We start from the raw sequence: 461373 nt of genomic DNA, 5'->3' as shown, positions 1-461373 counted from the left end.
ACCGGGGACGGTCAGAACAAGGGCCCGACGGGCACTGCTTCCCGCCGCGGCGCCGGGACCTCTTCCTCACAGTCGAAGATCACCGCAGGGGAAACTTCTTCCCGGGCGGACGGCAGGTCCGGTGTCCATAAAGGCCGGTTCGGGACAACGAAGGATGCGCGGTTAAAATCCAATGGAAAGTCCTTCGCGGCGAAAAAAGGAAACAGCAGGGCGAAGGCAGAGACGGATGCCAACGTAAAAGCAGCGGAAAAGTTTGCCGCGGAGGGGAATAGAAGCGGCAGAGCGAAGACGGGCTCGGACGCCGAACCCAAGGGCAATGAGTGGTACGATTCGGCGGGCAGGGGAAACAGTGGACAAAAGAAAACCGAAAAATCCGGCAGTGCGTGGGACGGGCGCGAAAGCTTTGGCAAATCCGGCAAAAGCAGAAGATAAAGCCGGTCAGCCATTTGAAAAACAGTTTTTGGGTGTTCCGGTACAGACGACCCCAAAAAATTCTTGCTGCGGTCCGAATTACTATAATAGCGGGAAATTTATGGGGGAAATCTGATGAAATATCGTGTTTATTTATGTGTGAAAATGCAAAGCGATAAATGGGTCACCATAGGCGGAAATCACAGCATTTTATGGGACCTTCGCAGTCTGATTGAGGCTTCAAGCGGCTGGACGGTTCTGAATCAGGAAGACATAGGGCCTGCGGATTCCTTTATTCCGCGGCTGGAAAAGGGAATTCTGGAACTGACACAGCACACGGAGGCCTATCGCAATTATGAGGTTTTCTATGGAATTGGTACCATTGATAACGCAGTGGCTTTTTACACAGGTCTGTTAAAAGACTGCAAAACGCATCCGTTTACGGAGCTTTACGGCTGTATTGTCGCTTAATCCGTATGGGCCTTGGTTCCTATCGTTCTGCCTCTAAGGCCCTGTTTGATAAAACAGCCCTCCCGGCATTCTGACTGCCGGGAGGGCTGTTTCATGTTTGGGCGGGGGTTTCTCTTTCCCCTCGGGCCTCGGCTTTCAGATTGGCGAAGGCTTTACGTAAATACGCACAATTCGCCTGTCGATTTCTTCCAGATAGATTTATCCGCATACCGGAAAGGTGCAGGGAAGAAAAGAATTTATTTCTTTAATTTTTAAGGGCATCCGGATAAGTCACGCTTTCTATCACTTTACCGGTTTCATCCACAAAATCGACTTTAACCGTTGAATGATTTGCATCTTTTCCATCGAATATCTGATAGAACATGCCTTGCAAGCCGGCATTCAGGGAGGCAAATGAATCCAAACTGGACTCATATTTAGCTTTATTTACCACGATTGAAATTTGACTGAAATCGTCATTATACTTTACATCGGTGATAGATTCATAATCGCCGCTGGTTTTTAATTGACTCAGTGAATCCGATGTGCTTTTCTTCATCCCGTCCATCAGTTTCTTATGGGTCGCCTTGCTCATTTTATACGTCAGGGATCCATCGGAATTTTTAGTGACCTGGACTCCTTCAGATTCGGCATTTTCTATTGCCTGGCTTGTATCGGTACCTTCAAACATTGACGCGGGGAAGGTGATCGTTACGTCAAGAAGATTTTTATCAACTTCAAGCTTTTGGGCAGAGCTCGTGGGTTCGGATGCAGCGGAAACGGCAGAAGCAACTGAAGCAGCAGCCGAAGCACTATTGGAAGCGATAGAAGCGCTGTTGCCAGATGAACAGGCTGATACGGCAAAGGCAAATGCCAGGCCTAACAGCAAACTGATACCTTTCTTCATTTTTATCCTCTCCTTTTTCACTTTTGATACCATTTGGTAATGATTTATATGGTCTATTGAGAAGTACCCGGTTTTTATTCCTTAGCCCGTTTGCGTTTCGCAGAGGCGGCGCCTGGTTTTGATCAGTGTTCTTCTTTTGGGAAATATCCGTTGTTTTGTTCGTGCCTTGCTTACAATGATACCTTCTTTCATTCTATCAGTCAACAACCTTTTGTTCAACATTCCGTCTGCTTAGACAGACTTCCTCTCGATTTTTTATGTTATAATATGGTGTAATCTGAAACTGTTGTTGATGATAAAAAGTGAATAAGAAAGGAAAGTGCGTTATTGTGGATTTAGAGTTAAAGGACAAAGTGGTTATGATTACCGGCTCAACCGGAGGAGTAGGAGAAGCTTTGACCAAAGCATTCGCTTCGGAGGGCTGTAAACTGGCCATTTCTTCGACTAAACAGGAAAAATTGGATAAGCTTGTTCCTTCGCTGAACCTTCCGGCAGATCATCTGCTCACGTTTGTGGTAGATGTTACAAAGGAAGAACAGGTTCAGGCAATGGTCGAGAAAACAATTAAGACCTTCGGCGGTTTGGATGTTCAGGTTAACAACGCTGGATTTGAAGGACGCAATGCCCCGATTACCGAGCAAACCTATGATGATTTCATGAAGGTTTATAACATTAATGTGTTCGGCCCAATGTATGGTATGAAATATGCGGTGCGGCAAATGATTAAGCAGAAAAGCGGCTCTATCGTAAATATTGCTTCTAACGGAAGCTTTGTAGGGGCTTCCGGTATGTCTCCTTATGTTTCATCCAAACATGCTGTAGCGGGACTTTCCAAATGTGTGGCACTGGAGACTGCCGCAAGCAATATTCGTGTGAACTGTATTTGTCCGGGAGCGATCGATACCCCGATGATGCGTTCCATTGAGAAGAAGTTTTTAGGAGAGAAGGTTTCTGTAGAAGAAGCGAAAAAGGCTTTCAGCGGAGCTTATCCGGACGGACGGTATGCTAACCCCGAAGAGGTTGCCGACCTTGCAGTGTACCTTGCTTCAGCACGTTCGGGACACATTACAGGCGCTTGTATCAGGCAGGATGGAGGACTGGAAGCAACATCGAGATAACACAAAATAGCCCTCCCGGCATTCAGACTGCTGGGAGGGCTATTATCATACCTGAATTTATTTTCTTGTATCAAATGCCGGATTGAAAGCATAAAAATTCTTTGAATCAAGCTGATCGGTAATGATACGCAGGCCTTCACCGAAGCGTTGGTAATGAACCACTTCCCGCTGACGCAGGAACTTAATCGGGTCACGGACGTCCGGGTCGTCGGCAAAGCGCAGGATATTGTCATATGTGGTGCGCGCTTTCTGCTCTGCTGCAATCCTATAAAAACAACTTTGCGCTAAAAGTTCCAATGAATTTCAATAGGAACATTCTTTGTACCGAGAATTCGTTTGCCGATTGATATGTAATCGATCAATGTATCAACGATCTCCCTGCTGAGGTGTTCGAGGCTGGTGTATTGCTCGATCAATTGCCGACGGTTATCGCCCGTTTCCATTTTTTGATCAATTTCCGATATCTGCCTTTGGCCGTCAGCCACAACATGCTCCAACCGCTCTTTCTCGGCGGTAAAGCTCTTTGAATATTCCACGAAATCGCTTTCTGTAATAATGCCCCTCACTCTGTCCATATACAGATCACGAATTCCTTTTGTATACTCTGCAATCTTTTTCTCATAGATTGCAATATCGGCAAGGATACGGGATTTTTGCTCCTGCAAATGATCACAAAACTTTATCTGCTGCGATAATTCGTCCTTGTCAAGATATTCTGCTGCCAAACGATTCAGCTCAGCAATGACAGTTTGCTCCAATTTGTCAACGGAAATAAAAGAGCCAGTACAAGCATCTTTTGCTACGTGGCGGTTTGAACACTGCAAGTAGTGTTTCCCACGATTTTTAGAGGAACGCATCATATAACCACAATTCGCGCACCGGGCTTTTCGTGCAAACAGTCCGATTGTACCTACATCAAATGGCTTCGCTCTTTGTGCAATCAGGGCTTGCGCTTTATCCCAAAGTTCCATTTCTATAATTGGCTCATGCGTTCCTTCAACCCTATACCAATCTCTCTTCGACCGCGGCTTGTTTTGCTTGGTTTTGTAGGACACGCTGCCATATTTCCCCTGTACCATATTACCGATATAGATTTCGTTTGTCAGCATATCTGAGATAGCAAAATATTTCCAAAGAGTACTGTTTTTCATTTTGGGCTGATGATAACGCAACCCATGTAAACGCTTGTATTCCGTCGGATTGGGTATGCCCCTGTCATTGAGCATACGAGCGATGGCTGTTTTACCGTACCCCTGCGAGAAAAGAACGAAAACTTCCCTGACCACGGCAGCAGCTTCCTCATCAATGATGAGGTGTCCCTTCTGCTCCGGGTCTTTTTGATACCCATAGAGAGCAAAAGCACCAATATGAAAACCATTTTTTCGTCTGTTAGTCAAAACACTGCGGATATTGTCAGACATATCCTCCAGATACCACTCATTTACAAGCCCGTTGATTTGCCGGGATTTCTTATTCCCTTTATTAGCGGTATCCGCATTATCGACTATGCTTACAAAACGAATACCCCAAACAGGGAATAACCCATGGATGTATTTTTCGACTAATTCCAATTCGCGGGTAAATCGTGATTGCGTTTTACAAAGGATAATATCAAATTTATGTTGCTGAGCGTCCTCTAATAAGTGATTAAACTCCGGACGTTTTCTATCCGCACCTGTGTAATCGTCATCGCTGTAAATGTGATAGATTTCCCACCCCTTTTCCATAGCGTATTGAATCAACATGGACTTCTGATTCTGGATGCTTTCGCTGTCGTCAGTTTCAGCATGCTTGTTTCTATCTTCTTCTGATAAGCGGCAATATATAGCTGTTTTCATACATTCATATCTCCATAGAGATAGAACAAGCCATTTCCTAATTTTATTATATCATATAGCAAATGGCTTGCATATTACCGTTTACCGATTGCTATCCTTTTATTTTTTTCAATTTGATTGATAATCTCAATCCACTTTTGTGTGAATTGTTCTTTTAATGTCGTGTTTTCGCCGCTTTTGAAAACATTTTTGCAAGTTACTTGCATTTCCTTTTTTTTCATTTTATCACCATGCCTTTCGATAAAACTTATGTCAATTTGCTTGTACGATATGCTACAGTATGGTTACTGGTTTCTAAGACATTTTTTACGAGTATTTTAATTGCTTTCATGGGTTATCATGTACCAATCTGCATATTCTTAACGCTCGCCTATGGTTTACCATGAGTTAGATAACGCCTTGGTGCGCATTTCGGACTTGTATTCCCATTTCATCAGGGCGTCGCCGGTATTGTAGGTCACAAAAGCATCCTGCTCAGTCAGCAGAATTCCAACCGCTCTTGCACCCCGGATTTTGGCAAACTCACCGCTTACCTTTTTCATTTCACGATAATTGTAATAGGCTGCATGTTCGACTGTAAGCGGCTGTGTACGGCTGCATCCCTCCGGATAAAAAACATCCGGCTTTCCATCCAGAAAAATGGACACCAGCATTCTTCATTGTTACCGTAGTTTCAGCAATGCGGTGAAGACGCAGCCTTCGAGTCACTTCGCTTTTAATTAGGTTGGTATCGGTGTTGCCGGTAAGATAGAACGAGAACCGGCTGTGATTATCCGCCAACAGCAATGACTTAGCCTTTGCGGTCAGCCTGTGTCCCCGCAGCTGATCCTTATAGCAGGTGCGAAGTAAACGCCTGTCACGCAGAGATGTCAGGAGCTTTTCGCCGTAGCTTGCACTCCCAATCAGCCTGTGGACTGACTGGCGGGCAGTTCTCCCGATACAGCGACGAGACTGAGGAGCAGGTACGTCTGCGTGTCCCTTTCCAGTGCGGTAATAGTCGTCACCTCCTTTAAAATCTACCGTATCGACTGAAATCCGGGGTAAAAAAGCCTCGGTAAAATCAGGCAAAAAACCTGATATACCGGGACTTTCAACCCGTCTTAAGCATATCGGAAAATTCTTGCCAGAAAGCTTCAAAAATCCGATATGGCTTGCACCTGATTTTGACGCTTAGCGAGCCATTCCGGAAAGCAGTCCTTTCGCATGATGAAAATGCATGTGCAGTCTGCTTCGCCCAGTTCAGTGGTGTTGTAGACATCACAGAGCCGCCCGGAATCATCCTCCAGAAGAAAGACGCCAATCACGTCCAAAGCCTGTTTCAGTTCCACATTGCCATAATCCCGGATGCGGCGGGATGGCAGGTCTCTGCAGTAAACGTTGACGAAGCAAACAACGCATTCCCTGAATTTCTCTGGAGTATGCCGGTCAGCATAGTCGCTTAGGGCAAAGTACAGGGGATCAATGAGAAGATCCGAGCTTTGCCACTGTTTGCGTTTGAGCATTAGGCTTGAAAAAGTGATTTTCACGATCCCATTGTTTTCCTCAATGCTGGTACCGTGTATCTGTGCAACAGATTGCATATACTCCGCTTTTTTAATGCTGGTGGCTGTGTATAAGAGATGCCGCAGACGGCAGATGATTCGTTCACTGTATATCAATCTGTACGTATTAATTATGTATAAAAAGAGTAATTCTTTCGATTATGCGTATTAACTGCGTGTTACATCCGCATTAGATTTCTTGCTGAGCTTTCTTGCGCTTAACCAGTTTCCGGCGGTCAGTAGTGACTAATTTCTTCTCCAAGTCGTGCCTTAAACTCTACAGTTTATTGTTATTGTTTGTCCGAAAACATAAAAGCAGCACTCGGCAAATTGCTGCTAAGTGCTGCTTCCGAGGCGGGAAAAAACCGCCGTGCGATAAAAACACCTCATTTAAAAGGTGCCTTTATTCCCGCATTCAGTTTTAGATAAATCTTTGAGCATGTTTAGTATAACATGTGGGGATTTACATGTAAATCGCAAAACTCTGCCACTTTCATTTCTTTTCACGCCATTTTACCGCCATCAGGGGAATCGGAGAAAATTTCTCCAAAACCTCCATACAGGCTTTCTAAAGTAGAGCCATAAAAATGCCGAGCTCGTAAACACCGATTCAAACTTTTGGGGTGCAGTTCACTGCCAGGGAGTAACTATTATAATATTTTTTGTTAATTTACCTTTAAATCCGGGTATTCCGCATTGATATACTATTCATTTTCGTTTATTATAAATCTTAATGAAATCTTTATATGTTTTTTCTTTTTTTGTAAACTGAGAATATCAGGTGATGAAGACGCTTAATTTGGGGGTGATATTTTGGCTAATCAGGCGGTAGAAACCATTCGTCAGGCCGAGCGTAAGTCTCAGGAACTTGAGCAGCAGACTGCTCTTAGGGTGGAGGAAGTCATCCGCTCTGCGAAAGAACGGGCTTCGGCTTTGACAGAAAAAGCCGTGTCCCGGGCACGGGAACAGGCGAAAGTGGAATTGGAGAATGCCCATCGGCAGGAAACGGACGTGTTCCGGCAGGCTCTTGAACAGGCCGAACAGGAGATCGCCGCTCTGCGCGAAACGGTCAGAGAGAGGGAGGCACAGACGGTACAGACTGTTTTGGCGGAGTTGATCTGATTTTATTTTCATAAAAGGAGGGATTGCATTATGGCTGTGGTGCCCATGCAGCGAATAGAATTGTGCGCTCTGAAAAAAGATCGTAAAAAAATACTGGAAATGCTGCAGCGGCGTGGAATCGTTGAAGTAAGCAACGGGCCGGACGAAGACGATGTCTTCCGGAAAACGGATACCGCTCCGGCCCGGGCGACACTGGAAAAGGGAATTTCGGCTTCTCGGGAGGCGTTAAGCATTCTGAACCGTTATTCGCCAGAGTCAAAACCTCTGCTTTCTGCTTTGGAAGGCAGGCAGGTAACGACGGTTGAACATTATGACTCTTTTGCGAAGCAGCGCGAATCCATGCTTCAGCTCGCGTACCGGCTGAATGTCCTTTCGGGGGAAGTCGAAGAAAATCAGGCGGAAATTCCGAAGCTGAAAATTCAGATGGAGGCGCTTGCTCCCTGGGAGAGTTTCGATCTGCCGCTGAATTTTTTCGGGACGGGCAAAACAACCGCTTTTGTCGGGGTTTTGCCGCCCGGGCTGGAGCAGGAGGTTTTGGAGGAACAGCTCAGTGATTCGGGGGCGGATACCGTTTCCGTGGAAATCGTAAGCAGCTCTCCGGAGCAGACGTGCGTGATGGCCCTCTGTCTGCGTGCCGACGCGCGTTCGGTAGAAGACCGGCTGCGGGATTTGGGGTATGCAAAGCCCGCCGTTGTCCCGGCCGTACCGCCCGCGGAACAGATCAAAAAGCTTCGGGGCAATATTGAAGAGCTGGCGCAAAAAATCAAGAAAGCACAGGACGAAATCAGGAGCCATGATGGCGCGCGGGAAGATCTGAAATTCATGCTGGACTACTATACCATGCGGCTTGAGAAATATGAAGTCATCAGCAGGTTGAACCAATCGCGGCGGACCTTTTGCCTGAAGGGCTATTTGCCAAAGCGGGAAACCGGCGCGCTGGAAGAGGAACTGGCCGCGAATTTTCCCGTTACAGTCGCTTTTACAGACCCCTCCGAAGGGGAGGATGTTCCGGTTCTGCTGAGCAACAACGGCTTTGCCGCGCCGGTCGAGTCGGTGGTGGAAAGCTACAGCCTGCCCGGCGCCGGTGAGGCCGACCCGACGGCGGTCATGTCTATCTTTTACTATTTGCTTTTCGGCATGATGCTTTCCGACGCCGCCTACGGAGCTCTTCTGACCGTTATCTGTGGAATTTGTCTTCTGCACTTCAAAAATATGGAGAGAAGCATGCGGAATACGCTGAAAATGTTCTTCTTCTGCGGGATCTCCACCGTCTTCTGGGGCGTGATGTTCGGCAGCTATTTCGGTGATGTGGTGGATGTGGTCTCCAAAACGTTTTTCGGAACCCATCTGACGATCCCGCCGCTGTGGTTCGCGCCGCTGAACCAGCCGATGCGGATGCTGATGTTCTGCTTTGTCGTTGGTCTGGTTCATTTGTTTACGGGCCTCGCTATGAATTTCTATCAGCTGGTGAGCGCCGGAAAATACAAAGATGCTCTTTATGACGTCGTATTTTGGTACTTACTTCTGATCAGTTTGATTATTCTTCTTCTGGGTCAGAAGATGTTTGCAGATATCGCGGGTGCTTCTGTCGCGATCCCGTCGCTGCTGAACAGCGTGGCCTCTTATACCGCGGTCGCGGCTGCAGTCGGTATTATCCTGACTGGCGGACGGGAGTCCCGGAACTGGTTCAAACGTATTCTCAAAGGTCTGTACAGCCTCTATAACATTACGGGTTATCTGAGCGATGTATTGTCCTACTCCCGTTTGCTTGCGCTCGGCCTTGCCACCGGAGTCATCGCCACCGTCATCAATCAGATGGGAAGCATGGTCGGAGGAAACGCGGTCGGTGCGGTGGTATTTGTAATCATCTTCCTTTTAGGTCACACAATGAATATCGGGATCAATCTGCTTGGCGCCTACGTCCATACCAACCGCCTGCAGTTTGTGGAGTTTTTCGGGAAATTTTATTCCGGCGGAGGCCGGAAGTTTCATCCGTTCGCTGTAAATACTCAATATTTCAAATTCAGGGAGGATCATAAAAATGGATAAAATGGGGATTGCTTTTGCACTGCTTGGTGCAGTTTTGGGTGCTTTGATGGCTGGCGTCGGTTCCGCACGCGGTGTCGGTCTGGCAGGAGAAGCCGCCGCCGGTGTTGTCACGGAGGACCCCGGCAAATTCGGCAAAGTCCTTGTCCTGCAGCTTCTTCCGGGTACACAGGGCATTTACGGCCTTCTGGTAGCGTTTATTACTCTTTCCCAAATCGGCGTTCTGGGCGGCAATGCAGACATATCGCTCACAAAGGGGCTTCTTTATTTCCTTGCCTGTATGCCTATCGCTGTTGTGGGTTACTGGTCCGCGCTGCGGCAGGCCCGCGCCGCGGTCGCCAGCATCGGCCTGGTTGCAAAACGCCCGGACCAGTTCGGTAAAGCCATGATTTTTCCGGCGATGGTAGAGACATATGCCATTCTTGCGCTGCTGGTCTCCATTCTTGCGGTTTTCGGGATCGGCGGAATTAATGTTTGATGGGAGAACTTGTCAATGACAGGATTAGAGAAAATCGTTCAGGAGATTCTGGACGAAGCGGAATCCGCCGCCGGGCAGGCCGTCTCCGCGGCGGAGCGGGAAGCGGCCGGCATTGAGGAAGAAGCTGGGAAATCGTCCGGTCGGCAGGCCGAAGAGATCATCCGGAGCTCCAAAGAGGCCGCCGTGGAAATTCTGAAACGGGCACAGTCTTCGGCGGAACTGAAAAAACGGCAGAAGGTGCTGCAGGCTAAACAGGAAATGATCCGTGACGTTATCGGAAGGGTTCGTCAGACCCTGTCCGAGCTGCCGGATGATTCCTATTTCGATGTGATTCTGAAGGTAGCCGCCAAAGCCGCCCTGCCGCAGGAGGGAGAAATGATCCTTTCTCCGGAGGATCACAGCAGGGTACCGGAGGGCTTTGCCCAACGCCTGGAAGAAACGGCAAGGGCTAGGAGTGGTTCCTTGAAAATTTCCGAAGAAACCCGCAGTTTAAGCGGAGGATTTATATTGGTTTACGGTGGTGTTGAGGAGAACTGTTCCTTCGACGCCTTATTTGAAGCGGAGCACGAGCGGCTGACCGACCGGGTCAATGAGCTGCTGTTCCGCTGAAAGCAAAGGAGGGAGATCTGATGTCCGACACGCAGTACGCTTATGCGGTGGCGCGTATTCGATCAAAGGAACTTTCTTTGCTGAACGCACAGGCAATGGAGCAGCTTCTTTCCGCCAAAGACGAGGAAGAGTGCCTTTCACTGCTCCACAGCAGGGGCTGGGGGGACGCGAAAAGCTACGACAGCCCGGAAAAGATGCTGGAGGCGGAGCGGGAAAAGACATGGGCCCTGTTAAAGGAGTTGCTGGATGACCTGTCCGATTTTTCGGTGTTTTTCTGTGCGAACGATTACCATAACCTGAAAGCCGCCATCAAGGCTGTGTATTCAGGTACGGATCCGCAGGGGATTTTTCAAAGCGGCGGAACGGTGGAAACACAAACGGTCCTGCAGGCTGTCAGGGAGCGCGACTATTCGCTTTTGCCGGAACCGATGCGCGTCCCGGCACAGGAAGCTTTTGATGCGCTTCTTCACATCGGCGACGGCCAGCTATGCGATTTTATTCTGGACAGGGCGGCTCTTCTGGCTGTGAAAAGCGCGGGAGAAGCTTCCGAAAACGAGCTTATCCGCGAATACGCGGAGCTGACGGTCGCCGCCGCGGATATTAAAGTCGCCGCGCGCGCCTGCGCTACCGGAAAACCGTTTCCGGTGATTCTTCGCGCTCTGGCGCCGTGTGATTCCGTGAATATCGAGGAGCTTGCACAGGCCGCCGCGCAGGGAGAAGAGAAGCTTTATCAATACCTGCGCTCCACCCCCTATGCGCAGGCGGAGGACGCGCTTCGGGAATCGGTATCCGCGTTTGAACGTTGGTGTGACAACCGGATCATGCGGGCGATCCGCCCACAGAAATACAACCCGCTCACCATAGGGCCGCTTGCGGCTTATTTCCTCGCACGGGAAAACGAAATCCGTGTGGTGCGCATTGTTTTGTCCGGCAAGCGGAATCAGTTGCCGGAGCAATCCGTGCGGGAAAGGCTGAGGGAAATGTATGTATAAGATTGCAGTAATGGGCGACCGCGACAGCGTTTACGGTTTCGCGGCCCTTGGACTTGACGTTTACCCGGAGGCGGAATCCGTACAGGCTGCGAAAACTCTGCGCAGGCTGGCGGAAAGCGGTTACGCGGTCATTTATATAACAGAAGCGCTGGCCGCCGCGCTGAAACCGGAAGTCGACCGGTACCGCGCGCAGCGTGTGCCCGCGATTATTTTGATTCCCGGCGTTTCGGGAAATACGGGAGCCGGAATGGCGCATGTCCGCAAATCGGTGGAACAGGCTGTTGGTTCCGATATTATCTTTAACGATGAAAACGAAAAGAGCAGGTGACAATATGAGTAAAGGGACAATCCGGAAAGTCGCCGGGCCACTGGTCATTGCGGAGGGAATGCGCGACGCCAACATGTTCGACGTTGTGCGTGTCAGCGATCAGCGGCTGATCGGCGAGATTATAGAAATCCATGGGGACCGTGCCTCCGTACAGGTTTACGAGGAGACCTCCGGTCTGGGGCCGGGAGAACCGGTCGAATCCACCGGGGCCCCGCTGAGCGTGGAGCTTGGGCCTGGACTGATCGGCAGCATTTTCGACGGGATCCAGCGCCCGCTGGACGATATTATGAAGGCTTCCGGCAACAACCTGCATCGCGGTGTGGAAATTCCAGCGCTCAAGCGCGATGTGGAGTGGCACTTTGTTCCCTGCGTTTCCGCGGGGGACGAAGTAGCAGCCGGGGATGTTCTGGGTACCGTGCAGGAAACGGAAATCGTGGTACACAGGATTATGGTTCCCAACGGTGTGAGCGGAACCGTTTCCGGTATTTCAGAAGGCGATTTTACCGTAACGGGTTCCATTGCGGTCATACGCTCCGCCGACGGAGAGGAACATAGGGTGCCGCTTATGCAGAAATGGCCGGTCCGCGTAGGCAGGCCGTATCTGGAAAAGCTGTCCCCCGAAATGCCGCTCGTTACCGGACAGCGCGTGATCGACACGCTGTTTCCCATTGCAAAAGGCGGTGTGGCGGCGGTTCCCGGCCCGTTCGGCAGCGGGAAAACCGTTGTGCAGCATCAGCTGGCCAAGTGGGCGGAAGCAGATATCGTTGTCTACATCGGCTGCGGGGAGCGCGGAAACGAAATGACGGACGTTTTAAATGAGTTTCCCGAGCTGAAGGACCCGAAAACGGGTTATTCGCTAATGAAGCGCACCGTCCTGATCGCAAACACCTCCGATATGCCGGTTGCCGCCCGTGAAGCTTCTATTTATACAGGTATTACGATCGCGGAGTATTTCAGGGACATGGGATATTCCGTGGCGCTGATGGCGGACTCCACCTCACGCTGGGCGGAAGCGCTCCGTGAAATGTCCGGACGTCTGGAAGAGATGCCCGGCGAAGAAGGCTACCCAGCTTATCTGGGCAGCCGTCTGGCGCAGTTCTACGAGCGGGCGGGCCGGGTACGCTCGCTTGGCCACACCCCGAGAGAGGGCGCGCTTTCGGTCATCGGAGCCGTTTCGCCTCCCGGAGGCGATATTTCTGAACCGGTTTCCCAGGCAACGCTCCGTATCGTCAAGGTGTTCTGGAGCCTTGATTCCGCTCTGGCATACCGCAGGCATTTCCCGGCGGTCAATTGGCTGACCAGCTATTCCCTTTATGTGGATACAATGGAAAAGTGGTTTAACTCCCATGTGCATCCCGATTGGATGGAGCAGCGAAGCCGGATCATGCGTCTGCTTCAGGAAGAGGCTGAGCTGCAGGAAATTGTAAAGCTGGTCGGTATGGACGCCCTTTCCGCGCCGGACCGCTTAAAGCTGGAGGCCGCCCGTTCCATCCGTGAGGATTTTCTGCATCAGGACGCCTTCCATGAGGTGGACACTTACACGCCGCTGGAAAAGCAGTACACCATGATGAAATTGGTGCTCGAATATTATCAGGAAGCCGTGGAGGCGCTGGCGCGGGGTGTTTCCGCCGACAAACTGGTCTCTATGGCGGTGCGCGAGCGGATCGGCCGCTTTAAATATATTCCCGCCGACCGCATGGAGCAGGAATACCAGGATATTCTGCAGGTTATGCACAAAGAAATCCAAAGCCTTGAACAGAAGGAGGAGTACTGATGCCGAAGGAATACAGAACCATACAGGAAGTGGCCGGCCCTCTGATGCTGGTACAGGGCGTGGAAAATGTAAACTACAACGAGCTGGGTGAAATCGAGCTTGCCAACGGGGAAAAGCGCCGCTGCAAGGTGCTGGAAATAGACGGCGGAAACGCGTTGGTACAGCTGTTTGAAAGCTCGACCGGCATCAACCTGAGCAACAGCCGCGTGCGCTTTCTGGGCCGCAGCATGGAACTGGGAGTATCGCAGGATATGCTCAGCCGTGTATTCGACGGCCTTGGCCGTCCTATCGACGGGGGACCGGAAATACTGCCGGATCGCCGTATGGATATTAACGGGCTTCCCATGAATCCCGCCGCGCGCAATTACCCGCAGGAATTTATTCAGACCGGGGTTTCCGCCATCGACGGGTTGAATACGCTCGTACGCGGGCAAAAGCTGCCGATCTTTTCGGCCAGCGGTTTGCCTCACGCAAATCTGGCCGCCCAGATCGCCCGTCAAGCGAAGGTGCGCGGTACTTCGGAACCCTTTGCCGTTGTGTTTGCGGCCATGGGTATCACCTTTGAAGAATCCAACTTCTTTATTGAGAGCTTCCGGGAAACGGGCGCGATCGACCGTGCGGTATTGTTTGTAAACCTTGCGAACGACCCCGCTGTCGAACGCATCGCGACCCCCAGAATGGCCCTTACCGCCGCGGAATACCTTGCTTTTGAAAAAGATATGCACGTCCTGGTCATTCTGACCGATATTACCAACTATGCGGACGCCCTACGCGAGGTCTCCGCCGCGCGGAAGGAAGTCCCCGGCAGACGAGGGTATCCCGGATATATGTACACCGATCTTGCCTCGCTTTATGAGCGGGCTGGCAGACAGAAGGGAAAACCCGGCAGCATTACGCTGATTCCGATTCTGACCATGCCGGAAGATGATAAGACGCACCCCATCCCGGACCTTACCGGGTACATTACGGAAGGGCAGATCATCCTCAGCCGCGAGCTGTACCGCAAGGGTGTTACACCGCCGATCGACGTTCTGCCGTCGCTTTCCCGACTGAAGGACAAAGGAATCGGCGAAGGAAAGACACGCGCCGACCACGCAAACACCATGAATCAGCTGTTCGCCGCCTATGCGCGCGGAAAAGAAGCAAAGGAGCTCATGGTTATTCTGGGCGAAGCCGCCCTGACTGACATTGACCGGCTTTACGCGAAGTTCTCCGACGAATTTGAGAAGGAATATGTGTCCCAGGGGTATCAGGCCAACCGGGATATTGAGGAGACGCTTGCCATCGGCTGGAGGCTGCTCTCCATCCTTCCCCGCAGCGAGTTGAAGAGAATTAAAGATGAATTTCTGGATCAATACTACGGGAAGTAACCGTCCGGAAAACACTTGCAAAGGAGGGCTCACTTTTGGCAACTGTTCATGTGAATCCAACGCGAATGGAACTGACCCGTTTGAAAAAGAAGCTGGTCACGGCGCTGCGCGGGCACAAGCTTTTGAAAGACAAACGAGATGAACTGATGCGCCGTTTTCTTGACCTTGTTCGGGAGAACAAAGCGCTTCGGGAAAAAGTGGAACAGGGGATTGCGGTGGCCAACCGGAATTTTGTGCTGGCGCGGTCCGTCATGTCTGATGAAATTCTGAACGTGGCGCTGATGACGCCCAAACAGGAGGTCACCCTGGAACTGGAAACCCAAAATGTGATGAGTGTGGAAATTCCGAAATATCACTACAAAACAAGGACATCCGACGCGAATGACATTTATTCCTACGGGTACGCCTTTACTTCTGGTGATCTTGATTCGGCGGTAAAATCCCTGTCCGATCTGCTGCCGGATATGCTCCGGCTGGCGGAATGTGAGAAAGCCTGCCAACTGCTCGCGGCGGAAATCGAGAAGACCAGGCGCCGAGTCAACGCCCTTGAGCATGTAATGATTCCGGAAATGCAGGACAACATCCGCTATATTACGATGAAGCTGGACGAAAACGAGCGCAGTACCCAAATACGCCTGATGAAGGTCAAGGACATGATGCTGGAACAGGCACATCACTACAAAGAAAAGCTTGGATAGGAAGCATATTAAGGTCTTTTACAAACAAAGTGATAAAATTGATGAGATTCATGCGCATTCAGACTTTCTCTGAATGCGCATGAATACTTCATTGCAACAATAAGCTTTTAACGCCCTTATAATTTAGGACTCAGAATTGCCTTTCAAAATTGCAATTAAGATCCACTTCATAACGCCCGGCCGCATGTGAGCAACCTATATGAAGAATAGATTTGACATAAAAACCCCTCCAGATTCGCAAGTTTGTATGGATCTGTATTGATTGATGTATAGAAATAAAATCGTATTGAGATTCCGGCTTTTCCCCCTCTTTTTACAGGCGCATCCACAATCTGCGATATTGTTCCGAATTATGAGAAAAAGCGATTTTCTACATCAGACAGGGCCTGAAGGATATTGATAATCAAAGTATTCCTGGAAGCCTTTGCAATGGTAAAATGCAGCTTTATATCCAGAAGGATGTTTGCTTCTATCACATGCTCCAGTTCCGCCACGCTTGCCGAGAGGTCGCCTGCCTGCCTCCCGTTCCGAGATATTGTCCATGGAAAGCAGCAGAGCCTGAAGCTCCAGAGAGCGACGAAGTTGACTGATCTGCTTATGATCGATCTGACCCAGCAGAAACATCATAAACATGGTTTCCACCAGATTGTACTCAAAATTACCGGTCAGATAATTTCCCGCCCCTTGCTGACTGGTGATGACACCCATGATATCCAGAGTCCTGATCGCCTCCCGCACCGAATTACGGCTGATGCCGCTTTCCAACGCTGGAATAAGAGCCTCGGTATCAATAAGTGAACCGCGTCCGGTATTGATAATCAACGCGCCGTGCTTCATCTGCCCGATATGCCGACGATTCAGAAGATGGTTTGTATCTGCATGCCAGTTCAACGTTAACTTCAGATATCGCTGCATCCGTGATCCTCGGCATAACGTCAAATCGAGGCGCCATCTCCCGGAACAAAACGGCCTCGTCCTGCCCGCATCCATAAATTGTAATTTCCGCTTTAGCCATGATTGAGATTTATCCTTTTATATTTCTTCTTTGCTTTTATCGTATACTATTTCAAATTAGTCCGCGCCCCCTTTCAGGAATAGAAAAGTCTGCCCGATTCGGCAATTCTATCTACCGAAATCAGGCAGGCAATATTGGAATTTGCTCTTATCAAACCCTTAATGTTTTCTTATGAAATTCTTATTCTTTTATTGTTCCTGAAATATAAAAATCCCGCCTGTCATATGGGGTATCTGTTTTCAAAAGGAGAGAACGCTTTTTAATTTAAATTTTTATACACTTCATATGCGTCGTCAATGTTGTATTGCTCGGTCTTGTGGTCCCCCTTGGCTCCGGCAGTTACAAGAATGTATTCCTTTCCATCAATTTGAGCGAGACTGGCGAGGCAAAGCCCGGCCTCATCGGTATACCCCGTTTTCCCACCGAGAATCTCTCCGCCCCGAAGCGTCTGATCCTTCAGGCTTTGAGACAGGGTGCTTGTAAACGTAATGCCGTCCGGGTGTTTATTGGTGGCTGTTGTTGAATGGCGGGAAGAAGTGAAGATTTCCCTGAATGTTTTATTTTGGAGTGCATAAACGAGAAGAAGCGATAGATCTTTCACAGTTGTGTAGTGGTTTTCGTTTTGCAGCCCGGTCGAGTTGGCAAAATGGGTGTTGTTCATGCCGAGCTGTTCTGCTTTCTGATTCATTTTTTTTACAAAGTTTTGTTCTGAACCGGAAATTTTATCCGCAAGTCCCACACAGCACTCCGCTCCGCTCGGCAGCATAGCGCCGTACAGAAGATCGATGGCCCGGACTTTTTCTCCGGGCTGAAACCCCGCCATAGAAGCATCGGCTTTATAAAACGGCTGGAAAATGGAGGAAGAGAGTTCGATCTTCTTTTGCAGATCCGGAATATTTTCGATGGCCGCAACAACTGTCATCATTTTAGTCAGCGAAGCGGGATAAATCCTTTTGTCACTCTGCTTCTGCATCAGCATGGCTTTGTCGCTCATCCGGACAAGAATCGCGCAAGGGCTGTGCAGGTTTCCCGTGTCGATAGAGACAGGTGTGTCGGATCTTTGCGGTATCAAAGTAAGGGGCGAACTGGAAGCAACGGAATGAACAGAAGAAACGCTCTTTTTTGTTATATTGTTCATAACGGACAGTCCAAATTTAAATGCCAGGACAAGAACAATTGCGATCAAAACAACGAACAGGCAACCGGATTTTTTCTTTCTGTAATGCAACGGTAAAACAGCTCCTTGGTTTTTCATTACCTCTATTCAACTATAAATTCGTCTGGAATGTTGGAATTCTGTCTTATGAATTTCTTAAGATTTTCTTACGGCTGGGAGCTTTACTGTGACATTTATGTTATTTACGACACTACTGCAACTTAATAGTGTAATAAAACTTATTATGGAGAAAATCACAATATCTTAAGGTTTTATTAAGACATTTCTTTTTTAAATAACCTATAATAAACAAGTTAATTATAACGGAGGTGAATTTAGTGATCATTAGGATTTTAATGTTTATTATAGTGTCGATTACATGGTTTATTAGTACTTTGCCATTCTTGATTCCATACCATATACTACTGACCTCTCAAATCAAAAAGATGGGCTATAAACTGTCAATTGAACATATTGTAGTCGTATATATTTTTGTGGACTACCTTACTGGTGTACTAAGTTTTACTGGTATTCCTTCCATAATGGATATTGTTCATAACAGCTTTGGAATAATAACCCCCAAGGGGTTGAATTTTCCATCGGATGAGATTAATCTGATTCCATTTTTTTGGATTACAGAGGGTATTCGCCCATACATAGAAAATATATTGCTTTTTATACCTCTTGGATTTATGCTTCCATGTATTTGGAAAAAGTATGAAGTGCTATGGAAAACAGCATTATCCGGTATTACATTCTCTCTTATAATAGAATTGAGTCAATTGTTCAATAGAAGAGTAACGGATATTGATGATTTACTGATGAATACGCTCGGAACGTTAATCGGATGGGTAATTTTTAGGCTGCTGAAAGAACATTTATCAAAATTACAGGAGAAGGTTTCTGTCCAAAGTACCAATATCGAAAAAATTCCCTTGCTCCTTCGTGAAGAGGAACGCTTTTATATGGCCAGCGCATTCGCCGGTATATTCTTTGTGTTTTACCCGTTTTTAAGATCTTTGTTGATCCCATTTTTAAGATCTATATTTGGGTATGTAATTATTTAGTACAATTTATTACAAAAGGACAAGCTATCTGACTTAAGTGGATAACTTGTCCTTTCTTTGTGTTATGTACTTTCCAAGCATAAGTGCAACCAGTGGCTTCCACTCTCGCTAAAGCTCGGCGCAAGCCGGGTTTTCTTTACTTTCGTGGAAGCATGACAGTAAAGACTGTCTTTTCTGTATTACTTTGCACGAAAATATTGCCTCCATGCGCGTTTATGATTTCTTTGGCAATAGCCAGTCCAAGCCCGGCACCGCCAGTATTGGTAGAACGGGATGTGTCCAGCCGAAAAAATTTCTCAAATATCGTTTCCTGTTTTTCTCGCGGGATAGGATTACCTTGATTCGTAAAAGTTATAATAACATTTTTATCCTGCTGCTGAGCGGAGATATCAATGACGCTGTTTTCATAGCTATAGGCTATCGCATTTTTCAGAATGTTGTTGAACACACGGGCCAGCTTGTCTGCATCACCCCACAGAGTGAGCCCGTCAGGCACATTGACTGACACCTGCTTTCCTTGTGGAGTCAGCGTTGGATAGAATTCATCTGCCATCTGCTGGAGCATGAACAGTAAATTCATTTTTTCTTTATTCAAAATAATTTTTTGAATATTAAATCTTGTGATCTCAAAAAACTCATTTATAAGCTGCTCTAATCGATAAGCTTTTTCCAAGGTAATACCGACATATTTTGCCTTTTGTTCAGGAGGCATATCAGGAGCTTCATCCAGAAGACTTAAGTATCCAATAACGGAGGTCAGAGGCGTCTTTATATCATGAGCCAAGTAAACTACCAAATCATTTTTGCGCTGCTCGGCATCAACCACGGCTTTCTTTTGTTTTTCCAAGTTATTTTTTATCTGATTAAGTTTATTTTCCATAAAATCCAATTCCGGCGATAATGTAATTTCTTCATCGGATTCCTCAGCAAGTTTATCCACTCCGGCACTGACTTCATCGAAATATTTTGTAAACCAAGAAACAGGAAATCGAAAAAGAATGACTAAGAATATTAGAATTACAACAAAAAGAATCATGTCCATATTGTTGCGGATCACCAACTGATAGATTGTCAGTGCATCCGAATTTTTAAAATGAAAAGCGTTGACTAAAAATCGAACGATACGATCTCCGATCTGTCCATTCAGGATATAACGCAATAGATAAACAGTCACAGCGGCGGCAACTGTGATCAGAAGCATTTGCAAAAATACTTTTCTTTTTAGGTTTGTGTAATTATACTTTTTGTTATTTTTCAATTTTATAGCCAACCCCCCATACAGTTTTGATATATTTGGAATGTTCTGCGCTGTCGTGCATTTTTTCCCTTAAATGTCTGATATGAACCATGACGGTGTTGTTGCTGTTGCTGTAGTATTTTTCGCCCCAGACTTCCCGGAACAATTCTTCTGAACTGACTACCCGTCCGCAATTGGAACAAAGGGCCCAAAGAATGGAAAATTCAGTTGGTGTGAGAGACAGCGGCTTTTCGTTGAGCGTACATTCATGCGTATCCTGATTTAAAACCAATCCAGAAAATGAAAGGATGGACTCTTCCTTTACCGACTCACTTGCATTGTATCGGGTAAACCTTCGAAGCTGCGCTTTTACTCGGGCGACAAGTTCCAGAGGCTGAAATGGTTTTGTCACATAATCGTCTGCTCCGAGCGTCAGGCCGGTGATTTTATCCACTTCTTCCTCTTTTGCAGTCAGCATAATAACGGGAAAATTGTGTTTCTCGCGAATCTTCCGGCAGAGGGCAAACCCGTCAATGTCCGGCAGCATTACGTCGAGAATCGCAAGGTCAATCTGTTCTGATTCCACGCTCCGGAGGGCGTCCTCACCGTTATAGAATTTATGCACGGTAAATCCTTCATTTTTTAAGTATACCTCTACCAAATCGGCTATGGCCTGCTCATCGTCTACGACCAAAATATCAGTGCCCATACGGTTCATCGCTCCTTTTTGCCAAACTTCCATGACTAATCATAAGGCAAAGGACAAAAGGGAGTCCTTTTATTTTCCTTATGAAAGTCTTAAGATTTTATGAAGATGTTTTACATCATTGGACTTTTCTATTCACAATATATACGGAAATTGTGGAAAAAGCAATTATGCCGGCAATTCAGAGTGGTCAACGGAGAGAAATCTATGAAAAAGAAAACGGACAGAAAATAGGCCTCGTGGGACCCACGAGGCCTATTTTCTGCTAAGTAATTATGTCCACAAGAGTCTTGGCACTGTCAAGGCCTTGGCACAAATTGAGTTTTCAAATTCTGTAAAAGTTCCTCAGTACGATCAGGTCGGTATTGGACTTGATCATCCAGGGCGAACTCCTGTCAAGAAATCACCTACATTTCTGTCATGGCGCTGGAGACATTTAGGGTCAGGAATGGTATAATAAACGGAGACGCCAAATTTTCATTTTTTCTTGACTTACTTAACATGTTATAATATTCGGAAGATCACGCAATATAGTGTTCATAAGCGCGCGGTACACTTATGGGACACCGAATCGATTTTATTCCTTTCGGATAACCGTCGGTACCTTTCCGGGGAATGCGGCGATTGTGTCCTTTCTGGACCTTGTTTGATAAATAAAAAACGATGGATTTTTCGGACAAAATTGTGCCACCTTATTCCGGGCATTTTTGGCGCTGGGCGGTACAATTTTAGCCGGAACAGACAAGTTCCTTGATTCTTCAAACGAGGTCTAATAACAGGGGGTGCTGAATTGGCAATCAACAGGGCAATGCGCGCGGCTTTGAAAGCAATGACCGCTTTAAATCCTGATGTGGAAAAAAGCTATAAGGCCGAACGTCGGGTCGAGCTTCTCATGGCAAGGCTGCGGGGAATGCCCACAGATTACGAGATGTGGGACCGGAAAATCACATGTGGGAATCATCATGTCCCCGTACGTATCTTTCAGCCCCGCGGCGTCGGGCCGTTCCCCTTGCTTTTGTTTTTTCATGGAGGCGGATGGGTGACCGGCGGAATCGAAAACTACACCGGCGTCTGCGCCGATCTTGCAAAAGCGACGGGGCATGTGGTGGCCTCCGTGGATTACCGGCTGGCGCCGGAATTCCGTTTTCCCTCCGCTCCGGAGGATTGCTATGCTGCCGCGAAAGAATTTTTTGCGGGGCGCATTCTTCCTGTCGATCCGGAGAAGATTACGCTGATCGGCGACAGTGCCGGAGGGAATCTTGCCGCCGTCGTTTCCCTGATGGCACGCGACAGAGGGGAATTCCTGCCCCGGCGTCAGATTTTGATGTATCCCGCCGTCTTCAACGATCACGGCGACGGTTCCCCGTTTCCTTCGGTCAGGGAAAACGGAACGGAATATCTGCTGACCTCCAAACGCATCCAGAGCTTTATGAAGCTGTACAGCAGTTCGAAAAAGGATTTTAGCAATCCGTATTTTGCCCCTCTCCTGGCAAATGATCTGTCAAATCAACCCCGTACGCTGATTATCACGGCTGAATTCTGCCCGTTGCGGGATGAGGGGGAATTCTACGGAAAAAAGCTTCGGGATGCCGGCAATGACGTCGAAATCTATCGGATGAAAGACGCGTTGCACGCATTTCTGATGTTGCCTCCCCGTTTTATTCATGTCAAGCGGGCGTATCAAGTAATCAATCGATTTTTGTCTGGAGGGACGTCTTGCCATGAGAGTGATCAGAAAATGGACCAGACTGGACAATGCCGCTAAGATTTTCCCGCCGACCAGCTCAAGCCGGGATCCTAAAGTCTTCCGTTTTGCCTGTGAGCTATATGAAACGGTGGACGCAAGAATTCTCCAACGTGCTCTTGACCAGACGACGGCGCAGTTTCCGTTCTATCGATCCATCCTGAAAAAAGGCCTGTTCTGGTATTATTTTGAGGAAAGCACTCTGCATCCGGCCGTAAAAGAGGAAGATCAGCATCCCTGCGCTCCGATCTACAGCGCGGACCGGCCGGACCTGCTGTTCCGGGTGTGTTATTATAAAAAGCGGATCAATCTGGAGGTTTTTCACGCATTGGCAGATGGCATGGGGGCCTTGCTTTTTCTGCGAACCCTGGTTTCATTTTATCTGGCCGGAAAGCATCCGGGTTCGGCGGGGGAAGGCGTTTCTCTCGACGACGATGCTTCTTCCCAGGAACAGATTCGGCAGGACGCATTCGAAAAGTATTACGATAAGGATCAAAATATCCGGAGTCGGAAGGCGGAACGGGCTTACCGCATTGGAGGCCCCCAACTGCCGGGAAACCGCCTCGGGATCATGGAAGGCGTTTTGTCGGTGAAATCCGTATTGGCGATTGCCCATGAATACCGTGCTTCTTTGACAGAGTTCCTGACGGCGCAGCTGATTTGTTCCGTTCACGACGGAATGACTGTCAGAGATTGTGTGCGCCCTGTGGTAATCACGGTTCCGGTCGATCTTAGAAACTATTTTAAAACGCAGACGGCGCGCAATTTTTTCGGGATCATCCATGTTGCCCATCATTTTAAGAAGGACGGGGATTCTTTTCTTGAGGTGCTGGAAAATGTCAAACGCGCTTTTAAAGAACAGCTGAGCTCTGAAACCATGAGAGGGATCATAAACCACTATTGCGCTCTTGAGAATAATGTTCTGATCAAGGCAATCCCTTTGGAAATTAAAATTCCTTGCCTGAAGCTGGCGGGACAGCATGCGGAGGGGGAGGACACGGCCGCAATTTCCAATCTCGGCAAAATCGCAATGCCCCCGGGGATGGATGCCCATATACGGCTTTTCAGCGTTATGGTCAGCACCCGGCGTCCGCAGATCTGCCTTTGTTCATTTGGGGACACGCTGACCGTCAGCTATTCCGCGCGGCTGGAAAGCACCGGCATCCCTCGGTGTTTTTTCCGGAGACTGGCGGATTTTGGGATCGGGATTGAAATCAACTCCAATTTAGAGCAATTGAGGGAAGAAAGCGATGATGTATTGTAAAAACTGCGGAATCCATTTGCCGGGGAAATATGGCTGCTGCCCCCTGTGCAAGGGTAAGCTGACGGGAACTCCGGAAGAAGCCGGGAATGTGTTCCCTATGATTCCACCGCGTAGAGAAACAGAACAGATTCTGCTGGTATGGCTTGCATTCGGTTCAGTCGCCGCGGCGGCAATCAGCACTGCGATCAATCTGATTCTGCCGTCCGGGGGCTGGTGGTTTCTGTTTGTCCTAGGGGGAATTGGAAGCATCTGGATTTCTCTTGCACTGGTTCTCAAAAAGAGAAAGAATATCCCCAAAACCATTTTATGGCAGGTAGGTCTTCTATCCGTGCTGGCCTTTGTCTGGGACCGGTTCACAGGATTTCACGGCTGGTCGTTGGACTATGTGCTTCCCATCCTTTGCACCGGGGCCATGAATGCAATGGCTGTGATTGCGAAAGTCAGGAAACTCGACATACAGAATTACATTCTGTATTTAATCATCGATTGTGTGTTTGGGCTTTTGTCTTTTACTTTGCTGGTAATGGGCAAAATTCATATTATCATTCCAACGCTTGTCTGTTTTGTTTCCACTATTATTTTTCTTGCCGCTTTATTGTTTTTTGAGGGAAAAGCGCTTTTAGCTGAAATTCAGCGCAGATTTCACTTATAAGCCGCCAGGGATAAGAGAGTATCGAAAACCGAAAAGAAAATTATGCTTACAATCAGTAGAACAGAATCCACTGCAGTTCCGACACTTTTTAAACCTGGTTATAACCAAATAAATTCGTCTGTCCAGCACCTCTTCAGAGGTGCTTTTCTTTTTGCAAAGAAAACATATCAGTACAATCGTAATTATCATTTTTGGCAGCCATTGCCTTTTTAGACTTCGGAAGCCGAGAATGGAAATCGGAACCGGCAGATGTGGGGCAAATGGGTAAATATCGTCTATGGTAGATCAAAATTTATTCTATTGTTAAAACAGAAGATCAGGCATATTATAATAAGCATATATATTTAGTATGTAACGTAAAAACCGGAAGCCTTGAGTATTGAACAAACAGCACAGGAGGTGTGGTTTTCCTATGAAGCTGGAGCAAATCCGAATTTTGTGGATGTGGCAGCGGAGCTGTCGCAGGAAAAACGTCGTTTCTCAATCAACTACGAGAATAAAGGAGAATCATAACATGAAAAAAAGAATCCCTGCGGCTGCAGTTGCTGTCGCTTTGGTTACAGCACTTTTCACGGGCTGTGCCGCGGGCCAGCCGTCTGCTGTCTCCAGCACGGCAATTTCGGAAGCCTCCTCGACCGCTCCGACCTCCTCCGATAAAACCGCGGCCGGCGCGCTCGAAAAACTTCCGACCCTAAAAATAGCTGCCAGCGATTGGGCGTATGTGGCTGACAAAAAGGGCTGGTTTAAAGAAACTTTTGAAAACAATGGTGTCAAGGTGGAAATTGTACAGGGCACGCTGGGAAATGAAGCGCAGCTGATCGCCCGCAATGATCTGCACTTTGCGAACCGGATGCTGTACCCCTACCTGCTTTACCGGTCGCAAGGCGCGGACCTGACGGCGGTTCAGGTCTCCCAACATCCGGAGCCGAAAATTGCCAGCATCATTGTCCCAAAGGATTCCCCGATCAAAACCTTTGACGATTTAAAGGGAAAGAAAATTGCCAGCTGGCGCGCCGGCTGCCCGTACATGGTGCTGTATGAGCTGGCGGAAAACAAGGGATGGGAAGAGGGGAAGGACTGGACCTATGTCAATATTCCCTCCAGCGAAAGTAAAACGGCCCTGCTGTCCAAGCAGGTGGACGCAATCTCTGCCCATCCGCTCACCGACATTGCTGCAATGCTGATCGACGGCTCCGCGCGTGAAATCGCCAATCCCTCACAGCAGTCAGTGTATATCAACGGCGGCGGCGTGACAGTGACCTTCACATCTTCTGAGTTTGCAGAAAAATATCCAAATATCACGAAGGCGTACATTGCCTTACAGGATAGTACAGAACAGTGGATGCTTCAAAACGCGGATGATGCTTCGTCCATTGTACAGGGTGTCAGCCGTGTGCCCGCAAACATTTCCAAATTCACATGGGACCGCATGGGCACCGCATGGAACTCCAACAGGAATCTGAAAGAGATCGAAGCGGAAACAAAGACCATGCAGGACTGGCTCGTAGAACATAAAGACATCGAGGCCGGCAAACAGGTTGAAGTAACAAAGCTGTTTGCCTCCCAATATTTCGACCAGTAAAGGAGAAATGATTTATGGCATACGCTGCAATTAAAGAAATTCATTATACGATCTGCCCCGTGGGGAATTCCAGCTACCTTGCGGCCAACCGCGACAAACTGGTGGAAGGACTGAAAAAGCTGGATGTGACGCCGGTGCTGCTGCAAAGCCTGCCCCAGCCATTTTGGAAGGCGCATTTTGATTATCAGGACCCCGTTCTGTTCCGGGAGGGAGGGAACATTCCGCCCATCTGGGCGAAATCCAACGATGCGGATGTCGTGCTGATCGGCCTTGCGTTGTTGCGGCAGAAACAGTACATCCTTGTGCGGGCGGATTCCCCGATCGATTCTGTGGAACAACTCCGCGATTTCAAGATCGGGATTCCAGTCCATCCTGCGGCTCTGATCGATTTTCACAGGGCGTCGGCGGAACATGGTTTCGCCCTTGCGCTGGCCGCACGCGGCGTTTCACTCAAGGAAGCGAACTTTGTCGCGGTGCATGCGGAGGGGGACTTCGTGTCCGTTCCCCCTTGGTCGAGGGACCGCTCAGTGCCTGAGGAGGAAGCGGCGCTCGACCGCGGCGAGGTGGACGCTATCTATGTCAAGAGCTCGCGGGCGCAGAAGCTGCTCGACACCGGAAAATACAGGGTGATTTTCGACATCGCCGCGAATCCGTCTCAGCTTTCCCCGATCAACAACGAATACCCCAACGCGCTGACCGTCAGCCGCTATTTGGCGGAGGAATTTCCAGAGGTGGTGACCGCTTACGTCAAGGAGCTGCTCCTCGCGGCGGAGTGGGCAAAAACGAACCGAGAAGAGGCGCTGGCACTGCTTGCAAAGGAGACGTTCGGCACGGTCGGTCAGACCGTTTCCTCCCACTCCAACGGCTTTTACCGGGAGCTCGTACCCAACCTTTCGCAGGAAAGCCTGCAGGCGCTCGAGGGGCAGAAACGGTTCCTGTACGACCACGGGTATCTGAAGAAGGATTTCGACCTTGCCAAATGGGCGGACGATCGCTTTCTGAAAGCGGCGTTGGCTGAAATTCATTCCGAACAAAAGAAGGAGGCGTAACGCCATGTCTATTCAGGAATTTCGTTATACGATCTGCCCGGTGGGAAACGCCAGTTTCCTTTCGGCCAACCGTGAAGAGTTTTTGCAGACGGCTTTTAAGAAACGCGGCGTAAAACCTACCCTGCTGCAAAGCCTGCCACGTGACCAGTGGCATGTTCATTTCGATTATCAGGACCCGGCCCTGTTCCGGGAAGGTGGAAATATTCCACCCATCTGGGCCAAATCCAACGACGCGGATGTTGTTTTGATCGGCTTAGCCTTTTTACCGCATCGTGAATTTATCCTGGTTCGGAACGATTCCGGGGTGGATTTTGTCGAGCAGCTCCGTGGCCTGCGCCTCGGCGTGCCGGTGAATGCGGATGCGATCATTGATTTTTACCGGGCGACCGTAGAGCATGGCTTTGAAACGGCTCTTTCGGCGCGTGGGGTCGCCGCTGCGGAGGGGGAGTTTGTGCATCTCTCTGCCAACGTGTCCTTTTCCTCCGGCAGTCCGGACCACAAGAACAGTCTGGGACAGGTGGAGGCCGACGCGCTGGAGGCCGGTACGGTGGACGCGATTTACGCGGGCGGTGTCTTTGCCCAACGGTTGCTGGCAACCGGAAAATTCAAGCCGATCTATGAGCTTAGCGCAGACCCGGCGCTGGTACTGCCAATCAACAATTCTTACCCGAATGCGTTGACGGTCAGCCGTCAGTTGGCTGAGGAGGCGCCGGAAATTGTGGTGGAGTATGTGAAGCAGGCCCTTCTTGCGGCAAAATGGGCGCAGAGCAACTACCCGGCGGTGCTGGAGCTCTTTACCCGCCAGCTGCACGGCACCCCCGGCGAGGTGACGACATCCCTGCCCTTCAACTTCCATAAGGATCTTGCACCGAACCTGTCCGAGCAGGCCCTTCTTGCTCTGGAAGGACAGAAGCGGTTCCTGTACGATCATGGGTATCTGACGAAGGACTTCGACCTTGCCAAATGGGCTGATGACAGGTTTTTGAAAGCTGCTCTCGCGGAAATAGAGCAGGATGCCTGACGACGAAAGTGTATCTGCAAAAGAGGAAGGTGGGACGCTTATGACGAACATTATTTCAACCATTTTCGGATTGAGCAGGCAGGCAGCAGATAAACCACACAAACGGGGAACCGTAGTCTCTCCGTTTGTCAGCCATATAAAAATTTATGCAAATCTGATGATCGTGCCGCTGCTGCTTCTGACCGTATGGCAGATTCTCTCCGGTACGGGCCTTCTGCTCGAAGTAGTCCTGCCTTCCCCATGGAAGGTGCTGATGGGGCTGAGAACCATTATTCTGGATGGGACGCTTGGAATCGATCTCCGCGACAGCGGCATCCGTGTACTGGTGGGGTACTTCTGGGGAGTGCTGATCGGTCTGTCGCTGGGGCTTGCCAGCGGACTGTCCAAGTTTGTAGAGCGTCTGGTCGGCCCCGTAGTGGATGTACTGCGGCAAATCCCGCTTTACGCATGGATCCCCCTGATCATTCTGTGGTTCGGTATCGGGGAAATGTCCAAATATGTGATCATCGCTAAGTCGGTCTTCATCCCTGTCTTTGTCAACACACTGCAGGGAATCCGAGGCGTTTCAAAGGATTATATTGAAGTATCTCAGGTGTTGGAACTGCGTTATTTCAAGCTTCTCTCAAAGGTAGTGATGCCGTCCGCGCTGCCTTCCATTTTTACCGGGCTGCGCCTTGGAGCAGGCTTCGCGTGGATGGCCGTTGTCGCAGCTGAAATGTTGGGCGGGCTGACGGGGATCGGCTACGGTCTGTTGCAGGCGAAGGATTTCCTGCAGTCCGACAAGCTGATCGCGCTGATGCTGGTGATCGGTCTGGTCGGCTTTTTGGTGGATCGTGTGCTGAAGGTGGCTGAATCGTCCGTGCTGCACTGGAGAAAGGGTTTTAGCGGTGAAAAATAATAGGAGTCCGGATGGGGGAAAAGCACGTCGACCGATGACAGTCGACAATTCTGCGGAGCTGACGGTCAGCAGGGCCTCAAAAACTTTTTCTTCCAAATCCGGCGATGTAAAAGCAATCAATAACGTATCCCTGAACATTTACAAAGGGGAATTCGTATCTCTGATCGGGCCAAGCGGCTGCGGAAAGACGACGCTGCTGCGTCTGATCTCCGGTCTGGAACAGGACTACGAAGGGGAAATTGTGCTGGAAGGCCGCAGAATTGAAAAGCCCGGTCTGGACCGTGGGATGATTTTTCAGGAGCATCGGCTTCTTCCTTGGCTCACAGTGGGCGCCAATGTCGCATTGGGACTGCCGGGATCGAAATCCCACAACAAAGAACGCGTGCAGTTTTATCTGGAAAGGGTGGGCCTGGCGGACTTTATCGACGCCTATCCCGCACAGCTCTCCGGAGGTATGTCACAGCGGGCAGCCATTGCACGGGCACTGATCTGCCAGCCCAAAGTCATGCTGCTGGACGAACCGTTCGGCGCGTTGGACGCTCTGACGCGGGTGCATATGCAAGAGGAGATTGAGAAAATCTGGCTGGCGGAAAAAACGACGATGATTCTGGTGACGCACGACATCGAGGAAGCAATCTTTCTCGGCGACCGCGTCGTAGTCATGAGCACAAGGCCAGCGGAGATCGATACGATCGTTCCGGTGAGTTTGCCGCGGACCAGAGATCGCAGCAGTCCGGAATTTGTCGAGCTTCGTAAGAACGTTGTGAACATTTTCCATGAGATGATCGGGACCTATTCGATCTGAGGGTGGCATCTGTGCCGCTGCTGCGGTCAGTAGGCACTGGAAAGGAAACACAGACAGAAATAATTGAAAACCTACGAACAACTCATAACTCGAAGGTCGTAGATTCGGATCCTGCCTTCAAAAAACACCTGAAATCCAAGGATTTCAGGTGTTTTTCTAGGATACCACGGCTTAAGCTACGGGGAAACCTGCGGGAGGTACGAACATGCATGAAAGTAACCCCGCTGCCCATTTGAGTTGACCCCAAAAGTCAGACAAAAGCTAACCTTTGTTTTTTGCCTTGACAAGCTAGCACTCACTAGCTATACTTAAAGCTAGTATTTACTAGCTTTATTTCAAGGAGGCAAAACATAATGAAGGCAGCCTTTCATCTTGAATCGTATTTGGCCGGCGGAGTTGAGAATATCGTATCGGGTATTCTGAAAGCAACTCTGTACAACCCAAAAGAGAGTTGTTTTATGGCGAAGTATGCCGCGCAGAGCAAGCGGTCTATCAAACTACGGCAGGCCGCGCAAAAAAACGGACAGCATATTCCGCCGTTTCTGATTGCAAGTATCACTACACAATGTAATTTGCATTGCAAAGGCTGCTATGCGAGAGCCAACCATAGCTGCTATGACCAAGATTCAACCGAAAATGCCCAACAGCTTCTGCGAGCGGAACAGTGGGGAAGCATTTTTCAGGAGGCAGCCGATTTAGGGATAGGGTTTATTCTTCTGGCCGGCGGTGAACCCTTTGTTCGACACGATGTGCTGGAAACAGCCGGAGAGTATTCAAGTATTTTGTTCCCGGTCTTTACAAACGGAACGATGTTTGATCAGAACTATCTGGAGCTGCTGGATCAGAAACGGAATTTAATCCCGATTGTAAGCATTGAGGGAAATCGCGAGACAACGGATGCCCGACGCGGGGCCGGGATTTATCAACAATTGCATTCCGCGCTGCAGGAACTACATAACAGGCAGCTGTTATTCGGAGCTTCCGTCACAGTGACAAAACAGAACCTGATGGAGGTTTTATCGGATTCTTTTATCGACGAATTGAGCGTCAGCGGCTGCAAAGCAATTATTTATGTGGAATATGTTCCTGTAGATCATCGGACCGCTGATTTGGCGCTGGATGAAGAAGCCAGAAAACGGATGGCCCAGAGACTTGATGCTGTCAGGGCCAGCCGTTCGGATATGTTAATGATTGCTTTTCCAGAAGATGAGAAAAGTTCAGGAGGCTGCCTGGCAGCAGGGCGGGGATTTTTTCATATCAATGCATTTGGAGGGGCGGAGCCCTGTCCGTTTTCTCCGTACTCGGATGTCAATGTTTCTGATACCTCTTTGCAGGAATCCTTGCAATCTCCCTTTTTTCAAAAGCTGCGGCAGGGCTACCTGATGCGGGAGCATACCGGCGGATGTGCCCTCTTTGAACAAGAGACACAGGTCAAGATGCTACTGAAGGAGTCAACATGACAACAAAGGAAAAAATTATCGAAGAGGCCCTGACGCTCTTTTCCACAAAAGGCTATAAGGGAACCAGTGTAAAGAATGTTGCGGATGCGGTAGGAATCAAGGACAGTTCATTGTATAAGCATTTCAAAAGCAAAAAAGAGATTTTTGACACGATAGTGAGAGAAATGCAAAATCGTATGTCCGGACTCTCTCCTGTGGCCGGGCTGGCCTCAGGGGACTGCAAGGCGGAAGCAAATGCGTATGGAAAATTGAACATTGACGGTCTCCGGACTCTTAGCAGACAAATTTTCTTATTTTATCTAAAAGATAATTTCGTTTCGCGATTTTGGAGAATGGCAATGATGGAGCAGTACCACTCTCCAGAGATCTACAAAATTTATCACAGAATATTTATGGAAGAAAGCATTACTTATCAGGCAAATCTATTTCGTGAAATGACACGACAGGGGTATTTTATTTCGATTGATCCTGAAATAATGGCAGTAAGCTTTTATTCTCCTATTTTCTTTCTGCTTACTAAATATATGGGAGAGCCGGAGGAAGAAGACACCGCACTGATATTGCTTGATAAGCAGGTTGAAGAATTTTGCAGAATATATTGGAATCCAAACAGGTAACGTGGCTTTGCATTCTATGAGACTGTAAGCTATACGCAAGACACGGACTGGCAGATGTTGATCCGTTTTTCTTAAATAAAAGCGCCTTTTGACTTCTCATGAAATCAAAAGGTGCTTATCATTGATACGGATTTCTTATAACTGTGTACGCACCGACGCGGACTGCGTGAGTTCCGGGAAGAAGTATGTCACCATCGCTGCGTACTGATCCTGAGCCGAAAGGCAGGTGTCCGTGAGATACCCCTTCTCAGATTTATACTCCTTTAAACCGCGGTAATAAAACAGCTTATGTTCTTCATCAATGATGAAGGGCATGATGTCGTTCCGCAGGCACTCTTTGAAGAGAATGATGCGTCCGACCCGGCCGTTTCCATCCTGGAAGGGATGGATGCATTCGAAATGGTAATGGAAGTCTATAATATCCTTCACGGCAATGGGTCCTTTCGCATGATAACCGTCAAGCAGGTTGCTCATTTCAATGCCGACCTTTGAGGGGGAGGTTGTCCTCATACCGCCGACAACATTTGCTCTGGTCTTGTAGTCCCCGACGCGGAACCATTCCTTGCGTTCGTCCGAGGTGTTGCGCTTCAAGAGCCGATGGAACTCCTTGATCATGTCTTCCGTCAGTTTTTCATCCGCGTGGACAAGCATGTGGTCGAAACAAGAAAAGTGATTGACGGTCTCGATGATATCATCCACGTCGGCGGATTCCTCCGGAGGAGTGTTGATGGTGTTGGTTTCGTAGATGTACCGCGTCTGGTCTTCCGAAAGGCGGCTTCCCTCGATACGGTTGGAGTTATATGCGAGTTTTATCTGCGTCTGATGATACAAACCACCCTTGAGCTTCATCTCTTTTTCTTCCTGTAACAACTCCAGCAAGCGCTTTTTCATAGGCGAGCCTCCTTTTCATGGCTTTTTATTTATTATACCACATTTTAACTTTGCAATCATCTCCTTTTTGTTGCCGGCTGCGCTTCCAGTGCGGGTAATTTAGTGGATCATGCAGTCGGTGAGACCGGCTGGTTAAAAAAGAGATTTCTTTCTTTTATGAGGAGAAAAATCACCAGCCCAGTCAGGAGAAGCGTTTGAATTACTTTACTGTGTGGATCCGTCATGAAGATTTCATTAAATAGGTTTGCAGTAATATGAAAAGCAATCGCCACCAAAATATTGCGTCCCGTTTTGTAATACAGCCAATTCATTAGGATCACAAAGGGGATAATGCTGACCGCATAGTTTACGGTAAACAGCCAACCCGACGCAACCAAATTGCTTTGATAATAATCTTTGATAAAGCTAAGCGGAAACACACGCTTGATCCGCTTCTCCTTTTCCAGTTCCTCCAGATATCGTCTTATGGTCTCCGGCGTTACCTGCAATTCCTCCGAAAGCAGAGTAACCTTTACTTTTCCCATGCTGTCCAACATGCTGAGAATATAGGCTTTGCGGTCTTCACCCTCCAATGACACTGCTCTTTCCTCCCGTTATGATCGTTTATGCATGTATGAAAGAATCTTATCATAGAAATACCGGATTTGTCCATGCTTTACGGCCCTCTATGTCCACGATTTCCGCGCGTACATATTGCTCGTTTCCCAAAAGTTTATGGGTGCAATGCGTCAGAAAGGATCCCTTTTCTGCACGGTATGTCCGGCCGAACCGATTGTCTGTCAGAAAGCGGATCTCTTTCACCTTCGAGCAGCAAATCCCCACGTTCCCTCCGTCAAAATAGAAATTTTCTATCGCAGGGCCGCAGGAAGAATAATAGTCGCCGCTCTCAAGTGCCCCGATGATGGCATCATATGTCAGAGAGGCAGCCCTGACCATAAGATACCCTCCACAGGCGTCACCCGGCTCGTGCGTATCGTCACAGGCCATACCGAATGCGCGGACACCGTGGTCCAGCACCGAATCCCAGTGGGTGGAGGATTCTTCCCAGGGACTGCTGGCATGGTTGTAGACTTCCATGGCGATATGGCCATGGAGGGAAAGCAGTGTTTGTGTATCCAGCTTCGACCATGTAGGATGGGCCACGACGGAAAGACAATCTTTTCCTGCAGCATAATCGATCATATTCTGGATTCCCGTCAGCCGGCAGCTTTCTGCCTCCCAAAACACACTGCTTTCCCGCCGGGAGACGGCAATCACGTGCGGGCTGCACAGCGCATCAATCTTTTGGCAAAGGGAAGGTCTTGCTTTTTTGAATTCAAATTCACCCTTCTGGTATGCCTCCATGGTTTCCATCAATTCACGATCGCTTCTGTCAAACCCCGGCGTAAGCTCGATGCCCGCAAGCATTAAAAACCGCTCGTCGGAGAACTGCGGATAGGCTTGAAACACATTATGATCGGTGATTGCAAGAAAATGATAGCCGGCTTTCCGATACAGCGCGGCGATCTGTTGTGCGGTGGCCTTTCCGTCCGAAAGGACCGTATGTGTGTGCAGGTTTCCTTTGTACCAATTGCCGCGTTTGGAGAACGCGGGGATCTCAATGTTCATCTTTTGATTAACCTTCCATGATGTAAATTTTTTTTTCGCCCGGGTTATCCCTTCACAGCCCCGGCGGTAAGGCCCTCGACGATTTTTTTGTTGCACAGCAGAAACAGAACGATGGGCGGGACAAGTGACGCTACGATCCCCGCTGCGCAAAGTCCATAGGACTGGGAGTCTGAAAAGTTCAACATGCTTATGCCAACCTGGATGGTCCGGTTTTCGGTGCTGTTCGTTACCAGAAGCGGCCACAGATACATATTCCATGATCCGACGAATTCTATCATCGCAAGAGAAGCAGCCGAGGACCGTGCCACCGGCAGCGCGATGTGCCAAAAAAAGCGCATAGAGCCGCAGCCGTCGATCACTGCAACCTCCCGAAGCTCTTTCGGGATGGAAATAAAACGCTGACGCATGACGAAAACGCCGATCGCCGAGGCCAGGTTGGGCAGCAGTATCGCGGCCATGGTATCCAGCAGCCCCATTTTTGTAATTGTGGAGAAATTCCCAACGATGATTGATTCCGCGGGCACCATATAGGCGAACAAAATCACAAAAAACAGCACCTTTTTTCCCTTAAACTCAAAAAAGGCAAAAGCATAGGCGGCAAGGCTGTCCAGAAGGACTTTGCTTGCGGTGGATATGGTCGCCAGAAACACGGAGTTCGCTAGAAAGCGGAACAGGGGAATCGTTTGAAGAAGCTCCCGGTAGTTGTCTGTATTCAAGCTACCTGGAAACAGCCTGGGCGGGTAACTGAATATCTCGCCCGGCGTCATCAGCGACAGCGAAACACAATAAACCAGCGGAATAACCATTAGAAACCCGAAAATCAGTTTCAACAGGAAGGGGATGGCCCCTGTCCTCTGTATAGACATACGCTTCATATCAAGAATCGTACACCACCCTTTTTTCCAGCCGGAATTGCAGTAGGGTCACCACCAGCAAGATCAGGAACAGGAAGATGGACTGGACGCAGGCGACGGCATATCGGTCATTCACAAAGGCGTTATTGTAGATGGAATAGACCAAAACATTGGTGGACTGCTCCGGTCCGCCGCGGGTAAGGATCATGATCTGCGTGAAGGTCTGTGCAAAGGACGCTATATTCATGATAAATGTCAGAAAGAGGGTAGGCGAGATCATCGGAAGCGTAATTCTGAAGAATTTCTGAAACGGTCCTGCGCCGTCCATGTCTGCGGCCTGAGAAATGCTTCCGGGAACATTTCTTAGGCCGGTCAGGAAAAATATATAATTGATTCCTACACTCAGCCACACGGTCAGCGCCGCAACGGCGAACAGCGCGAACTGCTTGTCCGTAAACCAGTTCTGCTTCTGGCCGAAAATGAAGTTGACAAAGCCGGTGGAGGGACTGAGCATCAGCTTCCAGATCATGGCGCCGGAGGCGGACGCGATTACCACCGGCATGGAAAAGAGCATCTCGAAAACGCTGCTGCCCCGTTTCTTTTTTTCCGTCAGCAGTGCCAGCGCAAGTCCGAGCGCAATGGATGGGATTGCCGTGAGCAGTACAAACTTGCCCGTCACGACACAGGAATTGAGAAACTCCTTGGAAAAGAGGACTGTCCGGTAATTCTCAATTCCCACGAACCGCACCGCATCCCCCATTGCGTTTGTTTTGGAAAGGCTGAGGAAAAGCGTATGGAACAGCGGCCAGTAAACAAAAAGTCCGACCAATATCAAACACGGAACCAGATAAAAATAGGGTTCTATTCTTTTAAAAACGGCCGAGGCGGTATCCGGGCGTTTCATGGTATCCTCTCCTTCCAAATCCCCTGCACCATGGGGTTATGCCCGTGGCTTGGTCCTTAATCGAGGGGATTGTTTTCATTATATTCCGCGATGGTTTTGTTTGCTTGGCCGGCCGCATTCTTGATTCCTTCCTCGGGTGTCCACTCCCCGGAGAGCACCTTGTTGATCACATCTTCATACTGTTGGGTAAGCTCGGGGAAAGTGCCGATCAGGACGCCTTGATTCTGGGGGCTCGATTTGTGAAGCTGGTCGATTGCGGCTTTGAACTGGGGCTTCTCCGAAAGGAGCTGTTTCATCTCCGGCAGATCATAGGATTTCGTGGTGACGGGGAAATAGCCCGTCTGACCGCACCAGTAGGCTTGTTGCTCCGGGGAAGTCATAAACTTTATGAATTCAAACGCGGCTTTCTGCCTGTCGGAATCCTTGGTGTCCATCATCCATAGCGCCGCTCCGCCAACGGATATGCCGCCCTTGTCGCCTGCGCTGATGGACGGCATGGGTCCTGTGCCGACCTCAAATGTGCTGCCGATCGTAGTGAGCACCGTGTAAAGACCTGCGGAAGAAGACAGCATCATCGCCGACTGACCGGAAGCAAAACGTCCGAAAATATCATTGATGGTCTTTGCCGAACTCGCTGTGCCGGATTTCTGTACCTCGAGCAGCTTCTGAAGTATTTTCAGACCGCCGCCATTCTGGTCGTAGGCCACGGCGGTCGACCTCTGACTTCTGCCATTGTCGTTGTTGGCAAAGGGCAGACCCTGCAGGCACATCCACTCCGAGAACAGCCATTCATTGATATCGCTATTGTTGATTTCGCAGCCGGAAACCTGCAGATTCCCCTTAGCGTCTTTTTTCGAAATCTTCTTTCCGGCGGCGATCAATTCATCCATGGTCTTGGGGGGATTCTCGGGGTCGAGGCCCGCGGCTCGGAAGAGGTCTTTATTGTAGTATAAAATGGGGGTGGAATTGTTGAAGGGCATAGAGTACAGCTTGCCGCCGAGGCTGTAAAAAGCCAGAATGTTCGGCTCAAGGGTGGAAAGATCGTATTTTTCCGCGTCAATGAGATTCTGAAGAGGTAAGACACTTTTGTTTTCCATCATGAACCGCGTGCTCTCGTCTCCCAACTGGACAACATCAGGGAGCTGGCCGCCTTTGATAGAGTTTTTGAGCTTGTTCATTGCATCCGTGTAGCTTCCTTCATACTTGGCGTCCACATGGATATCGGATTGAGAGCTGTTGAAATCGTCGATCATTTTCTGGAGTGCTTTTTCGCCCAGCCCGCCCATGGAATACCAGAAGGTGACATTGGTGACAGCCTGCTTGCCGGCCACCGCCGTCGCGCTGCTGGGGGAAGACGACGCCGGGCCGCCTGAAGAAGACGGCGTGCAGCCGGAGAATGTTCCGGACAGCATGGTGATGCACAGCAGCAGAATTCCCAACGAAAATATTTTTTCTTTCATGTTGGATTTCCTCCTTACAGTCCTCTGCACAAGCAGAGATTTTCCGTTAATCAATCGTATGCGACATGATATACAGTATAAGGCGTGTTTGTTTTATTTGTATTATAGCGAAGTAAAATATTTGTTTTAGTTTATTGTATTTGTTTTTGGTTTGTTTTATCTGGCTGCCAGTATTGATGTGCCCGTCAATACTGGACTCGTCCTCTGCATTCCGTACCTTTACAAACGCAATTTTAAATCTGCTTTGATCTTCATGAACCAGACGGCCCATGATAAACTTGACTCGGAATTATCTGCAACCAAACAAAAGACACTGTCCTTTTACTAAGACAGCGTCTTTCTTTTTTAGGGCATAGAAAATGGTGGTATCTTTTGATAAATAATTGATAAACCATAAGGTTTTAGCCTTGTGGTTTCCTTTCGAAGAGCATGGCGGGTCCGGACCGCTGACCTCTATATTGCCAATGTAGAGAACTCCCAGCTTAGATTGCTGCTATACGATCCCTATATTATAGTCAATATATTGACAAAATAAAACAGAATAGTTATACTGAATATAGTAAATATATTTACTATATCAGCTGGTAATAGGTACCTCACAATTTTACCCATGTTAAAGGAGAGTCATTCATGAAAATCAGCATAGAGCAAGAGAGCTTTGTCGACGAAAAAGTACATATCAAAGTTTCTGGATTAAATCCAAACAGCAAGCTTAAGGCGAGCGTGAAAATGGAATTACCTTGGTGCAGCGGCGAGGAATTTTCATCTTACGCAGTCTTTTCGGTAGGTGAAACGGGTGAAGTGAATTTTGACCAATCGGAGCCTGTGAAAGGCACCTATCAAGCTGCAGACAGTATGGGCCTAATCTATTCTTTGAAACAGTCGAGATCGGTCGGGAAAAATATTGCCGAGAACATCAACATTGAAAGGCCAATTCTCATGAATTTGGCATTAGAATCTTCTTCGGAAAAGAGAGAAATTCAGCTCATAAGAAATTTTAAAGCGAAAGACATCGTTGTAAAGCAGATCAGCGACGGATTTACCGGGCAGTTGTTCTATCAGGAAAATTCCAGAAACAAGACAATTTTGATGCTCGGGGGATCGGATGGGCAGCTGGAAGGCCTGACCTTGATGGCTGGCCCGCTTGCTTCCAGAGGATTCAACGTGTTGATTGTGCCCTATTTTGGCGCAAACGGATTGCCGGAAAAGTTAGAAGAAGTACCTTTGGAATACTTCGAAAAGATATTCCGCTGGCTGGAAAGCAATGAAATCACCAAAGCCAAAGAAATTTATCTTCACGGAACATCTAAAGGCGGTGAATTAGCGCTTTTACTCGCTTCCCGATACAGTCAGATTAAAAAAGTAGTAGCAGTAGAGCCACATACTTATTGCTTTCAGGCATTAGATGGGCTGATGAGCGGCAAAAATGTTTCCTCCTGGTCCTATCAGGGGAAATCCATTCCGTTCGTTGCAGTAGATAATAATATTTTCTTTGAGGATTGTAAAAAGGATATCGAAAAAGGGATTCCTTTTGGGTTTGCCAGCACCTATAAAAAGAGCCTTGAGAAAGCAAACAACAAAGAAGCGGCAAGGATAAAAGTCGAAAATTCCGAAGCCGACATTTTGTTGATCTGCGGGAAAAAGGACAACATCTGGAACAGTTACGATGCCTGTTCGGAAATATTGAGGAATATTAAGAATCACAATTATAGCCACCATGTGGAACTGCTGTCATATGAAAATATGGGTCACCCTATGCCGATCCCTTTCATTATTCCGCTTAGTTTTACCCTTGAAATGCCGATGAACGAGGGTATATTCACTTCCGGCGGAACAGTTGAGGGGAATGCACAAGGACAATATGAATCGTTCCAGAAAACAATTGAGTTTTTTAAAAATTAATTTCTAGTATCCAACTCAAATAGCTTGATCCTAATTAAAGAGTAGATGCAAAATGGATCATTCATTTTGCTCTGCTCTTTTTTAAATCGAAATATCTTATTCAAATCATGGGTTTCTTGATTGTTCTTTCGATTCGTTGTATACTAAATAGACAATTACTTTACTAAATATGAGTTCTTGTAAGGGCGGTTGCAACATTGGATTATGATAAGGAATTCTACCTATTACATTTAATGCAACAGGTTTATTCAAGCCTGATTTCCGTTTCTAATAAACTGCAGACAACAGGTGATAAATACAGCGCTCCTCTGACTTCCAGACAATATATGACAGTAATAGCTATGCTTCATTTACCCGAAGACGAAACCACTATTGTCAATATTGCCAATAAGCTCGGAGCCACCAAACAAAACGTTACTCAACTGGTAGGAAGCCTTGAAAAGAAAGGCCTTGTTACGATTGTTCCCAGCAAGAAGGACAAAAGGGCGGTTAATGTACATTTGACGAATTTAGGGCTTGAAACGATGGTCAGTGAAAGTAACATGACAGTTGATTTTATGGCAGATATCTTCAAAAGTTTTGATGAGAAAGAGCTAGAAATCTTATGGAAGCTTCTGGCCAAATTATATCGTTTTGATGGTACGGAAATGGATGGCTTCGAAGCTGACGTGCAGGTGCCGAATACTTTAAATGATGAAGAGATTCATCTTGCCATTGAACGATTTTCCCTAAAACGGAATGACAAATAATTGCTATAGACGTTGGCGGAAGGTAAGCAAACTACCAGCACAAGTCGGGAGCAACATTCAATTTGGTAACTTTACATTTCTCTGCCATTTGACGTAAGTATGAATATATTTGGTCTACAAACTTCGCATAATGTTTATGTTATTCTGAATCTCACAATGTGATTAATTATATTAGTAGAATAGGAGAAGAAACGTGGATTATCGGTTGAGTAAAGAAGTCATGCCAAATGATGCTATGAGAAATTCTTTCAACGTACTTGCAATTAAAATATTTGGCTTATCATTTGAGAACTGGTATCATGAGGGATACTGGACAAAATCGTATATACCATATACATTGTTTCATGGAGAGAAAGCCATAGCCAATATCTCTGTTAATAGAATGGAAATACTTTATCAGGGGCACAGACGCAACTATATTCAATTAGGCACAGTCATGACGGATATGGCTTATCGTAATCAAGGGCTTTCTCGTTACATTATGGAAAAAATTAAGAGCGATTGGGAAATTCAGTGTGATTCCATGTTCCTTTTTGCAAATAGAAGTGTTTTAGACTTCTATCCGAAATTTGGGTTTACAAAGGAAACGCAATATCAGTTCAATCTAGGAATAAATAGCACGTCCGAATCAAGTAAAAAACTTGATATAAATTCATTGCATGATCAAAAAATGCTAAAGAAATATTATGAAAAAACCAATCCTTTTTCAAAAGTACAGGTAGTTAACAATTTTGGTTTGTTAATGTTTTATTGTATTTCGGCAATGAAAGACTGTGTTTACTATTCGCCAAAATATGATGCAGTTGTAATTGCAGAACAAGATAGTGACATTCTGAACTGTTTTGATGTTTTTTGTGATAAAGGTAAGAATTTATTAGATATTCTTTCATCTGTAGCAGATGGGATACAGGCAATAACTTTGAAATTCACACCGATAGACAGCAACTGTTTTGATGTGAATCCAATTGATAGCAATGCAGAAACATTATTTGTATTAAACAGCGAAAAGAATATCTTCAAACAAGAAAAATTGCTTTTTCCATCAATCTCACATACTTAATGTACTACTCTAGTCTGTTAATGAGATTATGAGCACGTCTCCCCCTCTGTTTTGAACTTCACATAATGATTAAACTGAACGGCGGAAATAAGATCGATTATTAATTTATCTTTGCAATCGGGGCGTCAAGCGTATTGTAGGGTCGCCTAAATGAAGCGGATCGAATAAGGAAAGCATCGAACAAGAGGAGAAGTTTGTGAATAGACAAAAACGAATCTTTGGGCAGCAAAAAATTGTCTCAAAACCCGATTTGGAATTTGTGGTATCTGAGTCATGTGGGTTGTTGGATTTCTTATTGCTCAAGTTATCTAATAAGTCCAGAAATCATGTAAAGTCTTTACTGACACATAGAGAAGTTTTAGTGAATGGCATGGTGATAACTCAGTACGATGCTGTGCTGCACAAAGGACAAAAGATACAAATCAAACGATCAATCATTGAAGGAAAAAAGCAGAAAAGTGTATTGGATATTCTATATGAAGACAGTGATATCATTGTAATCAATAAACCGGCTGGGCTGCTATCAATCGCTTCTGATAAAGAGAAGGAACTTACAGCATATCACTTATTGACAGATTATGTGCGAATGAAAGATCCCAGAAATCGTATTTTTGCAGTACATCGACTTGACCGTGATACTTCCGGTGTATTGATGGTTGCAAAAAACGAGAAGATGAAACTGGCCCTACAGGATAACTGGGCGGATTTGGTGTCTGAACGAGGTTATGTGGCAGTTGTCGAAGGACAACTAAAAGAAAAATGCGGCAGAATTCAATCTTGGCTTAAAGAGACAAGAACATTTCTTGTGTATTCAAGCTCGCGTGCCGGTGATGGCTTGGAGGCCATAACTGATTATCAAGTCTTAAATGAAACTTCAGAATACTCTTTGCTGAATATTAACTTAGAAACGGGCCGCAAAAACCAGATTCGTGTGCATATGAAAGATATAGGACATAATGTCGTGGGGGATAAAAAGTATGGGGCAAAAACAGATCCATTGAAGCGTTTGGGTTTGCACGCATACAAATTAGAGTTTAAGCATCCTTTTTCTGATAAAGTCATGTGCTTTGAAACGCAGTTCCCCCAAAGTTTTACTTCTCTTTTTGTGAAGTCAGGTCCAAATAATATGCAGAATGGTTGACCTTTCTCGCTCTGTCGTAATCGCCCTGCGAACTTTGCATAATCGTTAATACTTATTCTTTATATAGCCTGCCATATCAGTCTATTGCTATTTATCAATCATCGATCAACACTATAAAATCATTATTGTTTCATTTGAACTTCTCACCGTGTTTTCTTAATTCCGATGTGTGTATAAGCGGAAATAAAGAGAAACCAACACAAATTTTAGATTGTTTATTTAACTGGAGGAATAGAAATTATGGGGTTTTCACCTTTTGGTGGGTTTGGTGACATAATGTTTACCATAGTGCCTGTGTTCGTAATTATTGGGTTTATATTTGTATTTGGCACAATTATTGCGCGTTTGATTAAGAGTGCAAAACAATGGAAAAGAAATAATGAATCCCCCATTCTTACAGTTGATGCGACTATGGTAACAAAACGGACAGACGTGCATCACTATCATCATAATACAGGCACAGACAATATGCAGCATGTATCATCATCGACTACATATTACGCTACATTTCAAGTAACCAGTGGTGACCGTTTGGAATTTGAAATTCATGACATTGAATATGGAATGCTTGTGGAAAATGATATGGGAAGGTTGACATTTCAAGGTACACGCTATTTGGGATTTGAGCGCAACAGAAGCTAAACAGTCGAAGCACGGCGTTGTATGAGCACAATGTGTCTTCTACTCTTTCGTTTGAACTTCGCATAATGTTTAAACATGTATCAGCAGGTAATTCCAATTATTTATAATTTTGCGAAGGATGAATTTATGGAGCATTACAAATCGTGTGCAGGGCTAAATAAGCAATTAAGCGAAAACTTGTGCGATACATTGAAGAACAGGGTTACGTATTTTCATACACGCTATCATGATGTACATAACGCCTATGGACGTGCGGCTATTCTACTGGACGGTAAAGAATTTGTCTATTTTTCATGGGTAGAAACATCTCATCAGGAGAATGATATTTCCGCCTTGCATAAGGAAGAACCGAAACTCTCTTATGAAGAAATAATCAGAAAAATGAAATCAAAATGGGATACTGACTGCACTTATTGTGAAATGGATTTCTTGAATGCGGTACTTCAATTTCGCAATATGCCGGTTCAAGTTGCCCTTGAATCCGAAAATTACATTGTCAAAATATTGGCGGTAATGGATAGGCGTGTCGGTAAAAGGACACTGTTACAAATCGCCACAAATGAAGAATACAAAAAGTTCCCGACTTGGGTACGACAGTTTTATGAATTGCGGCTCTCCTCAATATAGTGAAATTATGAGCACAACGGTAGTTGCCCCTTCATTTTGAACTTCTCATAATGTTTACTTAAACCACATATTGTAAACGCATGGGTTCTTTAATGCGCGCATATCTTAGGAGGTAAATTTTGAAACAAGATCGAAATAATAAAAACTTCTGGAATCATTACGCGAAGATATATGATATTGAGATTAACAGGTTTAACCGTTCGGCCTATTCAGAAATGTACAGACTTATATCTGGAACACTTACGAAAGAGATGAAAGTGCTTGAACTTGCGACAGGCACCGGACTTATTTCAATTAATATTGCCGATTCCGTTCGATCGATCGCGGCTACTGATTTCTCGCCCAAAATGATCGAGACCGCAAAGAAAAAGGAAGCACCTGACAACGTGCATTTCTCAGTTGAAGATGCTACGGCGCTCTCTTTTTCAGATCAGACTTTCGACGCTGTAATCATATCAAATGCTCTTCACATCATGCCGGACCCAGGATTGGTACTAAAGAACATCAGGAGAGTCCTAAAACCAAACGGTATACTGATAGCGCCTACCTTTTCACATGGTCACTTAAGAGATTCGACATGGAAGTTAAATGCCCTCTTATTAAAGATAATTGGGTTTGAAACCTATTCCAAATGGAAACCGGAAGAGTATATTGACTTTATCAATCAAAACGGTTTTTCTGTGCAAACATGGAGGGTACTAAAAGCAGCCTTCCCCCTTGTTTATTTGGAAGCAAAGTTACAAGACTAATCGTGGCAACTTGAATCGCCGTTTGAGTTATGCATAATGTTTACATAAAGAGTCTAGGACTAAGCTAGAAATGGAAAACTGGAAATATTATTATTATGACTAAAATAGGAAGCATATGAAAAGGATATGCAGGTATCATGTTTTCATGAATGGAGTACTAAAGTGGTTTCATAAATTCGGAGGTAAGATTAGATGAGTATAAGATTTGATCCAAATAACCCCGTTATTAAACTTTGTATGAGTGGAATGAGCATGGAGGATAGTGGGAACATGGAAGATGCAATCACTATATTTCATAAAGCATGGCACGAAGCAACAGACAACTATGAAAGATTTATTGCGGCTTATCATTTAGCTCGTCCACAAACAAGTACTACATATAAATTGAAATGGTTTGAAACATCCTTACAATGTGCGCTAAATATAAATGACGAAAATGTTAAGAGTGCATACCCAACGTTATATGTAAACATTGCGAAATGTTATGAGGCGATGGGTGATTCTGATCATGCATTACGAAATTTTGAATTGTCGAATTCCTATAAGAGTGCGCCTTCTGATGAAGGACCATTTTATCATGGCACAAAGGCGGATTTGCAGGTTGATGATTTACTGACAGCGGGTGGAACCTCAAATTATAAACCTGAGCTGAAAATGAACCATATTTATTTCACTGCTAATGTCAATGGGGCAGGCCTTGCAGCAGCATTGGCAAAAGGAGAAGGAAGAGAACGCGTTTATATGATAAAACCAACAGGCAAATTTGAAAACGACCCAAATGTTACTGACAAAAAATTCCCAGGTAATCTAACACGCTCTTATCGCTCACAGGCACCTTTAAAAATTATTGGCGAAGAAACAGAGTGGGCGAAACTCACAACTACGGAACGACGCGAATGGCGCGAAAATTTAGCCAGAGACAAGGGGAAAATTATTAACTAATCCTATTTCAAATGGGTAGATTATGAGCATAATCCGTCGGCTCCCTTCCTTTGAACTTCGCATAATGTTTATAACGTATTGAGGCACGATACATGACCGTGATATAATAAATAATATGAAGCCGGCCGTTTTGGCAGGAGCTATGATAGAAGGGAGAATATCTTATGTATTTATTCGAAGCACTTACAGTAAAAAGCATGACTCTGCGCAACCGGGTCGTTATGCCTCCCATGTGTATGTACAGTTCCGAAACAGATGGTATGCCAAATAATTTTCACTTTACCCACTATACTTCCCGTGCCGTTGGCGGAGTGGGGCTGATCATTATGGAGGCCACCGGCGTCCTTCCGTGGGGCCGCATTTCCGACCATTGCCTGGGCCTTTGGAATGATGAACAGACAAAAGCGCTTGCACCAATCGTCACTGCCTGTCAGAAGCAGGGGGCCAAAATGGCGATTCAGCTCAATCACGCGGGCCGTAAATGCACAGCACGGGAAAAAACGATTTTCGCACCCAGCGCCATTCCCTTCGAAGAGGGCTCTCCCATGCCTCATGAGATGACGGAAGAGGATATCCGTGATACCATCCTTGCATTTCGGAGCTCGGCTGCAAGGGCGGCTGCAATCGGATTCGACGCCATTGAACTTCATGGCGCCCATGGTTATCTGATCAGCGAGTTTCTCTCACCGCTCACCAATCACCGCACAGACGGTTATGGCGGCTCAACTGAAAACCGCTGCCGTATACTGATTGAAACGCTGCAGGCGATACATGAGGTTTGGCCTGACGATAAACCTGTTTTACTGCGTGTATCCGCCGAGGATTACGAACCAGAAGGCTTGCATCCAGTGGAAATGGCCAGAATTATTGAACTGGTGAAGCCATATATTGATGTGCTGGACGTAAGCACGGGTGGAGTTGTGCCAACACCACCGCCGACCCTTTATCCGGGCTATCAGGTAAAAGTTGCTGAAGAGCTAAAACAGGCGTCGGGCCTTCCTACAATTACAGTCGGTCTGATTACCGACCCGCATCAGGTGGAAGGAATCCTGGGCGAAGGGCGCGCGGATCTAGTTGCGCTGGGCCGGGAACTTCTGCGCGATCCCTATTGGGTGCTGCACACAGCCCGTAATTTGGACGTCAAATATCAGTGGCCGGAGCAATATCTGCGCGGATTTAATGTAAGAAAATAGCAGAATACGAAACAGCTGCATGTCAAGCCAAAGAGCATTTGCTTCAAACTCGTAGGCGCCGGTTTCTGAACTTCACATAATGTTTCATTTGTTGCGAACTCGATTTAATTATTTATATTTTATATACCTTCTGGCCGATACAGCAAATTTACTGCATTGACATAATGATAGTGTAATGATAAACTGAATCAAAGAAAGAGGGAGTGTATTGATGTCGGTAACTCTGTAAGGATTTAGGTTGAGCGCATGAGACGAGCAGTTGTTCTGCTCTTATTTGTGTTATAAAAAACTGCCTTACAGATTGAACGAACACACCCGTTTTTATAATGGTGTAATTTGTAGCGCAGTAGTATACTGCGCTTTTTTCTTTCTATAGGGCTAAAATTAGAAAGGAAGATTATCATGTATTCATTTACTGATCAGTTTATGTCCAATGATAAAAATGCAGAGTTCTTGAAAGCCACCATGATGGGGCCAAACGCTATGCGATTGGCAGAGGAATTGGCATCTCATCTGAACATCAAAGAGAATATGCGAATTCTTGACCTCGGTTGCGGGTGCGGTCTTTCCACATTTTTGCTAGCGAAAAAATACGGTGCGTCCATTTTTGCCGCCGACCTTTGGATTTCTCCCACTGAAAACTATGAGCGTTTTCAGTTTATCGGGATTGAAGATAAGACTATTCCAGTTTCCGTAGACGCAACCAAAGGCTTGCCTTTTGCAAACGAATACTTTGATTTGCTGTTTACAGTGGACGCTTACCATTATTTTGGCGATACGGAGGAAATGCTCCCGTCACTTGTGCCTTTCGTGAAAAAAGGCGGCTATATCGCCGTGGCAATCCCCGGACTAAAATATGAATTTGGAAGCAATGTTCCCGATGAAATGCAGCCGTTCTGGAATGATGAAGTAGCAAGGACGATACGCTCGATTGATTGGTGGAAAAATCTATGGCAGAAAACAGAGGGCATAGACATTATGGACATTCGTGAGATGACCTGCTGCAAGCAAGCATGGAGCGAATGGTTGACTGCCTACCATCCCGTTGTCGCTGGTGATATTAAAATGATGGAAGCCGAGGGCGGAAAGTATTTTAATCTCGTTCAGTTGATTGCTAAAGTCATTTAACTATACTTGCCGTTTCTGCCCGGTTGCCTTAATCCCCAAGTTCATACCTAATAAGCATAATAGGCACTTTCCCCTATCCTTTGGACTGCTCATTATGTTGAATCATGCATCAGCGGATAATTCCAATTATTTATATAATAGGTGGGTGGAATAAATGTCAAAACAAGATAAAGATTTCAGCATAGATAAAAATTCGGAGCAAAATTCTATAGATGATATGATTGAATATCAGAATAATCAGTTTAATCCTGGATATTATGTAGGCACAGGAAAAACACCCCCCGCCATTAAAGCTTCGGGTAATGCTATGCCTCTTGCTATTTGGATGTTTATTCAGGCAGCTGGTTTAATCATTTTCTATTGTTTTATTATAAAATTTCTATTTCTCAGCAATACTCCTTATTTTGTGGTTTCATTTGTTGACGGTTCTCCTTTATTTAACTTTATCGTTATTACCGTAGTTTTTTTGGTAGCTACTTCTGTTTGCATATGGTTTGGAATAGTTTACTTAAAGAAAGCTAAGTTATATCGGTTTAAAAAAAAGCAATTAGAAAAATTAGACTCATCAGATAATATAAAAGGGGGAAATCAAATTGCGCAAAGGACTTGCCCCGAATGTGGAAAAAAACATGATATAGATTATCCTAAGTGCCCATATTGTAAGCATTCATACACAGCTAAATGAACATACAGAGAAGTCACAGGGTGCAGATTGAACTTCGTGTAATGTTAATGATATTTTTTATGCTACAGTTTGATTATTTATATAATGGGAAGTATCGGACAAACCGAAAATTAGAGAGTTAGTAATGAAAAATGTTTTTTTAATTGGCGGAACAATGGGAGTAGGGAAAATGGCGTGATTATGAATTGAAGCAAAGGATCTGTCATTTCATACGATTCTTGAGACAATCGCTACGCAGGAAGAACGAACACAAATTAAAAAAATTTCGCAACATGATCTTGATTATCTGACAAGCTATGGAAATGACCAGAACCAGTTCACTTTCACAGTAAATAAAGGAACTTATCAGTTTGAGATATATGCTTTTTTAAAACTTTCATAATCTATCTTCTATTCAGGCAAAACAAAGAAAGTATTGATAAGCTGCAATTTCAATTTGGCCATAATCAGAGATGGTTTCGTCACACTGTAACTATGAACTTCCCATTGGTACTAATAAGCACAGACATTGGCCAGTAACTGGTGATGTTTGCGCTTGTTTTTTATAATAGGAGGGAGACATGACTTGGCGTACTTCGCATTGGGATCTCGTGTCCGTAACATAATCCCAGCCACCCCCTTATTATGAGCATTCGATTTGGCAGGTTGAAACCGTACGGCTTTCGTGTAACAAGCCAATCTGATTGGCAATAAGCGAGGATGGAGACTCCATGTAATTTAAAGGAGGAATTCTATGGTTAGTGTCGAGTTGACGCTTCCAAAGGAAAGAGCACGGTCTGTTTTATGCGTCCTTATGGTGAAGTGCTGATTTCTTCGTATAATGTTCAGCATTGCGAAAAAGATTTGCTGCTTGTAGGACAAATACATAGATTGAATGATGAAGTTCGAGTAGTTATGGAATCAACCGGAGCATACCATTATCCGATACTGATATTCCTTAAGCAGCATGGGGTTTTTGTCAGTGTTGTAAATGCTTATTTCACAAAAAAGTATTCAATGATCGGATCGCGATTCGCAAAGGCAAGGCAGATTCACTTGATTCATTGAACAATAAATCCGAAATTTTTGTCATTGGAAAGGGTTTCGGAATAGCATTTAAGATGCCTGGGCAGTTGATTTGCTGGGCATGATTTTTATATAGACTCAGAGGGAGATGATTCCATGAAAATCTATACTGATCCGGTGGGTTATGCCGATCTCGTGCAGTCGGAAGCGGAAATACCTAATTATATGCGGAAGTAGGCGGCGCGGATGAATATGCGCTGTACTGAAGGTCCGGATTTCACTTTGTTATTGGAATAAATTACTAAATAGTTTGGATTTATCCCCAGCATATTTTATGCTACAATATTAGTATTGAAATTCAAAATAAAGGGGATTTACAATGAAAAAAGGTCTTCGATTTCTCAGCTTCTCTTTAGTTATGTCTCTATTATTTTTATGCTTGCAGGGCTTCGCTCCTTCAACAGGATCGATTTCTTTTCATTGCGCTAAATTTTTAAATGAGTACCAAGAAGTTAACATGTGGCAAAGAACTCCCTATTTTTTTACTGTTGAAAATGGTGTTACCCTCACGGCGACCTCAAGCGACGATTCTGTTATTAGGGCAGAGATGGTTGAAGACCCTGAGACTAAAGGATACATAATGTACCTAACAGGGTTCAAAGGACGCGAGGTAGCATCTATAACGGTTACCGCGTCAGATGGATATAGCGTTACAAGTGAAGTCGTTGTTTTTGGCGAACAGCCATACACTATTTCAACGGATGTTACAGATGATTTTACAATCGCGAAAGGCAACGCCTACATTCTGAAGGTGCATTGTGTTTATGCTGACACTCAAACAGCTAATTCTCCAAGTGTTGTATCGGATAACGAAAACATTATCAAAGCCACCATAATGGATTATGAGCCCACTGCCGATCACGACTTTTTCTTTCGCATTGAACCTGTCGGAGATGTCGGCCAAAGTGCTACGTTATCTATAGGAGGCACGGTTATCCACCTTCATGAAAGACTTTGTACCGTAACCATTGGAGAAAACAAAGACTTACGACTTGATACCACGACCACCCACAACTGTGACACCGGCGATACATATCGTTTTATTGCATACACTTCATCAGATGTCGCACCAACAGTCTCGACAGATGACCGATACGCAACCACCAAATTGGAAGGCACTGTTCCGGGAGGATATCTTTACAGTGTAAAAGCTTTATATCCCGGAACCGCCGACGTTTTTGCCCGGCTGAACGGAGAGACTGCCTCGTTCATTATAGATATCAGAATTCCTTCCATTATTTCCGATACTCCCTCCATTATTCAATTGGAACCGGGCAAATCATATACTTATAAATTAAGCGTTAAAGGTATTTTAAAGCCCAAATTTATGGCGGATCTTCCTGAAGTGTTCTCGATACAAAAAGTAAACCAAATTGGAAACGACTATTATGTTACCGTATCGGCTAAGCCCAATACACAAGGCGGAAGTTACTTCATAGCGACTTTCCCAACCTCTTCAGACCGCTCCATCTTTCCCGTTTATGTGGGCTTTATTAGTACTCCCAAGACCAGCGGCGTCATTCCGAAATCGGATACAACAGATAATTTCTATCTAAAACAAGGTAAAAGTTATACTTTCAGGCTCACGAACGTAAATACTTTTGTTTCCGGAACACCTGGAGTTTTTACAACCCAATTAGCGAAAAAGTCAGGGAATGACTCCTTTTATAAAATTACCGCTATTGGTCAGCCTAATCAGTCCGCCGGGTTTTATATGGCCGCTTCCAACCAGCCTTCTCAAAAAGTCTGCGTTGTAACCATACAGGCTCCACCCTCAACAAAGGCTTGTACCAGTGACACTACAACGCCATTTTCTGTAAAGAGCGGAGCCACTTACCGTTTTAAAATTACTGCTCCTGACGGAACAGTTCCCGCTTTTTCAGTAGGGACGGGAGGAGTCTTTCTTACCAAATTGTTCAGCCACACGGGCAATGATTATTATTTCGAAATCAAAGCAATCGGTAAGCCAGGAAGCTCTGCCGGGATATATACCATTTTACCCGGCCAGCAACCGCAAAAGCAGTGTGTTGTTTCGGTTGCTAGTTAGGCAAACAATTAGAGAGGAAAGGCCCGCCGGTTAATCCGATGGGCCTCAGCCTTATTCACGGTGATCTCTGTGGGCTGCCTTATGCCAAGCGTGGTGCGGATTAATATAATCTGATTTGAATATGTCTTTTAAGGAGAATTGTTATAAGTATAGCTTACGTTTTTGCCGTTGGCAATCAAATCATTCTACGGAATACTTCCTGTCCCTTTCTCGCCGGCACGGGCGATGTGAAAGCAACGGGAGTTTAATACGACTCTTGCTCCGGACAAAAAAGTCCCTCCATAGAAGAGAGCGCAAATGATTCTTCATCTACGCACTAAGAAATTAATACTAACTAAATAAGTTAGGTTTCATCTTTTGTTAAAATATATTTTCTGCCTACCGTGTGAAGCATATGGTGTCCGCAATATTCACATATATCTGTTTGACTATCAATCAGAAATTCTCTGTTTTCCACATTCTTTTCTGCAGACTGCATAGACAATACAAATTTCAGTCGGAAATTCTACGGAATTTGGGGCTACGTCAGGGTAATCCTCCAACTTGAAATAATCACTAATTTTAATTACTTCATTTGAAGATGATTTCTGCGCACAATTATTGACTTTACAATACGAATCATCAACTAAAGTATATATTCTTTCCTCGGTACGAAACATTTGATGCCCACAATGCTTACATATCTGTGTCGCACCGCCTTTAATAAACTCGCTGCTACCGCAATCCCTTCTACATACTGCATATGCTACGTAAATTTTCTTAGGGAATTCTATTGTCTTAATATTTATTTCTTGATATTCTTCTATACTGATTGTCTTTTTCATATAGCACCTCATTCATTTGTGGAACTGGAATTATATTTCTTGCTGGTATTATGCGAGACCCTTCTGAAACAACTATATACACGGCTAATGCTACTCCTGTAAGACCAGTTGCGTTAGAAATTTGATCTGTAAATGAAAATGACTGATTTTGAAAGAGTGGAACACCGTTTCTATCCCAACGATTATTGCTGTTTTCATCATCCCAATGACCATCCTGCGGACCATTACCTCGGTCCACACCGGCCCCATGTGAATGTGTCCCATGTATATCTCCCTCCATGGGGCACCATCCCAGTATCCTTCGGAATTCCATTTTGGTTTTTTCCACCTAAATCAGGGGGAAGCTTAGGCCAACCAACATGTGGGGCCTTTCCAGGCTTGCGATTATTCAAGGACTGAACCACAGAATTGTTTTTGGTGCTACTATTTGCACCACCAGTAATGGGTCTTCCTGTGCCTGAATACATTCTATTATTAACGTAGTTGACCCATCTTCCAGACCCATCGTCTGACTCAGTAAATCTAGCGCCATTGTAATCACTTGCATTTATTGGATCATTATTACAGTAAGCGAACAGATTGTTGCCTGCAAGACCGGTGTCGGGGTTAAACTGGCCATCCGCATTCAAGAACCTACCTGTATTCGGATCGTAGTATCTGCTGTTGAGGTAATACATCCCGGTCTCGAAATCGTAGTAGTACCCGCGATAAAGGAAGGGATTCTTCTGGCCGATCGTATCCGCCATAGAACCGGTGGTGCTTAAAAGCTTGCCCCAGGCGTCATAGGAATATTCCACGACAGTGTTGCAGTTTGCGTCAACAATTCCGGTTACGTCGCCCTGCGCGTTCTTCGTGTACTAATACGCCATATCGTTGTAGGTGAAACCGACTCTGCCATCGCTTTCGTAAAGGAACCAGAGAATATCATACCCGGTCTGCTCCGTCAAGGAAAAATTCAGAAGTGCTCTGTGAAATGAATCACAGAGCACCATAGATAAGAGTTATTCTATCATTTATAAAGTTAATACAGGTCGTCGTATAGCTTTTTTCTTATGCTATCATTTTCTAGGTCCTGAATAGATATTCCAAAGTTATCTGTTATATCGCTTGACGCTCCAATAGAAAGTAAAAAATTCTCCATTTTGTTGTTTTGTCTTATTTTACAATAAAACAATGCCGTTCTTCCATCATTATCTTTAAAATCGACATTTGCTCCATAATGAATCAATTCAGTTGCGATTTCATAGTGGCCAAGTGCGCAAGCTATCATAAACGGAGTATAGTTTTTAGTTAAGTCAACGGTTGCCCCACAGTTTAATAATAACCTTATTTCACTCATATTATTGTCTCCGGCAGCCTGATACAAGGGGGTATGCCCATCAGAATTAACAACGTTTATGTTTGCACCATGATTAATTAACATCTGAATCATTGTTATATCTTGATGTTGCATGGCCCAGTGTAATGCAGTATAATCATCGGAATCTTTTCTATTGATATCCATTCCTTTATTTAATAAAAAGGAACAAATGTCAATAGAATCATTAAATGCTACAGAATAAACAAGCGATTGGTCCTCTTTCCGATGATACTCTAATTTACCGGTAGCATCTAAAGCCTTGACTATGTTTATATCCCCTGTCATCACCGCTCTTTCTAGAGGGTAGAATGCAGCTTTGCGGTTTCCGTTCACATTGGCTTCCTTTGAAATCAAAAATTGAACAATTTCAAGATTATTATCCGCCATAGCAGCAAGCAATAATGTATTTTTATTTTTTTGATCTATGGTTTCAATCGAATTTTTCTCTAGAAAATTATTAATCTCTTCGATAATGGACTCTTGTTTTCTTAAGTCAAATAAGTCATAGAAATCTCTAATTGTATTCATGCTATTCTCCTAATGAATTAAATTAATCCCATTTTACAGACGGTAAACCATTACTACTTCCTTCTTGTTGCCTCATACTAAAATCAAAGATAGAATTGTAGAAATGATGATGGGGGATGGTACATGCGGAGTCCATTGGGGTGTTTTTGGAACATTAGGATGAAAATGTGGCCCGTTTGGATCATTTGGATGATGTATTGGTGGCTTTCCATTCCCAGCTTTTCGTGCGGCTTGCTCAGCTTAATGTGTAAATATATGGAAGTGAATATAATCCTTTTTACAAACAAATAATTTTCCTTATCAAATATAAACGCAGACGAATCGTCTGCGTTTATATTTTGGTTTATATTGCATAATTCATTTTAGAAGTTGATCTTTTATTTGTATAGATTTTTGATTCAGGACGGATGCTTGAGAATTATTGCCCAAACGCTGATATATGGACGCTTGCTGGGAATATAAAGTTGCTTTAATTAATAAATTATCATTAGTTTCTAGCAGTTCATTACTAAAGTCAAGAGCCCATTTTAGATCAGAAGCTATAATGGTTTGATCATCAATAACAAGCTGTAATGGTATAACGACAGATGAATTATTTGTGAGATCAGTTGAGTATTTTTTATATGCTGCCTTAAAACCGGAGAAATCATCTGTATAAAAATAAGCTTCTATATATTGTTCAATATAATTTTGACGTTGGTTCTCATTTAAATTTTTGCTAGAGAATATCAATGGATAATATACTTTTTGTCTCGTGTAATCTTTCGATAATTTTAAACTTGTTGCTAATTTCAATAAAACGTCGTCATTTTTTGTTCTGTTATAGTTAGTTTCATACCAATACGTAGATTTAACCGGATTCTTTTTTACGTCTAAATACCAATCCCCAATTTTTTCTGAATTCAACAAGCATATAATTGTGACAGAAATAACTACGACCACAAGAGATAGCATCGTGAATATTATTTTTTTTATTATATTTTTTCTAATCTTCTGGGAAGATGTCACTAATTCCATAAGTAATACCTCCTGCTATATTAGTTGCTTTTTTTCCGTATGATAATATTATATCATTATACGTATTTCTATCCCAAATACACATTTGATGAACTAAATTAAACCTCTGGTCGACATTTAAATCAGCCCACGTTTTTCCTGATATTTCTACACCTCCGCCTAATTCATTTATTTTCATCATCTTGTATGACTGTTTGCAAATATTGATATAGTTCTCTATATTATCACTGCTTTTTGAAACTTTTAGTTTAATTATTTTAGGCTTTTTCTGCGTTCCTACCGCAACCACATTCATTGTATGTCTCGTCGTGTCATCAATAGCATCTGAACCCACTTTGTATAAGCTATATAAATCATTTGCTGTTTCGACCGAACTTAAAACTTCATTAGTATGTGTATCATGTTTGGAGTCAAACACAGAAGTCACAAGATCCAAAACAAATGAAAATGTTTCAGAAACCTTTTTAGCCATATCGGTGAACCAATTCGCTCCCACGGAGTCTTGCCGCCTGATAGGATTATTGTCACAATAAGCAAATATATTATGACCCAAAATACCTGTACCTGTTGATACAGCCCCATCTGCATTCAAGAACCTACCTGTATTCGAATCGTAGTATCTGCTATTGAGATAATACATCCCGGTCTCGAAATCGTAGTAGTACCCGCGATAAAGGAAGGGATTCTTCTGGCCGATCGAATCCGCCATAGAACCGGTGGTGCTTAAAAGCTTGCCCCAGGCGTCGTAGGAATATTCCACGACAGTATTGCAGTTTCCGTCAACAATTCCAGTTACGTCGCCCTGAGAGTTCTTCGTGTAGTAATACGCCGTATCATTGTAGGTGAAGCCGACTCTGTTTCCATCGCTTTCGTACTGGAACCAAAGAATGTCATTTCCGGTTTGCTGAGCAATCACGGTACTGCCGTCAAGGAAATATTTCGTAGTTAAACCGTCAACAGTTTTGCCGGTCCGGATTCCGTCATTGTTATAAGTATAGCTTACGTTTCTGCCGTTTGCAACGGCGGTTTTTAACTGGCGGCCTTCCCAGGCAAAATTCATGCCGTCACGGTAAGAGAGGGGATTGCCGATTTCATCGTAAGTAATATTCTGTCCGTCGTAGCTGGTCAGCAGGTCTTTCCAGTTTTCATTCCCGTAGGCATAAGAAACCGTTTTTGTAGGGTTTCCCAAAGCATCAGTTGTATAGGGATATGTACTGGCTGCTGTGATATTTCCTCCGACATCGTAACTGTAAACGGTGGATATGCCAGCTTTCTGGTCATCGGAGCGGACAAGCTGATTGAGCTGGTCATAGGTGTAAGTTGTGATTTTTCCATCTTCATCAGTTACCGTTTGAATGTTTCCATTCTCATCATAAGCGTACCGGTATTTTGAAAGTGTGGTGTCGGATGTGCCTACACGCTTATAATTGGAGTAGGTATCCACCATGGTGGTAGTCTGATTCCCGGAAACATTCACATAACTCCGCTGAGCGCGGAGCGTTGGATCCTGCATGGCCTTTGGGTTGATATCCGTCTTGACTTCCCGGTTCAGCGAATCATACTCGTATGTGATTCGGCCATCCGAGGGCAGGATGACGTCATGCTTTCGGTTATCATCGCCATAGACAAAATAATTGGATTCCATCTGCCCCGCAAAAGTGTATCCTATAAGGGTAGTGCGGTTCATACTATCGTATTGATAATTGATTGCATTCCCGTCTGAAGATGATTTTTTAACCAGCCTGTCTCCAACGTCATAGGACAAATCCGTTGATAGATATTTTCAATATACCGTTGCTCTGCTGTAGCAACGTATGGATAGCTTGTCGCTTGCGGCACCGCTTACATCCGTCATTTGCGGAGCGTTAATGGCATAAACTGGGTTTTTGAAGCCGCTGTCACTGCTTTCAAAGAGCTGAATGGTTTTGCTGTCAATTTGTTTTGCAACTAAACTTCCGATCTGGTAAGTCTCAGTGAAAGTCCTTTTTGCAGCTGCCGATTTTAAAATAATATTCTCTTTTACGGAAGTCGAGGATACGAGATACTGGATATCGGTATCTGGGAACGCATCCCGATAGACCACTTCATTGTTAATCTTTTTTAGCTTCAAAAATTTGTCGTTATGGGATTCGTTCTCACTGTTTTCCTGATCGGATATTATATTTGAATTCGCATCATCCGCACCGTCAATCCCCCAGCTGATAGTATAATTGCCGGTTTTTAGTGTTACGGCCTTATTGGTTTTCATTTTCGCTGAAAAGCTTATTTTTGTTTTACTCGCTTTATTTTCAAGCAACTGAGAATCCACAGAGGCGGTCGGGTTCTGAACGGGTAAGCGTGTTGTCAATATCCTGCCAGATGCTGTTGCTGTCTTTGTAATGGATGGGTTCATTATAAGCGGCCAGCATAAACGTTCCGTTACTCATTAAAAAAGTTTTGGTATTTTCTGTTCGCTTTTCAGGAAGCTCTGTTACGATCTGGGCCTGGAAATCTTTTGGCTCAGCAGAATCCTGAACATTGTCTGGCTTCGTTCCATCAGCAGAACTGCTGTATGGAGAGTCTGTAACAAATATGGAAGGTTGGGCGGCATATGCCATGCTCGATAATGTTTGGGTCGCTAATAGCATTGATAAAAGTAGAGCTGTAAATTTTACCGCAAATTTTTTCATTTATACCCTTCTTTCGCTTTAATAAATGAATTATATTAAACTTAAGTAAAAATTAAAATAGAAATTGACATATCCCATTAATACCCTAATATATCTGGATTTTTATGGATTTTAAGGGTGGATTATTATAAAGAAAATTTACAGACGATAAAAAAGTCTGCTGTCCAAATAGGAGCAAGCTGTAGTTGGTCTGGCGGATGAAAAAACGGAAATCACACGCAAGGATGTGGAGGTTATTTTGAAGGTTTCTTTCTTTGACGAGCTCTACCACTTTCTGCCTTACCCGATGGCTATTTCTCAGATTAAGGGCGTTATGAAAATTGCGGGCGTTTGTGATCGCTGGATGGGGCATCCTGTCAAGGAAGTCTCCAATTCCGATATGCATGTGATTGAGGACATGCTCAAACGCCACAATATTAATCTTTAATACTTGTGATATCGCCCGAAGGAATGCTGCTTTCTCTCAGATTCAGTAGGAATCATTCTATCTTGGACGGGTAAATGACGTATTATCAGAATCTTGAACATCCATCCCGGAAAAGATGAATCCTGCGCCGGCCGGCGTGAAAATAAAGAATCAAGGAATCTGTCATCAGAAAGACAGGTTCCTTGATTTTTTCTTACCCCCAGCGTGTCGCGGACAGAAAACGAAGGTGCGCCAGCAATCAGAGACCTCTGTAAATTGTTGATATAAGCTTCCTAATTACAAAGGAATTAAACGATTTGAATGAAGTCTTGGATGTGGCGATAACCGAGGATTCGGTGGTTTGGTGGCCAGTGCATATCATCTGGACATGGTATTTAAGGCTCCCACAGTAACGGTGGATGGAAAAGTTCTAATAAATGATGGGAAAGTTATTTGAACCGGGTTTGTTTCGGTATTGCCTTATAAAATGTACAATTAGTGTGACGAATGCCGCAATGAGAGGATAGAACCGTTTCTTTTACCTGCATTAAAATTGTTTAAACGTAAAGGAGATTTAGTCATGGTTGACACAAGTCTACAAGAAGGAATACTCTTTAGTGATGAATTACAAAAGAAAATCAAGGAAAAGTTTTGGCATGTAGACAGTGATCCATTAAGAAAGGGAAGAAGAATATTTTTTGATAATGCAGGAGGTGCATTCAGATTAAAGAGCGTATTAAAATCTTATGAAAACATAGACGCTCTTCCGGATTGCCCTGAAAGAGTACATGAGACTGCTCTTTATTTGCAAAAGGTTCAAGAAAATGGGGAAAACGATATCCGAACTATATTTAACGCAAAAGATGGCAGCCTGCTTACAACATTGACCGCTTCGCAAGCTATGTTTGAAATGGTTGGATCGGTTGCTGAAAATATACCGGGGACTAATATTGTCACCACCATGCTGGAACATCCATCGGCTTATGATGCCGCTTTTTACTATGCCAGGAAAACGGGAAAAGAATTCAGGCCGGTTAAGACGAATCCGGTGACAGGGGGAGTGGACGTCGACGAGATTGTTAGTAAAGTTGACTGTAATACCTGTCTTTTAAGCTTTATGTATGCGTCAAATATTTCAGGCGCCATTTTAGATGCCGAGGCGATTATTAAGGCGGCAAGAGAGAAAAATCCCGATCTTTTTATCATCATTGATGCGGTCCAGCACGCTCCCCACGGTGTTATAGATGTTGACAAGTTAGAGGTAGACGGTATGAACTTTGCGCCGTACAAGTTTTTTGGCAACAGGGGTTCCGGAATTGCCTACGTTTCGGATAGGCTTTCCAAACTTCGCCATCATACGCTCCTTGCAAAGCCTGAAGGAACTTGGGAACTTGGTTCTCCGGCGCCGTCCCAATTTGTTGCCATTACTGAAATTGTAAATTATGTTTGCTGGCTGGGCGGTCAGTTTATTGAAACCGGCACCAGAAGAGAACTTTTTGTCGAGGGGATGAACAGGATTAAGATGCACGAAAGAGCGCTTATGAACAGGATGCTTAACGGCAGCGAAAAAATCGAAGGGCTTAGAAAAATGAGAGGGGTAAGCGTATATCTTGACAACCCTGATATGACAGAGCGCGATTTCATTATCCCCATGGGAATTGATAAGCTGGGCTTTACACAAGCAGTAAGAGAGTATGAAAAGAGAGGTATTATCGTATACGAAAGAATCAACACAAGCTTATACTCTAAACGCATGCTTGATTCTTTTGGAATGAACGGTTGCATCAGAGTATCACCGCTCCACTGTAACAGCGCAGCGGATATGGATGATTTTTTGGAAACGACAAAAGAGTTAGCGCAATTGGAATAGTATATCTATTAATTGCAGGCAAAGATTCACGAAACACAATAGAAGCTTCTGACCGGTCATGAATCGTAATGTGTTGTCTGCAAAAACAGATTGACAATGAACCGGTAAGATTCTAAATCAGTCCGGAGATGGACATCTTTAATATATGGAGAAGTGAAAATGTATTCTAAAAATGTGATGATTTCAAATCCGACCGGGCTTCACGCAAGACCGGCGACGCTGCTTGTTAAACTTTCCGAGAGCTTCAAATCTGATCTGCAAATCATTAATGGCAGTAATGTAGCAGATCCGAAAAGCATCTTCAGCCTGCTTGCAGCGGGATTGCGCCCGGGTCTGACCATAACAGTGAAAGGCGTTGGAGCTGACGAACATGAGGCGGTGGAGAAAATTTGTAGTTTTATAGATGCACTGGAGGAGTAATAAAAATGATAATAAAGGGCATAGCCGCTTCTCCTGGCAAAGCTTTGGGAAAAGTAATGATCATGCAGGAAATTCCGAAGGCTGATCCCGAGCAAAAGCGCACAGTCAGCAAGGAGGAAGCGATTTCGTCCGTCGATTCCTCCATTTTGGAACTTTCTGAAACTATGAAGAAATTGATTGATCAGTACCATACACAAGGCGAGCATATCAAAGCTACACTCATGGAGACACACTATACCATGCTTAGGGATAGACTGTTCCATGATGGTATTTTTAAGTCAATTGGAGAGGGTTACAGTGCTCCGGCGGCTGTTGCAAGAAGTGTTGAGGAACAGTGTCGTCTGCTTGATTCACTGGGCGACAGTCTCATAAGAGAACGTATTGACGACTTTCGTGATATCGGCAATCAACTTATTTGCCAAATTATCGGACAAAATTATCCTGATCTTTCGAATTTGAAAGAGGAAGTTATCCTTGTTGCCCGAAACCTGCCCCCCTCTCTGCTGGCGAACAGCAATTCGAAAAAAATTGCCGGATTGCTTCTCGGGAATGGATCCAGAACATCCCATGTATCAATTCTTGCATCCAATATGGGGATTCCCACTGTGGTTGGCTGCGGAGATATATCCGCACTTGAAAACGGGAAAAGGATTTATTTGGACGCTGTGGCGGGACAAGTTACATATAACATAACAGCAGATGAAATTGCCTTTGCTAAAAAAGAGATAGAGAAGTACCATGACAGGATGCTTAAGCTGCAGATGTTCACACAAACCGCCGGCTGTACGGCAGACGGGGTAAGAGTCCACGTTCTGGGAAACATAATGGATACAAGTACCACAGATAAGCTGATACAGGATGGAGCCGACGGTGTCGGGCTTTTTCGCACGGAATTTCTCTATATGAATCGTGACAATCTTCCTTCGGAAGATGAACAGTTTGCCATCTACAAAAATATAGCGGAGAAGCTGGGCTCAAAACCTCTTACCGTGCGTACGATGGATATCGGCGGGGATAAAGAAGTAAAATCCCTTTCTCTTCCATCGGAAGCAAATCCTTTTTTAGGCTATCGGGCCATTAGAATTTGCCTTGACAAAACCGATATCTTGACAGATCAGTTGAGGGCGGCTTTGCGGGCAAGCATTTATGGAAACGTCAAAATCATGTTTCCGATGATCAGTAATATGGACGAACTTGACAGAGCTTTGGAGATTTTTGAACAAGTGAAGAAGGAATTATTACACGATAACCTTCCATTTGATAAAAATGTTCAGGTCGGTATCATGGTAGAGGTCCCTTCGGTGGCCGTAATGGCAAATCAATATATTCAAAAGATCGATTTTTTCAGCATAGGCAGCAACGATCTGACCCAATATACTTTGGCAGTGGACCGTCTGAATGAAAAAATCTCAAATCTGTATGATTATTTTAATCCGGGAGTGTTGACGCTGATCGCAAACATCATACATATTTGTAATCACGCGGGAAAGATCTGTTCACTTTGTGGGGAAATGGCAGCGGATAAACTGGCACTGCCCTTATTACTGGGATTCGGGCTCCGAAATTTAAGTGTTAATCCCTCCTCCATTTTAATGGTAAAAAACCTGCTGTCGATGTGCGATACGAACAAGCTTGGCGTTCTTGCCCAAAAGGCATTGGAAATGGAAAGTGCCGGTCAGGTAAGATCTATGGTACAGAATTATCTCAGTGATCAATATCAATCCTGGCTTTAGAAAAAGTCTTTTGACAAATTTATTGTTAACAGCCAGTGGGTCTATTTTTAAGGGTATTGTCGTTGGAAGGTGATTTTTGCGGCCATGGATTTTGAAAAATATCAGTTTGTCAGTCAATGTGCAGAGCAAATCTGCAGTGTTTATTTTTGAAAAGAGGAAATTATCATGATTATTGGAGTTCCTAAGGAAATCAAAAACAATGAGAACCGCGTTTCGATGACCCCTTCCGGTGTCCATCGACTCGTGAGTGTGGGCCACAAGGTAATCATTGAGGAGTCGGCCGGACTTGGAAGCGGAATAGCCGATGCGGAATATGAAGCGGCAGGTGCCGCCATAGAAAAGGATGTATCAGAAGTTTTCTCCCAGTCCGACATCATCGTAAAAGTCAAAGAGCCGCTGGAAAGTGAATACCATTATTTTAAAGAGGGGCAAATCCTCTATACATATCTGCACCTTGCCCCTAATCCGGCTCTTACCAATGCTTTGCTGGAGAAAAAAGTAACCGGGATCGCCTACGAAACCGTGGAGACGGAGGATGGGTCTTTGCCTCTGCTGTTGCCGATGAGTGAAATTGCAGGACGTATGTCCGTACAGGTAGCGGCAAATTATCTTCAGTCTTTTTACGGCGGAGAAGGCGTCCTTTTAAGCGGCGTGCCCGGCGTGGCGCCGGCGGAAGTTGTGATTGTCGGTGGAGGAAGTGTCGGTACGAACGCTGCTAAGATCGCCGTGGGCATGCGTGCGCATGTTACCGTCTTTGATGTGAGTAAAAAAAGATTAAGCTATCTGGACGATATTTTTGGAGGGAAGGTTACGACGGTCCTTTCAAGTGAATATGAAATAGCACAGGCCGTCAAAAAAGCGGATGTACTGATCGGTTGTGTCCTTGTTCCGGGTAAAAAGGCGCCGAAGGTCGTTACGGCCGAAATGGTTAAGACCATGAAGAAAGGCACGGTTATTGTCGATGTCGCGATCGATCAGGGTGGCAGCATTGAAACGATTGATAAAGCGACGACACATGATAACCCGATCTATGAAAAATACGGAGTGATTCACTATTCCGTTGCAAATATGCCGGGTTCCATGGCCAGAACTTCAACCTATGCATTGACCGGTTCCACGATCGGGTATTTATTTCAAATTGCCCAAAAAGGCGCAAAAGCAGCCTTACTGGACGATAAGGCATTATTGCGCGGCCTGAATACCTTTGATGGGCATCTTACCAATAAGGCGGTTGCAGAGAGTCTTAACATCGAATATACCGATGCAGAGAACGTATTAAAATAGGAAAGGCCTATTTTTTACTGAATTTGACTCATGAACTTTGTTGATCTGTTGAGGGTAACTGAATTGGCCCTAATTAGTCCCTATGGCGGCAAACGATGGGCAACTTACCCGCGTTTTGCCGTCTCTTTGTTCGACTGAGTTGGTTGTGCTGATTGGATGTCCATAGAACATTAAAAGCAGTTTAGGAGGGAATCTGACTTGAAAATCGTAATTCTGGATGGATATACGGAAAATCCCGGAGATTTAAGCTGGGAAGGCTTTCAAAACCTTGGGGAACTTAAAGTTTACGATCGTACATCCGCTAACGACATTGTTGTACGCATTGCGGATTCGGACGCTGTGATTGTTAACAAAACCCCGATTACAAAGGAAACCATTGCCGCCTGTCCGAACCTAAAGTATATTGGAGTTCTTGCGACCGGATATAATGTGGTGGATGTCAGAGCGGCGAAGGAGCGGGGAATCCCTGTCTGCAATATTCCTACGTATGGGACAACAGCGGTTTCGCAGTATGTATTTGCTTTATTGCTGGAAATTTGCCATCATGTCTGGGCGCACAGCGAAAGTGTCAAAGCCGGCATATGGACTGGCAGTGAAGACTGGTGCTATTGGTGCTATCCGCTGATTGAGCTGGCAGGCAAAACCATAGGCATCATAGGATTTGGCCGCATAGGGCAAAGCACCGGTAGAATTGCAAAGGCATTTGGTATGAAGGTGTTGGCTTATGACGAATATCAAAATAATACGGGCCGTCAGATTGCTGATTATGTCAGTCTGGATAAGCTGCTTCGGGAGTCCGATGTCATTTCTTTGCATTGTCCTTTATTACCCTCCACAAAAGGAATCATTAATAAGGACGGCATTCAAAAAATGAAGGATGGCGTTATTTTCATCAACACTTCGCGGGGCCCGCTGGTAGTAGAACAGGATTTGACCGATGCGTTGAATTCAGGAAAAATATACGGTGCAGCGGTCGATGTGGTTTCCACAGAGCCAATCCTGGCGGACAATCCTTTGCTCAAAGCGAAGAATGTCATCATAACACCGCACATTGCATGGGCTCCGAAAGAGAGTAGGGAACGTCTGATGAAAATTGCTGTCCAAAATTTGGAGGCTTTCCTTTCAGGGAAGCCGATTAACATTGTTAATCAGTAAAAGGGTAACGGCAATTTTGAAATTCATGTACAGGAAGAAAGAATGATAAAAGGATGTGAATCCCCCATGAAAAAGGCTGTGTTAATTCCGGATTCTTTTAAGGGAACAATGAGCTCCAGCGAAATCTGCGGTATCATGGAAACCCGGATCAAGGTCCATTACCCTCAAGCGGAAGTGGTTTCTATTCCCGTTGCAGACGGCGGAGAGGGAAGTGTGGACGCTTTTCTAAACGCCATGGGCGGGCATAAGGTTTTTACTTGGGTAAAAGGTCCTTATATGGAAGATATCAAGGCTTTCTACGGCATTGTGGATTCGGATATTGCCGTCATTGAAATGGCTGCCTGTGCGGGGTTACCTTTAGTTGGAGATAATAAGCATCCTGAACAAACTACAACATATGGTATTGGTCAGTTAATGGTGCATGCTGCGACTCATGGCTGCACGAAAATTATTGTGGGTCTGGGAGGAAGCTGCACCAATGACCTGGGGGTCGGGGCTGCTGCTGCAGCAGGGATGAAATTTTATGACAAAGACGGTAAGCTGTTTATTCCCGTAGGCAGAACGCTTTCCAAAATCAATAAAATAGATACGTCCGGATTTTGTCCTCAGTTAAGGTCTGCTGAAATTGTCTCAATGTGCGATATTGACAATCCACTTTACGGGAAGACAGGAGCCGCTTATGTGTTTGCCCCACAAAAGGGGGCGGATGAAAAAATGGTAAAGCTTTTGGATAGCCAACTGCAGAGCGGTTCCAGAGTGATCCTGAAAGAACTCCATACGGATGTCTCCCAAATCCCAGGTTCGGGTGCAGCTGGGGGAATGGGGGGCGGTATGGTGGCCTTTTTCGGTGCAAGTCTGCAAATGGGCATTGAAACGGTTCTTAGTATGGTGGATTTTGACCGCTTGGCTGAAAATTCTGATTTGATTTTTACCGGCGAGGGAAAACTTGATTCTCAAAGCCTGCGTGGGAAAGTAGTTATAGGTGTTGCACGTAGGGCCCGAAAGCTTGACATACCAGTGATTGCAGTCGTTGGTGACATTGGCGATGATATTCAAGGAGTGTATGATACCGGAGTCTCTGCAGTATTCAGCATTAACCGGGTTGCATTGGACTTTCAATGGGCAAAGGAACGCAGTAAAGACGATTTGTCTTTGACGATGGATAACCTAATGCGGTTTATTAAGCGTTTAGGTTATTAAAACAGAAATCTCTCAGGAAGATTCACCTTTACGTTTTTATATCAGAGTCATATAGACGTTTGAAACAGGATATTTCAATGCAAGCGGAATAACATTAAAAAATACATAGGGTTGTGTGTAGAAAGGTTGGATAAAAATGAATACAATGAAGCTTGGGAAAACCGGGAAGGATATCTCGAAAATCGGGCTTGGTACGTGGGCGATCGGCGGAGGCCCCGCATGGGGTGGAGATAAGGATCTCCAGACCTGTATCGATACCATCCGCGAATGCCCGAAGCTGGGGGTTAATTTGATTGATACTGCTCCGGGCTATAATTTCGGCAACAGTGAAAAGATTCTGGGCAAAGCGCTGAAAGGAATGAAGCGCGAAGATTTCGTTATTATCACAAAATGCGGTATCGTCTGGACAAGGGAAGGAAGCCTGTTCAATAAGGTCGGTGATACACAGCTGTATAAAAATCTGTCCAAGGAATCCATCCGAGAAGAAATCGAGTTAAGCTTGGAGCGCCTGGGTACGGATTATGTTGATGTTTATATGACTCATTGGCAGTCTGTAGAGCCGTATTTCACCCCTATTTCAGAAACGATGGAAGCTCTGAATGAGCTGAAAGCGGAAGGAAAAATCAAAGCGATTGGTGCGGCAAATGCCACTCCGGAGCATATCAGGGAGTATCTGAAATACGGGGAGCTGGATATTGTACAGGGCAAATACAGCGTTCTGGATCGTGGGATTGAAAAAGATTTACTGCCGATCTGCAGAGAAAACAAAATTACCCTTCAGGCTTATTCTCCTCTGGAGCAGGGACTGCTGAGCGGATGCCTGCCGAGAGATTACGTCCCTACGGGAGCACAGTGCAATAAGAAATGGTTCCAGCCGGAAAACATGCAAAAGGCAATGGACATGATGGATGCATGGAAACCGCTCTGTGAAAAATACAATTGTGCCATTGCAAATTTGGCTTTGGCATGGATACTGGCGCAAGGCGGTTTCATTAATCTGCTGAGCGGTTCCACTACGGTGGATCAGATCAAGCAAAATGTAAAATCTGCTGAGATTCAATTATCCAGAGAAGATGTACAGAGAATGCGTGAAATGGCGGAAGAAATCGATAATATTTAAAACTTCTCTATGTATTAATCTTCGATGCGAAGGCTGAAGTGTTAGGTGTCAAGCACATGGCTACTCGGAAAGCTAGGATGAGCCCCTCTACAATGGGCGTTGGCCTTATCTTGGGACCCGTACGGTCATGGCTAAGGCCAGATACTTTGACCTGATAGAGGCCAACAAAGTTTTCGCAGCCCAGAGTCTGGCTGTTATCTATGATCTGCAGATCGATACCAGTAAGCTGAATGTAAATAAATGTGTTATTGTCTCCCTGAGCCATCCTCTGGGCTGTTCCGGTGCCCGTATTCTGCTCACCTGCTGTATGCGATGAAGAAGTGCGGCGCCAAGAGGGACTGGCTACTCTATGTATCGGGGGCAAAGGGTGCGCAACGATTGCTGGATGGAATGATCTACATAATAGAGGATACTATAACGTTGCAAGCAAAATCAAAATAAGGGATTACTGATTTCACAGTGATCGGGATCGTACGCCTTGGTCGGATGTCCTCTACATTCAGGAAGATAATTGATATATTTTCCATGCAATTGCGATATTGTTGAATGGGAAACGAAAAGGTGATATAATACAACTAAAATACCCGGCATATGGGGGACAGGTAATGAACAAGGAAGAACAGGTCATGGCGGGATTATGGAACATATTCAAAAAGAGAATGTGGCTTGATAGTTTTAAGATGAAAGACAGACTGAGGGGCTATAACCCTTCTGAAGTACACTGTATTGCTTTTATCGGAGAAGAGGATGATTCCAATGTTACAAAGCTGGCGGAGTCCTTTGAGATGACCAGGGGAGCCATAAGCAAAATAACGAAGAAACTCGTAAAAAAAGAGCTCATAGAAAGTTATCAGAAGCCGAATAACAATAAAGAAGTTTATTTTAGACTCACAGAGCAAGGAAAAGCAATTTTTATGATTCATGAGGAATTGCACAGAGAATTTAAGGACAGAGATCACCCCTTTTTTAAACAGGTAACAGAGGAGCAGTTTAATGTAATACTTAATTTTGCGGAAAAGTATAATATGCATTTGGACGCGGAAATAAAAAAACTGGGTGTAGATATGAAATTGGATCATTTTTAGTTTCGAATTCGCAAAAATATATAAACCGATATAAAAGCAGCCCATCCCTCATAAGGATGGGCTGCTTTTATATCATTTTATTCATTGTATTGTTTCCAAGTCAATATTAATGTTGACTTGGAAACAATAAGGTGTTAGAATGGCTATGTTAACAGGGAAACAAAATTTCCGCTGTGAGAGGAGACTCCCACTATGAACATATAGTCCGCAAAGCAAACAGGAAGCAACACAATGTGCAAGGAGGAAATAGAATGAACATAATAGGAATTATCGCAAGTCAGCGAAAAGAAGGCAATACAGCCTTTATTGTAAACAACATACTTAAAGGTGCAAAGGAACAAGGTGCCGAAACAGCTGTTTTCAGTTTCAGTAATCTGGATATTAAACCCTGCCGTGGCTGTTGGGCGTGTCACAAGAGCGATCAGGGCTGTGTAATCAATGACGACATGCAGAAAATTTATGATGCGATTGAGCATGCCGATGCCATTGTCTTGGGCCTGCCGATTTACATGGGACAGATGAGTGCCCAGGGCAAGATATTTACAGACAGGCTGTTCGCGCGATTTTCTCCTCGGTTCTCTCCATTTTTTAAGGGAAATGCCGTAAAACAGAAGCTGATTCTTTCATTTAATCAGGGAAATCCGGATGCCGGCCTGTTCAAAACGTATATTGATTATACGAAACAGATGTTTGAGGTGCTCGAATTTGATGTTGATGAAGTGCCTGTCGTTACCGATTTGCGAGTAGGTCCGGCAAGTGAAAGGGAAGATCTTCACACGGGTCTAAAGGAATTCGGATCCGCGTTGGTTGTGCATGATTTAGTCTAGTCATTGCGAGAATAGCAGCATGCAATATTATACCAATACAAGAAAATAAAAACAGCCGGTTTTTCATTTATTTGTTTTAACAGTAAATTTGCGGAAATTTGGGGAATTCAATAAGAACACAGCCAGCTTTTTGATGGATTCCCTTGGAATACAGGATTATAATAATTATGTGAAAATGACATTGGTGAGCGAGGCCTAGTCGGTTTCAATTGGATTTTGATATCAACGAGACCGGTAACTCCAATATGGAGAAAGGGTGGGGCTGTTATGAAATCTACTGCACATTACGAATATCTGCTGCGCTGTGCGGATGGCACAATCTTGCGCCATGCAGGTGACGGTGCATCGGTCGGTCAGCCGTGTGCAGAGAGGTTTTTATATTGCCATTGATTTTAGAGAGCTTACGGTTGATCCCGATGAAAGGTCGTTCAGAATACTTCGCTGAAAGCGGGTTTCAAAGTGTGAAAAATTTAAAATCTGGTAAAAGACAGCAGGCACGATTTTTACCGTGCCCGCTGTCTTTTATGTCTATTCAGCCGTTACCAGGCGGAGTAGCCGCCGTCGACCAGCAGTTGTGTTCCCGTAACCCCGCTTGCGGCATCGGAAGCAAGGAAGAGAATTCCTTGTGCGATTTCTTCCGGATCCATCATACGGTGCATGGGAATGTTTTCTTTCCATACCGGCAGGTAATTCACCAGCTTGCTGAGCGCATCCGTGCCGGTATAACCCGGTGCCACCGCATTGATGCGTACATTGTACTGTGCCCATTCGGCGGCTAGAAGTCTGCACATATGGGTAATGGCGGCTTTGGAGGTGCCGTATGCCACATGAGTTTCCGGGCGAAGTGCCTTCATTGCGGCAATAGAGGAAATACAGACAATGCTGCCCTTACCCGTCTCTATCATTTGCTTCGCGAATTCTCTGGCACAGAAAAAGGTGCCGTTCAGATTAATCCCCATTACGCGCATCCAACCGTCGTCCGGATAATCAATCGCGGGGCAGGTCAGCCCGATTCCTGCGGCGGCTACCAGAACATCCACATTGCCGTGATGCTCTTTAATTTCCAGAGCGCTGTCCCGCACGGATTCGGGATTGGATACGTCCATCATCTGATAGGACACATCAATGCCCTTTTCTTTAAAAGACGAAATAATTTGTTCCTCGTCCGGTTTGATGTCGGCGATAATTACATGTGCGCCCTGCTGGAAAAACAGCTTGCAGATTTTTTCGCCGATTCCGCCGGAACCGCCTGTAATAACTACATTTTTTCCATCGAACCTTAAAAGCTTTTCCATAAAAATCTCCATCTTCTTTGCGTATGTATTTTTTATCAGGCTATGTGAAAGAGTTTTGTCCAAAGGATGTTGCCGCTTCAGACAATATCCTGACTGCTTACTTCACGCAGATTAACCTTGCCGAACTTATAGCGGTAAAATGCGTATGCACAGCCCAGAGCAAGCAGAGCGACGCTTACGGTGACAATAACGGTCGTCAGGTTTCCCGCCGCAGTCACGATCAGGAATATCTGAGCAAGGAAAGAAATTCCGGTTAATGTATAAAACACAGGATTGGGAACGTGATAGCGAGAGGCCTTCCACAGCTCCGGATATTTTGTGGGCATACGCAAAATTGCGACCAGCATGATAATCTTGATCAAATATTGAATCAGCAGAGTGTCATTGATCAGAGTATTGAGCGGCATGTCGAAAAGGATGGGAACCACGGCAAATCCGTAAAGAATGAAATAGATACGGTAGGGAACGTCAAACCGGTTCAGTTTTCCCAGCGATTTCGGGAACCATCCGTCCTGGCAGCCGAGCTGCATAGGCTTTGCCGCAGAAGCGTACAGCGAGTTCATAGTCGTGGCAATGGCGCCCACCGCTCCAAAGAGGATGAAAATAAAAAATAGGGGCTGAGGCATAATTTTATTTGCGACTAGAGTTAGTGGCTTTCCCGCCACCTGTGCGACAGGCAGAACGTTGCCGGCAACCAGCGCCATACCGGTGTAGATGACAAGAATAATGCCAGTAGTGATTATAATCGCCCAGGGCATATCCCGTCTTGCGTCTTTTGCGTTCGCGCCATAGTTCATAACCGTCTGATGCATGGTGGTTGAAAACACCAGTAAAATCATAGCGCTGCTAAAGCCACTCCATCCCTTAGGGAAATAGTCTGTGGAAGAAAAATCAAATGTCCCGGCGTTTAAATGAACGGTTCCTGTACCGATAAACAGCAGCAGACCCGCAATCAGTAAAACGGTAATGATGTTTTGGACCTTACTCATCGATTTAATGCCAAGCAGGTTGATAAGCAGGAAGATGGTCGGCGTCAGGACACCGATTAGCTTTGGGTTGAGGAAGGGCCACAGGGAATTAATATACATTCCCATCGCAATACCCGAAGTGGCAAAAGGAAGCTGCAAAAAAATCAGGTTGACAACCAAAACTCCTCCCGGAATATCTCCGAGCAGCAGTCGTACCAGACTGTAGTTACCTCCCCGTAAGCGAATGACACTGCTGAGAAAAATAAAGGGAAGGTTAAGCAGCAGCCCAAACAGGACCGCGGCGGCAAACGCCAGCCAAACCGATCGACCGGTGAGAGAAATTGCCGGACCTATTACAGTGAGAAGACCTGCGCTGATAACAGTACCTGTGGCCAGTGCCGTTAGCTCTTTAAGACCCAGAGTTTGGTCTTTTTGCTGTACTTGATTTTCGGACATAGTAAGCTTCCTTTCTTTTCGTCATCTTTTCAATCAGATCCCCGTAATCGTATGGGTACTATTATACTATACAGGCTGACTCCTCCGCACCCTAGATTGTGTGGGAATTCCCCCGGGATTTTTATACAGTTTGTCATGCGGGTCCGTCAATTCCTCAGAAAACAGCAGTGCCATGCCTTGAGGGCATGGCACTGCTGTGAACAGGCGGAAATCTCCGTCAATGCTTGTATTTGAGTATCCACATCATTTGAAAAGAAGCGTATAGGTAATTTCGGGTTTTAACATCGTTCAGGTCAATATCAAGCAATTCCTGCAGTTTTTCAATACGGTACAGTAAAGAGGCTCGGTGAATGGACAACGTCTCTGCCGTGGAGGACATATTTCCGTTATGCCTGAGGAAAACCTGAAGCGTTTTTGAAAAGTCGGTGCGGTGCGACCGGTCGTATTCCAGAAGCCGGGGGACGGCGGGGTGGCAATACTGGCTCAGGTCAGAATACTCGGAGAGCATTTGCCACAAATGGAATACCGCGTAATCACTGTAATAAAACCGCCGCTTTTTCTCCCCGAGCAGCAGCCCGAGTTCTACCGCCTTCAGCGCACGGTCGTAGCATTCTCTGAATTTGTCCGCTGTGGTTGCCTGCTCGCTGATGCCAATATAAAGGTCGTGCTCAGAAGCAAACCGGTCCAGACGGGCTTCCTCATCGTGGTAATCGTTATCTAATATCACGACTACATTCTCACCGTACTCCGCAATTGCGCGGCCGGGCATCAGCTTCATAGTCCAGGAGAGAAGCACGGCCAGAGATTCCCTGCGGGATTTGTGCTTTACGATCATGATCCGATAGCCCGCGTCCAGATGCAGGCAGGCTATTTCGGTGTAAAAGTCAAAGCGGCGGCTGTCTTTCCCGCCTTTTAGCAGATACTGTATTTTTTTGTTTCTTTCCAGTGTTTCTTCGTTTTCGTGAGAATAGTTGTTTTTAAAATAATAGGTCAGCAGATCGCAGATGGCGGCGACCATTCTTTTGTCTGATTTTGTAACGGGTTTCTCCGTATCCATCACTGAAAAATAGCCTACCTGAAAATTATCGATTTCAATTTTACCGGTGATGGTGGTGTAATCGCTGATCATTTTTCTTAGGATAACAGGTGAAGGCGAGTTGTAAAGCTTTTTCTGCATCGCCCGATATTGGTTTGATTCCACCGTGCTTTCGCTGAAAAAGCCGTATTTTCCGTGCTCGTCCCAAAGGATGCTTTTTACGTCGTTCAGATGGGAACGCGTGATCAGCTTAGTGTCTTTACCCGACACAATGACCGTATTGCCCAGAATTTCAGAGCACAGGTCGACAAACTGCTGGGGGCTTTGCCCGCCGATAATGGCTTCTTTCAGCCGAATGTAGTTCACCATAAAGCAAAGGTCCTCGTCCAGCAGGTCCTGTATTTTATTGAAGGCTTCGAGTTCGTTCCATGATTGCGGCAGCAGGATGATGTTGCAGTCTGGGAATTTCAGTGCCTCCGTCTCGTACGGAATGTCTGAAATACAGGCAAGGTTGATTTTTTCGAGCGTAGAGGTATTTAGCAGGGAGGACAGCCGAAGGATATGCAATTGCTGTGGGTCTGGCATTTCGAGGGGAATATCTGACAGCTGGAGCGAAAGAATGTCGGCGGAAAAATTTCCTGTTGAAAGATATTTTGCTTTCAGAGTCTTTGCAATACTGTGCATTTGCATGGGGGCTTCCTCCCTTCCTGTCATTTTTACAGTATAATACATCATTGATAAATCTTCAACAATGCAAAGGAATAAGAAATTTTATAAAATGTGTTGCAACGGACAGTAATCAATTCCTACAAACTTTCAGATGAAATCCCGCAGGCTAACTGTCATACTGGTATTGCAATTTATTAAAAACCAAAGAAGGGGAGCAGTATCATGGAAAATATCTATAAGAAGATGGCTCAGGAAGAATGGAAGGACGTCGTTGTCAACGACAGAAGAGTCGGTGTAAAAATCAAAAATTTTGTAGCCGAGAAAGCAAACCTCAGATTGCAGGAGATTGAATACACCGGAAGAGACTCCAAACCCCATAAGCACATTCATGAGCAGATTGTTATTACGATCCGCGGCACAATGGATATGACTATTGAAGATACGGTCTATCATCTTGAGGCGGGCGACTATATCGCAATTCCTCCGAATGCTGTTCATAGCACTAAGGTTACCGACCCGAACGGAGTAAACAATCTTCTGATTTTTATTCCAAAGCAGGACGAACTGTATTAATCAGTAAAACAGATATGGAGGTAACAGATCATGGCAGGTAAATTTGCTGACAGATCAAAGGTACAGTGGACCCAGATTAAGCCCGGCGGGGACCGTATTACGGTTCACGGGGAAAAATGCTCGGCTGTTTTGAACAGGATTGTGTTTGGTTTCCCCGATTATTACCATAAACATATGAATGAGCAGATCAGCTATATTGTGAGCGGAAGCTGTGATTTCACCGTGGGAGAAGAGACCTTTCACACACATCAGGGCGATCTTGTCGTGATTCCGTCCGATACGATTCACAACGCAACCGTTACCGATCCTGAAGGCTGCACTATGCTGGATATTTTCTCTCCGGTAAGGGAGGAATTTCCGGAAAGCAATCTGAACCCCGACGTAGACGGTGAGAAAAATGTCTGAGAGGCTGAAGGCAAAAATGAAGAGCGGACAGCCGGTAACCGGCTGCTTTGTGAATTTCAGCGCTCCCATTGTAGCCGAAATGCTGAAGGACGCGGGTTTTGACTTTATGCTTCTGGATCAGGAGCACGGCTGCTTCAGTCAGTCTGATATGGAAAATATGGTACGTGCGGCCGATACGGTCGGCTTGGACATTATCGTGAGAGTCGACTACGACCCGTCATCCATTCAAAAAGCGCTGGACATGGGCGCAGCCGGAGTCCAGATTCCTATGGTACGGACGAAAGAAGATGTTGAACAGGCCGTGTCCCGCGCAAAGTACCCGCCAAACGGGAGCCGGGGTGTGGACTTTTACAGCAGGGCATACCGTTTGCAGAATACGAAAAACGCAGCGGACTATCTGGAAAAGCAGAACGGCGACACCATTGTAATTGTACAGATTGAGACGGCGGAAGCGGCACAGAATTTCGATGAAATCCTGTCTGTTCCGGGCGTGGACGTTGCTTTCCTTGGCGCTTTGGACTTGTCCGTCAGCATGGGTTACCCAGAGGGGGCCAAAAACCCGCATATGCAGGCGGTGCTGGACGATCTTTACCTTAGAGCAGAAAAAATGAAGGTTCCTGCCGGAATGGTTTTCCTGAACCCACTAATGTTCAAAAATGCTTCCGGCAGGGGCGCAAAGTTCCTGGTCACCACAGTCATGCGCGCGCTCAGCACGGGATTTGAGCAGATTCTGGGAACCGCAGATTGTCGATAAAACAGAAAGGTTTGATACATATGGCAGATAGAGAGATTTTGCATGGTGTAGTGGATATGCATGTTCATTCGGGTCCTTCCGTTGTGACAAGATCACTTGATACCGTTGAGATGCTGCAGCAGGCTGAAGAAGCCGGATATAAGGGCTTTGTCGTTAAAGATCATTATATTCCTACGGTCATGTCAGCGGCAATGATCGAAAAATATCACGCAAAAAAGGGCACGAGAGTCATTGGTAGCCTGGTTCTGAACAATTCCATCGGTGTTTTCAATGTTTCCATGATTGACGCCGCGTACAAAATGGGCGCAAAGGTCGTCTGGATGCCGACGGTTTCTGCGAAGCAGCATATCGATGAGCATGCGAAAAAATCGTTCGTCGGTGCGAAGAAACTGGCGGTAACAGAGAACCCCGTGTATTATCTTAACGAGGACGGGAAACTGAAGGAGGAAGTCCTTCCTGTGCTGGATTACATGGCTTCCCATCCCGACATGATTCTGGCGACGGGTCACGGCAGCGTGGCGGAAATCAACAAGCTCGTTGACAAAGCAGCTGAAATGAAGCTTGAAAAAGTAGTGATTACTCATCCGTTTTCTACAGTCGGCGCCAGCGTGGAGGATGTGGGAAGATGGGCAAGTAAAGGCGCTTATGTGGATGTCTGTGCGGTGGAATTTGAGCAGATTCTGCCCACACTCAGCAGAGTTCCTTTTTCACTGATTACGGAGTACCTGAGCGTTGCACCGCAGGAGCGTCTGATCCTGAGCTCCGACGGCGGTGCCATGACAAGGAACGGCCCGGTTTCACCGGTCGACATTCTTCACAGATTCCTTACGCTCCTTCATGAAAACAAGATCCTGACAGAGAACCAGATCGACCTGATGGCCAAAAAGACTCCGGCGGAGCTGCTGGGAATTTAATCTTAACTTAATTGAGGAGTTGTGTAGAATGAAAGAGAAACAATACGATTTGATTGTTCAAGTCGCTGCGTTATCCATCGGTGTTCTGCTTTATACCACAAGTATCATTCAGGCTTCGCTGGGCGCAATCGCCGTGGCGTTTCCCAATGTTCCGATAGATAATATAAAGCTTCTTCAGACGATCACCCCTATCATCATGATGATTTCCTGCTTTGCATGCGGAGTAATCACCCGCTTTGTGAGGGCAAAGGTTGTCCTAGTTTTTTCCATTATTCTGATTCTTGTGGGCGGACTGCTGCCTGCATTTATCGGAGGGACCTTTGAATTTCTCCTGATCATGAAAGGCGTTTTCTCCGTCGGTTACGGCTTGGCGTTTCCGTTCGCAAGCTCCATTTTGGTGGACTTGTTCCCGGAGGGACCGGTCCGCAACCGTATGGTTGGTTTCAAAACAGCTGTTGGCGGACTTTCCAGCGTGGTCTTTGCCGCTGTGGGCGGGTATCTTGCCAATATCAATTACCGTTACGCCTATGCGGCGTTCATCATCGTGATCCCGGTGCTTTTGCTGATCATCTTTAAGCTGCCGGATACGGAAAAAGCACAGCCAAAGGAAACAGCAGCCTCCGGTCAGAAAGATAAGTTAACCTATAAAACAGTCGTTCTGGCGCTCTGGAACATTACTTTCAATGTGACGCTGAGTTCTTTCTTCGCCAGTGCCGCGCTGGTAGTGGTAAAAACCGGTGCCGGCGACTCTTCCCAAGCCGGCCTGACAATTTCCGCTTATTCCGCCGTCTCCTTTTTAGTGGGATTGTTTTTCCCGGGTATCCGTAAGGTCTTAAAGCAATATGCTCTTACGGCTGCAATTACCTGTGTGGCACTCTGCTTCTTTATCTTGACGAATGCGACCACTTTCCCAATGTACATAGTCGGCAGCATGCTGTTCGGTTTCGGATTCGGTCTTTACAATCCTGAGCTTCTTCTTTTGATTGCTCAGACGATTCAGAGACCTAAAGAGCCTGTCGCGACAAAATCCGTCGCTACGCTCGCTTTTTCTGTCGTTGTAATCTGCCAGTCCATCGGCCAGTCTTTTTCAACCAATGTCCTGAAGGTTTTTACCAACCTGTTCGGCTTTGAGGGACTGAAGGCCGGTTGGCAGGTTTGCTGGATCTATCTCTTGGTTGCAGCGGTCATTGTTGCTGTTGTCACCACCATGATTTCCAGAAAAAAGGCTGACACCCGAGCAGCCTTGGAATGTTAAAAAGTTTGTACTCCTATTGTCCTTTAGGACAATAGGAGTACAGCACGTTGTGATATAATGGAGCTTAAATAAGACACCGGAGGAAAAAGTATGAATCTGGAAATGCTGTGCGGGCACCTTCTGGATTACAGTCCCAGGCTGATTTGCCATGGTACGGACGAAGAAATAAGCTCGATCCGCCTGCTTTCAGCGGAAAACGACGGCGAATGCTCGGGAATTCTGTATCTGGGCATGCTTTCGGCTCTGTATGCCCTGTCAAACGTGAGCAAAGGTACGAGTTTTCTGTGCATTGAGGATGTTCCGTATGCGCATCATCCTCTGGGAGTTAATTTGATGCTCGTAGACGATACCGTATCCCTCAACACGCTGCTGAAAGAGGTGCAGAAAGTTTTTGCGGATTCCTCTAAAGCCGCAGTGTATTGGAACACGCTGCTGGACGTGGCGCTTCGGCAGGGTAGAGCGCAGGAGATCGTGGACATTGCCTACCGCCTGCTTGAAAATCCCGTCATCCTTTCGGACCGGAGCACCAAGCTGATTGCGCGCTCCGGCGGCTTTGTGGAAAACAGTAAGCTGTGGAAAGACCACAGCGAATTCGGATATTTCAGCTACGAAACCATGCAGTCCCAGAACTATAAACGAATTTCCCAGCAGCTGGATAAAAACGCGCAGCCCATCCTGCTTCAAAAGGAAATTAGCCAGTATGACACGATCAACGGCAAGATCTATATTGGAAATACCAAGATTGCTAGTATTTCCGTTCTGAACTCCAACCGACCGTTCCATGAACAGGATATCGGGATACTGCGCCGCCTGTGTAATGTGTTTTCCTATTATTTTAAAATGGACAGCTTCTACAAGTTTGTGCGAGACGCCCGCCGGGAGAGCTTTTTCAAGGATCTGATCGAGAATAAATTTTCCGATACCGCTCGGCTGGAGAGCAGGGCGATGTCGCTGAACTTGAAAACGGATGGGAACTACTGTGTTTTGATGGCGGCCAGTGACGCGTGGCATTATGAAAACAGTCTGCAAAACGTCAGGCTGGAGCTGGAAAAGTATCTTCCGAAAAGCTATACGCTGATTACTGAAAACGGGATTGTCGCCATTTTGGACAAAGAGCGGCTGTACGGCCAGAATTTTGACCTTGAGGGTTTAAAGAAGTTTTTGACCAAAAACAAAATTCAGATTGGCATCAGCCGAAGCAGGAACGGCCTGGACCGACTGCACGAGCAGTACCCGCAGGCTGTGCAGGCAAGGCGGGCCGGCGTGCAGATGCACGCGCGGGACGTGATTTTCGATTATGACGATTATGCTTTAAATTGCCTTTTTCTGGACGCTCCCCCCCACATCAATCTAAAGGGTTTCTGCAGCCAGGAGATGCTGAAGCTGATTGCCTACGACCGTGATAACAGCACCGAGTATGTAAAAACCCTGTATGCTTTTCTTACTCACAACGGGAACTACACCAGTACGGCTAAGGCGCTGTTTATTCATAGAACCTCTGTGATTTACCGCATAAAAAAACTGGAGGAAATTCTGGAAACACCACTGGACAGTGATAAAATCCGGAACCGCCTGCACATTTCTTTTTTGATTCTGTTTTCCCTCAAAGAGCTGGAGATCAGCCGGTTTACCGGCTAAAGGCTGATTCGTTTCTTTTATATTGCTAACCCCCGGCAGCGGTACCGCTGCCGGGGGTCGTTTTTTGGCTGGTGTGCGTAATCTGTTTTTTCATCCTTCGTAGCGGTTATCAATGTAACTTAATCTTCGCTGCTTGTTCCTTTATTTTCCGCGACACCTTCTATGCTAAAGTCTTTCAACTAGGTACCAGATTTCCGCCCAGACTTTACACCCATCAAAGCAAATTTATCAGGGTCGACACTATCAAGGGAGAGGAACAAAATCCACCGCGGGTGTCACCTTTTTGTTTGGCTGCGAGAGAATCGAATCCAAAAAAGTCTGAACATTAGAGAACATGCCAGCAATATGTTTTCAGCGAAGAGCTATGCTGCTAGTGATGAATCCCCCTTTCTCCACCGGCGGTTGCACCATGACATATTCGTTCACAGTCTTGCGGACGCATTTTGTTGTATGAAAAAGCTCAGCCGAAAGGCTGAGCTTTTTTAACTAAATTCGCTTCTGGCAAATGATGTGGGTTTTCATGTCTTCTCTATTGTCTCCTCTGTGGCCGCTTCTAGCTCCGATTTTTTAAGCATCGTCAAAAACAACGTAGGAATTACTGCAGCCACGGTGAAACCGATCGACCACCAGAACGAGACGTTGAAGGAATAGGCAACAGCAGGAAGATCAGATTGTACGTGGCCCGCCATCTGCTGTTGAGCGGCGGTTGCAAGAATGGCGGACCCGAAAGCTCCGCCGATGGTCTGGAAAATCCGTGTGGCAATGCTCGCGTGAGGAACCTGCTTTTCTGGAAGTCCAATATAGGCGGACATCATGATTGCAATAAATAAACCGCCGAGCCCCGCCCCTCTTATCAACAAGGCGATAGACAAAAGGATATAATTCGTATCCGTACCCGCAAAAGCAAACGGCAGCGTACCGATCGCAATAGCGGCGAGGCTCATCAGCACGATGTTGCGCGAGCCGTTACGGTCGGCCGTTTTCCCGGCCCAGCTTCTGGTCAGCAGCATGCCTATGCCCTGAGGAAGTAGCCAAAAGCCGGCTGATAGCGCGCTTGCGCCGCGTACTTCCTGATAATAGAGCGGCAGCATCAGCATGGCCCCGTTCGTAATGATGCCACTGAAAATCAGCAGAATATTGGAAGCGGAAAAATTGACAGATTTGAACAGTTGTACATTCAGAGCCGGTTCCCGCTTCGTATTCAGAGCATAGACGACATAGGATGCCATCAAAACGACGCCGATGATAAGCGGAATATAGACCGTGCTGCTGCCAAGTCCCCTGTGCGAAGCAATCTGGGCAATGCCATAGATCAGGAGGGCAAACGCGGGAGAAAGCAAAATCATGCCGATCACATCAAGGGATTCTTTCTTTTCCGACAGTTTGTCGGCCGGTATTCCCCACAAGGCTAACGGGATTGCCACGATGCAGATCGGGATATTTACCCAGAAAATAGCGTGCCAGCCCCAGGCATTAATGAGAATCCCTCCCAATACCGGACCAAGGATCGGCCCAAGCAGACCGGGTATGCTGACAATCGACATGATCCGCCCAAGGTTGCGTCCGCCGGAAACCTGTACAAGCTCCGTTTGCAGCGTCGGCATCATCAATCCGGCGCCGACCCCCTGAATGACCCGGAAAATAATCATGCTTTCGATGTTCCATGACAGCATAGAGCATATGGAGCCAATTAAAAAAATCGCCAGTGAAAAGACGTATAATCGCTTGCCTCCGAATCGTTTGGTGGCCCATCCTGAAACCGGAACGGCCAGCCCCATCGCCAGAACGTACCCCGTTGTGATCCACTGCACGATAGAAATATTTGCTTTCATATCAGCCGCAATGGCGTGGAACGCCACGTTGACCATCGTCGAATCGAACAGCGGTGCAAGCGCTCCAACGACCAGAACCATGGCAGTCTTGAACACGACCGGGTCAAGCTTTTCTTTTACCGGTTTTACATTCTTTGTACTCATGAGAAATCTCCCTTCGCTTGATTAAGGAAACGATTGCGTTTCTTATATGGATATGATATGATAAATACAGATTTCATTCAATTGACACACTCCACATAGAAATAAGAAACTTTTGCGTTTCCTATGTGAATTTTTACAACAGGGCTCGTGAAGTGTTGAGGCTTGGAGGGAAACTGAAAAATGGACGAGCAAAAGAAGGGCACGCGCCGCCGGGGAGAAAATCTGGAGGAAGCGATCCTGGACGCTACGATGGATGAACTCGTCGAAAATGGCTATTCGCATTTGACGATGGAAAGCGCCGCGGTGCGGGCGGGGACCAATAAGGCTGTCCTTTACCGCCGCTGGGCCAACAAGTCGGAGCTTGTGATAGCCGCTCTGCGTAAATGGATACCGACAATTAACATAAGCGACATACCGGATACCGGGAGTCTGCGCGACGATGTGGTTGCCTATTTGCGCGCACGTGTGGAACCGGTGAAAACAATCGGCGCGCAGACGATCCGGGGACTGATGATGGAACCGCAGGTTTGGCGTACTTTAGTTGCTTCCATGCCGCAAATCGTCCAGCGGAGATCGGAGAATAAAGAGGATAAAATAACGGCGGCTATGATGACAATCATGAAAAACGCGGAACTCCGCGGGGAAATTCGTTTGGAAAAACTGTCGCCCCGGATCATCTTGCTGCCTTTTAATCTGCTGCATTATGAGCTGATCACAAAGCAGGAAATTTCCGACACAACAATAGCGGAGATCGTGGACGATATTTTTATGCCGCTGATCCGATCTAATAACCGATCAGCGGATGAATAATTGCAATAAGGTATTGCTCGCGTCTTTATGTGGATCTTTTATGGCCTGACTTTCCAAAAGACATGGCTTTCCGGCAAGGAATGTCCATGTCTTTTTTTGTACAGGAAAATATGATATTATAAGCTTAAAAGTCTTTGTAAAGAACCTGAAATAAATGGAGATTTAGACTACGTGTTATTTATATTTTGCTCATGCAGGGAGGTTAACGGCTGATGAATATAATGAGGCTAAAGAATCCTATTTTCATCCTTATCACTTTGTTTTTTCCGTGGCGCTTTATAAATACCTATATCATTTTAGAAGATAATAAAGTCACCTTTAACCGTTATTATGCTATCAATGAAAGACAATTTAGAAATAAAAACGATGAAATCACTTTGGGAGACATACAAGAAATAGGTTTTTCCTCTGAAGTAAAGGTTAAGAGGCAAGAAAGCGTTCAAAATGGTGCGTACGGTATCTATTCTCCACAGGAAATAGATTTTAAGACGAAATTTGAAATCTTAGCACTAAATACGAAGCCGTATACAAGAAAACAGATAAGATATCTTATAGAATTCATTGACTCTAAAAATAAAAATGTTCTAATAGGGAAAAGACTTACGAAAGCTATAGGTCATAATTGCGCCTAATGATTATGATATGCTGTTCAGATCACTGTTTGAACTTCGTATAAGACCATAATAGAGAGTCGGAAAAACTAATAAAACAAGGGAAAGAGTAATTGCCTTTCCCTTGTTTTTCTTTGGGATACAGCCCCCCCTGCTATTGGATCGACCCATAGAACGGACATTCTGTGCCAGAGGTTTCTTTTCCTATCCATTTCTCCGGGTCTGTTCTTTTGCCGGAGGTTATGACTTGTTAGTAGGCCTTGATTTTACAAACAAGGACTAAGCGCCATGTCACTTTTCATTTTCATTAGGTTGACATTATAAAACATATATGTTATGATTCAAATAACAAAATATAGAATACATATCTGGATAGAATGTATTGAGAGGGGAGCACATAATGACGAAGCAATTAAAAATATGTTGTAGGTATACTTTTAATCGAATGCCATGCTGTATTTTTAAAAAGAATACTGTTCTGACTTGCCAAAGTTCGATTTACTGAGCCTATGACCATGCGTTAAGAAATGAACGCATATTTCATAATTGCTCCTTGCAGTCAAACTTTTGGGTTGGACTGCTTTTTTATTTTCTTTTGTATTTAATTCGAATCGGTCGTGAAGCATGGGAAGACGGCTGTAATAGCCCACGTCATTTTCCTAATAAATTTACGAGGTGTGTATCATGAGAAAAAATCAATTCAGTTTCATTTCTTTACTGCTCGTTGCAGTGTTAATTCTTTCCGCATGCGCTTCCGGCGGTGCCAAGCCTGGAACTGCTTCAAGCAAAGCGGAACAAGCCACGAAAGTTGCCGATACAAAGGATCAATATATAAAGGCGACCGATCCCGGCAAAAGCCCGGAAACCGCAAACAACCGTACCGATACCTTTGTCGCAAATATTTCAGAGCCCGGCGGCGTTTTTGTCCCTTACTTCTATGACAACGGCTGGGATGAAAATGCGATTCAGCCAATTTTTGCGCGCCTTGTCGCCATCGATGAAAAAGGAAACCCGGTTCCGGACTTAGCAGAAAAATGGGAAGTTTCACCGGATAATCTTACCTACACCTACCATCTTCGTAAAAACGTAAAATTCAGCGACGGCTCCCCGGTTACTGCGGACGACGTTGCATTTACGCTGACCCTGTTGGATGACCCACAATATACCAGCAGTGTAATTGATATTTCAACCGCGGAAATCAAGGGTGCAGATGACTACAAAAAAGGAAATGCAACCTCTATTTCGGGCATTAAAGTAATTGACGCAGGAACCATTCAGATTACAACTGAAAAAGCAAATCCGCTTAATCTGACCCTTTTAGGCGGCTACATTTTGTCTAAGGAATATTACGGAAAAGATTACAAAAAGGGACAGCTTGATTACCTGAAGGCACTGTATTCCAAGCCGATGGGTGCCGGACCCTACAAATTCGACCAATACGTAAACGGCCAGGAAATCCGCTATACCGCAAATGAAAACTATTACGGTGGAAAGCCGAAAATCGAGCACTTAATTTTCAAGATTACTGCAAAAACCACCGCGCTGCAGACCTTCCAGGCCGGTGAAACCGATTTGGACAGCTTTACCACTGACCAGGATACGCTGGATCAGCTTCAGGCCCTCGGTTTTGCAAATATCAAAATCCGCACGGTACCAGATTATGGATACATTTATGTGAACAACAAAAAGCCTTACTTAAAAGATACCACCGTTCGTCAGGCACTGACTTATGGACTTGACCGCCAGAAGATCATCGACGTAAAATACAAGGGCTACGGCGAAGTGGCCAACGTGTTCACTGCACCGACCCTTTGGTCCTACACGGAAGACGGCGTAACCAAGTACAACTTCGACCCGGATAAGGCAAAGCAGTTGCTGGATACCGAAGGCTGGAAAGTTGGTTCCGATGGAATTCGTACAAAAGACGGCCAGCGTTTGAAGCTTTCTTACCTAACCACAAAGCCGGATGACCAGATCATTCCGATTGCAAAAGAGAACTACAAGGACATCGGCATTGAATTTGTTCCGGAAGTTCTGGATGCGAACACCATGTTTAGCAGACTGACAAAAGGCGACTACGACCTGCTCAGCGTTCGCACTAACGGCCTGATTGACCCCAATGACTCCGTAGCTGAATTTGCTTCTGACAAACCGGACCTAAATGTATCCGGCTATTCGAACCCCAAAGTGGATGCGTTGATCAAAGAGGGCATCAGTACGGTGGACGAAGCCAAGCGGAAAGAAACCTACAAAAAGCTTTATCAGGAACTCAGCAACGACCCGCCGGTGATTCTGATTGATTACCGCAAAAGCATTGCTGCATGGAACGCGCGAATTGAAGGCGCTGAAAATTATGCCACCGGCAACTATGATTCCGCTATCGCACTTTCCAAATTATCTATAAAACAATAAATCCATAAACCCGTCAGAAATATCCGGCTTAATGCCGGATATTTCTATGCGTTTCATTCGGGATTCCGGCATGCCGGCCGAGAACAAAAGAGGTGTTCCTGTGAAAAAATATGTATTGAAACGATTTCTGCAAATGATCCCCATCCTTTTGGGAATTTCTCTGCTTATCTTTTTCCTGTTTGCCATGATGCCGGGAGACTATTTTTCATCCAACCGCAAGCTGACACCCGAGAGGCTGAACGAGCTGCGTGCGCTTTACGGGCTGAACAAACCGGTCATTGAGCGTTATTTTATCTGGCTAAAAAACGCGTTCCATGGCGATTTCGGCTTTTCGCTGCAGCATATGCTGCCGGTTACGACTCTGATTAACCGGTACATATGGAATTCGTTTATCATTTCTTTTGTCGCGCTCTTCTTTACATGGGCGCTGGCACTGGTAATCGGTGTTTATTCTGCGACGAAACAGTATTCCTTTTTCGATAAACTGGTGACACTGGGCGTGTTTGCATCGCTTTCCGTACCGTCCTTCTTTATTGGATTAATGATGATCAAATTCTTTGGAGTGGATCTACATATTCTTCCCATCGGCGGAATGCTTGACACTGGAAGCAATTCTGTAGGGTTTGCCTATATACTGGAAGTACTCCGCCATATGATTATGCCGGTTGCAATTCTGACCATACTGAGCGTCGGTTCGCTGACGCGGTATTTCCGCACCGGGATGCTCGATGTGCTCCGTATGGACTTCATCCGGACAGCCCGGGCTAAAGGCCTGAAAGAGCGCACGGTCATTTTCAGGCATGCGCTGCGCAACGCGCTACTGCCCGCGATCACCTTGCTGGCTTTTGAGCTGCCCGGCCTGTTTTCGGGTGCGATTATTACCGAACAGATTTTTGGCTGGCCGGGAATTGGAAAAATACAGCTGGACGCGCTGAATGCAAGGGATTACCCCGTGCTGATGACGTTGACTATGTTTTTATCGTTCCTGACGATCTTCGGTAATTTCCTTGCCGATGTCATGTATGCTGCTGCCGATCCCAGAATTCGGATTGCCAAGAAAGAATGAGGTCTGTAATGAGTACGATAAAACAAAAACCGGCGGCGGAGCGAAAAAAATCAAAATCCATTTGGACGGAATCCTTCCGCAGACTGTTAAATAACAAAACCGCCGTGTTCAGCGCCTGCTTTTTAATCCTGATGTTCCTGTTCAGTTTTGTCGGTCCTCTGCTTTCTCCTTACGGAGCGGACGCGATGGACGTTACGATGATGAAATATCCACCCAGCCTTCTTCACTGGCTTGGTACCGACGATTACGGCCGCGACGTACTGACGCGCCTGATGACTGCCGGGCAGATTTCTTTAACCGTCGGCCTTGCCTCCATGGTGCTTTCCCTGGTGCTTGGGGCGCTGCTCGGCGCCATTGCCGGCTACTACGGCGGAATTATTGACAGCATGATCATGCGGATTGCAGATATTCTGCTGTCCATTCCGAGCCTTCCCTTGCTTATCATTATTGCCGCATTGCTGTCGGAGTTCAAGGTCCCCACGGATTACCGGATTTATATTGTCATGATGATGATCAGTTTTGTCGGGTGGCCGCGGCTTGCCCGGCTGATTCGAGGGCAGATTCTTTCCCTGCGGGAACAGATGTATATTAAAGCCGCCGATGTATTGGGCCTTAGCAGCAGACGAAAAATTTTTCATCATCTTCTGCCCAACACCTATCCTCTGCTGATCGTCGTGGCCACACTGCAGACCGCAGCGGGGATTTTAAACGAATCAACGCTCAGCTTTCTTGGGCTTGGGGTGGTCGCGCCAACCGCAACGTGGGGGAATATGATCACCATTGCAAACAATCTGATCGATTTTCAGAAGCGGCCGTGGCTTTGGATTCCGCCTGGAATGGCAATTTTCTTGACCGTTGTTGCCATTAATGTTCTGGGCGACGCTATTCGCGATGTTCTGGACCCGAAAATGAAAGGAAGGTAAGCAAATGGAGGAACCGATTATCCGTGTGAATCATCTGCAAACCTACTTTTATGTGGATAGCAGAATCAGCAGAGCAGTCGACGACGTTTCCTTTTCCATACCGAAAGGCAAAATCGTCTGCATTGTTGGGGAATCCGGCTGCGGAAAAAGCGTAACGGCACTTTCTCTGCTTCGCCTGATCAGCGACCCCGGGAAAATCCTCGGCGGGGAAGTCCTGTTTCAGGGGCAGGATGTTCTGAAAATGAATACAAAAGACCTTCACAATTTGCGCGGCAACCAGATTTCCATGATATTTCAGGAACCAATGACTTCTTTGAACCCGGTATTTACTATCGGCCGGCAGATTGTAGAAACCATCGTTGAGCACACGCTGCTGGATGAAAAGCAAGCGTGGAAAAAAGCGGTCGGATTAATTGAACGGGTTGATCTGCCGCGTGCAGAGCAGATTATGACTTCTTATCCCCACGAACTGAGCGGCGGTATGCTGCAAAGAGTCATGATCGCAATTGCGCTCAGCTGCGATCCAAGTCTGTTGATTGCAGATGAGCCGACCACCGCATTGGATGTAACGATTCAGGCACAGGTTTTGGATTTGCTGAAAGGGATTCGAGACGAGTCCGATATGTCAATTCTTTTCATTACGCATGATTTGGGAGTTGTTGCCGAAATCGCGGATTATGTCATTGTAATGTACGCAGGGAAGAAAATTGAAGAAGCGCCCGTAATTGATCTTTTTCAAAATCCCCGGCATCCGTACACCAAAGGGCTTTTGAAGTCCCGACCCATTATCGGGCAGCACCAAGACCGCCTGTATTCTATTCGAGGCCAGGTCCCGGATTTATCGGAACTGGGCCAGAATTGCTATTTTTGTGACCGCTGTGAGGAATGTTTGGATATTTGCAAAGAAAAATATCCGCCTTATCTTTCAGACGGCAGTCAGCATAATACCGCTTGCTGGCTGTATGAGAAAGGAGAGCTCAATGAGTCAGCCTCTGGTACAAATTAATGATTTAAAAAAGTACTTTCCCATTAAGAGCAGTTTTTTCGGAAAGCCGACGGGCTATATAAAGGCTGTGGACGGAATCAGCCTTCAGATTGAAAAAGGGGAGGCGTTCGGTCTTGTGGGCGAATCGGGCAGCGGTAAATCAACGCTGGGACAGACCATTTTGCGCATGCATGAAAAGACTTCCGGACAAATCCTTTTTGATGGGAAAGATATCCATACGATCAGCAAAAAAGAGCTCGTTCACCTGCGTACCAGAATGCAATACATTTTTCAGGATCCATACAGCTCGTTGAACCCAAAAATTCGGATCGGGGACGCGATCGGCGAACCTTTGCTGGAGCATGGCCTGGCTACGAAGTCGGACGTTGATGATAAGGTTGGAAATATTCTCACTATGTGCGGAATGGCTTCCCGTTTTATGGACCGCTACCCGCATGAGTTTTCCGGGGGCCAGCGTCAGCGCATCGTCATTGCGCGAGCCATGGCGCTGAATCCGGATTTTATTGTGGCGGATGAGCCGGTCTCGTCGCTGGATGTTTCGATTCAAGCCCAAATTATCAATTTATTCAGTGATTTACGGGAACAGCGGGAACTTTCCTATCTCTTTATTTCTCACGACCTCAGTATTGTGGAACACCTCTGCTCCAGAATTGCCATTATGTACCTCGGTATTATTGTGGAACTGGCTACTCGGGATGAACTGTTTTCTAATCCGGTTCATCCTTATACCAAAGCGCTTTTATCTGCCGTACCGATCCCAGACCCCACGCTTGACCGCCATCGCATTGAGCTGAAAGGGGATATTCCCAGCCCGGAAAAACCGCCGACCGGGTGCCGATTCCATACCAGATGTCCTTTTGCGAAAGATATTTGCCGTGAACAAGTACCGGAACTTCGTCAGGCAAATGAAGACCATCAAGTTGCGTGCCATCTGTTTTGAAATTATAATGCTTCACCACGCTGCCTGAATTTCGAATTCAGGCAGCGTGGTGTCTTACATTTTAAAATAAGCTAACAAGAAACGTAATTTTTCAACATTGACATGTTCTGTAAGGACAGCCTCAGTTTATACTCCAATTTTGCATCAGACAGGACATATGAGAAATTTATGATGATAATGCGCAGTTGACATCCCGAAAATTCTATGCTACTATCATATCATGAATGAATATTGAAATATTCATTCATGATATGAATTTTTTATTGCATTGGAGGCCGGACATGAAAAAGATTATCGCATTGGTCGGAAGTCAGCGGAAGAAAGGAACTTACGACGCCGTCCTCAAATTTGGAGAGTACTTAAAATCGTATGGCGGGATTGAATTTGAAACCATTTTTTTACATGATTACAACCTTGAATTTTGCACGGGCTGCAAGCTGTGCTTTGACAAGGGAGAGGAATATTGCCCCCTGAAGGACGATCGGGATATCCTAATTGAAAAAATAAGCCGGTCGGGTGGAGTGGTCTTTGCCTCCCCCAATTATGCATTCCATGTTTCCGCACGGATGAAGAATCTGTTTGACAGGCTGGCCTTTATTTTTCACAGGCCGCGCTTTTGGGGCAAGGCTTGTACGGCGATTGTCACACAAGGCGTTTTCGGCGGTAACAAAATCGTGAAGTATTTGAGCAGCATGGGTGAAAATCTAGGATTCCACGCATCCCGCGGCTGTGTCCTGCAAACTCTGGAGCCCACCACGGAAGCCATGCGCGGGAAAAATGACAGGAAAATAAAAAAGGCAGCGGCGGCCTTTTATAAAGCGCTGATGAACGGCACTCCATCCCCTTCTCTTTTCAGGCTTATGATGTTCCGTATGACACGAACCATGATATGCAGGCTGCAAAGTGGAGAATATCGGGATTATTGTTATTTCAAGGAAATCGGTTGGTTTGAGTCTGATTACTATTACCCTGCATCATTGGGGCTTTTCAAAAAGGCAATGGGGCGCTTCTTTGATTTTATAGGAAGAAGAATGGCACTTTAAAATATGTATCACTGCATTACAGGAGGATAAAAATGGACAGGAAAGCGGAAATCTATCGCTGTGGGAAGCACTTGTTCAGCTTAAAAGGCTTTAAGGATACCAATGTCGCCGAAATCATGAAGACGGCGGGAATGGCGGCGGGCACGTTTTATAATTACTACTCCTCGAAGGAAGCCCTGTTTCTGGATATTTACAACGACGAAAACGTCGCCTTGAAAAAAAGCATCATGGAGGGTCTGGATATTGATGCCGATCCGATGCAAGTCGTCCGGCAGATGCTGCGGTTGAACTTAGAGGGCATGAACGAAAATCCAATTTTGCGCCAATGGTACGATCGGGAGTCTTTCAGCAAAATTGAAACGAAATTCCGCGAAGAAAACGGGCTGGGGCGGGTGGATTTTCTCTACAGCAGCTTTATCGAGATTGTGAGAAAATGGCAGGCCGAGGGACGGATGCGGCGGGATATCGACGCCGAAATGATTATGGCGATTTTCACCGCGTTGGTTGTCACGGAAACACATAAGGATGAAATCGGGCTTGATTATTTCCCGCGTCTGATCGAATACCTGGCCGAATTCACGATGAAGGGGCTTATGGACTGCTCCGCGGACACACCGCCAGACGCTGAGAATAAACAGTGAAAACAAGCCGAAGGCCGGTAAATTCATGTTTTAAAGGACAGAAAAATATGAATCATACGACTAATGATCATGTTCCAGGGGAAAAGCGACAGGTATTAAACAAGCTTCAAACGGTTTTGATTACGTTGGGGACGTATCTTCAATTCTCTATCTCGTCACCGATATAACCGCATCCGTTATGTGGCACGAGTATAGCCCCGTATCACAAACCGTCAGCGAACTGATTGCGATTGATGCCCCGATCAGATTGTACGTAATGGATTGTCATATTCTCCGTTCTGCTTTTAAGGCGGGACAAAGAGAAAGATAGGGAACGGGCAAACTGAAAAAGAACAGAATTTCTATTAATACAGAAATAAGACGGAATGAGGAGGACTACAATGAACATTGCGATTTTATCATACTCTTACACGGGCAATAATGAAGCTCTTGCGGAAAGAGTGGCGAGGAAACTGGTGGCAAAACATATCAAGGTAACCGTACGGAAGCCCGTAACAATGGGGTCTATCGTTCTGGATATGCTTTTTTCCCGGACGCCGCAGGTTCAGCCCGCCCCGGATTCTCTGCGGAAATATGACCTCATCCTTTTCTTCGGGCCCGTCTGGATGGGCAAGGTGGCCTCTCCGCTCCGGATGTACCTAAACGATCTGAAGCAAAATCCAAAACCGTACGGTTTTTTATCCATCAGCGGCGGGGCCGACGGCGAAAACCCGAAGCTGTCAAACGAGCTTCTGCAGAGAACGGGGAAGCAGCCCGTCATACTGGTAGATCAGCATATTGCGGACTTGCTTTCCCCGGACAATTCAACGACACGCAAGGAGACTTCCGCTTACAAAATCAATGAAGAGGATGTAAACCGGCTGATGAAGGTGGCGGTAGAAAGGATCAAACAATTCTCTGCGATAGACTCCATCTGATGATCTGTATCCTCAATTTCCATAGAGCTCGATACAGACGCCATTCTGTATACAAATCGCATCATCATGGGTGCTTGGGCGGAGACTGCTATGCGACCACTAATCTCATTTAAGACAGACCTCCTTTATGTCGCTTGTTTTGGAACAAATATGGGAGTAAAATGGACATAAGAAAAAACCGGTTACCGGAGGTAATCAGTTTTAAGTTAAATGAGAGTTATGGGTGATATTGAATGAGACTGGTCATAACAGACATTAAAGAGCTGCAATCGGCGCAAAATACCAGCCAAAGGGTAATCACGGATAACGGAAGCATACGTAACTGTATAGGCTGTTTTGGATGCTGGATAAAAACCCCGGGACAATGCGTCATCAGGGATGGGTATGAGAACATGGGCAAGCTGTTCAGTCAATGCGACGAATTGCTTATTATAAGCAAGTGTTTTTACGGCGGCTTCAGCCCCTTTGTGAAAAACGTTCTTGACAGAGCCATTTCATATATTTCACCCCATTTTGTGATAAGAAGCGGTGAAATGCACCACAAGCGAAGATACGTCAATGTGATAAATATGACTGTATACTTTTACGGCGGGAATATTACTGAGGACGAAATGAAGACGGCCCAAAGCCTGGTAACGGCGAATGCGCTGAACTATGACGGCAGGGTGAACAGGGTTTTGTTTTTTAATTCCGCCGATGAGGCAAGGGAGGCGCTGCCGTTATGAATATCGCGCTGATAAACGCAAGCCCTAAAAGATCGGAAAGCGCAAGCTGGGCTTTGCTCAGTGATTTTAAAGGTTTATTGCCGGGCGACCATACTGTTAAAAGCTTTACAATGAACAGGCCGTCCATTGCCGAGGAGGAAATCAAAGAGCTCTGCGGCTGTGAGGCGTGGATTTTTTTCTTTCCGCTCTACGTGGATGGCATACCCTCCCATTTGGTTTCCTGCCTTTGCCAAATGGAACGGCTCAGCATTGAGAATAAGAATATTTATGTATATGGTATTTCCAATTCAGGCTTTTATGAGGGTAAACAGAACCGCAATGCATTGGCGATACTGAAAAATTGGTGTGACAAAATGGGATTTGTTTGGGGAATGGGCATCGGCTTCGGAGGAGGCCCCGCATTAAGTTCCATGAAAGGCATACCGCTGGGCAAAGGCCCCAAAAGTACGCTTGGAAGCGCCTGCCGGACACTTGCGAATGCCGTATTATCACATTCCACGGGCGATAACCTTTATATTTCAATTGATTTTCCCAGGTTTCTATATAAAGTTATGGGTGAAATGGGCTGGAGGCAGGGATTTAAGGCGAACAGGGGCAAAAGGTAGCGGACTAAAGAAATTGTCAGAATGCAGAAACCATGGTGAAGGATTTTGAACAAACGGGAAATTGGGGCAATCTTTAATGGATAAATGAAAATTGTTCAACCCGCTCTCTCTTTGTAAAGAGATCCAGATGAGTTGTAAAAAAGAATAAAATATGACCAGAGGAATTGATTAGGTTTCTCATTATATAATGTGTTGAAGGCATGAGTTGTTTCTCAGGCCTTCTTTATTATGTTTTCAACAGCTAAACCAACGTCTCCTTATAAGAACCAGCTATTAGAATAATTATTACGAATGGCAGCCAAGTTTTATTAATTTTAAAAAAGTTCTTGCAAATGATTTTTAATGGATATATCCTTAATTTCAAGGATATCCTTTATTCACTTAAAGGAGATATTAATTTATGAATCAAGAAAAAATTAAAGAGCTTCAAAAGATAATAAACAGCGATTACAGCAATATTGCGGGCATTGTTGTACTGAAAAGCGGCAAAGTGTTATATGAAAACTACTGGAATGGGTACACCTACCATAATGCTATTCACGTGGCGTCGGTAACAAAGAGCGCGGTTTCTGTGTTGATTGGTATCGCCATTCATAAAGGATACATCAAAAGCGTCGACCAGAAAGTATTGGACTTTTTTCCGGATTACACTGTTGAAATCGGTGAAAAAACAATACAGGAAGTTACGGTTAAAAATTTACTTACCATGACGGCTCCATATAAATACAAGATGGAACCATATGAAAAGTTCTTTGCCAGCCGAAACCCAATTCAGGATGCACTGGATTTGTTAGGCGGCGATGGGCCCGTCGGGGAATTTAATTATTCTGCTATCGGAGGAACCCACATTTTGTCAGGCATTCTTGTGAAAGCCACAGGGCAGTCAATTCTTGATTTTGCTGGGGAAAATTTATTCTCTCCATTGGAAATCGATGTTGTGCACAATGTGGTATTGCATAGTAAAGAAGAGCAAATGGCTGTAATGAGTGATAAAAACACCACTGGTTGGGTTGTTGATCCCCAAGGGATAAACACGGCGAGCTGGGGCCTTTTTTTAACACCTGTGGATATGACAAAAATAGGCCAACTGTATTTAAACGGCGGTGTGTGGAACGGCAAACAGATTGTACCGACCGGGTGGATAACTGACAGCACGAGGGAACATAGCCGCTGCGTCCAATGGGGCAATCTATCCTATGGCTACCTTTGGTGGATCATTGACGGAGATAGCTATGCAGCTTTGGGTGATGGCGGAAATGTGATTTATGTCAATAGGAAGAAACAGATGGTTGTTTCTATCGCTTCTCTTTTTATGCCGGACGCCAAGGATAGAATAGAATTGATAAAAGAGTATATAGAGCCAATATTTGAAAATGGTATATAATGACTTTCGGCTTATTAGGGAGATTATGAGCCAGACTGCGTTGAAATCTATAGAATGATTTGGAGACACCTGTGAATTCACGGGTGTCTTTTTTTGCAAAATTTAATTTGAATTTCATATTGACGTTTTTCGATTTGATGCATATAATAGTCATATCGAAGTTTATAGATTTGAGGTGCCGGCATGGAAAACTATTCGGAATACACAAAAGTATTTAAGGCGCTGGGGGATCCCAAAAGAGCCATGATTGTAGATATGCTCTCCTGCGGGGAGCTTTGCGCCTGCATGATTTTAGAAAAATTTGAGATGTCCCAATCCACTCTGTCCCATCACATGAAGCTCCTGTGTGAGTGCGGGCTTGTCAAGGGTAGAGAAGAAGGCAAATGGACGTACTATTCGTTGGATGCGGATACCATCAGCAAAACAAAGCAATTTTTCTGCGCCATTACCTCCGATAAGGAAAACTGTATCTGTAAGGAAGCTGGGAGCTGCTGCAAAGGATGTGATGAGGATCAGTAATTGTTGTAGCAGCCACAATCCCTGGTTAATAACAAATAATTATATCCAAAGGAGCTGTCGGTCATGAAAAAAATGAAAATATTTGAACCGGCCATGTGCTGTTCCACCGGCCTTTGCGGAGTAGGCGTCGACCCCGAACTGCTGCGTATCTCCACTGTGCTGAATACGTTGAAAAATCATGGAATTCCCGTCGGACGCTACAATCTGAACAGTGCGCCGATGGAGTTTGTCAACAACAAAGCGATCAATACGTATATCAATGCCCATGGTCCGAAGGGTCTTCCGGTTATCATGGTGGACGATAAAATTATCATGGAAGGCAGATACCCGACCAACGAAGAATTTACGAAGCTGCTCGATCTTCCTGAAGAGCTGCTGGCAAAGCAGAGTAAGCCTGTGAAGGTGAAAATCACCAGGAAAAAATCAGGAGACTGTGGCTGCAAGGGGGGCTGCTGCTGATGGAGATTTTTCATCCCTTGGCGATTCCCCTGACGAAATACCTTTTTTTCACCGGGAAGGGCGGCGTCGGTAAAACCAGCATCGCCTGTGCCACGGCAGTATCGCTGGCCGACAATGGAAAACGGGTACTGCTGATTAGTACCGACCCGGCCTCAAACCTGCAGGACGTGTTTTCAATGGAACTGACAAACAAGGGGACGCCCATCCCCGGCGTACCGAATCTGGTTGTGGCAAACCTCGACCCCATACAGGCCGCCGCCGAGTATCGGGACAGCGTGATCGCGCCTTATCGCGGCAAGCTGCCCGCGTCGGTGATCGCCAATATGGAAGAACAGCTTTCCGGTTCCTGTACCGTCGAAATCGCGGCGTTCAATGAGTTTTCCGGATTTATTACAGACGGTAAGGTGCAGAAGAAATACGACCATATTATTTTCGACACGGCCCCTACGGGCCACACCCTGCGGATGCTCCAGCTTCCGTCCGCATGGAGCAATTTTATCAACGAAAGTACGCACGGTGCGTCCTGCCTGGGCCAGCTTTCCGGGTTGGAGAGCAGGAAAGCGGTTTACAAGCAGGCCATGGAAACGCTGGAGGACGAAAACCTCACTACGCTGATTCTCGTTACCCGTCCCGAAACTGCACCGTTCAAGGAGGCGGAACGGGCCTCCGGCGAGCTTTCCGCGTTAGGAGTATATCATCAAATACTGGTTGTCAACGGAGTGCTGACCGGACACAGCGACGCTTTGTCTTCCAGCCTGTATGAAAAGCAGCAGGCGGCCCTTGACAAGATGCCGCAAGGCTTACGGGCGCTTCCGCTTTATAGGGTGCCCCTGAGGGCCTATAATGTCACGGGGCTTGCCAATGTGCGCGCCTTGCTGAATACCGACCATGTGACTGCATACGCGGAAACGCTGAACGCCGCCCGTGTTCCCGTGCTGAACGACGTCATAGACGAACTGGCGGCAGGCGGCAAGCGCGTCATTTTCACAATGGGAAAAGGGGGCGTAGGCAAAACCACCGTCGCCGCCGCGGTCGCGTTGGGCCTTGCGAAGCGCGGAAAAAAAGTCCACCTGACCACCACCGACCCCGCCGCACATCTCAAACTTGTGCTGGACGAAACCAGCGGTGTTTCCATGAGTCATATCGACGAGGCCGAAGAACTGAAGAAGTATCAATCCGAGGTGCTTGCCAAGGCCCGCGCGTCGGGCATGAGCGATGAGGATATTGCCTATGTGGAGGAGGATTTACGTTCTCCCTGCACACAGGAAATCGCGGTGTTCCGCGCCTTTGCGGAGGTAGTGGAAAAGGCCGACGATCAGGTGGTGGTAATAGATACTGCGCCTACGGGTCACACTCTGCTTTTACTGGAATCCACACAGAGCTATAACCACGAAATCGAACGAACCAAGGGCGAAATCCCCGAGCCGGTAAAGCGGCTGCTGCCCCGGCTGAAATCCGACGAAACCGAGGTTGTCATTGTTACCCTGCCCGAAGCGACCCCCTTTTACGAGGCGCTGCGTCTGGAAGAGGATTTGAAGCGGGCAGGGATTGCCGCCAGATGGTGGGTAGTCAATCAATCCCTTTATGGTACGGACACCACCAGCCCCATGCTGGCGGCGAAAGCGGCGAGCGAGGTGGAATGGCTTAACCGTATTGACGAGCATGCGGACGGTAAATTTGCGCTGATTGTGTGGAGTGCCGAAGAAGTCAAGGGCGACCGTCTGTTGACGCTGTAAGGAGGAAAAGATGGTAAAAGTTGCATTTATCTGTGTCCACAATTCCTGCCGCAGCCAGATTGCCGAGGCGCTGGGCCGCCGCCTTGCCGGAGATGTTTTTGAAAGCTATTCGGCGGGAACGGAAACAAAGCCGCAGATCAACCAGGATGCCGTTCGCCTGATGAAGCAGCTTTATGGGATCGACATGGAAGAAATACAGCGTTCAAAGCTGCTTTCCGAAATTCCTCCGGTCGATATTGTCGTTACGATGGGATGTAATGTCGCCTGCCCATCCCTTCCCTGTAAACACAGGGAAAACTGGGGGCTGGACGACCCGACGGGGAAAAGCGATGAAGAGTTTGTTAAGGTTATCAGGCAGATTGAAAGGAATATTCTGTCTCTTAAAGAACGACGGAATGCTTTATTTTGTCAAGACACAGTATGAAAGCAAAATGGAAATAAAAGAACCAAACGCGTTAAAAAACGCGTTTGGTTAGATGGAGTTCATAAACTTTGGTAGCTGCCGTTAATTTATTGGTTCGCCATTGGGGAAGAACCGCCCGGAAGAAATAGCAGAATTATTCTCTCGTCAATACTCCCGCCAATTTTACCGCGACAGGCATAAGAATCAACAGACAAATATATCCCACCAGCATCCAATACGGATAAATGCTGATCCAGGCCATCATTAGGATCGGTTTCAATCCCAGTGAAACGATGGTGTTCAGAAAGCTGGTCAATGTGACCATGACAATACAAACGATAGCGGTGTCAACCAGAACAAACGCGAGGGAATTCTCTTTCAGCTTTACTGCTTTGGCAAAACGGATACCCAGCTCACCGACATCGGTGATATCGGAGATGAAATAGCTGATTGCAAAACTGCTGATGAAAGAAATCACCAACCCTGCAAAAGTGAGTTCCTGTGTATAGATTAATGCGACGATACTCAGCGCTACGGAAAGAAAAAAGCAGAGAAAAATATTGATGATCCTGCCGAAATGTTTCTTGTTAATTATATCATTCAAGACCTTTCCTGTTCAGTTTCGGTGTAAAGATTGAATTCAGATATTATTAGCAACCTCAAAAGCATCCCATATAGCATACATAATATTTGCTACGCTCTTTGCATCTCCCAGAAGGTAAACTTCAGGCACATCGAATTCGACCTGACGGTACAGCGAGTCCTCGGGTTTGTAGCCGATGGACAGGATCACGCTGTCACAATCCAGCTCTTCCGCTTTCCCGTTTACACTGACAGACAGCTTTCCGCCGTCGTACCCGGTGACCTTCGCGGAGGTAATCGTTTCGATGTTGTTATAAGGAATCAGCCGTTCGAGCATCTCGCTGTTCGCATGGCAAAGCGGTGCATTGACCGCCAGAAGCTTGTCGAGCGCTTCGACGATTCTGACCTTTTTGCCCCGCTGCGCCAGCCACAGCGCGGTTTCACATCCGACAAGACCGCCGCCGATGATCACTGTCGACTTCCCGGAATCCTTCTCCCCGTTGAGTACGTCGGCTGCCGTGTAGACATGGGCGTCGTCTCCGAGAGAAATGACTTTTGGGGTCGAACCGGTGGCAACGATCACAGCGTCGTAATCTTTGGATAGTACGAATTCCTTTGTGATTCTGGTGTTGAAAGTTACGGGAACATTCAGCAGCTTCAATTGATGCGTATACCATTGTGCTAATTTCCGGTCGTCTTCCTTGAAGTCCGGTGTACCTCCGGGAATCAGGTTCCCTCCCAGCCTAGCGGTCTGCTCGAACACTTCCGGCTGATGGCCCCGCAGGGCAAGAACACGGGCCGCCTCGCAGCCGGCTACGCCTCCGCCGACAATCAGCACCTTTTTGGATTTTGCAACCGGCGTATACGCGGTGAAACGCTCGCGGGCAGCCTGAGGATTTACCGCGCAGTTGAGCGCCGAATATTCCTGTATGCGGCCCATACAGCCTTCCTGGCAGGAAATACACGGGCGTATCTCGTCCGGTTTACCTGCTCTCAATTTATTGACATAGCAGGGATCAGCCAGAAGCGGCCTGCCGAGACTGATAATATCGCAGACGCCCTCTTTGATTGCTTTCAACGCCGTATCCGGGTCGTCCATTCTGCCGGCACAGGATACGGGAACGTCAACCGCGTCTTTTACCATTTTCGCATATGGAATGTAGAGACCCTTTTTCTGGTACATCGGCGGATGGTTCCACCACCACGCGTCATAGGTTCCGACATCCACATCCAGCGCATCATAGCCATACTTCACCAGAAGCTTCGCCGCTTCAAGGCCCTCTTCAATGTCACGGCCCTTTTCGACGAATTCTTCTCCTGGTAAAGCGCCTTCACGCCAGTCCTTGATCATGCTCTTCAGGCTGAAGCGCAGGGAGATAGGGAAATTTTCTCCGCAGCGGGACTTGATTTCTTCCACAATTTCCCTTGCAAAGCGAAGCCGGTTCTCGAGCGATCCGCCATATTCGTCCGTTCTCTGGTTAAACATTGATATGGCGAACTGATCCAGCAGATAACCTTCGTGCACGGCATGAATCTGAACGCCGTCAAACCCGGCGCGCTTTGCATTAAAGGCTCCGTCGCCGAACGATTTGACAATGCTTTTGATCTCTTCCACTTCCAACGGACGGCAGGTTTTGTTCAGCCACCGGTGCTGGATCGGAGACGGCGCCACCGGAGGAAAATCCCCCAGATTCGTAGGGATCGTCACACGGCCGAAACCGGCCGACATCTGAAGAAAGACCTTGCTTCCGTAAGCATGGATCCGCTCCGTCATTTCGCGGCTGGTTCTCACAAAATGGACGGGGTTATAGGTGGAATTCGGGCAGTTCGGCATGCTCTGCTTTTCCACTTTGCAGTCCGAAAAGGTAACGCCGGTAATAATCAGGCCCGTTCCGCCCTTTGCCCGTTCCGTGTAATAATCGATTCCACGCTGGTTAAAACCGCCTTCCGCGTCGGCAAGCCCAAGCGGACCCATCGGGGCAAGACAAAATCTGTTCTTCAGTTCCACTGTGCCGATCTTAATCGGCTCAAACAATAACTGGTACTCTTTGTTCATTCCAATCACCTCATTTGAATTTTAACCTTTGCTGATTGACCATTTTGCGATGTTGCGCTGTTAATTTAATAACGATACAAGTATAATGTCAATAGTCACTATTAAGTCAAGGGATATATTAAAATTTTTAGTAAAAAGCACTTCCCGGTTCCCGCGTATAAACGCAGGAGGGGAAGTGCTTTTCCATTTCCATTATAGTATTACCGGATGGGAAACCATAATTCCACAATGGGGTGCGTGACAAGACCGTCCACATCCACCAGCAGGATATTTCCAAAAGGCGCGGAAGAGGGAGTCAGATTACGCTTGCGGATGTTCTGTAAGGTTTCAACGAAAATTTTTCCGGGTGAGTAAGCAAAATCCGAATCGGCAATCACGATCGTATGATAGCAGGGAAGGGGAGGCAGAACAATTGTGTTTTCTTCGTCGTATGGTAAATTCAACTTTTCCGCTTCCCTGGGCCTTATTGAATAACCGAGGGCGGCTATTGATTGATAGGGCTGATTCTCCCATTCGGTGCAAAGAACGGAAAGACGTGTCGCAGGCATGGCGTCGACCCATCTGTGAATTTGTTCCTGTTGATGCTTCTGAGGAGAAATCCAGCCATACTGTCCAAAATTTACAAAAACCAACTCCGGGCTTTGGGAAAATTCGTAGTTTCCCAACAGCACCGGGATTTTATCGCATTCGCTCAGATAATCCTCAATCAGTTGACAGAGATGCTGGTGATAAGCGATTTTTTGTATACTTTTATCCCGGCTCTGCCGAACGCGTTCAATTACCTTATTGCGGTCTTTTTCTTTTCCGCTGAACTGTTTTCCGATATCCTTGAGCGGAATGCCCATGGAATGATATTTAAAGTAAGACAGCAAACGAAATATATCCTCTTCGTCATAATAACGGTACCCATTGTTTTCCTTTTTTGTTTTTATAATATCTTCGCTCTCAAAAAAGTGCAATGCCCCCGGTGTTATTCCTAGGATCCGAGCCACATCACTGATACGGTATTTCATTTCGATCACCTCAAAAGTCCATAGCGACTATCGGCTTCCCCTATGGCCGCCCGCCAATTAGGTACTCATATTCTCTTATTATATACGGTCAAGCTCATGATAGCAAATAGTTTCCCTGATGACACCAGCATGAAGAGTATCATCAAAAATACATTGACTGTGTTCGCAAAAAGATTCGCCGTGTTTTGCACTGCTCCGCATTTAAAGGGCTGCTGTGACAGCGTACATTTTCGTGCGTCACACAAAAGAACGGGGATCGGAAATTTATCCGTGACCCGCTCCAAAAAGAGATGGGAAGCCTTGAAACAGGAGAAAAACAAATCACAGCTCCTAAACATCTGTCTGATGCGGGGCTTTAAAATCGCCTGGCAGACGGATTTCGACATCGGTCCCCTCGCCGGGAATGCTTTTGTAGGTAAGGCCGTACTTAGGCCCGTAGAACAGCTGCAATCGGCGGTGGGTATTGTAAATCGCAACGTTGGTGCCTGTTTTGCTGTCTCCTTTTCCCGCAAGAATGGCGGGCAGCTTTTCGGGAGGAATTCCTACGCCATCATCAGAAATCAGGAGGACTACGGTGTTTTCCTCCAGCCATCCGGTCAGGACGATCGTGCCTGTTTTAGGGATTTTTCCCAGAATACCATGGAGGATGGCATTTTCCACCACTGGCTGCAGTGTCAGCTTGGGTATGGAATAGTCCATCAGATAGTCCGGAATATCAATTAAAAAATTGAAAATACCGTTGAACCGCATATTTTGCAGCCGGACATACGTTTCCACATGCTCAATTTCATCTTCAATTGTGCTGATTGGTTCCTTACGGCTTAAAGTCAGCTTGTAAAAGCGGGAAAGGTCCTGTACGGCTTTGGAGACCTCTTCCGCACGGCCCTGCTGTGCGAGCCAGTTGATCATGTCCATGGTGTTGTAAAGGAAATGAGGGTTGATCTGTGCCTGAAGCGAATTGAATTCTGCGATTCGAAGGTCTTCAGACGCCTTCGCCTGTTCCTCAATCAGCTGATTCATGGCTTTTGTCATGTAGTTATAGGTATCGATCAGATTACCGATCTCGTCGTGGCTGTCGGAAGCGGGCAAAGCCGCGGGCGGGCCGGTGCGTACCTTTGCCATTTGGTTGATTACCGAAGAAATCCGGTTCGTAATGGAATGCGAAAGCAGGGTAGCGATAAAAAAGGCGATCACGATACAGGCCAGATAAACAAGTAGAAAACCTACCATCATCCAGATGCTTTTGACAACAATCGGCTGGGAGGGCATGATGACCACCATGAACCATTCGGCTTTCCGGATATTGTAAAAGCCCGCATACACGTCTTTATCCAACACGGTCTTCAGGATAAAATTGTTGGAGGACATGAACGAATTTCGCACCGTGTTATATTCAAAATGGTAAATTCCCGTAAGAGCCTGATCGGAGGTGGCGATCAGGCTGTTTCTTTCATTGATGAGATAGGCCACACTGCTCTGAGAGGTCAGGTTATCCGTCAAAAGGCGGGTCAGGGAATCCTTGGAATAATAGACGGCGGTATAACAGGTGCGGTATTCTCCCTCAAAAAAGACAGAGGATTTCGTGATGTAGGCCAAATCGCCATAATTTTTTATTTCGTAAGGGCTGAGATAAAAGGAGGGACAGTACAGAACGTTATAGGCGGGGTCTCCCTTGAAAATGCCGTACCAGTAGGCCCCCTGGGCCTCATTCATCGGCAGGAAGATACCGGACGTATCGGGCGTTGAAAAAATTTTTTGTGTTTTTGGAAGGTCCATATAGATATGAATGTCGGTGATGAGCCTGCCATCGATCAGCTTCTTTGTCTGTTCGCGGAACGCTTTTGTTAGTGCCGACGCCATCGCCGCATCAAGGGAAGCGGAATCTTTATAATGATATAAAAAACTGCCATATATGATTCAGATCTGCTGGGCATTCAGGCTAATACAGCGTTGCCCGGTCCCATCATGACCGGCATCTATAAGAGCGGGAACTTTCTGCATGGCTTCATAAAATAATTGAGGGACGAAGAAAAAATCTACGTCCCTCAATTTGCGTTGGGTACAGTTTAAACAAGGTTGATTTTTGGTAAAATCGGTGGGAGTCAATATCTCTACTTTTTATACCAAAGGCAGCATTCCGGAAATCGCGGTAAAAACAATGCCCAGCAATATAACAACAATCATAAATTTCCAGCAGGTTTTCCACCACTGCGGGAAGCTGATCCTGGCCACTGCCAAGCCAGCAACCGTCATTCCGGCAGTTGGAGAAATGGTGTTGATCGTCTGGTTTGAGATGCACAGAGCAGTAACGGCCGCTTCCGGATTAACGCCCATCAGATCGGTAAGAGGCGCCATAACGGGGATTGTCAAAGCGGCAAGACCGGAGGAGGAGGGTACCAACAGGCTTAACAGTCCCTGAGCGAGATACATCAGGGTCGTAAACACTGCAACCGGAACGCCGGCCAGCAAATTTGCCAGAGAATTCAGAATGGTATCGACAATCATGCCACCGTCGGCTACCACAAGAATGCCTCGGGCGATGCCGATGATGACGGCCGCATATACAAATTCACCCATGCCCTTCACAAATTCTTCCGCCATCTCTTTTTCGGTCAGGCCGCCAACAATTCCGGAAAGCAAGCCAATTCCCAAAAATACCATGCTGATTTCATCCATATACCAGCCTTTGGTAATCAGTCCCCAGACAATAATGCCCATTCCGCAGGCAAACACCAGGAGGACCAGCTTCTGACGCAGAGTGAAAGGAATCTCGGCGGCGTCGCTTTCCATGACGGAAAAGTCCCTGCGCTTTAAAATATCGTCTTGGTAAGTAATGGAAGATGTGGGATCTTTCTTAACTTTTCTGGCATACCTCATGACCCAGATAATACCTACCACGGTGAAAATTACGTATTGAATAAAGCGGAACCACAGCTGGGGGTTGCCGGAGATATTCGCGATCCCTTGGGAAATCAATACGTTGAAGGGGTTTACGGTCGAGCCGATATAGCCCATTTGCGGACCGAGAAAGACCACCATAAAAGCTGTCATGGAGTCATATCCTAACCCCATGATAATTGGTATAAAAATCGCGTAAAACGGCAATGCTTCTTCCGACATGCCAAATGTAGTGCCGCCGATGCTGAATAAAAGCATTATGACGGGAATAATTAAAATATCTTTTCCCTTCATTTTTTTAATGACGCGGCTCATCCCGGCATTAATAGCGTTGGTCTTGGTTACAAGGGCAAAGGCGCCCCCGATCAGCAATACAAACGCCACTACGTCGCTGGCGGCCTGAATTCCGCGGGTCGGGGCCATCAATATGTCGGCCAGACTCTGACGCAGGTCATTGCCGTCGGCATCCACCTTATCAATCTGATGGTATGTGCCGGCTATGGCAACTTCTCGTTCACCGGCGGCCGTGGAGACCGTCTTATGATCAAACTGGCCGCTGGGAATCACCCATGTCATGATTGCGGCCAAAATAATCAGCAAAAACGCAATCGTGTAAACATGAGGCAATTCCAATTTTTTTCTCTTTGTCAACATGCAAATCCTCCTCTAATGATATCCATTGTTTTGGATATACAGTAATACGACATCTAAAGACGTATTATGATGTCATATAAATAGTAAAACGTGATTAAAGGAATGTCAACATTCAAATTATATTTTGTTTATCATTACAAAATTATCTCTGAAAATTCGTCAATTTGCAGATGGGTTAAATGGATTTCGTTCAAATTCCCTAGGTGTTTGCACATACTGTTCATTCAACTCTCGTTTTAATTGGTCAGCCACGGCTTCCTGCGCATACAGTTTGCCCATTGCGCCCTTCCATATCCAATCCGGTATGTCGTTGCCAAACCGCAGATAAACGCGGGCGGCCACCAGCAATATAAGCCTTGCAAACCCATACAAGCCAATGATCGTACCCAATATGCCGGAGAAAGACATAAAACCGTTCTGAATGGGCATCAGCCAACATATCAGCATGGCGGCGAAGAAAAACAAGTTGGTGCGTTCTTTTTTCAACACTGCGGCAACACATTTGGCGCAGATCGTGTAGCGGTGCTTTTCTCCTTTGATGTAAAGCTCGATTTCCCGAACAGCATTTTGATTACATAAAATACACGGCTGCATAAAAATCCATCCTTTCTTCGCTTTATCCGCGCTTGAAGATACGGTTCCTTAATAACCGACGCGGAAAGCTCCCTTTTTACGAAGCAACATAATATTTTATATAATTATATATCGATATATTACGTAATTATTATTTATATACAATAAGATTACTTTTTTAATCAATTAATTTATATATTATAATTGATTGCCTTGCAGAATTTTTAAAAATGCGGTAGAATAAATAAAACTATTATAATATGGAAAGCAGGTGTCGTTGGTATGAGCACGCAGTTGAATGACGGCTCCCTCACCCCTTTGTACCAACAGTTAATGGAAGAAATCAAAGTTGGAATATTAAGCAATAAATATGTCCCCGGCGAAAAAATTCTGTCGGAGATGGAACTTTCAGAATTGTATCACGTTAGTCGCATAACCGTACGCAGGGCGATTGAAGAGTTGTGTACGGAAGGATATCTGGTTAAGCAGCAGGGGAAGGGAACCTTTGTAAGTCCCCGGAAAATGAATCGCAAGATCAAGCAGATGGGCGATGTTATGGGATTTTCCGAAGCCTGCCGCGCTTGCGGTATGGTGCCCGGCGCCCAGGTGCTCACGGTTCAGCGCTGCCCAGCGCGAGCGGACGAAAAACGTTTTTTCGCGCTGGAATCGGATGAGAATGTACTCTATTTGCAGCGGGTGCGTACTGCGGACGGTGAGCCAATTATGATGGAAAACTCCTTTTTTCCCTATAATTCCTTTAGGACTCTAAACCCCAATGAATTGAATGACGCCTCTTTGTTTGATTATCTGAAAAATACATTTGACAGAACGCCGACGTCTACCAGCCAGACCACATTGGAAATTGTTCGGGCTTCCACGGAATTGGCAACCTATTTGGATGTGATTACGGGTGACCCCCTTTTTTATATGAACGCGTACTTTTTGGACCAGAGCAATCAGCCTCTTTTGATCGGGCGTCAGTATATTGTGGGCAGTCGGTTTGTATTTAGTTTCTAATTTTCGTACGTTCGGATTTTTAGCACTTTTTATCCGGAAGGCGCTGCTCCACAATGGAAAAATATATCAACCGGTCGTTTTTTCGAAAAAGGGGTACCGCAAAATGAAGGCCCATTCATTTTGTGGCGCCTTTTTTTACGCTGGATGTTTTTTCGATAATCGGATGATTCTAAATTATTCACAAAAAATTTCTAAATAATTTAGATAGTTTTATATTGTATTATAACGTTATAATATGTTATAATTTTAGCATCAAATACAGAAAGGTGATGCATCTTCGTGAAAGAGCGTGAAGATTGTCTGCTCCTTCTGTCGGACTGCGTATTTCCTTCTATCGGGCAACAACCAATCAGCGGTTTTGTTGCTATTGAAGGAAACCGCATTGCCGCGGTAGGACCAAAAAGTGAAAGCGGCCCCTGGAAAAAGAAAGCAAATCAATTGCTGGATTTGGGAGATCGGCTGGTCTGTCCAGGGTTTACGGACGTTCACACATTTTTTTCGGGTTGGGCGCTGTTAAGCCTGGGTGCCGATTTTTCCGGTGTGCGTTCTGACGTCGAAGGTGTGGCGGCCTTAAAAAAATATGAGCTTGAAGCGCCCGTTGGAAGTGCTTTGTTTGGCTACGGCTGGAAGGCGGACCATTTTAAAATCACCGATCCGAATCTGCTCGACCGAACTTGGCCGGATAAGCCGGTGGTCGTGTTTACGCCGGACAGAGGGAATTGCTGGATGAACGCCGCAGCCCGCCGGTGCTATGGCTTCGGCCCGGAAAAATGCTATGCCGAGATGACTTGGAAGATGATTCGGGAATATTTGCAGCTGCCTTGTATGAAAGATAAATACAAGGAATATATGGCTATGCTGAATGCCCGGGGAGTCACCACCATCAAGGAAATGACCTTTGATACTTACTATGGATTCGCAGATGTAATAGAGCAATTGGAAAAGGAAGACGCTCTGACGCTGAGAATTTCTATGATGAGTCAGCCAGTGGGCGAGGGTATCAATATTGAACATGCGAAAGCAATGAGAAGGCGCTTTCAGGGACCATTTGTCTCTTTTTCAGGCTTTAACCGAATGACGGACCGATCGGTACCATCCTCCATGGCTGAGCTGATCGAACCGTACAAATCACATCCCGGTTGTACCAACACGGTGCCGGTGGAATGGGAGCTGATTGAACGCGAGACCCATCTCGCCGATGAAAATGGGTTCCGCTACTCGTTACACTGTCAGGGCGACGGCGCGATCCGGAACACGGTAGACTTATTCAATTCCTGCCTGAAAGACGAGCAGGGCCGGCTGAAAAACCGTCACGCTATTACAGACCTGGAGTACTCCAACCCGGCGGACCTTGAAAAATTCGGGCGCATGGGCGGAATTGCGGAGGTATACGCTCAGATCCAATCGCTGGACAATAAGGACGATGTGCTGGAAATGATCGACAACCAGTTGGGCGGTGACCGGGGTATAAACTATTGGAACCGGCGCAAAATGTGGGACAGCGGCATGGTTGTCTCCTGCGGCACCGATCTGCCTTTGCTCCTGCCCAGCGTACCGGAGTCTATCTGGTGCGGCTGCGGCGGCCACTTCGCCGACGGCGGTACCTATAACCCGCAAAATATGCTGACCATAACGGAAATGCTCTCCGCGTGGACTCGCAACGGCCAGTATAACTGTTACAACGAAGACCGGCTGGGGACCTTGGAGCCTGGCAAGCTGGCGGATATTACCGTCCTGAGCGGCAATGTGTTTCGCCATTCTGAAGAAGAGATTCGGAATTTCAAGGTTGACCTTACCATCTCGGATGGACGCATCGTGTACGAGGCGCTGTGATTCACAGCATGGGGATACAACGACCCATATTATTTACTGTAAGAAGGAGGTTCCGATATGGCACGGATTACACGGGAACAGCTTGCGGCGATTGGAATTCACTATGTATACTATCCGCTGGATTACATGCTGGATTCCCATGCAAAAGCAGGGTACAAAACCATTGAGTTGCTGGGGATGGCGCCTCATTACCTGATGGATGAAACGGGGTACCAGGATCCTGCCGAAATCCGCCGAAAAGTGGAAGAGCGCGGGATGACGATCGGCTGTTTTACACCGGAATGTGCGGTGTATTACTACACCATGTGTGCGCCGGAAGGCGGATTTCACGACAGAAGCATGGAATATTTTAAGCGGGGAATGGAGGCGGCCTCCCGAATGGGTGCTACGAAGCTGCTTACGAACTGCATTGGTGCTTTATTCGACGAGGAGTATGGCTGTTCCTACGACCGGGCTGTCCGCAGCCTCTCTCTGCTCGCAAAAACCGCAGCCGATTATGGCGTTACGCTTGCCGTCGAAACCGTGCGGCCGGAAGAAAGCCATCTGTGCACGACTTTGCCGGAGCTGGTAAGGATTCTCAAAGATGTAAACAGCCCCCAAGTGAAAGCCGGGCTGGATACCGTTGCCATGGGGGTGGCGGGTGAAACGCCCCGCCAGTGGTTTCAGGCGCTTGGCAGAGAAATTGTCCACTGCCATTTTATCGATGGCCGGCCTTATGGGCATCTGGTCTGGGGAGACGGCCTGTACCCGCTGGAAAGTTATCTGAACGTACTGAATGAATTCGGATACGAAGGGCTATTGGGTCAGGAAATTACGGACGGCCGTTACTTTGACGCTCCCGCCGAAGCGGATATCCGCAATTTCAAAGCGTTTGAGCCGTATTTTTCAGACTAATAAGGAGGAAATGACCATGGCTACTCCAAAAATCCGTCGCGAACAGATTGCTGGAATGAATATCCATTATGTAAATTATTCGTTGGATTATTTCCTTGATTCGCAGCAGCGCTGCGGCTTTAAAAGCATTGAGCTCTGGTGTGCGGCACCGCATGTATGGCTGGATCATATGCGGTATTATGACGCGAAAGAAATTTCCGGCAAGATCAGCCGGAGAGGGCTTTCCGTCCATGTGCTGACCCCGGAAAACTGCACTTATCCTTATCAGTTTAGTGCAAAGGAGAAAGAGCATCGGGAACGATCGTTCCAGTATTTTGCAAACGGCATTCGGCTGGCCAACGAGCTGGGATGTGACTATATGGAAGTAAACTCCGGCTGGGGATACTGGAATGAAGAGAGAGATGAGGCGTGGCAGCGCAGCGCCGACATGCTCTACCGGTTGGCGGAGTTGGCAGCCGCGGAGGGAATCACGCTTGTAATGGAGGCTGTCCGGCCGGAAGAAAGCCAGCTGGTCATTGACTTGCCGAGCGCGAAAAAAATGCTGGACCAGGTCTGTCATCCCAATCTTAAGGCGATGGTGGACACATGCGCTATGGGAGTAGCGAACGAAACGCTGGATCAGTGGTTTGATGCGCTGGGAAACGACGTCCGTCACATGCATTTTATCGACGGAACTCCCTACGGGCACTTGATCTGGGGAGACGGCAATCACCATCTTGGTCGGTTCATTGAGTCCTTAAACCGGCACGGTTACCAAGGTTATCTTGGGCAGGAGATCACCGACAATCGGTATTATTTGGATCCCATGGCTGCAGATATGAGGAATATGCAAAACTTTGAACGTTATATCGAAGACTAAGCCTATTTTCCACTTTTATTTATTCTAAAAGGAGACAAATTGCATGAAAACAAATGAAGTAATCAGCAAGGTATTGGCTGAACATGGAGAAATTACCGAAATCTATTGGGTCGCGTGCGGAGGAAGCCTTATTGACCTATACCCTTCTCATTACATGATAAATGCTGAAAGTGGGAAGACATCCTCTGGCTGGTATACAGCCAAAGAATTTTCGGTTACGCCGCCCAAAAAGCTGAGTAAACACAGTTTGGTGATCGTATGCAGTCATTCCGGCAACACGCAGGAAGCCATGGACGCGGCTGTTCTCGCGTATGAAAGGGGCGCCGCCGTAATAACCCTTACGGACAAAACCGGCTCAAAGGTAGATGACCCCCGATTTATAACATGGGTATATCCATGGGGAGATCAGGTGCCGACTGCTGAGGTCCCCCTTGGTATTTGCCCCATGCTGGCCGCGGAACTGATCAAAGCGCAGGAAGGGTTTCCGAAATACGACGCTTTGATGGACGGTCTGAAAAAGATTGATGGTATTATCGAAAAATCTAAAAAAAAGGTCAACGCCGAGTTGAGCGAAAAGTTCGCGGACCGATGCCAGGAAAATAAATTCTTTTATATTCTGGGCTCCGGAGCCACCTTCAGCCAGACCTATGGCTTCGCCATCTGTAGCCTGATGGAAATGCAGCGCCAGAACTGCTGTTATTTACACTCCGCAGAATATTTTCACGGTCCTTTTGAGTGCACAGAAGAGGGTGTTTTCTACTTCTTACAGATGTCGTCCAGCGAGAGCCGTGTGATGGATGAACGCGCATTGTCCTTCCTGAAAACCCATACGGATCGATTGATGGTTTTGGATGCCATGGAATACGGTATGGCGGACGTGGACGCAGGCGTTCGCGCCTATCTGGAACCCGCCCTGTTTTACGCGATGAACGTGGAGCTTCGCGCCGCCCGTGGCAAGCGATTCAATCATTCACCTGAAATTCGCCGGTACATGGGCGTCGAAAACTATTAATTTTGAAAGGGGTCATCATTATGTCGAATTATCCTGTTCGGGTCCTTGGCTTTGGCGATAATGTGGTGGACAAATATGAGCATATGAGAATCATGTACCCGGGTGGAAATGCGGTGAACTTTGCCGTATTCGCTAAAAAGCTTGGCGTTGAGCGAAGCGCCTACATGGGAATCTTCGGGTCGGACGAAGCAGCTGAACATGTCATTACTTCCTTACAGCAAGAAGGGGTGGAACTTGCCCGATGCCGGCAGGTCGTAGGGGAGAACGGCGCGGCACGGGTTACGGTGAATCCGGATAACGGAGATCGGATATTCCTGGGGTCTAATGCGGGTGGAATTCGGGGAGATATGCGCTATGTGCTCGATCGGTTCGCCCTTGAGTATGTGAAGGGCTTCGATCTGATTCATTCCGGCAATTACTGCTTTACGGAGAGGGAGCTGCCCAAGACCAGGGCAAGCAGCGTTCCGATCAGTTTTGACTTTTCTGACGACTCCACCGACGAATACTTTGAGGAAATCGCCCCGCTGGTGGACTATGCCTTTATGTCCTGCGGAGATATCACGCTGCAAGAAACCTATAAAAAGCTGGAAAAAGTCAAGGCTCTGGGTCCGAAGTTCGTATGTGCGTCCCGAGGGGATGAAGGCTGTGTCGCCCTTGACGACAACCAGTTCTATACTCAGGGCATTAAACCGGTGACACATCTGGTAGACACCATGGCGGCTGGAGACAGCCTGATCACAGCCTTTTTGGTAACCTATCTTGCCAACCAAAAGGCCGGCAGGTTCGGGCCCGAAGTCATTCAAGATTGCCTGTCGTTTGCTGCGGGATTTGCCTCGGAAACCTGCGGATTGGCGGGAAGCTGGGGACACGGTAAGACTTACGATTGATTCGATCATTGGGAGATGAAATTTATGGATAAAACGGTTGCGGCGGTAGGGTTCTGTTGCGCGGACGTTTATGAAAAACTGAATACATTTTATCCCACGGGCAACGGAGTTGACTGGGGTGTGCATCTGGCCCGTATGGGAGTGCCGGTAAGTGTAGTAAGCGTCGTTGGAACCGACAGCTATGGGGAAAAGATGAAGCAGGCTCTGGCCGCCGAAAAAATAGATACCAGTCATCTTCGTGTGGAGCGGGGTGACACTTGCAAAATGATGATGGACCTGAAGAACGGTACGGACAGGGTACACCTGAAAGAAATTGAAGGAGTCATGGCTGACTATACGCTTACAGATAAAGAATTCGAGTTCGTGAGCCGGCACACCATGTTGCACACCGATCTTTTCGGTAAGGTGCTGGATCGTCTTCCGGCTTGGAAAGCTCAGGGAGTACAGGTTGTCATGGATTTCTCCGTTTTCAGCGAAGACCGGGAGTATCAGTGTGAAAAAATCTTCCCCTATGTGGATTATGTATTTCTTTCTTATGACGGAAAAAAAGATGAACATATCAAAAAGTGGGTAAAACAGATCTATTCCTATGGACCAAAGATTGTAACGGCAACCATGGGGGAACTGGGATCTATCAGCTATGATGGAACCAACTTATATGAGTACGGGATCGTACCCGCAAAGGTTGTGAATACCGTCGGTGCCGGGGACAGCTACATAGCCGGTTTTACTTATGGAATTCTCAATGGCTGGGAAATTCCGAAATGTATGAAAAAAGGGGCGGAAGTCTCTTCAGCAGTTGTTTCCAAGTTCGAACCGTATTAAATACCTGTTCGATTTATTAAAGAGATCTAAACACCGAAAGGAGGAAAGAACTTCAATGCTCATAGACATGCACATTCATCCTATTTTCTACGGACCAATCAGCAATGATGATACTGAAGTGGAGTTTCGTAAAAACGCATTTGGGGTCTGGAAGCAGGATCCCATGGGATTTGAAGAGCTTTTTGCTGAATGGAATATCTGCGGAATTACGCAAGTCGCCTTACTTCCACTTGACCTAACTACTACAGCGGGAGGCTGGATAGTGGACAACAACCAGGTCAAGGCGCTCTGCAATCTGTATCCAGACAAATTTATTGGCTTTGCCAGTGTGGACCCGCATCGTGCGGACGCTGTGGATGTCGTGCGAAAGGCGTTTTTGGAGCAGGACTTAAAAGGTCTGAAGCTGAATCCCGCTAAGCAAAAGTTTTATCCGAACGACCCCATCATGGAACCGATTTATAAGCTTTGTGAACAAGAAAATAAACCTGTTATTTTCCATTCCGGTCTCAGTTGGGAACCGAATACTCCCACAAAATACTGTCATCCTATGGTTTTTGAGGATGTATTGATCGCCCACCCGAAACTGCGGGTCTGTCTTGCTCATTTTGCGTGGCCATGGGTGCGCGAGATGGTCATGCTGATGATTAAATATCCGAATGTATATACGGACACATCTCTGCTGTATGTGGATTCGCCCGAGGGGCAAATGACAGAACTATTTACTAAAGATATGGGGCCCATGTGGTTTGAACGCTGCTTTCCCAACCAGGTAATGTTCGCCTCCAATGGGCCCCGGTTTCGGGCTTTTAAAATCAAACGCGCATTGGATCAGGTGCCCATGCGGGATTTTGCCCGTGAAAACCTATATTACAAAAACGCACTGCGTTTTTTATCCGGAAAGGGGGCGTGAAAAAGCAATGGTCGTGGTGAAAACCATCCAGCATATCAGCAAAAAGGTTTCGGAATTTTATAATATTACCAATCAGGTGCATCAAATTGTAGAAACAAGCAAAGTAAAGAATGGTCTTGTAGCTGTCATTACTGCACATACCACCACAGGCATTATGGTGAACGAGGCATTGCCGTGTGTGGAACAGGACCTGAGTGAACTGATGGAGAATTTAGTTCCTCTGGATGCACCTTATCTGCACGCCCATTTTTTACCAACCTATGGAGCAACCAGCAATAATTCCCAAGGCCATCTGAAAAGCGCTCTGACTGGGAACCATTGTTTATTCCCTGTCATTGATGGAAAAATTGTATGCGGTAGCGCGCAGGAAATCTATTTGGTAGAATATGATGGTCCTCAACTTCGCAAAGTATTTGTGGAAGTAATGGGAGAATAATCTGGCAGAAAGCCATCTCCTTTCATCCGGAAATGACGTTCTCTATAGTATTTCCAGTTGATTCTGCAACAAGGTTGCGTTCCTCCCCCGCCAAAGGCGGGGGAGGAACGTGTTTTGTCTCGTAAATTAAAATGGAATTGCTGTAGGATACCATGGCTTAAACTACGGAAAAACCTGCGGGAGGTACGAACATGCATGAAAGTAACCCCGCTGCCCATTTGAAATGATCCCAAAAAGTTAGACAAAAGCTGATCTTTGTTTTATGCCTTGACAAGCTAGCGCTCACTAGCTTTATTTCAAGGGGGCAAAAGATAATGAAGGCAGCCTTTCATCTTGAATCGTATTTGACCGACGGAGTTGAGAATATCGTATCGGGTATTCTAAAAGCAATTCTGTACAACCCAAAGGAGAGTTGTTTTATGGCGAAATATGCCGCGCAGAGCAAGCGGTCTATCAAACTACGGCAGGCAGCGCAAAAAAACGGACAGCATATTCCGCCGTTTCTCATTGCAAGTATCACTACACAATGTAATTTGCATTGCAAAGGCTGCTATGCGAGAGCCAACCATAGCTGCTATGACCAAGATTCAGCCGAAAATGCCCAACAGCTTTTGCGAGCGGAACAGTGGGAAAGCATTTTTCAGGAGGCAGCCGATTTAGGGATAGGGTTTATTCTTCTGGCCGGCGGTGAACCCTTTGTTCGACGCGATGTGCTGGAAACAGCCGGAGAGTATTCAAGTATTTTGTTCCCGGTCTTTACAAACGGAACGATGTTTGATCAGAACTATCTGGAGCTGCTGGATCAGAAACGGAATTTAATCCCGATTGTAAGCATTGAGGGAAATCGCGAGACAACGGATGCCCGACGCGGGGCCGGGATTTATCAACGACTGCACTCCGCGCTGCAGGAACTACATAACAGGCAGCTGTTATTCGGAGCTTCCGTCACGGTGACAAAACAGAACCTGATGGAGGTTTTATCGGATTCTTTTATCGACGAATTGAGCGTCAGCGGCTACAAAGCAATTATTTATGTGGAATATGTTCCTGTAGATCATCGGACCGCTAATTTGGCGCTGGATGACGAAGCCAGAAAACAGCTTGCCCAGAGACTTGGTCTTAAAGAACGGCTGAATGGTTTGTAAGACACAGCATAAAAGCAAAATAAAAAAAACAACCAAACGCTTTTTTTTAAACGCGTTTGGTTAGTTAGGCTCCGGCATGCTTTATATAATCGGATACCAATAAATGATGGCCCCGGTACATAAGCCGGAGGCCATCATTTATGTGGAGAACGCCCAGAGATTCCGGATCTGGGGCTTTAATGTCCCGTAGCTCCATGCCTGCTCACTGCGGCTTTTGCTGTTCGGATCGTTTACCAGAAAATTTCCGTTTTCATATCCGTATAAAACAATAAAATGCCCCACCGTTGTGAAGTCGCCCGGGCGTAGGCTGCAGATGATCGGGTGCCCCTTTGCAAGCTCCTGGGCCATAAGGCTTTCATCCAGTGGGATTTCCCGAGAGGAAAGGCCCAAATCCTTCGCTCCCTTGGACATCAGCGTCCAAAGTGTGCTGCCGGTTGCATCCAGATATCCGTTTTTCTCGCTGAATTCGGCGACCGCTTTAGGGTTTAAGGCGGAATCTCCCGTCAGTCCGACGGCAACCATGGAAAGACAGGTAGGGCCGCAGCCATCCAGCGCAATAATTCCGTCCCCATAGGAAGCGTATCCCCAATCCTCGTCCCATTGCATCAGAAGCGGAATCCGGCCCTGCCGGTCCTTTCCGGAAAGGTCGATGTTTTTGGCCGAAGTGCCTTTTTTCTCCGGATAATCCAGTGTGAAATCGAGAAGCTCCGGGTTTCGGGCCAGCGATTCAAGAAGCCTTTCGGGGTAACGCCCCGGATTTTGCAGGATCGGTCCAGCCTTTGGGTTCTGTGCCGCCATGGCCTGCAGCGTCTCTGCCGTCTCTTCGGGAATGGTTCCCGTTTCCAGCCCGGCAGAGGAGGACTTCTGTGATAATGATTTGTCTGAAAGAACATCCTGTTCCAGCGGGACCACTCTAAAATGTATCAGGAAGGCCGCCGCAGCCAGAAGAATCAGCAACAGCAGGAAAGGATACTTTTTTCGCGGCCTCTTATATTGATATTCTTTTCTGTTCCGGTTGTCCAAATTGTAACTTCCCTTCTTGAGCATATTTCTGTAAAGACACAATCAGCTGCATTCCCGGGGATGGTTCCGCGGGACTTGAGCGGGGATAAGTGACCGGCTAATCAATCTATTATATCAGATGAAAATAGTTTTTGTTTTAAGAGATTTTGACAAATTTCTTACGAAAATCTTATTTTTCAAAAATCCTTTATGATCTTGGCCTTATAGCTGCCACCGGGCAGTTGACTGCGCTTGTCTGCCGGCAACTCCACGATATAGCAATCAGTTTAAGAGGCTGATAGGAATGAGACAGGCTACCGGAGAGCGAGGGCTTTACCATTTCACAATCAAAAGGATCCAGCTCTCGCTGGACCTTTTTCGACCATCCGGGCCGTCCCAAAACCGATTTGGGACGCCCGTTGCATATCGAACAGTCAATCAATCAATTTTCAAGCTCAGCATAGACGCTGTAGACCTATGAAGCATCTTTGAAACAAGGAGGAAATCCTCACAGATTAAAATCTGTACGTCAAAAAAAAGAGGGTACAACTACAAGCACGGGGCAATTCTACGCTTACGATAACTCCGGCAATATCAATACCACGTATATGGGAACTATTTCTGCGGAAGGCAATCTTCTTACGGAAGAACCGTATATTGGGACGTCGCAGTATTTCGATTCCAAAGAGAACTACATTACTTCCAGTGTGGACCAGCGTGGAAAAACGACACGGTACACTGTCAATTCCACGACCGGAATAACCAGCTCCATAGAAGACCCAAATGGGTACTTTACATATTACGATTACGAAGATCCCAATAACAGTAACTTGCTGACATCTGTCCATGCTCAGAGCAGTGCCGGAGAAGTGGAGAACAAATATTACTATGATTCAGCCGACCGGCTGAATAAAATTATACATAACGGGTTCGATTATACCTTTGCACGTGACGGTTACGGCAATACAACCATTATCAATGCCGGTTCAAGAAATCTGATCAAAAATATCTTTTATTCCGGAAACGGGAATCTGTGGCACTCCGATTACGGAAACGGACTTGTCCTTCTCTATGATTCCGAGGCCGGGATGTATTATCTAAACAGCAGATACTACGATCCGAATACAGGTAGATTTTTAAATACGGATTCAACACTGAATCCCGGTACGGGGATAAACGGGAGTAATCTGTTTTCCTACTGCAATAACAATCCTATAAATATGATAGATTCATCTGGTCATTGGCCCCAATGGATTGAAAACATTGCAAGTTCTATTATCAACACCGTGAGACAAGCTGTTACGGCTGTTGTAAATACGGTTAAGTCCGTGGTTTCAAACGTTTTTTCAGCTGAAACATCAAATCGTCGACCTAACACAGGTGAGCCGGGAAGCACTTATAAAGCTCCCAATGGCGATACAAGAACATATGGCCCCGATCGAAGGCCCCAACACGATTATGATCATGGTGACCACGGACAACCGGATAAACATCCGCATGACGAAAACGGCGGACATCACCACGACTGGGATTGGTCAAAGGAACCACCGAGAGGTAAGCCATATGTCATTAGCTGGGAGCCTGCAGCAGGAGCAGCTTTAATTACTGTCTCTATGGTGGGCATGGTTGCTGTTGCTGCTGATGACGTCACCGGAATAGGGGTTGCCGATGACTTTTTATTAGGACCACTAAGCGGTGGTGTTGCACAAGGATTAATTTTGATATTTGGATAATGGAGGTAAATGATATGATTCGAGGAGTATCTTTCAACGTATTACCATGCGATAATACGTTATATCAAATATTTAAGTGTATTGATGTTGAAAAATACTGTTGGTACAATATTGATAGTCAAAATGAGGCATGGAATAATCCCCAAGGAACCCCTTTTTTTGAAACAGACTATTATGATGGAAAGAGTTTTTTAAGACACATTATTTCTGATCATTTTATCATTTTTTTGAAACTACAAGCATACTTCAAAAATGGAAGTTTCTTTGACATTCATAGTTATAAAGAATTTGATAAAAGTGATTGTCAGCTACTGCTTTTAATATATGACTCCCAATCTGTTGAAATTTATGCAAAAGATCAAATTCTTATTAAAGATATTTATGAAAATGCATTGGCTAACTATTACACAAAAATTCAATACATTACCGAAAGTAACGATGGCCGAACGACAATGGATGTATTATGAGAGACTGCACTGAAATGCAAATAGTTATTATTAATTATAGAGCGCAGATGAAATCATTTGCGCTCTCTTCTATGGAGGGACTATTTTGCCTGGAGCAAGAGTCGTATTAAACTCCCGTTGCTTTCACATCGCCCGTGCTAGCGAAGCAGACGGGTAGGTTTATTAATGCGGATGGCCAGTTTAATCTCGACACCGGTCTTGCAGGCAACAATCTGTTCGCTTACTGTAATAATGATCCAATAAATGCAAGTGATTACAATGGCGCTAGATTTACTGAGTCAGACGATGGGTCTGGAAGATGGGTCAACTACGTTAATAATAGAATGTATTCAGGCACAGGAAGACCCATTACTGGTGGTGCAAATAGTAGCACCAAAAACAATTCTGTGGTTCAGTCCTTGAATAATCGCAAGCCTGGAAAGGCCCCACATGTTGGTTGGCCTAAGCTTCCCCCTGATTTAGGTGGAAAAAACCAAAATGGAATTCCGAAGGATACTGGGATGGTGCCCCATGGAGGGAGATATACATGGGACACATTCACATGGGGCCGGTGTGGACCGAGGTAATGGTCCGCAGGATGGTCATTGGGATGATGAAAACAGCAATAATCGTTGGGATAGAAACGGTGTTCCACTCTTTCAAAATCAGTCATTTTCATTTACAGATCAAATTTCTAACGCAACTGGTCTTACAGGAGTAGCATTAGCCGTGTATATAGTTGTTTCAGAAGGGTCTCGCATAATACCAGCAAGAAATATAATTCCAGTTCCACAAATGAATGAGGTGCTATATGAAAAAGACAATCAGTATAGAAGAATATCAAGAAATAAATATTAAGACAATAGAATTCCCTAAGAAAATTTACGTAGCATATGCAGTATGTAGAAGGGATTGCGGTAGCAGCGAGTTTATTAAAGGCGGTGCGACACAGATATGTAAGCATTGTGGGCATCAAATGTTTCGTACCGAGGAAAGAATATATACTTTAGTTGATGATTCGTATTGTAAAGTCAATAATTGTGCGCAGAAATCATCTTCAAATGAAGTAATTAAAATTAGTGATTATTTCAAGTTGGAGGATTACCCTGACGTAGCCCCAAATTCCGTAGAATTTCCGACTGAAATTTGTATTGTCTATGCAGTCTGCAGAAAAGAATGTGGAAAACAGAGAATTTCTGATTGATAGTCAAACAGATATATGTGAATATTGCGGACACCATATGCTTCACACGGTAGGCAGAAAATATATTTTAACAAAAGATGAAACCTAACTTATTTAGTTAGTATTAATTTCTTAGTGCGTAGATGAAGAATCATTTGCGCTCTCTTCTATGGAGGGACTTTTTTGTCCGGAGCAAGAGTCGTATTAAACTCCCGTTGCTTTCACATCGCCCGTGCCGGCGAGAAAGGGGTAACCTTGCCGGAGCGATTACTATTGATACTTTTGGGGCTATGGCTGGTGTCGTAGCGGGGGTTGGGATTGCCTCTCTATTGGTACCTTCAGTTGCAGTTGTTGCAACAATTTTCATTGGGGCTGGAATAGCTATTGGGACCAACGTCGCAAAAGACACTTGGTTAAAAAAGAAGGAGCTTTCTTAATGAGTACCATTAATAATCTACCGCCATTTATATATATACCAATGCTTGTTATAGGAATAATCGTTTTGTTGGCCACACTTATTTCCCATCGTAAGAGCTATCCTACACCATATAAAATAAGTTTTTGCTTTTTTATAGTTGAGGGAGTTCTATTAATTATTTTGAAAATGCAACTGTTCAATCATATCAGATCGGAGCTAACCCTTCTTGCGATACTGTCTTTAATTATAGGTCTATCGATTTTATTCATTTCAGGATATAGATATAATAAAAAAAATGGCATAAAAATGGATCCGTTTCTTAAAAAAATAATGATGGCTGGACTTGTTGCTATTATTATTTGCATTATCCTTCTTGCGTTTATTCTATACATGAAGAATAGACAATCTGCTTAAATGACGAAGTTATAAAATAGTTCGATTTTAGAGCGCGGATGAGGAATCATTTGCGCTCTCTTTTATGGAGGGATTAATTTGTCCGGAGCAAGAATCGTATTAAACTCCCGATATTTTCACATCACCACTCCCAAGAGAAAGGGACAGAAAGTATTCCGTAGATTGATTTGATTGCAGACGACGAAACCTGAGCTATATTTACAACAATGACGGAATCCGGACCGGCAAAACTGTTGACGGTGTGACCACAAACTACTTCCTTGACGGCAGCACCATCATGGCACAGAAGTCCGGCAGCGATGTAATGTGGTTCGTATATGACAGCAACGGCACGAGGGTTGGCTTTACCTACAACGGGGCTACGTATCTTTACAAACGCGCAGGGCGATGTCACCGGCATCCGGTATAGTGGGAAATCTACGATTTGTTTTAATCCTAAATTGATATTTGGGCATACAAAACCTCATTCATTTAATTTATGGATTTGCATTGTAGAACCATATTTCTCTTTGTTATTGTGGCGGAAATGGCTTGTCCCATCATAATTTTTGTAAGTTGTTCTTTTGCAATCGTAGCATCTGCTGCCAGGTCCTCATGAATATCTGAAATAGGATCTCCCTTTACCTGCAAAGCAGCCGCGGTAAATGGGCTTCCGTTTGCGTCGGACGGATATACTCCGGTGGTATGGTTGACAAAGTAAGCGGCAAATCCGCCTTCTCTGATCTGCTCTTCCGTCAGATTCCTGGTAAGCTGGTGGACAATTGTTCCAACCATCTCCAGATGAGCGAGCTCTTCAGTTCCGATATCTGTCAAAATTGCTTTTAATTCCGGATACGGCATACTGTAACGCTGACTTAAATAGCGCAGGGAAGCTCCCAATTCGCCGTCCGGACCACCGTACTGGGCAATGATAATCTGTGCCAGCTTCGGATTGGTATTTTTAATATTGATCGGATACTGCAGGTTCTTCTGGTAATTCCACATTATTTGTTTCCCCCCTTGTTAACATCCCACGGCCATGGGGCGTTGATCCCATGCCAGCGGCTGGTGTCTGAACTGTTCTGATTCATCGGCCCGTAGGCCGCCTTGTACTGTATGATTAAATCATCCGCCATCCTGCGGTGTTTCTTTTGCTGCTTTGCTGCCTTACAATCGCCGGGATGGGTGAAAACAGGAAGCTCCCAGGTCGCAAAACGGCAGGCGTTCGTCCTGCGCATCAGCTGTTCCTGTTCGCTCATTTCCTCCTGCCTCCCAAAAACGGTTTGTCAAGCTCAGGGAAGATGGTTCCCATCTCCAACCCTTTTTCGGGAGTATAGGTGGAATTAAATTGTTGGAATGGAATATAGGCCATCGCTACAACCGGCATCGCCGGAAGGGGAGTCCGAGTCATTTCACAGCCCTGTCCGTCCATATCCATCATATTATCTGTCATTGTTTTTCTCCTCTCGTGAGCATTGGTATTATCTCACAATATATTATGTATTAGGATTTCAAATGGTGTAATTGCTTATTTCGTAACTTGACATTTCCCAAATGCGGGATTAATATTAGTTTACTAACGGTTAGCTTCCTAATTGACAGGAGGGATTTTTATGCCGGTTACGCTGCATATGGCGATCAATCGGGTATTTCACGCGCAAAAAAATGTGACGAGGCCCGGAATGGCGAAAATCGGCCTTTCACCCGGACAGCCGAAAATTCTGAACCACCTTTCACGGCAGAACCACTGCATGCAGAAGGACATTGCTTCGGCGCTGGACATCGAACCGGCCACCGTGTCGCAGATCCTGAACAATATGGTGCAGGCCGGCCTGATCCAGCGGTCGGCCCCCGCGGAAAGAAGAAGGGCGGAATCGGTGTCCATAACGGAAAAGGGCCGTGAATATCTGGAAAAATGGCAGCAGCTCTGTAAGGAAATCGAGGATGTGTCCCTGCAGGGGTTTACGCAGGAGGAGCAGGAGCAGTTCCTGGATTACCTCTATCGCATGTACTGGAATCTGACTGGGAAAGAGATTGAATAAAGCCTGTTCGGCACTTGGAGGGGAATGAGTGTTAAACCGTTTTTTTATTTATTTTGACAAGTATCGCAGGCATCTGGCCGGCGGGGTCGTCTGCGTCGCTCTGGAAGCGATGTTCGAGCTTGTCATTCCACTGATTATGGCCGATATCATCGACGTGGGCGTCGCCAACCGCGATACGAACTATATCCTGCGGAAAAGCCTTGCCATGGTTGCCTGCGCGCTGATCTCTCTGCTTCTGGGCGCGATTTACGCGCGTCTGGCGGCCAGAGCGGGTCAGGGCTTCGGCGCGGAACTGAGAAAAGCGGAATACCGCAAAATACAGGGCTTTTCCTTTTCCAATATGGATCATTTCAGCACCCCGTCGCTGATTACCCGCCTCACCAGCGATATCACCATTTTGCAGAACGCGATCTGCAACGGAATCCGGCCGATGGTCCGCGGTCCGGTCATGATGGTGATGGCGCTGGCGATGTCGATCAAAATGAGCGCGAAGCTGGCGGTGGTTTTCCTGACAGCGATTCCCGTGCTGGCCGTCTGCCTGGTTTTGATTCTCCGCAGGCTTCGCCCGATGTACGGAAAGATGCAGAAGGCGCTGGACCGGGTGAACTCTATTGTGCAGGAGAATCTGACGGCGATCCGTACGGTAAAATCCTATGTGAAGGGCGACAGCGAATGCCTGAAATTCAGCGCGGTCAACGAAACGTTCCGGTCATCCTCGGAAACGGCTTTCCGCTACGCGGCGCTGAATATGCCCTGCTTTCAGTTTGTCATGTATTCCACCATTCTGTGCATCCTCTGGTTCGGGGGGAACTTTATCCACACGGGCACCATGCGGGTGGGACAGCTGACCGGATTTTTAAGCTATGTTCTTCAGATCCTGAACTCGCTGATGATGATTTCCAACGTGTTCCTGATGCTCAGCCGCTCAATGACCTCCGCTTACCGTATTGCGGAGGTGCTGGACGAACCGGTGGGAATCACCGACGGTACGGGCAGCGGGACGGTGGAGCATGGAAGCATCGATTTTGAGCATGTCTGCTTCAAATATCAGGAAACGGCCAAAGAATATGTGCTGTCCGACATCAGCCTGCATATCGGCGCCGGTCAGACAGTGGGTATCATAGGCGGAACGGGCTCCGCGAAATCCTCGCTGGTACAGCTGATTCCCCGGCTTTACGACGTTACCTCCGGCAGCCTGAAAATAGACGGCCGCGACGTAAAGGAGTATCCGCTTGCGCATCTGCGCGACGCCGTGGGCATGGTGCTGCAGAAAAATACCCTTTTCAGCGGAACCATCCGCGAAAACCTGAAGTGGGGAAACGAAAACGCCACCGACGAGGAGCTGGACTGGGCGTGCCGGATCGCCTGTGCGGATGAATTCCTGTCCCGGATGCCGGAGGGCTACGACACCGACCTCGGGCAGGGCGGCGTGAATGTTTCCGGCGGGCAGAAGCAGCGGCTCTGCATTGCCCGCGCGCTGCTGAAACGTCCTAAGGTGCTGATCTTTGACGATTCCACCAGCGCGGTGGACACCGCCACCGAGGCGAAAATCCGCAGAAGGCTGGCGGAGGACTTAAAGGATACGACAAAGATCATGATTACCCAGCGCATCAGCTCGATTGAAAACGCGGATCTGATCGTGGTGCTGGAGGACGGGAAAATCAACGAGGCAGGCACGCATGAAAGCCTGCTGGCACACAATCCGATTTACCGCGATATTTATGAATTTCAGCAGAAGGGGGCTACGGCGTAATGGCGAGAACAACGCTGCATGAAAAGCCCAAGGATATCTGGAAAACGCTGAAATTCCTCTGGCGCTATCTGAAAAAGCACGGAACCGCTCTGCTGCTGATTACCGTCATGGTGGCCGTCAGCGCCGGGGCGAACGTCTTCGGCACCTATCTGCTGAAACCGGCCGTCAACGACTACATTATCCCCGGGGACATCCGGGGGCTCATGAAAATCCTGATCTTTATGGCCGCCGTCTATTTTGCCGGCGTAGCCGCGTCCTACGGATATTCCCAGCTGATGGTGAGAATCGCGCAGAAGATCGTGCAGGAAATCCGCGACGACCTTTTCCGTAAGGTGCAGACGCTGCCCCTGAGCTTTTTCGACGCAAAAACGCACGGCGAACTGATGAGCCGGTTTACAAACGATATCGACACCATCGCCGAGGCCCTGAACAACAGCTTCGCGGTGCTGATCCAGAGCTTCATTATCATCGTCGGCACGTTTACGGTCCTGATTATCCTGAATGCCGAGCTGTCGGCGATCGTGCTTTTGTCCTTCCTCGGCATGTTCCTGTTTCTGCGGTACAGCGGAAAGAAAAGCCATGCGTATTTTTCCTACCAGCAGAAGTTTATGGGCCGGCTGAACGGCTTTATGGAGGAGATGGTGGAGGGGCAGAAGGTCGTCAAGGTTTTCAATCACGAGGACAGGGACTTTGAAGAGTTCTCCGACCGCAACAACAAACTGCTGGATGCGGCCACGGGTGCGCTGACTTATTCGGGGCTTCTGATTCCGGTGGTGGTCAGCATTTCCTATTTCAACTATGCGCTTTCCGCCTGCATCGGCGCGTTCTTTGCCATTGCGGGCAGAATCGATCTGGGAAGCCTTGCCTCGTACCTTGTTTATGTCCGCCAGACGGCGATGCCCGTCAACCAGTTCTCTCAGCAGCTCAACTTTATTCTGGCCGCCCTGTCCGGTGCGGAGCGGATTTTTGAAGTCATGCAGGAAACGCCGGAAACGGACGACGGTACCGTGACCCTTGTGCATACCGCGGTGGGGGAAAACGGCGAGCTGAAGGAATGCGGGGAGCGTACGGGCAGGTGGGCCTGGCGCGTACCGGATGAGGACGGCACCGCCTGGCTGGTGCCTCTTTTGGGCGACGTCCGTTTTCACGACGTGGTGTTCTGCTACGTTCCCTGCCGCCCCGTTTTGAAGGGAATCAACCTTTACGCGAAGCCGGGCCAGAAAATTGCTTTCGTGGGCTCGACCGGCGCGGGCAAGACAACCATTGCCAACATGATCAACCGTTTTTACGACGTTACCTCCGGCAGCATTACCTACGACGGGATCGACGTCCGGAATATCAAAAAGGACGACCTGCGTCATTCGCTCGCCGTCGTTTTGCAGGACACCCATCTGTTTACGGGCACGATCGCCGACAATATCCGTTACGGGAATCCGGATGCGGACAGGGAGCAGGTGATTAAGGCCGCCAAGCTGGCGAATGCGGATTCCTTTATCCAAAGGCTTCCGGACGGCTATGACACCATGCTTTCCGGCGACGGCGGAAACCTGAGCCAGGGCCAGCGCCAGCTGCTTGCCATCGCGCGCGCAGCGGTCTCCGACCCGCCGGTGCTGATTCTGGATGAGGCGACCAGCTCCGTGGACGCCCATACGGAAAAGCTGATTGAAACCGGCATGGATCACCTCATGGAAAACCGGACGGTCTTTGTCATTGCCCACCGGCTTTCGACCGTGCGGAACGCCAAGGCCATCATCGTGCTGGAAAACGGCGAAATCCTTGAGCGCGGCAGCCACGAGGAGCTGATTGCCCAGAAGGGGCGGTATTATCAATTGTACACCGGTCAGTTTGAATTGTCCTGAGGTGTTCCAATTTCCGTCAGGCTTTCGGCTGTTTTCATAGACCGGCATATCCTCCAAATCGTTGCGTAAATGCGAAAGAGCCTTGCTTGCGTGAGTGTACGGAAGCAGGGCTCTTTTGGATGTTTCCGGGCTCTTGAAAAATTCTTGCGGAAAGAATAGAATTTAAGAAAAGAAACGGCTGAGGCCGCGGAAAGGAGACGTTATGGATTTTTTGATTGTTCAGGGAGATATTACAAAGCAAACGGCAGATGCTATTGTAAACGCGGCAAACACTTCCCTGCTGGGCGGCGGAGGAGTGGACGGGGCCATCCACCGCGCGGCGGGTCCGGAGCTTCTCAAGGAATGCCGGACCCTGCACGGCTGTGAGACCGGAAAGGCGAAAATCACAAAGGGGTACCGCCTTCCCGCAAAGTACGTCATCCATACGCCCGGACCGGTGTGGCGGGGCGGAGAAAGCGGCGAACCGGAGCTGCTGGAAAGCTGTTACCGCTCCTGCCTTGCGCTGGCGGAGGAATACCGATGCCGCACGGTTGCGTTTCCTTCCATCAGTACTGGCGTTTATCGTTTTCCGCCGGAGCTTGCGGCCAAAATCGCCGTGAGGACGATCCTGGAATTTCTGAGCCGGAGCACCGCTGTGGAAACGGTCACCATGGTTTGCTTTGACCCGGAGACAAAGGCGGCGTACGACCGCGCGCTGGCGGCCGCGATGTGAATTTGGAAAGGGGGATTTTTTATGTCGATCGCAGGTGCGTTTATTATGCCGCATCCTCCCATTATCCTGCCGGAGGTGGGAAAAGGGGAAGAGCGGAAAATTCAGAGGACCGCCGACGCGTGCCGGGAGGTCGCGGGCAGGATTGCGGCGCTGAAACCGGACACGGTGGTGGTGACTTCTCCGCATTCCGCCCTGTACGCGGATTACTTCCATATTTCTCCCGGCGAATGCGCCCACGGGGATTTTGCCCGTTTCGGCGCGCCGCAGGCCGCCGTCGACGTCCGGTATGACAGTGAATTTGTACAGGCGCTGACCGACGCGGCCGGGAAAGCGGGCCTGCCCGCCGGAACCTTTGGCGAGAAGGAAAAAGCCCTTGACCACGGCACCATGATTCCGCTCCGCTTTTTAAACGAATACTGTACTGACTATCGGCTGGTGCGCATCGGGCTGTCCGGGCTGTCCGGGCCGGACCATTACCGGCTGGGAAAATGCATCGCCCAAACGGCGGAGACTCTGGGGAGAAAGGTCGTTTTTATCGCGAGCGGGGATCTCTCCCACCGTCTCAAAGAGGACGGGCCTTACGGCTTTGCGAAGGAAGGTCCCGAATTTGACAGCCGGGTGACCGACGCGATGGCAAAGGGGGATTTCCTGCGCTTCCTGACTTTCAGCCCCGACTTCTGCGACGCGGCGGCGGAGTGCGGGCTGCGCTCGTTTATCATCATGGCGGGCGCGCTGGACGGAAAGGCCGTCGAGCCCGAGCTGCTTTCGTATGAGGGGCCGTTCGGGGTCGGGTACGGCGTCTGCGCTTTCCGGATCACCGGGGACGACGAAAGCCGCCGGTTTGACACAGTCTTTGAAGCCGAAGAGAAAAAAAGAATGGAACGGATCCAGTCGCAGGAGGATGAATATGTGAGGCTGGCCCGGCTGTCGCTGGAAACCTATGTCCGGACAGGGAAAAGGGCGGAGCTTCCCGCCGGGCTGCCGGAGGAAATGCTGGGTCACCGGGCGGGAGCTTTCGTGTCGCTGAAAAAGAACGGGGAGCTTCGGGGGTGCATCGGCACCATCGGGCCGGTGACGGCCTGCGTAGCGAAGGAAATCGTAAGGAACGCGGTCAGCGCCGGTACGGAGGACCCGCGCTTTGCGCCCGTTACGGAGCAGGAGCTGCCGACCCTTGTCTACAGTGTGGACGTGCTGGCGCATCCGGAACCGATCGATACCATGGAAGAACTGGATGCCGGGCGCTACGGCGTCATTGTCACCAGCGGGTACAAGCGCGGGCTGCTGCTGCCGAATCTGGAAGGGGTCGATACCCCGGAGCGGCAGATTTCCATCGCCATGCAAAAAGCAGGGATCCGCAAAGGGGAGCCCTGCTCTCTGGAACGGTTTGAGGTGGTGCGCCACAAATGAAAATCATCTGTGAAATCTGTCCCCATCACTGCGCGCTGGAGGAGGGGCAGACCGGTCTTTGCCGCGCGCGCAGAAACAGCGGCGGCAAAGTGATTTGTGACAACTACGGGAAAGTGACCGGCCTTGCGCTTGACCCCATCGAAAAGAAGCCGCTGCGCCGTTTCTGCCCCGGCGGGAAAATCCTGTCCGTCGGCAGCTACGGCTGCAACCTGCGCTGTCCGTTCTGCCAGAACAGCTCCATTTCCATGGTGGACGGGGAACACACGGAGACCGCTGCGGTTCCGCCCGAGGCGCTGGCCGAAAAGGCGGCGGAGCTTGTGCCGCGCGGGAATATCGGTGTCGCGTATACCTACAACGAGCCGCTTGTGGGCTATGAGTTTGTCCGGGACTGCGCCGCCCTCGTCCGGGAGCGCGGGCTGAAAAATGTCGCGGTGACCAACGGCTATATCTGCGAAGGGCCGCTGAAAGAAATGCTCCCGCTGATCGACGCGGTGAACATCGACCTGAAGGGCTTTACCGAACGCTTTTACCGGATGGTCGGCGGCGACCTGAAGACGGTGATGCGCGCGATTGAGCTGTCGGCGCAAAGATGCCACACGGAAGTGACCACTCTGGTGATTCCCGGGGAAAATGACAGCGACGGGGAAATGGACGCGCTCTCCGGATGGCTCGCTTCGGTGGACGCGGAAATCCCGCTGCACGTTACCCGGTTCTTCCCGTGCTTTCAGATGACCGACCGCGGCCCGACCCCGGTGGAAACCGTTTACCGGCTGGCGGAAATCGCCCGCGGGCATCTGAAGTACGTCTATGTGGGAAACTGCTGACGCGGCACCGTTAAGGAGTCTGCGCCTTCCACGCGGGCAGCTTTGCCAGGGTTCTGACCGCCAGCTCGCGGGCGGCTTTTTCGTCGATCCCCTGTGTGCGTATCAGAAACCGGACGGTACCCTCAAGCTTTTCCGGGTAGGACTGCATGGAACCGTCCGGTCGGGCACAGTAAATGCAGTAATCCTTGCTTTCGTCCTGCAGGGGATAATCGGACGGCTTTGTCATGGGCATTCCACAGGCAATGCATGTTTTCATATTTTTCACACCTTTCGATCGCTTTCATAGGCTTCCAGCGCGGGAATCAGGCAATGGGTGATTCCCTGTACGCTGGATACGGTCATTGTCATCAGAATCGTATCCCTGATTTCGTCCCGCGATGCGCCGGCCATTTTGGCCATGGGGACATGCGCGGCAACGGCTTTGTCGTCTCCCTGGGACGCCTTGATTCCGATATAAACCAACTGACGGGTTTTGGCGTCGAGCGCGCCGGAAGAGACCGCCCGGATAAGTCCGTCAAACGCTTCGGAAACCTGAGGCGCCTCCTCTTTCAGTAATGCAAACGGGTTTTGATTGATCATGCCGGTTACCTCCTTTTATAAATATCGACATTCAGCCTGCAGAGCTCCTGTTTTCCGAGCTCCGTCAGAGAAAAGACGGTCGCTTTGTCGGCGTCGCGTTCAAACCACCCCAGTTCCAGCAGCCGTGAAAAAAGTCGGTTGCCCAGTGTGCCGCCAAGGTGCCCGTAACAGGATTTTGCTTTCAGTATTTCCGGGGAATGTTCGTTCATTGTCTTCAGCTCCTTTTTGATTCCGCCATTTTCAGATAAGTGTCGATCAGCGTTTCGCCGTACCTGTCAATGACCTTTCCGCCGGGGGCGAACAGGTCCGCATTGGCAAGATAGTGGTGGATCAGCCCCAGCCATAAATTGAAAAGCAGGGAAACGGGCATCCGAAGGATTTTTCCGGTTTCCATTTCCCGCTCCGCTGCCCGGCTGAAATGCAGGGAGATCACGGACTGCAGCGAAATCCAGGCGTCCCGGGCCTGTGTGGGAAGCTGACGGTTTTCCGTGACAAGCGCGGTGTAAAACGGCTCGTATTCCCGGATGCCGTCCAGGTGGGCGCGGAGCACTTCCCGCAGGGTTTCGCCGGAATCCGCAAGCTCGTGTGTACGCTGTGCCGTTTTCCCGACATACACTTCGATCACTTCCGCCATGAGGGCGTCCAGCGACGGGAAATGAACGAATACCGTGCCGTGGGAAACTCCCGCCGCCCCGGCGATATCGGAAATTCTGGTACTGAGAAAGCCGCGTTCGGAGAATATTTCAAAGGCTGTTTTGATTAAAAGCTCCCTTGTCTGCTCTTTTTGCAGCTGGCGGGCTGTTTTTTTCATTTCAATGACTCCTAAATCAGTGAATTTACAGTCATTATATAACCGCAAATGGATTCTGTCAAGTAGGCAGAACACTTTTAAGCCCCTTTTCTTGACTAATCTGCAAAATTGCCGTAAAATTTATGGCAGTACGCCGCTGATCGGCAAAACCGGAGGATGATAACCTTGTGTTCGATACGAATTGACCCAGTCCTGTATACGTCAAAGCCCGCGGATGAGCGGCTTCCGAGAGAGACGGCGGTCTATGACCTGCTGGACAGGCTGGAAATCCCTTATACCCGCATTGACCACGACGCCGCCGGTCATGTGGACTTCTGCGACGAGGTAGGGGAAATCCTCGGGGTGAATATCTGCAAAAACCTGTTCCTGTGCAACCGGCAGAAAACGGACTTTTATCTTCTGATGATGCCGGGCAAGAAGGAGTTTCGTACGAAAGATCTTTCCGCGCAGATCGGCAGTTCCCGCCTGTCTTTTGCGGACGCCGAACGTATGGAGGAATATCTGAAGGTCACGCCGGGCTCCGTAAGCGTGATGGGCCTGATGAACGACGCTGGAAAGTGTGTCCGGCTGCTGATTGACCGGGAGGTGGCGCAGTCTGAATATTTCGGGTGCCATCCGTGCATCAATACCTCCAGCCTGAAAATCAGGACGGCCGACCTGCTTGAAAAATTCCTTCCCTTTATGGAGCATGAACCGGTTTTTGTCACACTGTAATTTGAAAATCCGCTTGCATATCGCATAAGTGAAAAAAATTCACATTATAGAATTTCATAAAATCCCAACGCACCCGGAACGGCTTGAAAGCCCGTCTGGGTGCGTTTTTTATGCGATGTTTTCCCTCCGAAAATTACGGCATGCCATTCTTTGCAAGCGATAAAAAACATTTCAAAAATTAGCCTGAACAGTGCCATTTTATCCTGAATATTACTGTGATATAGAGTGATTTGAATGGAGGGCAACAATGAAGGGTATCGATGTCAGTAAGCATAACGGCACCATTGACTGGGGCAGGGTGGCGGCTTCCGGAATCGAATTTGTAATGGTCCGCGCTGGATACGGAAATCTGATCAGCCAGAAGGACCCCAAATTTGAAGAAAATGTCCGGGGTGCGCTTTCCCACGATCTGCATGTCGGCGCATACTGGTTCAGCTACGCGGTGTCCGCGGCGGACGCCCAGACCGAGGCGGAGGTCTGTAAGAAGGTCCTTGAGCCCTATAAAGGGAAGCTGGACTTTCCGATCGCGTTTGATTACGAGTACGATTCGATCCGCTACGCAAACGAACAGGGCGTCAATCCGGACAATGCCCAGATCGACGGCATGGGCCGCGCGTTTCTGGAGCGGATGAAGGCGGACGGATGGTATGTCGCGCTTTATACGAACAATGATTTCATCCGGTCAGGCAGATTCAGCGCAGCTACTTTAAAGGCCTATGACGTGTGGCTCGCCGATTACAGCGGGGAGCCGGATTACCCCTGCGCCATCCGGCAGACCAGCTCCACGGGGACGGTTCCGGGCATCGGCGGAAAAGTGGACACGGATGAGTCCTTTCAGAATTATCCGGCCATCATCCCCGCCGGAGGCTATAACGGTTACCCGGTGCAGGTGAGTACCATTGTGGAGATCGATACCACAATGGATATTTCCTACGCGCATGGGACGTACTATGTTGTAAAAACCACGTCCCCCCAGCCGGTGACTCTTACCGCCGGGACGGGCGGGGTCGCGACCATCGTGCCGTTCCCCCGCACTGGGAACATTCAGCTGTTTGCGGTGGTGGCTGTGGGACAGTCCGGACAGGAGACGGGGATCTATACCTCCGTATCCGGCGAAAAGCCCCTGCGGCGCTTCAAGTTTAAAATTCAGTAGAGAGGGGATAAGAAATGGAAAAATGGAAAGCGGCCGTTATCACGATATTCGCTGCGCTGTCCGCGTGGCTGGGCGTGCTGGCCGTTCCGGTGCTGCTGCTCGCGGCGGTAAACGTCATTGACTACGCTACCGGCCTGGCCGCGGCGAAATTCCGCGACCAGAAGATCAGCAGCTACAAAAGCTTTCGCGGGATTGCGAAAAAGATAAGCATGTGGCTTCTGGTGGCGGTGGGTGCAATTCTGGACTGCCTGCTTGCGTATGCGGCGCAGCGGGCCGGAACGGAGCTGCATTTCGGCTTTGCTGTCGCGTCGCTTGCCGCGGTGTGGCTGATCTGCAACGAGGTCATCAGCATTCTGGAAAACATATCCGATATCGGTGTGGCGCTGCCGCCGTTTTTGATGAAAATAGCGAGCGCCTTAAAATCACAGGTGGAAAGCAAAATCGATTAAAAGCGTTTATAACAGATCAGGCGCAGGCCCCGGAGTCCGAAAGGACCGCCCGAAGCCTGCGCCTGTTTTTTTGTCCCGAAAGCCTTTATAGCGGCACAGTCCTTATTTATGACTGCTGAAAACAGTAGAGGGAGTAAGACGACTGTGTGCCGGACGCGGAGGACCCGGTGTCTCCGCCGTATTCGGACGGGTCAACGAGCACCGCGTTTTCCTTTACATAGGAGTCGATTTCGGAGTTGGAACCTCTCGCCGTTCCGCTCTGCTCCGACACAAGGAAGTAGGTGACTTTCCCTTCGCTGACCAGCTGTTTCAGCTTGTCGAGGGTCAGCGCCTCATCCGATCCCAGAAAGCCGCCGTAGGCGACCGCGGGCAGCCCCGTGTCCACGATAAAGGCCGCGACGTCGTTCGCTTTCTGGCCAACGACCAGATAGCTGCCTTCCTTGTAATGCGCCACCAGATAGTTTTCAAGGGCAAGGGTATTGCTGTCGCTTACGGTGAAGGTTTCCTGATTCGGCGTCATGCCCTGGGTCTCCTCCGTCGAGGCAAGCTCCGGCCCGGCATAGGGCATGGTCACGTTCTGGGGAACATAGAGCACCGTGGTCAGCGACCAGTAAAGCGGTCCCGCCAGCATGGCGGCAAGCATACATCCCGCCGCGGCAAAAAGCGTAAGCCGTTTCGGGCGGAAGAAATGAAGGAGCATCAGAATCAGCGCGGCGGAGCCGGCGACAACCATAACGGGAATCAGCCATGTCCTTAGATCGGAGTAGCTCCACACATACCACCCTTCTATGGCGAAGGTCGCAAGAAAAGAGACGGGGAGCAGCCATTGCCTCCAGCCGGACTTCGAGCGGTAAGCTTTCAGCATTTCAACAAAGCCGATTCCGACCGGCGCGGCGATTCCGGGCGCCAGCATGCACAGATAATACCGATGGTAGAAGCTCGCAAAGCTGAAAAAAGCCAGCATGGTAACAAGCCAGAGGACCCAGAAAAGCAGCGCGCCCTGCCGGATGTCCGGCTTTTTCAGGCTCCATTTCCGCAGGGAGGCCGCAATGCAGAACAGAGCCAGCACGATCAGCCAGGAAGCCTGGCCGTACATGCTGTCGGTCCACAGCCGCAGCATGCCCGCGGTGCCGATGTCATTGCCAACCGCGCCCCGTGTCTGGCCGCCCCGCGCCATCCCGCCGGTCCGGCCCGTGCCGTCCTGCCCGTTCATGGAAGGCGGCGCGCCGTTGCCCGTGCTGCCGTCCCGGGAGCGGTTCGGCGTCCCCTGCCCGTTTCCATCGGGCTGTCCGTTTCCGTCCTGGCCTCCGTTTCCGTCAAAACGGCCGCCGCCCTGGAAACCGCCGCCGGTCCCGGTTCCGCCAAAGTTTCCGCCCCCGCCGCCGTAAATCCGCTCAAGGCCGTTATGGCCGACGATCAGCTCCATGACCGTGTTGTCCGTAGAGCTGCCGATGTAAGGACGGCTTTCGGACGGATACAGGTCCACCGCGATCACCCAGGCAAACGATACGGCGGCGACGATGACAAGGCTGATGACGCTCGCCAGAATCCGCCGCCAGACCTTTTCTCTGGAGAACAGGAGATAAACGATACCCATTGCCGGAAGAATCATATAGGCCTGCAGCATTTTGATGTTGAAGCCCAGCCCTACAAACAGGGCGGCCGCAAACAGGCTGCGCCATTTTCCGGTCTCGATTCCTTTAAAAAGGTACCGGACCGCAATAAGCAGGACAAAGACGAGCTGCATATCCATGGTGTTGTTGCGCGAAGCCACGACGACGGCGGGGGTCAGCGCAAGGACCAGAGCGGAAATCAGACCCGCCGGACGGCCGGAATATCTCGAAACCAGAACGTACATCATCAGGCACGCCCCGGTTCCGGCCAGCGCCTGCGGTAAAAGCATCGCCCAGCCGTGGTAGCCGAATACCAGCACGAAAAGCGCCTGTATCCACAGGGAAAGCGGCGGCTTGTCGACCGACACCACCCCGGCAGGGTCAAATGAGACAAAGAAAAAATTATGAAAGCTCTGCGTCATGCTTTTGATTGCGGCCGCGTAGTAGGCGTTTCCGTATCCCAGCCGGGAGATTGCGTAAAAATTCAGTCCGAAGGACAGTGCGGCAATCGCCGCCAGCGCGTAAACGTACCGATATTTTTTCTGAAAGGGGCTTCTGATAAAGTCCCTGAAAACCCGTAGATTTTTCATGCTTTCACTTCACAATCCAATCCATGTTGATACTGTTTAGGATATCCTGCCGCTGTGACCGGAAGGTGAAGCCGGGTTGAATTTTCCGTGAGAGTGCTGATTCAGGGGAAACTCAGCCCTCGCTGTCGTAATCGTCCAGAAAGCTGTGCTGCTCGCCGCCCCTGCGGTAGCCGATGACCGTTTCCAGATTGACGTTGTGAATGCTGTGGAAGATATTCTGATCGATGTTCGGGCTGGTCTTCCGGAATTTTTTAATCAGCTCTTTCATCTCCTGCCGCTTGGAAGCGCCGCCGTTGTCGCCCAGCACGCAGTTTTCCGTAAACCGGCAGGCGCACTGGATGAACTGAAGGTCGTTGTAGCGCCGCCAGGCAAGAATGTCGGCCTCCTTGACCATATACAGCGGGCGGATCAGTTCCATACCGGCGAAATTGGTGCTGTGCAGCTTGGGCATCATGGTTTTGATTTCCGCGCCGTACAGCATGCTCATCAAAATCGTTTCGATGACGTCGTCAAAATGGTGCCCCAGCGCGATTTTGTTGCAGCCCAGCTCCTGCGCCTGCTTATACAGGTGGCCTCTGCGCATTTTGGCGCACAGGTAGCAGGGCGACTGCTCCGTTTTTGCCACAATATCGAAGATTTTTGTCTCAAAAATCCGAATCGGAATATGCAGCGCCTCGGCGTTGTCGACGATCCGCTGCCGGTTTACCTGATTGTAGCCCGGGTCCATCACCAGATATTCCGCCTCGAACGGAAAATCGCTGTACTTCTGTAAATGCTGGACGCATTTCGCCATCAGCATGGAGTCTTTTCCTCCGGATATGCACACCGCGATCCGGTCGCCCGGCTGAATCAGACGGTAGTCCTTAATGGCCGCGATAAACGGAATCCAGATTGCCCTGCGGTATTTTTTGATGATACTGGTTTCCACCTGTTGATATTTTTTCATATTGTCCCTCTATTTTACAAATTGCCGGTAACATTCGTCAAAGGCCTTCAAAAAAGCCCCGATTTCTTCCTGCGTGGTCAGGTGGCTCAGGCTGATGCGCAGGGTCGAGAGCGCCGCGCGCCGGTCCTTTGTCAACGCGTAGACCGGGCGGGAAGGGGTGTTTGCCGCGCAGCAGGCCGATTTGGTGGAAAGGCAGATACCCCGCCCGGCCAGCGCCGACTGAAACTGCTCCGCCTTCGCTCCCGCAATACTGATATTGAGGATGAACGGGACGGATTCCTTTGTGCTGTTGATGCGGACTTTGGGATACTTTTTGAAAGCGTCCCGCAGCTGCCGGTTCATCCCCGACACCATTTCGCAGCGTTCTTCCCTGTTTTCCACCGCCGTCTGGAGCGCCTGCGCCGTGGAGGCGATCAGGCCCAGCGCGGGAGTGCCGCTGCGGAACGGGATGGTGCTTGTCCCGCCGTGAATCTGCGGCTCCAGAAGCACGTTTTCCTTTTTCACCAGTACGCCGCAGCCGTTCAGCCCGTAAAATTTGTGCGGAGCAAAGGTCACCAGATCCACGTTTTCTATTTCCAGGGGAATTTTCCCCGCCGCCTGTGTGGCGTCCACATGGAACAGGCAGCGGGAATAGCCGGACAGGATTTCGGCGATTAGGCCGACCTGCTGGCGGATTCCGATTTCGCTGTCCACATAGCAGACGGAGACCAGAATGGTGTCGTCCCGCAGAAGCTCTTTCAAATGCTCCAGGTCCACAAGGCCGTTTTCATCGATGTCCACATATTCGATCTCAAAGCCGCGGTTCTGCAGGGCCGCCATCGCTCCGTTTACCGAAGAGTGTTCCAGCCATGTGGTAATCACGTGTTTGCCGTATGCCTGATACTGTCCGGCGGCGCCTTTAATGGCAAGGTTGTTGGATTCGCTTGCGCCGGAGGTATAGATGATTTCCTCCGCTTTTACGTGCAGGATGGCGGCGATCTCCTCCGTCGCCCTGTCCAGCCGTTCCTTTGCCGCCAGCCCGAGCGGGTGGGGCGAGTTCGGGTTCGCAATATACTCCCGCGTGACGTCGCAGAACGTCCGCAGGGCTTCTTCACAGGCCGGTGTGTTGGCCGCGTAGTCAAGATAAATCATAAAAGTCCTCTCTTCCGATTTCGCCGGACGGGAGTCCGGCAAAAGGTACGTTATTATAGTAACACGGATTTCATTTTTTTCAACCGGATATTTCCCCCGCTCCTTCGGCAGAAAGCGCTTCCTTTCGACGTCGTTTTTTCCGGGAGCATAAAAAACGGAAGAGAAATTCTTCGTTTTATGAGGACGCGCGGGCAGATGTATTTTCACAAATCTCTCTATTTTACATATTTTATACCAAAGGCGAACTATTTTTATGCGCACATGTCCCTTGAAAAAATGAACGCAAAGATGAGGTGATACCGTTGGACGTACTCCGAGTTCAAAATATAGAAGCGACTTATCAGGCGGAAAATGGAGAAATAACCGCTCTGGACAATATCAGCTTTGTTGTGGAAAAAGGAGAATTTGTCAGCATTGTCGGGCCAAGCGGCTGCGGAAAGTCCACCTTGCTTTCAATCATTGCCGGCCTGTTGAAACCGACTGCCGGCGAAGTGTTTGTAAACGGAGAAAAAATCGTGGGGACTTCTCCCCACATCGGGTATATGCTTCAGCGCGACAATCTGCTGGACTGGCGGACCATTTACAGAAACGTACTATTCGGTCTGGAAGTAAGGAAGATGCTCTCCCCCGAAAACAGGGAAAGGGCGGTCCAGCTTTTAAAAACCTACGGACTCTATGAGTTCCGGGATAAATATCCGGCGCAGCTGTCGGGAGGAATGCGGCAAAGAGTGGCGCTGATCCGCACTTTGGCGATCAATCCCGATATTTTATTGCTGGATGAAGCTTTTTCCGCGCTGGATTACCAGACGCGGCTGACTGTAACCGACGACGTCTACCGGATTTTAAAAAAGGAAAAGGTTACGACCGTCATGGTGACGCACGATATTCCCGAAAGCATCAGCATGGGCGATAAGATCATGGTCCTGAGCGCCCGGCCCGGCCGGGTAAGGGAAATCCTTGAAGTCGATTTTGAGGACGAAAACAGAACGCCTCTGAGCTGCAGAAACAATCCGAAATTCAGAGTGTATTTCGATCATATATGGAAAGAGCTGTCAGCCGATGAATAAACCCATCCTTTCTCAAGAGCGTACAAAATACCTGAAGAAAAAGAAACGCAGACAGCAGATGATCCGCTTCTGTCAGATCGCCGTTCTGGTCATTTTTATTGCCCAATGGGAAATCACCGCAAGGCTGGGTTGGATCGACAGCTTTATTCTGAGCCAGCCGTCCCGCATCTGGCAGACCTTTTTGAACATGGCGCAGAACGATCTGTTCATGCACATGGGCGTAACGGTTTATGAAACGCTGGTCGGGTTTCTGCTGGGGGCCGTTTTCGGCACCCTTTTGGCGATTGCCCTGTGGTGGAGCAGTTTCGCGTCCAAGGTGAGCGAACCGTATCTGGTGGTTTTGAACAGCCTGCCGAAAATCGCGCTCGGCCCGGTGATCATTGTGATTGTCGGCGCGGGGACGAGAGCCATTATTTTTATGGCTCTGGCCATTTCGCTGATTGTCACCGTGCTGGAAATGCTCAACGGATTCCGCCATACCGATAACGAATATATTCGGATGGCAGCGACCTTCGGTGCGAACAAAGGGCAGATTTTTACGAAGGTCGTATTTCCCTACAATATTTCCACTTTATTCAATTCCTTGAAAATCAATATCGGCCTTTCCCTGGTGGGTGTTATTGCCGGCGAATTCCTTGTGTCAAAGGCCGGGCTGGGCTATCTGATCGTCTACGGCGGCCAGGTTTTCAAGCTGGACCTTGTGATGGCCAGCGTGATCATCCTCTCCGTTGTTGCGGCCGTGATGTATGAGGCGGTGGCGCTTCTGGAAAAGCTGGTCCTGAACTGGTACGGCCATTAAAAGAATACCGTAATCTGGTATAAAGCAGATTATTCGATAGGAAAGGGGAATTTCCCCGAATACAGTTTACGAAAGGGGTAAAGAGTATGAAGAAGGTGCTGAAATGGTCCGCCGTTGCACTCTGCCTTGCAGTCATGCTGGCAGCGGTCGCGGGATGCGGGAAAGCCGCGACGGAAAATAAGGAGAAGGTAAAAGTAAGGGTATGCGAAGTGACTCACTCCGTTTTCTACGCGCCGCAGTACGCGGCAATCAACCTCGGCTTTTTCGCGGATGAAGGAATTGACCTTGAACTGGCCACTGCGGAGGGAACCGATAAGGTGATGTCGACGGTCCTGTCCAACAACGCCGACATCGGTCTGGCCGGGCCGGAGGCCGCCATCTATGTTTACAATGAAGGAAAGGCGGACAGCGCGGAAATTTTTGCGCTGGTAACGCAGCGCGACGGTTCTTTCCTGCTCGGACGCGAGCCGGACCCGAATTTTACCTGGGATAAAATTCGGGGCAAGGTAGTGCTTCCCGGCAGAAAGGGCGGCGTGCCATACATGACTCTGCAGTATGTCATCCGTAAAAACGGGCTGGACCCGCAGAAGGACACCAAGCTGGACGACAGCATCCAGTATGCGCTGATGGGGCCGGCGTTCACCAACGGCACAGGGGATTATGTGACGATGTTTGAACCGGCGGCTTCCCAGATCGTAGCGCAGGGAAAGGGATACATCGTCGCTTCCATCGGCAAGGAAAGCGGAGAGATCCCCTACACGGGCTACTGTGCCAAGAAGAGCTATATCGAAAAGAATTCGGACCTGATCGCCCGCTTTACAAGGGCGGTCTACAGGGGACAGAAATGGGTCTACTCGCACACCCCGGAGGAAATCGCAAAGGCAATCGCGCCCTCCTTCCCGGATTCGGACGTAAAGCTCCTGACCACGGTCGCAAAGAACTATAAGGATATCGAGGCGTGGAGCCCCAATCCGATTTTAAAGCAGGAAGAGTTCTCTCTTCTGCAGGAGGTTATGACCCAGGCCGGCGAGCTGAAACAAACGGTTCCGTACGACAAGCTGATCAATACCTCCTTTGCCGAGCAGGCAATCAAAGACGTAAAATAAACAAAATCTCCCGCGGGGCCGTTTCGGCGCAATGCTGAAACGACCCTGTTTTTTGCCGCGGCGAAATATTTTCGCGGAAAAATAGCGGGGGAAGTATTTAAATTTACCTGCATCTTTCCGTTCGCACTGCTATAATATTGGACATGGAATATTGCACAGAAGCATTTTGCAGCTTCGCCGGGAACGGAAGATTTCTGTGACCATTACGGACAGGCGGCCGAAAAGCCGTGCGCCCGTTTCGATGGAATATTAAATTGGAGGGAATGTTATGTCCTATCGTACCGTGTTGAATGAAACGTCTTACTTTGGCCCGGGGGCCATTGCGGAGCTGGCTCCGGAGGTAAAGAACCGCGGCTTAAAGAAGGTGATGCTTGTTACCGACAGGGATCTCATCAAATTCGGGGTCGCCACACGGGTGATGAAGGTGCTGGACGACGCCTCTGTTTCCTACGAGGTGTTCGATAACATCAAAGCGAACCCCACCATCCGGAACGTGCAGGACGGTGTGAAAACCTGTAAAAAGATGCAGGCGGACTGCCTGATCGCCGTGGGCGGCGGCAGCGCTATCGACACCAGCAAGGCGATTGCCGTGATTATGACCAATCCCGGGCACGCGGACGTCCGCAGCCTGGAAGGGGCTGTGCAGACAAAAAACAAGTGCCTTCCCATTCTGGCCGTTTCCACCACCTCCGGCACCGCCGCGGAGGTGACGATCAATTATGTGATCACCGACGAGGAAAAGCACCGTAAATTCGTATGCGTCGATCCCCATGACATCCCCGTGGTCGCCGTCATCGACTCCGAGATGTCCGCCTCCATGCCGAAGGGCCTCTGCGCCGCGACCGGGATGGACGCGCTGACCCACGCGATCGAGGGATACATCACCAAGGGCGCATGGGAGCTGACCGACATGATGCACCTGAAGGCGATCGAAATCATTTCCCGCGCGCTGCGCAGCTCCGTGGCCGGAGACCCGAAGGGCCGCGAAGAAATGGCCCTGGGCCAGTATGTAGCGGGCATGGGCTTCTCCAACGTGGGCCTTGGCATCGTGCATTCCATGGCGCATCCGCTCAGCGCGCTGTACGATACGCCCCACGGGGTGGCCTGCGCGACCATCCTGCCCACCGTGCTGGAGTACAACGCGGAGTGTACCGGAGAGAAATACCGTGAAATCGCGCGCGCGATGGGCGTGCAGGGCGTGGACGATATGACGCAGGAGGAATACCGCAGGGCGGCCGTTGACGTGGTCAGGCAGCTTTCCAGGGATGTCGAGATTCCGCAGAAGGTCTCCGAGGTGGGGGTCAGGGAAGAGGACATCCTGTTCCTTTCCCACTCCGCCATGGCGGACGCCTGTACGGGCGGCAACCCGAAGGATCCCACGGTGGAGGATATTATCGCTCTTTACGAGTCCATGATGTAGGCGTTTCCCGCGTTTCAGGCAGTACGCTCCGGTGAAAGCCGGATTCATCAGCGCGGCCGGAGTTTTCCGGCCGCGCTGATTTGCTGTTTTTTCAAAACGGCGGGGAAGCCTTCGGGGACAGAATCCGGCACCTTTTAAATTTACTGGGAATTGGTTTGTTTTGTGTTATGGATACATTTTGCTCCATGATAGTATATATTAATAGGATTTCCATTTTCGTTTGAAAAGAAGGATTTTTGTGAAACTGGTTGATTTGGAGCAATCCAACGGCAAGCTGATGCGGATCGTACAGGAAATTGTGCCGGGCAAGCAGATTACCATGGCGCATGTGATCGCGAGCCCCAATACGGTGATCTATCAAAAACTGGGACTGGACCCCAGAATCGACTACGCCAAGGCGGCAATCGGCATTCTGACCATGTCCCCCAGCGAAACCTCCATTATCGCCGCGGACATCGCCCTGAAAAAATCCGGCATCGATATCGGCTTTATAGACCGGTTCAGCGGCACGCTGATTATTACCGGAAAAATATCGGACGTGACCACCGCGCTGGAGGCCGTTCTGGATTACGCGGAAAACGTCATGGGCTTTACCGTGTGCAGCCTGACGAAAGCGTAGGCGCAAAGGTGAAAAAGATTATGCTGGTGGGCAGGACCGGCTGCGGAAAGACAACCCTGACGCAGGCGCTCAGGGGAGAAAAAATACGGTACCATAAAACGCAGTATGTCAACCGCTACGACGTCATCATCGACACGCCCGGCGAGTACGCGGAAAACAGGGAGCTGGCGCGGGCGCTGATCATCTATTCCTATGAGGCGGACGTAGTGGGCATGTTGCTGAACGCCAGGGAGAATTACTCGCTGTACAGCCCCAATATCGTGGCGGGGGCGACCAGAGAGGTGATCGGCATCGTCACGCAGATCGATACCGAGGGCGCGAGGCCCGATCTGGCGGAAAGCTGGCTGAGGCTCGCGGGGTGCAAAACGGTCTTTCACGTCAGCTCCGTAACGGGGGAAGGCATCCCTGACATTTTAAACCATCTGAGGGAACCCGGCGACATTCTGCCGTGGGAAGAAGGTCTTAATTTTGCAGGAAATCAGTCTTGATTTTACCTGTGGGTCGGAAGGAGAAAAATATGGACAAAATTCAGAAAAAAATACTGATTCTGGCGGGGGACTTTACAGAGGATTACGAGGTGATGGTTCCTTTTCAGACCCTTGGCGTGTTCGGGCTTCAAGCCGAGGTGGCGTGCCCGGGCAAAAAGGCCGGGGAATCCATTAAAACGGCCATCCATGACTTTGAGGGCGACCAGACCTACACGGAAAAGCCGGGGCACCGGTTCGTACTCAACGCCACCTTTGCCGGACTGCAGATCGAGCAATACGCGGGGCTCTATCTGACGGGAGGGCGCTCCCCGGAGTATCTGCGGCTGAACGACGAGGTGCTGGACATTGTACGGTATTTTATGAAGCTGAGCAGGCCGATAGCCGCCATCTGCCACGGGGTCCAGCTGCTGACCGCGGCGGACGTGGTGCGGGGCAGAAGGCTTACGGCGTACCCGGCGGTCCGGCCGGAAGTGGAAATGGCGGGGGGGATTTATATCGAAAAGCAGGCGGATGAGTCGGTTGCGGACGCCAACCTGGTGACCTCTCCCGCGTGGCCGGGAAATACGGCTATTTTGAAGGATTTTGTCGATCTGCTTGGAATTTCGGTTTCCTTTTCAATGTCGGATTTTTGAGAAAAGAAAATTTTTCTGTAAAAACAATAAAGGTTTCACAGACGATAAAGTTCCGAAATTTTTATGGATATTTCATAAAATGTACTTGTTTTAAAAAGCATTTTGGTTTCAATTTTACATTGTTTGAGTCTGGATAGTATTGTGCGGTCAAGCAGAGGCGGGTATATAATCAAACAAGAAATCGGACTTCGGTGTTTAAAAATTCGTCGATCAAATTTTTTTAAGGAGGTATTTAAAGTGATAGAAAAAGGATTTTCCAAACCAACGGCAAGGGTTGAAAAGCTAAAGAAAATGATTTTGGACGCAACCCCTTATGTTGAGTCGGAAAGAGCGGTTCTGGTTACGGAGTCTTATAAGGAAACGGAAGGACTTCCCCCGATTATGAGACGCGCCAAGGCGGACGAGAAGATTTTCAACAATCTTCCTGTTACCATCCGTGACGACGAGCTGATCGTCGGCGCCATCACCAAGCATCCCCGCTCAACGGAAATCTGCCCCGAATTTTCCTTTGACTGGGTTGAGAAGGAATTCGACACCATGGCCACAAGGCTGGCGGACCCGTTCGTGATTCCGAAGGAAACCGCCCAGGAGCTGCATGAGGCCTTCAAGTACTGGCCCGGGAAGACGACAAGCGAGCTTGCTTCTTCCTACATGTCCCAGGAAACAAAGGACTGCCAGGCAGCCGGCGTATTTACGGTAGGCAATTACTTCTACGGCGGCGTAGGCCATGTGTGCGTGGACTACGGCAAGATTTTGGAAAAAGGCTTCCGCGGGATCATTGCAGAAGTGGTTGACGCCATGATGAAGATGGACCTGTCGGACCCCAGCTACATAAAGAAACAGCAGTTCTACAATGCTTTGATTATTACTTATAATGCGGCCATCAATTTCGCCCACAGATATGCCGATGAAGCCAGAAGGCTGGCTGCTTCGGAAACAAATTCCACAAGAAAGGCCGAGCTTCTGCAGATCGCCGCCAACTGCGACAGAGTGCCGGAAAACGGCGCCCGCAATTTCTATGAGGCCTGCCAGTCCTTCTGGTTTATCCAGAGCATGATGCAGATCGAGTCCAGCGGACACTCCATTTCCCCGGGCCGCTTCGACATGTATATGTATCCGTATCTTGCCGCAGATAAGAACATCTCGAAGGAGTTCGCGCAGGAACTGGTCGACTGTATCTGGATCAAGCTCAACGACGTCAACAAGACCCGCGACGAAATTTCCGCTCAGGCGTTCGCAGGCTACGCGGTGTTCCAGAACATCGGCGCAGGCGGCCAGACGGAGGACGGGCTGGATTCCACCAATGACGTTTCCTACATGATGATGGAAGCGTGCGCACAAACAAAACTGCCGGCGCCTTCCTTCTCCATCCGCGTGTGGCAGGGAACCCCGGACGAATTCCTCTACAGGGCCTGCGAGCTTGCCCGTCTCGGGCTGGGCTTCCCCGCAATGTACAATGACGAAGTGATTATTCCGGCGCTTGAAAACAGGGGCGTATCCCTGGAAGACGCCCGCAACTACTGCATCATCGGCTGTGTGGAGCCGCAGTGCCCGCACAAGACCGAGGGCTGGCACGACGCCGCGTTCTTCAATGTCGCCAAGGTTCTGGATATCACCATCCACGGCGGCAAGGCCGGCGACAAACAGCTCGGCCCGGTCGTCCCGGATATGAGCCAGTGGAAATCCATCGACGAGTTCTACGATGCATTCAAGAAGGAAATGGCTTACTTCGTAAGGCATCTGGCGGAAGCCGACAACTGCGTCGACCTGGCCCATGCGGAAAGATGCCCGCTCCCGTTCCAGTCGGCTATGGTTGACGACTGCATCAAGCGCGGCAGATCCGTACAGGAAGGCGGAGCTATTTACAACTTCACCGGCCCGCAGGCGTTTGGCATCGCCGATTCCGGCGACTCCGTCTATGCGATGGATAAGCACGTGTTCCGCGACAGAGACATCACCGCCGCCCAGCTGAAAGAAGCTGTGGACGCGAACTTCGGCCGTCCGGTTGGCGAAAAAACCTTTGGAGCGGATCCCTGCAGCAGCACGGCGGATGCCCTTACGGAGCAGAAAATCTATGAGGCCGTCAGGAAGGTCCTCGGCAATTCCAGCAATATCGATATGGCCGACCTGCAGAAGATGTGCGGCGTAAAGGATACCTGCGCAGCCTCCTCCGGCAGCGGCGACTATGAGAATATTTTCCGGCTGATGGACAACACGGAATGCTTCGGAAACGATATTGACGAAGTCGATATGGTTTCCCGCAAGATCGCCAGAATCTACTGCGAAGAGGTTCAGAAGTACACCAATCCGCGCGGCGGCCAGTTCCAGGCGGGCGTATACCCGGTATCGGCCAACGTGCTGTTCGGTAAAGACGTCGGCGCGCTGCCGGACGGCAGACTCGCAAAGCAGCCTTTGGCGGACGGCGTATCGCCCAGACAGGGCAAGGACGTAAAGGGACCCACCGCGGCGCTGAATTCCGTCGCCAAGCTGGATCACTTTATCGCGTCTAACGGAACACTGCTGAACCAGAAATTCCTGCCCTCCGCACTCGCCGGGGACACGGGGCTGCAGAACTTCGCCTCCGTTGTCAGAAGCTACTTCGACCACAAAGGCATGCATGTGCAGTTCAACGTTGTCGACAGGGATACCCTGCTGGCCGCCCAGAAAAACCCCGACCAGTATAAGGACCTGGTAGTACGCGTTGCCGGATACAGCGCACAGTTTGTCGTGCTGGCAAAAGAAGTGCAGGACGATATCATCAGCCGCACGGAGCAGACCTTCTGATTGCGATGATATTGCTCCATGCGCTGATGAAATGTAACTAAGGGAGTTGTAGGTGGTGGATTCTATCAATTATAGCGCATCGGGACTTGTCTTCGACATACAGAGGTTTTCCGTACATGATGGTCCTGGTATTCGCACGATCGTATTTTTAAAAGGATGTCCTTTGTCATGCCAATGGTGCTGTAATCCTGAATCCCAAAAGCTGAAACCGGTGATTACTTATCAGAAAATGCGTTGTATTCATTGTGGAAAATGTATCAAAGCCTGCAGGCAGGGAGCGATCGATCCAAACAACAAGGGCCTGATCAACCGGGAGCTTTGTATTGGATGCGGAGAATGCGCCAATGTCTGCCCCACGGGCGCGCTGGTGCTGAAAGGCGCCGGGATGACCGTGCAGCAGGTGGTGCAGGAGCTGAGAAAGGACGCGACGACCTACCGGCGCTCCGGCGGCGGAATCACCGTTTCAGGCGGGGAACCCCTGGTGCAGTCCGATTTTACAATGGAACTGCTCAGGGCCTGCAAGGAGCAGGGATGGCATACGGCAATCGAAACGACTGCGTATGCGGACGGCGAAGCGGTTGAAAAGGTGCTTCCTTATGTGGATTTGGCCCTGATGGATATCAAATCAATGAATCCTGAGGTACATAAAAAATACACGGGGGTAAGCAACGAGCTGATTTTGAAAAACGCCGTCAGGGTGTCCGAAATCACGCAGACAGTGATCCGGGTCCCCACCATCCCCGGGGTAAACGCCACGGAAGAGGACATTCTTGCAATCAGCAGGTTTGCGAAAACATTACACAATATCAAGACAATCCATTTGCTTCCGTATCACACCTACGGGGAAAACAAATACGAGCTTTTGGGCAGGGACTATCTGATGAAGGACGTGAAGACACTGACTCCTGATAGGATACAGGCATTAAAAAGCGTGGTTGAAGAGCAGGGCTTCGAATGTATTATCGGTGGTTAAAAAAATTTAATGAAACGGAGGATAGGCAATGGACCAGCAATTAATCAATAAGGTAGTGCAGCAGGTTGCCGATGAACTGAAAATAAAACCTGAGGAAAAAGCAGCGGAAGCCGGCACACCTTGCAGTTCACTGGGAGTGACAGAATTTGTGGGTACCTCTGTAGGCGATACGATCGGATTGGTCATCGCCAGCGTGGACCCGATGCTTGTCGACGTGATGAAGCTAGGTAAATACCGTTCAATCGGGATTATCGGCGGCAGAACGGGGGCAGGCCCGCAGATCATGGCGGTGGATGACGCCGTCAAAGCAACCAACACGGAAGTGATCACGATCGAACTGCCCAGAGATACGAAGGGCGGGGCCGGTCACGGCGACTTGATCTATATCGGAGCGGAGGATGTTTCGGATGCGAGAAGAGCGGTGGAAATCGCCCTGGCCAGCCTTCCGAAATACTTTGGCGATGTTTACGGGAATGATGCCGGACATCTGGAATTCCAGTATTCGGCAAGAGCCAGCCAGTGCCTTGAAAAGGCGTTCGGCTCTCCTCTGGGCAAAGCGTTCGGCATGACCTGCGCGGGCCCTGCCGCGATCGGCACGGTTCTGGCGGATGTGGCCGTCAAGGCGGCGAGTGTGGACGTGGTCTGCTACAGCTCTCCCGGCAACGGCGGGACCAGCTACTCAAACGAAGTGATCCTTATCTTTACGGGAGATTCCGGCGCCGTACGGCAGGCGGTCAGAGCGGCCAGAGATGTCGGTCTGAAGCTGCTTGGCGCGTTGGGCTCCGAGCCAAAATCAACCACTCATCCATATATTTAACACTAACGCTACAATGAAGGAGGTTTACACATGAACTCTGATGCACTGGGTATGATCGAAACACATGGACTCGTACCGGCAATTGAAGCAGCCGATGCCATGGTCAAGGCGGCAAACGTCACCCTCGTCGGCTACGAAAAGATCGGTTCCGGACTGGTAACGGTAATGGTACGCGGAGACGTCGGGGCCGTCAAGGCCGCGACGGACGCCGGAGCGGCTTCCGCCAAAATGGTCGGCGAAGTGGTCTCCATCCACGTCATTCCCCGTCCTCATTCGGACACTGAGAAAATTATCCCTCATATGGACTAATTCATCACCACTCAATTCTTCTTCCACACGTGACGGTGTAGGGCGTTAATGGTACGGAAGGGTCGGGGAATACTCTTCCCTGATTCCTTCCTATCATGACCGCCTTTTCATTAGTCAGGATCAAAAGCTCTGGAAAGCAAAGGAGGGGTACCGTGGAAATCAATGAAAACAATCTGTATCAGATCATCCTGAAGGTGATACAGAAAATGCAGGCCGAAAATTTGTTGCCCAATTCCTCCGTACCCGAACAGAAACTGTATGTCATCCTTACCGAAGGATGGAGAGAGGAATACCGTTCCTTTTTTGAAAAACTGAGGGACCGGCGCGAATACCGGGTCGTTACGGTGATTCCCCCTTCCATGACAAATGACTATCACATGAAAAAGCTCAGGGAATGCGAAGGCTGCGGCACCATTCTCAGGCGGGAGGAAGCCGATCTGGCAAAGCTACCGGACGGTCCGACCGTTTTCCCGGCCGCTTCGAGAGAGCTTGTAGTCAAAACCGCGCTGTGCATCGGCGATACCTTCGAGACAAAATGGGTACAGAACTGTATGGCGAACGGGCAGAAAATCGTGCTGCTGAAATCGGGTCTGGAACCGCTTACGGGGAAGGAACCCGCGGCGTATGCCGCCAGAATACGGGAATATTACAAAATCATCGCTCAGTACGGCATTGAAATCAAAGAGGAACTTTTTGACGGAAAACCGGTTCCCGAAAATCCCGGAATCACACGAGTCCAGCCGCCGCGTGCGGACAACGGGCGGAAAGTGATTACGGAAGGCGATATCGACAGGTTTACGCAGGAAGGACGGATCGTGCTGCGCCCGGGTGATCTTCTGACCGCTCTGGCGAAGGAGAAAGCGTCCCGGCTGGGCATTGAAATCGTCGGACAGTAATTTGAAAAGCAGAAAATCAGGTAATCAAATTTGATTTTGTTTACATTTTATATATTTTCAGAAGAAAAAAAGAAGTAAGGTGACAAAATGAAAAACGCATTGGGGTTAATAGAAATAAGAGGACTGGCAACGGCCGTTCTGGTAGCGGACACCATGGTGAAAACAGCGGACGTGACGATTATCCAGATCGAAAAAGCAAGAGGGCACGGCTGGATTACCGTGAAGATCACGGGCGATGTGGCAGCCGTAAACGCCGCCGTCAGCGCGGGCAAACAAGTCGGCGAGACCTTCCAGCACTATATTTCTTCCAAAGTGATTCCCAGACCTGCGGACAGCGTTGAAAGAGTATTTTGTCAGACTGAGAAAAAAGAGGACGGAACAACACCGCCGGATCAGCCGGAACCTCCCGCGCCGAAGACGCCTGAACCCGAACCGGAGCCGGAAGTTTCTGCAGCGCAGGAAATTCCGGAAGAGAAGCCGGAAGAGCCTCTCGGGGAGCCCTCCGTACCGCAGACAGAAGAACCTGTCCCGCCGGAGCCCGCACAGGAAGCGGCTGCAGTTCCCGTACAGGAAGCTGTTCTGACGGAGCCGGAAACGGTTTTGTCCGTGGAAGAAGTCCTTCTGCCCGAACCGGAAGCGGTTGTCCCGGAACAGGAAAACCCCGCGCCGGTGTCGGAAACGATTCAGAGGCAGGCAAAAACGGAAGGGGAAGCCCCTGCTGAATTCCCGGCAAAGGAAGAAAAGCCGCAGGATCCGCCTGCTGTTTCCGCAGCGGACGAACCGGCCGTTTCCCAGCCGGAAGCCAAAGCCAAACCGTCCGGCAGAACGGGGAGGGGAAAATCCGCTGCAGCGGGAAGCACAGGCCCCAAAAACACGGTAGTGAAAGAAAAGGGGACCAAACAGACTCCCAGAAAGCCAAGGGCCAAAAAAGAGAAATAATCCTTAAGAACTAAGGTCAGGAAAGGATTGTGATTACCATTTATATGGCAAAAGTGGTGGGCAATGTTGTTGCGACGCGGAAGGAAGAATCCCTGGTCGGCTTCAAGCTGATGATTATTCAGAAAATCGATTCCCAGAAGCACAACATCGGCTCCGAAGAGGTTGCCGCCGATTATGTGGGGGCGGGCATCGGGGAGTATGTCCTGGTCTGCTCCGGGTCGGCCGTGCGTGTTCAAAAGCATAATGTCTCCGTTGACATGGCCATTGTAGGCATTATTGATACGATGGATATTTAGAAACAGGCAGTGTCATATCCTGAATTTATTTAACTGAAAGCCTGAGAAATCGGGCGAAGGAGAGGTTAAGATGAATACTGCACAAATTGGAGAACTGGTGAAGAAATACCTGACCTGCAGCGATATGGTGAGAAGCGGAGTCTTCCGTTCGGTAAATGACGCCGTCGCGGTAGCGCAGGGGGCCTACACCCAGTATTCCAGGCTTACGCTGAATGAACGTCAGGAAGTCATCGATGCGATCAAAGAAGAGCTTTTGCCGCTGGTGAATGTAATCGCTGAAATGACGGCGGAAGAAACCGGAATGGGCAATGTGGAGGATAAGGTCAAAAAGCTCCTTCTGGCCATCCGGAAAACACCCGGCGTAGAGGATCTGATCACCGAGGTGAAAACGGGAGACAGCGGGATGACCCTGTGTGAACTGTCCTCCTACGGCGTCGTCTGCGCCGTGCATCCCTGCACCAATCCGTGCGCCACACTCATTAACAACACCATCGGCCTGCTCGCCGCGGGAAATGCCGTCGTGCATGTCCCGCATCCCAGAGCCATCAAGGTTTCCCAGTTCGTCACGGAAATGATCAACGTCGCCATCCGGGACACCTGCGGCATCGACAATCTGGTCGTCACGCTGGGGGATACCTCCATGGCGGTGACCCGCGAGCTGATGACGCATCCCGATATCTCCATGGTGGTGACTACGGGCGGCAGCGGCGTTTTGAGAGAGGCGCTTGCCAGCGGCAAAAAAGTGATCGGCGCGGGGCCGGGGAATCCGACCGCCATCGTCGACGAAACGGCTGATCTGAAGCGGGCGGCAAGGGACATCGTCGAGGGCGCTTCCTTTGACAACAACGTTATGTGCATCTCGGAAAAGAGTATCGTCGTCGTCGCGGCTGCCGCGGATGAATTTGTGGAAGAGCTCAAGAAAAACAACGTTTACTATATCCATAACGAGGAAGAAATGCTGAAGCTGACCTCCGTGACCGTCACACAGGACATGGGCATCAACAAAGCCTTTGAAGGGAAAAGCGCCAATGAAATTTTAAAGGCGGCCAAAATCCCCTGCAGTGAAACCGTCCGGCTGATCGTGGTCGACACTATTCAGCACCATCCGTTTGTCACGCTGGAAATGCTGATGCCGGTCGTCCCCCTTGTCAGGGTGGGCGACTTCGATGAAGCGCTGGAAACCGCCTTTGAAATCGAACAGGGGTTCCGCCACACCGCGACCATCCACTCCCAGTCCATTGAACGGCTGAACCGGGCGGCAAAGAAAATGCAGACCTCCGTCTTCGTCAAAAACGGCTCTTCTCTGGCCGGGATCGGCTACAATGGGGAAGGCGACACCAGCTTTACCATTGCGACGATCACCGGGGAAGGAACCACGACCGCAAGGCATTTCGCAAGAAGGAGAAGATGCACGCTGATGGACGCCTTTACCATTCGTTAGAAAGCGGGGATGAAATTGGAACGTATCTATCTGAGAACCAAGATTTATTACGGGGAAAACTCGCTGGAACATCTCGCGGACATCACGGGAAAAAGAATCTGGATCATCTGCGACCGGTTCCTGATTGAAAACGGGAGCATCCGGAAAGTGCTGGAGGTAATCGACAACAGCAACGAGGTAAAACTGTTTAACGGGGTTCTGCCCGATACACCCCTGACCGCCATCGGGAAAGGGGTCGCAATTTTGAAACAGTTCCGGCCCGAGGTCATGATCGCGTTCGGCGGAGGCTCCGCCATTGACACCGCGAAGGGAATCCTCTATTTTGCGCGCGAGATGAAGCTTGCCGCCGACGTGCCGCTGATCGCGATTCCGACCACAAGCGGAACGGGTTCGGAGGTAACGGCAGCAACGGTCGTGGTGGACCACGAGACCAAGAAAAAACATATCTTTTTCGACGACAGCATCTATCCCGACGAAGCGATTCTCGACGCAAAGCTGACGCTGTCGCTTCCGCCGGAGATTACGGCGAACACCGGCATGGACGTTATGACCCACGCAATGGAGGCCTATGTGGCAAAGGGAGCCAGCGTTTATACGGACGCAATGGCCGAAAAAGCCGTGGAGCTGATTATGAGATCGCTCCTGCAGTGCTACCGCCACGGGGACGACGAGCAGGCAAGGGTGGAAATGCTTCTGGCTTCCAGCCTGGCGGGCATCGCGTTCAGCATCGCGGGACTTGGCATGAGCCACAGCATCGCGCATCAGGTGGGGGGAACCTTCCATATTACGCACGGGCTTGCAAACGCCCTTCTGCTCAATGAAGTGATTCTGTTCAACAGCCTGGACGACCGGGTCGCTGCCAAATATGCGCAGATGGCCTACCGGACGGGTATGGTGGAAAGAAGTACAGACCCCAAGCTTGCCGTAGCGGTTCTTCTCGCCTGCATCACTTCCCTGAAAAAGCTGATGAATATGCCGCTTACCCTCAGCGCGTGCGGTGTATCGCAAGAAACTTTCGACCAATATGTCCATTATGTGGCCCAAAATGCGGTGCAGGACGGATGTACTCCAATGAACCCAAGGGGAATAACAGTGCAGGATGTCGAAACATTATTGAAAAAAATACACTAAAAATCCCCCAAGTCAAAGAATATATTATATAATATGGGCAGTGTGGTATTAGAGTAGTATATTCTTGATTTAGGAGGTTGCTTTCATGGATGAGTTCTTAAATACCAAAATTAAAGATTTGGTGCAGGATGAAGACAGTGTGTTCAACAATTTCGATATCAACCATCTTTTTGGGAAAGAGAAGCTAGAAGATATCCAGGAAAAAATTTCCAAAGCGACGGGCCTGGCGTTTGTCACGGTGGATTTTAAGGGGGAACCGGTCACAGAAATGACCTCTTTCACCGAATTTTGCCGTGAAATCAGGAGGAATGAAGGAGAAAAACGCCTTTGCTGGTCCTCCGATGCGTTCGGCGCGATCCAGGCCGCGGTGACACAGAAAACTTCAGTGTATTTCTGTCCCTGCGGGCTGATGGAGGTTGCCATTCCGATTATCGTCCGGGGGCACTACCTCGGAGGCTTTATCGGGGGGCAGAAAAGGTGCAGCGACGCCCCCTCGAGTGTATGCAGGCTGGAAACCGTGATGCACCACGCGGAGGACTATAAAGTCAGCAAGAGCGACCTGTTCAATAAAATACAGGAAATGTCTTACCAGCAGTTTGTCAATATAGCGGACATGATTTCCCTGATTGTCAATCAGCTTGGCGAAAAGGAACTGTCAAGGCTGATGCTCAAGGAAACTTTAAACAAGGAAATGGAAAGCTTGAGTGAGAAGCGAAAAAGAATGGAGCTGGAGTACAGCCTGAAGAACGCCGAGCTGACCGCGCTGCAGTCACAGATGAACCCCTCCTTTTTATTCCGGTGTCTCAACTCCATTTCCAATCTGGCCGTGATTGAAAAGGCCCCGAAGACCAATGAAATGGTGACGTTGTTCGCAGAGTTCTTACGGTATAATCTTATCAATACCAAAAATTCCATCTCCGTAGCGGATGAAATGGAAAATATTGAACGGTATCTGAAAATACAGAAGGTCCGGCTGGGAGAGCGGTTGAACTATTCCATTGACATTGCGGAAAATATACATATGCAGCGGATTCCGAAAGTTATTGTTCTTCCCTTTGTGGAAAAAGCGGTTTTTTACGGGATTGACCAGAAGCGGGAAGGCGGCACCGTGCGCATCTCGGTTTCCTACATGGACAGCGACGTGGTCATTTCCATAGAGGACAGCGGTCTGGGACTGAACGAGGAAAAAATTTCGCAGAGGTTCAAATCGTATAAAGAAGGCGGTTACGAAGGAGATACCATAGAAACGGGGATCTCCAGTATCAGACAGAGGCTGGTCAGTTCCTTTGGCCCGCAGTACGACGTTGTTATGCAATACAGCGAGAAAAGCGGAACAAAGTGTCTGATTAAATATCCAAAAAACTTTGATGAAAAGGTACTGTAAATGTATCGGGTAATGATTGCTGATGATGAAGAACTGATGAGAGAAGCCATGCGGATCATGGTGTCCGACGTGAGTGGCTTTACTGTCGTGCGCACTGTTGCCAATGGAGAGGATGCCGTAGAGGTTTGCAAAACGGAAAAAATCGATATTGTATTTATGGATATTATGATGCCGGGAATCTCCGGGATCGAAGCGAGCAAACAGATTTATACGAACAACCACAACATCACAATTTATATTGTTTCCGCCTATAACAATTTTGAGTTTGCGCGCGAGGCTTTGAAAGCGGAGGTCCGGGAATATATCTCAAAGCCGGTCACCGGGACCCTCATTAAGAGCCTGCTGGACGGCTACTCGGAATCCCATAAAAAATACGGAAAGCAGACGGACTCCCTTTTCTCCATCCTCAAAGAAAAAGATTTCAAAAAAATGTACTACCAGATTCCGCAGATCGTGAATGAAATTTACTCCGATACGGGCAGTGACACCGAACAGCTGAAAGCCACGTTTATGAAGCTGGGACAGAGTCTGATGAGCATGCTGGACTGGTTGAATGAGGGGCAGACAAAATGCGAAGAGCTGTTCCCGATGACGGAGGTTCTGCTCTCCGAAAAAAAGAGCCTGGAATTCTGGCTGTTCAATGTCATGAATTACATTTTCCAGCAGGTCAGCATTAAAAAGTACAAGGTGCTGGAATCCGTGTTCCGCTACATCGATGAAAACATCAAGAAGGATATCGGCCTGAATCAAATTGTGGACCACTGCAATATCAGTCAGGGGTACCTGAGCCGCATCTTTATGCAGCAAATGGGGGTAAGCGTCATTGAATATCTGCATATGCGGAAACTGACCATCGCAAAAGGGTATTTTTCCTTTACCGACCTAAACATTATCGACGTTGCGTTCCGCCTTGGCTATAACGAGAGCAGCTATTTCAGCAAAGTCTTTAAAAAATATGAGCATGTGACCGTGTTCCAGTATAAGAAATCACTGGCGCTGGAACAGGATAACGCTTTGAAATCAAGGTAGGGAAGAGAGAATGGATGAGTATTTGGTAACATCGGAATCTGTTACGGAAGGGCATCCGGACAAAATATGCGATCAGATTTCAGATGGGATATTGGATGCGTATCTGGCGGAGGACCCGGAGTCCCGGGTAGCTTTGGAGACCATGATTTCACCCGGCACGGTTATGGTTGCGGGCGAGGTAACGTCCAAAGCAAAGGTGGACGTTACCGGCGTCGCAAGGGAAATCGTGAAAAAGATCGGCTACACGCGTCCCTGTACCGGCTTTGACTGCCAAAACGCCGTCATCCTGACAAACATCACTTCCCAGTCGCCGGATATCGCCCGGGGAGTGGACGCTTCACGGACGGCGGATTGCGGAAAGAAAGTTTTCGGCGCGGGGGATCAGGGGATGATGTTCGGCTACGCGTGTGACGAAACGGAGCACTACATGCCGATGACCATCGATCTGGCGCACCGGCTGGTCATGAAGCTTGCGCAGGTCCGAAAGGACGGAACCGTCCCCTGGCTGTACCCGGACGGAAAAAGCCAGGTGACCATGAAATACAGCGCAGAGGGGGAACCCCTCTGTCTTACCGGGATCGTCGTGTCCGCGCAGCACGAGGCGGACGTCGACCATGAAACCGTCTACAACACCATTTTACATAAAGTCATCCGGAGCGAGGTAGACCCCAAATGGATGAACAGCGAAACCAAAATCTACATTAATCAGACCGGCCGCTTTGTTATCGGCGGCCCGGCGGCGGACGTAGGGCTGACCGGCCGCAAAATCATGGTCGACACCTACGGCGGGGTCGGCAAACACGGCGGCGGCGCCTTTTCCGGAAAGGACCCGACAAAGGTGGACCGTTCGGCGGCCTATATGGCCCGCTACGCGGCGAAAAATATCGTCGCGGCAAAGCTGGCCAGAAGATGCGAAGTGGCGCTGGCCTACGCGATCGGCATGGCCGATCCCGTTGCTGTCACCATCAACACGTTCGGTACGGAGCGGATCAAAAAGAAATATATTGATTCCGCAGTCAGGGAGACCTTCTCTTTTTCCGTAGCCGATATTTTGGAGCAGCTGAAGCTTCGGAAACCCCAGTTTTTAAAGACCGCGGCGTACGGGCACTTTGGTCGTGAGGATCAGGATTTTCAATGGGAAAAGCTTGACAAAGTGCAGCTGCTGCAGGAAAAAGCAATTCAATCGGCCGTAAGACTGATTTGTAATTGAACCGAAGAGTCGATTTCTATTTTGTGAACAATCTTTCCAAAGGAGGCTTCCCCTATGACGAAATATGTTCCGCCCAACCGAATTAACCGAAGGTCGGCAGACCGGGGTTGAACAGAAACCGTCAGATCAAGCAGAAGGTGGCTGATACAGAGATGCAAACGGATGTCCTTGAAACAATTGCAAAACTGGTCGTTGAAAAGATTCAGAATCTGGAAAACTGCAAAATTCCGGTTGGCGTGTCAAACCGCCATGTGCATCTGAACCAAAACGATCTGGAAAAATTATTCGGCCCGGGTTACCAGCTGGCGCATATGAAAACGCTGAAGCAGCCCGGCCAGTTTGCGGCAAAGGAAACGGTCAATATCCGCGGACCGAAGGGTGAATTTCAGAATGTGCGTATTTTGGGACCGCTGAGAAACGCGAGCCAGGTCGAAATTTCCCTGGCCGACGGATTCCGTCTGGGGGTCAGGGCCCCAATCAGGGAATCTGGCAGGCTGGACCATACGCCGGGACTGGAGCTGATTGGGCCGAAAGGGAGCATTACGCTGCCCTGCGGCACCATTGTGGCGCTCAGGCACGTCCATATGACCCCCGGGCAGGCGGAGAAAATGGGCGTAAAGGATAAGGAGATCGTGGAGGTGGAGACCTGCGGGGAGCGCAGATGCGTTCTTGGGAATGTGCTTGTGCGGGTTTCCGAGAAATCCTCGCTGGAAATGCATGTGGATCTGGATGAGGCAAACGCGTGCGCGTTAAAGAACGACGACTTTGTCATTCTGCGGAAGATCAAAGCGCCGAACCCCCGTGCATAAGCGGATGGAGCAGGGCAGATGTCCTATATTGTGCTATTGATGAATAAGGGGTGGAAAATCGATGGATATAGATGCGAATTTAATTGAAAAAATGGTCAAACAGGTACTGAACGAAATTGACGCGGGCAAAGCGGAAAAAACCGCTGCTGCCGAAATCAAAAAGCAAGAAAAGGGCGGAGCTTACGGGATTTTCAATACCATGGAAGAGGCGATCGACGCCTGTGACATCGCCCAAAAGCAGTACTTGTTCTGTTCCATGGCCGAAAGGCAGAAATATGTCCAGACCCTGCGGGACGTGGTCCTGAAACAGGAGAATCTGGAACTGATTTCCCGGCTGGCCGTGGAAGAAACCGGAATGGGGAATTACCCCCACAAATTAATCAAAAACAGGCTTGCCGCGGAAAAATCACCCGGCATTGAGGATTTGGAAACAACGGCCCTGTCCGGAGACGACGGCCTTACCCTCGTGGAATATTGCCCGTTCGGTGTTATCGGCGCGATCACGCCCGCGACCAACCCGACGGAAACCATTATCTGCAACTCCATCGGGATGCTTGCGGCGGGAAATTCGATTGTGTTCAGCCCGCACCCGCGGGCAAAGGATGTTACCATCAGGCTGGTCACTATGATCAACAGGGCGCTGGAAGAAGCCGGCGCGCCGAAGAACCTGATCGTTACCGTCATGGAGCCGTCGATTGAAAATACCAACGTCATGATGAAGCATCCGAAAATCAGGATGCTGGTCGCCACAGGCGGCCCGGGAATCGTCAAGCTCGTCATGTCCACCGGGAAAAAGGCCATCGGGGCCGGCGCGGGAAATCCGCCCGTCGTGGTCGACGAAACCGCGGACATTAAAAAAGCGGCGATCGATATCGTCAACGGCTGCAGCTTTGACAACAACCTTCCCTGCATCGCGGAGAAAGAGGTCATTGCGGTCGACCGGATCACCGATGAGCTGATCCGCAGCATGAAGGAAAACGGCGCCTATCAGGTTACCGATCCCGTCGTGATTCAGAAGCTTGCCGATCTGGTCAGGAAGGAAGGCGGCGGGCCGAAAACGTCCTTTGTCGGCAAGAGCGCCGTTTATATCCTTGATAAAATCGGGATTCAGGCCGGGCCGGAGGTCAAGGTCATCATCATGGAAACGCCGAAGGACCATCCGTTCGTAATGGAGGAGCTGATGATGCCGATTCTGCCGATCGTCCGGACGAGAAACGTAGACGAGGCGATCGACCTTGCCCTGATCGCGGAAAGAGGCAACCGCCATACCGCCATGATGCACTCCAAAAATGTCGACAAGCTGACCAAGATGGCAAAGCTCTTGCAGACCACCATCTTTGTCAAGAACGCCCCGTCCTACGCGGGTATCGGCGTCGGCGGCGAGGGCCATACCACCTTTACCATCGCGGGGCCGACCGGCGAGGGCCTGACCAGCGCAAAATCCTTCTGCAGAAAGCGCAGATGCGTTTTGTCGGACGCGTTCCACATCAGAGATTTTTCCAAAGGATTATAAATCAGGCTGTCGATAAAGTCGCGCGGCCGCAAAACGGTAAAACAAGTTTACTTACTGCGCTGGCGGCACGATTTCTCGACGCCTGACAGTTTTTCGACACTCTCATCAATCACAACCCAACACGGAATTTAAAATATGCTGACGCGGGATTAGTCTCAGGCAAACAAATCACAGATAGAATCCGTTGGGGGCCGCGGCGTTCGGTTATGCTGCGGCCCCCAACCGCAAAGGAAACCTGTTCCGCTGCGTGATGTTGATTGTTTCAGGAGTCTGACCGGCAAGAGCGGTTTTAAATGAGAAGCATGAAAAAGCGGAAAGGCGGCCTGTATATGATGGATTTAGACAGAGTGGACAGCTATATGGCGCGGGTGGAGGAGTCCGAGACAAAAACCTTTCAGCCCGTAGGCGATAAACTGAAGGTCGGCGTCGACCTCGGCACCGCATACATCGTCCTCGTTGTCCTGGATGAGGACAACAATCCTGTCGCATGTGAAAAAAAGGCGGCGCGCGTCCTGAGGGACGGCGTGGTCGTGGATTATCTCGGAGCGCAGCGCATTGTCAAGGAGCTGAAAGCGAAGCTCGAGGAGCGCCTGGGCAGGGAACTGACCCACTGCGCGATCGCCATGCCCGCGGGGACCCAGTCCAGCACCAAAACCCACATTTATGTGGCGGAGGGCGCGGGGCTGGAGGTGGTCAACGTGCTGGATGAGCCGACGGCGGCAAATTCCGTTTTTCAGATCAGCGACGGCGTTGTCGTGGATATCGGCGGCGGGACGACCGGGCTTGCCATTTTTAAGGACGGCAAGGTGGCTGAAATCGAGGACGAACCGACGGGGGGAACCCATCTGACGCTGGTTCTGGCGGGAAATATGCATATTTCCTTTGAAGAGGCCGAGCAAATCAAGCTGGATTACGCCCGTCACCGTGAAATTTTCCCGGTGATCAAGGCTGTCCTTGAAAAAATGGCGGCGATTGTCAGGAAATACATTAAAAAAGACGATACACAGGCAATCTATCTCTGCGGAGGAACCTGCTGCATGACGGATATTGAAAAGGTGTTTGAGAAGGAAACGGGAATTCAGACGATCAAACCCCATTATCCGTTCCTGATCACTCCGGCGGGTATCGCGATGAATTGCGAAAGCAGGTAGAAGATAGGAGGAGCTATGGAGATGCAGGGGGGAAACCATACGAAGCCCGGCCTTCTGATTTTGACGCAGAAGCACGACCACAGTACCGGATGCCATGGGATGCTGGAGAGCGGGCGGCTGACGGTCCGCTACCGGACGGAGTGCGCCCTAAAGGGCGAATACGGCTGTTCCGTGGACGAATTTTCGGCGGTCGTCCTTTTCAACCTGACGAACGATATGCTGGTCCGGATCGCCGGCGGAACGGAGGACACTCCGTACTCGAAAGCGGTGGTTCAGGCCATTTTGAAGGGGAAGACCGTCTTCGCGGTTGAGGAAGAAGTCGAGCTGTTCGATTACAAGAGGACGGCCCCGGCGGTTTACTACAACATGATGCTGGAGAAGGTCAATTTTCTGAAGGAATCCGGCGTGATTTTCTGCCCGCTGAGTCAGTTGGAGGACAGCGTGCTGTGCGAAACGACGGACGCGGCGCCCGCCGAGCCACCTGCCGTGCAGCCTTGTCCGCGGCGGAAACGGCCGGGCGGAACGGGACGGGAAATTGTGACGGCAAGGGATCTGGCCCTGCTGAACAACGACAGCATTCTTGTCATGCGGGTGGCGGCCGACAGCATCATTTCTTCCGAGGCCTGGGACTATGCCCGCGTAAACGGGATGCAGATCATCCGGGAATAACGAAAAACATGTCTGGAATGTTTTATTTAGGACGGTGATACCATGAATCTGACAGAAACGATTAAGGACGCCGGTGTCGTCGGCGCGGGCGGCGCGGGCTTTCCCACCCATGTGAAGCTTTCGGCGAAAGCGGACTGTTTTATCATCAACGCCGCCGAGTGCGAGCCGCTGATCGAGACGGACAAATATATCTCCCGTACTTATCCCGACCGGATCGTCGAGGCCGCGCAGGCCGTTTCCGCCCATCTGGGCGCAAAACGGACGGTAATTGCCTTGAAAAGAAAATATACGGCGGAGATTGCCGCGCTCAGGGGCGCGATTGAAAAATCGGGAGCGCCGATCGAGCTGTTTGAAATGCCCGCTTTTTATCCCGCCGGAGACGAGCAGGTGATGGTGCAGCTGGTCTGCGGAAAGTCCGTCCCGGAACGGGGGATTCCCCTCGATGTGGGAGCGGTCGTGGACAACGTGGGCACGATGCTCAATATTTACGACGCGCTGCGGGGCAGGCCGGTAACGGATAAATATCTGTCCGTTGTGGGGAAGGTCAGGGAACCGGTTCTTCTCTATGTGCCGGTGGGGACTCCTGTAACCGAATGTATTGATAAAGCGCAGCCGACCGTTTCCGATTACGACATTATTTTGGGCGGACCTATGATGGGGAAGGTGTTTACGGACCCTGTCCGGATCAAAGAACTGAGCGTTACCAAGACGACGGGAAATATCATCGTCCTGCCGAAGGATCATTATCTGATCCGCCGGGCGACCATGCCGCTCCACCGCATCCGGCTACAGGCAAAAAGCGCGTGCGTCCAGTGCAGAATGTGCACGAGCCTTTGCCCCCGGAACCTGATCGGTCACAATATGAAGCCGCATCTTGTCATGCGAAGCCTCTTCCGGGAGCCCTTTATCACCGATAACGAGGAATATAAGAAAGCCTTCGGAACAGCGATGAACTGCTCGGAATGCGGCGTATGCGAGATGTTTTCCTGCCCCATGGGGCTGTCTCCCCGGAAGGTGAATATTTATCTGAAGGGCCAGCTCAGGGAACGCGGAATCAAGGTGGATCAGAACAGGAATCCCGTTCCCAGCGAGGCCGCCCGGTACGGGCAGGTGCCTACCGGCAGGCTGGCGGCCCGGCTGAATATCATGGACTATTACCGGCTTCATGCAAAGGAATGCTGTGAGCTTGCCCCGGAAAGGGTGTTCATTCCTTTCCAGCAGCATATCGGCAAACCGGCTGCTCCGGTCAAACAGGTCAATGACCGCGTCGCAAAGGGCGAGCTGCTGGCCGCGGCGGCGCAGGGCGGATTGTCCGCGAACATCCACGCGAGCATTGACGGTGTGATAGAAAAAATCGACGGGACCGGCGCGGTTATCCGTCGGGGCAGGGAGGAGTGAGCAGCATGAGCAAAGCAATCGGTATGATTGAATTTTCCAGTATTGCCAGAGGAATTGAAACAAGCGATTATATGATCAAGGCCGCGAACGTGGACCTGCTGAAAGCGTCCACCGTCTGCCCCGGTAAATATATTGTGCTGATCGGCGGGACGACCGGGGATGTCAAGGTTTCCATGTCCGTGGGGGAGAAGTACGCCGGAGAGTATCTGGTGGATACCCTGCTGATCCCGAACATCCACTCCCAGCTGATTCCCGCAATCTGCCTGACGAACCAGGTGGAAAATCCCGGGGCGGTCGGCGTGCTGGAATTCTATTCCATCGCTTCGGCGGTAACGGCCGGGGATGTGGCGGCAAAAGCGGCGAACGTTACGCTGGTCGAAATCAAGATCGGCTATTCCATCGGCGGAAAAGGCGTGGTCGTCCTGACCGGAGACGTGGGGGCCGTGCGCACCGCCGTGGAGGCTGCGACAAAGCAGTGTGAGCTTCTGGTGCAGACAACGGTGATCCCGAAACCGTCTCCCAAGCTTTACGAGACGCTGCTCTAGTTTCCATCTTCCGTTCCCTTTCCATTCGCAGTATAAACAGATACATCCTTTTTTTAATCTTTCAGGCTTGAATCCATATTTTTGCCCCACGAAGGAAGTCCATACTGGAAAGATCGACCACGCCGGAAGGCCTGGCCGATCTGCAGTATGGGCTTCTTTTTTTGTGAAAATTGCAGAAATTTCACATTAATATTCTTGCAATTTAACAACAGGAAAAGCATTTCATGGTATAGTATAGAAAATAATGGCAATTTGTCGATTCCATTTAAAAAGATAAATTTCGGAATCAATTGATCCGTTTACAAAATTCAAAAATAATGGAAAAAATGACTGTCTCGACGGTGATGGAAAAGCATCCGGGAAAGTGCTTTTTCATTGCTGTACATCCATGAAATGACTGAAAAGGGGATTTCAAAATGATAAAAAAACATTCGCTGCACCTGAAAGGGAAATTGGTCCTGTTTATTGGAGGCCTGCTGCTTAGTTTGATCGTTGTGCTGTCCGGCATTTCCTATCTCTGCATGGACCGGGCGTTCAATCTTTCCATTGCCGCCACCAAACAGGCGTATGATAAGGAAATCAAGGTTGCGGTTGAAAACATCGTCAGCGCTCTGGACGCGAATTATAAAAGCTATCAGGACGGGAAAATTACAGAGCAGCAGGCGCTTGACAATGCGAAGGCAATTGTCCGGGATACCCGCTATAACAGCGGGGAAGGGTATTTTTGGGCGGACGAGGCCGACGGACTGTGCGCGGTGCATATGAATAAGGAATATGAGGGTACCATGCGCTATGACGCCAAGGACCTGGCGGGCAATTATTACATACGCAACGTGATTGCCGCCGGCAATCAGGAGGGCGGCGGATATACTGAGTTTTATTTTACCAAGCCCGGGGAGCAGGGAACTTTTCAGAAACGGGCCTTTACCCAAAAATTTGAACCCTACGGCTGGTATATCAGCACGGGAAATTATTATGATGATATCAACAAGGCGGTGGCCAGCCAAAACCAGCAGAAAATGTGGTCCCTTTTCATTCTGCTTCTGGTCAGCGCGGCCCTTGCCGTTTCCGGTATGCTGCTGATGTACCGGTGGGCGGGGAAAATCACCGGACCGATTCAGAATGTTACCAAACGGCTGCACGGCCTTTCTTTAGGCGACGTTCAATCCCCGCCTTCGCCGGTTGTTATGACGGAGGATGAAACGGGCGTACTGACCCAGGCGACAGAACAGCTGATCGTCATGATGCGCAGTATTGTTCAGGACATTACCGACCATTTGCTCAGAATCGCCCAGGGGGACGTCACCTCCGCCGTTGAGCAGGAATATATCGGGGATTTCATACCGATCAAAGAGTCCCTGCAGACCATCTATACCTCTTTGAACCGGACGCTGTTAACGATCAACGAATCCTCTCAGCAGGTGAAGTCCGGAGCGGATCAGGTATCCTACGCTTCACAGGCGCTGGCTTCGGGCGCGTCGGAACAGGCCGCCGCCATTGAGGAGCTGTCCCAGTCCATTGTCAATGTGTCCGAACAGGTAAATCACAACGCAGCCAGCGTCGGTCAGGCGACGGATTACGTCGTACAGACGGTTTCCAGTATTGAGGAAAGCAACCGTCACATGGGGCAGATGCTCTCCTCAATGAACGAGATGAAGGTGTCCTCGGACCAGATCGGCCAGATCATCAAGGCAATCGAGGATATTTCTTCCCAGACGAACATTCTGGCGCTCAACGCGGCAATTGAGGCGGCGCGCGCGGGGGAAGCCGGGAAAGGCTTTGCCGTTGTCGCCGATGAGGTCCGCGTTCTGGCCGCAAAATCCGCCGAGGCGGCAAAGCGGACATCCTTGCTGATCAACGCTTCCATCGAGGCGGTGGCGGACGCTTCCCGGACCGCGGAAAATACGGCGGCGGAGCTGAGCCGGGTGACCGAAACCTCCGAACAGGTCAAAATTTCCATTGAAGAAATTGATAAGGCTTCTCAGGAGCAGGCGGCGGCAATCGCTCAGATCACCCAGGGCATCGAACAGATTTCCGCGGTAGTACAGACAAACGCCGCGACCGCACAGGAAAGCTCCGCTTCCAGCGAGGAGCTTTCCGCTCAGGCAGCGATCCTTCACGATGAGGTCGGCCGGTTTCAGCTGGCGGCTGAGATATCCGATTCGTAAATGATATCAGTGGGAGCCGGTTCCCATGGAACCGGCTCCCACTCTGTGTAAATAGAAAAGATGGGCTCGCTACTGCTTTATTCAATATAACATAAAGTATTATTGTATCTGAATATACGAATAGTTTATTATTTCAGTTGATATCATAATGGTTTCTTTATCAGAACAAAATATCTGGAAGTGTTTTGTTGGTTTTAAACAAAACAGCAGAGTGTATTGTTTCGCTATTGACGAAATTGATTCCGCATTATAGAATTCAATTGACTTTTCCTGAATCTTATTCTAAAATATAGCCATCTGAAAATTTACTTTTAACATACAATATTTACGCTTTTGACGTTTTACAGAAAGGGATTTTTGCAATGACAGGCGAAACGGGTGTTTTTGTACAGTCTGTTGTCCGTGCGCTGGATATTCTGGAGTGCTTTGAAGGACAATTGGTTGAGCTTGGAATTTCCGAAATTTCTGATCAGATGAAATTAAGCAAGAGTACCGTTTACGGGCTTGTGAATACATTGGTCAGCAAAGGGTATCTGGAACAGAATGTACAGACAAAACGGTATCGTTTGGGCATAAAGCTTTTCGAACTGGGCAGTCTGGTATATAAGCGCATGGATTTGCGCAACGAAGCAAAGCCGTTTTGCGAAGAGCTGGTCAGCAAGCACAACGCTACGGTTCATCTGGCCGCCCATTATGGGGACGAAATCGTTTATATTGATAAAGTGGACGCCCCCGGTTCCATGATCGTTTATTCTCAGACGGGTAAACGGGCTCCGATGCACTGCACGGGTGTGGGAAAAGCGATCCTTGCGTTTTTAGGCGACGAGGCGCTCAGGCATCTGTTTGTGAAAGGGAATCTTGAGCAGTATACCGAGCATACTCTTACCTGTCTGGAGGATTTGAGCCAGGAAATGAATCATGTGCGCGCCTGCGGTTACGCGATCGACAACGAGGAAATCGAAACGGGCCTGCGCTGTGTTGCTGCTCCTATTTTCAATCATTTAAATCAGCCGGTTGCGGCGATCAGTGTGTCTGCCCCTACGGCAAGGCTGCCGATGGAAAATATCGCCTCCATTGCAAAGGATGTGCAGGGCTGCGCACTGCAGATTTCACAAAGGCTGGGATATAAATAGCCCGGCATGAAATTTTTCTGAGAAATATAATGAACGGCGTTCGTTAACAGCGAATGCTATTCTTAAATTCATAATTATGAACACTGTTCGTTAATGACGAACATGGAGGAAAGTATGGAAGATATCCGGGATACGATATTCAAAGGAATTGCCGACAAAGAATTTCGCGCTCTGCTGATTCCCGAGCGTGACGGATGCCTGTCCGGCACGGAGGAGGCACAGCGGCTGACCGGGGAGATCGGCGCGAAGCTCAGACTGTTTCTGTACGAGGGGGACAGCGTAAAGGCGGGAGAGCCGATCGGCGAAGTGATCGCTGCCCCGAAAATAATGGCAATGGCGGAAGAAAGGGTGATTGGAACGCTCTCTAAGTTTTCCGGTATCGCTACGGCCTCTCAGAAAGCCGTCCGGCTTGCGCAGGGGAAAATACGGATTGTGTCCGGCTCGTGGAAGAAGATGCCTCCTGCCATTAAGAACGGTGTGCGTCAGGCGATTGTCGCGGGCGGAGCTTCCTTTCGCATCAGCAGTACGCCGATGGTCTATCTCGATAAAAACTATATCCGTATGCTCGGCTCCATCCCCGCCGCGCTGGAAAGCGTGCGCGGCTGCGGGGATCTGGCGAAGGTGATTCAGATAAAGGGTAAAGAAAATTCTATTGAAGAGGAAACAAAGCAGGCGGTGGAAAACGGCTGCAGCATCCTGATGGTAGACACGGGCAATCTGGAGGATGTGGTCCGCTGTACCAAAAAGATTGAGCAAATGGGAATGAGCGGAAAGCTTCAGATCGCTTTTGCGGGCGGCGTCAAGCTGGAGGATATTCCGAAATTCATTGATTACGGAATAGATATGCTCTGCATTGGGAAAGAAATTGTTGACGCTCCGCTTCTGGATATCAAGATGGATGTTGAGCTGCAAAAAAATTGAGACGGAAAGAGGATTCTGAAGATGGGTCTGAACCTGCTGGAAAAGACGGAGCTCTGGGTCAACCACATCAAGCTCGATCATGTGAATTTGACCTTGCTCGCCCAGACCGTGGCGGATGTGCTTGGGCTGGAAAGCAGCAAGGTGCTGGTGGTCGACGTGCGCCCTGACCATATTACGCTGGACATTATGGAAAACGATATTCCTACTGAGAATATTGTAGGAAAGGAGCGCGCGCTGCTGGAAGCGCTTGCGAAGCTGGACGGCGTGCATCTGACCGAGGATTCCTGCATCCATTCCAACGGAATTCTGGGCCTGATCTGTCTGGAAGGGGAGAATCCCACCAGAATGAGCCGAAAGGTCGACAGGATGGTGGATGAAATGAGGGAGCGTATTGCCAAACGGGCAATTATCTTCCCGACCGGCTTCGAACTGAAGCAGAACCTGATTGAAGATACCAACACCCCCTATCTGAAAGGACTTCTGGAGTCCGAGGGCTACCAGGTGACCGTCGGGGATGTGATTGAAGACGATCTGGACGACATGGAATATAAGCTGTCCGATGCGGTCTCGCGCGCGTTCGGGCTGATTATCACCACCGGAGGGGTCGGCGCCGAGGACAAGGATAAATCGGTCGAGAGCATGCTCAGAATCGACCCGCAGGCGGCAACGCCCTATATTGTGAAATTTCAGCAGGGAACCGGGCGCCACGTCAAGGACGGGGTGCGTATTGCCGTCGGAACGGTCGGGCCGTCCATGCTGGTGTCCTTCCCCGGGCCGAACGACGAGGTCCGGCTGGCGGCGGGCGTATTGCTGGAATGCCTGAAAAACCATGACGGAAAAGAGGAAACCGCTCAGAAAATCGCCGCGGTGCTAGCGGAAAAGCTGATGAAAAAGCCTTTCCACCATGAACACCACGGATTCGATCATCATTCATAAAAAGGAGTAAGATTTATGGACCGCAAGAAAATTGCTCAGGACTTATTGGAAGCAGAGAAAGAATGCCGCCAGATTACGATGCCCACAGCGTCCAATCCCGATATGACCGTCGAAGATGCCTATGCCGTTCAGCTCGAAAATGTAGCAAAAAAGGTTGGAGCGGGCGAAAAAATTATCGGTATGAAAATCGGTCTTACCAGCAAGGGCATGCAGAATCTTCTGCATGTGAACGAGCCGGATTACGGCCATCTGACCGACAAAATGCTGGTGTTGGAGGGCGAAGCCTGTTCCATTGACGAGCTGATCCAGCCTAAGGTCGAGGGCGAGCTTGCTTTCTGTCTGAAAAAGACTTTACGCGGACCCGGCGTGACCGTTGCCGACGTATACAATGCCACGGAGTATGTGGTTCCTGCGATTGAAATTGTAGACAGCCGAATCAAGGACTGGAAGATTACCCTTCCGGATACCATTGCGGACAATGGTTCCAGCGCAAGATTCATCATCGGCGGCCGCATGACTCCCATTGCCGATGTGGATATGCGCCTGACCGGAATGACGCTCGAAAAGAACGGCGAGCTTGTGAACAGCGGCACCTGTGCCGAGGTCCTGGGCAACCCCGCGGCCTCCGTCGCCTGGCTGGCGAATAAACTCTCTGCTTTCGACATTGAACTGGAAGAAGGAAATATTGTAATGGCGGGTGCATTGACCGCCGCACAACCGGCTGCAAAAGGCGACAGCTTTACTGTGAGCTTTTACGGCATGGGCAGTGTGACAGCCAAATTCAAATAACATTCTTGAAAGGAAATCAAAATGGAGAAAATTAAGGTAGGCATCATTGGCCCCGGCAACATCGGGTCCGACCTGATGTATAAGGTTATGAAGAGCAAACATCTGCAGATGCATATGATGGCCGGCATCGTGGAGTCCGAGGGTATTAAAAGAGCCGCGGGGCTGGGCTTTAAAACATCGCTGAACGGCGTTGACGCGGTCGCCGCGGACCCGGATATCAAAATCGTATTTGACGCAACAAGCGCAAAAGCGCATTTACATAACGCGCCGATCCTGAAGGCCGCCGGAAAGATCGTCATGGATATGACCCCGGCCGCGGTGGGACCCTATGTGGTTCCCTGTGTCAACCTGGACCATCTTGCCCATGTCGATAACTTCAACATGGTGACCTGCGGCGGTCAGGCGACGATTCCGATCGCCTATGCCATCGATAAGGTTGCGGACTCCTCCTACACCGAGATCGTCGCGTGCCTTTCTTCCAAGAGCGCGGGCCCCGGAACCCGCGCAAACATTGACGAGTTCACACAGACGACGAGAAAAGCGCTCGAAATCGTCGGCGGCGCGGACAAAGCCAAGGCGATTATCGTTCTGAACCCCGCGGATCCGGCCCTGATGATGACGAACACCATTTACTCCATCGTGAAGAATCCCGATGAAAAAAAGATCATTGAATCCGTGTACGAATATGTGGAAAAGGTTCAGGCCTATGTGCCGGGCTATCAGCTTCGGGTTCCTCCGGTGATCGACGGGAACAAGGTTACCGTGATTGTACAGGTTGAGGGTGCCGGCGACTTTTTGCCGAAATACTCCGGCAATCTCGACATTATCAATCAGGCGGCAACCGCCGTTGCAGAAAAAGTTGCAGAAAATCTGCTGAGCAGGGAGGACTAACCGCTATGGAAAAAAGGAAAATTAAGATTGTAGATACCACACTGCGTGACGGAAGCCATGCAGTCAGCCACAGCTTTACGGTAGAACAGGCCACCGCAATCGCCGGAGGACTGGATAAGGTAGGCGTCAGCCTGATCGAACTGAGCCACGGCGACGGCATCGCGGGCTCTTCCATCAATTACGGGATGTCCAAGGTGCCGGAGATGGAGCTTCTCAGCGCCGCAAGCAAAGTGGTAAAAAACGCAAAGCTGACTGTTTTGCTGCTTCCCGGCATTGGAACCATTGAGGACCTTCAGGAAGCAAAGGACAACGGGGCACAGGCCGTGCGTGTCGCCACCCATGTAACTGAGGCGGATATCGCCATTCAGCATATCAAATACGCGAAAAGCATCGGTATGACGGCGGTGGGCTTTTTAATGATGTCCCACATGGCTTCTCCGGAAAAAATCGTCGAGCAGGCAAAGATTTTTGAGGAATGCGGAGCGGACTACATCAACCTTGCGGATTCCGCCGGACATATGGTGCCGGACGACGTCCGCGCAAGAATCAGCGCGCTGAAAAATTCCATTGGAATTCCGGTCGGCTTCCATTCCCACAACAACCTTGGCCTTTCCATCGCAAACTCCGTTGCGGCTGTCGAGGAAGGCGCTTCCTATATCGATGTCACCTGCCGCGGGCTGGGTGCGGGCGCCGGAAATACGCAGAGCGAGGTCCTCTGTGCGGTGCTTGACCGCCTTGGATACGATACCGGCGTTGACCTGTACGGCATTATGGACGTCGCCGAGGAGATTGTCGAGCCGATTATGCAGCGCCCCCAGGTCGTCAACACGGCTTCCCTGATGCTCGGATATGCGGGTGTTTACTCCAGCTTCCTGCTCCATACTTACAGGGCGGCAGAAAAATTTCATCTCAATCCCCGCGATATTCTTGTTGAACTGGGCCGCCGCGGAATGGTCGGCGGACAGGAGGACATGATTATAGACGTAGCGTTTGAACTTTCCCAGCAGAAAACCCGGTAAAAGGAGATGAGGGAGAAAAGTACTCTACTTCCAGAAGGAGGCAATTGATTGGATGAATCCAGACAGAAGCGTATTGAAAAGGTCCGCAGTCAAGAAAACAGCAACAGGAGAGGAGAGGTTTAACGGATGAAAAGAGTGACTCTTTTGGCCGAAGTGCAGCAGGACGTATGTCGTGGCTGCAAGGTGTGTGAAAAGGTGTGTCCTGTTTATGCCATTTCGGTAACCGATAGAAAAGCGAAAGTAAAAGAGGACGAGTGCCGCGGCTGTACCAACTGTGAATCCCGATGCCCGTTCCACGCGATCAAAATGGTGAAGAGGGAGAAACCGTTTACCATCGGGGTGGACGTTTCCCAATACGATTCCGGAAAAATCCGCGAATTGTGTGAAAAGGCGCATCTGAACCCGGAGCAGGTCATCTGCTACTGCGTAGGCGTTCGCGCCGAGGAGGTCGCCGCGGCGATTATGGCCGGAGCAAAAACCCCGGACCAAATTTCTTCCGTAACGGGAATCCGCACCGGATGCACGATCGAGTGCATTCAGCCGCTGCTCCGTCTGATTCAGGCGGCGGGAATCGAGCTGAAGCGTGACGAAAACGGCTGGCAGTGGTACGGTGTAACGCCTACCGCATGGACGCTTCCCGAAGATGTTGTACAAAAGTACAACAAGAGAGGGTTCTACTTCGAAGAGGATAAACAACTGCTGGACCGCGTTGTGCACACAAATCCGGAAGGGGAGGAAAAGAAATGAATTACACGGAATTGATGCATGAACCCATTAAGCCGATTTTACCGAAGCCTTCCCAGTACGGAATTGACCCTTCGCTGGTGAAAGCGCGTGTTTCCGAGATGCCGGGAATGGTATCCCTCTACCTGCGCGAACTCTTCCCGGACCTTCCTCCCGTGCTGCTGCCGGGCGGACCGGACGCCATCAAGAACGTCCGCAAAGCGGCGGAAGACGCCCTGATGAAAGTCGACATGAGCATGATTAAGCCGGAGCATTCCGTGAATGTGCTGGCTTCCCACCACGGCTTTACCCTGTTCGGCGGCGAACCGTACGCCGAGCTTTTAAAGGCAATCAGGGATGTTGTGGAAAAGAGGACCGGATGTAAAGATATCCGCCTGCGTGCCGGTGTCGGCATGCGCTTCCGCGAGACGGAGGAATACATCAAACGGTACGGCCTTGATACCTATTATCACGGCAAGGCGATCGGCGTTGCCCCGATTGACGAAGGCATTCCGATCGAGACCGAGATCGGCACCCTTTACGGAATCAAGAAGGTCTACGATGCCGACTGGATCATCCACGCGCATCATACCGACGTGCGTGAGGTGCATTTCCACAGGCAGGTAGACAAAGCGGTAAAGCCGTTCGGCATGTCCTATGCCCGCTGTGAGACCCGCAGCACCTATCACCAGAACCTCGGTCCCCGCGCGGCAAACTTCACGGCCCGTGCGATCTTTGAATCCAAATTCGTTCAGAGCAAATTCGCCTTTGCGGCTTTCCTGAACTGCGGTCCTCACGGCGTCATCGGCGCGGATTGCGATAACGATCTTTATGCGCTGAACGACCGGGCAACCTTTGTCGGCTGCCAGCTGTACGGCAAGATCATGACGCTGTTCGGAGAAGTTGACAAGTGCATCGCGGTCCTCGACTTCCCCTGCCCGGTACCGTACGTCTTTTCCGCGGGCGTGATCTACGCCAACTTTACCGGCGCGAACACGGATCTTTACGATATGGAAAGCCCGCTTCCGCCTTACACCTGGTACACTGAAGCGTTCTACCGCAGGAACGGCCAGCCGCTACTGGAGGAAACGCCGCCGATGAACCCGGCCATCAAAATGTGCGTGCACAACTACGCCTGGACCGGTTACCCGTCGGAATTCTTCTCCAAAAATATCCCCACGGTGGTTGTTGGCGAGGAACAGGGGAAACTGTTCGACACCGACTCCATGAATATCGGCTATATGGACTATGCGGTCACCGCAAGATCCACCGAGCAGGCGATGCAGTTCGCTTACAACGTTACCGGAACGGATAAGGTCATCATCTTCGACGGCGCAATGGGAGGCATGAACGTCAGCGAATCCCTTGCAAAGCTCCTGATTGACAAAGCACCGGAAGTCAGCGAAAGAGTTGACAACGTGCTGTTACCGAAGTGGCTCAAGCAAAGAGGCGTCGATATTTCCATTTTAAACAAAAGTAAATAATAATTGGATGAGGAGAAATGATTTATGGCGTCTGCAAGTAAAGGACTGTCATTTTTTGAAAAGGGTCCCGGCTTTGGTTCAGGATTATCCGATCTGGGCAAAAATCTGAATTCCAAGACAATTACCGCTGGTGTTGTCGCAGCAATTTTCGGATGTACCGGCCCTGCGCTGGTCACCATCAAGGCCAGTACGACGGCTGGCTACACCACGGAGCAAACCGTTTCCTGGCTTTTCGGCATTTATGTTTTAGGCGGCTTAATCAGCCTGATTATGGGCCTTTATTACAAAATTCCGATCGTCGGCGCATATTCCATTCCGGGCGCCTCCATGCTGGGCGCCGCGCTGACAGGCTTCACCTTCAATGAAGCCGCCGCATCCTTCATTATGGCCGGTATTATCGTCCTTTTGCTCGGCGTTACCGGCCTGATGGGCAAGGTTATGAAATGGCTCCCGCTTCCCATTGTGATGGGGATGATCGCGGGCTGTATGCTGCGGTTCGGCACGGCCATCGTGACCTCCACAGGGGAATCCCCGATTGTCTGCGGAGCGGCCCTGATCGGTTTCTTCTTTGTCCCGAAGCTGATTAAGAAATTCCCGCCGGTGCTCGCGGCTCTGATTTTCGGAATTGTTGCCCTATTGGCCACGGGCGGCATGGCGGCCAACGCGGTTGACCTGAAGTACATACCGCCGCAAATTGTCATTCCCAAGTTCAACATCGCAACAGTTCTGTCCGTTTCCGTTCCGCTCGCCGCGCTGGTAGTCGGCGCGGAAAACGCCCAGGCGGTCGGTGTTCTGATGGCGCAGGGGTATAAAGTGCCTGTCAACGGCATGACCATTATCAGCGGGATCGGCGGCATCCTTTCCGGTATGTTCGGCGCCCATAACGCGAATATCGCGGGTCCGATGACCGCAATCTGTTCGTCGGAGGAAGCCGGAGAAAATAAGGAAGGACGCTATGCGGCAGGTGTTGTAAACGGTGTTCTGTTTGCCGTGTTCGGTCTTTTCGCCAGCTTTGCCATGGCATTCGTCAAGGCGATTCCGGCCTCCCTTATTAACGTCCTCGCGGGCGTTGCAATGATCAACGTTCTGATCAATGCGTTTCAGGACGGCTTTGGGAGCAGAAAATTCAGAATGGGTGCGTTTGCCGCACTGGTCATCGGCGTCAGCGGCGTCAGCATTTTCCACATCGGTTCCGCTTTCTGGGCTTTAGTGGGCGGCGTTGTCGTTTCTTTGATTTGTGAAAAAGCAGATTTTGATACTCAGGAAGCAAAATAATCAACGATCCTAAGTTAATAATAGTAATATTGAGCAAGGAGGGGGGCCGGTCACGCCCCCTCCCTGCATTTAATAGGGAGGAGAAACGGAATGGAAGGAATTGTTGCAGGTAGAATTACCGCGCTGCAGCAGGAGCTGCGGAAAGCTGGTCTGGACGCGGCGGTTATCATGGACAGGGAAAACCTGATTTACTTTGCCAATGTAGACGATATTGAAGGAGGTTCCCTGGTTATTCCGGCAGAAGGTGAACCGAAGATGCTGTGCCTCTGGCTGGAGGCACGCCATGTGCGCGACCGGTCGGGCCTGGAAGTTGTCCCTTATTTCTTTCCCAGGGACAATGTCAGCCAGAAAACGGCGGACATGATTCTGGAAATGGGTATCCCCAGCCCCAAAGTCGGGTTCACGCGTTATTTCATCAGCCTGAAGGATTACCAATGTCTGCGGGATACCGTCCCCGGCATCTATTTCGGCGATATCGCGACAATTTGCTATAAAATCCGCTCTGTTAAAGAGGAGCAGGAGATCGAGTATATTAAAAAGGCCGCACGGTTTGTCTCCATCGGTATGCGGGCGGGAATCGAGGCTGTGCGTCCCGGCGTAAAGGAGACGGAAATCCTTGCGGAGGCGGAGTACGCCATGCGCAAGGCGGGCTCGGAAGGCAGCACGTTCCGTATGCAGGTGCTGCGTCACGACCGCCAGCAGCTCGTACACCCTTATGCGGGCGACTATGTGATCGACAATAATCAGCCCGTGGTTATTCATCTGGGGGCTTCCTACAAGGGTTATGCCGCCAAGATGTGCCGTACGGTCTTTTTGGGCGACGTCGCGCCGGAATCGGTGGAAATCTATAAAATCCTGATGGAGGCGCAGAAGGCCGCCCTGGAAGCAATCAAACCGGGCGCGGTATCCGGCGAAATTTACGACAAGGTGTTCAAGGTTGTCCACGACCACGGCTACGCCAGAATGTTTATGGACCATATCGGTTACGGCGTGGGAATTCGCCAGTCGGAATTTTACCCGATTCTGGGCAGGGGACTTGATCATGTGCTGGAAGAAAACATGGTGGTAGACGTTCTTCTGCCGACGCTGTACGATCCGAAATTCGGCGGTCCGCGTATAACGGACACGGTGCTGGTGGAAAAGGCGGGCGCCGTACCTCTGACAGATTTGAACGAAGGCGCATCGCTCTGTTACGGAGATATCATATGCAAATAGTAGTGATTGACGGACAGGGCGGGGGAATGGGCAGGAGCATTGTGGAACGGCTGAAAGACGCACTGCCCGAGGCGGAAGTCGTTGCGGTGGGTACCAACGCTCTCGCAACCTCCAATATGATGAAGGGCGGAGCAAACGCAGGGGCAACCGGGGAAAACGCGGTGGTATACAACTGTGCCCGCGCAGATGTCATCGTCGGCCCGCTCGGAATCATCCTTCCGAACGCCATGTACGGGGAGGTTACCCCGAAAATGGCAATGACGGTTTCGGGCTGCGCGGCAGACAGGGTGTTTTTGATCCCTGCTGTGAAAAGACATGTCCATATTATCGGGATACAGGAGAAGACCATTTCTCAGTATATCGATGAAGCCGTTGCGGAGATAAAAAGGCATTGCGGCGGCGAGCCGCCCGTCCGGTAAAGGCCGAAAAGAGGGTGCCGAATCATAGATTCGGCACCCTCTTTTCATGCGTATTTGGCATTCCGTTTACTTTCCGAGATAAGGCGGGTATAATAAAAAGAAAAGCGTGCGCCGCTCTATAGCAGCGCACGTACGGCAGAATGGCTTTAAAATTTCAGATTGCTCAAGAAGGGGGACAGCAGATGCTGATAGGAACGGCACAGATTACGCTTTACGCGCCGTGGGTGCATTCGCTGAAGGAAAAGCGCATGGTGGTAAACAGCCTTCTGGCAAAGGTGCAGAATCAGTTCCATATGTCCGCCGCCGAAATCGATTGTCAGGACGTCCATCAGACGATCGTCATCGGCATCGCCTGTGTGGCGGGGACCGCCGCGCTGGCGGACAGCGTGATCGATCATGCTGTGAATTTTATTGAAAGCAGCACCGAGGCGGAAATCACCGATGTGCTCAAAGAAATCAGGTGAACAAAATGCGTCTTTTTATAGCAATCAACTTTCAGAACGAAGTGAAGGACAGCCTGTGCGGCTGCATCGAAAGGCTGAAAGAAGACTCGGTACGGGGCAATTTCACCCGGCGTGAAAATCTGCACCTGACTCTGGCTTTCCTCGGCGAGACCCCGCGGGCCGATTCGGCAAAGCGGGCGATGGATGCGGCTGCCGGGGTGCCTTTTGAACTGAGGATCGGGGGCTTTGGGCATTTTCGCCGCGGCGGGGACATTTACTGGGTCGGCGTTGAGCACAACGCCGCGCTTACGGCCCTTCAGGCAAGCCTGTGCGGGGAACTGCGCAGGGAAGGGTTCTCCCTTGAAACGCGCGAATTCAAACCGCACCTGACCCTTGGACGGGAGGTTTCGCTTGTGCCGGGCTTTGACCGGGAAGCGTTTGCGCGGACAATTCCTCCCATGCATATGCGGGTGGAAAAGATCAGCCTGATGAAGTCGGAACGGCTGAACGGACGGCTCACCTATACGGAGATTTACGCAAAGCAGTTGGAAAATAAGTGAAATCCCGCGGGCTTTACAGGAGCGTGTCTATCAGCAGATAGATATTCAGGCCGGTTACCGCGATTCCGACTGCCCACAGCATCGCGTTGTGGAGCGGCGTGTTTTTGTATTCGCCCATCACCTTCCGGGAGGAAGTCAGATACAGCTGCAGGAAAATGGTGATGGGAAGCTGAATGCTCAGCAGCATCTGGGAAATGAGAAGGCCGTTGAACGGGTCGTCGATGAACAGAATGGCTGCCATAGCGACGATCAGGGTACCCAGCACGCCGATGCGGGTGTGCCTGTCGCTGATGCTGTAGGGCTCGCCGAACATGCCCGCCAGAATGCTGCCGCCGGTCATTCCGGCCGTAATCGACGAGGAGAACCCGGCGAAAAGCAGGGCCACGGCGAAGATGACGGCGGAAGCGTTTCCGATCAGCGGCGTCAGCAGCGTGTGCGCCTGGGAAAGCTCGTCCACCGGGATGTGCTGCTGAAAAAAGGTGGCGGCCGCAAGCAGGATCATCGCGCTGTTAATGGCCCAGCCTATGACCATGGAGAAAAGGGTATCCGTAAATTCGTATTTCAGCTGTTTTTCCAAAACAGCCTTGTCTTCCAGATTAAATTGCCTGCTCTGAATGACTTCCGAGTGCAGAAACAGGTTGTGCGGCATTACCACCGCGCCCAGCACGCTCATAATGATAAACGCGGAGTTTTCCGGGAAAACAGGCGTCACCCATCCCGCGGCAGCCGCGCCCCAGTCTATTTTCACCATGGTCAGCTCGTACAGGAAGGACAGTCCGATGACGGAAACAAATCCGATGATGATTTTTTCAATCTTCTTATAGGAGTTGCTGAAAAGCATTGCCGTGACCGCAGCAAAAACAATCAGGGAACCGGCTTTCACCGGGATATGGAACAGCATATTCAGTGCGATTGCCCCGCCGAGCAGCTCCGCAAGGGCGGTGGAGGCGCAGGCCAGCAGCGCGGTAATCAGCACGGGAACGCTGATTTTTTTATGCAGATACCGGGTGGCCGCCTCCGCAAGACAGTCGCCGGTCACAATTCCCAGATGGGCGACGTTGTGCTGAAGAAGAATCAGCATAATTGTGGAAAGCGTGATTACCCAGAGCAGGCCGTAGCCGAAATCCGACCCGGCGGCGATGTTGGTCGCCCAGTTGCCCGGGTCGATAAAGCCCACCGTCACCAGAAGACCGGGCCCTATGTATTTAAAAAGGCTGAGCGAAATGTCCGGCCGTTTATGGTCCTTCGCAAAGAGCTTACTGATTTTTTGTTTAACTGCATTCATGAAAAGCGCACCCCAGATTCTGTCATTTTTACAATACAAATAACAGTATATCTGAAAATGGCGTTTTTATCAATCCCCGGAAAATGGGCTGGACTTCTTTTTAACTGCGGCGGTCAGTGTGACGCCGGATATTTTATCAATACTCTCTTCCGAGAGATCGCACAGGGAGAATATCGCGTCCCGGCGTGCGTTTTCCGGAGAGACCTGAAGGGTTTCGGAAAAAAAGGCATACAGCAGCAGATAGCGGGTATACAGTTCGTTCGCGATTCGGACTCCGCGCGCGGTGAAACGCACGGTTCCGTAATATTCTTTATCAATCAGTCCTTCCAAAGCAATGGCTTTCAGCATTTTGGAGGCGCTGGGACATTTAATTCCGAGGGACCGCGCGATGTCTTTGCAGTGGACTTCGCGGCCATCGAATCCCAGCTCGTAGATTGCAAACAGATATCGTTTTTTGCAGGAAGAAAACATTTTTACTCTCCTTTTTTACCTATTTACTTTTCATGGATCAACTCTGTTCAATAAATTTATAAAAAAAGCGCAGGCTTTAAACCTGCGCTTTTTCTATCAGGCCTTGTGGCTTTCGCTCGTGTCGGAGCAGTGATCGCAATGACCGCCGCACCCGGAGCAGCCGACACATTTTCCAGCCTTGTGCGCTTTATAAGTGTACCGCGCGGACGCGGCGAGAGCTGCGAAAAGAATAACCGAAATAATGAATGTTGCCATAAAAACGCCTCCTTTAGGCTGCGCGCGCTCCCTTCAGGGAATGAGCGCTTGTTGGTTTATAGCTGCGGAACAGAAGATAGAGAAGACCGAGAGAGAGGAGAGTGGCAACGGCTGTTCCGATACCAAAGCCGCCGCCCATGAACAGGGTGCCGAACTGGTAAACAATCAGGGAAAGGATATAGGCAAACACACACTGATACCCAACGGAGAACAGCGTCCATTTTGTGGAGCCCAGCTCGGTCTTGGCTGCGCCGATTGCTGCAAAGCACGGAGCGCAGAGAAGGTTGAACATCAGGAAGGTATAAGCGGAAAGCTGGGTGAAGGAGCTCTGCAGGTTGGCCCAAACCTCCGTGCCGTCTTCCGCCACTTCCGAGAAGCCGTACAGGATACCAAAAGTACCCACGACGTTTTCCTTCGCGATCAGGCCGGTAACGGTAGCAACGGCGGGTTTCCACTGTCCCCACCCGAGAGGTGCAAAGATCGGGGCAATCACGCGTCCGACAGAAGCGAGAATGGATTCTTCAATATCGACCATCTGAAGGTTCCAGCCAAAGGTGCTGAGGAACCACACGCCGACCGTTGCGAGCAGAATGACGGTTCCCGCTTTTTTGATGAATGCCTTGCCGCGGTCAAACATATGAATGAGAACTGTCTTGGCGCCCGGAATATGATACGCGGGCAGCTCCATGACAAAGGGTGCCGGATCACCGGCAAACAGCTTGGTCTTTTTCAGAATGATACCCGACATAATAATCGCCGCGATGCCGAGGAAATAAGCGGAGGGACCGACCCAGGGCGACTCGGGGAACAATGCGCCTGCAATCAGCGCAATTACGGGCAGCTTGGCGCTGCACGGAATAAAGGTGGTTGTAATAATGGTCATCCGGCGGTCATGCTCACTTTCAATGGTACGGGTCGCCATAATGCCCGGAACGCCGCATCCGGTACCGATCAGGATGGGGATAAAAGATTTACCGGATAAGCCGAACCGACGGAAGACCCGGTCCATAATAAAGGCGATACGCGCCATATAGCCGCAGTCCTCTACGATTGCGAGGCAGAGGAAAAGCACCAGCATCTGCGGTATGAATCCCAGCACGGCGCCCACACCGGCTACAATGCCGTCCAGAATCAGCGAACTGAGCCATTCGGCGGCGCCGACGGAAGCTAAGAACCCGCCGATTGCGTTCGGTACGATATCACCGAACAGAACGTCGTTGACCCAATCCGAACCCATGGTTCCGACAGTCGTAATGGAAATATAGTAAACCAGGAACATCACCACGGCAAAGATGGGAAGTGCCAGCCAGCGGTTCGTAACGATCCGGTCGATTCTGTCCGACGTCGTCATTCCGGAGTTCTTTTTGTGTACGCATTTGGCAATCAGCTTGCCAATGTAATTGTAGCGTTCATTTGTGATGATGCTTTCGGAATCGTCGTCCGCTTCCGTTTCACAGGCGGTGATGACCGCTTCAATTTTATCCTGTACGTCCTTTGAAAAATGGACTTCCTCCAGAACCTTGGAGTCCCTTTCAAACAGCTTGACTTCGTACCAGCGGGAGAAATCAGCGGGAATATAGCTTTTGCTCAGCTCCCCGACTTCTGAGATCGCCTTTTCAACCGATTCGCTGAAAGAGTGCTGGGGGACGGTTTTGGCTTTTGCCTTTGCCAACGCGTAGGCTCTTTCCGTGACTTCTTTGGAGCCGGTCCCCTTTACCGCAGAGGTTTCCACCACTTCGCAGCCGAGCGCTTCGCTCAGCTTTTTGGTGTCGATCTTATCGCCGTTTTTCTTTACCACGTCGATCATGTTCAGCGCGATAATCACGGGGATGCCGATCTCTACAAGCTGTGTGGTCAGGTACAGGTTGCGCTCTATATTGGAACCGTCAACCAGATTGATAATCACATCCGGGTGCTCGTTAATCAGAAAGTTTCTGGTAACAACCTCTTCCAGCGTATACGGGGAAAGAGAGTAGATACCGGGCAGGTCAACGATGGTAACATCCTTGTGGCCCTTCAGTTTTCCTTCTTTTTTTTCTACGGTTACGCCTGGCCAGTTGCCTACGTACTGCGAACTGCCTGTCAGGTCATTGAACATTGTCGTCTTGCCGCAGTTAGGGTTGCCGGCAAGCGCTATTTTAATAGACATTGTGCGTACCTCCTTCATAATAGTTAGCCAAAGCTAACTTACCATCATAAAAATTTGGCCTCGCCGTACGGCTACGCCACTTCGATGTTTTGAGCATCTGCTTTCCGGATGGACAACTCGTAATTTCTGACGGTAATTTCCACCGGATCGCCTAAAGGAGCTACTTTCCGCACATAAATCTGTACGCCCTTCGTGATTCCCATATCCATAATCCTGCGCTTGATTGCTCCGCCGCCGCTTAAAGCGGTAACCGTTACGGTAGTACCGCATTTCGCATCTTTCAGTGTCATTCTGTTTCCCTCCTGTCAATTTTGCATATGAAATGAAGACCGTCGGGCCTTCTATGCCACCATAATCCTGTTTGCCATGCTCTTGCTGATTGCAATGCGGGTATCCTTTACATTTACGATCATGTTGCCGCCGATTTCCGATACAACGGTAACATTGCCTCCGACAACAAAACCCAGACTTTCCAGAAAGCGCCTGGTTTCGTCTTTGCCGTGGATCTCGTGAATAATACTTTGCACACCGGACTGTGCCATTGTGAGCGGCATAATGAATCCTCCTTTTTTATCAAACAACAAGGGAATAATTTTTGGTAGTTAGCATACACTAACTATTTATAATTTACTCCGCAATCGGCGATTTGTCAATACTTAGAGCTAAGAAAGAGAATAAAAGCCTCAATTTTATGAAATTTGTTTAACAATACAAAAAATCAGGGTACGGAACTGTGCAAGATGGAAAAATACAGAATACATTGCCCCGATCACTCCGTTGTGTATATAATCAGAAAGCGGCATCGGCCTTCGGCTGTCGATGGCTTGAATGCTGAAAATTTTAGCCGAAGATAACATGAAGAAAAACAGTTGACAAAGCGAAAAGCGCATGCTATGATGTCATCAGTTAGCGGACGCTAACCAAAACAAAGAACGAGGTTCCGCCATGACAAACCGCCAACTGGATTCTATGCTTGCGTTCCACTGTTCGCCAACGCTGGCCGGAATAAAATCAGCAAGCCTGTTTACCGTAAAAAGAAAAGACAGTGACGGTCTGCTGGATTTGCTTTCGGAATACAATCGGCAGCTGGAACAGGCCGGCGTCAGGCTGGAAGTGCTGTGTGAATGTGAAACGCACTTTTTGGTGCTGGTTTACCGCAGCAGCCTCCTTTGGCCGGAGCTAAAGAATCGGCGGGTCCGCCGCTTTCTGGAAGCGTACGGATACACGGATTGGACGGATTTGGCCGCGGTTCTGAACCGACTGAAATCCCGCTGCCGGGAATGCTGTTTTCCCCATGAGATCGGCCTGTTTCTGAGCTACCCTCTGGACGATGTGATCGGTTTCATTGAGCACAGAGGAAAAAACTGCAAAATGTGCGGATACTGGAAAGTTTATTCGGACGAAGAGGCCGCGCGGAAGCGTTTCAGAAAGTATACGCTGTGCAGAGACGATTTTTACCGGCGTGTACAGAGCGGAGTATCCCTTTTGGCCTTGTTTCATGCCGCATAATTCTTCAGAAGCGGATCGGGTTCCCGCGCGAACCTGCCGTTTGTCCCTGATTTTGCCGCGCGGAGAAAGATCGGTTGACTTATGAGTAATGTTTACATTGTTTATTGGAGCGGTACCGGAAATACGGAGACCATGGCGAATCTGATCGCCGAGGGCGTACAGCAGGCGGGCGGCCAGGCAGAAGTCACGACGGTTTCGGACGCTGACCGTGCAAAAATCGAATCCAGCTCCGTGATTGCCTTCGGATGCCCCGCGATGGGGGACGAGGTTCTGGAAGAATCCGAATTCGAACCCTTTTTCACGGAAATCGAGAGCGGGCTCAAGGGCAAAAACGTTGCCCTGTTCGGCTCCTACGGATGGGGAGACGGCGCGTGGATGCGCGAATGGCAGGACCGCGTACAGGCGGCCGGGGCCAGGCTGGCAGACGACGGCCTGATCGTACAGTCCGCGCCGGAAGCGGACGGGGAGACACAGTGCAGAGAGCTTGGAAAAAGCCTCGCATCCCTTTAATTAACTCATTCCTTCATTTGAATCCATATAGAACATACAGCAAAACGGCGTACCTGCTTTTCAGCGGTGCGCTGTTTTGTTATCTATTGCACGGCGGGGCTTGTGCCGGGGCTCATCAAAGGGTATACTAGGAATCATGAAAAACGAATACCCGCAACAGCGGGCTTTCTGAAAAGCAGGTGAAGACATGGACGGAAAGATCAGGGCCAATATCAAAATCGGCGCGCTGGTGGACGTTGTGCTGAAGAAGGACCAGCCCACGGGGAAGCTGACCCGCGGTCACGTCAAACGGATTCTGACCAACAGCCCCACACATCCCCACGGCATCAAGGTGATGCTGGCTGAAGACGATCTGGTGGGACGAGTACAGAAAATCATAGAAGAACAGGAGTGAAAACCATGAGTTTATTTGTATGCTACCCGAAATGCACGACCTGCCAAAAGGCGAAAAGATGGCTGCAGCAAAACGGCATTGCGTATGAGGAGCGGAATATCAAGGAACAGAATCCTACTGTGGAGGAATTAAAGGAATGGCACCGGAAAAGCGGGTTGGAGCTGAAAAAGTTCTTTAACACCAGCGGCCTGCTTTATAAATCCCTGGGCCTTTCCAAAAAGCTGCCTTCCATGAGCGAGGAGGAGCAGTTCGCCCTGCTGGCCACGGACGGAATGCTGGTGAAGCGGCCGATTCTGGTAGACGGCGGCACCGTGCTGGTGGGCTTCAGGGAAACGCAGTGGGAGATATTAAAATAAAACAAAAGGTTCAAAAGGAAGCTCGTAATCCACTCCTTTTTGAACCTTTTTGCGTTTGTAGGCTTTTGGATGGTCCGGTTTTCTGGTAACAGGGTTTAACGGACCCCATGTTGTTCGTTTGGAAAGATCCAGCGCCCGCTTTGCTTTTTTGCTCAGCTTTTGCGGGCTGACAAATTTTTTCATAAAATCACTCCTCATATCCCAGTATAGCACAAATCACCGTGTGCTCCAATAGGAAAGGAATGTCAGGCCGGCCTCTCAGGGGGCAGAAAGCGAAACCGCCCGGAAAAGAATTTCCGGGCGGTTTCGCTCGCCGCGGGGCGATCTGTTAAGAGAAAGTCCCGGGCGGGTATATCTTAAGTTGAAAGCAGGGCATTGATTGCGCCGGTGTAGCATTCCACCGCTTTGTGCAATTGGTCGATTTCAATAGATTCGTTGATGGTATGGGCCAGCGATTCCAGCGAAGGCCCCAGACCGATGGTTTTGATTCCGGCTTCTCCGGCGTAGTGGCTGCCGTTGGTGCAGAACTGATACTGCGTAATTTCCGGCTGAAAGCCCATGCGTCGAAGCTCCGCGACAACGTTCTGAACAAAGGGCTCCTCCCGTGCGAACAGCCAGCCGGGGAAAAAGCGTTCCCCGCTGATTTCCGCGCCGGTATAGCATTCTTCCTGCCCTTGGGCGTAGGAGACCCGCGCCCTCAAGGCAGGATCCCTGTTCATTTCCTTTTCCAGCAGGGCTTGCAGGGGGGCCAGCACGCTTTCCCGGGTTTCTCCCACCAGAAGCCGTCTGTCGTAAGTTGCGCAGCAGTATTCCGGAACTACCGAGGCGCCGGGGTAGGGGGTGGACTTGATATCCGTCAGCTCCAGAATCCCTTTCCCCAGGACCTCCTGCTCGGGCGGGGGAAGATTGCGGATCCGGTCGATCAGGCCGCAGATTCGGTAAACCGCGTTTACACCCTTTTCCGGGTTTGCGGAGTGAGCGGGGACGCCGAAGGTTTCCAGCCTGATTTCCGCGCGGCCCCGCTGGCCGATTTTCACGTTTAAGTCGGAGGCTTCTCCGATGACCACATAGTCCGGCCTGACCAGGGAACTGACGGAACGCGCCGCCACCCCCTCAAAGCATTCCTCGTGCACGACTCCGGCAACGTACAGCTCGCCCGCGAAAGCTCTGCCGCTGCTCCGGGCGAAATTGCTCACCGCGCACGCCATGGCGGCGACCGCGCCCTTCATATCCGACGCGCCGCGTCCGTATATTTTACCGTCGCGGATTTCCGCGCCGAACGGGTCGCTGTCCCACGCGGAAGGGTCGGTGACCGCAACGGTGTCGATGTGCCCGTCGAACAGAATTTTTCTGCCGGGCCTGTTTCCTTTCATACAGCCGATGACATTGCCGTAAGAATCCGTCTGAACGCTGTCAAAGCCCTTCGCTTTCAAAAAAGCTTTCAGTACCTGCGCGGTGGAGGCTTCTTCGCCGGAGTAGCTTTTTTCACGGATCAGGCTTTGGCACAATGCTGTGACTTCCTGCTTCTGCTCCTGTGTCAGCATCGGTTTTCATATCCTTCCCTTATATCATTTTTTCCTGATGAAGGATCGAAAGCTACGCGCTGAGCACCTTGGCAAGGAAGTCCCTGCACCGGTCGTTCTTGGGCGCCGTAAAAATTTCTTTTGCGGTGCCCTGTTCCACAATGTAGCCGCCGTCCATAAAGATCACGCGGTCGGCCACGTCGCGGGCGAAGTTCATTTCATGGGTCACGATCACCATGGTCATGCCCTCCTGCGCGAGGTCCTTCATGACTTTGAGCACTTCATCGACCATTTCCGGGTCAAGCGCGGAGGTCGGCTCGTCAAACAGCATGATTTTCGGGTTCATCTGCAGCGCTCGGGCAATCGCCGCTCTCTGCTTCTGTCCGCCGGAAAGCGTCTGGGGATAGACGTCCTTTTTGTCCTCCAGCCCGACCTTTTTCAGAAGGGCGAGGGCTTTTTCCTCGGCTTCCTTCCGGTTCATTTTTTTCAGCTCCAGCGGGGCAAGCAGCATGTTTCCCAGCACGGTGTAATTGGGGAAAAGGTTGAACGACTGGAAAACCATGCCGATGTTCTCTCTCAGCCTGTTGATGTTTTTGGTGTGGGTGACGTCCTCGCCCAGCACGACTACGCTTCCGTCCTGAATATCCTCCAGCCGGTTCAGGCAGCGGAGCAGCGTGCTTTTTCCGGAACCGGACGGGCCGATGATGCAGAGCACCTCGCCTTCGTCCACAGTCAGGGAAATGTCGCGTAGAACCTGCAGCTTTCCAAAGCTTTTCTTGATTTTATTCGCCTCGATGATCATAACTCAGCTTCCTTTCCATCTGTTTTGAAATCATGGTCAGAATCGTAATAAAGACAAAATACATGAGGGCTACGATAGCGTACACCTCAAACGGGCGGTAGTTGTTCGCAATGATGATCTGTCCGCTCAGGGTGAGCTCTCTCACACTGACGACGGAAAGAATGGAAGTATCCTTGATGGTGGTAATAAATTGATTCATGATGGACGGAATCATGATCTTTACCGCCTGCGGCAGGATCACCCGCTTCATCGCCTTGAAATAGTTCAAACCGAGGCTCCTGGCCGCTTCCATCTGTCCGAAATCGATCGCCTGAATGCCCGCCCGGAAAATCTCCGCCATGTACGCGCCCGCGTTGATGGTCAGCGCAATAATGGCGGCGACCATGGGGTCAAAGCGAATCTGCAGCGCGGCGCCGACGCCGAAATACAGAAACAGGCCGAGAATCATCAGCGGAATCCCGCGAATGACGTAAATATATGTAGTGGAAATGGCTTTCAGCAAGCGAAATCTGCTGATGCTGAAAACGCACATGATCAGTCCGACGATTGACGCGAAAAACAGGGATAAAAGTGCCATGATAACGGTAATTCGCAGCCCGCTCAAAAGACTGGGCAGCGATTCCTGAAATATCTTCAAAAACAAATCCAAACTCCATACCTCCTATAATCTGCCCCTTGGAAAGCGCAGCGGCCCGCGCAAGCGCGGGCTGCCGCTTTATTTTGCTATTTTATAAGTACTGGTTGACAATTTTGTCGTATGTTCCGTTTTCCTTTACTTTTTTCAGGCCTTCGTTGAACATTTTCAGCAGGTCCTGATTCTTGCCTTTATCTACGGCAAAGGCGTCGTACGGGGCCTCGCCGATGGACTCGACCGCTACCTTCAGCTTGGAACCGGCGTTGATCTTGATGGAGTAGGAAATGACCGGGAAGTCTTCCACCAAAAAGTCCGCGTTTTTGTTTTCCACGGCCTGGAACATGGAGGGGGAGTCGTCGTAAACGTTGACCTTCAGGCCGTATTTGTCCTTGTTTTCTTCGGCAAACGAAGCGCCCGTGGTGCCCTTCTTAACGGCGGCGGTTTTACCCTTCAGATCATCCAGGGACTTGATGCTGTCGTCGTCCTTGTTCACAACGATGGAGGAACCCGCCTGAATATATCCGTCGGAGAAGTCAACGGATTCTTTTCTCTTTTCGGTGATGTTCATTCCGGCGATCGAACCGTCGATCTGACCGGCCTTGATCGCGGGGATGATGCCGCTGAAATCCATCGGCTTCAGTTCATACTGGAAACCCTCCACTTTCGCAATGGCGTCCAGCAGTTCCACGTCGATCCCTTTGTACTTGCCGTTTTCTTCAAAGGAAAAAGGAGCGTACTTTGCGTCGCACGCAATCAGATATACTTTTGAACTGGCGGCCGACGCAGCGGATGAGCCCGCGTCCGTTGATGCGGCGGGAGCGGCGGAACTGGCCGCGGTGCCGGAGCTGCAGCCCGCAAACACAGTGGCCGCCATCAGCACCCCCGTCAGCATCCCCGCGATGATTTTCTTCTTCATAGCCTTCAATCCTCTCAATCAAATACTTTTCAATCCGTGTCGTAAAACAAAAAAAGAGGTCCGCTGCCGAAGCAGTGAACCTCTTTGTTCGTATGCCCACCATTATAACTGACGAAACGCTCCGCGTCAATATGCAAGCTCACCTAAGTTTCAAAAATCAATCCGTGTTTTCTTGTCGGTTGCTATAATCTTTTTGGATAATAATTGGAGGTTTAAAAATAGAAACTTGCAAAAACATTCCTGATACAAATCGATTGTCCCGTAAAACAGGTTGACAATGCAGGAATCAGGATTTATAATTCATAATAATAGCGAGGGCGCTGTGGATTTTATCATCCGCGGCGTCCTTTTTTTACCAGGTTTGAGGGTGTGGAATATGTATCCGAAAGTGTCCGTAGACACAAAAAAACTGTTGGAAAATGTCAGGGTGGTCCGTGCGCTTTGCGGCCGGCACCATATCCGGATTACGGCGGTTACCAAAATGTTCGGCGGAGATCCGCGCCTGGCGCAGGTCTTTCTGGACGGGGGAATCCGCATGCTGGGGGACGCCCGTATCCAGAACCTGGAGCGGATGGAACAGCTGAAAGCGGAAAAATGGCTGATCCGCATCCCCATGCTGAGCGAAGCAGCAGATGTGGTGCGCTACGCCGATGTGTCGCTCAACTCGGAGCTGGAAACCGTGCGGGCCCTGCAGAAGGAAGCAAAAAAGCAGAACAGGGTACATAAAATCATATTGATGGCGGATATGGGGGATATCCGCGAAGGGTATGTGGATGATCATCAGCTGATGCGCACGGCGAAGGAAATCCTGCGAATGGATTCCCTCCTGCTTTATGGAGTGGGAACCAATCTGACCTGTTTTTCCTTTGTACAGCCGGATACCGAAAAGCTGGAGCATCTGGAGCTTTTGAGCAGGGAGATGGTGGCTGCGGGGGGAAGCGGCATTGTCAGCGGCGGAAATTCCGCGACCATCGACCTGATGCTGCACAACGGCATTCCGCGGGGAATCAACAACCTGCGTCTGGGCGAAGCGCTGCTTTTCGGCAAGGAGAGGGCGCATTACCAATATCTGGATCATACCTGCTCGGACGTATTCATCCTGCAGGCGGAGATCGTGGAAATCAAAGACAAGCCGTCTCAGCCCTGGGGAGAAATCGGCGTAAATTCCTATGGGAAGAGGCCCGTTTTCGTCGATCGGGGTGTGCGAACCAGGGCCATCTGTGCGATAGGACGTCAGGATGTGGATACCGGCACCATGGAACCGCTGGACCCCGGGGTGACCCTGCTCGGCGCCAGCTCGGACCATTTGATCCTCGATGTGAGCGACAGCCGCCGCTCCTATCGTATCGGTGACATCGTCGAGTTTAAACTGGGATATTTCGCGGCTATGCGCGCCTTTAATTCCCGGTATGTACAGAAGGAATATCATTAAATTCCAGCTACATTTCTTTCCTCCGTCCCAGCAAAATACAGCGTTTCCAGTTGATTCTGAAACAAGGCTGCGTTCCTCCCCCGCCGAAGGCGGGGGAGGAACGCGTTTTATCCCGCAAACTGAAAGGAAATTGCTATAGTAGTTTTCCGGAAGATGAATTTTATTCTTATATGGAAAATATATCAAAGCAATATTATGTAAAATAAGGATAAATTCAGGAACGGCAGTCATAATAGGAAGGATGAGCGCAGTGAAAAATTTATTTTTTTATGATACGGATATCGGGCGGATCGCTATTGCCGAAGACGGTACGGGGATTACCGACCTTTGCTTTGAGGGAGCCGCCGTCCCTCCCGGTGCTGCCGTGAGGGAAACGGAGCTGCTGAAGCAGGCGGCAAAAGAGGTGCGGGAATATCTGGCGGGGAGCAGAACGGAATTTACCGTAGCGCTGTCTCCGTCCGGGACGGAATTCCAGCGCAAGGTGTGGAACTGCCTGTGCGGCATCCCTTACGGAGAAACCCGCAGCTATAAGGAAATTGCCGAAAGTGCCGGCAGCCCGAAGGGATTCCGCGCGGTGGGCATGGCAAACAACAGAAATCCGATTCCGGTCATCATTCCCTGTCACCGTGTCATCGGCGCGGACGGGTCGCTTGTTGGGTACGGCGGGGGCATGGACATCAAGGTGCGGCTGCTAAATCTGGAAAAACAGGCGCGCTGAAGAAAGCTTCATGTCAGGCCGATTTGTGCGTACGGCAGGCGGCAAACGGATGACACAAAACGCCGGAAAAGTCGGGGAAGAAAATGAGTATCAAACAGAATTTATTTGAATCGATGGAACAGCATCTGCTTGCGGATGAAAAGCCTTCGCTGTATTTTGAGGAACTGGACAAAACCGCCGCTTTGCGGGAGGTCCCCTTTGCCATGCTGCACGATCTGAAAAACGCCGAGCAGTCGCCGCAGCATCATCCGGAGGGGAACGTCTGGAACCACACCATGCTGGTGGTGGACGAGGCCGCGAAGGTGAAGGAGAAAAGCAGCGACGCAAGGGCCTTTATGTGGGCGGCGCTGCTGCATGACATCGGCAAGCCGGGAACGACCAGAATCCGCAGGGGAAAGATCACTTCCTACGACCATGACAAGCTGGGAGCAAGAATGACTGCTGAGTTTTTAAAGCAGTTCAGCGGGGACGAAGCATTCCTTGAGAAGGTGACCGCCCTTGTGCGCTGGCACATGCAGCTTTTGTTTGTGGTAAACGGCCTTCCTTTCGCGGATGCGGAGCAAATGAAAAGGCAGACCTCCGTCCGGGATGTGGCGTTGCTGGGCCTTTGCGACCGGCTGGGCAGGCTGAACGCGGACAGGGAAAAGGAAGAGGAAAACGTCCGTATCTTTCTTGAGAAAACCAGATAATAAAGTTGCTGCAAAACATCTTTGAAAAGCGGGACAGTCATGCCGAACGGTGTGACCGTCCCGCTTTTTCGATTGTCTTACAGATTGCGGTATTTTCATATATGGAAACATATTTACAGGATATTATTACTGTGCTATGCTGGTATCAGTAATCAGAATTCAATATTTTAAGGAGGGGGTTTCATGGAAGATTTGAAAGCAGAATATCCCATCAAAAACAGAGTGCTAAACGTTGTGGCATATGTTTTTGCGTTTTTTGCGGCGATATCGGTTGGGTATTCTATTTACGTCCTAATAAACAAGCAATATTTTGAAATGTATTTCATCATTGAGCCTGTATTTATTTCTTTTTACATATTGAAACCATTTAATTTCCTGAGTCTTTCCTATCTTGTCATGTGGATACTATGGAAACGCTTGCCGGATATCAATCAATTGTTCATTGCTAAGAAAGCAACAAGAGCTTCGCTCCTGCTTTTGAGCCTCTTTGTGATTGCCTTTTATTTTTTTAACATTTTGGTGTTAAGTTCTGGGTTTATAACGATTCCGATTTTGTTTCACAATATAACGATTGTTCTCTCCAAGATCAGTTATATTTTTGCTCCTGTCGGTATCCTTCTGTTCTTTGGGCTCAAATCATAGATGAAAATTTTTATGCTTCTATCTTTTCAAAACAAAAAGGAAGGCCGCAGAATAAACATTCTACAGCCTTCCTTTTTTATGGAGATCAATTCTGCGGTTTTAGAACCGCAAGCACATTTTCCTGAAAGAATCTTTTGGCGGTGGTGCCGGTAACGCTTTGCACTTCTCCAGAGTCGATTTTCACACAGACCCCCTGATGAGTGCAGTGACCCATGCAAAAGGCCGCTTTGATTTTCACGCTGTCGTGCAGACTGTATTTTTCGATCATCTGCTGAAACGCGGCGATCACGTTATAGCTGCCCTCCAGGTGGCATGCTGTTCCAATACAGACACTGATAACCATTCAAATCACCGATTCCTCTCTTTATATTCGACATGGAGAAGCTCGTGGACTCTTCCCTTGAGTAAATCGGAGTAAAGCGACATCACCACCGGATTTTCTTCCGAGCGCTTGATGCTGCACATTTTGTCAGCCGCATAAAGGCCGCTGCCGCGCTTCGTTTTGCCCTGCGCGTCGGTAATCGGCTGTCCGGCTCCGCAGACACAGCCGCCCGGGCACGCCATGACCTCTACGAAATCATAGCTTGCCTCCCCGCTCTGAATGCTGCGGATCAGGTTCTCCGCGTTTTTCAGCCCGCTGACGATGGCGATTTTCAGTTCGCGGCCGCCGTAGGGGACAGTGGTTTCTTTCGTGCCTTCCATCCCTCTTACGCCGTTGAACGCGATTGCACGCAGCTCGGTGGTGGATTTATTTTCGGCAAGACGGCGGATAACCGCCTCGGTCACGCCGCCGGTCACGCCGAAGATGACGCCCGCGCCGCTCCGGTTGCTGAACGGCATGTCGATGGCTTCCGATTCCAGTTCGGAAAAATAGATGCCGGATTCCTTAATCATTTGAATCAGTTCCTGCGTGGTGATGACGTAGTCCACATAGGGAACGCCGTCCTTTTTGAATTCCTCCCTTGCCGCCTCAAACTTTTTGGCGGTGCAGGGCATGACGGCCACGCTGACGATACGGCGGCTGGAATGGCTGTATTCTTCCTTTAAAACGGAAGCGAACATTTCCATGGGGGAACGGCAGGTGGAAATATTGGGCAGGAGCTCCGGGTGCTTTTTCTCGGCGTACTGTATCCACGCCGGGCAGCAGGAGGTGAACAGCGGAAGCTTTCCACCGTTTTCCAGGCGCTCCAGCAGCTCGTTCGCCTCTTCCATCACGGTCAGGTCGGCGCCCGTCGCGGTGTCGAACACCTCGTCCGCACCCATGCGCTTGAGGGCAGCGACGATTTTGCCCATCAGGTCCTCGCCGGCCTTCTGGCCCATTTTGCCGCCGATACCGACGCGCACCGCGGGGGCGATCTGTACGACAACCTTGGTATCCGGGTCGCTCAAAGCGTCCCAGACGCTTTCGGTATCCTTTTTCACCACAATAGCCCCGGTGGGGCAGACGGCGGCGCACTGGCCGCAGCCGACGCAGTTGGAGTCCGCGATCGGCACATGGAACGCGGTGCTGACCGTCATTTTCGCCCCTCTGGACATGAAGTCGATTGCGCCCACGTTTTGGACCTCGTTGCACATTCTCACGCAGTCGCCGCAGAGAATGCATTTATTGGTATCGCGGATGATGCACAGGGAAGAGGTGTCCAGCTTCGGTTCCTCCGCGGTGTTCTTGAAACGGACCTGCCTGATTCCGAAGCGTTCCGCCAGCTCCTGCAGCCTGCATTCCCCGTTTTTCTCACAGGTGGTGCAGTCGCGGCAGTGGTCGGAAAGCAGCAGCTCCAGAATCATTTTGCGGTATCTTCTCAGTTTCGGCGTATTGGTGTAGATTTCCATCCCGGCGCGGGGCGGGGTGGAGCAGGCGGCTTCCATACCGCCGCGCTTGTTTTCCACCATGCACATGCGGCAGGCTCCGTAAACGGAAAGCTCAGAATGGTAGCAAAAGGTCGGCAGCTCGATTCCCGCCTTGCGGATGAGGCTGAGCAGGTTCTTTTCACCCTCTATTTCCACCGGGATGTTGTCAATCAGCATAAATTCTCCGGTCATTAACTTAGTCCTCCTTTACCGCGTGGAAGGCGCAGGCTTCCACACACGCACCGCATTTGATGCATTTCGCACCGTCGATCACGAACGGCGATTTGATCTGGCCGGTAATCGCGCCCACGGGACAGTTCCGCGCGCACTTGGAACAGCCCTTGCACAAAGCTGCGTCTATGTAAATCTTTTTCAGCTTCTGGCAGTTCTTGGTGGGGCAGCGCTTTTCAATAATATGGTTTTCGTATTCGTCGCGGAAATATTTGATCGTGCTCAGCACCGGGGACGCGGCGGTCTTGCCCAGCCCGCAGAGCGCGGTTGCGGAAATGGTTTCCGCCAGCTCTTCCAAAAGATCAATGTCGTCCAGCTCTCCGTTTCCGGCCACGATGCGTTCCAGAATTTCCAGCATCCGCTTGGTACCTTCGCGGCAAGGCACGCATTTTCCGCAGGATTCGTTCTGCGTGAAGCTCATGAAGAAACGCGCCACTTCGACCATGCAGGTGTGGTCGTCCATGACGACCAGTCCGCCGGAGCCGATCATCGCGCCGACTTTTTTCAGGTTGTCAAAGTCCAGCGGCAGGTCGAGGTGCTCTTTTGTCAGGCATCCGCCGGACGGGCCGCCGATCTGTACGGCCTTGAACTCCGCACCGTCGCGCATTCCGCCGCCGATATCGTAAATGACCTCGCGCAGGGTAGTGCCCATGGCGACTTCGATCAGTCCGGTATTCATGATATTGCCGGTCAGCGCAAACGCTTTGGTTCCCGGGCTGTTTTCCGGGCCGATGCTGCGGAACCACTGGCCACCGTTTGTGATAATCGCCGGTACGTTTGCAAAGGTTTCCACGTTGTTCAGTACGGTCGGGCTGTCGAACAGTCCGTGCTCCACCGTTCTGGGCGGCTTTACGCGCGGCATTCCGCGTTTGCCCTCAATGGAGGCGGTCAGTGCGCTGCCCTCGCCGCAGACGAAAGCGCCCGCGCCGCGGCTGATTTTGATATCGAAGCACAGGTCGGTGCCGAGAATATGGTCGCCCAGAAGCCCGAGCTTCCTCGCCTGGTCAATGGCAATGCCGAGACGGGTGACGGCGAGCGGGTACTCCGCGCGGACATAGATGTAGCCGTATTTCGCACCGCAGGTATATGCCGCAAGGATCATGCCCTCCAGCATTTTATGCGGGTCGCTTTCCATTACGCTTCTGTCCATAAACGCGCCGGGGTCGCCCTCGTCGCCGTTACAGACGATGTACTTGTTTTCCGCCTTCTGGCGCTTTACCTGGGACCATTTTCTCGCGGTCGGGAATCCGCCGCCGCCGCGTCCGCGCAGGTTGGATATTTCCACTTCCTGCAAAACTTCTTCCGGGGTCATTTCAAACAGGGCTTTTTCCAGCGCCGAGTATCCGCCGTTCGCTATGTATTCGCCGATGGAGGTGGCGTCAATATGTCCGCAGTGTTCCAGCACGACGCGCTTCTGCCGTTTGTAAAACGGAATGGATTCCTGATGCCTGTGGAACTCGTCCCCCTTATGATAGGTGAGCCGTTCCACACAGGTGTCGCTGACCACGCTGGCCTCCAGAATTTCCTCACAGTCTTCGGGTTTTACTTTTACATATAAATAGCCCTTTGGTTCGATACGCACCAGCGGGCCCATTTCACAAAATCCGTGGCAGCCGCTTTTCTTTACACCCAGCGGTTCCCCTTCCGGCTCATGCTCCAGATCGACCACACAGTTGATTCCTTTTTCCGCAATGAGCTTCATAAATGTATCGTATAATACGAGGGACCCGTTCGCGACACACGCGGTGCCGGCACAGATCAGGATTTTCACTTTTTGTTTTTCAAGGCGGGCCTGATACAGGCTGCGGATATTCTGCAAATCTTCTCTACATTTCAGCATCTGCTTTTTCCTCCCTGAGTGTTACAAGTAAATCGGTTACTTTCTGCGGAGTCATCATTCCCATGACCTGGTCGTTCACTGTCAGCGTGGGGGCAAGTCCGCAGGCGCCGAGGCAGGATACCGTTTCAACGGTGAACAGCAGGTCCTCCGTTGTTTTCTTCGCTGAAGAGAGGCCCAGCTCCTTGCGCAGCTGATCCAGGATAGCGGCCGATTTTCTCACATGGCAGGCCGTGCCGTCACACACCTTGATGACATATTTTCCTTTGGGCTCCAAAGAAAAATTCTCGTAAAAGGTCGCGATGCTGAAAATCTGCGCCTGGCTGATTCCAAGCCGGTCTGAATAATAGGGGAAAATATCCTTTGGAAGATAGCGGTACACCTCCTGTGTATCCTGAAGGATCGCAATGATGTTGCCGGGGTTGTACTGGTGTTTTTCCAGTATTTCGTCCAAAATCTTGTGGTCGCACTGAGTATCCATTGATTTTTCTCCTCGCAATTCGTTTCGGTTTACCTGTTAAAAAGTTCCCTAGGCTACAAAAAAGATAACATATCGTTATTTTATTGTCAATGATTTTTGGGAATATCGATGAAAAAAATAAGCTTCAGCTATCTTTTGGTAAATTTACCCTATGGACTTTCTTTATTAAATGAAAATAAACATTTAAAATTATGCAAAAAACAGATAATAAATAAGGCAATGAACAATGATATTCATCCCCGCTTTGTCAATACTATGGGCGAGGTGATGATCGATGGCAAAAGCCAGCGCTTATTTCGATTTAGAAAATATGACCGATCAAAAAGACGTCCAGACCATTAAGAAAGAGCTTGATACTCTGCACGGAGTCATCTCCGTCAGCACCAATACGCACACGGGAAGAGTTGCCGTGGACTACGACACCACGGGGGTGGAGCAGAGCCGGATTGAGAATAAGCTCCAGCGGCTCGGCTATAAAATCCGGGCCGAAAAAAGCGAAGACCATGTGATGTAGGAGGAAGAAAAATGGATGAGAAAAAACTTCCGGATAAAAACGGCCTGAACGGGGAAAACCGGATGGAAGCCGTAAACGAAGCGGGCCGGTCCAAAAAACCGGAGAACCAGAATCAGTCGCACAACACAAAAAAGGAATCGCTTGGGCCGAATACCAAACGATCATAAAATTTATGCGGTGGGGTCTTTCCCGTTATTTACTTTTTGGCACTGTTTGTGTATAATGGGATGAACGAAAAATATCGAAGCAATGATCCGGTAAAAAATGTTGAATACGGAATAAAATTCCGCGATCAGGCGACAATACAAAGGAATATCGTAATATCCCTCCAATAAAAATGACGAAAATATTTTGGTCATGTTTGACCGGAAAGAAGGATGTTATTATGAAAGCGACTCTTGACAGAAGCGGATGCATTTCCTGCGGACTCTGCCCCGAAACCTGTCCCGAGGTTTTCAGAATGGGCGACGACGGAGTGGCCGAGGTTTACAGGGAGGATGTGCCGCCCGAGGTTGAGGACAAGGCGATCCAGGCGCAGGAAGGCTGTCCGGTTTCGGTTATTACGGTGGAATAAGCAGAACAGACAAAAAGAGAAGGCCCGTTTTAGCGGGCCTTCTCTTTTTTGCCGGGTTGCGGTGGTCAGTTCAGATCGATTTTGTCGAGAATTCCGGACAGATACGCGATCACCACGCCGTAGTTGGACATGGGAACGCCCTGCGCGCGTGCGCGTTCCACGCGGGACAGCACATATTTTCGGTTGAACATGCAGGCCCCGCACTGAATCACCAGATCATACGGGGAAAGGTCCTCCGGAAAATCGGAACCGCTCACCACGTCGACCGTCAGGGCTTCTCCGGCCTTTTTGCGGAGCATGCGCGGGAGCTTTTCCCGTCCGATGTCCTCTGCCAATGGCGCGTGGGTGCAGGCTTCCGCAATCAGCACCCGGGACCGCTCCGTCAGGCGGCCGATCGCACTTGCACTTTCCACATAATACGGGAGGTCGCCCTTGTAATTGGCGAACAGGACCGAAAAAGAGGTCAGCCTGCTTTCCTTCGGCTTTTTTTCATATACGGTCTTAAATACCTGCGAATCGGTGATAATCAGCTTGGGCGGTTCTTTCAGACAGGCCAGCGCTTCGTCCAGCTTGTCGGCGGTCGCGCTGAGGACAACGCACTTTTTATCGAGCAGCTCGCGCAGCGTCTGCACCTGCGGCAGAATCAGTCGGCCCTTCGGCGCCTGAATATCCTGCGGCATCACCAGCAGGATCAGGTCCCCGTTGTCCGCCAGCCCGCCGGTGATACTCTTTGCCTCGTAATCCTCGGGCAGCCGGCGGATGAGTTCTTCGCGGATTTTTTCAATCCCCGTTTTTGCTTTTGCGCTGACCACAATGGGGCTCAGCTTGCCGGTTTTCCAGACCTTCGCGGCGATTTCAGCCGCGTCTGCAAGAATATCGGCCTTGTTGACGACGGCGATGACCGGAATTTTATGCTCCTGCAGGGTGTCTGTCCAGCGGATTTCCTCCGCAATGTCTTCGCCGCTGAAAATGACCAGGGCAATGTCGGTCTTGTCAATGACCTTTTTCGTTTTCTCCACCCGCATTTGGCCCAGCTCGCCCACGTCGTCGAACCCGGCGGTGTCGATGAACACACAGGGGCCGATGCCGTAAATTTCCATGGACTTATACACGGGGTCCGCCGTCGTTCCGGCGACATCCGAAACCAGAGCGGTCTCCTGCCGGGTGAGCGCGTTGATCAGGGAGGACTTTCCGCTGTTGCGCTTCCCGAAAATGCCGATGTGAAGCCGGTTGGCTCTTGGGGTATCCGTCAGGCTCATTTTTCGCACCCTTTCTTAATGGATTACTCTTTAAAACCGGAAGTCCCGTTTGCCCGCTTTCATCTCCTGCAAATGCTCCATGGCGATCGAGCGGACTTTTTCGTTCGGGATATTGAAAACCTCTTTGGCAATCAGCGCTTCGCCTTTTTGTCTGGTATCCTTGGAGGCGTAATCCTCCAGATATTCCTTGAGCGTCATCAGGGCGTTCGGATGACAGCAGTTCGCGATCTGCCCGGCCTTCACCAAAGTCATGAAGCGGTCCCCGGTCCGTCCCGCGCGGTAGCAGGCGGTGCAGAAGCTGGGGATAAAGCCGAGGTCCAGCAGCCAGCCGACGATTTCGTCCAGCGTACGCTTGTCGTTTACCTCGAACTGCGCGGAGTTGTCCTCCTCCTCTTCCGGTTCGACGTACCCGCCGACACTGGTGGAGGAAGCGCCGCTGATCTGGGAAACGCCCAGCTCCAACACGCGTTCCCTTGTTTTCTGGGACTCCCTGGTGGAGATAATCATGCCGGTATAGGGGACCGCAATGCGCAGCACGGCGACGATTTTGGCAAAAATATCGTCCGAGATAGCGTTTGTGAAGTTTTTGGGGTCAATGTCGTCGGCGGGCCGGATACGCGGTACGCTGATGGTGTGCGGACCGACGCCCATAGCGGCTTCCAGATGCTCCGCGTGCATGAGCAGCCCGACAAAGTCATAGCGGTACATATTCAGCCCGAACAGCACGCCGATTCCCACGTCGTCAATACCGCCTTCCATCGCGCGGTCCATGGCCTCGGTGTGGTAGGCATAGTCGTGCTTCGGTCCTGTGGGATGCAGCTCCTCATAGCTCTTTTTATTATAGGTCTCCTGAAACAGAATGTAGGTACCGATCCCGGCTTCCTTAAGCTTCCGGTAATTTTCCACGGTCGTCGCCGCAATATTGACGTTGACGCGGCGGATAGCCCCGTTTTTATGTTTGATGCCGTAAATGGTCTGAATGCTTTCCAGCACGTATTCGATCGGGTTGTTCACCGGGTCCTCGCCGGTTTCCAGCGCCAGACGCTTGTGGCCCATATCCTGCAGGGCGACGACCTCACGGGCAATCTCTTCCTGCGTCAGCTTTTTGCGGCAGATTTTTTTATTTTTAAAATGATAAGGGCAGTATACGCAGCCGTTAATGCAGTAGTTGGAAAGATAGAGCGGGGCAAACATCACGATCCGGTTGCCATAGAATGCCTGCTTGATTTTTTTTGCCAGCCTGAACATCTTTTCGTTTTCGTCCGGCAGGTCGCATTCCAGCAGGACGGCCGCTTCCCGGTGGGTCAGGCCCTTACAGTCCTTCGCCCGCTCAAGCAACCCGTCGATCAGCTCGCGGTTCCGCTTATTCTTTTGGGCGTAGTCCAGAGTATCCAGAATTTCCTCGTCGTCGATAAATTCGGTCGCTGTTTTCGATTTGCACTGATACATGATAAATACTCCTTAATCGTTCAGATTGGCGGGGCGGAAATCTCCCCGGTCGACCACAATCCGGTATCCGATGCTTTCCATCCGGTTCTGCAGGCAGAACCGGCATTCGGCCGCTTCCTCGCCCGTACAGATTTTGTTGTCGTACAGCTCGTATTTTTTCCGTACTCTTACGGGGGAAAGATTGGGCATGACGACATTCGCCCCGGCTAAAATCCCTTTTTCCCGCCCGCTCGGGTGAATGGTGCCCAGCGCGGTCGTCGCGGGAATCAGCGCGTTCGGCAGCATCAGCCGGAGGATACCGATCAGGAACAGCGTCAGTTCCAGGCTTCCCGCGGGCTGATCGGCAAACGGCGTGCCGTGGTGGGGGATATATGGACCGATTCCCACCATCTCCGGCTCGAGCCGCCGGATAAAAAGCAGATCTTCCGCCAGATTTTCCACCGTCTGGTAGGGCGACCCGACCATAAAGCCGGTGCCCACCTGATAGCCGGTTTTCTTCAGCGCCCGCAGGCATTCCATCCGGGTCTGCAGCGTTTGGTTTTCCGGGTGGAGCCTGCCGTAGTGGTGCGCGTTGGCGGTCTCATGCCGCAGCAGATAGCGGTCCGCCCCCGCCTGAAAGTATTTCCGATAGGCCTCCTCGCTTTTTTCGCCGATGGAAAGGGTGACGGCGCAGTCGGGATAGCTTTTTTTGATGGAGCTTACCAGAGAAATGATGTCCCCATCCGTATAAAACGGGTCTTCGCCCCCCTGCAAAACGAAGGTACGGAAGCCCAGCCCGTAGCCGCTTTCACAGCAGGACAGAATTTCTTCCTTCGTCAGGCGGTAGCGTTCCGCCCTGTGGTTGCCGTACCGGATTCCGCAGTAGTAGCAGTCGTTGCGGCAGTAGTTGGTAAACTCGATCAGCCCGCGGACGTAAATCCGGTTCCCGAAATGTTTTTTGGACACGCTCCGGGCCAGCTGAAAAAGGTATTCGCTGTTTTCCGGTGTGCAGTGGCTTAAAAGGAGGCAGAAATCTTCTTTGCTGAGCGTTCTTTCCGTGTAAAGCCTGTCGATCAGAGCCCTCATTCATAATCTCCGTTCTGATTACTCTTCCGTTGGGGGAACTTTTGAGTAGACTGTTTTGATGTTGACGTGAGGAATCATTCCCAGCTTCCCGGAAAGGGCGCTGATGACGTCCCCCGGCGCGTCCATCACGATGCTGATGACCGAAATGTGCCGTTTGTGATAGGGAATGCCCATCCTTCCCACAATGTACTCCCCGTATTCGTGGAGGATGGCGTTGATTTTTTCCACCGAGTCGGTATTTTCCACTACAATTCCGACCAGAGCGATTCTGGATTCCATTGGATAGCCTCCTTTCCGTTCAAAAAAATCCCTGCGCCGAAAAGGCACAGGGATAGCATATCAAAACAAAGGCGCGCAGACGTGCCCCTTTGAATTTCCACTATTCTCTCGCCTTCTCATTCGGGACGAACCCTCCTGCATTCAGTACGATCACTTTTTGAAAAGTTTCCCCATGGTTTGCCGTAAGATGAAAAACTCCGTCTCAGCCGGCGCACCGGAAGCTTATTTGTTAATATTATATCATGGTTCTACGAAAAAGCAAGAAGGATTTCACAAAGGAAACTGTTATATTCACTATAAATCGGATATTTGGATTTTGTTTCCTATTTAATTCTTCTAATTACATCCTGCTCTTGGACGGCGCCGACCGACAGGCGGCGTTGAGTTCGCCGAAGAGCTTTTCAGCCGCTTTGACAAAGAAGCTTGGCTCCTTTTACAGAACCAGACCAGTTCTGCGGCGTTTTTATGCAAACGATTTTCATTTCTCCCGTTCTGTGTTATACTGTTTTAAACGTTAATGTTTGCTCTAAGTCGAGTGAAAAAAGATTTACAATTTGTATAATAAGTGGGGGAATTTCCAATGGGTTATACTATTAAACAGGCGGCGGAAAAAATGAGTCTGACGGCGCACACGCTGCGTTATTATGAAAAAGAGGGCCTTCTGCCGTTTGTTGAACGGACGGAGAATGGAATCAGAGTCTTTACGGATTCCGATTTGGAACGGCTGTCCGTAATTTGCTGCCTGAAAGGTACGGGGATGCCGATTAAGAAAATTAAGGAGTATATCGATCTTTCGCTTGAAGGGGACGCGACGCTGGAAGAAAGACGGCAGATTTTCATCCGGCAGCGGGAAAGCGTGCTGGAGCAGATTCAGGAGCTGCAAAAGCACCTGGCCAAAGTAAATTATAAAATTCAGTTTTACGATCAGGCATGTTCTGTTCATCTGTCAAAATCAAATTGCATGAACAAACCGATCAAACAGTCCGTCTGACGATTATCCCAGCAGGAAACAGCTTATCAGAGGAACATTTTGTAAGTGCTTCATAAGATGAATCGGATTCCTACAGCATTTCCAGTCTCGCAAACTGAAATGGAATTGCTGTAGTTTTGATGTATTGAGTAAATTTATGAAATTATTGATACATAAAGTATAATTTGATTATTTTAATACAAATAGTCTTGATGATTGCTCCGGAAATTGTAATAAATATATAAGAATATACTATTAGTATTAATGCTTGGAAAAGCGCATGGCTGTTCATTCAGTCGTGCGCTTTTTGATTTGTCAGTCCAAAGGTTTTGGAGCGAGGAAAAATCCTCTTCCGTCGTATCTTCGGGTCCGTTTTTTTCAGAATCAGGCTCCGCGCCGGTTACAGTAATAGACGATGGCGCCGTCCAGCCCGACTGCGGTCAGACCGGCGAGGGAGTAAAAAGCGTTGCGCAATCCAAATACGCTCGTCAAAGCGCCGGTTACAATCGGCAGCAAGGTCATGCCGGCCGCATAGACCGACTGATAAAATCCCATCGCGGTCGATTTCGTTTCTTTGGGGATGTTTTTCATCGCTTCGGAGGTACAGAAGGAAAACAGTATCCCGGTGGAAAGCCCCGATAAAATCTGTGCGGGGTAAAACCACTCTATGTTCGGAAGATTTGGAATCAACAGGCAGTAAATCGTCAGACAGGCCAGAATCACAGGAATCCAGAAGGAAGGGCCGAGCTTATGAGCCGCTTTTGAGGCGGCAAAATAAGAACTGAGCACCGCTGTGATTATGTAAATGACGGAGCATAAGCCGATCTGTGTGCTGTCCGCACCGCGCGCCTGCGCCGCCTGCGCTGTAAAAGACATGGAGGTGGAAATCTGTACCCCCTGCTGAATCAGCGCAAGCAGGGAAAAAAGAATGAGGCGCCTGTCCGTGCATATCTTCAGCAAATCCCTTACGGGCGGCGCCTGCCCTTCATGGGACGGCTCGATGATAAACAGCGACAGGAAAAGCGCCGGAAGCGCGGCGGCGGCGCTCAGTATGCACAGCAGATTCATTCCAAAATGCCGGTAAAGCAGGGTACCTGCGGAAAAGCCGAGAAAAATCCCCAGATTATTCGCGCCGACAATCAAGCCGGAAGCCTTTTGCAGATGATTTTCCTGAAAGTGGCTGAAAAACAGGATCATAAAAGAAATCCAGGTGGCCGAAGCGAAGCCGGAAAACAGGTTGCCAAGGAAAAAACCGTATTCGTTCGGCAGAAAGATTCGAAACAGGGAAGCGGTTCCGGCACTGAAAATTCCGAGTATAATAAAGAATCTTTGCCTGCCATAGCGGTCAGACGTTACGCCCAGCGGCAGGCGCATGACCATCTGCGTGAATCCATAAGCGCCTGTTACAATGCCGATCAGGGTGGGCTCGCAGCCGATCCCCGACAGGTAGATCGTTTGGTAGGGAATATAAACATACTGGCAAAACCAAAAAAGAGACACGATAACGGACAGGAGAAGGATCTGCGGCGTGTCCCTCGTTTTCTTTTCTGCTACGGTTATCATAATGGGAAATCCCCTCTGATCTGATGATTTGGCGGTTAGATTGGCAGAAAGACGGAATGCTTTTCTCCGCCTTGTTGTTTGACTGTGGGTGCGGCCCCTCGCTGACCGGAGCAGATTCCGCCAACTTTCAATTTGAGAGATCGCTGCTATTAAATGGAGAAGCAAAAGGCTTTACATGAACGGTAAGCCTTTTGCTTCTGTGGAGGGAGGAATTGTCACCGGAAGGAACGGGGCAGCGTCCTTCCAGCTTCTGCGCCGGTTCTGTTGCCGGCTATGTACAAACGGGTTTCGGCTTAGATGGTGCCGTCCCAGGTGCTTACAGTCGTGGATTTGGATTCTTCTTCATCAAACCAGCGGGTGGTGACGACCTTGCTGTCCGTATAGAACCGGTAGCCGTCTTTGCCGAGGCAGTGCAGGTCGCCGAAGAAGGACTTTTTATGCCCGGAGAAGGTGAAATATCCCACGGGTACCGGAATGCCGACATTCACGCCGACCATGCCGCCGTCGGTGTGGCGGACAAACTCCCTGGCGTAATGCCCGTTCTGGGTAAAGATCACGGAGCCGTTCGCAAACGGATTCTCGTTCATAACGGCAAGGCCCTCTTCAAAGGTTTTTACTCTCTTAATGCAGAGCACAGGCCCGAAGATTTCTCTTTCACCGACCGTCATGCCGGGTTTTACGTGGTCAAAGATGGTTGGCCCAAGGTAAAATCCCTTTTCAAAGCCTTCTACTTTGACATTCCTGCCGTCAAGCACAAGGGCGGCTCCCTCGTCGATCCCTTTCTGAATCCAGTCGGATACGGACTGGCGGTGCGCCTCGTTGATCACGGGACCTAACTTCGTGGTTTTGTCATAGGCAGGCCCTATTTTCATCGTATTGGACTGTTTCACAATCTCGGCGACCAGCCGGTCGGCGATCCCTTCCTGGACGACGACGACGGGAAGGGCCATGCAGCGCTCGCCGGCGCAGCCGAAAGAAGAGTTAATGATACCGGCCGCGGTTCTTTCAACCGGTGAGTCGTTCAAAACCAAAGCGTGGTTTTTTGCTTCGCAAAGCGCCTGTACCCGTTTTCCGTGTGCGGCCGCAGTGGAATAAATATGCTGACCGACATCGGTGGAGCCTACAAAAGTAATGGCTTTTACATCGGGGTGGGTCAGAAGGATTTCGGCCTCATGCCGGGAACAGGTGACAATGTTGATGACGCCGTCCGGAAGGCCGGCCTCTTTGTACAGTTCCGCAAACCGGAGAGCGGACTGCGGGGTAAACGTCGCCGCTTTTAAAACGATGGTGTTGCCGCACGCAATGCAGATCGGCGTCATCCAGCCCATTGGGATCATGGACGGGAAGTTGAAGGGGATAATTCCCGCACAAACGCCCAGAGGGACACGGTACAGAACGGTATCGTAGCCCTTGGAGGCGTCCATCAGGCTTTCCCCCATCATCAGCGAGGGTGCCGAGATTGCCTGTTCGGTACCTTCTTTCGCCTTCAGCACGTCACCCTGTGCCTCCGACCAGTTCTTGCCGTTTTCCTGCGCGACCAGATAAGTCAGTTCGTCGAGGTGCTCCTCGATCAGCTGCCGCATCTTATAAAGAATCTGCACGCGCTTTACGACCGGTGTGGACGACCAGCCTGGGTAAGCCGCCTTGGCGCTTACGACCGCTTGCTCCACCTCATCCGGTGTACAGCAGGGCACCTTGGCGATCACCTCGCCGGTACTCGGATCATAGGCGTCACTGTATTTTTCCGTCTTTGACTCGATGAATTCTCCATTGATATAAGGTCTCAGTTTCTTGGCTTCACTCATTCTTTTTCCTCCTTAAAATGATAAACTTATGAGTAAGTTATGAATCTTTTAACCATTATATCTTCGAATAATAAAAAAATCAAGTCAATTACCAAATAAATATCAAAAATTGTTATTTATATATGCAAAATGATTTCATCCATTTGTAAAAAGCAAATGAATTATGAATCAATTTTATCAATTCTTTGAATGCCGCGTCATTTGGCAAGAAGAATTCTGCCGCCGGAGCCCGTTATAAAGCTGCGGATCTCTTTGGGCGGTTCGGCTTCGGTAATCAGGACGTTTACCTGGCTCAGATCGCAGTAAGTGATCAGGGAAACCGCACCGAATTTACTGCTGTCGGCTAAAAGGTAAACCTGCTGGCTGCGCTTCACGGCCATTCGTTTGATGTCGGACTCCGAAGGAGAGGAATTGGTCACGCCGTTGGCGATGGAAAACCCGGTCGTAGCCATAAATGCCTTGCTGATATTGTAATTCTGCAGCACCTGTGCGGAGCTGGTGCCGGTAAAGGACAGGGTTTTGCGGTTGAGCGTACCGGAAAGGGAAATGATGTTGATGTTGTCGTACGGGATTGCGCGCAAAATGATTTCCACGTTGTTGGTAAGGATGGTGATTTTCTTTTTATCCCGTATATAGTCGACGATGTGCAGCGTTGTCGTCCCCGAATCGATGAAGGCGATATCGCCGTCCTCCACCAGCTCGGCCGCGGCCGCAGCGATTTGTTCCTTTGCCGCTGAATTCGAGATATTCCGCTCCTCAAAGGAAGTCAGCTCCCTTTTGGGAATCGCCGTCACACCGCCGTAAATTTTTTTAATGTCGCTCTCCATCAAAATCTCGTCCAGGTCCCTTCGGAGCGTGCTCTTCGAAACCTTGAACTTTTCACAGATCTGGTCGAGCGTCACCGTTTTGTTGTCGTAAATGTAGGCTTTGATTTCTTCAATTCTTTTAGACCGCATCATTTTAACTCCTAATCATATGTTATTCGCGGGAAATCATAGAGCAATATATAAAAATGGTTACATTGTTCCTTTATTATATAGAACTTAGTCAAAATTTGCAATTCATAAATTTGTCGAATTCGGAAAGCTTTTGGCTGATTTTTTATTAAAATAGTGTTTGATTATAATATAGAAATATAATCACAAAACACGGTGTAAATTTATTCTTTTTCGGACTGATCGGTTGTGAATTATTGATAAAGGAATTATTTGAATATTGTAAGTTATTATAAATAAATAAAAATTGCCCAAGTTTTCGCGAAAATCTATTGAATAATTTGCAGCATAGTGATAACATATCGTCATAACATATCCAAAACATTACAGAGAGAAGGATGAAACATGTCTATCCGTCCTATGAAGGAACTCATTATGGACGCTTCCAAAGAGGATAGGGCAGTCGGAGCCTTCAACGTAGGAAATATGGAAATGCTGATTGGCGCGGTCAAGGCGGCGGAAGAACTGAACACCCCTATTATCCTGCAGATTGCGCAAATCCGGCTGAAACATTCCCCGTTGGATCTGATGGGGCCCATGATGATTCATGCGGCCAGGAATGCGAAAGTGGATGTCGCGGTCCATCTGGACCACGGCCTGACAGTGGATACCGTACAGCAGGCGCTCGATCTGGGCTTTACGTCCGTCATGTTTGACGGCTCCAAATACGAGCTGCCTGAGAACATAAAGGTCACCGGACAGGTGATACGGATGGCCGAAGAGCGCGGAGCATCCACAGAGGCTGAGCTCGGGGTCGTAGGCGGGAGCGAGGACAACAGCCTCAATCATAAAATGGTCTGCACCGATCCGGACGTCGCCCGTGATTTTGTAAAGGAAACAGGGGTGGACGCCCTGGCCGTTGCAATAGGGAATGCACACGGTCACTATACCACAGAGCCGAAAATCCGTTTTGATATTCTGGAAGAAATCCATCAAAAGGTCGCGGTTCCCCTGGTGCTTCACGGCGGTACGGGAATCAGCCCTCAGGATTTCAGGACCTGTATTCAGTACGGTATCCGCAAAATCAACATTGCCACGGCCAATTTCGACGCTCTGACGCGGGGAGCGGAAAAGTATTTCCGAACGGAGGCCCCCTACAATTACTTTGCGCTCAATGAAGCGATGGTACGGGAAGTATATGGGAACGTAAAAAAACATATCGAAATTTTCAACAACAGAATACCTTTGGAACAAATTTCATAAAAACGCGCACAGGGAAAGGGACGGCATGATGAAATACATAGAGTTTGACGCAAACAGAAAATTTGACCTTACGCCTTTGGGCAGAATCACGATTGATCTCAATCCGGTTGACTATTATAAAACGCTGGCAGAGAGCACGACCTATAAGAAATATCTGGGCGGTTCTCCCGCAAACATCGCGGTGGGTCTTTCGCGGCTGGGGAAGAAATGCGGTTTTTTCGCGCGGGTATCCGACGACCGGTTCGGTGATTATGTGACGGATTATTTCAAAAAAGAGGGAATCGACACTTCCCGGATCCGCCGCTGCGAAAATGGGGAAAAGCTGGGGCTTACCTTTACGGAAATTCTAAGTGAAAAAGAAAGCAGCATTTTAATGTACCGCAACAAAATTGCGGATTTACAGTTAAATGTAAACGATATTGACGAGGAATACATGAAACAGAGCAAGGCGCTTTTGATCTCCGGAACGGCGCTGGCCGAGAGCCCGTCGCGGGAAGCGGCCCTAAAGGCGCTGTTCCTTGCGAAAAAAACCGATACGCCGGTTATTTTTGACATCGATTACCGCGCGTATAACTGGCAGTCAAAGGATGAGCTCGGCGTTTACTACGGGATTGCCGCCGGCCAGGCCGATGTGATTTTGGGTTCCAGAGAGGAATACGACCTGACCCAGAGCCTGATACGGCCCGGTCTTTCGGACAGGGAAACCGCTGCCCTTTGGCACAGCCGCTGCGCCAAAATCGTTGTCATCAAGCACGGGAAGGAAGGCTCCACCGCTTACACCTGCGACGGCCAGAGCTATACCGTGAAGCCGTTTCCGATTAAAAAGCTGAAGGGCTTCGGCGGCGGCGACGGCTACGCTTCCGCGTTCCTGTACGGGCTGCTGGAAGGCTGGGAAATCATCGACTGTCTGGAATTCGGCAGCGCGTCTGCGTCCCTGCTCGTCGCCAGCCATTCCTGCGCGGACAGCATGCCGGACGCGAAGACCGTTCGGGATTACATTGCCGACTGCAAGAAAAAATACGGAGAAATGATCGCCAGAGCATAGAGATTACGAAAGGAGTTCGGTTATGGGTACGACCAGAATGACAATGGCACAGGCGCTTGTGCGTTTTTTGGATCGACAGTACGTCAGCATCGACGGGGCGGAAAATAAATTCGTGGAAGGAGTCATCACGATTTTCGGGCACGGGAATGTGTGCGGGCTCGGGCAGGCGCTGGATGAAAACCGGGGGGAATTAAAGTATTTTCAGGGCAAAAATGAACAGGGCATGGCTCACCTGGCCACCGCCTTCGCAAGGCAGAACAACCGCAAACGGATTATCGCCTGCTCTTCCTCCATCGGCCCGGGCGCGGCAAATATGGTCACCGCCGCGGCCTGCGCTTCCGTCAACAATATTCCGCTGCTGCTTTTGCCGGGCGATACCTTCGCCAGCAGGCAGCCTGACCCGGTCCTGCAGCAGGTGGAACAGTCAGGCAGCCTGAAAACCACCACGAACGACGCGTTTAAAGCGGTCTGCAAATACTGGGACCGTGTGGAGCGCCCGGAGCAGCTGATGACCGCCATGATTAACGCCATGCGGGTCCTGACCGACCCGGCGGAGGCCGGCGCGGTGTGTGTTGCGATTCCGCAGGACGTGCAGGGTGAAAGCTACGATTATCCGGACTATTTTTTTCAGAAACGCGTACATAAAATCACGAGGTGCCTTCCTGCGAACGAAGAGATCGAAGATGTCCTGAACGCGTTGGCGGCCAGCAAAAAGCCGCTGGTGATCTGCGGCGGCGGCGTGAAGTATTCCGGAGCCGGAGACATCCTTCAGAATTTCTGCGAACAGTTTCATATTCCTTTCGGCGAAACGCAGGCCGGAAAAAGCGCCTGCTCCGCCAGCTCTCCCTATAATCTGGGCGGGATCGGCGTGACCGGAAATCTGGCCGCGAATACCATCGCGCGGGAAGCCGATCTGATTCTTGCAGTCGGTTCCAGGCTGTCCGACTTTACCACTTCCTCCAAATGGCTGTTTCAAAATCCGGGTGTAAAGGTGGTTTCCATCAATGTGTCCCGGTTCCATGCTTATAAAATGGACAGCATCAAAGCGGTCGGCGACGCAAAGGCGGCTATGGAGGTGCTCACCGTCCTGCTGAAAAACAGGGGCTACCGCAGTGCGTACGCCAATGAGATTTCAGAAGCCAAAACAGCCTGGAACGAAGAGATGAAACGGCTTGCGGCCTATTCCTACGGGGAAGGCTTTGAGCCGATGGTTACTGCGAGAGATCCCGGCAGCATGGAAGACTTTATAAAAATGACGGGCAGCAGCCTGACCCAGACGGCGGCGATCTGCGCCATTCGCGGCGGTATTGCGGACGATGCGATCATCATCGGCGCCGCGGGCAGCCTTCCGGGCGATCTGCAGCGCATGTGGACGACCGAGGCACGTGACTCCTATCACATGGAGTACGGTTTTTCCTGCATGGGCTATGAGATCGCCGGCGCGCTCGGCGTCAGGCTTGCAGAGCCAAAGCGTGAGGTTTACGCCATGGTCGGTGACGGCAGCTTCCTGATGCTGCATTCGGAAATTGTCACCGCGGTTCAGGAGCATCAGAAAATCAATATTCTGCTGTTTGACAATGCCTCGAACGGCTGTATCAATAATCTGGAAATGTCCAACGGCATCGGAAATCTGGGGACGGAATTCCGTTTCCGTGATCCCGAAACGGGAAATCAGACGGGGGATTTTGTTCCGGTCAGCTACGCTGCGGTCGCCGCCGGTTACGGGGCGAAAACCTATACCGCGCGCAGCATGGAAGAACTGAAGGCCGCCCTTGCCGACAGCAAGAAACAGACGGTTCCCACTTTGATCGATATCAAAGTCCTGCCCAAAACCATGACGCATGATTACGAATCCTGGTGGCATGTCGGCGTCGCCAGCACAACGCGGAGCGAGGACGGCAGGGAAGCGTTTGAACGCAAGGAACAGCATAAAAAAACTGCGAGAAGCTATTGATGAGGAGTTGTTTTTGATGTTTGACAAAAAGAATGTTTTTCTTGGCATCGCCCCCATTGCATGGACCAATGACGATATGCCCGACCTCGGCAAGGAGAACTCGTTTGAGCAGTGTATCAGCGAAGCCGCGCTCGCGGGTTTTTCCGGCACCGAGGTCGGCAATAAATATCCGCATGATGCCGGTGTGCTGAAAGGCTATATGGAGGAAAGGAATCTGCGCATTGCCAGTGCGTGGTTCAGCTCTTTCCTGACGACGCAGCCTTATGAGGAAACCGAGAAAGCGTTTATCCAACACCGCAATTTTCTATATGACCTTGGCGCGAAGGTGATTGTCGTTTCCGAACAGGGGCACAGCATACAGGGGCAGATAGACACCCCGATTTTCGACGGGAAATATGTTATGAACGACGCGGAGTGGAAAATGCTCACAACGGGGCTGGAAAAGCTGGGAAGGCTTGCCGCCGAAAGGGACATGAAGCTTGTTTACCATCATCATATGGGCACGGTCGTGCAGACCACGCAGGAGATTGACCGGCTGATGGAGAATACGGATCCCTCCGCGGTTTCTCTGCTGTACGATACCGGACATCTGGTGTTTTCCGGCGAAGACGCGCTGGCGGTGCTGAAAAAATATGCGGGCCGTATCCGGCATGTGCATCTGAAGGACATCCGTCCGGCAGTTGTTGCCCGTGTAAAAGCGGAAAAGCTCAGCTTCCTTCAGGCGGTGCGTCTGGGTGCGTTTACCGTTCCCGGCGACGGCGCAATCGATTTCCAGCCGATTTTTGACGTCCTGTCCCAGAATCATTACGAGGGCTGGCTGCTTGTAGAGGCGGAGCAGGACCCCGCCATTGCGAATCCGTTTGTTTACGCAAAGAAAGCGCGGGAATACATCCGTAGGACAGCCGGCATTTAACCCAAAACAGTTTTAGCCTCCGGTCATTCTATCTATATATATTTTCAGGAAAGAGCGGTTGAAAGTGATGAATAAAGTAAGGATTGGCTCCATTGGGCTTGGGCGGCTGGGAGACCGCCATGCAGAGAATATCGCTGAAAAAATTCCGAATGCCGAACTGATTGCTCTCTGTGATGTGGATGCGGATAAGCTGAAAAGGAAAGCGGAATCTCTGCGTGTTCCGCATCTATTTACCGATTTTGATGAAATGCTCGAATGTGACGACGTGGACGCGGTGGTCATCGCGTCCCCTTCCGGACTGCACACGGAGCAGATTGAGAAAGCGCTTGAAAAGGGAAAGCATGTTTTTTCAGAAAAACCGCTGGGAATTACGGTGGAACAGTGCAAAAAAGCGGAAGAGGCGGTTGCGCACCATCCTGACAGAGTGTTTATGCTGGGCTTCATGCGCCGTTTTGACCCCTCTTATCAGTACGCCAAACAAAAAGTGGACGCCGGGGAGATCGGCAAGCCGATTTTGTTCCGTGCTTACAGCCAGGACCCTGAAAAACAGATCGCCGGTTCTATCGCGTTTGCCGCGCACAGCGGAGGAGCGTTTCTGGACATGGCGGTTCATGATATCGATCTGGCACGCTGGTTTTTAAAGAGCGAGCCGGAAAATGTCTATGCCGTCGGCGGGTGCTATGCTCACGAGGAATTTGCGCGTTACGGAGACGGGGACAACGTTTCCTGCCTGATGAAGTTTCAGAACGGCGCAATGGGATTCCTTTTTGCAGGGAGAACCGCGCCGCACGGCTATCATATAGAAACCGAAATCGTAGGGACAAAGGGTGTTTTGAGAATCGGCTCCGTACCACAGAAAAATATTGTTGAAATTCTGGACTCCCACGGTGTGCGCAGGGAATGCTGCGAGGATTTTCTGGAGCGGTTCCAGAATGCTTATATCAGCGAAATCAATGAGTTTGCCGATTGCATTTTACACAACCGCAAACCGGAGGTCACGGTTTACGACGGCAGACGCGTTGTGGAAATCGCGGGATCGTGCAAACAGTCGTTTGAGACAGGAAAACTGGTGGAAATACAGCAGGGATAAAGGGCAAGGTCTCCGCAAAAGCTTTTTGCCCGGGTATACAAAAATAATCATTGGAATAAAGGGGCTTATAAAATGAAAAGATCCGCGAATCTGGAAGTCCTTTATACGGAGCTGCCGTGGCGGGAGCGTTTCAGTCAGGCGAAACGGGATGGCTTTGATTCCATAGAGTTCTGGGATTGGGATAACAAGGACCTGGATGAAGTAAAGCGGCTGCTGTCTGAAAATCAGTTGAAAATATCAGCGATGTCCGGCGATAAATACGCTTCCATGTGCGATCCGGAGCATCAGAAAGAGTATGTGGAGTTTGTAAAAAAGTCGATTGGCGCCGCCCAAAAAATCAATTGTCCGGTGCTTGTCGTACACTCCAACGAGCTTCTGTCCGGCCCGAAAGCATATGCGAAGGATCCCTTTCCGCAGTATTCGGATACGGTGAAAATCTGCACCATGTTTGATACGCTGAAAAAATTATCGCCTTACGCGGAAGAAGCAGGTATTACGCTGGTGCTGGAGGCACTGAATATTGTGGTGGATCATATCGGGAATTTCTTGACATCCACGCAGATGTCGGCTGAAATTACTTCGCTGGTCGGTTCACCGAACGTTAAAATCCTTTACGACGCCTATCACATGTACCTGAACGAAGGGAAAATCTGCGAAACACTGTCAAAATACGTTGACAGTATTGGGTATATCCACATTGCGGATGCACCGGGCCGCGGGGAACCCGGTACCGGAACCATTCATTACAGGCAGGTGTTTCAGCATTTGAAAAAAATAGGTTATGATCGCACAGTTGGATTTGAGCTGATTCCGCAGAACGGGACGGAGACGGCAGTTCGGGCAATCATGGAATCCAGCAGGGGGTTGTAAAATGGGCGAAGTACCCATTTACATAAAAAGTTGAAAGTATTGAAAGGAGAACACTATGAAATTGAAAAGAATTTTAGCAGCAATTTTGGGAGGAATCATGGTTTTGTCCATGGCCGCCTGCAACGGTTCCAGCCAGAATAGCGCTGCGCCGGAGAGCACGGGAGGGACGGAAAGCACCCCGGCAGCCACGGAATCATCTGCCGAAAAAAGCAATGCCGATATCCGGATCGGCGTCATTCTGAAAACTTTATCCAGCGAGTATTGGGGATATGTAGCCGCCGGCGTAAAGCAGGCGCAAAAAGATCTGGGTGTTCAGGTGGACCTGGAAGGCCCTCCGTCGGAGACTTCGTTTAACGAACAAAGCAATATGATCGAGACCATGCTTTCAACCGGCAAGATCGACGCGCTGTGCATTGCGCCGCTTCAGCCGGACATGGTGGTCACGAAACTGCAGGATGCTACGATCCCGGTCCTTTTCGTTGATACGGATGCAAACTACGACAAAAAAGTGACGTTTATTGGAACCGGAAATGAAGAAGCGGCTAAAAAGGGCGGCGAATATATCGCAAAGCTGATCGGCTCCGGTAAAAAAGCAGTGCTGATCGGCGGCGTGCAGGGCGATCCGACCAACGAAGCCCGCATGAAAGGATATACGGAAGCCCTGAAAGCGGGAGGCATAGAGGTTCTGGATACACAGTACGCGAACGCAACTGCCGACAAAGCGGTACAGGTCATGGAAAACTTTATGCAGAATTTCCCGCAGATCGACGCGGTCCTTTGCAACAACGACGATATGGCTATCGGCGCACAGAGAGCGGCTGCTCAGGCGGGGAAAGCAGACAAAATCAAGTTTATGGGCTTTGACGGAATCGCCACCGCGTGCCAGAGCATTATCGACGGCAAAGAGACAGCTTCCGTTGCGCAGTCCCCGTACGACATGGGTTATAAGGCTGTGGAAAATGCGGTGAAAGCGGTAAAGGGCGAGAATGTTGAAAAATTGATCGACAGCGGTTCCACAATCGTCGATGCTTCAAATGCAAAGGATTACCTTGATAAGCTGAATAAGATGACCGGTAAATAAATTTCTCTGTCGGGCAATCCGGAAAGCCATTCCCGCCTTGCGGCGGGATGGCGGTTGTCCGCTTACAATGGGGGTGAAATAACGGTGGAATGGAAGATCGGTGTGATAGGCACCGGAGCAATCGGAAGGGATCATATCCGCAGGCTGACAAACGTCGTTCACGGAGCCAAAGTCGTGGCGCTGTCCGATATCCGTCCGGAAAACGCGGCCGGTATTGCGAAGGAATACGGCGCCGTTTTTTATGAAACGGGGGAAGAAGTGATTCGGGACCCGAATGTTGACGTAATTCTGGTTGCCTCCTGGGATCCGACACACGCCGGGTATGTTCTTCAGTGTATCCGGGAACGGAAATATGTTTTCTGCGAAAAACCGTTGGGCGTATCGGCAAAGGAATGCCGGAACATTATCGACGCAGAGCTGCAGTGTGGGAAAAGACTGGTTCAGGTGGGGTTCATGAGGCGGTACGACCGCGGCTACCGCGCGCTGAAAGAAATCATCGACAGCGGGAAAATCGGTGCCCCGCTGATGGTGCACTGCTGTCATAGAAACCGTATTCCCGGGCCTCAGCACACTACGGATATGACCATAAAGAATTCCGGGATTCATGAAATCGACGTGCTGCGCTGGCTTTTGGGCGAGGAGTATGAGACCGGACAGGTCCTGACGGTAAAGCAAAACCGCAGTGCGCAGGACGGTCTGGAGGATCCTCAGATCATGCTTCTTAAAACCGGAAGCGGCGTTCGGATTGATGCGGAGATTAATATGAATTCCCATTATGGGTATGACATTCAATGCGAAGTGGTAGGAGAAAAGGGAACGGCAAGGCTGCCGGACCCGAACACGATTTTATTAAAAACGGACGGCACGCGTTCCTGTCAGATTTATTCCGACTGGTCGGAACGTTTTATAGAAGCATACGACATAGAACTTCAACAATGGATCGATTCTTTGAATCAAGGCGCCCTGCAGAGGCCAAGCGCCTGGGACGGTTACGCTGCCTGCGTAACGGCGGATACGCTGATTCAGGCGCGGCTGAAAGGAACGATAGAACCTGTTTTGATTCGGGAGAAGCCGGCGTTCTATGAGTAATGAAACAGAAGAATACGGGAGATAGAGAATATCTATTCAAATACGATGAGGGAACCCTCAAAAGACAGGTGAAGCGATGAGTGAGTATGTAGTTGAACTCAAAAACATAACGAAACGTTTTCCCGGTGTTGTCGCGCTTCGTGATATGTCCCTTCAAATTAAGCCGGGAGAAATCCACGGGCTGATCGGTGAGAACGGGGCGGGAAAATCAACGCTGATTAAAGTCCTGACCGGCGTGCACCCAGCCGATGAAGGCGAAATCCATGTGAACGGGGAGAATCAAAAATTCAGGAATCCGAACGACGCAAAAATGGCCGGGATTGCCTGTGTTTATCAGGAGCTGAGTATTGTCAAGCTGCTTTCCATCACCGACAATATCTTTATGGGAAACACGGTGAATAAAAAAGGGAGCATTTTTCTTGATTACAATCAGATGCATCAGAAGGCCCATGAGCTTATGCAATCCCTCGGACAGGATGTCGATCCGAAAAAACTGTGCGGGGCCCTTGGAATGGGCGTCCAGCAGATGGTTGAAATCGCAAGGGCGGTTTCCATCGATACAAAACTGATCATTATGGACGAACCGACTTCCAGCCTTGGGGAAAAGGAAGTCCAGCAGCTGATGAAAACGGTTCGTACGCTTAAGGACAGGGGCGTGGCGGTGCTTTTTGTGTCCCATAAGCTGGAGGAACTGTTTGAGCTGTGCGACCGGGTGACGGTTATGCGTGACGGTGAGCATGTACTGACCGACGATATTGCCAATATAGACGCCGACAGACTGATTACCGCGATGGTGGGGCGCTCTATGGACAATCAGTTTCCCAAGGTGCCCGGAAAACGCGAAGAGGAAGCCCTCCGGGTGGAAAAATTGTGTTCGGCGGGCGTTCTGCACGATGTCAGCTTTCAGGCCTATCACGGCGAAATCCTGGGCTTTGCCGGATTGGTCGGCGCGGGACGGACAGAAACCTTCCGGGCTGTTTTCGGAGCGGACCCGGTTGACAGCGGAGAGATCTACATAGAAGGTGAAAAGGTCAGAATCAAATCCCCAAAGAATGCCATTGCACACAAAATCGCTTTTTTGACGGAAGACAGAAGCAGCCAGGGATTGGTGCAGGCAATGGATATCCGTACCAATCTTGTCCTTTCCAATATGAAGGGCTTTCAAAAGGGACCGTGGCTTGACAAAAAGAAAATGAATCAGGTCGGGGAAGAAAATGTCCGGTCACTGCAAATCAAAACGCCCGGGCTTGACGAACTGGTCGGGCAGCTTTCGGGCGGAAACAAGCAAAAGGTCGTTATTGGCAAATGGATTAATACCGACGCAGATATCTTTATCTTTGACGAGCCTACAAGAGGAATCGACGTCGGTGCAAAAGTCGAGGTCTATAACATTATGAACAGTCTGGTGGAGGCCGGTAAATGCGTGATCATGATTTCCTCCGAGCTGCCGGAAATTCTTGGCATGAGCGACAGAGTCATCGTCATGCGCTCCGGCCGCGTCATGGCGGAAATGGATTGCAGCAGCAGCCACTTTAATCAAGAGGATATTATGAAAGCCGCATGGGGAGGAACATTGGAATGACACAGAAGAAAACAAGCGTGAGTGCAAAGGATATTATGATGAAGCTGGGTTCGCTTCTTGCCCTGTTTATATTGGGCGTGATTTTATCGATTGCGTCACCGAATTTTTTAACCATCAGCAATATTATGAATATTTTCAGGCAGACGGCCGTAAACAGCCTCATTGCTTCGGGGATGCTTGTCACCCTGATTACGGCCGGTATCGATTTGTCGGTCGGCGCCAACTGTGTGCTGTGTACCTGTGTCATGGGTGCGCTTGCGAACAATTTTGGGGTTACAAACCCGGCGGTTCTGATCCTGGCGGCCCTTGCAACCGGCCTGACGGTCGGTCTGCTGAACGGGCTGCTGCTGACTAAGCTGCATCTGCCTCATCCGTTTGTTTCTACCCTGGGTATGAAAAACGTCCTGTGCGGCCTGGCCCTTCTGGTTGTTTCCAGCAAGACGGTCGCAGGTTTCCCCGCGGGCGTAACCGCACTTGGTTCGACAAATATTTTAAAAGTGGAAGGAAAGTTTTCCGGCTTCCCTCTCTCCTTTATTGTCGTGATTTTGATTTTCATCTGCTTCCACTTTTTTCTCAATAACACGGCTCTGGGCAGGCAGATCTTCTGTGTCGGAGGCAATCCGGAGGCGACGCGCCTTTCCGGTATCAATTCCGACAATGTGCTGATTTTTGTTTATGCGCTTTGCGGGTTTATGGCCGCGATCGCGGGGATCGTTCTGGTTGGCCGGACCGGTGTCGCAAACCCGGCTTCCGCGATCGAACCGTATGACACCGACGCCATTGCCGCCTGCATCATCGGAGGGGCTTCCTTCATGGGCGGCAAGGGTACGATCTGGGGTACGCTGATCGGTGCAATCCTGATTTCAACGATCCGCAACGGGCTGACCCTGCTGAAGGCGTCCAGCGATATCCAGTATGTGGTTATCGGTTTGGTCATTATCGCGGCTGTATTCATCGATGTGACCCGTGTGGCCATGGAGGCAAAAGCAAGAAGACTGGCCGCAAAATAACGGACAGGATTCCGACACGGAAAAGGATGTATTTATGAAGCTGAGTTATCTTTCCGACAGCCTTGGCAATCTGTCCTTTGACGAAATGCTGAAAACCGTCAGCGGGCTGGGTGTACACGCGCTGGAGCTGACAACCGGGAACTGGGGCGCCTCGCCCCATCTCGACTTGGACGCTCTGCTTTGCAGCGATGTGCAAAGACAGAAATTCTGCGATACCCTGAAGCGATACGGCATGGAAGTCATTGCGCTGAACTGCTCGGGGAACCCGCTCGCTTTTTCAAAGGATATGGAAATAACGGAAAAAACCTTCCGCCTTGCGGAAAAGCTGGGAATCCGTAAAATCGTCATGATGAGCGGACTGCCTCCCGGAAATTCCGGGGATACGACGCCGGTGTGGGTATCAACCAGCTGGCCGCCGCTTACACAGGATATCCTGAAATATCAGTGGGAGGAGGTCGCCGTTCCCGTCTGGAGAAAGCTCGCCGGGCAGGCGGAAGAATGCGGGATTCAGAAAATCGCCCTTGAAAATCATGGATGGCAGTTGGTCTATAATCCGGAAACTCTGCTGCGGCTGCGCGGCGAAGTGGGGAACATCATCGGCATGAACCTGGACCCGAGCCATCTTTTCTGGATGGGAGGCGACCCCATCTGCGCCGCGCGTGCGCTGGGAGAGGCAATTTATCACGTCCATGGAAAAGATTCCCGCATCGAGCGGTCGCTTTGTGACAGGAACGGGGTTCTCGATGCAAAACCTATCAGCCGCTTTTCCGAACGCTCGTGGAACTATGTAGCCGTCGGATGCGGGCATGATCTGCAGTGGTGGAAGGAGTTCTTTTCCGTCGTGCGCATGTGCGGCTACGACGGGGAAGTATCGCTGGAAATGGAGGACCTCACCATGGACGCCATGACGGGCATTAAGATGTCGGTCGCCTGTCTGAAGCAGGCGATGGGTGAGGACTGACGGTAAAGGAACGATTCGATTTTATCATTAACAGCTTTTCAATACGGCATCCGATGAATCGGCTCTGCTGTTTTATCTTACAAATTTTACAGGAGGAGAAATCAATATGTTAAACATCGGTATTATTGGCGCGGGACGAATTGGAAAAGTCCACGGGGAGAGCATTACCTATCATGTAAAAAACGCGAGGGTCGCTGCTATGGCGGACCCGTACTGGACCGACGATTCCAGAAAATGGGCAAAGGAAATGGGAATCCCGACATATGATGATTATCACGATATTTTAAAAGATCCTGCCATTGATGCGGTCATGATCTGCTCTTCCACACAGACGCACGCGCCGATTTCCATTGAAGCGATCCGGGCGGGCAAGCACGTCTTCTGTGAAAAACCGATTTCGCGGGAGCTGTCGGAAATCAAGTCGGTCATGAAGGAGCTGGAACATTCCCATTTAAAATACCAGGTGGGCTTCAACCGCAGGTTTGACCACAATTTTCATGCTGTCAGGGAAATTGTGGAGAGCGGGAAAATCGGAGATGTCCACATCGTAAAAATCACCTCCCGCGATCCGGACTCGCCCCCGATCGAATACGTGAAGGTGTCCGGCGGTATCTTCCTGGATATGACCATCCATGATTTTGATATGGTACGCTATCTGACCGGAAGCGACGTGGAAGAAATTTACGCAAACTCCGCGGTTCTGGTTGACCCCGGAATCGGGGAAGCCGGCGATGTAGATACGGCGATTATTACCATGAAGCTGGCAAACGGCGGGCTGGCGGTGATCGACAATTCCCGCAAAGCGGTGTACGGCTACGATCAGCGTGCGGAAGTGTTCGGCTCCAAAGGACAGGCGGCAGTTTCCAACGATCTTCCCTCCAGTGCGGTTGTCAGCACCTCCGACGGCATAACGGGTGAAAAACCGCTCTATTTCTTCCTTGAGCGGTACATGGAATCCTTTGCGACGGAAGTGACACAATTTACGGAATCTGTTTTAAACGATACGCCGGTGGCGGTTACAGTGAACGACGGCCTGCAGGCTGTGCTGATCGCAAAGGCCGCAGCGAAGTCCGTAAAGGAGCATCGTCCGGTCAAGCTGTCTGAAATTCAATTTTAATTTGCAGTCGTTATTTTAATGGAGGCTCGATATGAATCAAATTTTTGGCTGCCCCGGGTTTGATGCGGGGGGCGAAAAAGTTCTCACAGGAATCCACGGCCCTTTTGAAAATATGATGATGAATATTACGGTATACCGTATGGAAAAGGGGAAATCCGTGACCTTCTCACCCCGGGAAGAGGAAATGGCCCTGCTGCTGATCCAGGGGGATGTCAAGTACAGCTGGGAGGGGCGTTCCGCGACTGCGCGGCGGGGGGATTTCTTTACGGAAGGGGCCACCTGCCTGCACGTGTGCAGGGATGTGCCCGTAACCGTGACCGCCGGCGCGGAAAGTGAGATTCTGGTACAGTCCACACCCAATGACAAAGTCTTTGAAAGTATTCTGTATACGCCGGACAACTGTGGGGAAGAAACCTTCGGACAGGACCAGTTTGAAGGAAAAGCGCAGCGGACGGTCCGCACTTTTTTCGATTACCACACAGCGCCCTATTCCAATATGGTCATGGGCGAAATACTTGTGCCGCAAGGGGGCTGGTCCAGCTATCCTCCGCACCGTCATCCTCAGCCGGAGGTGTACTACTACCGCTTTCAAAAACCGCAGGGCTTCGGCGCATGCTTTATTGGCGACGAGGTCTGCAGAATCAAGGACGGCAGCTTCTGCGCCATCCCCGGAGGGTTGACCCATCCGCAAGTGAACGCGCCCGGCTATCCCATGTATTATGTATGGATGATCCGCCATTTTGACGGGGACCCGTGGACGGACCGCATCTTTGATCCGGCGCACACATGGCTGCTGGAGGAAGCGTAGCTTTCGGAACGGAGGCTATTGGAAAATAGCTTTTCTGTCCGCATTTCAGTTTTTTCATTCATAATGCCTTTTTCTTTAGTCATATACATATCTCCTACCCATCTCCTCCGGTCATTGCGGGTATTCTCCAATCGTCTTGCGGTTCATCAGGAATAACAAGGCCGTCCCCGGAGAATCCCGCAATGGCCCTTTCTGTTTTGAGCGAAAGGATAAATCTTTGAAGTGGCTTTCTATATTGATCTGCTCCTATTCCATCCCGCAGCGATGATGGCGGACATCGACCTTTGCTTCGCAGTATCAAAATTATCTGAAAAGAGATGCAATCATGTTCAAAAATATGAAAATAGGCAATCAATTAATATTGACCTTTGTATTGGTGACAGTGATTTCCAGCACTGCGGGAGTAGCAGGGCTTGTCAGAATGACGGATATGAATACCCGATACAGCGGCGCTTTGATCGACTACGGGTTTGCCCAGGGGGATATCGGCCTTTTCAATACGGAATTCAACGACAGCCGAACCATTATCAATTCCGTGATTTCTTCGACCGACACCGGTACCCGGAATATTTATCTGAATCAGCTTTCCGACTCCATTCAGAAGATTGATACCTATTTCTCAAACATGGAAAAAAGGATGACAAACGAAAAAGAGAAAGGGTATTATAATAATATTAAAGATAATTTAGAACAGTATAAAACGGTGAGCAGCCAGGTGGTAGCATTTGCCGAGCAAGACAAAACAACGGAGGCCCAGACTCTTCTAAAGTCCCAGGGGGAGACGCTGTCTGAAAATATTAAGACCGCGACCAGCGCGCTGATCAATGAAAAAACCGTGTCCGGCAACCGGATTGCCGCGGACCTCTCGTCAAAGGGTGCAGCGGCCACATGGGGCATCCTTGCCGTCATTCTTGTTTCTCTGGCCATTTCCACAGTCATTGCGCTGCGTATCTCACGCAGCATTGGCAGACCGGTAAAAAAGATGGCGGAGGCTGCGCAAAGACTGGCGCAGGGGGATCTGAGCGTGCAGGTCAGCGTCGATTCCGGCAATGAAATAGGACAGCTTGCTGCTTCCTTTTCCGAAACGATCGAATCCATTCGAATGTATATTACGGACATATCGGCCAACCTTGCCAAAATGGCGGAAGGGGACCTGAACATCTTCTGCTCTGTGGAATATAAAGGGGACTTTATTGCACTTCAGAATTCGATCTTTCACATCGACCAGTCTTTTCACCATACTCTGTCTGAAATCAATCAGGCTTCGGAACAGGTGTTGAGCGGTTCCAACCAGGTCTCCGTCGGCGCGCAGTCCATGGCGCAGGGAGCCGCCGAACAGGCGGAAGAGGTGGAACGGCTGGCGTCGTCCGTCGCTGCAATTTCGGAACAGGTGAAAAGCAATGCGGAACACACCGCGAATGCCGGTCAGAACGTTTCCCAAGTCCGTTGCGAAATTGATTCCAGCAGCCGCCATATGAGCGAAATGATGGAAGCAATCTCGCAGATCAGCGATTCGTCGAGTCAAATCGGAAAAATCATCCGGGTCATTGACGATATCGCTTTCCAGACCAATATTCTTGCATTGAACGCCGCGGTCGAGGCCGCAAGGGCAGGCGCCGCGGGAAAGGGCTTTGCCGTAGTTGCCGACGAGGTGAGAAATCTGGCGGGTAAGAGCGCAGAGGCGGCAAAAAACATTACTTCCCTGATAGAAAAGTCGGTTCAGCAGATTGAAAACGGAACTGTGATCGCGAATCAGACGGCGGAATCGCTGTTTCAGGTGGTCAACGCAACAAATGTTGTTTTTGACGCGGTTGAGAAAATATCGCAGGCATCCAGTTATCAGTCGGATGCAGTCGGCCGGATCAAAAGGGGAATTGACAACATTTCCAACGTCGTGCAGACAAATTCCGCGACAGCGGAAGAAAGCGCGGCGGCCAGCGAGGAGCTTTCCGGACAGGCAAGGGAGCTTAAAAAGCTTGTGGACCGTTTCCGTTTGATTGAAGCCGGGTCCGTTACCGCGGATCGCCCGGCGGAGCGTACGGATGAATTTCAGACTGATTTAAAGGATGATATTGCCTGAGGATTTCGCAAACATGCATTAAAGAAGCCGCTTCCGTAGCATACGGGAGCGGCTGTTTTTATAATATTTTCGTTCTGTCAAGGGACCGGTTTTAAGGGAAAAGCCGACAATCCCCCGGTTTTCCTTATAAGCCCGGCGTAGGGCTGGCCAATAGAAAGCAAATTTTCCCGGCTTTTCTCATAGAACATTCCGGCGTATCCGTTATCCGTGGTTTTTCATCTGATTATTTTGAAGATGATTCCAGGCTGCTTTCTACTTCGGAACCGATCTCCTTATATCCTTCGGATTCCACCGAATATCCCGCTGTCTTCAGATTGGGGCGGGTGTAAGCGAAAAGATGAATTTCCGGCTCGTTGTAGGGATTGTAAAACCAATGTGTCGCCCCGCGCGGAATGAAAAGAATATCTCCCGGCATATCGATGCTCTCATGGTCGCCGATCCCGCCGACGCATTTGCCCGAAATGCAATACATAATTTCCTCACATTCGCTGTGCGCGTGCTTTTCATGATACGATCCGGGCTGATAGATGCATAACCCGACGGTAAGGTCCTCCGCTCCCATGGTATCTTTGTCTACCAGGATTTCTCTGATGGCACCCTCCAGGTGGGGAAGGGGGTAGTTTTTTCCATCGGTAAGGAATACTTTTTGATAACGGAAATTCTCTCTATTTTCCATCAGTTGCTCTTCTTGTTCAGGAGTAAGCGGTTTAATTTCTTTCATTATGTAGCCATCCCTTTCTTTTAGCATTAATAAAATACTATTAGAATTCCTTTGGTATACCAATGTGGTTATTATATTCTATTTTTTGCCCAAATGCAACCGCATACTTCTAAATATTATGAAAATCATGCATAAATTAATATTTCCAGATTTAGTGAGAACAGCTAAATCAGTGACCTTTGGCAAAGGAAAAGGCGCGGCCTTTTCAGACCACGCCCTTTGGCCGGAGGCCGCATAGCCTGAAATTTTCTATCGCCATGAGAAGATCAAATAGTGGAATCCACAATGTTCGGCGCAAACAATTTCAGCTGATTAATTTTGCTGTTCCGGATATGCTCACGCATAAAAGACTCCGCGGCATTACAATCGTGTCCTTCGATGGATTCAAATATTTGAGTGTGCAGCTTATGGGAATTCATAATGCCGGCGGCGTTTTTATCGATCAGTCTGGTGATTCGGAGCACCTGGCTCTGAAGGTTTTTCCAGGTCGCTAAAAGAATATCGTTATTGGCGCTTTTTATAATGCATTCATGAAAATTGTAATCCGCAGCGAAAAGATCGTTATGATTATTCACTTCCAGATTCCGTTCCATTACCAGAAGGTAGTCGTGGAGCTCTTTTATCCCGGTTTCGGAAATCCGCTGTGCGCTCAGCCGTGCGGCCAGCCCCTCCAGATATTCGCGAACCTCATAGACGCATGCAATATTTTCGTAAGTGATCGTGGAAACTACGCTTCCCTTATTGGTAAGGTTTGTGGCCAGGCCTTCGGAAACCAGCTGCTGGATGGCCTCTCTTACCGGAGTCCGGCTGACGTTCAGCGCATTGCAGATCTGTCTTTCAACCAGCACGGTACCCGGCTCCAGGCGATTGAAAATGATCTCCTGTTTTAAATATTCATAAATTTGCTTCTTTTTTGATTGTTCTGCTGAATTGATTTGCATGATATTCATTGTGATCCCCTGTTTTTCTAATTTTTTATTTCAAAAGTAAATCCCATCTCTTACAGCATTTCCAGTTGATTCTGCAACAAGTTTGCGTTTCTCCCCCGCCGAAGACGGGGGAGAAACGTGTCTTGTCACGCAAACTGAAATGGAATTGCTGTAGGAATTACATTCTGACATGTTTAGTCTGAAAAATTGCGCTCTGTTTTGCTGCTGTCAAAGTCATAATATAAAACATATACCAAGTGAATATCTGTGGTATTCCTTTTGATTTATCATATCATAATTATAAAAAAAGGTCAAAGAGTTATTTTGAAAAAATTGTCAGATCTGTGTAATTTAGCCGATGGAAACAGTAGAATTGCACAAATTTTTTAAAAAGTATTGAAATAAACAGGCCTACATGCTATGATAGCGTTGTTGGTATACCAAATGAATATTATTGGAATTCCTTAGGCGCTATGTTAGTATTCAATAATTAAGGGGGCTCCTTCTCGAAGCAAACTGTTTTACCTGACGGAAATGGCCCTGGCTGAAGGCCGGGGAAAGGGTAAAACCCATTCGATGTTGAAGCGACTGATAAAGGAGGAAGCAGTTTGGATTTATTTGATCTGCACGGTAAAAAAGCGATTGTTACGGGTGCGGCTGCGGGACTGGGCCAGAAAATTGCACAGGGTCTTGCCGAAGCCGGAGCGGCGGTTGCCATTATGGACAGAATCGACGAAACGGAAAAGATCGCCGCTGCCATGTCGGCGGGCGGGCTTACATTTTACGGAGTGCAGGCGGATCTGATGGATCGGGAGGATCTGAAACGCGGATTCGGCAGCGCTGTCCAGAAGCTCGGCGGCCTTGATATCCTGGTGAATAATGCGGGGATGCAGGTCCGCGGCCCTGCGGAAGAAATCCCGCTGGACAAATGGGACCGCCTGATCGAATTGAACATTACGGCGGTATTTGAAATGAGCCAGCTGGCAGCGAAAGCAATGATCCCAAACGGAACGGGAAAAATCATCAACGTCGCTTCCATGCTCAGCTTTTTCGGCGGTTACACCTGCTCGCCCTACGCCGCTTCAAAAGGGGCGGTGGCACAGCTCACCAAAGCGTTTTCCAACGAATGGGCGTCAAAGGGAATCAATGTGAACGCCATTGCTCCCGGCTACATGGACACCGCTCTGAATACCGCCATTATCAACGACCCGGTCCGCAATCATGAAATTACGCTGCGTATTCCCGCCGGGCGCTGGGGCACCCCGGACGACTTAAAAGGAACCGTTGTTTTTCTGGCTTCCCGGGCCTCCGATTACGTGACCGGCGCAGTAATCCCCATTGACGGCGGATACCTTTCCAGATAAACGCCGATCCCCGCGAAAAGGAGAACCGATATGGACACCGCTCAAATCTTACAGGAAATCAAGAAACGAAAGCTCATCGCCATTGTCCGTGGCGTAAAGTCCGGGCAGATCGTGGAAACGGCGGGAGCGCTGGGAGCCGGAGGCATCCCCTGCCTGGAAATCGCCATCGACCAGACCAGCGGTGAAACCGTGCTGGAAACCTTCCGCTCCATAAAGCTTGTAAAAGAAACCTTCGGGGACCGGATTTTTCTGGGAGCCGGAACCGTGCTGACGGAAGAACAGGTGAACGCGGCGGCGGAGGCCGGCGCCGAATATATGATTTCTCCCAACACGGATGAAAAGGTTATCCGCCGGACCAAAGCGATCGGAAAAATTTCCATTCCGGGCGCCTTCACCCCTTCGGAAGCGGTAGCCGCTTACCGCGCGGGTGCGGACATTGTAAAGCTCTTCCCCGCCGGGCTGCTCGGCCCGGATTACATAAAAGCGATCAGAGGCCCGCTGGGGCACATTCCGTTTACAGCCGTAGGCGGGGTGGACCTCACAAATGCCGCGCTGTTTCTGCGCGCGGGTGCGTGCGGGGTCAGCGTGGGCGGAAATCTGGTCTCTCTCAAGCACATCGCCGCCGGAAATTTCGCCTATCTTACGAAAACGGCGCAGGATTTTGTAAAGGCGATTCAGGACGTCTGTTAATCCGCATATCGCTGTAAACCAACAGTGACCATACAATATTTTATAAAGGAGACGGAAAAAATGAGTAAGAAGTGGGAGATCCCATACCCCCAGACCGTAAAGGTCGCCGGATATATGGATTCCGAGGAACCGATTTATTTTCAGAACATGACCATGAAGCAGAGTGAGGAACGTTTGAAGAAGAATGACCTCATCATCATCCCGATCGGCTCTACGGAGTGCCACGGAGCCTGCTCGCCGTACGGGGAAGACACCTTTCTGGTAACGCGTATGGCAGAGCAGGTGGCTAAGAAAACAGGCTGCACGGTTTCCCAGCCGGTCTGGTTCGGCTCGCATCCTTACCACCATATGGGCATGCCCGGCACGGTCCCGATCAATGAAAACACCTTCTGCGATTACCTTGCGCAGATCATCGCCGGTTTCTGGAACGCCGGCTACCGCAAGCAGATCCTTCTGAACGGCCACGGACAGGAATACGTCATTCCCACGGCCATCCATCAGTATGCGAGAAAGTATCAGGTACCGGGCGTAATCATGAATGTCAACTGGTACTACGCCATTCCGGAGTATCTCAAGGTCGGCGATCCCAAGTGCCGTTTTGAAACACCGTTCAACCATGCCGACGAGCAGGAAACCTCCTTCTCCCTCGCACTGTTCCCCGAAATGTTCCACATGGAGGATGCCCAGAACACCACTCTGCACACCTTCCTTCCTCCGGGGCATATCGACAACGCGGGCAATATTTACGGCAGAGCGGTCAAATGGTACGCGCACGCGGGCGCCGGTACGATTGAAGTCATCGGAAATCCGGAGGGCGTCGTAGGCAACGCACAGCTGGCAAGCGCGGAAAAGGCGATGCCGGGAACGGAAGCGCTGCTGGATTATCTGGAGAAGCTGGTCAACGACATTATTGAGAAATGGCCGGCTGGAAAGCTGCCCGATACCAACAAGGTCACCCAGCGCTTTACCGACGAGGAGCTTCAGGCTTACATAGACGGTCCGCTGAAGGGTGGCAAGCATATCTACACCATCGCAGCCTATTGATCTTTCTTTTTTGAAATTACCACAGCTGTATTTCGGCCGGCGGTTTTTTCGCCGGCACCGGAATACACCGCAGAAGGAGTTTTTACAATGAAAGCCTATGTGCTGGTCAATCCCATGGATATGCAGGTACAGGAACGGACGATCCCGGACATTTCGGACGACGATGTTTTGGTCAGGGTCACGAATGTCGGTCTCTGCGGTTCCGATATCCATCTTTATAAAGGAACCTATAACGGCCCCCACAATTATCCGATGCTTTTCGGTCACGAATGGTCCGGAATCGTTGAAAAAACCGGCAAAGGTGTCACCGGCCTGATGCCGGGGGACAAGGTCACCGGCGACTGTTCCCGCTACTGCGGGGAGTGCGACGCCTGCCGAAGGGATAAAAATCTGTGCACCCACATCGAAAAGTTCGGAATCACCGTCGACGGCGCTTCCGCCGAATACATCGTACGCAATCAGAAGTACTTATACAAAGCGGACACGAAGGCCGATCTGGCCCTTCTGGCGCTGACGGAACCGATTTCCGTGGCAAAGCACCTGTTGGAAAAAGTTCTGGGAGCCGCGGGCAGCCTGCGCGGCAAAAAAATTCTGGTATACGGCGGCGGAGCCATCGGACAGGCCGCGCTGCTGCTCCTGAAACGCCTGTACGGCTGTGAAGAGGTGGACCTTTCCGATCTGATCGCCTTCCGTACCGATCTGGCCAAATCCTTCGGGGCGAATATCCCCTCCCAGGAGGAGCTGAAAGTACAGGGCGGCAGCGATTACGCTTCCCTATACGGTCAGGCAAGGTACGACGTGATCATCGAAACCACGGGTGTCGCCCCGGTCTTTGCCAATGCGCTGAATCTGCTGAAGCCGGGCGGGGTGCTGGGCTGTGTGGGCATGATCGCCAGCGTGGAGATCGCGCAGAAGCTGATTGTCACCAAGGCGCTGACCGTACTGGGCAGCATTGGGGGAACCGGCGAATTTGAGCAGGTGATCCGGTTTATCCATGAGAATGAAACCGAATCGGCCCGGCTGATCAGCCATCACTTCAAAATGGAAAACGCATCACAGGCTTTTGAAACGGCGGTAGATGCGAATCAGGCAATGAAAATCACATTGGAATTATAGACAGAAAAAACTAACAATTTTATATGGATATATGAAGAAGAAACAACCGGAAAAGGATTCTGGTTATAATGGAGGAGTGATCTTTTGTCTTTACCAAAGAGAATGAGGGCTGCCGTCCTTTATGATTATAACGACCTCCGGGTAGTCGACCGGGACGTCCCCGCTCCCGGAGAACAGGAGGTATTGATCCAGGTAAAAGCGTGCGCGATCTGTGGGTCCGACCCGAAGATCGTTGCGCATGGCTGGCCCAGTTGTCCCCCCATGGGAGAGTATATTCCCGGACACGAGTTTTCCGGCGTGATCGCGGCGGTCGGCAGCGGCGTAACCGGCTACCGGGCGGGCGAGCGGGTGGCGGTGGAGCCGCACAAGGGCTGCGGCCACTGCATCAACTGCATCCGCGGCTTATACACGACCTGCCTGAATTACGGAAAGCTGGAGGAAGGGCATCGCCATTACGGCTTTACCGTAAATGGCGGATACGCAGAATATGCCGTATGTCATATCAACTGCATTCACAAATTTTCAGAGACGCTGTCCTATGAAGACGCCACGCTGCTTACAACTGCGGGCACCGCGCTCTATGGCATCCAGCGCGCCGGGGGTATCTGGCCGGGCGAGACGGTTGTCGTCATCGGGCCGGGGCCAATCGGGCTGATGGCGGTTCAGCTGGCCAAAGTGCTGGGCGCCGGCAGGGTCATCCTGGTGGGCACGCGCGAATCGCGCCTTGCGACAGGGAAGGAGGTCGGAGCGGATATTACCGTGAACAGCCGGGAAACTGATGCCGTACAGGCGATTTCCGAGCTGACGGGCGGCGTGATGGCCGACATGGTTGTGGAAACATCCGGCAGCACCGGCGGCGGAGCACAGGCCGTGGAGCTTGTCAAAAAGAGCGGCCGCGTTGCGTTTGTCGGCATTTATTCCGAACCGGTGACTTTGAACCTGAACAAGGTCGTACAGTGGAACGTACAGCTGGCGGGCGGCAAGGCGGAGGGCGAGGATGTGCTCGACCGCATTGTACCCCTGATGGAAAGCGGCCGTATTAAAACCAAGCCGCTGCTGACCCATGAGTTCTCGCTGGAGCAGATCAATGAGGGCATGAATACCTATATCAACCGCGTTGGGAATGCCCTGAAAGTCGTCATTAAACCTTAGGCCCACATTTGAAATGAGGTGAGAACCTTGAGCAATTCCGATATTGCCCTGCAAATGAAGGATATTTGCAAATATTTCCCCGGTGTGAAGGCTTTGGACCATGTTGGATTCGAAGTGAAAAAAGGGGAAGTCCATGTGCTTCTGGGGGAAAACGGCGCGGGAAAATCCACTCTGATGAAAATTCTGTCGGGCGTGTATCCAAAGGACGGCGGAGAGATTTTCCTGGAGGGGGAACCGGTCGAAATTCACGGGGTCAAAGAGGCGCAGGCCCTCGGCATCAGCATCATCCATCAGGAGCTGAACATGCTGACCGAGCGCGATATTGCCCAGAATATTTTTCTCGGGCGGGAGCCGGTCAAAAACAAGCTGAACGCTGTTGATACGAAAAAAATGTACGCGGACAGCAGCGCCCTGCTGCAGAAGCTGGACATCGATCTGAATCCCAAAACCATGATCAAGGACCTGAGCATCGCGCAGCAGCAAATGGTGGAGGTCGTCAAAGCACTGTCCATCCAGACGAAAATTCTGATTATGGACGAGCCCACCTCCAGCCTGACGCAGAAAGAGATCGACCGTCTGTTTTCCATCGTGCGCAGCCTGCGCGACAGCGGGATCAGCATCGTCTATATCTCCCACCGCATGGAAGAAATTTTTGAAATCGGGGACCGCGTCACCGTCATGCGCGACGGAAAATACATAGATACCGTCAATGTCAGGAAAACCGACATGAGCCGCCTGATTTCCATGATGGTCGGCAGAACCATCGATCACCTTTACAGCCGGACTTATCATACCCCCGGAGAGGAGGCGCTTCGGACGGAAAATCTGACCGGGCTGCGCTTCCGCAACGTGAACATCAGCCTGCACCGCGGCGAAATCGTCGGTCTTGCGGGACTGGTCGGCGCGGGACGCACGGAGCTGGTCAAAGCTATTTTCGGCTACGACCCGATTGACAGCGGAACCATCCTGCTGAACGGGAAAAAGGTAAAAAGGCATTCTCCGAAGGAACTGGTGGAAAACGGTCTGGTGCTGATTCCGGAGGACAGAAAAAACGAAGGGCTGGTCGTTCAGGAGCCGATCAAGAACAATATTGTGCAGGCCAGCCTCAGAAAGCTTTTTAAAAACCATATCGTCAATAAAGAGATTGAACGAAAGACAGCGGAGAAATATCACGCCGACCTGCATATCGCGTCTTCCGGCATCGTACAGAAGGTCGAGTCGCTTTCCGGCGGAAACCAGCAAAAGGTTGTTCTGGGAAAATGGCTCTGTACCGGATGCAATGTCCTGATTTTTGATGAACCGACCCGCGGAATCGACGTCGGAGCAAAAGCGGAGATCTACGAGCTGATGAATCAGCTCGTAGGGGAAGGCTACGCCATCCTGATGATCTCATCGGATCAGATGGAACTGCTGGGCATGTCCGACCGCATCTATGTGATGTGCGAGGGAGAAATTACCGGTGAGCTTTCAAAAGAAGATGCAACTCCTGCGCTTTTACTGTCGTATTCCATTGGAAAGGGAGGAATAGAGAGTGAATAAAGTCAAGACTGCCTTTTCAAAGCTGCCCGGCATCCTGTACGGCCTGATTGCGATCGGCCTTATCTTCAGCGTGGTTGCACAGGGATTTTTCACTGTTTCCAATTTGCTGGATCTTGCAAAGAGCAGCGGGCTTTTGATCCTTGTCTCCATGGGGATGAGCCTGTGTATTTTGTCCGGATATATCGACATGTCCGTGGGTGCGCTGATGTCCCTGAGCGGGGTGGTCACGGCGCTCTGCCTGAAAGCCGGAACGGGCCTTCTTGTGGCTGTGCTGGCCGGAATCGTAACGGGACTGGCCGTGGGTTCGATTAACGGGGCCCTGATTGCTTATGAGAAATTTGATTTCTGGGTCGTAACCTATGCGATGATGGGAATCTGTCAGGGAGTGGCGCTCAAGCTGTCGAACGGAAATACCATCGCCGGTTTCAAAACCGATTTCCGGTTTATCGGCGACGGAAAAATCCTTGGAATTTATTTTATCATCTGGGCTACCGCTTTGCTTTGTTTTGTTATGACCCTGCTTTGCAATAAGACAAAATTCGGCTATAATATCTACTCCATCGGCGGTTCCTATCAATGCGCCTCGCTGGCCGGCGTCAACGTCAGGAAAAATCTTTTCTTTGTATTTGTACTTTCCGGACTGCTCGCGTCCCTGAGCGGAATCATGCTTGCCGCCAAATCGAATTCGGCAAGCCCCATCGGCGGTCAGGGATATGAATTCGACGCCATCGCGGCCGTTCTGATCGGCGGTACCAGCTTTGAAGGGGGAAAAGGAAAAATCACGGGAACCATTATCGGCGCCATTATGATGAGAATGATTCGTAACGGCCTGAATTTGGTGGGCTTTTCTCCGTATTATCAGACGTTCCTGATGGGCCTTATCATCGTAGCCATCATTTTGATTGACGTGGTCAATCAGCATCGTAAAAAGATACAGGCGACGAGGAGGGTCTATAAATGAAACGAAAAGTATTGTCGGCTGTTTTCAAATACTCCCAGCTTGTGATTTTAATCGTCATTCTGATTATTCTTTCGCTTACATCGAAAGAGTTTCTTACCTGGGATAACATTTCCAATGTGGTCATGCAGCAGATGCCGTTTATGCTCATCATCAGTATGGGCATGACGCTTGCCATCCTGACCAAAGGAATCGATCTTTCCATCGCCTCAAACCTTGCCCTGTCCTCCTGCGTCGCCGCCTATTTTATCAAAGACGGCAAAGTGTTTTTGGGGATTCTGGCTGCCGTTGTCATCGGCGCTCTGGTCGGGGCCGTCAACGGAGTGTTGATTACCAAAGCAAGGCTGGAACCTTTTATCGCAACTTATACCATGGACATGGTGGTCCGGGGGCTGGCGTACCTTTTCATGAGCGGGACCCTGTTTTACGGATTCAGCGCCGGTTTCTGCTCGATCGCGACGGGAAGCGTCGGACCTATCTCCAATCTCCTGATTATTTCCCTCCTGCTGTTTGCCGTGCTTTTCTTCGCACTGCGGAAGACTACATACGGACGCAGCGTTTATGCCATTGGCTGCAACATCAATGCGACAAGGCTTTCCGGCATCAACACCGGCGGGGTTGTCTTCTCCATTTATGTCATTAACGGCTTGCTGGCGGCTGTTACGGGGCTTTTGTACATTGCAAGGCTCAACGCGGCAGAGTCTACGATCGGCAGCGATTTCACCATGCAGATGATGGCCGCTACCCTGATCGGAGGAACCTCCTTCTCCGGGGGCAAGGGCGGCATTGAGCGCACGCTTCTCGGCGTTCTGATTATGGTGTTCATCGCAAACGGCATGAATTTGAACGGAGTTTCTTCCCTTTTACAGGATGCGGTGTTCGGAGTATTCATCGTTATTTCGCTTGTTATTGATAAATTTGGCTCGAAATATTCGGCCAATTTATAATTCAGTAAATATGGAAAAGAGGATTTGTATGAAAAGAGCACTTTCGTTAGCACTGATCGCTTCTATGGTTCTTGGCGCAATGTTCACAGGCTGCTCACAGGACGGAGTGGCCGCTTCCACTCCTGCTGAAACTTCTTCCCAAGCTTCGGCGAAGGAAAATACCGGGAAAAAGAATGTGGTTCTGATCCTGAAAAACCTGACCAACCCGATGTGGGTGGAGGTAAAAGAGGGAGCTGAAGAAGCGGCTCAGAAAGCGGGTGTAAACCTGACGACGCTTGCGCCCGTACAGTCGGAAAACAATGATGAGCAAATCAGCGAAATCGAGCAGTCGATCAGCAAGGGCGTGGACGCCATCGTGATTGCGCCGGCGGATTCCTCCGGAATTGTTCCGGGCGTGGAAAAAGCGAACGCCGCCAACATTCCCGTGGTTGCGATCAATACGAAAATCGACACCAGTTCCGGCGCCAAAATGGCGGCCTTCGTCGGTGTTGATGCCTATACCTGCGCCGTTGAAATCTCAGAAAAGCTCAGCGCAATGATGGACCAGACCGGCGAAGTCATGATTCTGGAAGGCAAAGCCGGTGCCCAGACCTCCGTCGACATGGTCAAAGCCGCAAACGATACCTTTAAAAAGTACAGCGGAATCAAGGTCGTCGCTTCCCAGACAGCGGACTGGAACCGCGCGAAAGCCATGACGGTGACCCAGAATCTGCTGCAGGCTCATCCGAATGTAAGGGCGATTTTTGCCGCTAACGACGAAATGGCCATGGGCGCCGTACAGGCGGTTGCTCAGGCGGGCAAAGAAGGAAAAATCCTGATTTCCGGAAACAATGCGATTGAAGACGCTAAAAAAGCGGTCGATAACGGTCAGCTGGCTTTGACCATGGATTCCAACAACCATGGCTTGGGCTATACGGGTGTGGAAACCGCCTTGAAGCTGATCAACGGGGAAAGCGTTGACGAAATGATCCCAATCCCCACCACTCTGTACCTGAAAAAATAACGGCACTTTAGAAACCCTGCCCCAAAAGGGTTCGCCCGAAAGCCGCTTTCTGTTGTGTCAATACGGAAAGCGGCTTCTTTAACAGAAAGAACGGAGGAAAATCATATGGGAAAATACATCATCACCGTCGACACCGGTACGACCAACACGCGCTGCATTCTATGGAATGAAAAACGCGAAAAGATGGATGAGAAAAAAAGCCCCGTAGGGGTCCGCAACACCGCCATCGACGGCAACAACGGCAAATTGAAGGCGGCCGTAAAGGAGTGCCTGGACAAATTAATCGCAGAAAATCACATCCGCTATGACGACGTAAGACGCGTCATCGCAAGCGGCATGATTACTTCCAATGTGGGGCTGGTCGAAATTCCGCATGTCGTGGTCCCCGCCGGCAAGGAAGACCTTGCGAAAGCAACAAAATCCGTTTTGCTGGAAGACGTCTGCCCGGTGCCGATCTGGTTCATTCCGGGTGTGAAAAATTCCGGCGGGAAAATCACCTTTGAAAATTTTGAAACTATGGACATTATGCGCGGGGAAGAGGTGGAGGGCGTCGCCATTATCGACCATTACCCGAGAGGACGGAATTATCTGCTGATTCTTCCGGGCTCACATACAAAGTTCGTTTCCGTTGACGGCGAAGGGAAAATGACGGGCTGTCTTACGACGATTACCGGCGAACTGCTGGCGTCCATCACAAACGACACCATCATAGCGGACGCCGTCGGAAGAAAGTTTGTGGAGAAAAGCACCTATGACAAAGAGATGATGCTTCTGGGCTACGATACGGCGCTGAAATGCGGAATCGGCCGCGCCTGTTTTTCCGGCAGAATCCTGAACCAGTTCGTGACCGGGGATAAGGAAAAGGTTGCGAATTTCATCTTCGGCGTTGCGCTTCAAAACGATATCACGGCGATTAAAAATTCCGGCGCGCTTCAGGTCACCCGGGACACGACGGTCGTCGTGGGCGGAAAGGAGCCCTTCAGCACCGCCTTTGCCGATATTTTGGAGCATGACGGATATTTTGAAAAGGTGGAGCACTTTGTCAGCGAAGAGGGAATGCCGCTTTCGGCTCTCGGCGCTTATGCCATAGCCGAGCTCAGCGGAATCCTTTGATTTTAAGAATAGAGGGATAAATATGAAGGTTGTTATCACGGATTTTGAATACCCAAATGTTGACCAGGAAACAAAAATTATCACGGAATCCGGCGCGCAGCTGCAGGCGTGCCATTTAAAGACGGAAGAAGAAATCATCGCCGCGGTGCGGGACGCGGAGGCGGTCATTGTCCAGTACGCGGTTATCACCAGGAAAATCATCGATCATATGCAGAACTGCAAAATGATTATTAAATACGGTATCGGCGTCAATAACATTGATTCCGCGGCGGCGACCGAAAAGGGGATTTACGTCTGCAATGTTCCTGATTACGGCGTTGACGAGGTGTCCAACCACGCGATCGCGCTGCTTCTGGCGCTGGCGAAAAAGCTGCCCGTGATTACAAAGGCGCTGCGCGGCGGCGACTGGGGCTACACCAGCGCGGTTCCGCTTTTCCGTCTGGCCGGTTCCACGCTGGGGCTGGTCGGTCTGGGCCGGATTCCTTCGCTGGTGGCGAAAAAAATGTCCGGGTTCGGCATGCGCATCCTGGCCTTTGACCCGTATATGACGCCGGAAGCCGCCCGCGAACGCGGCGCGGAGCTTGTGGATTTTGAGACCCTGTGCAGGGAAAGCGATTTTATTTCCATCCATTGCCCGCTGACGGACTCCACCACACACCTGTTTGATGAAAAGGCTTTCGCGCTCATGAAAAAGACCGCCTTCCTGATCAATACGGCCCGCGGGCCGGTCATCGACGAACAGGCGCTGGTTCAGGCGCTGAAATCAGGGAAAATCGCCGGAGCCGGTCTGGACGTCTTTGAAAGCGAACCGATCTCTCAGAAAAGCGAGCTGCTGAGGATGGAGAACGTCATCGCCACGCCCCACTGCGCGTGGTACAGCGAAGAAGCGATTTCCACCTTGCAGCGCAAAGTGGCCGAGGAAGTGGTCAATGTCCTCGGCGGCAATCCTCCTTTTAACCGTACGAATAAAATTTCCTGATTTTTTATAAAAAGAGACGCCATGCGCGAAATCCATCGGATTGCAGATTGCGCGCATGGCGTAAATTTTTAAATAAGAGGTAGAACGATGTTTACGATTGTGGGAAAGCGGATATTGAATGATTCAATGACATTGATGGCGGTAGAAGCGCCATATATTGCGAAAAAGGCGAAGGCCGGCCAGTTCATTATTCTGCGTGTCAATGAATTCGGGGAAAGGATTCCTCTGACGGTAGCGGACTACGACCGCGAAAAGGGAACCATTACCATTATTTATCAGAAGGTCGGAAAAACGACCCTGATGCTGGATCAGCTGAATGTCGGCGACGCGATTCTGGATTTCATCGGGCCTTTGGGAAAAGCGACCGAGCTGGAGGGCTATAAAAACGTAGCGGTGATCGGCGGCGGCGCCGGCTGCGCGATCGCGTACCCGCAGGCGAAGGCCCTGCACGGCATGGGCGCGAAGGTGGACATGATCGCGGGGTTCCGGAATAAAGACATCATCATCCTGGAAGACGAGATGAAGGCGGTCAGCGACCATCTGATTTTAACCACGGACGACGGTTCCAACGGCAACAAGGGCTTTGTGACCGACGCCCTGCGTAAAAATATTGAGGACGGGGCTGGGTATGACCTGGTCATCGCCATCGGGCCGCTCGTCATGATGCGCGCCGTCTGCAACCTGACAAAGGAATACAGCATCAAAACGCTGATCAGCATGAACCCCATTATGATCGACGGGACCGGCATGTGCGGCGGATGCAGGCTGACGGTCGGCGGAAAGACCAAATTCGCCTGTGTGGACGGTCCGGATTTCGACGGCCACGAGGTGGACTTTGACGAGGCCATCAAAAGATCGAGAACCTATTCTGAGTCGGAAAAAGAAGCGACGCGCGAATACAACTGCCGCTTGATGGAGGGTGCGAAAAATGCCTAATATGTCCAAAGTAAAAACGCCGATGCCGGAGCAGGACCCCAATGTGCGCAACAAGAACTTTGAAGAGGTCTCTCTTGGATACACGGAAGAAATGGCCATGGAAGAGGCCAAACGGTGCCTGAACTGCAAAAACAAGCCGTGTGTCAGCGGATGCCCGGTCGGCGTGCGTATTCCCGAGTTTATCGGCTGCGTCGCTTCCGGCGATATGGAAAATGCTTACAAGATCATTAAGACGACGAACTCCCTTCCCGCCGTCTGCGGAAGGGTCTGCCCGCAGGAATCCCAGTGCGAGCAAAAATGTGTGCGCGGCATCAAAGGGGAGCCGGTGGGAATCGGCCGGCTGGAGCGCTACGTGGCCGACTGGCACATGAAGCACGGCGGAGCCGAGACATTTGAGGAAAAGCCGAATGGACACAAGGTCGCCGTGATCGGGGCGGGCCCCGCGGGCCTGACCTGCGCCGGGGATCTGGCAGCCCTGGGGTACTCCGTTACCGTGTTCGAAGCGCTGCATACCGCGGGCGGCGTACTGATGTACGGCATCCCGCAGTTCAGACTGCCGAAGGAGATCGTGCAGAAGGAAATCGACGGCCTGAAGGACAAGGGCGTCGACATCCGGACCGATATGGTCATGGGCAAGGTGCTGTCGGTAGACGAGCTGTTTGAAATGGGCTATGAAGCCGTATTCATCGGCACCGGCGCCGGACTGCCCAGCTTTATGAATATTCCGGGCGAAGAACTGGTGGGGACTTACTCGGCCAATGAATTCCTGACGAGGGTAAACCTGATGAAGGCCTATCTGGACGAATACGACACCCCGATCATCCGGCCGAAGAACGTCGCCGTCGTGGGCGGCGGCAACGTGGCGATGGACGCCGCGAGGACCGCCAAGCGTCTGGGCGCGGAGAATGTGTATATTGTGTACCGCCGCGCCGAAGAGCAGATGCCCGCGCGAAAAGAGGAAATCCACCACGCGAAGGAAGAGGGCATCCTTTTCAACCTTCTGCGCAATCCCGTTGCCATCCATGGCGACGAAAACGGCAGGGTCAGGTCGATCGAGTGCATCGAGATGGAGCTTGGCGAGCCGGACGCCTCCGGCAGACGCAAGCCGGTGCCCAAAGAGGGCTCGAACTTTGAGATTCCGGTGGACTGTGTGGTCATGGCGATTGGCAACTCGCCGAACCCGCTGATCCGCTCTACGACCGAGGGTCTGGAAGCAAACAGGAAGGGCTGTATCGTTGTGGATGAAGCGACCATGGCGACGACCCGGGAGGGCGTTTACGCCGCGGGCGACGCCGTCAGCGGCGCCGCAACCGTGATCCTGGCCATGGGCGGCGGCAAGGAAGCCGCACGTTCCATCCATCAGTACATTCAGGCCGAGGGAAAATCCTGAAGACGTCCGCCAAAGGGTGCCTGCCCTGCGGTGGCGGCTTCTTTCTGAATTCTATATGGAGGAAAGGGTGGGGAAGATCATGTTAAAAAATATGAAAATCGGGAAAAAACTAATAATATCCTTTGTTTTGATTACATTCCTTTCGAGCTTCAGCGGTGTGGTAGGATTTATCATTATGAGAACCATGAATCAGCAATATTCGGGCGCGCTGGTTCAGTATGGATTCGCGCAGGGCGACATCGGCCTGTTCAATACCGAGTTTAATAACAACAACGTCATTATGAGGGATATTATTATTCAGCCGGGCGTCAACGAGAGGCTGAAAAGCAAAGAGGAGCTGGACCAGTCCAGTGCAAAGCTGGTACAATACCTTACCAAAATGAAATCCGGGATTATCGGCAGTAAAGAACAGGGCTACTATGATACGATTATGGGCGATCTGCAGGAATACACGGTTGCGCGGGATCAGACGGTTCAGCTGGCCATTTCCGGAAAAGACACGGATGCTTATATCATGATGTTCCAGAAATGTTCCCCGCTTTCTCTGGAACTGCGCACGGCCATCGATTCCTTGGTTACGGAAAAGACGAATTCGGGAAATCAGTTGTCCAAAAGCCTGACCGCGCAGGGGGAACGCGCTTACGTGATTATGAGCGCGATTCTTCTGATTTCCATTCTGCTGTCCGTCCTGATCGCAGTTTTTATTTCACGCGGAATCAGCAGACCGGTTTCCGAACTGCTGAGCACGGCACGGAAAATGGCCGAAGGCGACTTGAAAGTTCGGGTGAGGGTAAAATCGAGGGACGAAATCGGCCAGCTGGGAAACGCGTTTGCGGAAACAATCGAAACCCTGAATCAGTACATAACGGATATTCAGTCCACACTGCTCCAGGTGGAACAGGGAGATTTAAACGTGGCGCGCCGTTTTGAGTATAAGGGTGATTTTATCCAGCTGCAAAAATCGATCGAAGCGATCATTCTGTTTATCAACGATACGATTACTCAGATGCAGCAGGCCTCTCAGCAGGTCGCAGGCGGTTCCGAGCAGCTGTCCTCCGGCGCTCAGGAGCTGGCACAGGGCGCAACGGAACAGGTGAATTCCGTGGAAAGACTGTCCGCCGCGGTTGCCGAAATTTCAGCGCAGGTCAAAGAGAACGCGGAGCATGCGGAAAAGGCCAGCGCCAATGTGGAGGACGTGAACTCTGAAATAGAAATATGCAATCAGCATATGCAGAAAATGCTTCAAGCCATTTCCGGCATTCACGATTCCTCCCAGCAAATTGAAAAAATCATCAAAACCATTGAGGACATTGCCTTTCAGACAAATATTCTCGCACTCAACGCCGCGGTAGAGGCCGCGCGGGCCGGAAGCGCCGGAAAGGGCTTTGCCGTGGTGGCGGATGAGGTACGGAACCTTGCGGGCAAGAGTGCCGAGGCGGCGAAGGACACAACGTCATTGATTCATAACTCCATCGGCGAGGTGAAGAATGGGACCGTCATCGCGGATGAAACCGCGAAATATCTGCTTCATGTGGTGGAAAGTACAAAAGCTGTTTCTGAAATTGTGGGACACATTTCAAAGGCCAGCGTGAGACAGTCGGACGCGGTTGAGCAGGTGAACCGTGACGTGGAGCGGATTTCCAGCGTTATTCAGACGAATTCCGCGACAGCGGAAGAAAGCGCGGCGGCAAGCGAGGAGCTTTCCGGACAGGCCCAGATCATGAAAGCCCTTGCGGAACAGTTTAAGCTCAGGGTGGAAGCGGCCGGCCAGAATCAGGCTGAGGATGAAGAAGAACCGGAAAATACCGTATCGGAAATTGCAATGCGTCAGGCGACGGCGTCCATCTGATCTATGAAAATTCGTTCTGATACAATCAGAAAGTCCCTTTTGGCATGAAAATACCCCCAAAGTTGTTTTCAGTATGCGCTACTGTCTGACTTTGGGGGGATTTCATCTGCACCGGGTTTGGTGGTATGTTATGAACTTATTCGGCAATCGCCGGAGGGCGGTCAGTCGGTTGTATTCTCTTCCGCAGGCGTTTTGGCGGGACGCAGTGCGACCAGGCCGATCAGCAGCGCGCCCGCCAGGATACACGTCGTGACCAAAAACGTATTGTGGATGCTGGAGGCAATCTTTTGGGGGCTTGCAGTGCCGATCGACGTCGTGCTGGCGAACGCATAGAAGACGGCGCCAATCACCGCGGCGCCGGTAGTCAGCCCGATGGTACGCGATAGATTGAGAAGGCCCGATGCCAGTCCGCGCTGTTCGGGCTTCGCGTGCGAAATAATAGAGGCGTTGTTCGGCGTCTGGAAAAAAGCAAGGCATCCGTTAAAGAGAAACCATATCATGGAAAACGTAACGTTGCCTGTCGAAAGGCTGACCGTCGACATCAGCAGCGAGCCGGCCCCCATGGCCGCTATCCCGAAAATCATGACGGGAAAGTCGCCGAAACGTTTTGCGGCGGCAGCGGCCAGCGGTGTGAGCAGTGCGCAGCCGACCGCGCCCGCCATCATCATGACCCCCGACACGGAAGTGGAAAGCCCCTTTGCCTGTTGAAGGTAAAAGGGGAAAATCACAACCGCCCCGGTCGTGGTCGTGTAAATCAGTACGCTGATCGCAAGGCTCGCGCTGAATACAGAATTCCGGAACATATTCAGGTCGACAAGCGGGAAGCCCGTTCTTTTTTCAAGGAACAGGAAGACGGCGATCCCCGCGGCGGCTCCGACGCCGAGCAGGAGAACGCTTTTGCTGAGCCCCTGATTTTCGGCGAGGGTAACGCCCAGCACATAGCAGACCAGCGTGGCGGTCAGGACAAGCAGGCCCCGTATATCGAGCTTTCTGACCTTCTCCGTAACGGGGATGGTGGGGAAGCGCAGGGCGCACAGGAACGCGGCTACGCCGATCGGCACATTCAGAAAAAAGACCGATCTCCAGCTGAAAACGCCGATCAGAAGCCCTCCGACAGAGGGGCCCAGGGCGAAACCGGTCGGGAGCATGACGGTAAGAACGGACATGCCCTGGGTGATTTTTTCTTTCGGAATCATGTCGCCCGCGATGGCGAAGGACAGCGCCATCAGAATCGAGCCGCCGATTCCCTGAAGGGCACGGAACACGATCAGCTCGTAAATGGAACCGGACGTGCCGCACAGCAGAGATGCCAGCGTGAACAGTCCGATACCGAAGAGAAAGATTCTTTTTTTACCGAAAATATCGCCGATGCGCCCGATACCGACGATCAGCGCGGTAACGGCCAGCAGGTAGCTGAGCACGACCCATTGAAGGCTTGTAAAGTTTGCGTTCAGGGCTTTCCCGATGGTTGGCAGCCCGATATTGACGATATTGGTGTCGATTGCGGACATCAGCGTGGTAAGGGAAAGGACAAAAATGACTAAACCGTATCCGGTCGTTTTACCGGATTCACTGGCCTGAGACATGCTGGTTACTCCTTTATTGATGCCGCCTTCCTTTTTTCGCCGTGTTACCCATTCAGACGAAGGGAACGGATCATGATCTGTTTTTCATTATATATTAGGATAAACCATGTTTTCGGGTTTGCCTAATTGCCATTGCGCATATGGGGTATAGCTGAAACGCATACCTCGTGAAAGGAATACGATGGTCAGTTTAGAACAAATACGATATTTCCTCGAAATCGTCCGCTGCGGCAGCCTGAATAAGGCCTCCGAACGCCTTTATATCTCGCAGCCGTCGCTTTCAAAACAGCTCCGGCAGCTTGAGAAGGGGCTTGGCTGCGGGCTGCTTAACCGAAGCTACGACGGCGTGAAGCCGACTCCGCAGGGAAAGCTCCTCTATGAGAGAATGAGCGGCGTAGTGGATCAGTTTGACCAGGCAGTCGACCTGGTGAGGCGTTTTGAAGAGGTTCCTCAGCTGCGTATCGGCGGGCTCGAAAACCTTGTGACTTATTTTCTCCCCCGGTATATGGAAAAGCTGAAAGCGGGCGGGCGAAATCAGGTGACCGTCGACACCTGCTTTTCCAACGGGGAACTCGTGAATGGCGTCGAAAACGGAAAGTTCGACATGGCGCTGCTTTCCGATGCGGAGCCGCAGCGGAACATTGCCGTGATCCCGCTCATGACGGAGCCGCTTTATGCGGTATTTCCCATGGCGCATCCCCTGTATTATCGGGAGGAGATCAGCTTCAGGGATATCGTCCTGCATGAAAAGCTCGTACTCTATAAGGACCCGTGCACGATCCGTGCCTCCATACGCAGGGAGTGCGGCCGAATGGGAGTCGTACCCGATCTTGCGCTGGAGCTTGATCTCACCGAGTCGCTTCTCAGCTATGTAAGCAGGGGGGAGGGGATTACTTTTCTGCCTTCGATTGTGGCGAACGGGATTCAGTCCCCGTCCATCGCCGTGCGGGAAATCAGCCGGCCCCCGATTTACCGGGAAATTTCCGTCGCTATGAAAAAAGAAAAGGTGCCCTTTTATCTGCCGATGTTTACCGAAGACGCAGCTGAGGTCTGAATCTGACAACAGTTGGGCTGTTTAAACGGAAAGTCCAAAGAGACCGTTTTGCGGAGTACTTGCTGAAAGCCTGACAAGAAAGCCCAGAAAGAATTACGAGCGGTCGATCGACGCGTCTACAACTTCAAAGTGCTCCTGAATCGCGCGGACCGCGTCATCCTCGTCGTTGCGGCTCAGGGCGTCCACCAGCTTCTCGTGGGACAAATGGAGCTGTTCACCCTGTTCGTCCTCCTGCACGATGCGCCCGTACATGATGCTGATAAAATCATTGATGGTCGAAAGCATGGCCATGAAAATCGCGTAGATCAGCTTGTTGCCGGCGGCCTCACAGAGAAGCGTATGAAATTTCTGGTCGAGCAGGGAGGCTTTTTCGGCGTCCGGCTCCTCGCGCATCCGGCGTACCAGATCCGCCAGCTTGGCCGTCTGACGGGGAAGGATGCGGCTGGCCGCCAGGCGCGCCGTCTCGGATTCCAGCCCCCTGCGCAGCTGGCTCACCTGCCGAAAGTTGGTTTCTCCCATCATCATCATGATCCGAAGCGTTTCGCTCAGATTCTGCTCCAGGTCGCACGATATGAAATTTCCTCCGCCGTGTACGCTGGAGATGAAACCCATCATGCTCAGCGTCCGCATCGCCTCTCTTACGGAGTTACGGCTTACGCCAAGCAGCTCCGCCAAATCCCGCTCCGAAGGCAGCCGCTCTCCCCGTTTGAGGTTTCCGCGCCAGATTTCGTCCTTTACATAGTCAATCACCCGTTCATAGGCTTTTTCACTTTTTTCCGCTTTTGCGTCCATAGAAACATCTCCCTGCAGCCAGGCTGCCGTCTCGCGGTTTTCTGCCGAAAATTCCTTTGATAATCTATGCAGAGAACCGTAGAATTTATTTATTTTCAAGGTTGATTTTTGAGTTCCATATAACTACGTATTATAGCATTTCTGTGTGTCTTAAACAAGAGTCATTCAACTGCAGCCGCAGAGACAGCAAGCCGCCGGCTGGTTCCAGCCGACGGCTTGCTGCTAGTATGGATAAACGAGTATGGATAAAAAGGAGTAAGTGAATTTATTTGACGCCCATCCAGCCCGAGATGACCATGCGCTGTACTTCGCTGGTTCCTTCGTAAATCTCGGTGATTTTTGCGTCGCGCATCATGCGCTCAAACGGATATTCACGGGTGAAGCCGTAGCCTCCGACCAGCTGCACACAGCGGCGGGTTACGTCGCTGGCGGTGTCGGCGGCAAAAAGCTTCGCCATTGCGGCAAGGTGGCTGTATGGGTCGCCGTCCTGCTTGGCCTGCGCCGCGCGGTACGTCAGCAGACGGGCCGCATCGACATGCGTCTGCATATTGGCCATTTCAAACTGCGTATTCTGGAACTGGCTGATGCGTTTGCCAAACTGGATGCGCTGGGTTATATAGGGAATGGTCTGATCGATACAGCCCTGAGCGATGCCGACAGCCTGTGCGGCAATGCCGATCCGGCCGCCGTCCAGCGTCATCATGGCAACCTTGAAGCCCTTGCCGATTTCGCCCAGAAGATTCCCCTTGGGAATGCTGCAGTCTTCAAAGACCAGCTCACAGGTGGAGGAGCCGCGGATTCCCATTTTCTTTTCATGGGAACCGATGCGGAAGCCGGGAGTGTCCTTCTCGACAATAAAAGCGGAGATGCCCTTGGTTCCCAGACTCTTATCCGTCATTGCGAAAACAACAAAGACGGACGCAAACCCTGCGTTGGTGATGAATATTTTTGAGCCGTTAAGAAGCCAGGAGTCGCCCTTGTCCTCGGCGACCGTGCGCTGCATGGCGGCGTCGGTTCCGGCGCCGGGCTCAGTCAGGGCAAAGGCGCCCAGTTTTTCGCCGGAGCACAGGTCCGGCAGGTATTTTTGTTTCTGCTCCTCCGTGCCGAAAGCGAAGATCGGCCAGGCGCACAGGGAGGAGTGCGCGGAAAACATAGTGCTGGTGGCTGCGCAGTGCTTTGAGATTTCCTCAACCGCGGCAATATAGGAAAGGTAGCTCAGGCCGGCTCCGCCCGCTTCTTCCGGGTAGGCCATGCCCATCATGCCCATTTCGGCCAGCTGATGCCAGGTTTGTTCGGGAAATTTCTCCTGCTCGTCAATTTCCGCAGCAATCGGAGCGACCGACTTTACGCAGAAATCATGCAGCATATCCAGGATATCCTGTTCTTCGGCGGTAAATTTAAAATCCATATTGAAAGACCCCTTTTCTTGTTAATCAATCTCAGGCTCTTGCTTTTTTGATCTCGGCAGTCAATGCGGGGACGATCTCAAAAAGATTGCCCACAAAGCCGTAGTCCGCGACACCGAAAATCGGGGCGTCAAAATCCTTGTTGATCGCCACGATGACGTCGGAGGAGCTCATACCGGCCAGATGCTGGATGGCGCCGGAAATGCCGCAGGCAATATACAGCTTCGGTCCGACTGTTTTGCCGGTCTGGCCGACCTGATGGGAATGGGTGATCCAGCCCTCATCCACCGCCGCGCGGGACGCGCCGACGGTAGCGCCCAGCACGTCCGCCAGTTCATGGAGAATTTGAAAGCCTTCCGGCCCGCCGACACCGCGACCGCCCGAGACGATGATGTCCGCGCCTTCAAGGTCGACGATTTCGCCCGCTGCTTCGCGGATGGTTTCCAGCAGTGTGGTACGAATCTGGTCCGCGGACACATGGAAGTCCTCGCGTATGATCTCCGCCTTGTCTTCACAGACGTCGGGCTTCTTAAACACTCCCGGCCGCACCGTACCGAGCTGCGGGCGATGGTCCGGGCAAAGGATTACCGCCATCAGGTTTCCGCCGAATGCCGGTCGGGTCCAGGCGATATTGCCGCTGGCTTCGTCGATGTCCAGCGCGGTGCAGTCGGCGGTCAGACCGGTGCCGAGGCGGCAGGACAGGCGCGGCCCGAGGTCGCGGCCGTTCGGGGTAGCGCCGATCAGCATACTCGTAGGCGCGTATTTTTCAAGCAGGTGCGCCAGCGCGGCGGTGTAAGCGTCCGTGGTGTAGCGCTGAAATTCCTCGCTGTCCACCACGATCACCTGGTCCGCTCCGTGAGCGCCCGCTTCTTTTACGGCTGCATCCGTGTGGCAGCCGATGACAACGGATACCAGCTTGCCGCCCTGCTTGTCGGCCAGGTGGCGTCCGGGGTTCAGTAATTCTATTCCGACATTCTTGGCAGTGCCGTCTTCATTTGTTTCCAAAAATACCCAAAGGTCCTTGGTTTTGGCTTCCATTTCCGATCCCTCTCTTTCAAATCACGTGCGCTTTGCTCAGCAGCTCATACAGCTTGTGAGCGGACGCTTCGGTGGTTTCTTCCTTGACCACAACGCCGGCTTCTTTGCGCGGCGGCACATAGGTGCGCTTCACTTTTGTGGGCGAACCTTTCAGGCCGGCGTGCTCCGGGTCGATGTTCGTCAGTTCCGCTGCGGTAAGCTGGGTGATCTGCGCTTTGCGCGCCGCCATCTTGCGTTTGATGGTGGGGAAACGGGGATCGAAAGAAGGTTTGGTAAAGGTAATCAGGCAGGGCGTCTGTACGCCGATGACTTCCTTGCCGTCTTCCGCCTCGCGGTAGACATGAAGGCCGTCTTCCGCCGATTTTACTTCCAGTGCGTAGGTTACCTGCGGGTAGCCCAGGTGTTCCGCGATTTCCGGGCCAACCTGTGCGGTATCGCCGTCGATCGCCTGCTTGCCGCAGAAGATCGCGTCAAAATTCGCGCCTTCCAGCTCTTCGACCTTTGCGATTGCCCTGCTAAGGATATAGCTGGTGGCCAGCGTATCGGAACCGCCGAAGATGCGGTCCGTCACCAGGTAAGCGTTGTCGGCCGCAATGGCCAGGCACTCCCGCAGCGCGTTCTCCGCCTGCTTCGGGCCCATGGAAAGCACCACGATTCTGGTGTCCGGCGCGTCGTCCCTCAGGCGTGCCGCCGCTTCCAGCGCGTAGCCGTCGAATGGGTTGACGATACTTGGCACACCGTCGCGCACCAGGGTGTTGGTGACCGGATCGATCTTGATTTCATTGGTATCCGGTACCTGTTTGACACATACAAGAATGTTCATATCGTTACTCCTTTTAAATGATTCTCCTAAAACTATTCTCCCTTTCTCGTCAGGTCCATACAAACCTTGCCGGGGTTCAAAATCAGCTTCGGATCAAATACTTTTTTAATACCGCGCATCAGCTCCATGTTTACCGGGCCCATTGCGCTTTCAAGGAAATGTACCTTCCCGTAGCCGATGCCGTGTTCACCGGAAATCTGGCCGCCGAGCTCCACTGTCTTCTTGTAGAGAGCGCTCAGGAACTGATCGACCTGCTTCTTGAATTCTTCCTCTTCCATTTCCGTGGAGCAGGTGTAGATATGCAGGTTGCCGTCTCCGGCGTGGCCGAAATATTTTACCTCAAAATCATAGTTTTGCTTGATCTCATTGACATATGCGACATAGGACGCAATTTTGTTTACAGGAACGACCACGTCGCATTCATCCAGCAGCTTGGTCTGCTCCTCGATGCCCTCCAGGAAAGAGGAACGGGTCGCCCAGATGTCTTTCAGCTTCGGCGCCGTATCCGCCACCAGAACGTCCAGCGCGCCTTCTTCCACCAGCATCTCGGATGCGCTTTCGACGATCGGGTCCAGTTCATCCATGGAATCGCCGTCAAAAGTGACCAGCAGATAAGCGCCGACGTCCGTGCCGTCGATCTTGCGCGGGAAGACCTGCTTGCCCAGATACTCTTCGGAAGAAATCAGGATTTCCTTCTCAAAAAACTCCAGTGCCTGCGGACGGAAATGCTTCATAAAGAATTTCGGTACGGCAGAAATGCAGACCTCCAGGTCCTCGAACGGAGCCATCAGGCTTACGGTGGCCTGCGGGGCGGGGATGAGCTTCAGGGTCAGTTCGGTGATGATGCCCAGCGTGCCTTCCGAGCCGATCATCAGGTTCGTAAGGCTGTAGCCGGAACTCGTCTTGGAAACCGTGCCGCCGAAACGGGTGATGTCGCCGTTCGGAAGGACTACGGTCATGGCGCGGACATAGTCGCGGGTAGCGCCGTATTTTACGGCGCGCATGCCGCCCGCATTGGTGGCAACGTTGCCGCCCAGGGTAGCCATCTTCTCGCCCGGGTCCGGGGGATACATGCAGCCGTGTTTCAGCGCGTCGTCGGCCAGCTGCTGCAGCAGGACGCCGGGCTGTACCGTGACCGCGAAGTTTTCAAGGTCATAGGCCAGAATCTTGTTCATGCGCATGGTGCAGAGTACGACTCCGCCGCAGACCGGGGTGCAGCCGCCCACCAAACCGGTGCCGGCGCCGCGGGTCGTGACCGGAATGTTGTGCTCATAGCAGATTTTCATGATGGCGGAGACTTCTTCCGTGCTCTGCACGTCGATGGTGACGTCGGGCATGCGGGTACCGTAAATGGGCATTTCGTCGCGGGAGTAGTCCGGGTTGACATCTGCGCCGGTGACCACGTGACCGGGCGCCGCTTTTTCCAGTTCAGCAAGAATCTCCTGTGTGACCGGATTATAATTTGCCATGATAAATCCTCCTGATAAAATATTTTTATAAAAGCTGTTAAGCCGATTCTCTCACCATAACGGAGATGCCGTTGGGGATCACGACCAGATGAGCGTCCGCGCCTTTGATGTCCCTTGCTTCCTTCAGGGCAGTATCCACATCCGGGGCCCACGCGATCTTCATGTCTTCAATGGTCTTCCGCTGTTCGGGTTCCGTGACATAGATGACATGGTGCTTGCACAGCACGCGGCAAAGGATCTGGAACTCCCACTGGTCGGGCTGGGTCCGGTCCTGCGGGGTGGCGAGAATCTGTTCCGTCAGCTTCTCTGGGGAAACGCAGTCGCGCAGCGCACGGTAAAAGCTTTCTCCGCCGTGTCCGTCGCTGCAGGAGCTGACCATGATCAGCACGGCGCCCGGCGCCGCTGCGGCTTCCGCCGCGGTAAGGCCTTTTACGCTCTGGTAAATATTCTGGTCCAGCGGGTGACCTCCGTTGCTGGAAATCACGATATCGCCACGCTGCTCCGGCTGTACCTGACAGTATTTCAGCAGCAGGTCGCAGCCCCGGCGGTGGGCGGTGATGGCGTCCCCGGCAAAGGCGGCGACCACATGCTTATCTTCGTCAATAATGACGTTCACTATGTATGCCAGATGCGCCATTTTTGCCGCGGCGAGCATATCCTTGTGCAGCGGGTTGCCGTCCAGGACGCCGGTTCGCGCATAAGGCGAAGCGATAAATTCGGAGCAATGGTTGCCAAGCACCGTCACCTGATCGCAGACACCCGGCAGCACGCTCTTGCGCCCGCCGGAAAAACCGGCGAAGAAATGCGGTTCGATAAAGCCCTCGGCAACAAGTAAATCTGTTTGTGCCGCTATTTTGTCGATCACGCACGCCGCTCCGGAAGGAAGCACGCCGATCTGTACGTTGCCGGATGCGTCCCGGCTGTCATGGATTACGATTTTTTCATGCTCTACGATATCCCGGCCGAGCTTCGCCACCAGCTCTTCCTTGCCGGTCGGACGGTGGAAGCCGGTGGCCACCAGCAGCGTCACATCGATATCCGGGCTGCCTTCGCGCAGCTCGGCCAGCATGGCGGGAAGAATGTGCTTGCTCGGGACCGGACGCGTGTGGTCGCTGATAATGATCGTGCAGGTCTTTTTGCCGGCGGCCAGTTCCCGCAGGCGGGGGGAGTCGATCGGATTGGCCATAGCGGCCAGCACCAGGCCGTCCTCCGTGTCGGCGGCTTTGAGTTCTTCCACATGGGATTCCAGAATTTCCGCATCGCTGAGATCCGCGTGCAGCGGCATCCCGGATTTGCCAAAGGGAATCATGACAGACATGAAAGCGCCTCCATTCTGAATTTTACACCAACCGTTTACAGATGCAAGCGGTAAAAACCACCTTAAAATTGGTAGCTCCACTTATGTATGCTATCATCTTACCACATTTTATTTTTAATACAATGCCAAAACGAGTGATTCTATTTTTCTGACAAAATTAAACTTGGATATTCGTCAAATATACTAAAATATAATTTTGGATATAACTTCATATGGACTTTATGCTAATTTGAGGATATAATGTGTCCAGTATAGAAATATTCTTTTTCGAGAGAATTCGTTTTTGCTGTTATTCATTCTATATATCGCCGGAATGTTTGTCGAAACTGGTAGAACCAAAAGCAGGTAAACTGTGACTATTGCAGCCACTGAAATAAATAGGGGAGGTCTCTTATTATGCTTCAGTCCTATCTTGCTCTGGTGCCAATCGTCTGGCTGATTATCGCGCTTACATATCTAAAGATGCCCGGTCACAAGGCGTGCCTCAGCGCGCTGGCCGTTGCCGTCGTTCTGGCGCTGACGCTTTGGCGCATGCCGGCGGCGGAATGCGCCACCTCTGCCCTGGAAGGCTTTGCCACCGCGCTGTGGCCGATCATTCTGGTTATCATCGCTGCCATTTTTACCTATAACCTTTCTTTAAAAACCGGTGCCATGGACATTATTAAGCGGATGCTCACAGGCGTTTCCGCCGATAAGCGTCTCCTGATCCTGCTGGTGGGCTGGTGCTTCGGGGGATTTCTGGAGGGCATGGCCGGCTTCGGCACGGCAATCGCCATTCCGGCAAGCATGCTGGCCGGAATGGGCATGAATCCGATTGAGGCCTGTGTGGTCTGCATGATCGCCAACGCCTTTCCCACCGCGTTCGGTTCCGTCGGCATCCCTACCGTTACCCTGCAGGCAGTGACCGGGCTGGATGTGCTGCCGCTGGCTTTTACGACGGTATTTCAAATGGTGCCGTTTATGATTCTGGTTCCGTTCCTGATGGTCATCGCGGGCGGGGGCGGCGTCAAGGCGCTGAAGGGTGTTGTGGGCATCACGCTGGTGTCCGGCCTGTCCTTCGTCCTTCCTGAATTGGTTGTTTCCAGATTCCTCGGGCCGGAGCTGACCGTTATCGTGGGCTGCGTCGTCTCACTGGCCTGTACCTTCCTGATGGCCAGGGCACGGAAAAATAAGCCGGTTCCCCCGGAGTACGATATGAGCGCGGGGATTGCCGGCACAGCGCAAAAGCAGGACGAACCGGCAATGCCGCTCGCGGTGGCCGGCCTGCCGTTTATTCTTATTTTCGTGCTCCTTCTGCTGACCTCCAAGCTGGTTCCGCCGGTCAACAGCTTCCTTTCTATTTTCAAATCTACCGTAAAGATCAGCACGGCACCGAGTGCCGGTCCTGTTTCTTTCAGCTGGATCAATACGCCCGGCATCATCATTTTTGTCGCCACAGTGATTGGCAGCCTTGTGCAGAAAGCCAGCGGAAAGATGATGTGGCAGGCGCTGACCGGCACGGTAAAGCAGATGTCTAAAACGATCATTACCATCATGTCCGTACTTGCCGTTGCCAAAATTATGACATATTCCGGGATGATTGCCGATATGGCGCATCTTTTTGTCGTTCTCACCGGCCGCTACTATCCGTTTGTGGCGCCGATCATTGCCGCGATCGGTGCGTTCGTCACCGGCAGCGGCACCAACACCGAGGTGCTGCTGGGGACCTTGCAGACGGCTGCCGCACAGCAGATCGGCGTTTCCAAGTACTGGCTCGCCGCGGCGAACTCTCTTGGCGCCGGTGTCGGTAAAATTATGTCTCCCCAGTGCGTTGCCACTGCGGTGGCGGCTGTCGGCCTCGTCGGTCAGGACAGCAAAGCGCTGCGCGCGGTCCTCAAGTGGGCGCTTATTATGCTTGCGATTACCTGTGTGGTAGTCGGCTTCGGCGTTCCTCTTTCTCCTGCCTGAGCACTGCTGACGGCTTCCGGGTGTTTTGGATACAGCCGGACATCCTTTCAGCACATCAGGACTTCTGATTCACAAACAAGCTTGGCATGCGTAGCCATACATTTCCTTCCAGCGACCTAAGGAGCCTTTCTTCCGCCGATGTTTCAGCGGAAGAAAGGCTCCTGCTGTTCTATGGGACACACGAAACGATTTGCCTTTTCGGTTGGGGTTATAGAATTGTTTATTGTTTATATTCGGTATTTGCAGTATAATATAGCCAAATTATGTCAGCTACAGCAATTCCATTTCAGTTTGCGTGACAAAACAGGTTTCTCCCCCGCCGAAGGCGGGGGAGAAACGCAAACTTGTTGCAGAATCAACTGGAAATGCTGTAGAATCTTTACGGTAAGACGATAATCCTTTTCGCCGGTCAGGGGCGGAGCGTGGCCTATAATTGCAAATGGGCTGCTGCCTGGTTCAGGCCTTGTTTGTAAAATCAAAGGTCTGTAAGAGAGGAAAATGAAAATATGGATACTGATTTTATAAACTTAACAACGGAGAACCTTGTCAATGAGCATCTATGCTGTATTATACGCAGTAAAAAACCACATCAGGGCGTTGAGGCAAAGCGACAATGGCTTTCTGAACGACTGAAGGAAGGGCATGTTTTTAGGAAGTTAAATGCAAAAGCCACGGTTTTTATTGAATATGCTCCTCTTGAAACTGCGTGGGTTCCCATTATTGGCGACAACTATTATTATCTGTATTGCTTATGGGTTTCTGGCAGTTATAAAGGAAAAGGGTATGGAAAATCGTTGATGGAGTATTGTTTGGCAGATGCTAAGGAAAACGGAAAATCCGGCATTTGCATGCTCGGAGCGAAGAAACAAAAATCTTGGCTTTCAGACCAATCGTTCGCGAAGAAGTTTGGCTTTGAGGTTATTGATCATACCGATAATGGCTATGAGTTGCTTGCACTTTCTTTGGATGGAACAATGCCAAAGTTCGCACAAAATGTTAAAAACGAAAAGATTGAAAGCAAAGAGTTAACAATTTATTATGATCTGCAATGCCCCTTTATCTATCAAAACATTGAGACGATAAAACAATATTGTGAAATGAATGACGTTCCTGTGTCTTTCATTCAAGTGGATACGCTGCAAAAAGCAAAGGAATTGCCCTGTGTTTTCAACAACTGGGGTGTGTTTTATAAAGGGAATTTTGAGACAGTGAATTTGTTGGATATCGCCTACTTAAAGAGAATACTTCAAAAATGAAAATACAAATGCGGCTTTTCAGATCGGACTGTCCTATTCAAAAGACGGAATGCTCCAAACCCATGGCTGCGGCTGTTTGATCTCAGTTTATCAACAGGAGAATGGAATGATGGAGAGAAAGCGCAAACTTTTCTGCGAGATATCACCATTTACATACAAATTATCTTTACTGAAGTGTCGGGTTATACGCCATGTTTTGAATTTTACCTGTCTTAAAAAATTTGCCATAACAAAAAGCAATGAGAGTTTACCCGTTTTGGTATATAGACATAAATCGTTGATTCGCCGGAAGCTGGGAAATGTAGATGTACAGTTACAAAACAATAAAGCGGTGAATTTAAATATTGCCGCGCCGAAAGTATCAAATGTCATGATACGCCCCGGAGAGTGCTTTTCTTTTTGGAAATTAGTAGGTTCCTGCACTGTGAAAAAAGGGTACAAAGAAGGGTTGACCATCAGTAACGGACAACTGGGAAAAGATATTGGCGGCGGTATGTGTCAATTCACAAATTTGATCCATTGGATGATTCTACATACCCCCATGCAGATCGTGGAACATCATCATCATGACGGATTGGATTTGTTCCCCGATTATGGCAGGCAGATTCCGTTTGGGGTTGGGACTTCCATTATGTACAACTATCTGGATTACCGCTTTATAAATCCAACTGAGTACGTCTTTCAGCTGATCGTTTATACGACGTCGGAATATTTGTGTGGGGAACTGAGGGCTGATAAGGAACTTCCTTATAAATATCATATTAAAATGACAGATGAGTTTTTTTCTAAGGAAGCGGACGAAATATTCCGCAACAACTGTATTTATAGAGAATGTTATGATAAGAAAACAGGCAACCTTATTACAAAAGAGTTAATGAAAAGAAATCATGCAAAAGTGATGTATGATACGAGTAAACTTTTAATAACAGAGCGTACTGCGTGAATTTTCTGAAGTTCGGGATTTACTTCCAACTTTTCTAAGACCAGCGCTGATATTGCGAAACTGAAAAAGTACTATTCTGATTGAGTCAGCTATGGCTGCTTCTAAAATTCAAACTGAATCGTACCTTCTTAATTGATAGGAGAATATGTGAAATGTCTGGAAATAGAGAAACTAACGGATTTCGTTTTTTTTCATTGTCATTATACGCATTAGCCGGACTCGGGACAGAGGGGCTTTACGCATATCTGCTTGAACCGGCTATTTACGGTCGATCAATGGGACAATGGGATGTAACCCAAAATATCTGCCATTGGATAATAACCAGTATTACCTGGGGACTAATTGGATTTTTTATCGTAAGGTATGCGAATCAATATGATCCTGACTTTTTCAAAAGTAAAGGAGATATAAAAGCTTGGCAATGGTTTGCGACAGCAGCATGTCTCATGATTGTATTGGTATCTCAATTTATAGATTGGAACGGCTTTAAATTTATTCATGAATTCTATACCAAGGGTATGATAAAATTTGTTTTTCAGTATATCTACTATTTCTTTGAAACGTTTTTGTTTATGCTGATTATTGTATTTGGGCAAAAGGCGTGTGAAGTGTGGTTTAGAAAGGAAACCATCCCTTATGGCGGTATTATCGTTGCACTTACCTGGGGAATGGCGCATTGGGCTACAAAAGGGAGCCTCTGGGCAGGAATATTCTTGGCCGCTTCCGGTTTCTGCTATGGCGTAGTCTACCTTCTTTTGAACCGAAATATTAAATTTACATATTTGGTGCTGTGCATTATGTTCATTTTGTAACAATCTGAAAAATGTTAATCATAGCCATAAAGGGAAAGGTGTGAAATATGAGCCAAAAAGAGTTTGAACGGGAAAGCAAAGGACAGAAACCTGTACTGGCAATTTGCTACGATTTTGACAAAACCTTATCGCCGAATGATATGCAGGCACAGGGTTATATTCAATCGGTAAGATATGACGTGGGAGATTTTTGGACGGAATCCAACGAACTGGCCGAGAACAACGAGATGGATCAGAACCTAGCGTATATGTACAAAATGGTTCAGACAGCGGAGGGCAACATCGTTTTTACCAAAGAGAGATTGACTGACTACGGCGCACATGTTACTTTGTTTCCCGGTGTGGAGGACTGGTTCAAAAGAATCTGTGAATATGGGACTGCCAAAGGGGTTATTGTTGAACATTACATCATTTCTTCCGGGCTGAAAGAGATGATTGAGGGGACATCTGTTGCCAGGCAGGGCGTTTTCAAAAAAATATACGCCAGTTCGTTTTACTATGATCCCAAAACCGGCGTTGCAAAATGGCCGGCGCAGGTCGTGAACTATACAAATAAAACACAGTTTTTGTTCCGAATTGAAAAAGGAGTTCTGGACATCAACGACCAGGGTGTCAATGATTCTTTTGCCCCTGAAGAAATGCGTGTACCGTTTCGCAATATTGTCTATATTGGCGACAGCGACACCGATATTCCTTGCATGAAGCTTGTAAATTCCTACGGCGGGCATTCCATTGGTGTTTATAATGCTGCGACGAATGATAAATCTAAAGTTTATAAAATGATGCACGACGGCAGGATAAAGTACTATGTACCGGCTGATTATTCGGAAGGAAAGGAATTGGACAACCTGGTGAAGTCAATTATTGACCGTACGGTTGCCAATGAGGTTTTGGAGGATATTTACTATCAATGTAAAAAGGAAAATCTTGAAGCTGATAAACAAAACAATGAAGAAGGCCGCAAAAAAACGGATTTACTCATTGCGCTGGAGAGCAGTGGAAGTTTTGCAACGACACATTCCACAATAAAAGCACTGAATGGCTTTGACAACTGGACGTCAGACGAAAAGGAACTGTTATTTAACATTGCGGTTGAGAATAGCCAGGTGTTTTATGTCCTGGGCGATTTGGATATAAAAATTTTCTATCAAAATCTGCTTAGGAATATTCCAAGGCTTACGGAAAACGCAAGAAAAGTAAAGGAGAAAATTGAAAAATAAAATGGAGGGGTAAGGAGCGAACGTTATGGATCAACCATTATCATTTACTTCCGTCATCGAGAGCGCGGCAAAACTCCCGTTTGTCCATGTGGGCCGGGAAGAGTTCCTGACCAAGAACCTCGGCAAGCTGTGTACAGAAAAGCAGTTGCAAAAGGCTATCGAAGAGGGAACGCTTCATGCTGACATTCCGATTTCAACATTGGACAGTTTGGCAAACGCCGTGATTCATGCAGAAACCATCAAAGTAACCGCCATATCAACAGCAGCGGGCTTGCCGGGTGGGTTCGCTATGGCGGCAACTATCCCGGCTGACTTGGCGCAGTTCTACGGATTTGTAATCCGTACTGCGCAGGAATTGGCATACATATACGGTTGGAATGAGATATTTGCCGAATCGTCTGAGCTTGACGCGAATACGGAGTCCCAACTTATTTTGTTTATCGGCGTGATGTCCGGTGTGGGAGCCGCCAACACGGCAGTGGCCAAATTATTCGGTGAAACGGCAATGAATGCTGTTGCAAAAAGGGTTGCCGCCAAAGCGCTTACCAAAACGTGGTATTATCCGATTGTCAAGAAAATTGCGGCAATGTTGGGGCAAAAAATGGTGAAGGCAACATTTGCAAAGGGTGTATCAAAAGCTGTGCCTATCCTTGGCGGAGCTATCTCTGGCGGTCTCACGCTGGCAACGTTTAAGCCGATGGCACACAGGCTCCGGAAGCATCTCTCAACAATGGCTCATATGTCGCCGGAAGAGTTTGCTAAATACGAAGCCACTATTGTCATTAATGCGGAAGACTCGGATACAGATGACGGGATTGTTGAGTCAGGATTTGAGAAGACTGCGACAGACTGTTGGGTGTGTACTTGCGGCGCAAAGAGTAAAGGCAAATTCTGCCCAGACTGTGGCAAAGCAAAGCCCGCCGGGATACCGCAATACCAATGTGACAAGTGCGGTTGGGAACCGAATGATAAGACTCACCCACCGAAGTTCTGTCCGGAGTGTGGCGACCCGTTTGATGAAGGCGATATAGTATTGGTATAACATCAACCATATTCGGCTGCCGTGAACTTCACGCAAGGTGAGCGGGGCACTCTTCCAGCTTTCTATAAGACCACTTCTAAAAAAGGAAATAGATTATGACAAATGCCGAATTCAGGAGAAATACAATGGGTTATAAAATAGAAAAAGTCCCTATGGAGGAAAAGGAGAATGTGCTTGAAATTTATGAAGCTTTAAAAGGCAGTTATGGCTGCACATGGGACGCTGATTATCCGGTTATCGAAGATGTTGTCAGGGATATTCAGAGCGGTTCCCTGTACGGTGTTTTTAAAGATCAGGAACTGATTGCCGTAGCTGCCGCGGGGAAAGATGATGAATTAGCACATTTGTCCTGTTGGGATCGGTCGCTGAAGAACGTGTGCGATCTGGCACGTGTTGCGGTAAGGGCTGATTATCAAGGCCGGGGAATGGCAAAAACACTGATTACAGGGATAGAAAAAGATGGAACGGAAAGAGGATTCGACGGCATTCGTTTGATCGTCGGCAAAAAGAACCCTTATGCGATAAAGCTCTATGATTCGTTAGGCTACCTATGCTGTGGGGAAGCTTCCATGTACGGCAATGAATGGTTCTGCTATCAAAAGAAATTATGTCAGAGCCAGGCCGGATGAAATAAACTCCAATACCCTTGCCGGACCACAGGGACATAAAAACAGCTCCATGGCCTTTCGACCATGGAGCTGTTTTTATGTCTGACGATCATTCTTCCCTGAATTTTACCCATCAGCAGGACGGACGGGCGCTTTTGCGGTACTCCTTCGGGGAAACGAAGAGATGCTGCTTAAACACAGTGCAATAGTAGCTTTGATTGCAGAAGTGATAAAAGCTTGCGATATCCGCGATTTCATAATCTGTGTAAGCAATGAAATAGGTCGATTCCTCAATCCTTCGCCGTGCGATAAAGTCGGTAAGCGAGCATCCGACCTCTTTTTTGAAGATACTGCTCAGATAATTCGGATGCACGTACGCGTGTTTCGCAATATCGGCCAAACTCAGCTTTTGCGTCAGATTGTTGTTGATATATTGCAGCGCGGAAAAGATAGGGCGCGAATATTTTGCCGAGGTTTTATCCTTTGCCAGCTTGATGAACTCTTTTAACATTTCCTGCTCGAAGTTGCGCACCTCGGAAATGCCGTTCATCTTTTCGATCTGCTGAATAAAGGTGTCGCTGTAGGTAAAAGCGATATCCGGGAACACCCCGGCTTCGATCACCGCGCGCGTAAAAAAGGAGCAGGAACAGATGATCGAATTTTTGAGGGAGCGCAGCGGGTCCTTTGCCAAAACCGCACGGCTGAGCAGGTTGATTTCCATCAGTGTGTTCAGCGCACCGTCTATATCGTAAATCTTGATTTGGTTGACGATCTTTTTTTCCAGAAAAAACGGCGGGTGCGAAAACATCTTTTCCTGATTTTTATGGGTGTTCTGAAAGTATTCCTGAATAAATCCGACTTCCTTGCCGATCGGGTGGGAATCCGGCGTTTTGTTCATGTTTCTGGCATTAAAAAGCGAAGCGATCAGTTTTCCGCAATAATAATATGTCTGGGGAGTGATTTCGTTGATGCCCTGATAATAGGACTCCAGCTTCTGCTTCAATTTGATCGGGATTTTTTCACTTTGAATCATGTTCACGATCATACCGTCCCGTACCGGCTCTGTCAAAAAAGGTCCCGCGGCTACAACGTAAGTATCGTCGAACACATACACGACGAAAAGCTCGCCGAACTCACTGGAAAGATATTGTACGGTATTGTATTCGTGAGGGCTGTATTGAATAGGTAAGGCGGATTCCCCTGTAATGATTTGCCCGGCTGTCACCAGAGCTTCGGGAAAGGATTGCTCGATTCGATCGTTCTTTAAGATACTGACGGGAAGCTGGGTCGCATAATAAAAGACCTTCACTTGCTCAGATAAATCAAATTCGAGCATAATTTACACCTGTTCAAATTTATTTTAGATATATTTTTATATCTTATTAAGATTATAACATTAATCTTAATATTTTGAAATACTGATTCCCTTTTTTACGTTATGATAAGATCATTCTCATTGGGTATATAAAAACAAATCTAGGAGGATTGTAATGATGAAAAAGATACTAGCGGCATTTCTGGCAATTGCCATGGCAGCCGGCATGACCGCCTGCGGGGGCCAGCCGGCAAGCTCCTCAAAATCGGCCGATACAGAGAGCCAGGCCGCCGAATCCAAAACAGAGGCGGCAAACGGACCCGTCACATTGAAATTCGGCGCACAGGCGGATTCCACCCCCGCCACACAGGCTGTTGTAGATGCGTTCAACTCGTCGCAGACAAAGTATAAAGTGGAATGGGAACAGTTCACAAACGATTCCGCTCAAATGCACGACCAGCTTTTAACGTCCCTGTCCTCCGGTTCCTCCGACTACGACGTCATTTCACTGGATGTAGTTTGGGCCGGCGAATTTGCCGCGGCGGGGTACCTTTCGCCGCTGGATGTCAAAATGAGCGAGGCAGGCTACAAAAAGACAGATTTTAACAAAGGCTCCATGGACTCCGGCAATTATCAGGGCAAGCAGTACACTCTGCCGTTTTTCCCCGATGTTGCCATGCTGTACTACCGCTCCGACATCGTCTCGAAAGAAGACGGGGAGAAACTTGTCAGCGGCAGCTATACATATGACGATCTTTATCAAATGGCTGCAAAATACAAGGGCCAGAAAGGCACTGCCGACGGTTACGCGTTTCAGGCAAAACAGTACGAGGGCCTGACCTGCAACGCCAATGAATTTACCGCGAACTTCCAGGACATTAAGGGCGGGCTCCAAATGATGAATAAATTCATTACTTCCAAGGTGGTGCCCAGCGACGTCCTGAATTATAACGAAGGCTCGACCGACGCCAGCTTTAAAGACGGCAAGAGCGTATTTTCCCGCAACTGGCCGTATCAGTACGGTTTGATCAAAGCCGGAGACGTGGCGGTCAAAACAGAACAGGTCGGGATCGCGCCGCTGCCGAAGGGCGGCTGCGTAGGCGGCTGGCTGTTAGGCATGAACGCAAAATCCAAGAATGCGGACGGCGCATGGGAATTTATCAAGTATCTCGCAGGGCCGGACGGACAGAAAATCATGTCGACAAAAGGCTCCTATCTTCCGGGCTACAACGCGGTGATGAAGGATGAGGAAGTCATCAAGGCAAATCCGCTGCTTACCATGGAAGGTTTCCAGAAGGCGCTGAACACGACCATTGCACGGCCGGTTTCAGCCCAGTACTCCAAGACAAGCGACACAATTCAGATCAATATTCATAAATATCTTTCAGGAAGTCAGGATGTCGACACCACCGAAAAGGCTGTGCAGGACGCATTGAAATAAATTTGGTAGGCGTGCACCAAAACTGATGCACGCCTTTTTTGTATTAAGAGACTTCCGGCGCGGTCAGGCATGATTCCGAATTTCTGAGATTGTGAGGCTTATCTATGAAAAAGAAGATGACATTCAAAGAATTCTTATTTATCGTACCGCTGTTGGTTATCATCGCCGTATTTTCAATCTGGCCGATTTTAACCTCCTTTTCATACACTTTTTTTGATTATCAGCTCAATAACGCACAAAAGTCGAAGCTTAGCTTCAGCGGCAGCTTTTCAGCCGATAATTTTAAGGAAAACAGCGAGTATATCAAGATTTTTTTGAATGACGACGCAGCCGTGGCGGCAAAGGACGCGGCCGCCGCAAAAGATTTTGCAGCGGCGCTTTCTGACACGGAGGCTTATACAAAACAATTTTCTACCCTGCAAAGCGGAAAAATCTCCGCCCAGCAGAGCAGTGATTTCACTGCTGCAACCGCCGGGCTGCAGGCGGAAGTAGAGGCGCTGTATAAGAACCATCCCAATGCAGAGTACGCCAACGCGGAATCTCTTCCGAAGATTTTTGAAGAAATAAACAAGGCGATTGCTCCCTCGAATTTCATCGGACTGCAGGGGTATCAGAAAATTTTCAGCGACAGCAGGCTGTTTGCCGCGCTTGGACATACGGTGTATTTTACGCTGATCTCCGTTTTCATTGAATTTATTCTGGGGCTGGGCCTTGCGCTCGTTATGAACCGGGCGATTCGGGGGATCGGAATCATTCGGGCAAATGCGCTGATCCCATGGGCGATTCCGACTGCGGTTTCCGCGCTGATCTGGAGCTATTTGTACGATGGGTCCAACGGCATTATTTCTCATATTTTTGCCGAAATGGGGCTTGTATCCGAACCGGGAGCGATGCTGCTGACAGGCCCCGGGGCCATGTCGGCTACCATTCTTACGGATGTCTGGAAAACGACGCCCTATATGGCGCTGCTGCTGCTGGCAGGTCTGCAGGTGATCGATAAAGGATTGTATGAAAGCAGCGCCATTGACGGTGCCAACCGGGTACAGACTTTCTTCAAAATTACGCTTCCGTTGCTAAAGCCTTCCATTCTCGTGGCGGTTTTGTTCCGGATGCTGGATGCTTTCCGTGTGTATGACCTGATCGCCGTTTTGACCGGCGGCGGTCCCGGCGGTTCCACGGAAACGCTTTCCGTTTACGCTTATAAGACGATGTTTTCCCAGACAAATTTCGGGTATGGCGCCGTCGTCGTGATGTTTATGTTCGTCTGTGTGCTGGTGATTGCGGCTTTGTTCGTTAAGGTGCTGGGCGCCAATATCTTGTCTTCGGATTAGGAGGGACGCATGATGAAAAAAGCAGAGAATACTATTTTCTATTTGGTGACAGCCGCTTTCCTGGTGATTATCCTGTTTCCATTTTTTTGGATATTGATCACCTCTTTCAAGCCCTCCAGTGAAATCTTCGGCGCCGGTGCATTCCGTGTGTTCAGCGATCATTCCACCCTGCGGAATTACGGCGCGGTGCTGACGGGAAAGAACATCCTGAGCTCCATCAAAAACAGTCTGGTCGTTTCAGCTACCACCACGCTCTATGTGATCGTTGTGGCAACCATGGCTGCCTATGCGATTTCCCGCTTCCATTTCCGTTTTAAAAATATCCTGCTGGGGTTGATTCTGGTGATCTCGATGTTCCCGCAGATGATCATTGTCGGCCCGGTTTTTAACCTGTTCACTTCTTTGCACTGGACAAATTCTTATTTTATCGTCCTTCCCTACTCAACCATTACCATTCCCATGGCGGTCTGGATCATGGTCGCCCATTTTGGGAAAATCCCGTTGTCCATTGAGGAATCGGCGAGAATTGACGGCGCGTCCGCATTTCGCACGCTGTGGAGCGTGGTGTTTCCGCTGGCGGCGCCGGGCGTGTTTACAACTGCCATTATTACCTTTATCGCCGCGTGGAACGAATATTTGCTGACGGCGACTTTGAATACGGAAATCTCCATGCAGACGGTGCCTGTCGCCATTTCTTTTTTGCGGACACAGTTCCAGATCCTCTGGGGCGAGGTTGCGGCGGCGACGGTGATTGTGACGATCCCCACAATGATTATTGTACTGATTTTTCAAAAGAGAATTGTTTCCGGTCTCGTTTCCGGGGCAGTGAAGGAGTAACTATGGATGAAAGTAACTATGTCTATGAAGTCAGTGATTTTAGCCTTGAAAATGATGAGCTGATGCTGTACGAAACGCTTTTTCATAATGCAAACGGTTACCTTGGCGTCCGTTCCAATTTTGAAGAAGGGTATCCCATCGACTTCCAGTCGATTCGGGGCGAGTACATCAACGGCTTTTATGATTTTGCTGAAATGAAGCAGGCGGAAAGCCTTTGCGGCCTCACCGAAGAAAAGCAGACAATGCTGAATGTAGCCGATACGCAGGGAATCAAACTGTATCTGGGGGACGAGGAGTTCAGCATGTTTACGGGGAAGGTCCTGAAAAGTTCCCGGGTGCTGGATATGGAAAAGGGCGTGACCCGGCGCAGTGTGGTATGGCGTTCCCCCGGCGGGAAGGAGGCTGAAATCACGATCCTGAGAATGGCTTCCTTCGTGATGCTTCCGCTTTTCACGATAGAATACCGTGTAAAGGCACTGAATTTCAGCGGGACACTGCGCTTTCAATCCACCCATATCGGCAGCGTTCTGAACTATTGCGATCCCAGTGATCCCCGTGTGGCAAACGAGACCTTCCAGCATCTTCTTTCCGCGAAAGCGGAGTTTGTGGACAATGCCTCCGTGATCTCCTCCCGTACCTCAAAATCCTCGCTGGAGGCAGCCAGTGCGGTGAAAAATCTGCTGTCGAAGCCGGCCAAAGAAGAACGCTTGAAAAGAGACAGCACCGCTGCGCAAAAGTTTACGGCGGAGGCGGAAGCCGGCGAAACCGTCACGCTGACCAAATATACGGTTCTGTGCGATTCCATCCGGTACCCGGATTGCCGCGCGGCCGCACTGGAACATCTGGAACAGGCCTGCTCGGTCCCGCTTGCGCACTGGTACCGGATGCAGGAACAATATCTGAAGAAGTATTGGGAAAGCTGCGCCGTCCATGTAAAAGGCAATGACGAGCTGAGCAACGCGATTACCTATAACCTGTATCAGCTCATTCAGTCCGTCGGCAAAGACCCCCACAGCAATATCGCCGCGAAGGGGCTTTCCGGCGAGGGCTACGAGGGGCATTATTTCTGGGATACCGAAATGTACATTCAACCTTATTTTCTGCTTACCCAGCCCCAAATTGCGAAAAATCTGATCGAATACCGTTACACCACCCTGGACGCGGCAAGGGAAAACGCGCGTATTCTGGGGCACAAAAACGGCGCTCTGTTTCCGTGGCGCACCATTATGGGCAAAGAATGTTCCGGGTATTTTCCCTCCGGCAGCGCACAGTACCATATCAACGGCGATATCGCCTATTCCGTCATCAACTATTATCTTCTGACAAAGGATATCGAGTTTATCGCCCGATGCGGGGCGGAGATCGTTTTTGAGACCGCGCGGCTCTGGCTGGACGTGGGAAACGTCTGCGGCGGAAAATTCCTCATCAACAGTGTGACCGGACCGGACGAATATACCTGCCTTGTCAACAACAACTATTACACCAATGTTCTGGCACAGCACAATTTGAATTGGGCGGTCAAATTTTATGAATTGCTGAAAACAAAAGGACTTCTGATGCCCGTCAGGGAGAAAATCGGCCTGAAGAAAACGGAGATTTCCGATTTTAAGCATGCGGCGGAGAGCATGTATCTGCCCTATGACAAAGGAATGGATATCAATCCGCAGGATGACTCGTTTCTTTCAAAAGCAGTATGGGATTTAAAAAAGACACCGCAGCAGGATTTTCCGCTGCTGCTTCACTATCATCCGCTCTACCTTTACCGCCATCAGGTATGCAAGCAGGCGGATACGGTGCTGGCGCATTTCGTTCTGGAAGACGCACAGACGCTGGCCACGATGAGGCATTCCTTCAACTACTATGAGCACGTCACGACACATGATTCCTCGCTTTCCACCTGTATTTTCAGTATCATGGCATCCCGGTTGGGAATGCCGGAAAAAGCCTACGATTATTTCGGAAAATCCTCTGAGCTGGATTTGTTCAATACCCATAAAAATACAAAAGACGGAATTCATACCGCAAATATGGGAGGTACTTACATGGCGATCGTATATGGATTTGGGGGGCTGCGCATTAAGGAGGACGGACTGCACCTTGCTCCGGCTCTGCCCAGACAATGGGAGGAATACGATTTTAAGATACATGACGAAGACAGCCTGATTCAGGTTTTGGTAAATCGTCAGGGATGTGAAGTTTCGCTGCTGAGCGGTACGGAAAAAATGATTTTTATCTACGGCAGAAATTATCTGCTGCGGGACAGGCTGCAGCTTTCGCTGGAAGAATGGGGGAAGGTGTAAGTGAGCTTTCGCTGTGCAATTTTCGACCTCGACGGCGTATTGGTCGACACCGCGAAATATCACTATCTCGCGTGGAAAGAGCTGGCTGATCAGCTTGGATTTAAATTTTCACCGGAACAGAATGAACAGCTGAAAGGCGTGTCACGCATGACGTCGTGTAATCTTCTTCTAAAAATCGGCGGGATGCAGGACCGCTTCTCCGACGCAGAGAAAGAGCGGATGGCGGCAGGGAAAAACGCCAGATATGTGGAGTGCATTTCCGACATGGATCGGTCCGAGCTTTTGGACGGCACGCCGGAGCTTCTACAAAAGCTGAAAAAGAAAGGTGTGAAAATCGCACTTGGGTCCGCCAGCAGGAACGCTCCTCTCATTCTGAAAAATGTCGGGATCGCTCCCCTGTTTGATGCGGTCATCGACGGCAACCGCATTTCCAGCGCAAAACCGAATCCGGAGGTGTTTACACTGGGTGCGGACAGTCTTCATATTCCCTATCCGGCTTGCCTGGTATTCGAGGATTCCGAGGCCGGCCTTCAAGCGGCAAAACGCGCCGGTATGTACGCGGTCGGCATCGGGGACAGGAAGCACCTTCCGTCTGCGGATGTCATATACCCCGGTATAAAAGAATTTCCAACAGACAAATACTTTTAAAAGAATAGATCAGGGCTGCGTATCATCCGGCAGCCGTGAGAATAAATACAGGTAAATAAAGCAGTCAATTCAGCCGTAAATCCCATGAACCGAGGATTTGCTGCTTATTCTGTCTACAGCAAATCCAGTTGTGTTTGCGAGACAAAACATGTTTCTCCCCCGCCGAAGGCGGGGGAGAAACGCAACCTTGTTGCAGAATCAACTGGAAATGCTGTAAACTCACTTTGAGTTTTGTCTCACAAACTGAAATGAAATGGATGCACAATGAATTTCAAGGAAAAAGAATGCCATATTGATTTTTTTTCCTTTTGGGATACACTAAAAGAAACAGAAGAAAGAAGGTGATAAGATGTCTGATACGGAAAACAGGGTGCCCAATCGGCTGATTCATGAAAAATCGCCTTATCTGCTGCAGCACGCCTATAATCCGGTCAACTGGTACCCGTGGGGAAAGGACGCTTTTGAAAAGGCGAAAGCACAGGACAAGCCGGTCTTCCTCTCCATCGGTTATTCGACCTGCCACTGGTGCCATGTGATGGAACGCGAAAGCTTCGAGGACGACGAGGTCGCACAGGAGCTGAACCGGAATTTTATCGCAATCAAAGTGGATAAGGAGGAGCGGCCGGACGTGGACGCGGTTTATATGACAGTCTGTCAGGCGCTCACCGGCAGCGGCGGGTGGCCACTGACGATCCTGATGACCCCGGACCAGCGTCCGTTTTACGCGGGAACGTATTTCCCGAAGCATTCCCGGTATTCCATGCCCGGGCTGATGGACCTGCTTGCTTCCGCCGCGCAGCAGTGGCGGGAAAACCGGAAAGAGCTTCTCGGTTCCGGCGAACGCATTGCCATGGCGCTCCGGGGACAGACGGTGAAAAAAGAGGGCAGGCTCACAAAGGACCTTCTAGTTTCCGCCCGGTCATGGTTCCGGCAGACCTTTGACCGTCAGTACGGCGGGTTCGGAGCCAGCCCGAAATTTCCGTCTCCGCACAACTTGCTGTTTCTGCTTCAGTATGCTATGCTGGAAAAAGAAGGGGACACTCTTCAGATGGCGGAAAAAACCCTGCGTCAGATGTACCGCGGCGGGATTTTCGACCATGTGGGCTTCGGATTTTCCCGTTATTCCACAGATGACAAATGGCTGGTCCCCCATTTTGAAAAAATGCTCTATGACAATGCCCTGCTGGCCATCGCGTATCTGGAAGCTTTCCGGATCACTCAAAATGATTTCTATAAAACCGTCGCTGTAAAGACAATGGAGTATATTTTGCGGGAAATGACGGACGAAAACGGCGGCTTTTACTGTGCGCAGGATGCCGACAGCGACGGTCAGGAGGGGAAATACTACGTTTTTACCCCGGATGAAATCGTTTCCCTTTTGGGGGAAAGCGACGGCCGGACTTTTATCGAATATTTCGGCATGACGCCCGGGGGCAATTTTGAGGGAAAAAATATTCTGAACCTGATCGGAAACCCCGATGCCGAGCATCCGAACGAGGCGATCGAACGGCTGCTTCCGAAGGTGTATGAATACCGCCTGACGCGTACGAAGCTGCATAAGGACGATAAAATCCTGACCTCTTGGAACGCGCTGATGATCACGGCGTTTGCCGATGCCTATCGGATTCTGGAGGATAACCGCTATCTTGACGCAGCGGGAAAGGCGATGTGTTTTCTCCAAAGCAGCCTGACGGACGAACAGGGCGGCCTGCGGGTACGTTACCGTGACGGAGAAGCCGCGGGTACGGGCGGGCTGGACGACTACGCGTTTACCGTATGGGCTTTGCTGAGCCTTTACGACGCGACCTACGATGTGGATTATCTTCAGCAGGCGGCGGAACTGAACCGGACCATGCTGGACCGGTTTTATGACGGGGAAAACGGCGGCTTTTACCTTTCCGCAAGCGACGCGGAAGCGCTTATTTACCGTCCGAAGGAAACCTATGACGGCGCGATCCCGTCCGGCAACTCCGCAGCGTCCCTCTGTCTGGTAAAGCTGGCGGCGCTTACCGGAAATCCGGCTCTGCAGGAGGCCGCGGATCAGCAGCTCCGCTTTATGGCGGGTGCCGCGCAGGAATTTCCGGCGGGGCACAGCTTTGCGCTGACGGCAATGACGTCCGCGCTGTACCCTTCCAGGGAAATCGTGTGCGTGGTAAAGGACGGCGCCGATTTTGAACGGGTCAAATCCCTGCTGCATAAAAAAAGTATGCCCAACACCACCGTACTCGTAAAAAGTGCGGAAAACGCGGAGCAGCTGGCAAAGCTTGCGGAATTTACGGCGGAATATCCGCTCGGGGAAGGCCGGAGCGCGTATTATATCTGTCAGAACAACGCCTGCTCGCCCCCGATTTACGATCTGAAAGAGCTGGACCAAAAACTGTCTCAATAAAATACTCCGTGCGGAACCTGCAGGTTCCGCACGGAGTGATTTTTGAAAAGAGGAAAAGAACTTATGGTAAAAGTAGGATTTCATGATTTGGACTATGTGAAGAACGACAGCCTCAAATATGCCATCATTGCGGCGCGCATGGGAGAAAAATGGATTCTCTGCCGCCACAAAGAACGGACAACCTGGGAAATCCCGGGCGGCCACCGCGAGAACGGCGAAGATATCCGTGACACCGCGAAACGGGAGCTGTATGAAGAAACGGGCGCGGTGAAATTTCAGATCAAGCCCGCCTGCATTTATTCGGTGGAAGGGGAGGACGACCTGATACATAATGCGAAACCCACTTACGGCATGCTGTTTTACGCACAGGTGGAATCCCTTTCCGATTTGCCCGCCGATATGGAAATGGCCGAAATCCAATTTTGCGCGGCGCTGCCGCAAAACCTTACCTATCCGCAGATTCAGCCCGTGCTGTGGCGCTGGGTCGTCAAAAACGAAAAGCTTTAAACGGTTTGCACCGCGTCCTCGCAGGAACGCATGGCCAGAATGGTCTGTTCGATCAGGTAATCCAGCTCCCAGCCGAGCATCTCCGCGCCGCGCCCGATCACTTCCCGGGAGCAGCCCGCCGCAAAATTCAGAGTCTTGTACTTCTTTTTGACCGATTTCAGCTCCAGGTCCTGCACACTCTTCGAGGGGCGCATCAGCGCCACGGCGCCGATCAGCCCGGTGAGCTCGTCGACGGCGTAAAGCACCTTTTCCATCGTGTGCTCCGGCTTGATATCCACGGTCAGCTGGTACCCGTGGCTTGCGGTCGCGTGGATGATATCCTCGCTGACTCCCTTTTGGCGCAGAATGGCCTGCCCGCGAATGCAGTGCTCGTCCGGGAAAAGCTCAAAATCCAGGTCGTGCAGAAGTCCGACGATGCCCCAGAAGTCCTGTTCCTCCTCAAAGCCGAGCAGTTTGGCGAAATATCTCATGGTCCCCTCCACAGTGAGGGCGTGTTTCAGATGAAACGGGTCCTTGTTGTACTCCGTAAGGAGGGCCCAAGCCTGCTCCCGCGTAATATTCAAATCCATTTGCTACATCCTTTCCGCAATCAGCCCGCTTGCTACCGGCGGCTCTTTTGCCGGACGGGGTTTTGCCGACATTTTATTATTTTGTCTTTTATCATACTGTCGCCCGGATAAAATGTCAATATATTACCTCTTTGATAGGAAAAGACTTTTTATTTCAATAACCGATTGATAAAGGCCGGATGTTACGGTATAATTTGTTCCGTGAAATCAATGATAAAATTGATGATGACTGAATATACAGGTGGGAAAGAAATGTTAAATGAATTTTCGAGGACGGAGCTTTTGCTGGGGGCTCCCGCAATGAAAAAGCTGCAGGAAGCGGCGGTGGCGGTGTTCGGGATCGGCGGGGTCGGTTCCTACACGGCTGAGGCGCTCGCTAGAAGCGGAATCGGCGGCATCGCGCTGTTTGACGACGACAAGGTCTGCCTGACCAATATCAACCGTCAGCTGATCGCCACGCGCAAAACGGTCGGCAAGGCAAAGGTAGAGGTGATGCGCGACCGGATACTGGAAATCAATCCTTCCGCAAAGGTGGAGATTTTCCCTATGTTTTATACGGCGGAGAACGCCGATACCGTCGACCTGTCCCAATATTCCTATGTGGTGGACGCGATCGACACCATTTCCGCCAAGCTGATCCTGATTGAAAGGGCAAAGGCCGCCGGTGTGCCCATCATCAGCTGTATGGGGGCGGGGAATAAGCTTGACCCTACAAAATTCGAGGTCGCCGATATCTATCAGACCTCCGTCTGTCCCCTTGCGAGGGTGATGCGCAATGAGCTGCGCAAACGGAACATCCCTTCGCTGAAGGTGGTGTACTCCAAGGAGCCGCCGATGACGCCGATCGACGACGACGCCACCAGCTGTAAATATCACTGTATCTGCCCGCCGGGCACAAAGCGCAAATGCTCCATCCGCCGTCAGGTGCCGGGCAGCATTTCCTTTGTCCCTTCCGTCGCGGGGCTGATTCTGGCGGGGGAAGTCATCAAGGATATCGTCCGGGAATAAAACAGAAAACAGCAGGAGCGGGATCAAAACCCCGCTCCTGCTGTTTTTTCGCCGGTAATCAGCTGGTAGCCGACGTTTTTGATGCAGTGAATCCGGATGCCGGAATGAATCCGTTTCAGCTTGTGGCGCAGATAGGTGATGTGTACCTCGAGGCTGTTTTCCGCCGTGGAATTTTCAAAGCCCCAGAATTTCGTCAGTAAATTTTCCTTGCTGCTGACATTGTGTCCCTGCAAAAGAAAGAATTTCATCAGCTCGAATTCCTTGTTGGAAAGGGGGACGCTTTCTCCGGTGTCGGACAGCTCGTAGGTGCTCAGGTTCAGCTTCAATTCACCGAAGGCCAGGGTGTCCGCAATCAGCTCCCCCTTCCTGCGGGAAACCGCGCAGAGCCTTGCGAGCAGCTCGGCTTCCGCAAACGGCCTTTCCATAAAGTCGTCGGCGCCGCCGTTCAGCCCGCGGACCTTGTCGCTGACTCCGCATTTCGGCGACAGCATCAGGATGGGGATGGAGTGGCCGGATTTCCGTATCTGCTTGAGTACCTCCAGCCCGCTGCAGTCCGGCAGCGAGACGTCCAGGATCACCGCGTCGTAGATGCCGCTCATCGCTTCATCGGCTCCGTTTTCCCCGCTGGAGGCGGAAAAATATTCAAAACGGTTCCGGATCAGCAGCCTGCCGATTTTTTCCGCGATTTTTTTATCATTCTCTATAAGCAATATTTTCATCCGAATCCCTCCACCCGTCTTTCCTGTATTATAGCAGAAGCGCATTTTTCGCATGTGATGGTCTTGTGAAGATGCGCTTAAATTTATGTGAAGCGCCGAAAATTTAGGTTTCGGTTAAGATTAAATTCCTATAATTGGATGTAGAAAGCGGAAATTGGAGGTCAGTTATGAAAGATAAAGCACTCAAAATAAAGAATAAAGTATTCAGTTTGGTTCAGAATCACAGGAAATTGTGTATCATCATCGCCTCGGGCACCGTCCTGGGTGTTGCTGTTCTGACAACGGTTCTGCTGTATCTCCATCAGATCAAGGCTTCGCAGAATACGGTGAATTACCGCGAGTATACCGTTGAAAAGGGCGACGTAACCGTGGGGACCAGCGAAAGCGGTACGGTTGCGCTGGATGAGCAAACCGTTTCGTTCCCGGTGGATGTCACCATCGACAGCGTGCTTGTGAAGGTGGGCTATTCGGTCAAGGACGGAGAGTCGCTGGTAAAGCTGGACCAGAACAGCGTGACCGACGGGACGCTGGATTCCCGCACGAAGCTGGCGGAGGCGAAGCTTTCCCTTGAACAGGCTCTTGCCGATCAGGACAGCAAGCTGAAGACCGCAAAGCTTACTTATGAAAAAAGCAGGTCTGACGCCGCCAACGCGTATACGCAGGAATATCTGGACAAGGCGCAGATTCAGAACGACATTACTTCCGCAAAGGAGGACCTCAAGGAAAAGCAGGACGACCTTACGAAATACCTTGCTTTGCAGAAAAGCTACCCCACGGATTACGCAAAGCTGAAGCAGCTGAAAAAGTGGAGGGACGACACGGAAACGACAAAGAGCAGCTACGAGGATCAGCTGGAGCAGTATGAAAAGGACCACAAAGCGGCTCTGGATGGGCTCAGCTCTCTGGAGTCGGCGAAGAATTCCGCGTATTCCGCGTGGGTCCTGGCCAAAGCGCAGGACGACGGGGAAGATGAGGCGGAAACGGAATACGACGCGGCAAAGGACGCCTACAACGATTATGCCGACTACATAGCCTCTACGGTTTCCGCAAAAGAGGCGCTGGAAACGAAGGTGTCCCTTTACACAGCGGAATATGATAACTATTCCTCGGCTTATGACGATTACAATGAAACCTTCCGGAGCAAGTACGGTTCCAGCTCCAGCAGCAGCGACGACAGCGATACGGCGGCTTCATCGGATGAAATCGACTCCAAGGTGACCTCACTCCAAAATGAAGTAAAAACGGCTCAGTTTGCACTGGAAAAAGCGCAGAAGTCCGCGTCGGGGAGCATCGACGAAGCGGAGCAGACGCTGCAGAGCAGCCTGATCGACGGCTCCGGCGCCGAAGCGACCTATGAACTGACGGCCAACCAGCTCGCGCAGGCGGTTTCCACCCAGCAGGAGACGTACGACAGCCTGCAAAGGGAACTGGACGACGTCAACAGCGCGATTAACGGAGACGGCGTGCTTACCTCTCCCTGCGACGGGATCGTCGTCTCAGTCAGCTACACCGACGGAAGCGACGTAAAGGCGGGGGAAGCTATTATCACGATTGCAAAAACCTCCTCCGTCAGCATGTCCGTTTCCCTGTCGGAAGAGGACGTCACCGACCTGTCCATCGGTCAGGACGCGGAAATCACGCTGACCTCGTATGAGGGCCAGACCTTCCCCGCAGCGGTGGAAAGCATCGCCGCTTCCCCCTCGCGCAGCGGGTCCGCTTCCGTTACCTATGCGGTCACGGCAAAGATGACCGACTCCAATACGAAGAAAGTGTTCGTAGGCATGAGCGGGGAAGTCGAGTTTATCAAGAAGCAGAAAAAGGATGTGCTGTATGTTTCCGATCAGGCCGTTACCTTTGAGGACGGCGTTTCCAGCGTGCTGGTGAAAAACGCGGACGGTACGACCAAAAAGACGACGGTGACAACCGGGTTCTCCAACGGGCAGTACGTTGAAATCGTAAGCGGCCTGCAGGAAGGAGAAACCGTTCTGGTCGAAAGCGCGGTGACAAAGTCATGAGATTCAGTGAAATCCTTCATCTGGTATGGATCAATATCATGGAAAGCAAAACCAAGGTTATGCTGACCTCCCTCGGGATTATCGTCGGCGCCGCGACCATCGTGCTGGTCATTGCCATCGGGCACGGCGGAGAGGTGGACGTTCAGGAGCAGTTTAAAACCCTGAATGTCGGCGCGATCAATGTGACCGTCAGCACGGAAGCCGATATGGCCGACGCGATGGCGGGAGGTATGATGCCCCCGGGTGATATGGGCGGCGGAGGCGGAAGCTTTGGAGGAGGAACCCGCACAGGCGGGGGCAGCGGCGGAGGAAGCCGGAGCGGAGGCGGCGGAATGCCGGGCGGCGGCCAGATGGGCGGGGGAAGTACCAGACAAAAGGGCGTGACCCTTACCACGACGGATGTCGAGGATATCCTCTCTTATGTGCCCGACCTTTCATCCGCGTCGATCGTCCTCAGCGGGACGGGCGCGGTGCTGACGGATAATCTGGACGAGGAAACGGATGAGACGATCGTCGGCTGCCTGCCGGAGTACCAGAATATCAGCAATCTGGAGCTGCTGCAGGGGGATTTTATTACGCAGGACGACGAGGACAGCAAGAATAAGGTCGCGGTCATCGGCAACAGTCTGGCGAAAACACTGTTCGGCAGCGCCTACGCCGCTTACGGCGACGTGCTGACGATCGAGGGGAAAACCTATACGGTGGTCGGCGTGCTTTCGGAAATCGGAACGGTCTCGTCCGGCGTCAGCCCCGACGATTCCATTTATCTGCCCTATTCCACGGCGCAGAAATTCGTACTCGGCAGCACGGCCACCCCGTCCATCATGGCGATCGCTTCGGATGTGAAAGAGGTTTCCAACGCTATGACCAATATTACGGCGGTACTGACGGAAAATTATCCGAACGGAAGATTTACCCTGACGGACGCGGGCAGTGAAATGGAGGCGGCGACCACTTCGGCGAACACGCTTTCCATGCTGCTGATTGCCGTCGCGATCATCGTATTTATCGTGGGCGGTATCGGCATTATGAATGTGCTGTTTGTGTCGGTCAGAGAGCGCACGCAGGAGATCGGCATTTTAAAGGCACTGGGATGCAGCAAGAGGGAAATCCTGATGGAATTTCTGGTGGAAGCAAACTTTATGAGCACCTTCGGCGGAGTGCTCGGCGTCATTGCCGGGTTTGCCCTTGTCCCGGCGGTGCGCATGGCGGGAATGACGGTGGAACCGCTTGCCGTGAGCGGCGTTCTCGCGCTTGCGTTTGCAGTGGTGACCGGCACGGTGTTCGGATTTTATCCCGCCTATAAGGCGGCCCAGCTTACGCCGATCGAAGCTTTGCAGCAGGAATAAAAGGAGGAGTAAACATGATAAAAAGAAGAACTTTATGCGTCCTCATGGTTCTGCTGGTTGCGGTATCCGCCCTCACCGGCTGCTCGTCGGGGAAGACCTCCCAGAGCGCGGGGGAGCGGACGACGTCCGGGCTGAGCCGTGAAAACCGGCAGGAAGAGACGCGCAGGGGCACAAAAGACAGCGGCGCGCAGGGAGACTCCTCTTCGCAGTCGCAGAATCAGATCATCGGGAAGGTGACTTCCATCGTCGGGAATGAAGTGGAGCTGGAGCTCGGAACGATGTCCGGGGCAAGCGGCTCTTCCTCGGGGGAATTCGTATCCTCCGGCGAAACAAAGACGCTGCTGATACCCGTGGGGCTTTCCCTGTCGGGTTCCGGTACGGGGAGTACGGCGCAGGCCGGGGGAACGGCCGGAGCAGGCACGGGGAACACCCAGCAGGGAGGCACGCCGGGCGGAACTGCTGCCGGGCAGACCGGAACGGGAACCTCCGCCAACCGGTCGGGTTCGGCCAAATCCGGCTCTACCACCAAGACAACGGCCGGTACCGCCACAGCGGGAACGACCACGAAACGCACGAGCGGATTTTCCAGTATCAGCGCGGGAATGGTTCTGCGGATCTCACAGAAGGAAGTCAACGGGACGCTGACGGTCGTCAAAGTGGCCGTTGTATCGAAATAAACGAAGGGGCGCCGGAAATGGAAAATATCATTACCATGAATAAAATCCACAAATGCTATAAGGTCGGCGGCGATACCCTGGATGTGCTCAAGCATATTTCACTCGATGTGGAGTCGGGCGAATACCTTGCGGTTCTGGGGCCCTCCGGCTCCGGAAAAAGCACGCTGATGAATATTATAGGCTGCATGGACAGCTTTCAGGACGGAGAATATTTTCTGACGGGACAGCCGGTCCATCAGATGAACGACGCGCAGCTGACGCATCTCAGAAATCAGCAGATCGGGTTTATCTTTCAGAAATATCACCTGATACAGAAGTACGACGTGCTGCAGAACACCATGCTTCCTCTGCTGATCCGCGGGGAAACCCGTAAAAAGGCGGAGGCTCTTTCCAGAGAAAGACTGGAGATGCTGGAAATGGATCAAAGAATCCACCATAAGCCGAACGAGCTTTCCGGCGGCCAGCAGCAGCGGGTCGCCATTGCCCGCGCGCTGGTCGGCAGGCCGAAGCTCCTTTTGGCGGATGAACCGACGGGCGCGCTCGATTCCGCAACCGGCAAGGAGGTCCTGAAGCTGTTCAGCCAGCTCAATGAAATGGGAAACACCATCGTGATGATTACCCATGACCTGCATGTGGCGTCCCACGCGAAACGGGTCATCAATATTATTGACGGCGAGCTTTTTGAAAACGAGACGGCTACGGCCTAGTGAGAATGGAGGAACTGCCATGATAAAGAAAATGAGGACCGCGGTGCTGGTTCCGGTCATCGCGCTGCTGCTCGCAAGCTTTTCCGCCGCCGCTTTTGCGGATTCGGCGCTGAACGACGAAAACTGCGCCGCGTCGGTCACACTGAATGAGATTTCGCTGGTACAGAACACCAGCTATGTCAGCGAAGCGTATTTCGGGGTAATTTATCTGCGGGTCGACGACGACAGCATCATCAAGGCTTCGGCGGACTCGCAGGGGCATGTGGTGATGACCGCCGTCGCCGCCGGTACCACCAAGGTGCGGTACTATTACAGGACCCTTGCGGAGAGCGACTGGACAAGCGCGACGGTGCCCGTCACCGTAACGGGTTCCTCCGCAGCTCCTGCCGTTTCCTCTTCGGGGCTTGTGTTTTCCCAGAGCAGTGTAAAAATCGCGAAATTCGGCGACTATACGCCGGACAATATTACGCTGAACGGAAATAAGGTGGAGGCTTCCTCGCTTTTGTGGGTATCCTCTTCCACCGGCGTGGCTGCCGTAGACGCGTCCACCGGAAAAATTACGGCAGTGGGCGGGGGGACCGCGGTCATTTATGCCATAGACCCTGCGACAAAAGCCGCGGCGGACATCAGTGTTTCCGTCTATTAGTGCAATTCCATTTCAGTTTGCGAGATAAAATACGCTCCTCCCCGCCGAAGGCGGGGAGGAGCGTAACCTTGCTGCAGAATCAGCTGGAAATGCTGTAAGCTCGGTTATCAGGATGGAAAACGCGGAGAAATTTGAGGAAATATGCCCTTTGTTCCGGTCGTGAAAAAATCATCGAAACAGGTCTGTCAGGAATATTCTTTGCTGCTTTGTGCAAATGTTCTATAGGAACCTGTAATTTCCATAAACTATTGGCATTATTCTGCAACTTTACTCTTGCAAACTTGCAAATAAAATGATAAAATAGGCTTGTTTAAAGCAAAGGCGCTTGACTGATGGTGTTAGGCGCCTGTCTTTTTATCCCGTTGCTTTCCCCATTTACAGTGTTTTGGCTTAAAAGCGTGACTACGAAACCCTGTCAAAGCGAAATCCTGTTAAAGCAAAAAATTGGATAAAAGAATGATGAAGAGAGGTTTTACAATGAAAAAGAGCAAAAGACTGCTGGCTGCCGTTCTTGCGGCAGTGATTGCCTGCGCCGGTCTGACGGCTTGCTCGGGCGGCAGCAAAAGCAGTACCGCGGCGGAGAGTGGCGCGGCATCTGCGGCAGATACCGGCAAAAGCAGAGCACAGGACACCCTGATCTACGCACAGGGCGCCGATCCCAGAGGCCTGGACCCGGCACTTGTGGATGACGGTGAATCTGCGAAGATCATGGTAAACATTTACGAAGGTCTTTTAAAGTACGACAAAGATTCCACCAAGGTTCTTCCTTCCCTTGCGGAAAGCTGGGATGTCAGCGACGACGGTCTTACATACACCTTCCATCTGAAAAAGGGCGTCAAGTTCCAGGACGGCACCGATTTTAATGCAGAAGCCGTTAAATTCAACATTGACCGTCAGCTTGCCCCGAACGTAACGGAAGATATGGGCTACGCCGGATTCGTATTCGGCTCCGTCAAGGATGTTGAAGCCGTGGATGAAAACACGGTCAAAATCAACATGAAAGCCGCCTGCACACCGTTCTTAAACAACCTCGCCATGTGCCTGGGCGCACCGATGGTCAGCCCCAAAGCGCTGAAGGACAACAGCAATAACGTCAATGAGCATCCTGTCGGCACCGGTCCGTACAAATTCGTAAGCTGGACCAAGGGCCAGAACGTTGTTCTGACACGCAACGACGAGTACTGGGGCACCAAAGCTCTGACGAAAAACGTTATCTTCAAGTTCATCAAAGACAACTCCGCAAGAGTGGTTGCCCTGAGCAACGGCGAAGCCGATATGATCGACGGAATCGACGCAACGGTCGTCAGCCAGATCGAAAGCGCGGGCAACAAGATTTACGAAGCTCCGGGCATGAACATCAACTATCTGGCTTACAATACTACCAAAGCGCCCTTCACCGATGCGAAGGTCCGCGCGGCAGTTTCCCAGGCCATTAATGTTCCCGAACTGGTCAAGAGCCTTTATCAGGGCTATGCAGACCCCGCCACTTCCGTCCTGCCTACCTTTATGGAGGGCTACGACGCAAGCATCAAGCAGGTTTCTTTTGATCAGGCGGCCGCGAAATCCGCCCTCGCCGCAGCAGGCGTAAAGACGCTTCACATGATTACCTACACCAACCCGAGACCGTATAACACCGCAAACGGCCAGGCGCTTGCAGAAGCCATCCAGGGCTACCTGCGCAACGCGGGCGTGGAAGCCACGATCGACGCTTATGACTGGACCACCTACAAAGAGAAGGTCAAGGCAGGCGATTACGATGTCTGCTTCTACGGCTGGACGGGCGACAACGGCGACCCGGATAACTTCATGAACCTGATGGCCGACAAAGACCCGACCATGAACGTTGCCCGCTATGACAACGCCGACTATAAAGCACTGATTGCGAAAGGCCTTGCCACGAAGGCCGGTGACGACCGCAACAAGATTTATACGGATCTTGAAAAGAAAGCTGCCGAAGAAGCCGTATGGCTCCCGATTTCCCATGGCAAGACTCTTTGCGGCTACAGAAGCAACGTAAAGGATTTCTACTACCACATGACCGGTGTTGTCTTCCTTTCCGGTGTTTCCAAGAGCTAAACTGGTGTTTGTAGACAAAACGCAGATTTCCGTTTGAAATGATTCTATGAATTGCCGGAGGTTGTTCAATACGACTTCCGGCATCCTTGTTTGTTATGATGCAACGAAAGGTTGTTTTAAATGTTCAAGTATATCGTCAAGCGCATATTGATGCTGATTCCCGTGCTGCTGGGAGTTTCGGTCATTGTGTTCTTAATCATGCGGGTTTTTTCACCGGACCCGGCTCCGATCGTTCTGGGGCAGCACGCTACGGTGGAAGCCGCCAACGCGTGGCGCGCGGCAAACGGCCTGGACGCCCCGCTTTATATCCAGTTCTTTAATTTCATCAAGGGCGCCGTCACCGGCGACCTCGGAACGTCTTACTATACAAAAACTCCTGTTACACAGGAGATTTTCTCGCGCTTCCCGGCTACGATCGAGCTTGCGATTGCCGCTATTATTTTCGCGTCCCTTTTCGGCATCATCATCGGCGTTATTTCCGCGGTGAAAAAGAATTCCTTTTTTGACCACGCGGGAATGGTGCTCGCGCTGATCGGTGTTTCCATGCCGATCTTTTGGCTGGGCATTCTGCTGATCATCCTGTTTGCAGGCGTGTGGCATATCCTGCCCTCCGGCGGCCGAATCGACCCGCTTCTGCAGCCCATGGCGGCTTCGGGCTTCTATCTGTTCGACACGCTTGCCATTGGGGATACGGAGGCTTTTGTCGACGTGCTCCGGCATTTGATTCTGCCGGCGCTGGCGCTCGGCATGTACTCCATGGCGATTATCACCAGGATGACCCGTTCCAGCATGCTGGAAACGCTTAATCAGGATTACATACGTACGGCGCGGGCGAAGGGCGTGTCCGAAGGGAAAGTGATTACCCACCACGCGCTGCGCAACGCGATGATCCCCGTCACGACGGTCATCGGTCTTCAGCTCGGCTCTCTTCTGGGCGGAGCGGTTTTGACGGAAACCGTGTTTTCCTGGCCGGGTATCGGCAATTATACCGTGGAATGCATTCTGAAATCCGATTTCCCCGTCGTACAGGGAGTCGTGCTTCTGATTGCGTGCATCTTCGTGCTCATTAATCTTGTCGTAGACGTTGTTTACGCGTTTATTGATCCCCGCATCAAATTTTCCAAGAAAGAAGGTTAGCTTGTTATGACACAGAAAAAAGCAGAGCAGCCGCAAACAGAATCCTCATCACAGGCAGCCGTCGTTCTCGAGAAACCGGAATCCCAGTTAAAAGAGATGTGGGAATCGCTTTGTGAGGACAAGGCGGCGATTACGGGCCTCATTGTTATTGGGTTCCTCGCGCTGCTGGCGATCTTCGGACCGCTGATCATGCCGTACGATCCAAATTTATCGGATATGACCAAGAGCTTTATCCAGCCGAACGCCGAGCACTGGTTCGGAACCGATCAGCTTGGCCGCGATATTTTCAGCAGAATTATTGCAGGAACGCGTATTTCCCTTACCGTTGGCTTGAGCGCGGTTGCCCTTTCCCTGACGGTCGGCGTCGTGCTGGGCTCCGTTGCCGGTTATCAGGGAGGAAAAACGGATACGATTATCATGCGCTTCATGGACATGATGCTCGCCATTCCCTCCATCCTGCTGGCCATCGCCTTTATGGCGGCTCTGGGCAAGGGCATCGATAAGGCGGTTATCGCCATCGGCCTGGTTTCTATCCCCGAATACGCGCGCATTGTGCGCGGCTGTATCCTGTCCGTCAAGGAAAACGACTATGTGCAGGCGGCCAGGGTCATCGGAAACAAAAACAGCCGCATTATTTTCAAGCATATTCTTCCGAATGTGCTTTCCTCCATTGTGGTCAGGGCAACGCTGGGGATTTCCACCGCGGTTCTTGATACCGCCGCTCTGGGCTTTCTGGGCCTCGGCGTACAGCCGCCGGCGGCTGAGTGGGGCGATATGTTAGGCAGAGCGAGGGGCTTTATCTTCACCGCGCCCTATACGCTCGTTTTCCCGGGCATTGCCATTACCCTGACGGTTCTGGCGTTCAATTTGTTGGGCGACGGTCTGCGTGACGCGCTCGACCCGAAATCTAGAAAGAATTAGAGGCGGTGAAGTTTTATGTTGCTTGAAGTAAACCATTTAAAAACGAAATTTCAGCTGAAACATGGCACCGTCAACGCCGTGGACGATATCAGCTTCTCATTAAATAAAGGGGAAATTCTGGCGATCGTGGGAGAGTCCGGTTCCGGAAAGAGCGTAACGTCGCTTTCCGTCATGGGCCTTGTGCAGGAGCCGGGCAGAGTAACGGAGGGAGAAATCCTGTTCAAGGGCGAGGACCTCCTGAAAAAGAGCAAGTCGGAGATGCAGGCGATCCGCGGGGACCAGATTTCTATGATTTTCCAGGAGCCGATGACTTCGCTCAACCCCGTATACCGCATTAAGGATCAGATCATGGAGAGCATCATGACGCATATGAAGCTCTCTAAAAAAGAGGCGTGGGAACGCGCCGTCCATATGCTCGACATCGTGGGTATTCCTTCCCCGGCGGAACGCGCCAAGGATTACCCGCACCAGATGAGCGGCGGTATGCGCCAGAGGGTCATGACCGCCATGGCGCTCTCGTGCCGCCCGGAACTGCTGATCGCCGACGAACCGACCACCGCGCTGGACGTGACGATTCAGGCGCAGATTCTCGACCTGCTTTATCATATGCGTGAAAAATTCAACATGGCCGTCCTGCTGATCACCCATGACCTTGGCGTGGTGTCGGAGGCCGCCGACCGCGTCATCGTGATGTACTGCGGGAAAATTGTTGAGGAAGCGGATGTGAAAACACTGTTTGAAGAGACGATGCATCCCTATACGCTCGGCCTGCTCCGTTCCATCCCCAGGCTGGAGGATGAGAGCAGCGAACCTCTCTATATGATCAAGGGCATGGTGCCGAATCCGCTGAAAATGCCGTCCGGCTGTGCTTTCTCCGACCGCTGTGACCGGTGCATGGACTGCTGCCGCGAAAAGATGCCGGCACTGGTTGAAAGGGACGGCCATAAGGTGCGCTGCTTCCTTTACGGAACGGAAACAGAGGAGGCGGAAAATCATGAGTGAAGTATTGGTAGAAGTAAAAAATCTGGCCAAGTATTTTAATCTGGAAAACGACTTTTTCGGCCGCCCGACCAGCGTCCTGAAAGCGGTGGACGACGTGTCGTTTGCTATTCATAAGGGCGAGGCCTTCGGCCTTGTCGGCGAATCCGGCTGTGGGAAAACCACGATCGGCAAAATGCTGGTCAATCTTTATACCCCTACGCGCGGACAGATTATTTTTGAAGGCACCGACCTGACCAAGCTGTCCGAAGAAAAGCGCCGCGGATTCTGCAAGGACATTCAGCTGATTTTCCAGGACCCCTATGCTTCGTTAAACCCGAGAATGACGATCGGCGATATCATTGCGGAGCCGATCAAAATCAACAAGCTGCTCCCCAGCAATGAGATTGAAAAAAGGGTCACTTATCTTCTGAACTGTGTCGGGCTGGCCAACCATCAGAGAAACCGCTATCCGCATGAGTTTTCCGGCGGACAGCGCCAGCGTGTCGGTATTGCGCGCGCGCTCGCCGTACAGCCGAAACTGATCGTATGCGACGAGCCGGTTTCCGCGCTGGACGTTTCGATTCAGGCACAGGTCCTGAACCTTCTGGATGAACTGAAGGCAGAATTCGGGCTGACCTATCTGTTTATTGCACACGGCCTGAACGTCGTGAAGCATATCAGCGATCGTGTGGGCGTGATGTATCTGGGAAAGCTGGTGGAAATCGCGCCAAAAAAAGAGCTGTATTCCAACCCGCTCCATCCTTATACGCAGGCTCTGCTTTCCGCGATTCCGTTTATTGGCCCGACAAAATCCAAGCAGCGCATTATCCTGACCGGCGACGTGCCGAGCCCGATCAATCCCCCCGAGGGGTGCCGTTTCTGCTCGCGCTGCTTCAAAAAGACGGACGAGTGCGACGGATATACGCCGCAGCTCCGCGAAGTGTCCCCGGGACATTTCGTTTCCTGCCGTCTTTACGACGAGTCAGCGCCCTCCTGATTGATAAACCGGCAACCGGACTGCTTTTCAGCAGTCCGGTTTTTTAGTTGTTAAGAGAATTATTTTTCAAGGGCTCCCTGTCAGGAGTATTTTCCGCGAGGATAATTACAGCATTTCCGGCTGATTCTGCAACAAGGTTGCGTTCCCTTCCCGCCGAAGGCGGGGAGGGAACGTGTTTTTTTCGCAAACTGAGATGGAATTGCTGTAAAGCTGTTTTGCGAACAAGAGGGCGGAAAACGGCTTTTTTATTTGGAATTACATAAAAATCCAACTGGGAAATCATACTAAACAAAATGAGTAAAACACCTTGAAAATTGTGGAACAAAGTGGTATGATAATAATCAAACAAAGATTGTTATACTTTTAACAATTATGAATAAAAAATGAATTTAGGAGGAACATTTATGGCACGATTCACCTTACCAAGAGACATCTACTTCGGACCGAACGCAATCAGCGAGCTGAAAAATTTGAAGGGCTATCAGAAAGCTTTTATTGTGACCGGCGGCCATTCCATGAGAAAAACCGGATTCCTGCAGAAGCTGGATGATGTTTTGAAAGATGCCGGCCTGCAGACCCTGATCTATGACGGTGTCGAGCCGGACCCGTCTATCGAAAGAGTATACGACGGCGCCAAGGCTATGCGCGAGTTTGAGCCGGACGTGATCGTTGCCATCGGCGGCGGTTCCCCCATGGACGCTGCAAAGGCAATGTGGGTGTTCTACGAATATCCGGAGAAAACCTTTGACGATATCAAAAATCCTTTCACCATGCCGAAGCTCAGAAAGAAAGCAATTTTCGTCGGCATCCCCTCCACGAGCGGAACCGCTTCGGAAGTGACGGCTTTCTCCGTAATCACGGACTATTCCACCGATATCAAGTATCCTCTTGCCGACTTTGAAATTACACCGGATATTGCGGTTCTGGATTCCGATATCCCGATGACCATGCCGAAAACCCTGACCGCGCATACCGGTATGGACGCCCTGACCCATGCGATCGAAGCCTATGTTGCCTCCGCCCGTTCGGACTTTTCCGACGCGCTGGCGCTCAAGGCGATTTCCAGCATCTTTGACAGTATCCTTGATTCCTACCACGGCGACGCCGAGGCGCGCGGTAAAATGCACATTGCCCAGTGTCTTGCCGGTATGGCGTTTTCCAACGCGCTTCTGGGAATTTCTCACAGCCTTGCCCATAAGACGGGCGCGGTGTTCCATATTCCGCACGGCTGCTGCAACGCCATCCTGCTGCCGAACGTCATCCAGTACAACTCCAGAGTCTGCATGGAAAGATACGCTCAGATTGCCAGGGAAGTCGGTCTGCCGGGCGCTACGGACAAGCAGCTGACCAATTCCCTTGTGGAAGCGGTCCGCGAACTGAACAAAAAGCTCAATATTGCCCAGACCTATCAGGCAAACGGCGTCAGCGAGGAAGACTTCAAGGCGCACTGCAAGGAAATTGCGGTCAACGCCGTCGGCGACCCCTGCACGGGCTCCAACCCAAGGGAGACCGACGCGGACAATATGTTGAAAGTCCTTACCTGCGCCTATTACGGCGAAGACGTCACCTTCTGATTACAAGTTCATTAACCATAACAAAGCAAAGCGGCCGGGAACGATATCGTTCCCGGCCGCTTTGCTTTGCAGACAATAGTTTTTTCCGCGCAAATGGGCTGCGTCGGTATTTACGGAACATATTTTTCCACGGAAGAAAGCGCCGTTCCAATATTCCAGCCGCCAATCGCGAAAATCTTACCCTTCAGGTCTTTTGTACCGAACCAGGTCCTGGGGACTGTCATAGGCGCCTTTTCCGTCCATTTATTCAAATTCGGGTCGTATTCCTCTACGGAAGAGAGAACGTCCTCTCCGTTGCTTCCGCCGAACACATCGATTTTTCCTTTGACAGCCTCTGTCTGAAATTCCATCCGAGACACGGCCATGGGGGCGCGTTCTGTCCATTTGTCGGTTTTGGGATCGTATTCTTCCACGGTGGGTAAAAGGTTCCCGCCGCCGTCACATCCGCCCATCGTAAAAATTTCCTCTCCCACCGCCTGTAGCTGAAATTTATATCTTGCTGTCGGCATGGGTGCCCTGACCGTCCATGCGTCCGTCTGGGGATCGTATTCCTGTACGGTCTTACCGAATGCGAAAATTTTACCGTCTAACACGGCGGTACGGCAGTCATAGGCGGAAACCTTCACAGGAATCTGTGCTTTGCGGGACCATGTATCGGTTTCCGGGTCATACGCTTCCATTGTATTGGCCGATTCTGCTCCACCCATTGCGTAAAGGATTCCATTGACCGTTTCCGTTAAGAAAGCGGATCTGGGAACGGACATCGATGCTTTTTCCGTCCAGAGGTCCGCGGCCGGGTCGTACGCTTCCAAAGAGGACAAACCGCCGATTTTATCCTGATCGGTTTGTTTTGTGCTGCTCCAGCCGCCGAACGCGTAAATCTTTCCGTTTACCGTCCGGGTCTGAAATTCCGTTCTGGCGTCAAGCATGGGTTTTCTTACTGTCCACTGGTTAGACACCGGGTCGTAACATTCCACAGAGGACAGGCTTTTGGAATCCGACCCCAGACCGCCCAGCACATAAAGCTTATCCCCGACGGCTTCTATCTGGAACTGGTCTCTCGGGACAGCCATAGAGGGGCTTTTTGTCCATCCGGGAATTGCTTCAGCAGGTGCGCACCCTTGCGCAAAGAGCATGATTCCCGCCGTAAGGACGGGAAGTATCTTTTTTGTTGCTTTCATATCATTCCTCCGCTGCATGGTCAATCGCAATATTTCTTAAAATTCAGTATATTCCGTTGTCAAAAAAATTTCAAATAAATTAAATTTTGTAGCCGTGGATACCGAAATAACAAAAGCAGAATGATATACTGAGGCCAACAAAACAAATGGAGGAACGTTGAATGAAAAGACATATCGTTCAGATTGATTCTGATAAATGCAATGGCTGCGGCCTGTGCATCAGCGCCTGCCATGAAGGCGCTTTGCAGCTGATAGATGGAAAAGCAACCCTGATCAGCGACAGCTACTGTGACGGACTCGGAAACTGTCTCCCCGAATGCCCGACCGGCGCGATTCAGATTATTGAGCGCGAAGCCGGGGAGTACGATCAGGAAATAGTAGACGCCAAGATGAAACAGAAGGCGGTCCAGCCTCCTTTCGGGGGATGTCCGTCCATGCGCATGAAGACGTTTGACCGTGCGCCCGCCCCGGTCCAGCCGGCGGCTCCGGCAGCCGCCCGCTCGGAGCTGCGCCAGTGGCCGTGCCAGCTGAAGCTGGTCGCGCCGAACGCCCCGTATTTTGAAAACGCGCACATTGTCATCTGCGCGGACTGCACGGCTTATGCCTGCCCGAATATTCATCAGTTTATGAAAAATAAAATCACGCTGATCGGCTGTCCGAAACTGGACGACCTTGATTACAGTGAAAAGCTGACGGATATTTTGAACCTGAACGACATTCAAAGCGTCACCGTTGTGCGTATGGAAGTGCCCTGCTGCGGCGGAATGGTCAACTATGTAAAGACCGCTCTGCAGAATTCCGGGAAAATGATCCCGTGGCGTGTCATTACCGTCGCCACCGACGGTGAAATATTAGAAGATTAATTGAAGGAGGAAAAGGAAGATGTTTTGTTTTCAGTGTGAACAAACCGCCGGAGGAACCGGATGCACAAAAATGGGGGTGTGCGGAAAAAGCAGCGTGACCGCCGATTTTCAGGATGAACTGACTGGCGCACTGGTCGGTCTGGCCAAAGCGGCGGGGAATTCCGGAAGGACCCCAAAATCGGACGAACTGATTTTGCGCGGCCTGTTTATGTGCATTACCAACGTGAATTTCGACAATGAGGCAATTGAGGCGCTTACCGCCGAGATCAGGAAGGAAAAGGATTCGCTGACACCCGGCTGCGCTGCCTGCAGTTCAAAATGCGGCGGCACCGACGACCTTAATCTGGAACAGCTTTGGAACAGCGACGAGGATATCCGTTCGCTGAAATCCCTGCTCCTGCTCGGCATGAGAGGAATGGCGGCGTACGCGTATCACGCCTATGTGCTGGGTTATACCGACGACGAGGTGACGGGCTGGTTCTACAAGGGGCTGACGGCGATCGACTGCGAACAGGACCCGTCCCGCCTGCTGGAGCTTGTGATGGAGTTCGGCCAGGTCAACCTGAAGTGCATGGCCCTGCTGGATCAGGCCAATACGGAGTCGTTCGGCAATCCCGTACCGACCGAAGTGAGCAATACCATTGAAAAAGGCCCATTCATTGTTGTTTCCGGCCATGACCTTTACGATTTGAAACAGCTTCTGGAGCAGACAAAGGACAAGGGGATCAACATCTATACGCACGGCGAAATGCTGCCCGCGCACGGCTATCCCGAACTGAAAAAGTATCCGCATCTGAAAGGCAATTTCGGTACCGCGTGGCAGAATCAGCAGAAGGAATTCCTCAATATTCCGGCACCGTTCCTGTTTACGACAAACTGCCTGATGCGCCCCATGCCGTCCTATGCCGACAGGGTTTATACGACCGCGGTGGTCGGCTATCCCGAAATGCCCCACATCGGCGAAGTGAATGGTAAAAAGGATTTCAGCATTGTGATCGAAAAAGCGCTGGAGCTCGGCGGATACGAGCAGGACGTGCATATGCCCGGCATCAACGGCGGCGAAAAGCTGATGACCGGCTTCGGCCACAACACCGTGCTGTCGGTTGCCGATCAGGTGATCGAAGCGGTGAAATCCGGCGCTCTGCGCCACATTTTCCTCATTGGCGGCTGCGACGGCGCAAAGCCCGGCAGAAACTATTTCACCAAGTTGGTTGAGCTTACCCCGCCGGACTCCGTCGTTCTGACCTGCGCGTGCGGGAAATACCGCTTCAACGACCTCGACATGGGGACGCTCGGCTCCCTGCCGCACATTATGGATATGGGTCAGTGCAACGACGCCTACTCCGCGATCAAGGTTGCGATCGCTCTTTCCGAGGCCTTCGGCTGCGGCGTCAACGATCTGCCGCTGTCCATCGTGCTTTCCTGGTATGAGCAGAAAGCGGTCTGCATCCTGCTGACCCTGCTGTCGCTCGGGATTACCAATATCCGCCTGGGCCCGACGCTTCCCGCGTTTGTATCCCCGAACGTTTTTAAAATACTGGTAGAGAAGTTCAACATCATGCCGATCACCACACCTGAACAGGATCTGGCTGCCATGCTGAAATAGGAGATTGCCGTATGCAAAAGAATTATCTTAAGAATATCGATTTTTCGACCGCGCTGACTTTGGCGGAGCTGGTAACCTATCAGCCGGGTCAGGTCGTCAGCAAGACGCTGGCGCAGAACCCGGCGGTCAGCCTGACGCTTTTCGCTTTTGACCAGGGGGAGGAGATCAGCTCCCACGAGTCGAACGGCGACGCGATGGTCATTGCGCTGGATGGGGAGGGCGAAATTACCATCGGTTCCGAAAAGCATCTTCTTAAAGTGGGACAGACCATCGTTATGCCCGCGAAAACGCCCCACGCGGTCTATGCTTCCCAGCAGTTCAAAATGTTTCTGATCGTCGTGTTCCCCAATTGATCCTTCCTCCGTCAGAACCGGCCCTTCGGTGATTCCGTATCGCCTGGAGGGCCGGTTTTCCTTTTCTCTGAAACGCGATTTTTGCCGGTCCAATCGGAAATTTTGATGAATTTTAGCACTCTAAACATTAGAGTGCTAAAATTAATAATTTGGTCATATTTTATATGATTATTTTTCATAATCATCGGATATAGTAAGAATTGTAAAAGGAAGCAATGCTTCCGAAGAAATCAAATGAATGAATATGGAGGTTTTGATGATGTTTGATTTAATGCCGTTTGGACGCAGGGAAAACAACTTGTTCAACTATTTTGATAACATGGAGAAAAACTTCTTCGGCGATCTGTCGCAAAGCTTTTCCGCTTTCCGTACGGATGTGATCGATAATGGCGACAAGTATTTGCTGAAGGCAGAGCTGCCGGGCTTTAAGAAGGAAGATATCAAGATCGATATCGAGGGTGACAGGCTGACCGTCAGCGCGGAACACAAGGACGAAACCGAGGAGACAAAGGACAATTACATTCGCAGGGAGCGCAGGTACGGCTCGTTCTCCCGCAGCTTTGATATCTCCGATGTCAAAGCCAAGGAGATCTCCGCGGAGTACAAGGACGGGGTTCTGGAGCTGAGTATGCCGAAGGTGGAAACCGTGGTACCCGAAAGCCGCAGAATAGAAATCCGTTAACAGCAAAGGCCAAAGGCCGCCCGGGATTTTCCCGGGCGGCCTTTTTCGTCTGTTTTTGGGGGCCTTCCGCTCCGTCGGCAAAGCCGCCCGGCAATTGCTTTCCCCTGCTGATTTTGATATAATAGAAACAATTAAACGAATATTGTCCGGGGGCGTAAAGGAATGAATAAAATAAAAATACTGCACTGCGCCGACCTGCACCTCGGCGCGGAGCTTACCTCGCTGGGGAGCAAAGCGGGCCAGCGCAGGGAAGAAATGCTGATGACGTTTGACAGGATCGTCTCCCTCTGCAAAGAAGAAGGCGTGGAGCTGCTTCTGATCGCCGGGGATTTTTTTGAAAGCTCCGGTACGGATACCGCGACGGTCCGTTCCGTCAAAAAAGCGCTGTCCGAAATTCCGGAAACGGCGGTTGCCGTTGCACCGGGGAACCACGACTATGTTTCTCTGGATTCCCCGTACGCCGACCCGGACTGGCCGGCAAACGTACATATTTTTCAGTCCGGCTTCGACTGTTTTGAGCTGCCCGGAAAGGGCGTGCGCGTGTGGGGCGCGGGATTTACGGGAACCTATGTCACGGAACCTCTTTTGGGAGAAACCGGTGCGCTCCGGGACGACCTGCTGAATATCTGCGTCCTGCACGGGGACTTGGTCGCCGAGAACCAGTCAAGCAATTATAACCCGATTACCCCGTCCCGGATTCGTTTCAGCGGCATGGATTACCTTGCGCTCGGCCATATCCATATGCGCACCGAAATCCTGCACAGCGGAAGGACCGCTTACGCCTACTGCGGCTGTCCGGAGGGCAGGGGCTTTGACGAGCTGGGGGACAAGGGCGTTTATATCGGTACCGTGAGCAGGGACAGGCTTGACCTCGCTTTCCGCCCGGTATGCCGAAGGAAAAATTTAGAGGTCCGCGTCGATATCGGCGGGGTGTCGGCCAACAACGAGGCGGCGGCCGTCGTCCTTCACGCGCTGCAGCGGCAGTTTGGGGAGACGTATGCGGACAATCTCTATAAAATCATTCTGGAGGGAGCGCTGGACGCTTCCTTTTCGCCGGACTGCGCCGCGATTGCGGCAAGGCTGGAAAATGAGCTGTATTTTGTGAAGCTCAGGGACGAAACGCGCCTGCGGGCCGATTTAAACGCGCTGTCCAAGGAAACCTCCTTAAAGGGGATTTTTGTCCGGCGTATGCTGGAAAAAATCGGCGCCGCGGCGGGCGAAGCGCAGAAGGAACAACTCCGGCGCGCGCTCGATATCGGTTTAAAAGCGTTTGACAGCGAGGTAAAGCTGAATGAAAATTAACAGGATTTACATAGGGCATTTCGGCAAGCTGAGGGAGTATACGCTCGATCTGACGGACGGCTTCCATATCCTCTACGGAAATAACGAGGACGGAAAAAGCACCATCATGGCGTTTATCAGAATGATGTTTTACGGTTCCGAGGGCAGAAGCGGCGACCTTTCCAAAAATATCCGCAAAAAATATCAGCCCTGGGACGGGGCCAAAATGTCGGGATTTCTTGAATTTGAGGATAACGGGACCGTCTATCGGCTGGAAAGACTGTTCGGCGCATCCAACGCGACGGATAAAATCAGCCTGTGGAATAAGGCGACCGGGGAAAAAGAGAAAATCGCCAGCAACACCGATCTTGGCCAGCGCTTTTTTGGAATCGGGGCCGCGGCGTTTGAAAAAAGCGTCTTTATCGGGCAGGCCGGGAGCATGGCCGGTGCGGACAGGGACGATGAAATTACCCAGAAGCTTCTGAACCTGGTCTCCACCGGGGATGAAAGCGTGTCGCAGAAACGGGTGGAAACCCGTCTGCAGGCCGCCATGAACGAGCTGAAATCCAAAAGCGGCAGGATCGGCGTGCTGGATAAAGGCTATCAGCAGCAGGAGCGGCTTGCTCAGGAGCGGGCGGCGGCTCTGGAGGACGAGGAAGAAAAAAAGCGGATGGAGCGCCGGTATGCCGAGCTGAACGAAAAGAAAGAAGTTTTGGAACAGAAATATCAGTATTATACAACTCAGTCTGATCTGCAAAAAAAGCTTATTCAGCTTCAGAATCTGGACAAAATCGTTCAGAAGCAAAGGGAGCTCAACGCGCAGATCAAAGAATATGAGGAGAAAGCCGGGCGCCTTACTTCAGGCGGCACTGTCTTTAACGAGGAATTTGTTCAGAACGCGGAAGAAAGGATCACTCAGGTCCGGTCTCTTCAGCAGCTTCTGGAGGAGAGAAACAGGAATGTCCTTACCCTGGAGCAGGAGGACCCGTCCTCCTGCGAGCCGGTTGAGGAAATTTCACCGGAAGTGCCGGAGGAAGTAAAGAAACGGGACCAGGAGCGTGCACAGGTAAGCCGGGACATTCTTGCTCTTCGGGAAACCATTCGCCTCGTTGCCGAAACGGAGAAAAAACGGTCGGCTCTGGCGGAAGCGGAAAAAGCGCTGCAAACGCAGATACGGCAGAAGCAGGAGCAGGAAAACGCCTGCAAAGAGGCTTCTCTGGAGCTGGAAGAAGCGCGGCGGTCCTGCCAGACCTGCCGGGAGGACCTTGACCGGAAAAAGAAAGAGCTTGTGCTCGCCGGACAGCGCAGGGAAAGTGCGAACACGGCGTATCAGGCCGCCGGGCAGCATTTGAAATCCGTGCAGGCCCTTTCCGCGCAAAAAATAGAAACGGCGCAGGAGCGGCTGAAACAGGCCGGCACTCCCCGGCAGGTAATGGTCAACGAAAATGCTGGGCGCGAAATCAGGAAAGGGCTGCTGATCGGGGCGATTCTGATCGCCGCTGCATCGGTTGCGCTGGGAATCGCCCTGTCGCCCGTCTGCTTTGCCGGTTTGGCTCTTGCCGGAGTGACGGCGGTTCTCTCTGTTGGGAAGACCAGAACCAGAGCCGTGGCCACGACGGTCGTGGACGAAGCCGAAGCCGCGGCGGCAAAAGCAAATCTGGAAAGCGTGCGTCTTGCCGCAGAACGTGAAACGGAAGCCGCAAAGCGGGCGGAAGAGCAAGCAGCGGGCGAATGGCAGGCGGTGTCGGCCAGAGAAGAACAGGTGCAGAAATTCGCCGCACAGGCGGAAGATCTCTGCCGCATGGCGGAGGAGCAGATGTCCGCCGCGGAACGCAGGAATCGTGAACTGGAGCTGAAACTCGGATTTATCGAGGAAAAGCTTGACGGCCTTTCAAAGGATGTGCGGAAAAAACGCGCGGAGCTCCCGGCGGACGGCCCGGAACAGCGGACCGACCTTTCCGCTCTGCAGGAGGAGCTGAACGCGAAAACGGCCCGGGAAGCGGCGCTTGCGGACGGGATAAAGTCTCAGCTTCAGGAGCTGGGGTGCCGGACCGTGGAGGAGCTTCAGGACAAGCTGATGCGGTTCCGGAGCGTTCAGGCGCGGGCGGCCATGAGACGGGAAAATCTGAACAGGGCGAAAGAGGCCCTGACTCAGGCGCAGGAAAGCCTGCGGGAGCAAACCGGCGCCTTCCTTTCCTTTCTCAGTGCGTATCGGCCGGTCTCCTCTTTTGGGGAAGCGGTGAGCGCCGTACAGGAACTGAAAAATCGGATGGAGGAACTCCGTTCCATGCGGCAGAAAATTGAAAGCCAGTCGGAATCTCTCAAGGAGCAGGGACAGGGAAAGCCCGCCGAACAGCTTGAGCGGGAAGCCGGGGCGGCGCGGGAAGAGATTCTCAGCGCCGGCGCGGGGCAGCTGCCGGAGCCCCTGGACGATCAGGGTGCGGAGAACCTCAGGCGGCTCGGTGCCGAATGCTTACAGCAGCTCCAGCAAACAAGGGAAGAATTGATTCAGACGGGCTCCGAAATCAAAAACCGGTTCGCGGGGAAAAAGAATGTCAGTGAGCTGGAAGAGGAAACGGAGGAGCTGCAGAAGGAAATTGCGGAAAAGGAATCGGAGTATCAGTCCCTCAGCCTTGCAAAGGAAACGCTCACGGAGGCCTTCAATGAAATCCGCCAGAGCTTCGGTCCCCTTTTGAACGAAAAAACCGCCCGGATCTTCAGCAGCATCACGGGCGGAAAATATCAGAATGTGATCGTTTCCAAGAATTTCGATATCAATGTGCAGGACGCGGAAAACGCGGTTTCACACGAATGGCAGTATCTGAGCAGCGGCACGATCGATCAGGCGTATTTCGCGCTCAGGCTGGCGGTCGCGGAACTGCTTTCGGAAGAGGGCCCGAAGCTCCCGCTGCTGCTGGACGACGTTTTTCTGCAGTACGACGACGAACGGACAGGACAGGGACTGAAATTCCTCGCCGATTATGCCGGGAACAGCGGCGGCGCCCAGATCATCCTGTTTACCTGTCACAGGAACATTCTGGAAATGGTCAGCCGGGAAGGCCTGAGCGCCGTGACGAAAAAGATCGGCTAAACCGTATGTGCCTGCTATTTTGCCAGAAGAACCGAAATGCCGCGCTTTTAAATGGAAATTGGAAATAAATGGTTTCTTTTACATTCATTTTATGATATTATAAGTATAAGTATGGAATTATCTTTAGTAATCCTGCTGAGGACTGGTGGAAATTTCGTCGTCTTGGAGGAGTATTTCAGTGAAAAGAAGAATCAATACGCCCATAACAGCAATTTTGATAATCGCTATTTTTGTTGGGTTTATGATTCTGTCTTTCAGCAGATATTCTTTTTTGCTAAACCGAACTTTTGAAGAAGAAGTGCAGGAAAATCTGCTGTCTGATACCCAGCATAATGCCAAAATGGTCAACATAGAACTGAACAACACGATTTCCTCCATGGAACTGGCCGCTCAGGCAATCGGCGCGAAAAATGCCGCGCTGGACAAGGCCTCTGTGAAGGACCTGCTGGTTGATTTGAAGAAAGCGGATCAGTCGGCTGCGGTCGGGGTGGGGCTGCCGGACGGAACCTGCTGCCTTGCCGGGGGACAAACCATCCAAATCGGCGACCGCCCCTATTTTCAGCAGGCACTGAACGGCAAAACGACCGTCTCGGTGGTGTCCCAGTCCAGGACGGACGGTGCCCGCAGCATCGTCGTGGCCGTGCCCGTCCGGCACGGGGGAAAAATTACCGGTGCCATCAGCTCCATTATCCCTGCAAAATCGTTCAGCAGCCTGCTGAACGCGGAAAGCTCCGGGGAAAAGGGAGAATGCTGGCTTGCACGCGGGGACGGAACGGTGATCGCCTCGCCGGATTCCCGGCAGACGGAGGAGAATATTTTTACGGACACGCAGCTGGCACTGGAGGACCCATCCGCTCTCAGCCAGATCAAGTCGGCCATGGGAAGCGGACAGAAGGGGAGCTCCCACTATTACTCCAATATGGGGGAGTATTATGTTTCCTATACGCCGGTCGGTATGGAGGACTGGTATGTGATCGGTACGGTTTCCATCAATGCCGTTACCTCGAAATCCAACAAAATTCTGACGTATACCGTCTCTTTGGTGATCAAGCTTACCATTGGACTGATTTTGTTTGCGGCTTATGTTATTCTGTCGGAAAGAAAGAACAGAGAGCGGCTCCGCAGGAAGAACGACGAGCTGAAAAGCACCAAGGTGGAGCTGGAAACCTTCATCGCCAACCTGCCGGGCGGCGCGTTCCGCTTCAGCGCCGACGAAAAGGCGGAGTTCCAGTTTGTGAGCAACGGGCTTCTGAAAATGCTGGGATATACCCTGGACCAGTTCCTCGGCGCCTATGACCGTTCCTTCTACAACATGATTTATGAAGAAGACCGTATGCAGACCATCAGCAGCATTCACCATCAGATTTCCAAAGAGAATTTCGCGGAGGTAAAATATCGGATCGTCACGGCGGACGGGAATATCCGCTGGCTGCTCAACCGGGCTAAAATTGTGACGCATGAGAACGGGTACCGGGAATTTTTCGCCGTCGTTGTGGATATTACCGAGTCGAAACAGGCGCATAAAAAAGCGAATGAGATCATGACGCAGCTGCAGACGCTGGCAAACAGCATCCCCGGCGGCGTGGCGCAGTACCTGTACGACGGGGGGCTGAAGCTGGTCTACGCGAGCGACGGGTTCTATAAGCTGTGCGGATATACCAAAGAAGAATACGCCCGGCTCCCGGGCGAAGAAGGAATCCGCAATGTGCACGCCGAAGATGCCCAGCTTGTGTCGATTCTGCTGAAAAGGCAGATCGAGGAAAACAGGCCCGTTACCGCGGAATTCCGCATGGTAAAGAAAGACGGCGGCGTCATCTGGGTCTCCCTGAGCGGAACGCACACCGTCAATCAGAACAATCAGGTGATTTACCAGTGCGTTTACACGGATATTACCTCGCTCAAGCAGACGCAGGAAGAGTTGGAAGTGGAAAGGGAGCGTTACCAGATCGCGGAGAACCTCTCCGACGATATCATGTTCGAATACGATATCATAACCGACCGGATGGATTTTTCCCCGCTTTTCACCGCTCTGACCGGGCAGTATCCGCACATCCAGAATTTCATGAAGGATATTCTAAACAACCAGAGCATTTGCATGGAAGACCTGCAGCAGTTTCGAACGCTGTTAAAGGAGTTCCAGCTGGGCAATACGGAGTATGAAATCGAATTCCGTTTCATTACCAAAACGGGCCGGTTTGTCTGGCACCGCGTGAAAGCGAAAATCATGTACGACTCCTACGGCAAACCGAGCAAAGCGGTTGGCAAGGCGTATAATATCGACAGCCAGAAAAAGGAAATGCAAAGGCTGATGGACAAGTCGCAGCGCGACGCGCTGACGAATCTTTACAATAAGACCGCCACGCAGTCCCAGATCGAGGATCATCTGTCGGGCGCGGATACGTCGGGAATCCACGCGCTGATGATGATCGATATTGACAATTTTAAATCCATCAACGACCAGTTCGGACATATGGCCGGGGACAAGGTGATCTGCGACATTTCCGCGAAGCTCCAGAAGCTGTTCCGTACTTCCGATGTGGTCGGGCGTATCGGCGGGGACGAATTTCTCGTGTTTCTGCGCGATATCTCCACGGACGACCTGATCGCGGAAAAAGCGGAAGCGATGTGCGACATCTTCCGCAATACCCATGCGGACGGCCATATGGAATACAGCATTTCCGGCAGCATCGGCATCGCCATGTATCCGGCCGACGGGAGAACGTATCCGGAGCTTTATCCCAAAGCGGACAGCGCGCTTTACAAGGCGAAAAAGCAGGGCAAGGACTGTTTTGCTTTTTATTCCGATTCATCGGACTGCGAAAAATAAAGAATGACGGGCGCGCGGCATGGAATACTGAAAATTCCATGCCGCTTTTTCGTTTCCGGATGTCGATAAAATGCAGCCGGGCTGTCAATACTATAGCGATCGCATTTCAGTTTGCAAGACAAAACGCGTTCCTCCCCCGCCGAAGGCGGGGGAGGAACGCAACCTTGTTGCAGGAACAACCGGGAATGCTGTCAATACGATTGCGGCGGAAAATTACGAATGATCGGAAGGCGAAGGACAATGGCGGTAAAAAGGCTGATGCGTGTTGCATTAAGAGCGCTTTCCTATACGGATATCGGAGAAAAGGAAAGCGAACGGCTTCACCGCACGGTCATTCGTATCAGAGGGCTTCATCTCGGAAAGCTCCCTTATCAGACTTGGGATCATGTCGTGTCCTATGAAAACCATGATATCCCCGTACGGATATTTGCTCCCGGCGAAAACCGGCCTGATTCCCTGCTGATTTTCTTCCACGGGAGCGGCTGGGTCGCCGGAACCATTGACGGCTACAACCGGATCTGCGCGAATATGGCCAATATGACCGGCAGCACCGTGGTGTCGGTCGATTACCGGCTTGCGCCGGAATACCATTTCCCGGCCGCACCGGAGGACTGCTACCGTGTGGTGCGGGAGATTTTTCTGCACACGGAGCTGCTAAAGGTCCCCGCCGAAAAAATCACGGTGGCCGGGGACAGCGCCGGGGGAAACCTTGCGGCGGCCGTCTCCCTGATGGCGCGCGACAGGGGCGAATTTCTGCCCGAGCGCCAGATCCTGATCTACCCCTCCACTTACTCCGACCATACGACAAAATCGCCCTATGCTTCCGTGCGCGACAACGGAAGCAAGTATCTGCTGACCTCAAAAAGTATCTGCGATTATATGAAGCTGTATCAGGCCAGCGACGAGGATCTGCAAAACCCCTACTTCGCGCCGCTGGCCTCCAAGGATTTCAGCCGTCAGCCGAAAACGCTGATTATTACTGCGGAATACGACCCGCTCCGGGACGAGGCGGAGGATTACGGGCAGCGCCTGAAGGAAGCGGGCAACGAAGTGGAGGTCCGCCGCATCCCCGGCGCGCTGCATGGCTTTTTTTCGCTTCCGCCGGTTTTTCGTCAGGTCCGCGAGTGCTATCGCCTGATCGACGATTTTTTGAACCGGGAGGGTGAAGGAAAAGCCTTATAGGATTGAAAATATTGTAAAATTATAATATGATAAGAATAATTGTTTCGTTGCAGACATTCATACGAAGGGGACATGAAAATGAGCAGGATTATTTCAATTTCCAATCAGAAGGGCGGGGTAGGCAAAACGACTACCGTCTGCAGTCTGGCGGCGGGATTAAAGAGGAAGGGTTTTCGTGTTCTGATGATCGATCTTGACCCGCAGGGAAACCTTGGCTTCAGCGTAGGCGCTGAAACCGAAACCTGCGCCACCATTTATGATGTGCTGAAAGGCGGCGTGAAAACGCAGTATGCCATTCAGAAATCGGATACGGCCGACATCATTATATCCAGCATTTTGCTCAGCGGGATCGAGCTTGAATTTACCAATACCGGACGCGAGTTTCTGCTGAAAGAGGCGCTGAAGCCGATTCTCGGCCTCTACGACTATATCCTTCTGGACACGCCGCCCGCGCTCGGCATCCTGACCATCAACGCGTTTACCGCGTCGGATACGATCGTGATTCCGATGCTTTCGGATATTTTCAGCCTGCAGGGAATCACAAAGCTGTATGAGGCTGTTGAGCGTGTCAAAAAATACTGCAATCCCTCTCTGACCGTTTCGGGAATCCTTCTGACAAAATTCAACCCCCGTACCCTCCTGAGCAGGGAAATCCGGGGTACGGCGGAACTGATCGCACAGGATTTGAACATTCCGCTGTTTGATTCCTACATACGCGGCAGCGTCGTCATCAGCGAGGCTCAGTCCATCCAGCAGAACATCCTGGACTACTCGCCGAGAAACAATATTGCGAAAGATTACCTTAAATTTACGGATGAGCTGCTGGAGAAGGAGGAATAATGACTGATGGCAAGGACGAAGAAAGATATCGATAAAGACCTGATGTATAAAATGCTGATGCCCTCCGGTTCCAGAACGGCAAAGGCTTCGCAGGATGCGGAAAGCCCGAGCGGGCTCAGCGACGAGCAGAACACGCGCGCCGCGCTGGAGGAACCGCTGAACCAGCACAAAACCATTATGCGCCGCGAAGTGGGCGTCGCGTTTATGGATACCCAGCCGACCATCCTTGTCAATACGATGGAAAGCATCGTGCTGGAAAAGCTGGAATCGGCGCTTGCGCGTTTTCAGTGCTGCAAATGCGACCGGTGCAAAAAGGACATTGTCGCGATGGCGCTGAACAAGCTTCCCCCGAAATATATGGTTTTGCAGGAGGGCCAGCCCACGCCGGATATCGATCCCCAGACCAACGCACAGGTGGTCACGGCGGTCATTCAGGCGATTCTGGCGGTCCGTGCGCATCCCAGGCATTAAGGAAAGAAAGGGCTTTGCGGGACAAAATGGAAAAAGAAACGTATTTTACGGATAAACGGCGCAGGCGCGTCAAGCTTATTTTCAACCCGGCCTCCGGTTCTTCAAACGCTTCCCCGATTCAGCTGATGGATGTCATCAGCATGCTGCAGCAGTGGAAGTATGTGCCGGAGGTGTATTTGACGGAACCGGACAGCGATTTTTCGCAGATGGTAAAAGACACGATGGCGCAGGGCGTCAACATGTTTGTCGTCTGCGGCGGCGACGGCACCGTTTCCGCCGTTGCCAAAGAAATGAAGGGTCTGCCCGCGACGCTGGGCATTATCCCCACGGGCACCCAGAATAATGTGGCGCTCAGCCTGAGCATCCCGCAGGATATTCCGTCCGCCATCGCCCTTCTGCGCACCGGGGAACGCACCAAGATCGATATGGGGCTTCTTGACTGCGCAGCGGGCCGCACCTCTTTTCTGGAAATCTGCTCGGCGGGCCTGCTGTCTTCGATTTTTTCGGCGGGAGACGATATCCAGCACGGGCATCTAGAACGGGTGGGCGATTTCCTTTCCACCCTTGTGTCGCTGACGCCCTCCAAGATCAAAATTCTGCTGGATGGAAAGCGGGAAATCGTCAGGATGGGTCATCTGGTCCTCGTTACCAATATGCCGTACGTCGGACGGCATTACCAGGTGGGAGAAACGGCAGCTTTCCGGGATGGACTGCTGGACATCCTGATTTTTTCCAATTTATCCAAGCTGAAGCTGCTGGGCCGCGCGTTCAAGGGGGCAAAACTTGGTGAACCGGAGGATTCCGGCGTTGAGCATTTCCATGCCCGTACGGTGGACATGGAAGCCACCCCTTCCATGCAGCTGATGGCGGACGGCATTACGCTGGGGGAAGGGCCGGTCCATATTGAGCTGCAGCGCCGGACACTGGCGGTGATGACGAAAGCGCCGGAGCCGAAAAGAACAAAAAGATCAATTGGGGACGGGAAATGAAGCTGATCGATCAATTAAAAAAGAATCAATGGGTACAGCGGTGTGAACGGCTGATCGGCAGGATTCGCCATCTCCGGCCGGTTTTTTGGGTGCCCGTTCTCGTTGTCGCGCTGTCCCTCTATGTTGTTTTTGTCCCCCATACCTTCTGGAAAAACGTGTGGATCAGCATCAAGGGGAACACTCCGCTGATCTGCATGCTCTTTGTGTTCTGCCTGCTGCTGCTTTCTCTGGTGTGGTCAACAGGGCAGAGCATAGACGCCTATGTGTTTTCTCTTTTCAACCGGCACGGCACCCGTCCGCGCTGGCTGGACCGGACAATGCTCCTTCTTACCGAGCTGGGGAACGGCATTGTTACGCTGATCATAGCGCTTGTCCTCTATTTTGCCGTCAATGCCCACCTTGCGTATGAATTCGTTCTGGGAACGCTGACCCTGTGGCTGGTTGTGGAATTGATGAAGGCCGTCATCCGGCGGCCCAGACCGTTTATCTATCTTGAGGATGTCCGCGTGGTGGGTATCCGGGCGCGGGGAAAGTCCTTTCCCAGCGGCCATACCAGTCAGGCGTTTTACATGGCGACGATGCTTCTGCAGTATTTTCAGGGCAACTTTGCGGCGGCGCTTGTGCTTTACGTGCTCGCCTCGCTGGTCGGCGCCACGCGCATGTATATGGGGATGCATTACCCGCGCGACGTGCTGGCGGGCGCCATTCTGGGCACCTTCTGGGGATTCATCGGCGTGCTGGTCAACGCGGTGATCTTCCGGCTCGTCATCTGAATTCCCGTCGAAAAAAGATAAAATCCTTGCCAAATCGGCTGATACTATCTATAATAGAAGAAATTTAATCCTAACAGCGAAAGGAAGGTTCTTATGCAGAAATATGGCGTGAAGTCCGGCCTTCCGGCCAACCCGAATGCCGGAACGGATTACAGCAACAAAAAATTAAAGGAAATCTGGCTTGCGGGCGGATGCTTCTGGGGGGTACAGGCCTATTTTGCCCGTATCTACGGCGTGGCGAAAACAGATGTCGGCTACGCGAACGGCAGGACGGCGAATCCTTCCTACCATGATCTGAAGGTTACCGGGCACGCGGAAACGGTTCATATTTTCTATGATCCGGAGAAGACCGGTCTTCCGACGCTGCTGGATTTCTATTTTAAAATCATCGACCCTGCCAGTGTCAACCGCCAGGGAAACGATATCGGAACCCAGTACCGCACGGGAATCTATTATCGGGATGAGGCGGATTTTCCGGTGATTCGGGAATATATCGCGAAGGAACAGAAAAAATATGACGCGCCGATCGCGGTTGAAGTCGGCCGGCTGGAAAATTACTATCCGGCAGAGGAGTACCATCAGGATTATCTGGAAAAGAATCCCGGCGGCTACTGCCATGTGGACTTTTCCTCCCTCCGGGAGCAGACCCCGCCCGCCGGGAAGGCGGCTTACCCAAAGCCTGCCCCGGAAAAGCTGAAGGCTTCCCTTACGGAAATGCAGTATCGCGTCACGCAGCAGAACGCCACCGAACCGCCGTTCGACAACGAATACTGGGACAACCGCAGAAAGGGGATTTATGTGGACGTCGTGACCGGAGAGCCCCTTTTCGTTTCCAGCGATCAGTTTGAATCGGGCTGCGGCTGGCCCAGCTTTACGAAACCCATCCGCGCCGACTCCCTGACGGAGAATCGGGATACCAGCCATTCCATGGTGCGTACCGAGGTGCGCAGCCGTCACGGGGATTCCCACCTTGGCCATGTTTTCCCCGACGGCCCGAAGGAGCAGGGCGGCCTTCGCTACTGTATCAACAGTGCGTCCCTCCGCTTTATCCCGCTTCAGGAAATGGAAGAACAGGGATACGGGCAGTTTATAAAACTGATAGAAGAATAATGTGTTTTCAGCCGCATATAAAGCTGAAAACGGAAAAGAGGAGGGATCGGTATGGAATTTACCATTCGCCCGATTTGTTTGAAGGACGCGCCGGATATCAATGAAATCCGGCGTATGAGCGGAGTGATGGAAAACATTCTGGGTGTTCCGTCCGAAACTGTTTCTCACAGTGAACGGTTTATTTCCAATATAAACGAAAATACCCATCAGTTCGTTGCGGTGACGACGGATGAAAACGGCGTGGAAAAAGCAATCGGCTGCGCGGGCCTGAGCGTTTACGCAAGCCCGCGCATGCGCCACTCGGCGGGAATCGGCATCATGGTGCACAGGGCGTATCAGGGAATGGGCGTGGGTCAAAAGCTGATGGAAGCCTTACTCGACATGGCGGACAACTGGCTGATGCTGGTCCGGGTCGAGCTTACGGTCTACACGGACAATGAGAAGGCCATCCGGCTTTATGAAAAGATGGGCTTTGTGCGGGAGGGCGTCAAACGGAAGGCGGCGATCCGCCGGGGACAGTACGCCGATGAGTACATAATGGCGAGAATCAGGGACGACTGAATTTTTGCGGTTTTTTGGCACGAACTCGGAAAGGAGGATTCATCATGAAAAGAATCGCGGCTTTTTTTGATATTGACGGGACCATCTCCCGGGAAGGTCTCATCAGCGAGATGTTCAAGAAGATGATTAAATACGAACTGATCGACAACAGCAAATGGGACAACGAAGTCGAGCCCGCTTTTACCAGATGGGACAAACGCGTGGGCGATTACGATATCTACCTGCAGAAAATGGTGGATATCTACACGGAGACCGTCAAAAACACCAGTGCTTTTCACATTGCCTATATCGCGAAAAAGGTGATTGAGCAAAAGGGAGAGCGCGTATATACTTATTCGCGGGAACGTATCCGGTGGCATAAGAAGCAGGGCCATATCGTCATCGCTATTTCCGGTTCGCCGATCGAGTTGGTCAGCGAGGTTTCCCGGATGTACGGCATGGACGATTACCGGGGAACCATTTATCAGGTCGGAAAGAACGGTACCTACAACGGGGAAATTATCCCGATGTGGGATTCCCAGAGCAAGCGCAAGGCGGTTCTGGAAATGGCGGAGAAGCACGATATCGATCTGTCCCAAAGCTATGCCTACGGCGACACCAACGGCGATTATTCCATGCTGCAGCTCGTCGGGAATCCGGTCGCGGTCAATCCCACGCGCGAACTGCTTTCCCACATCGAAAACGACGATCAGCTCAAAGAAAAATTTACGGTGATCGTGGAGCGTAAGGACGTGACCTATCGCCTGAATATCAATACGCTGGACCTTGTTTAAAAAAGTCTGAAAATACAGGAACGGAGGAACCCTTGCCCGCATATTCTGATAGCAGGGGGATTCCGTCCTGATACAAAAAGCGGCCGTCAACGGATCAAATCCGTTGACGGCCGCAGTTCGCATGGTTCCTTATTTCAGTTCCAGAACGGCGCCCCTGTTTGCAGAGGTGACCAAAGCGGCGTATCTGGAAAGGCAGCCCTCCGTAATGCGGGGGGTTCTCGGCTTCCAGTTTTCCCTGCGTTTTTTCAGTTCTTCGTCGCTGACGGCAAAATCGATGGTGTTGGCCATAATGTCGATTTTGATAATGTCGCCTTCCTCAACCAGCGCGATATTTCCGCCCACAGCGGCTTCCGGCGAAACGTGTCCGATCGCCGCACCTCTGGTCGCGCCGCTGAAACGGCCGTCCGTAATCAGGGCGACGCTTCCGCCCAGACCGCTTCCCATAATGGCGGAGGTCGGGTTCAGCATTTCTCTCATGCCCGGGCCGCCCTTGGGGCCTTCGTACCGGATGACGACGACGTCACCCGCCACGATTTTTCCCGAGGTGATCGCCTCGATCGCGTCCTCTTCACAGTCAAACACCCTGGCGGGGCCTTCGTGCTTCAGCATTTCGGGAGCGACCGCGGAGCGCTTGACCACGCAGGCGTCGGGGGCCAGATTGCCCTTCAGCACGGCGATGCCGCCGGTTTTGCTGTACGGATTTTCCACAGAGCGAATCACGCCGTAGTCCAGAACGGGGCAGTCCGCAATGTTTTCCCCGACCGTTTTGCCCGTGCAGGTAATCAGGTCGGTTTTGAGCAGGCCGAGCTTGCTGATTTCATTCATCACGGCGTAAACGCCGCCCGCGACGTTCAAATCCTCCATGTATGTATGTCCCGCCGGGGCAAGATGGCAGAGGTTCGGCGTTTTGTCGCTGATTTCGTTCGCAATGTTCAGATCGATGGAGATGCCGCATTCGTGCGCGATGGCCGGCAGGTGCAGCATGCTGTTGGTGCTGCAGCCCAGCGCCATATCGATGGTAAGCGCGTTTTTGAACGCATCCTCCGTCATGATGTCCCTGGGGCGGATGTCCTTTTTCAGCAGCTCCATAATCTGCATGCCCGCGTGCTTGGCAAGCTGAAGGCGCTGCGAGTAAACGGCGGGAACGGTCCCGTTGCCCCTTAACCCCATTCCAAGGGCCTCCGTCAGGCAGTTCATGCTGTTTGCCGTGTACATGCCGGAGCAGGAGCCGCAGGTGGGGCAGACCTTGTTTTCAAATTCCAGCAGCTTTTCTTTTGTGATCTTACCGGCGCGGTACGCTCCGGAAGCCTCCGAAACGCTGGAAAAGCTGGTCTTCTGTCCGTCCACCAGTCCGGCGAGCATCGGCCCGCCGCTGACAAAGATGGTGGGTATGTTGAGGCGCGCCGCCGCCATCAGCAGGCCGGGCACGTTTTTGTCGCAGTTCGGCACCATCACCAGCGCGTCAAAGGCGTGGGCAAGAGCCATCGCCTCGGTCGAGTCGGCAATCAGCTCCCTTGTAATCAGTGAATACTTCATGCCGCGGTGCCCCATGGCAAGGCCGTCGCAAACCGCAATGGCCGGGAACACGATCGGGGTTCCCCCCGCTATGGAAACGCCCGTTTTGACGGCTTCCACGATTTTGTCCAGATTCATATGCCCCGGAACGATCTCATTCTGCGAGCTGACGATTCCGATGATCGGACGCTCCAATTCTTCATTGGTAAAACCCAGCGCGTGAAACAGCGCGCGCTGCGGTACGCTTTTGGTTACTGCATCACTGTTCATTTTACAAGCACCTCACTCTTTGATTGACAGCAGCGAGCCGAAGCAGGGTGGTTCCGGCTGCCGTAGTTGTATAATTTATTATATATTGTATGATGTCTTATGTCAATTGATAAAAAATACTATTTATTTCGCTCTTTTATTCCTCCATGATGCCAAACCCCCTCATCGCGTGGATAATATGCAGCTCCATGGCGGTCTTTGCGCCCAATGCGTCCCGCTTGGATAAAAATTCCATAATCATGCGGTGATCGTTCAGCGTATTCTGCACGATCTCCTCTTTGGTGTTGGATAAGATGACCCCCTTGCCGATGGCCTGATACAGGATGGGCATCAGGCGGTTCATAAATTCGTTATGGGTCGCCTTTGCGATGGACTTGTGAAAGGCCTGCTCTATCTCCGTACGGTCCTGCTTCTTTAAAATCAGGTCTTCCTCCAGCCTGCCGTAGTGCAGAATGCGCTCCAACTCCTTGTCAGAGGCCCTTTTTGCGGCAAGATAGGCGGACTGCGGCTCAAAGATCAGGCGCATTTCATACAGGTCCTTCACATCCATCGGGAAAGCGGAAAGCGGGTTCAGGTCAATTCCCCGGTCCATGGCCTGATTGTCTTTGACATAGGTGCCCTTTCCGCGGCGGATCTCCAATATGTTGTGCGCCACTAAAATACGGATTGCTTCCCGCAGGGTAGTCCGGCTGACCTTTAAGTCGGCGGACAGCTCGTTTTCATTGGGCAGCTTGTCTCCGGCCGAATATTTTTTATCAATGGTGATCCTTGCGACAATATCGTCCGCGATATTTTCCGCAAGGCTTTTTTCTTTTGCCTTCATTGCCGATTCCTCCGTATTTTTGATGTTTTCAGCATGATTATACCGCAAAAGACATCCTATTTCAATAAGGATGTCTGATGTCTATAAGAGCGGCAATAAAATACCGCACCGGCTGCTGGCCAATGCGGCGTTACTATATGATTTTTCCGCATTACCTAACACTTTCCTCTTAATTGTACCGCCTTGCCAAGAATAACGACCGGCAGCCTGGTTAGTTCTTCCATTGAATAGGAGACCAGTTCATATTTGGGGTTATAGGGAATCAGGGTGATCCCGCTTGCATATTTTGCTATCTTTTTAACGGTCGCTTCGTCCCCTCTGATGGAAACAACCGCAATGTCCCCGGTTTCCACCATGGAATGGTTCTGCACAATTACGGTGTCGCCGTCCTGAATGCGCGGTTCCATACTGTCACCATGCATTTTGATTGCGAAAAAATCTCCCTGTTTTGCCATTTCTCCGCTGATTTCCTCATATCCTACCACATCTTTCGCGGATTCGGCCGATACCTCCGCGCGCAGGCTTCGGAGCACAGGTATTTTTTTGGAGGTGCCAGGCGGGTCGGGAACAGAGTCCTTTCCCAGCAGATAATCCGTGGTCACGCCGAAAAAAGCCGCCAGATTCAGCAGGGTTTTATTGTCGGGCTCGTACTTTCCGCTTTCGTATCCGGAGAGGGACGCCTGGCTGACATTGATGATTTTCGACAGCTCTTGCTGCTTTAATTTATTTTTCATTCTTAGTATTTTGATTCGATTCAATGAAGTCAACTCCTTTCATTATGAATTTTAATTGTGCCGTAAAAAAAGGTAAACTATATATAAGCAAAACAAATATATTGTGATCGATTAAAAAAATAATAAACAAAAATATAAATATAATTGATATACAGGTCGATAAATTAAAAAGAAGAAGCGGAATGGACCGAACCGAAAAAACAGACAAAAAATGTGACCGGCATATAGCCGGAGGAATGGCAGCCGGCCGCGTTTGGGAAAGGGGAGAAACGAAAAGCAGGTGGAGCAGAACATTGCTGCGGAGGGAAAGCGTCCGGAAAGGGAAACCGGGCGGGCAGCGGGAGTATGAGTGCACGACCCGGACAAAGCGGGATCGTGAAAAAGAGTCCAGCATGGAAAATGAGAAATGGAGAAAAATTATGAAGAATCTTAAAATTGCGAAGAAACTAATCCTGTCGTTTCTGGCGATATCCTTGATTACGGTCATTGTCGGCGCCGCCGGTATTTACAGTATGCGGCAAATGGAGGCTTCCAGTACAAAGCTCTATGAGCAGCAGACCGCACCTCTGCCGGTCATGTCGGATATCCTTTTGAACCTTGACCGTTTAAGAGGGCTGTCCAGAGATTACATATTATATTATGATAACCCGGAAGAGCTCAAGACAGCTGCTGAAAATACCGAAAAATATAAAAAGCAATATGAGGATGCGGTTAAACAGTACGAACCGACTATTTCGACGGCGGCGACGAAAGAGCTGTTTGCCCAGACGAAAACCATGTTTGACGAAGAATTCTGGCCGACCTTTGAAGCCATCGTTCAGGAAACCGGGCAGAAGAATGTCAGCGGAGCCATGACCAACCTGAAAAAGCTGATGGAGATCAACATCAAGGTGACCGACAATTATACCCAGTGCATGCAGAACCGGGTCAGTAACGCGAAGGCGAACCACGACGCCAATCAGCAGCTCGGGGATACGATGATGCTCGTGCTGATTGTGATTATTCTTCTGGGTGTCTTCGTCTCCATCGGCTGGGGTTTCTGGCTGGCCAGAAAATTGAGCAAGCCGGTCAATGAAATGGCCGTCGCCGCCGAGAGAATCGCGCAGGGAAAGCTGGACGTAGATGTCACCTATTCGTCCAAGGATGAAATCGGTTCCCTTGCCCGGTCGCTGCAGTCGGCCGCCGGAAGTCTGAAGCTGTATGTCGCGGATATTTCGGACAAACTGGGACGGATGGCAAAGGGGGATATGACTGCGGATATTACACAGGAATATGCGGGGGATTTTGCTCCGATCAAACAGGCGCTGATGCAGATATCCGACGAGCTGAACAATACTCTCGCGGCCATCGATACCTCCGCGGAACAGGTCAACAGCGGAGCGGCCCAGGTTTCCGACGGTTCTCAGGAGCTTGCGCAGGGCGCGACAGAGCAGGCAAGCTCCGTGGAAGAGCTGGCGGCCTCCGTTACCGAGGTTTCCGGAAAAGTCAGCGAGACGGCGGATAACGTCAGGGTAATGGCGGGCTATGTAAAAGATACCGTCGCACAGGTGGAACAGGGCAACGAACAGATGCGGCAGATGCTCTCTTCCATGGAGGAAATCAGCGATACCTCCAATGAGATCGGAAAAATTATCAAGGTGATCGACGATATTGCGTTCCAGACCAATATCCTTGCCCTGAACGCCGCCGTGGAGGCGGCAAGGGCCGGCAGCGCCGGAAAAGGATTTGCCGTGGTGGCCGACGAGGTGCGGAATCTGGCGAGCAAGTCCGCGAACGCGGCCAAGCAGACCACCAGCCTGATCGAGGGTTCTATCCAGAGCGTAAAAAACGGTACCGCTATCGCCGGGCGTACGGCGAAAGAGCTGAATGAGATCGCGGCCAAGGTGGGGCTTGTGGGAGAAACGATCGTCAAAATCGATATGGCGTCTTCCGATCAGGCCGCCGCGATCGAACAGATCACAACCGGTGTGGATCAGGTTTCCGCGGTCGTCCAGACGAATTCCGCCACGGCGGAGGAAAGCGCGGCGGCGAGCGAAGAACTGTCCGCACAGGCGGATATGCTCAGGAAGCTGGTCGGTGCCTTTCAGCTGAAAAAGAGGAAGCTTACGGTGATCGAAGGAGGCCCGGAAACCGGCGCGAAAGCTGAAAATAATCTTTCATACCTGACGTCGGAGGCGGCGGGCCAGAAATATTAATTGACAAATCAGGATAAATATTGTATAGTGTTCCTATAGAGAAACACTATACAGGGGGCGGCATGATGGACCTGGTGGAACTGCTGGGATATTACAATCTTACACGGCAGGAATCGGCCCTGTATCTTCTGCTCTGCTCCGAAGGAAAACTGACGGGATATGAGGCCGCGAAAGCGTCCGGCATATCCCGTTCCAATACCTATACGGCGCTGGCCGGTCTGGTTGAAAAAGGCGCGGCCCTGGTTGAGGAAGACACGGCCACCCGGTATCTTCCCGTTCCGGTCGGGGAATTCTGCAGCAACCGTATCCGGCGCATGCAGGAGTACCGGGAGCTGCTGGTGGGGGCGGCGCCCAAGCGCCGGGAAGCCGGCGAGGGGTACATTACCGTCAAGGGCGAGGCCAACATCATGGATAAAATGAAGAACATGATCGACGCGGCGAAAGAGCGCATTTACCTTGCTGTGTCCGAACAGACGCTTTCTTTGCTTCTGCCGCAGCTCTGTTCGGCTTTGCGCCGGGAGCTGAAGGTCGTCGTTATTACCGACCCTCCGTTTGAACTGGAAGGCGCGCTGGTGTACCACACGGAAACCGAGCGGCATCAGATTCGCCTGATTGCCGATTCCAAAAGCGTTTTGACCGGCGATATCGCCGCGGGTTCCGAGTCCACCTGTCTGTATTCTCAAAAGCGCAATCTGGTTGAGCTTTTCAAAGAGGCGCTGAAAAATGAAATCACACTGATTACCGTAACGAAAGGGAGCTGAAACTGTTTTGAAAAATACCTTCGTAAACAAAGAACAACTTGAAAAGATCGCAACCCAATTTCCGACTCCGTTTTATCTTTATGATGAAAAGGGAATCCGAGAGAACGTGCGCAAGCTGCAGAAGGCTTTTGCGTGGAACAGCGGCTTCCGTGAGTATTTTGCGGTAAAGGCAACGCCCAATCCGGTCATTTTGAAAATCATGAAGGAAGAGGGCTGCGGGGTCGACTGCTCCTCGCTGACCGAGCTGATGCTCTCCGACGCGGTGGGCTTTCACGGACAGAACATCATGTTTTCGTCCAACGAAACGCCGCCTGAGGAATTTGAGCTGGCAAAAAAGCTGGGCGCTTTGATCAATCTGGACGATTTTACGCATATTGATTTTCTGAAATCCACAGCGGGCATTCCGGAAACCATTTGCTGCCGCTTTAATCCGGGCGGAACCTTCCAGATCAGCAACGCCATTATGGACACGCCAGGGGAATCCAAATACGGCTTTACCCGCGAACAGCTGGAGGAAGGGTTTGTGAAGCTGAAAGAGCTGGGGGCCAGGCGCTTCGGCATCCACGCTTTCCTCGCCAGCAATACGACGGACGACGGGTATTACCCGACGCTGGCCGGTATCCTGTTCCGTACGGCTGTCGATCTCTACCATAAAACGGGCATCGCGATTTCCTTCATCAATCTGTCCGGCGGCGTGGGGATTCCTTACCGTCCCGAACAAAAACCGGCCAATATCGCAAAAATCGGGGAAGGCGTCCGCAAAGCCTTTGAGGAAATCCTTGTTCCGGCGGGCCTGAAGGACGTGGCTATCTACACCGAGCTTGGCCGCTTTATGCTTGGGCCGTACGGCTGTCTGGTAACGAAAGCAATCCATGAAAAACATATTTATAAGGAATATATCGGGGTGGACGCCTGCGCGGCCAACCTTCTCCGTCCCGCCATGTACGGCGCGTACCACCACATTACGGTAATGGGGAAGGAAAATGCCCCCTGCGACCACCAATACGATATTGTCGGAAGCCTGTGTGAGAACAACGACAAATTTGCCATTGACCGCATGTTTCCGAAAATAGACATGGGGGACCTTCTGGTGATCCATGACGCCGGTGCGCACGGCCATGCCATGGGCTACAACTACAACGGCAGGCTGCGCTCCGCGGAAGTGCTGCTGAAAGAGGACGGGTCGGCGCAGCTCATCCGCCGCGCGGAAACCCCGGCCGATTATTTCGCGACCCTTGATTTTATGGGACTGTTTCCGGAAAACGGCGGCCGCGGAAAAGAAGATTGATTTTATCCTGCCAAAATGGATGATATAACAAAAATGGCTTTGCGGAAAATCCGCAAAGCCATTTTTCATCTTAATAAATCAGAATTCAGCTTTCCAAAGGCCGTGAAGGTTGCAGTACTCGTAAACCGTGCCGGATTCGGCGTCGTTGAACTCCGCTTTCGGGTCCATGCCGGGCTTCAGATAAGCGATTTCCAGCCTGTCGCCGGATTCCAGCGCAATCCATTCAATATGATGCTCCGGAAGCATGGGATGAATGGTGGAACCGATCTGGACTTTGATTTTTCCGTCTTCCTTTGTGACAAACGGAACGTGCTTTTCGGTCGCGGCGTCGGTGGTGTTTGCTTCCAGCTTCGTCATGTTCTGGCCGCAGCAGGTAAGTGTGCCGCCGCCGCTCCTGATCAGCGCTACCATGTTTCCGCAAATTTCACAACGATAAAAAACAACTTTTGACATTTTTACAACCTCATTTCCATCATTTGATTAGTATAAATGAAACAGCAAATAAAAGAGATGCCGTGCGGTGGCAAAGCTTCGGGTCATTCAAAAACGACGATGGCCTGCCTGCGCTTGATGCGGAGCAGGACGGTTTCCAGAATACGGAAGCAGTGATTGAGGTCCTTCTGCTCCAGATAGGCGGCGGCAAGGTCCTGTCCGATGACCAGGTCGATATTTCTCGGCTCGGTGCAGACGAGCACCGCTTTGTCATTTCCCAATACCGGGCTGCTGACAACATTGCCGTTCAGCAGCTTTTTCACACGCTCAATTTCCAGTAAACCCGTTCCGGGCTGAATCCGCTGCATCTGCAGGTACAGGTCTGGGCTGACCGCGAGCGCATAAGTGCCGTAAACGTTTTTGGAAGTCAACAGCTGGATTGCCGCGGCGATATCGGTAAACGCGTTTTCTCCCTCGGACCAGTCTTTCTTTTCGATCCGGTTTGTTCCCACCGCGGTAAGAAGCCCTTCATAGCCCAGTCCCTCGGCCCCGAAGAAGATCAGCCGATCCTCTTTCAGAGCGCAGGCCTCGGCGGAAGCCATAACGGCGGATAAATCCACCGGATAACCGGATTTGCGGCTGCTCTCCAGATCTTTTGCCAAAAGGGTGACGTCGTCGTAAACGGTGGGGATTTCCACATGCTTTCTGCCGGCGGTAACCGTCAGTCCGTCTTTGGTGATTTCCCCGATTTTGTCCGCGTCGTCAATCGCGATGCTGTCCGCTCCGATGCCGAGAGGCCCGAAAATATGTAAGAATCTTCTGCCCGCCAGAATACGGCGCGCCGATTCCACTACGGCGGTGTCAATTTGTTTCCAAAGCTCCTGCGATACGGGGGAACCTTCTCTTGAAAGATAATCCATATGATCAGCTCCTTTACAGATTTATTTATTCGCCCAGCAGACTGCCTACCGTCTGTTCGGGGGCGCTGGCAGCGGGCTCTGCGGACGGTTCGGAAATTCCCAGCCCCTCCAGCATTTCTCTTACTTCCGCTTCACCGGAGGCGAACAGTTCTGCTTCTTTCGGGTCCAGCTGCCGAAGCAGCGTCATTAATTCACCGATATGGGCCTTCTCTTCATCGCGGATATCGCTGATGACCGTTTTGGCCAGTTCATTGTCCGTGGCCTGAACATGGGCGTCATAAAGATAGATAGCCTCCAGTTCCCCCGCAATGTCCAGACGGATGGCCTGAACGAGTTCCTCATGTGTTAATTTTCTTTCAACGTTTGCCTGAAAAGGATTTGCAAAAGCCGGCATTTTTCTCAACCTCCTGTTATAATTGTTGTTTTTTGACAGATTCGACGGAATCAAATTTGTTTTCTGTAAATATCCGTCAAAATGCCTTTTCTATATTATAGCAATATTTTTACAAACAGCAAAGAGATTTCCAAAATATTTTATATTCTCTTTACAGTTCTGCAATATATTTTGAAATCCGTACGGGCCGGTTGACAGCGGCCGCACGGATATATTATAATCAGGTCATAAAAACATAAAGGCTTTTATTACTGACGGATAATTGTGGATTCACCACAGTGGAATAAAGGCCTTCTTTCAGCCGACCGTCTGGGCAGCATTTGGTTTTACCGGGTGTTGCTCTTTTTTTATTGAAAAGAGCGGCCAGATGCTTTGTTTAATCGGAAGGAGTCAACAATGGACCATCGGGCATGGAAGAATTTCAAGGACGGAAGCTGGCAGGAAAGCATTGACGTCAGAAACTTTATCCAGACCAATTACAGGCCGTATTCGGGGGATGAGGCGTTTCTCGTCCCCGCCACGGAGCGCACCCGCGGGCTGATGAAAAAACTCGGCCGCCTGCTGGAGCTGGAACGGGAGTTCGGCGGCGTGCTGGACATCGACACGCAGACGGTCAGCTCGCTTACCAGCTATCGGCCCGGCTATCTGGATAAGGAGAAGGAAATCATTGTGGGCCTGCAGACCGACCGCCCTCTCAAAAGGGGCGTGAACCCTTTTGGCGGCCTGAACATGACGCGCAAGGCGTGCGAAGCTTACGGTTACCGGCTCTCCGAAAAGGTCGAGCAGGAATTCCGGTACAGGACGACCCACAACGAGGGTGTTTTCCGGGCCTACAGCGACGAGATCAAAGCCGCCCGCCACTGCGGCATCATCACCGGGCTGCCGGACGCCTACGGCAGGGGAAGGATCATCGGCGACTATCGCCGCGTCGCGCTGTACGGCATCGACAGGCTCATTGAGGAAAAGAAAAGGGACAAGCGGAAGGTGGCCTCACAGGGCATGGAAGCGGATAACGTCCGTCTGCTGGAGGAGCTGTACCAGCAGATCACCTTTCTGGGGTATCTGAAGGAGATGGCGGCCTTGTACGGCTTTGATATCTCCCAGCCCGCGCAGAACGCAGGGGAAGCGGTGCAGTGGCTGTACTTTGCCTATCTCGGTGCCATCAAGGAGCAAAACGGCGCCGCCATGAGCCTGGGCCGCGTCAGCACCTTCCTGGACATCTATTTTGAGCGCGACCTGCAAAGCGGTTTGCTGGCGGAGGAACAGGCACAGGAGATTATCGACGATTTTGTCATGAAGCTGCGCATGGCCCGCCATCTGCGCACCCCGGAGTACAACGAGCTTTTCGCGGGCGACCCGATGTGGATCACGGAAGCGGTCGGAGGCATGGGCGAGGACGGCAGGACCCTTGTCACCAAAAGCTCCTACCGGATTCTGCACACGCTCTATAATTTGGGGCCTTCGGCGGAACCGAACCTGACCGTGCTGTGGTCGGCGGATTTGCCAAAAGCCTTTCAGCGCTACGCCGCGAAGGTCTCCTGCGACACGGACGCGATCCAGTACGAAAACGACGACGTGATGCGCCCGGTGTTCGGCGACGATTACGCCATCGCCTGCTGCGTTTCCGCCATGCGGGTAGGAAAGGACATGCAGTTCTTCGGCGCGCGTGCCAATCTGGCAAAGCTGCTGCTGATGAGCCTGAACGGCGGCAGGGACGAAAAGAGCGGTATTCAGGTCGCCCCCGCACACTCCCCCTATGAGGGCGAATACCTCGAATATGACAGGGTGCTCAGGCTGATGGACGTCTACCGGGAATGGCTTGCAAAGACCTATGTGGGCGCAATGAACATTATCCATTATATGCATGACAAATATGCTTATGAAAAAACACAGATGGCCCTGCACGATACCGACGTTCACCGCTTTATGGCGTTTGGGATCGCGGGAATGTCCGTCCTTGCGGATTCGCTGTCCGCGATCAAATATGCAAAGGTAAAATGTATCCGTGATGAAACCGGGCTGATTACGGATTTTGAGACCGTCGGGGAATATCCCGCCTTCGGGAACGACGACGACCGGGTGGATTCCATTGCGCAGGAACAGGTCAGGCTGTTCTATGAAGAACTGAAAAAGGTCCCCGCCTATCGCGATGCCGAACATACGCTGTCCATCCTGACGATTACGTCCAACGTCGTCTACGGCAAAAAGACCGGAGCCACCCCGGACGGCAGAAAGGCGGGGGAACCCTTCGCGCCCGGCGCGAACCCCATGCACAACCGCGAGAAAAACGGCGCGCTCGCCGCGCTGAACTCCGTCGCGAAGCTCCCCTACGAGATCTGTAAGGACGGCATTTCCAATACGTTCTCCATTGTTCCGCAGGCGCTCGGACACACGGAGGAGCAGCGTTACGGCAATCTGGTCGCTATTCTGGACGGATACTTCCGGCAGAAGGCGCACCACATCAATGTCAATGTGCTGAACAGGGAAACGCTGCTCAAAGCCTATGAGAACCCGGAATACTGTCCCAACCTGACCATCCGCGTCTCCGGCTACGCCGTGAACTTCCACAAGCTGTCCCGGCAGCAGCAGCGCGAAGTGCTTTCCAGAACCTTCCATGAGGCGATGTGATGAAAGGCGTCGTTCATTCCGTTCAGAGCCTGGGGGCCGTGGACGGCCCGGGACTGCGCTGCGTGGTGTTCCTGCAGGGGTGTACGCTCCGCTGTGCGTACTGCCACAATCCGGATACCTGGAGCACCGCAGGGCGGGAGTACAGCGTGGAGGAGGTCTTTGAGAAGGCCGTTCGCTTCCGTCCCTATTTCGGAACAACAGGCGGTGTGACCGTTTCCGGCGGGGAACCGCTTTTGCAGTGGGAATTTGTCGCGGAGCTGTTTTCCCGGTTAAAGGAGGCGGGTGTCCACACCGCGCTGGATACCGCCGGAATCGGGGACATCGGCGGAGCCCGCGCCGTGCTGAGGTTTACGGATCTGGTTCTGTGCGATCTGAAATTTTCCCGTAAGGAGGATTATCTTCGCTACAGCGGGGCGGACGGAAACCGGGTGTTTGCTTTTCTGAAGCTGACGGAAGAAATGGGCGTTCCGCTGTGGGTCCGGCATGTCGTTGTGCCGAACCTGACGGACGGCCGCGGCCATATTTTGAAAATCGCCGCCCTCGCGCGGCAATATTCCAACCTGCAAAAGCTGGAGCTGCTGCCGTTCAGAAAAATCTGCCTGACAAAATACGAGCAGATGGGGCTTCCGTTTCCGCTGCGCGATTATGATGAATGCCCGGAAGAAAAAATACGCGCCCTATACAAACTGACGGAGGAACCCTCTTCATCCGGTTGAAAAATATCCCGGCACATGCCGGGATATTTTTGGCTGGCCACAATTTTAATAAAGTCCAAACAAAATTTTATACCATTCCTCTTTTAATTATGCTATTATCTAAATAATCTTACCGATTAGGTCCATCACTAATGAAAATCTCCGGTTAAAAAACATCAGGCCGGAACAAAATAAGAAGAATACGGAAAGGATGCTGAAAGATGAAGAATCTGGTTGTCTATTATTCCTGGAAAGGGAACACGGAGGTCGCGGCGAAAGAGCTGTCCGAGCTAATTGGCGGGGATCTAAAACGGATCGAAGAGACAAAACCGCGGAAATCCTTCGGTATGGCGGCATGCTCGGCGGTCTTTGGCCTGAAAAGCAAAATCAGGTCGATGGATTTTTCCCTGAACGGCTATGATTCCGTTTTTCTCGGCGGCCCGGTCTGGGCGGGCCGGAGTACGCCCGCCGTCAATGCCTTTTTGGAACAGGCGGATTTTTCCGGGAAAAAGGTCTATTTATTTGTCACGCAGGCGGACGAGCATGAGCCGCAGTCCGTTTTTCAGTCCCTGACGCAGAGAGTGAAGCTGCATGGCGGGGAAGCAGCCGGCTGCTTCTTTCTTCAGACCGTCATGAAAAACCCCCTTTCCCCGGATATGGCCCGGAAGTCCCTGACGGACTGGGTGAAAAATTTAACTCTTGACAAAGCAGATTAAATTGTATACAATCAAATTGTAAAAAATACAATTTGAAAGGTGATCCTTTATGACGATTTATGATTATTCCATTCAGACGATCGAGGGAAAGACCGTTCCGCTTTCAGAATTAAAGGGCAAGGTTCTGGTTCTCGTCAATACGGCAAGCAAGTGCGGCTTTACTCCGCAGTACGAAGGCCTGGAAAAGCTTTATCAGACCTATCGCGAGCAGGGCCTTACGGTGATCGGTTTCCCGTGCAATCAGTTTGCGGAGCAGGAGCCGGGAACGAACAGCGAGGTGCAGGAATTCTGTAAGCTACGCTATGGGGTTACTTTTCCGCTTTCGGTGAAAATTGACGTTCGCGGGGAAAACGCAGACCCGATCTTCCGCTACCTGACCGGCCACACAACCTTTGAAGGCTTTGGAAAGGGCGTAAAAAACAGGACGCTGGAACTGATGCTGAAAACGAAATACGGAAAAGAGTTCAACGACAGCTCCATCAAATGGAATTTTACGAAATTCCTGATTGACAGGGAAGGAAATATTGCCGGACGTTTTGAACCGACAACGACACCCGAGGAAATGGAATCCGCAATTAAGGAGTGTTTGTAATTTGGATGTGCGGCCCGACGATCTGTTAAAGCTTGACAGCCAGCTTTGTTTTGCGCTTTATGCGTGCTCAAAGGAAGTGATCCGCCTGTACAAGCCGTACCTCGAACCGTACGGACTTACGTATACGCAGTACATCACTTTGCTGGTGCTGTGGGAAAAGGACGATCTCAGCGTATCGGAGCTGGGACGTCGGCTGCTTCTGGATTCCGGCACCCTGACCCCGCTTCTGAAAAAGCTGGAAAAGCTGGAGCTTGTCGAACGCGTGCGCAGCGCCCACGATGAGCGGAGTGTACAGGTTTGTCTGACGGAAAAGGGCAGAAGCCTGAAAGAACATTTTCTGGACCTTCCTCAGAAGATGTTCTGCTGTACGGGCCTTGCTCCGGAAGAGGCCCTTCGTCTCAAGGAAATGCTTTCTCAGCTTCTCGGGAACATACGGGCCGTACAGAAGGATACTGTCTGAAAGCATTATAAAAACGGCGCTGATTCCAAGAGGAATCAGCGCCGTTTTGCGGGAAGAGCTTCTCCGGCCGACCGATACCGATCAAAAGCTCAGAGAATACTCCATATTATTTTTTGCCTCCTGAAAACCGTATTTTTCATACAGCGGCTTTCCCATTTCGGAAGCGTTCAGCGTAATTTTCGTGCAGTTTCTGGCACGTGTTTCCTCCAGCAGACGGCTTAAAAGAGCGGAAGCGATCCCTTTGTTCCGGTGCGCCGGTTTCGTATACATGTTCATGATGTACGCCACCGACCCCGTAATATTGGAATAGACCGGGGGAATCGAATAGAACACGATTCCGCTGGTCGCGATGATTTCTTCGTCCTGAACCGCAACCCATGCGACAAAGCTGTCGTTTGCAAGATGCTGTTCAAAATACCGATAGGTGTTCGCGTAAAATTCGGCGGTGCCGGAATTTTGAGGATTTTCCCTTTCGTTTCGCATCTCCACTCTGATTCCTGCCAGCTGGCCAACATCGTGGATCGTCGCCCTTCGATACTCCATAGCTTCACTCACTTTCTGATGTCCTGAATTTTTTTATCAATGTTTTTTTAACGGTTGCCGCCATGCGCAAAATACTCAGTAAAGCTGTTCCATGGATTTGATAATACAGTATAAAACGTGATTGACGGGAGTGGGAACCTGATATTTCCGGCCCAGTTCCACGACGGTACCAGCAAAATAATCCACCTCGGTGCGCCGCTTTGCCTCCACATCCTGCAGCATGGAGGTTTTCCCCAGCGGTGAAAACGTGGACATCAGATTTTCGTATTCCAGGGCGTCCTGTTCGGTTAAATCGATCTGGAGGGCCTTTGCCAGGGCGACGACCTCCATCATGGCTTCATGAAAAAGGATTCCGTTGGTTTCTATGCCGGTCATTTTTCCGTAGGGCGCGCCGGTGATGGCGGAAACCTGGTTGCAGCCCACGTTGAGCATCCATTTTTTCCATACGGTGCGGATCATGTCCGAAGGGGCTTCGCATTCGATCCCGGCCGCGGCCAGAAAATCTTTGACTGCGGTCACCTCCGGCGAAGGAACCGTGTTGTCCGCGTCCCCGAAATCAATCACGCCGTCCACAGTGTTTTGCACGCCGTCGGCGGTTCGCACCGCGTCTATGTAAATGGAAAGCCCGTAAAAGACGCGGTTGTCCGGAAAGACCGACAGGATTCTGTCCCTGACGGTGACTCCGTTCAAAAGGGGAAGAATTACGGTGCCTTCACCGACGAAGCTGCGCATATCCTCCAGCGCTTTGCTCAGCTGGTCGTTTTTTACGCTGACAATGACCAGATCGGCCGGGAAACTCTGCTCCCCCGGCGAAAGCACCCGCGGGTAAAACACATTGCCGTTAAACCGGATTCCGTTTGCTTTCAGCTTTTCTTTCCGCGCTCCGCCGGCGATCACGGCAAAATCGGCGCCGTAGCGGTCGTGCAGCAATTTCCCATAAACGGTGCCAATCGCACCCATTCCGATGAGGGCGGCCTTTTTGATCTTCATCTTCCATTCCTCATTCCTGTGTTTCGTTTCTGTTTCCCTGTTTCTTCTCCGCTGAAATATATTCAAATTATACTATTTCCTTAGCCGCTGTCAATTCCTTTTTTTCTGCGACCGAATGTTGTAAAATTCAGCTTAAAAGCATGTAAATTACGGGGTTTGCTGATGAAATCCTGTTGACAGAGCGGCTGATAGATGATATGATAAAAAAACACAAAAACAATATCTCTTGAGGGAGTAGTTTGCATGCGGTTCGCCGCATGTGTCAAGTCAACAGCATGGCCGTTTCGGTCTGGCTTGCCTTAATGAACAAGACTCATGTATAGCTTTGTATGGGCTGTACATGAGTTTTTTTTATTATAATACATATCATAATCATCAGTTGAATGAATGAGAGGAAGAAACTACGCATGAAGTACTATTTAGCAGATTTGGATCAGGTCCTTGAGCAGGTCCAAAGCAGCCCGCAGGGCCTGTCACAGGCCGACGCGGATTCCCGTTTGCAGCGCGACGGAAAGAACAAGCTGGCCGAAGGCAAAAAGGTTTCCGTATTCAGGCGGTTTATTCAGCAGCTCGGCGACCCGATGACCATCATCCTGATTGTCGCCGCGGTCATTTCGGGTATTACCGCGTCTTACGCGCACGAATCCTTTGCGGATGTCTTCATTATTATGATCGTTGTAGTGATCAACGCGGTGCTTGGCGTCTATCAGGAAAGCAAGGCGGAAAAAGCGATCGAAGCGCTGCAGGAAATGTCCGCCGCGACCTCCAAGGTCCTGCGCGGGGGCAGCGTCGTGACGATGAAAAGCGAAGATTTGGTCACCGGCGACGTGGTTCTGCTGGAAGCGGGAGACGCCGTCCCGGCCGACTGCCGCATGATTGAAAGCGCAAGCGTAAAAATCGAGGAGGCCGCCCTGACGGGCGAGTCGGTACCGGTCAACAAGATCATCCGGACGCTGACGCTGAAAAAAGAGAAGGAAGTGCCGCTCGGCGACCGTAAAAACATGGCGTACATGGGCAGCACCGTCGTTTACGGCCGCGGAAAAGCGGTGGTCGTTGCGACCGGCATGGATACCGAAATGGGAAAGATCGCCGACGCGCTCGCAAACGCGAAGGACAACGTTACCCCGCTCCAGATCAAATTGAATCAGCTCAGCAAAATTCTGAGCCGTCTGGTCATCGGAATCTGTATTTTCATCTTTGCGTTCAGCCTGATTAAATCGGGCGATTTCAGCGGCCAGGTCGTGCTGAACACCTTCATGGTCGCGGTCAGCCTTGCCGTCGCGGCGATTCCCGAGGGACTCGCCACCGTCGTGACGATTGTGCTCTCCATCGGCGTTACCAACATGTCCAAACGAAACGCCGTGATCCGGAAACTGACGGCGGTGGAAACGCTCGGCTGCGCGCAGGTGATCTGTTCCGACAAAACCGGAACGCTGACACAAAACAAAATGACCGTTGTGGAGCATTACGCTGAAGACGAGCCGCTGCTTGCCACCGCAATGGCCCTGTGCAGCGACGCCGAGCTGGGAAAAGACGGCGAAGTTACCGGGGAACCGACGGAAGCGGCGCTTGTCAGCTATGCCGCCGGTCTGAAGCTCGATAAAAACGAGCTGAAAAAGACAAATCCGCGCGTCGGGGAAGCACCATTCGATTCCATGCGCAAAATGATGTCCACCGTTCATTCTCTCGCGGACGGAAGTTATATCCAGTACACGAAGGGCGCCCCGGACGAGGTCATCAAAAAATGCACCCATGTTCTGAAAAACGGACAGGTCGTTCCGATGACTGAGGCCCTGCACGGGGAAATTCACTCGCAGAACAAGGCGATGGCGGGCAAGGCCCTGCGCGTGCTTTGCGCGGCTTTCAGAAAATACGACGGCATGCCCGATTCCTTTGAGCCGTCCGATCTGGAAAACGGCCTGACCCTGATCGGTCTGACCGGAATGATCGACCCCATCCGTCCCGAGGTTGTGGACGCGATTCAGGAGTGCAGGGAGGCCGGAATCCGTCCGGTCATGATCACGGGCGATCACCGCGATACGGCGGTGGCGATTGCGACCCAGCTCGGAATCATCACGGACGAGTCACAGGCGATTACCGGCGCCCGGCTGGACGAAATCAGCGACGGCGAGCTGAAGGATACCATCGGAAATTATTCGGTTTACGCCAGAGTCCAGCCGGAACATAAGGTCCGCATTGTCAACGCGTGGAAAACCAACGGGATGATTACCGCAATGACTGGCGACGGCGTCAACGACGCCCCGTCGATCAAAAGCGCCGATATCGGCGTGGGCATGGGAATTACGGGCACCGACGTCACCAAAAACGTGGCGGACATGGTGCTTGCGGACGACAACTTCGCCACCATCGTTTCCGCGGTGGAAGAGGGCAGAAGAATCTACGACAATATCCGGAAGGCCATTCAGTTTCTGCTGGCTTCCAACCTGAGCGAAGTGCTTTCCATTTTTGTCGCCACGCTTTTGGGCTTTGTCATTCTGAAGCCGGTGCACCTGCTCTGGATCAATCTGATTACCGACTGCTTCCCGGCCCTGGCGCTCGGGATGGAGGAGGGTGAGAAAGACCTCATGCAGCGTAGTCCCCGCAATCCCCGCGACGGTATTTTTGCCGGAGGACTCGGCACGGATGTCGCCTATCAGGGGGTTCTGGTCACGATTGTCACCCTGTCCGCGTATTTCATCGGCCATTTTCTCGAGTCCGGAATCTGGGAAATCACCAACAGCGCCGACGGCATGACCATGGCTTTTCTGACCATGTCGATGGCGGAGATTTTCCACTCCTTTAACATGCGTTCCCAGCGCCATTCGATTTTCAGCATGAGGAAACAGAACGGATACCTGATCGGTGCTATGCTCGTGTCGCTGCTGCTGACCACGGCCGTGATCTATATCCCCGCTCTGGCGTTCGCTTTCCAGTTTGAAGAAATCTCCCTGCTGGAGTATTCGGTCGCTCTGCTGCTTGCTTTCTCGGTGATTCCGATTGTGGAAATCGTGAAAGCGTTTCAAAGAAAATTTGCAAAAGCTTCCACTTATGGGAATTAATTTCTCTTCGGGACAGCGGAATAAAAACGAGTCGGGCGCACATAATAAGTCCTGGGTACATTGAATGATTCCTGGTGAATCAGTACCCCTTAAAAAAACAGATTGGCAAGCAAAGATTTAATCATGAATATTGGGAGATGGTTAAGTTGAACAGATCAGTCTGGGAACCTATCATGATCCGTGCAGTAATGCCTTTATGAAGACCCAAAGATAAGTTTGGCTGAACTCATTGATTCTCAAGTTTTGAAAATTAAATACGAGCTTGGAGGGGCGGAAATTCCAAATCGGATTTCCGTCTCTTTTCTTTTCAGCGTTTGTCTGATCTACAGCAATTCCATTTCAGTTTGCGAGACAAAACACGTTTCTCTTCCGCCGAAGGCGGGGGGAGAAACGCAACCCTGCTGCGGAATCCACTGGCAATGCTGAATACATAAAGAAAACGCAGGATCAAAAATGGAAAATTTTAACAAATTTAAGACCTGATATAGTTATTGAAAGAAATCTGTGCTAAAATATAGATGTTTTTATGGCAATTCCATTTCAGCTTGCGAGACAAAATGTGTTCCTCCCCCGCTGAAGGCGGGGGAGGAACACAACCTTGTTGAAGAATTCACTGGAAATGCTGTAGTACATATAGCAGAGTCGTATTCATTAATATACCAACCGGATACTGTAACGCCGAAAACCATGCGGTTCGATTTTCGGCCGGGTGCCGGCCGGCGGTTTTTGTGTTTTTGGGGGGTATCCATGAAAAGGTTTATCAAATTTGCCGACGGGCTGCTGATTGTATCCTTCTGCCTGATTCTGCTTTCGGTCTTTTCGGGGACCGGCCGGCGCGGGAATGTTGTTTCAAACGGCGTTTTGGATATCGGCAGCGCCGGTCTTTCCTCACCTGTTCCAATGACCGGGGCATGGGAGTTTTATTGGGGACGGCAGGTAAGCCCCCAGGGGAAAATAACGGATGCGGACAACAAACAGCTGGTTCAGGTTCCCGCAAACTGGACGGCGTACCGTAATGCGGACAATCAAGCCTGTTCACAGGAAGGATACGCCGTCTACCGGGTGGTGCTGAAAGCACGGAAGGGCCTCTTTCTTGGGGTGAAAATTCCCCAGATCGGTTCTTCCTACCGGCTGTGGATCGACGGAAACGTGCGCTTCGAAAGCGGACGGGTCGGGAAAAACGCGGCGGAATCCAGGCCGGAGTGGACGACGCAGTCGGTTTTCTTTCAGACGCAGCGGGAAGACACGGAAATTCTGATAGAGGTTTCCAACTTCGATTATTTCCGTTCCGGCCTGACGATTCCCGTTGTGGTGGGAACCCAGCAGCAGATCCAGCGGCTGGGCGATCAGGGCCTGTTTATGGACACCTTTCTCTTTTCATCCCTGTTTGTAATGGCGGTGTTTTTCCTTCTGCTGTATTTTGTGCGTTCTCACGACAAGGCCCATATCTGTCTGGCGCTTTTTGCAGCGGCCATCTCTCTGCGCCCGCTGCTTTACGGCGAGTGCTATTTCAATAAGATTTTCCCCGGCATCAATTTTGAATTCAACACTAAACTGTACCTGGTCAATTTCCTGGTGATTCAGCTGATGTGCCTGTTTTTTTACTATCAGTATGAAGGACTGTCGAGCAGGAGGTTTATGCGCGTCAGCGGAGCAGCGGTGTTCGCCATTGTTTTTGTGGGCATTTTTCTCCCGGCCCGGTATATGATTTATCCCGTTGTTCTGCTGGAAGTGATGATTCCCGTCGCCGTTGCCAATTGTCTTGTGACGCTGGTGCGTGCCATGAGAAAAAAATACGAAAGCGCCGAAATCAACCTTTTGAGTGTCCTGCTCCTGTTTTTCCTGTCCGTTGTGGATATCCTGAAAAATAACGGGCTTACCGAAATCAGCCTTTACTACACTCCGATTGCAATGCTCGTCGTCACATTCATTCAGGTCTTCCTGCAGGTGGGAAGATTCAGGGAAAGCGACCTTCTGAACGAAAAGCTGGTGAATGAGGTCAGAATCAAAAATCTGAAGCTGGAATATGAAATGAAGCAAAGGAGCATTACGGAAAAACTGAACAACGGGCTGAGAGCGATGGTTTCCGCTCTGGAAACCGAGGACCTTCTGGTCAGCATTCTGGAAAATCTATATCAGATTATCGAATTTGAAAGCGCCGTCATGGTTTTGCGGGTGAATGAGAACCTGGGTTACATCGTGACCAAACGGAATCATGAAAAAGTGGTCTGCCGCAGGCATTCCGGGAAAATCGTCCTTAGGGATCAAAATCGGCCCGGGAGCCAAAACGGCAGCGAAAAGGTTCGCATGCACGATCTTTACACCCGGGACAAGGACGGGAAAAGCCTGATTGCAAAGCCTCTTTACTATAATCAAAATCTGTTCTGCGTTATAAAGATGATTGTCAGCAAAAGCAGGGAGATTTCTGTCGGCGACCTGGAACTGGTGGATATCTATACGGAGCAGTCGATTTTAGCGCTTCAAAACGCAAAATCCTATGAAAAAATCAAAGAATTTGCCCTGTATGACGAGCTGAGCGGTATTTACAACCGAAGGCAGCTGATGAAGCTCGGCATTATGGAATATATTTCGGCCAAAGAAGCCGGCTGCGATTTTTACGCAATGATGCTGGACATCGATCTTTTTAAGACCATCAACGATACGTACGGCCATCTGTTCGGGGATAAAATTATTAAAAATATTGCGAATATCTGCAAACGGTGTATCCCGGTCAGCGCGGTGGTCGGGCGTTACGGCGGCGAGGAATTCCTCATTTTCCTCAAGGATATGGAAAAGGCGTCCGTCAGCCGGCTGGCGGAAAAGCTGAACAGGGAAGTAAGAAGCTGCAGCTATTCCTATGAGGGCCACGACGATATTCGTGTGACGGTCAGTATCGGCATCGCGAAAGGAAAAAAGGAGCTGGTGAACCTGTACGACCTGATCAATCGCGCGGACAAGGCGCTGTACCTGGCGAAAAATGAAGGGCGCGACTGTGTGCGGTGGTTTGAGCAGGAATGAGAATCCTTCTGAGGGGCTTCTTCCGGTTCTCTCTTTTTTCTATTTATTGACAGGATGTTTTTCATTGTGCTATAATAAAAACAGGGAATGAAGTTCTCCCGTAGCGAACGCTAAAATTGCTTTTTAAGCTGATGACTTCTGTGGTATGCACAGCGGGTTGTCGGCTTTTTTATTTACAAATCAGAAAATTGAATATGCAGGAGGGACTTTTTTGAATATTTGGCACGAGATTTCTCAGGACAGAATTCATGCGGACAGCTTTTTCGCGGTGATTGAAATTCCCAAGGGCTGCAAGACGAAATATGAGCTGGATAAGGAATCCGGCTTCCTCTCCATGGATCGTATCCTGTACACTTCCGCGCATTATCCGGCGAATTACGGCTTTATTCCGCGTACCTACGCGGCGGATCACGATCCGCTGGACGTGCTGGTGCTCTGTTCCGAGGACATTCAGCCGCTCTCTCTGGTGCGCTGCTACCCCATCGGGGTGATCTCCATGGAGGACGGGGGTTTCGTGGACGACAAGATCATCGCGATTCCGTTCGGCGACCCTACCTTCAACGAATACCGGAACATCGACGAGCTGCCCTCACATATTTTTGACGAAATGATTCACTTTTTTGCGGTGTATAAGGAGCTGGAGGGCAAGGCCACCGCGGTGGACTACATCCGCAGCGTGCAGGACGCAAAACGGATTGTACAGGAAAGCATCGACGCTTACACTGAAAAATTCGGCGGGACCAACCCCTGATCTCTCCCTGTGAAGGACGGACGCTCCGGCGGCTTTTGACCGCTGCGGAGCGTCTTTTTTATTTTAAGGCAGTAAAAGATGCTTGACAGGCATTTTGATGACGTTTAATATAGAATGAAAAACAGATTAAGGGGTGCTGTGATGATTAACAAGTTTTGTACTTCTCCGCTGTGGGAATCCGGCAGGACGCTTGCCGCGGTCGCGCAGGGCGCCGTTCCGGCGGAAACCGTGATTATCAACGCCAGGCTGGTGAATGTCTGTACCGGGGAAATTCTGCCGGATACCGATGTGGCCATTTCCTGCGGCAGGATTGCCCTTGTCGGCGACGCGAAGCACTGTATCGGAGAAGGCACAACCGTCCTGGATGCAGCCGGTCAGTATATCGCCCCCGGATTTTTGGACGGGCATATGCATGTGGAGTCCTCCATGATGAGCGTGGGGGAATACGCCCGGGCGGTCATTCCCCACGGCACGGTGGGAATCTATATGGACCCGCATGAAATCTGCAATGTCCTCGGGCTGGACGGGGTTTCCTGCATGATCGAGGACTCCAAAAGGACTCCGCTGAAAACAATGGTCACCACACCCGCCTGCGTTCCCGCCGTTCCCGGCTTTGAGGATACCGGTTCCTCCATCGGTCCGGCGGAGATCGCCGAGACCATGCGGTGGGACAGCGTGGTGGGCCTTGGGGAACTGATGAATTTTCCGGGCGTGCTGAACGCGGACCCGCAGATGCACGGCGAGGTCGCCGAAACGCTCAGGGCGGGCAAGATCGTGACCGGCCATTACTCCATGCCGGAGACCGGGCGTGGGCTGAACGCCTATATTGCTTCCGGCGTGCGCTGCTGCCACGAGTCCACCCGTGCGCAGGACGCGCTTGCGAAGATGCGGCTCGGCATGTACGCCATGCTGCGGGAAGGTTCGGCGTGGCGCGACCTTCATGAGGTGGCGAAGAGCATTACCGAAAATAAAATCGACACCCGGTTCGGGGTGCTGATTTCCGACGATACCCATCCGCACACCCTGCTGAGCCAGGGACATCTGGACCACATCGTCCGCCGCGCGGTGGAAGAGGGCATCGACGTGATGACCGCCATTCAGATGGTCACCATCAACTGCGCCCAGTGCTTTCAGATGGACCATGAGCTGGGGTCCATTACGCCGGGGAAATGCGCGGATATTGTTTTTATCGGCAGTCTGGACAAGCTGGACATCACACGGGTGCTGATCAACGGCGCCGTTGCGGCGGAAAACGGAAAGCTTGCCGCGGAGCTTCCGCCCTATCATTACCCGAAATGGGCGACGGAATCCATGCATATCAAAAATCCCATTACGCCGGAGTCCTTTGCCATTCCCGCGAAGGGCGACCGGGTGACCGCCCGCGTCATTGAAGTGATCCCCGCCAGGGTCGGTTCCTACGAACGGCATGTTTCACTCAGAGTGGAAAACGGGCGGGCCGGTTCCGACGTTGAACAGGACGTCCTGAAGACGGCGGTCTTCGAGCGGCACCATGAAACGGGAAAGGTCGGCTTCGGCTTTGTCAAAGGGTTTGGTATCCGCTGCGGGGCCATGGCTTCCACCGTGGCGCATGACGCGCACAACCTGCTGGTGATCGGCACCAACGACGAGGACATGGCGCTGGCGGCCAATACGCTGATCGCGTGCGGCGGGGGAATGACCGCCGTGCAGAACGGCAAGGTTCTGGGGACGGTTCCGCTCCCGATCGCCGGCCTGATGAACGACAAGCCGGTGGAGGAAATGGCTGAAATCGTCGGAAAGCTAAGCGAGGCGTGGGAAAAGATCGGGTGCAGCATGGTTTCTCCCTTTATGACCATGGCGCTGATCCCGCTTGCCTGCCTGCCCGAACTGCGCCTGACCGACAGGGGGCTGGTGGACTGTACGGAGTTCCGGTTTACCCCTTTGTTTGTGGAAGAATAGATTTGAAAAAATTGAGCAGGTAATAGAAGAGTATCGGGAGGTGAGTCAATATGAAAACAATCGGCCTGATCGGCGGAATGAGCTGGGAAAGCACCGTCGGTTATTATCAGATCATCAACCGCACGGTTCAGCAGAAGCTGGGAGGGTTCCACTCCGCTCAATGTCTGCTCTACAGTGTGGATTTTCATGAAATAGAAAAGTGCCAGGAGGAGGGCGACTGGGAAAAATGCGCGGGAATCCTGTCTTCCGCCGCGCGGAGTCTGGAAAAAGGCGGCGCCGATTTCCTTGTGCTCTGTACTAATACCATGCATAAGGTCGCGGGGCAGATTCAAAGCGCCGTTTCCATCCCGGTGCTTCACATTGCCGAGGTGACCGCGGCGGAGCTCCTGCAGAATCAAATTAGAAAAGTAGCCCTGTTTGGAACCATTTACACCATGGAGCAGGACTTTTACAAGGGAAAGCTGGCGGAAAAGAATCTGGAAGTCCTCATTCCGGATGAAGAAGACAGGAAATTCATCAATCATACGATTTTTCAGGAGCTTTGCCTCGGCATCGTTTCCGACGAATCGAAAGCGGCGTTCCTGAAAATCATCAGGAAAATGTCGGAGCGGGGCGCGCAGGGCGTGATTCTCGGCTGTACGGAGATCGGAATGCTGATTCAGCAGAAGGACACGCCCGTGCCGCTGTTCGACACGACCGAAATCCACGCGAAACGCGCGGCCCTGTACGCGCTGTCCTGACTGAAGGAACTGTTGCTCAATAACCCTTCAACAAAATAATGCATAAAAAATGCACCTTGAGCGGGCTTTTAAAACCCCTCTTTCAGGTGCATTTCTTTCTTATCAAAACTGTTGTCCTGTGCAATTACGGCAATTCCATTTCAGTTTGCGGGACAAACGTCGCCCCCCGCCAAAGGCGGGGGGCGACGTAATCTTGTGGAAATGCGGCGGCTGCCGCAAATTTATTTTACATTAGATTTTCTGAACGCCCAGCTCTACGGCTTCGCCGTTCAGATCCCATTCCTTGGCAAAGCCCGCCATCTCGTTCAGCCTGACTTCTTCGGCCAGCACATCGTTCTGAATGGAGGCTAGATTGTCGGAGATAATCTTCGCGATCCGGTCGTTTCCCTTTTCATAGACGACGATATGGTCGGTCACGTCAAAGCCCGCGTCCTTGCGCATGGTCTGGATTTTGCTGATGATTTCGCGGACAAAGCCTTCTTCGATCAGCGCTTCGGTCAGGTGAGTGTCGATGACCACCGTGATTCCGTTGTCCGCCATGGAAACGTAATTTTCGGCCTGCGCGGTTTCAATCAGCAGTTCCTCGGGGGTCAGGGAGATTTCCCCGTCCGAAAGGGAGAGGGTCAGCGCACCGTTGGCGTCAAGCTCCTTCTTTGCCGCGCTTCCGTTGAGTCCGGCGAGCGCGGTGCGGATTTCGCCGATCTTCTTGCCGTATTTCTGTCCCAGAATTCTTAGCTGCGGCTTGAAGTGGTAGGAGGTGAAGTCCGAGACATCCTCGGTAAACAGGATTTCCTTGCTGTTCAGCTCGTCGCGGATGATGGTCCGGTAGAACTCGCTCAGCGGCTTTTCCGAACGGACATACATTTTCGCGATCGGCTGGCGGTTCTTGATGTTGGCGGTATTCCTCGCCGCGCGGCCCAGCACGACGATGTCGAGCACCAGCTCCATGTTTTCTTCCAGCTCCGTGTCGATCAGGGCTTCGTCGACGCTCGGAAAATCGCAGAGATGGACGCTTTCCGGCGCGGAGGGGTCGATCTTGCAGACCAGATTGCGGTAAATGTCCTCCGCCATGAACGGAATCATGGGAGAGGCGGTTTTCGCTATGGTGACAAGCGCGGTGTACAGCGTCATGTAGGCGTTGATCTTGTCCTGCGGCATCCCCTTGACCCAGAAACGCTCGCGGCTTCTTCTGACATACCAGTTGCTCATTTCGTCGACAAAATCCTGTAAGGCGCGCGCCGCCTCCGGAATCCGGTAGTTTTCCAGATGGCCGTCGATGGCTTTTACAGAGGTGTTCAGGCGGGACAGCAGCCATTTGTCCATGACGGTCAGGCTGCCGCGGTCCAGGGTGTATTTGGTGGCGTCGAACTCGTCGATATTCGCGTACAGTACGAAGAACGCATAGGTGTTCCACAGCGTCCCCATGAATTTGCGCTGGCCTTCCGTCACGGCCTTGCCGTGGAAACGGTTCGGGAGCCAGGGGGCGGAGTTGCTGTAGAAGTACCAGCGGATCGCGTCCGCGCCGTAGGTCTCCAGCGCCTCGAACGGGTCGACCGCGTTGCCCTTGGATTTGGACATCTTCTGCCCGTTTTCGTCCTGCACATGGCCGAGGACGATGACGTTTTTATACGGGGCCTTGTTGAAAATCAGCGTGGAAATCGCAAGAAGGGAATAGAACCATCCTCTTGTCTGGTCCACCGCCTCGGAAATGAAGTCGGCGGGGAACTGCTGATGGAAAAGCTCCTGATTCTCGAACGGATAGTGATGCTGCGCAAACGGCATGGAACCGGAGTCGAACCAGCAGTCGATCACTTCCGGCACGCGTTTCATCTGCTTGCCGCATTCCGGGCAGGTAATTGTCACCGCGTCAATGTACGGCCGGTGCAGCTCAATATCTTCCGGGCAGTTGGGGGACATGGCTTTCAGCTCCTCAATGCTGCCGATCGAGTGCTTATGCCCGCACTCGCATTCCCAGATGTTCAGCGGGGTTCCCCAGTAGCGGTTGCGGCTGATGCCCCAGTCCTGCACGTTTTCCAGCCAGTCGCCGAAGCGGCCCTTGCCGATGCTTTCCGGAATCCAGTGGATGGTATTGTTGTTGCGGATCAAATCGTCCTTGACTGCCGTCATTTTAATGAACCAGGAATCTCTGGCGTAATAGATCAGCGGGGTGTCGCAGCGCCAGCAGAACGGATAGCTGTGCTCAAAGGCGGGCGCGGAAAACAGAAGCCCGCGCTGGTTCAGGTTCTTCAGGATTTCCTTGTCGGCGTCCTTGCAGAACATGCCCGGCCAAAGGGTCTCTTTGGTCATCTCGCCTTTCCCGTCTACCAGCTGCACGAAGGGAAGGTCGTATTTGCGGCCGACATTCGCGTCGTCCTCGCCGAAGGCGGGCGCGATATGAACCACACCGGTGCCGTCCGTCAGCGTAACGTAGCGGTCGCAGGTGACGTACCAGCACTTTTTGTCCGGCTTCACAAAGTCAAAGAGCGGCTCGTATTCCTTATATTCCAAATCTTTTCCGACATACGTTTCCAGTACGGTGTATTCTTCCCCCAGCACCTTGGGGGCAAGGGCTTCCGCCAGATAATAGACGGCGTCCGCCGTTTTTACCTTCACGTAGCTTTCGTCGGGATTCACGCACAAAGCCACGTTGGACGGCAGTGTCCAGGGGGTGGTTGTCCACGCCAGAATAAAGGCGTCCTCGCCCTTTACTTTAAATTTCGCAATCGCGGATTTTTCCTTGACGTCCTTGTACCCCTGAGCCACCTCGTGGCTGGAAAGGGGAGTCCCGCACCGCGGGCAGTAGGGGACGATTTTAAAGCCCTTGTACAAAAGGCCCTTTTCCCAGATCTGCTTTAAGGCCCACCATTCGGACTCAATATAATCGTTTTCATAGGTCACGTAAGGGTGCTCCATGTCCGCCCAGAAGCCGACGGTCCGGGAGAAATCCTCCCACATCCCCTTGTATTTCCACACGCTTTCGCGGCACTGCTTGATGAAGGGTTCCAGCCCGTACTGCTCGATCTGATCCTTGCCGTCCAGATGAAGGAGTTTTTCCACCTCCAGCTCCACGGGAAGCCCGTGCGTGTCCCAGCCGGCCTTCCGGGGAACCTGATAGCCCTTCATCGTCCGGTAGCGGGGAATCATATCCTTGATGACCCTTGTCAGGACATGGCCGATGTGGGGCTTGCCGTTCGCTGTCGGCGGGCCGTCGTAAAACATATAGGTCTTTCCGTCTTTACGGCTGTCGATGCTCTTTTCAAAGATTTTGTTTTCTTCCCAGAACTTTTCAATCTTTTTTTCGCGTTCTACAAAGTTTAAATTTGCAGGAACCTTGTCGTACATTGCTGAAACCTCCCAAAATAAAAAAACCTCCGCCCTGAGAACAGGACGAAAGCTTCGCTTCGTTATACCACCTATTGCTGCATACTGTCATATGTGTTCCCGGTAACGGGGGAAGACCGCCAAAGCTTAATCGAAGAACTCTTTCAGCCTGGAACTCAAGAGTGATGTTCGGAAATAAACGACTCAGGCCGGACTCTCACTGTCACCGGCTCGCTTTGCTTTTTGTCTGGATCCTACTGTCTCTTTCAACGTTTTTATCATATTTTTAGAAGTTAATCATAGCACAGGAATCAAAAAAAGTCAAACATCCCCTCGCTGCAACTCCGCTGTACCGGATATGCCGGGAAATTGCTGAAATCCGGTTATATTTTATTTCCAAAATTTGATTTTATACAAATTTCCTGATAAAATGAGACCGATGAAACTTTTGCAGAATTTAACAGTTTTTAACCGAATCCTAATGAAACAGCGCCGGTTCAGGCGATATTGTATAAACGGCAGGCATGATGTTCCAAAAAAACAGGCCGCCGTTTTTTCGGCGGCACAGGTACCATCATGGATCAACATTCTGTTTTGGAGGTAGCCAGAAAAGGGTATGGATGAAAAAATGAAATCGGAACTGGATAAAATTATCGATGGGAAATATATTAAGACTGTTTTTCAGCCCATTGTATCCCTGCGCGACGGTTCCGTAATCGGATATGAGGCGTTGAGCAGGGTTACCTGTGAAAGCGCCATCGCAAATCCTGAGGAGCTGTTCCGGATCGCCGGGGAAAGCAGCCGCCTTTGGGACCTGGAGCTTCTCTGCCGGTCCACGGCGCTCCAGACAGCCTATCTGAAGACGGGGATCACGCTGAAAAAGAAGCTTTTTCTCAATGTAAATCCTGATGTGATGCACGACACGAAATTCAGACAGGGCTTTACCAAGGAATATCTGAAAAATTACGGCGCGGTGCCGGAGGATATCATTTTTGAGATCACGGAGCGGAACGCGGCCTCCGACATGGAGGGCTTTCACGGGGCCGTTTCCCATTATAAGGACCAGAACTACAAAATCGCCATCGACGACGCGGGCGCCGGGTACTCCGGGCTGAACCTGATCAGCGACATCAACCCGCACTACATCAAGCTGGACATGAATCTCATCCGCAATATCGATAAGGACAGCATTAAGTTTGCCCTTGTAAAAAGCATGACGGAGCTTTCTCACGTGGCCAATATCAGCCTTGTCGCGGAGGGGGTGGAAACGCAGGAGGAGCTCGCTACCCTGATCGATCTGGGGGTGCAGTACGCGCAGGGATACTATCTGCAGCGGCCGGACGAGCAGATGAAGGAGCCCGCGCCCGACGTCCTCGGCTTCATCATCGAGGCCAACCGCCGGAAAAACCATGTTCTGGGCAGTCAGGCCAGCAATATCTATATCCAGAATATCTGCACCCAGACGAAAACGATTCCTCCGGAAGCAAAGGTGGAGGATGTTTTCGAGGAGCTCAAAAAGGACCCGTCGTCCTTCGGAATGTGCGTGGTGGAAGACGGCACGGTGCTGGGCGTGGTGACAAAGGCCGATCTGGTGCTCAAGCTCAGCGGGCGGTACGGGTTCAGCCTGAACCAGAAAAGGCCGGTTTCCTGCCTGATGGACCGGCAGTTCCTGGCGGTGGCCCACGATACCCCGATCAGCGACGTTTCGCACATCGCCATGTCCCGCCCTCCGGAAAAGCTGTATGACTTTATCGTCGTGACCATGGACGAAAAATATCTGGGGACCGTCACCATCAAGGACCTTCTGGAAAAAACGACGGAAATCGAAGTGGCAAACGCGAAATATCAGAATCCCCTGACCGGCCTGCCGGGGAATCTGGTGATCGAGCAGAAAATCCGGGCCTGTGTCGAAAGGGATACGCCTTACAGCGTCGTCTATTTTGATATCGATAATTTCAAGGCGTATAACGACGTTTACGGCTTTGAAAACGGAGACAGGATCATCAAGCTGCTTGCGAAGACGATCGTATCCCATGTGCCGGAAAAGCAGTTTGCCGGCCACGTGGGCGGTGACGATTTTGTAGCGGTGCTGAGCGGTTTCAGCTGCGCCGAGCTGTGTGCCGGAATCATCAGCGATTTTGACAAAAATGTGCTGCAGTACTATAACCCCAGGGATATCCAAAACGGATATATCCTGGCGGAAAACAGACGGGGGGAGCCGGAAAAATTTCCGCTCATTTCCCTGTCCGTCGCGGGGGTCAGCAACCGCACCCGCCGCTTCGGCACGATGCAGGAGCTGACGGAGGAACTGGCGAAAATAAAAAAGAAAACCAAGCAGCAGTGCGGAAGCTCCTGCTGCTTGGAGTAATGCGGAGAAAACGGAAGATCAGGAATGCTTATAATAGAAAATGGCAAGCTGCGTTCTGTCGCGGAGCCCCAGTTTTTCGAGGATGACACTGATGTAATTGCGCACGGTTCCCTCGCTCAAAAACAGGGTTTCCGCGATTTCTTTATTGGACAGGCCGTTTGCGACCTGTGTGAGGATTTCCGTTTCTTTTTCACTCAGGCCGAATTCTTTGAAATCGTCCTTCGGGCTGCCGCTGAGCATGGCGGGGATTCTGGTGATGATTTCATCCCCGAACACCCGCTGACCGATCGCGACCGTCTTGATGGAAGGCACAATGCTCTCGAAATTCTGCTTTAAAAGATAGCCCTTCGCGCCGATCCGCAGCGCCTTGATGATGTAATCATCGTCTGAGAAGGTGGTCAAAAACAGGATTTTCGCGTCGGGGTCCCGTTTCAGCAGAATTTCCGCTACCTCTATGCCGGTCATCCCGTCCATGCGGATATCCATCAGCAGGATGTCCGGCCTGCACTCGCTGTACAGCGCGATCGCCTGACTGCCGCTGCCGCCCGTTCCCACCACTTCGATATCGCCGTCCGCTTCCAGAATGGTTTTGAGCGAACTGGAAACAAGCCTGTCGTCGTCTACAACCAGTACTCTGATCAATTTGCCGCCTCCTTCGGGATGGTGATAAAAATTTTAAAACCGTGATCGGTCGTGATGTTGATGTTTCCGTGAAAAGCGTCCACCCGGTCGGTGATGTTTTTCAGACCGATCCCGCTTCCCGCGTCGTAATCTTTCACGGTCCCGTTGTCTTCTATAATCAGCTGATAAAGCGCGGGATGTTCGCGGCAGGTGATGGTTGCCCGGCTTGCGTCGGAGTGCCGGATGATGTTTGACAGCGCTTCCTTTACAATGGAGAGGAACGCATATTTCAGCCGGATGTCCGGGTTGCTGTGGATGTCGTAGTCCAAGCTCAGCTCGCAGAAAGTGAATTTACGCGCCAGCTCTTCCATCTGTCCGTACAGGTCGATGGACTCGTCGTACAGGTTGTGTACGCTGGAGCGGATGCTTTCCATGGCCCGCGTCAGGGTGTCCTTTACCGCCAGCAGGTTTTCCTTTCCCTTTTCATCCTTGTTGACGGCGAGCAGCGCGCCGATCTGCAGCAGCGAACTGGACAACAGATGCCCCACATTATCGTGGATTTCCCGCGCGATGCGGTTGCGCTCGTTCAAGGTGGCGATGCTGATTTCATAATCCTGCTTTTCCAGCAGGTCGCTGTTCTGCTGGTTCAGCCGGAGCGTCATTTCCCTTGTGGTGTCGCGCAGATCGTTGTAATCCGCTCTCAGCTTTTCCAGCCGGACGGTACGATATTTCAGCAATACGCAGAGCAGAGAGAGCATGGTCGTTACCGCACTGACGGTAGTGTACGCGCCCTGCCAGAGAATGACGAGCGGGACCAGCGCGGCCAGACAGAGAAACTGGAATCTTTCAAACAGCAGGTCGTAGCAGATCAGCGGCAGAAATACGGTCAATCCGGGAAAAAACACGCTTGCCGCAATAAATCCGCCGGTCAGTACGGCCCGAAGAAGCGGTTTTTCAAAATAGCTCAGGAAGCACGTGAAAACAACGGCGGTCAGCACCGGCACCACACTTGCGCCGAAACCGGGTTCGCACAGGTAAAGGACAAAGCAGCAGATCAGAAGGATGATTTTATCGATGAGAATCATTCGTCCAACTCCTCCTATCTTTCGGACAGCCCGCGGTTTCCTTTATAGTATCATCTTTTTTTCCGGTTCACAATCGCAATTTATGGGCGTCACGGAAGAACATGACATCTGTCACGGCAAACACTGACAGGCGGCACTGATAATCCCCGTTATTATGCGCTAAAATAAGAGCATGAAAACAAGGAGGCTCCGCTTATGATTATCAGGGTGAACAATCTGGTAAAGAGATACGGCGACCTGGTCGCGCTGGATCATCTTTCGCTGGAAGTGAAAGAGGGAGAAATATTCGGGCTGCTCGGGCCGAACGGTTCCGGAAAGACGACGGTCATCAACTGTATTTTATCCCTTTTAAAATACGACAAGGGCGAAATTGAAATTTTTGACCGCCCCATGGCTCCGGACGCTTACGACATCAAGCGGGACATCGGAATCATTATGCAGAATGTCGCCGTGTTCGAGGAGCTGACGGTGTACGAAAACATCGATTATTTCTGCGGGCTGTATGTCCCGGACAAAGCAAAACGAAAAAAGCTGGTGGAAGACGCCGTCGATTTTGTAGGGCTGAACGATTTCCGGAAATTTTATCCCAAAAAGCTGAGCGGCGGCCTGCTTCGCCGGCTGAACATTGCCTGCGGAATCGCGCACCGGCCGAAGCTGATCATTCTGGACGAGCCGACGGTGGCGGTCGATCCCCAGAGCCGGAACAATATTCTGGAGGGCATTGTGCGGCTGAACCGGGAAGGCGCCACCATTGTCTATACTTCCCATTATATGGAGGAAGTGGAACAGATCTGTACCAGAATCATGATTCTGGATAAGGGCAGGATGATCGCCGACGGCACCAAGGAAGAGCTGAAGGCCATGATCACGCTCGGGGAGAAAATCACGGTCGAAACCTTCTCCCTCCGGGAGGACCATCTGGCAGCCCTGAAAAAGCTCCCGAATATCGTTTCCGCCGAGTACCGCGACCATCTGCTGGTCGTAAAGTCCGGGAAGGGGCAGAACAATCTGGAAGCCGTACTGGACTTTCTGAAAAGGAATGAAATCACCTTCGGGAAGATTTATTCCGAGCTGCCCACCCTCAACGACGTGTTTCTGGAAATTACCGGAAAACAGCTCAGGGATTAGGGGGGAGAAGAATGTTTCAGCATCTTTTTACGGCAAGGCTGAAATGCCTGACCCGCGACAGGCAGATGATGTTCTGGACCCTGCTTTTTCCGCTGCTGCTTGCCACCTTCTTCAATATGGCTTTCTCCAATCTGAACAATACGGAAGCCTTTCATCCCATCGATATCGCCGTGGTGGACAACGACCGGTACCGGCAGAATAAGGATTTTCAGTCGGTGCTGGAGGAGGTGTCCCAAGGGGAAGACCGGATTTTCAACCTGACAAAAACCGACGGGGAAAAGGCGGAAAAGCTGCTTGACGACGGAAAAATCAAGGCGTATGTTACGGTGGGTACGGAGATCGGGATGACGGTCCGGGAATCGGGCCTCAGCCAGAACATTGTCCGGGCTTTCCTGAACAGCTACAGCCAGACATCCTCCGCGGTGGCTTCGATTGTCAGGGAGAATCCCGCTTCCGTTAAAAACGGGCTGATCGAGGCTGTTTCCGACCGAGGGGAATACACCCGGGAGGTTTCCGGCAGCAGCGCGGAGCCGAACAATGTGCTCAATTATTTTTACTCCCTGATCGCCATGAGCTGCCTGTACGGCGGTTTCTGGGGACTGAAGGAAGTGACGGATATTCAGGCCGATCTTTCCCAGCGGGCGGCGCGCGTCAACGTGGCCCCGGTCCATAAGCTGAAAATCTTTCTTTATAACATGTGCGCGGCAATCCTGCTCCATTTCTCGGAAATGCTGGTGCTTCTCGCTTATCTGTATTTCGGGCTGAAAATCGACTTTGGGTCAAAAACCCTGTTCGTCCTTCTGACGACCTTTGCCGGCAGTGTGTTGGGCGTTTCCTTCGGCGCTTTTGTCAGCGCGCTGGTAAAGAAGGGGGAGGGAGTCAAGGTCGCGGTTCTGCTGGCGGTCAGCATGGCCGGTTCGTTTCTGGCGGGAATGATGTCCGAGGAGATGAAGTATATCGTCGCGCAGAACGTGCCGGTTCTCTCTTATCTGAATCCGGTGAATTTGCTTACGGACGCCCTTTATTCCCTGTACTATTACGACGTCATGACCCGGTACGGGTGGAATATGGCGGCGGTCTGCGCCTTTGCGCTGCTGTTCTGTCTGGGGTCGTATTTCATGATAAGGAGGCAGAAATATGCCAGTCTTTAAGCTCTGTATGAAAATTATTCAAAAAAATCTGTCCTCCATGATGATCTATGTAGCCGTTTTTCTGATCGTTGCCACGCTCCTTTCGCTGAACGGCTCAAAAGTGCAGGAAGCCGGTTTTTCTCAGGAAAAAACCAATATCGCCTTTCTCAGCGAAGAAGACAGCCCCCTGATCGACGGCTTTCAGGCGGAGCTGGCCAAAACAGCCAACTTCGTAGAGGTTCCGGACGAAACGGAAAAGCTTCAGGACGCTCTTTTCTTCCGTTCCGTCAGTTATATTCTCCGCATCCCCAAAGGCTTTACCCAGAGCTTTATGCGGGGAGAAGACGTGCGGATTGAGAAAACCACCGTGCCGAATTCCGTCAGCAACGCCTATCTCGATCTAAATATCAACCAGTATTTCAACACGGCAGCGCTCTATGTAAAAACGGTGCCCGGAATTACGCAGGAGGACCTGGTCCGGCATTTGAAAGCGGATATGGAAAGCAATACCCCTGTCGCAATGAAAACAGATGCACGACAGGACACCGACAACGGCTTTTCCGCGAATTACTTCAATTACCTTGCCTATGCGCTTTCTTCCGTGCTCGTTCTGGGCATCTCCGCCATTATGCTGGTGTTCAACGACCGGGACCTGAGCCGCAGGAATTTCTGTTCTCCCCAGAGCGCGGGAAAGATCAATTTCCAGTTTATTCTTGCGAACCTGGTTTTTACCGTCGCTTGCTGGGCGGTTATGGTCGGCTTCTGCTTCCTGTTCGATCATCGGAACATGATGACCCGCAATACGGTTTATCTGGTCCTGAACTCGTTTGTGTTTACGCTCAGCATGTCCAGCATCAGCTTTCTCATTGGCAATCTGCTGAAAAATCGCGGAGCGATTTCGGCGGTCTGCAACGTTGTTACCCTTGGCCCCTGCTTTATCAGCGGAGTGTTTGTACCGCAGGAGTTCCTGAATTCCACCGTGCTGAAAATCGCCAGCTTTACCCCGACTTATTGGTATGTCAAAGCGAATAACCAGATTTCCTCTCTGGCCAGCTTCAGTTTCTCCAGCCTTTCCGAAACCTATACCGCTATGCTGATTGAGGCAGGCTTCGCAGTCGCGTTTTTCGCGGTCTCCATGGTCGTGGGGAAGAAAAAAAGAATGAGTTCTTAAAAAGGGACTGCTGAATGAATTTGCAATGGCAAGTTACAAAAAGCAGCAAGCGCAAAAACAAAGAAGCGCGCCTTGAAACGGCTGTCAGCCGATCAAGGCGCGCTTCTTGTGCATCAGGCAGTCGATAAAACCGCGCAGACGCAAAGTCGCTTTGCAATATTTGAAAATCAGGAATGGACGCTGGCGCCGAACGGCATCAGCGCCAGCTTTGCGATCTTAAAGCACTGCAGCCCGAAAGGAATTCCGACGATTGTCAGGCAGAACAGCCCGCCGATCGCGGCGGCTTCCACCGCCAGCGCGAAACCGCCGAAGACAAGCCAAAGGATGTTCAGCAAAAACGAGCCGACACCGCCGCCGAAGGAGACCTCTTTCCCGAACGGGAAAAACGCCAGCTCCGCGAATTTAAAGCACTGGATTCCGACGGGAATCCCCACAATGGTAATACACCACAGAATGCCGACCAGAAGCCAGCTCAAACCCATGATCAGGCCGCCGAAGACGAACCAGATCAAATTTCCCAGACATCCCATAACATAACGCTCCGATTTGACCGCCAGTCGGACGGTTTATTTTTTATATGATACCATAAATATGCCGCGGAATAAAATCTTGTTCCGCACAAAATCCTTGTTTTCTTATTGATAAATCCGGGCTGCAATATTATAATCAACATAAACAGAAAAAAAAGGAGGTAATTCCATGAAAAAGGACTTGAAAGCCGTTTGCCTGATTTCGGACGATTTTGAGGATCTGGAGCTGTGGTATCCGGTGCTGAGGCTCCGGGAAGAGGGAGTCACCGTCCATCTGGTCGGCGAAAAGGCAAACCAAAAGTATGTCGGCAAATACGGTGTTCCGGCGGTTTCCGATTATGCGTTCGGGGATATCCGTATTGAGGATTACGACGCGCTTCTGGTACCCGGCGGCTGGGCGCCGGACAAATTAAGGCGTTTTCCACAGGTTCTGGAAATGGTCCGCTCTATGGACCGGCAGCAAAAGCCCATCGGGCATATCTGCCACGCGGGCTGGGTTCTGGCTTCCGCGGATATCCTGCAGGGCAAAAAGGTCACGAGTACCCCGGGTATCAAGGATGACCTGATTCATGCCGGGGCCACATGGTACGACCTTCCGGTGGTTGTAGACGGCAATATCGTTTCCAGCCGCCGCCCGCCGGATTTGCCGGAATATATGAAGGCGTTCATTGAACTGCTCGGAAAACAGTGACGGCACGTACACATGGTGACAGACGGGGCGCTTTCCGCGCCCCGCAATTTCCGGAGGGATTCATTTGAAGACAAGAGTAAACGCGAAAAACGGCGATGAGCTTTCCATTCTGGGGTTCGGATGTATGCGGCTGCCCACAAAGAACGGTTCGATCGATGAAACGAGATCGATTCAGATGATACACGACGCCATTGAAAAGGGCGTGAACTATTTTGATACGGCCTATATCTATCAGAACGGGAAAGACGAACTGCTGCTGGGCCGGGCTTTGGCCGGGGGCTACCGCGACCGGGTGAAAATCGCCACAAAGCTGCCTCCTTTTTTGGTTGGAAAGCTGGAAAATGCAAAAAAAATCTTTGCAACGGAGCTTCAGCGGCTGCAGACGGACCATATCGATTATTATCTGCTGCACATGCTGACCGACAAGCCGGGGTATGACCGCCTTGCTTCGCTCGGCGTTATGGAATGGCTGGAAGAACTGAAGGCACAGGGCAAAATCAAAAATATCGGCTTTTCTTTCCACGGGAGCCGGACGGACTTTGAACTGATTTTAAAAGCGTATCCGTGGGATTTCTGCCAGATCCAGTACAACTATATGGATGAAAACAATCAGGCGACGAAAGCCGGGCTGCAAACTGCGGCGGCGATGGGAATACCCGTGATCGTCATGGAGCCTCTGCGCGGCGGAAAGCTGGTCACGCACCTGCCGGAGCTGGTGACGAAGGCGTTTCAGAGCTACGACAAAAACCGTTCCCCGGCGGAGTGGGCTTTGCGCTGGGTATGGAACCATCCCGAAGTGAACGTGGTGCTTTCCGGTATGAGCGACGAAACGCAGATGGAGGAAAATATCCGCATCGCAGGGGAGGCGGAGCCCAATTCCCTCTCCGCGGAGGAACTGGATGTGTTCCGGACGGTCAGAAAGGAAATCAGCGAAAAGACGAAAATTCCCTGTACAGGCTGCGGGTACTGTATGCCCTGTCCCGCCGGGGTGAACATTCCCGGATGCTTTTCCTGTTACAACGATAAGTACCTGATGCAGGACAAATCGGCGCGGCGCCGGTACTTTCAGTCGCTGGGCGCCCTGTCGGCCAAACCGGCCGTCGCGTCCCAGTGCAGGCAGTGCGGAAAATGCGAAAGCCACTGTCCGCAGCAAATAGCCATTCGGAAGGAACTGAAAACAGTCAGCCGTGAGATGGAAGGCGTTCTCTATAAACCGCTTGTTACCGTTGTCAGGAAAATGATGAGGATAAAATCAAATTAGAACCCGGCCGCGCTTCGGTGTGAATTCCTTTAAGGAAGAAATACCCGGCGCGGTTTCTTTTTTTGTACGACGGCTCATAATTTCCCGAAGAAACGCGAAAAGAAGGGCTTTCTGTCTTGAAAACCTGATTTTATCATGATACAATGAAAACTCACAGACAGAAAGCGGGTTTAGATTGAAATTTGAATTTTTACATCAGAGTACCGAACAACGGCGGGACCTGATTCTGCACGGAAATATATTGAGAACGCTCATGATGCTGTCGCTGCCAACGCTGATGATGAGCGTCATACAGTCCCTGATGCCGCTGACGGACGGACTTTTTATCAATAATGCGGCGGGAACGCTGGTCGCGAGCGCGGTCACCTACAGCGAACCCGTCATCAACATGATGACGGCACTGGCCCAGGGTCTGAGCGTAGCGGCGATGGCCATTATCGGTCAGGCGAACGGCCACGGCGATTTTGACCGGGTACGGAGCATTTCCGCGCAGATCGTCGTGTTTGCCTTTACCATGGGATTCTGTATCGCGCCCCTGTCCGCACTGGTGGCGTTTCCGATTTCGGCCAATGTAGATCCGGAAATATCGCACAACGTGATGCTGTATATCAGCCTTTACGCCTTTGTTCTGCCGTTTTCTTTTTTGGAGAGCATCTACAATGCGATCAAAAACGCTACCGGAAAGCCGGAGGCCACCTTTATCCGCATGCTGCTCATGCTCTTTCTGAAAATTATTTTTAATGTCGTGTTTGTCGTCTGGCTGCGGCTGGAGGTAGTGGGCTGTGTGCTCTCTTCCTTCTGTGCCAATTTCCTGATCTGCGGCTGGATGTTCTATGAACTGTTTGTCAGGCAGGGGGAAGACAAGCTTACCCTGAAAGGATTCCGGTTTGACAAACAGCTGATTTTTCAGCTCTTTCGTGTGGGCGTTCCCGCTATGCTGACCAGCCTGATGCTGAATCTGGGATTTTTCCTGATCAATAACGAAACCCAGAAATACGGCGCGGTGGTCTTAAACGGGCAGGGCATCGCCAACAATATTACCGCCGTGTGCTTCAATCTGCCGGCGGCTTTCGGCTCGGCCGTAACGACCATGGTCAGCCTGAATATCGGGGCGGAGCAGCCGGACAAAGCGAAGCGTTCCTGCCTGATCGGGTGCGTGGCCAGCGCGGTGACGGCCGTCGCCATCATCGGCCTGATCGTGCCGCTGTCCCCTTTCCTCACGGTCTTGTTTACGCAGAGGGCGGACGTACTGGAGATCGCCAACCGGGCGCTGCATATCTACACCTATTCCGTGGTGGGCTTCGGTGTCTGTATGGCGGTGCAGGGCGCGTTTATCGGCCTTGGCCGGACCGGCGTGCCGCTGGTGCTGGGGGTTTTGCGCATCTGGCTTTTGCGGTATCTTTTTATTTTGGCTACAGAACAGGCACTGCAGTTTTATTCCGTTTTCTGGGGTAACCTGTTTTCCAATTATGCCGCCGCGGTCATTTCCATTATCCTGATTCTGCGGGTAAAATGGTCCTCCGTGCTGCGTTAGAGCTTGCATGCACGCTCTAGCCCTCGATATTGTTTTATAATTTTAATTGAAAGCGCCGCATTGGCTGTTCCAATGCGGCGCTTTGTCCGTCGTAAGGCGGTTTTTTCCGGTTTATGTATGTTGTTTGCCGGATAGAGCAATAATAAAATAATCATTACAGAATATAAGGAGGAAGCGGAATGGATGTTGCCATACTGGGCGCGGGACTTTCCGGGCTTTCCTGCGCAATCACACTGGAAAGACAGGGAATCAAACCCGTAATTTTTGAAAAGCGGAGCTGTGTCGGCGACCGGTTCGTCAACGCGGAGGCGATGTTCAGCATATTAAACAGGCCGGTTAAGGACTGTATTCCCTATTTGGCGGACGAATACCATATCGTCCTGAAGCCTATTGACGAAGTCAACAGGCTGGTGCTTCATTCTAAAAATCATACGGCCAGCGTTGACGGATATATCGGCTGTACCAATATCAGGGGACGGCACGACGATTCCTTTGAGTGCCAGCTGGAAAGACAGGTAAAAAGCGAAATCCACTTTCACTCGACGGAAGATTATGAAGACCTTACCAAAAATTTTGACTGTGTCGTTCTGGCGACCGGGGACGGAGCCTATGCGATTCAGCAGAACAATTACCGGTGCGACCTCACCTGTGCCATCAAAGGAGCAACGGTGGAGGGGAATTTCCAAACCGATATGCCCCACGTATGGTTCAATTATGGAATCATACCGAAAGGCTACGCCTGGCTGATTCCCTTTACAGAAAAAGAAGCAAATCTTGTCATCGCTTTTCCGGACAGCCCCGCGCCGGATATTTACGATATCAAAAAAATGTGGAACCTGTTTTACGATCTGGCACGCAGGGATCTCGATCAGGATTTAAAGATCACGGATCAGTTCCAGATCCAAAAATATATGATGGGAATCTGCAGAAGGCCCAAAATCAAAAACACCTATTTTACCGGAAACTGTTTTGGAGCGCTTTCCCCGGGGCTCGGCTTCGGACAGTTTACGTCCGTTTTAACCGGCGTCTACGCCGCGTACGATATCTGCTCAATCGAGCGCTACGGCGAACTGGCAAAGCCCCTGTTCTCGAACTACAACCATTCGCTGGCGCTCAGGCGCAAGCTGGAAAAGATGGACGATGCGTCGTTTGACCGCATCGCCGGATTTTTTGAGCTGAAGGCGGTCAGCGCCCTGAACACCCGGATCTTCGGTTCGGGCAGCAGCTTCGACCTGTTAAAATGGATGACGTTTTTAAAACGCGCCTGATATCGCTGACTGCAGGGAACTGTGAAATTGGCTGAAAAGCCAATTTCACAGCTTCCTGCAGCCGATTTTGGACTAAAGAAAGCTTGTACATAAAGTTTTCATGTATTGTTTATAAATGTGCGCTGTTCTTTTAAGACTTTCTGTTGTATAATATTAATTCATGCTATGGTCATGCATAGAAGACAGTATTTCAGATCTGAAGGGGATGCCATGCAGAATCAAAAAAAATCGGCAACCGCCAAAAATATTTTTTCGGCGGCGACCATTTTACTTTCAATAGGAATCCTTGCTTTCTTCCTGTTTACCGAAGACGGTATGAAAAGTATGGGGCATGTTCTTTCGGAGCTTCAGCCGATCTGGCTTCTCTGGATTCTGGTGGGAGTGCTTGCCGGATGGTTTCTCGAGGGATATGTGCTTCACCTGCTCTGCAACCATCTTGACAAAGCATGGACCTTGGGAGAATCGCTTTATATCGGCATGGTCGAAATTTTTTACAGTGCCCTTGCCCCTTTCGGGACGGGGGAGCCAATGGAAGTCTACTGTATGACAAAGATGGGAATGGAAACAGGCGCCGCTACTTCCATCGTGACCGTAAAGTCCCTGATCCATCATGGGGTTACGTTTGTGTACTCCTTCATTCTGGTGGCGTTTGAGCTGAATTATTTTCAGACCAAAGTAAGTAATTTTGCCGTGATCGCCGTTTTCGGGCTGGTTACAAACAGCCTTTTTATTTTGTTTGCGCTGGTTTTTATGATGAATGAAAGGCTTACCGATTTGATCCTGCGGGCGGTTGTCCGCTTTATGGACAAAATACACCTTCATAAGCTTTCCCAGAAATTTTACGATCAGGTGCACGGCCAGCTTCTTGTTTTCCACGACAGCTCCAAAATTTTCGGGAAAAATTACGCCTTGTATGCGATCACGATTTTTCTCACGCTGATTCAGATTACGATTGCCAGCCTCTTATCCTTCTTTGTTTACCGCAGCTTCAACCTGAAGGGGGAGCCGGTGTTTACTATGGTCGCGGCGGACACTTTTGTCATGATGGCCGCGTCGTTCATTCCGCTGCCGGGTTCTTCCGGGGGTGCGGAGGGAGGCTTCTATCTCTTCTTCCGGGAATTTTTCGGCCCGTATATCATTCCGGGAATTACCCTTTGGAGATTTTCAAGCTATTATCTTAATATTCTTCTGGGAAGCGTGCTCGTTTATTTTGGAGGGAAGAAATATCTTCCCGATTGACGGCGGCGGATGCCATGTCCGGAAAATTCTAAGGATTCAGGTGAGGCAAGGAGTTTGATTAAATGCAGGATTGGATCATAGGGATTATCAACCAATACGGTTATTTTGGAATTGCACTGCTGATTGCAGTTGAAAATATATTTCCTCCCATTCCGTCGGAGGTGATTTTAACCTTCAGCGGATTCATGACCACGGTAACGGACCTGAAAATATGGGGCGTGGTGCTGTCGGCGACCATTGGCTCCGTTCTGGGCGCCGTGGTTTTGTACAGCGTGGGCAGGCTGATGAGCCCGCAGCGGCTGGAGCGTCTGCTGGGCGGCAAGCTGGGGAGAGTCCTTCATTTAAAAAGGGAGGACGTCCACCACGCGGGAGCGTGGTTTGCCCGGCGGGGAAAGTTTACAGTGTTTTTCTGCCGGTTTATTCCCGTCGTGCGCAGCCTTATTTCCATCCCCGCCGGAATGGCAAAAATGAGGATGGGGATGTTTTTGCTGCTGACCGCGCTGGGAACGTTTCTGTGGAACGTCGTTCTGGTTTATCTGGGGGCTTTTTTCGGCGCTTCCTGGGAAACGGTGGTACGGTATGTGGATACTTACTCGATGGCTGCGATCGCGGTCGTCGCCGTATCCCTGGTTGTTTTCTGTGCGTGGTACTTTTTCAGAAGGTCAAAGCGCCGGTAACACCGGCCTTCCTTATCAGAACAGCGACGGAATTTTCCGCCGCTGTTTCTGTATGGATGTTTAAGAGACAAGCTGGGCCAGATCGAATATACCGTCTTCCATCAGTATCTTTTTGCAGTCCAGAACCATTGCCGGGCTGCCGCTGACCTTTATGATGCCTTTAAAATACGGATTCGATTTTTGGAGAGGTTCCTCATACCCGTCCGGGCATTCGGGGCTTACGGTCAGAACCTCCGCCAGCGTGTCTACGATCAGCCCGCTCTGTGCCCCTTCCAGATTGACCATGATGATCTGCGTCTCATCATTGTAGGGGATGCAGTTTTTGCGCAATTTTAAGCGCATGTCGATGACCGGAAGGAGCTTTCCCTCTACTCTGGCAATTCCCTTGCAGTATTCCGGGGTGCCGGGCAGGGGAGAAATCATCAGCATTTTGGAGATAGCCGTTACATACATGCTTTCAATTGCAAAAATTTCATTGTCCAGCCTGAATGGCAGGAACTGTCCGCTCGTAGAATTTTCAGATAATTGATACGGTGTTAACATAAAATGTCTCCTTTTTGCAATTTAATTCTATGTTCTGTATCGGATTTTTCGGAAAAATAATGATAGAATTTTGTTGAATTGTGTAAATTTTTTAATTTCTTAATGAAATCTTTATATATTATGAATCTCCGGTTGTTTTTTGTGCCGCGACGGGAGCATGGTACGGGGGAGCTCCTTCCGGTTTCCGCGGAGAGAATGTTTCCCTTCTGAAAAAACTTATGCTATAATGAATGAAAATCGGTCCTGCTTGATCTGCCTTGCGGCAGAGGAATCAGGCCGTGTTAAGCTGAAAAGGAGAACAGAATATGGGAGCTTCAAAAGTATATTTTACGGATTTCAGCGCGACACAAAGCTGCAATTTGCTGCAAAAGCTGGAAAAGCTGGTTAAAAAAGCGGGAATGGAATCCATTGATTTCAAAGACAAATATACGGCCATCAAAATTCATTTCGGGGAGCCGGGCAATCTTTCGTACCTGCGTCCGAATTACGCGAAGGTTATTGTGGACCTCATTAAAGAACAGGGCGGCAAGGTCTTTCTGACCGACTGCAATACCCTGTATGTGGGCAGAAGGAAGAACGCGCTCGACCACCTTGACGCGGCGTATGAAAACGGCTTTAACCCCTTCGCGACCGGCTGTCATGCGATCATTGCGGACGGCTTGAAAGGAACCGACGAGGCCCTGGTCCCGATCGACGGCGAATATGTCAAGGAAGCCAAAATCGGCCGCGCGATGATGGACGCCGATATTTTCCTCACTCTGACCCATTTTAAGGGCCATGAGTCCACCGGCTTCGGCGGTACGCTGAAAAATGTGGGGATGGGCTGCGGTTCCCGTGCGGGAAAAATGGAAATGCACAGCGCGGGCAAGCCGATTGTGGATAAAGAGCTTTGCAGAAGCTGTGGGATGTGCCGCAAAAACTGTGCGCACGACGCGATTTCCTTTGATGAAAACAAAAAGGCGCAAATTGACCACGATAAGTGCGTCGGCTGCGGCCGCTGCATCGGCGCCTGCAATTTTGACGCGGTAAACCCCATGGGCGACGAAACGAACGATATTCTGAACTGCAAAATTGCGGAATACGCGTACGCTGTTTTAAAGGACCGTCCGCAGTTCCATATCAGTCTTGTGGTGGATGTTTCCCCGTACTGCGACTGTCACCCCGAAAACGATATCCCGATCGTTCCGGATGTCGGGATGTTTGCCTCCTTTGACCCGGTGGCGCTGGATGTGGCCTGTGCCGACGCGGTCAACCGCCAGCCCGTCCTCAGCGGCAGCCTCCTGTCGAAGAAACCGCACGACCATCACGACCATTTTACCGACACGCATCCGGAAACCAACTGGAACAGCTGCATCGATCACGCAGTAAAAATCGGTCTGGGCAGCCGGGAATATGAATTAATCACTGTAAAGTAGCTGTATTTTAAAACAGTATCATATGTGAAGCCGCATTGGTTGGTGCCAATGCGGTTTTTCTGTGTTCCTGAGCGCCTGTATAAATTTTTTCATTCCATGAATACTAAATAGGCGACATAATACCATGACGGGAAGGGAAAAAAGATGGACAATAACAAAAACAGAAGGAAAGACCGGGAAAAGAGCAACCCGGAGCTGAGAACGATGAAACCCAGGGAAAATGCGGACGCTGGGATGATAGACGGCCGCAAACTGGGCATGCATGACGGCAGGCATGAAAAGAACAACAACGAGGGGGAGAAAAAATGAATACGATGCTTTGCAGCGTATCAGGAATTCAGAATAAAGAGTGCAAAACCCAAATCAAAAACGCGCTGGATAAAATCAAGGGAGTCCAGGAAGTCGGCGTGAACCTGACGACCGGTTCGGTCAAGGTGGAGTACAATGAGCCCGCGACGGAAGAGGAAATCAAGGACTGCATTGAACACACCGGCTTTAAAATCGAGTACGAATAAGGCGGAAAGGGGATTTCAATGAGCCATACACAGAAGGACAAGAAAAGCGGAAGCGATAAGAAACAGGCAAAAACGGATAAGAAGCACATCAAGCACGACCCTCAGGCCGAGAGCGCCAGAGCGAAATTCGGCAAAGAAGGGCAGAGCGGATACGGGAACTGATGTTTTCCCGATAAAAAATACTGTCCCGGTTAAAAACCGGGACAGTATTTTTGTGTCTGAAAATTACCAGTTCGATTTATTCATGGTCAGGATGACCTCGCGTCCCTGATAGGTAGCCGTCAGGCCGGCGTCTTTCCCGGCGTTCGGCGAGACGGTGCCGACGGAGACATAATTGTCCGGTGTGGCGATCTCAACGTAGGTGGAACCGACGATCCGGCCGTTGTACCAAAGCTGTACCTGTACCTGTCCCTCTTGGCCGTTGGAGGAGAAGACACCGTTCTGGTCAATGCTGCCAAAGCTGAAATCGGACAGCGCCCAGCTTAACCCGCTCTTGGGAAGGGCGGTCGGAGCGCCCGAGAAATCCAGCCCCTTCGCTGTGATCGGAACGATGGATTTCGGGGAATAGGTTTTGTCGTAAGGCGTCAGCGCGGCGGAGACAAAGACGCCGTCCGGCTTCGGATTGGCGAGGAAGAGCCACGAATTGGCTACGGCGCGCTCCCATCCGTCGGAAGGATGGTTCTTTACGGTCAGCGCGGTTTCTCCGGGGGTCCTGGTCATCAGGGTGGACGAGCCGCCGCCATCCAGGTTGCCGGCCCACACCGCTCCCAGGTCCTTCATAAGCTGCGCGGTCTGCTGCAGTGTCAGTCCGTGGGAATACGGGTCCTTTCTGCCGTCCGCCAGCAGGAAGAAAACGGAATTGTCACTGCGCACGCCTACGGCGTTGCGGGGAGCAAGCGTGGCCGTCAAGTCCGTGTTGACGACGATGCCGCCGTCGACCAGAATACTGTGAATGCCCAGCGCCTGCTGGATATTTCCCTTGTTGGCTTCGTAAGTCTGGCGGTCGCCGTAAATCGGGTAGCCGTCTTTTTTAACGCCGAAAAACTTCCACCAGGTGCGCACCGGCGCATAGGAGTGGATTTCGGTTCCGTCCTTGACCACTACGCCCCACGGGTCGCCTGTGCTCATATTATACATATCCGCGTTGATGGCGGCGACCACCTGTTTTCCGTTTTGGACCGCGGCGCCTGCCTGATCCCGTACGGTGGCCAGGCCGATCTTCGTTCCGTCGTGCGGAGTGCCCGCCGCAAGGGTCACGCCGGCCTGCTGCGGATTATACTCCATGGTAAAGCAGGTCAGCCTTTTACCGGCCTGATCGGTGTATATAAATTCCTTCTGGGTGAGTCCGTACGCGATGGTGGTTTTGATCTCATCCACCAGAGAGGACGCCGTGCTGATGGAAATATCCGGAGCGCCGAGGGCTTGCACCGGGCTTGCCGATGTGACCTGCAGGGCGGCCAGACAAAGAACCGCCGCGCAAACGATTCCTTTTTTCGCTTTCGATTTTGTTCTGATATTCATGAATTGATATCCCCTTCCGTGCGATCATGAACCTTCTCTGTTTTCAAACCCTTCCGTTTGCTGGAAAATACGATTACAGCGATTCCATTTCAGTTTGAGAGACAGAACATGTTTCTCCCCCGCCGAAGGCGGGGGAGAAACGCAAACTTGTTGCAGAATCAACTGTAGATGTTATCAATAATATTATATCCCATTTTCAATCGTATTCTGTTAAAAATTTATTAATAGTTTATGTCGCTCGGGAAATAATCCGGTTTTCCTGATCTTCCCACACATCGTCATTTTCAGGGAATCTTGGTTTTCCTGTTGACAAAAGAGAGGATAGCGCATATAATAACTACTAAAAATATATGTTTAATATAGACGCGAGGCGGTGGCAAGATGCGGTCCCAATTCATAAACACCCTGTTCAGACGAACTTATCAAACCGGAGCAAGGGAAAGGCCCCGGAAGAGGGCTTTGGCGATCCATGATCTGCCCTGCTTCGGGAAAGGCCTGCTGACGGCTGCGCTGCCCATCCTTTCGGCGGCGGGAATCGAAACGGCCGTGCTTCCCACCGCGGTGCTGTCCGCCCGCAGGGACGGATTCCCGGACGGTACATATCGCGGCCTTGCGGGGGATATCCCCAAAATTCAGGAGCACTGGAAAAGCCTTGGGCTGAAATTTGACGGAATCTGTACCGGTGATCTGAGCTCCCCGGAACAGGTAAAAGCCGTATCCGCCCTGATCGGTGGGTTTCGGAAAGAGGATGCGCCCGTTCTTGTGAACCCTGACATGGCGGACGGCGGAAAGCTGTACCCGCACCTGGACGGTACGTTCCCGTCGGAGATGAGAAACCTCTGCGGCAAAGCGAATATCCTCGTGCTGAATCTGACGGAAGCCTCTCTGCTGCTGAACGAACCCTATCTGAAAGGGCCATACAAAAGAGTTTATGTTGACAGTATTTTAAAGAAGCTGGGCGGGCTTGGCCCGGAGAAAATTGTTTTGACCGGCGTCCGCTTTGACGCGGCCCATCCGGGCGCCGCGGCCTATGACACGAAAAACGGAGAAATCGATTATGTCCTTTCCGACTGTACGGAAGGCGACTGCCGCGGGGCGGAGGATATTTTCGCGAGCGCATTGTTCGCCGCGCTTCTCAATGATTTCCCGCTTGTGAAGGCGGCCCGGATCGCCGCCGACTTTACGGTGGAGGGAATCCGCCGGACCCGGGCGGCGGGTTCGGATTTCCGTTTCGGGATCAGCTTTGAAGCCGGTATCCCGGATTTTCTCAAAGCATTGAAGCTTTTCGGCTAAATCACAAAAGGAAGGCGGATTTTATTGAATTTCGGCTTTATTGTACAGAGCCTGCCTCTCTATTGGAAAGCGGCGCAGCTGACGCTGACCATTTCCGTGTGGGCAATTGCACTGTCGCTTCTGGTGGGTTTCCTCTGCAGCCTGGCGATTTATTACCGGGTCCGCGTGCTGAAATCCATTGTGAAGGTTTATATTGAGTTTTCCAGGAATACCCCGTCGCTGATACAGCTGTTCTTCCTGTATTACGGACTGACGCAGATCGGGCTGAAGCTGGAAGCGGAGCTTTGCGCGGTTGCGGGGTTGACCTTTCTGGGCGGAAGCTATATGGCGGAAGCGTTCCGCAGCGGACTGGAGGCAGTGGGGAAGACCCAAATCGAATCGGGGCTCAGCATCGGCCTTTCCCGCGCGCAGCTGGTACGCTATGTCATTTTCCCGCAGGCGTTTTCCGTCTCCATGCCCGCGCTGGAAGCCAACGCGATTTTCCTGATGAAAGAGACGTCGATCGTCAGCGCGGTGGCGCTGCCGGACTTGATGTTTGTCGCCAAGGACCTGATCGGCATGTATTATTCGACTACGGAGGCGCTCACCCTGCTTGTGCTGTTCTATCTGCTGCTTCTGTTGCCGGTATCCCTGCTTCTGTCCGCTCTGGAAAGGAAGGTGCGCTATGGCCAGTTCGGGAATTAACGTTATTTTTGAAGGCTCAAACCTTCTTCGCCTGCTGAACGGGCTGCTGGTAACGGCGCGGATCGCGCTGGTTTCCGTTCTGATCTCCGGCGTTCTCGGGATTGTACTGGGCATTGTGATGACGTCGAAATGGAAGGCTGTTCGTTCCGTCTGCCGGGTTTATCTCGAAGCGGTGCGCATCATTCCGATTCTTGTGTGGCTGTTTATCTTCTATTTTACCCTGAACCTGGAGCTGGGCGGGGAGGTCGTTTCCATCATGGTATTTTCCCTCTGGGGCACGGCGGAAATGGGGGACATTGTCCGTGGCGCGGTGGAATCCCTGCCGAAACATCAAAGGGAATCCGGCGCCGCCCTTGGGCTGACCAACGTGCAGATTTACCGCTATGTCATTATTCCGCAGACCGTGCGGCGTCTGCTGCCCGCCGCGATCAACCTTGCGACGCGCATGATCAAGACCACCTCGCTGGTGGTGCTGATCGGGGTGGTGGAGGTCCTGAAGGTGGGCCAGCAGATTATCGAACGGTCCATTTTAGAGGTGCCCACGGCATCCTTCTGGATATACGGCTTTATATTCCTGCTGTATTTTGCAGTCTGTTATCCTGTTTCGCTCCTGTCCAAACGGCTGGAACGGAAATGGCAGTCCTGAGGAGGTAAAAAATGGAGAAAGATATTCTTCTTGAAATCAAACAGCTTCATAAAAGCTACGACGACAGAACCGTGCTGGACGGGATCGACCTGCAGGTCCACAAGGGCGAGGTCGTCGTCATTCTCGGGCCTTCCGGCTGCGGGAAGAGCACTCTGCTGCGATGTATCAACGGCCTTGAGCCGATACAGTCGGGGGAGATCAGCCTTGACGGTCAGTCTATTTCCTCCGCCGGAACACAGTGGCATCTGGTCCGGCAGAAAATCGGGATGGTTTTTCAGAGCTATGATCTTTTCCCGCATATGACGATTCTGGAAAACATTCTGCTCGGCCCTCTGAAGGTGCAGAAGAGGAGCCGGGAAGAAGCCAGGCGGCAGGCGGAAACGCTGTTGGAGCGCATCGGGCTTCTGGACAGAAAAAACGCGTATCCCCGCCAGCTTTCCGGCGGACAGAAACAGCGTGTGGCCATCGTGCGCGCCTTGTGTATGAATCCGGAGGTAATGCTGTTCGACGAAGTCACGGCGGCGCTTGACCCCGAAATGGTGCGCGAGGTGCTCGACGTGATGCTCGGCCTTGCGAAGCAGGGCATGACGATGGTGATTGTTACCCATGAAATGGGTTTTGCCAGAGCGGTCGCGGATAAGGTCGTATTTATTGACGAAGGGAAGATTGTAGAGGAATCCAATGCGGAACTCTTTTTTACCGATCCGAAAACCGACAGGGCAAAACAGTTTCTGAATATTTTTAATTTTGATGAAGAGAAGGGTTAATTATGAAAAAGACAGGCAGAATTCTTGCCGCCGTGCTGGCGGTCGTACTGGCATTGGGAACATTTGCGGGCTGCTCCCAGCAGGGGACCCAGAAGTCCTCGCTGGAAACCATTAAGCAGAACGGAAAAATCAAGGTCGGAGTGTTCAGCGACAAACCTCCTTTCGGGTATGTCGACGCTCAGGGAAAAAATCAGGGATTTGACGTTTACATTGCGAAGCGCTTTGCAAAAGACCTTCTGGGTGACGAAAACAAGGTCGAATTTGTCCTTGTGGAAGCCGCGAGCCGCGTAGAGTACCTGCAGTCCGGCAAGGTGGACCTGATTATGGCCAACTTTACCGTAACGGACGAGAGAAAAGAGAAGGTTGATTTCGCAAATCCGTACATGAAGGTCGCGCTCGGCGTGGTTTCTCCGGACGGCAGCCAGATTACCGATGTCTCCCAGCTCAAGGGCAAAAAGCTGATCGTCAACAAAGGAACGACGGCGGAAACGTACTTCACGAAAAACTATCCGGATATCGAACTGCTGAAATACGACCAGAATACCGAGGCGTTTCAGGCGCTGAAGGACGGCCGCGGCGCCGCTCTTGCGCACGACAACACCCTGCTGTTTGCCTGGGCGAGAGAAAACAGCGGCTACACGGTCGGCGTTTCCTCGCTGGGCGAACAGGACACGATCGCGCCCGCGGTGAAGAAGGGCGACAAGGAGCTTCTTGACTGGGTCAACAATGAGCTGACCGCACTGGGCAAGGAAAACTTCATTCACGAGGCCTATGACGCCACACTGAAACCGGCCTACGGCGACTCCGTCGCCGCGGATGACGTGGTGATTGAGGGCGGAAAAATCCAGTAACGGAACAAAAAAAAACAACGCCGGTTTTTCCGGCGTTGTTTTTGCGTTCAGCGGAAACAGCTATCTTTCGATCTGTCTTTCACCGGCCTGATATTGCTGCCCCGTAGAACCCCTAAAAAATCAAAGGTTTCTTTGTTGTTTGGCATCTGACTGCACAGCGGGGATAATAGGATTATTAGAAACTTTTAAAAATGATAAAAAACCTGTTGACTCTCCCCTTGGGTCATAGAGTACTATCAGCTTGCGGGGTGAAAAGATGGAATACACGGTGAAAGAAGTATCTGCCATGACGGGCGTAACGATTAAAGCCCTTCACTATTATCACAAAATCGGTCTGCTTCTCCCATGCCGGGTGACGGAAGCCGGCTACCGTCTCTATGGGAAAAAAGAACTGGAACGACTGCAGCAAATTCTTTTTTACCGGGAACTGGACTTTACCCTCAAAGAAATTCAGAAAGCATTGCAGAGCGAGTCCAATCGGATTACATGCTTGGAGCGGCAGCAGAAGCTGCTTTGTACACAAAGGCAGCGAACCGACCGCCTGCTCGACACGATCCGGAAATCCATCCGTTCTGCACTGAAAGGAGAAACCATGAGCGAACAGGACTTGTTTCAGGGATTTGATAAACAGGGCTGGGAAGAAGCGCTGAAGCCTCAAAGTGACTATCTAAAGGAAAATTATCAGGTTGATTTGAAAACGGCGGAAATCGATCCCGAGGAGCTCAATGAGAAAGCCGCCGAAGCAAAACGGTTTATGGATGCCATGTCTGAGGCATTGAAAAATCAAATCTCTGCCGCGGATGAAAGAGTACAGAGTCTTGTGAAAGGTCATTTGAAGTTTTTAAATGACCACGGGACCAAAATGGATGCGGGGCAATTCTATCGTACCTCTCAATTTTTGTCTCAGGATCAGTTCCACCATAAGATGATGGAAGATCAGCAAATCGGCTTAAGTTACTTTCTGCTGGCTGCCGTGGGGCAGCATGTCGACAATCCGAAAAATACAAAAGAATAGTTTAGGAAAGACCCGCTTGATCAGCGGGCCTTTCCTTTATATCACGGTAATCATCAGATACATGCGGCCAGCCCAAACGGGTGTCGCCGTCAGCCGAGGTGCGAAAGCGTGGACGGAAAATGAAAAAGGCGGCAATCCATCCCGATGAATTGCCGCCCGGTGGGCATAACTACATAATACGATAACATATCCAAAAGAAAAAGTCTATTCTTTTTCGATTTTATCTGATATACTGTTCCACACTGCGCAGTGAATTTTATTTGAAAGGTGATTTACATGAATAAAACAAAGATTCCCAATATTCCATACGGACCCTATATTGCCGTGATCGCCGGTGCGACTGTCAAGGGAAAGCCAAGTTATACGACCATCGGCGCATACGGGGTTGTCAGTCAGCGCCCCGTTCTGTATGTATCGCTGAAAAACACACATTACATCACACAGGGAATCCGTGAAAACGGTTTTTTCAGTGTGAATATCCCGGATGCCGGCCTGATCGAGAAAACCGACCTGTGCGGGATAGTATCCGGAAATTCCAAGGATAAGTCCCAGATTTTTTCCGCTTTTTATGACGAAGTCGGAGATGCCCCGATGATCGAAGAATGCCCGGTCAATTATCTTTGTAAGGTTATCCAGACAATTCCGGTCTTTGATTTCACCATGTTTTTGGGAGAAATCGTCGCCGCTTACGCAAAAGATCAGTGTCTGGAGAACGGTATGCCGGATGCCGCGCTGGTCAGGCCGACCATTATGATGGCTGCCCGGTACTTTGATATCGGCGAACCGATTGGCCGTGTTTTTCAAAGCGGACGGGAATTGGCCGCGAAATGATAAAGAAAGCAGGAAATTCCCTGTTAAAGAGATGTGGCGTCCGCTTTGCGGACGCCACATCTTTCTAATTATCTGTATATTTTGACTCTGTCTTCAAGGGGAAGGAAGGTCTTTTCATCGGGGGAAGCGGTGGGTTTGCCGAACGGCATTTGTGCGAGAAGCTTCCAGCTTTTCGGAATGTTCCAGCCTGCGGCGACTTTTTCGTCGATCAGCGGGTTGTAGTGCTGAAGGCTTGCGCCGTAGCCGCTGGACTCAAGCGCCGTCCAGATGACGAGCTGCAGCATACCCGAGGATTCCAGCGACCAGACCGGGAAATTATCCTTATAAAGCGGGAACTGCTCCTGCAGCCCGGTAACAATGCTCTGGTCCTCAAAGTAAAGAACGGTGCCGTACCCGCCGCGGAAGGAATTGATTTTCTCTTCCGTAGATGCGAAATTCTTCGCGGGGACAATGCTTCTTAATATTTCCATTGTGGTATCCCAAAGCTTGTCGTGTTCCTTGCCGAAAAGAATGACCGTGCGTGCGCTTTGCGAATTGAAAGCGCTGGGGGTGTATTTCACGGCATCTTCAACCAGACTGACAATCTCTTCGTCGGAGAGAACTTTTTCTTTGCTGATTGCGTAATAAGATCTACGCTTTTTCAGGGCTTCCATAAAATCCCTTTCCATACAATCTCTGCCTTTCTGATGTACCTGTCAATTTCGTAATAGTGGGAGGAATCCCCTCCGCTTATTCGCCGATGCAGCCGTTGGAAAACTCCATGGAGCAGCTGATTTCATCCGGAATTTCGTATTCGTCCTGACGGTAAACCGACTTTCCGTAGTTATTTTCCTGAGCCGGACTCAATTTTTTATTTATATTCTTTTCATTCATAATAAGAACCTCCTGTCGATTCATTTTTTTCTGTGACTATAGTATAGCCTGTTATCGGTATTTAATCTATACGCAAAAGGTAGATTTTAGATGGGAAAAAATATCCTCTTTTGTATAAAATAATAATAATTACTAATATCGAATTTTTCTCTTGAATTTTTATTTCTTTCATTATATAATAAAATACTGATGAAATTTTACCATCCTGTTTCGGATTGATATAAAAACAGGCCTGAACCCTCCGTTGGGGCTCAGGCCTTAGCTTTGCCTATTTTTCCGCGGCGGCGTGAAGGATCATGGAAATGCGGGTGCCGATGTCCTCCCGGCTCAGAACCTCCAGATGTCCTCCGTGGCGCTCCGCAATCCATTTCGCGATGGACAGCCCCAGCCCCGTTCCGCCCGTAGCCCTTGCGCGGGATTCGTCGGCGCGGTAGAAGCGGTCAAAAATGCGGGGGACCGCCTCGGAGGGAATTCCGATGCCTTCATCCTGTACCGTCAGTCTGGCGCGGCCTTCTTCACCGGAAACGGAGATCGTAATCTTTTTCCCGGCGGGAGAGTATTTGATAGCGTTGTCCGTCAGAATCCGCAGCGCCTGTTTGATCAGCCCTTCGTCCGCGTTGATGAAAACGGGAGAGAGATGGGATTCGTACTCGTGCCCCGAGTCGATCATCTGTGTTTCCCGCAGCACCTCCGCGGCAAGAGCGGACAGGTCGAACCGCTCGATCTGAAGAGCCATGGTGTTGTTGTCGCCCCGGGCCAGAAACAAAAGCTGTTCCACCAGCGCCTTCATGTTTGCGGTTTCGTCCTTAATGGCGTCGATGGATTCCTGCAAGGTTTTCGCATCGTTTTTTCCCCAGCGGTCCAGCAGGTTTGCGTAGCCCTGAATCACGGAAATCGGCGTTCTTAACTCGTGGGACGCGTCCGAAACAAAACGCACCTGGGACCGGTAGGACTCGTTGATCCGGTCCAGCATCCCGTTGATGGCGGATGCAAGCGTTTTCAGCTCGTTCTGCGTTTCACCCACCGCAATCCGTGTATCCAGTCTGGCGGCGTTGATTCCGTCCAGCTTGCCCGCCAGCGCTTCCAGCTGTTCGGGCGTGAGCGTGTCACCGGTGTTAAGGTTCCTCGCGGTTTCAGCCAGTTCTTCGATCGGCCGCAGCGTTCTCCGTATCACTCTGGCTCCGCGGGAAATCCCTCCCAGAAGCAGGAGCAGCTCCAGCACGACAAGAATGAGGAAGGCGGATTCCATCATCCGGATGGCGGCGGCGTTTGTGACGGAAATCAGGTAGGTTTGCCCGCTGATTTCGGCCGAAACCCTGTAAGCGGCGCCCTCCAGATATTTCCCGAAAGGAAGCCTGGGTGCAGCCGGAAACACAATGCTGCGCACGCCTTTCGCTGTCAGCTTTGAAAAGCGGCTCTGAAGAACGCCGGGGATTGCGAACCGAATCCCCTCCGGCTTTCCCTGATTTTCCGATACATCGATTCCCGCCTCGGCCAGCCATGCCCGATCCGACTGCTGGGGAAGCCCGTTTTTGCTCAGAATTTCGGCGGCGTTTCCAGCCGACTGCTCGCTAAGCATGGCGAGGCCCGTCGTGCAGAGAACGCACAGAAGGATATCGAGGGTGACAAACAGGCTGAGAACGCGCAGGAAAAGCCGCGCGTTGAGCTTCAGGACGATGGAGAATTTGAATTTGTCGCCCAGCCGGCTGGCGGGGCTGGACGGCTCACGGTTCCTCTTTGATGACATACCCCACTCCTCTGACGGTCTGAATCAGTTTCAGCCCGAAGACGTCGTCGATTTTTCCGCGCAGGTACCGCACATAGACGTCGACGGCGTTGGTCTCGCCCGTGAAATCGAAGCCCCAGACGTTTTCGAGCAGTGTTTCGCGGGAAATCACCAATCCCTTGTTCTTCATCAGGTAATGAAGAAGGTCAAACTCCCTTTTGGTCAGTTCCACAGGCGTGCCGTTCACCGTAACGGTGCGCCGCGCGGTATCCAGCGTGACGCCGCAGCAGGAAAGCACCGTGTTTTCCTGCTGTGGCATTGTTTTTCTCAGCGCGGTGCGGATTCTTGCGAGGAGCTCTTCAATGGCAAAGGGCTTGGTAATATAATCGCTCGCCCCGCTGTCCAGCCCGGAGACCTTATCCATCACGCTGTCGCGCGCCGTCAGCATGATCACCGGCACGGAGGAGGTCCGGCGCAGTCTGCGCAGCACCTCCATCCCGCTCAGCTTTGGCAGCATGATATCCAGCAGAACGAGGTCGAACCTGCCGGATTCAGCAAGCTCGAGCCCCGTTCTTCCATCAAATGCTTTCGTTGTGGCATAGCCCTCGTAGCCGAGCTCCAACTCGACAAAGCGGGCGATTTTTTCTTCGTCCTCAACAATCAGTATGTTCGCACCCATTGTCAGTCCTGCCGTTTCCCGTTATTTTTGGTTGATGGAATTCTTGATGCTTTCCGCGGCGTCCGCAGCGCTGTCCATAGCGTGGTTTACCGTGTCACCGCTGAAATTGGGGCCGCTGAAGCGGTAGCGCAGGCCAAAGAACAGCCCCACGATCATCAGCGGGATGGTCACCCAGAACGCGAAGATAAGAAGAAGCGCGAGAACGGAAACCGGGATGCACGCTTTGCTTTCCGGCCCTTTCAGGACTTCAAAATAGTTGGTGTTGCCTATGCGGACAATCTTCATCAGAAATCTCCCGAACTTTCTCATCAGGGAAGAAAAGGATTCTCCGCCATGATATTTCGGGTCTGCATACGCCCGGCCCGGTTCCGCGCCCGCCGCCGGATTCTGGTCCTCGGTTTTCGCGCTGCTGTAGTAGCCGCCGCCGGCCGGGGCCGTCACTTTTCCTTGTTTCTCCAGATAGATCAGTGCTTCCAGCAGGTCGCCGTTTGTCGCGTCCAATGCCGCTTTTGCCTCGTCATAGCTTACGTTTGCCTTTTCGCGCAGTTTTTCTACTTGCTCCAGTGTAGTCATAAAAATTTCTCCTTCGTTAGTTTGTTGGAATCCCTCATGCAAATCATTTATTTCACGATCGGTTTTCTCTCAGCCGAGCATGCTTGAATTCTAACAAATAAAACTTTAAAGGGAATTTGTCAAAAATTAAAATCACATTAAAATCATTCTATCCTATCTTAAGGCACATTTCAATACGCCGCGGCGGGAATGTCCCGCCGTTTCCTATGGGATTTCCGCCCTGTAAAATAGCCTCTCCCTATTTTTTTCAATAATTCACGGTTTCTCTATTGACAATGCAATATAATATTGATATTATGTTGTCATAAACCAACATTATTTTAATAATAAACTCTCTAAAACCACATTATTTGCACATGATCGATCTGTTTTGCTTCCATTGTCGCTATTTTGCGGATTATATAAAGAGAGGAAGTTGTTTGTGTTGAAAAGTTTTGTAATGGTCATCGATGAAGGCACTACCGGAACCCGCGCACTGATATTCGACCAAGGGCTGAATATTGTGGCGCAAAGCTACGAAGAGTTTACCCAGTACACCCCCAGTGAGGAAAGAGTGGAGCACGACGCGGAAGAGATCTACGAGAAGAGCATGAAGCACTGTAAACTGGCCATGGAGCAGGCGGGGCTGACAGCGGCGGATATCGCCGCCATCGGCATCACCAACCAGAGGGCCACGAGCGTGGTCTGGGACAAGGCAACGGGGAAGCCGCTGTACAAGGCGATTGTATGGCAGGACAGCCGTACCGGTCCGCGGTGCGCCGAGCTGAACGCGAGCGAATGGGGAGAAAAAGCCAAAAAAGCGACCGGCTGGACAATCGCGCCCGTTTATTCTTCCCTTTCACTGGAATGGCTTCTGAAAAACGTACCGGAAGTAAAGGAGAAGGTTGACCGCGGCGAAGCGCTGTTCGGTACGATCGACACCTGGCTGGTCTGGAAAATGACCGGAGGCAGAACGCATGCCATCAGTTATTCCAACGCTTCCGTGACCGGCAGCCTCAATCTGGAGACCGGCGAGTGGTACAAGGAATTTCTGGATTACCTTGGCGTTCCCGTTTCCATCTATCCCACCGTGACGGACGACTCCGGGGATTACGGCATGACGGAACCCGAACTGTTCGGAGAGCCCATTCAGATCGGCGGCTGTATTGCCGACCAGCACGCCGCGCTTTACGCGCAGGGCTGCCGTACCGCGGGAACCGCAAAGCTGACAAACGGCACAGGATCTTTTCTGGATGTGAACATCGGGGAAAAATGCGTGGTGCTTGACGGCGGCATCAACACCGTGATCGCGTGGAGAATCAAAGGCAAAACGCAGTATGCGATGGAGGGCTATGCGGCTGTGACAGGCTCCGCTATCCAGTGGCTGCGCGACGGGCTGAACATTATCGAAAAATCCGGGGAATCGGAAACCCTTGCGCGCAGCGTTGAAAATTCCAACGGAATCTTTTTCGTGCCGGCTTTAACGGGACTGGGTGCGCCGTATTGGGACCCGTTCGCCCGCGGTATGATTATCGGCATCAGCCGCGGCACGACCAAAGCGCACATCTGCCGCGCCACGCTGGAAGCGATCGCGTTCAGCATCAAGGATATCACGGACTCTATCGGCGCGTACACGAAAACCGCAATGACGAACGTCAAAATCGACGGCGGCGCTTCCCGCAACAATCTGCTCGCGCAATTCTTTGCGGATATCCTCGACTGCAGGGTGGACCGCCCGGCGTCTGTGGAAGCAACCAGCCTGGGAGCCGCGGAAATGGCCGGACTGTTTGCGGGACTGTGGCAGGAATCCGATTTCGATAAGGCCGTCGAATACGACGCGACGTTTACCTGTCAGATAACGGACGAAAACCGCAGTCAGCGGTATTCCGACTGGCAGGAGGCGGTAAAACGCTCCTCGAACTGGATTCGGCATTAAAACAAAGGAAACAGCAAAGGGAAGAATACGAGACAACAATAGGAGATGAGAGATTTGACTGCAAATAAGCAGGAGATATTGGCCGCTTTTTCAGAGGGGCTGAAAAAATTTGATCTGGATTCCAGCGCAGTCTCCGCCCGTATTGAAGATGACGGAATCCTCACGCTTGAAGGCAGTACAAAAACATGGCAGACGGCTGTCGACATCGGCCATATGGCGGCAAAGCTTCCCGGTGTACATAATGTGGTCAGCGATCTGACCGCCCCCGGCGCTGTCCCCCTGAAAAGGAAGGACAGCGCCCCGTACCGGGCAATGGGGGTCGTGGACAAAGCGGACGCAGTGATTATCGGCGGCGGGGTGACGGGATGCGCCATCGCAAGGCAGCTGACGCAGTACCGGGTGAACATCCTCCTGCTCGAAAAGGAAGAGGACCTCTGTGAGGGAAGCTCCAAGGCGAATAACGGAATGGTGCATTCCGGTTATGATTCCAAGCCCGCCAGCCTGAAGGCCCGCCTCAACGTCCGGGGAAACGCCCAATATACCAAGTGGGCCCAGCAGCTGGGCTTTCAGTTCAACCGTACCGGTTCCTTTGTCTGCGGCTTCGGGGAAGAGGACCGGGCGGCCATCGAAAGCCTGTATGACAACGGCGTGACCAACGGCGTGCCGGGAATCGAAATCATCAGCGGGGACCGGGCGCGGGAACTGGAGCCCGGGCTTTCCGACGGCGTTCAGTTTGCTCTCTGGACTCCTTCCGCCGGCTACGCGGAGCCCTACGAGGTCACCCTTGCGCTGGCGGAAAACGCGGTGGACAACGGCGCCCGGTTCCGCCTCGGCTGCGAGGCGGTGGATATCCTGACGGAGGATGGGCGAGTGCAGGGCGTGGTTACCACACAGGGCGTAATTTTGTGTGACTGTGTCATCAACGCCGCCGGGCTTTACGCGGACGAAATCGCGGAAATGGCGGGGGACCGCTTTTATTCCATTCATCCGCGGCGCGGCGCGCTGGTGATCTTCGATAAGGAAAATAAGGGGAAAATCCATACTTTTTCGGGTGTTGCCCCAAACAATTATACAAAGGGCGGCGGGCCGGAAGAAACGCCGGAAGGAACGCTGCTCTGGGGCCCCTCCGCACTTGAGGTGCCGGATAAGGAAGACCGGGACGTTGACAGGGAAGACGTGGAATTCATATTGGAAAAGGGAATGCACCTGACGAAGGGCATTGACCCCAGGTCCGTCATTACCTATTTCAGCGGAAACCGCGCGGCAACCTATAGTGAGGATTTTGTGATTCAGAATTCCCGTAAAATCAAGGGCTTTATCCATGTGGCGGGCATTCAGTCCCCCGGCTTTGCCTCTGCTCCGGCAATCGCGGAGCTGGTGGAAAGCCTGTATCTCGGACAGAATCCGAATGCCCCGATCAACACGGCGTTCAACCCCATCCGGAAGCCGGAACCCGCTTTCCGCGACTGTACGCAGGAGGAACGCGACCGCCTTATTGCCGAAAATCCCGCATACGGCCGCGTGATCTGCCGCTGTGAAACCGTCACGGAGGCGGAGATTCTCCGCGCCGTCCACGGTAAGATTCCCGCGCGGACGATGGACGCCGTAAAGCGCCGCACACGCGCCGGCATGGGCCGCTGCCAAAGCGGTTTCTGCGGTTCCCGTGTGCTGGAACTGCTGGCCCGCGAGTGGAAGCTCGACCCTTCGGAGGTAACCCTGAAAGGGAAGGGCTCTGAAATACTGGTCCGGCCTTCGCGGAATACAGGGAGGAATGCAGAATGAATACACTTTCGTATGATATCGCCGTGATCGGCGGCGGACCGGCCGGCCTTGCGGCTGCGGTAAAGGCGAGAGAACTCGGGATGGACCGGATTCTGCTGGTCGAGCGGGACTACGAGCTTGGAGGAATCCTTCAGCAGTGCATCCATGACGGATTCGGACTGCTCCGTTTTAAAAAGCAGCTTTCCGGATGCCAATACGCACAGAAATTCATCGATCTGGTCGCCGAGGGCGGCATCGACGTCCTTTGCGACACCATGGTCCTGGAGCTGACGGACGACCGCAGAATTTACGCGGTCAGCGCGCAGGAAGGGCTGCTGGAAATCCGGGCGCAGGCGGTCATTCTCGCCATGGGATGCCGGGAACGTACCCGCCCCCAGGTCAGCATCATGGGTTCCCGCCCGGCGGGAGTCCTGACAGCCGGTTCCGTGCAGCGTTACATCAACATGGAAGGCTACCTTCCCGGAAAGAAGGCGGTGATCCTTGGCTCCGGCGACATCGGCCTCATCATGGCGCGCCGCATGACCCTGGAAGGCATTGAGGTGGAAGGTGTCTACGAAGTGATGTCATCCCTCGGCGGACTGCGCCGCAACAAGGTGCAGTGCCTGGACGACTACGGGATTCCGCTCCACCTGTCCACCACGGTAACGAAAATACACGGGAACAAGCGGGTGGAAGCGGTGACGGTCGCGCTGGTCGGATCGGACGGGAAACCCGTCCGGGAGACGGAACGCGTGATCCCGTGCGACCTTCTGGTACTGTCCGTGGGCCTGATCCCCGAAAACGAGCTGAGCCGGAAAGCGGGGGTGCAGCTGCACCCCGTGACGCGCGGCCCCGTTGTGGACGATACGATGATGACCTCGGTTCCGGGCGTTTTTGCCGCGGGAAACGTGGTGGCGGTGTTTGACCTGGTGGATTATGTCTCGCGGTCCGGCGAAATTGCCGCGCAGGGAGCGGCGGACTTTATCCGCCGTCAGAGTGCGCAGGGAAATATGGTCGATACGGTTGCGGGCAGCAATGTGGGCTTTGTCCTTCCCCAGCGAGTGAGCGCGGACTGCGGGGGAAAGGAAATCAACCTTTATCTGCGCGTCCGCAAGCCGATGAAGGACGTCAGGGCGGATATTGTGTGCAACGGGAAGATTTTAAAATCCACGCATTACGGGGTGGCAAACCCGCCCGAAATGATTGCGCTCAGGTTTGTTCCGGACGGTCCGCTGGACGGTCCGCTGACAGTCGACGTGTGGTAAGGAGGATGGAAAATGACCACAAAACAATATGTGTGTATTGTCTGCCCGATGAGCTGCTCCATTGAGCTGACCGATGACAACGGCGTGCTGACAGTGAAGGGGAACACCTGCAAACGCGGGGAGGAATACGCGAAAAACGAGTATACGGACCCCAAGAGGATGATTACGACCACCGTGGGGCTGCGGGGCTCGCGGCTGCGCTGCCTGCCGGTGATCAGCAGGGAGGCCGTGCCGAAGAAGCTGCTGCGGGACTGCATGAAGCAGCTGTACGCAACGGTGGTGGACGCGCCCGTCCGGCAGGGGGACGTCATTGTCGCCAATATCCTGGGAACAGGTGTGGATATCATAGCTGCGCGCAGCATTACCCTTTGAGCAGCGATTTACCAGTGAAATACCAATGGCAGGAAAGGAAGAATTTGAATGCAGAAAAACACAACAGCTTTTTTTGAGAAAGTAACCGAGCAATGTCCTCAAACGGAAATACTGACACAGCCTGAGGAAAGACTGATTTATTCCCACGGATGTTATCCCCGCGAATATAAATGGATGCTTCAGGGAACGTATCCGTATCTGACCGACGGCGTTCTTCGTCCTGCGGATACCGAAGAAATCAGCAGAATCCTGAAGCTTGCCGTACAGTACCATATCGGCGTCATCCCCTACGGCGGCGGCAGCGGCATCGTGGGCGGAACAATCCCCTACGACGGGCAGATCATGATTGACACCAAACGCATCCGCCATTTTTCCATCAATCCGGTCAACGCGACCGCCGTGGGCGGCTGCGGCCTTTCGGGCGCCGAGTTTGAAAATATGCTCAATGAGCGCGGCTATACCTGCGGCCAATATCCACAGTCCTTTCAGAGCGCCTGTCTGGGCGGTATGGCTGCGACCCGCGCGGTGGGGACGTTCTCCACAAAATACGGCAAAATGGACGATATGGTCACCTCTCTGGAGGTAGTCCTTCCAGACGGGGACATTCTTTCCACCCACAAAGCGCCGAAGCGGTCCACCGGGCCGGAGCTGAACCAGCTTTTCCTTGGCAGCGAGGGTGTTTACGGCATCGTCACTTCCGTTGAAATGCGTATTTTTCCGGTGGCGGAAAAGCGGATTTTCAAAGCCTATACCTTTTCCACTACGGAAGAAGGGCTCGACTCCATCCGCCGGTTTATCCAGAAGGGCCTGCACCCAGCGGTCGTCCGCCTGTACGACGAGGTGGAGGCACAGGGGAAAATCAGCCAGTACGGCCTTGAAAAGGGATTTGCCCTCCTGATCCTGGTATTTGAGGGAATCGACGAAATGACGGAGCTGGAGGAACGGCTGACGGACGAAATCTGCCGTGCGGGCGGCGGACGGCCAAAGACTTCCCAAATTGCGGAGGACTGGTTCGCCACACGCTTTTCCACGAAAAAAATGCTTGATTATGACGCGGTAAAGGGCGGAACGGCGGATGCCATCGAAGTGGCCGCCCCGTGGGATTCCATCGCGGCCGTATGGAAGGAAATGCGCAGCGCGCTGGCTCCCTACTGCGAAGTGATAGATTGTCATTTTTCCCATGTCTACCATACCGGCGCGAGCGTATATGTCATTTTCCACGCGAAGACAAACGGCGACGACAAGGCGGGCGAGCAGAGGTACCTTGACTGCCTGCGCATTGCCGTGGAAACAAGCCTGAAGTATGGCGGAAACGTTTCCCATCACCATGGCGTGGGAACGGCGAAAGCGGAATTTCTTCCCCTGGAGCACGGCGCAGCCGGCGTAAAGGTGATGAAGGCGATCAAAGACGCGCTGGACCCGGACGGCATTTTGAATAAAGGAGTACTTGGATTATGAGAGAGTTTTCGTTGGATGCATACCGATTTCAGGTAGACAGACAGTCGGTCCACATGGACCAGGGCGCCTGCTACTGCCCCGAATACCTTGTCACGAGGGCAATGTGCCATTATCCTTCCCGTGTGGCCCAGATTGCGCGCGCCGTCTGGCTCGGGCAGCTTCCGGCTTCGGAATACGGCGCGGACATTGTTTTTTCTTCCATCCTTTCCGGACAGGGAGAGCGCTGGCAGAATTTCGGGGAAGACCAGAACGATTACCTTCTGTGCATGATGCTGTTCCGGGAATTGTTTGTCAATCAGAATTTCAAGCCCGATGCGGTGGCTTCCCTTCACGATACCGTGAAAAAGAATGACGGGCATATCATAAAGGCAGGGGAAAGCGCGTACGAACTCTGGAAGGAAGCCGTCCCCGCTGCGGACGACAGCACGACATGCCTTTTTGTGGATGACGCCACCTTTGCGTTTACTTCCCGCTGCGCGTATGATCTGGGCGTTTTCCTGAAATCACGCGGAATTGCGGTACAACCCCAGTTCGGCCCGTTCTTCGGCGGCTTTGAGTATTTCGCCGCGGGGCTGATCGACGAAGGGTATCGGCATCTTTCCGGTCTGGTGCAGGCTCTGCAGGAAAAAGGCGTGCGCAGGGTCATCACGCTGAGCGGACAGAGCCAGTACCTGCTGACGACACTGTGCGATAAGCTCGGAATCCGCCATGATCTCCACGTGGAAAGTATCCTCTCCCTTTGCGGCAGCCTTGACGTCAACAAAGGATATCTTTACGGCGGAAGCTTTTTCACGCGCTACCTGCGTATGGACGGACTCCTTAACCGCCTGTCCGGCGTTCCCGGCGAGCGCGACGTCCCGAACAGCTGGGAATTCGTCCCCCTGGTGCAGGGCGGCAAACGTACCAATAGGGTCACTATCTGGCAGGCTCCGGTTTCTGCCGAATATGTTCCCTTTGGAGCGCAGCAGGAAATTTTTGAAAAAATCTATGAAGCCGGTGTGGAGGAAATCCATAGGGCGAGCCACCGGCAGCTGGTCGTCTGCGACCCGTATGCCTATGATGCGCTGGTGAAACACGGCTGCACGGATCACCTTGTTTATTTCACCTCAATCTTGAAATAAATTACCCCTAAAAGTTCCGATCATGGAAAAAGCCCTCGGCCGCACGGTTAGCACCTGCGGCCGGAGGCTTTTCCTGATTTTGAAAAGCAGTCTAGATGACTTCAATCCCATTTAACGCCATATATTTGCGGTAATTCTGGGGGAACACGTCGTCCACAATAAACGCGTCCATTTCCTCCAGCTTTGCCATTCGGACAAGGGACTGTTTGTCAAGCTTGGAGGAATCGGCAACGACATAATTTTTGGAGGAGACGGAAAGCAGCGCGCGGTTGCTTTCCACTTCCTCCATGACCGGGTGGGTAATCCCGTGGGAAAGGTTGATTGCCGATACGCCGAAGAAACATTTGTCAATCGTAAACGTGCCGATGAAATCCGTGGAGGACGGCCCGACGGTCATCCCCGAGCTGCTGCGCACCCTTCCGCCGGGAAGATAAATGTTGATGCCGGGAATGGCCAGCGCTTTGGACGCGACATTGACGTTCAGCGTGATGATGTTCAACGGCGTTTTTCCCGCCAGATAATCGAGGATATACTCCACTGTGCTTCCAGAATTCAGTGCGATGGTATCGCCCGGAGAAACAAGGGCCGCGGCCTTTCGGGCGATGATCTGCTTTGCTTCATAGTTTTCACTGCGCTTCATCGCCATCGTCTGCTCGTGAACACTGATGCTGTTTGTGGCGTTTTTCATATATGCTCCGCCGTAAATCAGCTCAATATCCCATTCCGAGGCCAGCGCCTTCAGATCTCTGCGTATCGTTTCGGCTCCCACTCCGAACTGGTCGGCAAGCTCGGAAACCTTGACGGACCCTGTCCGGTAAAGCATGTCCAAAATATTTTTCTGACGATCTACGTTTAACACGAGAATAACCTCCTGGAATTGTAATGCAATATAATTTTAAGGTTATATGAATATGCTGTTTTCGTTTTTGTCATTATAGCAGATTATAGCCTGAAATACAACAAGATTTGCTGATGAATCAGGGAATGGATTCCAATTTCGAGCGCAATTCGATATATTCAGACATAAAATCTGTAAATCAACCATAAAAATAATATAAAATTATTATAAAGCCTATAAATACTCTAAAATTATTAGCATAAAATTTATATAATACTCAATAAATCAAATAAATTATCATATATTTTTATAAAATCTTATTGACAACGATCTGATTTTAATATAAAATCAAATTATCACAGAAGTTATATGCAATATTTATATAATTATAAAAATATAATAAGAGATTATATTAATATTATAGACGTTTTAGACCCTTTCCAATTGATCTGTCTCACTGTTAATCAATCATAAAGGAGGTAAGGAGAGAAGTTTGACATTGGGCAGATGATCAATAAATTTTCCGTTTACGCTGTTTGACGGCAAAAACGGAAACAGGATCAATGATATTGATACCAGTTGAGAATGAAAATTTTGGGAGGATTGAAAATGACATTGATTATGGTCGTGCTGGCTTTCTGCGGCGGCGTATTCGGCGCTATCCTCGGTGCGCTGGAAGCGTTTATCTTTACCGGTATTACCGGCCTGATCGGGATTGCTTTAGCGTGCGCCGGGGTGCCGTTTGATTTTTTGGGAGTCATTGCGTTCGGGCCGTTCTTTGCCCCGAACATCGCTTTTGCCGGGGGTGTGGGCGCCGCGGCGTTTGCAAAAAAGATCAAGGTGCTGGATTCGGGCAAAAACATTTCCCTGCCGCTGCTGAGCCTTAAAAAGATCAGTGTGGCGCTGGTGGGCGGCGTGTTCGGCGTATTTGGGTATATTGTCGCCTACGGCGTGGGACAGGCCCTGCCCGGCCAGATTGATGCAGGCGGCTTTACCGTGGTCGTTTCGGCGATCATTGCCAAAATCGTGTTTTCAGGAGAACTGTTCGGCAAGGTCACCGAAGAGGATAAAAAGCTGGGCGGCAGATACAGCCCCCTTGCGAAAACGGCGTGGGTCCCCTACATGACGGCCGCCGAGGAAAAAACAGTTTTGTCCGTAGCGGTGGGCGGCCTTTCCGCTTATGTCACCTATCAGATGCTCCAGAATCAGCAGACGGCGGGGGCCGCGCCCTTTGTGGGCTTCTGCATCTCGGCCGTTTCCCTGATTTTCTCACAGTTTGGAGCACCCGTTCCGGTAACGCACCACATCACTCTTTGCGCGTCTTATGCCGTTCTTGCCAGCGGGAATCTGTACTGGGGAATCGTAGCGGCAATTTTTGCGGCATTTGCGGGCGACTTTCTGGCAAGAAGCTTGTACAATTACGGCGATGTACATATCGATCCCCCGGCAATGACCATTGCGTTAACGTCGTTTTTGTTTTTGGGGCTGTTCAAAACGGCGGGGCTGTATCAGATTCCGGGTGAAGCCGCTGCCGCCGTTATTCTGATCGTTGCGGTGATTTACAGCTTTCTGGAGTACAGCTGGATACAGAAGAAAACCGCAGGCCATCAGGGAACAAAATCTGCAGCTTGATATTTTAATAGATGAAAATAAAAAAGAGGCTTTTTCGCGGCTGCGAAAAAGCCTCTTTTGCGTCGGCGGATACGATATAAAATGGCGATTTGATCCATCAGCCGATATTCCCGGAATTTATGGAAAAACTGATAGGGTTTCATCCATAAAAGAAAAGGAGGGACAACAGACAGCGATATGTATATTTATCAAAAATCCGAACCGGGAATCTGGGCGGTGGGATATTATACGGATTCCGGAACCTGGAAACAGGAAAGCAAATGGAACAGCGCGGCGGAGGCCATGGAACACGCCCACAGCCTCAATGAAGGAGAAAATTCCGACGATACGGAAAACGCGAGAATGAAAGGAAGAATATAGCCTTTCAATGGCCTGTCCGGGTTTTCGGCGGCATTATTTTTTGCTCCGCTTCCAGATAAGATATTCGCGCAGTACGGCTTCTTCGGTAATATCCTTTTTTACGGCCATTTCCCAAACTATTCTTTGAAAAGAAGGGAACCCTTTCCCGAAAGGATCTGAAATTGCACGCATCTTTTTGTCAAGTTTTTTAATTTCTTCTTGTGTCATCGCTGATTCCTCCCACTATATATTCGGCGGAAGTTCTGCATTTTTAGGGTACGTAACAAAATGTGACAAATTTATTTTTGGCCGTACATCGGAGAGGAAATCGTATGGACTGCATTTTATTTTAAAAATGGAGAAGATATAAACAGAAAGGAGGGACAATATGAAAAAACAAATGGTTTTCCTGTTGATCATCACAGTTCTTATCATCTCCGCATTTTCCGGATGCCGGTATTTGCCGGGCGCATCCAGCGGAGCAAATCTGAACAGTACGGTGTCCGGTGTTGTGTCGAAAGTGGAATCCGATACCAAAGGTCTGGGCAGTCAGGTTTCCGAAGTGGTTTCCGACGTGCAGTCCGGCGGCCAGGAGCTTGCCAGCCAGGCCTCCGGAACGATTTCAGCGATGACATCCAGCAAGTAAATAAAATGATTAAAAATGCTGTTTACAGCTTAAGAACGCCCTCTCAGAAAAATGAGAGGGCGTTCTCAAACACGGCGGGTTTCCGTTTTATCGGGATCGTTTGAAAAATCCGCAATAAAAAAGCAGAGTACAAAAGCACTCTGCATCGGAAAATCAGTCTGTGGGGGAGTAAAAGAAGGTGCTGCCGTCCACGATCTTACACCAGCTCTGATGCTCCAGCACATGGAGGATGTCGCTGCGTTTTACACCCTTTCCAAGGTCCTTTGTAATTTCGGAAATATGGATGAGCTTATTGGCATTCTGCTGAAAAACGACCAGCAGACGGTCCGGCAGGTCGTCCATTTTCGAAGAAGCCCTTGCTTTTGACGGTTTTGAAGCGGCGCGGCATTCCGGATGCTTTTTAAAATAAAGGACGCATATGGCCCTGATGCGGCTGAGCAGGATAGAGGAAATGCCGAGCAGCTCCGGCAGCTCTTCAAACCGGCAGCTCATCAGGTCGGACATGCGCTTGTAATTGTGAAGCTCGCAGTAATCCAGAAACGGGGTATAGCTGTCACCACAAAATATTTCGTTAATTTCATCCATCGAATCAATCCTTTCCACTATGTGACACGAAAAATAATTATACCCGAAATTTTTTCCCGATACAAGGCTTGACTTTTGGCTCAAAGGTGCTTTGCCGGTCGGCCGGAGCCCTGTATCAGTCCCGGCTGCCGCAGGAAGAAATCCCCCGCGGCTCTGTGAACGGCAACTTTGTTTCTTGAAAATGATATTCTATTAGAATATACTAAATACAAAATGGAAAAGGCTGTACGGAAGGGTGGTTCTGAAATTGAACGGATGAAATTCGTTCAGCAAAGATGTGCTGAATGAGGAGCCTTCATCTGATGGGAGGAAAAAATATGCTGGTAATAGGCATCGATATCGGGGGAACGAAATGTGCCGTCAATCTGGGAGAACTGTCGCACAACGGCGCCGACGTCATACATAAGTGCGAAGTCAGGAAAACAGCGGTGTATTCCCCGGCGGAAATGCTGGAAGCTTTGGCGCGGGACGTTCGTTCCTGTGTGGAAAAAGGAAACGGGCAAAAAATTGAAGGGATCGGGATCAGCTGCGGGGGCCCGCTGGACAGCCGGACGGGGACCATCCTTTCCCCGCCGAATCTGCCGGGCTGGGACAAAATTCGCGTTACGGAGTATTTTCAGCGGGAAACCGGGATTCCCGCCTGGCTCTGCAATGACGCCAACGCCTGCGCCCTCGCGGAATGGAAGCTGGGCGCGGGAAAAGGAACGTCCAGCATGATCTTTATCACCTTCGGCACGGGGCTGGGGGCCGGCCTGATTCTGGACAACCGCCTGTACGCCGGCGTCTGTGACATGGCGGGGGAAATCGGCCATATCCGCCTTTCGGACTACGGCCCGGCGGGGTACGGAAAAATGGGGTCGTTCGAAGGCTTTTGCAGCGGCGGGGGCATCGCCCAGCTGGCCCGGTCCATGATCCGGGAAGAGTATCAAATGGGCCGGAAACCGGAGCTTTGCGGGAGCACGGAGGAGCTTGAGCGGTTAACGGCGGCACAGGTCGGAACGGCCGCGAAAGACGGCGACCCGCTGGCAAGGGAAATTTTAAAGAGGGTTGGATTACAACTGGGGAAGGGCCTGTCCGTCTTAATGGACATTCTCAATCCGGAGTGTATTGTGATCGGAAGCATTTTTGTACGGAACTGCGACGAAATCTGGCCCTACGCACAGGAGGTAATCGAGCGGGAAACGCTCCCCGCAGTCCGCGGGGCGTGCAGAATCCTGCCGAGCCGGCTTTCGGAATCGGTCGGGGATATCGCCGGCTTAGTCGTCGCCGGCTATCATTTGGGATGGGAGGAATGGATATGAAAGAACGTACACTGGAATTTTGCCGGCAGTTTTTTGACCGGCATCAGGATTTGCTGCCTCTGCAGGAAAATATCCGCCGTGTCTGCGAGACGCTCGTAGGGGTGTATCGCAGCGGAGGAAAGCTGCTGGTCTGCGGCAACGGGGGAAGCTGCGCGGACGGCGGCCATATCGTGGGCGAGCTGATGAAGGGCTTTCTGCTGAAAAGGCCGCTGGACGCGGGCACACAGGGGCGGCTGAGGGAAGATTTCGGCAAGGAGGGGGCCCTGCTGGCGGAAAAGCTGCAGGGCGGGCTTCCGGCCGTTTCGCTGAACGCCCATGCCGCGCTGCTGTCGGCTTTCAGCAACGACGTGGACCCGGAGCTGGTTTACGCGCAGCAGGTGATGGGCTACGCGAAAAAAGGGGACGCGGTCATCGGAATCAGCACATCGGGCAACGCGGCCAATGTGGCCTACGCGCTGATGGCGGCAAAAACGGCGGGCGCGGTATCGGTTGCCCTGACCGGGCGGGACGGCGGAAAGATCGCCCGGCTTGCCGACTGCAGCCTGATTGTCCCCGCGCAGGAAACCTACCGCATTCAGGAATATCATCTGGCCGTTTACCATTTGATCTGCGCGGTCGTTGAGTCGGAGCTGTTTTCTTGCTGACGGTCATTTTTCGGGCGGACAGAAGGAGGAAGGTATGATAAAGGTCATTATAGCGGACGATGAGGAAAACGTATGCCAGCTGATCCGCGGTCTGATCGACTGGGCTTCGCTGGATATGGAAATCGTAGGAATTGCGCATAACGGGGTGGAAGCGCTGGACATGGTGGAAAAGCTTCTGCCCGATCTGATGATTACGGATATCCGCATGCCGGGCTACGACGGGCTGGAAATGATCCGGCGCGCCACAAACATCAAGCAGGATCTGGACTTTATTATTATCAGCGGATACCATCATTTCGAATATGCGCAGAACGCAATCAAGTACGGGGTGAGCGACTACCTTTTAAAGCCGATCAGGAAGGAGGATTTTCTGGCCTCTCTCAACAAGATGCGCGACCGGTACCTGAAGCGCACGGAGCGGCTGAACAATGAGGAACAGCTGAAAAAACGCCTGAAAAACGACGTAAACAAGCTGCGTACAGGCCTGTTTACGGAACGGCTGCTGAAAAAGGGGATGACCACGAAGGACCTGACGATAGAAGAGGTCAACGAAAGCTATCATTACGCTTTTCAGCCGGGTCTGTTCCAGGTCTGCGCGGTAAAAATCGACTGTGGATTTGAAGACGAGTACAACAACACCATTCAGATTCTGGAAGAAACGATTATGAGGATTCTGAACACGCAGCTGAGAGAGCTGTGTTTCGATATGGAAATGGATTTGGATGACAGCATCACTTACTGCGTTTTAAATTATGGCCCGGAAAACAGAAAGACCGTGCGAAAGCAGATCAAAGCGGTCTTTGACGAGCTGATGGTGCAGAAGACTTCGTTTGAACAGCACGACTTTACAATCGGCGCGGGCAGCGTGGTGGAAGACGTCGGCGAACTGAAAGAAAGCTTCCGGGCGGCCCGGTACGCCGTGGGGCAAAGGCTGATCGAGGGCACGGGCAGGCTGATTGAGGACGTAACCGTACATAAGGACCCCCAGCGGGTGGACGTTCTGCTGGCGGAGCTGAATAAAACGATGGGCGCGGCGGTGGAAGTGCTGAAAAAAGACGCCGTGCTGAACTGCATCACCGGGTTAAAGAAGCAGATCGAGACGGAGAACCTGAGCGGGGCGGAAATTTTCTCTCTGGTCAAGCACGTCTGTGAAATGTACCTGCTCCACCTTCGCAACAACCAGATTCAGATCCAGTACGGGCAGGAATTTTACGAGAAATTCTGCATTCACGCGGCCCGCTGCAGCTCCATTGACCGGCTGTTTGAATACCTGTCCGTCATGGTGGGCGAATCCATGGAAGTGATTATTGAGGAGAAAGAGCAGGCGGACACCAGACCGATCCGGGTGGCAAAGGAATATATTCAGGAAAATTTCAGCAAGCCGATCACGCTGGAGGAAGTCAGCGGGATCGTGGGATTCAATCCTACTTATTTCAGTACGCTGTTTAAAAAGGAGACCGGAAACAATTTTGTGAATTACCTTTCCGAAATTCGTATGAACCGGGCGAAAGAACTCTTGCGGGAATCCAATCTGACGGTTGCCGCCATCTGTGAGCAGGTGGGCTACAGCGACCTCAAAAATTTTACCAAAGGCTTTACAAAAAGTGTTGGATTAAAGCCGAACGAGTACCGAAAACTCTACTCTTGATCCGGGGCTGATGAAATGAAAATACAAAAAATAAGGTATCTTTCCAGCCGTGCCGCGTGGATGTTCCTGCTCCTGTTTGCGCTTCTGCTGGTCTTCCTGACCGTTTTTACGGCGACTGCCGTCCGGGAGGGACGCCATCTCTTTTTTGCCGTCGCCGGGTATGCCGTGCTGGGCGCGGCGGCGTATGTTTTTTACCGTTGGATTTATCGGCCTTATCTGGAAAGCGCAAAGGTCCTGCGCCTGTTTTTAACGGGCTATACCATCGACGCCCTTTTTGACCAGAAGGTGCTGCTGAGCCCGGAAATCGAAGAGATGACCCAAAAAGTGGAGCAGATCATGAATACGGACGAGCTGGTGAACGCGACCAAAAAGCAGGCGCAGTACCTTGCCCTGCAGAATCAGATCAACCCCCACTTCCTTTACAATACGCTGGAGGGAATCCGCGGGGAAACTCTGAACGCCGGTCTTGAAAACGTGTCCAAAATGACGGAGGCTCTGGCTACCTTCTTCCGCTATACCATTTCCAATGTGGAAAATCTGGTCACGCTGGAGGAAGAGCTCACCAACGTCAACAATTACTACATCATCCAGCGCTACCGTTTTGGGGAAAGGCTGAACCTCAGCGTGGAATACGACCCGGAAAGCGAAAGGGAAATCATGTCCTGCAAGCTGCCGAAGCTGACCCTTCAGCCGATTGTGGAAAATGCGATTTACCACGGGATCGAGCGGAAAATCGGGGACGGCAATGTGAGCATCAAAATAGAAACGACCGCGACCCGGCTGATTATCACGATCTCCGACAACGGAATCGGCATGACGGAGGAACGGCTCCGGGAAATCGACGACAAGCTGAGCCGCACGATTCTGGATTACATCAAGCCGGACAGTGAGGCTCACGGCGGCATTGCCGTTGTCAATGTTAACAACAGAATCAAGCTCCTGTTCGGGGAAGAATACGGAATCTGCATGTACAGCACGCTGAACGTGGGCACGGATGTGGAGATCACCCTTCCGCTGGTGAAAAAGGATACGGGAAAATAAAATGAAGAATGAAATTTTAAGGCTGGAAAGGGTCACCGTCATCCGAGACGAGGTGACCCTGCTGGATAATTTTAACCTGCATATTTTTCAGGGCGAGATCATGGGACTGGTGTGCATCAACGCGAACGGCAAGGAACCCCTCATTCAGCTCATCAGCCAAAATCTGCCCATTCATTACGGCCGCGTCTATTTCAACGAGGTGCTTGTGAACAATTATCAGCACAGCCCGATGACGATGAACAAGGTGGCCGTTATCGAGCAGAAAAGCAGGCTGATTGAAGATCTGAGCGTTGCCGACAACGTTTTCGTTTTACGCAGGGGATTTCGGAAATACGTCATCAGCCCCCGCGTTCTGAACGAACAGTTCCGCCAGTTTGCACAGGAAATCGACGCCGATATCGACGGCCGGGACCTGGTGGCACATTTAAGCCCTTACCAAAAATGTGTCGTGGAGCTTCTTCGCGCCGTCATCATGGGCGCGAAGCTCATTGTCATCAGGGATGTCAGCAACTGCATCGGCGCGGCGGACCTGATCCGTTTTCACGAGCTGCTCCGGTATTACTGCGGAAAGGGCTTTTCTTTCCTGTACATCTGCAACCATCACGAGGAAGCGTTTAAGATCTGCACCCGAATGTCGCTGATGAAGGACGGGAAAATTCTGCGGGTATTTGACCGCAATCAGTTTCAGAACGACAATATTGTTCCGTATTATGTCGGGGAATTTTCCGACCTTGCCGCCCTGGAAACGGACTCCGGGAGAAAAGACAGCATCCTCGCTTTTCAGAATGTCTGTACGGAAAATCTGAGAGACATGAATTTTTCGGTGGCCAGGGGAGAGTGTACGGTGCTGTTCGATATGGACAACACCGTACTGTCGGATATTATGCAGATTATGAACGGCAGGCTGCATCCGGACAGCGGGACTGTTTTTCTGGAAGGCGCCGTTTTTACGCAGGAAGCGGCGCAGCACGCGCTGGAGGGCGCGGTAGCCTTTATCGGAGAGGACCCCATCCACACCATGCTCTTTAAAGAAATGAGCTATCTGGACAATCTGTGCTTTCTGCTTGACCAGAAGAACAACGGGGTGCGGCTGAACAAAAGAATCGTCCGGAGCATCGCCCGCGAGTACGAACCCGTGATCGGCCCGGAAATCTACGAAACCAATATCATGAATCTGAAAATACAGTCGCTTTACGATTTGATCTATTACCGGATTCAGTTGTTCCATCCCAGAATCGTGTTCTGCGTCCAGCCCTTTGCGGGTGCGGATATGTATCTGCGCCGGCACCTGATCGAGCTCATCAACAGGCTGAAGCAAAAGGGCATCACGGTTATTTTCCTTTCGGTCAATATTGCGGACTCCCTTGTGGTGGCGGACAAGCTGATCCGGCTGGAAAAAGGACGGTTCAGCAGCGAATATCTGCGTTCGGAATTTAACATCTTTCAGTCGGAAGGAATCACTCTGGAAGAATTGTTTAAATGATGCATAAAATACGGATCGATTTTTGATGGTTTATGGTGATTTAACATAAACCATCAAAAGAAATACCCCCTTATTCGAAATGTAACCCCCTTATGAAAAACAAAAGCCAATGCTATACTGGTCACATGGAAACGAGTTCCACAGATAAGGACGGGTGAGTTAAAATGGGGGAATACATAGCAGAACTGAATCATATCCACAAAAGTTTCCCCGGAGTCAAGGCATTGGACGATGTGTCGTTTGATCTGAAATCCGGAGAGGTTCTTGCATTGCTGGGGGAAAACGGCGCCGGAAAGTCAACACTGGTAAAGGTGCTGAGCGGCGTTTACACAAAGGATGAAGGCGAAATCAAAATCTTCGGTCAGACGGTCGAGGATTTAACGCCGAAAAAGGCGCAGGAGCTGGGGATAGCGATTATCCATCAGGAACTGAACATGTGCGCGCACCTTTCGGTGGCGGAAAATATTTTTCTGGCGCGGGAGAAAACACATTCCGGCATCCTTTCCAACCGGGAGATGAACAAAGACGCGGCGGCGCTGCTGGCCCGACTGAACATTGACCTGGACCCCACTACGATTGTCGGGGATCTGGCCGTGTCCAAGCAGCAGATGGTGGAAATTGCGAAAGCGCTGTCCACCAACGCCAAAATACTGATTATGGACGAACCGACCTCGGCGCTGACTTCCAACGAGATTGACGATTTGTTCAAAATCATCCGCAAGCTGAAATCGGAGGGCTGCGGAATCGTATACATATCGCACCGGCTGGAGGAGCTGCAGAACATTGTCGACCGCGTCATCATCATGCGCGACGGCAGATACATTACCTCCATGGATTTCAAGGACACGACGATGTCCGAAATCATTTCCTACATGGTCGGACGTGAAATCAAGGAAAAATTCCCGCGCGTTACCTGTGAACGGGGGAAAAAGATTTTTGAAGTAAAGAGCCTGAACGCGGGCAAGATGGTCCGGAACGTCAATCTCGAATTGTACGAAGGCGAGATCGTCGGTATCGCGGGGCTGATGGGCGCCGGTCGGACGGAAACCACGCGCGCGATTTTCGGCGCGGACCCCAAAGAATCCGGCCAAATTTTTGTGGACGGCAGGGAAGCGGTGATCCGCCGGCCGATTGACGCGATCCGCGCGGGAATCGTCCTTGCGCCGGAAGACCGGAAAAAAGACGGCCTGTGCGTCAAACTCAGCGTGGAGGATAATATCGCTTTGCCCAATCTGGACCTGCTCTGCAGCAAATTCGGCGTGGTGGACAGAAAAAAGGAAAAAACGATGACCGACGAAGCGGTCAGAAGCCTGAGCATTAAGCTTGTCAGCGCGGACATGGACGCCGCGACCCTCTCCGGCGGAAATCAGCAGAAGCTGGTGGTTGCCAAGTGGCTGGCGCGCAATTCCCGCGTAGTGATGTTCGACGAGCCGACACGGGGAATCGACGTAGCCGCGAAGGTCGAAATCTACAACCTGATGAACGAACTGAAAAAGCAGGGGATCGGCGTGCTTTTCGTCTCCTCCGAAATGCCGGAGATCATGGGGATCAGCGACAGGATTCTGGTCATGTGCGACGGAAAAATCACCGGCGAATTCGCGGCGGGCGAAGCGACTCAGGACCTTATTCTGCAGTACGCGACAAAGTTTGAATCCAAATATGAGCAAAAAGAAGCCATCTAGCAATAAAGAAAGTCGGGAGCGTTTGAAATGGAAAATAGAGAGAAACAGAACGCATGGAAAAAATTAATGGCTATCCGGGGCATGGGACAGGTGGTCACCGTTACAGCCGGACTGATCGTCCTCTGCATTGTGTTTGCGGTTTTGAATCCGTCCTTCTATTCGGGGAGGAATGTCGGGAATCTTCTGCGGCAGGTTGCGCCGATTCTGATTATCGGCATCGGCCAGTCCTATGTCCTGATTACGGGGAACATTGACCTGTCGATCGGCTCCGTCGTCGGCATGAGCTGCATGATTTCCGCGACACTGATGACCAAGGGGATGAATCCGTGGGCCGCCATGCTGCTGACCCTGGTCCTCTGTGTCGGCGTGGGCGTCCTGAACGGTTTACTGGTGGCGCAGTGCAAGCTGCCTCCTTTCATCGCCACACTGGGCACCATGACGGTCGCCAGAGGCGTCGCCCAGATCGTCAACAACAACTATAACACGGACGCCATTGGGGAAGCGGCACAGGGCTACCGGAATCTGTTTTACTACGGCAGCACGTTCGGCCTTTACAATACTATCTGGATTGCACTTGTTCTCTTTCTGGGATTCAATTTCCTGCTCAGCAAGACGCGCACGGGGCGCCATATCTACGCGGTGGGCAGCAATATTGAGGCATCCAAGCTGTCGGGCATCAATACGGACAGCACCACCATCAAGGTGTATATTGTGAGCGCGTTCTGTGCCGGTGTGGTCGGCCTGATCACAAGCGCGACGGCCGGTATGGGAACCATGGACGCCGGAAACATGTACGAAATGTACGCGGTCGCGGCTTCGGTCATCGGCGGCGTTTCCACTCTGGGCGGTCAGGGCCTTCTGGTCGGTACGGTGGTCGGCGCGGCGATTTGGGGTGTACTGCAGAACGGTCTTCAGTTCGCGGGAGCGCCGGTCGCCATGAGAAATATCGTGATCGGCACCATCGTGGTCATCTCCGTTTTGCTGGATGTTGTCATCCGCACCGGAAAACCGAAGAAGGCAAAGAACAATACCAAACTGGTAACGGCACAAAAAGAAAGTTAAAGCAGATGCTTTAATGTATAAAAATTAGGGAGGCTTAATGTAATGAAAAAGAAGATCTTGGCTATTCTACTTTGCGCGGCAATGGCAGTAACTGCATTCGCCGGCTGTGGTCAGGCGGCCAATCCGGCATCCGCGGAAAACACCGCTTCAGCGGGGGATGCGGGCTCTGCGGCGGCTCCGGCTTCCGACAAAAAGATCAAAGTCATTTTAATTACCATGGACAGTCTGGACCAGCACTGGGTTTCTGTCGACAAGGGCGCGCAGAAGGCGGTTGCCGAGCTCGGCAACATCGAGTACAAATGGATGGCTCCGGACAAAAAGGATGACGCGCAGCAGATCGAGCGTGTCAACAATGCAATCGCCGACGGCGCAGACGCGATCATGATCGCCGCCAACGGCCCGGACGCTATCTCCGCTTCTCTGGAAGATGCAAAGGCAAAGGGAATTAAAATCATCTATGTGGACTCCCCGGCAAAGACCGAAGGCATCGCTACCTTCGCAACGGACAACGAAGCAGCCGGTAAGACGGCGGGCGAGGAAATGCTCAAAGCGCTGGAAGCGGCCGGAAAGAAAGACGGAAAAATCGGTATCGTCAATGTCAACTCTGCCACAGCTTCCACTGTAGCGCGTGAAAAGGGCTTCCGCGCGGCGTTCGATGGCAAGGGCTACACCCTGCTCCAGACCCAGTACGGCGAAGGCGACGCAACAAAATCACAGGATATCGCAGATAACTACATAACAGAGGGTGCTGTCGGTATCTTCGGCTGTAACGAAGGCAGCACCGTCGGCGCTGGAAATGCCATCAAAGGCTCCGGCAAGAAAGATATCGTCGGCGTTGGCTTTGATAAGTCCGACTCTATTTTCTCTCTGATTAAAGACGGTTCCCTGCTCTGCGCAATGGCTCAGAATCCGGACGTCATGGGCTACGAAGGCATGAAGGCCGCCGTGAAAGCGGTCAAGGGCGAAACCATTGAAAAGACCTCCGTTGACACCGGCGTTTCCGTACTAAACAAAGATACGATCAAATAAGAGTTTAAAAATGCATAACAGGGTCGCTGTTTGCCAGTGGCCCTGTTTCTGTATTGACCGCCCGTATTGATGCTGTTGAAAACAGGCCGGGCTGTTTCTGAAAAGGAGGGATTGACAGATGGAAGGAACGGAATCTTTACCGGCTGTTTACCGGGTCGGAATCGACCTTGGCGGGACCAATATCGCGGTGGGGGTGGTGGATGAGGACTTTCACATTGCCGCCAAATACTCCACCCCGACGGGGGCGGACCGTCCTTATGAGCAAATTGTCGGGGATATGGCGAAAGCCGTAAGAAAGGCCCTGCACAATGCCGGGGTTCCCGTGGAACAGTGCTGTTCCGTTGGAATCGGCAGCCCGGGCATCTGCGACTCCGAAACGGGTACGGTGCTGTACTCGAACAATCTTGGCTGGAAGGGAGTCCCTTTGACCTCCGCCCTGCAAAAATGGATCGACCTGCCCTGCCGTCTCAGTAATGATGCGAACTGTGCGGCGTTGGGAGAGGTTGCGGCGGGCGCGGCAAAGGGCTGTAAAAATGCCGTCCTGATCACGCTGGGGACCGGCGTCGGCGGCGGTGTGGTGCTGGATGGCAAAATATTTTCCGGCTGCCATTCCGCGGGTGCGGAGCTGGGGCATACGGTTCTTGTCAAGGATGGGGAGCTCTGTACCTGCGGGCGGCGCGGATGTCTGGAAGCGTATGCGTCGGCCACCGCGCTGATCCGGCAGACGAAGCGCGCCGCGCAGGAGCACCCGGAGTCGCTGATCTGGAAGCTGTGCGAAGGGGATCCGGAGCGTATCAGCGGCCGGACTTCCTTTGAAGCGGAAAGGCAGGGCGACGAAACGGGACGGCGGGTGGTGGAAAGCTATCTGTCCTATCTCAGCGAGGGCGTCGTCGATTTTGTCAATATTTTCCGCCCGGAGTGTGTTATCCTTGGCGGCGGAATCTGCAATGAAGGAGCGCGTCTGCTCGACCCCATCAACACGTTTGTCCGTCATTTCTGCTTTGGCGGGGAACTGGTGGAAGCGCCGGCAGTGATTCGGGCGGCTCTCGGGAACGACGCCGGCATTATCGGCGCAGCGCTTCTGTAGCGAAATTTTATAAAAAATGAATTTACGGCGTTAAAAGCGCATAAAAATTTTCAACCGTTGATTTTGAATTTTACCGCTTGACAGATACTCCAAAATAGATTAATATATTTTGGTAATAAAGGCGGCTATAAGCAGAAGGCTGCCTGCCGGCGCGTCTTATTGGCAATGAGGTCAATAAAGCTTTACTTTGTGTATTGCTTTATTGGCCTTTTTTATTTTCTGCAAAAAACAAAAGAATAGGGGTTTAAACATGGATCATGGAGATGTGGCGTGGATGCTGACCTCCTCGGCTCTGGTACTTCTTATGACACCGGGCCTGGCATTTTTTTACGGCGGTTTTGTTAAGCGGAAAAATATTATCAATACGTTGATGTCGTCGGTTATTCTGATGGGGGTGGCTTCCGTTTTATGGGTGCTGGTCGGCTTTTCCCTTTCCTTCAGCGGGGATATCGCCGGTATCATCGGAAATCTGAAATGGGTGGGAATGAATTTTGACGGCTTTGCGGATAAAACGCTTCCTTACCCCAACACGCTGACTTTTGCCGTTTTCCAGATGATGTTTGCCATCATCACGCCCGCGCTGATGACCGGCGCGGTTGCCGAGAGGATGAAGTTTTCCTCTCTCGTTGTTTTTACGGCCATCTGGTCCGTGATCGTTTACTATCCCCTTGCACACATGGTCTGGGGCGGAGGGTTCCTGTTCGACATCGGTTCCGTGGATTTTGCGGGGGGCAACGTGGTACATATCAGCTCCGGCGTCAGCGCCCTTGTCCTTGCCATCTTTCTCGGCAAGCGGAAAAATTACGGAAAGGCGACTTACCGCCCGCACAACGCGCCGATGATTTTTATGGGTGCCGCGCTTCTGTGGTTCGGCTGGTTCGGCTTTAACGCGGGCAGCGCACTGGCGGCGAACGAGCTTGCCGTTCACGCTTTTCTGACAACGAATACCTCGGCCGCGGCGGCGATGCTTTCCTGGCTGGTGATCGAAGTGATCACGAGCGGAAAACCGACGATTGTGGGCGCTTCCACCGGCCTGGTGATCGGCCTTGTGGCGATTACCCCCGGAGCGGGCTTTGTCCCTGTCTGGGCGGCTCTGGTCATCGGGGCCATAGTCAGTCCCATCTGCTATTTCTTCATTACCGTTGTGAAGCCGAAATTCGGCTATGACGACGCGCTGGATGTGTTCGGGTGCCATGGCGTCGGCGGAATATGGGGCGGTATTGCGACGGGTATTTTTGCGCAGAAATCCATTAATTCCGCGGCGGCGTGGAACGGGCTGATTTTCGGCGATGCAAACCTGTTCCTGCGCCAGCTTGCGGCGATCGCCATCACCGTTGTCATCGCGGTCGTCGGTACTCTGATCGCCGGCAGCATCACTTCGGCTGTTACGGGCGGCATCAAGGTTTCCCAGAAAGACGAGAATGTGGGGCTCGACGCTTCCCAGCACGGGGAATCCGCCTACCCGGCGTTTAACGGGATGGATTAAGAAATGAGAATGGTGAAGATATGAAAAAAATTGAAGCGTTTATACGTCCGGATCAGCTGGAAGAAATCAAAGAAATCCTCGATTCTCTCCAGCTCAACGGCCTGAGCATTATGCAGGTCATGGGCTGCGGCAATCAAAAGGGCTGGAAGGAATTTGTAAGGGGGACGGAGGTCGACTACCAGTTCCTGCCGAAAATCAAAATTGAAATGATCGTTCTGGACGAACAGGCCGATACGGTTGTGGACAGCATCGTCGAAAAGGCGTACACCGGGGAATACGGCGACGGAAAAATCTTTATTTCCGACATCAGTGACGCCGTCCGTATCCGTACGGGGGAACGCGGCAGGGAGGCAATCCAATAGCGTTCATAACCGGGTTCCACGGGATAAAAAGTTCGCCGGACTGCCGGTCTCCTTCCGTTTACGGTGTTCCCTGCACCAAAGCGGCATGGAAAAATACGGACGGAAGACGGATTGACAGGCATTCCAATACAGTATATAATAAAATACAACTGGGGGAACTCATGGAGTTGAGAAGGTAAAACCTGACCCTTTGAACCTGTCGGCTAATACCGAAGTAGGGAACGTTGATTGATTCGCGTTCACCTGTTTGGGTGGACGCTTTTTTAATTGAATAGACGCGGGGGGACTCATCCGAGTTGAGAAGGTAAAACCTGACCCTTTGAACCTGTCAGTTAACGCTGTCGTAGGGAGCAAAATCCGATTTTTTATGCTCGCCTTGACGGTGGGCATTTTTTTATTTCAGAAGGAGGAGTTAGCCATTAAAAATTTACTGACCATTGCGGGTTCCGACTGCAGCGGCGGAGCCGGAATCCAGGCCGACCTGAAAACCTTTGCCGCGCACGGGGCCTTTGGCATGAGCGTCATTGTTTCGGTGGTGGCGGAAAACACCAGCCGCGTGATTTCCATTCAGGATATCCCGCCGCGGATTGTCGCCGACCAGATCGACGCCGTGTTTGAGGATATCGCGGTGGACGGGGTAAAAATCGGGATGCTTTCCGGCGCGGAGCAGATGAAGACGGTCGCCGAAAGGCTGCGTTTTTACCGGCCCGGCGGCGTGGTGCTGGACCCGGTGATGGTCGCGAAGGGCGGCCGCGCCCTGATGCACCCGGACGCGCTGGAAACGCTGAAAGCCGAAATGCTGCCGCAGGCTTTTCTGCTCACGCCCAATATCCCGGAGGCGGAAGCAATCACCGGCCTGGAAATCCGCGCCGTCGGGGATATGGAAAAAGCCGCGGCTGTTCTAAGGAACATGGGCCCCCGGTATGTGCTGGTCAAGGGCGGGCATCTGGAGGGCGACGCGGTGGATATTTTGTTTGACGGAGAAGAAATCCGTGCGTTTCGGACAGAGAGGATTCCCACAAAAAATACCCACGGTACGGGCTGTACCCTTTCCTCCGCCATTGCGGCAAACCTTGCGAACGGAATGGAGGTTTCCGAGGCCGTCGGCGCCGCGAAAGAATACGTTACCACAGCCATCCGGCACGCGCTGCAGATCGGCAAAGGCCACGGCCCGACCAATCATTTTTACAATTTGTATAAAAATGGAGGATTATTACAATGAGAACATATCAGACGCAGATGGAAGCGGCTAAAAAAGGCATTGTCACCAAAGAGATGACCGTGGTGGCGGAAAAAGAATCCATGGAGCCCGAAGAGCTACGGGAGCTGGTAGCGTCCGGGCAGGTCGCCATTCCGGCCAATATTCACCATACGGCCCTGTCTCCGGAGGGAATCGGCGCGGGACTGAAAACAAAAATCAACGTCAATCTGGGGATTTCGGGCGACTGCAAAAATTACGATGTGGAAATGCAGAAGGTGGACATGGCGCTCCGCTTCGGCGCGGAAGCGATCATGGACCTGAGCAATTACGGCAAAACCAATACCTTCCGGCAGGAGCTGATTGCAAAATCCCCCGCGATGATCGGCACGGTGCCCATGTACGATGCGATCGGGTATCTGGAAAAGGATTTGCTGGAAATCTCCGCAAAGGATTTTCTGAAGGTGGTGGAGGCGCACGCGAAAGAAGGCGTGGATTTCATGACGATTCACGCGGGCATCAACCGTCGCGCGGTGGAGGGCTTCCGCAGGGAGGGCCGCACCATGAACATTGTCTCCCGGGGCGGGTCTCTGCTTTTTGCGTGGATGGAGATGACGGGCAATGAAAACCCGTTTTACGAGTACTATGATGAAGTGCTGGAAATCCTGCGCGAATACGATGTGACTATCAGTCTTGGCGACGCGCTTCGTCCCGGCTGTCTGGACGACAGCACCGACGCCGGGCAGATCGGGGAACTGGTCGAGCTGGGAAACCTGACCAGACGCGCGTGGGAAAAGGACGTGCAGGTCATGGTGGAAGGTCCGGGCCACATGGCCATGAATGAGATCGCGGCCAATATGACGCTGCAGAAGCGGCTTTGTCACAACGCGCCGTTCTATGTGCTGGGACCTCTGGTTACCGATATCGCTCCCGGCTACGACCACATCACTTCCGCCATCGGCGGAGCGATTGCGGCAGCCAGCGGCGCGGACTTCCTGTGCTACGTCACCCCGGCGGAACACCTTCGCCTGCCGGATCTGAACGATGTCAAGGAGGGAATCATCGCCAGCATAATTGCCGCGCACGCGGCGGATATCGCAAAAGGCGTTCCCCATGCGCGCGACCTCGACAATCAGATGGCGGACGCGCGCCACAGGATGGACTGGGACGAAATGTTCCGGGTCGCCATAGACGGGGAAAAAGCAAGGGACTACTTTGAAAGTACCCCTCCCGCCGACCGCCACACCTGCTCTATGTGCGGAAAAATGTGCGCCGTCCGTACGACCAACCTGATTCTGGAAGGCAAAAAAGTAGAATTCTGCTCTGAAAAATAAAAGAAACAATAAAATATCCGGAGGATGAAACAATGAATCAGATCACCAAAGAAGTATCAAACGCAATCCGCGTCCTGAGGGAAAAGGTTCCGCTGGTACATAATATCACCAACTATGTGACGGTCAACGACTGTGCAAACGCGCTGCTTGCCATCGGCGCTTCGCCCATCATGGCGGACGACATTGCGGAAGCGGCCGATATTTCCGGGATTTCTTCCGCTCTGGTGCTGAACATCGGCACACTGAACCAGCGCACCGTCGCTTCCATGCTTGCGGCGGGGAAAAGGGCAAACGAACTCGGGATTCCCGTTGTGTTTGACCCGGTCGGCGCGGGCGCGTCCAAACTGCGCAACGACGCGACCAGAGAAATTCTGGAGCAGGTCAGTCTTACGGTCCTGCGCGGGAATATTTCCGAAGTCTCCTTTGTCGCGGGGCTGGCCGCTTCGACAAAAGGGGTGGATGCCTCCGAGGCCGACGGCGGCAACGACGCGGTTACCGTTGCAAAAGCCGTTGCGGAAAAGCTGGGCTGTACGGCCGCCGTTACCGGTGCGGTCGACGTGATTGCCGACGGGAAAAGAGTTGCCCAAATACGCAACGGACATCCCATGCTCAGCAGGGTGACCGGTACCGGCTGCATGACCTCCTCGCTGGTCGGCGCCTACGCGGGCGCGCTGCGGGACGGCTTTACGGCGGCGGTCGCCGGAATCGCTTCCATGGGAATCGCGGGAGAGCTTGCGTACGAAGCGGCGGGGCAGACCGGCACCGGCAGCTTTCATATCGCGATTATCGACGCGCTGAGCCGCCTGAATCCTGTTTTATTGGAAGAGAGGGCGAAGCTGGATGAAATCTGAAATCGATTATTCCCTGTACCTCTGTACGGACAGGGAACTGATGAGCACCGCTGCAGTGGAGGAATCGGTGGAACAGGCGATTCAGGGGGGCTGTACGGTCATCCAGCTGAGGGAAAAGAATATTTCTTCCCGCCTGTTTTACGACACGGCCCTTGCGGTGAAAAGGGTAACGGAACATTACGGCGTCCCTCTGCTTATCAACGACCGGCTGGACATTGCTCTTGCAGTCAATGCGGACGGCGTGCACGTGGGGCAGAGCGATTTGCCCTGCGGCGTGCTGCGCCGTATTTTGGGGGAAGAAAAAATTATCGGGGTATCCGCGTCCACACTGGAAGAAGCCGTTCAGGCCGAGAAGGACGGCGCGGATTATCTCGGCGTAGGCGCCATGTACGCGACCGGGACGAAAACGGACGCCGAAATCGTCTCTATGGAAGAATTACACGCTATCCGCAGGGCGGTTCAAATCCCGATTGTCGTCATCGGGGGAATCAACCGGGAAACCGCCCCCGCATTCTGTAAGATCGGTATCGACGGCCTGGCGGTGGTTTCCGCGGTGATCGCACAGCCCGACATCCGCGAAGCCGCCCGCGGGCTTTTACAGATTTTTCAGGGAGGGAATCCATGAAGGAATTGAAAGGCGCGATTTTTGACCTTGACGGCACTTTGCTGGAGTCCATGGGAATCTGGGCGCAGATCGATCAGCGGTTCCTTGCGAAACGGGGAATCCCTCTGCCGGACGACTATGTCGAAAAGGTTACACCCATGAACTACCGCGACGCGGCGGCGTATACCATCGCGCGGTTTTCCCTGCCGGAAACGGCACAGGAGGTCATCCGTGACTGGATGGAAATGTCCGAACAGGCCTACCGCTTTGAAATCGCACTGAAGCCCCGGGCCGGGGAATTCCTCCGGAAGTTAAAAAGCCGTGGAGTCAGGCTGGCGGTCGCAACCGCGCAGGCCCCGGAGCTGTACGAACCGGCACTGAAAAACAACGGCGTTTTTGACCTGTTCGACGCTTTTGCCCATCTGGGCGAGGTGGAGAGGGGGAAGGGCTTCCCCGATATCTATTTTCTGGCGGCGCAGCGGCTCGGCCTTTCCGCACGGGACTGCGTGGTGTTTGAGGATATTTCGGCGGGAATCCGGGGAGCAAAGGCGGGCGGCTTCCGGACCTGCGGGGTTTACGATCCGTATTCGGACTATGAAAAAGAGACCATCCTCCGGGAAGCGGATGAGTACATTGATTCGTTTGCGGAACTGCTGGAACCGGACTGAATGGATACGAACAAAACGGAGAGAGGCTTTCAAAGCCTCTCTCCGTTTTGTTCAATCGTTTTTTGGTACCAGTAAGCGCTGTCCTTCGGGATTCGCTCTTGTGTTTCGTAATCGACATAGATGATGCCGAAGCGTTCGTGATAACCGGAATCCCATTCAAAATTATCCATCAGGGACCAGACGAAGTAACCTGCGACATCAATACCCTCATTTACCGCCATCCTTAAATAACGGAGATAGCGGCGCAGATAATCGATCCGGTTCGGGTCGTGTACCCGCCCGTCCAGTGAGATGGCGTCGTGAGCGGACATCCCGTTTTCGCTGATAATGATTTTTTTACGGTATTCTCCATACAGAAATTTACTGCACCAGTACATGCATTCCGGGGTCACGGGCCAGTTCATGGCCGTTTTTGTCATCCCCACGGGGAACGGCACCGGTTCCCAGCCGCCCTTCGCCGCCCGGACGCGGGCGGCGTGGTAAATATTCTGCCCGTAAAAATCGATTGGCTGATGGATGAGCTCCATGTCCCCCGCGCTGATTTCGGGCAGAACATCGGAAAATTTCTGCAGGAAGTCTTTGGGGTACTCCCCCTTCAGAATCGGGTCGCTCCAGAGGGAGACGCTGAAAAGAGCGTCAAGATAGTCGCCGGGGACCTCGAAGGTAGCGCGCCGCGCGGCTTCGGCGTCCTCGGTCCGGTCGGTCTGCGGAACGAAAATCCGCCCGCACTGCGCCAGCCCCACACTGACAGGACCGCCGTATTCCCTCAGCGCGCGGACAGCTCTTCCGTGCGCCAGCAGAACGTGGTGGACCGCCAGAAAATTATCCGCGGCGGAAAGCTTCAGGCCGGGCGCGTGCGTGCCGCGGCCGTAGCCCAGTCCGATAAAGCACTGCGGTTCATTGATGGTGAAATAATGCCGGATTTTGCCTTTAAACCGTCTCGCAATGGTTTCGGCATACTGTTCGAACCACAGCGGGCTTTGTGGGTTCAGCCAGCCGCCCTGCTTCTGCAGGACGGCCGGATAATCCCAATGAAAAAGAGTGGCATAGGGTGTAATCTGATTTTGCAGGAGTTCTTCTACAAGGTCTTCATAGAAACGCATGCCCGCTTCGTTTACTTCCCCTGTTCCGTCCGGCAGAATGCGGGGCCAGGAGAAGGAGAAGCGGTAAGCGCGGATACCCAGCTGCTTCATCATGGCGATATCTTCCCGGAAGCGGTGATAATGGTCGCAGGCGTCGTCGCCTGTCTGACCCTCAAAAACAGCGCCCGGAACACGGCAGAACTCATCCCAGACAGAGTCGCTTTTGCCCCCTTCCCGCGGGGCTCCCTCAATCTGGTAGGAGGCGGTTGCGGCGCCCCAGATGAAATTTTCAGGAAATCCCATTTGCTTCATCCCCAGCTCAGTTTATTTTGCGGCGGACCGGTTATCCCTTTACGCCGCCCAGCGCAACGCCGCGCACAATATATTTGGAGAGAATCAGGTAAATAATGATGACCGGAATGATCGCGATCGTGACCATCATGTAGACCTGCCCCATGTCGAATTTGAGGAAATCCGCGCTGCGCAGCTGCGCAATCAGGATGGGCAGAGTCTTTTTGTCGGCTTTGTCAATCAGCAGGGCGGGGATAAAGAAGTTATTCCACGCGGTCACAAAGGTGAAAATCGCCTGTACGGCCATCGCCGGCTTCATGATCGGCAGCACGATGGTGTTAAAAGTGTGGAACTCGCCGCTGCCGTCAATGCGCGCGGCTTCCACGATTTCCATCGGCATATTGCTGTCGAGATACTGTTTCATAAAGAAAAATACAGTGGGGGAAGCAATGGAGGGCAAAAACAGCGGAATCAGGGAATTGCGCAGCCCCATCGCCTGCATCTGATTGACGAAGCCCACCGCCGAAATCTGCGTCGGCATCATCATAATCAGCAAAATAACCGTGAAAGCGGCTTTTTTAAATCTGAAATCGTAAGCGTAAATCCCATAGGCGGTCAGCGCCGAGAAATAGGACGCCAGAAGCGCCGTCAGCGCGGAGACGACAAGGCTGTTATAAATACCGCTCAGCACGGGGATGTTCGCGTTTTTCAGAAGATTTTTCAGGTTTACGACAAAGGATTTCCCCGGAAGAAACGAGAACCCCTGCTGAATCTGATAGGTGTTCCGGGAAGAGTTAATCAGCAGCATGTAAAAGAAAAACAGGCACAAAAAGCAAAGAACAGCCAAAACAAGATAGCAGGCGCCCCGTGTGACGGAAAGTCCGGCTTTGCCGGATTTAGAACGGTTATTCATCCATGGACACCCCTTTTCTTTTTGTTTCCGGCAGCGCCGTCCTTGTTTGTCATCATGAAATAGATCAGGAAGCAGAGCACCGCGCAGATCAGGAAAAGCACGGCGGAAACCGCTCCGGCCATCCCGTAATTTTTGCTGTACATATGATTATTCAGGTACATAATCATCGTGGTCGCGCTGCGGTCCGGATTGCCGGAACCGTTGGTCAGAATCTGGGGCACATCGAACATCTGCAGGCCGCCGATGAGCGAAGTGACCAGGACATACGCCATAATGGGACGGATCAGCGGAATGGTGATCCGCCAGAACATCTGGTTGGAGGAGGCGCCGTCGATTTCGGCCGCCTCGTAAAGTCCGGGGTCGACGCCCATAATCGCCGCCATCAGCAGAATCGTGGTATTACCGAACCACATCAGAAAATTCATGAAGCTGATCAGGCCGCGAGTGCCGGCTATGCTGGCCAAAAATCGGAAGGGCTGGCTGAAAATTCCGAGGGATACCAAGCTTCCGTTGACGGGGCCGTTATCGCTGAACAGTGCGAAAAACAGCATGGCAAAAGCGGAAGCCATGATCAGATTCGGCATATAGATCACGGTTTTAAAGAACCCCTGCCCGCGCAGGTTCAGGCGCAGGTTGGTGAACCAGGCTGCCAGAAGCAGGGAGATAATAATCTGGGGAATAAAGCCGATAAGCCAGATCAGGAGGGTGTTTCCCAGATAATTCGGCAGGTCCGCCTGAAACAATTTGACATAATTCGCCATGCCCGTAAAGGTCGGCCCAATGATTTTCAGCCCCTGGCGGTAATATTGAAAGAAGCTGTAATAAATGGTGGAGCACAGAGGAATCAATGAAAAGACAATAAATACGATAAAAAATGGAGAGATAAAAAGATAACCCCATTTCGCGTAGCGGCTGCGCTTCCTCTTTTTCGGCGTACTCTCAGCGTTCATGAAGTCGAAGCCCCCTTTCCCTAATAAAGCCGCACGGCCGCGGTCCGGGGAAACCCCCTTTGGCAGCCGTGCGTCCGGCTTAAAAAATCTTTATGATGGCCATTTTATTTCTGTGATTTCAGGATATTTCTCCTTGACTGTCTTTTCGAAGTTTGCCTTTGCTTTTCAAGGTCGACCGTGCCGTCGAAATAATCCTTAAAGCATTTCTGCATGCTTTCGTTCATTCCCTGGTCGTAGGGACCGGCGTTGCTCATGTCGATCTTCGGCGCCACTTCGGCAAAGAGCTTAATGTGGTTCTGTCCGCCGAGGAATGCGGATTTGAAGTCGCTGTTCGCGATTTCTTCCATGGCCGCTTTGTTATTGGTATAATCCTGTGTGTCGGTTGTGATCTTCTTCATGATCGTGCTGTCGCTGGTGAGGGACTTCATGACATTCTTGATCGTGCCGATGTTGTCGCTTCCCTTGGCGCCGCAGATCCAGGTGCCGCCCCAGTAGTAGCTTTCAGGGCCCTGGCAGACGGCATAGTCGCCGTAAACGCCGTTGCCGACTTCTTCCTTGCCGCCTTCCGCGACCGGTGTTTTCAGGGAGTTGCCCAGCAGGGTAAAGTTAATACCCCAGGTGGAGTAGAAGAATCCGAGTACTTTTCCGCTCGGGCCCTGGTCGGCCTGCCACTTGTCATCCCAGAGGGAGGTCTTGTTGTTATAGCCCTTTTGTGCATATTCTTTCGTCTGTTTTACCCAATTCATCAGGTTGGCGTCAACCGTGGCCGTCGTGTCCGTTACCCACGGTGCGGATACGTTGTTGGAGAAGGTGCGGTAGCTGTCGTCATAGCCGGAAAGCATCTTGTAGCCTTTGGCGCTGGCCTGCGCCGCTACGCTGTTGAACTTATCCCAGTCGGAGAGAGATTCCTGTACCTTTGCGGGGTCGTCCGTGCCCAGCACTGCTTTGGCGATGGAACGGCGGTAAGCGAACAGACCGGGGGTCGCCTGCCAGGTGGTGCCTTTCAGGGCGCCGCTTTTGTCGGTGACGATATCCTGTGTGTACTGGTATTGGTTGGACAGGTCGCTGTCCGTCAGCCCTATGTCTTTCTTTACATCCAATGTGTATTCACTGTCGACGTACTTTAATGCGTAATCGGCTTCCACCAGGAAAATATCGATTTTGTCGTCGGCAGCGGCGCTTTCCTGAGAAAGCAGCGCCTGATCCAGTTTGTTCTGATAGTTGTTGTTGTCGTTCGGATTGATGGTCCATTTGACGACGGTGCCGTCGTTTAAGGTAGTGGTGGATTTGTCGCCGGCCACTTCCTTTACTTCCGGATAATAATCGTTGAACCTGCTTTGGAACTCATCGTTCCAGCACCAAATGTTGAGCGTTTTTCCTTCCGCTGCCGGAGCTTCGCTGTTTGCGGCTTCCTGGCTTGCGGCGGGAGCTGCCGACGACGCGGCCGGCCCGCTCTGGCAGCCGGAAGCGGTTGCCATGACGCCTGTCATCATCGCGAGAGCCAGAAGCGTTGCGGTGATTTTTCTTGCCTTTTTCATGTTTACGAAATCCTCCTTTAATCTGGCGGACAATCCGCTAAAATTTATCAGCATGGCAGTTACTCTGCCAAAACTTACTCGATGGAGGGGGCCACCCTTCCTACGGACTGGCCTTCTATCAGCTGGCCCATCACCGTAACGTTCTCCGTTATGGTGGTAAGGGGATTCTCTATTTGGCCGATCAGCCTGCGCGCGGCTTCGCGGCCGAGCATTTTCGTGTCCTGTTTCAGCGTGGTGAGCCGCGGCTTGATTACCTGGGAAAGGGAGATTCCGTCATATCCCGCAATGGAAATATCCTCCGGAATCCTCAGCCCCGCGGCCTCAATCGCCTCAATGCCCCCGAGCGCAGCGTAATCGTCGGGCATGACGATGCAGGTCGGGCGGTTCGGCAGGCTCAAAAGCTGTCTGACGCTGTGCCGGGTGGCGGCAGTGTCGTGGTAGGCTGCGCGTGCAAGATATTCCTGGGGAGTCTCGATCCCCAAATCCATCAGCGACTTGCAGAAGCTGGTCAGACGCTGTTCGGTGACCGCCGATCTTTCGCCGTGTACATAGGCGATTCTCCGGTGGCCCATGTCATATATGTACTGTACAAGCTCGTGCATCCCCCGTACATTCGCCGAGTTGATGCTTGTGTGGTTGTTGAACACGTGGTCGATGGTCACGACGGGAATACTGCTGCTTACCAGCTCGATGACCTCCGGTTTCTGGAAGTCGATACAGGCGATGCACACGCCGTCGAAATTGCGGTATCTGCAGTGCTCCAGAAAAGTCATCGGCCGGTTTCCAATGTTGATATTGTGATTGATAAAGGTGATGTCGTAGCCGTGCTTTTCCGCTTCCACCTTAAAGCTGTCCAAAACGGCGGCAAAATAATCGTGCGTCAGTCCGCTTTGGGCGTCGTCCACAAACAGCACTCCTAAATTATGGGTACGGTTCGTTTTCAGGGCCCTTGCGTTGGAATTTGGGAAGTAGCCGAACTGCTCTGCGGTTTCCAGAACGCGCTGGCGGGTTTCCTTGCTGATGTCGCTGTAGCTGTTCAGCGCTTTGCTGACCGTTGAAACGGACAATCCGCATTTCAACGCAATATCTTTTATGTTTGCCATATGACTTTCTCCTGTCTGAGAAATTTTCTAAATCGTTTTCGTAAGTTATTATAATCCATAATAAACAGTTTTTCAATAGTCATTTAAATTTTAATATTAAATTTTTAAAAAAATTTCATTTTATAATATATTTTAGGAGAAAACGGGCTTATATTTTTCTAACAATAATATTATATACGAAAATGTTTTCGTAAAAATCGAAATTTTTAAAAAAAATATGAGAATTTCTGTGATTTGGCTCTTTTTTACTGTTTTGGTTTAAAATTGTATGATCTATCGATTGATATTCGTATAATATGCTGAATATTAAAAAACACTTGATTTTATCTGTGATACCTATTACTATAAAGAAAATGGATTTCGTGTTTTGTGAAATTACTAAATCGTTTTCGTAATTTGTAGTCAAACAAAGCATTGGGAGGAACTTGCCTATGAAATTCGGATATTTTGACGACGTCCGCAGGGAGTATGTCATTACCCGGCCGGACACCCCCTATCCCTGGATCAACTATCTTGGAAATGAAGACTTTTTTTCACTGATTTCAAACACATCGGGGGGATATTGTTTTTATAAAGACGCACGCATGCTCCGCCTTACGCGGTACCGGTATAATAATGTTCCCACGGATGCGGGAGGGCGCTACTTTTATATAAATGACGAAGGCACTGTATGGAATCCGGGTTGGGCGCCGACGAAAACGCCGCTGGACTCTTACGGATGCCGCCACGGGCTGGGATACAGCATTTTCGATTCCAGCAAAAACGGCCTGCAGGCGACGCAGACCGTTTTTGTCCCGATCTGCGCGGACTGCGAAGTAACCCGCCTGACTATGAAGAACACCTCCTCAGAGCCAAAGAGCTTTCAGGTGTTCTCTTTTGTTGAATTCTGCCTTTGGAACGCGTACGACGACATGACGAACTTCCAGCGCAATTTCAATATTGGGGAAGTGGAAGTGACCGGCAGGGCGATCTATCACAAATCGGAATACCGCGAGCGGCGCAACCATTACGCGGTGTTCGGCGTGAACACTGCGATCGACGGTTTCGACACGGACCGGGAATCCTTTTTAGGGGCCTACAACGGCTTTGACAGGCCGGACGCGGTGCTTGCGGGGAAATCCCGCAACTCCGTCGCAAGCGGTTGGGCACCCGTCGGCTCCCACTGCGTCCGTATGACCCTTGCCCCCGGAGAGGAAAAAAGTCTGATTTACGTTCTGGGCTACTGTGAAAACCCGGAAGATCAGAAATGGGAATCGCCGAATGTTGTCAATAAAGCGCCGGCAAAAAAGCTGCTGGACGCCTTTTCCACAGACGCGCAGGTGGACTCCGCGCTGTCCCGTATCAAAGAGTACTGGGACGGCCTGCTTTCCAATTTCCGCCTTGACAGCCGGGACGAAAAGCTGAACCGCATGGTGAATATCTGGAACCAGTACCAGTGCATGGTGACGTTCAACATGTCGCGCTCCGCCTCCTATTTTGAATCCGGGATCGGAAGGGGAATGGGCTTCCGGGATTCCACGCAGGACCTTCTCGGCTTTGTGCATCTGATTCCCACCCGGGCAAGGGCCCGTATTCTGGATATTGCCGCCACACAGATGGAGGACGGAAGCGCCTACCATCAGTACCAGCCGCTGACCAAACGCGGCAATCTTGAAGTTGGCAGCGGGTTTAACGACGATTCCCTGTGGCTGATTTTCGGGGTGATCGCGTATCTGAAGGAGACGGGGGACTGGCCGGTTCTGCAGGAGCAGGTTCCCTTCAATAATGCGGAGGGCACGGAGGTTCCCCTGCTGGAGCATTTGAAACGGTCGTTTGACCATGTGCTGAACAACCTTGGGCCGCACGGGCTTCCGCTGATCGGCCGCGCCGACTGGAACGACTGCCTTAACCTGAACTGCTTTTCCAAAACGCCCGGGGAATCCTTCCAGACCTGCGCGAATTTTGAAAGCGGGATCGCGGAATCGGTGTTTATCGCGGGGCTGTTTGTTTCGGTCGGCCCGGCGTATGCTGAAATTCTGAGCCGGTCGGGGTATGCGCAGGAAGCGGAGCGCGCGCTTCGCGAAGTAAACAATATGACCGACGCCATCCTCAAGGACGGTTGGGACGGCGAATGGTTCCTGCGCGCCTACGACGCCTTCGGGGACAAAGTCGGCAGCCGGGAATGCGACGAAGGCAAGCTGTTTATCGAACCGCAGGGCTTCTGCGTCATGGCCGGAGTCGGCGTAAAGGAAGGCTTGGCGCAGCGCGCGCTGGATTCCGTGCACCGGCATCTCGATACGGAATTCGGTTTGGTTCTGAATTGGCCGTCCTATACCTCTTACCGGCTGAATCTGGGTGAAATATCCTCCTATCCTCCGGGATATAAGGAAAACGGCGGCATTTTCTGTCACAACAATCCCTGGGTTTCCATTGCGGAAACCGTTCTCGGCCGCGGCGATCTGGCGTTTTCCGTTTACAAAAAAACCTGCCCCGCCTATACGGAGCAGATCAGTGAAGTACACCGCACCGAGCCCTATGTTTACGCACAGATGATCGCGGGGCGCGACGCGCCGCGGCACGGCGAAGCGAAAAATTCCTGGCTGACCGGTACGGCGGCCTGGAGCTTTTACGATGTCTCCCAGTTCATTCTCGGTATCCGGCCCCAGTTCGACGGACTGGAAATCGATCCGTGTATTCCCGAAGATTTCGGCAGCTTTACGGTGGAACGCAAATTCCGCGGCTCCACGTACCGGATCGAAATCGACAATGCGGCGGGGAAGAGCAAAGGCGTAAAAAGCATGACGCTTGACGGCGAACCGGTACAGGGCAACGTCCTTCCGGTGTGCGGCGACGGGCAAAAGCATGTCGTCCGCGTGTGCATGGGCTGACATTTTCTTCAAGCGGGCAATATAGTCAATTAACTTCAAAACCATCCAGTCTTTGCGGTCTATTTTCCGTGCTGTTGCGTTATCCTCCTCGTCAGGCGACAGCCTGACTTCGTCGTCTGCCTTACAGCACGAAAAATGTCCTCGCAAATCCTTAGCCATTTTTAAAGTTAATCGACTATACAGAAATTCTTCATTGCGGCATAGGAATATAAAAACAGGCGGATCGCCCGGAAAACGGGTCGATCCGCCTGTGTCTGTTTTTTTTATTTCATGCCCGAAATCGTAACGCCCTTGATGAACTGCTTCTGGAAGCAGAGCAGAAGGATGGTCACCGGGAGCATAATCAGCGCGGAGGCCGCCATGACGGCGCTGATATCGGTGGAATGTGCGTCGGAGAAATAGGTCAGTGCCAGAGGAAGCGTCATGCTCTTCAGTGTGGAGAGCATAATCAGAGGGTTCAGGTAATCGTTCCAGATATCCAGGAAGGTGAAAATCGCCAGAGCCGCAACGCAGGGCCGCAGCTGCGGCAGGATGATGCTGGCGTAGATGCGGAAATCTCCTGCGCCGTCCAGCTTCGCGGCTTCGCAAAGACTGTCCGGAATTTCGTCGCAGAACTGCCGGCAAAGGTAAATGCCGAACCCGGATACGATCGCCGGAATGATCAGCGCCTGCAGGCTGTTGTACAGACCGACCTGATTGATAATCAGGAAGCGGGGGATCATGGTGATCTGACTGGGAACCATCATAGTACTCAGCACCAGCCAGAAAAGAAAGTTTTTCCCCTTGAAGCGGTATTTGGAAAACACATAGCCGGTGATCGTGCTTGTAAAGATGACCGCCGCCGTGACGGTCACGGACACGATCACGCTGTTTTTGAACCAGCTGAAGAACGGTGATTTTGTCAGAACGGTGATGTAACCGGAAAGCGTCCATTTGATCGGCATGACTTTTCCGGGGTTGTACAGAACCTCACGGGTGCTCTTGAACGAGGTGAGCATCATCCAGATGTAGGGCGCAATAATGAGCAGGGCGAAAACCATCAGGATGACGGCGATCACAACATACAGCTTGTAGTATTTTCTGGAATTGCTTGCCATCTTAATACCCCCATTCCACGCGGTTGAGCCGCTGCTGAATGATTGTGACGATCATAATGAGAACGAAGAGAACGACCGCGATTGCGGACGCGTACCCCATATCCTTGGTCTGGAAAGCGGTTTTGTAAATGTAATAGGTAAGAACGTTTCCCGAGTTTTCCGGACCGCCCAGCTTGGCAAGAACCTGGAACTGCGCGAACATCTGGAAGTGGGAGATAATCGTCATGGCCACGACGAAGCTGACGGTTCTTCCCAGAAGCGGCAGGGTGATATAGAAGAACTTTTTCACCATGCCCGCGCCGTCGATTTCGGCCGCCTCATAGAAATCCGTGGGGATTCCGTCCATCCCGGCGGAAAACAGGATGATGTTGTAGCCGATATCGGCCCAAAGCGTGAAAATAATGATGGCGGGCATCACGTAGCTTGCGGTTCCCAGCCAGTTTACCGGGGAAATCCCAAAGAAGGTTTTGAGCATATTGTTGATCAGGCCGTACTTGGTGGCATAGAGCCCGCCCCATACCACGCTGGAGGCGATCAGCGGCGCCACGCAGGGCATGAAGAAAATCACCCGGAAAAAGCTCCGGAATTTCGGCCACGGCAGCATACTGATCAGCTGCGCGAGCACGAGGGTGAGGAATATATTCAGAGTAACGGTAATGCCGACAAATATAAGCGTGTTTGCTGTGGATTTCAGGAAGATTTTATCCGACATCAGCTTACCGAAGTTTTCAAATCCAATAAAATGGTTGATGGCTCTGAGCGGGTTGTAATCAAAAAAGGAAATCGCAAGGCCGCCTACAATGGGAAGTACGAAGAAGACTGCCAGCAAAATAAAAATCGGGAGCAGCACAAGGTAGACAAAACGGTTGTTTTTCACGGGTCGATCCTCCTTAGAGAGACGGCGGGCTCTCTCCTTTGTCAAAAGCCCGCCGTATTTTCATGTGCAGTTATTTTTCCGCGTTCATTGTGCTGTCAAGTTTTTCAAGCGCTTCAGCCACAGGGGTCTTGTTGTTCACGATATCGATAAAGGTGTTTTTTACATTTTCCTTCAGCTTATCCGTGTTGAAATAACCGATGAACTTGCCGCCGTCCAGAATGTTTACCAGCGGCTCAAGATAAGGCATCGCTTTCAGCAGCTCCGGATTGTGGGCCGCGGTTTTGGATGCGGGCACCATGCCGCAGGCAATGTTGTAATCCAGCACTCTGTCGGGATCGGTCCAGAATTCAACGAACTTCCATGCCGCTTCCTGATTTTTAGAGGAAGCGTTGACCGCCAGCCCCCAGCCGGTTTCCGCCGCGAACAGCTTCTGCGAGCCGTAGAACGGCATTGCAACGTACTCGAAATCCTTGCCGTATTCCAGACCGTCAACATGGATGCCTTCCGAGACCGTCCACGGTCCGCGGGGAACCATCAGCTCCTCGTCGCTGGTGAAAAGCTTCTGATAGGGCTCCGTGTCGCTGGCGTTGGTCAGGCCGTCGAGGTTCGTGATCTTATCAACGGCAACGTAGTCCACCAGCTTCTGCATGGTTTCGACGCCGACGGGATTGTTAAAGTTGAACTTGTCGCCCTCCATGTATTTGCCGCCGGAGGAAAGAATCATGGACAGCCAGGTGTAGGGAAGCGTATCCCATCCAACGAAATCCAGTCCGCGAAGGTGATACACCGCGCCGTCGGAGGAGGAATTCTTCTTGGCGATGTTGATCATATCGTCCCATGTGGTGGGGTACTGAATGCCCAGTTCCTTGAATTTCGGGGTGTTGACCAGCAGCCCGCCGTATTCGATGTTGAACTCCAGCGGAACACCGTAGTACTTTCCGTTGTAGCCGAAGGACCCGATTACAGGCTCGTAGCTGTCCGCCTTGACCTTCTCCATGTATGTATCCGGTACAGGAGAGAAAGCGCCGGTCTTGGCGTAATCGATCGCCCAGCCGCCCCACAGCTGATAAACATCCGCCCCGCCTTCCTTGCTCAGCAGGGAGGTCTGCGTTTTGGATTCAAACTCGTCATAGGGAAAAGATTCGCGTACCACTTTAATGTCGGGATTCGCCGCTTCAAAATCCGCGATCATTTTGTCCTGAGCGGGGTTCCAGTTTTCGTCGATATGGGACCACAGGGTAATCGTGGTGGTGGCGCCCGATTTGCCTGCGGCCGAGGAATCGGAGTTTGCAGCGGGTGCACCGCACCCGGTCAGCAGGGAAGCTGCCAGAGCGACGGCAAGTACACAAGATGTAAACTTTTTCATTTCAATCCTCCATTGTTTGAATTTTATTGTATCTTACCTGCTGCGGAGCAGGGTGAGCCAAAATAAATCGATTTAAATGGCGAGCGATTTGAAATAGGTCAGGTATTCTTTGTTTTTATCCAGCATTTCCTGGACCATCTGTCTGGTTTCCGCCATGGAGAGCACGGCGGAGGTAAGGGGATCGAACAGAACCGCCTGGAAAATTTTCCACGGGTCCCCTTCGATCGCGCCGTCGATCGCCAGCTCCTCGCAGCGGGAAGAGGTGTTGACTAGAATCGCGAGGCCGTCGGGCAGGTTACCGACGTGGAAGGGGCGGATTCCCGCGCGGGAGGCCAGAACGGGTACTTCTACACAGGCTCCGGCAGGAAGATTGTCGACAAGGCCGAAATTCCTGAGGTTGCCGTTAAACTCGAACGGAGTGTGATCGCCGAAAACGGCGTTGAAAATATTGGAAGCGTATTCGTCGCCCCTGCTGAGATCGAACTCTTCCTCTTCCAGCATCTTCTGGAATTCGCTTTCCCAGGAGCATTCCCTTTTCAGATACTCATCCAATATGTAGGCGTGGGCGCCCGGGTTCCAGCCCGTGCCGTGCGTGCAGTATTTTTCAATTAAATCCGGACGTTTGCGGAACCAGGCGTTGTACTCGGAATTGTGTCCGGACGACTCCGTCGGGTAATAGCCCAGATTGAGGAACATTTCGGACCTGACCGGTTCTTCCGCCGTGACCTCCGGCTTTTCCAGCACCGCTTTTTTCAGCAGCGGCAGCGCGTCCTGTCCCTTCCAGTCCATTTTCAGGTAAAACGCCTGATGATTGATACCGGCACAGGTGTAGGTCAGTTCCTCCGGCTTCGCGCCGATAAAGCCGGCAAGCATTTCCGCGGTACCCTGTACGCTGTGGCACAGGCCGGTCACGTTTACCTTGGTCTGGCGCTGCAGGTATCCGCACAGAAGCGCCATGGGGTTTGTATAATTCAGAACGATTGCGTCCGGGCACAGAGCTTCCACGTCGCGGATGATCTCCAGCATAACGGGCGCGGTCCTTAAAAACCGGAAAATACCGGACGGTCCTCTCGTATCGCCGACACAGATATCGACCCCGTATTTTGCGGGGATTTCAATATCGTGGCGCCACACGTCGACCCCGCCCTGCAGAATGGTAATCAGAACGCCGTCCGCCCCCTTCAGGGCCTCGCGGCGGTCCAAAGTCGCCGTTACCTTTGCGGGGTAGCCGCCCTTTTTAATTATTTTTTCCACTGCCTTCCTAGAATAGGAAAGCCTTTTGGAATCGATATCCATCAACGCGATTTCACAGTCCCGAAAATCGTCAAAGGTAAGGATATCACGAACCAGGTCTCTTGTAAATTCCAGGGATCCCGAACCGATGAAAGCAAATTTTTTTGACATATTACATACTCCTATCCGCGGTTGTAAATGAATCGATTAGTGAAACAATAATTTGTTTTCTTAACAACCTGAAAGTATTGTAGCATTGAAAAATCAATTTGTAAATCATATTTGTCAAAAATATCTTATTGAAATGTATTTTTGTGATTAATTTTAATAAATATATCTTAGCTCTGTGAAATATCACAAGAATTTTTCTGAAAATTTGCGGTAATATTTTAGGAAAATAAATTATAATTTTAGTAAACAATGCTCAAGGGCTATGATTTTTAGATTCGCCTGCTTTTAATTTGTCCTCATTCGGCCGCCAATATTGCAAAATAATCCTTCCTTTGGGAAAATTGCAGAAGGATAACTTTCCTTTTTCGGCTTTTTTACTTTGGATTGACATTTTATTGGCGAATGTTTATAATTTGTTTGGCAAACAACTGCGCATTGATAGGAGGAACACGATGTCGACAATCAGGGATGTGGCAAAATATGCGGATGTGTCCATTGCCACGGTATCGCGAATTTTGTCCGGGGACGCGAATTATAAGGCGACCGAAAAGACGCGCAAAAGAGTAAAGGACGCCGCCGTCGCTCTCAATTATTCTTATAAACGGCGGATGCCGAAGGTGCAGGCTAAAAATATCTGCTGTATTTTGTCCATGACTGCGGAAAAATACGCAGACCCGTATTTTTCCTCCATTTTATCGGCGCTGGAAAGCAGGCTGCTGGAGCATAACTGCATCATTACCACAGTGCGCAACTACAGCGAGCTGAGCGATCCCCAGAAGCTGGATCTCACCTTCGGGCGGGATTTGGACGGGCTGGTCATCATGGACGACCTTCCCGAGGACGCCTTCCGCTACGTCTGCAGCCGTGTCAGGTATGTGGTGGGCTGCGACACGGCGTACGGCAATCTGGATAATATCGGCTTCGATTTGTTCAATGCGTCGGTTCAGGCTGTCCGCCATCTGATCGACCGGGGGTACCGCAAAATAGCCTATGTCGGCGGCGCCAATTTGAAGGATTTCCGCAGCGACAAGCGGCAGATCGCCATCCGTTCCACGCTGGAGCTTGCCGGGCTGGAGTACCGTCCGGAGTGGATGCTCGACTGCAAATGGGACATCGGCGTTTGCCTGAATGATGTCCGCGGGCTTTTATCGCTGCCTGCGGAAGACCGCCCCGACGCCATCTTTGTCGGAAACGATACGCTGGCGTCCGCCGTGCTTCCCCTGATTAAGGAAATGGGACTTACCGTTCCGCAGGACGTCGCGGTGATCGGTTTCAACAACGACTCCATATCCTCCTATACTTTCCCCGGCCTTACGACGATTTCCGTACCTGTTCAGGAGATGGGGAAAACGACGGCGGATGTTTTGTACAGCCGCATCTGCGGAGATACCGGCATGGTCCGGAACATTGTGTTTCCAACGGAGCTGGTGATTCGGTCCTCCACCTGAATGCGATCATGACATAATAAAAACGGTGCCGCAGAAATGCGGCGCCGTTTGTGTTATAATAAGAAAAAATTGTTTTTGGAAAAGAATCGGCAAAACGGAGGTGCAGCATGAACATACATGAACGGGTAAGCACCGGGCTGGGCGGCTTTGACCGGGTGATCGACAGCCTCAGGCTTGGGGACAACGTGGTCTGGCAGGTGGATACTGCGGCCGATTATCGGAAAATGGCGGAACCGTTTGTCGCACAGGCGAAGCGGGATCACAGAAGACTGATCTACGTCCGTTTTGCCGGACACGAACCGATTCTGCAGGACAGCCCGGATATCAGGCTCTATCGGATTGAGGCGAAGAAAGGCTTTGAAAGCTTTGTCGCGGAAGTATACAGTCTGGTGAAGCGGGAGGGCAGAAAAGCCTTCTATGTCTTTGACTGTCTGACCGATTTGCTGGAATACTGGCATTCCGACCTGATGATTGAAAATTTCTTTAAAGTGACCTGCCCGTTCCTGTACGAGCTGGACACGGTCGCCTATTTCGCGATCATGCGCAATATCCACACCTACGGCACCATCGCCGGAATCCGTGAGACGACGCAGCTTCTGCTCGACCTGTATCAGGTCGGCGGCAAATTCTATATTCATCCGCTCAAGGTGCTCAAGCGCTATTCCCCCACCATGTTTTTTCCCCATCTGATTCAGGAGGGGGAGGCGGTCTCCATCACGTCCAGCGCGGACGCCGCCGAGCTTTTTTCCGGAATCAGCCGCGGGGAAGAGCGGCTTGACTACTGGGACGTGATCTTCAACCGGGCGAAAGAGGCCGTCCACCTTGCCCCGGAACGGCAGGAAGAGGTCAAAAGGGACCTGATGTCCATGCTGATCGGGGAAAAGTCCAGAATGTTTGAACTGTGCGACCGCTATTTTACCCTGAACGATATCCTGATGATCTATGCCCGTGAGGTCGGGACAGGGTTCGTCGGCGGCAAAAGCGTCGGCATGCTGCTCGCCCGGAAAATACTGGAGAAGGACGGCGGAAGCCGGTTCACTCCCTTTCTGGAGCCCCACGACTCCTATTACCTCGGTTCCGATCTTTTTTATACCTATCTTGTTCAAAACGGCCTGTGGAAGCTGCGGATGAAGCAGAAAACGGAAGGCGGCTATTTCAAATACGCCCCTGAATTGAAGGAAAGGCTTCTGCACGGCAGATTTTCGGAAACGATTCAGGAGCAGTTCCTCCAGATGCTGGAGCATTTCGGCCAGTCTCCCATTATCGTGCGTTCCAGCTCCCTGCTGGAGGACAATTTCGGCAATGCGTTCGCCGGAAAGTACGACAGTATCTTCTGCGTGAATCAGGGCACCCCCGAGGAACGCTACGAAGCCTTTGAACGGGCGATCCGCACGGTTTACGCCAGCACGATGAACGAAGACGCGCTTTCCTACCGGATCAGCAGGGGGCTTTCCGAAAAGGATGAGCAGATGGCCATTCTGGTCCAGCGCGTTTCCGGGGATTACCATGGGGAGAACTTTTTCCCGCATCTTGCCGGTGTAGGGAACTCCTCCAATCTTTATGTCTGGGATAAAAGCGTCGACATGGAGGCCGGCATGCTCCGTCTGGTGTTCGGGCTCGGTACCCGGGCGGTGGACAGAACGGTCGGCGACTATGTCAAGATCGTCTGTCTGGACGACCCTCTGCGCACCCCGCCGACGGATTACGACGATCAGCAGAAATTTTCCCAGCACTTTGTCGATGTCCTTTCTCTTCCGGAAAACGCTTTGACCGGCAAGGGACTGGAAGAAATTTTGTCGTATGACATCCATACGGACAGGGAGCTGTTCGCCGGACAGGACTTCCGGGCGGCCGCGCGGCTGCGCGAGCTGGGGTACAGCGACAAAAAAATACCGCATATCCTCCACTTTGAAAAGCTGCTCAAAACGACGGAGTTTCCCCGCTTCATGAAAGACCTGCTGGCGCTTCTGTCGAACGTATACAGCTATCCTGTGGATGTTGAATTTACGGCAAATTTCAGGAACGACCGGTTCTTTAAAGTAAACCTTCTGCAATGCCGTCCGCTGCAGACGCGGGGTCTGGGAAATTCCGTGGAAATTCCCGCACTCACGGATGAACACGACTGTTTTTTCGCTTCCGAGGGGAATTTCATGGGCGGGAACGTGCATTTGCCCATTGATTATGTCGTTTATGTACACGCGCCCGCGTATCTGAATCTGAGTGAACAGAATAAATATATGGTCGCGCGGCAGATTGGCATGATCAATACCGCATTGAAGGGAAAAAACGTCCTGTTGATGGGCCCCGGACGATGGGGGACGACAACGCCGTCTTTGGGCGTCCCTGTGCATTTTTCAGAGCTCTGCAACATGGCGGCGATCTGTGAGGTTGCGTCGCCCGCGGAAGGACTGATGCCGGAGCTGTCCTATGGCAGCCACTTTTTTCAGGACCTTGTCGAAACGGGGATTTTTTATGTGGCGATTTTTAACGGCCAAAAAAATGTGATTTTTCATCCGGAACGGATTTTGGAAAAGGAAAATATCCTTTCGTCCATTCTGCCCCAGAGCGGCCAGTTTGACGATGCCGTCCGGATTGTACGGACGGACGGGATGGAAATCTTTTCAGATATCCTCACACAGCGCCTTTTGTGCAGGTGATTCCGGAGAGGTCTGCGGATTTCAGCACCGCTCCGGAGCATTCGGATTCCCTTGAACTCCCTGTGGTCATCTGCTATAATATGGTAGATCGCCGAATGATTATCGGGATTTGATCCGGAGACTTTATAAACAATAGAAAAATCATTTTAGGATACGCGAAGAGCCGATGGAAACAATAAGACAGGAGAATGATTTATGGATAATGAGTTTATTACCTTTACAATCGGAAAACAGAAAAAAATCGCTCTGATTGCCCATGACGGAAAAAAACAGGAACTGATTGAGTGGTGCGCGAAAAATCAGGATGTTCTGAAAAACCATTTTTTGTGCGGTACCGGAACGACGGCAAGAATGGTGACCGACCGGACAGGCCTTCCCGTAAAGGGCTATAACAGCGGTCCGCTTGGCGGCGACCAGCAGATCGGCGCTAAAATCGTGGAGGGAAATATCGATTTTGTGATCTTCTTTTCCGATCCTCTGGAAGCACAGCCGCATGATCCCGACGTAAAGGCATTGCTGAGAATCGCCCAGGTGTACGATATTCCGATAGCAAATAATAAGGCGACCGCCGATTTCATGATTAATTCCAGCCTGATGAATCAGGAATACGAGCATCAGGTCATCAATTTCCGGCAGAAGGTAATCGACAGGGCCAATAACCAAGGAAAATCCATTCAGTAAGGAGATAGGAAATCAGATTATGATGACTGTGAAAATACTTTTGGACAGCATTGAGAAGGTAAAAAAATTCACTTCCAGCATCAGCAATGAGGAAGTGGACTTTGAAATTATTGAAGGAATGCATATTGTGGACGCCAAATCGATTATGGGGATTTTCAGCATCGATTTGTCCAAGCCTCTTCAGCTGAACATTCATTCCGACGATCAGAAAATTCTGAATAAAATTAAGGATTTTATTATTGAGAAATAAAAAGACGGCATGAATATTCATACGGAAGCTACTTTCAGCCGTTTCCGTCAGAAAGCATCTGGAAATAAGCAGTACCCGAAAAGGCGATTCGGCCTTTTCGGGTACTGTTCTTTTTCGGTCGGCGTTATTCTCCGCACTCATCCGCGTGCTGATGCTCGTGGCAAACCGAACCGGAAGACTTCAGTGTGCCGTTCAAATAGCTGCCGACTGCGGCTTCGGTCTCACCGGTCACTCCGGTAAAGATTTCGATCCCTTTCTCTTTAAAAATCTCCGCCGCTCCGTCGCCCATACTGCCGGAAATGACGACCTTTACTCCGCGGTCGTTCAGGAAATTCGGCAGAAAACCGGGTTTGTGACCGGGATTCGGAACAAATTCCCTGTCCATGATCTGCCGGTTTTCCGTTTCAAAGAGTGCAAATCCCTCACAATGGCCGAAGTGCCCCGTTACCAGCCTGCCTTTGTCGTCGCTTGCAACTGCAATTTTCATTTTCCGTTCCTCCTGATTTTTTGTAATCTGTAACATTGCGATGCCCGAATTTTGATCTTATGCCCATAATTATAATGCGATAATGGGCATATGTCAATATCTGCTGATGAAATCGCACAAAAGAAGGCCAAAGGGAATTTCCTTTGGCCTTTCTGTATATCGATCGTGTTTTATTCGTTGTTTTCGCCGAACCGGCAGCAGTTTCTGCGACAGAATTTGCCTTTGCAGTTTTTGCCGCAGCTTACTTCCTTTGACCCACAGGAAGGGCAGGCGTAATCGCCGTTCCCAATCGGAGCAAGGCTTTCAAAGCTTTCCGTCCACTCTTTGCCGCAGCTCCGGCACTTTACCGGGCAGATATTGCGCGTGAAGTTTCCGCCCTCCACATGGATGGTTTTTCCGTTAATCAGGCTGTCCGCGATCTTTTCCCTTGCGGAAAGCAGGATACGCTGAAAAGTCGGGCGGGATACTTCCATCCTTTCGGCGCATTCGCCCTGCTCCAGCCCTTCCAGGTCTTTCAGGCGTACGGCTTCCAGCTCCTCCAGCTTGAGGATGTTTTCCGGGACTTCCGCGGCCTCTTTTTCGGAGGGGACAAAATAGGGGATAGCAGGGATATTTTCAATTTTTCTCCACTTGGTTGGTCTTGCCAAAACGATCAGCTCCCTTTCGGGCAAATTCCCCGACTTGCCTGACAACATGCCCGGTTTCTCCACCAGTTTACAGTCAAGGGGGCCGGATGTCAATATCCCGCAGAAATCGGGCCCGGCAAGGAAAAGGCCGTCAGACGCCGAAAAGCTCCGCCAGCGCCGGGCGGTTGAGACCTACCCCGATCACGCACAGGCGGCCCGTATAGTCGGGGGCGATTGGACGAAGCTCGAACTCCTCCGGGACGAAATCGAACTGTGTCCAGTCTTTTTCATCCATGGGCACAATCCCCTTTGCGCGCAGAACCGTGCCGTATTTTTCGGAATCGGAGAGCATTTTCAGCATATCCCTGATTTCTTTTTCGGAGAAGGTGCGCGGCGTTTCCACACCCCAGTTCTCAAACACATCATCGGCGTGGTGATGTCCTTCGCAATGATGATCGTGCACATGTCCCTCCCCGTGGTGGTCATGCTCATGCGCTTCGCAATGGTGGTCGTGCACATGTCCTTCCTCGTGGTGGTCATGCTCATGTCCTTCACAGTGATCTCCGTGCTTGTGCGGAGTTTCCTGCTCAATCAGCGGAACGGCGCCTTCCTGTTCCGCCGCGGTGATGATGGTCTCCGCGGAAAGCTCCTCCCACGGGGTCGTCATGATCTTGGCGGAAGGATTGCGGGCTTTGATATCCTTCACCACTTCCGAAAGCTTTTCCGCTTCGACTTTCTGAGTCCGGCTCAGAATGACTGTTTTTGCGCATTCGATTTGATTGCTGAAGAATTCTGAAAAGTTTTTGATATACATTTTGTATTTTATGGGATCAACAATTACTGCTTGTATATTAATTTCGCTCTCCGACTGGGCGATGACCTTTCTGCAGGCCTCTGTAATGTCGGAAAGCTTGCCCACGCCGGAGGGCTCAATGATGACCCTGTCCGGGTGGTATTTTTTCAATACATCTTTTAAAGCGGCGTCGAAGTTCCCCAAAAGGGTGCAGCAAATACAGCCGGCGTTGATCTCTCTGATCTGGATTCCCGTGTTTTTCAGGATTCCTCCGTCGATCCCGATCTCTCCGAATTCATTTTCAATAATGACCACTTTTTCCGAGGACAGCTTCTCGTTCAGCAGTTTTTTAATCAGGGTCGTCTTTCCGGAACCCAGAAAGCCCGAAATAATATCGATTTTTGTGCTCATTGAGTTTCCTCACTTTCCTGTCATGGGATTTTTGCCGGCGTCCCGAAGCCGGTGCAGCCGCCGTCGGGCGCTGCGTCAATAGGTGAAATAAATATACTCCTGCTTCGCCTTTTCCGCTTTTTCGATTTTGGTCACGTAACAGACGGGCATCGTCTGCCCCTGGTAGTTTTCAATCTTGATTTCCCCGGTCACCCAGAGCCATTCTCCGTCCTGATACTGGGAAGCCGCGCTGCTGCGGCACAGAACCCCGCAGGGCTGCAAATCGGCGGCACAGCAGACCATGGCGTAGCGCGCCGGGACAAATTCGCTGGCTCCGAACGTGTTCATGCGGAAAACCTGCCCTTTCATCTTCAGGGTTTTTCCCTCGTACTTTTTCATGTTTTCATTGATATCCTGATACCAGCTTGCGAACTGTTCGTCGGTGACGGTAATGATTCCGTTTTCGTCCTCTCCGGGCACGTTGGAGGAAGGGGAGGAAACCTCGATCCCAATATCGTCTTTGCTGGTTGTGGTGTCCGGTATCACGGTCCCTTTGTCCGGCGCTGAGGAAGCGGGGTTTTGTGCGGCAGCGCTGCTGCTCCGCGTACTTCCGGCGGAAATTCCGAAGGAAATCGCCTGACTCTGGACCGCTCCCACCGGGATCAGGACCGCGGTGAGGATGGGAATCACCAGAATCATATTTTTGAGCGGTCTGGCATTGTGTTTCGGCGTTTTTGAGTAACGCAGCATAACGACGCCGATCAAAAACAGAAAGGCGGCGGCAAACCACAGAAACCCGAACAGCCGGGGATGAATATAGTTGGAAGCCTTACCCGAAATCAGCGCAAAGACAAACAGGACGGAGAGCGCCATACAGATCAGCGCCTGAAAGATCAGTTCGGAATTCGCTTTTCGTTTCATTATTTGCCTCCTATCAGAAAAACGGAAAACAGCAAAAAGACGGGGTAAGCAATCGTCAGCAGAGTACAGGCCAGCCTTACGATAAAGCTCTTTTTGAAATTGCTGCCCAGCATCAACAAGTTGGAAAGGTCAAGCATGGGACCCATTACGATAAAGCCCATGACCGCCGCCATAGGAAAAATATTCAGAAAGCTTCTGCCGATAAACGCGTTGGAGGTGGAGCAGACCGACATAAAAAAGGCGGCCAGCAGCATCAGCAGCAGTGGAAGAATGATCCGGGAGCCCGTATTGCTGAAGTAGGAAACGGGAACCACCTGCTGCAGCACGGCGCATACGAAAGCACCGGCTACAATATATTTTCCCATCGTAAAAAATTCCTGGCCGGAAATCAGAAGCACCGACTCGGCTTTTGCTGCCGCGCCGCTTCCCTGTACATTGACCGTCGCCACGGAGCAGGAGCAGGACGCGGAGGAAGAGAGAAAGACGTCTTCGGTCCGGACATGTGTCAGATTCAGGACCAGACCCGCGAGCAGAGCCACCACCGTCCCCAGCAGGACGCGGTACAGCGCGTATTGCGGCTGCCCCGGGAACGCGTAAATCGTAGACAGGATCGTGATGGGGTTCATGGCGGGGGCCGCCAGCATAAAGACCATGGCTTTTGATAAAGGGACGCCCTTCTGGGTCAGCCGTGAAGCGATCGGAACGATTCCGCAGTCGCAGATGGGGAAGAAAAAGCCGGATACCACGGCCAGCGGGTACCCCAGCCACTTATGGCCGGTAAACATCCGCACAAGGGTATCGTCCGAAACAAAAACCTGTAAAAGTCCGGAAACAAAAGAGCCGACCAGCAAAAACGGTACGGCCTGCATCAGAATGCCGATGAAGATCATGTTGATGCTTTTTATATAAGGAGGCGCGTTCAGAAAGAAATGGATGGCAAGGAAATACAGGGCGACCAGCGCAACTGCCGTGCCCATTTGCTTTTTTTTGCGCAGGCTGGTTTCTTTGCGTACTTCCTCCGGCTTGAGGACCCGTGCGGCGTACTGTTCCGCCGTCTCCTCCGTAAAGCAAAGCTCCGCCGTGCGGTTGCAGCTTTTTACCGTTGCTTTCAGCGCGTCGGTATCCCCGCCGCAGCGGTTAAAAAAGACCGCGTCCGCGTTGCTCAGCTGGTTCAGCATCATGCTTCCCGTGTTTTTCATATAGAGGGGAAAGGTGGAAGCCTCGGCGCAGAAGAGAACCCGGTCGATCCGGTAATCCGCCGGCAGCCGCACGCGCAGCAGCTGCTCAATCGGCCATGTCCCGTTGTACTCGATCAAAATGAGGTCGGGGTCAAGCTCTTCCTTCATTTTGCTGAACAGCCTTTTCCGTATTTTTTCCGGCTGTTCAATCTGTGCCAGAACAACGTCCTTATTTGCCATTGCGGAAGCGCGGAATTCGGTCAGCCCTTCTTCGCACTGGAGAATCACAATCCTGCGGTACTCTTTGCAGTATTCCTGTTCCAGTATCTTTTGGATCAGCGTGGTTTTTCCGCTTTCCAGAAAGCCGCAGATGATTTCAATTTTCGTCATCTTCAGAGCCCTCCGCGGAAATTCTGTTTGCGGAGCTGCCCGCGTGCTGTTTTAATCATGATACTTTCCTCCGCACAGAATGATATGGTCACAATATCGGGAAATAGAAAGTCCATATGCAAATGATTTTCATTTACACATGGACTTATTGTAATAGCGGTTTTCTGTTTTGTCAAGCCACCCGGTCGGATGCACAGGGTGGATGGACGAAGTGCGGATGCGGTTTTATACCTGAAGAATAAAATGCTGTACCGCCAGAGAGGTGACCGAAAGGACCGCCCAGCAGAGAAAGCCGAGCAGAATCGGTCTGCCGCCGCTCTTTACCAGCTTTACCAGATTGGTGTTCAGCCCGATTGCCGCCATGGCCATCACAATGACAAATTTGCCCGCCTGCGATAAAGAGCTTCCCACTCCGGCGGGCAGGGGCAGAAAGGTGTTGGCGACAGAGGCAAGAATGAATCCCAGCACGAACCACGGGAAAATTTTTGTGATGCTGTAGCCCCCCTTCCTGCTTCCGGCTTCCTTTCTGCCGGTATAAACCGCCAGCACAAGCGTAACGGGGACGATCATCAGCGTTCTGGTCAGCTTGACGATGACCGCCAGATTGCCCGCCGCGTTGCTGAACGTGTACCCGGCGGCGACAACGGAGGAGGTGTCGTTGACCGCGGTACCCGCCCAAAGGCCGAAGCTCTGGTCGCTCATGCCGAGAGCATGTCCCAGAAAGGGAAACAGGAAGGCGGCGATGACGTTGAACAGAAAGATCGTCGAAATGGAATGCGCGACTTCGTCGTCGTCCGCGTGAATGACGGGCGCGGTTGCCGCAATCGCCGACCCGCCGCAGATGGCGGAGCCGACCCCGATCAGCGTTTTGGTGTTGCCCTCCAGCTTTAAAAGCTTACCGGCAAAATAGGCGGTCAGAAAGGCCGCCGTAAGCGTAAAGGCCATTAACACGAGCGTTTGCTTCCCGACCTTAAAGACGTTGAACAGGTTCATTTCAAAGCCCAGCAGGATGATGGAGTACTGCAGCAGCTTTTTGGAAGTGTAGCCGATGCCGTCGTTGAACTGCCGCGGCCTTTTCCAGAAAGCCAGCAGCATGCCGAACAGGATACCCAGAACGGGGCTGCCCACAACGGGAATGATTTTTCCGATCAGCCACGCGGGGATGGCGATCACCGCCGTCAGGGCAATGCCCGGCAGCTTTTTGAGCAATGTTTTCATTTCATTCTCTCCTTCGCCGTTTATCATACGCCTTGACTGACGATTAGTAAAATATTATTATCTTATTGATACTATTAGAAAATGGTTATGATTACAGCAATTCCATTTCCATTTGAGAGACAAAATGTTCCTCCCCGCCCTTGACAGGGGAGGAACACAACCTTGCTGCAGAACCAGCTGAAAAAGCTGTGGAGGAGAAAATATGACGTTAAGGCATTTTAAAATCTTTGTCGCGGTCTGCGATACCATGAATATGACAACGGCGGCGGAAAGGCTTTTTATCTCTCAGCCCGCGGTCAGCCAAGCGATCGCGGAGCTGGAAAACCACTACGGGGTCCGGCTTTTTGAACGGCTGTCGCGAAAGCTTTATCTTACGCAGGCCGGGCGAAAGCTTTTGGGCTATGCGCGCCATATGATGCGCATGAACGCCGAAGCGGAAAACGATATGAGGGCTCTTTGTCACAACGAAACCGTCCGCCTCGGCGCGAGCGTCACCGTCGGCGCCCATGTCCTGCCGGAAGCCGTTTCAAGGTTCCGGACAATTAATCCGGCGGTAAGGATGGAAGTGGTCGAGGACAATACGGCGAAAATAGAGGATCTGATTCTGAAGGATGCCGTTGACCTTGGACTGGTCGAGGGCGAAACCGTTTCCCCGGACATTGTCAGCCGCGCCTTTATGGACGACGAGCTGGTTCTGATCTGCTCTCCCCGTCACCGTTTTGCCGCCTGCGGCGAAGTCGATCCGCGGGAACTGGGAACGGAAAATTTTATCATCCGGGAAAAAGGAAGCGGGACACGAAAAACCTTTGAGGATAAAATGGCCGAAAACGGATTTCCCTGGGAAGCCGCCTGGACCTGTAACAACGCGGATACCATTAAAAACGCCGTGGCGGCGGGGCTGGGCGTTTCCGTCATCTCCGCGCGGGCCGTCCGGAATGAAGTGAAATCCGGACTGCTGTGCCGCAGGGATGTGAAAGGCATCCGCTTTCAGAGGCGGTTTAAACTGATTTATCATAAAAACAAGTACCTGACGGAGGCCATGAGGAATTTTATGTCGATTCTGGAGCAGGGGCCGGAACCATAGGCCTTTCAGAATTTTCTTGTATTTGAGGTTAGCATATGCTAACATAAAACTACATCAACCATTTCAGTTTGCAAGACAAAATATGTTCCTCCCCCCACCGAAGGCGGGGGAGGAACGTGACCTTGCTGCAGAATCAACTGGAAATGCTGCAAATTATTAAGATTGTTCCTGAAAGCGGGGGAATGCGATGGTATCGAGAACAAAACAGGCGTTTGGTCCGGAGGTAAGCATGGAGTCCCAAAGCGGAATCCGGACGGTTTACCGTGTCGGGTATGAGGACGGGGAGGGGACCATGACGCTCCTGAGTCTGTTTCCGGGAGTGGACCTGATTTTGAATGATTTTTCCACGTTTCATTGCTTTCAGTCCACGTCGCCCCAGCCCGGCATGATGGAAATCAATCACTGCCGGAGGGGCCGCTTTGAATGTGAGTTCAGGCGCGGTACCTATGCTTATATGGGAGAAGGGGACCTCGCGGTCAATATGCTGGAAAACGCCGCCAGCGGCAACTGTTTCCCCCTTAAAATGTATCAGGGCGTCTCCGTCTTTATGGACCTTTGGGTCGCCGAGAAATATTTTGAAGCACAGCTGTCCGGCTTCCAGATTCATCTGGACGGACTGCGCGAAAAGCTTTGTCCAGAAAACCGGTGCTTTGTTCTGAAATCCCCGGAACGGATACAGCGGATTTTTGACGAAATCTACCGGGCGGACTGGGAAATACAGGCGGGATATCTGCGTCTGAAAACGCTGGAGCTGCTTTTTCTGCTGGCAGATCTGCCGTCCTCGCCTTATGAAACAGTCCCTTATTATGACGCGAATCAGGTGCGGAAGGTAAAACATATCCGGGACCACCTGACGCGCTCCCTCGAAAAGAACATCACGCTGGCTCAGCTGGCGCGGGAGCACAAAATCAGCCTGACAGGCTTAAAAAACTGTTTCAAATCCATTTACGGAAAGGGCGCTTCGGCTTACCGGCGGGAATACCGCATTCAGACCGCTGCCGAGCTGCTGCGCGACAGGGCGCTTACCGTAGCGGAAATCGCGGGCCGGGTGGGGTACGAGAATCCCAGCAAGTTTTCTTCCGCTTTTAAAGAAATCATGGGGATGAGCCCCTCGGAATACCGCAATAAATAGCTGGCCTTTTGGAGCAGCCGGGGCTTTTTGGAGTGGAAATCCCTTTTTGCATCTTTTACAATAGCTTGTAGTTAGCGTACACTAACCGAACACTTTGTATATTGAAGGAGGAAATTTATGCATAAGCAAAAAACGGGGATTCCACGGCTGCTTGAGTTTGCGGGGAAGTACAAAGCTCTTGTTGTGACGGCCTGTGTCCTGTCGGGAATCAGTTCGGTATTTATGCTGCTGCCGTTCGTCTGCATTTGGTTATGTGTCCGGGAGGTTCTGCGTGCTGCTCCGGACATGTCCGCACTCGACGGCGGCAGCCTTGCCATGTACGGCTGGTGGGCGGTGGCCGCTTTCGCGGTGGGCTTCGTTCTCTATTTTGCGGCGCTGATGTGCTCCCATCTTGCGGCGTTCCATACGGCCAGAAATATGAAATCACAGGCCCTGCGGCATCTGGTCACGCTTCCGCTGGGCTTTTTTTCGCTGAACAGCAGCGGAAAGCTGAGGAAAATCATCGATGAAAACTCCGGTCAGACCGAAACGTTTCTGGCGCATCAGATTCCCGACCTGAGCGGGACTGTTGTAACGGCGGTGACCATGCTGGTCTTATTGTTCGTATTTGACTGGCGGCTCGGCCTTATCTGCCTGATTCCTATGGCCGCCGGATTTGTGATTCAGATGAAAATGATGACCGGGGAATCCATGAATTTTATGAAAGTGTATCAGGATTCTCTGGAGGAGATGAACAATGAGGCGGTGGAATACGTCCGCGGGGTGCCTGTTGTAAAGGTGTTCCAGCAGACCGTCTATTCCTTCAAGAGCTTCTACAGCTCTATCATGAAGTATAAAAAATACGTCTCCGCTTACGCTCTCTCCTTTAAGAAAGCGATGAGCGCTTTTACCACCATCCTGAACGGAACCTTTTTCCTTTTGATTCCGGCGGGATTCCTTTTCGCCGTGTATGCGCCGGACATCCGCCTGTTTCTGCAGAACTATATTTTTTATCTCCTGTTTACTCCGGCCTGTTCCGCTATGATCAATAAGATCATGTATATGGCCAGTTATAAAATGATTGCGGAGGAATCGGTGCGCCGCATTGATTCCCTGCTGCAGGAAAAACCGCTTCCGAAGCCGGACATGCCGAAAATGCCTTCCGGGTTGCAGATCGAATTTTCTCATGTTTCCTTCACCTATTCCGGTTCGGAAATCCCGGCTCTGAACGACGTCAGCTTTACCGTCCCGGCCGGCTCCACGGTCGCGCTGGTGGGTCCTTCCGGCGGCGGAAAGACCACGGCTGCCAGCCTGCTTCCCCGTTTTTGGGATGTAAATGCCGGAAGTGTCAAAATCGGCGGAGCAGACGTGCGTGATATCGAGCCGGACGTGCTGATGAAGCAGATCGCGTTTGTCTTTCAGGATTCCCGTCTATTTAAGGATACTGTTTTCAACAATATCCGCGCGGCGAAGCCGAACGCCGCTGCGGCGGAGGTGGAAAGGGCCGCCCGGGCGGCTCAGTGCGGCGATATTCTCGAAAAGCTGCCGCAGGGCCTGCAAACAGTGATCGGGACCAGGGGTATTTACCTGTCCGGCGGCGAACAGCAGCGGATCGCTCTGGCGCGTGCGATTCTGAAGGACGCGCCGATTATCGTTCTGGATGAAGCCACCGCTTTTGCCGACCCGGAAAACGAACATAAGATTCAGGTGGCCTTTGAAAAGCTGACGAAGGGAAAAACGGTGCTGATGATTGCGCACCGGCTTTCCACGGTGAAAAACGCGGACGAAATTCTGGTTCTGTCCAATGGCGCAATCGAGGAAAAGGGTCGGCACGAAGAGCTTCTCGAAAACGACGGAATGTACGCTTCGCTGTGGCGTGACTATCAGAGCTCCGTTTCCTGGAGCGTCGGCAAGGAGGTTTCCTATGTTTCGTAAGATATTTGCCCTGAGCGAGCAGGGCGCCAAAGACCTGAAAAAAGGGATCGTCGCCAGCGCCGTGGCCGATATCAGCCTGATGCTGCCGGTCGGCCTGCTGATCCTGACCCTGCAGGAGCTCCTGAAACCGCTCTTCGGCGGCTCTTCCGATACCGGAAAGGTCTGGAAATACACGGCGATCGCCGTGGGGCTTCTGGTTGTTATTTTTATTCTGCACTACATTCAGTACTGCAACACCTATGTTTCCGCATACGAGGAAAGCGCGAACCGCCGGGTGACGCTTGCGGAAAAGCTGCGGATGCTGCCGCTCTCCTTTTTCGGACAGCGCGACCTGAGCGCGCTTACCATCACGCTGATGGGCGACTGTACGGAATTGGAGCACACCTTTTCCCATGCGGTTCCCCAACTGTTCGGGTCCGTTATTTCCATTGCGCTGGTGGGAATCGGGCTGTTCGCCATGGACTGGCGGATGGCGCTGGCTACGCTGATCGTCCTTCCCGCGGCGCTGATTGTGACCGTCGGGAGCAAAAGAATTCAGGATAAATGGGGGACTAAGAAGGTCGATATCAAGCTGGCCGCCGCCGACGGTGTGCAGGAATGTCTGGAGACTGTCCGCGATATCCGCGCGTGCGGGCGGGAAGAGGAATACCTTTCGGCGCTTGACCGTAAGCTGGACAGGGTCATTTCGGCTTCCATCCGTTCGGAGCTGATAACGGGTGTTTTTGTTTCCTCGTCCCAGCTGATTCTGCGGCTTGGATTCGCCATCGTTATTTTAGTGGGGGCCAACCTGCTTTCGCAGGGACGGACGGACTTTCTGACTTACCTGATCTTTTTAATGACGGTTTCCCGACTGTATGACCCCCTGTCCGTCTGCCTGATGCATCTGGCGGAAATATTTAACGCGCAGATCCAGATACGGCGTATGAAGGAACTGGAAAATCATCCTGTTCAGGCCGGAAGCAGCCGGTACAGCCCCGATGGATACGACATCGTATTTGACCATGTGGGATTTTCCTACAACGACGGGGAAACGGTTCTTGATGATGTATCGTTTACGGCTAAGCAGGGGGAAGTTACGGCCCTGATCGGTCCCTCGGGCGGCGGCAAGAGCACGGCTGCCAAGCTGGCGGCCCGGTTCTGGGACGCGGACCGCGGGAAAATAACGGTCGGCGGCGTCGACGTGACCGGGGTGGAGCCGGAAACGCTTCTGAAAAGCTTTGCCATCGTCTTTCAGGACGTGGTGCTGTTCAACGATACGATCCTCAACAACATCCGTCTGGGGCGCAAGGGCGCGACGGATCAGGAGGTGTACGCCGCAGCCAAAGCCGCCAACTGCGACGAGTTTATCCGCCGCTTCCCCGACGGGTACCATACCGTGATCGGGGAAAACGGCTCCACCCTTTCCGGCGGGGAACGCCAGCGCATCTCCATTGCGCGCGCGTTGCTGAAGGACGCGCCGGTCATCCTGCTGGATGAAGCGACCGCCTCCCTCGACGTGGAAAACGAAACCCAGATTCAGACCGCAATTTCACGTCTGGTCAAGGACAAAACCGTGCTGATTATCGCACACAGGATGCGGACCGTCGCGGGCGCGGACCATCTGGTCGCGCTGGACAACGGCGTCGTGGCCGAACAGGGAAAGCCGGAGGAACTGATGAAGCGCGGAAAGCTTTATCCCCGTATGGTTCAGCTGCAGCGGCAGAGCGCGGAGTGGACCTTAAAATAGCAAAAGAATTTTCATCAATGAAGGGGCCGTTGCAAAATGGCCCCTTCATTGACTCACCGAAAAAACGGGGTTATAATTTATTTATGGAGACAGAAGGGGTACACAGCCTCTGGGTATGACGATTAAAAAATGATCCAGATTTTGAGGTGATCGGATGGAGCAGGCCTCCCTTTATTCGGAAATCGCGGAGCGGGGTACTGACTGCATCCGGAATTCCAAAGAACAGATTGACCCCTGGCTGAAGCACCCGGAGGACGACACCCGCAGGGGCATCGCCCTGCTGATCCGTATCCCCGATGAAGCGAAGGAACAAATTTTGCGGATGGAGCAGGCGCTTCGGAAGGCGGAGCCGGATCAGTACTATTACCCGGCGTCCGATTTTCACATTACCGTGCTGGATATCCTTGCGGCAAAACCCGGCTTTCCCTGTACCCATGCGCTGGCGGAAAGCTACGGCGGGGTTTTGGCCGAGGTCTTATCCCGGTTCCAGCCGTTTTCCGTTTCGCTTCGCGGAATCATTCCCAGCGAGAGCGCGCTTCTGGTAAAGGGATACAGTGAAGAGACGCTTGCACAAATCCGCCGGGCGCTGCGGAACGGACTGCGCAGCCATCACTTGGCACTGGATGAGCGCTACGAAACGGTCTCGTCCCATATCACCTTTGCCCGATTTATGGAACAACTGCAAAACAGGAGGGAACTGCTCCGCATTCTGGAGAAAAACGCTGAGCGAGGGTTTGGGCGTTTTGAAGTGAAGAGCCTGCAGCTGGTTTATCACGACTGGTACGATTCCAGAAAAACTGTTCTGGCAGAATACAGTCTGCAGATGCTGCAGAAACAAAAAATAATGGAGTGAATATAGTGCCTAAAATACTGTTTGTCTGTCACGGCAATATTTGCCGCAGCCCGATGGCTGAATATGTTTTAAAGCATCTGGTCGCCCAGAGAGGACAAAAAGAGGATTTTACCATTGCCTCTGCCGCGACCAGTACCGAGGAAATCGGGAACCCGGTTCACCGCGGCACAAAGCGGAAGCTGAGCGAGGCCGGTATTTCCATGGACCAAAGGTCGGCTGTTCAGCTCCGGAAATCCGATTATCATACATACGATTATCTCATTGGAATGGACAGCCACAATATCAGAAATATGCTGCGGATTCTGGGCGGCGACCCGGAAAAGAAGGTGGTCCGGCTGCTGGATTTTACCTCCTCGCCGCGGGACATTGCCGATCCGTGGTACACCGGTAATTTTGATATTACCTACAATGATATTATGGAAGGCTGCACATCCCTGCTTGAACAAATGTAAAGGCGGTTCCCGCCGCATGATAAAAACGCTCCCCGGCATATGCGGGTGAGCGTTTTTCTGTGGTACGGATTTCTCACACTTCAATGGCAGTGAGGACCGGTATAAAAAGGAATAATGCTCTGCGGAAACTGAAAAATGTTGTCGGGGTCATATTGATCCTTTATCTCTCTCAGTCTTCCTGCGTTCAGCCCGTAGTAGGCGTCCAGATAGTCCCTGAGTCCGCTGTAGGGGAAATTCACATAAGAGCCTTCCGTCACACTTTTCAGGTAACGGAATTGCCTGTTCACCCAATCAAGATTACTGTTTTCATATTTCGGATTGGTCCATACGGATTGTATCCCGATGATATATCCGGCGTCACGATAGAAAAAGGCTGTCTCCCGACTGCTTTTTTCCTTCACCTTTCCACCCAGTGCGTAAAGCGTCAGCGCGCTGTACACAGAGCCCTGCGGGACTTCTTCAAGCAGATTTGTCACCCGGTACACTTCACTCTCATTGAACGGACGTATCACAAAGCGGCCGGTGGATTTGAACATCTGGGAGCTTGGATAGCTGTTCCCGATGATGGTGACGGCTTCCAAAAAGGACATTTCCTCCATGCTTGCTTCATTTTCTTCCAAATCCGTAAACGGCTCCATAATGACACGTGCTTCCTGTGAAGCTCCGTAGAAAATGCCCCTGAGGTAGATGGCGAAGCCTTCCTCCTGCGAATGATAGATGCTGGCAATCAGTGTGATCTTTTCATCCGCCTGTGCAAGCCATCTCTGCCATGTTGTCAGAAATTGTGCTCTTCTCGCCTCGACGGTATTTTGATAATATACTTCCACAAACGTTACGCGGCTGATTTTCGGCGGCAGACGAAATGTCATGGATACAATAACGCCGAAGCTGCCGCCTCCCCCTCCGCGACATGCCCAGAAGAGGTCCGGATTGCATTCGCTGCTTGCGGTTAAGATTTTTCCTTTATAGTCGACGAGTTCCAGTTCGACCAGACTGTCGCATCCCAGTCCGAAACGTCTGCAGGAAAGGCCCCAGCCTCCGCCAAGTGCGTAACCGCTCAATCCCACGGTGGGACAGGTTCCGCCGGGGAAAGAATACCCCTTGGAAGAGACATACTCATACAGCTCTCTGTTGCTGACTCCCCCCTCTACGGTAACTGTGTTTTCATGGATGGAAATAGCCTTCATACGGCTGACGTCAATGATGAGAACAGAATTCCCCGTAGAGTATCCTTCGTAATGGTGCCCTCCGCTTCTGATTCTGAGAGGAACGCAGTGCTGTTCGGACCACAAAACGGCATTTGAAACGTCAAGTTTATTATAGCAATATACAATGATTAACGGGTATTTTTGAATAGCCCGGTTCCATTCCTGCCGGTCTTTCTGATACTCAGGGCCCTGCGAGGTTACGACTTCTCCCGTTAATCCGGAAAAATAACGATCGTTCAAATGAAACCCTCCTAAAACTGATAGTCTGTCTATCCACTTTAGTAAGGGAACCCGTTTGGTGAGTCTTTGTACCCGTCAGCGGAGCGCTAACTTCGGTCGCGATGACGGGCGGCCTTTTCGCAGGCCGTAAAGCTGTCCTTTCGCCCGATCGTTTGATTCTTAGAGGACATCGGGAAGAATTCGCAGCGATTTCCGGAGAAGCCCGGCGCAAATGTGCTATAATAAGCACAAATACCTGTCAGGAGGAAAATGAGATTGGAAAACGAAGTTTTAAAACAGCTGGGGGAGAGAAAATCGGTGCGGGTCTTTGAGAATCGGGAAGTCTCTCAGGATGTGAAAAACGAAATCATTGCCTCGGCGTTTGAGGCGCCTACGGCCGGAAACATGATGCTGTACACGATCATCGATGTGACGGACAGCAAGCGTAAGGAGCAGTTATCCGTCCTTTGCGACCATCAGCCGTTTATTGCCAAAGCCCCGGTCGTTCTGGTCTTTGCGGCGGATTATGACAAGTGGTATAAAATGTTCAGCGCCGCTGGTCTGTCCCCCCGCAGGCCCGGACCCGGCGACCTGCTGCTCGCCTGCTCCGACGCCCTGATCGCCGCGCAGAATTCCGTAACAGCGGCTCATTCGCTGGGGCTCGGCTCCTGCTATATCGGGGATATTCTGGAAAACTGTGAAAAGGTCCGGGAACTTCTTTCTTTGCCCGAATATACACTCCCGGCCGTCATGGTGGTCTACGGATATCCCACTCAGCAGCAAAAGGAAAGGGGAAAGCCCGGACGTTTTGCAAAGGAACATATCGTTCACACGAATTCGTACAGGGAAATGCAGCCGGAAGAACTGCTCCGTATGTACGGTGATAATGGCTCGCGGGAGAGTCTGGAGGCTTTCTGCAAAAGAAAATATATGTCCGATTTTTCACTGGAGATGAACCGGTCCGTTTCGGAGTATCTGAAAAATTTCATGGACCGCTGAAAATTTTATATTGAAAAAAAGCGGCGTCTGACAAATGTCGCGTAAAATCAGTTACATAATTTTTGCCTCGTGGTCATACAAATTGATAACGAAGGTGATGATGAAGATGTACAAGCAGAACAGGACCGCTTATCTTTTTGTTTTGATTTTATCCATTCTGTTTCTTTACGGAGGCAACCGCATTGCGGAACAGCATAAACTCAGCATCATTGTTCAGAGCAGGGATTCGGAATTGGACGATCAGGTTTTTGCTCAGGTCACAGCCGTAAACAGCACCCGGCCGGATCAAAACGATTCCACAAGAAAAATCGTAACGTTTACTGCAAAAATCACAAGCGGACAAAACAAGGGTGAAATGGTACAGGCTACCCAATATTCCTATATCGATAATCCGACAATGCCCCCCGCGGTCAGCCAGAACAACAAAGTGGTCCTGGGAAAATTGACGCAGGACCAGAGTACGGAATGGGTGTTCGAAAATTATGAGAGAATCGATCAGATCATCCTTTTATCCGTTATTCTGGCGGCGCTGATCCTGATTTTCGGCGGAAAAAAGGGAGTGCATACCGTCATTGCCTTACTTCTGACCTGCCTGTCCGTCTTTTATGTTTTTCTTCCGATGATTCTTGCGGGGTTCAATATCTACCTCTGTACGGTGCTGGTCAGCGTCTATGTCATCTGTGTGACGTTCCTGCTGACGGGCGGGATGAACCGGAAGAGCCTGGCCGCGGCGCTGGGCTGCATCGGAGGGGTCGTTTTCTCCGGAGGCATTTATCTGGTGTTCAACCATACCATGAAGCTGACCGGTTTTTACAACGATCAGTCTTCCCGGCTGATGGAGCTGTTTGCAAACCAGCCGCTCAATCTTCAGGCGGTCGTTTTCGCCATGGTTACCATCGGAGCGCTTGGCGCCACCATGGACGTGGCGATGTCCATCGCTTCTTCGCTGGTGGAAATAAAATCAAACAGAGGCAGCCGTATTTCGCGGTATATCCTGATAAAATCGGGCCTGACCATCGGGCGGGACATTATGGGGACCATGATGAATACGCTGATCCTGGCTTACGTCGGAAGCAGCCTGGTCACTCTCATCATTTATGCCGCCTCTGATTATCCGATTATGCAGCTTGTGAATCAGGAGGAAATCATCGTTGAGTTCCTGCAGTCGCTGGTTGGCAGCCTCGGCATGCTTCTGACCATTCCGTGCACCACCTTTATCTCGGCAATGGTTTGGTCGGAACCGGGAGCACCGGAATCGGCGGCCCAGAATCAGCGCCGCGGCGGCCCTTCTGTGCATAAAAGGATATCTTGAATTTCCGGCTGCTTGTATTTGTAAGCGGCCATCAGAAATTCTACAGCAATTCCATTTCAGTTTGCGAGGCAAAACACGTTTTTTAACTCGGGACAGGAAGAATTTGTATATAAAGAAAGCCCTCTCAGCAGGAAAAAACTGAGAGGGCTTGAAATTCCGGGAATATGTTTATGGTTAAGCCATGATACTCGAATTGCTCAAAACGGAGTTCAGCTCTTTATTCCGTTTTTCTCCATTTTAAAAGCAGGGAAGAATTGATAATGACGGCGACTGACCCGACATTGTGGACCAGGGCGCCGACCACCGGATTCAGAACGCCGGTGATGGCAAGGGCAATCGCGATGAAATTCAGCGTCATAGAGGCAGTGAGATTTACTTTGATCGTCTTCATTGTCTTTTTTGAGAGCTGTAAAAGGTGAGGAATCTCCTTGATATCGTCGCCGACCAGCACGATATCTGCCGCGTCAATGGCAATGTCGCTGCCGATGCCGCCCATGGCAATCCCCACGTGGGCGGTTTTCAGCGCCGGGGCATCGTTGATACCGTCTCCCACCATGCAGACCGGCTCGCCCTTTTCCTGATACGCATGGATCTCCTGGAGCTTCTTCTCCGGCAGGCAATCCGCCCGCACATCCTGAATGTTCGCAGCCTGGGCAATATGAAATGCAGCCGGTTTTGCGTCTCCGGTCAGAAGGACGGTTTGAACCCCGGTCCGGTGAATGGCCTCCACCGTCCGGGCGGCGTCCGGACGAAGGGTATCGGAGAGGGCGATCATACCAACGGCGCTTCCGTTTCTTGCAAGGGAAATTACGGTACAGCCGTCCGATTTGGCCTTTTCCTCCGCCTGCAGAAGCTCATCCGGAAGAATGATCCGGTGTTCCGCCATCAGCGCCTCGTTTCCCGCAAGAATGTCCTGCCCGGCGTAACGGATGGCTACGCCGCGCCCGGCCAGCATTTTAAATTCCTCCGGCTGCTCCGGCGGGGTTCCATGCTTTTGCAGGTAGTCCGCGACGATCGCCCGGCCGAGCGGATGTTCGGAGCGCAGCTCCGCGGCGGCCGCCAGTTCCAAAAGCGCCGTATCACTCAGCGCGGGATCGATGCTATGTATCTGTGTAACCGCCGGCTTGCCGTAGGTCAGGGTTCCGGTTTTATCGAAGGCGATCCGCTGCACCTGCGACAGCCGTTCCAGGGCGTCCCCTTCCCGAACAAGGATGCCGAACTTCGTCACGTTTCCGATTCCGGCCATGATCGCGGTAGGGGTGGCGAGTACCAGCGCACAGGGGCAGAACACTACCAGAATGGTAACGGAACGGATGATCTCTCCGGTGGCAAACCAGGTGATGAAGGCAGAAAGCAGTGCGGTCACGACGATCCAGGTGGCCCAGCGGTCTGCGATTCCGACAATTTTTGTTTTTCCGGCGTCTGCGGATTCTACCAGGCGGATCATACGCTGCAGAGAACTGTCCTCTCCGACCTTCCGCGCCGTCATGTCAAAGGTGCCGAACTGATTGACCGTCCCGCTGAACACCTCGTCGCCCTCGCCCTTGTCTACCGGCAGGGATTCGCCCGTCATGACGGACTGGTCAATGGAGGTTTGTCCTTTCAGAATCGTACCGTCCACGGCGATGGTTTCTCCGGCCAGGACGCGCAGGATATCTCCGATTTTCACCTGTTCCGCAGGGATATTCTGTTCCTTTCCGTCCCGAACGACTCTGGCGGAGGCGGGGGTCAGATGAACCAGCTTCTCGATTCCCGCGCGGGCTTTGGCTACGGTCCGTTCCTCCAGATAGCCGCCGATCGCCATGATGAAAGCCACCTCGCCGGCCGCGAAGGTTTCCCCAATAAAGATGGATGCGATCAGGGCGATGGACACTAAAACATCCGCTTTGATATCAAACTTTGTAATCAGCCCGACAAGGGCTCCTTTCAGAATCGGGAAACCGCACAACAGGATTGCCACCCATGCCGCGTCGATCGGAAGATTGCCGATATGAAAAAAACTGATAATCAGCGCGGGGGCGGAAAGGCAAAGAAAAAGTACGTCCCGTCTTTCCTTATCTTTTAACAGAGCCAAGCGAACACTCCTTTCTATACCTATGGGGGTATAGGTTTATTATACCCGTGGGGGTATCTTCTGTCAATAAAAAAACAGCCGTTTTATACAAAACAGCTGTTTTTTGTTGTTTTTGATGGCTTCTATGACATCCTTGAAAAATGCTCCACCGCCTTGGCGAAATCCGCGATAGTCTTTTCCGCGTCGCCGTGCTCGATGCCCTCCCGGACACAATGGTTCAAATGACCCTCCAGAACGACCTGCCCCACCTTGTGCAGGGCGCTTTTTGCGGCGTTGATCTGGATCAGAATGTCTTCACAGGGGACGTCCTCATCCACCATTTTGTCGATAGCCTTGATTTGCCCCAAAATCTTGTTCAGCCGTCTGTGCAGATTATCGCAATCCATGCATTTGCGCATAATCCCACCTCCTTTATACCCATAGGGGTATGAAAATACTATATCATCTTTATTGCTTATCGTCAACCTGCAATCAAATTGCGGGCAGCCGATCCTGCCGGAGAAAAAACAATTCTGAAATTAAAAAAGCCGCTCCGTTTGGAGCGGTTCAGAAGAGAGGGGGTAATGAAAAAGAATTTATATGAAGCCCCGCAAGGGGCAATTGCTGTTTGTCTGCCACCTTTTTATGGTTCGGTATTCCGTCCATACCCATCAGTGTGACAGTTTTTATTTGATGTGCTTATTGTACCCGTTCTCTGTTAAGATAAAATGAACGTCCTGTCAAAGTTATGTTAATTCGGGTGGCGAAAATCCAAAGTTTCCAGCCATTGGCATTGCCATCTTGGTTCTTTAATGGGTTTATAACGCAATCTGAACATGCTTCGCCTATGATAGGAAATGAGGTGATAGCAATGACAGAGCGTTTGGATGCAATATGGAATGAAAAAAAACAACGGGTTGACGAACCTGCGCTTGTCAGGAAAAACATACAGAGAATCCTGAATGAATGGAAGACCTTAAAAAGGGTCCAGCTGCAGTCCGGCAAAACAGAGGATTATCCCGAAATCGCTTTTCTGAATAAAAAGATTCAGGAATTCGAAAAAGATTTACGGACTCTGCAGACCAATTCATGACAGCGCCCCGTTCGCTTTTTCCCGAAAAGATCTCTGACAGTAGGGTAAAAGCAAAGCACCACGGCATCACATAGAAATGTGTGGTGTTTTTTTATTCGTTAAATATTTCCTTTCAGGTCTCAGGCTACGCTCCCTATTAATTTTTATTTTGGAGGCATTCTAATGCAACAAAAAAACGGAAACAGGAAAAATTATGTGCTGGATACGAACGTTTTGCTGCACGATCCCGCGTGCATCCATAATTTTAAAGGAAATAACGTCATTCTTCCCATGGTTGTGCTGGAGGAAATCGATTCTCTGAAATCAAGAGACGGGCTGTGCGGCTGTCAGGCGAGACAGGCCGTGCGGGAGCTTTCCCAGATGGTGGAGGGGAAGGCACAGCAAAGCATTCAGGACGGAATCGAGCTTGAGAAAAATATCATCCTCAAAATTGAAATGAACGGCTATCATAATGTGACGGAAATAACCGACGAGCTGGATTTGAAAAAAAATGACAACAGAATCCTGCTTACTACGCTGAGCATCAAAAAAAGGGATTTGGAAATCCCCACCATCCTTGTCTCCAAGGATATTTGCATGCGGCTTAAGGCGCAGGCCTTCGGCATTGAGACCGAGGACTATGAAACCGACCGGATCGCGCTTGACGACCTGTATCGGGGCTATGTAACGGCAACGCTTTCCTCGGAGAATATTGACAAGATCTACGATTCTGGGCTGGCCTGCCCGAAAAAGCTCAGGCTTTTCCCGAACCAGTTTCTTTTGATTCATGCAAAGGATTCCCCGGCGCGTTCGGTTGTCGCCCGGTTCGACGGTGAAAAGCTGGTCCCGCTTCAGTTTGAAAACAGGACCGCGTGGGGGCTTACGCCGCTGAATCTGGAACAGAAAATGGCCTTCGAGCTGATGATGGACGACAGCGTTAAATTTGTCTCCCTGACGGGCGGCGCGGGTTCGGGGAAAACGATTCTCGCCACCGCCGTCGCGCTGGAAAAAGTAATCGAACAGCATGCGTACCGCAAAATCGTGTTTGTCCGTCCGGTGGTGCCGGCGGGGGACGACATCGGGTTTTTGCCGGGGAATGAGGAGGAAAAGCTCCGGCCCTGGATGGGCAGCTTCTATGACGCCTTTGAAAACCTGATGTACTGCGGCCGCAACCGCAAGCCAAGAAAAAATTGTATGGAGGACAACACCTCCGTCGACGCGATTATCGAAAACCTCAAGTGCGCGGGTACGATCGATATGAAAACCTTTACCTATATGAGGGGAAGAACGCTGACCGACGCGTTCGTCATCGTGGATGAGGCGCAGGAAACGACGCCCCATATCGCCAAGCTGATGATGACACGGGCCGGGCAGAATTCCAAGTTCGTCTTTATCGGCGACCCGACGGATAATCAGATCGACAATGCTTTGGTCGACTCACGGTCCAACGGACTGGTGTATCTGGTTGAAAGGTTAAAAGAGTCCGCGCTGACAGGGCATGTGACGTTGAGCCAGGTGGAACGCAGCCCGCTCGCGCGCCTTGCCGAAAACGCGCTCTGATTCCGGACGGCAAGGCCTCTCGCGGCTTTTCGACAGGATATTCTAAGGCGGAACGCCTTTGTAAATTCCAATTTAAACTTTATTTAAGCTTCTGTGAATTCATTGAAATCGCCTGATTGGGTTCGTATACTGAAATCAATGACGATGTCAAATTTAACCAATGAATTTAAGGAGGGCAATATGAGACAAACATCCAGAATGATTTTATGCGGCGTTTTGGCGGCCGGTCTGGCAATGTCTTCCGTTACAGGCGCTTTTGCCGCAACGGAACACTTCTCCGACGCAACCACCGACCAGTCGTGGTCCGGCTGGACACAGCAGTGGGAAACGTCTGTCAGCACCAATTACGAGCAGGTTTCCCTGACCCCCGGAAGAAACCAGAGCGAACTGAATTTCGGCTGGTACTCCAATACGGGCGCCGCGGCGACTCCGGTTGTCAAGCTTGCCGCAAGGGAAGATATGAGCGATGCCAAAAGCTTTCAGGGAACGGCGGGCTCCGCGATCGACGGCTACCGCAGCAACAAGGTGACCGTCACCGGCCTGAAGGAAAACACCGCGTATTATTATACCTATCTGACAAATGGGGTGGAAAGCAAACCGGCAAAGTATACCACAAAAAGCTTTTCCAGCTTTAAAATGCTGTTCTTCGGCGATCCCCAGATCGGCGCTTCCAAAGGGCAGACGGTTTCTACCGGCGACAAGCTTGAAAACACCTCCAGCCTGAACACTGCCGCCAGAAACGACGCCTTTAACTGGAACACCACGCTGAATGTCGCGTTAAAGGCCAATCCGGACACCAGCTTTGCCCTCTCCGCAGGTGACCAGATCAACAAAAACGTAAACGGAATCGACCCCGGCAACGAGATCGAATACGCCGGCTACCTGTCTCCGGCCGCGCTGAAGTCGCTGCCTGTCTCCACAACGATCGGCAACCACGACGCCACCAACAAAAGCTATGCGTTCCATTTCAACAACCCGAACTCTTTCACGGCGGAAACAAGCCCCTCCGCAGCCGGCAACGGTTACTACTACACCTATGGGAATGCGCTGTTTGTCGTGCTGAACACCAACAACTATAACTGCGCGGACCACGAAGCGCTGCTGAAAAAAGCGACGCAGGAAAATCCCAATACCCGCTGGAGGATCGTGATGTTCCATCAGGACATCTACGGCAGCGGCGCCGACCACTCCGAGTCGGACGGAATGGTCCTCAGAACCCAGCTTACTCCCATTCTGGACAAATATGACGTGGATGTCGTCCTTCAGGGCCATGACCACAGCTATTCCAGAAGTTACCTGCTCCAGGGCGACGGAAAGGTCCATGCCGCCTACGACGCCAATAAAACGAGCACCGGAGAATTTGACTGGGACAACGTGGTTGACAAGGCCACCGGAAAGGTGTACCCGTACTACCCGAAGGCGGACGATGCCGCCGGTAAAGCCGCCAACGCCGCTTTCATTCAGGGGAATAACTGCTATACGATCAACAATAACAAATCCGCCAAGGTGGTGAACCCCCAGGGCACCTTGTACATGACCGCCAATTCCGCCACGGGCAGTAAATTTTATGAGCTGATTTCCCAGCAGCAGAACTTCGTCGCTTACAGAAACCAGAACTGGAAGCCGAGCTATTCCGTCATTTCCATCAATGACAAGGATTTCAGCATCTCCACCTACAGCATTGTGGACGGAAATACAAGCCAGATCGATTCCACCTTTACAATCGAAAAAACCGTCAACAGAACGCCGGCCGCGGCCAGCACTTCAAATACAGCTACAAAAGGTCAGGCGCCTTTGACCGGTGACACAAACGATCTGACCGGAATGATCGCGCTTGCGGCTCTTGCCCTTCTCGGTCTCGTAACGGCGGTTGTCGCCGCCGTAAAAGACAAACGGGTCAAGGCTGTCAAATAATCGGAACAACGATGAACTGAACTGTTTCACGGGAGGCGTAAGCGCAGGCTTTCGCCTCCCTGCCTGTCGGTGCCGAAATGCCGCCGGTAAGAAAAAAACGGCCTGCGGCACGGCTGAAAACTATAAAATCAGGGGATTGAAGAATATGCTGAAAAAATTGTTTGCAGATAAGCGGGCGAACGCGCGCAGGGCGGTGATTGCCGTACTGGCGGTGGGATTCCTCATTTTCGTCTATTTCATCAATCAGGTGCAGAAGCCGGAGCTTGTCACTACGGTGGGCCGCACCTTCGAGAGGGCCAAAGTGGTGGAGGTGGTGAAAGACAATCTGCAGGAGGACGGACGGCGTTACGGGGAGCAGACCGTACGGCTTCTGATGCTCAGTGGTCTGCAGAAGGGCGAGACCGTGGAGGCCACCAGTTCGGCGGGATATCTGTTTGGCGCCGGCTGCACCCCCGGCATGGAGGTCATCACAATCCAGAGCGTTTCCGGCGATATTTCCGTTACCTCCGTCTACAGCACCAATCGCGAGCCGGTTGTTTATGCCTTTGTGCTGCTGTTCTTCCTGATTCTCTGTGTCATCGGCGGAAAGCAGGGAGTCAAAGCGTCCATCGGGCTTATTTTTACTTTGGCCTGCATCATTCTGCTCTATATCCCTCTGATCTTCCGCGGATTTTCCCCCTTCTGGGCGGCCGTGCTGGTGGCGATTGTCACGACGCTCGTCACCATGTACCTGATCGGCGGGCCTTCGAAAAAAACGGCCTGCGCCATTGTCGGTTCTATTGCCGGTGTTATCATTGCGGGGTTGGCCGCCACTGGATTCGGCTATTTTGCGGGAATATCCGGCAACAACGTATCGGATATTGAAAATTTACTGTTCCTGGGGGAAAATACAAAAATTCAGGTCAGCGGCCTGCTGTTTTCCGGTCTGCTGATCGCCTCCCTCGGCGCCGTGATGGATGTGGCGATTTCCGTCGCCTCCACCATCAATGAAATTCAGGAACAGAACCCCAGCCTCAGCCGGATGGAGCTTTTCCGTTCCGGTATCAGCGTTGGGCGCGACATGATGGGCACCATGTCCAACACGCTGATTCTCGCCTTTGCGGGCGGTTCCGTCAGTGTGCTGGTGACAAACTATGTTTATAATCTTCCTTATGTACAGATTATCAATTCTTACGGAATCGGCATTGAAATCATGCAGGCGTTTTCCGGCAGCATGGGCGTTGTTCTGACGGTTCCCATCGTGGCCGCGGTTTCCGCTTTTTCCATGGCCTCCGCCCATACCGGTCCCGTTCCGGCGGAGGAAACGGGCGCCGGCCCTTTGATACAGGCGGAAGCGTTCGCCGCGCCGCCTGAGGAAGAGGCTTTGCAGGTGACGGAAAAACCCGCGCTTTCTGAAAATCCGGACGCTTTTCGGGAGCTCTTTATTCTTGTAAAACGGAAAGCGGCCCCCGTTATCCGCGGATACTGGAAACCGGCGGTCGCCGTGATCTGTCTGCTGATTCTGGTGTTTTGCGGGTCGCGGTTCTACGCTGTTTACAGCGACTATGAAAACGGAAGAAAAGAGTATGAAAAGGCGGCTCAGACCATGTCCGAACCGTTCCCGCCGTCCTCTTCCGCCGCCGCACGGCAGAGCGGTGTGCCGGTGACTCCCGCGGCGGACGGCTTTGCCTTTGATTACCAAAAGCTGACCGCGCAGAACAGTGACGCCGTCGGCTGGCTGCGTTTGCCGGAAACAAACCTGAGCTACCCCATTGTGCAGGGGAAAGACAATGCTTACTATTTAAACCATACTTTTTATAAAAACAACAGCAGCATGGGAGCCATTTTTCTGGATTCCCGGATTGAAAACGGCCCCGGCGCAAAAAATTCGATTGTGTACGGGCACAATATGCGCAGCGGCGCCATGTTTGCCGCGCTTTGCAATTTTCGGGACAAGGGCTACTATGAGCAGCATCCGGAAATGGAGCTTTACAGTAAAGCGGGAAAGGCCGACTGTAAAATTTTTTCTGTCCATGAAGCAAAGCCGGACAGCGAGACCTACACGTATTCCTTTTCTGACCAAAGCTCCTACGGCAGCTACCTGCAAAAAATGAAGAAGCTTTCTCTGTATGATACCGGAGTGGAAACGAACGCTGAAAACCGCATTCTGACGTTGTCCACCTGTGTGAACGATGCGCGCGACATGCGCTTTGTGGTGCACGCCGTCATTCTTTAAAATATGCTAGCTTCCGTTCGTGAGACTCCCCATGTCTTGAAAGGAATATATACTTTAATATATGGACGAATAGTAAAGCAGGAAAATTCACCATATTTACACCATTTTACCACTATTTTTGTTGTGGTGCAATAAATCCACTATAATTGAACCATAATGACGCTGAAATAGTGAAAAAAAGGAGGATTTATGGAGGATAAATTGTTAAGGTATACCCTGCGTGTAGATCGGGCGTTTTTTCGAAAATTCCGTTATATTGCAGAATCGGAAGGCCGCTCTGCCAATAAGGAGATAGAGCAGTACATCAAAAAACGTGTTTCCGAATTTGAATCTATTCACGGCAAAATTGAAGTGAGCGATGAAAAATAAAAACTTTTTTATCTCATAAAGCAAAAGAAGACAGACGATGAGCGAAATGCCATCGTCTGTTATTTCTTTGTCAGGATTTCATATGCTGCTCCCGCACCCTGAGACCGACAGAAACAATTCCATATACTGGAAGAAACCGGTTGAATAAGATGATAAATCAAAGTATAATAAAAAAAGAAATATGCGGTAAATTCAAAATACGATGGAACAATCATTTATATCGGCGTCGCTCCGTCGGACGGTTTATGAGATAAGGCTTTATCGATCACGACACCGATGATCACCAATAAGATGCCGAGTATTTTGAAAGGGACAATTTTTTGCGTAACGATAGAATCGATCAGCAACCCGGCGCCCAGCTGTCCGACCAGAACGATAACGGTCGAATAAGCGATCTGGCTCTTGTTCATGCCGATCAGGATCAAAACCATGGAGAACAGGCCGAAAAGACCGCCTGAAAGGGATAGCGGCGGAACCGTATTCAGGTAAGATAAATCCATCAGCCTGGAACCGCCATAGAAAAACAGGACCGGCATGGAAATGACGGTCCCCTCCAAATAATTGATGAGCGTCCCGTTTGCCGTGCCAAGCGTGCGCTTTGCCTGTAAATTGATCATTTTGTTAATGATGTTAATCATGCCATTGAAAATGGCGATTACGATAAAAACCAATATTTCAGCCCCTCTCATGCATAAATCATAATCAATAAGCCGGCGGCGATGATCAGAAAAGCGGGGATCCGCTTCCAGTTGAACGGAACGCGCGGCACATGAAAAAATCCGAAATGGTCTATCACTGCGGAAATAAGCAGCTGTCCGCTTACCGACAGCGCCATCGTCAGGGTGGCCCCGATCTTTGCTGCGCTGATACTGCCCGTGGCAACAAGCGCCACACCGAAGAACCCCACAAAATAAACGTAACCGGGAGCTCCTCCGATGCGAAGCTTCTCGCCTTTTTTAAAAAGGATATAGCCTAGCAGGAGGACCGCCCCGATTGCGTGGACAAGGAAGCTTATTTCAAATACGTTGAAATAAGAAGCCAATTGGCCGTTCATACTTGTCATCAGTCCCAGACAGATTCCACCCAATAATAAAACGAACAGACTCATTATGTACCCTCCAAAAGCCGGACAGATTCGTTGTTTTTAACTGACTTTTATGTCCTTGTATTGATTATTGCACAAAATGCTTTGCGTGCAGTATGACGGATGTCATAGTTGGTAAGGTTTTTATGGATTGGAAACGGAGAATGAAGAGACCATGGAATATTTGCAATCGACCGATTTTCCGGAATTGGAATCAAAGCTGAAATTTCTGCGCCAATGCTTGTCCAAAGAAGCATATGAGCAAATGCATTTTTGCCGCTTTCAAACCGGCGAATATCTTTTCAGGGAAGGAAAAGAGTCGGATTATCTTTATATCATTTTAGACGGGAACTGCAAAGTGTTTCGTACATTGGAGAATGGAAAAACGCTCTTGGTATGCTGTTATCAGGATATTCAGCTCCTGGGAGAATTCGAGATTTTCGGTGATTCCGTAGCGAAAACAAATATACAGGCTTTGAAAGAGACCTATTGTCTTGCAATATCCGCCCGCAGGCATAAGGCTTTGCTGATGTCCGACAATCAGTTTTTACAGTTTGCCTGCAGCCAGATCTGTGAAAAAATCGAACGAAATAACAGGAATACCGGAATTAACCTGCTCTATCCGCTGGAGCAGCGGCTTGCGGGATACATTCTTATCATGCAGAATGAAGACGTTTTTTCAGGCAACTATACCATGCTTGCCGAATATTTAGGCTGCAGCCACCGGCATCTGCTAAGAACTTTTCATATGCTATGCGATAAAAATCTGCTTGAAAAAAGGAATACAGCCTATTGGATCAAAGATAAAAATGCATTGGAGCGCCTCGCAGGCGGAGTATATCAGTAATCATAAAACCAGTATCGCACATCCGGAAGGGAGATCAGGAACATCGATATCAATCTGAAATATACCATGAAGTATTCGGCTGCCCACAGCTTCTATTGGTCGGTTATGTGCAGCAGCATCGGCTTTGCATCCATATTTTTATTATCCAAGCATTTCAGCAACAGCCAGATCGGTCTGGTGCTTGCGCTGGCTAATATTTTCGCGGTACTGCTGCAGCCCGCGGTGGCGGCGTTTGCCGACAGGACCAGAAAAATATCGATGAAGGATTTAATTGTCGTCCTGACTGCAGCGGCGGGAGCGCTCGCAGCGGCCCGCTCCTTTTCGGCGGGGAGCTTTTTTGTGCTTGCGGTTCTGCTCACGCTTGAATCCGCCATTCTGTATACGCTGCAGCCTCTGGTCAATTCCCTCGGAATGCAGTTCATTAATAAAGGGGTCGGAATCAATTTCGGCCTTGCCAGAGGAATGGGTTCTATTTCCTACGCGGTATTATCCGTTTTGCTGGGAATCTTTGTGGACGGTTTCGGCACCGACCTTCTGCCGGTTATTTCCACGGGCTTCTACATAGCGCTGGGAATCGTCATTTATATGTTTACGAAGAGGCAATCCGCTGATACCGAAAGCGATACGGTTTGCCCGGAAAATAGGAAACTGACAAGCGGACCGAAAAACGCTGATACGAATCATCTGGTTTCCTTTTTTACGCATAACAAAAAATTTGCCGCGCTGATGATCGCCGTATCCCTTACGTTTTGTTCGCATACCATGATCAACAATTACCTGATACAAATTACCGAAAATGTGGGCGGCACTGCAAAGGAAATGGGAATCGCCACCGGAATCGCGGCGGCGATAGAATTGCCCGCCATGATTTTATTCGGCTTTTTGGTGAAAAAGATTCGATGCAGTTCCATCCTGAGATTTTCCCTCTTTTTCTTTACCTTGAAAGCGGCGCTCACGATGTCGGCAACCAATGTGTGGATGCTGTATGTGGCACAAATATTTCAGTTCAGCTCCTATGCGCTGTTTATTCCTGCTTCCGTCTATTATGTAAATGAAATTATCTGTAAAGAGGACCTGGCAAAAGGGCAGGCTTTTATGACAAGCGCGATCACGCTTGGCGGTGTGGCCGCGAGTCTTCTCGGCGGGTTTCTGCTGGATATTTCCGGTGTGAGAGGAATGATTTTTGCGGGATTGATTGCTACGGCGCTGGGTCTGGTCATAGGACTTTATGGGATTGAAAGAGTAGAAGTAAAAGGATGCAGATCAGAGGAAGCCTCCTCTCAGGAATCCTCTGTATCATAATATTTCAATTCAGGCGGCTCCCGGCTTTACAAAAGTCGTAACCTTTCCTGAGCATAAAAAAAGCGGCAATGGCTTTTTGACCATTACCGTTTGCCTTGTGTTTTCACCCGGCTCTTTTTATCATTTCCAAAATTTCTTCAGGGCTTTTACCTGATTTAGAAATGAATTTTTGCAGTTCCTCCAGCTTTTTTTGTTTTTGCTGATTTAAAATAGCTTCTTTTCGTTTATTGAATCCTTCTATTTTTTCATCCATTTTTATTTTTCTGGATTCCAGTTTCGCAATTTCTTCATCCAGAATTTGAAGCCTTTCCTCATCTGTTTTTTGAGTTCCGCGGGACATAACAATCAGCTCCTTGATTTTAATTATTTCCTTAAATTAATTATATTCAATTCTAAGCAGGTTTATACATTTCAGAAAGTTGTTCATGGAAAGGAAATCGCTGAAACAACTATTTTCGAAAAAACGGCGATCAGCTGAAAAGAGGGAACTTCCATTTATGAAAATTTTAGTTTATGGCGCCGGGGTCATCGGCAGTTATTTAGCCCATGTGCTCTGCACGGCGGGACATGACGTTTCCCTGCTGGCCAGGGGAAAACGCAAAGAAGAACTGCAGCAAAAAGGACTGGAAATTCACCATTACCTTCAGCATAAAATTACAGTCGATCATCCGCAAATCGTGGGGCGGCTGAAACCGGAAGAGCATTATGACGCCGTTTTCGCCGTCATGCAGTACCAGCAAATGTGGGCGATATTGAACGATCTGGCCGCCTGCGACAGTCCTCTGGTGATGCTGGTGGGCAACAATCCTTCTGCGGCTCAGATGGAACGGTACATACAGCATCATAGTTCCGCACAAAAGACCGTCCTTTTCGGGTTCCAGGCGACCGGAGGCCGTCGGGAAAACGGCGCAGTCGTCTGCGTCCGGCCGGGTGCCGGGGGATTGGAATGCGGTGCCCTGCACAGCGAGCCGGATGAAACGGATAAAGCCAGACTGGCTAAAATCTTTGCCGGAACAAAATATCAGCCGTCGTATTTCTCCGACATGGACGCCTGGTATCAGTGCCATCTGGCCATGGTCCTGCCCGTCGGGTATGTGTGCTATGCCAATGGATGCGACCTGAAAAAGGCTTCCGCGGCCCAGCGGCGGCAGATGGTGACGGCTGTCCGGGAGGGCTACGGTCTGCTTCAGGCTCTGGGGTATCCCGTTCTTCCGGAGGGCTGTGAGAAGTATCTCGAAAAAGGCCTGCGGAGATGCTTTTTGTCTGTCTTGCTCTGGATCATGGCCAAAACCGGCATCGGCCGTCTGGCCGCCAGCGATCACTGCCGTTGTGCCTTAACGGAAATGCAGGCGCTCGACAAGGCATTTCGTGCCATGCGGACCCGAAAGCCGGATTTTCCCATGCCGGTGTGGAGCGAACTGGAGCGGTACATGCCTTCAAAAAATCAATAATATCAAATATTTATAACAAACCTCCTTTTGCTTTCGTGCGGTTTTTTCAACCGCACGAAAGCAAAAGGAGGTTTGTTTCTATTCAGGCTGCCGATGAAGTCGCAGGCCCCAAATCACTTTGCAGTTTATTTGCTGTAATAAAAAATATGATTTAACGGCAACGCTCTTTTTGAACGGATACATGTTCTGACACGATTTAGGAAAGCTGATGGTAATATCTCAAATTCATCTTTTCGCAATCTTTATATAATTGGTCAAATCCTAACGGCACCCTTATCATCCCAATGCTATACTGTCAAAAGAAACGGAGGGATATCATTTTGCAGGTTATTGTTGGAATAACGGGATTCATTTGTGCGGCACTATTGATTTATCTGGTTACTATTCTGTTTAGGAGCGATAAAGTATGAATGGAGAAACACTGCAGTCGGTGCTTTGCCTTGTCCTTGTGATTGTTCTGGCCATCCCGCTTGGCGGCTATATTGGAAAGGTTATGAACGGCGAAAAAGTCTTTTTGTCCCGGATGATGCAACCGGTGGAGGGCTTTTTTTACAGAACGCTGAATATCGACCGGGACGAGCAGATGGGGTGGAAAAAATACGCCGGAGCAGTCCTCATTTTCAATCTGTTCGGGTTTCTGGCGGTATTCTTACTGAATCTTTTACAGGGCCTTTTCCCGCTGAACCCGCAGCATTTTGGAGCGGTCCCATGGGACCTGGCATTTAACAATGCCGTCAGCTTTGTTACCAACACAAACTGGCAGGCTTATTCCGGGGAAAGCTCCATGAGCTATTTCACGCAGATACTCGGCTACACGGTACAGAACTTTTTATCCGCCGCGACGGGAATCGCCGTTCTGTTCGCCTTGATCCGCGGCTTTGTGAAGGTGCAGGAAACCGGGCTCGGAAGCTTCTGGACGGATCTTACGAGAAGCGTCCTGTATATTTTGCTTCCGCTTTCTCTGGTCGTATCCGTTGCTCTGGTGTCACAGGGCGTCGTTCAGAATTTCAACAGCTATGATCAGGTTGACCTTGTGCAGCCGATTACCCTTGCGGACGGCACCGTGATTACCACTGAGGTGGTGCCCCAGGGGCCGGCGGCAAGCCAGCTTGCCATTAAGCAGCTGGGGACAAACGGCGGCGGCTTTTTTGGCGTGAATTCAGCACATCCGCTTGAAAACCCGACGGCGGCATCGAATCTGATCGAATTGATTTCCATCCTGCTGATTCCCGCGGCGCTGTGCTTTACGTTTGGACGGAATGTGAAGGATAAGCGGCAGGGGCGGGCCCTGTTTCTGGCAATGTTTCTTGTTCTGTCCGTGTGCCTGGGCGTCGTTCTTTTCAATGAAATGCAGGCGACCCCTCAGCTTGCCCAAAACGGGGCGGTGAACACCTCCTTTGCCGGTCAGTCGGGCGGCAATATGGAAGGAAAAGAAACGCGTTTCGGTATTGCCGCTTCCGGTACGTGGGCGGTCTTTACCACGGCGGCCTCAAACGGCTCCGTCAACGCCATGCACGACAGCTTTACGCCGATCGGCGGGCTGGTTCCCATGCTGCTGATCCAGCTGGGAGAAGTGGTTTTCGGCGGCGTCGGTTCCGGCCTGTACGGGATGCTTGGATTTGCGATCTTCACCGTTTTCATCGCCGGTCTGATGGTTGGCAGAACGCCGGAGTATCTGGGCAAAAAGGTGGAACCGTATGAAATGAAAATGGCGGTTCTGCTCTGCCTTGCGACGCCGGTCGCCATTCTGGTTGGCAGCGGGGTTGCCTGTATGGTTCCCGGTGTTTCATCCACGCTGACCAACACAGGGGCGCACGGATTCTCGGAGATTCTGTATGCTTTTACTTCGGCGGGCGGAAATAACGGCTCGGCTTTTGCGGGGCTGAACGCCAACACGCTGTTTATGAATCTTTCCACCGGAATCGTCATGCTTTTTGCCCGGTACGTCCCGTTGGTGGGCGCGCTTGCCATGGCCGGCTCTCTGGCGCAGAAAAAGAAGGTCGCGGTTGGCGCGGGGACTCTGCCCACCCATGACGCCATGTTTGTGGGATTGTTGATATTCGTCATTCTTCTGATCGGCGCGCTCAGCTTTTTCCCGGCGCTGGCGCTCGGGCCGGTGGCCGATTTTTATCAGATGATTGGCTAAGGAGGTTGCCGTATGAGTACAAAACAAAAAAATGCTTTTGCAGATAAAAAGATGGTCGGCCGGGCCGTTCAGGATTCCTTTGCAAAATGCAATCCAAAAATACAGGTACAGAACCCGGTTATGTTTATTGTCTATGTCGCGGCGGTCCTGACAACGGCTCTTTACTTTGTCTCGCTGTTCGGGGTGAAGGACGCGCGGCCGGGCTTTATTTTGGCGATTGCCGTCATCCTTTGGTTTACCGTGCTGTTCGCGAATTTTGCGGAAGCCATTGCGGAAAGCCGCGGCAAAGCGCAGGCGGATTCGCTGCGCGCCGCGAAAAAGGACGTTCCGGCCAGCAAGATTCCTTCGCCGGAGCAAAAGGACCATGTTGAAAAAGTTTCTTCGTCTGAGCTGGTCAAGGACGATATCGTGATTGTGAAGGCCGGGGAGCAGATTCCCGCGGACGGCGAGGTGATCGACGGCGCGGCCTCGGTGGATGAAAGCGCGATTACCGGCGAATCCGCCCCGGTCATCCGGGAAAGCGGCGGCGACCGCAGCGCGGTGACGGGGGGAACCACCGTTATTTCCGACTGGCTGGTCGTTCGCGTCACCAGCGAGGCGGGGGAAAGCTTTCTGGACAAGATGATCGCCATGGTGGAGGGCGCGTCCCGCAAAAAAACGCCGAACGAGATTGCGCTTCAGATTCTGCTGGTCGCTCTGACGATCATCTTCCTGTTAGTCACGGCAGCGCTTTACCCCTATTCGGCGTTCGCCGCCGGGCAGGCGGGAATCCGGAACCCGAGCTCCATCACCGCGCTGATCGCGCTTCTGGTATGTCTTGCCCCGACCACGATCGGCGCGCTGCTTTCCTCCATCGGTATTGCGGGCATGAGCCGCCTGAATCAGGCCAATGTGCTTGCCATGAGCGGCAGGGCGATTGAAGCAGCCGGCGACGTGGATATCCTGATGCTGGATAAAACCGGCACCATCACGCTGGGGAACCGCCAGGCCGCGGAATTTATTCCCGTAGACGAGGTGGAGATCAGGGAACTGGCCGATGCCGCGCAGCTGTCCTCTCTGGCGGATAAAACGCCGGAGGGCAGAAGTATTGTCGTCCTCGCGAAAAAGGAATTCGGTATCCGCGGGCATGAGTTCGGCGGCCAGTCCCCCAGGTTTATCCCGTTCACCGCGAAAACAAGAATGAGCGGCGTGGACCTTCCGGGCATGGAAATCCGCAAAGGCGCGGCGGACGCGGTAAAGGAGTATGTGCGGACTCGGAACGGCATCTACTCCAAAGAATGCGAGGAAGCGGTCAGAAAGATCGCCGACAGCGGGGGAACGCCTCTGGTTGTTGCCAAAAACAGCAAAATCATGGGGGTCATCCATCTGAAGGATATCATTAAAAGCGGCGTAAAGGAAAAGTTTGCCGACCTGAGAAAGATGGGAATCAAAACGATCATGATTACCGGCGACAATCCCATGACCGCGGCGGCCATTGCCGCGGAGGCGGGAGTGGACGACTTTCTGGCGGAGGCGACGCCGGAAGGCAAGCTGCAGATGATCCGGGATTTTCAGAAGCAGGGGCACCTGGTCGCCATGACGGGCGACGGTACGAACGACGCCCCGGCGCTCGCTCAGGCGGACGTGGCGGTGGCCATGAACACCGGGACGCAGGCGGCGAAGGAGGCGGGCAATATGGTTGACCTTGATTCCTCGCCGACAAAGCTGATCGACATTGTCCGCATCGGAAAACAGCTCTTAATGACCAGAGGCTCGCTGACGACCTTCAGCATCGCAAATGACGTGGCGAAGTATTTCGCTATTATTCCCGCCATGTTCATGACTTTGTACCCCGGCCTTGCGGCGCTGAATATCATGGGGCTTCACAGCGCGGACACAGCGATTCTGTCCGCCATCATCTACAACGCGCTGATTATTGTCGCCCTGATCCCGCTTGCGCTGAAGGGCGTGAAATACCGCGAGGTCCCCGCCCAAAAGCTGCTTTCCCGGAACCTTTTCCTCTATGGGCTGGGCGGTCTTGCGGCGCCGTTTGTTTTTGTCAAGCTTATCGATGTTTTACTGACTCTGTTCGGCGTTTCTTAAGGAGGAATCTTTTCATGAAACTGATAAAATCCGTTTGGGCAAAGGCGCTTGGCGCGTTATTGCTTTTTACCCTGCTGTGCGGGCTGCTTTATCCGCTGGCCGTTACAGGAATTTCACAACTCCTGTTCCATAATCAGGCAAATGGCAGTATAATTGAAATTAACGGAAAGAAATATGGCAGCGCGCTTCTGGCGCAGCAGTTTACGGGCGACGGTTATCTTTGGGGACGGATTATGAATCTGGACACAAAGACGTACACCGACGCAAATGGAAAAGCAATGCTGTACGCTTCGCCGTCAAATCTGAGCCCGGCCAGCGACCGGTATCAAGAGCTGGTAAAAGAACGGGTGGGGAAAATCCGGGCCGCGCATCCGGAGAAAGCGGACACCCCTGTTCCGGAGGACCTTGTCACCTGCTCCGGCAGCGGGCTCGACCCCGATATTTCCCCCGCGGCGGCGGAGTATCAGGTGGAGCGGATCGCCAGGGCAAGAAACCTGACGGTGCAGCAGGTCCGCGACATTGTCGCCAAATATACGAACGGGAAATTCCTGAAGGTGTTTGGGGAAGATACGGTCAACGTTCTGAAGGTTAACCTGGCGCTTGACGGTATTTTAAAATAAAACGAGGTGGATGGAATGAGCGACGAGCGTCCGACTCCCGAAACTTTGCTGAAAAGGATCAGTGATCATGAGGGGAAAGCCAAACGGGGAACACTCAAAATCTTTTTTGGCTATGCGGCCGGCGTGGGAAAAACCTACGCCATGCTGGACGCCGCCCGTTCCGAACAAAAGGCCGGGGCGGACGTGGTCCTGGGATATATCGAACCGCATTCCCGCCCCGATACCATGGCTCTGGCGCAGGGGTTTGAAGACATCCCCGTTAAAAAGGTCGCTTACCGGGGGATTGTGCTGAATGAATTTGACCTGGACGCGGCGCTGAAGCGTAAGCCGGAACTGATTCTGGTGGACGAGCTCGCCCATACCAATGCGTCTGGATGCAGGCACGTCAAGCGCTATGACGATATCGAGGAGCTTTTGAATGCCGGAATCAACGTTTATACCACGCTGAACGTGCAGCATCTGGAAAGCCTGAACGATATTGTCGCCTCCGTCACCCACATTACGGTGAAGGAAAGAGTGCCGGATTTCATCTTCGACAGGGCCACGCAGGTGGAGCTGGTCGACATTGAGCCCGATGTTTTGATCGAACGTTTAAACGCCAGAAAAATCTATAAGGAAACACAGGCGAAACGTGCGCTGCGCCATTTTTTTACACGGGACAACCTTGTGGCCCTGCGCGAAATCGCGCTGCGCAGGATCGCGGACAAGGTGAACAGGGAAGTGGAATCAAACCGGGCGGAGGTCCGGGATACTCCCTATTATACGGGCGAGCACATCCTCGTCTGTCTGAGCAGCTCTCCCTCCAACGCAAAGGTGATCCGCACCGCGGCCCGGTTCGCAAGCGCGTTCCACGCTTCGTTTACGGCGCTTTTTGTGGAAACGCCGCACACGAAGGAATTAAACGATAAAAACAGGGTGCGCCTGCGTGAAAATCTGAAGCTTGCCGAACAGCTCGGGGCGAAAATCGCAACCGTTTACGGCGACGACGTGGCATACCAGATTTCGGAATACGCCAATGCCGGCGGCGTTTCAAAAATCGTCATGGGGCGCTCCAACAATAAGCACGGACTTTTTTTTGCAAAACCGAATTTTGTGGAGCGGCTTACCGCGCTGGCGCCCAATATGGACGTATACATCATTCCGGATAATTTGCCGCCCCACCGTCCGGAAACGGCCCAAAGACACATTCAGGAGCATTTTTATCTGTCCGACCTGCTGAAAATGGCCGGGATTTTGGCTTTATGTACTTTTGTCGGAGTTCTTTTCTCCAGCCTTCATTATGTCCAGATCAACATCATCACCATTTATATTTTAGGCGTCCTCATTATTTCCAATCAGACGAACGGAAGAATCTACGGTTTGGGCTCCTCTGTTTTAAGCGTGTTGATTTACAACTATGTGTTTATCGAGCCGAGGTTCACCTTGAATGCCTACGGCCAGGATTACCCGGTCACCTTTCTGATTATGCTGATTTCGTCCCTCATCACGAGCTCTCTTACCATGAGGGTAAAATATCAGGCGAAGGCGGCGGCCGTCAACGCGCACCGTACGGGGATTCTGCTGGAGACCAGCCGGAAGCTGCAGCGCGCGAATGAATTCCATGAAATTGTCGAGAAATCCTCTCAGCAGATATCCCGACTTCTGAACCGGTCGGTGATGTTTTTTGCGGTAAAGGACGGGGAGCTTCAAAAACCGTGGATTTACAGCGCCGACCCGTCCCGCCCTCTGCCGGTGGAGTATTCCGGCGAGGAAGAATATGCCGTCGCGGTCTGGGTTTACCATAACCGCAAGCCGGCGGGGATTTCGACGGATACCCTTCCGGGCGCGAAAGCCCTGTATCTGCCCGTCAAGGGAAAGGATACGGTTCTGGCGGTCATCGGCATCCCGATGTGGAATGAGGAAGGGCTGGAGGTTTTCGGGCGTTCCCTTTTGGAAGGAATGATTTATGAAATTTCCTTCGCGATTGAAAAATATAATTTGAATGAAAAACAAAATCAGGCGTCCATGAAAGCGGAAAAAGAAAGGCTGCGCGCAAATCTTCTGCGGGCCATTTCGCATGACCTGCGCACGCCGCTTACCAGCATCTCAGGGAATGCGAGCGTCCTTTTATCGGACGGAACCCAAATCGAAGAGGAACAGACGCACAGGCTTCTCGAAAATATTTACGAGGATTCCCTGTGGCTGATCAATCTGGTTGAAAACATCCTTGCCGTCACCAGAATCGACGACGGACGGCTGAGCATTGAAACGCAGCCAGAGCTGGTACAGGATCTGATTGCGGAAGCGCTGCTCCATACGGACAGGCACAGCACGGAGCATCAGATCAGCACGGTTCTGGAGGATGACATGCTGATGGTCCGGGTGGACGCCCATCTGATCGTCCAGACAATCATCAACATTGTGAACAACGCAATCACCTATACGCCGGTCGGTTCCCAGATCGTGATCCACGCGTTCCAGCAAAAGCAATGGGTGATCGTTGAAATTTCAGATAACGGGAAGGGAATTCCGGATAAGGACAAAAAGCAGATATTCGATATGTTTTATACGGCCAATAATGAAATTGTCGACAGCAGAAGAGGGCTCGGGATCGGGCTTTCCCTGTGCAAATCGATCATCAATGCCCACGGCGGGGAAATTTACGTCAGAGATCATCAGCCGCACGGTACGGTGTTCGGCTTTTCTCTGCGGCTGGAGGAGGTAGATCATCATGGATAAAATTTCGATTTTGGTTGTGGAAGACGATAAGGCGGTACGCAATCTGCTTACCACCACTTTAAACGCGTCCCATTCGTATTCTCTGCTGACGGCTTCCACGGGGGAGTCGGCAATTTCCCAGGCCGCCTCCAAAAATCCGGCTGTCATCATTCTGGATCTGGGGCTTCCGGACATAGACGGCATGAAGGTTATTCAGAAAATCCGCACGTGGTCAAACCGTCCGATTATTGTGGTAAGCGCCAGAAGCGAGGACAGGGATATCATCAGAGCCCTTGACGCAGGCGCCGACGATTACCTGACAAAGCCCTTCAGCGTGGAGGAGCTTTTGGCAAGAATCCGTGTCGCGGTCCGAAAAATGCAGTATGACAGCCGTCCCGTTCCGGATGAGGCGTCCTTTGAGAACGGAGCGTTAAAAATCGATTATTCCGCCGCATCGGTTTTTGTGGACGGACGGGAAGTGCACCTGACTCCTATCGAATATAAGCTGCTGTGCCTTCTGGCAAAAAACGTCGGCAAGGTGCTGACTTATCATTTTATCCTGACAAATGTTTGGCCAAATCCTCTGGAATCCGATTCTTCTTTGGTCAGGGTATTCATGGCGACGCTCAGGAAAAAAATAGAACCAGACCCCTCCAAACCGGTTTACATCCAGACCCGCATTGGGATCGGTTACAGGATGAGCCGGGTTATGGAGTGAAATCTGGTTTTGAAAAAGCATCTTTTAAAATTGATGTACGCATGATACCGGAAGAAGAGGATAGCACAGGAAGCGGTCAGAACGCCATTACGAAATATGGATGTTCACGCCGTTTACCTCGACACCTTCGTCCGCGCGGATCAAGATGTATTTGGTGCCGTCGATGATCCGCGTTTCAACCAGGTCGTTGCGCTCCGGATTTACACGGATCGTCACGTCGGGAGTACGGACCTCCAGCTGTTTTGTATCGATCAGGTTTCGCGGGCTGATCTCGGTATCGGCGCCGAATTCCATGTCGAATTTTTCTTCAAAGGCGGTCACGCGGTCTTCGGAAACGCCGCAGGATTCCAGAATCCCCTTTACCGTTTTTTTGGAGACAACCAGCGGCTCTTCCTCTTTATTGTTTTTGTGCTCCTCAATCATTTCGGATAATTGCCCCTGAACCGCCTGCACGACGTCAAAGCTGCAGTCTTCGGCGACGGTCTCCTCCAAAACGGCCTGGAAGGTTTCCTTCTGTGCGGCGGCGGGCATCGGAATTTCGCTTTTGAATACGGTGTCGACGAATTCCGTGTGGCTCTCCGCAATGTTGCGGGAGTAGTAAAGGGCGTTGTAAATGTTGGCGCTGCGGTCGTTGAAAGCCGGAAACAGGAATCCAAGCTCCGGCGCCGACACGACCCAGTCCGTCCTGATGTTGCGGAAGCTGTTTTCGGAAACATAGTAGCCAAGCGCCGGTTTTGTTAATTTTACAGGACAGACGCTGCACAGAAAGTACGAAAATACCTCCGAGGAATCCTCCTGCTTTTCTCCGTCTTTTGTATAGTAAGGAACGTCGTATTGATCGTAAGCCAGAAGAATCAGATAATGGCCTTCCATGTCGAGCATCTGAATTACGCGTCTGTAAAATTCCCTCACGGCATCATCGTTTTCCAGCGAGGAATCTTTGAGCGCCATCAGCAGCTTGTGCTCCTCGCCTTCCAGAACCTGCTGAGTCGCAAATTCAATGTCGATCAGGTTCTTTCCGATCGCCCCGGACAGCGTCTTTTTCAGAATGGCCAGCAGCTCCTCAGATTCCTCCTGGGGCATTAACCCCAGCGGCTGGCTGAACTCCGAAACAATTTCTCTCTGATCGTTCACGTAACAGCCGCGTATCCGGGTAATATTGCTCTTTTCCGGACGGAAGCGGCGGCGGATTTCTGCAATTTCTTTTTCGTTCATAGCATCCTCGTTCAATTCTATATGTAATTTGGTTTCAATCACGTATTTTTAATTATATCACGGAGAAATGTGGTTGTCATCCTAAGAATAGGGGGTTAATTATGAAAAGTGATCTAAGAGAAATTCCCGGCGTCGGAAAAAATATTGAACAGGATTTGCTCAACATAGGGTACGGCAGCGTCGCCTCTCTGGTCGGCCAGAACCCGGAGGAGATATACTGGAAAGACTGCCGATACAAGGGCTTTCAGGAAGACCGGTGTCAGCTTTACGTATTTCGATTAGCGGTTTATTATGCCGAAAATGAGATACGGGAGCCGGAGAAATTAAAGTGGTGGTATTGGAAAGATAAAGCATATCAGTCCAACCGGTCAAAATGATGCAAGGCTTCCCGGTCACCATCGTTTACAATGGAAGCGTTTCATGAAAAGCCCGTCATCCCTGTGTAATCAGGATGACGGGCTTCCGTAATCTTATTTATGTTAAAAATCCATGGTCGGCTGTTTTGAGCGGGCTCCGGATATGTGGAACCGTCACCCCTGTGCGGAGGACTATTCCTGTGTGGAGGTGCTGATCACGCCCCGAAGCGCCCAGCGGTACTGCTCCTGGGAAGAAAAAAGGTTGAGCTTTGCCTGATCGAGCGCGGTCTGTGCGCTGTCCAGGTCCGTCTGCGCGTTTTTCAGTTCGAGTGCCGAGGCGACCCCCAGCGAATTCTGCAGCTTTACGGCGTCGAGCACTTTTGCCTTCGCGTCGTATGCCGCCTGCGCCGAGGTAAGGCGGCCCTGCTTTTCCGCCACATCGTTGTATACCTGCTGGAAGGAAGCGTTGAATGTGTTCAGCGCAAGGCCGTAATTCAGCGACGCCGCGCGATAGTCGTCCACCGTTGAATCCAGGCCGGAATCCTTGTTGTCGTCGGCGATTTCTTTCGCCAGTTTCTTTTCTTTCAGCGTCCAGCTTGCGTCCTGTGCCGTCTGCCGGTCGGTAGCCTCATTCACTGCGGCGGAGAAATTTGCAACCGGCGACGGTGCGGAAGAAATCGAGAGGTCGTAATCGAACGAATATCCCAGAAGTACCTGAAGATTGTTTTTCACCGTCCGCATCTGGTTCGCCAGCGCAGTGAGGGTATCTGCCAATGTGTTTTTCTGCTGCTGGGCGTTGAGCAGGTCGGTCTGCGTAATGAGGCCGAGGTCTGATTTCAGCTGCGTGATTTTCAGCGTGTCGTCCAGCACCTGCTGCTGTTTGAGCAGCTGGCTGCGCTCGGCGTTCAGGTAGTGAAACGTCACATAAAGCTTCTGCGCCGCCACGACGATCTGGTCGGCGGCGTCGTCCATCTGCAGCTCGGTCTGGTCGATGGTGTCCTCGCTCACGTCGAGCTGATCGCTTTGGGCGCTCAGAATCGAGCGGATCGCTGCGATTGACGCGAGACTGCCCTGGAGCGATGAGGCAATGGCCTGCCGCTCCGGCGAGGAGGGCAGAGCGGCGACGGCATTGTAAGCGCTTTGGAGCTGGTCGCTTACGCTTTGCAGGGAAGCGCGGCTGGCGGCGAGCTCCTGCTGCTTCTGTTCGGCCGCATCGTTGCTGTTCAGACTGTCCAGCGTTTTTTCGTTTGCGCGGATGGTCTGATTGCTCGAGCGCACGAGAAACTCGATGTCTGCGTAATTTACATTTACGATCTGGGGAGCGGCTGTGACCGGGTCGGAAGCAGTGTCGGCGAACGCGGGAACCGGGGTCCCGGCCAGAAGAAAAACGGACAGCAGCCCTGCGGTGATTTTTTGAAAGTTCATAAGGCTTTCTCCCTTTGTAATAAAACTTTTTCTTGTCTGATCGCTGTGAAAAAAATCATTCCGGGAATCTTTATTTTGAGAAATAAACATCCGCCGTATAACCCGGTTTCAGCAGACCGTTCGGGTCGTCGGGTTTTACCAGCACGCGCACGACGCGCTTGCCGTCCTTCTCCACGGCCAAGTCGGGAATCTGCGTAACCGTGCCGGTGAGCGAGGCATCCGGAGCCGAAGTCGGCACGATTCTGACGGTTTCGCCGACCTTTATGCTGCCGATAAATTCCTCGTCGACCTCCGCGCTGATGGTGATGGAGTCCGCGTCGATGATCTGGAGCACCCTGGTCGGTGCGCCCTGCACGCCCAGATGGGCCGCGTTGCTGACGGTGATATTCTGTACGATCCCGTTTTTAATATCGGAGATGATCTGGTTCCCCTTGAGATAGGTTTTTGCGGTTTTGGCCGTCATGGCGTCCAAATCCACCTGTGCGGCGGAGACGCCGCCCTGCTGTTTTACGGTGTTCGCGGTGTTGCCGAGCTTTAGCTGGGCGAGCTGCGCCTGCTTGGATTTGAGCGAGACGTTCAGCTGGTCAAGCTCGTCTTTCAGGGCGTTTTTGGTTTTTTTCAGGGTTTCTGTGGCCTGGGTCACAGCGTCCTTATACTGGTTCAGCGTTTCCTTTGAGGCTCCGCCCGCGTTGTAGAGCGCCTGGTAGTTCGAGAGGTTGCGCTTCGCGGCGTCGAGCTGTGTTTGAGCGAGCGCCAAATCGGGGCTTGTGCCCTTGTTATATTCCGTTGTCTTGCGCGCGATTTGGCTCTGTGTCTGGGCAATGTCGGCCTCCAGAGCGGCGGTGTCCTGCGCGGCGGCGGGCAGCGCCGCCTGGTTCGCGGCAAGCTGCTGTTTCAGCTTTTCGACGTTTCCACTGTATTCGGAAAGGTCCAGCGCTACGAGCGGCTGGCCAAGTGTGACCCGCTCGCCTTCCTTCACCAGTACATCCGTCACGATCGACGGGAAGTCGACGCTGATGTCCTCCATGCGGGTGTATTTCACCTCGCCCCACGCGTCGATCTCTCCGGACTGATTTGCCGAAGCCGCAGAATCCGTCTTCTGCGGAGCCGCGGGGGCGCTTTTCTGGTGAAAAAAGATTCCGAGTACGACGAAGAGTGCGGCGAGTGCGCACGCCCCGGCCAACGCCGTTTTTTTATGAAATAAAATCCAGTCCTTCACTGGTAGAAGCCAATCCTTCATGGGTTCCTCCATCTGTTTTTATTCGACGCTTTTCAGCGCTTCAAGCATGTCGATCTGTTTCATTTTCCGGGCTACGACGTTGTTGATGATCCAGGCGAAGCACAGGGTCGTCACTCCGGCAATCAGCACGTCCGGCAGCGTGATGTTGCCCAGAAGGTCCAGCCGTTCGTCCAGGCTGCTGGCGATAATCCAGGAGATGAACCTTCCAATGGGGATGCCGGCCAGCATTCCGAGCAGTACGGAAAAATAATTTTCGATCAGCACCAGATTCCGGATTTCCCGGTGGCGGAAGCCGAGTACCCGCAGGGTCGCAAGGTCCCGGACCCGCTCGACGAAATTCAGGATGCTGGTGTTGTACAGCACCACAAAGGCCAGCGACGCGCCCATGACGATCATCATGATCACCGCGAGATTCACCACCTGCATGCTGGAGGACAGGCTGGACTGCTGGCTTTCGCGTGTCGCGGAGTCCGCTACCGCGTCGCTGGCAAGGAATTTCTCATCCGGCGCACCGTTCCATTTGACGAGCAGTGCCGTCGGCTTGAAGGTCTCCCCAAGGGATTCCCAGTAGGTGTCTGTCATATAAATTCCCTGTCCGGAGGCAAGATAGGCGACCTGAACGATCGGCACGGAAACATAGCCGTTGTTCGTGCGCTTGATCCGAACGATGTCCTCGGCCTCTACCCCCAGTGATTTGCACAGCTTGCGGGTCATGAGAATCCCGTTTTCCGGAAGGGAAATCGGGTTCCCGGCAACATCCTGCATATGAATCAGCGGGCTGTCCTTTGGGGTGATGGTGACCGGCTCCATTTTCTGCTCGCCGTTCGGGCACACCACCTCAAGGGCGGATTCCTCCGCCTGCTGCGTGACGCCGTCCAGGTCCAGATTGCTGAGGTAGCGGGAGTCGGCCTTTTTCGTATCCAGAATGATTTTCTGGTCATAAGTGAATGTCGTTCCGTACATCTGGTCGGTGATCCCGGAAAGCGTGCTTTTGATGGTCAGCGCCGAGATGATCACGCCGGTGCAGCCCATGACGCCGATGATGCTCATCAGAAGACGGATTTTATTCTTCACGGTGTTCCTCGCAATCAGCTTGCTGCTGAACTTCATTTTCCGCCAGAGGGAGGGGAGAGCTTCCAGAAAGATGTGGTCGCCTTTTTTCGGCGGTTTTTCCCGGAGAAGCACCGCGGGGGTGTCCCCCTGAAGCTTCCAGCAGGCGTAAAACGAAACGCCGCCCGTGCAAAGCAGAATCAGAAGAAAGACAAAAATGAAGTGTCCGAAATTGATGCTGAGCTTATAGTCGCTGAACGCCAGCTTCAGCTGCGGAACCAGAATCCGTCCGAACGCGTTCGGGCCGAGCAGAAGGCCGAACACGGAGCCGAGCACGCCGACCATGACCCCGTAGGAGGTGTAGTGCCAGAGGATGCTCCGCTTGCTGTACCCCAATGCTTTCAGGACTCCGATTTGCGCGCGCTGATTTTCCACCAGCCGCATCATCGTGCTCTGCGTAATCAGCGCCGTCACCAGAAAAAACAAAAGGGGAAATACAATGGAGAGCGTTTTGAACTGCTGGATCCGGCCGTTTACACTGCTGACGCTGCTGCTGTCTTTCTGCAGGGTAATGCCGATCAGCTCCCTGCCGATCGCCGCGTCCGCCTGTTGCACCACCTGTGTAAGGTCGGTACCCGGCTTGGTTTTTACGCTGATCTGGTTGTAGACCTTCTGTCCGTACACGCTTTCCAGCACGCCGGTATGGACTACCACGAAACCATAGGTGGCCGGGTCCGGCACCAGGGTGGCGGAGTTTTTGACGGCGTGGACCTGTTCGCTGCTCAGCGCCAGCCCGTCAATGGAAAGGCGCAGCCAGACGCCGTTCAGCTTGATGGAAACCGTATCGCCGACTTTCAGGCCGTGTGCCTTTGCAAACCCGCTGTCCAGCACCGCCCCGCCGCCGCTTTTAGCGAACTTTCCCTCCTGCAGCTCCGGCTGGTCGAGGGTGCTGCGGTCATTCAGCGCATAGACGTGGAGGGTGGGTCCGCCGGGCAGGTCCGTGTCGGCGTCGGCGGAAAAGCGTTTCTCCACCTGCGTCACCCCGCCGATCTGACGGATGCCCCAGAGCTGCTGTTCCGAGGGGTTCTGCACGGTCGCCCAAAGGTCCGACAGGTTGGCCGCACGGTACATGGCGCCCGCGTGATTCTGGATGGTGAACCAGATGCTGTCAAGGCCCGTCATAATGGAGACGGCCAGAGTCGCCATGATAAAGATGGACAGGAACTGCGATTTCGACTTTTGCATATCGCGCAGGGATTTCCTGAACAGGGCACCCTTCACCATAGGATTTCCTCCACGTCTTTGGGGTGCTCGTGGAACTCCATTTCGGCGATTTTTCCGTCCCTCATATGTAGCACCGTCTGAGCCATCTCAGAAATCGGTGCGTTGTGTGTGACAATGATTACCGTCTTGCCAAGGTCGTTCGCGACGTCGCGGATGAGCCGCAGAACTTTGCGCCCCGTCTCGGAATCCAGCGCGCCGGTCGGTTCGTCACACAGCACGATCTGCGGATTCTTGGCCAGCGCCCGCGCAATGGAGACGCGCTGCTGCTCGCCGCCCGACATCTGGCTGGGGAAATTGCCCATCCTCTTTTCAAGGCCGACGCGCCGCAGCATTTCCCGGGCATCAAGCGGGTCGGTACAGATTTCCTCGGCAAGCTGCACATTTTCCAGTGCCGTCAGATTCGGAACCAGATTGTAAAACTGGAATACAAAGCCGATCTGCGTGCGGCGGTAGTCGGTAAGCTCCTGCTCCGACATACCGGAGACTTCGTTTCCGTTGACAATGATCCTGCCGGCGGTCGGGGAATCCATGCCGCCCAGCATGTTGAGCACCGTGGTTTTTCCCGCACCGCTCTGCCCGAGCACCACGTTGAACGTGCCGCTGCCGATGCTGAAGCTGACGCCGTCCACCGCCTTGATAACGGCGTCTCCGACGTGATATTCCCGTTCCACGTTTTCAAATGTAATAAAATCCATGAATGGTCTCCCTTGTTATGTAACTGCTTCTATTAAATATTGGACCCCTTTACACCCTGACCCGGGTGGGACCATTGCAATTTCATGGCCCGCTGTTGAGACGCCCAATCACATACCCCTGCACATTATGATTGTTTCGACCGGCAATATTCCAAAATTCTTCCTGAGATTCTTGACATTCGGCTAGGAACTCATTATAATGACACTGTGTTTATTTTGCAACCATCAGATGCTTATAGATTGTAATGTTTACAACAAAGTGCCGTGCAACTGTTGATTTCAGAACAGAATCCATTGCATTCGATTGTTGACTAAGGGGGAGAGACGCGCTTTATGAAGGAAATGAAAGAGAGCCGAAAAACACGTTATACGCGCATGACTTTGCAGGACAGCCTGTTTGAGTTAATGGAGAAAAAGCCGATTACAAAAATCACCATTAAAGAGCTGTGTGAAAACGCGGACATCAACCGTACGACTTTCTATGCGTATTATACTGACCAGTACGACCTTCTTCGTAAAATTGAGGACGAGACACTTTCCTGGGTGAAGGAGGCGCTCACTAATCTGATCGGTAAAACGGACAAATACGAATCGATGGAGGTTCTCGAAGGAATCTTCCAATATTTTGCTGAGAACAGGAAGCATATTCAGGTCCTGATGAGTGAGCAGGGCGATATCGATTTTCAGAAGCAGCTGTTCACCCTGATCTATCGGGAATGCGGGATTTCTCCCTCGGCCACAGCGGATGCGGGCGTAAGCACCAAAGAAGATTATTTCGTATTTGTCGTAAACGGAAGCATCGGGCTGATACAGTACTGGCTTAAAAACGGTCTGAGCAGGTCCGTGAAGGAAATGGCTGAAATTATTTACAGCATGTCTTCCAAGATCAGGTAAGCGGCTGTCATCCTACAGCATTAGTTGATTCTGCAACAAGTTTGCGTTTTCCCCCCGCCGAAGGCGGGGGGAAAACGTGTTTTGTCTCGCAGACTGAAATGGAATTGCTGTAGATACGGGCCTCTTTAAGAGAGAATCCGTCGGAATCCAACAAATCAATTCCAAAAAAAGAGCTTTAATCTGTTTTTTCGACTATTTACAGAATTTATAAAAGAAATTATACTATATTTATCCAGATTAATTGGATGATCATCTTTTAGGGGTAATTTTACAAATGAAACATTTAAAAACCAGGCTTTTGCTCTACATTTCCTTAATACTTGTTCTTACCATTCTTTCCCTTACGCTTATTTCTTCCGTCCTTTACTATCAGAGTTCGATGTCCCAGCTGCAGCAGAATTCTTCCTATCTGGCAGCGGCGTACAAACAGGGGATCGATTCGGTGCTGGATTCCTACCGCGACGAATTGAAAATCACCGCGTCAAAGAGTTATCTGACAGACGGCCATACTGCTTCTGAGGAACAGAAGCGGCTTCTGGATGAGGAGGCGAAGGCGGCCGGTTTCAATTACATAGCGATCGCCGACGCGCAGGGGAGCAATGACAGGGGAGACGAGATCGGGGAGCAGACCTTTTTTAAGGAAGCAAAGAAAGGCGAAACTTCTCTCTCCAGCCCCGCGCTGAACAGCTCCAAGCAGTTAACGCTCCTGGTTGCGAGCCCAATCGCGGACTCAGGGAAAATACTGTATGGAGAATTTTCTTACGAGGCTCTCGGCAAAGCGCTTGACCAGATCAAGATCGGGGAAAGCGGATATGCGTTTGTGATTAACCGTGGCGGCTACACCGTGCTTCATCCGGAGCAAACAAATGTTGAAAGCCCGACGGATTATATCAAACTGGCGGAAAAGGATTCCTCTTACCTTCCCATTGCCAATATCTACCGTCAGATGATCGCCGGAAAAACCGGATTCGGCTACAGCAACTACAAGGGAGTACGGCGTCTTGTCGGCTATACTCCGCTTGACGGACCCGAGGGCTGGTCGGTTGCGGTTACCACGCCGGTTACGCAGGTTGAGGAAAATCTGCGCAGCTCTCTGATGGTCTGCGTCGGCATGGGACTTCTGCTGATTCTCGCCGCCGTTTTCGTCACCGGTATCTTTTCCAAAAAGATCACCGATCCGATTGTCTCGGCAACCCGGCGTATTGAACTGCTCGCGCAGGGAAACCTTCAGGAGGACATTCAGCAGGTGAAAGGCAAAGACGAAAGCTCCCGTCTGATGCTGGCCCTGCAAAACACGATTCACAGCCTTCGCTCCTATATCATGGATATTTCCAACGTGCTCAACGCGGTTGCCGAAAAAAATCTGACCGTCAAAAGCACGGTCCAATACACAGGCGACTTTGTCTCCATCCAGACCTCGCTGGAGCAAATCGTCCAATCCCTCAATACCACGCTGGACGGAATCGCTCAGGCCACCGATCAGGTCCGTTCCGGTTCGGAGCAGGTCGCGCTGGGCGGACAGAATCTGGCCGAAAATTCTTCCGAGCAGGCTTCCACCACGGAACGTCTGACAAGCTCTCTGGAGCTCGTCTCCCGTCATGTCCGGGAAAACGCCGAATATTCCGCTTCCATGCAGAACACGGCTCAGGCCGCTCTGTCGGAAACCGATCAGGGAAATCAGGAAATGCAGAAGATGCTGCAGTCCATGGCAAGCATCGATTCCTCCTCTAAAAAGATTCAGGATATTATCCATATGATTGATGATGTTGCTTTCCAGACCAACATACTGGCGCTGAATGCCGCGGTAGAAGCGTCCCATGCCGGAGAAGCGGGGAAAGGGTTCTCCGTTGTGGCCGACGAGGTCCGGCAGCTGGCGACCCGGAGCGCACAGGCCGCGAAAAGCACGGCTGAGTTGATCGAAACCACGATTCAATCGGTTTCCCAGGGAATGCGCAACGCCGAGCAGACTGCCTCCGCATTCGGAAAGATTGTGGAACAGACCAACAGTATCAACGCTCTGATCGCTAAAATGTCCGAGTCGTTGAACAGCCAGTCCCAAAGCATTACCGAACTGAACGAGGGCATGAAGCAGATTTCCTACACTACACAGGCAAATTCGGCGACAGCGGAGGAAAGCGCGGCGACCAGCGAGGAGCTTTTGAGCCAAACGCAGCTGCTGAAAGAAATGGTCGCGGAATTTAGGACCGCGGGGCAGACTGAGCCGCCGGTCCTATCATAAGAGTATTTTTTGTCCGGTGTTTCTTCCGGCATAAAACAGCACCCCAATCGCTATTCAGTATGCATACTGTCTAACGATTGGGGTGCTGTTCAACAAGGCTGTTCCGGGTGCTTTCCCGTTCTTTTTCAGCGCCGCTCAGCTCAGCCATTTTTGTTCAAGGGCCGTCATCATTTCTTCGTATTGCTCCGCGCATTGCCGCGGATTTCCGTCCTCCAGTGATTTCAGACAGGGGGACAGGTGATTTTCCCAGATTTCTCGGTAGACGGCCTGACAGTTGTCCGCCCGGTCAATTCCGCTGACAATCATCGGCGCGAAAAGATAGTATTCGCCGATTTTGGCTTTGCCCTGCGGCGTGGCCGCAAGCCAGCCGTCGCGGAAGCGGCGGAAAGCGTTCAGCTCCGGGCAGTCGTCCCCCTTGTCGAGCGAGGAGCAGACCGCGGTGGTGATAAAGCACAGCTTTTTACGGAAGCCGCTGCTGATGGTGTCATAGTTCGATTTCCCGAGCGGATTTTTCGGGTAATGTTCGTTCCAGATCTTTAAAAAGCTGTCCGCAAGCGCTTCGGCGGCGGGAGTGTGCTGTTCCAGAATGGCGGGCACCGTAAAGGCCACAATCATGTAGCGGTATTCAAAAAGCCGGGCGTCGCTTTCCTTTTTGATCCCGCTTTCTTCAATCTTTTTCTGAAAGCGGTCAAAGAGAACGTTCGCAAAAAAGTCCGGCGCTTCGTCCTTGCCCGCCGCGGCAAGGCAGTATGCTTTCAAAGCGGGGGAAATCAGTTTGTTGTATTTTTCAAACTCGGCGGGATAAACGTTCTGCTTGACATTTTTAAACCCGTTTTTCACGATGAAGCTCTCGTCCTTTAAGAGGGAAAAGGCTTCCTCCATCAGTCTTTGATAGTCGTCGTCCGCTGCCGGTTCGGTTTTCGAGAGCAGCGATTTCACATGAATGGGCTGTGCGCAGTACATGCACACAATATTTTCTGCGTCCTCCGGCAGCTGCAGTTCTTTTTTGCAGTGGGGGCACAGTGCGGTGATATAATTCATTCGGCACCTCCGTCGCGGCTATGCTCCCGCGTATATTGTTTGATTCGGTCGAAGCTTTCTTCGCTGATAATATGCTCAATACGGCAGGAGTCCTGCAGCGCGATGTCGCTGCTGACCCCGAGGGTCATCTCCAGAAACTGCGCAATCAAGGTGTGGCGTTCGTACACGGAACCGGCTTTTGTACGTCCCAGCTCCGTGAGGACCAGGTTGCCGTTCGGTTCCATGGTAAGATAGCCCGCCTCTTTTAAGATGCTCATGGCCCGGCTGACGCTTGCCTTGGTAAAATCCAGGTAATTGGCAACATCGATAGAACGGACATATCCGTTTTTATTCTGTAAAATCAGTATGGTTTCAAGATAATTTTCGCCCGATTCCTGTATTTTCACCGGTATACCTCCTAATTGGCGCGAAAATGCGGTCCGTATTTTTCATATTGTAGCATTGTTCCTCAAAAATGACAAGCGTTATTGCGATTAGTTCATAATTTCCGCTATATTTTTCTGAGCGGTTTTATGCTAAAATATTAAAACGTATACTTTTCTATTTTCACATTGGAGGAACTATGATTACTGTATCCGATCTTGGCCTTGGGTTTAACGGCCAAAACCTGTTTTCACACGTCAATCTGCTTTTTACCGCCGGGAACTGCTACGGTGTCATCGGGGCGAACGGCGCGGGAAAATCCACCTTCCTGAAAATTCTTTCCGGCGAACTGGAGCCCACGAAGGGCGAGGTTGTCATTGACTCCCGTCTGCGGATGTCCGTACTCAGTCAGGACCACCACGCCTATGACTCCTATACCGTTTTTGAGACCATCCTGATGGGCAACGCCCGTCTGTACGAAGTAAGGCAACAAAAGGACGCCATTTACGAAAAAGAGGACTTTACCGACGAGGACGGGATCCTCGCCGCGGAGCTGGAAGCGGAATTTGCCGAGCTGAACGGCTGGGAGGCCGAAACCGAAGCGGGGAAGCTTCTGCAGGGGCTCGGCCTGGACAATGCGCTGCTGGATTCCGTGATGGGCACCCTCACGGGCACGGAAAAGGTCCGCGTCCTGCTTGCCCGAGCGCTGTTCGGGCATCCGGATATCATTCTTCTGGATGAGCCCACCAACGACCTTGACAACAAATCCATCGCCTGGCTGGAAAGCTTTCTGATGGATTATGAGGGAACGGTGATCGTGGTGTCCCATGACCGTCATTTCCTGAATAACGTCTGTACCCATATCGTCGACATTGATTTCAACAAAATCAGGATGTATGTGGGCAACTACGATTTCTGGTATGAGTCCAGCCAGCTGATGCAGCGCGTCATGCGCGACCAGAACAGGAAGGCGGAGGATAAGATCAAGGAACTGCAGAGCTTTATCCAGCGTTTTTCCGCCAACAAGTCGAAATCAAAGCAGGCGACCTCCCGCAAGAAGCTGCTCGAGAAAATTTCCGTTGAGGAAATGCCCGCCTCTTCGCGCCGGTATCCCTATGTCGGCTTTACCATGGACCGTGAGCCGGGCAAGGAAATTCTTGAGGTGACGAATCTTTCCAAAACCGTTGACGGTGTGAAGGTGCTGAACAACGTCAGCTTCCGCGTAAACAAGGGCGACAAGATTGCCTTTGTCGGCTCCAATGAAATCGCCAACACCACGCTGTTTAAAATCCTGATGGAGGAGATGGAACCGGACGAAGGCTCCTTCAAGTGGGGCGTTTCCACCAGCCAGTCCTATTTTCCCCAGGATAACTCCGCTTATTTTAACGGCTGTGAGGAAAGCATCCTCAAATGGCTGGAGCAGTACTCCAAAGATACGACGGAAACGTATCTGCGCGGCTTTCTGGGAAAGATGCTCTTTTCCGGCGAGGACGTTTTAAAGCCGGTGAACGTGCTTTCCGGCGGCGAAAAAGTACGCTGCATGCTTTCGCGCATGATGATGTTCGGCGCCAATGTCCTTGTAGTGGACCAGCCGACCAACCATCTGGATCTGGAATCCATTACCGCCGTGAACAACGGCCTGACGGACTTTAAAGGCGTGGTGCTGTTTGCTTCCCACGACCACCAGCTTGTCCAGACGATTGCGAACCGTGTGATCGAAATTACGGAAGAAGGCGTCATTGACCGGGTTTCCACCTATGACGAATATCTGGAAGCACGCGACGGCATCCTCTCTTAAATCTGTCTGTGAAAAGCCGGGGGTGGACAAACCCGGTTTTTTGATTTAAACTGTTTTTATCAGGCCGGGGGTCCCGCAAAGAAAATCCGCCCGGCCATACCGCTGCGGAAGGGGACGGAAAGATGGCAAGCGGTGACTTTCTTTTAAAAATCAATGCCCGGTACAACCTTTTCACAAAGGCCGAAAAAAAGGTGGCCGATTATGTTCTTCAGGACCCGAAACGAGTTTTGTTCCTGTCCATTACCGACCTTGCGGAAGCGTGCGAGGTGGGGGACACCAGCGTGTTCCGGTTCTGCAAAACCATGCAGCTCCAGGGTTACCAGGAGTTTAAAATGCTGCTTTCGCTGAGCATCTCGGAGGATGAGGACAGCAGCCGGATTGCGTCCATGCTGTCGGGCAGAATCACGCAGGAGGACACCCTTGAGGACGTAGCCAAAAAGGTGCTGCAGACCAATATCAACGCGTTGAACGAAACGTATTCGCTGCTGGATTTTCAGGAGCTGTCCTTAACCATCGATTATATGATCGGTGCGAAGCAGATTTATTTTTTCGGCGTGGGATCGTCCCTGCTGACCGCTATGGACGCGGTGGACAAATTTGTCCGGATTACGCCGAAGGTCCACAATTACGCTGACGCGCATTTACAGGCGATGGCGGCTTCGATTCTTTCGCCGGAGGACCTGGCGTTTGTCATTTCCTATTCCGGCGCAACAAAGGACACCATCCAGGTGGCGCAGCAGGCGAAAAAAGCGGGTGCCAGGGTGGTCTGTATCACCCGGTTTGCAAAATCGCCGCTGACCGCGTATTCCGATGTGGTGATTTTGTGCGGTACGAACGAGGGCCCGCTTCAGGGCGGTTCCACCTCGGCCAGAATCAGCCAGATGCTCCTGATCGATCTGATCTATATGGAGTATTTCAAACGGACCTATGACGAGAGCAGCGCCAACAAGCAGAAAACCTCCGGTTCCGTTTTGAAGAAGCTCTATTGAATAGAGGTTCTATTGACAGAATACCTTCGCCGGGCTGCGGGGGTATTTTTTTACCCTTTTCTCAAAATTAACAGCACGTTCACAGAATTTTGGTTGAAATCCGGCCTCCAAAAAGTTATACTATGAAAATATCAACAAATGTTTACTATCATGAAAAGTTTATTAAGGGTGTGTGAAATGGCGAATCAATCCGGACGGGCCGATGAAGATATTTTTCATTTTCTGGTTTGTGTCCACAGCGCGTTGACAAAGCCGTTTGAAGATCATTTCAGGGGAAAATTCACAAGCCTGCAGCTGAACGCACTGTGCGTTCTGTGCGCAAACGGGCCGATGACGATGAGCGAGCTGGCCGCCAGCCTGCATACGCCGCGCCAGCAGATGAGCCGCATGATTGAAAAGCTGTATGAGGAAGGACATATTGTGCGGAGCCTGGACACAAGGGACAGACGAAAAATACGGATTTCCGTTTCGGAAACCACCGCAAAGGAAATCAGCAACGGACGCGAAAAATTTGATAAAGCGTTGAAATCTGCCATGAATGGCTTCAGCGAAGCAGATTATAAGGACTTTAACGCCGCGGTTCGTATTGTTAACAGAATTCTCACCAAAATTCCCCAAAAGGAATAGCGTATAATGTAAAGAAAAGGAGATATGAAACATGGAGAAAAAAGCAAATG

At 50.9% G+C, this 461373-nt stretch carries 435 protein-coding genes, 5 pseudogenes and 3 riboswitches (2 of these 443 cut by a window edge); of the genes and pseudogenes, 309 read left to right on the top strand and 131 right to left on the bottom strand.

Annotated features, from left to right (window positions below):
* Positions 1-432 carry the end of an anti-sigma factor domain-containing protein gene (locus ACRQU7_RS15360; RefSeq protein WP_444641643.1) on the top strand. It extends 732 nt beyond the left edge of the window, so only the last 432 of its 1164 coding nucleotides appear in the window; its start codon lies beyond the left edge, outside the window; the stop codon is at positions 430-432.
* A 114-nt stretch (positions 433-546) separates the two neighbouring features.
* On the top strand, positions 547-882 hold the full coding sequence (locus ACRQU7_RS15355) for a hypothetical protein (protein WP_141826115.1): 336 nt from the start codon (positions 547-549) through the stop codon (positions 880-882).
* A 244-nt stretch (positions 883-1126) separates the two neighbouring features.
* Here ACRQU7_RS15355 and ACRQU7_RS15350 read toward each other — a convergent pair whose 3' ends face one another.
* Positions 1127-1768, bottom strand: a complete 642-nt coding sequence (locus tag ACRQU7_RS15350; protein WP_444641642.1) for a hypothetical protein — start codon at positions 1766-1768, stop codon at positions 1127-1129.
* Positions 1769-2097: 329 nt separating this feature from the next.
* On the opposite strand from ACRQU7_RS15350, the gene ACRQU7_RS15345 reads away from it, so the two are divergent.
* On the top strand, positions 2098-2886 hold the full coding sequence (locus tag ACRQU7_RS15345) for an SDR family NAD(P)-dependent oxidoreductase (protein ID WP_444641641.1): 789 nt from the start codon (positions 2098-2100) through the stop codon (positions 2884-2886).
* Between the two features lie 57 nt (positions 2887-2943).
* Here the strand turns inward: ACRQU7_RS15345 and ACRQU7_RS15340 are convergent.
* The 5 genes and pseudogenes from ACRQU7_RS15340 to ACRQU7_RS15320 all read right to left on the bottom strand — a co-directional run.
* Positions 2944-3150 (bottom strand): annotated as a pseudogene (locus ACRQU7_RS15340) (manganese catalase family protein); the annotation flags it as partial.
* A gap of 20 nt (positions 3151-3170) precedes the next feature.
* On the bottom strand, positions 3171-4724 hold the full coding sequence (locus ACRQU7_RS15335; protein ID WP_444641640.1) for a recombinase family protein: 1554 nt from the start codon (positions 4722-4724) through the stop codon (positions 3171-3173).
* Positions 4725-4798: 74 nt separating this feature from the next.
* On the bottom strand, positions 4799-4945 hold the full coding sequence (locus ACRQU7_RS15330) for a hypothetical protein (protein ID WP_444641639.1): 147 nt from the start codon (positions 4943-4945) through the stop codon (positions 4799-4801).
* Positions 4946-5101: 156 nt separating this feature from the next.
* Positions 5102-5377 (bottom strand): hypothetical protein, encoded by a 276-nt coding sequence (locus tag ACRQU7_RS15325; RefSeq protein ID WP_444641638.1) that lies wholly within the window; start codon positions 5375-5377, stop codon positions 5102-5104.
* Between the two features lie 480 nt (positions 5378-5857).
* The gene (locus tag ACRQU7_RS15320) at positions 5858-6382 is read right to left on the bottom strand and encodes a DUF6100 family protein (protein WP_444641637.1); all 525 of its coding nucleotides are present in this window, start codon (positions 6380-6382) and stop codon (positions 5858-5860) included.
* Between the two features lie 696 nt (positions 6383-7078).
* Between ACRQU7_RS15320 and ACRQU7_RS15315 the strand changes: the two genes are divergently transcribed.
* The 9 genes from ACRQU7_RS15315 to ACRQU7_RS15275 are packed head-to-tail and all read left to right on the top strand — an operon-like array spanning position 7079 to position 15682.
* On the top strand, positions 7079-7387 hold the full coding sequence (locus tag ACRQU7_RS15315) for a hypothetical protein (protein WP_038325594.1): 309 nt from the start codon (positions 7079-7081) through the stop codon (positions 7385-7387).
* Between the two features lie 30 nt (positions 7388-7417).
* The gene (locus ACRQU7_RS15310) at positions 7418-9436 is read left to right on the top strand and encodes a V-type ATP synthase subunit I (protein ID WP_444641636.1); all 2019 of its coding nucleotides are present in this window, start codon (positions 7418-7420) and stop codon (positions 9434-9436) included.
* Positions 9429-9911, top strand: a complete 483-nt coding sequence (locus tag ACRQU7_RS15305) for a V-type ATP synthase subunit K (RefSeq protein ID WP_038325591.1) — start codon at positions 9429-9431, stop codon at positions 9909-9911. The genes ACRQU7_RS15310 and ACRQU7_RS15305 overlap by 8 nt, the downstream gene beginning before the upstream one ends.
* A gap of 15 nt (positions 9912-9926) precedes the next feature.
* On the top strand, positions 9927-10520 hold the full coding sequence (locus ACRQU7_RS15300; RefSeq protein WP_444641635.1) for a V-type ATP synthase subunit E: 594 nt from the start codon (positions 9927-9929) through the stop codon (positions 10518-10520).
* 20 nt (positions 10521-10540) lie between these two features.
* Positions 10541-11512 (top strand): V-type ATPase subunit, encoded by a 972-nt coding sequence (locus ACRQU7_RS15295; RefSeq protein WP_444641634.1) that lies wholly within the window; start codon positions 10541-10543, stop codon positions 11510-11512.
* Complete coding sequence (locus ACRQU7_RS15290) at positions 11505-11840, top strand: V-type ATP synthase subunit F (protein ID WP_038325586.1); 336 nt, start codon at positions 11505-11507, stop codon at positions 11838-11840. The genes ACRQU7_RS15295 and ACRQU7_RS15290 overlap by 8 nt, the downstream gene beginning before the upstream one ends.
* 4 nt (positions 11841-11844) lie before the next feature.
* On the top strand, positions 11845-13614 hold the full coding sequence (locus ACRQU7_RS15285) for a V-type ATP synthase subunit A (protein ID WP_444641633.1): 1770 nt from the start codon (positions 11845-11847) through the stop codon (positions 13612-13614).
* Entirely contained in the window at positions 13614-14984 is a 1371-nt protein-coding gene (locus ACRQU7_RS15280; protein ID WP_038325583.1) for a V-type ATP synthase subunit B, read from the top strand. Before ACRQU7_RS15285 ends, ACRQU7_RS15280 begins: the two co-directional genes overlap by 1 nt.
* A gap of 35 nt (positions 14985-15019) precedes the next feature.
* Positions 15020-15682 carry a V-type ATP synthase subunit D gene (locus ACRQU7_RS15275; protein ID WP_444641632.1) on the top strand — a complete coding sequence of 221 codons (663 nt, stop codon included), beginning with the start codon at positions 15020-15022 and terminating at the stop codon, positions 15680-15682.
* Between the two features lie 753 nt (positions 15683-16435).
* Here the strand turns inward: ACRQU7_RS15275 and ACRQU7_RS15270 are convergent.
* Positions 16436-16672, bottom strand: a pseudogene (locus ACRQU7_RS15270) (NAD(P)-dependent oxidoreductase); the annotation flags it as partial.
* 284 nt (positions 16673-16956) lie between these two features.
* Complete coding sequence (locus ACRQU7_RS15265; RefSeq protein WP_444641631.1) at positions 16957-17952, bottom strand: D-alanyl-D-alanine carboxypeptidase family protein; 996 nt, start codon at positions 17950-17952, stop codon at positions 16957-16959.
* A gap of 239 nt (positions 17953-18191) precedes the next feature.
* On the opposite strand from ACRQU7_RS15265, the gene ACRQU7_RS15260 reads away from it, so the two are divergent.
* A complete protein-coding gene (locus tag ACRQU7_RS15260; protein WP_444641630.1) occupies positions 18192-18920 on the top strand; it encodes a VanZ family protein in 729 nt (242 codons plus the stop codon).
* Positions 18921-19056: 136 nt separating this feature from the next.
* Here the strand turns inward: ACRQU7_RS15260 and ACRQU7_RS15255 are convergent, their stop codons facing one another.
* Positions 19057-20190 (bottom strand): sensor histidine kinase, encoded by a 1134-nt coding sequence (locus ACRQU7_RS15255; protein WP_444641629.1) that lies wholly within the window; start codon positions 20188-20190, stop codon positions 19057-19059.
* Positions 20168-20866, bottom strand: a complete 699-nt coding sequence (gene vanR, locus ACRQU7_RS15250; RefSeq protein ID WP_038326344.1) for a VanR-ABDEGLN family response regulator transcription factor — start codon at positions 20864-20866, stop codon at positions 20168-20170. Before vanR ends, ACRQU7_RS15255 begins: the two co-directional genes overlap by 23 nt.
* 793 nt (positions 20867-21659) lie before the next feature.
* Here vanR and ACRQU7_RS15245 point away from each other — a divergent pair.
* The 10 genes from ACRQU7_RS15245 to ACRQU7_RS15200 all read left to right on the top strand — a co-directional run bounded on the left by ACRQU7_RS15245 (position 21660) and on the right by ACRQU7_RS15200 (position 31955).
* On the top strand, positions 21660-22628 hold the full coding sequence (locus ACRQU7_RS15245; protein ID WP_444645609.1) for an alpha/beta hydrolase: 969 nt from the start codon (positions 21660-21662) through the stop codon (positions 22626-22628).
* Positions 22585-23871, top strand: a complete 1287-nt coding sequence (locus ACRQU7_RS15240) for a hypothetical protein (protein WP_444641628.1) — start codon at positions 22585-22587, stop codon at positions 23869-23871. The genes ACRQU7_RS15245 and ACRQU7_RS15240 overlap by 44 nt, the downstream gene beginning before the upstream one ends.
* Complete coding sequence (locus ACRQU7_RS15235) at positions 23858-24523, top strand: DUF6320 domain-containing protein (protein WP_444641627.1); 666 nt, start codon at positions 23858-23860, stop codon at positions 24521-24523. The genes ACRQU7_RS15240 and ACRQU7_RS15235 overlap by 14 nt, the downstream gene beginning before the upstream one ends.
* Before the next feature lie 514 nt (positions 24524-25037).
* Positions 25038-26105, top strand: coding sequence for an ABC transporter substrate-binding protein (locus ACRQU7_RS15230; protein ID WP_444641626.1), 1068 nt, complete (start codon positions 25038-25040; stop codon positions 26103-26105).
* Positions 26106-26119: 14 nt separating this feature from the next.
* Complete coding sequence (locus ACRQU7_RS15225; RefSeq protein WP_444641625.1) at positions 26120-27154, top strand: ABC transporter substrate-binding protein; 1035 nt, start codon at positions 26120-26122, stop codon at positions 27152-27154.
* Positions 27155-27158: 4 nt separating this feature from the next.
* Positions 27159-28175, top strand: coding sequence for an ABC transporter substrate-binding protein (locus ACRQU7_RS15220; protein ID WP_444641624.1), 1017 nt, complete (start codon positions 27159-27161; stop codon positions 28173-28175).
* A 40-nt stretch (positions 28176-28215) separates the two neighbouring features.
* On the top strand, positions 28216-29073 hold the full coding sequence (locus ACRQU7_RS15215) for an ABC transporter permease (protein ID WP_444641623.1): 858 nt from the start codon (positions 28216-28218) through the stop codon (positions 29071-29073).
* A 34-nt stretch (positions 29074-29107) separates the two neighbouring features.
* Positions 29108-29878, top strand: coding sequence for an ABC transporter ATP-binding protein (locus ACRQU7_RS15210; RefSeq protein ID WP_444641622.1), 771 nt, complete (start codon positions 29108-29110; stop codon positions 29876-29878).
* A 353-nt stretch (positions 29879-30231) separates the two neighbouring features.
* Positions 30232-31338: a radical SAM protein gene (locus ACRQU7_RS15205; protein WP_444641621.1), complete on the top strand. Its 1107-nt coding sequence runs from the start codon at positions 30232-30234 to the stop codon at positions 31336-31338.
* Positions 31335-31955 carry a TetR/AcrR family transcriptional regulator gene (locus ACRQU7_RS15200; RefSeq protein ID WP_444641620.1) on the top strand — a complete coding sequence of 207 codons (621 nt, stop codon included), beginning with the start codon at positions 31335-31337 and terminating at the stop codon, positions 31953-31955. Before ACRQU7_RS15205 ends, ACRQU7_RS15200 begins: the two co-directional genes overlap by 4 nt.
* Positions 31956-32090: 135 nt before the next feature.
* Here the strand turns inward: ACRQU7_RS15200 and ACRQU7_RS15195 are convergent, their stop codons facing one another.
* The 6 genes from ACRQU7_RS15195 to ACRQU7_RS15170 form a co-directional block, all read right to left on the bottom strand.
* Positions 32091-32846 (bottom strand): Fic family protein, encoded by a 756-nt coding sequence (locus ACRQU7_RS15195; protein ID WP_444641619.1) that lies wholly within the window; start codon positions 32844-32846, stop codon positions 32091-32093.
* A gap of 107 nt (positions 32847-32953) precedes the next feature.
* Positions 32954-33424 carry a DeoR family transcriptional regulator gene (locus ACRQU7_RS15190; RefSeq protein ID WP_444641618.1) on the bottom strand — a complete coding sequence of 157 codons (471 nt, stop codon included), beginning with the start codon at positions 33422-33424 and terminating at the stop codon, positions 32954-32956.
* A 49-nt stretch (positions 33425-33473) separates the two neighbouring features.
* On the bottom strand, positions 33474-34454 hold the full coding sequence (locus ACRQU7_RS15185) for a hypothetical protein (protein ID WP_444641617.1): 981 nt from the start codon (positions 34452-34454) through the stop codon (positions 33474-33476).
* Between the two features lie 44 nt (positions 34455-34498).
* Positions 34499-35320, bottom strand: coding sequence for a carbohydrate ABC transporter permease (locus tag ACRQU7_RS15180; protein ID WP_444641616.1), 822 nt, complete (start codon positions 35318-35320; stop codon positions 34499-34501).
* Between the two features lie 10 nt (positions 35321-35330).
* Positions 35331-36212 (bottom strand): carbohydrate ABC transporter permease, encoded by an 882-nt coding sequence (locus ACRQU7_RS15175; RefSeq protein ID WP_444641615.1) that lies wholly within the window; start codon positions 36210-36212, stop codon positions 35331-35333.
* Positions 36213-36268: 56 nt separating this feature from the next.
* Positions 36269-37672: an ABC transporter substrate-binding protein gene (locus ACRQU7_RS15170; RefSeq protein WP_444641614.1), complete on the bottom strand. Its 1404-nt coding sequence runs from the start codon at positions 37670-37672 to the stop codon at positions 36269-36271.
* 630 nt (positions 37673-38302) lie between these two features.
* On the opposite strand from ACRQU7_RS15170, the gene ACRQU7_RS15165 reads away from it, so the two are divergent.
* The 13 genes from ACRQU7_RS15165 to ACRQU7_RS15105 all read left to right on the top strand — a co-directional run bounded on the left by ACRQU7_RS15165 (position 38303) and on the right by ACRQU7_RS15105 (position 51602).
* Positions 38303-39574 carry an acyl-CoA thioester hydrolase/BAAT C-terminal domain-containing protein gene (locus ACRQU7_RS15165; protein ID WP_444641613.1) on the top strand — a complete coding sequence of 424 codons (1272 nt, stop codon included), beginning with the start codon at positions 38303-38305 and terminating at the stop codon, positions 39572-39574.
* A 197-nt stretch (positions 39575-39771) separates the two neighbouring features.
* Positions 39772-40323: a MarR family winged helix-turn-helix transcriptional regulator gene (locus tag ACRQU7_RS15160; RefSeq protein ID WP_444641612.1), complete on the top strand. Its 552-nt coding sequence runs from the start codon at positions 39772-39774 to the stop codon at positions 40321-40323.
* Positions 40324-40516: 193 nt separating this feature from the next.
* Complete coding sequence (locus ACRQU7_RS15155; protein WP_444641611.1) at positions 40517-41383, top strand: GNAT family N-acetyltransferase; 867 nt, start codon at positions 40517-40519, stop codon at positions 41381-41383.
* Between the two features lie 196 nt (positions 41384-41579).
* On the top strand, positions 41580-42524 hold the full coding sequence (locus ACRQU7_RS15150) for an RluA family pseudouridine synthase (protein WP_444641610.1): 945 nt from the start codon (positions 41580-41582) through the stop codon (positions 42522-42524).
* Between the two features lie 240 nt (positions 42525-42764).
* Positions 42765-43166, top strand: coding sequence for a DUF2500 domain-containing protein (locus ACRQU7_RS15145; RefSeq protein WP_444641609.1), 402 nt, complete (start codon positions 42765-42767; stop codon positions 43164-43166).
* Positions 43167-43292: 126 nt separating this feature from the next.
* Positions 43293-43793 carry an SF0329 family protein gene (locus ACRQU7_RS15140; RefSeq protein ID WP_444641608.1) on the top strand — a complete coding sequence of 167 codons (501 nt, stop codon included), beginning with the start codon at positions 43293-43295 and terminating at the stop codon, positions 43791-43793.
* A gap of 119 nt (positions 43794-43912) precedes the next feature.
* Complete coding sequence (locus ACRQU7_RS15135) at positions 43913-44542, top strand: class I SAM-dependent methyltransferase (RefSeq protein WP_444641607.1); 630 nt, start codon at positions 43913-43915, stop codon at positions 44540-44542.
* A gap of 192 nt (positions 44543-44734) precedes the next feature.
* Positions 44735-45484 carry an NAD(+)--rifampin ADP-ribosyltransferase gene (gene arr / locus ACRQU7_RS15130; RefSeq protein ID WP_444641606.1) on the top strand — a complete coding sequence of 250 codons (750 nt, stop codon included), beginning with the start codon at positions 44735-44737 and terminating at the stop codon, positions 45482-45484.
* Between the two features lie 164 nt (positions 45485-45648).
* Positions 45649-46677, top strand: coding sequence for an NADPH dehydrogenase NamA (gene namA, locus ACRQU7_RS15125; RefSeq protein ID WP_444641605.1), 1029 nt, complete (start codon positions 45649-45651; stop codon positions 46675-46677).
* A gap of 402 nt (positions 46678-47079) precedes the next feature.
* Positions 47080-47805, top strand: coding sequence for an SAM-dependent methyltransferase (locus tag ACRQU7_RS15120; protein ID WP_444641604.1), 726 nt, complete (start codon positions 47080-47082; stop codon positions 47803-47805).
* A 154-nt stretch (positions 47806-47959) separates the two neighbouring features.
* Positions 47960-48490, top strand: a complete 531-nt coding sequence (locus tag ACRQU7_RS15115; RefSeq protein ID WP_444641603.1) for a hypothetical protein — start codon at positions 47960-47962, stop codon at positions 48488-48490.
* A gap of 783 nt (positions 48491-49273) precedes the next feature.
* A complete protein-coding gene (locus ACRQU7_RS15110) occupies positions 49274-49537 on the top strand; it encodes an IS110 family transposase (RefSeq protein WP_444641602.1) in 264 nt (87 codons plus the stop codon).
* Between the two features lie 337 nt (positions 49538-49874).
* Complete coding sequence (locus tag ACRQU7_RS15105) at positions 49875-51602, top strand: hypothetical protein (protein WP_444641601.1); 1728 nt, start codon at positions 49875-49877, stop codon at positions 51600-51602.
* A 431-nt stretch (positions 51603-52033) separates the two neighbouring features.
* On the opposite strand, the gene ACRQU7_RS15100 is transcribed toward ACRQU7_RS15105, so the two are convergent.
* From ACRQU7_RS15100 to ACRQU7_RS15065, 8 genes are all read right to left on the bottom strand, one after another.
* Positions 52034-52426 carry a hypothetical protein gene (locus tag ACRQU7_RS15100; protein WP_444641539.1) on the bottom strand — a complete coding sequence of 131 codons (393 nt, stop codon included), beginning with the start codon at positions 52424-52426 and terminating at the stop codon, positions 52034-52036.
* The gene (locus tag ACRQU7_RS15095) at positions 52380-52706 is read right to left on the bottom strand and encodes a hypothetical protein (RefSeq protein WP_444641540.1); all 327 of its coding nucleotides are present in this window, start codon (positions 52704-52706) and stop codon (positions 52380-52382) included. Before ACRQU7_RS15095 ends, ACRQU7_RS15100 begins: the two co-directional genes overlap by 47 nt.
* Entirely contained in the window at positions 52651-53223 is a 573-nt protein-coding gene (locus ACRQU7_RS15090) for an RHS repeat-associated core domain-containing protein (RefSeq protein ID WP_444641600.1), read from the bottom strand. The genes ACRQU7_RS15095 and ACRQU7_RS15090 overlap by 56 nt, the downstream gene beginning before the upstream one ends.
* Positions 53224-53447: 224 nt before the next feature.
* Positions 53448-54314, bottom strand: a complete 867-nt coding sequence (locus ACRQU7_RS15085; RefSeq protein ID WP_444641599.1) for an ankyrin repeat domain-containing protein — start codon at positions 54312-54314, stop codon at positions 53448-53450.
* 357 nt (positions 54315-54671) lie between these two features.
* Entirely contained in the window at positions 54672-55331 is a 660-nt protein-coding gene (locus ACRQU7_RS15080; RefSeq protein WP_444641598.1) for a hypothetical protein, read from the bottom strand.
* Positions 55300-56976, bottom strand: a complete 1677-nt coding sequence (locus ACRQU7_RS15075) for an RHS repeat-associated core domain-containing protein (RefSeq protein ID WP_444641597.1) — start codon at positions 56974-56976, stop codon at positions 55300-55302. Before ACRQU7_RS15075 ends, ACRQU7_RS15080 begins: the two co-directional genes overlap by 32 nt.
* A 138-nt stretch (positions 56977-57114) precedes the next feature.
* Positions 57115-57627, bottom strand: a complete 513-nt coding sequence (locus tag ACRQU7_RS15070) for a hypothetical protein (protein WP_444641596.1) — start codon at positions 57625-57627, stop codon at positions 57115-57117.
* Positions 57620-58000 carry a hypothetical protein gene (locus ACRQU7_RS15065; protein WP_444641595.1) on the bottom strand — a complete coding sequence of 127 codons (381 nt, stop codon included), beginning with the start codon at positions 57998-58000 and terminating at the stop codon, positions 57620-57622. The genes ACRQU7_RS15070 and ACRQU7_RS15065 overlap by 8 nt, the downstream gene beginning before the upstream one ends.
* Positions 58001-58238: 238 nt before the next feature.
* Between ACRQU7_RS15065 and ACRQU7_RS15060 the strand changes: the two genes are divergently transcribed.
* The 11 genes from ACRQU7_RS15060 (at position 58239) to ACRQU7_RS15010 (ending at position 69100) form a co-directional block, all read left to right on the top strand.
* Positions 58239-58427 carry a hypothetical protein gene (locus ACRQU7_RS15060; RefSeq protein ID WP_444641594.1) on the top strand — a complete coding sequence of 63 codons (189 nt, stop codon included), beginning with the start codon at positions 58239-58241 and terminating at the stop codon, positions 58425-58427.
* A gap of 559 nt (positions 58428-58986) precedes the next feature.
* On the top strand, positions 58987-60276 hold the full coding sequence (locus tag ACRQU7_RS15055) for an aminotransferase class V-fold PLP-dependent enzyme (protein ID WP_444641593.1): 1290 nt from the start codon (positions 58987-58989) through the stop codon (positions 60274-60276).
* A gap of 159 nt (positions 60277-60435) precedes the next feature.
* Positions 60436-60696 (top strand): HPr family phosphocarrier protein, encoded by a 261-nt coding sequence (locus ACRQU7_RS15050; protein ID WP_444641592.1) that lies wholly within the window; start codon positions 60436-60438, stop codon positions 60694-60696.
* 5 nt (positions 60697-60701) lie between these two features.
* The gene (gene ptsP, locus ACRQU7_RS15045; RefSeq protein ID WP_444641591.1) at positions 60702-62429 is read left to right on the top strand and encodes a phosphoenolpyruvate--protein phosphotransferase; all 1728 of its coding nucleotides are present in this window, start codon (positions 60702-60704) and stop codon (positions 62427-62429) included.
* Positions 62430-62594: 165 nt separating this feature from the next.
* Positions 62595-63713, top strand: coding sequence for an alanine dehydrogenase (gene ald / locus ACRQU7_RS15040; RefSeq protein ID WP_444641590.1), 1119 nt, complete (start codon positions 62595-62597; stop codon positions 63711-63713).
* Positions 63714-63911: 198 nt separating this feature from the next.
* The gene (locus ACRQU7_RS15035) at positions 63912-64868 is read left to right on the top strand and encodes a D-2-hydroxyacid dehydrogenase (RefSeq protein WP_444641589.1); all 957 of its coding nucleotides are present in this window, start codon (positions 63912-63914) and stop codon (positions 64866-64868) included.
* A 66-nt stretch (positions 64869-64934) separates the two neighbouring features.
* Positions 64935-66068, top strand: a complete 1134-nt coding sequence (locus ACRQU7_RS15030; RefSeq protein WP_444641588.1) for a glycerate kinase family protein — start codon at positions 64935-64937, stop codon at positions 66066-66068.
* Positions 66069-66204: 136 nt separating this feature from the next.
* Positions 66205-67188: an NADH-dependent methylglyoxal reductase gene (ydjG, locus tag ACRQU7_RS15025; protein ID WP_444641587.1), complete on the top strand. Its 984-nt coding sequence runs from the start codon at positions 66205-66207 to the stop codon at positions 67186-67188.
* A gap of 127 nt (positions 67189-67315) precedes the next feature.
* Positions 67316-67504: a hypothetical protein gene (locus ACRQU7_RS15020; protein WP_444641586.1), complete on the top strand. Its 189-nt coding sequence runs from the start codon at positions 67316-67318 to the stop codon at positions 67502-67504.
* A gap of 289 nt (positions 67505-67793) precedes the next feature.
* Positions 67794-68273: a MarR family transcriptional regulator gene (locus tag ACRQU7_RS15015; RefSeq protein WP_444641585.1), complete on the top strand. Its 480-nt coding sequence runs from the start codon at positions 67794-67796 to the stop codon at positions 68271-68273.
* A 251-nt stretch (positions 68274-68524) separates the two neighbouring features.
* On the top strand, positions 68525-69100 hold the full coding sequence (locus ACRQU7_RS15010; protein ID WP_038325516.1) for a flavodoxin family protein: 576 nt from the start codon (positions 68525-68527) through the stop codon (positions 69098-69100).
* 539 nt (positions 69101-69639) lie between these two features.
* Here the strand turns inward: ACRQU7_RS15010 and ACRQU7_RS15005 are convergent.
* The 3 genes from ACRQU7_RS15005 to ACRQU7_RS14995 all read right to left on the bottom strand — a co-directional run bounded on the left by ACRQU7_RS15005 (position 69640) and on the right by ACRQU7_RS14995 (position 73545).
* Entirely contained in the window at positions 69640-70395 is a 756-nt protein-coding gene (locus ACRQU7_RS15005; protein ID WP_444641584.1) for an SDR family NAD(P)-dependent oxidoreductase, read from the bottom strand.
* 77 nt (positions 70396-70472) lie between these two features.
* A complete protein-coding gene (locus ACRQU7_RS15000) occupies positions 70473-71819 on the bottom strand; it encodes an APC family permease (RefSeq protein ID WP_444641583.1) in 1347 nt (448 codons plus the stop codon).
* Positions 71820-72036: 217 nt separating this feature from the next.
* Positions 72037-73545: a PucR family transcriptional regulator gene (locus ACRQU7_RS14995; protein ID WP_444641582.1), complete on the bottom strand. Its 1509-nt coding sequence runs from the start codon at positions 73543-73545 to the stop codon at positions 72037-72039.
* A 201-nt stretch (positions 73546-73746) separates the two neighbouring features.
* On the opposite strand from ACRQU7_RS14995, the gene ACRQU7_RS14990 reads away from it, so the two are divergent.
* The 6 genes from ACRQU7_RS14990 (at position 73747) to ACRQU7_RS14965 (ending at position 79063) form a co-directional block, all read left to right on the top strand.
* Positions 73747-74097, top strand: a complete 351-nt coding sequence (locus ACRQU7_RS14990) for a cupin domain-containing protein (RefSeq protein ID WP_052010705.1) — start codon at positions 73747-73749, stop codon at positions 74095-74097.
* 30 nt (positions 74098-74127) lie between these two features.
* Entirely contained in the window at positions 74128-74502 is a 375-nt protein-coding gene (locus tag ACRQU7_RS14985) for a cupin domain-containing protein (protein WP_444641581.1), read from the top strand.
* Complete coding sequence (locus ACRQU7_RS14980; RefSeq protein WP_444641580.1) at positions 74495-75256, top strand: HpcH/HpaI aldolase family protein; 762 nt, start codon at positions 74495-74497, stop codon at positions 75254-75256. The genes ACRQU7_RS14985 and ACRQU7_RS14980 overlap by 8 nt, the downstream gene beginning before the upstream one ends.
* 20 nt (positions 75257-75276) lie before the next feature.
* Positions 75277-76170, top strand: coding sequence for a DUF6282 family protein (locus tag ACRQU7_RS14975; RefSeq protein WP_444641579.1), 894 nt, complete (start codon positions 75277-75279; stop codon positions 76168-76170).
* Positions 76171-76198: 28 nt separating this feature from the next.
* Positions 76199-77425, top strand: coding sequence for an MFS transporter (locus ACRQU7_RS14970; RefSeq protein ID WP_038325510.1), 1227 nt, complete (start codon positions 76199-76201; stop codon positions 77423-77425).
* 90 nt (positions 77426-77515) lie between these two features.
* On the top strand, positions 77516-79063 hold the full coding sequence (locus ACRQU7_RS14965) for a PucR family transcriptional regulator (RefSeq protein ID WP_444641578.1): 1548 nt from the start codon (positions 77516-77518) through the stop codon (positions 79061-79063).
* 518 nt (positions 79064-79581) lie between these two features.
* Here the strand turns inward: ACRQU7_RS14965 and ACRQU7_RS14960 are convergent.
* Positions 79582-81039 (bottom strand): MDR family MFS transporter, encoded by a 1458-nt coding sequence (locus tag ACRQU7_RS14960; protein ID WP_444641577.1) that lies wholly within the window; start codon positions 81037-81039, stop codon positions 79582-79584.
* Between the two features lie 180 nt (positions 81040-81219).
* On the opposite strand from ACRQU7_RS14960, the gene ACRQU7_RS14955 reads away from it, so the two are divergent.
* From ACRQU7_RS14955 to ACRQU7_RS14875, 17 genes are all read left to right on the top strand, one after another.
* Positions 81220-81849, top strand: coding sequence for a TetR/AcrR family transcriptional regulator (locus ACRQU7_RS14955; protein WP_444641576.1), 630 nt, complete (start codon positions 81220-81222; stop codon positions 81847-81849).
* Between the two features lie 212 nt (positions 81850-82061).
* Positions 82062-82481 carry a hypothetical protein gene (locus ACRQU7_RS14950; protein ID WP_444641575.1) on the top strand — a complete coding sequence of 140 codons (420 nt, stop codon included), beginning with the start codon at positions 82062-82064 and terminating at the stop codon, positions 82479-82481.
* A gap of 663 nt (positions 82482-83144) precedes the next feature.
* Positions 83145-84872: an ABC transporter substrate-binding protein gene (locus ACRQU7_RS14945; protein WP_444641574.1), complete on the top strand. Its 1728-nt coding sequence runs from the start codon at positions 83145-83147 to the stop codon at positions 84870-84872.
* A 100-nt stretch (positions 84873-84972) separates the two neighbouring features.
* Complete coding sequence (locus ACRQU7_RS14940) at positions 84973-85938, top strand: ABC transporter permease (protein ID WP_444641573.1); 966 nt, start codon at positions 84973-84975, stop codon at positions 85936-85938.
* 8 nt (positions 85939-85946) lie between these two features.
* Positions 85947-86861, top strand: a complete 915-nt coding sequence (gene opp4C, locus ACRQU7_RS14935; protein ID WP_444641572.1) for an oligopeptide ABC transporter permease — start codon at positions 85947-85949, stop codon at positions 86859-86861.
* Positions 86862-86865: 4 nt separating this feature from the next.
* Positions 86866-87867, top strand: coding sequence for an ABC transporter ATP-binding protein (locus ACRQU7_RS14930; protein WP_444641571.1), 1002 nt, complete (start codon positions 86866-86868; stop codon positions 87865-87867).
* Positions 87842-88807: an ABC transporter ATP-binding protein gene (locus ACRQU7_RS14925; protein WP_444641570.1), complete on the top strand. Its 966-nt coding sequence runs from the start codon at positions 87842-87844 to the stop codon at positions 88805-88807. The genes ACRQU7_RS14930 and ACRQU7_RS14925 overlap by 26 nt, the downstream gene beginning before the upstream one ends.
* A gap of 281 nt (positions 88808-89088) precedes the next feature.
* A complete protein-coding gene (locus ACRQU7_RS14920) occupies positions 89089-89850 on the top strand; it encodes a flavodoxin family protein (RefSeq protein ID WP_444641569.1) in 762 nt (253 codons plus the stop codon).
* A 32-nt stretch (positions 89851-89882) separates the two neighbouring features.
* Complete coding sequence (locus tag ACRQU7_RS14915) at positions 89883-90491, top strand: TetR/AcrR family transcriptional regulator (protein ID WP_444641568.1); 609 nt, start codon at positions 89883-89885, stop codon at positions 90489-90491.
* 380 nt (positions 90492-90871) lie between these two features.
* Positions 90872-91408 (top strand): flavodoxin family protein, encoded by a 537-nt coding sequence (locus ACRQU7_RS14910; protein WP_444641567.1) that lies wholly within the window; start codon positions 90872-90874, stop codon positions 91406-91408.
* 569 nt (positions 91409-91977) lie between these two features.
* Complete coding sequence (locus tag ACRQU7_RS14905) at positions 91978-92133, top strand: hypothetical protein (protein WP_444641566.1); 156 nt, start codon at positions 91978-91980, stop codon at positions 92131-92133.
* Positions 92130-92738, top strand: a complete 609-nt coding sequence (locus ACRQU7_RS14900; RefSeq protein ID WP_444641565.1) for a hypothetical protein — start codon at positions 92130-92132, stop codon at positions 92736-92738. Before ACRQU7_RS14905 ends, ACRQU7_RS14900 begins: the two co-directional genes overlap by 4 nt.
* A gap of 400 nt (positions 92739-93138) precedes the next feature.
* Complete coding sequence (locus tag ACRQU7_RS14895) at positions 93139-94122, top strand: serine hydrolase domain-containing protein (RefSeq protein WP_444641564.1); 984 nt, start codon at positions 93139-93141, stop codon at positions 94120-94122.
* A gap of 183 nt (positions 94123-94305) precedes the next feature.
* The gene (locus ACRQU7_RS14890; protein ID WP_444641563.1) at positions 94306-94641 is read left to right on the top strand and encodes an ArsR/SmtB family transcription factor; all 336 of its coding nucleotides are present in this window, start codon (positions 94306-94308) and stop codon (positions 94639-94641) included.
* A 63-nt stretch (positions 94642-94704) separates the two neighbouring features.
* Complete coding sequence (arsD, locus tag ACRQU7_RS14885) at positions 94705-95100, top strand: arsenite efflux transporter metallochaperone ArsD (RefSeq protein ID WP_444641562.1); 396 nt, start codon at positions 94705-94707, stop codon at positions 95098-95100.
* A complete protein-coding gene (gene arsA, locus ACRQU7_RS14880; RefSeq protein WP_444641561.1) occupies positions 95100-96836 on the top strand; it encodes an arsenical pump-driving ATPase in 1737 nt (578 codons plus the stop codon). The genes arsD and arsA overlap by 1 nt, the downstream gene beginning before the upstream one ends.
* A 10-nt stretch (positions 96837-96846) precedes the next feature.
* Positions 96847-97260, top strand: a complete 414-nt coding sequence (locus ACRQU7_RS14875; protein ID WP_444641560.1) for an arsenate reductase ArsC — start codon at positions 96847-96849, stop codon at positions 97258-97260.
* A 133-nt stretch (positions 97261-97393) separates the two neighbouring features.
* Here the strand turns inward: ACRQU7_RS14875 and ACRQU7_RS14870 are convergent, their stop codons facing one another.
* The 6 genes from ACRQU7_RS14870 to ACRQU7_RS14845 all read right to left on the bottom strand — a co-directional run bounded on the left by ACRQU7_RS14870 (position 97394) and on the right by ACRQU7_RS14845 (position 105036).
* Positions 97394-97843, bottom strand: a complete 450-nt coding sequence (locus ACRQU7_RS14870; protein ID WP_444641559.1) for a DUF2798 domain-containing protein — start codon at positions 97841-97843, stop codon at positions 97394-97396.
* Positions 97844-97879: 36 nt separating this feature from the next.
* Entirely contained in the window at positions 97880-99877 is a 1998-nt protein-coding gene (locus ACRQU7_RS14865) for an oxidoreductase (RefSeq protein WP_444641558.1), read from the bottom strand.
* A gap of 200 nt (positions 99878-100077) precedes the next feature.
* Positions 100078-100890, bottom strand: a complete 813-nt coding sequence (locus tag ACRQU7_RS14860; RefSeq protein ID WP_444641557.1) for a MerR family transcriptional regulator — start codon at positions 100888-100890, stop codon at positions 100078-100080.
* Between the two features lie 330 nt (positions 100891-101220).
* A complete protein-coding gene (locus ACRQU7_RS14855) occupies positions 101221-102750 on the bottom strand; it encodes a sensor histidine kinase (protein ID WP_444641556.1) in 1530 nt (509 codons plus the stop codon).
* 258 nt (positions 102751-103008) lie between these two features.
* Positions 103009-104442, bottom strand: a complete 1434-nt coding sequence (locus ACRQU7_RS14850; RefSeq protein WP_444641555.1) for a YfcC family protein — start codon at positions 104440-104442, stop codon at positions 103009-103011.
* 159 nt (positions 104443-104601) lie between these two features.
* Entirely contained in the window at positions 104602-105036 is a 435-nt protein-coding gene (locus ACRQU7_RS14845) for a hypothetical protein (RefSeq protein WP_444641554.1), read from the bottom strand.
* Between the two features lie 261 nt (positions 105037-105297).
* On the opposite strand from ACRQU7_RS14845, the gene ACRQU7_RS14840 reads away from it, so the two are divergent.
* The 10 genes from ACRQU7_RS14840 to ACRQU7_RS14795 all read left to right on the top strand — a co-directional run bounded on the left by ACRQU7_RS14840 (position 105298) and on the right by ACRQU7_RS14795 (position 114833).
* The gene (locus ACRQU7_RS14840) at positions 105298-106032 is read left to right on the top strand and encodes a GntR family transcriptional regulator (RefSeq protein WP_444641553.1); all 735 of its coding nucleotides are present in this window, start codon (positions 105298-105300) and stop codon (positions 106030-106032) included.
* A 279-nt stretch (positions 106033-106311) separates the two neighbouring features.
* Positions 106312-107865, top strand: a complete 1554-nt coding sequence (locus ACRQU7_RS14835) for an amidohydrolase (RefSeq protein WP_444641552.1) — start codon at positions 106312-106314, stop codon at positions 107863-107865.
* A gap of 57 nt (positions 107866-107922) precedes the next feature.
* On the top strand, positions 107923-108759 hold the full coding sequence (locus ACRQU7_RS14830) for a sugar phosphate isomerase/epimerase family protein (protein WP_444641551.1): 837 nt from the start codon (positions 107923-107925) through the stop codon (positions 108757-108759).
* A gap of 16 nt (positions 108760-108775) precedes the next feature.
* Entirely contained in the window at positions 108776-109618 is an 843-nt protein-coding gene (locus ACRQU7_RS14825) for a sugar phosphate isomerase/epimerase family protein (RefSeq protein ID WP_444641550.1), read from the top strand.
* A gap of 43 nt (positions 109619-109661) precedes the next feature.
* Positions 109662-110630, top strand: a complete 969-nt coding sequence (locus tag ACRQU7_RS14820; protein WP_444641549.1) for an SIS domain-containing protein — start codon at positions 109662-109664, stop codon at positions 110628-110630.
* A 20-nt stretch (positions 110631-110650) separates the two neighbouring features.
* Positions 110651-111517 carry a PfkB family carbohydrate kinase gene (locus ACRQU7_RS14815; protein WP_444641548.1) on the top strand — a complete coding sequence of 289 codons (867 nt, stop codon included), beginning with the start codon at positions 110651-110653 and terminating at the stop codon, positions 111515-111517.
* Between the two features lie 24 nt (positions 111518-111541).
* Complete coding sequence (gene frlD, locus ACRQU7_RS14810) at positions 111542-112342, top strand: fructoselysine 6-kinase (protein WP_444641547.1); 801 nt, start codon at positions 111542-111544, stop codon at positions 112340-112342.
* A gap of 55 nt (positions 112343-112397) precedes the next feature.
* Positions 112398-113252 carry an amidohydrolase family protein gene (locus ACRQU7_RS14805; protein ID WP_444641546.1) on the top strand — a complete coding sequence of 285 codons (855 nt, stop codon included), beginning with the start codon at positions 112398-112400 and terminating at the stop codon, positions 113250-113252.
* 7 nt (positions 113253-113259) lie between these two features.
* Entirely contained in the window at positions 113260-113688 is a 429-nt protein-coding gene (locus ACRQU7_RS14800) for a secondary thiamine-phosphate synthase enzyme YjbQ (protein WP_444641545.1), read from the top strand.
* Positions 113689-114002: 314 nt separating this feature from the next.
* Positions 114003-114833 carry a radical SAM protein gene (locus ACRQU7_RS14795; RefSeq protein ID WP_444641544.1) on the top strand — a complete coding sequence of 277 codons (831 nt, stop codon included), beginning with the start codon at positions 114003-114005 and terminating at the stop codon, positions 114831-114833.
* 138 nt (positions 114834-114971) lie between these two features.
* On the opposite strand, the gene ACRQU7_RS14790 is transcribed toward ACRQU7_RS14795, so the two are convergent.
* Positions 114972-115856: a C39 family peptidase gene (locus ACRQU7_RS14790; RefSeq protein WP_444641543.1), complete on the bottom strand. Its 885-nt coding sequence runs from the start codon at positions 115854-115856 to the stop codon at positions 114972-114974.
* A 467-nt stretch (positions 115857-116323) separates the two neighbouring features.
* Here ACRQU7_RS14790 and ACRQU7_RS14785 point away from each other — a divergent pair, with 467 nt between their 5' ends.
* The 6 genes from ACRQU7_RS14785 to ACRQU7_RS14760 all read left to right on the top strand — a co-directional run bounded on the left by ACRQU7_RS14785 (position 116324) and on the right by ACRQU7_RS14760 (position 120438).
* Positions 116324-117568: an RHS repeat-associated core domain-containing protein gene (locus ACRQU7_RS14785; protein WP_444641542.1), complete on the top strand. Its 1245-nt coding sequence runs from the start codon at positions 116324-116326 to the stop codon at positions 117566-117568.
* A gap of 14 nt (positions 117569-117582) precedes the next feature.
* A complete protein-coding gene (locus tag ACRQU7_RS14780) occupies positions 117583-118035 on the top strand; it encodes a DUF2691 family protein (protein ID WP_444641541.1) in 453 nt (150 codons plus the stop codon).
* Between the two features lie 510 nt (positions 118036-118545).
* A complete protein-coding gene (locus ACRQU7_RS14775; RefSeq protein ID WP_444641540.1) occupies positions 118546-118872 on the top strand; it encodes a hypothetical protein in 327 nt (108 codons plus the stop codon).
* Entirely contained in the window at positions 118826-119218 is a 393-nt protein-coding gene (locus tag ACRQU7_RS14770) for a hypothetical protein (protein WP_444641539.1), read from the top strand. Before ACRQU7_RS14775 ends, ACRQU7_RS14770 begins: the two co-directional genes overlap by 47 nt.
* 415 nt (positions 119219-119633) lie before the next feature.
* The gene (locus ACRQU7_RS14765) at positions 119634-120029 is read left to right on the top strand and encodes a hypothetical protein (protein ID WP_444641538.1); all 396 of its coding nucleotides are present in this window, start codon (positions 119634-119636) and stop codon (positions 120027-120029) included.
* A 241-nt stretch (positions 120030-120270) separates the two neighbouring features.
* On the top strand, positions 120271-120438 hold the full coding sequence (locus tag ACRQU7_RS14760) for a hypothetical protein (RefSeq protein WP_444641537.1): 168 nt from the start codon (positions 120271-120273) through the stop codon (positions 120436-120438).
* Positions 120439-120500: 62 nt separating this feature from the next.
* Here the strand turns inward: ACRQU7_RS14760 and ACRQU7_RS14755 are convergent, their stop codons facing one another.
* The 3 genes from ACRQU7_RS14755 to ACRQU7_RS14745 are packed head-to-tail and all read right to left on the bottom strand — an operon-like array spanning position 120501 to position 121461.
* Positions 120501-121013, bottom strand: coding sequence for a manganese catalase family protein (locus ACRQU7_RS14755; protein ID WP_444641536.1), 513 nt, complete (start codon positions 121011-121013; stop codon positions 120501-120503).
* Entirely contained in the window at positions 121013-121267 is a 255-nt protein-coding gene (locus ACRQU7_RS14750) for a spore coat protein CotJB (RefSeq protein ID WP_141826003.1), read from the bottom strand. Before ACRQU7_RS14750 ends, ACRQU7_RS14755 begins: the two co-directional genes overlap by 1 nt.
* Positions 121264-121461: a spore coat associated protein CotJA gene (locus tag ACRQU7_RS14745; protein WP_038325450.1), complete on the bottom strand. Its 198-nt coding sequence runs from the start codon at positions 121459-121461 to the stop codon at positions 121264-121266. Before ACRQU7_RS14745 ends, ACRQU7_RS14750 begins: the two co-directional genes overlap by 4 nt.
* Before the next feature lie 160 nt (positions 121462-121621).
* Here ACRQU7_RS14745 and ACRQU7_RS14740 point away from each other — a divergent pair, with 160 nt between their 5' ends.
* The 6 genes from ACRQU7_RS14740 to amrS all read left to right on the top strand — a co-directional run bounded on the left by ACRQU7_RS14740 (position 121622) and on the right by amrS (position 128605).
* Positions 121622-122050 (top strand): MarR family winged helix-turn-helix transcriptional regulator, encoded by a 429-nt coding sequence (locus tag ACRQU7_RS14740; protein ID WP_141826002.1) that lies wholly within the window; start codon positions 121622-121624, stop codon positions 122048-122050.
* Between the two features lie 28 nt (positions 122051-122078).
* Positions 122079-123803 carry an ABC transporter ATP-binding protein gene (locus tag ACRQU7_RS14735; protein ID WP_141826001.1) on the top strand — a complete coding sequence of 575 codons (1725 nt, stop codon included), beginning with the start codon at positions 122079-122081 and terminating at the stop codon, positions 123801-123803.
* The gene (locus ACRQU7_RS14730; protein ID WP_444641535.1) at positions 123803-125662 is read left to right on the top strand and encodes an ABC transporter ATP-binding protein; all 1860 of its coding nucleotides are present in this window, start codon (positions 123803-123805) and stop codon (positions 125660-125662) included. The genes ACRQU7_RS14735 and ACRQU7_RS14730 overlap by 1 nt, the downstream gene beginning before the upstream one ends.
* Before the next feature lie 202 nt (positions 125663-125864).
* Positions 125865-126374, top strand: coding sequence for an O-acetyl-ADP-ribose deacetylase (locus ACRQU7_RS14725; protein WP_141825999.1), 510 nt, complete (start codon positions 125865-125867; stop codon positions 126372-126374).
* A gap of 21 nt (positions 126375-126395) precedes the next feature.
* Entirely contained in the window at positions 126396-127781 is a 1386-nt protein-coding gene (gene amrA, locus ACRQU7_RS14720) for an AmmeMemoRadiSam system protein A (RefSeq protein ID WP_444641534.1), read from the top strand.
* Positions 127778-128605, top strand: coding sequence for an AmmeMemoRadiSam system radical SAM enzyme (amrS, locus tag ACRQU7_RS14715; protein WP_444641533.1), 828 nt, complete (start codon positions 127778-127780; stop codon positions 128603-128605). The genes amrA and amrS overlap by 4 nt, the downstream gene beginning before the upstream one ends.
* Positions 128606-128615: 10 nt before the next feature.
* Here amrS and ACRQU7_RS14710 read toward each other — a convergent pair whose 3' ends face one another.
* From ACRQU7_RS14710 to ACRQU7_RS14695, 4 genes are read right to left on the bottom strand one after another with little or no spacing between them, the layout of a single operon-like run.
* The gene (locus ACRQU7_RS14710; protein ID WP_444641532.1) at positions 128616-128861 is read right to left on the bottom strand and encodes a zinc ribbon domain-containing protein; all 246 of its coding nucleotides are present in this window, start codon (positions 128859-128861) and stop codon (positions 128616-128618) included.
* 5 nt (positions 128862-128866) lie between these two features.
* Complete coding sequence (locus ACRQU7_RS14705) at positions 128867-129184, bottom strand: carboxymuconolactone decarboxylase family protein (RefSeq protein ID WP_444641531.1); 318 nt, start codon at positions 129182-129184, stop codon at positions 128867-128869.
* Positions 129185-129189: 5 nt separating this feature from the next.
* Complete coding sequence (locus ACRQU7_RS14700) at positions 129190-129393, bottom strand: hypothetical protein (RefSeq protein WP_444641530.1); 204 nt, start codon at positions 129391-129393, stop codon at positions 129190-129192.
* 5 nt (positions 129394-129398) lie between these two features.
* A complete protein-coding gene (locus ACRQU7_RS14695; RefSeq protein ID WP_444641529.1) occupies positions 129399-129995 on the bottom strand; it encodes a TetR/AcrR family transcriptional regulator in 597 nt (198 codons plus the stop codon).
* A 165-nt stretch (positions 129996-130160) separates the two neighbouring features.
* On the opposite strand from ACRQU7_RS14695, the gene ACRQU7_RS14690 reads away from it, so the two are divergent.
* The 3 genes from ACRQU7_RS14690 to ACRQU7_RS14680 all read left to right on the top strand — a co-directional run bounded on the left by ACRQU7_RS14690 (position 130161) and on the right by ACRQU7_RS14680 (position 132311).
* The gene (locus ACRQU7_RS14690) at positions 130161-130709 is read left to right on the top strand and encodes a prolyl-tRNA synthetase associated domain-containing protein (RefSeq protein ID WP_444641528.1); all 549 of its coding nucleotides are present in this window, start codon (positions 130161-130163) and stop codon (positions 130707-130709) included.
* A gap of 247 nt (positions 130710-130956) precedes the next feature.
* Positions 130957-131862, top strand: a complete 906-nt coding sequence (locus ACRQU7_RS14685; RefSeq protein ID WP_444641527.1) for a glycoside hydrolase family 25 protein — start codon at positions 130957-130959, stop codon at positions 131860-131862.
* A gap of 14 nt (positions 131863-131876) precedes the next feature.
* Complete coding sequence (locus ACRQU7_RS14680; RefSeq protein ID WP_444641526.1) at positions 131877-132311, top strand: phage holin family protein; 435 nt, start codon at positions 131877-131879, stop codon at positions 132309-132311.
* Positions 132312-132417: 106 nt separating this feature from the next.
* Here ACRQU7_RS14680 and ACRQU7_RS14675 read toward each other — a convergent pair whose 3' ends face one another.
* The 3 genes from ACRQU7_RS14675 to ACRQU7_RS14665 all read right to left on the bottom strand — a co-directional run bounded on the left by ACRQU7_RS14675 (position 132418) and on the right by ACRQU7_RS14665 (position 136591).
* Positions 132418-134514 (bottom strand): glycosyltransferase family 39 protein, encoded by a 2097-nt coding sequence (locus tag ACRQU7_RS14675; protein ID WP_444641525.1) that lies wholly within the window; start codon positions 134512-134514, stop codon positions 132418-132420.
* A 112-nt stretch (positions 134515-134626) separates the two neighbouring features.
* On the bottom strand, positions 134627-135460 hold the full coding sequence (locus ACRQU7_RS14670; protein ID WP_444641524.1) for a tRNA lysidine(34) synthetase: 834 nt from the start codon (positions 135458-135460) through the stop codon (positions 134627-134629).
* A gap of 9 nt (positions 135461-135469) precedes the next feature.
* Complete coding sequence (locus tag ACRQU7_RS14665; RefSeq protein WP_444641523.1) at positions 135470-136591, bottom strand: cysteine desulfurase family protein; 1122 nt, start codon at positions 136589-136591, stop codon at positions 135470-135472.
* Positions 136592-136893: 302 nt separating this feature from the next.
* On the opposite strand from ACRQU7_RS14665, the gene ACRQU7_RS14660 reads away from it, so the two are divergent.
* The 39 genes from ACRQU7_RS14660 (at position 136894) to thpR (ending at position 175992) form a co-directional block, all read left to right on the top strand.
* Positions 136894-137658 (top strand): ABC transporter ATP-binding protein, encoded by a 765-nt coding sequence (locus tag ACRQU7_RS14660; protein ID WP_038325427.1) that lies wholly within the window; start codon positions 136894-136896, stop codon positions 137656-137658.
* A complete protein-coding gene (locus ACRQU7_RS14655; protein ID WP_038325426.1) occupies positions 137651-138457 on the top strand; it encodes an ABC transporter permease in 807 nt (268 codons plus the stop codon). Before ACRQU7_RS14660 ends, ACRQU7_RS14655 begins: the two co-directional genes overlap by 8 nt.
* 86 nt (positions 138458-138543) lie before the next feature.
* Complete coding sequence (locus tag ACRQU7_RS14650; protein ID WP_141825987.1) at positions 138544-139563, top strand: ABC transporter substrate-binding protein; 1020 nt, start codon at positions 138544-138546, stop codon at positions 139561-139563.
* A gap of 268 nt (positions 139564-139831) precedes the next feature.
* A complete protein-coding gene (gene fucO / locus ACRQU7_RS14645; RefSeq protein ID WP_444641522.1) occupies positions 139832-140983 on the top strand; it encodes a lactaldehyde reductase in 1152 nt (383 codons plus the stop codon).
* Between the two features lie 238 nt (positions 140984-141221).
* On the top strand, positions 141222-141602 hold the full coding sequence (locus tag ACRQU7_RS14640) for a BMC domain-containing protein (RefSeq protein ID WP_444641521.1): 381 nt from the start codon (positions 141222-141224) through the stop codon (positions 141600-141602).
* An 8-nt stretch (positions 141603-141610) separates the two neighbouring features.
* The gene (locus ACRQU7_RS14635) at positions 141611-142090 is read left to right on the top strand and encodes a EutP/PduV family microcompartment system protein (protein WP_444645607.1); all 480 of its coding nucleotides are present in this window, start codon (positions 141611-141613) and stop codon (positions 142088-142090) included.
* A 29-nt stretch (positions 142091-142119) separates the two neighbouring features.
* The gene (locus ACRQU7_RS14630) at positions 142120-142722 is read left to right on the top strand and encodes a DJ-1/PfpI family protein (protein ID WP_444641520.1); all 603 of its coding nucleotides are present in this window, start codon (positions 142120-142122) and stop codon (positions 142720-142722) included.
* 237 nt (positions 142723-142959) lie between these two features.
* Positions 142960-145506: a glycyl radical protein gene (locus ACRQU7_RS14625; protein ID WP_038325421.1), complete on the top strand. Its 2547-nt coding sequence runs from the start codon at positions 142960-142962 to the stop codon at positions 145504-145506.
* A 52-nt stretch (positions 145507-145558) separates the two neighbouring features.
* A complete protein-coding gene (locus ACRQU7_RS14620) occupies positions 145559-146479 on the top strand; it encodes a glycyl-radical enzyme activating protein (protein ID WP_444641519.1) in 921 nt (306 codons plus the stop codon).
* A gap of 28 nt (positions 146480-146507) precedes the next feature.
* Positions 146508-147296, top strand: a complete 789-nt coding sequence (pduB, locus tag ACRQU7_RS14615) for a propanediol utilization microcompartment protein PduB (RefSeq protein ID WP_038325420.1) — start codon at positions 146508-146510, stop codon at positions 147294-147296.
* A gap of 30 nt (positions 147297-147326) precedes the next feature.
* Positions 147327-147605, top strand: a complete 279-nt coding sequence (locus ACRQU7_RS14610; RefSeq protein WP_141825982.1) for a BMC domain-containing protein — start codon at positions 147327-147329, stop codon at positions 147603-147605.
* 152 nt (positions 147606-147757) lie between these two features.
* Positions 147758-148501, top strand: coding sequence for a hypothetical protein (locus ACRQU7_RS14605; RefSeq protein WP_444641518.1), 744 nt, complete (start codon positions 147758-147760; stop codon positions 148499-148501).
* A gap of 87 nt (positions 148502-148588) precedes the next feature.
* Positions 148589-149440, top strand: a complete 852-nt coding sequence (locus ACRQU7_RS14600; protein WP_444641517.1) for a BMC domain-containing protein — start codon at positions 148589-148591, stop codon at positions 149438-149440.
* Positions 149441-149469: 29 nt separating this feature from the next.
* Positions 149470-149736, top strand: coding sequence for a EutN/CcmL family microcompartment protein (locus ACRQU7_RS14595; RefSeq protein WP_444641516.1), 267 nt, complete (start codon positions 149470-149472; stop codon positions 149734-149736).
* A 70-nt stretch (positions 149737-149806) separates the two neighbouring features.
* Positions 149807-151177 (top strand): aldehyde dehydrogenase family protein, encoded by a 1371-nt coding sequence (locus ACRQU7_RS14590; RefSeq protein WP_444641515.1) that lies wholly within the window; start codon positions 149807-149809, stop codon positions 151175-151177.
* Positions 151178-151186: 9 nt separating this feature from the next.
* Positions 151187-152308 (top strand): 1-propanol dehydrogenase PduQ, encoded by a 1122-nt coding sequence (locus tag ACRQU7_RS14585; protein ID WP_444641514.1) that lies wholly within the window; start codon positions 151187-151189, stop codon positions 152306-152308.
* Between the two features lie 85 nt (positions 152309-152393).
* Positions 152394-153692 (top strand): sensor histidine kinase, encoded by a 1299-nt coding sequence (locus ACRQU7_RS14580; protein ID WP_444641513.1) that lies wholly within the window; start codon positions 152394-152396, stop codon positions 153690-153692.
* On the top strand, positions 153693-154721 hold the full coding sequence (locus ACRQU7_RS14575) for a response regulator (protein WP_038325415.1): 1029 nt from the start codon (positions 153693-153695) through the stop codon (positions 154719-154721).
* A gap of 10 nt (positions 154722-154731) precedes the next feature.
* Positions 154732-155931: a methionine adenosyltransferase gene (gene metK / locus ACRQU7_RS14570; RefSeq protein WP_444641512.1), complete on the top strand. Its 1200-nt coding sequence runs from the start codon at positions 154732-154734 to the stop codon at positions 155929-155931.
* A gap of 152 nt (positions 155932-156083) precedes the next feature.
* Positions 156084-156740 (top strand): phosphate propanoyltransferase, encoded by a 657-nt coding sequence (locus ACRQU7_RS14565; RefSeq protein ID WP_444645605.1) that lies wholly within the window; start codon positions 156084-156086, stop codon positions 156738-156740.
* Between the two features lie 61 nt (positions 156741-156801).
* Positions 156802-158253: an aldehyde dehydrogenase family protein gene (locus ACRQU7_RS14560; RefSeq protein ID WP_444641511.1), complete on the top strand. Its 1452-nt coding sequence runs from the start codon at positions 156802-156804 to the stop codon at positions 158251-158253.
* Between the two features lie 329 nt (positions 158254-158582).
* Entirely contained in the window at positions 158583-159404 is an 822-nt protein-coding gene (eutJ, locus tag ACRQU7_RS14555) for an ethanolamine utilization protein EutJ (RefSeq protein ID WP_141825974.1), read from the top strand.
* 15 nt (positions 159405-159419) lie between these two features.
* A complete protein-coding gene (locus tag ACRQU7_RS14550) occupies positions 159420-160073 on the top strand; it encodes a hypothetical protein (protein WP_444641510.1) in 654 nt (217 codons plus the stop codon).
* Between the two features lie 42 nt (positions 160074-160115).
* On the top strand, positions 160116-161471 hold the full coding sequence (locus ACRQU7_RS14545) for a 4Fe-4S dicluster domain-containing protein (RefSeq protein ID WP_444641509.1): 1356 nt from the start codon (positions 160116-160118) through the stop codon (positions 161469-161471).
* A gap of 5 nt (positions 161472-161476) precedes the next feature.
* Entirely contained in the window at positions 161477-162016 is a 540-nt protein-coding gene (locus ACRQU7_RS14540) for a BMC domain-containing protein (RefSeq protein ID WP_038325410.1), read from the top strand.
* Positions 162017-162432: 416 nt separating this feature from the next.
* Positions 162433-164184 carry a methyl-accepting chemotaxis protein gene (locus tag ACRQU7_RS14535; RefSeq protein ID WP_444641508.1) on the top strand — a complete coding sequence of 584 codons (1752 nt, stop codon included), beginning with the start codon at positions 162433-162435 and terminating at the stop codon, positions 164182-164184.
* Positions 164185-164546: 362 nt separating this feature from the next.
* Entirely contained in the window at positions 164547-165317 is a 771-nt protein-coding gene (locus ACRQU7_RS14530; protein ID WP_444641507.1) for an IclR family transcriptional regulator, read from the top strand.
* Positions 165318-165431: 114 nt separating this feature from the next.
* The gene (locus ACRQU7_RS14525; RefSeq protein ID WP_444641506.1) at positions 165432-166238 is read left to right on the top strand and encodes a quinolinate phosphoribosyl transferase; all 807 of its coding nucleotides are present in this window, start codon (positions 165432-165434) and stop codon (positions 166236-166238) included.
* Positions 166239-166259: 21 nt separating this feature from the next.
* Entirely contained in the window at positions 166260-167174 is a 915-nt protein-coding gene (locus tag ACRQU7_RS14520) for a molybdopterin-binding protein (RefSeq protein WP_444641505.1), read from the top strand.
* 15 nt (positions 167175-167189) lie between these two features.
* The gene (locus ACRQU7_RS14515; protein WP_444641504.1) at positions 167190-167963 is read left to right on the top strand and encodes a 2-keto-4-pentenoate hydratase; all 774 of its coding nucleotides are present in this window, start codon (positions 167190-167192) and stop codon (positions 167961-167963) included.
* Positions 167964-167984: 21 nt separating this feature from the next.
* Positions 167985-168854, top strand: coding sequence for an acetaldehyde dehydrogenase (acetylating) (locus ACRQU7_RS14510; RefSeq protein WP_444641503.1), 870 nt, complete (start codon positions 167985-167987; stop codon positions 168852-168854).
* A 5-nt stretch (positions 168855-168859) separates the two neighbouring features.
* Positions 168860-169873, top strand: a complete 1014-nt coding sequence (gene dmpG / locus ACRQU7_RS14505) for a 4-hydroxy-2-oxovalerate aldolase (RefSeq protein WP_444641502.1) — start codon at positions 168860-168862, stop codon at positions 169871-169873.
* A 126-nt stretch (positions 169874-169999) separates the two neighbouring features.
* Entirely contained in the window at positions 170000-170620 is a 621-nt protein-coding gene (locus ACRQU7_RS14500) for a 4Fe-4S binding protein (protein WP_444641501.1), read from the top strand.
* Positions 170617-172080, top strand: a complete 1464-nt coding sequence (locus tag ACRQU7_RS14495) for a hypothetical protein (protein WP_444641500.1) — start codon at positions 170617-170619, stop codon at positions 172078-172080. The genes ACRQU7_RS14500 and ACRQU7_RS14495 overlap by 4 nt, the downstream gene beginning before the upstream one ends.
* 24 nt (positions 172081-172104) lie before the next feature.
* Positions 172105-173355, top strand: coding sequence for a benzoate/H(+) symporter BenE family transporter (locus tag ACRQU7_RS14490; RefSeq protein ID WP_038325400.1), 1251 nt, complete (start codon positions 172105-172107; stop codon positions 173353-173355).
* A 90-nt stretch (positions 173356-173445) separates the two neighbouring features.
* Complete coding sequence (locus ACRQU7_RS14485; RefSeq protein ID WP_444641499.1) at positions 173446-174570, top strand: M24 family metallopeptidase; 1125 nt, start codon at positions 173446-173448, stop codon at positions 174568-174570.
* Positions 174561-174989: a DUF3842 family protein gene (locus tag ACRQU7_RS14480; protein WP_444641498.1), complete on the top strand. Its 429-nt coding sequence runs from the start codon at positions 174561-174563 to the stop codon at positions 174987-174989. The genes ACRQU7_RS14485 and ACRQU7_RS14480 overlap by 10 nt, the downstream gene beginning before the upstream one ends.
* Before the next feature lie 182 nt (positions 174990-175171).
* Positions 175172-175453 carry a DUF503 domain-containing protein gene (locus ACRQU7_RS14475; protein WP_444641497.1) on the top strand — a complete coding sequence of 94 codons (282 nt, stop codon included), beginning with the start codon at positions 175172-175174 and terminating at the stop codon, positions 175451-175453.
* A gap of 5 nt (positions 175454-175458) precedes the next feature.
* Positions 175459-175992, top strand: a complete 534-nt coding sequence (thpR, locus tag ACRQU7_RS14470; RefSeq protein ID WP_444641496.1) for an RNA 2',3'-cyclic phosphodiesterase — start codon at positions 175459-175461, stop codon at positions 175990-175992.
* A 13-nt stretch (positions 175993-176005) separates the two neighbouring features.
* On the opposite strand, the gene ACRQU7_RS14465 is transcribed toward thpR, so the two are convergent.
* From ACRQU7_RS14465 to ACRQU7_RS14440, 6 genes are all read right to left on the bottom strand, one after another.
* Positions 176006-177277: an Nramp family divalent metal transporter gene (locus tag ACRQU7_RS14465; RefSeq protein ID WP_444641495.1), complete on the bottom strand. Its 1272-nt coding sequence runs from the start codon at positions 177275-177277 to the stop codon at positions 176006-176008.
* Positions 177278-177346: 69 nt separating this feature from the next.
* Positions 177347-177748, bottom strand: coding sequence for a metal-dependent transcriptional regulator (locus tag ACRQU7_RS14460; protein WP_042082127.1), 402 nt, complete (start codon positions 177746-177748; stop codon positions 177347-177349).
* Positions 177749-177844: 96 nt separating this feature from the next.
* A complete protein-coding gene (locus tag ACRQU7_RS14455; RefSeq protein ID WP_081928351.1) occupies positions 177845-178003 on the bottom strand; it encodes a FeoB-associated Cys-rich membrane protein in 159 nt (52 codons plus the stop codon).
* Positions 178004-178016: 13 nt separating this feature from the next.
* A complete protein-coding gene (gene feoB, locus ACRQU7_RS14450; RefSeq protein WP_444641494.1) occupies positions 178017-180152 on the bottom strand; it encodes a ferrous iron transport protein B in 2136 nt (711 codons plus the stop codon).
* 71 nt (positions 180153-180223) lie between these two features.
* On the bottom strand, positions 180224-180442 hold the full coding sequence (locus ACRQU7_RS14445) for a FeoA family protein (RefSeq protein WP_038325394.1): 219 nt from the start codon (positions 180440-180442) through the stop codon (positions 180224-180226).
* 51 nt (positions 180443-180493) lie between these two features.
* On the bottom strand, positions 180494-180706 hold the full coding sequence (locus ACRQU7_RS14440; protein WP_038325393.1) for a FeoA family protein: 213 nt from the start codon (positions 180704-180706) through the stop codon (positions 180494-180496).
* Positions 180707-181097: 391 nt separating this feature from the next.
* Between ACRQU7_RS14440 and ACRQU7_RS14435 the strand changes: the two genes are divergently transcribed.
* The 4 genes from ACRQU7_RS14435 (at position 181098) to ACRQU7_RS14420 (ending at position 182921) form a co-directional block, all read left to right on the top strand.
* Entirely contained in the window at positions 181098-181661 is a 564-nt protein-coding gene (locus ACRQU7_RS14435; protein WP_141825955.1) for a DUF3793 family protein, read from the top strand.
* An 81-nt stretch (positions 181662-181742) separates the two neighbouring features.
* Positions 181743-182171 carry a flavodoxin gene (locus ACRQU7_RS14430; protein WP_038325391.1) on the top strand — a complete coding sequence of 143 codons (429 nt, stop codon included), beginning with the start codon at positions 181743-181745 and terminating at the stop codon, positions 182169-182171.
* A gap of 187 nt (positions 182172-182358) precedes the next feature.
* Positions 182359-182565, top strand: coding sequence for a YwbE family protein (locus tag ACRQU7_RS14425; RefSeq protein ID WP_141825954.1), 207 nt, complete (start codon positions 182359-182361; stop codon positions 182563-182565).
* A gap of 5 nt (positions 182566-182570) precedes the next feature.
* Positions 182571-182921, top strand: coding sequence for an arsenate reductase family protein (locus tag ACRQU7_RS14420; RefSeq protein ID WP_141825953.1), 351 nt, complete (start codon positions 182571-182573; stop codon positions 182919-182921).
* Here ACRQU7_RS14420 and ACRQU7_RS14415 read toward each other — a convergent pair.
* The 5 genes from ACRQU7_RS14415 to ACRQU7_RS14395 all read right to left on the bottom strand — a co-directional run bounded on the left by ACRQU7_RS14415 (position 182913) and on the right by ACRQU7_RS14395 (position 186796).
* Positions 182913-183104 carry a hypothetical protein gene (locus tag ACRQU7_RS14415; RefSeq protein ID WP_444641493.1) on the bottom strand — a complete coding sequence of 64 codons (192 nt, stop codon included), beginning with the start codon at positions 183102-183104 and terminating at the stop codon, positions 182913-182915. The two genes, ACRQU7_RS14420 and ACRQU7_RS14415, sit on opposite strands and share 9 nt — an antisense overlap.
* Before the next feature lie 173 nt (positions 183105-183277).
* A complete protein-coding gene (locus tag ACRQU7_RS14410) occupies positions 183278-184465 on the bottom strand; it encodes a YgeY family selenium metabolism-linked hydrolase (protein WP_444641492.1) in 1188 nt (395 codons plus the stop codon).
* A 52-nt stretch (positions 184466-184517) separates the two neighbouring features.
* On the bottom strand, positions 184518-185246 hold the full coding sequence (locus ACRQU7_RS14405; protein ID WP_141825950.1) for an amino acid ABC transporter ATP-binding protein: 729 nt from the start codon (positions 185244-185246) through the stop codon (positions 184518-184520).
* Positions 185227-185895, bottom strand: a complete 669-nt coding sequence (locus ACRQU7_RS14400) for an amino acid ABC transporter permease (RefSeq protein WP_038325385.1) — start codon at positions 185893-185895, stop codon at positions 185227-185229. The genes ACRQU7_RS14405 and ACRQU7_RS14400 overlap by 20 nt, the downstream gene beginning before the upstream one ends.
* 79 nt (positions 185896-185974) lie before the next feature.
* Positions 185975-186796: a transporter substrate-binding domain-containing protein gene (locus ACRQU7_RS14395; protein WP_444641491.1), complete on the bottom strand. Its 822-nt coding sequence runs from the start codon at positions 186794-186796 to the stop codon at positions 185975-185977.
* Positions 186797-187172: 376 nt separating this feature from the next.
* On the opposite strand from ACRQU7_RS14395, the gene ACRQU7_RS14390 reads away from it, so the two are divergent.
* The 4 genes from ACRQU7_RS14390 to ACRQU7_RS14375 all read left to right on the top strand — a co-directional run bounded on the left by ACRQU7_RS14390 (position 187173) and on the right by ACRQU7_RS14375 (position 190277).
* A complete protein-coding gene (locus ACRQU7_RS14390; protein WP_444641490.1) occupies positions 187173-188228 on the top strand; it encodes an alanine/ornithine racemase family PLP-dependent enzyme in 1056 nt (351 codons plus the stop codon).
* A 250-nt stretch (positions 188229-188478) separates the two neighbouring features.
* Positions 188479-188946, top strand: a complete 468-nt coding sequence (locus ACRQU7_RS14385) for a methylated-DNA--[protein]-cysteine S-methyltransferase (protein ID WP_038326284.1) — start codon at positions 188479-188481, stop codon at positions 188944-188946.
* Between the two features lie 83 nt (positions 188947-189029).
* Positions 189030-189635, top strand: a complete 606-nt coding sequence (locus ACRQU7_RS14380; RefSeq protein WP_444641489.1) for an HDIG domain-containing metalloprotein — start codon at positions 189030-189032, stop codon at positions 189633-189635.
* Between the two features lie 183 nt (positions 189636-189818).
* A complete protein-coding gene (locus ACRQU7_RS14375) occupies positions 189819-190277 on the top strand; it encodes a hypothetical protein (protein ID WP_444641488.1) in 459 nt (152 codons plus the stop codon).
* Positions 190278-190362: 85 nt separating this feature from the next.
* Here ACRQU7_RS14375 and ACRQU7_RS14370 read toward each other — a convergent pair whose 3' ends face one another.
* From ACRQU7_RS14370 to ACRQU7_RS14355, 4 genes are read right to left on the bottom strand one after another with little or no spacing between them, the layout of a single operon-like run.
* Positions 190363-190620, bottom strand: coding sequence for a (2Fe-2S) ferredoxin domain-containing protein (locus tag ACRQU7_RS14370; RefSeq protein ID WP_038325381.1), 258 nt, complete (start codon positions 190618-190620; stop codon positions 190363-190365).
* Between the two features lie 5 nt (positions 190621-190625).
* Entirely contained in the window at positions 190626-192317 is a 1692-nt protein-coding gene (locus tag ACRQU7_RS14365; RefSeq protein WP_444641487.1) for a [FeFe] hydrogenase, group A, read from the bottom strand.
* A 4-nt stretch (positions 192318-192321) separates the two neighbouring features.
* Positions 192322-194196 carry an NADH-ubiquinone oxidoreductase-F iron-sulfur binding region domain-containing protein gene (locus ACRQU7_RS14360; protein WP_444641486.1) on the bottom strand — a complete coding sequence of 625 codons (1875 nt, stop codon included), beginning with the start codon at positions 194194-194196 and terminating at the stop codon, positions 192322-192324.
* On the bottom strand, positions 194183-194674 hold the full coding sequence (locus ACRQU7_RS14355; RefSeq protein ID WP_141825943.1) for a complex I 24 kDa subunit family protein: 492 nt from the start codon (positions 194672-194674) through the stop codon (positions 194183-194185). Before ACRQU7_RS14355 ends, ACRQU7_RS14360 begins: the two co-directional genes overlap by 14 nt.
* 274 nt (positions 194675-194948) lie before the next feature.
* Between ACRQU7_RS14355 and ACRQU7_RS14350 the strand changes: the two genes are divergently transcribed.
* From ACRQU7_RS14350 to ACRQU7_RS14340, 3 genes are all read left to right on the top strand, one after another.
* Positions 194949-195188 (top strand): heavy-metal-associated domain-containing protein, encoded by a 240-nt coding sequence (locus ACRQU7_RS14350; RefSeq protein WP_444641485.1) that lies wholly within the window; start codon positions 194949-194951, stop codon positions 195186-195188.
* 11 nt (positions 195189-195199) lie between these two features.
* Entirely contained in the window at positions 195200-195355 is a 156-nt protein-coding gene (locus tag ACRQU7_RS14345; protein WP_444641484.1) for a hypothetical protein, read from the top strand.
* A 218-nt stretch (positions 195356-195573) separates the two neighbouring features.
* Positions 195574-195762, top strand: a complete 189-nt coding sequence (locus tag ACRQU7_RS14340) for a ferredoxin (protein ID WP_038325376.1) — start codon at positions 195574-195576, stop codon at positions 195760-195762.
* A 65-nt stretch (positions 195763-195827) separates the two neighbouring features.
* On the opposite strand, the gene hydF is transcribed toward ACRQU7_RS14340, so the two are convergent.
* Genes hydF through ACRQU7_RS14320 form a run of 4 tightly spaced genes read right to left on the bottom strand, consistent with a single transcriptional unit; the run spans position 195828 to position 199814 of the window.
* Positions 195828-197021 (bottom strand): [FeFe] hydrogenase H-cluster maturation GTPase HydF, encoded by a 1194-nt coding sequence (gene hydF / locus ACRQU7_RS14335; protein ID WP_444641483.1) that lies wholly within the window; start codon positions 197019-197021, stop codon positions 195828-195830.
* A gap of 30 nt (positions 197022-197051) precedes the next feature.
* Complete coding sequence (gene hydG, locus ACRQU7_RS14330; RefSeq protein ID WP_038325374.1) at positions 197052-198470, bottom strand: [FeFe] hydrogenase H-cluster radical SAM maturase HydG; 1419 nt, start codon at positions 198468-198470, stop codon at positions 197052-197054.
* 12 nt (positions 198471-198482) lie between these two features.
* Positions 198483-199535: a [FeFe] hydrogenase H-cluster radical SAM maturase HydE gene (gene hydE / locus ACRQU7_RS14325; protein ID WP_444641482.1), complete on the bottom strand. Its 1053-nt coding sequence runs from the start codon at positions 199533-199535 to the stop codon at positions 198483-198485.
* Positions 199536-199553: 18 nt separating this feature from the next.
* Complete coding sequence (locus ACRQU7_RS14320; RefSeq protein ID WP_141825939.1) at positions 199554-199814, bottom strand: TM1266 family iron-only hydrogenase system putative regulator; 261 nt, start codon at positions 199812-199814, stop codon at positions 199554-199556.
* Positions 199815-200394: 580 nt separating this feature from the next.
* On the opposite strand from ACRQU7_RS14320, the gene ACRQU7_RS14315 reads away from it, so the two are divergent.
* Positions 200395-200805: a MerR family transcriptional regulator gene (locus tag ACRQU7_RS14315; protein ID WP_038325371.1), complete on the top strand. Its 411-nt coding sequence runs from the start codon at positions 200395-200397 to the stop codon at positions 200803-200805.
* 363 nt (positions 200806-201168) lie between these two features.
* Here ACRQU7_RS14315 and ACRQU7_RS14310 read toward each other — a convergent pair whose 3' ends face one another.
* The 3 genes from ACRQU7_RS14310 to ACRQU7_RS14300 all read right to left on the bottom strand — a co-directional run bounded on the left by ACRQU7_RS14310 (position 201169) and on the right by ACRQU7_RS14300 (position 205108).
* The gene (locus ACRQU7_RS14310; protein WP_444641481.1) at positions 201169-202347 is read right to left on the bottom strand and encodes an MFS transporter; all 1179 of its coding nucleotides are present in this window, start codon (positions 202345-202347) and stop codon (positions 201169-201171) included.
* Between the two features lie 293 nt (positions 202348-202640).
* Entirely contained in the window at positions 202641-204152 is a 1512-nt protein-coding gene (locus ACRQU7_RS14305) for a CoA-acylating methylmalonate-semialdehyde dehydrogenase (protein WP_444641480.1), read from the bottom strand.
* 197 nt (positions 204153-204349) lie between these two features.
* Complete coding sequence (locus ACRQU7_RS14300; RefSeq protein WP_038325369.1) at positions 204350-205108, bottom strand: DeoR/GlpR family DNA-binding transcription regulator; 759 nt, start codon at positions 205106-205108, stop codon at positions 204350-204352.
* Between the two features lie 384 nt (positions 205109-205492).
* On the opposite strand from ACRQU7_RS14300, the gene ACRQU7_RS14295 reads away from it, so the two are divergent.
* The 14 genes from ACRQU7_RS14295 (at position 205493) to ACRQU7_RS14230 (ending at position 221950) form a co-directional block, all read left to right on the top strand.
* Positions 205493-206350 carry a class II fructose-bisphosphate aldolase gene (locus ACRQU7_RS14295; RefSeq protein WP_444641479.1) on the top strand — a complete coding sequence of 286 codons (858 nt, stop codon included), beginning with the start codon at positions 205493-205495 and terminating at the stop codon, positions 206348-206350.
* A gap of 28 nt (positions 206351-206378) precedes the next feature.
* Positions 206379-207395: a 5-dehydro-2-deoxygluconokinase gene (gene iolC, locus ACRQU7_RS14290; protein WP_444645603.1), complete on the top strand. Its 1017-nt coding sequence runs from the start codon at positions 206379-206381 to the stop codon at positions 207393-207395.
* 22 nt (positions 207396-207417) lie between these two features.
* Positions 207418-209349 (top strand): 3D-(3,5/4)-trihydroxycyclohexane-1,2-dione acylhydrolase (decyclizing), encoded by a 1932-nt coding sequence (gene iolD, locus ACRQU7_RS14285; RefSeq protein ID WP_444641478.1) that lies wholly within the window; start codon positions 207418-207420, stop codon positions 209347-209349.
* Positions 209350-209365: 16 nt separating this feature from the next.
* Positions 209366-210262 (top strand): myo-inosose-2 dehydratase, encoded by an 897-nt coding sequence (iolE, locus tag ACRQU7_RS14280; protein ID WP_444641477.1) that lies wholly within the window; start codon positions 209366-209368, stop codon positions 210260-210262.
* A 67-nt stretch (positions 210263-210329) separates the two neighbouring features.
* The gene (iolG, locus tag ACRQU7_RS14275; RefSeq protein ID WP_444641476.1) at positions 210330-211352 is read left to right on the top strand and encodes an inositol 2-dehydrogenase; all 1023 of its coding nucleotides are present in this window, start codon (positions 210330-210332) and stop codon (positions 211350-211352) included.
* 72 nt (positions 211353-211424) lie between these two features.
* Entirely contained in the window at positions 211425-212222 is a 798-nt protein-coding gene (locus tag ACRQU7_RS14270) for a TIM barrel protein (RefSeq protein WP_444641475.1), read from the top strand.
* A gap of 55 nt (positions 212223-212277) precedes the next feature.
* Entirely contained in the window at positions 212278-213303 is a 1026-nt protein-coding gene (locus tag ACRQU7_RS14265) for a sugar ABC transporter substrate-binding protein (protein ID WP_444641474.1), read from the top strand.
* 84 nt (positions 213304-213387) lie between these two features.
* Positions 213388-214392 carry a Gfo/Idh/MocA family oxidoreductase gene (locus ACRQU7_RS14260; protein WP_444641473.1) on the top strand — a complete coding sequence of 335 codons (1005 nt, stop codon included), beginning with the start codon at positions 213388-213390 and terminating at the stop codon, positions 214390-214392.
* A 76-nt stretch (positions 214393-214468) separates the two neighbouring features.
* The gene (locus ACRQU7_RS14255; RefSeq protein WP_444641472.1) at positions 214469-215974 is read left to right on the top strand and encodes a sugar ABC transporter ATP-binding protein; all 1506 of its coding nucleotides are present in this window, start codon (positions 214469-214471) and stop codon (positions 215972-215974) included.
* On the top strand, positions 215971-216984 hold the full coding sequence (locus ACRQU7_RS14250) for an ABC transporter permease (RefSeq protein WP_038325362.1): 1014 nt from the start codon (positions 215971-215973) through the stop codon (positions 216982-216984). The genes ACRQU7_RS14255 and ACRQU7_RS14250 overlap by 4 nt, the downstream gene beginning before the upstream one ends.
* Positions 216985-217018: 34 nt before the next feature.
* Entirely contained in the window at positions 217019-217945 is a 927-nt protein-coding gene (locus ACRQU7_RS14245) for a sugar phosphate isomerase/epimerase family protein (protein ID WP_444641471.1), read from the top strand.
* A 106-nt stretch (positions 217946-218051) separates the two neighbouring features.
* On the top strand, positions 218052-219062 hold the full coding sequence (gene iolG / locus ACRQU7_RS14240) for an inositol 2-dehydrogenase (RefSeq protein WP_444641470.1): 1011 nt from the start codon (positions 218052-218054) through the stop codon (positions 219060-219062).
* A gap of 31 nt (positions 219063-219093) precedes the next feature.
* Positions 219094-219870 carry a 5-deoxy-glucuronate isomerase gene (locus tag ACRQU7_RS14235; RefSeq protein ID WP_444641469.1) on the top strand — a complete coding sequence of 259 codons (777 nt, stop codon included), beginning with the start codon at positions 219094-219096 and terminating at the stop codon, positions 219868-219870.
* Positions 219871-220195: 325 nt separating this feature from the next.
* On the top strand, positions 220196-221950 hold the full coding sequence (locus ACRQU7_RS14230; RefSeq protein WP_444641468.1) for a methyl-accepting chemotaxis protein: 1755 nt from the start codon (positions 220196-220198) through the stop codon (positions 221948-221950).
* A gap of 223 nt (positions 221951-222173) precedes the next feature.
* On the opposite strand, the gene ACRQU7_RS14225 is transcribed toward ACRQU7_RS14230, so the two are convergent.
* Positions 222174-222626, bottom strand: a complete 453-nt coding sequence (locus tag ACRQU7_RS14225) for a cupin domain-containing protein (RefSeq protein WP_444641467.1) — start codon at positions 222624-222626, stop codon at positions 222174-222176.
* A gap of 311 nt (positions 222627-222937) precedes the next feature.
* Positions 222938-223621, bottom strand: a complete 684-nt coding sequence (locus ACRQU7_RS14220; RefSeq protein ID WP_038325357.1) for a GntR family transcriptional regulator — start codon at positions 223619-223621, stop codon at positions 222938-222940.
* A 587-nt stretch (positions 223622-224208) separates the two neighbouring features.
* On the opposite strand from ACRQU7_RS14220, the gene ACRQU7_RS14215 reads away from it, so the two are divergent.
* The 14 genes from ACRQU7_RS14215 (at position 224209) to ACRQU7_RS14150 (ending at position 239680) form a co-directional block, all read left to right on the top strand.
* A complete protein-coding gene (locus ACRQU7_RS14215) occupies positions 224209-224964 on the top strand; it encodes a glucose 1-dehydrogenase (protein ID WP_444641466.1) in 756 nt (251 codons plus the stop codon).
* A gap of 30 nt (positions 224965-224994) precedes the next feature.
* Entirely contained in the window at positions 224995-225654 is a 660-nt protein-coding gene (locus ACRQU7_RS14210; protein WP_444641465.1) for a bifunctional 4-hydroxy-2-oxoglutarate aldolase/2-dehydro-3-deoxy-phosphogluconate aldolase, read from the top strand.
* A gap of 60 nt (positions 225655-225714) precedes the next feature.
* Positions 225715-226698, top strand: a complete 984-nt coding sequence (gene iolN, locus ACRQU7_RS14205) for a 3-dehydro-scyllo-inosose hydrolase (RefSeq protein ID WP_444641464.1) — start codon at positions 225715-225717, stop codon at positions 226696-226698.
* Positions 226699-226785: 87 nt separating this feature from the next.
* Positions 226786-227814 carry a zinc-dependent alcohol dehydrogenase gene (locus ACRQU7_RS14200; protein ID WP_444641463.1) on the top strand — a complete coding sequence of 343 codons (1029 nt, stop codon included), beginning with the start codon at positions 226786-226788 and terminating at the stop codon, positions 227812-227814.
* An 84-nt stretch (positions 227815-227898) separates the two neighbouring features.
* A complete protein-coding gene (locus tag ACRQU7_RS14195) occupies positions 227899-228966 on the top strand; it encodes a zinc-dependent alcohol dehydrogenase (RefSeq protein ID WP_444641462.1) in 1068 nt (355 codons plus the stop codon).
* Positions 228967-228993: 27 nt separating this feature from the next.
* On the top strand, positions 228994-230505 hold the full coding sequence (locus ACRQU7_RS14190) for a sugar ABC transporter ATP-binding protein (protein ID WP_444641461.1): 1512 nt from the start codon (positions 228994-228996) through the stop codon (positions 230503-230505).
* On the top strand, positions 230498-231466 hold the full coding sequence (locus ACRQU7_RS14185; protein ID WP_444641460.1) for an ABC transporter permease: 969 nt from the start codon (positions 230498-230500) through the stop codon (positions 231464-231466). The genes ACRQU7_RS14190 and ACRQU7_RS14185 overlap by 8 nt, the downstream gene beginning before the upstream one ends.
* The gene (locus ACRQU7_RS14180; protein WP_038325351.1) at positions 231463-232410 is read left to right on the top strand and encodes an ABC transporter permease; all 948 of its coding nucleotides are present in this window, start codon (positions 231463-231465) and stop codon (positions 232408-232410) included. Before ACRQU7_RS14185 ends, ACRQU7_RS14180 begins: the two co-directional genes overlap by 4 nt.
* 28 nt (positions 232411-232438) lie before the next feature.
* Positions 232439-233413, top strand: coding sequence for a sugar ABC transporter substrate-binding protein (locus ACRQU7_RS14175; RefSeq protein WP_185741129.1), 975 nt, complete (start codon positions 232439-232441; stop codon positions 233411-233413).
* Between the two features lie 105 nt (positions 233414-233518).
* Positions 233519-234526: a 2-dehydro-3-deoxygalactonokinase gene (locus ACRQU7_RS14170; protein ID WP_444641459.1), complete on the top strand. Its 1008-nt coding sequence runs from the start codon at positions 233519-233521 to the stop codon at positions 234524-234526.
* Between the two features lie 22 nt (positions 234527-234548).
* Positions 234549-235505 (top strand): C-terminal binding protein, encoded by a 957-nt coding sequence (locus ACRQU7_RS14165; protein ID WP_141825916.1) that lies wholly within the window; start codon positions 234549-234551, stop codon positions 235503-235505.
* Between the two features lie 87 nt (positions 235506-235592).
* Positions 235593-236441, top strand: coding sequence for a sulfide/dihydroorotate dehydrogenase-like FAD/NAD-binding protein (locus tag ACRQU7_RS14160; RefSeq protein ID WP_444641458.1), 849 nt, complete (start codon positions 235593-235595; stop codon positions 236439-236441).
* Positions 236434-237831 carry an NADPH-dependent glutamate synthase gene (gene gltA / locus ACRQU7_RS14155; protein WP_444641457.1) on the top strand — a complete coding sequence of 466 codons (1398 nt, stop codon included), beginning with the start codon at positions 236434-236436 and terminating at the stop codon, positions 237829-237831. Before ACRQU7_RS14160 ends, gltA begins: the two co-directional genes overlap by 8 nt.
* A 79-nt stretch (positions 237832-237910) precedes the next feature.
* A complete protein-coding gene (locus tag ACRQU7_RS14150; protein ID WP_444641456.1) occupies positions 237911-239680 on the top strand; it encodes a methyl-accepting chemotaxis protein in 1770 nt (589 codons plus the stop codon).
* A 161-nt stretch (positions 239681-239841) separates the two neighbouring features.
* Here ACRQU7_RS14150 and ACRQU7_RS14145 read toward each other — a convergent pair whose 3' ends face one another.
* Positions 239842-241266, bottom strand: a complete 1425-nt coding sequence (locus tag ACRQU7_RS14145; protein WP_444641455.1) for an MFS transporter — start codon at positions 241264-241266, stop codon at positions 239842-239844.
* A 181-nt stretch (positions 241267-241447) separates the two neighbouring features.
* Between ACRQU7_RS14145 and ACRQU7_RS14140 the strand changes: the two genes are divergently transcribed.
* Complete coding sequence (locus tag ACRQU7_RS14140; RefSeq protein ID WP_444641454.1) at positions 241448-242320, top strand: LysR family transcriptional regulator; 873 nt, start codon at positions 241448-241450, stop codon at positions 242318-242320.
* A 93-nt stretch (positions 242321-242413) separates the two neighbouring features.
* On the opposite strand, the gene ACRQU7_RS14135 is transcribed toward ACRQU7_RS14140, so the two are convergent.
* The 6 genes from ACRQU7_RS14135 to larA form a co-directional block, all read right to left on the bottom strand.
* Entirely contained in the window at positions 242414-243112 is a 699-nt protein-coding gene (locus ACRQU7_RS14135; protein WP_141825910.1) for a FadR/GntR family transcriptional regulator, read from the bottom strand.
* 265 nt (positions 243113-243377) lie between these two features.
* The gene (locus ACRQU7_RS14130; RefSeq protein WP_038325343.1) at positions 243378-244520 is read right to left on the bottom strand and encodes an acyl-CoA dehydrogenase; all 1143 of its coding nucleotides are present in this window, start codon (positions 244518-244520) and stop codon (positions 243378-243380) included.
* A gap of 31 nt (positions 244521-244551) precedes the next feature.
* Positions 244552-245556 carry an electron transfer flavoprotein subunit alpha/FixB family protein gene (locus tag ACRQU7_RS14125; RefSeq protein ID WP_038325342.1) on the bottom strand — a complete coding sequence of 335 codons (1005 nt, stop codon included), beginning with the start codon at positions 245554-245556 and terminating at the stop codon, positions 244552-244554.
* A 16-nt stretch (positions 245557-245572) separates the two neighbouring features.
* Positions 245573-246379, bottom strand: a complete 807-nt coding sequence (locus ACRQU7_RS14120; RefSeq protein WP_444641453.1) for an electron transfer flavoprotein subunit beta/FixA family protein — start codon at positions 246377-246379, stop codon at positions 245573-245575.
* A gap of 32 nt (positions 246380-246411) precedes the next feature.
* Positions 246412-247848 (bottom strand): FAD-binding oxidoreductase, encoded by a 1437-nt coding sequence (locus ACRQU7_RS14115; protein WP_444641452.1) that lies wholly within the window; start codon positions 247846-247848, stop codon positions 246412-246414.
* 37 nt (positions 247849-247885) lie between these two features.
* The gene (larA, locus tag ACRQU7_RS14110) at positions 247886-249166 is read right to left on the bottom strand and encodes a nickel-dependent lactate racemase (RefSeq protein ID WP_038325339.1); all 1281 of its coding nucleotides are present in this window, start codon (positions 249164-249166) and stop codon (positions 247886-247888) included.
* 396 nt (positions 249167-249562) lie between these two features.
* Here larA and ACRQU7_RS14105 point away from each other — a divergent pair, with 396 nt between their 5' ends.
* From ACRQU7_RS14105 to ACRQU7_RS14075, 7 genes and pseudogenes are all read left to right on the top strand, one after another.
* On the top strand, positions 249563-251113 hold the full coding sequence (locus tag ACRQU7_RS14105; protein ID WP_038325338.1) for an L-lactate permease: 1551 nt from the start codon (positions 249563-249565) through the stop codon (positions 251111-251113).
* 506 nt (positions 251114-251619) lie between these two features.
* Entirely contained in the window at positions 251620-252369 is a 750-nt protein-coding gene (locus tag ACRQU7_RS14100) for a GNAT family N-acetyltransferase (protein WP_444641451.1), read from the top strand.
* 106 nt (positions 252370-252475) lie between these two features.
* The gene (locus ACRQU7_RS14095) at positions 252476-253312 is read left to right on the top strand and encodes a VanW family protein (RefSeq protein ID WP_444641450.1); all 837 of its coding nucleotides are present in this window, start codon (positions 252476-252478) and stop codon (positions 253310-253312) included.
* Between the two features lie 152 nt (positions 253313-253464).
* Entirely contained in the window at positions 253465-254124 is a 660-nt protein-coding gene (locus ACRQU7_RS14090) for a hypothetical protein (protein WP_038325335.1), read from the top strand.
* Positions 254125-254171: 47 nt separating this feature from the next.
* Complete coding sequence (locus ACRQU7_RS14085) at positions 254172-255344, top strand: HAD family hydrolase (protein WP_444641449.1); 1173 nt, start codon at positions 254172-254174, stop codon at positions 255342-255344.
* Between the two features lie 853 nt (positions 255345-256197).
* A pseudogene (locus ACRQU7_RS14080) lies at positions 256198-256386 on the top strand (SPFH domain-containing protein); the annotation flags it as partial.
* Between the two features lie 125 nt (positions 256387-256511).
* Positions 256512-257015 carry a GNAT family N-acetyltransferase gene (locus ACRQU7_RS14075; RefSeq protein WP_444641448.1) on the top strand — a complete coding sequence of 168 codons (504 nt, stop codon included), beginning with the start codon at positions 256512-256514 and terminating at the stop codon, positions 257013-257015.
* Between the two features lie 112 nt (positions 257016-257127).
* Here the strand turns inward: ACRQU7_RS14075 and ACRQU7_RS14070 are convergent, their stop codons facing one another.
* On the bottom strand, positions 257128-258330 hold the full coding sequence (locus ACRQU7_RS14070) for an AraC family transcriptional regulator (protein WP_444641447.1): 1203 nt from the start codon (positions 258328-258330) through the stop codon (positions 257128-257130).
* A 157-nt stretch (positions 258331-258487) separates the two neighbouring features.
* On the opposite strand from ACRQU7_RS14070, the gene ACRQU7_RS14065 reads away from it, so the two are divergent.
* From ACRQU7_RS14065 to ACRQU7_RS14035, 7 genes are all read left to right on the top strand, one after another.
* Positions 258488-259750, top strand: a complete 1263-nt coding sequence (locus ACRQU7_RS14065; RefSeq protein WP_444641446.1) for an extracellular solute-binding protein — start codon at positions 258488-258490, stop codon at positions 259748-259750.
* A gap of 104 nt (positions 259751-259854) precedes the next feature.
* The gene (locus ACRQU7_RS14060; RefSeq protein ID WP_444641445.1) at positions 259855-261081 is read left to right on the top strand and encodes a carbohydrate ABC transporter permease; all 1227 of its coding nucleotides are present in this window, start codon (positions 259855-259857) and stop codon (positions 261079-261081) included.
* A gap of 12 nt (positions 261082-261093) precedes the next feature.
* The gene (locus ACRQU7_RS14055) at positions 261094-261918 is read left to right on the top strand and encodes a carbohydrate ABC transporter permease (protein ID WP_444641444.1); all 825 of its coding nucleotides are present in this window, start codon (positions 261094-261096) and stop codon (positions 261916-261918) included.
* A gap of 2 nt (positions 261919-261920) precedes the next feature.
* Positions 261921-264218 carry a glycoside hydrolase family 65 protein gene (locus tag ACRQU7_RS14050; RefSeq protein ID WP_444641443.1) on the top strand — a complete coding sequence of 766 codons (2298 nt, stop codon included), beginning with the start codon at positions 261921-261923 and terminating at the stop codon, positions 264216-264218.
* Positions 264219-264866: a beta-phosphoglucomutase gene (gene pgmB, locus ACRQU7_RS14045; protein ID WP_444641442.1), complete on the top strand. Its 648-nt coding sequence runs from the start codon at positions 264219-264221 to the stop codon at positions 264864-264866. It abuts the gene before it with no gap.
* Positions 264867-265215: 349 nt separating this feature from the next.
* Complete coding sequence (locus ACRQU7_RS14040) at positions 265216-267255, top strand: thioredoxin domain-containing protein (protein WP_444641441.1); 2040 nt, start codon at positions 265216-265218, stop codon at positions 267253-267255.
* A 63-nt stretch (positions 267256-267318) separates the two neighbouring features.
* Positions 267319-267762: an NUDIX hydrolase gene (locus ACRQU7_RS14035; RefSeq protein WP_444641440.1), complete on the top strand. Its 444-nt coding sequence runs from the start codon at positions 267319-267321 to the stop codon at positions 267760-267762.
* Here the strand turns inward: ACRQU7_RS14035 and ACRQU7_RS14030 are convergent.
* Entirely contained in the window at positions 267759-268331 is a 573-nt protein-coding gene (locus ACRQU7_RS14030; RefSeq protein ID WP_444641439.1) for a hydrolase, read from the bottom strand. The two genes, ACRQU7_RS14035 and ACRQU7_RS14030, sit on opposite strands and share 4 nt — an antisense overlap.
* Positions 268332-268583: 252 nt before the next feature.
* Here ACRQU7_RS14030 and ACRQU7_RS14025 point away from each other — a divergent pair, with 252 nt between their 5' ends.
* Positions 268584-269339: a tRNA threonylcarbamoyladenosine dehydratase gene (locus ACRQU7_RS14025; RefSeq protein WP_038325317.1), complete on the top strand. Its 756-nt coding sequence runs from the start codon at positions 268584-268586 to the stop codon at positions 269337-269339.
* Between the two features lie 23 nt (positions 269340-269362).
* On the opposite strand, the gene ACRQU7_RS14020 is transcribed toward ACRQU7_RS14025, so the two are convergent.
* The gene (locus tag ACRQU7_RS14020) at positions 269363-270058 is read right to left on the bottom strand and encodes a response regulator (protein ID WP_038325316.1); all 696 of its coding nucleotides are present in this window, start codon (positions 270056-270058) and stop codon (positions 269363-269365) included.
* Positions 270059-270225: 167 nt separating this feature from the next.
* Between ACRQU7_RS14020 and ACRQU7_RS14015 the strand changes: the two genes are divergently transcribed.
* The 10 genes from ACRQU7_RS14015 (at position 270226) to ACRQU7_RS13970 (ending at position 281564) form a co-directional block, all read left to right on the top strand.
* Positions 270226-272073 carry an efflux RND transporter periplasmic adaptor subunit gene (locus ACRQU7_RS14015; protein WP_052010689.1) on the top strand — a complete coding sequence of 616 codons (1848 nt, stop codon included), beginning with the start codon at positions 270226-270228 and terminating at the stop codon, positions 272071-272073.
* Positions 272070-273422 (top strand): ABC transporter permease, encoded by a 1353-nt coding sequence (locus ACRQU7_RS14010; protein WP_444641438.1) that lies wholly within the window; start codon positions 272070-272072, stop codon positions 273420-273422. The genes ACRQU7_RS14015 and ACRQU7_RS14010 overlap by 4 nt, the downstream gene beginning before the upstream one ends.
* 14 nt (positions 273423-273436) lie before the next feature.
* On the top strand, positions 273437-274099 hold the full coding sequence (locus ACRQU7_RS14005) for a hypothetical protein (RefSeq protein ID WP_444641437.1): 663 nt from the start codon (positions 273437-273439) through the stop codon (positions 274097-274099).
* A 17-nt stretch (positions 274100-274116) separates the two neighbouring features.
* Positions 274117-274806 carry an ABC transporter ATP-binding protein gene (locus ACRQU7_RS14000; protein WP_038325314.1) on the top strand — a complete coding sequence of 230 codons (690 nt, stop codon included), beginning with the start codon at positions 274117-274119 and terminating at the stop codon, positions 274804-274806.
* A gap of 19 nt (positions 274807-274825) precedes the next feature.
* Entirely contained in the window at positions 274826-275452 is a 627-nt protein-coding gene (locus ACRQU7_RS13995; RefSeq protein ID WP_444641436.1) for a hypothetical protein, read from the top strand.
* Between the two features lie 477 nt (positions 275453-275929).
* The gene (locus tag ACRQU7_RS13990) at positions 275930-277528 is read left to right on the top strand and encodes an ABC transporter substrate-binding protein (protein WP_444641435.1); all 1599 of its coding nucleotides are present in this window, start codon (positions 275930-275932) and stop codon (positions 277526-277528) included.
* Positions 277529-277648: 120 nt separating this feature from the next.
* Positions 277649-278665 carry an ABC transporter permease gene (locus tag ACRQU7_RS13985; protein ID WP_038325311.1) on the top strand — a complete coding sequence of 339 codons (1017 nt, stop codon included), beginning with the start codon at positions 277649-277651 and terminating at the stop codon, positions 278663-278665.
* 6 nt (positions 278666-278671) lie between these two features.
* The gene (gene nikC, locus ACRQU7_RS13980) at positions 278672-279586 is read left to right on the top strand and encodes a nickel transporter permease (protein ID WP_444641434.1); all 915 of its coding nucleotides are present in this window, start codon (positions 278672-278674) and stop codon (positions 279584-279586) included.
* A 15-nt stretch (positions 279587-279601) separates the two neighbouring features.
* Positions 279602-280588 carry an ABC transporter ATP-binding protein gene (locus ACRQU7_RS13975; protein ID WP_038325309.1) on the top strand — a complete coding sequence of 329 codons (987 nt, stop codon included), beginning with the start codon at positions 279602-279604 and terminating at the stop codon, positions 280586-280588.
* Positions 280581-281564, top strand: a complete 984-nt coding sequence (locus ACRQU7_RS13970) for an ABC transporter ATP-binding protein (protein WP_141825878.1) — start codon at positions 280581-280583, stop codon at positions 281562-281564. Before ACRQU7_RS13975 ends, ACRQU7_RS13970 begins: the two co-directional genes overlap by 8 nt.
* 43 nt (positions 281565-281607) lie before the next feature.
* Here ACRQU7_RS13970 and ACRQU7_RS13965 read toward each other — a convergent pair whose 3' ends face one another.
* Positions 281608-281913, bottom strand: a complete 306-nt coding sequence (locus ACRQU7_RS13965; protein WP_444641433.1) for a hypothetical protein — start codon at positions 281911-281913, stop codon at positions 281608-281610.
* Positions 281914-281968: 55 nt separating this feature from the next.
* Between ACRQU7_RS13965 and ACRQU7_RS13960 the strand changes: the two genes are divergently transcribed.
* The gene (locus tag ACRQU7_RS13960) at positions 281969-283138 is read left to right on the top strand and encodes an iron-containing alcohol dehydrogenase (RefSeq protein ID WP_141825875.1); all 1170 of its coding nucleotides are present in this window, start codon (positions 281969-281971) and stop codon (positions 283136-283138) included.
* 110 nt (positions 283139-283248) lie between these two features.
* On the opposite strand, the gene ACRQU7_RS13955 is transcribed toward ACRQU7_RS13960, so the two are convergent.
* Entirely contained in the window at positions 283249-284319 is a 1071-nt protein-coding gene (locus tag ACRQU7_RS13955) for a Kelch repeat-containing protein (protein ID WP_444641432.1), read from the bottom strand.
* A 161-nt stretch (positions 284320-284480) separates the two neighbouring features.
* On the opposite strand from ACRQU7_RS13955, the gene ACRQU7_RS13950 reads away from it, so the two are divergent.
* From ACRQU7_RS13950 to ACRQU7_RS13880, 15 genes are all read left to right on the top strand, one after another.
* Entirely contained in the window at positions 284481-285182 is a 702-nt protein-coding gene (locus ACRQU7_RS13950; protein ID WP_444641431.1) for a 4Fe-4S binding protein, read from the top strand.
* 19 nt (positions 285183-285201) lie between these two features.
* Entirely contained in the window at positions 285202-286788 is a 1587-nt protein-coding gene (hcp, locus tag ACRQU7_RS13945) for a hydroxylamine reductase (protein ID WP_444641430.1), read from the top strand.
* A gap of 11 nt (positions 286789-286799) precedes the next feature.
* Positions 286800-287141, top strand: coding sequence for a cupin domain-containing protein (locus tag ACRQU7_RS13940; protein ID WP_444641429.1), 342 nt, complete (start codon positions 286800-286802; stop codon positions 287139-287141).
* Between the two features lie 259 nt (positions 287142-287400).
* Entirely contained in the window at positions 287401-287823 is a 423-nt protein-coding gene (locus tag ACRQU7_RS13935; protein WP_141827993.1) for an Hsp20/alpha crystallin family protein, read from the top strand.
* A gap of 162 nt (positions 287824-287985) precedes the next feature.
* Entirely contained in the window at positions 287986-289125 is a 1140-nt protein-coding gene (locus tag ACRQU7_RS13930; RefSeq protein ID WP_444641428.1) for a metallophosphoesterase family protein, read from the top strand.
* On the top strand, positions 289115-292195 hold the full coding sequence (locus ACRQU7_RS13925) for an AAA family ATPase (protein ID WP_444641427.1): 3081 nt from the start codon (positions 289115-289117) through the stop codon (positions 292193-292195). The genes ACRQU7_RS13930 and ACRQU7_RS13925 overlap by 11 nt, the downstream gene beginning before the upstream one ends.
* 271 nt (positions 292196-292466) lie before the next feature.
* Positions 292467-295022 carry a diguanylate cyclase domain-containing protein gene (locus ACRQU7_RS13920; RefSeq protein WP_444641426.1) on the top strand — a complete coding sequence of 852 codons (2556 nt, stop codon included), beginning with the start codon at positions 292467-292469 and terminating at the stop codon, positions 295020-295022.
* A 240-nt stretch (positions 295023-295262) separates the two neighbouring features.
* Positions 295263-296204, top strand: a complete 942-nt coding sequence (locus tag ACRQU7_RS13915; protein WP_444641425.1) for an alpha/beta hydrolase — start codon at positions 295263-295265, stop codon at positions 296202-296204.
* Positions 296205-296282: 78 nt separating this feature from the next.
* Positions 296283-297044 carry a ParA family protein gene (locus tag ACRQU7_RS13910; RefSeq protein ID WP_444641424.1) on the top strand — a complete coding sequence of 254 codons (762 nt, stop codon included), beginning with the start codon at positions 296283-296285 and terminating at the stop codon, positions 297042-297044.
* Positions 297045-297050: 6 nt separating this feature from the next.
* A complete protein-coding gene (locus tag ACRQU7_RS13905; RefSeq protein ID WP_141825867.1) occupies positions 297051-297515 on the top strand; it encodes a late competence development ComFB family protein in 465 nt (154 codons plus the stop codon).
* A 26-nt stretch (positions 297516-297541) separates the two neighbouring features.
* Entirely contained in the window at positions 297542-298504 is a 963-nt protein-coding gene (locus ACRQU7_RS13900) for a diacylglycerol/lipid kinase family protein (protein WP_444641423.1), read from the top strand.
* Positions 298501-299277: a phosphatase PAP2 family protein gene (locus ACRQU7_RS13895; RefSeq protein WP_444641422.1), complete on the top strand. Its 777-nt coding sequence runs from the start codon at positions 298501-298503 to the stop codon at positions 299275-299277. Before ACRQU7_RS13900 ends, ACRQU7_RS13895 begins: the two co-directional genes overlap by 4 nt.
* A gap of 93 nt (positions 299278-299370) precedes the next feature.
* Positions 299371-300387: a peptide-methionine (R)-S-oxide reductase MsrB gene (gene msrB / locus ACRQU7_RS13890; RefSeq protein WP_444641421.1), complete on the top strand. Its 1017-nt coding sequence runs from the start codon at positions 299371-299373 to the stop codon at positions 300385-300387.
* 51 nt (positions 300388-300438) lie between these two features.
* A complete protein-coding gene (locus ACRQU7_RS13885; protein WP_444641420.1) occupies positions 300439-300948 on the top strand; it encodes a GNAT family N-acetyltransferase in 510 nt (169 codons plus the stop codon).
* A gap of 44 nt (positions 300949-300992) precedes the next feature.
* A complete protein-coding gene (locus tag ACRQU7_RS13880; protein WP_444641419.1) occupies positions 300993-301721 on the top strand; it encodes an HAD family hydrolase in 729 nt (242 codons plus the stop codon).
* 129 nt (positions 301722-301850) lie between these two features.
* On the opposite strand, the gene ilvD is transcribed toward ACRQU7_RS13880, so the two are convergent.
* The 3 genes from ilvD to ACRQU7_RS13865 all read right to left on the bottom strand — a co-directional run bounded on the left by ilvD (position 301851) and on the right by ACRQU7_RS13865 (position 305087).
* The gene (ilvD, locus tag ACRQU7_RS13875; protein ID WP_444641418.1) at positions 301851-303506 is read right to left on the bottom strand and encodes a dihydroxy-acid dehydratase; all 1656 of its coding nucleotides are present in this window, start codon (positions 303504-303506) and stop codon (positions 301851-301853) included.
* 136 nt (positions 303507-303642) lie between these two features.
* Entirely contained in the window at positions 303643-304329 is a 687-nt protein-coding gene (locus ACRQU7_RS13870) for a FadR/GntR family transcriptional regulator (RefSeq protein WP_444641417.1), read from the bottom strand.
* Between the two features lie 155 nt (positions 304330-304484).
* Entirely contained in the window at positions 304485-305087 is a 603-nt protein-coding gene (locus ACRQU7_RS13865; RefSeq protein WP_444641416.1) for a LexA family protein, read from the bottom strand.
* 395 nt (positions 305088-305482) lie between these two features.
* Here ACRQU7_RS13865 and ACRQU7_RS13860 point away from each other — a divergent pair, with 395 nt between their 5' ends.
* From ACRQU7_RS13860 to ACRQU7_RS13850, 3 genes are all read left to right on the top strand, one after another.
* Complete coding sequence (locus ACRQU7_RS13860) at positions 305483-307258, top strand: methyl-accepting chemotaxis protein (RefSeq protein WP_444641415.1); 1776 nt, start codon at positions 305483-305485, stop codon at positions 307256-307258.
* 65 nt (positions 307259-307323) lie between these two features.
* Complete coding sequence (locus ACRQU7_RS13855; protein ID WP_444641414.1) at positions 307324-308019, top strand: TrmB family transcriptional regulator; 696 nt, start codon at positions 307324-307326, stop codon at positions 308017-308019.
* Between the two features lie 7 nt (positions 308020-308026).
* Entirely contained in the window at positions 308027-309307 is a 1281-nt protein-coding gene (locus tag ACRQU7_RS13850; RefSeq protein WP_444641413.1) for a diaminopimelate decarboxylase, read from the top strand.
* 78 nt (positions 309308-309385) lie between these two features.
* Here ACRQU7_RS13850 and ACRQU7_RS13845 read toward each other — a convergent pair whose 3' ends face one another.
* The 3 genes from ACRQU7_RS13845 to ACRQU7_RS13835 all read right to left on the bottom strand — a co-directional run bounded on the left by ACRQU7_RS13845 (position 309386) and on the right by ACRQU7_RS13835 (position 311053).
* A complete protein-coding gene (locus tag ACRQU7_RS13845; RefSeq protein ID WP_444641412.1) occupies positions 309386-309760 on the bottom strand; it encodes a desulfoferrodoxin family protein in 375 nt (124 codons plus the stop codon).
* Between the two features lie 83 nt (positions 309761-309843).
* Positions 309844-310659: a family 1 encapsulin nanocompartment shell protein gene (locus ACRQU7_RS13840; RefSeq protein ID WP_444641411.1), complete on the bottom strand. Its 816-nt coding sequence runs from the start codon at positions 310657-310659 to the stop codon at positions 309844-309846.
* A 25-nt stretch (positions 310660-310684) separates the two neighbouring features.
* Positions 310685-311053, bottom strand: coding sequence for a demethoxyubiquinone hydroxylase family protein (locus ACRQU7_RS13835; RefSeq protein WP_444641410.1), 369 nt, complete (start codon positions 311051-311053; stop codon positions 310685-310687).
* A 237-nt stretch (positions 311054-311290) separates the two neighbouring features.
* Positions 311291-311375: riboswitch (ZMP/ZTP riboswitch) on the top strand.
* 74 nt (positions 311376-311449) lie between these two features.
* On the opposite strand from ACRQU7_RS13835, the gene pflB reads away from it, so the two are divergent.
* The 5 genes from pflB (at position 311450) to ACRQU7_RS13810 (ending at position 316144) form a co-directional block, all read left to right on the top strand.
* Positions 311450-313681 (top strand): formate C-acetyltransferase, encoded by a 2232-nt coding sequence (gene pflB / locus ACRQU7_RS13830; RefSeq protein WP_444641409.1) that lies wholly within the window; start codon positions 311450-311452, stop codon positions 313679-313681.
* Positions 313681-314397, top strand: coding sequence for a pyruvate formate-lyase-activating protein (gene pflA, locus ACRQU7_RS13825; protein ID WP_444641408.1), 717 nt, complete (start codon positions 313681-313683; stop codon positions 314395-314397). The genes pflB and pflA overlap by 1 nt, the downstream gene beginning before the upstream one ends.
* A 200-nt stretch (positions 314398-314597) precedes the next feature.
* Positions 314598-315092, top strand: a complete 495-nt coding sequence (locus ACRQU7_RS13820) for a flavodoxin family protein (protein WP_444641407.1) — start codon at positions 314598-314600, stop codon at positions 315090-315092.
* Between the two features lie 49 nt (positions 315093-315141).
* Positions 315142-315684: a glutathione peroxidase gene (locus ACRQU7_RS13815; protein WP_444641406.1), complete on the top strand. Its 543-nt coding sequence runs from the start codon at positions 315142-315144 to the stop codon at positions 315682-315684.
* A gap of 1 nt (position 315685) precedes the next feature.
* Positions 315686-316144, top strand: coding sequence for a MarR family winged helix-turn-helix transcriptional regulator (locus ACRQU7_RS13810; protein WP_444641405.1), 459 nt, complete (start codon positions 315686-315688; stop codon positions 316142-316144).
* An 81-nt stretch (positions 316145-316225) separates the two neighbouring features.
* On the opposite strand, the gene ACRQU7_RS13805 is transcribed toward ACRQU7_RS13810, so the two are convergent.
* Together ACRQU7_RS13805 and ACRQU7_RS13800 are read right to left on the bottom strand one after the other, a co-directional pair.
* Positions 316226-316699 carry a GNAT family N-acetyltransferase gene (locus ACRQU7_RS13805; RefSeq protein WP_444641404.1) on the bottom strand — a complete coding sequence of 158 codons (474 nt, stop codon included), beginning with the start codon at positions 316697-316699 and terminating at the stop codon, positions 316226-316228.
* A 63-nt stretch (positions 316700-316762) separates the two neighbouring features.
* On the bottom strand, positions 316763-317677 hold the full coding sequence (locus tag ACRQU7_RS13800) for a ketopantoate reductase family protein (RefSeq protein ID WP_444641403.1): 915 nt from the start codon (positions 317675-317677) through the stop codon (positions 316763-316765).
* A 407-nt stretch (positions 317678-318084) separates the two neighbouring features.
* Here ACRQU7_RS13800 and ACRQU7_RS13795 point away from each other — a divergent pair, with 407 nt between their 5' ends.
* From ACRQU7_RS13795 to ACRQU7_RS13775, 5 genes are all read left to right on the top strand, one after another.
* A complete protein-coding gene (locus tag ACRQU7_RS13795) occupies positions 318085-320736 on the top strand; it encodes a cation-translocating P-type ATPase (protein WP_444641402.1) in 2652 nt (883 codons plus the stop codon).
* A gap of 747 nt (positions 320737-321483) precedes the next feature.
* Positions 321484-323754: a sensor domain-containing diguanylate cyclase gene (locus ACRQU7_RS13790; RefSeq protein WP_444641401.1), complete on the top strand. Its 2271-nt coding sequence runs from the start codon at positions 321484-321486 to the stop codon at positions 323752-323754.
* Between the two features lie 74 nt (positions 323755-323828).
* Positions 323829-323902: riboswitch (Fluoride riboswitch) on the top strand.
* 63 nt (positions 323903-323965) lie between these two features.
* Positions 323966-324505, top strand: coding sequence for an inorganic diphosphatase (locus ACRQU7_RS13785; RefSeq protein ID WP_141825845.1), 540 nt, complete (start codon positions 323966-323968; stop codon positions 324503-324505).
* A 141-nt stretch (positions 324506-324646) separates the two neighbouring features.
* Positions 324647-326443, top strand: coding sequence for an adenine deaminase (ade, locus tag ACRQU7_RS13780; protein ID WP_444641400.1), 1797 nt, complete (start codon positions 324647-324649; stop codon positions 326441-326443).
* A gap of 50 nt (positions 326444-326493) precedes the next feature.
* Positions 326494-327183 carry an aspartate/glutamate racemase family protein gene (locus ACRQU7_RS13775; protein ID WP_444641399.1) on the top strand — a complete coding sequence of 230 codons (690 nt, stop codon included), beginning with the start codon at positions 326494-326496 and terminating at the stop codon, positions 327181-327183.
* Between the two features lie 231 nt (positions 327184-327414).
* Here the strand turns inward: ACRQU7_RS13775 and ileS are convergent, their stop codons facing one another.
* The gene (ileS, locus tag ACRQU7_RS13770) at positions 327415-330525 is read right to left on the bottom strand and encodes an isoleucine--tRNA ligase (protein ID WP_444641398.1); all 3111 of its coding nucleotides are present in this window, start codon (positions 330523-330525) and stop codon (positions 327415-327417) included.
* Positions 330526-331132: 607 nt separating this feature from the next.
* Here ileS and ACRQU7_RS13765 point away from each other — a divergent pair.
* Positions 331133-332872 (top strand): GGDEF domain-containing protein, encoded by a 1740-nt coding sequence (locus ACRQU7_RS13765; RefSeq protein ID WP_444641397.1) that lies wholly within the window; start codon positions 331133-331135, stop codon positions 332870-332872.
* Between the two features lie 18 nt (positions 332873-332890).
* On the opposite strand, the gene ACRQU7_RS13760 is transcribed toward ACRQU7_RS13765, so the two are convergent.
* The gene (locus ACRQU7_RS13760) at positions 332891-333511 is read right to left on the bottom strand and encodes a response regulator (RefSeq protein WP_444645601.1); all 621 of its coding nucleotides are present in this window, start codon (positions 333509-333511) and stop codon (positions 332891-332893) included.
* Positions 333511-334578 (bottom strand): sensor histidine kinase, encoded by a 1068-nt coding sequence (locus tag ACRQU7_RS13755; RefSeq protein WP_444641396.1) that lies wholly within the window; start codon positions 334576-334578, stop codon positions 333511-333513. Before ACRQU7_RS13755 ends, ACRQU7_RS13760 begins: the two co-directional genes overlap by 1 nt.
* A gap of 195 nt (positions 334579-334773) precedes the next feature.
* Here ACRQU7_RS13755 and ACRQU7_RS13750 point away from each other — a divergent pair, with 195 nt between their 5' ends.
* Genes ACRQU7_RS13750 through ACRQU7_RS13740 form a run of 3 tightly spaced genes read left to right on the top strand, consistent with a single transcriptional unit; the run spans position 334774 to position 338007 of the window.
* Positions 334774-335706 carry an ATP-binding cassette domain-containing protein gene (locus tag ACRQU7_RS13750; protein WP_444641395.1) on the top strand — a complete coding sequence of 311 codons (933 nt, stop codon included), beginning with the start codon at positions 334774-334776 and terminating at the stop codon, positions 335704-335706.
* 11 nt (positions 335707-335717) lie between these two features.
* On the top strand, positions 335718-336857 hold the full coding sequence (locus ACRQU7_RS13745; protein WP_444641394.1) for an ABC transporter permease: 1140 nt from the start codon (positions 335718-335720) through the stop codon (positions 336855-336857).
* On the top strand, positions 336844-338007 hold the full coding sequence (locus ACRQU7_RS13740) for an ABC transporter permease (protein ID WP_444641393.1): 1164 nt from the start codon (positions 336844-336846) through the stop codon (positions 338005-338007). The genes ACRQU7_RS13745 and ACRQU7_RS13740 overlap by 14 nt, the downstream gene beginning before the upstream one ends.
* Before the next feature lie 167 nt (positions 338008-338174).
* Here the strand turns inward: ACRQU7_RS13740 and ACRQU7_RS13735 are convergent, their stop codons facing one another.
* Positions 338175-338537, bottom strand: coding sequence for a YccF domain-containing protein (locus ACRQU7_RS13735; protein ID WP_038325272.1), 363 nt, complete (start codon positions 338535-338537; stop codon positions 338175-338177).
* A 169-nt stretch (positions 338538-338706) separates the two neighbouring features.
* On the opposite strand from ACRQU7_RS13735, the gene ACRQU7_RS13730 reads away from it, so the two are divergent.
* The 6 genes from ACRQU7_RS13730 (at position 338707) to ACRQU7_RS13705 (ending at position 345207) form a co-directional block, all read left to right on the top strand.
* Complete coding sequence (locus tag ACRQU7_RS13730; RefSeq protein WP_444641392.1) at positions 338707-339228, top strand: type 1 glutamine amidotransferase domain-containing protein; 522 nt, start codon at positions 338707-338709, stop codon at positions 339226-339228.
* Positions 339229-339292: 64 nt separating this feature from the next.
* Positions 339293-340489: an aldo/keto reductase gene (locus ACRQU7_RS13725; RefSeq protein ID WP_444641391.1), complete on the top strand. Its 1197-nt coding sequence runs from the start codon at positions 339293-339295 to the stop codon at positions 340487-340489.
* A gap of 175 nt (positions 340490-340664) precedes the next feature.
* Positions 340665-342023: an MATE family efflux transporter gene (locus tag ACRQU7_RS13720; RefSeq protein ID WP_444641390.1), complete on the top strand. Its 1359-nt coding sequence runs from the start codon at positions 340665-340667 to the stop codon at positions 342021-342023.
* Between the two features lie 179 nt (positions 342024-342202).
* Entirely contained in the window at positions 342203-343291 is a 1089-nt protein-coding gene (locus ACRQU7_RS13715; RefSeq protein ID WP_444641389.1) for an NAD(P)-binding protein, read from the top strand.
* A 210-nt stretch (positions 343292-343501) separates the two neighbouring features.
* The gene (locus ACRQU7_RS13710) at positions 343502-344530 is read left to right on the top strand and encodes a lysylphosphatidylglycerol synthase transmembrane domain-containing protein (RefSeq protein ID WP_185741117.1); all 1029 of its coding nucleotides are present in this window, start codon (positions 343502-343504) and stop codon (positions 344528-344530) included.
* Positions 344531-344592: 62 nt separating this feature from the next.
* Complete coding sequence (locus ACRQU7_RS13705) at positions 344593-345207, top strand: DedA family protein (RefSeq protein ID WP_038325267.1); 615 nt, start codon at positions 344593-344595, stop codon at positions 345205-345207.
* 60 nt (positions 345208-345267) lie between these two features.
* Here ACRQU7_RS13705 and ACRQU7_RS13700 read toward each other — a convergent pair whose 3' ends face one another.
* Complete coding sequence (locus ACRQU7_RS13700; RefSeq protein WP_444641388.1) at positions 345268-345750, bottom strand: chemotaxis protein CheW; 483 nt, start codon at positions 345748-345750, stop codon at positions 345268-345270.
* A gap of 305 nt (positions 345751-346055) precedes the next feature.
* On the opposite strand from ACRQU7_RS13700, the gene ACRQU7_RS13695 reads away from it, so the two are divergent.
* From ACRQU7_RS13695 to ACRQU7_RS13680, 4 genes are all read left to right on the top strand, one after another.
* The gene (locus ACRQU7_RS13695; RefSeq protein WP_141825832.1) at positions 346056-347165 is read left to right on the top strand and encodes a DUF362 domain-containing protein; all 1110 of its coding nucleotides are present in this window, start codon (positions 346056-346058) and stop codon (positions 347163-347165) included.
* A gap of 144 nt (positions 347166-347309) precedes the next feature.
* Entirely contained in the window at positions 347310-347474 is a 165-nt protein-coding gene (locus ACRQU7_RS13690; RefSeq protein ID WP_444641387.1) for a hypothetical protein, read from the top strand.
* Positions 347471-347680: a heavy-metal-associated domain-containing protein gene (locus ACRQU7_RS13685; RefSeq protein ID WP_038325264.1), complete on the top strand. Its 210-nt coding sequence runs from the start codon at positions 347471-347473 to the stop codon at positions 347678-347680. Before ACRQU7_RS13690 ends, ACRQU7_RS13685 begins: the two co-directional genes overlap by 4 nt.
* Positions 347681-347698: 18 nt before the next feature.
* Positions 347699-347842 (top strand): CPC_1213 family protein, encoded by a 144-nt coding sequence (locus ACRQU7_RS13680; protein ID WP_185741116.1) that lies wholly within the window; start codon positions 347699-347701, stop codon positions 347840-347842.
* 63 nt (positions 347843-347905) lie between these two features.
* Here the strand turns inward: ACRQU7_RS13680 and ACRQU7_RS13675 are convergent, their stop codons facing one another.
* Positions 347906-349201 (bottom strand): phosphodiester glycosidase family protein, encoded by a 1296-nt coding sequence (locus ACRQU7_RS13675; protein ID WP_444641386.1) that lies wholly within the window; start codon positions 349199-349201, stop codon positions 347906-347908.
* Positions 349202-349660: 459 nt separating this feature from the next.
* Here ACRQU7_RS13675 and ACRQU7_RS13670 point away from each other — a divergent pair, with 459 nt between their 5' ends.
* The 7 genes from ACRQU7_RS13670 (at position 349661) to ACRQU7_RS13640 (ending at position 355288) form a co-directional block, all read left to right on the top strand.
* Positions 349661-350494 (top strand): bifunctional hydroxymethylpyrimidine kinase/phosphomethylpyrimidine kinase, encoded by an 834-nt coding sequence (locus tag ACRQU7_RS13670; RefSeq protein WP_444641385.1) that lies wholly within the window; start codon positions 349661-349663, stop codon positions 350492-350494.
* A gap of 18 nt (positions 350495-350512) precedes the next feature.
* Positions 350513-351178 (top strand): amino acid ABC transporter permease, encoded by a 666-nt coding sequence (locus tag ACRQU7_RS13665; RefSeq protein ID WP_038325262.1) that lies wholly within the window; start codon positions 350513-350515, stop codon positions 351176-351178.
* Entirely contained in the window at positions 351159-351824 is a 666-nt protein-coding gene (locus ACRQU7_RS13660) for an amino acid ABC transporter permease (protein WP_444641384.1), read from the top strand. Before ACRQU7_RS13665 ends, ACRQU7_RS13660 begins: the two co-directional genes overlap by 20 nt.
* A gap of 11 nt (positions 351825-351835) precedes the next feature.
* Entirely contained in the window at positions 351836-352591 is a 756-nt protein-coding gene (locus ACRQU7_RS13655) for an amino acid ABC transporter ATP-binding protein (RefSeq protein ID WP_444641383.1), read from the top strand.
* 2 nt (positions 352592-352593) lie between these two features.
* The gene (locus ACRQU7_RS13650) at positions 352594-353442 is read left to right on the top strand and encodes a cysteine ABC transporter substrate-binding protein (RefSeq protein WP_141825826.1); all 849 of its coding nucleotides are present in this window, start codon (positions 352594-352596) and stop codon (positions 353440-353442) included.
* A 268-nt stretch (positions 353443-353710) separates the two neighbouring features.
* On the top strand, positions 353711-354457 hold the full coding sequence (locus tag ACRQU7_RS13645; protein ID WP_444641382.1) for a MerR family transcriptional regulator: 747 nt from the start codon (positions 353711-353713) through the stop codon (positions 354455-354457).
* Between the two features lie 276 nt (positions 354458-354733).
* Entirely contained in the window at positions 354734-355288 is a 555-nt protein-coding gene (locus ACRQU7_RS13640; RefSeq protein ID WP_444641381.1) for a flavin reductase family protein, read from the top strand.
* A gap of 68 nt (positions 355289-355356) precedes the next feature.
* On the opposite strand, the gene ACRQU7_RS13635 is transcribed toward ACRQU7_RS13640, so the two are convergent.
* From ACRQU7_RS13635 to ACRQU7_RS13615, 5 genes are all read right to left on the bottom strand, one after another.
* Entirely contained in the window at positions 355357-355956 is a 600-nt protein-coding gene (locus ACRQU7_RS13635) for a nitroreductase family protein (protein ID WP_038325256.1), read from the bottom strand.
* Between the two features lie 61 nt (positions 355957-356017).
* Positions 356018-356161, bottom strand: a complete 144-nt coding sequence (locus ACRQU7_RS13630; protein WP_185741115.1) for a hypothetical protein — start codon at positions 356159-356161, stop codon at positions 356018-356020.
* Between the two features lie 268 nt (positions 356162-356429).
* Positions 356430-357908, bottom strand: coding sequence for a sensor histidine kinase (locus ACRQU7_RS13625; protein WP_444641380.1), 1479 nt, complete (start codon positions 357906-357908; stop codon positions 356430-356432).
* Positions 357886-358566: a response regulator transcription factor gene (locus ACRQU7_RS13620; RefSeq protein ID WP_444641379.1), complete on the bottom strand. Its 681-nt coding sequence runs from the start codon at positions 358564-358566 to the stop codon at positions 357886-357888. The genes ACRQU7_RS13625 and ACRQU7_RS13620 overlap by 23 nt, the downstream gene beginning before the upstream one ends.
* Positions 358567-358587: 21 nt before the next feature.
* Complete coding sequence (locus ACRQU7_RS13615) at positions 358588-359139, bottom strand: ubiquitin (protein ID WP_444641378.1); 552 nt, start codon at positions 359137-359139, stop codon at positions 358588-358590.
* A 424-nt stretch (positions 359140-359563) separates the two neighbouring features.
* Here ACRQU7_RS13615 and ACRQU7_RS13610 point away from each other — a divergent pair, with 424 nt between their 5' ends.
* From ACRQU7_RS13610 to ACRQU7_RS13585, 6 genes are read left to right on the top strand one after another with little or no spacing between them, the layout of a single operon-like run.
* Entirely contained in the window at positions 359564-361054 is a 1491-nt protein-coding gene (locus tag ACRQU7_RS13610) for an FGGY family carbohydrate kinase (RefSeq protein WP_444641377.1), read from the top strand.
* 54 nt (positions 361055-361108) lie between these two features.
* Complete coding sequence (locus tag ACRQU7_RS13605; RefSeq protein ID WP_444641376.1) at positions 361109-362836, top strand: NAD(P)/FAD-dependent oxidoreductase; 1728 nt, start codon at positions 361109-361111, stop codon at positions 362834-362836.
* Positions 362833-364080, top strand: a complete 1248-nt coding sequence (locus ACRQU7_RS13600; protein ID WP_444641375.1) for an NAD(P)/FAD-dependent oxidoreductase — start codon at positions 362833-362835, stop codon at positions 364078-364080. The genes ACRQU7_RS13605 and ACRQU7_RS13600 overlap by 4 nt, the downstream gene beginning before the upstream one ends.
* A 12-nt stretch (positions 364081-364092) precedes the next feature.
* On the top strand, positions 364093-364452 hold the full coding sequence (locus tag ACRQU7_RS13595; protein WP_444641374.1) for a DUF1667 domain-containing protein: 360 nt from the start codon (positions 364093-364095) through the stop codon (positions 364450-364452).
* Between the two features lie 48 nt (positions 364453-364500).
* On the top strand, positions 364501-365910 hold the full coding sequence (locus ACRQU7_RS13590) for an FAD-binding oxidoreductase (RefSeq protein WP_444641373.1): 1410 nt from the start codon (positions 364501-364503) through the stop codon (positions 365908-365910).
* The gene (locus ACRQU7_RS13585; RefSeq protein ID WP_444641372.1) at positions 365907-367031 is read left to right on the top strand and encodes a hypothetical protein; all 1125 of its coding nucleotides are present in this window, start codon (positions 365907-365909) and stop codon (positions 367029-367031) included. The genes ACRQU7_RS13590 and ACRQU7_RS13585 overlap by 4 nt, the downstream gene beginning before the upstream one ends.
* Before the next feature lie 91 nt (positions 367032-367122).
* On the opposite strand, the gene ACRQU7_RS13580 is transcribed toward ACRQU7_RS13585, so the two are convergent.
* Positions 367123-367890 (bottom strand): DeoR/GlpR family DNA-binding transcription regulator, encoded by a 768-nt coding sequence (locus ACRQU7_RS13580; RefSeq protein WP_444641371.1) that lies wholly within the window; start codon positions 367888-367890, stop codon positions 367123-367125.
* Positions 367891-368478: 588 nt separating this feature from the next.
* On the opposite strand from ACRQU7_RS13580, the gene ACRQU7_RS13575 reads away from it, so the two are divergent.
* Positions 368479-369501 (top strand): hypothetical protein, encoded by a 1023-nt coding sequence (locus ACRQU7_RS13575; protein ID WP_444641370.1) that lies wholly within the window; start codon positions 368479-368481, stop codon positions 369499-369501.
* A 177-nt stretch (positions 369502-369678) separates the two neighbouring features.
* Entirely contained in the window at positions 369679-369861 is a 183-nt protein-coding gene (locus ACRQU7_RS13570) for a hypothetical protein (protein WP_038325246.1), read from the top strand.
* A 33-nt stretch (positions 369862-369894) separates the two neighbouring features.
* On the opposite strand, the gene ACRQU7_RS13565 is transcribed toward ACRQU7_RS13570, so the two are convergent.
* Entirely contained in the window at positions 369895-370068 is a 174-nt protein-coding gene (locus ACRQU7_RS13565; protein ID WP_185741114.1) for a hypothetical protein, read from the bottom strand.
* A 160-nt stretch (positions 370069-370228) separates the two neighbouring features.
* Between ACRQU7_RS13565 and ACRQU7_RS13560 the strand changes: the two genes are divergently transcribed.
* Positions 370229-370486, top strand: coding sequence for a hypothetical protein (locus ACRQU7_RS13560; protein WP_038325245.1), 258 nt, complete (start codon positions 370229-370231; stop codon positions 370484-370486).
* Positions 370487-370639: 153 nt separating this feature from the next.
* Here ACRQU7_RS13560 and ACRQU7_RS13555 read toward each other — a convergent pair whose 3' ends face one another.
* A complete protein-coding gene (locus tag ACRQU7_RS13555) occupies positions 370640-371071 on the bottom strand; it encodes a hypothetical protein (protein ID WP_038325244.1) in 432 nt (143 codons plus the stop codon).
* 317 nt (positions 371072-371388) lie between these two features.
* Between ACRQU7_RS13555 and ACRQU7_RS13550 the strand changes: the two genes are divergently transcribed.
* From ACRQU7_RS13550 to ACRQU7_RS13475, 16 genes are all read left to right on the top strand, one after another.
* Positions 371389-372372 (top strand): ROK family protein, encoded by a 984-nt coding sequence (locus tag ACRQU7_RS13550; protein WP_444641369.1) that lies wholly within the window; start codon positions 371389-371391, stop codon positions 372370-372372.
* The gene (locus tag ACRQU7_RS13545; protein WP_444641368.1) at positions 372369-373016 is read left to right on the top strand and encodes a D-sedoheptulose-7-phosphate isomerase; all 648 of its coding nucleotides are present in this window, start codon (positions 372369-372371) and stop codon (positions 373014-373016) included. Before ACRQU7_RS13550 ends, ACRQU7_RS13545 begins: the two co-directional genes overlap by 4 nt.
* A gap of 34 nt (positions 373017-373050) precedes the next feature.
* A complete protein-coding gene (locus tag ACRQU7_RS13540; protein WP_444641367.1) occupies positions 373051-374664 on the top strand; it encodes a response regulator transcription factor in 1614 nt (537 codons plus the stop codon).
* Positions 374665-374679: 15 nt separating this feature from the next.
* Positions 374680-375705, top strand: coding sequence for a sensor histidine kinase (locus ACRQU7_RS13535; protein WP_038325231.1), 1026 nt, complete (start codon positions 374680-374682; stop codon positions 375703-375705).
* 1 nt (position 375706) lies between these two features.
* The gene (locus ACRQU7_RS13530; protein WP_444641366.1) at positions 375707-377188 is read left to right on the top strand and encodes an ATP-binding cassette domain-containing protein; all 1482 of its coding nucleotides are present in this window, start codon (positions 375707-375709) and stop codon (positions 377186-377188) included.
* A 164-nt stretch (positions 377189-377352) separates the two neighbouring features.
* Complete coding sequence (locus tag ACRQU7_RS13525; protein ID WP_444641365.1) at positions 377353-378870, top strand: sugar ABC transporter ATP-binding protein; 1518 nt, start codon at positions 377353-377355, stop codon at positions 378868-378870.
* 27 nt (positions 378871-378897) lie between these two features.
* Positions 378898-379932, top strand: a complete 1035-nt coding sequence (locus tag ACRQU7_RS13520) for an ABC transporter permease (protein WP_038325224.1) — start codon at positions 378898-378900, stop codon at positions 379930-379932.
* A gap of 42 nt (positions 379933-379974) precedes the next feature.
* Positions 379975-380961: a substrate-binding domain-containing protein gene (locus ACRQU7_RS13515; RefSeq protein WP_444641364.1), complete on the top strand. Its 987-nt coding sequence runs from the start codon at positions 379975-379977 to the stop codon at positions 380959-380961.
* Positions 380962-381079: 118 nt separating this feature from the next.
* On the top strand, positions 381080-382048 hold the full coding sequence (locus ACRQU7_RS13510; protein ID WP_444641363.1) for an ROK family protein: 969 nt from the start codon (positions 381080-381082) through the stop codon (positions 382046-382048).
* A gap of 250 nt (positions 382049-382298) precedes the next feature.
* The gene (locus ACRQU7_RS13505; RefSeq protein WP_444641362.1) at positions 382299-383534 is read left to right on the top strand and encodes an ammonium transporter; all 1236 of its coding nucleotides are present in this window, start codon (positions 382299-382301) and stop codon (positions 383532-383534) included.
* Positions 383535-383554: 20 nt separating this feature from the next.
* Positions 383555-383896, top strand: a complete 342-nt coding sequence (locus ACRQU7_RS13500; RefSeq protein WP_141825806.1) for a P-II family nitrogen regulator — start codon at positions 383555-383557, stop codon at positions 383894-383896.
* Between the two features lie 141 nt (positions 383897-384037).
* Positions 384038-384135, top strand: a riboswitch (TPP riboswitch).
* Positions 384136-384314: 179 nt separating this feature from the next.
* A complete protein-coding gene (gene thiD, locus ACRQU7_RS13495; protein ID WP_444645599.1) occupies positions 384315-385118 on the top strand; it encodes a bifunctional hydroxymethylpyrimidine kinase/phosphomethylpyrimidine kinase in 804 nt (267 codons plus the stop codon).
* Positions 385115-386428 (top strand): phosphomethylpyrimidine synthase ThiC, encoded by a 1314-nt coding sequence (gene thiC / locus ACRQU7_RS13490; RefSeq protein WP_444641361.1) that lies wholly within the window; start codon positions 385115-385117, stop codon positions 386426-386428. Before thiD ends, thiC begins: the two co-directional genes overlap by 4 nt.
* Positions 386429-386460: 32 nt before the next feature.
* Positions 386461-387279 (top strand): hydroxyethylthiazole kinase, encoded by an 819-nt coding sequence (gene thiM / locus ACRQU7_RS13485; protein WP_444641360.1) that lies wholly within the window; start codon positions 386461-386463, stop codon positions 387277-387279.
* Positions 387269-387904: a thiamine phosphate synthase gene (gene thiE, locus ACRQU7_RS13480; protein ID WP_444641359.1), complete on the top strand. Its 636-nt coding sequence runs from the start codon at positions 387269-387271 to the stop codon at positions 387902-387904. The genes thiM and thiE overlap by 11 nt, the downstream gene beginning before the upstream one ends.
* On the top strand, positions 387901-388551 hold the full coding sequence (locus ACRQU7_RS13475) for an HAD family hydrolase (RefSeq protein WP_444641358.1): 651 nt from the start codon (positions 387901-387903) through the stop codon (positions 388549-388551). The genes thiE and ACRQU7_RS13475 overlap by 4 nt, the downstream gene beginning before the upstream one ends.
* 29 nt (positions 388552-388580) lie before the next feature.
* Here the strand turns inward: ACRQU7_RS13475 and ACRQU7_RS13470 are convergent, their stop codons facing one another.
* From ACRQU7_RS13470 to ACRQU7_RS13450, 5 genes and pseudogenes are all read right to left on the bottom strand, one after another.
* A complete protein-coding gene (locus tag ACRQU7_RS13470) occupies positions 388581-389936 on the bottom strand; it encodes a GH1 family beta-glucosidase (RefSeq protein ID WP_444641357.1) in 1356 nt (451 codons plus the stop codon).
* Between the two features lie 40 nt (positions 389937-389976).
* Complete coding sequence (locus ACRQU7_RS13465) at positions 389977-390837, bottom strand: carbohydrate ABC transporter permease (protein WP_444641356.1); 861 nt, start codon at positions 390835-390837, stop codon at positions 389977-389979.
* Positions 390834-391787 carry a carbohydrate ABC transporter permease gene (locus ACRQU7_RS13460; protein WP_444641355.1) on the bottom strand — a complete coding sequence of 318 codons (954 nt, stop codon included), beginning with the start codon at positions 391785-391787 and terminating at the stop codon, positions 390834-390836. Before ACRQU7_RS13460 ends, ACRQU7_RS13465 begins: the two co-directional genes overlap by 4 nt.
* 90 nt (positions 391788-391877) lie before the next feature.
* Positions 391878-393325 (bottom strand): annotated as a pseudogene (locus ACRQU7_RS13455) (carbohydrate ABC transporter substrate-binding protein).
* A 74-nt stretch (positions 393326-393399) separates the two neighbouring features.
* Positions 393400-394428 (bottom strand): LacI family DNA-binding transcriptional regulator, encoded by a 1029-nt coding sequence (locus tag ACRQU7_RS13450; protein ID WP_444641354.1) that lies wholly within the window; start codon positions 394426-394428, stop codon positions 393400-393402.
* A gap of 431 nt (positions 394429-394859) precedes the next feature.
* Between ACRQU7_RS13450 and ACRQU7_RS13445 the strand changes: the two genes are divergently transcribed.
* Positions 394860-397295: a GH36-type glycosyl hydrolase domain-containing protein gene (locus tag ACRQU7_RS13445; protein WP_444641353.1), complete on the top strand. Its 2436-nt coding sequence runs from the start codon at positions 394860-394862 to the stop codon at positions 397293-397295.
* Between the two features lie 263 nt (positions 397296-397558).
* On the opposite strand, the gene ACRQU7_RS13440 is transcribed toward ACRQU7_RS13445, so the two are convergent.
* The 4 genes from ACRQU7_RS13440 to melA form a co-directional block, all read right to left on the bottom strand.
* Complete coding sequence (locus tag ACRQU7_RS13440; RefSeq protein ID WP_038325199.1) at positions 397559-398392, bottom strand: carbohydrate ABC transporter permease; 834 nt, start codon at positions 398390-398392, stop codon at positions 397559-397561.
* Position 398393: 1 nt separating this feature from the next.
* Positions 398394-399269, bottom strand: coding sequence for a carbohydrate ABC transporter permease (locus tag ACRQU7_RS13435; protein WP_038325198.1), 876 nt, complete (start codon positions 399267-399269; stop codon positions 398394-398396).
* Between the two features lie 70 nt (positions 399270-399339).
* On the bottom strand, positions 399340-400635 hold the full coding sequence (locus ACRQU7_RS13430; protein ID WP_038325196.1) for an extracellular solute-binding protein: 1296 nt from the start codon (positions 400633-400635) through the stop codon (positions 399340-399342).
* Positions 400636-400707: 72 nt separating this feature from the next.
* A complete protein-coding gene (gene melA / locus ACRQU7_RS13425) occupies positions 400708-402039 on the bottom strand; it encodes an alpha-galactosidase (protein WP_444641352.1) in 1332 nt (443 codons plus the stop codon).
* A 452-nt stretch (positions 402040-402491) separates the two neighbouring features.
* On the opposite strand from melA, the gene ACRQU7_RS13420 reads away from it, so the two are divergent.
* From ACRQU7_RS13420 to ACRQU7_RS13405, 4 genes are all read left to right on the top strand, one after another.
* The gene (locus ACRQU7_RS13420) at positions 402492-403487 is read left to right on the top strand and encodes a substrate-binding domain-containing protein (protein WP_038325191.1); all 996 of its coding nucleotides are present in this window, start codon (positions 402492-402494) and stop codon (positions 403485-403487) included.
* A gap of 107 nt (positions 403488-403594) precedes the next feature.
* Complete coding sequence (locus ACRQU7_RS13415; RefSeq protein WP_444641351.1) at positions 403595-406144, top strand: PEP/pyruvate-binding domain-containing protein; 2550 nt, start codon at positions 403595-403597, stop codon at positions 406142-406144.
* Positions 406145-406339: 195 nt separating this feature from the next.
* Positions 406340-406825, top strand: coding sequence for a methylglyoxal synthase (locus tag ACRQU7_RS13410; RefSeq protein ID WP_141825792.1), 486 nt, complete (start codon positions 406340-406342; stop codon positions 406823-406825).
* A 19-nt stretch (positions 406826-406844) separates the two neighbouring features.
* A complete protein-coding gene (locus ACRQU7_RS13405; protein WP_038325186.1) occupies positions 406845-407075 on the top strand; it encodes a PTS sugar transporter in 231 nt (76 codons plus the stop codon).
* A 124-nt stretch (positions 407076-407199) separates the two neighbouring features.
* On the opposite strand, the gene ACRQU7_RS13400 is transcribed toward ACRQU7_RS13405, so the two are convergent.
* From ACRQU7_RS13400 to ACRQU7_RS13375, 6 genes are all read right to left on the bottom strand, one after another.
* On the bottom strand, positions 407200-407562 hold the full coding sequence (locus tag ACRQU7_RS13400) for a NifB/NifX family molybdenum-iron cluster-binding protein (protein WP_444641350.1): 363 nt from the start codon (positions 407560-407562) through the stop codon (positions 407200-407202).
* Positions 407563-407732: 170 nt separating this feature from the next.
* A complete protein-coding gene (locus ACRQU7_RS13395; RefSeq protein ID WP_444645597.1) occupies positions 407733-408209 on the bottom strand; it encodes a DUF134 domain-containing protein in 477 nt (158 codons plus the stop codon).
* Between the two features lie 130 nt (positions 408210-408339).
* The gene (locus ACRQU7_RS13390) at positions 408340-409392 is read right to left on the bottom strand and encodes a CobW family GTP-binding protein (RefSeq protein ID WP_444641349.1); all 1053 of its coding nucleotides are present in this window, start codon (positions 409390-409392) and stop codon (positions 408340-408342) included.
* 75 nt (positions 409393-409467) lie between these two features.
* On the bottom strand, positions 409468-410292 hold the full coding sequence (locus tag ACRQU7_RS13385; protein WP_444641348.1) for a TIGR03943 family putative permease subunit: 825 nt from the start codon (positions 410290-410292) through the stop codon (positions 409468-409470).
* A complete protein-coding gene (locus ACRQU7_RS13380) occupies positions 410292-411860 on the bottom strand; it encodes a permease (protein WP_444641347.1) in 1569 nt (522 codons plus the stop codon). Before ACRQU7_RS13380 ends, ACRQU7_RS13385 begins: the two co-directional genes overlap by 1 nt.
* A gap of 225 nt (positions 411861-412085) precedes the next feature.
* Complete coding sequence (locus ACRQU7_RS13375; RefSeq protein ID WP_444641346.1) at positions 412086-413078, bottom strand: YeiH family protein; 993 nt, start codon at positions 413076-413078, stop codon at positions 412086-412088.
* 202 nt (positions 413079-413280) lie between these two features.
* Here ACRQU7_RS13375 and ACRQU7_RS13370 point away from each other — a divergent pair, with 202 nt between their 5' ends.
* The 6 genes from ACRQU7_RS13370 to ACRQU7_RS13345 all read left to right on the top strand — a co-directional run bounded on the left by ACRQU7_RS13370 (position 413281) and on the right by ACRQU7_RS13345 (position 420239).
* Positions 413281-414162: a LysR family transcriptional regulator gene (locus tag ACRQU7_RS13370; protein ID WP_444641345.1), complete on the top strand. Its 882-nt coding sequence runs from the start codon at positions 413281-413283 to the stop codon at positions 414160-414162.
* A gap of 187 nt (positions 414163-414349) precedes the next feature.
* A complete protein-coding gene (locus ACRQU7_RS13365; protein WP_444641344.1) occupies positions 414350-415294 on the top strand; it encodes a helix-turn-helix domain-containing protein in 945 nt (314 codons plus the stop codon).
* Between the two features lie 117 nt (positions 415295-415411).
* Positions 415412-417208, top strand: coding sequence for an ABC transporter ATP-binding protein (locus ACRQU7_RS13360; RefSeq protein WP_444641343.1), 1797 nt, complete (start codon positions 415412-415414; stop codon positions 417206-417208).
* Complete coding sequence (locus tag ACRQU7_RS13355; protein ID WP_444641342.1) at positions 417198-418934, top strand: ABC transporter ATP-binding protein; 1737 nt, start codon at positions 417198-417200, stop codon at positions 418932-418934. Before ACRQU7_RS13360 ends, ACRQU7_RS13355 begins: the two co-directional genes overlap by 11 nt.
* Positions 418935-419088: 154 nt before the next feature.
* The gene (locus ACRQU7_RS13350) at positions 419089-419787 is read left to right on the top strand and encodes a 2'-5' RNA ligase family protein (protein WP_444641341.1); all 699 of its coding nucleotides are present in this window, start codon (positions 419089-419091) and stop codon (positions 419785-419787) included.
* Positions 419788-419792: 5 nt separating this feature from the next.
* A complete protein-coding gene (locus ACRQU7_RS13345; protein ID WP_444641340.1) occupies positions 419793-420239 on the top strand; it encodes a low molecular weight protein-tyrosine-phosphatase in 447 nt (148 codons plus the stop codon).
* Positions 420240-420319: 80 nt separating this feature from the next.
* Here ACRQU7_RS13345 and ACRQU7_RS13340 read toward each other — a convergent pair whose 3' ends face one another.
* Positions 420320-421687 carry an FAD-binding oxidoreductase gene (locus tag ACRQU7_RS13340; RefSeq protein WP_444641339.1) on the bottom strand — a complete coding sequence of 456 codons (1368 nt, stop codon included), beginning with the start codon at positions 421685-421687 and terminating at the stop codon, positions 420320-420322.
* Between the two features lie 249 nt (positions 421688-421936).
* Here ACRQU7_RS13340 and ACRQU7_RS13335 point away from each other — a divergent pair, with 249 nt between their 5' ends.
* Together ACRQU7_RS13335 and ACRQU7_RS13330 are read left to right on the top strand one after the other, a co-directional pair.
* Complete coding sequence (locus ACRQU7_RS13335; RefSeq protein WP_444641338.1) at positions 421937-422665, top strand: nitroreductase family protein; 729 nt, start codon at positions 421937-421939, stop codon at positions 422663-422665.
* Between the two features lie 106 nt (positions 422666-422771).
* On the top strand, positions 422772-423977 hold the full coding sequence (locus tag ACRQU7_RS13330) for a YibE/F family protein (protein ID WP_444641337.1): 1206 nt from the start codon (positions 422772-422774) through the stop codon (positions 423975-423977).
* A 217-nt stretch (positions 423978-424194) separates the two neighbouring features.
* Here ACRQU7_RS13330 and ACRQU7_RS13325 read toward each other — a convergent pair whose 3' ends face one another.
* Together ACRQU7_RS13325 and ACRQU7_RS13320 are read right to left on the bottom strand one after the other, a co-directional pair.
* Positions 424195-426051, bottom strand: coding sequence for a heavy metal translocating P-type ATPase (locus tag ACRQU7_RS13325; protein WP_444641336.1), 1857 nt, complete (start codon positions 426049-426051; stop codon positions 424195-424197).
* Positions 426052-426173: 122 nt separating this feature from the next.
* Positions 426174-426449, bottom strand: coding sequence for a metal-sensing transcriptional repressor (locus ACRQU7_RS13320; protein WP_141825775.1), 276 nt, complete (start codon positions 426447-426449; stop codon positions 426174-426176).
* A gap of 329 nt (positions 426450-426778) precedes the next feature.
* Here ACRQU7_RS13320 and ACRQU7_RS13315 point away from each other — a divergent pair, with 329 nt between their 5' ends.
* From ACRQU7_RS13315 to ACRQU7_RS13295, 5 genes are all read left to right on the top strand, one after another.
* Positions 426779-427123 (top strand): hypothetical protein, encoded by a 345-nt coding sequence (locus tag ACRQU7_RS13315; protein WP_147579352.1) that lies wholly within the window; start codon positions 426779-426781, stop codon positions 427121-427123.
* Between the two features lie 162 nt (positions 427124-427285).
* Positions 427286-428662: a PhoH family protein gene (locus tag ACRQU7_RS13310; RefSeq protein WP_141825773.1), complete on the top strand. Its 1377-nt coding sequence runs from the start codon at positions 427286-427288 to the stop codon at positions 428660-428662.
* Between the two features lie 180 nt (positions 428663-428842).
* The gene (locus ACRQU7_RS13305) at positions 428843-430576 is read left to right on the top strand and encodes a metallophosphoesterase (RefSeq protein WP_444641335.1); all 1734 of its coding nucleotides are present in this window, start codon (positions 428843-428845) and stop codon (positions 430574-430576) included.
* A 145-nt stretch (positions 430577-430721) separates the two neighbouring features.
* Positions 430722-432791 (top strand): class B sortase, encoded by a 2070-nt coding sequence (gene srtB / locus ACRQU7_RS13300; RefSeq protein WP_444641334.1) that lies wholly within the window; start codon positions 430722-430724, stop codon positions 432789-432791.
* Positions 432792-432980: 189 nt separating this feature from the next.
* The gene (locus tag ACRQU7_RS13295) at positions 432981-433160 is read left to right on the top strand and encodes a TraY domain-containing protein (RefSeq protein WP_444641333.1); all 180 of its coding nucleotides are present in this window, start codon (positions 432981-432983) and stop codon (positions 433158-433160) included.
* Between the two features lie 215 nt (positions 433161-433375).
* Here ACRQU7_RS13295 and ACRQU7_RS13290 read toward each other — a convergent pair whose 3' ends face one another.
* Positions 433376-433831 (bottom strand): DMT family transporter, encoded by a 456-nt coding sequence (locus tag ACRQU7_RS13290; RefSeq protein WP_444641332.1) that lies wholly within the window; start codon positions 433829-433831, stop codon positions 433376-433378.
* A gap of 14 nt (positions 433832-433845) precedes the next feature.
* A complete protein-coding gene (locus ACRQU7_RS13285) occupies positions 433846-434268 on the bottom strand; it encodes a DMT family transporter (RefSeq protein WP_444641331.1) in 423 nt (140 codons plus the stop codon).
* A gap of 151 nt (positions 434269-434419) precedes the next feature.
* Between ACRQU7_RS13285 and ACRQU7_RS13280 the strand changes: the two genes are divergently transcribed.
* Both ACRQU7_RS13280 and ACRQU7_RS13275 read left to right on the top strand, forming a co-directional pair.
* Complete coding sequence (locus ACRQU7_RS13280) at positions 434420-435091, top strand: cyclic nucleotide-binding domain-containing protein (RefSeq protein ID WP_444641330.1); 672 nt, start codon at positions 434420-434422, stop codon at positions 435089-435091.
* Between the two features lie 66 nt (positions 435092-435157).
* On the top strand, positions 435158-436393 hold the full coding sequence (locus tag ACRQU7_RS13275) for an MFS transporter (protein ID WP_444641329.1): 1236 nt from the start codon (positions 435158-435160) through the stop codon (positions 436391-436393).
* A 103-nt stretch (positions 436394-436496) separates the two neighbouring features.
* On the opposite strand, the gene ACRQU7_RS13270 is transcribed toward ACRQU7_RS13275, so the two are convergent.
* Entirely contained in the window at positions 436497-436733 is a 237-nt protein-coding gene (locus ACRQU7_RS13270) for a hypothetical protein (RefSeq protein WP_038325143.1), read from the bottom strand.
* Positions 436734-436890: 157 nt separating this feature from the next.
* On the opposite strand from ACRQU7_RS13270, the gene ACRQU7_RS13265 reads away from it, so the two are divergent.
* From ACRQU7_RS13265 to ACRQU7_RS13240, 6 genes are all read left to right on the top strand, one after another.
* Positions 436891-437844: a ketopantoate reductase family protein gene (locus tag ACRQU7_RS13265; RefSeq protein WP_444641328.1), complete on the top strand. Its 954-nt coding sequence runs from the start codon at positions 436891-436893 to the stop codon at positions 437842-437844.
* Between the two features lie 406 nt (positions 437845-438250).
* Positions 438251-439990 (top strand): potassium-transporting ATPase subunit KdpA, encoded by a 1740-nt coding sequence (gene kdpA, locus ACRQU7_RS13260; protein WP_444641327.1) that lies wholly within the window; start codon positions 438251-438253, stop codon positions 439988-439990.
* A gap of 12 nt (positions 439991-440002) precedes the next feature.
* Positions 440003-442072, top strand: coding sequence for a potassium-transporting ATPase subunit KdpB (gene kdpB, locus ACRQU7_RS13255; protein ID WP_444641326.1), 2070 nt, complete (start codon positions 440003-440005; stop codon positions 442070-442072).
* 14 nt (positions 442073-442086) lie between these two features.
* Complete coding sequence (gene kdpC / locus ACRQU7_RS13250; protein ID WP_444641325.1) at positions 442087-442692, top strand: potassium-transporting ATPase subunit KdpC; 606 nt, start codon at positions 442087-442089, stop codon at positions 442690-442692.
* A 15-nt stretch (positions 442693-442707) separates the two neighbouring features.
* Positions 442708-445410 (top strand): DUF4118 domain-containing protein, encoded by a 2703-nt coding sequence (locus tag ACRQU7_RS13245; RefSeq protein ID WP_444641324.1) that lies wholly within the window; start codon positions 442708-442710, stop codon positions 445408-445410.
* Positions 445403-446107, top strand: a complete 705-nt coding sequence (locus ACRQU7_RS13240; RefSeq protein WP_444641323.1) for a response regulator — start codon at positions 445403-445405, stop codon at positions 446105-446107. The genes ACRQU7_RS13245 and ACRQU7_RS13240 overlap by 8 nt, the downstream gene beginning before the upstream one ends.
* A gap of 87 nt (positions 446108-446194) precedes the next feature.
* Here ACRQU7_RS13240 and ACRQU7_RS13235 read toward each other — a convergent pair whose 3' ends face one another.
* Positions 446195-447322 carry a DUF4317 domain-containing protein gene (locus ACRQU7_RS13235; protein ID WP_444641322.1) on the bottom strand — a complete coding sequence of 376 codons (1128 nt, stop codon included), beginning with the start codon at positions 447320-447322 and terminating at the stop codon, positions 446195-446197.
* 101 nt (positions 447323-447423) lie between these two features.
* On the opposite strand from ACRQU7_RS13235, the gene ACRQU7_RS13230 reads away from it, so the two are divergent.
* Entirely contained in the window at positions 447424-447699 is a 276-nt protein-coding gene (locus ACRQU7_RS13230) for a helix-hairpin-helix domain-containing protein (protein WP_444641321.1), read from the top strand.
* 171 nt (positions 447700-447870) lie between these two features.
* Here the strand turns inward: ACRQU7_RS13230 and ACRQU7_RS13225 are convergent, their stop codons facing one another.
* The 4 genes from ACRQU7_RS13225 to ACRQU7_RS13210 all read right to left on the bottom strand — a co-directional run bounded on the left by ACRQU7_RS13225 (position 447871) and on the right by ACRQU7_RS13210 (position 453372).
* Positions 447871-449103 (bottom strand): TolC family protein, encoded by a 1233-nt coding sequence (locus ACRQU7_RS13225; RefSeq protein ID WP_444641320.1) that lies wholly within the window; start codon positions 449101-449103, stop codon positions 447871-447873.
* A 70-nt stretch (positions 449104-449173) separates the two neighbouring features.
* Positions 449174-450343, bottom strand: a complete 1170-nt coding sequence (locus tag ACRQU7_RS13220) for an HlyD family secretion protein (RefSeq protein ID WP_444641319.1) — start codon at positions 450341-450343, stop codon at positions 449174-449176.
* 18 nt (positions 450344-450361) lie between these two features.
* Positions 450362-452677, bottom strand: a complete 2316-nt coding sequence (locus ACRQU7_RS13215) for an ABC transporter permease (protein ID WP_444641318.1) — start codon at positions 452675-452677, stop codon at positions 450362-450364.
* Positions 452671-453372 carry an ABC transporter ATP-binding protein gene (locus ACRQU7_RS13210; protein WP_444641317.1) on the bottom strand — a complete coding sequence of 234 codons (702 nt, stop codon included), beginning with the start codon at positions 453370-453372 and terminating at the stop codon, positions 452671-452673. The genes ACRQU7_RS13215 and ACRQU7_RS13210 overlap by 7 nt, the downstream gene beginning before the upstream one ends.
* A 333-nt stretch (positions 453373-453705) precedes the next feature.
* On the opposite strand from ACRQU7_RS13210, the gene ACRQU7_RS13205 reads away from it, so the two are divergent.
* Both ACRQU7_RS13205 and ACRQU7_RS13200 read left to right on the top strand, forming a co-directional pair.
* The gene (locus ACRQU7_RS13205) at positions 453706-454266 is read left to right on the top strand and encodes a TetR/AcrR family transcriptional regulator (protein ID WP_141825757.1); all 561 of its coding nucleotides are present in this window, start codon (positions 453706-453708) and stop codon (positions 454264-454266) included.
* Positions 454267-454540: 274 nt separating this feature from the next.
* Positions 454541-456505, top strand: a complete 1965-nt coding sequence (locus ACRQU7_RS13200) for a methyl-accepting chemotaxis protein (protein WP_444641316.1) — start codon at positions 454541-454543, stop codon at positions 456503-456505.
* Between the two features lie 135 nt (positions 456506-456640).
* Here the strand turns inward: ACRQU7_RS13200 and ACRQU7_RS13195 are convergent, their stop codons facing one another.
* Positions 456641-457546 (bottom strand): CFI-box-CTERM domain-containing protein, encoded by a 906-nt coding sequence (locus ACRQU7_RS13195; RefSeq protein WP_444641315.1) that lies wholly within the window; start codon positions 457544-457546, stop codon positions 456641-456643.
* Positions 457543-457932, bottom strand: a complete 390-nt coding sequence (locus ACRQU7_RS13190) for a metal-dependent transcriptional regulator (RefSeq protein ID WP_038325126.1) — start codon at positions 457930-457932, stop codon at positions 457543-457545. Before ACRQU7_RS13190 ends, ACRQU7_RS13195 begins: the two co-directional genes overlap by 4 nt.
* A gap of 176 nt (positions 457933-458108) precedes the next feature.
* Here ACRQU7_RS13190 and ACRQU7_RS13185 point away from each other — a divergent pair.
* From ACRQU7_RS13185 to ACRQU7_RS13165, 5 genes and pseudogenes are all read left to right on the top strand, one after another.
* Positions 458109-458648: pseudogene (locus tag ACRQU7_RS13185) on the top strand (ATP-binding cassette domain-containing protein); the annotation flags it as partial.
* A 54-nt stretch (positions 458649-458702) separates the two neighbouring features.
* On the top strand, positions 458703-459707 hold the full coding sequence (locus ACRQU7_RS13180) for an ABC-F family ATP-binding cassette domain-containing protein (protein ID WP_444645595.1): 1005 nt from the start codon (positions 458703-458705) through the stop codon (positions 459705-459707).
* Between the two features lie 122 nt (positions 459708-459829).
* Positions 459830-460696 (top strand): MurR/RpiR family transcriptional regulator, encoded by an 867-nt coding sequence (locus tag ACRQU7_RS13175; RefSeq protein WP_038325122.1) that lies wholly within the window; start codon positions 459830-459832, stop codon positions 460694-460696.
* A 177-nt stretch (positions 460697-460873) separates the two neighbouring features.
* Entirely contained in the window at positions 460874-461323 is a 450-nt protein-coding gene (locus tag ACRQU7_RS13170) for a MarR family winged helix-turn-helix transcriptional regulator (protein ID WP_444641314.1), read from the top strand.
* Between the two features lie 31 nt (positions 461324-461354).
* Positions 461355-461373: the beginning of a citrate/2-methylcitrate synthase gene (locus ACRQU7_RS13165; protein ID WP_444641313.1), read on the top strand. Its footprint extends 1358 nt past the window's final position; only the first 19 of its 1377 coding nucleotides appear in the window; its start codon is at positions 461355-461357; the stop codon falls past the right edge of the window.

Source organism: Caproiciproducens puteiluti, from assembly GCF_052442865.1.
Classification (GTDB): Bacteria; Bacillota; Clostridia; order Oscillospirales; family Acutalibacteraceae; genus Caproiciproducens.
The sequence above is the reverse complement of the archived record's forward strand: the minus strand, read 5'-3'. Positions and strand labels throughout refer to the sequence as shown.

Bases quoted from the DNA above. Each gene is read 5' to 3' on its own strand.
- ACRQU7_RS15355 (WP_141826115.1), top strand. From the start codon at position 547: ATGAAATATCGTGTTTATTTATGTGTGAAAATGCAAAGCGATAAATGG.
- ACRQU7_RS15350 (WP_444641642.1), bottom strand. From the start codon at position 1,768: ATGAAGAAAGGTATCAGTTTGCTGTTAGGCCTGGCATTTGCCTTTGCC.
- ACRQU7_RS15335 (WP_444641640.1), bottom strand. From the start codon at position 4,724: ATGAAAACAGCTATATATTGCCGCTTATCAGAAGAAGATAGAAACAAG.
- ACRQU7_RS15330 (WP_444641639.1), bottom strand. From the start codon at position 4,945: ATGAAAAAAAAGGAAATGCAAGTAACTTGCAAAAATGTTTTCAAAAGC.
- ACRQU7_RS15325 (WP_444641638.1), bottom strand. From the start codon at position 5,377: ATGCTGGTGTCCATTTTTCTGGATGGAAAGCCGGATGTTTTTTATCCG.
- ACRQU7_RS15310 (WP_444641636.1), top strand. From the start codon at position 7,418: ATGGCTGTGGTGCCCATGCAGCGAATAGAATTGTGCGCTCTGAAAAAA.
- ACRQU7_RS15305 (WP_038325591.1), top strand. From the start codon at position 9,429: ATGGATAAAATGGGGATTGCTTTTGCACTGCTTGGTGCAGTTTTGGGT.
- ACRQU7_RS15300 (WP_444641635.1), top strand. From the start codon at position 9,927: ATGACAGGATTAGAGAAAATCGTTCAGGAGATTCTGGACGAAGCGGAA.
- ACRQU7_RS15295 (WP_444641634.1), top strand. From the start codon at position 10,541: ATGTCCGACACGCAGTACGCTTATGCGGTGGCGCGTATTCGATCAAAG.
- ACRQU7_RS15290 (WP_038325586.1), top strand. From the start codon at position 11,505: ATGTATAAGATTGCAGTAATGGGCGACCGCGACAGCGTTTACGGTTTC.
- ACRQU7_RS15285 (WP_444641633.1), top strand. From the start codon at position 11,845: ATGAGTAAAGGGACAATCCGGAAAGTCGCCGGGCCACTGGTCATTGCG.
- ACRQU7_RS15280 (WP_038325583.1), top strand. From the start codon at position 13,614: ATGCCGAAGGAATACAGAACCATACAGGAAGTGGCCGGCCCTCTGATG.
- ACRQU7_RS15265 (WP_444641631.1), bottom strand. From the start codon at position 17,952: ATGAAAAACCAAGGAGCTGTTTTACCGTTGCATTACAGAAAGAAAAAA.
- vanR (WP_038326344.1), bottom strand. From the start codon at position 20,866: ATGGGCACTGATATTTTGGTCGTAGACGATGAGCAGGCCATAGCCGAT.
- ACRQU7_RS15240 (WP_444641628.1), top strand. From the start codon at position 22,585: ATGAGAGTGATCAGAAAATGGACCAGACTGGACAATGCCGCTAAGATT.
- ACRQU7_RS15235 (WP_444641627.1), top strand. From the start codon at position 23,858: ATGATGTATTGTAAAAACTGCGGAATCCATTTGCCGGGGAAATATGGC.
- ACRQU7_RS15230 (WP_444641626.1), top strand. From the start codon at position 25,038: ATGAAAAAAAGAATCCCTGCGGCTGCAGTTGCTGTCGCTTTGGTTACA.
- ACRQU7_RS15225 (WP_444641625.1), top strand. From the start codon at position 26,120: ATGGCATACGCTGCAATTAAAGAAATTCATTATACGATCTGCCCCGTG.
- ACRQU7_RS15220 (WP_444641624.1), top strand. From the start codon at position 27,159: ATGTCTATTCAGGAATTTCGTTATACGATCTGCCCGGTGGGAAACGCC.
- ACRQU7_RS15215 (WP_444641623.1), top strand. From the start codon at position 28,216: ATGACGAACATTATTTCAACCATTTTCGGATTGAGCAGGCAGGCAGCA.
- ACRQU7_RS15210 (WP_444641622.1), top strand. From the start codon at position 29,108: ATGACAGTCGACAATTCTGCGGAGCTGACGGTCAGCAGGGCCTCAAAA.
- ACRQU7_RS15205 (WP_444641621.1), top strand. From the start codon at position 30,232: ATGAAGGCAGCCTTTCATCTTGAATCGTATTTGGCCGGCGGAGTTGAG.
- ACRQU7_RS15200 (WP_444641620.1), top strand. From the start codon at position 31,335: ATGACAACAAAGGAAAAAATTATCGAAGAGGCCCTGACGCTCTTTTCC.
- ACRQU7_RS15195 (WP_444641619.1), bottom strand. From the start codon at position 32,846: ATGAAAAAGCGCTTGCTGGAGTTGTTACAGGAAGAAAAAGAGATGAAG.
- ACRQU7_RS15185 (WP_444641617.1), bottom strand. From the start codon at position 34,454: ATGAACATTGAGATCCCCGCGTTCTCCAAACGCGGCAATTGGTACAAA.
- ACRQU7_RS15180 (WP_444641616.1), bottom strand. From the start codon at position 35,320: ATGTCTATACAGAGGACAGGGGCCATCCCCTTCCTGTTGAAACTGATT.
- ACRQU7_RS15175 (WP_444641615.1), bottom strand. From the start codon at position 36,212: ATGAAACGCCCGGATACCGCCTCGGCCGTTTTTAAAAGAATAGAACCC.
- ACRQU7_RS15170 (WP_444641614.1), bottom strand. From the start codon at position 37,672: ATGAAAGAAAAAATATTTTCGTTGGGAATTCTGCTGCTGTGCATCACC.
- ACRQU7_RS15165 (WP_444641613.1), top strand. From the start codon at position 38,303: ATGAAAATCAGCATAGAGCAAGAGAGCTTTGTCGACGAAAAAGTACAT.
- ACRQU7_RS15145 (WP_444641609.1), top strand. From the start codon at position 42,765: ATGGGGTTTTCACCTTTTGGTGGGTTTGGTGACATAATGTTTACCATA.
- ACRQU7_RS15140 (WP_444641608.1), top strand. From the start codon at position 43,293: ATGGAGCATTACAAATCGTGTGCAGGGCTAAATAAGCAATTAAGCGAA.
- arr (WP_444641606.1), top strand. From the start codon at position 44,735: ATGAGTATAAGATTTGATCCAAATAACCCCGTTATTAAACTTTGTATG.
- namA (WP_444641605.1), top strand. From the start codon at position 45,649: ATGTATTTATTCGAAGCACTTACAGTAAAAAGCATGACTCTGCGCAAC.
- ACRQU7_RS15120 (WP_444641604.1), top strand. From the start codon at position 47,080: ATGTATTCATTTACTGATCAGTTTATGTCCAATGATAAAAATGCAGAG.
- ACRQU7_RS15115 (WP_444641603.1), top strand. From the start codon at position 47,960: ATGTCAAAACAAGATAAAGATTTCAGCATAGATAAAAATTCGGAGCAA.
- ACRQU7_RS15110 (WP_444641602.1), top strand. From the start codon at position 49,274: ATGCGTCCTTATGGTGAAGTGCTGATTTCTTCGTATAATGTTCAGCAT.
- ACRQU7_RS15105 (WP_444641601.1), top strand. From the start codon at position 49,875: ATGAAAAAAGGTCTTCGATTTCTCAGCTTCTCTTTAGTTATGTCTCTA.
- ACRQU7_RS15100 (WP_444641539.1), bottom strand. From the start codon at position 52,426: ATGAAAAAGACAATCAGTATAGAAGAATATCAAGAAATAAATATTAAG.
- ACRQU7_RS15095 (WP_444641540.1), bottom strand. From the start codon at position 52,706: ATGGAGGGAGATATACATGGGACACATTCACATGGGGCCGGTGTGGAC.
- ACRQU7_RS15085 (WP_444641599.1), bottom strand. From the start codon at position 54,314: ATGAATACAATTAGAGATTTCTATGACTTATTTGACTTAAGAAAACAA.
- ACRQU7_RS15080 (WP_444641598.1), bottom strand. From the start codon at position 55,331: ATGGAATTAGTGACATCTTCCCAGAAGATTAGAAAAAATATAATAAAA.
- ACRQU7_RS15075 (WP_444641597.1), bottom strand. From the start codon at position 56,976: ATGGAATCCAATTATTTTGTCTATGGCGATGATAACCGAAAGCATGAC.
- ACRQU7_RS15065 (WP_444641595.1), bottom strand. From the start codon at position 58,000: ATGAAAAAATTTGCGGTAAAATTTACAGCTCTACTTTTATCAATGCTA.
- ACRQU7_RS15055 (WP_444641593.1), top strand. From the start codon at position 58,987: ATGGTTGACACAAGTCTACAAGAAGGAATACTCTTTAGTGATGAATTA.
- ACRQU7_RS15050 (WP_444641592.1), top strand. From the start codon at position 60,436: ATGTATTCTAAAAATGTGATGATTTCAAATCCGACCGGGCTTCACGCA.
- ptsP (WP_444641591.1), top strand. From the start codon at position 60,702: ATGATAATAAAGGGCATAGCCGCTTCTCCTGGCAAAGCTTTGGGAAAA.
- ald (WP_444641590.1), top strand. From the start codon at position 62,595: ATGATTATTGGAGTTCCTAAGGAAATCAAAAACAATGAGAACCGCGTT.
- ACRQU7_RS15030 (WP_444641588.1), top strand. From the start codon at position 64,935: ATGAAAAAGGCTGTGTTAATTCCGGATTCTTTTAAGGGAACAATGAGC.
- ydjG (WP_444641587.1), top strand. From the start codon at position 66,205: ATGAATACAATGAAGCTTGGGAAAACCGGGAAGGATATCTCGAAAATC.
- ACRQU7_RS15020 (WP_444641586.1), top strand. From the start codon at position 67,316: ATGGCTAAGGCCAGATACTTTGACCTGATAGAGGCCAACAAAGTTTTC.
- ACRQU7_RS15015 (WP_444641585.1), top strand. From the start codon at position 67,794: ATGAACAAGGAAGAACAGGTCATGGCGGGATTATGGAACATATTCAAA.
- ACRQU7_RS15010 (WP_038325516.1), top strand. From the start codon at position 68,525: ATGAACATAATAGGAATTATCGCAAGTCAGCGAAAAGAAGGCAATACA.
- ACRQU7_RS15005 (WP_444641584.1), bottom strand. From the start codon at position 70,395: ATGGAAAAGCTTTTAAGGTTCGATGGAAAAAATGTAGTTATTACAGGC.
- ACRQU7_RS15000 (WP_444641583.1), bottom strand. From the start codon at position 71,819: ATGTCCGAAAATCAAGTACAGCAAAAAGACCAAACTCTGGGTCTTAAA.
- ACRQU7_RS14995 (WP_444641582.1), bottom strand. From the start codon at position 73,545: ATGCAAATGCACAGTATTGCAAAGACTCTGAAAGCAAAATATCTTTCA.
- ACRQU7_RS14990 (WP_052010705.1), top strand. From the start codon at position 73,747: ATGGAAAATATCTATAAGAAGATGGCTCAGGAAGAATGGAAGGACGTC.
- ACRQU7_RS14985 (WP_444641581.1), top strand. From the start codon at position 74,128: ATGGCAGGTAAATTTGCTGACAGATCAAAGGTACAGTGGACCCAGATT.
- ACRQU7_RS14980 (WP_444641580.1), top strand. From the start codon at position 74,495: ATGTCTGAGAGGCTGAAGGCAAAAATGAAGAGCGGACAGCCGGTAACC.
- ACRQU7_RS14975 (WP_444641579.1), top strand. From the start codon at position 75,277: ATGGCAGATAGAGAGATTTTGCATGGTGTAGTGGATATGCATGTTCAT.
- ACRQU7_RS14970 (WP_038325510.1), top strand. From the start codon at position 76,199: ATGAAAGAGAAACAATACGATTTGATTGTTCAAGTCGCTGCGTTATCC.
- ACRQU7_RS14965 (WP_444641578.1), top strand. From the start codon at position 77,516: ATGAATCTGGAAATGCTGTGCGGGCACCTTCTGGATTACAGTCCCAGG.
- ACRQU7_RS14960 (WP_444641577.1), bottom strand. From the start codon at position 81,039: ATGAGTACAAAGAATGTAAAACCGGTAAAAGAAAAGCTTGACCCGGTC.
- ACRQU7_RS14955 (WP_444641576.1), top strand. From the start codon at position 81,220: ATGGACGAGCAAAAGAAGGGCACGCGCCGCCGGGGAGAAAATCTGGAG.
- ACRQU7_RS14950 (WP_444641575.1), top strand. From the start codon at position 82,062: ATGAATATAATGAGGCTAAAGAATCCTATTTTCATCCTTATCACTTTG.
- ACRQU7_RS14945 (WP_444641574.1), top strand. From the start codon at position 83,145: ATGAGAAAAAATCAATTCAGTTTCATTTCTTTACTGCTCGTTGCAGTG.
- opp4C (WP_444641572.1), top strand. From the start codon at position 85,947: ATGAGTACGATAAAACAAAAACCGGCGGCGGAGCGAAAAAAATCAAAA.
- ACRQU7_RS14930 (WP_444641571.1), top strand. From the start codon at position 86,866: ATGGAGGAACCGATTATCCGTGTGAATCATCTGCAAACCTACTTTTAT.
- ACRQU7_RS14925 (WP_444641570.1), top strand. From the start codon at position 87,842: ATGAGTCAGCCTCTGGTACAAATTAATGATTTAAAAAAGTACTTTCCC.
- ACRQU7_RS14920 (WP_444641569.1), top strand. From the start codon at position 89,089: ATGAAAAAGATTATCGCATTGGTCGGAAGTCAGCGGAAGAAAGGAACT.
- ACRQU7_RS14915 (WP_444641568.1), top strand. From the start codon at position 89,883: ATGGACAGGAAAGCGGAAATCTATCGCTGTGGGAAGCACTTGTTCAGC.
- ACRQU7_RS14910 (WP_444641567.1), top strand. From the start codon at position 90,872: ATGAACATTGCGATTTTATCATACTCTTACACGGGCAATAATGAAGCT.
- ACRQU7_RS14905 (WP_444641566.1), top strand. From the start codon at position 91,978: ATGACTGTATACTTTTACGGCGGGAATATTACTGAGGACGAAATGAAG.
- ACRQU7_RS14900 (WP_444641565.1), top strand. From the start codon at position 92,130: ATGAATATCGCGCTGATAAACGCAAGCCCTAAAAGATCGGAAAGCGCA.
- ACRQU7_RS14895 (WP_444641564.1), top strand. From the start codon at position 93,139: ATGAATCAAGAAAAAATTAAAGAGCTTCAAAAGATAATAAACAGCGAT.
- ACRQU7_RS14890 (WP_444641563.1), top strand. From the start codon at position 94,306: ATGGAAAACTATTCGGAATACACAAAAGTATTTAAGGCGCTGGGGGAT.
- arsD (WP_444641562.1), top strand. From the start codon at position 94,705: ATGAAAAAAATGAAAATATTTGAACCGGCCATGTGCTGTTCCACCGGC.
- arsA (WP_444641561.1), top strand. From the start codon at position 95,100: ATGGAGATTTTTCATCCCTTGGCGATTCCCCTGACGAAATACCTTTTT.
- ACRQU7_RS14875 (WP_444641560.1), top strand. From the start codon at position 96,847: ATGGTAAAAGTTGCATTTATCTGTGTCCACAATTCCTGCCGCAGCCAG.
- ACRQU7_RS14865 (WP_444641558.1), bottom strand. From the start codon at position 99,877: ATGAACAAAGAGTACCAGTTATTGTTTGAGCCGATTAAGATCGGCACA.
- ACRQU7_RS14860 (WP_444641557.1), bottom strand. From the start codon at position 100,890: ATGAAATACCGTATCAGTGATGTGGCTCGGATCCTAGGAATAACACCG.
- ACRQU7_RS14855 (WP_444641556.1), bottom strand. From the start codon at position 102,750: ATGGCGTCGGCACTAACAAAAGCGTTCCGCGAACAGACAAAGAAGCTG.
- ACRQU7_RS14850 (WP_444641555.1), bottom strand. From the start codon at position 104,442: ATGTTGACAAAGAGAAAAAAATTGGAATTGCCTCATGTTTACACGATT.
- ACRQU7_RS14845 (WP_444641554.1), bottom strand. From the start codon at position 105,036: ATGCAGCCGTGTATTTTATGTAATCAAAATGCTGTTCGGGAAATCGAG.
- ACRQU7_RS14840 (WP_444641553.1), top strand. From the start codon at position 105,298: ATGAGCACGCAGTTGAATGACGGCTCCCTCACCCCTTTGTACCAACAG.
- ACRQU7_RS14830 (WP_444641551.1), top strand. From the start codon at position 107,923: ATGGCACGGATTACACGGGAACAGCTTGCGGCGATTGGAATTCACTAT.
- ACRQU7_RS14825 (WP_444641550.1), top strand. From the start codon at position 108,776: ATGGCTACTCCAAAAATCCGTCGCGAACAGATTGCTGGAATGAATATC.
- ACRQU7_RS14820 (WP_444641549.1), top strand. From the start codon at position 109,662: ATGAAAACAAATGAAGTAATCAGCAAGGTATTGGCTGAACATGGAGAA.
- ACRQU7_RS14815 (WP_444641548.1), top strand. From the start codon at position 110,651: ATGTCGAATTATCCTGTTCGGGTCCTTGGCTTTGGCGATAATGTGGTG.
- frlD (WP_444641547.1), top strand. From the start codon at position 111,542: ATGGATAAAACGGTTGCGGCGGTAGGGTTCTGTTGCGCGGACGTTTAT.
- ACRQU7_RS14805 (WP_444641546.1), top strand. From the start codon at position 112,398: ATGCTCATAGACATGCACATTCATCCTATTTTCTACGGACCAATCAGC.
- ACRQU7_RS14800 (WP_444641545.1), top strand. From the start codon at position 113,260: ATGGTCGTGGTGAAAACCATCCAGCATATCAGCAAAAAGGTTTCGGAA.
- ACRQU7_RS14795 (WP_444641544.1), top strand. From the start codon at position 114,003: ATGAAGGCAGCCTTTCATCTTGAATCGTATTTGACCGACGGAGTTGAG.
- ACRQU7_RS14780 (WP_444641541.1), top strand. From the start codon at position 117,583: ATGATTCGAGGAGTATCTTTCAACGTATTACCATGCGATAATACGTTA.
- ACRQU7_RS14775 (WP_444641540.1), top strand. From the start codon at position 118,546: ATGGAGGGAGATATACATGGGACACATTCACATGGGGCCGGTGTGGAC.
- ACRQU7_RS14770 (WP_444641539.1), top strand. From the start codon at position 118,826: ATGAAAAAGACAATCAGTATAGAAGAATATCAAGAAATAAATATTAAG.
- ACRQU7_RS14765 (WP_444641538.1), top strand. From the start codon at position 119,634: ATGAGTACCATTAATAATCTACCGCCATTTATATATATACCAATGCTT.
- ACRQU7_RS14755 (WP_444641536.1), bottom strand. From the start codon at position 121,013: ATGTGGAATTACCAGAAGAACCTGCAGTATCCGATCAATATTAAAAAT.
- ACRQU7_RS14750 (WP_141826003.1), bottom strand. From the start codon at position 121,267: ATGAGCGAACAGGAACAGCTGATGCGCAGGACGAACGCCTGCCGTTTT.
- ACRQU7_RS14745 (WP_038325450.1), bottom strand. From the start codon at position 121,461: ATGACAGATAATATGATGGATATGGACGGACAGGGCTGTGAAATGACT.
- ACRQU7_RS14740 (WP_141826002.1), top strand. From the start codon at position 121,622: ATGCCGGTTACGCTGCATATGGCGATCAATCGGGTATTTCACGCGCAA.
- ACRQU7_RS14730 (WP_444641535.1), top strand. From the start codon at position 123,803: ATGGCGAGAACAACGCTGCATGAAAAGCCCAAGGATATCTGGAAAACG.
- ACRQU7_RS14725 (WP_141825999.1), top strand. From the start codon at position 125,865: ATGGATTTTTTGATTGTTCAGGGAGATATTACAAAGCAAACGGCAGAT.
- amrA (WP_444641534.1), top strand. From the start codon at position 126,396: ATGTCGATCGCAGGTGCGTTTATTATGCCGCATCCTCCCATTATCCTG.
- amrS (WP_444641533.1), top strand. From the start codon at position 127,778: ATGAAAATCATCTGTGAAATCTGTCCCCATCACTGCGCGCTGGAGGAG.
- ACRQU7_RS14710 (WP_444641532.1), bottom strand. From the start codon at position 128,861: ATGAAAACATGCATTGCCTGTGGAATGCCCATGACAAAGCCGTCCGAT.
- ACRQU7_RS14705 (WP_444641531.1), bottom strand. From the start codon at position 129,184: ATGATCAATCAAAACCCGTTTGCATTACTGAAAGAGGAGGCGCCTCAG.
- ACRQU7_RS14700 (WP_444641530.1), bottom strand. From the start codon at position 129,393: ATGAACGAACATTCCCCGGAAATACTGAAAGCAAAATCCTGTTACGGG.
- ACRQU7_RS14695 (WP_444641529.1), bottom strand. From the start codon at position 129,995: ATGAAAAAAACAGCCCGCCAGCTGCAAAAAGAGCAGACAAGGGAGCTT.
- ACRQU7_RS14685 (WP_444641527.1), top strand. From the start codon at position 130,957: ATGAAGGGTATCGATGTCAGTAAGCATAACGGCACCATTGACTGGGGC.
- ACRQU7_RS14680 (WP_444641526.1), top strand. From the start codon at position 131,877: ATGGAAAAATGGAAAGCGGCCGTTATCACGATATTCGCTGCGCTGTCC.
- ACRQU7_RS14675 (WP_444641525.1), bottom strand. From the start codon at position 134,514: ATGAAAAATCTACGGGTTTTCAGGGACTTTATCAGAAGCCCCTTTCAG.
- ACRQU7_RS14670 (WP_444641524.1), bottom strand. From the start codon at position 135,460: ATGAAAAAATATCAACAGGTGGAAACCAGTATCATCAAAAAATACCGC.
- ACRQU7_RS14665 (WP_444641523.1), bottom strand. From the start codon at position 136,591: ATGATTTATCTTGACTACGCGGCCAACACACCGGCCTGTGAAGAAGCC.
- ACRQU7_RS14655 (WP_038325426.1), top strand. From the start codon at position 137,651: ATGAATAAACCCATCCTTTCTCAAGAGCGTACAAAATACCTGAAGAAA.
- ACRQU7_RS14650 (WP_141825987.1), top strand. From the start codon at position 138,544: ATGAAGAAGGTGCTGAAATGGTCCGCCGTTGCACTCTGCCTTGCAGTC.
- fucO (WP_444641522.1), top strand. From the start codon at position 139,832: ATGTCCTATCGTACCGTGTTGAATGAAACGTCTTACTTTGGCCCGGGG.
- ACRQU7_RS14630 (WP_444641520.1), top strand. From the start codon at position 142,120: ATGGACAAAATTCAGAAAAAAATACTGATTCTGGCGGGGGACTTTACA.
- pduB (WP_038325420.1), top strand. From the start codon at position 146,508: ATGGACCAGCAATTAATCAATAAGGTAGTGCAGCAGGTTGCCGATGAA.
- ACRQU7_RS14610 (WP_141825982.1), top strand. From the start codon at position 147,327: ATGAACTCTGATGCACTGGGTATGATCGAAACACATGGACTCGTACCG.
- ACRQU7_RS14600 (WP_444641517.1), top strand. From the start codon at position 148,589: ATGAAAAACGCATTGGGGTTAATAGAAATAAGAGGACTGGCAACGGCC.
- ACRQU7_RS14590 (WP_444641515.1), top strand. From the start codon at position 149,807: ATGAATACTGCACAAATTGGAGAACTGGTGAAGAAATACCTGACCTGC.
- ACRQU7_RS14585 (WP_444641514.1), top strand. From the start codon at position 151,187: ATGAAATTGGAACGTATCTATCTGAGAACCAAGATTTATTACGGGGAA.
- ACRQU7_RS14580 (WP_444641513.1), top strand. From the start codon at position 152,394: ATGGATGAGTTCTTAAATACCAAAATTAAAGATTTGGTGCAGGATGAA.
- ACRQU7_RS14575 (WP_038325415.1), top strand. From the start codon at position 153,693: ATGTATCGGGTAATGATTGCTGATGATGAAGAACTGATGAGAGAAGCC.
- metK (WP_444641512.1), top strand. From the start codon at position 154,732: ATGGATGAGTATTTGGTAACATCGGAATCTGTTACGGAAGGGCATCCG.
- ACRQU7_RS14565 (WP_444645605.1), top strand. From the start codon at position 156,084: ATGCAAACGGATGTCCTTGAAACAATTGCAAAACTGGTCGTTGAAAAG.
- ACRQU7_RS14560 (WP_444641511.1), top strand. From the start codon at position 156,802: ATGGATATAGATGCGAATTTAATTGAAAAAATGGTCAAACAGGTACTG.
- eutJ (WP_141825974.1), top strand. From the start codon at position 158,583: ATGATGGATTTAGACAGAGTGGACAGCTATATGGCGCGGGTGGAGGAG.
- ACRQU7_RS14550 (WP_444641510.1), top strand. From the start codon at position 159,420: ATGGAGATGCAGGGGGGAAACCATACGAAGCCCGGCCTTCTGATTTTG.
- ACRQU7_RS14545 (WP_444641509.1), top strand. From the start codon at position 160,116: ATGAATCTGACAGAAACGATTAAGGACGCCGGTGTCGTCGGCGCGGGC.
- ACRQU7_RS14540 (WP_038325410.1), top strand. From the start codon at position 161,477: ATGAGCAAAGCAATCGGTATGATTGAATTTTCCAGTATTGCCAGAGGA.
- ACRQU7_RS14535 (WP_444641508.1), top strand. From the start codon at position 162,433: ATGATAAAAAAACATTCGCTGCACCTGAAAGGGAAATTGGTCCTGTTT.
- ACRQU7_RS14530 (WP_444641507.1), top strand. From the start codon at position 164,547: ATGACAGGCGAAACGGGTGTTTTTGTACAGTCTGTTGTCCGTGCGCTG.
- ACRQU7_RS14525 (WP_444641506.1), top strand. From the start codon at position 165,432: ATGGAAGATATCCGGGATACGATATTCAAAGGAATTGCCGACAAAGAA.
- ACRQU7_RS14520 (WP_444641505.1), top strand. From the start codon at position 166,260: ATGGGTCTGAACCTGCTGGAAAAGACGGAGCTCTGGGTCAACCACATC.
- ACRQU7_RS14515 (WP_444641504.1), top strand. From the start codon at position 167,190: ATGGACCGCAAGAAAATTGCTCAGGACTTATTGGAAGCAGAGAAAGAA.
- ACRQU7_RS14510 (WP_444641503.1), top strand. From the start codon at position 167,985: ATGGAGAAAATTAAGGTAGGCATCATTGGCCCCGGCAACATCGGGTCC.
- dmpG (WP_444641502.1), top strand. From the start codon at position 168,860: ATGGAAAAAAGGAAAATTAAGATTGTAGATACCACACTGCGTGACGGA.
- ACRQU7_RS14500 (WP_444641501.1), top strand. From the start codon at position 170,000: ATGAAAAGAGTGACTCTTTTGGCCGAAGTGCAGCAGGACGTATGTCGT.
- ACRQU7_RS14495 (WP_444641500.1), top strand. From the start codon at position 170,617: ATGAATTACACGGAATTGATGCATGAACCCATTAAGCCGATTTTACCG.
- ACRQU7_RS14490 (WP_038325400.1), top strand. From the start codon at position 172,105: ATGGCGTCTGCAAGTAAAGGACTGTCATTTTTTGAAAAGGGTCCCGGC.
- ACRQU7_RS14485 (WP_444641499.1), top strand. From the start codon at position 173,446: ATGGAAGGAATTGTTGCAGGTAGAATTACCGCGCTGCAGCAGGAGCTG.
- ACRQU7_RS14480 (WP_444641498.1), top strand. From the start codon at position 174,561: ATGCAAATAGTAGTGATTGACGGACAGGGCGGGGGAATGGGCAGGAGC.
- ACRQU7_RS14475 (WP_444641497.1), top strand. From the start codon at position 175,172: ATGCTGATAGGAACGGCACAGATTACGCTTTACGCGCCGTGGGTGCAT.
- thpR (WP_444641496.1), top strand. From the start codon at position 175,459: ATGCGTCTTTTTATAGCAATCAACTTTCAGAACGAAGTGAAGGACAGC.
- ACRQU7_RS14465 (WP_444641495.1), bottom strand. From the start codon at position 177,277: ATGAATGCAGTTAAACAAAAAATCAGTAAGCTCTTTGCGAAGGACCAT.
- ACRQU7_RS14460 (WP_042082127.1), bottom strand. From the start codon at position 177,748: ATGTTTTCTTCCTGCAAAAAACGATATCTGTTTGCAATCTACGAGCTG.
- ACRQU7_RS14455 (WP_081928351.1), bottom strand. From the start codon at position 178,003: ATGGCAACATTCATTATTTCGGTTATTCTTTTCGCAGCTCTCGCCGCG.
- feoB (WP_444641494.1), bottom strand. From the start codon at position 180,152: ATGTCTATTAAAATAGCGCTTGCCGGCAACCCTAACTGCGGCAAGACG.
- ACRQU7_RS14445 (WP_038325394.1), bottom strand. From the start codon at position 180,442: ATGACACTGAAAGATGCGAAATGCGGTACTACCGTAACGGTTACCGCT.
- ACRQU7_RS14440 (WP_038325393.1), bottom strand. From the start codon at position 180,706: ATGCCGCTCACAATGGCACAGTCCGGTGTGCAAAGTATTATTCACGAG.
- ACRQU7_RS14435 (WP_141825955.1), top strand. From the start codon at position 181,098: ATGACAAACCGCCAACTGGATTCTATGCTTGCGTTCCACTGTTCGCCA.
- ACRQU7_RS14430 (WP_038325391.1), top strand. From the start codon at position 181,743: ATGAGTAATGTTTACATTGTTTATTGGAGCGGTACCGGAAATACGGAG.
- ACRQU7_RS14425 (WP_141825954.1), top strand. From the start codon at position 182,359: ATGGACGGAAAGATCAGGGCCAATATCAAAATCGGCGCGCTGGTGGAC.
- ACRQU7_RS14420 (WP_141825953.1), top strand. From the start codon at position 182,571: ATGAGTTTATTTGTATGCTACCCGAAATGCACGACCTGCCAAAAGGCG.
- ACRQU7_RS14415 (WP_444641493.1), bottom strand. From the start codon at position 183,104: ATGAAAAAATTTGTCAGCCCGCAAAAGCTGAGCAAAAAAGCAAAGCGG.
- ACRQU7_RS14410 (WP_444641492.1), bottom strand. From the start codon at position 184,465: ATGCTGACACAGGAGCAGAAGCAGGAAGTCACAGCATTGTGCCAAAGC.
- ACRQU7_RS14405 (WP_141825950.1), bottom strand. From the start codon at position 185,246: ATGATCATCGAGGCGAATAAAATCAAGAAAAGCTTTGGAAAGCTGCAG.
- ACRQU7_RS14395 (WP_444641491.1), bottom strand. From the start codon at position 186,796: ATGAAGAAGAAAATCATCGCGGGGATGCTGACGGGGGTGCTGATGGCG.
- ACRQU7_RS14390 (WP_444641490.1), top strand. From the start codon at position 187,173: ATGTATCCGAAAGTGTCCGTAGACACAAAAAAACTGTTGGAAAATGTC.
- ACRQU7_RS14380 (WP_444641489.1), top strand. From the start codon at position 189,030: ATGAGTATCAAACAGAATTTATTTGAATCGATGGAACAGCATCTGCTT.
- ACRQU7_RS14375 (WP_444641488.1), top strand. From the start codon at position 189,819: ATGGAAGATTTGAAAGCAGAATATCCCATCAAAAACAGAGTGCTAAAC.
- ACRQU7_RS14370 (WP_038325381.1), bottom strand. From the start codon at position 190,620: ATGGTTATCAGTGTCTGTATTGGAACAGCATGCCACCTGGAGGGCAGC.
- ACRQU7_RS14365 (WP_444641487.1), bottom strand. From the start codon at position 192,317: ATGACCGGAGAATTTATGCTGATTGACAACATCCCGGTGGAAATAGAG.
- ACRQU7_RS14360 (WP_444641486.1), bottom strand. From the start codon at position 194,196: ATGCTGAAATGTAGAGAAGATTTGCAGAATATCCGCAGCCTGTATCAG.
- ACRQU7_RS14355 (WP_141825943.1), bottom strand. From the start codon at position 194,674: ATGGATACTCAGTGCGACCACAAGATTTTGGACGAAATACTGGAAAAA.
- ACRQU7_RS14350 (WP_444641485.1), top strand. From the start codon at position 194,949: ATGGCAAAAGCCAGCGCTTATTTCGATTTAGAAAATATGACCGATCAA.
- ACRQU7_RS14345 (WP_444641484.1), top strand. From the start codon at position 195,200: ATGGATGAGAAAAAACTTCCGGATAAAAACGGCCTGAACGGGGAAAAC.
- ACRQU7_RS14340 (WP_038325376.1), top strand. From the start codon at position 195,574: ATGAAAGCGACTCTTGACAGAAGCGGATGCATTTCCTGCGGACTCTGC.
- hydF (WP_444641483.1), bottom strand. From the start codon at position 197,021: ATGAGCCTGACGGATACCCCAAGAGCCAACCGGCTTCACATCGGCATT.
- hydG (WP_038325374.1), bottom strand. From the start codon at position 198,470: ATGTATCAGTGCAAATCGAAAACAGCGACCGAATTTATCGACGACGAG.
- hydE (WP_444641482.1), bottom strand. From the start codon at position 199,535: ATGAGGGCTCTGATCGACAGGCTTTACACGGAAAGAACGCTCAGCAAA.
- ACRQU7_RS14320 (WP_141825939.1), bottom strand. From the start codon at position 199,814: ATGGAATCCAGAATCGCTCTGGTCGGAATTGTAGTGGAAAATACCGAC.
- ACRQU7_RS14315 (WP_038325371.1), top strand. From the start codon at position 200,395: ATGGGTTATACTATTAAACAGGCGGCGGAAAAAATGAGTCTGACGGCG.
- ACRQU7_RS14310 (WP_444641481.1), bottom strand. From the start codon at position 202,347: ATGATAACCGTAGCAGAAAAGAAAACGAGGGACACGCCGCAGATCCTT.
- ACRQU7_RS14305 (WP_444641480.1), bottom strand. From the start codon at position 204,152: ATGAGTGAAGCCAAGAAACTGAGACCTTATATCAATGGAGAATTCATC.
- ACRQU7_RS14300 (WP_038325369.1), bottom strand. From the start codon at position 205,108: ATGCGGTCTAAAAGAATTGAAGAAATCAAAGCCTACATTTACGACAAC.
- ACRQU7_RS14295 (WP_444641479.1), top strand. From the start codon at position 205,493: ATGTCTATCCGTCCTATGAAGGAACTCATTATGGACGCTTCCAAAGAG.
- iolC (WP_444645603.1), top strand. From the start codon at position 206,379: ATGAAATACATAGAGTTTGACGCAAACAGAAAATTTGACCTTACGCCT.
- iolD (WP_444641478.1), top strand. From the start codon at position 207,418: ATGGGTACGACCAGAATGACAATGGCACAGGCGCTTGTGCGTTTTTTG.
- iolE (WP_444641477.1), top strand. From the start codon at position 209,366: ATGTTTGACAAAAAGAATGTTTTTCTTGGCATCGCCCCCATTGCATGG.
- iolG (WP_444641476.1), top strand. From the start codon at position 210,330: ATGAATAAAGTAAGGATTGGCTCCATTGGGCTTGGGCGGCTGGGAGAC.
- ACRQU7_RS14270 (WP_444641475.1), top strand. From the start codon at position 211,425: ATGAAAAGATCCGCGAATCTGGAAGTCCTTTATACGGAGCTGCCGTGG.
- ACRQU7_RS14265 (WP_444641474.1), top strand. From the start codon at position 212,278: ATGAAATTGAAAAGAATTTTAGCAGCAATTTTGGGAGGAATCATGGTT.
- ACRQU7_RS14255 (WP_444641472.1), top strand. From the start codon at position 214,469: ATGAGTGAGTATGTAGTTGAACTCAAAAACATAACGAAACGTTTTCCC.
- ACRQU7_RS14250 (WP_038325362.1), top strand. From the start codon at position 215,971: ATGACACAGAAGAAAACAAGCGTGAGTGCAAAGGATATTATGATGAAG.
- ACRQU7_RS14245 (WP_444641471.1), top strand. From the start codon at position 217,019: ATGAAGCTGAGTTATCTTTCCGACAGCCTTGGCAATCTGTCCTTTGAC.
- iolG (WP_444641470.1), top strand. From the start codon at position 218,052: ATGTTAAACATCGGTATTATTGGCGCGGGACGAATTGGAAAAGTCCAC.
- ACRQU7_RS14235 (WP_444641469.1), top strand. From the start codon at position 219,094: ATGAATCAAATTTTTGGCTGCCCCGGGTTTGATGCGGGGGGCGAAAAA.
- ACRQU7_RS14230 (WP_444641468.1), top strand. From the start codon at position 220,196: ATGTTCAAAAATATGAAAATAGGCAATCAATTAATATTGACCTTTGTA.
- ACRQU7_RS14225 (WP_444641467.1), bottom strand. From the start codon at position 222,626: ATGGAAAATAGAGAGAATTTCCGTTATCAAAAAGTATTCCTTACCGAT.
- ACRQU7_RS14220 (WP_038325357.1), bottom strand. From the start codon at position 223,621: ATGAATATCATGCAAATCAATTCAGCAGAACAATCAAAAAAGAAGCAA.
- ACRQU7_RS14210 (WP_444641465.1), top strand. From the start codon at position 224,995: ATGGACACCGCTCAAATCTTACAGGAAATCAAGAAACGAAAGCTCATC.
- iolN (WP_444641464.1), top strand. From the start codon at position 225,715: ATGAGTAAGAAGTGGGAGATCCCATACCCCCAGACCGTAAAGGTCGCC.
- ACRQU7_RS14200 (WP_444641463.1), top strand. From the start codon at position 226,786: ATGAAAGCCTATGTGCTGGTCAATCCCATGGATATGCAGGTACAGGAA.
- ACRQU7_RS14180 (WP_038325351.1), top strand. From the start codon at position 231,463: ATGAAACGAAAAGTATTGTCGGCTGTTTTCAAATACTCCCAGCTTGTG.
- ACRQU7_RS14175 (WP_185741129.1), top strand. From the start codon at position 232,439: ATGAAAAGAGCACTTTCGTTAGCACTGATCGCTTCTATGGTTCTTGGC.
- ACRQU7_RS14170 (WP_444641459.1), top strand. From the start codon at position 233,519: ATGGGAAAATACATCATCACCGTCGACACCGGTACGACCAACACGCGC.
- ACRQU7_RS14165 (WP_141825916.1), top strand. From the start codon at position 234,549: ATGAAGGTTGTTATCACGGATTTTGAATACCCAAATGTTGACCAGGAA.
- ACRQU7_RS14160 (WP_444641458.1), top strand. From the start codon at position 235,593: ATGTTTACGATTGTGGGAAAGCGGATATTGAATGATTCAATGACATTG.
- gltA (WP_444641457.1), top strand. From the start codon at position 236,434: ATGCCTAATATGTCCAAAGTAAAAACGCCGATGCCGGAGCAGGACCCC.
- ACRQU7_RS14150 (WP_444641456.1), top strand. From the start codon at position 237,911: ATGTTAAAAAATATGAAAATCGGGAAAAAACTAATAATATCCTTTGTT.
- ACRQU7_RS14145 (WP_444641455.1), bottom strand. From the start codon at position 241,266: ATGTCTCAGGCCAGTGAATCCGGTAAAACGACCGGATACGGTTTAGTC.
- ACRQU7_RS14140 (WP_444641454.1), top strand. From the start codon at position 241,448: ATGGTCAGTTTAGAACAAATACGATATTTCCTCGAAATCGTCCGCTGC.
- ACRQU7_RS14135 (WP_141825910.1), bottom strand. From the start codon at position 243,112: ATGGACGCAAAAGCGGAAAAAAGTGAAAAAGCCTATGAACGGGTGATT.
- ACRQU7_RS14130 (WP_038325343.1), bottom strand. From the start codon at position 244,520: ATGGATTTTAAATTTACCGCCGAAGAACAGGATATCCTGGATATGCTG.
- ACRQU7_RS14125 (WP_038325342.1), bottom strand. From the start codon at position 245,556: ATGGAAGCCAAAACCAAGGACCTTTGGGTATTTTTGGAAACAAATGAA.
- ACRQU7_RS14120 (WP_444641453.1), bottom strand. From the start codon at position 246,379: ATGAACATTCTTGTATGTGTCAAACAGGTACCGGATACCAATGAAATC.
- ACRQU7_RS14115 (WP_444641452.1), bottom strand. From the start codon at position 247,848: ATGGCAAATTATAATCCGGTCACACAGGAGATTCTTGCTGAACTGGAA.
- larA (WP_038325339.1), bottom strand. From the start codon at position 249,166: ATGTCTGTCATGATTCCCTTTGGCAAATCCGGGATGCCGCTGCACGCG.
- ACRQU7_RS14105 (WP_038325338.1), top strand. From the start codon at position 249,563: ATGCTTCAGTCCTATCTTGCTCTGGTGCCAATCGTCTGGCTGATTATC.
- ACRQU7_RS14100 (WP_444641451.1), top strand. From the start codon at position 251,620: ATGGATACTGATTTTATAAACTTAACAACGGAGAACCTTGTCAATGAG.
- ACRQU7_RS14095 (WP_444641450.1), top strand. From the start codon at position 252,476: ATGATGGAGAGAAAGCGCAAACTTTTCTGCGAGATATCACCATTTACA.
- ACRQU7_RS14090 (WP_038325335.1), top strand. From the start codon at position 253,465: ATGTCTGGAAATAGAGAAACTAACGGATTTCGTTTTTTTTCATTGTCA.
- ACRQU7_RS14085 (WP_444641449.1), top strand. From the start codon at position 254,172: ATGAGCCAAAAAGAGTTTGAACGGGAAAGCAAAGGACAGAAACCTGTA.
- ACRQU7_RS14075 (WP_444641448.1), top strand. From the start codon at position 256,512: ATGGGTTATAAAATAGAAAAAGTCCCTATGGAGGAAAAGGAGAATGTG.
- ACRQU7_RS14070 (WP_444641447.1), bottom strand. From the start codon at position 258,330: ATGCTCGAATTTGATTTATCTGAGCAAGTGAAGGTCTTTTATTATGCG.
- ACRQU7_RS14065 (WP_444641446.1), top strand. From the start codon at position 258,488: ATGAAAAAGATACTAGCGGCATTTCTGGCAATTGCCATGGCAGCCGGC.
- ACRQU7_RS14060 (WP_444641445.1), top strand. From the start codon at position 259,855: ATGAAAAAGAAGATGACATTCAAAGAATTCTTATTTATCGTACCGCTG.
- ACRQU7_RS14055 (WP_444641444.1), top strand. From the start codon at position 261,094: ATGAAAAAAGCAGAGAATACTATTTTCTATTTGGTGACAGCCGCTTTC.
- ACRQU7_RS14050 (WP_444641443.1), top strand. From the start codon at position 261,921: ATGGATGAAAGTAACTATGTCTATGAAGTCAGTGATTTTAGCCTTGAA.
- ACRQU7_RS14040 (WP_444641441.1), top strand. From the start codon at position 265,216: ATGTCTGATACGGAAAACAGGGTGCCCAATCGGCTGATTCATGAAAAA.
- ACRQU7_RS14035 (WP_444641440.1), top strand. From the start codon at position 267,319: ATGGTAAAAGTAGGATTTCATGATTTGGACTATGTGAAGAACGACAGC.
- ACRQU7_RS14030 (WP_444641439.1), bottom strand. From the start codon at position 268,331: ATGGATTTGAATATTACGCGGGAGCAGGCTTGGGCCCTCCTTACGGAG.
- ACRQU7_RS14025 (WP_038325317.1), top strand. From the start codon at position 268,584: ATGTTAAATGAATTTTCGAGGACGGAGCTTTTGCTGGGGGCTCCCGCA.
- ACRQU7_RS14020 (WP_038325316.1), bottom strand. From the start codon at position 270,058: ATGAAAATATTGCTTATAGAGAATGATAAAAAAATCGCGGAAAAAATC.
- ACRQU7_RS14015 (WP_052010689.1), top strand. From the start codon at position 270,226: ATGAAAGATAAAGCACTCAAAATAAAGAATAAAGTATTCAGTTTGGTT.
- ACRQU7_RS14010 (WP_444641438.1), top strand. From the start codon at position 272,070: ATGAGATTCAGTGAAATCCTTCATCTGGTATGGATCAATATCATGGAA.
- ACRQU7_RS14005 (WP_444641437.1), top strand. From the start codon at position 273,437: ATGATAAAAAGAAGAACTTTATGCGTCCTCATGGTTCTGCTGGTTGCG.
- ACRQU7_RS14000 (WP_038325314.1), top strand. From the start codon at position 274,117: ATGGAAAATATCATTACCATGAATAAAATCCACAAATGCTATAAGGTC.
- ACRQU7_RS13995 (WP_444641436.1), top strand. From the start codon at position 274,826: ATGATAAAGAAAATGAGGACCGCGGTGCTGGTTCCGGTCATCGCGCTG.
- ACRQU7_RS13990 (WP_444641435.1), top strand. From the start codon at position 275,930: ATGAAAAAGAGCAAAAGACTGCTGGCTGCCGTTCTTGCGGCAGTGATT.
- ACRQU7_RS13985 (WP_038325311.1), top strand. From the start codon at position 277,649: ATGTTCAAGTATATCGTCAAGCGCATATTGATGCTGATTCCCGTGCTG.
- nikC (WP_444641434.1), top strand. From the start codon at position 278,672: ATGACACAGAAAAAAGCAGAGCAGCCGCAAACAGAATCCTCATCACAG.
- ACRQU7_RS13975 (WP_038325309.1), top strand. From the start codon at position 279,602: ATGTTGCTTGAAGTAAACCATTTAAAAACGAAATTTCAGCTGAAACAT.
- ACRQU7_RS13970 (WP_141825878.1), top strand. From the start codon at position 280,581: ATGAGTGAAGTATTGGTAGAAGTAAAAAATCTGGCCAAGTATTTTAAT.
- ACRQU7_RS13960 (WP_141825875.1), top strand. From the start codon at position 281,969: ATGGCACGATTCACCTTACCAAGAGACATCTACTTCGGACCGAACGCA.
- ACRQU7_RS13955 (WP_444641432.1), bottom strand. From the start codon at position 284,319: ATGAAAGCAACAAAAAAGATACTTCCCGTCCTTACGGCGGGAATCATG.
- ACRQU7_RS13950 (WP_444641431.1), top strand. From the start codon at position 284,481: ATGAAAAGACATATCGTTCAGATTGATTCTGATAAATGCAATGGCTGC.
- hcp (WP_444641430.1), top strand. From the start codon at position 285,202: ATGTTTTGTTTTCAGTGTGAACAAACCGCCGGAGGAACCGGATGCACA.
- ACRQU7_RS13940 (WP_444641429.1), top strand. From the start codon at position 286,800: ATGCAAAAGAATTATCTTAAGAATATCGATTTTTCGACCGCGCTGACT.
- ACRQU7_RS13935 (WP_141827993.1), top strand. From the start codon at position 287,401: ATGTTTGATTTAATGCCGTTTGGACGCAGGGAAAACAACTTGTTCAAC.
- ACRQU7_RS13930 (WP_444641428.1), top strand. From the start codon at position 287,986: ATGAATAAAATAAAAATACTGCACTGCGCCGACCTGCACCTCGGCGCG.
- ACRQU7_RS13925 (WP_444641427.1), top strand. From the start codon at position 289,115: ATGAAAATTAACAGGATTTACATAGGGCATTTCGGCAAGCTGAGGGAG.
- ACRQU7_RS13915 (WP_444641425.1), top strand. From the start codon at position 295,263: ATGGCGGTAAAAAGGCTGATGCGTGTTGCATTAAGAGCGCTTTCCTAT.
- ACRQU7_RS13910 (WP_444641424.1), top strand. From the start codon at position 296,283: ATGAGCAGGATTATTTCAATTTCCAATCAGAAGGGCGGGGTAGGCAAA.
- ACRQU7_RS13905 (WP_141825867.1), top strand. From the start codon at position 297,051: ATGGCAAGGACGAAGAAAGATATCGATAAAGACCTGATGTATAAAATG.
- ACRQU7_RS13900 (WP_444641423.1), top strand. From the start codon at position 297,542: ATGGAAAAAGAAACGTATTTTACGGATAAACGGCGCAGGCGCGTCAAG.
- ACRQU7_RS13895 (WP_444641422.1), top strand. From the start codon at position 298,501: ATGAAGCTGATCGATCAATTAAAAAAGAATCAATGGGTACAGCGGTGT.
- msrB (WP_444641421.1), top strand. From the start codon at position 299,371: ATGCAGAAATATGGCGTGAAGTCCGGCCTTCCGGCCAACCCGAATGCC.
- ACRQU7_RS13885 (WP_444641420.1), top strand. From the start codon at position 300,439: ATGGAATTTACCATTCGCCCGATTTGTTTGAAGGACGCGCCGGATATC.
- ACRQU7_RS13880 (WP_444641419.1), top strand. From the start codon at position 300,993: ATGAAAAGAATCGCGGCTTTTTTTGATATTGACGGGACCATCTCCCGG.
- ilvD (WP_444641418.1), bottom strand. From the start codon at position 303,506: ATGAACAGTGATGCAGTAACCAAAAGCGTACCGCAGCGCGCGCTGTTT.
- ACRQU7_RS13870 (WP_444641417.1), bottom strand. From the start codon at position 304,329: ATGAAGGCAAAAGAAAAAAGCCTTGCGGAAAATATCGCGGACGATATT.
- ACRQU7_RS13860 (WP_444641415.1), top strand. From the start codon at position 305,483: ATGAAGAATCTTAAAATTGCGAAGAAACTAATCCTGTCGTTTCTGGCG.
- ACRQU7_RS13855 (WP_444641414.1), top strand. From the start codon at position 307,324: ATGGACCTGGTGGAACTGCTGGGATATTACAATCTTACACGGCAGGAA.
- ACRQU7_RS13845 (WP_444641412.1), bottom strand. From the start codon at position 309,760: ATGTCAAAAGTTGTTTTTTATCGTTGTGAAATTTGCGGAAACATGGTA.
- ACRQU7_RS13840 (WP_444641411.1), bottom strand. From the start codon at position 310,659: ATGGATTATCTTTCAAGAGAAGGTTCCCCCGTATCGCAGGAGCTTTGG.
- ACRQU7_RS13835 (WP_444641410.1), bottom strand. From the start codon at position 311,053: ATGCCGGCTTTTGCAAATCCTTTTCAGGCAAACGTTGAAAGAAAATTA.
- pflB (WP_444641409.1), top strand. From the start codon at position 311,450: ATGGACCATCGGGCATGGAAGAATTTCAAGGACGGAAGCTGGCAGGAA.
- pflA (WP_444641408.1), top strand. From the start codon at position 313,681: ATGAAAGGCGTCGTTCATTCCGTTCAGAGCCTGGGGGCCGTGGACGGC.
- ACRQU7_RS13820 (WP_444641407.1), top strand. From the start codon at position 314,598: ATGAAGAATCTGGTTGTCTATTATTCCTGGAAAGGGAACACGGAGGTC.
- ACRQU7_RS13815 (WP_444641406.1), top strand. From the start codon at position 315,142: ATGACGATTTATGATTATTCCATTCAGACGATCGAGGGAAAGACCGTT.
- ACRQU7_RS13800 (WP_444641403.1), bottom strand. From the start codon at position 317,677: ATGAAGATCAAAAAGGCCGCCCTCATCGGAATGGGTGCGATTGGCACC.
- ACRQU7_RS13795 (WP_444641402.1), top strand. From the start codon at position 318,085: ATGAAGTACTATTTAGCAGATTTGGATCAGGTCCTTGAGCAGGTCCAA.
- ACRQU7_RS13790 (WP_444641401.1), top strand. From the start codon at position 321,484: ATGAAAAGGTTTATCAAATTTGCCGACGGGCTGCTGATTGTATCCTTC.
- ade (WP_444641400.1), top strand. From the start codon at position 324,647: ATGATTAACAAGTTTTGTACTTCTCCGCTGTGGGAATCCGGCAGGACG.
- ACRQU7_RS13775 (WP_444641399.1), top strand. From the start codon at position 326,494: ATGAAAACAATCGGCCTGATCGGCGGAATGAGCTGGGAAAGCACCGTC.
- ileS (WP_444641398.1), bottom strand. From the start codon at position 330,525: ATGTACGACAAGGTTCCTGCAAATTTAAACTTTGTAGAACGCGAAAAA.
- ACRQU7_RS13765 (WP_444641397.1), top strand. From the start codon at position 331,133: ATGAAATCGGAACTGGATAAAATTATCGATGGGAAATATATTAAGACT.
- ACRQU7_RS13755 (WP_444641396.1), bottom strand. From the start codon at position 334,578: ATGATTCTCATCGATAAAATCATCCTTCTGATCTGCTGCTTTGTCCTT.
- ACRQU7_RS13750 (WP_444641395.1), top strand. From the start codon at position 334,774: ATGATTATCAGGGTGAACAATCTGGTAAAGAGATACGGCGACCTGGTC.
- ACRQU7_RS13745 (WP_444641394.1), top strand. From the start codon at position 335,718: ATGTTTCAGCATCTTTTTACGGCAAGGCTGAAATGCCTGACCCGCGAC.
- ACRQU7_RS13740 (WP_444641393.1), top strand. From the start codon at position 336,844: ATGCCAGTCTTTAAGCTCTGTATGAAAATTATTCAAAAAAATCTGTCC.
- ACRQU7_RS13735 (WP_038325272.1), bottom strand. From the start codon at position 338,537: ATGGGATGTCTGGGAAATTTGATCTGGTTCGTCTTCGGCGGCCTGATC.
- ACRQU7_RS13730 (WP_444641392.1), top strand. From the start codon at position 338,707: ATGAAAAAGGACTTGAAAGCCGTTTGCCTGATTTCGGACGATTTTGAG.
- ACRQU7_RS13715 (WP_444641389.1), top strand. From the start codon at position 342,203: ATGGATGTTGCCATACTGGGCGCGGGACTTTCCGGGCTTTCCTGCGCA.
- ACRQU7_RS13710 (WP_185741117.1), top strand. From the start codon at position 343,502: ATGCAGAATCAAAAAAAATCGGCAACCGCCAAAAATATTTTTTCGGCG.
- ACRQU7_RS13705 (WP_038325267.1), top strand. From the start codon at position 344,593: ATGCAGGATTGGATCATAGGGATTATCAACCAATACGGTTATTTTGGA.
- ACRQU7_RS13700 (WP_444641388.1), bottom strand. From the start codon at position 345,750: ATGTTAACACCGTATCAATTATCTGAAAATTCTACGAGCGGACAGTTC.
- ACRQU7_RS13695 (WP_141825832.1), top strand. From the start codon at position 346,056: ATGGGAGCTTCAAAAGTATATTTTACGGATTTCAGCGCGACACAAAGC.
- ACRQU7_RS13690 (WP_444641387.1), top strand. From the start codon at position 347,310: ATGGACAATAACAAAAACAGAAGGAAAGACCGGGAAAAGAGCAACCCG.
- ACRQU7_RS13685 (WP_038325264.1), top strand. From the start codon at position 347,471: ATGAATACGATGCTTTGCAGCGTATCAGGAATTCAGAATAAAGAGTGC.
- ACRQU7_RS13680 (WP_185741116.1), top strand. From the start codon at position 347,699: ATGAGCCATACACAGAAGGACAAGAAAAGCGGAAGCGATAAGAAACAG.
- ACRQU7_RS13675 (WP_444641386.1), bottom strand. From the start codon at position 349,201: ATGAATATCAGAACAAAATCGAAAGCGAAAAAAGGAATCGTTTGCGCG.
- ACRQU7_RS13660 (WP_444641384.1), top strand. From the start codon at position 351,159: ATGGCCAGTTCGGGAATTAACGTTATTTTTGAAGGCTCAAACCTTCTT.
- ACRQU7_RS13655 (WP_444641383.1), top strand. From the start codon at position 351,836: ATGGAGAAAGATATTCTTCTTGAAATCAAACAGCTTCATAAAAGCTAC.
- ACRQU7_RS13650 (WP_141825826.1), top strand. From the start codon at position 352,594: ATGAAAAAGACAGGCAGAATTCTTGCCGCCGTGCTGGCGGTCGTACTG.
- ACRQU7_RS13640 (WP_444641381.1), top strand. From the start codon at position 354,734: ATGAATAAAACAAAGATTCCCAATATTCCATACGGACCCTATATTGCC.
- ACRQU7_RS13635 (WP_038325256.1), bottom strand. From the start codon at position 355,956: ATGGAAAGGGATTTTATGGAAGCCCTGAAAAAGCGTAGATCTTATTAC.
- ACRQU7_RS13630 (WP_185741115.1), bottom strand. From the start codon at position 356,161: ATGAATGAAAAGAATATAAATAAAAAATTGAGTCCGGCTCAGGAAAAT.
- ACRQU7_RS13625 (WP_444641380.1), bottom strand. From the start codon at position 357,908: ATGTCATCAAAGAGGAACCGTGAGCCGTCCAGCCCCGCCAGCCGGCTG.
- ACRQU7_RS13620 (WP_444641379.1), bottom strand. From the start codon at position 358,566: ATGGGTGCGAACATACTGATTGTTGAGGACGAAGAAAAAATCGCCCGC.
- ACRQU7_RS13615 (WP_444641378.1), bottom strand. From the start codon at position 359,139: ATGACTACACTGGAGCAAGTAGAAAAACTGCGCGAAAAGGCAAACGTA.
- ACRQU7_RS13600 (WP_444641375.1), top strand. From the start codon at position 362,833: ATGAATACACTTTCGTATGATATCGCCGTGATCGGCGGCGGACCGGCC.
- ACRQU7_RS13595 (WP_444641374.1), top strand. From the start codon at position 364,093: ATGACCACAAAACAATATGTGTGTATTGTCTGCCCGATGAGCTGCTCC.
- ACRQU7_RS13590 (WP_444641373.1), top strand. From the start codon at position 364,501: ATGCAGAAAAACACAACAGCTTTTTTTGAGAAAGTAACCGAGCAATGT.
- ACRQU7_RS13585 (WP_444641372.1), top strand. From the start codon at position 365,907: ATGAGAGAGTTTTCGTTGGATGCATACCGATTTCAGGTAGACAGACAG.
- ACRQU7_RS13575 (WP_444641370.1), top strand. From the start codon at position 368,479: ATGACATTGATTATGGTCGTGCTGGCTTTCTGCGGCGGCGTATTCGGC.
- ACRQU7_RS13570 (WP_038325246.1), top strand. From the start codon at position 369,679: ATGTATATTTATCAAAAATCCGAACCGGGAATCTGGGCGGTGGGATAT.
- ACRQU7_RS13565 (WP_185741114.1), bottom strand. From the start codon at position 370,068: ATGACACAAGAAGAAATTAAAAAACTTGACAAAAAGATGCGTGCAATT.
- ACRQU7_RS13560 (WP_038325245.1), top strand. From the start codon at position 370,229: ATGAAAAAACAAATGGTTTTCCTGTTGATCATCACAGTTCTTATCATC.
- ACRQU7_RS13555 (WP_038325244.1), bottom strand. From the start codon at position 371,071: ATGGATGAAATTAACGAAATATTTTGTGGTGACAGCTATACCCCGTTT.
- ACRQU7_RS13550 (WP_444641369.1), top strand. From the start codon at position 371,389: ATGCTGGTAATAGGCATCGATATCGGGGGAACGAAATGTGCCGTCAAT.
- ACRQU7_RS13545 (WP_444641368.1), top strand. From the start codon at position 372,369: ATGAAAGAACGTACACTGGAATTTTGCCGGCAGTTTTTTGACCGGCAT.
- ACRQU7_RS13540 (WP_444641367.1), top strand. From the start codon at position 373,051: ATGATAAAGGTCATTATAGCGGACGATGAGGAAAACGTATGCCAGCTG.
- ACRQU7_RS13535 (WP_038325231.1), top strand. From the start codon at position 374,680: ATGAAAATACAAAAAATAAGGTATCTTTCCAGCCGTGCCGCGTGGATG.
- ACRQU7_RS13530 (WP_444641366.1), top strand. From the start codon at position 375,707: ATGAAGAATGAAATTTTAAGGCTGGAAAGGGTCACCGTCATCCGAGAC.
- ACRQU7_RS13525 (WP_444641365.1), top strand. From the start codon at position 377,353: ATGGGGGAATACATAGCAGAACTGAATCATATCCACAAAAGTTTCCCC.
- ACRQU7_RS13520 (WP_038325224.1), top strand. From the start codon at position 378,898: ATGGAAAATAGAGAGAAACAGAACGCATGGAAAAAATTAATGGCTATC.
- ACRQU7_RS13515 (WP_444641364.1), top strand. From the start codon at position 379,975: ATGAAAAAGAAGATCTTGGCTATTCTACTTTGCGCGGCAATGGCAGTA.
- ACRQU7_RS13510 (WP_444641363.1), top strand. From the start codon at position 381,080: ATGGAAGGAACGGAATCTTTACCGGCTGTTTACCGGGTCGGAATCGAC.
- ACRQU7_RS13505 (WP_444641362.1), top strand. From the start codon at position 382,299: ATGGATCATGGAGATGTGGCGTGGATGCTGACCTCCTCGGCTCTGGTA.
- ACRQU7_RS13500 (WP_141825806.1), top strand. From the start codon at position 383,555: ATGAAAAAAATTGAAGCGTTTATACGTCCGGATCAGCTGGAAGAAATC.
- thiC (WP_444641361.1), top strand. From the start codon at position 385,115: ATGAGAACATATCAGACGCAGATGGAAGCGGCTAAAAAAGGCATTGTC.
- thiM (WP_444641360.1), top strand. From the start codon at position 386,461: ATGAATCAGATCACCAAAGAAGTATCAAACGCAATCCGCGTCCTGAGG.
- thiE (WP_444641359.1), top strand. From the start codon at position 387,269: ATGAAATCTGAAATCGATTATTCCCTGTACCTCTGTACGGACAGGGAA.
- ACRQU7_RS13475 (WP_444641358.1), top strand. From the start codon at position 387,901: ATGAAGGAATTGAAAGGCGCGATTTTTGACCTTGACGGCACTTTGCTG.
- ACRQU7_RS13470 (WP_444641357.1), bottom strand. From the start codon at position 389,936: ATGGGATTTCCTGAAAATTTCATCTGGGGCGCCGCAACCGCCTCCTAC.
- ACRQU7_RS13465 (WP_444641356.1), bottom strand. From the start codon at position 390,837: ATGAATAACCGTTCTAAATCCGGCAAAGCCGGACTTTCCGTCACACGG.
- ACRQU7_RS13460 (WP_444641355.1), bottom strand. From the start codon at position 391,787: ATGAACGCTGAGAGTACGCCGAAAAAGAGGAAGCGCAGCCGCTACGCG.
- ACRQU7_RS13450 (WP_444641354.1), bottom strand. From the start codon at position 394,428: ATGGCAAACATAAAAGATATTGCGTTGAAATGCGGATTGTCCGTTTCA.
- ACRQU7_RS13445 (WP_444641353.1), top strand. From the start codon at position 394,860: ATGAAATTCGGATATTTTGACGACGTCCGCAGGGAGTATGTCATTACC.
- ACRQU7_RS13440 (WP_038325199.1), bottom strand. From the start codon at position 398,392: ATGGCAAGCAATTCCAGAAAATACTACAAGCTGTATGTTGTGATCGCC.
- ACRQU7_RS13430 (WP_038325196.1), bottom strand. From the start codon at position 400,635: ATGAAAAAGTTTACATCTTGTGTACTTGCCGTCGCTCTGGCAGCTTCC.
- melA (WP_444641352.1), bottom strand. From the start codon at position 402,039: ATGTCAAAAAAATTTGCTTTCATCGGTTCGGGATCCCTGGAATTTACA.
- ACRQU7_RS13420 (WP_038325191.1), top strand. From the start codon at position 402,492: ATGTCGACAATCAGGGATGTGGCAAAATATGCGGATGTGTCCATTGCC.
- ACRQU7_RS13415 (WP_444641351.1), top strand. From the start codon at position 403,595: ATGAACATACATGAACGGGTAAGCACCGGGCTGGGCGGCTTTGACCGG.
- ACRQU7_RS13410 (WP_141825792.1), top strand. From the start codon at position 406,340: ATGGATAATGAGTTTATTACCTTTACAATCGGAAAACAGAAAAAAATC.
- ACRQU7_RS13405 (WP_038325186.1), top strand. From the start codon at position 406,845: ATGATGACTGTGAAAATACTTTTGGACAGCATTGAGAAGGTAAAAAAA.
- ACRQU7_RS13400 (WP_444641350.1), bottom strand. From the start codon at position 407,562: ATGAAAATTGCAGTTGCAAGCGACGACAAAGGCAGGCTGGTAACGGGG.
- ACRQU7_RS13390 (WP_444641349.1), bottom strand. From the start codon at position 409,392: ATGAGCACAAAAATCGATATTATTTCGGGCTTTCTGGGTTCCGGAAAG.
- ACRQU7_RS13385 (WP_444641348.1), bottom strand. From the start codon at position 410,292: ATGAAACGAAAAGCGAATTCCGAACTGATCTTTCAGGCGCTGATCTGT.
- ACRQU7_RS13380 (WP_444641347.1), bottom strand. From the start codon at position 411,860: ATGACGAAAATTGAAATCATCTGCGGCTTTCTGGAAAGCGGAAAAACC.
- ACRQU7_RS13375 (WP_444641346.1), bottom strand. From the start codon at position 413,078: ATGAAAACATTGCTCAAAAAGCTGCCGGGCATTGCCCTGACGGCGGTG.
- ACRQU7_RS13370 (WP_444641345.1), top strand. From the start codon at position 413,281: ATGACGTTAAGGCATTTTAAAATCTTTGTCGCGGTCTGCGATACCATG.
- ACRQU7_RS13365 (WP_444641344.1), top strand. From the start codon at position 414,350: ATGGTATCGAGAACAAAACAGGCGTTTGGTCCGGAGGTAAGCATGGAG.
- ACRQU7_RS13360 (WP_444641343.1), top strand. From the start codon at position 415,412: ATGCATAAGCAAAAAACGGGGATTCCACGGCTGCTTGAGTTTGCGGGG.
- ACRQU7_RS13355 (WP_444641342.1), top strand. From the start codon at position 417,198: ATGTTTCGTAAGATATTTGCCCTGAGCGAGCAGGGCGCCAAAGACCTG.
- ACRQU7_RS13350 (WP_444641341.1), top strand. From the start codon at position 419,089: ATGGAGCAGGCCTCCCTTTATTCGGAAATCGCGGAGCGGGGTACTGAC.
- ACRQU7_RS13335 (WP_444641338.1), top strand. From the start codon at position 421,937: ATGAGATTGGAAAACGAAGTTTTAAAACAGCTGGGGGAGAGAAAATCG.
- ACRQU7_RS13330 (WP_444641337.1), top strand. From the start codon at position 422,772: ATGTACAAGCAGAACAGGACCGCTTATCTTTTTGTTTTGATTTTATCC.
- ACRQU7_RS13320 (WP_141825775.1), bottom strand. From the start codon at position 426,449: ATGCGCAAATGCATGGATTGCGATAATCTGCACAGACGGCTGAACAAG.
- ACRQU7_RS13315 (WP_147579352.1), top strand. From the start codon at position 426,779: ATGTTAATTCGGGTGGCGAAAATCCAAAGTTTCCAGCCATTGGCATTG.
- ACRQU7_RS13310 (WP_141825773.1), top strand. From the start codon at position 427,286: ATGCAACAAAAAAACGGAAACAGGAAAAATTATGTGCTGGATACGAAC.
- ACRQU7_RS13305 (WP_444641335.1), top strand. From the start codon at position 428,843: ATGAGACAAACATCCAGAATGATTTTATGCGGCGTTTTGGCGGCCGGT.
- srtB (WP_444641334.1), top strand. From the start codon at position 430,722: ATGCTGAAAAAATTGTTTGCAGATAAGCGGGCGAACGCGCGCAGGGCG.
- ACRQU7_RS13295 (WP_444641333.1), top strand. From the start codon at position 432,981: ATGGAGGATAAATTGTTAAGGTATACCCTGCGTGTAGATCGGGCGTTT.
- ACRQU7_RS13285 (WP_444641331.1), bottom strand. From the start codon at position 434,268: ATGAGTCTGTTCGTTTTATTATTGGGTGGAATCTGTCTGGGACTGATG.
- ACRQU7_RS13280 (WP_444641330.1), top strand. From the start codon at position 434,420: ATGGAATATTTGCAATCGACCGATTTTCCGGAATTGGAATCAAAGCTG.
- ACRQU7_RS13275 (WP_444641329.1), top strand. From the start codon at position 435,158: ATGAAGTATTCGGCTGCCCACAGCTTCTATTGGTCGGTTATGTGCAGC.
- ACRQU7_RS13270 (WP_038325143.1), bottom strand. From the start codon at position 436,733: ATGTCCCGCGGAACTCAAAAAACAGATGAGGAAAGGCTTCAAATTCTG.
- ACRQU7_RS13265 (WP_444641328.1), top strand. From the start codon at position 436,891: ATGAAAATTTTAGTTTATGGCGCCGGGGTCATCGGCAGTTATTTAGCC.
- kdpA (WP_444641327.1), top strand. From the start codon at position 438,251: ATGAATGGAGAAACACTGCAGTCGGTGCTTTGCCTTGTCCTTGTGATT.
- kdpB (WP_444641326.1), top strand. From the start codon at position 440,003: ATGAGTACAAAACAAAAAAATGCTTTTGCAGATAAAAAGATGGTCGGC.
- kdpC (WP_444641325.1), top strand. From the start codon at position 442,087: ATGAAACTGATAAAATCCGTTTGGGCAAAGGCGCTTGGCGCGTTATTG.
- ACRQU7_RS13245 (WP_444641324.1), top strand. From the start codon at position 442,708: ATGAGCGACGAGCGTCCGACTCCCGAAACTTTGCTGAAAAGGATCAGT.
- ACRQU7_RS13240 (WP_444641323.1), top strand. From the start codon at position 445,403: ATGGATAAAATTTCGATTTTGGTTGTGGAAGACGATAAGGCGGTACGC.
- ACRQU7_RS13235 (WP_444641322.1), bottom strand. From the start codon at position 447,322: ATGAACGAAAAAGAAATTGCAGAAATCCGCCGCCGCTTCCGTCCGGAA.
- ACRQU7_RS13230 (WP_444641321.1), top strand. From the start codon at position 447,424: ATGAAAAGTGATCTAAGAGAAATTCCCGGCGTCGGAAAAAATATTGAA.
- ACRQU7_RS13225 (WP_444641320.1), bottom strand. From the start codon at position 449,103: ATGAACTTTCAAAAAATCACCGCAGGGCTGCTGTCCGTTTTTCTTCTG.
- ACRQU7_RS13220 (WP_444641319.1), bottom strand. From the start codon at position 450,343: ATGAAGGATTGGCTTCTACCAGTGAAGGACTGGATTTTATTTCATAAA.
- ACRQU7_RS13215 (WP_444641318.1), bottom strand. From the start codon at position 452,677: ATGGTGAAGGGTGCCCTGTTCAGGAAATCCCTGCGCGATATGCAAAAG.
- ACRQU7_RS13210 (WP_444641317.1), bottom strand. From the start codon at position 453,372: ATGGATTTTATTACATTTGAAAACGTGGAACGGGAATATCACGTCGGA.
- ACRQU7_RS13205 (WP_141825757.1), top strand. From the start codon at position 453,706: ATGAAGGAAATGAAAGAGAGCCGAAAAACACGTTATACGCGCATGACT.
- ACRQU7_RS13200 (WP_444641316.1), top strand. From the start codon at position 454,541: ATGAAACATTTAAAAACCAGGCTTTTGCTCTACATTTCCTTAATACTT.
- ACRQU7_RS13195 (WP_444641315.1), bottom strand. From the start codon at position 457,546: ATGAATTATATCACCGCACTGTGCCCCCACTGCAAAAAAGAACTGCAG.
- ACRQU7_RS13180 (WP_444645595.1), top strand. From the start codon at position 458,703: ATGGATTATGAGGGAACGGTGATCGTGGTGTCCCATGACCGTCATTTC.
- ACRQU7_RS13175 (WP_038325122.1), top strand. From the start codon at position 459,830: ATGGCAAGCGGTGACTTTCTTTTAAAAATCAATGCCCGGTACAACCTT.
- ACRQU7_RS13170 (WP_444641314.1), top strand. From the start codon at position 460,874: ATGGCGAATCAATCCGGACGGGCCGATGAAGATATTTTTCATTTTCTG.